Source organism: uncultured Aliiroseovarius sp. (assembly GCF_947492455.1).
Taxonomy (GTDB): domain Bacteria; phylum Pseudomonadota; class Alphaproteobacteria; order Rhodobacterales; family Rhodobacteraceae; genus Aliiroseovarius.
In genome coordinates this window covers 1-461,373 of the sequence record NZ_CANLNB010000003.1, presented here as the reverse complement: position 1 = coordinate 461,373, position 461,373 = coordinate 1, and the positions used below count along the sequence as shown (strand labels likewise).

The 461,373-nt window shown below is 59.9% G+C and carries 432 protein-coding genes, 4 tRNA genes, 1 other RNA gene, 2 pseudogenes and 1 riboswitch (1 of these 440 only partly in view); of the genes and pseudogenes, 198 read left to right on the top strand and 241 right to left on the bottom strand.

The genetic code is table 11. The annotated features are described in order from the left end of the window. Positions 1-1,323: the 5' portion of a xanthine dehydrogenase molybdopterin binding subunit gene (gene xdhB, locus Q0677_RS08930; RefSeq protein ID WP_298908635.1), read on the bottom strand. 1,002 nt of this gene lie to the left of the window's left edge; the window shows 1,323 of its 2,325 coding nt (coding positions 1-1,323); its start codon is at positions 1,321-1,323; the stop codon falls past the left edge of the window. Between the two features lie 12 nt (positions 1,324-1,335). Continuing rightward, positions 1,336-2,799 carry a xanthine dehydrogenase small subunit gene (xdhA, locus tag Q0677_RS08925; protein ID WP_298908632.1) on the bottom strand — a complete coding sequence of 488 codons (1,464 nt, stop codon included), beginning with the start codon at positions 2,797-2,799 and terminating at the stop codon, positions 1,336-1,338. Between the two features lie 168 nt (positions 2,800-2,967). Here xdhA and Q0677_RS08920 point away from each other — a divergent pair, with 168 nt between their 5' ends. After that, a complete protein-coding gene (locus Q0677_RS08920; RefSeq protein ID WP_298908629.1) occupies positions 2,968-3,888 on the top strand; it encodes a LysR family transcriptional regulator in 921 nt (306 codons plus the stop codon). 50 nt (positions 3,889-3,938) lie between these two features. Here the strand turns inward: Q0677_RS08920 and bhcD are convergent, their stop codons facing one another. The 4 genes from bhcD to bhcA all read right to left on the bottom strand — a co-directional run bounded on the left by bhcD (position 3,939) and on the right by bhcA (position 8,326). Next, positions 3,939-4,904 carry an iminosuccinate reductase BhcD gene (gene bhcD, locus Q0677_RS08915; protein ID WP_298908626.1) on the bottom strand — a complete coding sequence of 322 codons (966 nt, stop codon included), beginning with the start codon at positions 4,902-4,904 and terminating at the stop codon, positions 3,939-3,941. 90 nt (positions 4,905-4,994) lie between these two features. Continuing rightward, complete coding sequence (bhcC, locus tag Q0677_RS08910) at positions 4,995-6,158, bottom strand: 3-hydroxy-D-aspartate aldolase BhcC (protein WP_298908623.1); 1,164 nt, start codon at positions 6,156-6,158, stop codon at positions 4,995-4,997. Between the two features lie 12 nt (positions 6,159-6,170). Then, entirely contained in the window at positions 6,171-7,136 is a 966-nt protein-coding gene (gene bhcB, locus Q0677_RS08905; RefSeq protein ID WP_298908621.1) for a beta-hydroxyaspartate dehydratase BhcB, read from the bottom strand. Continuing rightward, entirely contained in the window at positions 7,133-8,326 is a 1,194-nt protein-coding gene (bhcA, locus tag Q0677_RS08900) for an L-aspartate--glyoxylate aminotransferase BhcA (RefSeq protein WP_298908619.1), read from the bottom strand. The genes bhcB and bhcA overlap by 4 nt, the downstream gene beginning before the upstream one ends. Positions 8,327-8,492: 166 nt before the next feature. Here bhcA and bhcR point away from each other — a divergent pair, with 166 nt between their 5' ends. Further along, complete coding sequence (gene bhcR, locus Q0677_RS08895; RefSeq protein ID WP_298908616.1) at positions 8,493-9,338, top strand: HTH-type transcriptional regulator BhcR; 846 nt, start codon at positions 8,493-8,495, stop codon at positions 9,336-9,338. A gap of 4 nt (positions 9,339-9,342) precedes the next feature. Here the strand turns inward: bhcR and Q0677_RS08890 are convergent, their stop codons facing one another. The 5 genes from Q0677_RS08890 to Q0677_RS08870 form a co-directional block, all read right to left on the bottom strand. Next, a complete protein-coding gene (locus Q0677_RS08890) occupies positions 9,343-10,176 on the bottom strand; it encodes a bifunctional allantoicase/(S)-ureidoglycine aminohydrolase (RefSeq protein WP_298908613.1) in 834 nt (277 codons plus the stop codon). Positions 10,177-10,487: 311 nt separating this feature from the next. Next, entirely contained in the window at positions 10,488-11,585 is a 1,098-nt protein-coding gene (gene ugpC / locus Q0677_RS08885; protein ID WP_298908610.1) for a sn-glycerol-3-phosphate ABC transporter ATP-binding protein UgpC, read from the bottom strand. A 97-nt stretch (positions 11,586-11,682) separates the two neighbouring features. Continuing rightward, the gene (locus Q0677_RS08880) at positions 11,683-12,579 is read right to left on the bottom strand and encodes a carbohydrate ABC transporter permease (RefSeq protein WP_133489603.1); all 897 of its coding nucleotides are present in this window, start codon (positions 12,577-12,579) and stop codon (positions 11,683-11,685) included. Next, a complete protein-coding gene (locus tag Q0677_RS08875; RefSeq protein WP_298908603.1) occupies positions 12,572-13,444 on the bottom strand; it encodes a carbohydrate ABC transporter permease in 873 nt (290 codons plus the stop codon). Before Q0677_RS08875 ends, Q0677_RS08880 begins: the two co-directional genes overlap by 8 nt. Before the next feature lie 62 nt (positions 13,445-13,506). Beyond that, on the bottom strand, positions 13,507-14,751 hold the full coding sequence (locus tag Q0677_RS08870; protein WP_298908600.1) for an ABC transporter substrate-binding protein: 1,245 nt from the start codon (positions 14,749-14,751) through the stop codon (positions 13,507-13,509). A gap of 221 nt (positions 14,752-14,972) precedes the next feature. On the opposite strand from Q0677_RS08870, the gene Q0677_RS08865 reads away from it, so the two are divergent. Both Q0677_RS08865 and Q0677_RS08860 read left to right on the top strand, forming a co-directional pair. Further along, a complete protein-coding gene (locus Q0677_RS08865; RefSeq protein ID WP_298908598.1) occupies positions 14,973-15,716 on the top strand; it encodes a response regulator transcription factor in 744 nt (247 codons plus the stop codon). Next, positions 15,713-17,161, top strand: a complete 1,449-nt coding sequence (locus Q0677_RS08860; RefSeq protein WP_298908595.1) for a HAMP domain-containing sensor histidine kinase — start codon at positions 15,713-15,715, stop codon at positions 17,159-17,161. The genes Q0677_RS08865 and Q0677_RS08860 overlap by 4 nt, the downstream gene beginning before the upstream one ends. A gap of 7 nt (positions 17,162-17,168) precedes the next feature. Here the strand turns inward: Q0677_RS08860 and Q0677_RS08855 are convergent, their stop codons facing one another. The 3 genes from Q0677_RS08855 to Q0677_RS08845 form a co-directional block, all read right to left on the bottom strand. Continuing rightward, a complete protein-coding gene (locus Q0677_RS08855; RefSeq protein ID WP_298908593.1) occupies positions 17,169-19,682 on the bottom strand; it encodes a sulfatase-like hydrolase/transferase in 2,514 nt (837 codons plus the stop codon). An 843-nt stretch (positions 19,683-20,525) separates the two neighbouring features. Further along, positions 20,526-20,601: transfer RNA gene (locus Q0677_RS08850), tRNA-Thr, on the bottom strand. A 46-nt stretch (positions 20,602-20,647) separates the two neighbouring features. After that, the gene (locus Q0677_RS08845) at positions 20,648-22,309 is read right to left on the bottom strand and encodes an iron ABC transporter permease (protein WP_298908591.1); all 1,662 of its coding nucleotides are present in this window, start codon (positions 22,307-22,309) and stop codon (positions 20,648-20,650) included. An 87-nt stretch (positions 22,310-22,396) separates the two neighbouring features. On the opposite strand from Q0677_RS08845, the gene Q0677_RS08840 reads away from it, so the two are divergent. Next, entirely contained in the window at positions 22,397-23,275 is an 879-nt protein-coding gene (locus Q0677_RS08840) for a hypothetical protein (protein ID WP_298908588.1), read from the top strand. A gap of 43 nt (positions 23,276-23,318) precedes the next feature. Here Q0677_RS08840 and Q0677_RS08835 read toward each other — a convergent pair whose 3' ends face one another. Further along, positions 23,319-23,576 (bottom strand): DUF2312 domain-containing protein, encoded by a 258-nt coding sequence (locus Q0677_RS08835; protein ID WP_247094318.1) that lies wholly within the window; start codon positions 23,574-23,576, stop codon positions 23,319-23,321. Between the two features lie 153 nt (positions 23,577-23,729). Between Q0677_RS08835 and Q0677_RS08830 the strand changes: the two genes are divergently transcribed. After that, a complete protein-coding gene (locus Q0677_RS08830; protein ID WP_133489636.1) occupies positions 23,730-23,945 on the top strand; it encodes a hypothetical protein in 216 nt (71 codons plus the stop codon). A gap of 50 nt (positions 23,946-23,995) precedes the next feature. On the opposite strand, the gene Q0677_RS08825 is transcribed toward Q0677_RS08830, so the two are convergent. The 7 genes from Q0677_RS08825 to Q0677_RS08795 all read right to left on the bottom strand — a co-directional run bounded on the left by Q0677_RS08825 (position 23,996) and on the right by Q0677_RS08795 (position 32,795). Further along, a complete protein-coding gene (locus tag Q0677_RS08825) occupies positions 23,996-26,080 on the bottom strand; it encodes a 3-hydroxyacyl-CoA dehydrogenase NAD-binding domain-containing protein (protein ID WP_298908581.1) in 2,085 nt (694 codons plus the stop codon). A gap of 130 nt (positions 26,081-26,210) precedes the next feature. After that, the gene (locus Q0677_RS08820; protein ID WP_133489634.1) at positions 26,211-26,423 is read right to left on the bottom strand and encodes a hypothetical protein; all 213 of its coding nucleotides are present in this window, start codon (positions 26,421-26,423) and stop codon (positions 26,211-26,213) included. Positions 26,424-26,503: 80 nt separating this feature from the next. After that, positions 26,504-26,830: a TraR/DksA family transcriptional regulator gene (locus Q0677_RS08815; RefSeq protein ID WP_133489633.1), complete on the bottom strand. Its 327-nt coding sequence runs from the start codon at positions 26,828-26,830 to the stop codon at positions 26,504-26,506. Between the two features lie 74 nt (positions 26,831-26,904). Beyond that, on the bottom strand, positions 26,905-27,882 hold the full coding sequence (locus Q0677_RS08810; RefSeq protein ID WP_298908572.1) for a FliM/FliN family flagellar motor switch protein: 978 nt from the start codon (positions 27,880-27,882) through the stop codon (positions 26,905-26,907). Positions 27,883-27,927: 45 nt separating this feature from the next. After that, complete coding sequence (locus tag Q0677_RS08805; protein ID WP_298908570.1) at positions 27,928-30,666, bottom strand: ATP-binding protein; 2,739 nt, start codon at positions 30,664-30,666, stop codon at positions 27,928-27,930. A gap of 299 nt (positions 30,667-30,965) precedes the next feature. Next, positions 30,966-31,334 (bottom strand): response regulator, encoded by a 369-nt coding sequence (locus tag Q0677_RS08800; RefSeq protein ID WP_282182864.1) that lies wholly within the window; start codon positions 31,332-31,334, stop codon positions 30,966-30,968. A gap of 120 nt (positions 31,335-31,454) precedes the next feature. Continuing rightward, positions 31,455-32,795, bottom strand: a complete 1,341-nt coding sequence (locus Q0677_RS08795; RefSeq protein WP_298908566.1) for a short-chain fatty acyl-CoA regulator family protein — start codon at positions 32,793-32,795, stop codon at positions 31,455-31,457. A 285-nt stretch (positions 32,796-33,080) separates the two neighbouring features. Here Q0677_RS08795 and Q0677_RS08790 point away from each other — a divergent pair, with 285 nt between their 5' ends. Further along, positions 33,081-33,365 carry a glucose-6-phosphate isomerase gene (locus Q0677_RS08790; protein WP_298908564.1) on the top strand — a complete coding sequence of 95 codons (285 nt, stop codon included), beginning with the start codon at positions 33,081-33,083 and terminating at the stop codon, positions 33,363-33,365. Positions 33,366-33,418: 53 nt separating this feature from the next. On the opposite strand, the gene Q0677_RS08785 is transcribed toward Q0677_RS08790, so the two are convergent. Further along, on the bottom strand, positions 33,419-34,924 hold the full coding sequence (locus Q0677_RS08785) for an AMP-binding protein (RefSeq protein ID WP_298908561.1): 1,506 nt from the start codon (positions 34,922-34,924) through the stop codon (positions 33,419-33,421). Between the two features lie 120 nt (positions 34,925-35,044). Here Q0677_RS08785 and Q0677_RS08780 point away from each other — a divergent pair, with 120 nt between their 5' ends. The 5 genes from Q0677_RS08780 (at position 35,045) to aat (ending at position 38,808) form a co-directional block, all read left to right on the top strand. Next, the gene (locus Q0677_RS08780; RefSeq protein ID WP_133489625.1) at positions 35,045-35,587 is read left to right on the top strand and encodes a helix-turn-helix transcriptional regulator; all 543 of its coding nucleotides are present in this window, start codon (positions 35,045-35,047) and stop codon (positions 35,585-35,587) included. A 119-nt stretch (positions 35,588-35,706) separates the two neighbouring features. Beyond that, a complete protein-coding gene (locus Q0677_RS08775; protein ID WP_298908556.1) occupies positions 35,707-36,153 on the top strand; it encodes a hypothetical protein in 447 nt (148 codons plus the stop codon). 128 nt (positions 36,154-36,281) lie between these two features. Next, positions 36,282-36,788: an acetyl-CoA carboxylase biotin carboxyl carrier protein gene (gene accB, locus Q0677_RS08770; RefSeq protein WP_133489623.1), complete on the top strand. Its 507-nt coding sequence runs from the start codon at positions 36,282-36,284 to the stop codon at positions 36,786-36,788. Positions 36,789-36,798: 10 nt separating this feature from the next. Next, on the top strand, positions 36,799-38,151 hold the full coding sequence (gene accC, locus Q0677_RS08765) for an acetyl-CoA carboxylase biotin carboxylase subunit (protein WP_298908549.1): 1,353 nt from the start codon (positions 36,799-36,801) through the stop codon (positions 38,149-38,151). A 42-nt stretch (positions 38,152-38,193) separates the two neighbouring features. Next, positions 38,194-38,808 carry a leucyl/phenylalanyl-tRNA--protein transferase gene (aat, locus tag Q0677_RS08760; protein WP_298908546.1) on the top strand — a complete coding sequence of 205 codons (615 nt, stop codon included), beginning with the start codon at positions 38,194-38,196 and terminating at the stop codon, positions 38,806-38,808. Here aat and Q0677_RS08755 read toward each other — a convergent pair. The 13 genes and pseudogenes from Q0677_RS08755 to Q0677_RS08695 form a co-directional block, all read right to left on the bottom strand. Beyond that, entirely contained in the window at positions 38,772-39,131 is a 360-nt protein-coding gene (locus Q0677_RS08755) for a DUF2155 domain-containing protein (protein ID WP_298908543.1), read from the bottom strand. The two genes, aat and Q0677_RS08755, sit on opposite strands and share 37 nt — an antisense overlap. Then, positions 39,128-39,586: an outer membrane lipid asymmetry maintenance protein MlaD gene (locus Q0677_RS08750; protein ID WP_298908540.1), complete on the bottom strand. Its 459-nt coding sequence runs from the start codon at positions 39,584-39,586 to the stop codon at positions 39,128-39,130. Before Q0677_RS08750 ends, Q0677_RS08755 begins: the two co-directional genes overlap by 4 nt. Positions 39,587-39,631: 45 nt before the next feature. After that, on the bottom strand, positions 39,632-40,003 hold the full coding sequence (locus Q0677_RS08745) for an NADH:ubiquinone oxidoreductase subunit NDUFA12 (RefSeq protein WP_282182856.1): 372 nt from the start codon (positions 40,001-40,003) through the stop codon (positions 39,632-39,634). Between the two features lie 184 nt (positions 40,004-40,187). Further along, positions 40,188-41,456: an ATP-dependent Clp protease ATP-binding subunit ClpX gene (clpX, locus tag Q0677_RS08740; RefSeq protein ID WP_298908535.1), complete on the bottom strand. Its 1,269-nt coding sequence runs from the start codon at positions 41,454-41,456 to the stop codon at positions 40,188-40,190. A 134-nt stretch (positions 41,457-41,590) separates the two neighbouring features. Continuing rightward, complete coding sequence (locus Q0677_RS08735) at positions 41,591-42,223, bottom strand: ATP-dependent Clp protease proteolytic subunit (protein WP_133489617.1); 633 nt, start codon at positions 42,221-42,223, stop codon at positions 41,591-41,593. Between the two features lie 237 nt (positions 42,224-42,460). After that, positions 42,461-43,306, bottom strand: a pseudogene (locus tag Q0677_RS08730) (ABC transporter permease); the annotation flags it as partial. 11 nt (positions 43,307-43,317) lie between these two features. Next, positions 43,318-44,592: an ABC transporter permease gene (locus Q0677_RS08725; protein WP_298908530.1), complete on the bottom strand. Its 1,275-nt coding sequence runs from the start codon at positions 44,590-44,592 to the stop codon at positions 43,318-43,320. Between the two features lie 113 nt (positions 44,593-44,705). Next, the gene (locus Q0677_RS08720; RefSeq protein ID WP_298908527.1) at positions 44,706-45,812 is read right to left on the bottom strand and encodes an extracellular solute-binding protein; all 1,107 of its coding nucleotides are present in this window, start codon (positions 45,810-45,812) and stop codon (positions 44,706-44,708) included. A 117-nt stretch (positions 45,813-45,929) separates the two neighbouring features. Then, positions 45,930-47,030, bottom strand: a complete 1,101-nt coding sequence (locus Q0677_RS08715) for an ABC transporter ATP-binding protein (RefSeq protein ID WP_298908522.1) — start codon at positions 47,028-47,030, stop codon at positions 45,930-45,932. Positions 47,031-47,387: 357 nt separating this feature from the next. Continuing rightward, a complete protein-coding gene (locus Q0677_RS08710) occupies positions 47,388-48,596 on the bottom strand; it encodes an aminopeptidase P family protein (protein WP_298908520.1) in 1,209 nt (402 codons plus the stop codon). Positions 48,597-48,764: 168 nt separating this feature from the next. Continuing rightward, positions 48,765-49,580, bottom strand: coding sequence for a metallophosphoesterase family protein (locus Q0677_RS08705; RefSeq protein ID WP_298908517.1), 816 nt, complete (start codon positions 49,578-49,580; stop codon positions 48,765-48,767). Positions 49,581-49,591: 11 nt separating this feature from the next. Next, positions 49,592-50,755 (bottom strand): DegT/DnrJ/EryC1/StrS family aminotransferase, encoded by a 1,164-nt coding sequence (locus tag Q0677_RS08700; RefSeq protein WP_298908515.1) that lies wholly within the window; start codon positions 50,753-50,755, stop codon positions 49,592-49,594. Between the two features lie 37 nt (positions 50,756-50,792). Next, positions 50,793-51,404, bottom strand: a complete 612-nt coding sequence (locus Q0677_RS08695; protein WP_298908513.1) for a sugar transferase — start codon at positions 51,402-51,404, stop codon at positions 50,793-50,795. A gap of 199 nt (positions 51,405-51,603) precedes the next feature. On the opposite strand from Q0677_RS08695, the gene Q0677_RS08690 reads away from it, so the two are divergent. From Q0677_RS08690 to Q0677_RS08630, 13 genes are all read left to right on the top strand, one after another. Then, on the top strand, positions 51,604-52,743 hold the full coding sequence (locus tag Q0677_RS08690; protein ID WP_298908510.1) for a glycosyltransferase: 1,140 nt from the start codon (positions 51,604-51,606) through the stop codon (positions 52,741-52,743). Between the two features lie 185 nt (positions 52,744-52,928). After that, the gene (locus tag Q0677_RS08685) at positions 52,929-54,791 is read left to right on the top strand and encodes an AAA family ATPase (RefSeq protein WP_298908507.1); all 1,863 of its coding nucleotides are present in this window, start codon (positions 52,929-52,931) and stop codon (positions 54,789-54,791) included. Then, positions 54,742-56,196, top strand: a complete 1,455-nt coding sequence (locus Q0677_RS08680; RefSeq protein ID WP_298908504.1) for a hypothetical protein — start codon at positions 54,742-54,744, stop codon at positions 56,194-56,196. Before Q0677_RS08685 ends, Q0677_RS08680 begins: the two co-directional genes overlap by 50 nt. Beyond that, the gene (locus Q0677_RS08675) at positions 56,193-57,548 is read left to right on the top strand and encodes an oligosaccharide flippase family protein (protein WP_298908501.1); all 1,356 of its coding nucleotides are present in this window, start codon (positions 56,193-56,195) and stop codon (positions 57,546-57,548) included. The genes Q0677_RS08680 and Q0677_RS08675 overlap by 4 nt, the downstream gene beginning before the upstream one ends. Positions 57,549-57,657: 109 nt before the next feature. After that, positions 57,658-58,887, top strand: a complete 1,230-nt coding sequence (locus Q0677_RS08670) for a polysaccharide biosynthesis/export family protein (protein WP_298908498.1) — start codon at positions 57,658-57,660, stop codon at positions 58,885-58,887. 699 nt (positions 58,888-59,586) lie between these two features. Beyond that, the gene (locus Q0677_RS08665; RefSeq protein ID WP_298908495.1) at positions 59,587-61,722 is read left to right on the top strand and encodes a nucleoside-diphosphate sugar epimerase/dehydratase; all 2,136 of its coding nucleotides are present in this window, start codon (positions 59,587-59,589) and stop codon (positions 61,720-61,722) included. A 5-nt stretch (positions 61,723-61,727) separates the two neighbouring features. Continuing rightward, complete coding sequence (locus tag Q0677_RS08660; RefSeq protein ID WP_298908493.1) at positions 61,728-62,957, top strand: glycosyltransferase family 4 protein; 1,230 nt, start codon at positions 61,728-61,730, stop codon at positions 62,955-62,957. A 103-nt stretch (positions 62,958-63,060) separates the two neighbouring features. Beyond that, a complete protein-coding gene (locus Q0677_RS08655; RefSeq protein WP_298908490.1) occupies positions 63,061-64,710 on the top strand; it encodes a hypothetical protein in 1,650 nt (549 codons plus the stop codon). 115 nt (positions 64,711-64,825) lie between these two features. Then, positions 64,826-65,632: a glucose-1-phosphate cytidylyltransferase gene (rfbF, locus tag Q0677_RS08650; protein WP_298908486.1), complete on the top strand. Its 807-nt coding sequence runs from the start codon at positions 64,826-64,828 to the stop codon at positions 65,630-65,632. 196 nt (positions 65,633-65,828) lie between these two features. After that, positions 65,829-66,797 (top strand): NAD(P)-dependent oxidoreductase, encoded by a 969-nt coding sequence (locus tag Q0677_RS08645; protein WP_298908484.1) that lies wholly within the window; start codon positions 65,829-65,831, stop codon positions 66,795-66,797. Then, positions 66,794-67,864 carry a glycosyltransferase family 4 protein gene (locus Q0677_RS08640; protein WP_298908480.1) on the top strand — a complete coding sequence of 357 codons (1,071 nt, stop codon included), beginning with the start codon at positions 66,794-66,796 and terminating at the stop codon, positions 67,862-67,864. The genes Q0677_RS08645 and Q0677_RS08640 overlap by 4 nt, the downstream gene beginning before the upstream one ends. 384 nt (positions 67,865-68,248) lie before the next feature. Further along, positions 68,249-71,167: an acetoacetate decarboxylase family protein gene (locus tag Q0677_RS08635; RefSeq protein WP_298908475.1), complete on the top strand. Its 2,919-nt coding sequence runs from the start codon at positions 68,249-68,251 to the stop codon at positions 71,165-71,167. An 11-nt stretch (positions 71,168-71,178) separates the two neighbouring features. Further along, a complete protein-coding gene (locus tag Q0677_RS08630; RefSeq protein WP_298908473.1) occupies positions 71,179-74,022 on the top strand; it encodes an AAA family ATPase in 2,844 nt (947 codons plus the stop codon). A 351-nt stretch (positions 74,023-74,373) separates the two neighbouring features. Here the strand turns inward: Q0677_RS08630 and Q0677_RS08625 are convergent, their stop codons facing one another. The 7 genes from Q0677_RS08625 to Q0677_RS08595 all read right to left on the bottom strand — a co-directional run bounded on the left by Q0677_RS08625 (position 74,374) and on the right by Q0677_RS08595 (position 81,048). Further along, a complete protein-coding gene (locus tag Q0677_RS08625) occupies positions 74,374-75,030 on the bottom strand; it encodes a Crp/Fnr family transcriptional regulator (RefSeq protein WP_298908470.1) in 657 nt (218 codons plus the stop codon). A gap of 167 nt (positions 75,031-75,197) precedes the next feature. Further along, the gene (gene nqrF, locus Q0677_RS08620; protein WP_298908467.1) at positions 75,198-76,421 is read right to left on the bottom strand and encodes an NADH:ubiquinone reductase (Na(+)-transporting) subunit F; all 1,224 of its coding nucleotides are present in this window, start codon (positions 76,419-76,421) and stop codon (positions 75,198-75,200) included. A gap of 13 nt (positions 76,422-76,434) precedes the next feature. After that, positions 76,435-77,043, bottom strand: coding sequence for an NADH:ubiquinone reductase (Na(+)-transporting) subunit E (gene nqrE / locus Q0677_RS08615; RefSeq protein ID WP_108856976.1), 609 nt, complete (start codon positions 77,041-77,043; stop codon positions 76,435-76,437). Then, positions 77,043-77,696 carry an NADH:ubiquinone reductase (Na(+)-transporting) subunit D gene (locus Q0677_RS08610; protein WP_133489397.1) on the bottom strand — a complete coding sequence of 218 codons (654 nt, stop codon included), beginning with the start codon at positions 77,694-77,696 and terminating at the stop codon, positions 77,043-77,045. The genes nqrE and Q0677_RS08610 overlap by 1 nt, the downstream gene beginning before the upstream one ends. Continuing rightward, positions 77,696-78,508, bottom strand: coding sequence for a Na(+)-translocating NADH-quinone reductase subunit C (locus Q0677_RS08605; protein ID WP_298908463.1), 813 nt, complete (start codon positions 78,506-78,508; stop codon positions 77,696-77,698). The genes Q0677_RS08610 and Q0677_RS08605 overlap by 1 nt, the downstream gene beginning before the upstream one ends. Next, positions 78,501-79,700 (bottom strand): NADH:ubiquinone reductase (Na(+)-transporting) subunit B, encoded by a 1,200-nt coding sequence (locus Q0677_RS08600; protein WP_298908461.1) that lies wholly within the window; start codon positions 79,698-79,700, stop codon positions 78,501-78,503. Before Q0677_RS08600 ends, Q0677_RS08605 begins: the two co-directional genes overlap by 8 nt. A 4-nt stretch (positions 79,701-79,704) precedes the next feature. Continuing rightward, on the bottom strand, positions 79,705-81,048 hold the full coding sequence (locus Q0677_RS08595) for a Na(+)-translocating NADH-quinone reductase subunit A (protein WP_298908459.1): 1,344 nt from the start codon (positions 81,046-81,048) through the stop codon (positions 79,705-79,707). Between the two features lie 181 nt (positions 81,049-81,229). On the opposite strand from Q0677_RS08595, the gene Q0677_RS08590 reads away from it, so the two are divergent. Together Q0677_RS08590 and nqrM are read left to right on the top strand one after the other, a co-directional pair. After that, the gene (locus tag Q0677_RS08590; RefSeq protein WP_298908457.1) at positions 81,230-82,252 is read left to right on the top strand and encodes an FAD:protein FMN transferase; all 1,023 of its coding nucleotides are present in this window, start codon (positions 81,230-81,232) and stop codon (positions 82,250-82,252) included. A gap of 15 nt (positions 82,253-82,267) precedes the next feature. Then, complete coding sequence (nqrM, locus tag Q0677_RS08585) at positions 82,268-82,507, top strand: (Na+)-NQR maturation NqrM (protein ID WP_298908454.1); 240 nt, start codon at positions 82,268-82,270, stop codon at positions 82,505-82,507. A 37-nt stretch (positions 82,508-82,544) separates the two neighbouring features. Here the strand turns inward: nqrM and Q0677_RS08580 are convergent, their stop codons facing one another. Further along, entirely contained in the window at positions 82,545-82,730 is a 186-nt protein-coding gene (locus Q0677_RS08580; RefSeq protein ID WP_133489391.1) for a hypothetical protein, read from the bottom strand. Positions 82,731-82,810: 80 nt separating this feature from the next. On the opposite strand from Q0677_RS08580, the gene Q0677_RS08575 reads away from it, so the two are divergent. Beyond that, entirely contained in the window at positions 82,811-83,332 is a 522-nt protein-coding gene (locus Q0677_RS08575) for a CBS domain-containing protein (protein ID WP_133489389.1), read from the top strand. A gap of 128 nt (positions 83,333-83,460) precedes the next feature. On the opposite strand, the gene Q0677_RS08570 is transcribed toward Q0677_RS08575, so the two are convergent. Then, positions 83,461-83,535, bottom strand: a tRNA-Thr gene (locus tag Q0677_RS08570). 90 nt (positions 83,536-83,625) lie between these two features. Between Q0677_RS08570 and Q0677_RS08565 the strand changes: the two genes are divergently transcribed. The 14 genes from Q0677_RS08565 to Q0677_RS08500 all read left to right on the top strand — a co-directional run bounded on the left by Q0677_RS08565 (position 83,626) and on the right by Q0677_RS08500 (position 95,722). Next, the gene (locus Q0677_RS08565) at positions 83,626-83,784 is read left to right on the top strand and encodes a hypothetical protein (RefSeq protein WP_298908445.1); all 159 of its coding nucleotides are present in this window, start codon (positions 83,626-83,628) and stop codon (positions 83,782-83,784) included. Positions 83,785-83,799: 15 nt separating this feature from the next. Next, complete coding sequence (murA, locus tag Q0677_RS08560) at positions 83,800-85,065, top strand: UDP-N-acetylglucosamine 1-carboxyvinyltransferase (protein WP_298908443.1); 1,266 nt, start codon at positions 83,800-83,802, stop codon at positions 85,063-85,065. A 5-nt stretch (positions 85,066-85,070) separates the two neighbouring features. Beyond that, positions 85,071-85,553 carry a DUF2948 family protein gene (locus Q0677_RS08555; protein WP_298908441.1) on the top strand — a complete coding sequence of 161 codons (483 nt, stop codon included), beginning with the start codon at positions 85,071-85,073 and terminating at the stop codon, positions 85,551-85,553. A 60-nt stretch (positions 85,554-85,613) separates the two neighbouring features. Beyond that, complete coding sequence (hisD, locus tag Q0677_RS08550) at positions 85,614-86,915, top strand: histidinol dehydrogenase (RefSeq protein ID WP_298908439.1); 1,302 nt, start codon at positions 85,614-85,616, stop codon at positions 86,913-86,915. 16 nt (positions 86,916-86,931) lie between these two features. Further along, positions 86,932-87,414: a UPF0262 family protein gene (locus Q0677_RS08545; protein ID WP_133489381.1), complete on the top strand. Its 483-nt coding sequence runs from the start codon at positions 86,932-86,934 to the stop codon at positions 87,412-87,414. A gap of 2 nt (positions 87,415-87,416) precedes the next feature. Beyond that, a complete protein-coding gene (locus Q0677_RS08540; protein WP_247093845.1) occupies positions 87,417-87,887 on the top strand; it encodes a low molecular weight phosphatase family protein in 471 nt (156 codons plus the stop codon). 122 nt (positions 87,888-88,009) lie between these two features. Further along, positions 88,010-88,228, top strand: a complete 219-nt coding sequence (gene infA, locus Q0677_RS08535; protein WP_008186030.1) for a translation initiation factor IF-1 — start codon at positions 88,010-88,012, stop codon at positions 88,226-88,228. A 12-nt stretch (positions 88,229-88,240) separates the two neighbouring features. Next, the gene (locus Q0677_RS08530; protein WP_247093843.1) at positions 88,241-88,828 is read left to right on the top strand and encodes a nucleoside triphosphate pyrophosphatase; all 588 of its coding nucleotides are present in this window, start codon (positions 88,241-88,243) and stop codon (positions 88,826-88,828) included. Continuing rightward, entirely contained in the window at positions 88,825-89,862 is a 1,038-nt protein-coding gene (locus Q0677_RS08525; protein WP_298908429.1) for a ribonuclease E/G, read from the top strand. The genes Q0677_RS08530 and Q0677_RS08525 overlap by 4 nt, the downstream gene beginning before the upstream one ends. Further along, a complete protein-coding gene (gene yacG / locus Q0677_RS08520) occupies positions 89,862-90,056 on the top strand; it encodes a DNA gyrase inhibitor YacG (RefSeq protein WP_298908427.1) in 195 nt (64 codons plus the stop codon). The genes Q0677_RS08525 and yacG overlap by 1 nt, the downstream gene beginning before the upstream one ends. A 90-nt stretch (positions 90,057-90,146) precedes the next feature. Next, positions 90,147-90,221 (top strand) — tRNA-Phe (locus tag Q0677_RS08515). A 164-nt stretch (positions 90,222-90,385) separates the two neighbouring features. Beyond that, positions 90,386-90,952, top strand: coding sequence for a hypothetical protein (locus Q0677_RS08510; protein ID WP_298908425.1), 567 nt, complete (start codon positions 90,386-90,388; stop codon positions 90,950-90,952). Then, on the top strand, positions 90,894-92,372 hold the full coding sequence (locus Q0677_RS08505; protein WP_298909116.1) for a DNA polymerase Y family protein: 1,479 nt from the start codon (positions 90,894-90,896) through the stop codon (positions 92,370-92,372). Before Q0677_RS08510 ends, Q0677_RS08505 begins: the two co-directional genes overlap by 59 nt. Next, positions 92,369-95,722, top strand: coding sequence for an error-prone DNA polymerase (locus tag Q0677_RS08500; RefSeq protein ID WP_298908423.1), 3,354 nt, complete (start codon positions 92,369-92,371; stop codon positions 95,720-95,722). Before Q0677_RS08505 ends, Q0677_RS08500 begins: the two co-directional genes overlap by 4 nt. Positions 95,723-95,841: 119 nt before the next feature. On the opposite strand, the gene Q0677_RS08495 is transcribed toward Q0677_RS08500, so the two are convergent. Next, positions 95,842-96,717 (bottom strand): hypothetical protein, encoded by an 876-nt coding sequence (locus tag Q0677_RS08495; protein ID WP_298908422.1) that lies wholly within the window; start codon positions 96,715-96,717, stop codon positions 95,842-95,844. A 53-nt stretch (positions 96,718-96,770) separates the two neighbouring features. After that, positions 96,771-97,778 carry a fatty acid desaturase gene (locus Q0677_RS08490; protein ID WP_298908420.1) on the bottom strand — a complete coding sequence of 336 codons (1,008 nt, stop codon included), beginning with the start codon at positions 97,776-97,778 and terminating at the stop codon, positions 96,771-96,773. A 181-nt stretch (positions 97,779-97,959) separates the two neighbouring features. Here Q0677_RS08490 and phnC point away from each other — a divergent pair, with 181 nt between their 5' ends. The 5 genes from phnC to Q0677_RS08465 all read left to right on the top strand — a co-directional run bounded on the left by phnC (position 97,960) and on the right by Q0677_RS08465 (position 102,623). After that, complete coding sequence (gene phnC / locus Q0677_RS08485) at positions 97,960-98,790, top strand: phosphonate ABC transporter ATP-binding protein (protein ID WP_298908419.1); 831 nt, start codon at positions 97,960-97,962, stop codon at positions 98,788-98,790. A 53-nt stretch (positions 98,791-98,843) separates the two neighbouring features. Continuing rightward, positions 98,844-99,746, top strand: a complete 903-nt coding sequence (gene phnD, locus Q0677_RS08480) for a phosphonate ABC transporter substrate-binding protein (RefSeq protein ID WP_298908418.1) — start codon at positions 98,844-98,846, stop codon at positions 99,744-99,746. A 68-nt stretch (positions 99,747-99,814) separates the two neighbouring features. Next, complete coding sequence (gene phnE, locus Q0677_RS08475) at positions 99,815-100,684, top strand: phosphonate ABC transporter, permease protein PhnE (protein ID WP_298908417.1); 870 nt, start codon at positions 99,815-99,817, stop codon at positions 100,682-100,684. Beyond that, positions 100,681-102,009 (top strand): phosphonate ABC transporter, permease protein PhnE, encoded by a 1,329-nt coding sequence (gene phnE, locus Q0677_RS08470; protein WP_298908415.1) that lies wholly within the window; start codon positions 100,681-100,683, stop codon positions 102,007-102,009. The genes phnE (Q0677_RS08475) and phnE (Q0677_RS08470) overlap by 4 nt, the downstream gene beginning before the upstream one ends. Beyond that, positions 102,009-102,623: a chloramphenicol acetyltransferase gene (locus Q0677_RS08465; protein ID WP_298908413.1), complete on the top strand. Its 615-nt coding sequence runs from the start codon at positions 102,009-102,011 to the stop codon at positions 102,621-102,623. Before phnE (Q0677_RS08470) ends, Q0677_RS08465 begins: the two co-directional genes overlap by 1 nt. Before the next feature lie 143 nt (positions 102,624-102,766). Here the strand turns inward: Q0677_RS08465 and Q0677_RS08460 are convergent, their stop codons facing one another. Continuing rightward, positions 102,767-103,852, bottom strand: a complete 1,086-nt coding sequence (locus tag Q0677_RS08460; RefSeq protein WP_298908410.1) for an alpha-D-ribose 1-methylphosphonate 5-triphosphate diphosphatase — start codon at positions 103,850-103,852, stop codon at positions 102,767-102,769. 82 nt (positions 103,853-103,934) lie between these two features. Then, a complete protein-coding gene (gene phnF, locus Q0677_RS08455) occupies positions 103,935-104,645 on the bottom strand; it encodes a phosphonate metabolism transcriptional regulator PhnF (RefSeq protein ID WP_298908407.1) in 711 nt (236 codons plus the stop codon). A gap of 123 nt (positions 104,646-104,768) precedes the next feature. Between phnF and phnG the strand changes: the two genes are divergently transcribed. From phnG to phnN, 7 genes are read left to right on the top strand one after another with little or no spacing between them, the layout of a single operon-like run. Next, complete coding sequence (gene phnG / locus Q0677_RS08450) at positions 104,769-105,239, top strand: phosphonate C-P lyase system protein PhnG (RefSeq protein WP_298908404.1); 471 nt, start codon at positions 104,769-104,771, stop codon at positions 105,237-105,239. Next, positions 105,239-105,832: a phosphonate C-P lyase system protein PhnH gene (gene phnH / locus Q0677_RS08445; RefSeq protein ID WP_298908402.1), complete on the top strand. Its 594-nt coding sequence runs from the start codon at positions 105,239-105,241 to the stop codon at positions 105,830-105,832. The genes phnG and phnH overlap by 1 nt, the downstream gene beginning before the upstream one ends. Continuing rightward, positions 105,832-106,932 (top strand): carbon-phosphorus lyase complex subunit PhnI, encoded by a 1,101-nt coding sequence (locus Q0677_RS08440; RefSeq protein WP_298908400.1) that lies wholly within the window; start codon positions 105,832-105,834, stop codon positions 106,930-106,932. The genes phnH and Q0677_RS08440 overlap by 1 nt, the downstream gene beginning before the upstream one ends. Then, complete coding sequence (locus Q0677_RS08435; protein WP_298908397.1) at positions 106,929-107,795, top strand: alpha-D-ribose 1-methylphosphonate 5-phosphate C-P-lyase PhnJ; 867 nt, start codon at positions 106,929-106,931, stop codon at positions 107,793-107,795. The genes Q0677_RS08440 and Q0677_RS08435 overlap by 4 nt, the downstream gene beginning before the upstream one ends. Then, positions 107,792-108,619 carry a phosphonate C-P lyase system protein PhnK gene (phnK, locus tag Q0677_RS08430; RefSeq protein ID WP_298908391.1) on the top strand — a complete coding sequence of 276 codons (828 nt, stop codon included), beginning with the start codon at positions 107,792-107,794 and terminating at the stop codon, positions 108,617-108,619. Before Q0677_RS08435 ends, phnK begins: the two co-directional genes overlap by 4 nt. 4 nt (positions 108,620-108,623) lie before the next feature. Next, on the top strand, positions 108,624-109,307 hold the full coding sequence (phnL, locus tag Q0677_RS08425; RefSeq protein WP_298908388.1) for a phosphonate C-P lyase system protein PhnL: 684 nt from the start codon (positions 108,624-108,626) through the stop codon (positions 109,305-109,307). Continuing rightward, the gene (gene phnN / locus Q0677_RS08420) at positions 109,307-109,885 is read left to right on the top strand and encodes a phosphonate metabolism protein/1,5-bisphosphokinase (PRPP-forming) PhnN (RefSeq protein WP_298908386.1); all 579 of its coding nucleotides are present in this window, start codon (positions 109,307-109,309) and stop codon (positions 109,883-109,885) included. The genes phnL and phnN overlap by 1 nt, the downstream gene beginning before the upstream one ends. On the opposite strand, the gene Q0677_RS08415 is transcribed toward phnN, so the two are convergent. Continuing rightward, complete coding sequence (locus Q0677_RS08415) at positions 109,840-110,574, bottom strand: DUF1045 domain-containing protein (RefSeq protein WP_366940960.1); 735 nt, start codon at positions 110,572-110,574, stop codon at positions 109,840-109,842. The genes phnN and Q0677_RS08415 overlap by 46 nt on opposite strands. 37 nt (positions 110,575-110,611) lie before the next feature. On the opposite strand from Q0677_RS08415, the gene Q0677_RS08410 reads away from it, so the two are divergent. The 9 genes from Q0677_RS08410 to ppsA all read left to right on the top strand — a co-directional run bounded on the left by Q0677_RS08410 (position 110,612) and on the right by ppsA (position 122,673). Then, on the top strand, positions 110,612-111,757 hold the full coding sequence (locus tag Q0677_RS08410) for an alpha-D-ribose 1-methylphosphonate 5-triphosphate diphosphatase (RefSeq protein WP_298908384.1): 1,146 nt from the start codon (positions 110,612-110,614) through the stop codon (positions 111,755-111,757). A gap of 111 nt (positions 111,758-111,868) precedes the next feature. Beyond that, positions 111,869-112,555 (top strand): D-lyxose/D-mannose family sugar isomerase, encoded by a 687-nt coding sequence (locus Q0677_RS08405; RefSeq protein ID WP_298908381.1) that lies wholly within the window; start codon positions 111,869-111,871, stop codon positions 112,553-112,555. Positions 112,556-112,666: 111 nt separating this feature from the next. Further along, on the top strand, positions 112,667-113,593 hold the full coding sequence (locus Q0677_RS08400; RefSeq protein ID WP_298908378.1) for a carbohydrate kinase: 927 nt from the start codon (positions 112,667-112,669) through the stop codon (positions 113,591-113,593). Between the two features lie 83 nt (positions 113,594-113,676). Beyond that, positions 113,677-114,708, top strand: coding sequence for a type I glyceraldehyde-3-phosphate dehydrogenase (gene gap, locus Q0677_RS08395; protein WP_298908376.1), 1,032 nt, complete (start codon positions 113,677-113,679; stop codon positions 114,706-114,708). A gap of 287 nt (positions 114,709-114,995) precedes the next feature. Next, entirely contained in the window at positions 114,996-116,885 is a 1,890-nt protein-coding gene (gene speA, locus Q0677_RS08390; RefSeq protein WP_298908373.1) for a biosynthetic arginine decarboxylase, read from the top strand. 15 nt (positions 116,886-116,900) lie between these two features. Then, the gene (locus Q0677_RS08385) at positions 116,901-118,112 is read left to right on the top strand and encodes a saccharopine dehydrogenase family protein (RefSeq protein WP_298908370.1); all 1,212 of its coding nucleotides are present in this window, start codon (positions 116,901-116,903) and stop codon (positions 118,110-118,112) included. Between the two features lie 64 nt (positions 118,113-118,176). After that, positions 118,177-119,346 (top strand): carboxynorspermidine decarboxylase, encoded by a 1,170-nt coding sequence (nspC, locus tag Q0677_RS08380; RefSeq protein WP_298908368.1) that lies wholly within the window; start codon positions 118,177-118,179, stop codon positions 119,344-119,346. Beyond that, on the top strand, positions 119,343-120,191 hold the full coding sequence (speB, locus tag Q0677_RS08375) for an agmatinase (RefSeq protein ID WP_298908365.1): 849 nt from the start codon (positions 119,343-119,345) through the stop codon (positions 120,189-120,191). The genes nspC and speB overlap by 4 nt, the downstream gene beginning before the upstream one ends. A gap of 85 nt (positions 120,192-120,276) precedes the next feature. Continuing rightward, positions 120,277-122,673, top strand: a complete 2,397-nt coding sequence (gene ppsA / locus Q0677_RS08370; protein ID WP_298908362.1) for a phosphoenolpyruvate synthase — start codon at positions 120,277-120,279, stop codon at positions 122,671-122,673. Here ppsA and Q0677_RS08365 read toward each other — a convergent pair. From Q0677_RS08365 to Q0677_RS08355, 3 genes are all read right to left on the bottom strand, one after another. Continuing rightward, positions 122,670-125,252, bottom strand: a complete 2,583-nt coding sequence (locus Q0677_RS08365; RefSeq protein ID WP_298908359.1) for a cation-transporting P-type ATPase — start codon at positions 125,250-125,252, stop codon at positions 122,670-122,672. The two genes, ppsA and Q0677_RS08365, sit on opposite strands and share 4 nt — an antisense overlap. A gap of 198 nt (positions 125,253-125,450) precedes the next feature. Continuing rightward, complete coding sequence (locus tag Q0677_RS08360; RefSeq protein WP_298908356.1) at positions 125,451-127,343, bottom strand: acyl-CoA synthetase; 1,893 nt, start codon at positions 127,341-127,343, stop codon at positions 125,451-125,453. Between the two features lie 150 nt (positions 127,344-127,493). Beyond that, positions 127,494-129,290, bottom strand: coding sequence for an ABC transporter transmembrane domain-containing protein (locus Q0677_RS08355; protein WP_298908353.1), 1,797 nt, complete (start codon positions 129,288-129,290; stop codon positions 127,494-127,496). 154 nt (positions 129,291-129,444) lie between these two features. Between Q0677_RS08355 and Q0677_RS08350 the strand changes: the two genes are divergently transcribed. Continuing rightward, entirely contained in the window at positions 129,445-129,837 is a 393-nt protein-coding gene (locus Q0677_RS08350; RefSeq protein ID WP_298908350.1) for a hypothetical protein, read from the top strand. 17 nt (positions 129,838-129,854) lie between these two features. On the opposite strand, the gene Q0677_RS08345 is transcribed toward Q0677_RS08350, so the two are convergent. The 5 genes from Q0677_RS08345 to Q0677_RS08325 form a co-directional block, all read right to left on the bottom strand. Further along, the gene (locus Q0677_RS08345; protein WP_298908347.1) at positions 129,855-130,250 is read right to left on the bottom strand and encodes a hypothetical protein; all 396 of its coding nucleotides are present in this window, start codon (positions 130,248-130,250) and stop codon (positions 129,855-129,857) included. A gap of 92 nt (positions 130,251-130,342) precedes the next feature. Further along, a complete protein-coding gene (locus Q0677_RS08340; protein WP_298908344.1) occupies positions 130,343-130,927 on the bottom strand; it encodes a rhodanese-like domain-containing protein in 585 nt (194 codons plus the stop codon). 20 nt (positions 130,928-130,947) lie between these two features. Beyond that, positions 130,948-131,268 (bottom strand): antibiotic biosynthesis monooxygenase family protein, encoded by a 321-nt coding sequence (locus Q0677_RS08335; protein WP_247093801.1) that lies wholly within the window; start codon positions 131,266-131,268, stop codon positions 130,948-130,950. A 70-nt stretch (positions 131,269-131,338) separates the two neighbouring features. Then, positions 131,339-131,734: a zf-TFIIB domain-containing protein gene (locus Q0677_RS08330; RefSeq protein WP_298908342.1), complete on the bottom strand. Its 396-nt coding sequence runs from the start codon at positions 131,732-131,734 to the stop codon at positions 131,339-131,341. A gap of 89 nt (positions 131,735-131,823) precedes the next feature. Next, entirely contained in the window at positions 131,824-132,231 is a 408-nt protein-coding gene (locus tag Q0677_RS08325) for a universal stress protein (protein WP_298908339.1), read from the bottom strand. Between the two features lie 125 nt (positions 132,232-132,356). Here Q0677_RS08325 and Q0677_RS08320 point away from each other — a divergent pair, with 125 nt between their 5' ends. The 8 genes from Q0677_RS08320 (at position 132,357) to rimM (ending at position 137,173) form a co-directional block, all read left to right on the top strand. Next, positions 132,357-132,860, top strand: a complete 504-nt coding sequence (locus Q0677_RS08320; protein WP_298908334.1) for a hypothetical protein — start codon at positions 132,357-132,359, stop codon at positions 132,858-132,860. Positions 132,861-133,027: 167 nt separating this feature from the next. Beyond that, positions 133,028-134,545: a signal recognition particle protein gene (ffh, locus tag Q0677_RS08315; RefSeq protein ID WP_298908331.1), complete on the top strand. Its 1,518-nt coding sequence runs from the start codon at positions 133,028-133,030 to the stop codon at positions 134,543-134,545. Positions 134,546-134,551: 6 nt separating this feature from the next. Further along, positions 134,552-135,115, top strand: coding sequence for a GNAT family N-acetyltransferase (locus tag Q0677_RS08310; protein ID WP_298908328.1), 564 nt, complete (start codon positions 134,552-134,554; stop codon positions 135,113-135,115). Beyond that, positions 135,112-135,408 carry a chorismate mutase gene (locus tag Q0677_RS08305; RefSeq protein WP_282182711.1) on the top strand — a complete coding sequence of 99 codons (297 nt, stop codon included), beginning with the start codon at positions 135,112-135,114 and terminating at the stop codon, positions 135,406-135,408. Before Q0677_RS08310 ends, Q0677_RS08305 begins: the two co-directional genes overlap by 4 nt. 45 nt (positions 135,409-135,453) lie before the next feature. Beyond that, complete coding sequence (gene rpsP / locus Q0677_RS08300; RefSeq protein ID WP_133487564.1) at positions 135,454-135,843, top strand: 30S ribosomal protein S16; 390 nt, start codon at positions 135,454-135,456, stop codon at positions 135,841-135,843. Between the two features lie 24 nt (positions 135,844-135,867). After that, positions 135,868-136,497, top strand: coding sequence for a 5,6-dimethylbenzimidazole synthase (gene bluB / locus Q0677_RS08295; protein WP_298908318.1), 630 nt, complete (start codon positions 135,868-135,870; stop codon positions 136,495-136,497). Between the two features lie 5 nt (positions 136,498-136,502). After that, positions 136,503-136,652, top strand: coding sequence for a hypothetical protein (locus tag Q0677_RS08290; protein ID WP_166636220.1), 150 nt, complete (start codon positions 136,503-136,505; stop codon positions 136,650-136,652). After that, positions 136,649-137,173 (top strand): ribosome maturation factor RimM, encoded by a 525-nt coding sequence (gene rimM, locus Q0677_RS08285; RefSeq protein ID WP_298908314.1) that lies wholly within the window; start codon positions 136,649-136,651, stop codon positions 137,171-137,173. Before Q0677_RS08290 ends, rimM begins: the two co-directional genes overlap by 4 nt. On the opposite strand, the gene Q0677_RS08280 is transcribed toward rimM, so the two are convergent. Continuing rightward, positions 137,170-138,156, bottom strand: a complete 987-nt coding sequence (locus Q0677_RS08280) for an aminoglycoside phosphotransferase family protein (RefSeq protein ID WP_298908311.1) — start codon at positions 138,154-138,156, stop codon at positions 137,170-137,172. The two genes, rimM and Q0677_RS08280, sit on opposite strands and share 4 nt — an antisense overlap. 51 nt (positions 138,157-138,207) lie before the next feature. On the opposite strand from Q0677_RS08280, the gene trmD reads away from it, so the two are divergent. After that, positions 138,208-139,056, top strand: a complete 849-nt coding sequence (trmD, locus tag Q0677_RS08275) for a tRNA (guanosine(37)-N1)-methyltransferase TrmD (RefSeq protein WP_298908309.1) — start codon at positions 138,208-138,210, stop codon at positions 139,054-139,056. 36 nt (positions 139,057-139,092) lie between these two features. Continuing rightward, positions 139,093-139,899, top strand: a complete 807-nt coding sequence (locus Q0677_RS08270; protein ID WP_298908307.1) for a mechanosensitive ion channel domain-containing protein — start codon at positions 139,093-139,095, stop codon at positions 139,897-139,899. A gap of 91 nt (positions 139,900-139,990) precedes the next feature. On the opposite strand, the gene Q0677_RS08265 is transcribed toward Q0677_RS08270, so the two are convergent. Beyond that, positions 139,991-140,575 (bottom strand): NAD(P)H-dependent oxidoreductase, encoded by a 585-nt coding sequence (locus Q0677_RS08265; protein WP_298908305.1) that lies wholly within the window; start codon positions 140,573-140,575, stop codon positions 139,991-139,993. Between the two features lie 102 nt (positions 140,576-140,677). On the opposite strand from Q0677_RS08265, the gene Q0677_RS08260 reads away from it, so the two are divergent. The 3 genes from Q0677_RS08260 (at position 140,678) to rpmE (ending at position 142,095) form a co-directional block, all read left to right on the top strand. After that, the gene (locus tag Q0677_RS08260) at positions 140,678-141,271 is read left to right on the top strand and encodes a TetR/AcrR family transcriptional regulator (RefSeq protein ID WP_298908302.1); all 594 of its coding nucleotides are present in this window, start codon (positions 140,678-140,680) and stop codon (positions 141,269-141,271) included. 216 nt (positions 141,272-141,487) lie between these two features. Next, positions 141,488-141,862: a 50S ribosomal protein L19 gene (gene rplS, locus Q0677_RS08255; protein ID WP_133487579.1), complete on the top strand. Its 375-nt coding sequence runs from the start codon at positions 141,488-141,490 to the stop codon at positions 141,860-141,862. A gap of 11 nt (positions 141,863-141,873) precedes the next feature. Then, on the top strand, positions 141,874-142,095 hold the full coding sequence (gene rpmE, locus Q0677_RS08250; protein ID WP_133487581.1) for a 50S ribosomal protein L31: 222 nt from the start codon (positions 141,874-141,876) through the stop codon (positions 142,093-142,095). A 108-nt stretch (positions 142,096-142,203) separates the two neighbouring features. Here rpmE and Q0677_RS08245 read toward each other — a convergent pair whose 3' ends face one another. Both Q0677_RS08245 and Q0677_RS08240 read right to left on the bottom strand, forming a co-directional pair. Next, a complete protein-coding gene (locus Q0677_RS08245; RefSeq protein ID WP_298908293.1) occupies positions 142,204-142,560 on the bottom strand; it encodes a Lin0512 family protein in 357 nt (118 codons plus the stop codon). After that, positions 142,560-142,904, bottom strand: a complete 345-nt coding sequence (locus tag Q0677_RS08240) for a Lin0512 family protein (protein ID WP_298908290.1) — start codon at positions 142,902-142,904, stop codon at positions 142,560-142,562. The genes Q0677_RS08245 and Q0677_RS08240 overlap by 1 nt, the downstream gene beginning before the upstream one ends. A 165-nt stretch (positions 142,905-143,069) precedes the next feature. Here Q0677_RS08240 and Q0677_RS08235 point away from each other — a divergent pair, with 165 nt between their 5' ends. From Q0677_RS08235 to Q0677_RS08185, 11 genes are all read left to right on the top strand, one after another. Next, the gene (locus Q0677_RS08235) at positions 143,070-143,882 is read left to right on the top strand and encodes a division plane positioning ATPase MipZ (protein WP_298908287.1); all 813 of its coding nucleotides are present in this window, start codon (positions 143,070-143,072) and stop codon (positions 143,880-143,882) included. A gap of 62 nt (positions 143,883-143,944) precedes the next feature. Next, positions 143,945-144,892, top strand: a complete 948-nt coding sequence (locus Q0677_RS08230) for an ABC transporter permease (protein WP_298908284.1) — start codon at positions 143,945-143,947, stop codon at positions 144,890-144,892. Then, on the top strand, positions 144,889-145,713 hold the full coding sequence (locus Q0677_RS08225; protein ID WP_298908281.1) for an ABC transporter permease: 825 nt from the start codon (positions 144,889-144,891) through the stop codon (positions 145,711-145,713). Before Q0677_RS08230 ends, Q0677_RS08225 begins: the two co-directional genes overlap by 4 nt. After that, positions 145,710-147,287 carry a dipeptide ABC transporter ATP-binding protein gene (locus Q0677_RS08220; protein WP_298908278.1) on the top strand — a complete coding sequence of 526 codons (1,578 nt, stop codon included), beginning with the start codon at positions 145,710-145,712 and terminating at the stop codon, positions 147,285-147,287. Before Q0677_RS08225 ends, Q0677_RS08220 begins: the two co-directional genes overlap by 4 nt. Next, positions 147,288-148,727: an aldehyde dehydrogenase family protein gene (locus tag Q0677_RS08215; protein WP_298908275.1), complete on the top strand. Its 1,440-nt coding sequence runs from the start codon at positions 147,288-147,290 to the stop codon at positions 148,725-148,727. An 11-nt stretch (positions 148,728-148,738) separates the two neighbouring features. Further along, on the top strand, positions 148,739-149,161 hold the full coding sequence (locus Q0677_RS08210) for a thioesterase family protein (protein WP_298908272.1): 423 nt from the start codon (positions 148,739-148,741) through the stop codon (positions 149,159-149,161). Beyond that, entirely contained in the window at positions 149,162-150,319 is a 1,158-nt protein-coding gene (locus Q0677_RS08205) for a crosslink repair DNA glycosylase YcaQ family protein (protein WP_298908269.1), read from the top strand. It begins immediately after the preceding gene. Positions 150,320-150,372: 53 nt separating this feature from the next. Beyond that, positions 150,373-151,113 carry an SDR family oxidoreductase gene (locus tag Q0677_RS08200; RefSeq protein WP_298908266.1) on the top strand — a complete coding sequence of 247 codons (741 nt, stop codon included), beginning with the start codon at positions 150,373-150,375 and terminating at the stop codon, positions 151,111-151,113. 72 nt (positions 151,114-151,185) lie between these two features. Further along, on the top strand, positions 151,186-152,172 hold the full coding sequence (locus Q0677_RS08195) for a P1 family peptidase (protein WP_298908263.1): 987 nt from the start codon (positions 151,186-151,188) through the stop codon (positions 152,170-152,172). 33 nt (positions 152,173-152,205) lie between these two features. Continuing rightward, positions 152,206-152,763, top strand: a complete 558-nt coding sequence (locus Q0677_RS08190; protein ID WP_298908262.1) for a hypothetical protein — start codon at positions 152,206-152,208, stop codon at positions 152,761-152,763. Positions 152,764-153,034: 271 nt separating this feature from the next. Next, a complete protein-coding gene (locus Q0677_RS08185) occupies positions 153,035-154,513 on the top strand; it encodes an NAD-dependent succinate-semialdehyde dehydrogenase (protein ID WP_298908260.1) in 1,479 nt (492 codons plus the stop codon). Here the strand turns inward: Q0677_RS08185 and Q0677_RS08180 are convergent. After that, a complete protein-coding gene (locus Q0677_RS08180) occupies positions 154,510-154,926 on the bottom strand; it encodes a globin domain-containing protein (protein ID WP_298908257.1) in 417 nt (138 codons plus the stop codon). The genes Q0677_RS08185 and Q0677_RS08180 overlap by 4 nt on opposite strands. Positions 154,927-155,090: 164 nt before the next feature. Between Q0677_RS08180 and Q0677_RS08175 the strand changes: the two genes are divergently transcribed. Continuing rightward, the gene (locus Q0677_RS08175) at positions 155,091-157,277 is read left to right on the top strand and encodes an esterase-like activity of phytase family protein (RefSeq protein WP_298908254.1); all 2,187 of its coding nucleotides are present in this window, start codon (positions 155,091-155,093) and stop codon (positions 157,275-157,277) included. Between the two features lie 117 nt (positions 157,278-157,394). Further along, positions 157,395-157,621, top strand: a riboswitch (FMN riboswitch). Positions 157,622-157,695: 74 nt separating this feature from the next. After that, a complete protein-coding gene (locus Q0677_RS08170) occupies positions 157,696-158,577 on the top strand; it encodes a DMT family transporter (protein ID WP_298908251.1) in 882 nt (293 codons plus the stop codon). A gap of 103 nt (positions 158,578-158,680) precedes the next feature. Here Q0677_RS08170 and Q0677_RS08165 read toward each other — a convergent pair whose 3' ends face one another. The 5 genes from Q0677_RS08165 to Q0677_RS08145 all read right to left on the bottom strand — a co-directional run bounded on the left by Q0677_RS08165 (position 158,681) and on the right by Q0677_RS08145 (position 164,098). Beyond that, positions 158,681-159,133 (bottom strand): Hsp20 family protein, encoded by a 453-nt coding sequence (locus tag Q0677_RS08165; RefSeq protein ID WP_163038902.1) that lies wholly within the window; start codon positions 159,131-159,133, stop codon positions 158,681-158,683. Between the two features lie 137 nt (positions 159,134-159,270). Then, positions 159,271-160,098: a trypsin-like serine protease gene (locus Q0677_RS08160; protein WP_298908248.1), complete on the bottom strand. Its 828-nt coding sequence runs from the start codon at positions 160,096-160,098 to the stop codon at positions 159,271-159,273. A gap of 76 nt (positions 160,099-160,174) precedes the next feature. After that, positions 160,175-161,467, bottom strand: coding sequence for a glycolate oxidase subunit GlcF (gene glcF, locus Q0677_RS08155; RefSeq protein ID WP_298908246.1), 1,293 nt, complete (start codon positions 161,465-161,467; stop codon positions 160,175-160,177). A 3-nt stretch (positions 161,468-161,470) separates the two neighbouring features. After that, a complete protein-coding gene (gene glcE / locus Q0677_RS08150; RefSeq protein WP_298908244.1) occupies positions 161,471-162,601 on the bottom strand; it encodes a glycolate oxidase subunit GlcE in 1,131 nt (376 codons plus the stop codon). Between the two features lie 63 nt (positions 162,602-162,664). Then, on the bottom strand, positions 162,665-164,098 hold the full coding sequence (locus Q0677_RS08145) for an FAD-linked oxidase C-terminal domain-containing protein (protein WP_298908241.1): 1,434 nt from the start codon (positions 164,096-164,098) through the stop codon (positions 162,665-162,667). A gap of 84 nt (positions 164,099-164,182) precedes the next feature. On the opposite strand from Q0677_RS08145, the gene Q0677_RS08140 reads away from it, so the two are divergent. Beyond that, complete coding sequence (locus Q0677_RS08140) at positions 164,183-164,881, top strand: DUF599 domain-containing protein (RefSeq protein WP_298908238.1); 699 nt, start codon at positions 164,183-164,185, stop codon at positions 164,879-164,881. Between the two features lie 5 nt (positions 164,882-164,886). Here the strand turns inward: Q0677_RS08140 and Q0677_RS08135 are convergent, their stop codons facing one another. From Q0677_RS08135 to Q0677_RS08120, 4 genes are read right to left on the bottom strand one after another with little or no spacing between them, the layout of a single operon-like run. After that, the gene (locus tag Q0677_RS08135) at positions 164,887-166,977 is read right to left on the bottom strand and encodes a hypothetical protein (protein WP_298908235.1); all 2,091 of its coding nucleotides are present in this window, start codon (positions 166,975-166,977) and stop codon (positions 164,887-164,889) included. Beyond that, positions 166,974-169,739, bottom strand: a complete 2,766-nt coding sequence (locus tag Q0677_RS08130; RefSeq protein WP_298908232.1) for a DUF4159 domain-containing protein — start codon at positions 169,737-169,739, stop codon at positions 166,974-166,976. Before Q0677_RS08130 ends, Q0677_RS08135 begins: the two co-directional genes overlap by 4 nt. Further along, the gene (locus Q0677_RS08125; protein ID WP_298908229.1) at positions 169,736-170,605 is read right to left on the bottom strand and encodes a DUF58 domain-containing protein; all 870 of its coding nucleotides are present in this window, start codon (positions 170,603-170,605) and stop codon (positions 169,736-169,738) included. Before Q0677_RS08125 ends, Q0677_RS08130 begins: the two co-directional genes overlap by 4 nt. Continuing rightward, entirely contained in the window at positions 170,602-171,606 is a 1,005-nt protein-coding gene (locus Q0677_RS08120; protein ID WP_298908226.1) for a MoxR family ATPase, read from the bottom strand. The genes Q0677_RS08125 and Q0677_RS08120 overlap by 4 nt, the downstream gene beginning before the upstream one ends. 58 nt (positions 171,607-171,664) lie before the next feature. On the opposite strand from Q0677_RS08120, the gene Q0677_RS08115 reads away from it, so the two are divergent. Beyond that, positions 171,665-172,267 (top strand): DUF1285 domain-containing protein, encoded by a 603-nt coding sequence (locus Q0677_RS08115; protein ID WP_298908223.1) that lies wholly within the window; start codon positions 171,665-171,667, stop codon positions 172,265-172,267. A 51-nt stretch (positions 172,268-172,318) separates the two neighbouring features. Then, positions 172,319-173,434 (top strand): class I SAM-dependent RNA methyltransferase, encoded by a 1,116-nt coding sequence (locus Q0677_RS08110; RefSeq protein WP_298908220.1) that lies wholly within the window; start codon positions 172,319-172,321, stop codon positions 173,432-173,434. Positions 173,435-173,478: 44 nt separating this feature from the next. On the opposite strand, the gene Q0677_RS08105 is transcribed toward Q0677_RS08110, so the two are convergent. Next, the gene (locus Q0677_RS08105; RefSeq protein WP_298908217.1) at positions 173,479-174,255 is read right to left on the bottom strand and encodes a transporter substrate-binding domain-containing protein; all 777 of its coding nucleotides are present in this window, start codon (positions 174,253-174,255) and stop codon (positions 173,479-173,481) included. 118 nt (positions 174,256-174,373) lie between these two features. Between Q0677_RS08105 and Q0677_RS08100 the strand changes: the two genes are divergently transcribed. Beyond that, a complete protein-coding gene (locus Q0677_RS08100) occupies positions 174,374-175,111 on the top strand; it encodes an amino acid ABC transporter ATP-binding protein (RefSeq protein WP_298908215.1) in 738 nt (245 codons plus the stop codon). A gap of 10 nt (positions 175,112-175,121) precedes the next feature. Next, positions 175,122-175,889: an amino acid ABC transporter permease gene (locus Q0677_RS08095; RefSeq protein ID WP_282182678.1), complete on the top strand. Its 768-nt coding sequence runs from the start codon at positions 175,122-175,124 to the stop codon at positions 175,887-175,889. 9 nt (positions 175,890-175,898) lie between these two features. Here the strand turns inward: Q0677_RS08095 and Q0677_RS08090 are convergent, their stop codons facing one another. The 7 genes from Q0677_RS08090 to acs all read right to left on the bottom strand — a co-directional run bounded on the left by Q0677_RS08090 (position 175,899) and on the right by acs (position 184,610). Further along, complete coding sequence (locus Q0677_RS08090) at positions 175,899-177,314, bottom strand: exonuclease domain-containing protein (protein ID WP_366940959.1); 1,416 nt, start codon at positions 177,312-177,314, stop codon at positions 175,899-175,901. A gap of 2 nt (positions 177,315-177,316) precedes the next feature. After that, positions 177,317-177,841 carry a hypothetical protein gene (locus Q0677_RS08085; RefSeq protein WP_298908209.1) on the bottom strand — a complete coding sequence of 175 codons (525 nt, stop codon included), beginning with the start codon at positions 177,839-177,841 and terminating at the stop codon, positions 177,317-177,319. Between the two features lie 50 nt (positions 177,842-177,891). Then, positions 177,892-179,727, bottom strand: coding sequence for a DUF294 nucleotidyltransferase-like domain-containing protein (locus Q0677_RS08080; RefSeq protein ID WP_298908206.1), 1,836 nt, complete (start codon positions 179,725-179,727; stop codon positions 177,892-177,894). A 102-nt stretch (positions 179,728-179,829) separates the two neighbouring features. Further along, the gene (locus Q0677_RS08075) at positions 179,830-181,617 is read right to left on the bottom strand and encodes a sodium:solute symporter family protein (RefSeq protein ID WP_298908203.1); all 1,788 of its coding nucleotides are present in this window, start codon (positions 181,615-181,617) and stop codon (positions 179,830-179,832) included. A gap of 15 nt (positions 181,618-181,632) precedes the next feature. After that, positions 181,633-181,893 (bottom strand): DUF4212 domain-containing protein, encoded by a 261-nt coding sequence (locus tag Q0677_RS08070; protein WP_298908201.1) that lies wholly within the window; start codon positions 181,891-181,893, stop codon positions 181,633-181,635. A 63-nt stretch (positions 181,894-181,956) separates the two neighbouring features. Then, positions 181,957-182,640: an adenylate kinase gene (locus tag Q0677_RS08065; RefSeq protein ID WP_298908198.1), complete on the bottom strand. Its 684-nt coding sequence runs from the start codon at positions 182,638-182,640 to the stop codon at positions 181,957-181,959. Beyond that, entirely contained in the window at positions 182,640-184,610 is a 1,971-nt protein-coding gene (acs, locus tag Q0677_RS08060) for an acetate--CoA ligase (RefSeq protein ID WP_298908195.1), read from the bottom strand. Before acs ends, Q0677_RS08065 begins: the two co-directional genes overlap by 1 nt. A 404-nt stretch (positions 184,611-185,014) precedes the next feature. On the opposite strand from acs, the gene Q0677_RS08055 reads away from it, so the two are divergent. After that, positions 185,015-185,695 (top strand): nitroreductase, encoded by a 681-nt coding sequence (locus Q0677_RS08055; RefSeq protein WP_298908192.1) that lies wholly within the window; start codon positions 185,015-185,017, stop codon positions 185,693-185,695. On the opposite strand, the gene Q0677_RS08050 is transcribed toward Q0677_RS08055, so the two are convergent. The 6 genes from Q0677_RS08050 to Q0677_RS08025 all read right to left on the bottom strand — a co-directional run bounded on the left by Q0677_RS08050 (position 185,692) and on the right by Q0677_RS08025 (position 193,160). After that, positions 185,692-186,795 carry a thiolase family protein gene (locus Q0677_RS08050; protein WP_298908189.1) on the bottom strand — a complete coding sequence of 368 codons (1,104 nt, stop codon included), beginning with the start codon at positions 186,793-186,795 and terminating at the stop codon, positions 185,692-185,694. The genes Q0677_RS08055 and Q0677_RS08050 overlap by 4 nt on opposite strands. Next, a complete protein-coding gene (locus tag Q0677_RS08045) occupies positions 186,792-187,988 on the bottom strand; it encodes an AMP-binding protein (protein WP_298908188.1) in 1,197 nt (398 codons plus the stop codon). Before Q0677_RS08045 ends, Q0677_RS08050 begins: the two co-directional genes overlap by 4 nt. 130 nt (positions 187,989-188,118) lie before the next feature. Next, on the bottom strand, positions 188,119-188,553 hold the full coding sequence (locus Q0677_RS08040; protein WP_298908186.1) for a universal stress protein: 435 nt from the start codon (positions 188,551-188,553) through the stop codon (positions 188,119-188,121). Next, a complete protein-coding gene (locus Q0677_RS08035; protein WP_298908182.1) occupies positions 188,550-191,165 on the bottom strand; it encodes a TRAP transporter permease in 2,616 nt (871 codons plus the stop codon). The genes Q0677_RS08040 and Q0677_RS08035 overlap by 4 nt, the downstream gene beginning before the upstream one ends. Positions 191,166-191,293: 128 nt before the next feature. Then, positions 191,294-192,262 (bottom strand): TAXI family TRAP transporter solute-binding subunit, encoded by a 969-nt coding sequence (locus tag Q0677_RS08030; protein ID WP_298908179.1) that lies wholly within the window; start codon positions 192,260-192,262, stop codon positions 191,294-191,296. A 28-nt stretch (positions 192,263-192,290) separates the two neighbouring features. Beyond that, the gene (locus Q0677_RS08025; protein WP_298908176.1) at positions 192,291-193,160 is read right to left on the bottom strand and encodes a MurR/RpiR family transcriptional regulator; all 870 of its coding nucleotides are present in this window, start codon (positions 193,158-193,160) and stop codon (positions 192,291-192,293) included. Between the two features lie 116 nt (positions 193,161-193,276). Between Q0677_RS08025 and Q0677_RS08020 the strand changes: the two genes are divergently transcribed. Next, positions 193,277-194,596, top strand: a complete 1,320-nt coding sequence (locus Q0677_RS08020) for an aspartate aminotransferase family protein (protein ID WP_298908174.1) — start codon at positions 193,277-193,279, stop codon at positions 194,594-194,596. Then, a complete protein-coding gene (locus Q0677_RS08015; protein ID WP_298908172.1) occupies positions 194,593-195,363 on the top strand; it encodes a 3-keto-5-aminohexanoate cleavage protein in 771 nt (256 codons plus the stop codon). The genes Q0677_RS08020 and Q0677_RS08015 overlap by 4 nt, the downstream gene beginning before the upstream one ends. Positions 195,364-195,366: 3 nt before the next feature. On the opposite strand, the gene Q0677_RS08010 is transcribed toward Q0677_RS08015, so the two are convergent. From Q0677_RS08010 to lpdA (Q0677_RS07975), 8 genes are all read right to left on the bottom strand, one after another. Continuing rightward, the gene (locus tag Q0677_RS08010) at positions 195,367-196,332 is read right to left on the bottom strand and encodes a helix-turn-helix domain-containing protein (protein ID WP_298908170.1); all 966 of its coding nucleotides are present in this window, start codon (positions 196,330-196,332) and stop codon (positions 195,367-195,369) included. A 73-nt stretch (positions 196,333-196,405) separates the two neighbouring features. Further along, complete coding sequence (gcvP, locus tag Q0677_RS08005) at positions 196,406-199,258, bottom strand: aminomethyl-transferring glycine dehydrogenase (protein ID WP_298908168.1); 2,853 nt, start codon at positions 199,256-199,258, stop codon at positions 196,406-196,408. A 59-nt stretch (positions 199,259-199,317) separates the two neighbouring features. Then, on the bottom strand, positions 199,318-199,683 hold the full coding sequence (gcvH, locus tag Q0677_RS08000) for a glycine cleavage system protein GcvH (protein WP_298908165.1): 366 nt from the start codon (positions 199,681-199,683) through the stop codon (positions 199,318-199,320). Between the two features lie 18 nt (positions 199,684-199,701). After that, positions 199,702-200,799 carry a glycine cleavage system aminomethyltransferase GcvT gene (gene gcvT, locus Q0677_RS07995; RefSeq protein WP_298908162.1) on the bottom strand — a complete coding sequence of 366 codons (1,098 nt, stop codon included), beginning with the start codon at positions 200,797-200,799 and terminating at the stop codon, positions 199,702-199,704. 31 nt (positions 200,800-200,830) lie between these two features. Further along, positions 200,831-201,244: a universal stress protein gene (locus Q0677_RS07990; RefSeq protein ID WP_298908161.1), complete on the bottom strand. Its 414-nt coding sequence runs from the start codon at positions 201,242-201,244 to the stop codon at positions 200,831-200,833. Positions 201,245-201,309: 65 nt separating this feature from the next. Beyond that, positions 201,310-202,683 (bottom strand): sodium:alanine symporter family protein, encoded by a 1,374-nt coding sequence (locus Q0677_RS07985; RefSeq protein ID WP_298908158.1) that lies wholly within the window; start codon positions 202,681-202,683, stop codon positions 201,310-201,312. 48 nt (positions 202,684-202,731) lie between these two features. Next, positions 202,732-203,676 (bottom strand): lipoyl synthase, encoded by a 945-nt coding sequence (lipA, locus tag Q0677_RS07980; protein WP_298908155.1) that lies wholly within the window; start codon positions 203,674-203,676, stop codon positions 202,732-202,734. A gap of 10 nt (positions 203,677-203,686) precedes the next feature. Next, on the bottom strand, positions 203,687-205,063 hold the full coding sequence (lpdA, locus tag Q0677_RS07975) for a dihydrolipoyl dehydrogenase (protein ID WP_298908152.1): 1,377 nt from the start codon (positions 205,061-205,063) through the stop codon (positions 203,687-203,689). Positions 205,064-205,252: 189 nt separating this feature from the next. Here lpdA (Q0677_RS07975) and Q0677_RS07970 point away from each other — a divergent pair, with 189 nt between their 5' ends. From Q0677_RS07970 to Q0677_RS07955, 4 genes are all read left to right on the top strand, one after another. After that, the gene (locus Q0677_RS07970; protein ID WP_298908149.1) at positions 205,253-205,867 is read left to right on the top strand and encodes an XRE family transcriptional regulator; all 615 of its coding nucleotides are present in this window, start codon (positions 205,253-205,255) and stop codon (positions 205,865-205,867) included. Positions 205,868-206,079: 212 nt separating this feature from the next. Then, on the top strand, positions 206,080-207,039 hold the full coding sequence (locus Q0677_RS07965) for a Hint domain-containing protein (protein WP_298908147.1): 960 nt from the start codon (positions 206,080-206,082) through the stop codon (positions 207,037-207,039). Between the two features lie 329 nt (positions 207,040-207,368). Further along, entirely contained in the window at positions 207,369-208,346 is a 978-nt protein-coding gene (locus Q0677_RS07960) for an efflux RND transporter periplasmic adaptor subunit (RefSeq protein ID WP_298908145.1), read from the top strand. Then, complete coding sequence (locus tag Q0677_RS07955) at positions 208,339-211,545, top strand: efflux RND transporter permease subunit (RefSeq protein WP_298908143.1); 3,207 nt, start codon at positions 208,339-208,341, stop codon at positions 211,543-211,545. The genes Q0677_RS07960 and Q0677_RS07955 overlap by 8 nt, the downstream gene beginning before the upstream one ends. A 69-nt stretch (positions 211,546-211,614) precedes the next feature. Here Q0677_RS07955 and Q0677_RS07950 read toward each other — a convergent pair whose 3' ends face one another. The 9 genes from Q0677_RS07950 to Q0677_RS07905 form a co-directional block, all read right to left on the bottom strand. Continuing rightward, on the bottom strand, positions 211,615-212,463 hold the full coding sequence (locus Q0677_RS07950) for a hypothetical protein (protein ID WP_298908141.1): 849 nt from the start codon (positions 212,461-212,463) through the stop codon (positions 211,615-211,617). Positions 212,464-212,881: 418 nt separating this feature from the next. Then, positions 212,882-214,408: a S8 family serine peptidase gene (locus Q0677_RS07945; protein ID WP_298908138.1), complete on the bottom strand. Its 1,527-nt coding sequence runs from the start codon at positions 214,406-214,408 to the stop codon at positions 212,882-212,884. Beyond that, complete coding sequence (locus Q0677_RS07940; RefSeq protein WP_298908136.1) at positions 214,405-214,998, bottom strand: hypothetical protein; 594 nt, start codon at positions 214,996-214,998, stop codon at positions 214,405-214,407. The genes Q0677_RS07945 and Q0677_RS07940 overlap by 4 nt, the downstream gene beginning before the upstream one ends. After that, positions 214,995-215,552, bottom strand: a complete 558-nt coding sequence (locus Q0677_RS07935) for a sigma-70 family RNA polymerase sigma factor (protein ID WP_298908134.1) — start codon at positions 215,550-215,552, stop codon at positions 214,995-214,997. The genes Q0677_RS07940 and Q0677_RS07935 overlap by 4 nt, the downstream gene beginning before the upstream one ends. Positions 215,553-215,561: 9 nt before the next feature. Further along, positions 215,562-217,340 carry a hypothetical protein gene (locus Q0677_RS07930; protein WP_298908132.1) on the bottom strand — a complete coding sequence of 593 codons (1,779 nt, stop codon included), beginning with the start codon at positions 217,338-217,340 and terminating at the stop codon, positions 215,562-215,564. Between the two features lie 271 nt (positions 217,341-217,611). Continuing rightward, the gene (gene dld / locus Q0677_RS07925) at positions 217,612-219,291 is read right to left on the bottom strand and encodes a D-lactate dehydrogenase (RefSeq protein ID WP_298908129.1); all 1,680 of its coding nucleotides are present in this window, start codon (positions 219,289-219,291) and stop codon (positions 217,612-217,614) included. Next, on the bottom strand, positions 219,288-220,475 hold the full coding sequence (locus Q0677_RS07920) for an alpha-hydroxy acid oxidase (RefSeq protein ID WP_298908126.1): 1,188 nt from the start codon (positions 220,473-220,475) through the stop codon (positions 219,288-219,290). Before Q0677_RS07920 ends, dld begins: the two co-directional genes overlap by 4 nt. Positions 220,476-220,486: 11 nt before the next feature. Continuing rightward, the gene (locus Q0677_RS07915; RefSeq protein WP_366940957.1) at positions 220,487-222,565 is read right to left on the bottom strand and encodes a TRAP transporter large permease subunit; all 2,079 of its coding nucleotides are present in this window, start codon (positions 222,563-222,565) and stop codon (positions 220,487-220,489) included. Between the two features lie 109 nt (positions 222,566-222,674). After that, positions 222,675-223,727, bottom strand: coding sequence for a TRAP transporter substrate-binding protein (locus Q0677_RS07905; RefSeq protein WP_298908123.1), 1,053 nt, complete (start codon positions 223,725-223,727; stop codon positions 222,675-222,677). Between the two features lie 333 nt (positions 223,728-224,060). Here Q0677_RS07905 and Q0677_RS07900 point away from each other — a divergent pair, with 333 nt between their 5' ends. Beyond that, positions 224,061-224,834, top strand: a complete 774-nt coding sequence (locus Q0677_RS07900) for a FadR/GntR family transcriptional regulator (protein WP_298908121.1) — start codon at positions 224,061-224,063, stop codon at positions 224,832-224,834. Between the two features lie 10 nt (positions 224,835-224,844). Here the strand turns inward: Q0677_RS07900 and Q0677_RS07895 are convergent, their stop codons facing one another. The 10 genes from Q0677_RS07895 to urtA form a co-directional block, all read right to left on the bottom strand. Next, complete coding sequence (locus Q0677_RS07895) at positions 224,845-225,654, bottom strand: glutathione S-transferase family protein (RefSeq protein ID WP_298908118.1); 810 nt, start codon at positions 225,652-225,654, stop codon at positions 224,845-224,847. Between the two features lie 5 nt (positions 225,655-225,659). Next, positions 225,660-225,815, bottom strand: coding sequence for a hypothetical protein (locus tag Q0677_RS07890; protein WP_298908116.1), 156 nt, complete (start codon positions 225,813-225,815; stop codon positions 225,660-225,662). 21 nt (positions 225,816-225,836) lie between these two features. Then, the gene (locus Q0677_RS07885) at positions 225,837-226,589 is read right to left on the bottom strand and encodes an ABC transporter permease (RefSeq protein WP_298908112.1); all 753 of its coding nucleotides are present in this window, start codon (positions 226,587-226,589) and stop codon (positions 225,837-225,839) included. After that, positions 226,589-227,386, bottom strand: a complete 798-nt coding sequence (locus tag Q0677_RS07880; protein WP_298908110.1) for an ABC transporter ATP-binding protein — start codon at positions 227,384-227,386, stop codon at positions 226,589-226,591. Before Q0677_RS07880 ends, Q0677_RS07885 begins: the two co-directional genes overlap by 1 nt. A 54-nt stretch (positions 227,387-227,440) precedes the next feature. Continuing rightward, positions 227,441-228,445 (bottom strand): ABC transporter substrate-binding protein, encoded by a 1,005-nt coding sequence (locus Q0677_RS07875; RefSeq protein WP_298908106.1) that lies wholly within the window; start codon positions 228,443-228,445, stop codon positions 227,441-227,443. A gap of 151 nt (positions 228,446-228,596) precedes the next feature. Next, positions 228,597-229,292 (bottom strand): urea ABC transporter ATP-binding subunit UrtE, encoded by a 696-nt coding sequence (urtE, locus tag Q0677_RS07870; RefSeq protein ID WP_298908103.1) that lies wholly within the window; start codon positions 229,290-229,292, stop codon positions 228,597-228,599. A gap of 3 nt (positions 229,293-229,295) precedes the next feature. Continuing rightward, on the bottom strand, positions 229,296-230,036 hold the full coding sequence (gene urtD / locus Q0677_RS07865; RefSeq protein WP_298908100.1) for an urea ABC transporter ATP-binding protein UrtD: 741 nt from the start codon (positions 230,034-230,036) through the stop codon (positions 229,296-229,298). Beyond that, positions 230,033-231,265, bottom strand: coding sequence for an urea ABC transporter permease subunit UrtC (gene urtC, locus Q0677_RS07860; RefSeq protein ID WP_298908097.1), 1,233 nt, complete (start codon positions 231,263-231,265; stop codon positions 230,033-230,035). Before urtC ends, urtD begins: the two co-directional genes overlap by 4 nt. 3 nt (positions 231,266-231,268) lie before the next feature. Then, on the bottom strand, positions 231,269-233,224 hold the full coding sequence (gene urtB, locus Q0677_RS07855; RefSeq protein ID WP_298909106.1) for an urea ABC transporter permease subunit UrtB: 1,956 nt from the start codon (positions 233,222-233,224) through the stop codon (positions 231,269-231,271). 53 nt (positions 233,225-233,277) lie between these two features. Further along, entirely contained in the window at positions 233,278-234,558 is a 1,281-nt protein-coding gene (gene urtA, locus Q0677_RS07850; protein ID WP_298908094.1) for an urea ABC transporter substrate-binding protein, read from the bottom strand. Between the two features lie 455 nt (positions 234,559-235,013). Here urtA and Q0677_RS07845 point away from each other — a divergent pair, with 455 nt between their 5' ends. The 15 genes from Q0677_RS07845 to Q0677_RS07775 all read left to right on the top strand — a co-directional run bounded on the left by Q0677_RS07845 (position 235,014) and on the right by Q0677_RS07775 (position 247,578). Then, entirely contained in the window at positions 235,014-235,787 is a 774-nt protein-coding gene (locus Q0677_RS07845; RefSeq protein ID WP_298908090.1) for an urease accessory protein UreD, read from the top strand. A 1-nt stretch (position 235,788) separates the two neighbouring features. Beyond that, on the top strand, positions 235,789-236,091 hold the full coding sequence (locus Q0677_RS07840) for an urease subunit gamma (RefSeq protein ID WP_282182628.1): 303 nt from the start codon (positions 235,789-235,791) through the stop codon (positions 236,089-236,091). A gap of 12 nt (positions 236,092-236,103) precedes the next feature. Continuing rightward, positions 236,104-236,244 (top strand): hypothetical protein, encoded by a 141-nt coding sequence (locus Q0677_RS07835; protein ID WP_298908086.1) that lies wholly within the window; start codon positions 236,104-236,106, stop codon positions 236,242-236,244. After that, positions 236,241-236,546 carry an urease subunit beta gene (locus Q0677_RS07830; RefSeq protein WP_298908085.1) on the top strand — a complete coding sequence of 102 codons (306 nt, stop codon included), beginning with the start codon at positions 236,241-236,243 and terminating at the stop codon, positions 236,544-236,546. Before Q0677_RS07835 ends, Q0677_RS07830 begins: the two co-directional genes overlap by 4 nt. Positions 236,547-236,572: 26 nt before the next feature. Further along, a complete protein-coding gene (locus tag Q0677_RS07825; protein WP_298908082.1) occupies positions 236,573-237,091 on the top strand; it encodes a hypothetical protein in 519 nt (172 codons plus the stop codon). Between the two features lie 6 nt (positions 237,092-237,097). Then, entirely contained in the window at positions 237,098-238,807 is a 1,710-nt protein-coding gene (ureC, locus tag Q0677_RS07820) for an urease subunit alpha (protein ID WP_298908079.1), read from the top strand. 10 nt (positions 238,808-238,817) lie between these two features. Further along, positions 238,818-239,255: an urease accessory protein UreE gene (locus Q0677_RS07815; protein WP_298908076.1), complete on the top strand. Its 438-nt coding sequence runs from the start codon at positions 238,818-238,820 to the stop codon at positions 239,253-239,255. Further along, a complete protein-coding gene (locus Q0677_RS07810; RefSeq protein WP_298908075.1) occupies positions 239,239-239,892 on the top strand; it encodes an urease accessory UreF family protein in 654 nt (217 codons plus the stop codon). Before Q0677_RS07815 ends, Q0677_RS07810 begins: the two co-directional genes overlap by 17 nt. Further along, positions 239,889-240,500, top strand: a complete 612-nt coding sequence (ureG, locus tag Q0677_RS07805) for an urease accessory protein UreG (protein WP_298908072.1) — start codon at positions 239,889-239,891, stop codon at positions 240,498-240,500. Before Q0677_RS07810 ends, ureG begins: the two co-directional genes overlap by 4 nt. A 102-nt stretch (positions 240,501-240,602) precedes the next feature. Then, positions 240,603-242,330, top strand: coding sequence for an ATP-binding protein (locus Q0677_RS07800; protein WP_298908069.1), 1,728 nt, complete (start codon positions 240,603-240,605; stop codon positions 242,328-242,330). Further along, entirely contained in the window at positions 242,330-243,670 is a 1,341-nt protein-coding gene (locus Q0677_RS07795) for a sigma-54 dependent transcriptional regulator (protein WP_298908066.1), read from the top strand. Before Q0677_RS07800 ends, Q0677_RS07795 begins: the two co-directional genes overlap by 1 nt. Positions 243,671-243,792: 122 nt before the next feature. Continuing rightward, positions 243,793-244,803 (top strand): TRAP transporter substrate-binding protein DctP, encoded by a 1,011-nt coding sequence (dctP, locus tag Q0677_RS07790; protein ID WP_298908063.1) that lies wholly within the window; start codon positions 243,793-243,795, stop codon positions 244,801-244,803. Between the two features lie 57 nt (positions 244,804-244,860). Beyond that, positions 244,861-245,493 carry a TRAP transporter small permease subunit gene (locus Q0677_RS07785; RefSeq protein ID WP_298908059.1) on the top strand — a complete coding sequence of 211 codons (633 nt, stop codon included), beginning with the start codon at positions 244,861-244,863 and terminating at the stop codon, positions 245,491-245,493. Positions 245,494-245,503: 10 nt separating this feature from the next. Beyond that, positions 245,504-246,904: a TRAP transporter large permease gene (locus tag Q0677_RS07780; protein WP_298908056.1), complete on the top strand. Its 1,401-nt coding sequence runs from the start codon at positions 245,504-245,506 to the stop codon at positions 246,902-246,904. 203 nt (positions 246,905-247,107) lie between these two features. After that, complete coding sequence (locus Q0677_RS07775; RefSeq protein WP_298908053.1) at positions 247,108-247,578, top strand: hypothetical protein; 471 nt, start codon at positions 247,108-247,110, stop codon at positions 247,576-247,578. Here Q0677_RS07775 and Q0677_RS07770 read toward each other — a convergent pair. Continuing rightward, on the bottom strand, positions 247,575-251,015 hold the full coding sequence (locus Q0677_RS07770) for a polysaccharide deacetylase family protein (RefSeq protein ID WP_298908051.1): 3,441 nt from the start codon (positions 251,013-251,015) through the stop codon (positions 247,575-247,577). The two genes, Q0677_RS07775 and Q0677_RS07770, sit on opposite strands and share 4 nt — an antisense overlap. A gap of 175 nt (positions 251,016-251,190) precedes the next feature. Here Q0677_RS07770 and Q0677_RS07765 point away from each other — a divergent pair, with 175 nt between their 5' ends. After that, positions 251,191-253,815, top strand: a complete 2,625-nt coding sequence (locus Q0677_RS07765; protein WP_298908047.1) for a DUF3131 domain-containing protein — start codon at positions 251,191-251,193, stop codon at positions 253,813-253,815. A gap of 18 nt (positions 253,816-253,833) precedes the next feature. Here Q0677_RS07765 and nadC read toward each other — a convergent pair whose 3' ends face one another. The 5 genes from nadC to Q0677_RS07740 form a co-directional block, all read right to left on the bottom strand. Continuing rightward, the gene (nadC, locus tag Q0677_RS07760) at positions 253,834-254,682 is read right to left on the bottom strand and encodes a carboxylating nicotinate-nucleotide diphosphorylase (protein WP_298908045.1); all 849 of its coding nucleotides are present in this window, start codon (positions 254,680-254,682) and stop codon (positions 253,834-253,836) included. Continuing rightward, positions 254,679-256,247 carry an L-aspartate oxidase gene (locus Q0677_RS07755; RefSeq protein ID WP_298908041.1) on the bottom strand — a complete coding sequence of 523 codons (1,569 nt, stop codon included), beginning with the start codon at positions 256,245-256,247 and terminating at the stop codon, positions 254,679-254,681. Before Q0677_RS07755 ends, nadC begins: the two co-directional genes overlap by 4 nt. A gap of 5 nt (positions 256,248-256,252) precedes the next feature. Then, positions 256,253-257,302, bottom strand: coding sequence for a quinolinate synthase NadA (gene nadA / locus Q0677_RS07750; protein ID WP_298908038.1), 1,050 nt, complete (start codon positions 257,300-257,302; stop codon positions 256,253-256,255). A 420-nt stretch (positions 257,303-257,722) separates the two neighbouring features. Then, positions 257,723-259,642 (bottom strand): ATP-binding protein, encoded by a 1,920-nt coding sequence (locus Q0677_RS07745; RefSeq protein WP_298908035.1) that lies wholly within the window; start codon positions 259,640-259,642, stop codon positions 257,723-257,725. Next, entirely contained in the window at positions 259,623-260,462 is an 840-nt protein-coding gene (locus Q0677_RS07740; RefSeq protein ID WP_298908030.1) for a phosphate/phosphite/phosphonate ABC transporter substrate-binding protein, read from the bottom strand. Before Q0677_RS07740 ends, Q0677_RS07745 begins: the two co-directional genes overlap by 20 nt. A gap of 274 nt (positions 260,463-260,736) precedes the next feature. Here Q0677_RS07740 and Q0677_RS07735 point away from each other — a divergent pair, with 274 nt between their 5' ends. After that, positions 260,737-261,723, top strand: a complete 987-nt coding sequence (locus Q0677_RS07735; protein ID WP_366940955.1) for a sulfotransferase — start codon at positions 260,737-260,739, stop codon at positions 261,721-261,723. Further along, on the top strand, positions 261,620-262,933 hold the full coding sequence (gene chrA / locus Q0677_RS07730) for a chromate efflux transporter (protein WP_366940953.1): 1,314 nt from the start codon (positions 261,620-261,622) through the stop codon (positions 262,931-262,933). Before Q0677_RS07735 ends, chrA begins: the two co-directional genes overlap by 104 nt. A gap of 50 nt (positions 262,934-262,983) precedes the next feature. Here the strand turns inward: chrA and nagA are convergent, their stop codons facing one another. Next, a complete protein-coding gene (gene nagA, locus Q0677_RS07725; protein ID WP_298908025.1) occupies positions 262,984-264,123 on the bottom strand; it encodes an N-acetylglucosamine-6-phosphate deacetylase in 1,140 nt (379 codons plus the stop codon). Between the two features lie 101 nt (positions 264,124-264,224). Continuing rightward, the gene (locus tag Q0677_RS07720; RefSeq protein ID WP_298908023.1) at positions 264,225-265,121 is read right to left on the bottom strand and encodes a BadF/BadG/BcrA/BcrD ATPase family protein; all 897 of its coding nucleotides are present in this window, start codon (positions 265,119-265,121) and stop codon (positions 264,225-264,227) included. 29 nt (positions 265,122-265,150) lie between these two features. On the opposite strand from Q0677_RS07720, the gene Q0677_RS07715 reads away from it, so the two are divergent. Then, positions 265,151-265,606, top strand: a complete 456-nt coding sequence (locus Q0677_RS07715) for a hypothetical protein (RefSeq protein ID WP_298908021.1) — start codon at positions 265,151-265,153, stop codon at positions 265,604-265,606. Positions 265,607-265,801: 195 nt separating this feature from the next. Here Q0677_RS07715 and Q0677_RS15080 read toward each other — a convergent pair. The 5 genes and pseudogenes from Q0677_RS15080 to acsA form a co-directional block, all read right to left on the bottom strand. Next, a pseudogene (locus Q0677_RS15080) lies at positions 265,802-266,053 on the bottom strand (two-component system response regulator); the annotation flags it as partial. 280 nt (positions 266,054-266,333) lie between these two features. After that, a complete protein-coding gene (locus Q0677_RS07705; RefSeq protein ID WP_298908015.1) occupies positions 266,334-266,582 on the bottom strand; it encodes an acyl carrier protein in 249 nt (82 codons plus the stop codon). After that, positions 266,579-267,733, bottom strand: a complete 1,155-nt coding sequence (locus Q0677_RS07700) for a dihydrolipoamide acetyltransferase family protein (protein WP_298908013.1) — start codon at positions 267,731-267,733, stop codon at positions 266,579-266,581. The genes Q0677_RS07705 and Q0677_RS07700 overlap by 4 nt, the downstream gene beginning before the upstream one ends. A 1-nt stretch (position 267,734) precedes the next feature. Beyond that, positions 267,735-269,729, bottom strand: a complete 1,995-nt coding sequence (pdhA, locus tag Q0677_RS07695) for a pyruvate dehydrogenase (acetyl-transferring) E1 component subunit alpha (protein ID WP_298908010.1) — start codon at positions 269,727-269,729, stop codon at positions 267,735-267,737. Beyond that, entirely contained in the window at positions 269,726-271,465 is a 1,740-nt protein-coding gene (gene acsA, locus Q0677_RS07690; protein ID WP_298908007.1) for an acetate--CoA ligase, read from the bottom strand. The genes pdhA and acsA overlap by 4 nt, the downstream gene beginning before the upstream one ends. A 283-nt stretch (positions 271,466-271,748) precedes the next feature. Here acsA and Q0677_RS07685 point away from each other — a divergent pair, with 283 nt between their 5' ends. The 6 genes from Q0677_RS07685 to argE all read left to right on the top strand — a co-directional run bounded on the left by Q0677_RS07685 (position 271,749) and on the right by argE (position 285,802). Further along, positions 271,749-275,420 (top strand): right-handed parallel beta-helix repeat-containing protein, encoded by a 3,672-nt coding sequence (locus Q0677_RS07685; protein WP_298908004.1) that lies wholly within the window; start codon positions 271,749-271,751, stop codon positions 275,418-275,420. Continuing rightward, complete coding sequence (locus Q0677_RS07680; RefSeq protein WP_298908001.1) at positions 275,417-280,153, top strand: hypothetical protein; 4,737 nt, start codon at positions 275,417-275,419, stop codon at positions 280,151-280,153. Before Q0677_RS07685 ends, Q0677_RS07680 begins: the two co-directional genes overlap by 4 nt. Positions 280,154-280,252: 99 nt before the next feature. Next, positions 280,253-281,617, top strand: coding sequence for a sugar phosphate nucleotidyltransferase (locus tag Q0677_RS07675; protein WP_298907998.1), 1,365 nt, complete (start codon positions 280,253-280,255; stop codon positions 281,615-281,617). A 443-nt stretch (positions 281,618-282,060) separates the two neighbouring features. Further along, complete coding sequence (locus tag Q0677_RS07670) at positions 282,061-283,434, top strand: aspartate aminotransferase family protein (protein WP_298907996.1); 1,374 nt, start codon at positions 282,061-282,063, stop codon at positions 283,432-283,434. 10 nt (positions 283,435-283,444) lie between these two features. Then, positions 283,445-284,629: a M24 family metallopeptidase gene (locus tag Q0677_RS07665; protein WP_298907993.1), complete on the top strand. Its 1,185-nt coding sequence runs from the start codon at positions 283,445-283,447 to the stop codon at positions 284,627-284,629. Positions 284,630-284,632: 3 nt separating this feature from the next. Next, positions 284,633-285,802, top strand: coding sequence for an acetylornithine deacetylase (argE, locus tag Q0677_RS07660; protein WP_298907990.1), 1,170 nt, complete (start codon positions 284,633-284,635; stop codon positions 285,800-285,802). A gap of 127 nt (positions 285,803-285,929) precedes the next feature. Here the strand turns inward: argE and Q0677_RS07655 are convergent, their stop codons facing one another. Beyond that, positions 285,930-286,487, bottom strand: coding sequence for a CIA30 family protein (locus Q0677_RS07655; protein ID WP_298907987.1), 558 nt, complete (start codon positions 286,485-286,487; stop codon positions 285,930-285,932). Between the two features lie 296 nt (positions 286,488-286,783). Between Q0677_RS07655 and Q0677_RS07650 the strand changes: the two genes are divergently transcribed. The 4 genes from Q0677_RS07650 (at position 286,784) to Q0677_RS07635 (ending at position 288,675) form a co-directional block, all read left to right on the top strand. Continuing rightward, complete coding sequence (locus Q0677_RS07650) at positions 286,784-287,191, top strand: thiol-disulfide oxidoreductase DCC family protein (protein ID WP_298907984.1); 408 nt, start codon at positions 286,784-286,786, stop codon at positions 287,189-287,191. Continuing rightward, complete coding sequence (locus tag Q0677_RS07645) at positions 287,188-287,640, top strand: TspO/MBR family protein (RefSeq protein WP_298907981.1); 453 nt, start codon at positions 287,188-287,190, stop codon at positions 287,638-287,640. Before Q0677_RS07650 ends, Q0677_RS07645 begins: the two co-directional genes overlap by 4 nt. A gap of 14 nt (positions 287,641-287,654) precedes the next feature. Further along, positions 287,655-288,317, top strand: coding sequence for an SDR family NAD(P)-dependent oxidoreductase (locus Q0677_RS07640; RefSeq protein ID WP_298907979.1), 663 nt, complete (start codon positions 287,655-287,657; stop codon positions 288,315-288,317). Positions 288,318-288,417: 100 nt separating this feature from the next. Then, positions 288,418-288,675, top strand: coding sequence for a cryptochrome/photolyase family protein (locus Q0677_RS07635; protein WP_298907976.1), 258 nt, complete (start codon positions 288,418-288,420; stop codon positions 288,673-288,675). 124 nt (positions 288,676-288,799) lie between these two features. On the opposite strand, the gene Q0677_RS07630 is transcribed toward Q0677_RS07635, so the two are convergent. The 4 genes from Q0677_RS07630 to Q0677_RS07615 form a co-directional block, all read right to left on the bottom strand. Then, entirely contained in the window at positions 288,800-289,804 is a 1,005-nt protein-coding gene (locus Q0677_RS07630; protein ID WP_298907974.1) for an AbrB family transcriptional regulator, read from the bottom strand. Between the two features lie 45 nt (positions 289,805-289,849). Then, complete coding sequence (locus tag Q0677_RS07625) at positions 289,850-291,364, bottom strand: tripartite tricarboxylate transporter permease (protein WP_298907972.1); 1,515 nt, start codon at positions 291,362-291,364, stop codon at positions 289,850-289,852. A gap of 11 nt (positions 291,365-291,375) precedes the next feature. Then, the gene (locus tag Q0677_RS07620; protein WP_282181762.1) at positions 291,376-291,858 is read right to left on the bottom strand and encodes a tripartite tricarboxylate transporter TctB family protein; all 483 of its coding nucleotides are present in this window, start codon (positions 291,856-291,858) and stop codon (positions 291,376-291,378) included. Positions 291,859-292,121: 263 nt separating this feature from the next. Next, positions 292,122-293,099: a tripartite tricarboxylate transporter substrate-binding protein gene (locus tag Q0677_RS07615; RefSeq protein ID WP_133488903.1), complete on the bottom strand. Its 978-nt coding sequence runs from the start codon at positions 293,097-293,099 to the stop codon at positions 292,122-292,124. A 118-nt stretch (positions 293,100-293,217) separates the two neighbouring features. Between Q0677_RS07615 and Q0677_RS07610 the strand changes: the two genes are divergently transcribed. Genes Q0677_RS07610 through Q0677_RS07600 form a run of 3 tightly spaced genes read left to right on the top strand, consistent with a single transcriptional unit; the run spans position 293,218 to position 296,242 of the window. Further along, the gene (locus tag Q0677_RS07610) at positions 293,218-293,883 is read left to right on the top strand and encodes a response regulator transcription factor (protein WP_298907964.1); all 666 of its coding nucleotides are present in this window, start codon (positions 293,218-293,220) and stop codon (positions 293,881-293,883) included. Next, positions 293,880-295,256, top strand: a complete 1,377-nt coding sequence (locus Q0677_RS07605) for a sensor histidine kinase (RefSeq protein ID WP_298907962.1) — start codon at positions 293,880-293,882, stop codon at positions 295,254-295,256. The genes Q0677_RS07610 and Q0677_RS07605 overlap by 4 nt, the downstream gene beginning before the upstream one ends. Next, positions 295,226-296,242 (top strand): ABC transporter substrate-binding protein, encoded by a 1,017-nt coding sequence (locus Q0677_RS07600; RefSeq protein ID WP_298907959.1) that lies wholly within the window; start codon positions 295,226-295,228, stop codon positions 296,240-296,242. Before Q0677_RS07605 ends, Q0677_RS07600 begins: the two co-directional genes overlap by 31 nt. 420 nt (positions 296,243-296,662) lie before the next feature. Here Q0677_RS07600 and Q0677_RS07595 read toward each other — a convergent pair whose 3' ends face one another. From Q0677_RS07595 to Q0677_RS07530, 14 genes are all read right to left on the bottom strand, one after another. Then, a complete protein-coding gene (locus Q0677_RS07595; RefSeq protein WP_298907956.1) occupies positions 296,663-297,073 on the bottom strand; it encodes a universal stress protein in 411 nt (136 codons plus the stop codon). A 47-nt stretch (positions 297,074-297,120) separates the two neighbouring features. Further along, complete coding sequence (locus Q0677_RS07590; protein ID WP_298907954.1) at positions 297,121-298,914, bottom strand: thiamine pyrophosphate-binding protein; 1,794 nt, start codon at positions 298,912-298,914, stop codon at positions 297,121-297,123. Next, entirely contained in the window at positions 298,914-300,323 is a 1,410-nt protein-coding gene (locus Q0677_RS07585) for an aldehyde dehydrogenase family protein (RefSeq protein WP_298907952.1), read from the bottom strand. Before Q0677_RS07585 ends, Q0677_RS07590 begins: the two co-directional genes overlap by 1 nt. Beyond that, complete coding sequence (locus Q0677_RS07580; protein ID WP_298907950.1) at positions 300,304-301,218, bottom strand: sugar phosphate isomerase/epimerase; 915 nt, start codon at positions 301,216-301,218, stop codon at positions 300,304-300,306. The genes Q0677_RS07585 and Q0677_RS07580 overlap by 20 nt, the downstream gene beginning before the upstream one ends. Positions 301,219-301,336: 118 nt before the next feature. Next, positions 301,337-302,527, bottom strand: a complete 1,191-nt coding sequence (locus Q0677_RS07575) for a Gfo/Idh/MocA family oxidoreductase (RefSeq protein WP_298907947.1) — start codon at positions 302,525-302,527, stop codon at positions 301,337-301,339. Between the two features lies 1 nt (position 302,528). Then, on the bottom strand, positions 302,529-303,194 hold the full coding sequence (locus Q0677_RS07570; RefSeq protein WP_298907944.1) for a hypothetical protein: 666 nt from the start codon (positions 303,192-303,194) through the stop codon (positions 302,529-302,531). Next, positions 303,184-304,380: a Gfo/Idh/MocA family oxidoreductase gene (locus Q0677_RS07565; RefSeq protein WP_298907942.1), complete on the bottom strand. Its 1,197-nt coding sequence runs from the start codon at positions 304,378-304,380 to the stop codon at positions 303,184-303,186. The genes Q0677_RS07570 and Q0677_RS07565 overlap by 11 nt, the downstream gene beginning before the upstream one ends. Further along, positions 304,370-305,194, bottom strand: a complete 825-nt coding sequence (locus Q0677_RS07560; protein ID WP_298907939.1) for a citryl-CoA lyase — start codon at positions 305,192-305,194, stop codon at positions 304,370-304,372. The genes Q0677_RS07565 and Q0677_RS07560 overlap by 11 nt, the downstream gene beginning before the upstream one ends. Continuing rightward, complete coding sequence (locus Q0677_RS07555; protein ID WP_298907936.1) at positions 305,191-306,051, bottom strand: shikimate dehydrogenase; 861 nt, start codon at positions 306,049-306,051, stop codon at positions 305,191-305,193. Before Q0677_RS07555 ends, Q0677_RS07560 begins: the two co-directional genes overlap by 4 nt. Next, positions 306,048-307,931: a sugar phosphate isomerase/epimerase and 4-hydroxyphenylpyruvate domain-containing protein gene (locus Q0677_RS07550; RefSeq protein WP_298907933.1), complete on the bottom strand. Its 1,884-nt coding sequence runs from the start codon at positions 307,929-307,931 to the stop codon at positions 306,048-306,050. Before Q0677_RS07550 ends, Q0677_RS07555 begins: the two co-directional genes overlap by 4 nt. Then, positions 307,931-309,226: a TRAP transporter large permease gene (locus tag Q0677_RS07545; RefSeq protein ID WP_298558870.1), complete on the bottom strand. Its 1,296-nt coding sequence runs from the start codon at positions 309,224-309,226 to the stop codon at positions 307,931-307,933. Before Q0677_RS07545 ends, Q0677_RS07550 begins: the two co-directional genes overlap by 1 nt. After that, positions 309,223-309,789 carry a TRAP transporter small permease subunit gene (locus Q0677_RS07540; RefSeq protein WP_298907929.1) on the bottom strand — a complete coding sequence of 189 codons (567 nt, stop codon included), beginning with the start codon at positions 309,787-309,789 and terminating at the stop codon, positions 309,223-309,225. The genes Q0677_RS07545 and Q0677_RS07540 overlap by 4 nt, the downstream gene beginning before the upstream one ends. Positions 309,790-309,816: 27 nt before the next feature. Next, positions 309,817-310,830, bottom strand: coding sequence for a TRAP transporter substrate-binding protein DctP (gene dctP / locus Q0677_RS07535; RefSeq protein WP_298907926.1), 1,014 nt, complete (start codon positions 310,828-310,830; stop codon positions 309,817-309,819). A 94-nt stretch (positions 310,831-310,924) separates the two neighbouring features. After that, entirely contained in the window at positions 310,925-312,010 is a 1,086-nt protein-coding gene (locus tag Q0677_RS07530) for a Gfo/Idh/MocA family oxidoreductase (RefSeq protein WP_298907923.1), read from the bottom strand. Between the two features lie 206 nt (positions 312,011-312,216). On the opposite strand from Q0677_RS07530, the gene Q0677_RS07525 reads away from it, so the two are divergent. Continuing rightward, positions 312,217-312,870, top strand: a complete 654-nt coding sequence (locus Q0677_RS07525) for a GntR family transcriptional regulator (protein WP_298909101.1) — start codon at positions 312,217-312,219, stop codon at positions 312,868-312,870. Between the two features lie 219 nt (positions 312,871-313,089). Here the strand turns inward: Q0677_RS07525 and Q0677_RS07520 are convergent. Both Q0677_RS07520 and Q0677_RS07515 read right to left on the bottom strand, forming a co-directional pair. Further along, a tRNA-Ala gene (locus Q0677_RS07520) sits at positions 313,090-313,165 on the bottom strand. Between the two features lie 98 nt (positions 313,166-313,263). After that, positions 313,264-313,584 (bottom strand): TIGR02300 family protein, encoded by a 321-nt coding sequence (locus tag Q0677_RS07515; protein WP_298907920.1) that lies wholly within the window; start codon positions 313,582-313,584, stop codon positions 313,264-313,266. A 126-nt stretch (positions 313,585-313,710) separates the two neighbouring features. Here Q0677_RS07515 and Q0677_RS07510 point away from each other — a divergent pair, with 126 nt between their 5' ends. Beyond that, complete coding sequence (locus Q0677_RS07510) at positions 313,711-314,442, top strand: SprT family zinc-dependent metalloprotease (RefSeq protein WP_298907917.1); 732 nt, start codon at positions 313,711-313,713, stop codon at positions 314,440-314,442. 32 nt (positions 314,443-314,474) lie between these two features. Continuing rightward, a complete protein-coding gene (locus tag Q0677_RS07505; RefSeq protein WP_298907914.1) occupies positions 314,475-315,125 on the top strand; it encodes a GntR family transcriptional regulator in 651 nt (216 codons plus the stop codon). Here the strand turns inward: Q0677_RS07505 and nhaA are convergent. From nhaA to sucC, 8 genes are all read right to left on the bottom strand, one after another. After that, complete coding sequence (nhaA, locus tag Q0677_RS07500) at positions 315,106-316,281, bottom strand: Na+/H+ antiporter NhaA (RefSeq protein WP_298907911.1); 1,176 nt, start codon at positions 316,279-316,281, stop codon at positions 315,106-315,108. The genes Q0677_RS07505 and nhaA overlap by 20 nt on opposite strands. Before the next feature lie 141 nt (positions 316,282-316,422). Further along, positions 316,423-317,808: a dihydrolipoyl dehydrogenase gene (gene lpdA, locus Q0677_RS07495; protein WP_298907910.1), complete on the bottom strand. Its 1,386-nt coding sequence runs from the start codon at positions 317,806-317,808 to the stop codon at positions 316,423-316,425. Between the two features lie 17 nt (positions 317,809-317,825). Then, positions 317,826-318,599 (bottom strand): hypothetical protein, encoded by a 774-nt coding sequence (locus Q0677_RS07490; RefSeq protein WP_298907908.1) that lies wholly within the window; start codon positions 318,597-318,599, stop codon positions 317,826-317,828. A 106-nt stretch (positions 318,600-318,705) separates the two neighbouring features. Next, positions 318,706-318,975 carry a hypothetical protein gene (locus tag Q0677_RS07485; RefSeq protein ID WP_298907906.1) on the bottom strand — a complete coding sequence of 90 codons (270 nt, stop codon included), beginning with the start codon at positions 318,973-318,975 and terminating at the stop codon, positions 318,706-318,708. A 126-nt stretch (positions 318,976-319,101) separates the two neighbouring features. Next, a complete protein-coding gene (gene odhB / locus Q0677_RS07480) occupies positions 319,102-320,574 on the bottom strand; it encodes a 2-oxoglutarate dehydrogenase complex dihydrolipoyllysine-residue succinyltransferase (RefSeq protein WP_298907904.1) in 1,473 nt (490 codons plus the stop codon). A 3-nt stretch (positions 320,575-320,577) separates the two neighbouring features. Further along, complete coding sequence (locus Q0677_RS07475) at positions 320,578-323,556, bottom strand: 2-oxoglutarate dehydrogenase E1 component (protein ID WP_298907901.1); 2,979 nt, start codon at positions 323,554-323,556, stop codon at positions 320,578-320,580. Between the two features lie 60 nt (positions 323,557-323,616). Continuing rightward, positions 323,617-324,498 carry a succinate--CoA ligase subunit alpha gene (sucD, locus tag Q0677_RS07470; protein ID WP_298907898.1) on the bottom strand — a complete coding sequence of 294 codons (882 nt, stop codon included), beginning with the start codon at positions 324,496-324,498 and terminating at the stop codon, positions 323,617-323,619. A 4-nt stretch (positions 324,499-324,502) separates the two neighbouring features. Continuing rightward, positions 324,503-325,696: an ADP-forming succinate--CoA ligase subunit beta gene (gene sucC / locus Q0677_RS07465; protein ID WP_133484798.1), complete on the bottom strand. Its 1,194-nt coding sequence runs from the start codon at positions 325,694-325,696 to the stop codon at positions 324,503-324,505. A 325-nt stretch (positions 325,697-326,021) separates the two neighbouring features. Between sucC and Q0677_RS07460 the strand changes: the two genes are divergently transcribed. Continuing rightward, entirely contained in the window at positions 326,022-327,011 is a 990-nt protein-coding gene (locus Q0677_RS07460; protein WP_298907892.1) for a glycosyltransferase family 2 protein, read from the top strand. 67 nt (positions 327,012-327,078) lie between these two features. Here the strand turns inward: Q0677_RS07460 and mdh are convergent, their stop codons facing one another. Beyond that, complete coding sequence (gene mdh, locus Q0677_RS07455) at positions 327,079-328,041, bottom strand: malate dehydrogenase (RefSeq protein ID WP_298907889.1); 963 nt, start codon at positions 328,039-328,041, stop codon at positions 327,079-327,081. Positions 328,042-328,199: 158 nt separating this feature from the next. Here mdh and Q0677_RS07450 point away from each other — a divergent pair, with 158 nt between their 5' ends. Then, on the top strand, positions 328,200-328,958 hold the full coding sequence (locus tag Q0677_RS07450; protein ID WP_298907885.1) for a sulfite exporter TauE/SafE family protein: 759 nt from the start codon (positions 328,200-328,202) through the stop codon (positions 328,956-328,958). On the opposite strand, the gene Q0677_RS07445 is transcribed toward Q0677_RS07450, so the two are convergent. Further along, positions 328,955-329,278 carry a hypothetical protein gene (locus Q0677_RS07445; protein ID WP_298907883.1) on the bottom strand — a complete coding sequence of 108 codons (324 nt, stop codon included), beginning with the start codon at positions 329,276-329,278 and terminating at the stop codon, positions 328,955-328,957. The genes Q0677_RS07450 and Q0677_RS07445 overlap by 4 nt on opposite strands. A 304-nt stretch (positions 329,279-329,582) precedes the next feature. Between Q0677_RS07445 and Q0677_RS07440 the strand changes: the two genes are divergently transcribed. The 8 genes from Q0677_RS07440 to Q0677_RS07405 all read left to right on the top strand — a co-directional run bounded on the left by Q0677_RS07440 (position 329,583) and on the right by Q0677_RS07405 (position 336,515). After that, positions 329,583-330,431 (top strand): CoA ester lyase, encoded by an 849-nt coding sequence (locus Q0677_RS07440; RefSeq protein ID WP_298907880.1) that lies wholly within the window; start codon positions 329,583-329,585, stop codon positions 330,429-330,431. Positions 330,432-330,454: 23 nt separating this feature from the next. After that, entirely contained in the window at positions 330,455-331,003 is a 549-nt protein-coding gene (locus tag Q0677_RS07435; protein WP_298907877.1) for an NnrU family protein, read from the top strand. A 70-nt stretch (positions 331,004-331,073) separates the two neighbouring features. Beyond that, positions 331,074-332,108 carry a MaoC family dehydratase gene (locus Q0677_RS07430; protein WP_298907874.1) on the top strand — a complete coding sequence of 345 codons (1,035 nt, stop codon included), beginning with the start codon at positions 331,074-331,076 and terminating at the stop codon, positions 332,106-332,108. Between the two features lie 290 nt (positions 332,109-332,398). Then, a complete protein-coding gene (sdhC, locus tag Q0677_RS07425; RefSeq protein WP_133484808.1) occupies positions 332,399-332,782 on the top strand; it encodes a succinate dehydrogenase, cytochrome b556 subunit in 384 nt (127 codons plus the stop codon). A gap of 10 nt (positions 332,783-332,792) precedes the next feature. Next, positions 332,793-333,164 (top strand): succinate dehydrogenase, hydrophobic membrane anchor protein, encoded by a 372-nt coding sequence (sdhD, locus tag Q0677_RS07420; protein ID WP_133484809.1) that lies wholly within the window; start codon positions 332,793-332,795, stop codon positions 333,162-333,164. 18 nt (positions 333,165-333,182) lie between these two features. Further along, positions 333,183-334,988 carry a succinate dehydrogenase flavoprotein subunit gene (sdhA, locus tag Q0677_RS07415; RefSeq protein ID WP_298907868.1) on the top strand — a complete coding sequence of 602 codons (1,806 nt, stop codon included), beginning with the start codon at positions 333,183-333,185 and terminating at the stop codon, positions 334,986-334,988. A gap of 1 nt (position 334,989) precedes the next feature. Next, positions 334,990-335,709 (top strand): sulfotransferase, encoded by a 720-nt coding sequence (locus Q0677_RS07410; RefSeq protein WP_298907866.1) that lies wholly within the window; start codon positions 334,990-334,992, stop codon positions 335,707-335,709. Positions 335,710-335,735: 26 nt separating this feature from the next. Beyond that, positions 335,736-336,515: a succinate dehydrogenase iron-sulfur subunit gene (locus tag Q0677_RS07405; protein ID WP_282182482.1), complete on the top strand. Its 780-nt coding sequence runs from the start codon at positions 335,736-335,738 to the stop codon at positions 336,513-336,515. Between the two features lie 79 nt (positions 336,516-336,594). Here Q0677_RS07405 and panC read toward each other — a convergent pair whose 3' ends face one another. Together panC and panB are read right to left on the bottom strand one after the other, a co-directional pair. Beyond that, a complete protein-coding gene (panC, locus tag Q0677_RS07400; RefSeq protein ID WP_298907860.1) occupies positions 336,595-337,431 on the bottom strand; it encodes a pantoate--beta-alanine ligase in 837 nt (278 codons plus the stop codon). After that, positions 337,428-338,255, bottom strand: coding sequence for a 3-methyl-2-oxobutanoate hydroxymethyltransferase (gene panB, locus Q0677_RS07395; RefSeq protein WP_298907859.1), 828 nt, complete (start codon positions 338,253-338,255; stop codon positions 337,428-337,430). Before panB ends, panC begins: the two co-directional genes overlap by 4 nt. Before the next feature lie 152 nt (positions 338,256-338,407). Between panB and Q0677_RS07390 the strand changes: the two genes are divergently transcribed. Continuing rightward, complete coding sequence (locus Q0677_RS07390; protein ID WP_298907855.1) at positions 338,408-339,877, top strand: ABC transporter substrate-binding protein; 1,470 nt, start codon at positions 338,408-338,410, stop codon at positions 339,875-339,877. Positions 339,878-339,923: 46 nt separating this feature from the next. Here Q0677_RS07390 and Q0677_RS07385 read toward each other — a convergent pair whose 3' ends face one another. From Q0677_RS07385 to Q0677_RS07370, 4 genes are all read right to left on the bottom strand, one after another. Next, positions 339,924-340,832: a DMT family transporter gene (locus Q0677_RS07385; protein ID WP_298907852.1), complete on the bottom strand. Its 909-nt coding sequence runs from the start codon at positions 340,830-340,832 to the stop codon at positions 339,924-339,926. Between the two features lie 90 nt (positions 340,833-340,922). Then, positions 340,923-341,663 carry a YebC/PmpR family DNA-binding transcriptional regulator gene (locus Q0677_RS07380; protein ID WP_298907850.1) on the bottom strand — a complete coding sequence of 247 codons (741 nt, stop codon included), beginning with the start codon at positions 341,661-341,663 and terminating at the stop codon, positions 340,923-340,925. 69 nt (positions 341,664-341,732) lie between these two features. Further along, positions 341,733-342,155, bottom strand: coding sequence for a rhodanese-like domain-containing protein (locus Q0677_RS07375; protein WP_298907848.1), 423 nt, complete (start codon positions 342,153-342,155; stop codon positions 341,733-341,735). Positions 342,156-342,228: 73 nt separating this feature from the next. Beyond that, positions 342,229-342,681, bottom strand: a complete 453-nt coding sequence (locus Q0677_RS07370; RefSeq protein WP_298907846.1) for an Lrp/AsnC family transcriptional regulator — start codon at positions 342,679-342,681, stop codon at positions 342,229-342,231. A gap of 73 nt (positions 342,682-342,754) precedes the next feature. On the opposite strand from Q0677_RS07370, the gene Q0677_RS07365 reads away from it, so the two are divergent. Both Q0677_RS07365 and Q0677_RS07360 read left to right on the top strand, forming a co-directional pair. Further along, the gene (locus Q0677_RS07365; protein ID WP_298907844.1) at positions 342,755-343,348 is read left to right on the top strand and encodes a LysE family translocator; all 594 of its coding nucleotides are present in this window, start codon (positions 342,755-342,757) and stop codon (positions 343,346-343,348) included. A 31-nt stretch (positions 343,349-343,379) separates the two neighbouring features. Next, the gene (locus Q0677_RS07360; protein ID WP_298907842.1) at positions 343,380-345,161 is read left to right on the top strand and encodes an SLC13 family permease; all 1,782 of its coding nucleotides are present in this window, start codon (positions 343,380-343,382) and stop codon (positions 345,159-345,161) included. Here Q0677_RS07360 and Q0677_RS07355 read toward each other — a convergent pair. From Q0677_RS07355 to mgtE, 5 genes are all read right to left on the bottom strand, one after another. Beyond that, a complete protein-coding gene (locus Q0677_RS07355; RefSeq protein ID WP_298907840.1) occupies positions 345,156-345,716 on the bottom strand; it encodes a hypothetical protein in 561 nt (186 codons plus the stop codon). The genes Q0677_RS07360 and Q0677_RS07355 overlap by 6 nt on opposite strands. Continuing rightward, complete coding sequence (locus Q0677_RS07350) at positions 345,717-347,495, bottom strand: SLC13 family permease (protein ID WP_298907838.1); 1,779 nt, start codon at positions 347,493-347,495, stop codon at positions 345,717-345,719. 94 nt (positions 347,496-347,589) lie between these two features. Next, positions 347,590-348,414: a TIGR00282 family metallophosphoesterase gene (locus Q0677_RS07345; protein ID WP_298907836.1), complete on the bottom strand. Its 825-nt coding sequence runs from the start codon at positions 348,412-348,414 to the stop codon at positions 347,590-347,592. A gap of 176 nt (positions 348,415-348,590) precedes the next feature. Then, positions 348,591-349,151: a 5-formyltetrahydrofolate cyclo-ligase gene (locus tag Q0677_RS07340; RefSeq protein WP_298907831.1), complete on the bottom strand. Its 561-nt coding sequence runs from the start codon at positions 349,149-349,151 to the stop codon at positions 348,591-348,593. 21 nt (positions 349,152-349,172) lie between these two features. Next, on the bottom strand, positions 349,173-350,558 hold the full coding sequence (gene mgtE, locus Q0677_RS07335; RefSeq protein WP_298907826.1) for a magnesium transporter: 1,386 nt from the start codon (positions 350,556-350,558) through the stop codon (positions 349,173-349,175). Positions 350,559-350,685: 127 nt separating this feature from the next. On the opposite strand from mgtE, the gene guaD reads away from it, so the two are divergent. Then, positions 350,686-351,969, top strand: coding sequence for a guanine deaminase (guaD, locus tag Q0677_RS07330; RefSeq protein ID WP_298907822.1), 1,284 nt, complete (start codon positions 350,686-350,688; stop codon positions 351,967-351,969). 3 nt (positions 351,970-351,972) lie between these two features. On the opposite strand, the gene hisN is transcribed toward guaD, so the two are convergent. Both hisN and Q0677_RS07320 read right to left on the bottom strand, forming a co-directional pair. After that, positions 351,973-352,776 (bottom strand): histidinol-phosphatase, encoded by an 804-nt coding sequence (gene hisN / locus Q0677_RS07325; protein WP_298907820.1) that lies wholly within the window; start codon positions 352,774-352,776, stop codon positions 351,973-351,975. Between the two features lie 59 nt (positions 352,777-352,835). Next, a complete protein-coding gene (locus Q0677_RS07320; RefSeq protein ID WP_298907817.1) occupies positions 352,836-353,204 on the bottom strand; it encodes a helix-turn-helix transcriptional regulator in 369 nt (122 codons plus the stop codon). 297 nt (positions 353,205-353,501) lie between these two features. Between Q0677_RS07320 and Q0677_RS07315 the strand changes: the two genes are divergently transcribed. After that, complete coding sequence (locus tag Q0677_RS07315; protein WP_298907815.1) at positions 353,502-354,473, top strand: NADPH:quinone oxidoreductase family protein; 972 nt, start codon at positions 353,502-353,504, stop codon at positions 354,471-354,473. 3 nt (positions 354,474-354,476) lie between these two features. Here Q0677_RS07315 and Q0677_RS07310 read toward each other — a convergent pair whose 3' ends face one another. Next, positions 354,477-355,328 (bottom strand): LysR family transcriptional regulator, encoded by an 852-nt coding sequence (locus Q0677_RS07310; protein WP_133484831.1) that lies wholly within the window; start codon positions 355,326-355,328, stop codon positions 354,477-354,479. A 123-nt stretch (positions 355,329-355,451) separates the two neighbouring features. Here Q0677_RS07310 and Q0677_RS07305 point away from each other — a divergent pair, with 123 nt between their 5' ends. From Q0677_RS07305 to Q0677_RS07295, 3 genes are all read left to right on the top strand, one after another. Further along, positions 355,452-355,664: a DUF1127 domain-containing protein gene (locus tag Q0677_RS07305; RefSeq protein ID WP_298907810.1), complete on the top strand. Its 213-nt coding sequence runs from the start codon at positions 355,452-355,454 to the stop codon at positions 355,662-355,664. Between the two features lie 109 nt (positions 355,665-355,773). Beyond that, a complete protein-coding gene (locus Q0677_RS07300) occupies positions 355,774-356,490 on the top strand; it encodes a Bax inhibitor-1/YccA family protein (RefSeq protein WP_298907808.1) in 717 nt (238 codons plus the stop codon). A gap of 72 nt (positions 356,491-356,562) precedes the next feature. Further along, complete coding sequence (locus Q0677_RS07295) at positions 356,563-357,267, top strand: SGNH/GDSL hydrolase family protein (protein WP_298907806.1); 705 nt, start codon at positions 356,563-356,565, stop codon at positions 357,265-357,267. A gap of 57 nt (positions 357,268-357,324) precedes the next feature. Here Q0677_RS07295 and rpmG read toward each other — a convergent pair whose 3' ends face one another. From rpmG to gatC, 6 genes are all read right to left on the bottom strand, one after another. Then, complete coding sequence (rpmG, locus tag Q0677_RS07290) at positions 357,325-357,492, bottom strand: 50S ribosomal protein L33 (protein ID WP_008034579.1); 168 nt, start codon at positions 357,490-357,492, stop codon at positions 357,325-357,327. A gap of 179 nt (positions 357,493-357,671) precedes the next feature. After that, an RNA gene (rnpB, locus tag Q0677_RS07285) (RNase P RNA component class A) lies at positions 357,672-358,062 on the bottom strand. 80 nt (positions 358,063-358,142) lie between these two features. After that, positions 358,143-358,826, bottom strand: a complete 684-nt coding sequence (locus Q0677_RS07280; protein ID WP_298907803.1) for an N-acetylmuramoyl-L-alanine amidase — start codon at positions 358,824-358,826, stop codon at positions 358,143-358,145. Beyond that, on the bottom strand, positions 358,826-359,521 hold the full coding sequence (locus Q0677_RS07275; RefSeq protein WP_298907801.1) for a hypothetical protein: 696 nt from the start codon (positions 359,519-359,521) through the stop codon (positions 358,826-358,828). Before Q0677_RS07275 ends, Q0677_RS07280 begins: the two co-directional genes overlap by 1 nt. A 41-nt stretch (positions 359,522-359,562) precedes the next feature. Then, positions 359,563-361,044: an Asp-tRNA(Asn)/Glu-tRNA(Gln) amidotransferase subunit GatA gene (gene gatA, locus Q0677_RS07270; RefSeq protein WP_298907799.1), complete on the bottom strand. Its 1,482-nt coding sequence runs from the start codon at positions 361,042-361,044 to the stop codon at positions 359,563-359,565. Between the two features lie 12 nt (positions 361,045-361,056). Further along, positions 361,057-361,344: an Asp-tRNA(Asn)/Glu-tRNA(Gln) amidotransferase subunit GatC gene (gatC, locus tag Q0677_RS07265; protein WP_133484837.1), complete on the bottom strand. Its 288-nt coding sequence runs from the start codon at positions 361,342-361,344 to the stop codon at positions 361,057-361,059. A 164-nt stretch (positions 361,345-361,508) separates the two neighbouring features. On the opposite strand from gatC, the gene Q0677_RS07260 reads away from it, so the two are divergent. Beyond that, a complete protein-coding gene (locus tag Q0677_RS07260; protein ID WP_298907793.1) occupies positions 361,509-362,207 on the top strand; it encodes a metal-dependent hydrolase in 699 nt (232 codons plus the stop codon). Positions 362,208-362,210: 3 nt separating this feature from the next. On the opposite strand, the gene Q0677_RS07255 is transcribed toward Q0677_RS07260, so the two are convergent. Further along, positions 362,211-362,663, bottom strand: coding sequence for a nucleoside deaminase (locus Q0677_RS07255; RefSeq protein WP_298907790.1), 453 nt, complete (start codon positions 362,661-362,663; stop codon positions 362,211-362,213). 71 nt (positions 362,664-362,734) lie between these two features. Between Q0677_RS07255 and Q0677_RS07250 the strand changes: the two genes are divergently transcribed. Continuing rightward, positions 362,735-363,616: a pseudouridine synthase gene (locus tag Q0677_RS07250; RefSeq protein WP_298907787.1), complete on the top strand. Its 882-nt coding sequence runs from the start codon at positions 362,735-362,737 to the stop codon at positions 363,614-363,616. 25 nt (positions 363,617-363,641) lie between these two features. On the opposite strand, the gene xseA is transcribed toward Q0677_RS07250, so the two are convergent. Beyond that, positions 363,642-365,225, bottom strand: coding sequence for an exodeoxyribonuclease VII large subunit (gene xseA / locus Q0677_RS07245; protein ID WP_298909099.1), 1,584 nt, complete (start codon positions 365,223-365,225; stop codon positions 363,642-363,644). A 75-nt stretch (positions 365,226-365,300) separates the two neighbouring features. On the opposite strand from xseA, the gene purD reads away from it, so the two are divergent. Next, positions 365,301-366,563 carry a phosphoribosylamine--glycine ligase gene (purD, locus tag Q0677_RS07240; RefSeq protein ID WP_298907784.1) on the top strand — a complete coding sequence of 421 codons (1,263 nt, stop codon included), beginning with the start codon at positions 365,301-365,303 and terminating at the stop codon, positions 366,561-366,563. A gap of 105 nt (positions 366,564-366,668) precedes the next feature. On the opposite strand, the gene Q0677_RS07235 is transcribed toward purD, so the two are convergent. The 6 genes from Q0677_RS07235 to Q0677_RS07210 form a co-directional block, all read right to left on the bottom strand. Then, a complete protein-coding gene (locus Q0677_RS07235) occupies positions 366,669-367,385 on the bottom strand; it encodes a VCBS repeat-containing protein (RefSeq protein WP_298907781.1) in 717 nt (238 codons plus the stop codon). After that, on the bottom strand, positions 367,385-367,708 hold the full coding sequence (locus tag Q0677_RS07230) for a 2Fe-2S iron-sulfur cluster-binding protein (protein ID WP_282182455.1): 324 nt from the start codon (positions 367,706-367,708) through the stop codon (positions 367,385-367,387). Before Q0677_RS07230 ends, Q0677_RS07235 begins: the two co-directional genes overlap by 1 nt. Positions 367,709-367,937: 229 nt before the next feature. Beyond that, complete coding sequence (locus Q0677_RS07225; RefSeq protein WP_298907775.1) at positions 367,938-368,285, bottom strand: hypothetical protein; 348 nt, start codon at positions 368,283-368,285, stop codon at positions 367,938-367,940. Positions 368,286-368,395: 110 nt separating this feature from the next. After that, positions 368,396-369,265 (bottom strand): 50S ribosomal protein L11 methyltransferase, encoded by an 870-nt coding sequence (locus Q0677_RS07220; protein WP_298907773.1) that lies wholly within the window; start codon positions 369,263-369,265, stop codon positions 368,396-368,398. A 52-nt stretch (positions 369,266-369,317) separates the two neighbouring features. Next, positions 369,318-369,863 (bottom strand): YcxB family protein, encoded by a 546-nt coding sequence (locus Q0677_RS07215; RefSeq protein ID WP_298907768.1) that lies wholly within the window; start codon positions 369,861-369,863, stop codon positions 369,318-369,320. Between the two features lie 134 nt (positions 369,864-369,997). Beyond that, on the bottom strand, positions 369,998-371,233 hold the full coding sequence (locus tag Q0677_RS07210; RefSeq protein ID WP_298907766.1) for an MFS transporter: 1,236 nt from the start codon (positions 371,231-371,233) through the stop codon (positions 369,998-370,000). Positions 371,234-371,366: 133 nt separating this feature from the next. Here Q0677_RS07210 and Q0677_RS07205 point away from each other — a divergent pair, with 133 nt between their 5' ends. Beyond that, the gene (locus tag Q0677_RS07205) at positions 371,367-372,434 is read left to right on the top strand and encodes a YeeE/YedE family protein (RefSeq protein ID WP_298907763.1); all 1,068 of its coding nucleotides are present in this window, start codon (positions 371,367-371,369) and stop codon (positions 372,432-372,434) included. Between the two features lie 11 nt (positions 372,435-372,445). On the opposite strand, the gene Q0677_RS07200 is transcribed toward Q0677_RS07205, so the two are convergent. After that, positions 372,446-373,114: a hypothetical protein gene (locus Q0677_RS07200; protein WP_298907760.1), complete on the bottom strand. Its 669-nt coding sequence runs from the start codon at positions 373,112-373,114 to the stop codon at positions 372,446-372,448. A 10-nt stretch (positions 373,115-373,124) separates the two neighbouring features. Continuing rightward, positions 373,125-375,320, bottom strand: coding sequence for a primosomal protein N' (locus Q0677_RS07195; protein WP_298907758.1), 2,196 nt, complete (start codon positions 375,318-375,320; stop codon positions 373,125-373,127). A gap of 101 nt (positions 375,321-375,421) precedes the next feature. Between Q0677_RS07195 and fsa the strand changes: the two genes are divergently transcribed. The 4 genes from fsa to Q0677_RS07175 all read left to right on the top strand — a co-directional run bounded on the left by fsa (position 375,422) and on the right by Q0677_RS07175 (position 378,595). Beyond that, complete coding sequence (gene fsa, locus Q0677_RS07190) at positions 375,422-376,075, top strand: fructose-6-phosphate aldolase (RefSeq protein ID WP_142852119.1); 654 nt, start codon at positions 375,422-375,424, stop codon at positions 376,073-376,075. Positions 376,076-376,209: 134 nt separating this feature from the next. Next, a complete protein-coding gene (locus Q0677_RS07185) occupies positions 376,210-376,917 on the top strand; it encodes a DUF484 family protein (protein ID WP_298907753.1) in 708 nt (235 codons plus the stop codon). Further along, positions 376,914-377,849, top strand: coding sequence for a tyrosine recombinase XerC (locus tag Q0677_RS07180; protein ID WP_298907750.1), 936 nt, complete (start codon positions 376,914-376,916; stop codon positions 377,847-377,849). The genes Q0677_RS07185 and Q0677_RS07180 overlap by 4 nt, the downstream gene beginning before the upstream one ends. Positions 377,850-377,902: 53 nt before the next feature. Further along, entirely contained in the window at positions 377,903-378,595 is a 693-nt protein-coding gene (locus tag Q0677_RS07175) for a CDP-alcohol phosphatidyltransferase family protein (RefSeq protein ID WP_298907747.1), read from the top strand. Positions 378,596-378,632: 37 nt separating this feature from the next. Here the strand turns inward: Q0677_RS07175 and Q0677_RS07170 are convergent, their stop codons facing one another. The 12 genes from Q0677_RS07170 to ileS all read right to left on the bottom strand — a co-directional run bounded on the left by Q0677_RS07170 (position 378,633) and on the right by ileS (position 390,286). Further along, the gene (locus Q0677_RS07170; protein ID WP_298907744.1) at positions 378,633-379,082 is read right to left on the bottom strand and encodes a molybdenum cofactor biosynthesis protein MoaE; all 450 of its coding nucleotides are present in this window, start codon (positions 379,080-379,082) and stop codon (positions 378,633-378,635) included. 1 nt (position 379,083) lies between these two features. Continuing rightward, positions 379,084-379,332, bottom strand: a complete 249-nt coding sequence (moaD, locus tag Q0677_RS07165; RefSeq protein WP_133484858.1) for a molybdopterin converting factor subunit 1 — start codon at positions 379,330-379,332, stop codon at positions 379,084-379,086. Continuing rightward, positions 379,329-380,003 carry a CDP-diacylglycerol--glycerol-3-phosphate 3-phosphatidyltransferase gene (gene pgsA, locus Q0677_RS07160; RefSeq protein ID WP_298907739.1) on the bottom strand — a complete coding sequence of 225 codons (675 nt, stop codon included), beginning with the start codon at positions 380,001-380,003 and terminating at the stop codon, positions 379,329-379,331. The genes moaD and pgsA overlap by 4 nt, the downstream gene beginning before the upstream one ends. A gap of 18 nt (positions 380,004-380,021) precedes the next feature. Next, entirely contained in the window at positions 380,022-381,905 is a 1,884-nt protein-coding gene (gene uvrC / locus Q0677_RS07155) for an excinuclease ABC subunit UvrC (RefSeq protein ID WP_298907736.1), read from the bottom strand. Between the two features lie 316 nt (positions 381,906-382,221). Then, positions 382,222-383,013, bottom strand: coding sequence for an SDR family oxidoreductase (locus Q0677_RS07150; RefSeq protein WP_298907733.1), 792 nt, complete (start codon positions 383,011-383,013; stop codon positions 382,222-382,224). Next, complete coding sequence (locus Q0677_RS07145) at positions 383,010-383,978, bottom strand: calcium/sodium antiporter (protein ID WP_298907730.1); 969 nt, start codon at positions 383,976-383,978, stop codon at positions 383,010-383,012. The genes Q0677_RS07150 and Q0677_RS07145 overlap by 4 nt, the downstream gene beginning before the upstream one ends. Positions 383,979-383,981: 3 nt before the next feature. After that, on the bottom strand, positions 383,982-384,146 hold the full coding sequence (locus Q0677_RS07140; RefSeq protein WP_166636176.1) for a hypothetical protein: 165 nt from the start codon (positions 384,144-384,146) through the stop codon (positions 383,982-383,984). Further along, complete coding sequence (locus Q0677_RS07135; protein WP_298907726.1) at positions 384,147-384,944, bottom strand: S49 family peptidase; 798 nt, start codon at positions 384,942-384,944, stop codon at positions 384,147-384,149. Positions 384,945-385,024: 80 nt separating this feature from the next. Then, on the bottom strand, positions 385,025-385,786 hold the full coding sequence (locus Q0677_RS07130) for an ABC transporter permease (RefSeq protein WP_298907723.1): 762 nt from the start codon (positions 385,784-385,786) through the stop codon (positions 385,025-385,027). Further along, positions 385,783-386,709 carry an ABC transporter ATP-binding protein gene (locus Q0677_RS07125; RefSeq protein ID WP_298907721.1) on the bottom strand — a complete coding sequence of 309 codons (927 nt, stop codon included), beginning with the start codon at positions 386,707-386,709 and terminating at the stop codon, positions 385,783-385,785. The genes Q0677_RS07130 and Q0677_RS07125 overlap by 4 nt, the downstream gene beginning before the upstream one ends. Before the next feature lie 61 nt (positions 386,710-386,770). Continuing rightward, positions 386,771-387,229 carry a methylated-DNA--[protein]-cysteine S-methyltransferase gene (locus Q0677_RS07120; RefSeq protein WP_298907719.1) on the bottom strand — a complete coding sequence of 153 codons (459 nt, stop codon included), beginning with the start codon at positions 387,227-387,229 and terminating at the stop codon, positions 386,771-386,773. Positions 387,230-387,382: 153 nt separating this feature from the next. Continuing rightward, entirely contained in the window at positions 387,383-390,286 is a 2,904-nt protein-coding gene (gene ileS, locus Q0677_RS07115) for an isoleucine--tRNA ligase (protein WP_298907716.1), read from the bottom strand. 269 nt (positions 390,287-390,555) lie between these two features. Here ileS and Q0677_RS07110 point away from each other — a divergent pair, with 269 nt between their 5' ends. Then, positions 390,556-390,984, top strand: a complete 429-nt coding sequence (locus Q0677_RS07110; RefSeq protein WP_298907713.1) for a group III truncated hemoglobin — start codon at positions 390,556-390,558, stop codon at positions 390,982-390,984. Between the two features lie 3 nt (positions 390,985-390,987). On the opposite strand, the gene Q0677_RS07105 is transcribed toward Q0677_RS07110, so the two are convergent. Together Q0677_RS07105 and Q0677_RS07100 are read right to left on the bottom strand one after the other, a co-directional pair. Next, entirely contained in the window at positions 390,988-392,001 is a 1,014-nt protein-coding gene (locus Q0677_RS07105; RefSeq protein ID WP_298907710.1) for a YcjF family protein, read from the bottom strand. 27 nt (positions 392,002-392,028) lie between these two features. Beyond that, a complete protein-coding gene (locus Q0677_RS07100; RefSeq protein WP_298907707.1) occupies positions 392,029-393,444 on the bottom strand; it encodes a YcjX family protein in 1,416 nt (471 codons plus the stop codon). 136 nt (positions 393,445-393,580) lie between these two features. On the opposite strand from Q0677_RS07100, the gene truA reads away from it, so the two are divergent. After that, positions 393,581-394,351, top strand: coding sequence for a tRNA pseudouridine(38-40) synthase TruA (truA, locus tag Q0677_RS07095; RefSeq protein ID WP_298907704.1), 771 nt, complete (start codon positions 393,581-393,583; stop codon positions 394,349-394,351). Here truA and Q0677_RS07090 read toward each other — a convergent pair. Further along, positions 394,324-395,739 carry a pyridoxal-dependent decarboxylase gene (locus Q0677_RS07090; protein ID WP_298907701.1) on the bottom strand — a complete coding sequence of 472 codons (1,416 nt, stop codon included), beginning with the start codon at positions 395,737-395,739 and terminating at the stop codon, positions 394,324-394,326. The two genes, truA and Q0677_RS07090, sit on opposite strands and share 28 nt — an antisense overlap. A gap of 133 nt (positions 395,740-395,872) precedes the next feature. On the opposite strand from Q0677_RS07090, the gene parE reads away from it, so the two are divergent. Both parE and Q0677_RS07080 read left to right on the top strand, forming a co-directional pair. Continuing rightward, positions 395,873-397,843, top strand: coding sequence for a DNA topoisomerase IV subunit B (gene parE / locus Q0677_RS07085; RefSeq protein WP_298907699.1), 1,971 nt, complete (start codon positions 395,873-395,875; stop codon positions 397,841-397,843). A gap of 323 nt (positions 397,844-398,166) precedes the next feature. Next, positions 398,167-398,679, top strand: a complete 513-nt coding sequence (locus tag Q0677_RS07080; RefSeq protein ID WP_366940952.1) for a hypothetical protein — start codon at positions 398,167-398,169, stop codon at positions 398,677-398,679. Positions 398,680-398,896: 217 nt separating this feature from the next. Here the strand turns inward: Q0677_RS07080 and Q0677_RS07075 are convergent, their stop codons facing one another. The 4 genes from Q0677_RS07075 to Q0677_RS07060 all read right to left on the bottom strand — a co-directional run bounded on the left by Q0677_RS07075 (position 398,897) and on the right by Q0677_RS07060 (position 402,138). Beyond that, positions 398,897-399,307 (bottom strand): cytochrome c, encoded by a 411-nt coding sequence (locus Q0677_RS07075; protein ID WP_298907695.1) that lies wholly within the window; start codon positions 399,305-399,307, stop codon positions 398,897-398,899. A gap of 75 nt (positions 399,308-399,382) precedes the next feature. After that, on the bottom strand, positions 399,383-400,024 hold the full coding sequence (locus Q0677_RS07070) for a DUF3047 domain-containing protein (protein ID WP_298907692.1): 642 nt from the start codon (positions 400,022-400,024) through the stop codon (positions 399,383-399,385). 157 nt (positions 400,025-400,181) lie between these two features. After that, entirely contained in the window at positions 400,182-400,859 is a 678-nt protein-coding gene (locus Q0677_RS07065) for an ABC transporter ATP-binding protein (protein WP_298907690.1), read from the bottom strand. Then, positions 400,852-402,138 carry a lipoprotein-releasing ABC transporter permease subunit gene (locus Q0677_RS07060; RefSeq protein WP_298907687.1) on the bottom strand — a complete coding sequence of 429 codons (1,287 nt, stop codon included), beginning with the start codon at positions 402,136-402,138 and terminating at the stop codon, positions 400,852-400,854. The genes Q0677_RS07065 and Q0677_RS07060 overlap by 8 nt, the downstream gene beginning before the upstream one ends. A 315-nt stretch (positions 402,139-402,453) precedes the next feature. Here Q0677_RS07060 and Q0677_RS07055 point away from each other — a divergent pair, with 315 nt between their 5' ends. From Q0677_RS07055 to Q0677_RS07040, 4 genes are all read left to right on the top strand, one after another. Further along, complete coding sequence (locus Q0677_RS07055) at positions 402,454-402,957, top strand: YbjN domain-containing protein (RefSeq protein WP_133484878.1); 504 nt, start codon at positions 402,454-402,456, stop codon at positions 402,955-402,957. A 115-nt stretch (positions 402,958-403,072) separates the two neighbouring features. Continuing rightward, positions 403,073-403,891, top strand: coding sequence for a pyrroline-5-carboxylate reductase (proC, locus tag Q0677_RS07050; protein WP_298909096.1), 819 nt, complete (start codon positions 403,073-403,075; stop codon positions 403,889-403,891). Next, positions 403,884-404,234 (top strand): tRNA-binding protein, encoded by a 351-nt coding sequence (locus tag Q0677_RS07045; RefSeq protein WP_298907682.1) that lies wholly within the window; start codon positions 403,884-403,886, stop codon positions 404,232-404,234. Before proC ends, Q0677_RS07045 begins: the two co-directional genes overlap by 8 nt. Next, complete coding sequence (locus Q0677_RS07040) at positions 404,228-405,181, top strand: D-glycerate dehydrogenase (protein ID WP_298907679.1); 954 nt, start codon at positions 404,228-404,230, stop codon at positions 405,179-405,181. Before Q0677_RS07045 ends, Q0677_RS07040 begins: the two co-directional genes overlap by 7 nt. A gap of 145 nt (positions 405,182-405,326) precedes the next feature. Here the strand turns inward: Q0677_RS07040 and Q0677_RS07035 are convergent, their stop codons facing one another. After that, entirely contained in the window at positions 405,327-405,905 is a 579-nt protein-coding gene (locus Q0677_RS07035; protein ID WP_133484880.1) for a thymidine kinase, read from the bottom strand. A gap of 372 nt (positions 405,906-406,277) precedes the next feature. Between Q0677_RS07035 and Q0677_RS07030 the strand changes: the two genes are divergently transcribed. Further along, on the top strand, positions 406,278-406,745 hold the full coding sequence (locus tag Q0677_RS07030; RefSeq protein WP_298907674.1) for a hypothetical protein: 468 nt from the start codon (positions 406,278-406,280) through the stop codon (positions 406,743-406,745). A 14-nt stretch (positions 406,746-406,759) separates the two neighbouring features. Here Q0677_RS07030 and Q0677_RS07025 read toward each other — a convergent pair whose 3' ends face one another. Beyond that, positions 406,760-407,113, bottom strand: a complete 354-nt coding sequence (locus tag Q0677_RS07025; protein WP_298907671.1) for a diacylglycerol kinase — start codon at positions 407,111-407,113, stop codon at positions 406,760-406,762. Further along, complete coding sequence (locus tag Q0677_RS07020; protein WP_298909093.1) at positions 407,107-407,478, bottom strand: YigZ family protein; 372 nt, start codon at positions 407,476-407,478, stop codon at positions 407,107-407,109. Before Q0677_RS07020 ends, Q0677_RS07025 begins: the two co-directional genes overlap by 7 nt. Before the next feature lie 92 nt (positions 407,479-407,570). Between Q0677_RS07020 and Q0677_RS07015 the strand changes: the two genes are divergently transcribed. Then, positions 407,571-407,822 (top strand): hypothetical protein, encoded by a 252-nt coding sequence (locus Q0677_RS07015; protein ID WP_133484883.1) that lies wholly within the window; start codon positions 407,571-407,573, stop codon positions 407,820-407,822. Here Q0677_RS07015 and glpK read toward each other — a convergent pair. Then, a complete protein-coding gene (gene glpK / locus Q0677_RS07010; protein ID WP_298907664.1) occupies positions 407,809-409,275 on the bottom strand; it encodes a glycerol kinase GlpK in 1,467 nt (488 codons plus the stop codon). The genes Q0677_RS07015 and glpK overlap by 14 nt on opposite strands. Before the next feature lie 95 nt (positions 409,276-409,370). Between glpK and Q0677_RS07005 the strand changes: the two genes are divergently transcribed. From Q0677_RS07005 to Q0677_RS06995, 3 genes are all read left to right on the top strand, one after another. Further along, positions 409,371-410,807, top strand: a complete 1,437-nt coding sequence (locus Q0677_RS07005; protein ID WP_298907661.1) for an FAD-binding oxidoreductase — start codon at positions 409,371-409,373, stop codon at positions 410,805-410,807. 125 nt (positions 410,808-410,932) lie between these two features. Further along, positions 410,933-411,343, top strand: coding sequence for an HTH domain-containing protein (locus tag Q0677_RS07000; RefSeq protein ID WP_298907658.1), 411 nt, complete (start codon positions 410,933-410,935; stop codon positions 411,341-411,343). A 13-nt stretch (positions 411,344-411,356) separates the two neighbouring features. Beyond that, positions 411,357-412,244 carry a DMT family transporter gene (locus Q0677_RS06995; RefSeq protein WP_298907654.1) on the top strand — a complete coding sequence of 296 codons (888 nt, stop codon included), beginning with the start codon at positions 411,357-411,359 and terminating at the stop codon, positions 412,242-412,244. A 38-nt stretch (positions 412,245-412,282) separates the two neighbouring features. Here the strand turns inward: Q0677_RS06995 and Q0677_RS06990 are convergent, their stop codons facing one another. From Q0677_RS06990 to Q0677_RS06980, 3 genes are all read right to left on the bottom strand, one after another. Further along, positions 412,283-413,653 carry a glutamate--cysteine ligase gene (locus Q0677_RS06990; protein WP_298907651.1) on the bottom strand — a complete coding sequence of 457 codons (1,371 nt, stop codon included), beginning with the start codon at positions 413,651-413,653 and terminating at the stop codon, positions 412,283-412,285. 63 nt (positions 413,654-413,716) lie between these two features. Next, on the bottom strand, positions 413,717-414,223 hold the full coding sequence (locus tag Q0677_RS06985; RefSeq protein WP_298907649.1) for a hypothetical protein: 507 nt from the start codon (positions 414,221-414,223) through the stop codon (positions 413,717-413,719). Next, positions 414,220-414,945, bottom strand: coding sequence for a 16S rRNA (uracil(1498)-N(3))-methyltransferase (locus Q0677_RS06980; RefSeq protein ID WP_298907646.1), 726 nt, complete (start codon positions 414,943-414,945; stop codon positions 414,220-414,222). Before Q0677_RS06980 ends, Q0677_RS06985 begins: the two co-directional genes overlap by 4 nt. Before the next feature lie 11 nt (positions 414,946-414,956). Here Q0677_RS06980 and ubiA point away from each other — a divergent pair, with 11 nt between their 5' ends. The 3 genes from ubiA to Q0677_RS06965 all read left to right on the top strand — a co-directional run bounded on the left by ubiA (position 414,957) and on the right by Q0677_RS06965 (position 418,417). Beyond that, the gene (gene ubiA, locus Q0677_RS06975; RefSeq protein ID WP_298907644.1) at positions 414,957-415,925 is read left to right on the top strand and encodes a 4-hydroxybenzoate octaprenyltransferase; all 969 of its coding nucleotides are present in this window, start codon (positions 414,957-414,959) and stop codon (positions 415,923-415,925) included. 64 nt (positions 415,926-415,989) lie between these two features. Beyond that, positions 415,990-418,068 carry an OmpA family protein gene (locus Q0677_RS06970; protein ID WP_298907642.1) on the top strand — a complete coding sequence of 693 codons (2,079 nt, stop codon included), beginning with the start codon at positions 415,990-415,992 and terminating at the stop codon, positions 418,066-418,068. A 22-nt stretch (positions 418,069-418,090) separates the two neighbouring features. Beyond that, on the top strand, positions 418,091-418,417 hold the full coding sequence (locus Q0677_RS06965; protein ID WP_133484891.1) for a hypothetical protein: 327 nt from the start codon (positions 418,091-418,093) through the stop codon (positions 418,415-418,417). A gap of 1 nt (position 418,418) precedes the next feature. Here the strand turns inward: Q0677_RS06965 and Q0677_RS06960 are convergent, their stop codons facing one another. Then, positions 418,419-420,461 (bottom strand): NADH:flavin oxidoreductase, encoded by a 2,043-nt coding sequence (locus Q0677_RS06960; RefSeq protein WP_298907640.1) that lies wholly within the window; start codon positions 420,459-420,461, stop codon positions 418,419-418,421. Between the two features lie 99 nt (positions 420,462-420,560). Next, complete coding sequence (locus Q0677_RS06955; RefSeq protein WP_298907638.1) at positions 420,561-422,138, bottom strand: trimethylamine methyltransferase family protein; 1,578 nt, start codon at positions 422,136-422,138, stop codon at positions 420,561-420,563. Positions 422,139-422,206: 68 nt separating this feature from the next. On the opposite strand from Q0677_RS06955, the gene Q0677_RS06950 reads away from it, so the two are divergent. The 3 genes from Q0677_RS06950 (at position 422,207) to Q0677_RS06940 (ending at position 426,707) form a co-directional block, all read left to right on the top strand. After that, positions 422,207-422,824, top strand: coding sequence for a TetR/AcrR family transcriptional regulator (locus tag Q0677_RS06950; protein WP_298907637.1), 618 nt, complete (start codon positions 422,207-422,209; stop codon positions 422,822-422,824). A 106-nt stretch (positions 422,825-422,930) separates the two neighbouring features. After that, positions 422,931-426,128, top strand: a complete 3,198-nt coding sequence (locus Q0677_RS06945) for a reductive dehalogenase (protein WP_298907634.1) — start codon at positions 422,931-422,933, stop codon at positions 426,126-426,128. Between the two features lie 93 nt (positions 426,129-426,221). Then, a complete protein-coding gene (locus tag Q0677_RS06940) occupies positions 426,222-426,707 on the top strand; it encodes a fasciclin domain-containing protein (protein ID WP_298907632.1) in 486 nt (161 codons plus the stop codon). 69 nt (positions 426,708-426,776) lie between these two features. On the opposite strand, the gene Q0677_RS06935 is transcribed toward Q0677_RS06940, so the two are convergent. From Q0677_RS06935 to Q0677_RS06925, 3 genes are read right to left on the bottom strand one after another with little or no spacing between them, the layout of a single operon-like run. Then, positions 426,777-428,159 carry a HAMP domain-containing sensor histidine kinase gene (locus Q0677_RS06935; RefSeq protein WP_298907629.1) on the bottom strand — a complete coding sequence of 461 codons (1,383 nt, stop codon included), beginning with the start codon at positions 428,157-428,159 and terminating at the stop codon, positions 426,777-426,779. Between the two features lie 22 nt (positions 428,160-428,181). Further along, positions 428,182-429,552 carry an FAD-dependent oxidoreductase gene (locus tag Q0677_RS06930; RefSeq protein ID WP_298907626.1) on the bottom strand — a complete coding sequence of 457 codons (1,371 nt, stop codon included), beginning with the start codon at positions 429,550-429,552 and terminating at the stop codon, positions 428,182-428,184. Between the two features lies 1 nt (position 429,553). Continuing rightward, positions 429,554-430,291, bottom strand: a complete 738-nt coding sequence (locus tag Q0677_RS06925; RefSeq protein WP_298907623.1) for a TVP38/TMEM64 family protein — start codon at positions 430,289-430,291, stop codon at positions 429,554-429,556. A 262-nt stretch (positions 430,292-430,553) separates the two neighbouring features. Between Q0677_RS06925 and rpmH the strand changes: the two genes are divergently transcribed. The 10 genes from rpmH (at position 430,554) to yihA (ending at position 438,187) form a co-directional block, all read left to right on the top strand. After that, the gene (rpmH, locus tag Q0677_RS06920) at positions 430,554-430,688 is read left to right on the top strand and encodes a 50S ribosomal protein L34 (protein WP_133484898.1); all 135 of its coding nucleotides are present in this window, start codon (positions 430,554-430,556) and stop codon (positions 430,686-430,688) included. Positions 430,689-430,705: 17 nt separating this feature from the next. Further along, positions 430,706-431,146: a ribonuclease P protein component gene (gene rnpA, locus Q0677_RS06915; RefSeq protein ID WP_298907620.1), complete on the top strand. Its 441-nt coding sequence runs from the start codon at positions 430,706-430,708 to the stop codon at positions 431,144-431,146. After that, positions 431,143-431,391 (top strand): membrane protein insertion efficiency factor YidD, encoded by a 249-nt coding sequence (gene yidD, locus Q0677_RS06910; RefSeq protein WP_298907618.1) that lies wholly within the window; start codon positions 431,143-431,145, stop codon positions 431,389-431,391. Before rnpA ends, yidD begins: the two co-directional genes overlap by 4 nt. Positions 431,392-431,648: 257 nt before the next feature. Further along, on the top strand, positions 431,649-431,969 hold the full coding sequence (locus tag Q0677_RS06905; RefSeq protein ID WP_298907617.1) for a hypothetical protein: 321 nt from the start codon (positions 431,649-431,651) through the stop codon (positions 431,967-431,969). 112 nt (positions 431,970-432,081) lie between these two features. Beyond that, positions 432,082-432,312: a hypothetical protein gene (locus Q0677_RS06900; protein ID WP_298907615.1), complete on the top strand. Its 231-nt coding sequence runs from the start codon at positions 432,082-432,084 to the stop codon at positions 432,310-432,312. A 65-nt stretch (positions 432,313-432,377) separates the two neighbouring features. Then, entirely contained in the window at positions 432,378-433,208 is an 831-nt protein-coding gene (ttcA, locus tag Q0677_RS06895) for a tRNA 2-thiocytidine(32) synthetase TtcA (RefSeq protein ID WP_298907613.1), read from the top strand. Positions 433,209-433,475: 267 nt separating this feature from the next. Further along, complete coding sequence (locus Q0677_RS06890) at positions 433,476-434,876, top strand: bifunctional diguanylate cyclase/phosphodiesterase (protein ID WP_298907610.1); 1,401 nt, start codon at positions 433,476-433,478, stop codon at positions 434,874-434,876. 106 nt (positions 434,877-434,982) lie between these two features. After that, positions 434,983-436,785, top strand: a complete 1,803-nt coding sequence (yidC, locus tag Q0677_RS06885) for a membrane protein insertase YidC (RefSeq protein WP_298907607.1) — start codon at positions 434,983-434,985, stop codon at positions 436,783-436,785. Continuing rightward, positions 436,782-437,537, top strand: coding sequence for an MOSC domain-containing protein (locus tag Q0677_RS06880; protein WP_298907604.1), 756 nt, complete (start codon positions 436,782-436,784; stop codon positions 437,535-437,537). The genes yidC and Q0677_RS06880 overlap by 4 nt, the downstream gene beginning before the upstream one ends. Beyond that, the gene (gene yihA / locus Q0677_RS06875) at positions 437,534-438,187 is read left to right on the top strand and encodes a ribosome biogenesis GTP-binding protein YihA/YsxC (RefSeq protein ID WP_133484907.1); all 654 of its coding nucleotides are present in this window, start codon (positions 437,534-437,536) and stop codon (positions 438,185-438,187) included. The genes Q0677_RS06880 and yihA overlap by 4 nt, the downstream gene beginning before the upstream one ends. A gap of 72 nt (positions 438,188-438,259) precedes the next feature. Here the strand turns inward: yihA and Q0677_RS06870 are convergent, their stop codons facing one another. Beyond that, positions 438,260-438,994 carry an SDR family oxidoreductase gene (locus Q0677_RS06870; protein ID WP_298907600.1) on the bottom strand — a complete coding sequence of 245 codons (735 nt, stop codon included), beginning with the start codon at positions 438,992-438,994 and terminating at the stop codon, positions 438,260-438,262. A 106-nt stretch (positions 438,995-439,100) separates the two neighbouring features. Here Q0677_RS06870 and argB point away from each other — a divergent pair, with 106 nt between their 5' ends. The 4 genes from argB to Q0677_RS06850 are packed head-to-tail and all read left to right on the top strand — an operon-like array spanning position 439,101 to position 441,922. Further along, positions 439,101-439,961 (top strand): acetylglutamate kinase, encoded by an 861-nt coding sequence (gene argB, locus Q0677_RS06865; protein WP_282182402.1) that lies wholly within the window; start codon positions 439,101-439,103, stop codon positions 439,959-439,961. Positions 439,962-440,013: 52 nt separating this feature from the next. Then, a complete protein-coding gene (locus Q0677_RS06860) occupies positions 440,014-440,808 on the top strand; it encodes a sterol desaturase family protein (protein ID WP_298907594.1) in 795 nt (264 codons plus the stop codon). After that, positions 440,745-441,422, top strand: coding sequence for a ferredoxin (locus Q0677_RS06855; RefSeq protein ID WP_298907592.1), 678 nt, complete (start codon positions 440,745-440,747; stop codon positions 441,420-441,422). The genes Q0677_RS06860 and Q0677_RS06855 overlap by 64 nt, the downstream gene beginning before the upstream one ends. Continuing rightward, positions 441,419-441,922, top strand: coding sequence for a histidine phosphatase family protein (locus tag Q0677_RS06850; protein ID WP_298907591.1), 504 nt, complete (start codon positions 441,419-441,421; stop codon positions 441,920-441,922). Before Q0677_RS06855 ends, Q0677_RS06850 begins: the two co-directional genes overlap by 4 nt. A gap of 15 nt (positions 441,923-441,937) precedes the next feature. Here Q0677_RS06850 and Q0677_RS06845 read toward each other — a convergent pair whose 3' ends face one another. From Q0677_RS06845 to Q0677_RS06740, 22 genes are all read right to left on the bottom strand, one after another. Further along, complete coding sequence (locus tag Q0677_RS06845; RefSeq protein ID WP_298907589.1) at positions 441,938-442,483, bottom strand: hypothetical protein; 546 nt, start codon at positions 442,481-442,483, stop codon at positions 441,938-441,940. A 21-nt stretch (positions 442,484-442,504) separates the two neighbouring features. Beyond that, a complete protein-coding gene (gene rpiB / locus Q0677_RS06840) occupies positions 442,505-442,951 on the bottom strand; it encodes a ribose 5-phosphate isomerase B (RefSeq protein ID WP_298907587.1) in 447 nt (148 codons plus the stop codon). Between the two features lie 230 nt (positions 442,952-443,181). After that, positions 443,182-443,967 (bottom strand): amino acid ABC transporter ATP-binding protein, encoded by a 786-nt coding sequence (locus Q0677_RS06835; protein WP_142852054.1) that lies wholly within the window; start codon positions 443,965-443,967, stop codon positions 443,182-443,184. 12 nt (positions 443,968-443,979) lie between these two features. After that, complete coding sequence (locus Q0677_RS06830; RefSeq protein WP_298907580.1) at positions 443,980-445,263, bottom strand: amino acid ABC transporter permease; 1,284 nt, start codon at positions 445,261-445,263, stop codon at positions 443,980-443,982. Position 445,264: 1 nt separating this feature from the next. Continuing rightward, a complete protein-coding gene (locus Q0677_RS06825) occupies positions 445,265-446,497 on the bottom strand; it encodes an ABC transporter permease subunit (protein WP_298907577.1) in 1,233 nt (410 codons plus the stop codon). Positions 446,498-446,617: 120 nt separating this feature from the next. Further along, a complete protein-coding gene (locus tag Q0677_RS06820; protein WP_298907574.1) occupies positions 446,618-447,646 on the bottom strand; it encodes an amino acid ABC transporter substrate-binding protein in 1,029 nt (342 codons plus the stop codon). Positions 447,647-447,852: 206 nt separating this feature from the next. Next, positions 447,853-448,569 carry an ATP12 family chaperone protein gene (locus Q0677_RS06815; protein WP_298907571.1) on the bottom strand — a complete coding sequence of 239 codons (717 nt, stop codon included), beginning with the start codon at positions 448,567-448,569 and terminating at the stop codon, positions 447,853-447,855. After that, a complete protein-coding gene (locus Q0677_RS06810) occupies positions 448,566-449,249 on the bottom strand; it encodes an HAD-IA family hydrolase (protein WP_298907569.1) in 684 nt (227 codons plus the stop codon). Before Q0677_RS06810 ends, Q0677_RS06815 begins: the two co-directional genes overlap by 4 nt. Beyond that, positions 449,250-450,290, bottom strand: coding sequence for an RluA family pseudouridine synthase (locus tag Q0677_RS06805; protein WP_133484919.1), 1,041 nt, complete (start codon positions 450,288-450,290; stop codon positions 449,250-449,252). Further along, positions 450,287-450,664 carry a fluoride efflux transporter CrcB gene (crcB, locus tag Q0677_RS06800; RefSeq protein ID WP_133484920.1) on the bottom strand — a complete coding sequence of 126 codons (378 nt, stop codon included), beginning with the start codon at positions 450,662-450,664 and terminating at the stop codon, positions 450,287-450,289. The genes Q0677_RS06805 and crcB overlap by 4 nt, the downstream gene beginning before the upstream one ends. Before the next feature lie 43 nt (positions 450,665-450,707). Beyond that, positions 450,708-451,313 (bottom strand): cytochrome b/b6 domain-containing protein, encoded by a 606-nt coding sequence (locus tag Q0677_RS06795; RefSeq protein ID WP_298907565.1) that lies wholly within the window; start codon positions 451,311-451,313, stop codon positions 450,708-450,710. Between the two features lie 15 nt (positions 451,314-451,328). Beyond that, complete coding sequence (locus tag Q0677_RS06790) at positions 451,329-451,775, bottom strand: cytochrome c (protein WP_298907563.1); 447 nt, start codon at positions 451,773-451,775, stop codon at positions 451,329-451,331. A 100-nt stretch (positions 451,776-451,875) separates the two neighbouring features. Further along, positions 451,876-453,189, bottom strand: a complete 1,314-nt coding sequence (locus Q0677_RS06785) for a replication-associated recombination protein A (protein WP_298907561.1) — start codon at positions 453,187-453,189, stop codon at positions 451,876-451,878. A gap of 52 nt (positions 453,190-453,241) precedes the next feature. Continuing rightward, the gene (locus Q0677_RS06780) at positions 453,242-453,853 is read right to left on the bottom strand and encodes an autoinducer binding domain-containing protein (protein WP_298907559.1); all 612 of its coding nucleotides are present in this window, start codon (positions 453,851-453,853) and stop codon (positions 453,242-453,244) included. A 208-nt stretch (positions 453,854-454,061) separates the two neighbouring features. Continuing rightward, positions 454,062-454,490: a 50S ribosomal protein L17 gene (gene rplQ / locus Q0677_RS06775; RefSeq protein ID WP_298907557.1), complete on the bottom strand. Its 429-nt coding sequence runs from the start codon at positions 454,488-454,490 to the stop codon at positions 454,062-454,064. A gap of 156 nt (positions 454,491-454,646) precedes the next feature. Beyond that, the gene (locus Q0677_RS06770) at positions 454,647-455,663 is read right to left on the bottom strand and encodes a DNA-directed RNA polymerase subunit alpha (RefSeq protein WP_133484924.1); all 1,017 of its coding nucleotides are present in this window, start codon (positions 455,661-455,663) and stop codon (positions 454,647-454,649) included. 110 nt (positions 455,664-455,773) lie between these two features. Continuing rightward, positions 455,774-456,163: a 30S ribosomal protein S11 gene (gene rpsK / locus Q0677_RS06765; protein WP_133484925.1), complete on the bottom strand. Its 390-nt coding sequence runs from the start codon at positions 456,161-456,163 to the stop codon at positions 455,774-455,776. A gap of 15 nt (positions 456,164-456,178) precedes the next feature. Then, complete coding sequence (gene rpsM / locus Q0677_RS06760; protein ID WP_108857343.1) at positions 456,179-456,547, bottom strand: 30S ribosomal protein S13; 369 nt, start codon at positions 456,545-456,547, stop codon at positions 456,179-456,181. Between the two features lie 289 nt (positions 456,548-456,836). Continuing rightward, complete coding sequence (locus Q0677_RS06755) at positions 456,837-457,415, bottom strand: adenylate kinase (RefSeq protein ID WP_298907548.1); 579 nt, start codon at positions 457,413-457,415, stop codon at positions 456,837-456,839. Further along, complete coding sequence (gene secY / locus Q0677_RS06750; RefSeq protein ID WP_133484927.1) at positions 457,412-458,767, bottom strand: preprotein translocase subunit SecY; 1,356 nt, start codon at positions 458,765-458,767, stop codon at positions 457,412-457,414. Before secY ends, Q0677_RS06755 begins: the two co-directional genes overlap by 4 nt. A 106-nt stretch (positions 458,768-458,873) precedes the next feature. Further along, positions 458,874-459,344, bottom strand: a complete 471-nt coding sequence (gene rplO / locus Q0677_RS06745) for a 50S ribosomal protein L15 (protein WP_133484928.1) — start codon at positions 459,342-459,344, stop codon at positions 458,874-458,876. A gap of 134 nt (positions 459,345-459,478) precedes the next feature. Then, positions 459,479-460,333 (bottom strand): DMT family transporter, encoded by an 855-nt coding sequence (locus Q0677_RS06740; RefSeq protein ID WP_298907543.1) that lies wholly within the window; start codon positions 460,331-460,333, stop codon positions 459,479-459,481. Between the two features lie 217 nt (positions 460,334-460,550). Here Q0677_RS06740 and Q0677_RS06735 point away from each other — a divergent pair, with 217 nt between their 5' ends. Further along, positions 460,551-461,291, top strand: coding sequence for a hypothetical protein (locus tag Q0677_RS06735; RefSeq protein WP_298907540.1), 741 nt, complete (start codon positions 460,551-460,553; stop codon positions 461,289-461,291). Positions 461,292-461,373 lie beyond the last annotated feature (82 nt).

Here is a 461,373-nt window from a genome sequence, read left to right as displayed (position 1 = left end):
GCCGCGACGGATCACGCCGCCCTTGGCATTGTGTTCAAGGATTGCATTGCGGCGCGCTTGATAGTCGGCGCTATCTTCCAGTTCGTCCACAATCCTGCCAATGACATTGTCTTCGACCGTCTGATGATAGGGCGTCACATTGCGCCCGTCCGTTTCATCGCCATAGAAGTTGGCCTTGCGGATCTCCAACGGGTCTTTGCCCAGCGCGAATGCGATCTCTTCGATCATCCGTTCAGCGGCCACCGCCCCCTGCGGCCCACCGAACCCACGAAACGCGGTGTTCGAGACCGTGTTGGTCTTTTGCGGGCGCGAGGTCAGGCGCACATTGGGATAATAATAGGCGTTGTCCGCGTGAAACAGCGCACGGTCCGTGACAGGACCCGACAGGTCTGAGGAATAACCACAGCGCGCGGCGAACTGACTTTCCACTACTTGAATACGGCCCGCATCGTCAAAGCCCAGATCATAATCGATCACGAAGTCATGGCGCTTGCCGGTGGCGGTCATGTCCTGATCGCGATCCGGGCGGATCTTGACCGGGCGGTTCAGCTTCTTGGCACCCAGCGCGGCGACCGCACAGAAAAGATTCATCTGGCTTTCCTTGCCGCCGAACCCGCCGCCCATGCGACGCACATTAACCACGACCGCATTGTTCGGAACGCCCAGAACATGAGCCACCATATGCTGGGCTTCGCTTGGGTGCTGGGTGGAACAATGGACGATCACGTCGTCATCTTCGCCGGGGATGGCAAAGGCGATATGTCCTTCCAGATACATGTGATCCTGCCCGCCGACGATCATCTGACCCGTGATACGGTGCGTGGCTTCAGCAAACCCAGCCCCCACATCACCGCGCTCGAGCTTCAGAGGATCAGTGACAAGCGGCATTCCTGCCTGTTCAGCAGCGACCGGGTCCAGCGCATGCGGCAGAACCTCATACTCCACATCTGCGAGCTCGGCGGCCCGACGTGCTGCATCACGTGTTTCGGCAATAACGGCAAACATGGGCTGGCCATGGAATTCCACCTTTTCGGTCGGAAACACCGGTTCGTCATGGCGGCCCGTGGGGCTGACATCATTCACACCCGGCACGTCTTCGGCAGTTAGCACCGTGACCACGCCCGGCGCTTGACGCACACGTGACAGGTCCATCGACAGGATCTTACCGTGGGTCACGGTCGAGACGCCCAGATAGGCATGCAGCGTGCCAATCGGCTCGGCGATGTCATCGGTATAGTCGGCGCGGCCCTGAACCTGCTTGACGGCACTGTCATGTTTCAGGTTCTGATGCGCGGCACCCTTTACGGTCTGAAGATCTTTCATCTTGTCGCCCCCTTACGCAATCGCCAAACGTGCGGGCACGTCATTGGCCGTGTCATGTTCTAGGTGGAAGCGGCGCAGCAGGTTTCCGGCTACAAGCAGTCGGTACTCTGCCGACGCGCGCCAGTCCGTGAGGGGTGTGAAGTCTTGCGCCAGCGCCTTGGCCGCCGCCTCGAAAACTTCTGCGCTCCATGGCTGGCCGACCAGCACAGCCTCGGCCGCGGCCGCACGTTTCGGCGTGGCCGCCATACCGCCAAATGCAATGCGGGCGTTCGTGATGATGCCATCCTCGACCGACACGCTTAGCCCTGCGGCAACGGAAGAGATATCCTCGTCCCGACGCTTCGAAATCTTATAGGCTGCATCAATCTGCGTCGCCGTGGCACGGGGGATGCGGATGCTGGCGACAAACTCACCCTCGTTGCGGTCCTGTTTGCCGTAGTCGATGAAGAAGTCCTCGAGCGGCAGAACGCGCGTGCCCTTGGTGCTTTGCAGCGTCACTTCGGCGCCCAGCGCGATCAGAACCGGCGGGGTGTCCCCGATGGGTGATCCATTGGCAATATTACCCCCGATGGTCCCCATATTGCGCACTTGCCAGCCCGCAATCCGGTCCCAGTATTCCCCCAGATGGGGGAAGGCCTGACGGATCGCAGATTGGCTTTCGCTGTAGGTCACGCCCGCGCCGAGGATCAGCGCGTCGTCGGAGATCTCGATGGATTTCAACTCGTCCAGATGGGTGATGAACACAACCGGAGAGATCGGCCGCATGAACTTCGTTACCCACAGCCCCACATCCGTCGACCCTGCAACGATGGTCGCTTTCGGGTTCTTGGCCAGAATGTCTGCGAAGTCGGCGACATCAAGCGGCAGGAGAGCACGGTCATCTTCCGGGCCAGCCTCGATGCGTGCGGTTTGGGCCAGCTCGGTCAGCTGTGCGGTCACCGTCGCGCGCTCGGTGTTCAGATGGTCATGTGCAGGAGTGCCATATTGGTTGACGGCCAGCGCCGCCTTCACGATGGGCTCATACCCCGTGCAGCGGCACAGGTTCCCTTGAATGGCAGTTTCGACCTCATGGGCTGTTGGCTGCGGGGTCTCCATCCACAGGGCGTAAAGCGACATGACGAAGCCCGGGGTACAGAAACCACATTGACTGCCGTGGAAGTCAACCATCGCTTGCTGCACCGGATGCAGCCGCCCCTTGGGGCCAGCGAGATGTTCGATCGTAACGATGTGACAGCCGTTCAGTGACGCCAGAAAACGGATGCAGGCATTCACTGTCTCATAGTGCAGCACGCCGTTTTGGAGCCGCCCGACCATGACCGTACAAGCCCCGCAATCACCTTCGGCACACCCTTCCTTGGTGCCGGTCAGACGTTCCTCAAGCCGCAGATAGTCCAGAAGCGTCAGCGTAGCATTCACGCTGGAGACGGTCTTTTCCTGTCCGTTCAGAAGAAAGCGAATGGTGCTTTGATACGTCATATGGCCTCCCAAAACCTGTCCCGCGCGGGCGGGTATGAAGGTGAGACTACGGCGAATGACTGCACGGAAAAATGATAGGTTTTGGGAAATACTTTCAACAGATCATTGAAAATTGCTATACTGGGCGCCAGCGGCACTATGGTGCCTTGAGAAAAGTTAGGAACCCCAATGGCCTATATGGAAAGCCTGCGTGTCTTCTGCCGCGTGGTCGAGCTGGGCAGCATCACCTCGGGCGGGCGCGACCTGCGTCTGACGCCAGCTGTGGCCAGCAAACGGATAAAAGAGCTTGAGAAGCATCTGGGGGTCCGGCTGTTCAATCGCACGACTCGGTCGCTGACCCCGACCGAGGTTGGCCAACAGTTCTATTCCGAGGCCCTGCGCATTCTGGAGACGGTGGACGAGGCCGAAAGCGTTGTGGCGCGCTTCTCGGACGCGCCGCGCGGCACGGTGCGGGTGACCGCGCCCATGGCGGCAGGGCGCCGGATCATTGCCCCGTTGGTGCCCGAGTTTGTGGATCGAAATCCGAATATCGACGTGCGGATGCGGATGTCGGATCGCAAGGTCGATATTCTTGCAGACGGTCTGGACGTGGCCTTCTTCGTCGGCACACCACATGACAGCAGCCTGAAGCTGCGCAAAATCGCCGACTGCATGCGGGTGCTCTGCGCGACCCCCGGATATTTAGACCAAGCGGGCACGCCGCAGCATCCCGATGACCTGCTACAGGGTCACAACTGCTTGTTGCTGCGCTATCCCCGCTCTCCCGAGTATTTCTGGACGCTTCACACCGAGGCTGGGTATCGCAAGTTTGAGGTCTCGGGGAAATATGACGCGGATGACAGTGATGTTCTGTTGAACTGGGCGCTGGATGGGCGTGGGATCGTCAACAAGCCGCTTTTTGAAGTGGCAGAGCATCTTCAATCCGGCCAATTGGTGGAAATCTTGCCCGATGCCCGCCCCATGCCGTCGATGTTCGGGTGCCTGTACCCGCATAAGAAGCTGCAGGATCCGAAGATCCGCCTGTTGGTCGACTTCGTGGCGCGCCGCGGATTGGAGATGCTGAAGGCAAACACCGCGCAAGTAACGTAAAACGCCCGCCACTGAGAACCGGGCGGGCGCTGATTGTGATGTGCGTCTGATCAGAAATCGACTTCGATGGCGATACCTTTTTCGATGGCAAGCTCCACGACCGATGCGGCCACCGCTAGGTCCTGCAACCCAACACCCGTACCATCAAACAGCGTGATCTGATCGTCCGAGCTCCGCCCCGGGTTCGTCCCGTTGATCACCGCGCCGATCTGCGCCACGTCGCTGTCCCGGATCAGGCCCTGCCCCACGGCATGCTGCGCTTCACCGATGGTGATGGACTGCGCGACCTCATCTGTGAACACGTCTGCTTTGACCAAAAGCTGCGGATCGACCTCTTGTTTACCCTTGGTGTCCGTGCCCATGCAGGCGACATGCGTGCCGGGGCTGACTTGGCCTGCGCCAAGGATGGCGTCGAACGAGGACGTGATCGAGATGATCACATCAGCCTCGGTCATGCCATCAAGCTCAACCGCCTCGAAGGGCAAGCCAGCCTCACTGGCAACCTTTTCGAGGTTCGGCAGCATCTCGGGATGCAGGTTCCAGCCAATCACCTTTTCAAACGAGCGCTGCTCAAGCGCGGCGCGCAGTTGGAACGTCGCCTGATGACCCGCGCCGATCATACCGATCACCTTCGCATCATCGCGTGCAAGGTGCTTGATCGACACCGAAGACGCAGCCGCGGTGCGGAGGGCGGTCAACAGGTTGCCCCCCACCATTGCCTTGGCCTTGCCGGTGTCCGGATCAAACAGAAACACGGTGGATTGGTGATTGATAAGCCCGCGCTTTTCCAGATTGTGGGGCCAATAGCCGCCCGCCTTTAGCCCCAATGTCAGCCCAACCTGATCAAACCCGCCTTTGAACCCATAAAGCGCATCTTCATGACCAATCGCCTCGCGGATCACCGGGAAGTTATAGGCGTCGCCCGACGCCATCGCTGCGAAAACTTGCTCCACCGCGCTAAAGGCGGCCTCCCGGGTCATCAGGCCCGCAATCTCGCGTTCTGGAACGATATACATGTCTGTGTCCTTTGAAAAAGCAGGTGGAGCGTGACGCTCCACCCAGTTCAGGAGGGTTAGGCCCGTCGCCGGACCAACCTCAGAGGTTCCTTAAAACGCCTTGCCGCGTGCCGAGACCGGCCAGAGGGTTTCGACCTTGCCGTTTCGTACGCCGACATACCAATCATGGACGTTGGCGGTCGGGTCACAGTGGCCCGGCACAAGACGCATCTTGTCGTTGACCTTCAGGGCACCGTTCGGGTCCGAGACCACGCCATGTTCGTCCGAGCATTTGATGTATTCGACATCATCGCGCCCAAAGACCACGGGCAGACCGCTATCAATCGACTGCGCCTTCAGGCCCGCGTCTACGATGGCTTTGTCGGCTTTGGTGTGGCTCATCACCGAGGTCAGGATGAAGAACGCATTCTCCCATTCGCCTTGGTCGATCCGCTTGCCGTCCTTGTCGAGGATACGGCCATAGTCCGCATCCATGAACGCGTAGGACCCGCACTGCAGCTCGTTATACACGCCCGAATTGGACTCGAAGTAATAGGATCCGGTGCCGCCGCCCGAGACCAATTCGCACTCGATACCTTCAGCCTTCAGGCCGTCCACCGCGGCTTTCACCATACCGATGGCGACGTCCAGCTTCTCTTTACGTGCCTCATAGGTATCAAGGTGCTGCATCGCGCCCTGATAGGCCTGAATGCCGGTGAATTTCAGGTTGTCGGCGGCGTTAATCGCCTTAGCAATCTCGATCACATCCGCGGTCGAATTCACACCGCAGCGTCCCGCGCCACAGTCGATCTCGATGAAGATTTCCAGCTGGGTACCGTGCTTCTGCGCGGCTGCCGACAGATCGGCCACATTATCCAGATCGTCGACACAGACGATGATCCGGCTGCCCAGCTTCGGCAGTTGCGCCAGACGGTCAATCTTAAGCGGATCGCGCACTTGGTTCGACACCAGCACGTCTTTGATGCCGCCACGCACGAACACCTCGGCTTCAGACACTTTCTGACAGCAGACGCCCACCGCGCCGCCCAGTTCTTCCTGCAACTTCGCCACATCCACCGATTTGTGCATCTTGCCATGCACCCTGTGGCGCATCCCATGCGCCTTGGCATAGTCGCCCATCTTCTTGATGTTGCGCTCCAACGCGTCCAGATCCAGCACAAGCGCGGGGGTCTGGATGTCAGCCTCGTCCATGCCCGGCAGGGCCGGAACGTCAAAGCCAACGATAAGGTTATCGAAATTGGTCACTGCGTTCATTGTCATTCTCCTTCACAGAGTCCACGGCAGGCGGTCGAGATCGACATTGCCGCCGGTGATAATCAGGCCCACGCGCTTGCCTTTGAACGCGTCGGGATTTTTCAAGATGGTGGCGAGCGGTACGGCGCTGGACGGCTCCATGACCACGCGCAGGTGCTTCCAGATCAGCTTCATCGCGTCGATAATTTCAGGATCCGAGGCGGTGTAGATCTCGCTCACATGGTTTGACACGAAGTGCCAGGTCAGATCTTTCAGCGGCACAAGCAGCCCATCCGCAATGGTTTTGGGTGCGTCATCCGCGATGATGTAGCCTGCCTTGAAGCTGCGATAGGCGTCATCCGCCTGCTCAGGCTCGGCTGCGATCACTTGCGTTTCTGGGGCCAAGGTCGACAGTGTCAGGCAGGTGCCCGAGATCATGCCGCCGCCCCCGATGGGTGCGACAACAGCGTCCAGACCGTCGGTCTGCTCGATGAACTCGCGCGCGCAAGTGCCCTGCCCCGCGATCACGCGGTGATCGTTATAGGGGTGCACGAAATCACCGCCAGTTTCGGCCTGCACACGCGCAAAGGTTTCTTCCCGCGACGAGGTCGACGGCTCACATTCCGTGATCTTGCCCCCATAGCGACGCACCGTGTCTTTCTTGGCCTGCGGTGCAGTGCGCGGCATGACCACGTTGCACGGAATTCCCCGCTTCATCGCGGCATAAGACAGGCACGAGGCATGGTTGCCCGACGAATGTGTGGCCACGCCCTTGGCCGCCTGTTCCTCGTCCAGCCCGAACACCGCGTTCGAGGCACCGCGGACCTTGAAGGCCCCCGGCTCTTGAAAGTTCTCGCACTTGAAGAACAGCTCGGCCCCGGTCAGTTCGTTCAGGTAATCCGAGGTCCGAACCGGCGTGCGGCGGATATGGGGCTGGATGCGCTCATGCGCCTCCAGCATGTCGTCATAGGTCGGGATATACATCGACGTATCCTTCATTCCGCAGCCTCTTGATGGCTCATGGCAGCGCTTCCACGATAGTATTCCTGCGCCGTGGCAACCCCGAGACCCAGCGTGATGTCCAGACCAAGATCGACCATGCACATCTCGGCGGTCGCGATGCCCGACAGGGCCATGACGTCGGTCATGCTGCCCAAGTGACCAATACGGAACACCTTGCCCGCGACCTCGCCCAACCCGACACCGAAGGCGACGCCGTATTTCTCGGCGGCCAAAGTTACGATGTCGGTCGCGTTGAAATGTGCAGGCGTGCGGATGGCGCTGACCGTGTCCGAGTACACGTCCGGAGATGCGGCGCACAGCTCCAGCCCCCACGCACCCACGGCGGCACGCACACCTTCAGCGATGCGGTTGTGACGGGCAAAGACGTTTTCCAGCCCTTCATCCAGAAGCATTTTGCAGGCTTCGTTCAGGCCGTTCATCAGCCCAACTGCGGGCGTGTAGGGATAGGCATTGTTGGCATAGCCCTTCGCCATGTCGTGTACGTCAAAGAAGGTGCGCGGCAGCGTACCTGTCTTGGTCGCGTCCATCGCCTTGGGGCTGAAGCCCACGATGGCCAGACCGGCGGGCAGCATGAACCCTTTCTGGGAACCGGTCACCGCAACATCAACGCCCCAGTCGTCAAATCGGAACTCCATCGACGCGATCGAGCTGACGCCATCAACGAACAGAAGCGCCGGGTGGCCTGCGGCGTCCAGCGCACGGCGCACCGCGGCAATGTCAGACTTCACACCCGTGGCGGTTTCGTTGTGGGTGGCCAGAACCGCTTTGATCTCGTGACCTTTGTCGGCGGTCAGGATTTCTTCATAGCGATCTGCCGGAATGCCTTCGCCCCACGGGGTCTCGACGATGGTCACATCCAGACCGTGGCGCTGGCACATGTCGATCCAGCGATGCGAGAACATACCGTTGCGCGCCGCAAGGATTTTGTCGCCTGCGGACAGCGTATTGGTCAGGGCCGTTTCCCAGCCACCCGTGCCGCTGGAGGGGAAGATGAAGACCTCGGCCGTTTGGCTTTTCAGGATCTTCTTCACGCCTGCGCGCGCCGGATGCAGGATCTGACCGAACAGCGGCGAGCGATGGTCGATCGTCGGCATGTCAGACGCCTTGCGCAGGCTTTCAGGGATGTTGGTCGGGCCCGGAATAAAAACGGGGTTTTGAAAACTCATGGGGTTCTCCTTCGTCATTGAAGCCACAATATCGGGCGTCCATTTCGAGGGATATTTTTTTGAAATCGTTTTTCATTTTCGAAAAGCAGAATATTCATGTTATTTTTCAATCTATTGACTTTTTCATATTGTGAATTTATTTTTCACTTAAAATGCGAGGGTTTTTATGGAATTCCAAAAAGACGGCACATCAACCACCCGCAAGGCCCGCGGACGCCCCCGCGACTGGCATGACAAAACCGCGCAGAACACGATCAAATCACTTGATCGGGCGATGGAGGTTTTCGAGCATCTGAGCGAAGCGCAGGGCAAACCCTTGTCGGTGATTGCCGAGGAAATGGGGCAGTCGCCGGCGACCGTCTATCGGGTTCTGGTAACGCTTGAGACGCGCGGACTTGTGGAGTTCGACACTGTCGAACAGGTCTGGTTCATCGGTGCCCGCGCCTTTGTCATCGGCGCGCGTTTCCTACGGCGCACCAGCCTTGTCGACCGGGCGCGCCCCATTCTACGCAAACTGATGGAAGCCACCGGCGAAACAGCGAACCTTGGCATCGAAAAAGAAGGATCCGTGCTATTCCTGAGCCAGGTCGAGACCCACGCCAATATCCGCGCCTTCTTTCCCCCTGGCACACTGTCGCCAATGCACTCGTCGGGAATTGGCAAGGCGGTATTGGCCTATATGGACGAGGACCGGTTGAACCGAGTGCTCGATGCCGCGACGTTTGAAGCCTTCACCGAGCACACGATCACGACAGCAGAAGAGCTTCGTGCGGACTTAGATCAGATCCGCACGCGTGGATACGCCATCGACAATGAAGAGAAAAACGCCGGGATGCGGTGCATCGCGGCGCCTGTGTTTGACATGAACGGCGAGGTCGTCGCTGGGATTTCGGTCTCCGGCCCCACCAGCCGCGTCGGTCAAAATGAAACCGAACGCCTAAGCCGCGCGGTCATAGACGCGTCACTCCGCCTGACCGAAGCCATCGGCGGGATCGCATTCCAGCCGAATTGACGTCTTAGCGCCCGCCACCAAGCCGCAGCGGCATGTGGCGGTTTACATCTTTGTACAGAAGATACCGGAAACGCCCCGGCCCGCCTGCGTAACATGCCTGCGGGCAGAAGGCGCGCAGCCACATGAAGTCGCCGGCCTCAACCTCGACCCAATCTTGATTCAGGCGATAGGCCGCCTTACCTTCCAGCACATACAGCCCGTGCTCCATCACATGGGTTTCCAGAAATGGGATCACCCCGCCCGGCTCGAACGTCACGATGGTCACGTGCATGTCATGGCGCAGGTCATTTGGGTCGACGAACCGCGTGGTGGCCCATGTACCATCCGTGTCCGGCATCGGTGTGGGCGCAATGTCCTTTTCGTTCAGGATCAACACATCAGGCGCGTCCAGCCCTTCAACACGCTGATAGGCTTTGCGGATCCAGTGAAAGCGCAGAACCTCGTCGCCTTTGTTGTGCAACGTCCAGCGTTCTGAGGGCGGCAGATACGCATAACCGCCCGGCGTCAGCTCGTGAACCTCACCAGCAACCTCCAACGTCGCGGTCCCCTCGACCACGAACAACACAGCTTGCGCCTCAGGATCGTCCTCGGGTCGTTCAGACCCACCACCCGGCTGAACCTCCATGATGTATTGCGAGAACGTCTCGGCAAAACCACTAAGCGGACGCGACAGTACCCACAGCCGCGTGTCAGTCCAGAAAGGCAAAAAGCTGGTCACAATATCCTGCATCACCCCCTTAGGGATCACGGCATACGCATCCGTAAAAACGGCTCGATCGGTCAGAAGCTGGGTCTGAGCGGGAAGTCCCCCGTGCGGTGCGTAATATTGTGTGCTCATGGATGCTCCTAATCAGAGTGCAAGATGCCAGAAATATGCGTGTGATTTCATCATCTCACCACCCTCAATCCGGCAACAACACTTTAGGGAAACATTTGAAAAAGGCGAGAGCGCTTCAAGAAATTCGGTTGAACCCTGCCGCTCTCTTCAGTGGGAACACATTACGCCCCAAGTTTATGACCGAGGCCTCGTCTTGGGGCAGTGCAGACGCAATCGCGATTGATTTTGCCCGATGCGGCAGCCAACTGCACAGAGCGGGCCAACCCCAAACGGGATTGACCCAATGGTATTGGTAAACGGCCTGCCGCAGATCAGTTCAGACGCTTTCCGCTTTCGGGTGCAAAGTAGGACACTTTGCTTAGATCGAACGCCAAGGGCAACGTCTCGCCCGAGCGCGCGTTGGTTTCGGCGTGCAGGCGCGCGGTGACCTGTTTGCCCCCCAGTTGGGACACGACATAGGTGTCGGCGCCAGCCGGTTCGACCATGTCGATCAGGCAATCGGCCTCTTGCACGTCCTCGCCCGCGCGGAAGCCCGCTTCGGCGATGTCTTCGGGGCGCAGGCCCAGAATGACGTCCTCGGGCAGGTCTTTGGCGTGGGTGTCGGTCAGGACCAACGGGGCAGCACCTGCGCGTTCGATCTCGATCTTCGTGCCGGAACCATTGGCCTTGGCGCGCGCTGGGATCAGGTTCATCGCCGGGCTACCCATGAAGTCCGCCACGAAAAGGTTCGCCGGTTTGTTGTAGATCTCAGCCGGGCTGCCGATCTGCTGCACGATCCCGCCTTTCAGGACCACGATCTTGGTCGCCAGGGTCATTGCCTCGATCTGGTCATGGGTCACGTAGACCATGGTGGCATTCAAGTTCTGGTGCAGCTTCTTGATCTCGGACCGCATCTCGACACGCAGCTTGGCGTCGAGGTTCGACAGAGGCTCGTCAAACAAGAAGAGCTTGGGGTCGCGGACCAGTGCCCGACCCATCGCGACACGCTGCCGCTGACCGCCGGAAAGCTGGCCGGGGCGGCGCTGCAGAAGCGGTTCGATCTGTAGCTGCTGCGCCACCTCGTTCAGCTTTTTCTCTTGCGTGGCCTGGTCCACCCCCCGCACTTTCATGCCGAAGGTGATGTTCTTGGCCACCGACATAGTCGGGTAAAGCGCGTAGGACTGGAACACCATCGCGATGTCACGGTCTTTTGGGCTGACCTCGGTCATGTCACGCCCACCGATGTCGATGGTACCAGCGGTGATCGGTTCAAGCCCCGCGATGCAGTTCAAGAGCGTGGACTTGCCGCAGCCCGAGGGACCAACGAGGACCAAGAAATCTCCCGGTTCGATCGCGACGTTGATGTCTTTCAGGATCTCGACGGACCCATAGTTCTTGTAGAGGTTTTTGATATCCAGAATAGGGGTCATATCAGTTATCCTTTCCCTGCCGCTCGCAGCGGCTCGCGGCGTTCGAGATTTGCAAAGTGCCACCGGCACTTTTCATTTTTGTTCCAAAAACCATCTCTCACCCCTTCACAGAGCCCGCGGTCAGTCCGCGGATGAAGTATTTGCCGGCGACGACATAGACGAGGAGTGTGGGAAGCGCGGCGATGATCGCAGCAGCCATATCCACGTTGTATTCCTTCACGCCGGTGGTCGAGTTTACGATGTTGTTCAGCGCCACAGTGACGGGTTGGGTGCCAGCCTGACTGAAGCTGACCCCGAACAGGAAGTCGTTCCATATCTGGGTGAACTGCCAGATGACGGTCACAACGATGATCGGCAGCGAAAGCGGCAGGAAGATCGACCAGAAGATCCGGAAGAAACCCGCGCCATCCACTTTTGCCGCCTTCACCAGTTCTTGCGGAATGGTGACATAGTAGTTGCGGAAAAAGAGCGTGGTGAAGCCAATACCATAGATCACGTGGACGAAGATCAGTCCGGGGATGGTGCCCGCAATGCCCATGATGCCCAGTGTCCGCGCCATCGGCAGCAGCACCACCTGAAAGGGGATGAAGCACCCAAACAGCATCAGCGAGAAGATCAGGTTTGCGCCTTTGAACTTCCACTGGGCGATGACATAGCCATTCAGCGCCCCAAGGATGGTCGAGATCAGGACCGCCGGGATCGCAAGGATCACCGAGTTCCAGAAGTAAGGACGCAGGCCTTCACACTGGATGCCGGTACAGGCGCCGGACCAAGCGGTCCGCCAGGCCTCGAACGTGACTTCCCGGGGGAAGGCCACAAGGCTGCCGGTGCGGATCTCTTCCAGACTTTTCAACGAGGTCGTGACCATCACGAAAAGCGGCATCAGATAGAACAGGGCAAACAAGCCAAGCAAGGTGAACAGAAGCCAGCGCAGGGCGATACGACCCCAATTGCGCGATGGGCTGTGAGCGGTGGTAAGCGCAATATCAGTCATGTTTCGTCCTCAGTTCAGAGTAGAGGTAGGGAACGATGATCGCGAAGACGACGGCCATCATGACCATGGCAGAGCTTGCCGCTTGCCCGATATCGCCGCGCGAGAACGCCATCGCGTACATGTAGGTTGCAGGCAGGTCGGTGGCATAGCCGGGACCGCCTCCGGTCAGTGCGATGACAAGGTCGAAGCTCTTGATCGCAAGGTGGGCCAGCACGATGAAGGCTGACAGGAAAATCGGGGCCATCGAGGGGATGATGATGGCGGAATAGATGCGCCAGTTGGGGATACCATCGACCTGTGCGGCTTTGATGATCTCTCCGTCCACGCTGCGCAGACCAGCCAAGAAAAGTGCCATAACAAAGCCAGACGCTTGCCAGACACCGGCGATCACGACGGCGTAGATGGCCATATCGGGATCAATGACCCAGTCGAAACTGAAGTTTTCAAACCCCCAGTCGCGGACCATCTTCTCGATGCCCAATCCGGGGTTCATGATCCACTTCCACGCGGTACCGGTGACGATCATCGACAGCGCCATGGGGTAAAGATAGATCGTGCGCAACACGCCTTCGGTGCGGATCTTCTGATCCAGCAGGATCGCGATCAGCAGGCCCAACACCATCGAGATGATGATGAACAACGTACCGAAGATGAAAAGGTTCATCATCGCGGTATCAAACCGGGGCGATGCAAACAGGCGCTCATATTGGATAAGCCCCTCGACCTCGTATTTTGGCAGCAGCCGCGAACGGGTCAACGATACCCAAGCAGTCCAAGCGATGAAGCCGTAAACGAAAACGAGGATGGCGATGAAAGAGGGTGCGAGCACCATCTTGGGGATATGACGTTCAAGCCATTCGGTCATTGTAACGTTCCCTGAATAATAGGAGGCCCCGCACCTGTGATCAGGCGCGAGGCCAGGGAGATTTACATGGAGTTGGCGACAGCGTCGGCCAGCATGTTCACAGCATCAGCCGAGGACATGTCCGAGTTGAAGTGCGCGGTCACCACATCGGTGATGGCACCCGACTGCGCGCCACGCAGCGCCATGCCGTGGGCATAGCTGGGCAGCAGCGAACCATTGTCCGAGCTTTCGTTCATGTCTTTGGCAGACAGGTGTGCACAGCTGTCAAAGTCGTCCAGAGCCACGTCAACGCGTGCCGGGATCGACCCTTTGTTCAGGTTGAACACTTTCTGGAAGTTCTGACCAACGATCAGCTTGGACAGAAGGTCCTGACCGGCTTTCTTGTCGTCGCCATCCACGTTGAACATGGCAAAGCTGTCCACGTTGTACAGGAAGCCGTCACCGGGAACCGAAGCGCACAGGAAGTCCTCACCCGGTGCTTTGCCAGCAGCAAGGAACTCGCCTTTGGCCCAGTCGCCCATGATCTGGAAGGCGGCTTCGCCATTCATGACCATAGCCGTGGCAAGGTTCCAGTCACGGCCCGAGAAGTTGTCGTCGACATAGCCACGCATTTTGCGCATCTGGTCAAAGACAGCGACCATGCCGTCAGATTTCAGAGTGTCCATGTCCAGGTCAACAAAGGCTTTCTTGAAGCCGTCAGCGCCAAGGATGCCCAGTGCGACTGCTTCAAACACGGTGGCGTCCTGCCACGCCTGACCGCCATGGGCCAGCGGAGTGATGCCAGCGGCTGCCAGTTTGTCAGCGGCGGCGTTGAACTCGTCCCACGTGGTGGGCATGGCGATGCCGTTGGCTTCCAGAACGTCAGCGTTGGCCCAGATCCAGTCAACACGGTGTACGTTGACGGGGGCTGCACACCATGTGCCTTCACACATCATGTGACCAGCGATCGAGGCAGGCAGTACGTCCGCCCAACCTTCAGCCTCTGCCACCGACGAGATGTCGGCCAGAACGCCTTCTTCATACCATTCCTGAATGGCTGGGCCTTTCAGCTGAACGGCGGTCGGTGCGTTGCCCGACAGAACACGTGCGCGCAGGGCGGTCATGGCTGCATCGCCACCGCCACCGGCAACCGGCATGTCGGTCCAGGTGCCGCCATTGTCTGCAAACTCTTGCTGCAGAACGGCGACGGATTTGGCTTCACCGCCCGATGTCCACCAGTGCAGAACCTCGGCCTGAGGCTCGGCAACTGCGGGCATGGCGCAGGTGAGTGCAATGGCCGAAACGGCCGCGAATACGGATGTCTTCATTAGATTTTTCCTCCCATTGGCCACCCGATTAGGTAGCGCTAACCCAAGCTTGCCGACTGAACCCCTCTTTGCGCAATGCTAGAAACAGGGCCAGATTGCAGCTGAAGTTAGTTTTTCGAGCCTTTTGTTACATGATGTTACGCAAGCCTTGATTTTGTTGCACGCTGTTACAAACACACAGATGGTGAGGACGGCATATTTGCCGAAGGGAGGCATATCGCATGGCGATTCCACGACTGCTTGTCGTCGATGATGACGCAGAAACGCGCAGCATGATGACCCAGTTTCTACAACAGAACGGGTTCATGGCGTTCCCCTGCGAGACCGAGGACACGATCCGTCACCACCTTAAAGGCGGCCGCGTGGACCTGATCCTGTTGGACGTGATGCTGGCGGATGAGAACGGCGTAGAGATCTGTGCACGCCTGCGTAAGGAACAGGACGTGCCCGTCATTCTGGTGTCCGCCCTGTCAGCTGATCACCACCGTATGAAAGGGTATGAGGTCGGCGCGGACGACTATATCGCCAAGCCCTTCAACCCCGAACTGCTGCTGGCCCGCGTGCGCGCCGTCTTGCACCGCGCCAATCGCAGCGCCTCGCTTGTTTATCGCCGCAGCGTGTCTGTCTTTCGCTTTGCCGGCTGGCACTATGATGCCAAACGGGACGAGGTGACCTCGCCGCAAGGCTATCAGGTTGCGCTGTCGCGCAAGGAAACCGCACTGCTAAAGGTCCTTCTGGCCAACCCGCACATCCCCCTGACCCGTGACGAAATCGCAAATGCCCTTGATGTCACCGGAGAGGCACAGGGAACCCCGCCCGAAGGCTCTGGCCGGGCCATCGACGTCCTTGTGGGACGTCTACGCGGCAAGATCGAGACCGACCCGAAATCCCCCGAACTTCTGCGCACCGAACGCGGCATCGGCTATGTCTTCACCGCCGATGTCACGACCGAGGACAGCGCATGAGCAAGGGGTTTCGTCTGCAAACCCTTGGGATCACGCTGGTCGTGGTCTCGTTCGCGATGGCCTTCATCTCGGCATGGATGTGGTTTGCGTCGAACCGCTCGTGGCAGGAACACCTGACCGGCAGCTATGTCACCGGCATCGCGCTTTATGAATCCCTGCGCACGGGTGCCGAGCCGCCTGAAGGCATCCACATCACTTCGCTGAACGCGATGGATGAAATTCTGGCCAGCCGTGGCGAGTTTTCGCGCCTGCCCGACATCCCCAAGCCCGCCTTCACCACCAATGTGTCAATCAAGGGTCCGGGCCGGGATCCGGTATCCGGCGAGACCCTGATCCTCGGTATCGTGTCCGAGAACCTGCAATATTCGGTGTCTGAACTTGTCTCGAACGAAGGCCAGCCTGCCGCCCAGAAGTTCGGCAATGTCACGCGCCTGCTCGCGACCTATTGCAGCGAACCAATCCTCTTTGCCCGCATGGGGACACAACCGTGGTTGCGCATCGACGGGCGCGCGGTCTGGGGCTGCGGCGCGGCACCTACGGATTTGCGCCTGCTAGCCGTTCTGATGTGTCTGGTGGCCTTAGCTATCCTTGCCACGGTGGTGCGCGACACCTCTGCCTATTTCGACCGCTTCGCGCGGGCGCTTCATAATCGGCGCCGTCTGGGCGGGCCGGAAAGCTATGCCGTGCAAGGGCCGGAAGAGCTGCGCGACATCGTTCTGGCGGTGAACAGCTATCTGGAGGATGAGCGCGCCCAACTGTCCAAGCGCGCGACCGTTCTATCCGGCGTTAGCCATGACCTTGGCACCCCTGCCACCCGCTTGCGCCTGCGTACCGCGCTGATCGAGGACGCCGATCTACGGGACAAGTTCGAGGCCGATATCGACAGCATGACCGAGATGATCGAAAGCGTGCTGACCTATACCCGCGCCGAGCTGAACGAAGAAAACCCGCGGCAAGTGTCCCTGACCTCTCTGATCGAAGCGCTCGTCGCGGATTACGAGGATCTGGGCCAGCCCGTCGCGATCCGCACGCTCGAGCGGCCCTCGGTCGAAGGGGGACGCTCGGTGTTTGCCGCCACACCCGGCCATGTGGCGCTGCCCGACATCCAACGCATCCTGATCACCGCCCGCCCCGTGTCCCTGAAACGCGCAATATCGAACCTGATCGAGAACGCGTTGAAATACGGTCGCCGCGCCACGGTCGAGCTGACGGCAAACGCCGATCACGCCACCATCGTGGTTGAGGATGAAGGGTCAGGTATGTCCGCCGACGATATCGAAGCCGTGGTGGCGCCGTTCAAGCGGGGGGAAAACACGCAAGCCGTGGATGGGTTCGGGCTGGGTCTGACAATCGTGGCAACGGTTGCTGAACAACATGGTGGGCGCCTCTACTTCGAAACGGGCGCGCATGGGTTGCGCGCCTGTCTTGAGATTTGCAGAAACTAAGGCCTTCTTAGTGCAACCGGTCGGTTTCAAAACGGGGAAGCAAAGGCAGTTCAGCGACGAAAGGCGCGTCCTGAGCTCCAGCAAGGTCGCGCAGGACCAAGGGACGGGGTTCGGCCACGTCTTGTCGCAAGAAATCGCGTAACTCCAACACCATGGCCGTGTTCGGCTCACCCAGATATTCGGTGACGTTGCCATTCCCTGCACGGATGGCGACATAGGGCTGTGCGCCTTGGATATCGCGCCACTTGCTAAACCCGGTGCCCGCGAAGATCCCTTCGAAATCAATGTCGGGATCGCTGCACAGGGCAGAGGAATGCACGACGACAGCAAACGCGCCGAAGTCCTTGGACGTGCGGTCCATGGCGGTTCCAAAACCGGTGTCGAGCAACACCTCGGGGTCCGGCAGCTCGCCCCCCCACGCACAGGTGTCTTCGTGGGCGATCTTCACCGGGGCCGCATCCGGGTTCAGACCCAAAAGCGTCATCCCACGATAGACATAGACGATTTCACCGCCCTGCGCCCGGTTGGATACATAACTTTCCCACGCATCTGCCCCGCCGGTAGAACGGATGACGAAGTCGCCGACAAGACCCGATGGCGACACCGCGCGCACCTCGTCCGCGTCAATCAACAATGTGTTGTTGTATAACTCACCAACAACGCTGTCGAAATAGGCTTGGTCCGGTCGCACCTGCGCGAACACGTTCTTCAGGCTGCCAAAGGGCAAGGTCACCCCATCGGCCAACGGAAATGACGTCAGGCCCGGGCTGCCAATGCTACCGACCAGCGCGCAGTATTCTGCGGGCATGCTCGTCTTGCGCCCTTCAAAAACACTGACCCGCGCGCAACGATCCACCCAGACAAACAGGTCGCCATACCACGTATCCAACAGCTTCCGTGGTAGTTTGTTGCCGTCGTCGAGATCATAGAGAATGTCCCGCACACGCAGATCGTCATTTAACTGGAAGATGGCGGGCAGCCGCACATAGCGTGTGCCCATATAGGCCTTTTCAGCCGCCTCATCGACCCGAATACCCGCATTCAGCTGGGGAAAGACTGCAAGGGATGACAGGAAGGTCCAATGGTCTTCCAGAAGCAGGTTCAGGTCGGCCGTCGTGGTCCGCAAGGACGGGGTCGGCCCCTGAAGGTCACGTCCATAGCCCATCGCGTCGACCTCGGCCCCCAGTAGCCCAAGGAAGGTCGGCGCAAGATCGAAGGTCGTGCCGGGTTTGTCGATCTTTCCGGGTTCGATCCCTGCCCCGAAGGCCATCACAAGGTTTGTGCGATCCGCGGCCTCAAGCGTATCCCAGACCGAGTTCGGTCGGGCCAGATGATCCGACATCACCAACAGGACTGTGTCTTCCATCGCGGGGCTTGCAAGGACGTGGCGGACAAACTCGCCCGCCATGTGGTCGGCACAATGCACCGCATTCAGGAAAGGGTTTTCGCCGTCCCTATAGGTGATGCCTTCACAGGTTTTAGAGACCGTGCCGCCCTGCGGGTGGTGGGTATCGACGGTCAGAAGAACCAGTCCGAAGGGCCTGTCGCGGGCGGCAAGCGTGTCGAACCGCTCTGCCCCAATCTTCAAAAGGGCATCATCATAGATCCCCCAAATGGACTTGTAATACGGGTCATCCAGCGCGCTATAGAGATCGTCTGCGCCCTCGACCGTGTCAAAACCGTGGGTTTCATAGAACGTCCCCCAGCCTGCGAACTCCAGCGACGAGCCGTGCATATACGTCATGTCATAGCCCGCGTCGCGCAGCAGATCCCCCATACAGGTCGCGGCAGGCAGGAACTCGTCCGAACCCGCGCCAGACCCGGCCAGCGGGATGCCGCATTGGCTGGCCACCATCGCGCCGATCGTCCAACTGGCCCAGGTGACCTGCGTCATGTCGGTGAAGCTAAGCGCCTGTTTCTCAAGTTCCAGCAAGTTCGGCGTCAGCCCGGGAAACAGGTCTTCGTCCATATAGGTGCGCTCGATCGACTCGAGATACAGCAGGACGACGTTCTTGTCGGTTCCTTTCGCGTCACGTTTGTCGATCGCAACATATTCCGGCGGCGGCGCAATCCGGTTCCCGCCGCCAAGCGCACCGATCCCGTATTTCCAAGCCAGATCGCTGACGTCCAGCACGGTCGGATTTACCGCAAACGCAGCCAGCAATGCCGCCATGCCGGCCAAAACCGGGGCTCGGCGCGGCGCATCATTTTTACGGGCGCGCATAAAGCGGAAGGCAAAATATGTCACGATCAGTGCGGCGACCACCAACAGCGCAACAACGACGATGACGGCGGTGAAGTCCTGCACCGTGGCGCCCTCCATCCCAGCGACAACATGGAAGAGGACGGATTCTTCAATGCCCGATCCGGTCAGGGCATTGACCCCATAGTATGTGACCAGAAAGAGCAGCAGAACCAGAATACTAGCGGAAAATCCGAGAGCCGCGCGGCGCGATGTAACCGCCTTGCGCAACAGCAAAAGGGCCAACAGGATCAATGTAATACTTATGGCCGTTGTCATACGCGTCCTTTCCCTTGATGAGATCCGCAAGCCTTGCGCCACTTCAGCAGCGCAACTTCGCTGCACCCGACGCATAATCTGCGCCAGTAAGTGATCGCCCAAACGGCGCGTCGTGTACGGCTCTAAGTTGCAAAGCCTATTGAGCACGACTGAATACGTCGAGTGGACGAAACGACCTACCCCTCGGTTGAAGCTAGGCATAGGGCGCGACCACTCACTATGATCTTGGTCAAATCAGGCTAAACGGCCCGCCCTTTGCCCAATTGATCCCCCCAGTGTATCGGCCTGCCCTAAAGGTTGGGAAACGAAGGATTAAAGATGGGATGTAAGCGTCACAAATCGGAAGGGATTGTCACGATGCTGCAGTATGCTTTTGCCCGTTGATTTAGAAGCCAGACATCAGAAACTAGGCATGTGTCTAGGAACCTAGTAGCGCCTCACCCTGTCCCTTGAGGCGCAGAAAGACCCCAAAGGCCTCTGAGAGTTTTGCGGACGCAAATTGTGGGAATTGTGGCTTCGCTGGGTGACCATTGGAAAACATTCTGAGCCGATGCTTACCCGGAAGGTCCGCTTACTGGGCGCCCATGTTTCATCAGCGTTCGTGCAGCTGACCAGAGGCGCGTCTCGCACGAGACGCAGCCACAGAGGCAGACCGCGCCCTTAGAGAATATGAGATCTTTCGGATGTTGTAGTGGTCTACCAAATCCTAAGGGACACGCCGTTCGACGCAATAGATTCCGTTCTTCGTAAGAGAAAAGGAGACCAAACCATCATACGCCACACCCTACACCCGCCTCTAGCCCCACATAAAACAGAGGGGTATCAACATGTTGGCGAAATGAGTGGTGCCCCCACACGGACTCGAACCGCGGACCTACTGATTACAAATCAGTTGCTCTACCAGCTGAGCTATAGGGGCACTCGGGGACGATCTACGTGCTTCTTTGGGAAGGTGCAAGCAAAATTCAGCGGCGGCTTGCGCGGGCCATCAGGGCGACGGCGCAAAGGCCGACGGCGATCACCATCAAGGCTGGCGGGGCTGCTTGTCCCAGTTGCTCAAGCGAGGCTTGCTCATAAACGCGCGTGGCCAGCGTGCCGTAGTTGAAGGGGCGCAAAAGCAGGGTGGCGGGTAGCTCTTTCACGCTGTCCACAAAGACCAGCAGAAGCGCGGTACCGACCGAGCCGCGTATCAATGGAAAATAGACCTCGGCCAGAGCACCGCGGGCCGAACGACCCAGCGAGCGGGCGGCCATTGGTATATTGGGCGAAACACGCTCGATCGCGGCGTCGGTGGCGCCTTGGGCAATCGCGAAGAACCGCACGCAATAGGCATAGATCACGGCAAAGGCGGTCCCGGTCATGACCAGACCCGGATCCCAGCCCGTGACGGCTAGAACCCCGTCCGCCATCGCGTTATCCGCAGCCGCCATAGGGATCAGGATGCCGATGCCCAGCACCGCCCCGGGGGCGGCATAACCGATGGTGGTCAACGGCATCAGTTTGCGGGCCAAGGCGCTGCCGGACAGTCGCACCCCGTAGACGAGGAACAGCGCTCCCAAGACGGTGACAAGGGCGGCAACGGACCCAACGGTCAGCGTGTGCACCAAAGCCGAGAGCAGTCCATTCGACAGCCAGTATTCCGGCTTGGCCAGCGCGTGCGAGAACAGCACGGCGACAGGCAACACGAAGCCGATCACGAAGGGAACAGCGCACAGGAACAGGGCTGCCAAACCGCCCAACCGCCCAAGCTGGCGCGGCTCTACGGGGCGGCTTTGACGAGACATGCGATAGAACCGGCTGCGCGAGCGACCCAGTTTTTCAAGCGCGGCCAGCAGGAAGACGAAGCCGAGGATGACCAAGGCGATTTGGGCCGCGCCCCCGGCATTATGGCTTTCCAGCCAGACCGTGAAAATTCCGGTGGTCAGGGTTTGCACGGCGAAGTAGTCGACGACACCAAAATCCGAGACCGTCTCCATCATCACGATGGCGACACCCGCTGCGATTGCAGGGCGTGCCAAGGGAAGGCCAACGCGCCAGAACCGGGCAAAGGGCCCTGCCCCCAAGGCACGGGCGACCTCGTAAGCATCAGCGGATTGCTCGCGAAACGCGGCGCGGGCCAGTAGGAAAACATATGGGTTCAGTGCGGCCGCCAGCACGACGATGGCGGCCCAGCGCGAGCGGATCTCGGGGAACCAGTAGTCGCGGGCACTCTCCCAACCAAACACGGCCCTCAGCCCAGTTTGAAGTGGCCCCGCATATTCCAGAAAGTCGACCAACGCATAGGCACCGACATAGGCGGGAATCGCCAAGGGCGTCAGCAAAAGCCACTCGAGCCAGCGCGCTCCGGGGAAGCGGTACATGGTGATCAACCATGCCGACCCGGTGCCAACGGCGGCTGACAGAAAACCCACGGAGAGCGAGATGATCACCGTGTTGGTCACATAGCGCGGCAAGGTCGTTGACATCAAATGTGGCCAGGCGTTTTCCTCGGGCGTCAGCGCCAGCCACAGGATCGACAGGATCGGCAGCAGGACCAGCGCGGCAATCGCAATTGCCCCGAGAGACCAAATATTTAGCCGATACCCAGCGCGTCTTGGCGCCTCTATCCGAGTCTTTTGCTCAACCATGTACCGGCTTTAACCTGAATTCTGTTTAACTGTCCAGAAATCCCCAGTATGTTTTACTGCGGCAGGGCAAGAGAACACAGGCGACACATGAAAATCGCAATCCATATCGGCGCACATTGCACAGATGACGACCTTTTGACGAAATCGCTTCTGAAGAACGCGGGTCAATTGTTCCAAGAAGGCGTCGCCGTCCCCGGTCCAACGCGCTATCGGAGGCTTCTGGGGCAGATTATGGTCAAGCTTAAGGGCAGCGTGGCCAGCACCGACACGCAAGACATGTTGATCGACGAACTGATTGATTCAAAAGAGGTGGAGCGGATCATCCTTGGCCATGAAAACTTACTTGGCGCGCATCACCGGGCAATTGAAGGCGGGCGTCTGTATCATTTGGCCGCTCGCAACACGTCTTGGCTGCGTAACCTGTTCCCTGACCATGACGTCAGCCTGTTCATCGGGATCAGCAACATGGCCAACTTCGTGCCCGACCTTGCCGCCCGTCTGGATGACGAGAAACGCGAGATGATGCTGGGTTCGGTAGATCCGCGCGATCTGTTCTGGGCAGACGTGATCGAAAATATTCGCGAGGCCAACCCCGATACGCCGATCACCGTCTGGTGCAACGAAGATACACCGCTGATCTGGCCCAATGTCATGCAGGTGATCTCGGGGATGGACAGTGAGGACAAGCTTGAACGCGGCAGCTTGGATATTCTGGAACGGATTACCAAGCCCGAAGGGATGAAGCGGCTGCGGACGTATTTGCACGAAAACCCCTTCCAGAACGAGGTGCACCGCCGAAGGATTCTTGCCGCGTTTTTGGACAAGTTTGCAAAGGACGGCGCGGTCGAGCACGAGATCGAGCTGCCGGGCTGGACGCAGGATCTGGTCGATGAGCTGACGAAAAACTACGAAAGCGACATCAAGGAAATCGCGAACATCCCCGGCGTCACCGTCCTGAGCCCATAAAAAAGGGGCCAAAAGGCCCCTTCCGATCCGATATGTAGCGCGCTTACATGCCCAGCGCTTCTTTATACATATCCAAAACCGCTTCTTCCTCGGCGATATCGTTGGCGTCGCGCTTGCGCAGCGCGATCACCTTGCGCATGACCTTGGTGTCATAGCCACGACCTTTGGCCTCGGCCATCACCTCTTTTTGCTGATCCGCAATGTCCTTCTTCTCCATGTCCAAACGCTCGATGCGTTCAATGAACTGGCGAAGCTCGTCTGCAGTGACGCGATAGCTGCTTTGGGTCTGATGATCGTCCATGGGGCCCTCTTACCTGTGATGATTGCCCGTGAAACGTGACAGGCGTTGTTGAGAACCGATTTAGCCCGACAGGGGACCACCTTCAAGACCTCTCAGGGCTTGCACAGCGGCATCCCGCGCGGTAGGCGCATGGGAACCAAAAAGGAGACCGCCATGGACTGGCTGATCATCGTAGGGGCAATCATGTCGGTTATCGGCCTTGCAGGGCTGGTGGCCAGCGCGTTGAAGGTCATGAAGGCCAAACGTGAAGGGCTGGAAGACGCCGAACTGCGCGCGCGCATTCAAAAGGCGATGGCGCTGAACATGGGCGCGCTGGGTCTGTCTGTGCTCGGCCTGATGTGCGTCATCCTGGGCGTGTCGCTGGGCTGACATACCGATGGGGCCGCGCTGGCCCCATCATTCGATTTAGGTAACCGGGGTCACAGATCCCCGAATTTCTTGCCGTTCTTGATCAGCTCGTCAAACAGTGGCGACGGCGCCCAAAAGCGCGGCTCTTCCGCCTGCCAGCCAGTCAGCGCGTTCTTCACAGCCAGCAGACCGGCCTGATCGGCCGCCATCATCGGGCCACCGCGATGGCGCGGGAAGCCGTAGCCATAAAGCAGCACCACATCCACATCGGACGGACGCAGCGCGACGCCTTCCGCCACAAGACGCGCGCCTTCGTTCGCCATGGCAAACAGGCAGCGCTCTTGGATTTCCTGCTGGGTGAAGCTGCGCGGGGTGATCCCTTGGATGCGGCGCTCTTCTTCAATGATCGCCAAGACGTCGGGGTTTTCGACCGGGCCGCCTTCTTGATCGTGGATGTAGTACCCCCGGCCCGTTTTCTGGCCGAACCAGCCTTGCTCGCAGATCTTGTCCCCAATCGAGACATAGCGATCTTCCGGCGCCCGCGTGGCGGCCAAACGCTTGCGCCGCGCCCACGAGATATCCAGCCCGGCCATGTCCAGCACCTGATATGGGCCGATCGGGAAGCCATAAGCGCGCATCGCCGCGTCAATCTGGGCCGGCGTCGCACCATCTTCCAGCATGAAATCTGCCGCCAAACGATAAGCCGCCAACACGCGGTTGCCGATAAAGCCGTCGGCCACCCCTGCCCGCACCGGCACTTTGCGTAGCTTACGGGCCAATTCAAATCCGGTCGCGACCACGTTGGGATCGGTCTTCTCGCCGACCACAATTTCCAGCAGCTTCATAATGTGCGCAGGCGAGAAGAAGTGATAGCCCACCACGTCCTGCGGACGCGAGATTGTCGCCGCCAGCGCGTCGATATCCAGATACGAGGTATTCGTCGCAAGAATCCCGCCCGGCTTCATAACCGCATCCAGTTGAGCGAACACGTTGCGTTTGACGTCCTCGTCTTCAAACACAGCCTCGATAATCAGATCGACTTGGGCCAGATCCTGCATGTTGGTGGTGCCGTTCAGGCGCGACAGACGCTCTTCTCCTGTGGCGGCATCAATGCGGCCCTTGGCGACCGATTTGTCATAGTTCGCAACGATACGCTGAACGCCGCGCTCCAAGCCCTCTTGATCGCGTTCGACCAGAACAACCGGAAACCCTGCATCCAGACAGGCAATCGCAATGCCCGCCCCCATGGTGCCAGCCCCGACCACACCGATGGAGGTGACCGGGCGCAACGTCGCGCCTTTCAACTCGGGCACTTTCGCAGCGCGACGTTCAGCGAAGAACGCATGGCGCATAGCGGTCGCCTCGGGGCCTGTTTCGCATTCATCAAAGGCCGCGCGCTCTTTGGCGATGCCGGCTTCGAACGGCAAGATCTGCGCGGCTTCGACACAGTTGATGATCTCGGCCACCGAGGGTTGCGGATCGTTTTTCATCTTCTCACGTCGGGCGGCGATGGCGTTCGCATATCCGACCGGATCTTGCAGACCCTCGGCGCGTGTACGCGTGGGCCGGGTCTTGCTGCCATCTGCGATCAGCTGCTCAGCCATAGTGACAGCGGCGCCCGCTACATCGTCATTCGCGATCTGGTCCACAAGGCCAAGGGTTAGCGCTTTTTGCGCCGGAATGGGCTTGCCCGTCAGCATCAGGTCCAAAGCGGCGTCGGCACCGACGATGCGCGGCACACGCTGCGTCCCGCCCCCGCCCGGAAGAACGCCCAGTTTCACCTCGGGAAGACCCATTTTTGCGCCCTTCAGCACGACGCGATAGTGGCACGCCAGCGCCAGCTCAAATCCGCCGCCAAGCGCGTTGCCATGTACGGCCGCAATCGTGGGTTTTGGGCTGTTTTCCAGCAAATCGCACACCTGCGACAGGATCGGCGTCTCGCGTGGTCGCCCGAACTCGCGCACATCCGCACCTGCCGGGAAGGTCCGCCCTGCGGCGGTCAGTACGATGGCCTTCACCGTATCGTCCGCGATCGCGGCCTGAATGGTCTCGGACAGGCCGGAACGTACCGCGTGGCTAAGGGCATTGACTGGCGGGTTTTCGATAGTGATGACCGCAACAGTGTTTTCGACGCGCAGGGTGACAGGCTCGGACATGGTTCCTCCGTAATCAGTTGCCCTTTAGGGGCAGAACAGGGGCAACCTTGTCAATGGCTGATGGCACCGTCACGCCATCTTTCCCGACCGTTTGGTCGGATTTGTCACAAAAAGTGACCGCGGCGCCCGCTTAAACGGGCATGTTGTCGAACAGGTCGTCGGAATCATCCTCTTCCAGTTCGCTCTCAAAACGGCGGATATCTTCGGGCACCGGCAGGCCCAGCTTGTCCAGCTCGGCGATCTTTTCGCGCAGCTGTTCTTGCAGAACGTGACGATCCTCGGGACGTTTTGCGATTTCGTCCAGGATCAAACTGATCGAGGCTTTAAGCTCTTCAAATGCCATTGCATCCTCTCCTTTATGCAATCAAATGGACGATCCCATCTGGGAAACGATCGCCGCCCCTCCACTGGCGGCGATCGTCCTTATGCGTGCTTTGCAGCGCAGTCGCGGCAGAAAGGCGTGTGCGGCAGCACGTTCAGCCGCTCGGCCGAGATTTCGTTGCCACATTCTACACAATAGCCAAACTCGCCCTCATCCATGCGGGCAAAAGCGGCCTGAATCATGGCGATTTCATTCTGGCCGGAATTCCCCAGGCCTTCCAAAACCTCATCTTCTTCGCGCTCAACTGCCAGTTCTTCCCAGTCCTTCGACTGGTGGCTGTCCAACTCGTCTTCAATCTCGTGAAGGCGCTTGTCCAATTCTTTCATCCGCGCGTTCAGAATATCACGGTACCTGTTCACATCTACCATAGCGTTCTCCTTTGCCCTGACTTTGAAGCGAGACAGGGCGCGTTGCATTGATACAGGTCAAGCAATTTCAGGCTTTAGGGGGTCGGCATATCTGCCTGTGCAGGGGGCGACGGCGCGGGTGCTGTGGTCGCACCCGCGAGCGACTGCTCAGGCATCATTGGCACCACGCGGGGATCGGTCGCGGGGCCAATTCGCAAAGCGCGCTGGCCGTGCATTCGCCCCAATCTGCAGGTGGTCACAACCTCATCGTCAGGATCCAGCAGCGCCACTTGACCAAGCGCCTGAAGCGGCACGGGGATCACCATTCCAACTTCCAGATTTGCCACGTCCGTGACGGGCAGATGGACCTGATGCAAGATTGCCCGAAGTTCAGCCCGACAGCTCATCGCTACGTCTGCGATTGTGTGCTCTGGCGCGTCCCCGTCGGTCGCAGGGCTTTGCTTGGTGCTGGCCGGGGCTTCGCACGGTAGGATCACGGTCAACACGCCCTGTTTTGCGCCACCCGCAAGATCCAGTTCGGCCCGAAACGTATGATAGTGAACGTTTGCCAGCGTCAAAGAAATCACTTCGGGATCCATAATCGGCAACGCATAGCGATAGCCCGAGACCTGAGGAACGATGTCCAGTTTCGCGCCATGCGCCTCGACCTCGAAACACTCCATCATGCGATCCACAAAATCGGCGCAGATGGCGGCATCTGTGCGCGTCGGCGCACGATCCGTGACCGCGGCTTTGGAAACGTTCCCGATGGTCTGCGCCTCGACCAGTCCAGCCATTAAATTAAGGTCCAGAACAGCCAGACCAAAACTGCTGTCCGGCCCTTCGACCAGACACAGAAGCGCGTTGTCTGGCAGATCACCCAACACCTCGTCCAGCACCGCCTTGCCTTGGTCGACTGACGACACCGCGATAAGAACACGCGCCACATCCTGCCCCGCGCGTCGCAGTGCATTGCCCAACGCCCCCGTCGCCGAGAGGCGCGGAATACCCGAAGACGGCTGCCCTGCCCCGGCTTTGCGTTGCAACACGCTGAATATGTCTGGATCGGCCATGTCAGTTCCACGCGATAGATCGCTTCGACACTGCCAAGACAAGGTTTATAAATGATTGATGTCTGACGGCCATGTGCGGCCAAATGGGGATTGCGTGCCAATTGGCAGGGTCACGCGGAACGCGGCGCCACTCTGCCCCGGCAGATAGGTGATGGACCCATCCAATTTGTCCATGATCTCGCGGCAAATGGCCAAGCCAAGGCCCGCACCGCCTGCGGCCGCCTGATCGGACAGGCGCGAGAACTTCTCGAAAATCATCGACTGGCTTTCCAAGGGCACACCACTGCCATTGTCGACGAAATCCACTTGCAGCCGCCCGCCGCGTTGGCGCACGCGGATCGCCAACCGCTTGTCCTTGGCATCGCAGTATTTCGCGGCGTTCGAAATCAGGTTGATGAACACCTGCGCCAGCCGGTCTGTATCCGTATACAGCGCCACCCCCTCGTCCGAACGATTGCGGTGGATATGCATCTTTTCCTGATCAATGACCGAGCTTGTGGCCGCAATCGCGCGGTCCAGCACATCGCGCATTACCTCACGCCGCGGATAGAGCTGCACCTGACCGTTCTCCAACACGCTGAGATCCAGAAGATCGTCCAAGAGCCGCGTCAGGCGCACGCTTTCGTCATGGATGATCGAGGCGTGTCGCGCGGCGGCCTCGGGATCATTCGCCCCTCCATCCCGCAGGATTTCCGAAAACGCTCGGATCGAGGTCATGGGCGTGCGCAATTCGTGGCTGATCTGGCTGAGGAACGCGTCCTTCTGGATCGACAGCTGGGTCAGCTTCTCGTTCACCTCGGACAACTGGCGCGCTGTGGTGGTCAGCTCCAACTGCTTGGCTTCCAGCTGCGAGGTCTGCTCCAGCATCTGCTGGGTTTCATCCGCCACGGCCAGCAGGTCATCCACCGACACGGTTGTGCCGCCCAAGATCTGCCCAATCATGGCGTGGGCGGTTGCGGTACCGACAAGACCCGATAGCTCGCGCTCCAATCGCCCAATGAAATCCGGGGTCGTGTCTGGCAGATAGCCCTGTTTCCCCTGCTGCTCCGCCTGCGCCTGAAACCACGCCTGCGCCTGATCCGAGCCCATGATTTCTTGCGCCATCACCAAAAGGTCTTCTGACGTGGCCGCGTTGAAACTGCGCCCCCGGGCCGGGCCGGATTGGTCCAGCACATTGACAAACTGGGCCGCTTGCAAACGCTCCAGCGGGCTGGGGAAGGACAGAAGCGAGACCGAGACGAACACCGAGCAGTTCAGGATCAAAGACCAAAACAGCGCGTGCACGACCGGGTCCAGCCCATCTACACCGAACAAGGCCTGCGGGCGCAGGGCCGCGATCCCCCACGGGCCGTCTGCCAACATCGAGGCGCTCATCACGCCCGCCTCGCCGAAGCTGGGCAAGAACAGCGTGTAGGCCCAAATGACAAAGCCCGTGATCAGGCCCGCCACGGCCCCGCTGCGCGACGCGCCGCGCCAGAACAACCCGCCGGCCATCGCGGGCAACACCTGCGCGACGCCTGCAAACGAGATCAGACCGATTGCCGCCAGCGCAGCCCCACCGCCAGAGATGCGGTAATAGAAATAGCCCAGCGCAAGGATGCCCACGATGGACAAGCGACGGGCTGAGAGCAGGATCTGACGGGCGTCTCGGTATTCTGACGCGTCCACGCCAAGCCGGGTCGACAGCCACAAAGGCATGATGATGTGGTTCGACACCATCGTCGCCAGCGCGATCGAGGCCACGATCACCATCGAGGTGGCCGAGCTGAAGCCGCCAAGGAAGGCCAGCATCGCCAGCCCGTCGCGCTCGAAGTACAGTGGCAGGGTCAGCACGAACAGGTCCGGGTTTTCGCCCTTCGGCAAGATCGCCAAGCCAACGACGGCGATGGGAATGACGAAAAGGCTCATCAGGAAAAGATACAGTGGGAACGCCCACGAGGCTGTGGCCAGCTGCCGTTCATCCACATTCTCGACCACCAGAACCTGGAACATGCGCGGAAGGGTCAGGAAGGCGGCTGCGGATAGGAAGGTCAGACCAACCCAGCGCCCGCCTTGCAGGGACCACGCGCCTTCTGGGGCGGCCTGAATGGCTTCATTCATCGCCGCCGAGATACCCTGCGCCCCGCCGCCAATGCCCCAGACCACGAAGATCCCGACCGCCATCAGCGCGACAAGCTTCACCACGGCCTCGACCGCGATGGCGGTGACCACGCCATGGTGCCGCTCGTTCACATCAAGGTTTCGCGTCCCAAAAAGGATTGTAAACAGGGCCAGCCCGCCGGCCACCCAGATGGCGGTCTGCTCAAGGTCTGGAATGACCCACCCCGCAGACCGGTCGCGGGCAAAGACGGCGAAGGACAGGGTCACGGATTGCAGTTGGAGCGCGATATAGGGCGTGGTGCCGATCACCGCGATCAGAGTCACCAACACGCCCAACAGGTTTGACTTGCCATAGCGGGACGACACCAAGTCGGCGATCGACGTCACACGCTGGCTGCGCCCTACCCGGACCAGTTTGCGCAGAAACCACCACCAACCGATCATCACCAAGGTCGGGCCAAGATAGATGGTCACGAACTCCAACCCCGAGCGCGCCGCGTATCCGACCGCGCCATAGAACGTCCACGCGGTACAATAAACCGACAGCGACAGCGTGTAGATCATCGGGGACGACAGGAACCGCACCTTGCTGCGCCGCGCGCGTTTGTCGGCCACAAACGCCACCAGAAACAGCATGATGACATACAGGAAGCAGACCCCGACAAGCGTGTTGAATGTCAGCATCAGCGCGTTCCTGCGGGATCTTCTGACGGTCGAACGGGTTTAGATTGGGGTCCGGTGGATTGTTGTTCTGAATCACGCCCGAGATGACGGGCCAACAACATCGCAAACAGGATCAGAAAGAACCAAGACGAAAAGACAAAGGCAAGGCGCACATTTCCGATCGCCCCCCCAACCATCAGGGGCAGTAGGAACAGGACCACACCCAGCAGGGGCAGCAGTCGCGCGGCATCCTCAACCCGGCGCCGGCGATAGCTTTGGCGCGCCAGAAAAAGGGGTTCACGCGGAGACCTCATACGCGGTCAGCCTCCGACCAGCTCGCGCAGGTTGGTCAGCATTTCTGAGTTCGAGAAGGGTTTGGTCATGAACCGATTCACACCCAGCCGCTCGGCAAGATCGCGGTCCGTTTTCTGCCCGCGTGCGGTCAGCATCAGAACCGGAAGCGCGCGGGTGTCATCGGCACTGCGCAGGTCCTGCAGAATGTCATAGCCCGACTTGCCGGGCAGCATCACGTCAAGGATCAGAACATCGGGTTTGGCGTCGCGCACCGCCTGAACCGCAGTGGTGCCACTGGCGTGGGTTGAAACGCTCCAGCCATCGCGACTTAGGATAAAGCTGATGGCCTCGGCGATGTTCGGTTCATCCTCGATGACCAGCACCTGTTTTGTCATAAGCCCCTCCCCCGGGATGCGGCGTGTCCGCACCGTCCCGCGACTATCGCCAAGATCATGGCCGCAATCAAGTAAAACACGCCCAAACGGCAGGGATGCGTCCTTGAAATAACGGCAAAATTACCCTGCCGACAGGATCGTCGCCTCGCGGCGGGCGGCACAATCGGTGCGTGGACACACCCGACAGGTGGAACCGACCTCGATCGGAGTGGCGTGGGACAGCGCATCTCCATCCAGCGCGTCGTCCAACTCGCGGATCAGCATATAAGCCTCATAGACGGGTGGGCGGTCAAAAGACGGCGCATCCTGCTGCACGCACACCGCCTGACAGACATGGCGACGCCGCGCGCCGCCGGGCTGACGGACCACGGCACGAATGGGGCGTTCTGGCTGCGCCAAAGCTTGGAACAACGGCCAGTACGGGCAGGCAGCGCCAAAACGCGGCAAGGCAAACCCCGGGACAGCTTTGCGGACCACCAAGGCACCCGCGCCATCGCAACTGATCAACCCGGCGACAGTTCCATCCGAGATCGGCGGCAAAAAGGCGATGCGTCGCATGACAGACGGCAAGGATTGCCGGAACTCGCGGGCCAGAGCCGCCGGATCCCACCTATGCGCCGTGCGCGCGGTCTGGAAGGCCTGCATGGGCATCGCTTCTGCATCCCGCACATATTGCAGCAAAAATTGCCGCGCCATGTCCTGCGCCTCGCGCGAGGTCAGCGCGGAACTGTCCGCAATCACCGCCGCAATGGCCTGATCGCGCGCACCAGCCTTCCACGCAGATGGGGCTTCAAGGTCTGGGAAGAAGTGCTCATTGGCGCCCAGAAATGTCGCCAGCTCTTCCGACGGCCCGATGGGGACAACCTCTTCGCTGCTGCCTGCATCCAGAAACTCGACCAGACCCTGCGCGGCACTGGACAGGCGCATCCCTTCGTCCCGCATGTTTCGCAGGAAGCGATCCTGCCATTCCTGATCAACCTCGCCACCGCCGGAAAGAATGGCGGCGGTCGAGCGGATGGCCGTCACCGCCGAGATTACTTCGTGCAGAGACGCAGCCAGTTCGGGGTCATGGGTCAGGCGATCCGACAGTGCCTCGACCATCTGTTCAAGTTCTTGGATCCGCTGGTTCTGCGCCATAACCAACGACGCCCAACCGGGAAATCGCCCTGCAAAATCCTCGGACCGGTCGAGCTCGGCCTGCGCTTGCGGCAGTCGTTTATCCGCCTCACTCAATGCGCCCAAAAGAGCTGCCTCGGCGCCTTCCGCCAGCACGGCTGGGTCGGTCTTCAACGCCTTTGCAAGCGCCTCGAGCAGACTATCGCCCACGCGACGACGGTTATGCTCGATCAGGTTCAGATAGGCCGCGGAAATCCCGACATCCTTGGCAAGCGCAGCCTGTTTCAGGCCCAGCACAAGCCTGCGTTCGCGAATTCGGCTTCCTGTCAGTCTGGAATGTGGCATAGGTCGTCACCTTGCAATGCGTTTATGGAGTTTGGCAGCGTTTTCAAATTACGCCACCTCCACCGAAGTGAGTTTACAAAAAGATCACGCCTTTGTAGCGCCTTAACACGCAATTTTCAAATGTGAACATGGGCGCACGACTACGTTAACAAACCCAAAGGAGACATCACCCAAATCAGGTGGCAATTTCCCGCCGGGTTCTAGCCGCACTGCGCCGAAATGTGCGCTTGGCCTTCAAATCCACTAGGAAGTGTATGAAAACAGCCTTTCATTCTGGAGGACAACATGAAGAAATCTGTATTGACCCTCGCCTGTGTGGCCTCGCTGGCGCTGACCGCCTGTATGAGCCGCCCCCTGACCGATCAGGAAAAAACTATCGTCGGCGGTGTTGCCGGGATCACCGCTGGCTTGATCACCGCAAACGCCATTGGCGCCAATAAAAATTGGACGGTACTGGCATCGCTGGGCGGCGCTGCCGCTGGCATCATGGTGGCCCGCAACTATCACACCAATATGTGCGCCTATTCGAATGGTGACGGTACCTATCGCCAAGAGCCCTGCCCGGTCTGATCAGGACAGCATGACACACAAGAAGGCGCGCCCGATACGGCGCGCCTTTATTTCTATTCACACAGCTTGCGCAGCTCGGTTTTCAGCACTTTGCCATAGTTGTTCTTGGGCAATTCAGGCAGCGCAGCATAGGCTTTGGGCCGTTTGAAGCGGGCAATATTTTCAAGACAATGCGCGTCCAGCGTGGCCTCGTCCAATACAGCCCCTTCGGCCAACACAACAAACGCCACAACGTCTTCGCCCCATTCCGCGCTGGGGCGCCCCACCACGCTGACCTCGCGCACATCCGGGTGGGTCAACAGCGCCTCTTCCACCTCACGCGGGTAGATATTTGTCCCGCCCGAGATGATCACGTCCTTCGACCGATCCCGCATGGTCAGATAGCCGTCCTCGTCCAGAAACCCCATGTCTCCGGTCATCAGCCAGCCGTCCACCAGCGTTTTCGCGGTGGCCTCAGGATTATTCCAATAGCCGGGCATGACGGGGGTGCCGCGCACCATGATCTCGCCCACCTCGCCGGGGGGCAAGGGCTGGCCAGCTTCGTCCCCGATCCGCAGTTCGACCACGCTTTGCGCCCGCCCGACCGAGGCCAGACGGTCACGCCACCGCGGATGCGAGCGGTCTGCGACCTCACCCCGTGACAGGGCCGTGATTGCCATCGGGCATTCGCCTTGCCCGTAAATTTGCACGAAGCGCGGGCCGAACCAGTCGACGGCGTCTTCAATATCCGCCAGATACATGGGTCCGCCGCCATAGACGATGGTTTTGATCCCCTCGCCGCGCCGCCCCGCCGCCTTCGCAATATCTGTAAACCGCCGCACCATCGTGGGCGCCATGAACATCTGAAGCGGGCCTTGTGCCTCCGCCGTGTCCAAAAGCTCAATCTCGTCAAATCCGCCCGAAGCAGGCGTGATGTGTCGCGCCCCGCGCGCCACGTGGATCGGTGAATAGATCCCGGCCCCGTGGCTCATCGGCGCCATATAGAAGACCCCATCATCGGGCGAAACGTCGTCGCAATCCAACAAATAGGACAAAGAGGTCGAGCGGATCATCTCGTGACTGATATAGACGCCTTTGGGCTGCCCGGTTGTACCGGACGTATAGAACAGCCACGCTAAGTCAGGTCCCGCGCGCTCGGCCACCGGCAGCGGCTCGTGCATGAACAGCTCGACAAATTCAGGGCGTTCGACGCGCACAAGGGGCACATCGGCCACGTCGGCAAGCCCATCAGCCAAGTCATCCGTCACCAAGACCAGCTTGGCGCCCGAGTTCTCGACGATAAAAGCGGCCTCTTTCGGGTGCAGCTTGGCGTTGATCGGCACCACTGCCGCACCCAGCCCCCACACGCCGTAGAATCCCAACAGGTATTGCGGACAGTTCTTCATGAACAGGGCAACGCGGTCGCCCGGACCGACGCCACGCGCGGCCAAACCTGCCGCCAGCCCCTGTGCAGCCCGGAAAAACCCATCATAGGTAAAGACCTGCTCGGCCCCGCGAAACACTGCTGGCCGGTCGCCATGCACTTGTGCTGTACGCTCTAGCCAATGCGCCAGATTCATGAGACCTCCCTTTCATCACGATCGACCAAACGACTATCGGACGATAAATTGTATCCTCGCAAGCCCCGTAGAACTACGCAACTGTTTGAATTGTCGTCAAAGCTTTGGCAGAGTGGGGCCATGACGCAGATGGATCTTGCCTTCATGTACGCGCCCACGGGGCTTGCGCTGACCGAAAACAGGATCGTGCGCCAATGCAACTTGCGCTTTGCCGAGATGTTCGGGGCCGAGGTCGACAGCTTCAAAGACATGCCACTGGAACGGCTGTACCCGTCACTGAAAGACTATGAAAAAGTGGCGCGAGTCGGGGGCGATATCCTGCGTGAAACCGGACGCTATGAAGACGAGCGCGTGATGCGACGGCTGGATGGCGACATGTTCTGGTGTCGCGTACGCGGCACCAGCTTGACGCCTGACGACCCGTTCCGCCAAGGCGTTTGGAGCTTTGCCGACCTATCGGCCGAACGCCCTGTGGTCGAACTGACGCCCCGCGAACGCGACGTGGCCATCCTGACCTGTCAGGGCAAGACGTCGAAAGAAATCGGCCTGTCGCTGGGACTGAGCTATCGCACGGTCGAAGCACATCGCGCGCGGCTGTTGCAAAAGTTCGGCGCCCGCAAACTGCCCGAGCTTGTGGCGAAGTTCTCGGGCATGCCGCTGTAAGACTTCGTTTAGACCGGGTTAACCTTCGTGAACATTTTCCACCAGATCTTAAGCCTCTGGCAACTTTTGGCTGGATAAACTGCCACATGGTGGGGGCTCCGCAAGTCACGGAGCTTGAAATGGAATTTACAGTACCGTCCCCCTTGGGGGCGCAGGCCACATTGATGGCGCAGAGGCCAATACGTCCGGCCCCTGACCCGAACCGCGTGGAAAAATCGCCCGCAGCCGGTGAAACCCGCGCGGATGCCCATAACACGCAGGAACATGGCAACACGCAGGCGCTGACCGACGACCGAGAACGCAATGCAATCGAGCCACCCCCGGACCCGAACCAGCCGGTCGGGCCGCCACCCACCTTTCAGATGAACGTGCTGGAAATGGAGCGCGAGTTGCACCAGCGTCTCGCGCAGATCGAACTGGCACGGTCTCTGTCTGAGGGCCAAGAATCCCAGCCTGAACAACTCACCGAGGTGGACGAGGCGACTGATGCGCCCGAGATCCTTCAGGACGACAGCTCCCCTCAAACTGACGACCCGATTTCGGCGGAGGTTACCAAGAATTCCTGACAGATATCGGGCGATTCTCCAATTTCGCCGCCCTTCTTGCTTTTCTCCCCTTACGTAGCGTCTTATAAGCGTTGCAATGACGTGAAGCCTGCATAGATAGACAGGCAGACAATCTAGGGCGAGGACCTATGGCCAAGAAAAATCACGAAACCGATGTGGCATTCATCGAAGCGCTGGCGAAACTGCTTCAGGAAAACGACCTGACCGAGCTGGAAGTCATGCGCGACTATGGCGAAAACGACAGCCTGAACGTGCGCGTCAGCCGCGCGAAAGAGGTTGTACAGCAGATCGCAGCCCCCGTTGCCGCTGCGGCCCCTGCACCCGTAGCCGCCGCTGCCGCCCCGGCAGCCGCACCCGCTGCAGACGCTCCGGCCGCGGCTTCGGACGATCCGGCAAGCCACCCCGGCGCCGTTCCCTCGCCGATGGTCGGCACCGCCTACCTTCAGGCCGAGCCCGGCAGCCCGTCCTTCGTCAACGTGGGCGACACCGTGTCCGAAGGCCAGACCCTGCTGATCGTGGAAGCCATGAAGACCATGAACCAGATCCCGGCCCCGCGCGCAGGTAAGGTGACCCGTATTCTGGTCGAAGATGGCTCGCCGGTCGAATTTGGCGCGCCGCTGATGATCATCGAATAAGGGGCGGATCATGGCCCAATTCGATAAAATCCTGATTGCCAACCGGGGCGAGATTGCGCTGCGCGTGATCAGAGCTGCCCGCGAGATGGGCATCAAAACCGTTGCCGTGCATTCGACCGCTGACGTGGACGCGATGCATGTGCGTATGGCAGATGAAAGCGTCTGTATCGGCCCCAACGCCGGCGCCGACAGCTATCTGTCGATCCCTGCGATCATCGCCGCTTGCGAAATCACCGGCGCACAAGCTGTGCACCCCGGTTACGGCTTCCTGTCGGAAAACGCGACCTTCGTGCAGGCGCTGGAAGATCACGAGATCACCTTCATCGGCCCCTCGGCCGAGCACATCCGCATGATGGGCGACAAGATCACCGCGAAAGACACCGCGATCAAGCTGGGCATTCCGGTTGTTCCGGGCTCGGACGGTGGTGTGCCCGACATCGAAACCGCGCGCAAAACCGCGGCCGAGATGGGCTATCCGGTCATCATCAAAGCCACCGCAGGTGGTGGCGGGCGCGGCATGAAAGTGGCCGAGACCGAAGCCGACATCGACACCGCGTTCTCGACCGCGCGCTCGGAAGCGAAAGCCGCCTTCGGCAATGACGAAGTCTATATGGAGAAATACCTCCAAAAGCCGCGTCACATCGAAGTGCAGGTCTTTGGCGACGGCCAAGGCGGCGGCGTGCATCTGGCGGAACGTGACTGCTCGCTGCAGCGTCGTCACCAGAAGGTGTTCGAGGAAGCCCCCGGCCCCTCGATCAGCCCGGAAGAGCGTGAAAAGATTGGTACAATCTGCGCCAACGCCGTGGCCGAGATGGGCTATTCCGGCGCGGGTACGATCGAATTCCTCTATGAAGATGGCGAGTTCTATTTCATCGAAATGAACACCCGTCTGCAGGTGGAACACCCGGTCACAGAATACATCTTCGACGTTGATCTGGTCCGCGAACAGATCCTTGTGGCGGAAGGCAACAAGCTGTCCTTTGCCCAGTCGGATCTAGTGGTGAACGGCCACGCGATCGAGGTACGTCTGAACGCCGAGCGTCTGCCGAACTTCACCCCCAGCCCGGGCAAGATCACTCAGTATCACGCCCCCGGCGGTCTGGGTGTACGGATGGATAGCGCACTCTATGACGGCTATTCGATCCCGCCCTATTATGACAGCCTGATCGGCAAGCTGATCGTGCATGGCCGCGACCGGCCTGAAGCTCTGGCGCGTCTAAGCCGCGCTTTGGGTGAGCTGATCATCGACGGGATCGAAACCACGGTTCCGCTGTTCGACATGCTGCTGGCCGAGGCCGACATCCATTCGGGTGACTATAATATCCACTGGCTGGAACGCTGGTTGGACGAAAACATGGGGTAAGGGCCATTGGCCCCCCCAACCCCTCCACCTCTCACCGCTGAGTTGCTTTTGAAAGCCTATGCCATGGGCGTCTTTCCCATGGCTGAAGGGCGCGATGATCCCGAAATCTTCTGGGTCGACCCAAAACTTCGCGGGATCTTTCCGTTGGACAGTTTTCACATCTCGCGCAGCCTTGCCCGCACGATCCGCCGCACGCCTTATCAGGTCACACTGAACCGGGATTTTGCTGGGACTGTTGCAGGATGTGCTGACCGGGACGAAACCTGGATCAACGATACGATTTTCGCGCTGTATGAGCAGTTGCACCGGATGGGCCACGCCCATTCGCTTGAGCTGTGGGAGGGCGGCGATCTGATCGGCGGCGTCTATGGGGTTACGCTGGGCAGGGCGTTCTTTGGGGAAAGCATGTTCTCGCGCCGTCGGGATGCCTCAAAGATTGCACTAGCCTATCTGGTGACCCACCTACGGGCCTGCGGCTTCACGCTGTTCGACACGCAATTCCTGACCCCGCATCTGGCCAGTTTGGGCGCGGTCGAGATCCCGCGCGCGGCCTATCATCAGCTGTTGAGAACTGCGCTGGAGGGTGAGGCCGACCTGGCACGTCGCCCCCTGCCCGACGCTTATTCGGTGACGCAGCGCAACACCCAGACGTCATAGCGCGGGTGATCCAAGGCATTCAGCGCGGGCGAGGAGGCGATCATCCAGCCTTCGAACGTGGTCTCTTCTGCATTGCCATCGCGCACGACAAGCCACGCAAAAGCGTCGCCCGAGGGGTTGTCGGTGGGATAGCGGCATTCGCCCAAAGTGACGCGCAGACGGCCAAGTTCGACCGTGTCACCCACATTCATCTTGAAGTCCACGGGCGTACCCGACACCTTGTCCAATCCACGCAGCAGGGCACCCGACGCCTTGGCGGTTTCGGCCCAAGCCGTGCTGGCCGCGAACAGAGCGGTGGACAGGATGACAGCTGCGCGGATCACTCGGCGCTATCCTCGCTACCGGCCACAAACTTCAAAAGCAGTTGCACAAGGCTAACCGAGCCTTGGGTGTCTTCAATCTCGGCGCCCGGCTCCAAATTGAAGGGCGATCCGCCGGGCAGAAGCTCGACGAAATTGCCGCCCAAAAGGCCCTCGGACGAGATGATGGCGGCGGTATCTTCCGGCAACGCCACATCCGACAAAACGGTGAAATCCGCGTCTGCACGGAACGTGTCAGGGTTCAACGTGATATCGGTCACGGTGCCAACCTTAACGCCACCCAGTCGCACATCCGTCCCGATCGAGATACCATCCGCCGAGCGGAAAGAAGCCGAATAGGAATCCGTCGTCCCCGACCCGGACAGGCCCACAATCTGGCCGGCATACAGGAAGAACCCAACGGCGACCGCCAGCACGATGCTGCCGGTCACGACTTCAGTTGTATGGCTATCACTCATGCGAAAATTCCCTCGTTCCGGGGGCTGATCGACAGATTGTGCGTATTACTCGGGCTGCCAAGCTTCATAGTCGCTACGCTCGGCCGGAGCGGCCTGACGCAAGGACCCAACAGGCGCATAGGCCATCGCCGTGCCGGTCAGGTTATCCTGATGCGGCTTTTCCCAGTCCTTATGGGCCAGCGGCTTGTCTTCCGGGCAGTTGTCGAACGTGTGGTGCAGCCAGCCATGCCATTCAGGGCTGACGCGGCTTGCCTCTGGCTCGCCGTTATAGATCACCCAGCGGCGGCTGTCGTCTTGGTTGCGATAGAAGACGTTGCCTTGATCATCCTGCCCGACTTTCACGCCTTTACGGCGGGTGAACAGCCAGGTTCCGATCGTCTCACTGTGGTACCATGTCAGAAGCGAAAGAAGCCGCATGTCGATCTCCGAAATTTCTTACACTTGATATGGCCCAAGCTGGTGCGAAGGTCCAGAGCTTTGCCTGCCAATCCACGTTCCATGCGCGATTTGAGGCCAGTTTCGCATGCAGGCGGGCCAGAAAAGGAAAAGCCACCGCGTGGGGCGATGGCTTTGTAATGATTTTGGGAATCAGTTTACGCGCTTAGCTGGCGGTCACTTCTTCCTTCGCGGTGTCCGCATAGATGATCAACGGCTTCGCGTCCGAGGTCACCGCCTCGTCATTCACGACCACTTCGTCCACGTTCTCAAGCCCCGGCAGGTCGAACATCGTGTCCAGCAGGATGTCTTCCATGATCGAGCGCAGCCCGCGTGCACCGGTCTTGCGTTCAATGGCGCGTTTCGCGATGGCTTTCAGCGCGTCTTCCGTGAAGGTCAGCTGCGCATCTTCCAGTTCGAACAGGCGCTGGTACTGCTTAACCAAAGCGTTTTTCGGTGCGGTCAGAATGGTGACCAGCGCATCCGCGTCCAGGTCTTCCAGCGTTGCAATCACCGGCAGACGGCCAACGAATTCCGGAATCAGACCGAATTTCAGCAGATCCTCGGGCTCAAGCTCTTTGAACAGCTCGCCCACGCCACGGTCGTCATTTTCGCGCACGTCAGCACCAAAGCCCATCGCCGAGCCCTTGCCGCGCTGTGCGATGATCTTGTCCAGACCCGCGAACGCGCCACCACAGATGAACAGAATGTTCGTGGTGTCCACTTGCAGGAATTCCTGCTGCGGGTGCTTGCGGCCACCTTGCGGCGGAACCGAGGCAACGGTGCCTTCCATGATCTTCAAGAGCGCTTGCTGCACACCCTCGCCCGACACGTCGCGGGTGATCGAGGGGTTGTCCGACTTGCGGGTAATCTTGTCGACCTCGTCGATATAAACGATGCCGCGCTGTGCGCGCTCGACGTTGTATTCCGACGCCTGCAGCAGCTTCAGAATGATGTTTTCCACGTCCTCGCCCACGTAACCGGCTTCGGTCAGCGTGGTGGCGTCGGCCATGGTAAAGGGCACGTCCAGAATGCGCGCGAGCGTTTGGGCCAGCAGCGTCTTACCGCAGCCCGTCGGGCCGATCAGCATGATGTTGGATTTCGCCAGCTCAATTTCGTCGCCATTGGCGGCGGCATGGTTCAGACGCTTATAGTGGTTGTGCACGGCCACAGACAGCACGCGCTTCGCATGCCCCTGCCCGATCACATAATCGTCCAGAACTTGGCAGATCTCGGAAGGTGTCGGCACACCTTCGGATGACTTCAGCCCCGACGACTTGGTTTCTTCACGGATGATGTCCATGCACAGCTCGACGCATTCATCACAGATAAACACCGTCGGCCCCGCAATCAGCTTGCGCACCTCGTGCTGGCTTTTGCCGCAGAACGAGCAGTAGAGCGTGTTCTTGCTGTCACCAGAGGAATTATTCGCCATAGTCCAGTCCCATTAGGCCGGATACCGACCCCGTTAAGCCCTTCCGGGCGGTCTTTGCCCCTTCCACCAGCTTAGGCCAGGGTCAGGGTATTCACAATCAGCTTTTTGAAAGGCCCGTGTAGGGCCTTTCAAGATCAGGCCTCGGCGTCGTCGCCTTTGGCACGGTTCTCGACGATCTCGTCGATCAGACCCCAGTCTTTGGCGGCCTCGGGGTCCATGAAGTTGTCACGCTCCAGCGCGTCAACCACGGCTTCCATCTTCTGACCCGTGTGCTTCACATAGATCCCGTTCAGGCGGTCCTTCAGCTTCTGGGTTTCCTGTGCGTGGATCATGATATCCGTCGCCTGCCCCTGATAGCCGCCCGAAGGCTGGTGCACCATGATGCGCGAATTGGGCAGTGAGAAGCGCATACCGCTTTCACCAGCCGCCAGCAGCAGCGAGCCCATCGACGCGGCTTGACCGATCACCAAGGTCGACACTTTGGGTTTGATGTACTGCATCGTGTCATAGATCGACAGGCCCGAGGTCACCACGCCACCGGGCGAGTTGATATACATCGAAATCTCTTTGTTCGGGTTCTCAGCCTCGAGGTGCAGAAGCTGCGCCACGATCAGGCTGGACATGCCGTCATGCACCGGGCCGGACAGGAAAATAATCCGTTCCTTCAACAGGCGCGAGAAAATGTCATAGGCCCGTTCCCCGCGCGAGGTCTGCTCGACCACCATCGGGACAAGGGTGTTCATATAGGTATCAATCGGATCGTGCATGTCGCCTGCTTTCTCTTCGCGCCAAAGCCCGTTCTGGGCACCTGATGCCAACCTAGTCCTGTGTTTGGGGGGCTGCAAGGGGCCGAAGCAATCCGGCTGCGCACTCCGTCACACATTTCGGACAGAGTTGCCGGAAAACGGTTAATAAATTCCTTTGCTAGGCGCCGTCACGACAACAATTTGCAAAAGAAAAGGCGCCAGAAAGGCGCCTGATCTTTTTCAGTTTTTCCGCTGCGATCAGCCCGGGGACATCCCGCGCAGGCGCTCCGAGCGGCGGCGCAGAAGTTCAACCGTGGTCAGCAGCGCGATCGAGATGGCGACCAGGATCGTAGCAACCGCCAGAATGGTCGGGCTGATCTGCTCGCGCAGGCCGGTGAACATCTGCCATGGCAGCGTCTGCTGCTTGGCCGAGCCCACGAAGATCACCACAACAACTTCGTCGAACGAGGTGATGAAGGCAAACAACGCACCCGAGATCACGCCCGGCAGGATCAGCGGCATCTGCACGCGGAAGAAGGTGGTTACCGGATCCGCGCCCATGTTGGCCGCTGCACGGGTCAGCGAGCGGTCGAAGCCCACCAGCGTTGCGGTCACGGTGATGATCACGAAGGGGATGCCCAGTGCCGCGTGCGCCAGAACAACGCCCCAGTAGGTGCCGGCCAGACCGATGCGGGAATAGAAGAAGTACATCCCAGCCGCCGAGATAATCAACGGAACGATCATTGGCGAGATCAGCGTGGCCATGATGGCGCGGCGTGCAGGCACGTGCGGCTGGCTTAGACCGATGGCGGCCAAAGTGCCCAGCGACACGGACAAAATCGTGGCGGCCGGTGCGATCTTGACCGAGTTCCACAGGGCGTCCTGCCAATCCGGGTTCGAGAAGAAGTCACGATAGTGCTTCAGCGAATACCCTGCCGGATCGAAGCTCAGCATCTCTTTCGTGAAGGTAAAGAAATCCTGCGAGTTGAAGCTAAGCGGGATCACCACGACGATGGGAGCGATCAGGAAGAAGAAGATCAGTCCACAGATCACGCGGAAGGTATAGTGCCAGACCCGCTGGCCGGTGGTTGCATATGGAGGAAGTGCCATGTCCGTTACCCCAGCTTCACGTTGTCAATGCCGACGATTTTGTCATACGCCCAGTACAGGACCAGAACGACCGCCAGAAGGATTGCGCCCAGTGCCGAGGCCAGACCCCAGTTCAACGAGCTTGAGATGTGGAAGGCAATCTGGTTCGAGATGAACGTGCCTTTCGTACCCCCGACCAGAGCCGGTGTAATGTAGTAACCGATCGCCAGGATGAACACGAGGATCGAACCTGCGCCGATGCCCGGGACGGTCTGCGGGAAGTACACCCTCCAGAACGCGGTCCAATCGGTTGCGCCAAGGCTTTTCGCAGCCCGCAGGTAGCTAGGCGGAATGGTCTGCATCACCGAATACATTGGCAGGATCATGAACGGCAGCAGGATGTGGGTCATCGCCACGATGGTACCGAACTGGTTGTTGATGATCACCAATCGCGCGCTGTCATCCACAAGGCCGACCCAGACAAGAATGTCATTGATCACGCCCTGTTGCTGCAGCAGGATTTTCCATGCCGAGGTCCGCACCAGAAGAGAGGTCCAGAAGGGCAACAGCACAAGGATCATCAAGATATTCGCCTGACGCATTGGCAGGTTCGCAAGGATCCACGCAACCGGATAGGCCAGCAGGATACAGCAGACGGTAATCGCCAGCGACATCCATAGCGTCCGGCCCAACAGGTTCATATAGATCCGCTCGGCCTCGGGACGCAGTTCTGCCCCGTCCGTCCCGACGCGCATATCCACAGCGTTCAGGAAGTATCCCGAAGTGACACGCGGCGAATACGTCTGGATGGTGCGCCAGTTATCGATGTCACCCCAGTCTTTGTTGATGTCGATCAGCTCGTCTTTCCACGAGGCGACGCCCTCGATGTCGAACTTCTTGGCCTTGCGACCGGTCTTGCGGAACAGCGAAGAAATCCCCGGGTTCTCATAGTTCAGGCGCGTACCGACCTTGGTGTGGGTCTTGGCGGCGGCGGCCTCTTTCAGGTCGGCTGCCATGGCCGCATAGACGGCCTCGCTTGGCAATTCTCCTGAATCCGCATCCCAATCCGCGATCGCAACAACGGTGCGCGGCAGCGTCTCGGCCACGATCCCGTTCTTGACCGAGCGATACAGCATATCGGCAACCGGCAGGATGAAACTGATCAGAATGAACAGCAACAATGGTGCAATCAGCAGCAGCGCTCGCATTTTCTGTCGGCGGAGCGCCCGCGCAAGACTGCGCTTCAGCGGCGTTCCATCTGCGGCCAGAACCGGGCCGCCGGTATCAGTTGTATCGCTCATATCTTCCCTGTCGGCTGTTGCCGTTTCTTGGTTTCAGTCAGCTAAATTGACAAACAAATCAGATAGATAAAATAGGGGATGAAGGAGGCCCGAAGGCCCCCTTCGTATTCAAATTACTTGGCCAGCCAAGCTTCGAATTTTGCGTTCAGATCGTCACGGTTATCTGCCCACCATTCGTAGTCATACACGTGAACGTTGCCCGAGTTTGCCGGGTCGGTCGGCATGTGCGGCGCCATGTCGATGCCCAGTTCGGCGTGCTTACCAACCAGCGGTGCCGACGATGCACGGGCCGGGCCGTACGAGATGTAGGCAGCCTGATCAGCCAGACGCTGGGTGTCGGTTGCGAACTTCAGGAAGTCCATGACGCGGGCTTTGCGGTCTGCCGGCAGGCCAGCGGGTACAACCCAACCGTCAAGGTCAAACGACTGCATGTCCCACAGCATTTCGATCGGCTGGTTCTGCTCGGCGATGGCCGAGAACAGACGACCGTTGAAGGTCGAACCGAAGACAACTTCGCCGTCAGCCAGCAGCTGCGGGGTTTCTGCACCAGCAGTCCACCAGACAACCTGGTCTTTGATGGTGTCCAGCTTGGCCAGAGCGCGCTCCATGCCGCCGTCTTCACCCAGAACGTCATAGATCTCGTCCTTGGCTACGCCGTCGCAGTACAGAGCCCATTCTACGTTGTCGATCGGACGCTTCTGCAGAGCACGTTTGCCCGGCCAGGTGTCCAAATCGAAGATGGCGCAAACGCTGTCAGGCTTGGTGTCGCCAACCAGGTCTTTGCGGTAGCCGAAGGTGGTCGAGTACACGATCTGCGGTACGAAGCAATCCGATACCAGCAGGTCGCCGAAGTCGTCCGACGCCGAGGTGCCATCGGGGGCAGCGGCCAGATCTTCGTCGTGGTTCAGCTCTTCTGCCAGACCTTCGTCACACAGACGCATCGAGTCCGACGCAACGGCGTCGACCAGGTCCCAGGTGACGTTGCCGGCTTCGTTCATGGCACGCAGTTTAGCCACAGCTTCTGCCGAGCTTTCGTCCCAGGTCACTTTAACCTCGGGGTGCATCTCCAGATACGGTTCGACATAGGCCTTCACCTGGCTGGCCTGATAGGCACCACCCCAGGACACCAGCGTCAGTTCGTTGGCCATATCCTCGGCGGTTGCCACGTTACCGGCAAGCGTCAGGGCCGAGGTGGCCATAAACATCTTCGCAAGTTTCATACTCTAATTCTCCCTAGTTATCCCGTTTGATTAGTCGGAACTGCATGACGGGCTGCATGGCAGTTCCCTGGCTAGATGCCCCGGGGCCGTGTTGCCACGCCCCCGCAGCAATTCTGTTTATGCGTCCAGCGCGCGGCAATCCTGCGGCAACCAGCCGATCTCGATCTGCTGGCCCGGCTTCAGGCGCTCGACGTCCGGTGCGTTACGGGTCTTGATAATGAACTCATCATTGCCAGCAACGCGCAGGCGGGTGCGGAAAATGTCGCCCATATAGATGAATTCAAGCACTTCGGCTTTCAGCGTATGGGCACCTTCCTGCAGGCGTTCTTTGTTGTACTCAACACGTTCGGGGCGGATCGACACCTTCGTGCGCTCGCCCACTTTCGAGACGTTGATCGGGGTGGCGTCCAGCTCTTCCCCGTCATCCAGACGGACCACACAGGTATCGCCCGAGATCTCGGTCACAACGCCTTCAAGGGTGTTGTTTTCGCCGATGAACTGCGCAACGAAGCTGTTTTCCGGCTTTTCATACAGAAGATCTGGCGGCGCCAGCTGCTGAATGCGGCCATCGTCAAACACGGCGACGTTATCCGACATGGTCAAGGCTTCGGTCTGGTCGTGGGTCACGTAGACCGTTGTAATACCCAGATTATGTGCCAGATCTGTGATTTCGAACTGCATCTTTTCACGCAGTTGCTTGTCCAGCGCGCCCAGCGGTTCATCCATCAGAACCAGTTCGGGCTCGAACACCAGTGCGCGAGCAAGCGCCACACGCTGCTGCTGACCACCGGACAATTGCGACGGACGACGGCCACCAAAGGCCCCCATTTCCACCATGTCCAGTGCACGCTTGATTTTCTCTTCACGCTCGGATTTGCCCATCTTCCGGACTTCCAGCGGGAAGGCCAAGTTCTCGGCAATCGTCATGTGCGGGAACAGCGCATAGTTCTGGAACACCATGCCAATACCGCGCTTATGCGGCGGGATGTTGTTGATCGGTTGACCACCCAGGCGAATATCACCGTGGGTTGCAGTCTCGAAACCGGCCAGCATCATCAAGCAGGTGGTTTTACCAGAGCCAGACGGCCCAAGCATGGTAAGAAACTCGCCCTTTGCGATCGACAGGTTCAGGTCTTTAACAACCAGTGTTTCCCCGTCGTAGCTTTTTTGGACACGATCGAAGACGACAAATCCGTCGTCGGTAACAGCTTCAGCCAAGTGACCCCCCTGGTCTATGTTCTTTTTTATCTTGCACCAGCCAACACGAAGAAATGAGCGATATCAACAGTCAATTCGACTGAATTCCCACTGTCTGACAATTATTTGTGCTTTTCTGCGCGTGCATTACACACCAAAGCTTAACTGTCAGTTCGCGCCAAACCTCTTTTTATAAACGCTTCACCCTGCCGTTTTCTGACCTTGGGGAAAGCCGTTGATTGGTGACCGGGCGACAGGGGCAAATCTACGCTTGCAACTGTTCTGCCGCCCGGGTTTCTCTCTTTACTCTGAGTAAATCACACCTTCAGGATGACACTCTCGCGACCCTTCGGGGCAATTTTACGCCAGAATCAGTTCCTATCGCGAAATGATGTTATGACCCGGGCCATAGGGGAAGCCGGTGATGTTCTCGGCACCGTCCTCTCCGACCACCAGAATATCATGTTCACGATAACCGCCAGCACCTGCTGTGCCTTCCGGCAGGAACAGCATCGGCTCCATCGACACAACCATGCCGGGTTCCAGCACGGTATCAATGTCCTCGCGCAGCTCCAGCCCAGCCTCGCGGCCATAGTAGTGCGACAACACGCCAAACGAGTGACCGTAGCCGAACGAGCGATACTGCAGCAGGCCTTCGGCCTCAAAAAACTTGTTGATCTCGGCCGTGATGCCCGAGCAGGTCGCGCCCGGCTTGATCAGGCTGATCCCCAGCTCGTGCGCGGCGACGTTGGCCTCCCAGATGCGCAGGCTTTCTGCATCCGGTTCACCTACGAACAGGGTCCGTTCCAACGCGGTGTAGTAGCCCGAGATCATCGGGAAGGTGTTCAGCGACAGGATATCGCCATCTTCCAACTTGCGCGTGGTGACCGGGTTATGGGCACCGTCGGTGTTGATGCCCGACTGGAACCAAACCCAGCTATCGCGGATTTCGCTGTCGGGATGTGCGCGCGAGATCTCCAACTCCATCGCGTCCCGACCGGCCATAGCGATATCAATCTCGCGGGCACCGACGCGTATCGCGTCGTGAATGGCGGCCCCGCCGACATCCGCAATGCGCGCGCCTTCGCGGATCAGCGCGATTTCCTCGGCCGACTTGATCATGCGGGCTTGCATCGTGTCACCGGCAATGTCGGTAAAGGTGCTGTCCGACAGGAACTCTTCGGCCAGACCACGCTGCGCCAAAGTCATGTGGTCGCCTTCGATCCCGATCGACTTGGCGTTGCCCACAAGGTTCTTCACCGCGCGCCAATAGTTGTTGCGCTCCCAATCGGTGTAAATGACGTTGTCGCCATAGCAGCGGCGCCACGGCTGACCTGCGTCGATGTTGGCCGACACCGTGGTCGAGCGATCCGCTGTCACTACCAACGCGTAGGGACGGCCGAAGGCGCAGTACAGAAAGCCCGAGTAATAGGCGATATTGTGCATCGAACTGAACACAACCGCTTCGACACCACGGGCGGCCATGATCTTGCGCAGACCGGCCAGGCGGCGTTCATATTCCGCGTCCGAGAAGGGCAGCGGGGCTTTTTCACCGTTTTCACAAACAAAATACTGAGGGCGTGACATATCACATCTCTCCATCTTCCGAGGCCGGGACGTGAATGGGATATGCCCGGCCAACCAAACTCCCCGGCGTCCAGGGCAGTTGATCTCCGGACCGGTGTGCATGTGGCACACAGGGCAGCGACGCCATCGCTGCGGATGGGGAAGTTGTGGCCGTGAAAGTGGATTCTGTCAACTGGCGTCTTGCATGTCCCGGTCAGGCCAGATCTGCTGACTGCCCCCCTGCCCCAAAACGCGAATGCCACCTGCAGACACCGAGACCGCAGGCAGCGCGCCTGTCTGAAAGGCTCCGGTATCGACCGAGATGCGTCCCTGACGGACCATCACATTGGGCACAATCGTGTGGCCATGCACCACCCAGACCCCATCGGCCCGCGGCCGCGTCCTGAAATCGGCGTGGCCCCAGATCAGCACGTCGTCCTCTTGATCCGGCAGAGGCCTCCCCGGGTCCGCCCCCGCATGCACCACCGCAACATTTCCGGTTTGCCACAGGTTGGGCAGAGATCGCAGAAAGCCCAATGCCTCGTCCCCCATCTCCATCTTCAACCGCTCACGCACCATCAGAACGCGGTCCCCACGCATGTCCAGCTTCGTGGCACGAATGCCAAAACTGTTCAACGTGGCAAGCCCGCCATTGGCGAACCAGACGGGCGCGTTCATTGGCGGGTTATCGAGAAAGTTCAGCAAAAGCTGCTCGTGATTGCCGCGCAAACAATAGACGTCGCGCGGGTCCGAGACCTGAAGCCCCATCAACCGTTTCAGCACCCCTGCGCTTTGCGGGCCGCGATCCATGTAGTCCCCGACGAAGACAAGGGGCAGATCGGCATGCTTCGGGTCATCTGCGATGCGGTCCAATGTGGCGTCGAGCGCTTCAAGCTGCCCGTGGATATCCCCAATCACCAAAAAAGGCTGATCCGGGGCTAGCGGCGCGTCAAACGCGGCACCGCCCCCGAACTTTTGAAACAGGTTGTTTAGAAACGTTCCCATTCCGCTCTTTCTTACCGTGTCGCGTTACCAATCACCGTTTGCAAACAGTCACCCAGCGCCTGCGTGCGCTCTGTGGCCCAAGTCGGATCCACCAAGAAACACAGGCTGGTGTCGCCCAAATCCCGCGCCACCGGAAGCGGCGCGTCTGGTCCCAAACCATAGCGCGTGAAAGTGCCTTCGCGATAGATCTCGGAACAACTGCCCGAGAAGATCGGGAACCCAGCCCCCGAGACCTCGGCGATGATACGGTCGCGGCTCCAGTCGTTTTTCAACGCATCTGGGCGCACAAAGGCATAGAACCGGTAATAGGCATGGGTCAGATCATCCGGAACGTTCGGCAGTCGGATCGCCTCCAACCCTGACAGCGCCTGCGCCAGTATGCCCGCGTTCGCCGTGCGATGTGTGCGCCAATCAGCCAACCGCTTCAACTGTACCCGCCCGATGGCGGCGGACGGCCCGGTCATGCGCAGGTTCGTACCCGGACCAGCCCCATGCAGCCACCGAAAGCCCGGAGGGTGCTCGGTGTTGAACACCACATCATAGTCTTTGCCGTGATCCTTGAAGCTCCACGCTTTGGACCAGAGATCACGGTCGGTGGTGGTCAGCATGCCGCCCTCGCCGCCTGTCGTCATGATCTTGTCTTGGCAGAACGAAAACGACCCAAAGGTTCCAAAGCCACCCACATGCTGATCCCCGATCATCGCGCCATGCGCCTGCGCGCAATCCTCGATCACCCACAGATCATGCGCCTTTGCCAGATCCATGATCGCGGGCATATCGCAGGGCCAGCCGCCCAGATGCACGGGGATGATCCCCTTGGTGCGGGGCGTGATCAGGGGGGCGATGGTCTCAGCCGTGATGTTCTGGCTGTCTGGGTCGACATCCGCGAAAACCGGCACACCGCCTTTCAGGGATACCGAGCTCGCCGAAGCGATGAAGCTGCGTGGCGTCACGATGACCTCGTCGCCCTCGGACACGCCCAACACATGCAGCGCCGCATCCAGCGTGACGGTACCGTTTGCCATCGCAATCGCGTGGGGGACGCCGAACCACTCGGCAAACTCTTCCTCAAAAGCCCACACATCTGGGCCGGTCCACGCGTTCACTTTGCCCGAGCGCAAAACCTCGGTCACGGCAGCGATCTGTTCTTCATCGAATACGGGCCAGTTGGACATTCGGCGCCCCCTCAATTGACATTTGGCGACGCACTCTTCATGCGTGCACCCGCTCGTCCTCCGGTGTCGCACTCCAGCGCTCTGCTGCTTCAATTCGGTCCTCTCGGCGATGCTCGCCCGACAGAACAACACCGACGGTTTCAATCATAATTTGAAGGTCCAGGGCCGTCGAACGATGTGCGACATACCAAAGGTCCAGTTTCAACTTTTCGTCATTATTGAGCAAAGTGGCCCCGCTGACCTGAGACCAACCGGTCAACCCCGGCCGGACGTGACCCCGAGTAATGCCGTCGGCTCCGAAATCATCAATGGTCTCCGGCCAGAGCGGGCGCGGCCCAACCAGCGCCATACGACCGGCCAATATGATGAACAGTTGGGGCAGTTCGTCAAAGCGTGAACGACGCAGAAAATGTCCGGCGGGTGTCAGGCGATCCTCATCGGGCAACCAGTCTCCGTTGTCATCACGTTCATCGGTGAGGGTTCGAAACTTGACCAGATCAAAGGGCACGCCTCCCTTACCTGCCCGCGTTTGGCGAAACATTACAGGACGACCCAATGTCGTTGCGACAATCAGAAAGGTTACCGCGCACAGGGGAACGGCAATCACCAACATGCACAAGCAGATCAGAATCTCGAGCAATCGATTCATAATGCATCCATCAAACAAGGGCCTGAAACAGGCAGAGAAAGTTGTCAGAACACCCCGAAGCGCCGAGGCCGCATCAATGTCGGAAGACTATTCCCGGCGCGCCTTCAAATCAGCTTTGAGCCAGAAAATCCCGCCCCAACATGCACATACATAATGGATGAAGCTTGCCAGACATTCAGATTCCATGCAAGCTTGCCCCATGAAAGTTATTCATGTCGTCACAACCACGGATGTCGGCGGCGCACAAATTATGTTGCAAAGATATTTATCTGCTTTGAAGGATGATGCGCAGTCGCATTCCGTGATATCGTTGGTTCCCCCGGGTTCGGTCGCGTCGCAGATCGAAGACTTGGGGATTGAGGTCGCAGATCTTGGGCTAAGTCCGGGACGGATCACTTTGGGTGCGCTGTGGCGTCTGCGGCGCATGCTGCGCGATGCCAGCCCAGATGTGGTGCATGGTTGGATGTACCACGGCTGTCTTGCGGCGTGGGCCGGGCTGAAATTGCTGCCCAAGCGCCAGCGGGCCGCACAAGTCTGGGCCGTGCACCATTCGCTGCAAGATATCCAGAACGAGAAACGCTCGACCCGAATTGCTGTCCGCGCGATGGCCGTATTGTCGCGCAAGATCGAGCTGATCACCTATTGCTCGGGCATCTCACAACAGCAACACGAGGCCATCGGGTTCTGTCCTGACCGGGTCGAGCTGATTGCAAATGCCGTCGACACCGAGGTGTTCAAGCCAGACCCGGACGCCCGCACCCGCCTGTCCGAAATCGCAGGCATTCCCGAAGGTCGTCTGGTCATCGGAAACGTCGCACGCAATCATCCGATGAAAGATCACGTTGCCATGGTCAAGGCCACGGCGCAGCTGGCGAAGATGGGCCATGACGTACATGCGGTACTGGTGGGCGAAGGGCATCGGGGCAGTTTGGCCGAGCAAACGGCACAGGATCTGGGCATCTCGGATCGGGTCAGCATCATCGAAACGCGCCCCGACATTCACCGCATCGTGCCCGGTTTTGACATCTTCCTGTTATCCTCGGCCTGGGGCGAGGCGTTCCCCCTAGCCGTGTCCGAAGCCATGGCCGCCGAGGTCCCCTGCGTGGTCACAGATGTGGGCGATTGCGCCATACTTGTGGGCGATACAGGGCGCGTTGTTCCGCCTGCTCAGCCTGAAAAACAAGCACTTGCGGTTGCAGAACTCATTGACGAAGGCCCTGTGGCTAGGGCAACCTTGGGGAAACTCGCGCGGGAACGCGTGACAAAGAATTTTTCGACAAGCATTTATGTCGACCGTCATTACGCGGCCTATAGGCGCGCACTCTCTGTGAAGATTTAAGCACAGAGAACCAATTTAAGAACGACATCCCTTCCCACGGGGGAAACTTGGGAAGGGGCTGTTGGGGTGGCCCGCCGGATGGCGGAAAAGAAGTTGATAGGGGTTATGTGGCGCGTTTCTTGTAAACGTCGTCATCGTGTTTTCGCCATTCGGAAACAAGTCGTGACCCGAATGGAGATTGATTCATGAAGATCGACGCACATATCGGTGGCGATGAAAGCGGTTCGAATGACTTTGATCGCATTGGGCTGGATGGCTTTTGGCTGATCCTGCGTCGGTACCTTCGCCTGATCATTCTGATTGTCCTTGCTATCGTCGCGGTCACCTACATCGTTGTCGAACGACTGGAAGAACGCTTTACCGCGCGCGCGACCTTGGTTTTGACCGGGCTTGATACCCGTGTGCGCCAGACGGACACCCAGCTGGAAAGCTTCGAACTGTCACGTGCCGTGATCGAAACCGAGATGGACGTCCTGAAATCACGCGCCTTTGCCAATCAACTTGCCGAGCATCTGGGCCTATATGACGACCCAAGCTTTGTGTCGCCGCCAACCGATGACCGGGCGATTGACCCGGCCCTGCGTCAAGAACAGGTGATCGATAAAATACAAGCGTCCTACAACGTAATACGCTCGGGCGAGAGCCGGGCAATCGACGTCATTGCCACCGCGAACTCGGCACGTCTTGCCGCCGACATCGCCAACGCGATCCCAGCGGTCTACATTGAAAACAACCTGGCCGAACAACGTGCCAGCGTTTCAGACTCCATCGTTTTCCTGCGCGAACGCGTCGAGACCTTGGGGGAAGAGATGACGGTGGCGGAGGTCGAGCTGGCCAATTTCATCCGCGAGAACAAGCTGGATGATGACCAGCTTCCGGACCGGCTGCGCTCGCAGATTCAGTATCTGACCACGTTCCTAAAATCCGCGGATGCGAACCAAGATGCCGAGCAACTTCAAGGCGAGTTGGTAAGGGTCGAAGCCGAGCTTCAGGAACGCACCCGCGCCGAGCTGGAACAGATGCGCCGCGAGCGTCTGCTGGACGTGCAGCGTCTGCGCTATCAAACGGCTATAGAGAAGCTGAACGAGCTTGAAACCCAGATCAATCTGGTCTCACAGGGGGCGCGGCAGGTCTCGGTCGCCCGGCCGCCTGTTGCGGCCTCGTGGCCGAACAAGAAAGCTGCGCTGGTGATTGCGGCGGTTGGCGGGCTGGTTCTGGCCTTTGTTGTCGCGCTTATTCTGGACCTGATGAACCGGCGGCTGTGGAACGAAGCGCAGACCATGCGCATTTCCGGCCTGCCGAATGCTGGTTTCCTGCCGCGCATTGGGCGCGATGCTGGTGCGATGCGCCACGAGGGCGTGGCCAAGTTCCTGATCGCCAAACCCCATACGATGTTTGCCCAAGCGGTGCGTGGCGCCACGGGTCTTTGGTTTGACGACAACAATGAAGGCTGGGTCGTCATGATCACCTCGGGCCTGCCCCATGAGGGCAAGTCCACGGTCACCGTCGCGCTGGGCGTGTCGGCCGCACTGGATGGACTGCGCACCTTGATCATCGACATGGACAGCCACCGCGAGGCGGCATCGAAACTGCTCGAGGCGAACACCAAACCTGCGAAAATCGCCGACGTCCTTGCGGGCGACGTCACCCCCAGCCCCGTCAGTTTGGGGGGCAAGACCGTCGAGGGCTTGGAGTTTCTTTCGGTGGACGCGCGCAGCGGATCCAACCTGAAAGCACAGCGCGCGCAACTGGCGACGCTTAGAGCCGAGTTGCGGGAAAAATATGATCTGGTGATTGTCGACACACCGCCCGTGCTGGTCGTGGACGATACGGTCCGCATTGGCGTTTTGGCGGACGAAATTTGGCAAGTGGTGCGCTGGGGGCGCACGCCGGAAAGCGTTCTGGTGGATTCTGTTGAACGATTAAAACGAGAAGGACTGCCAATCACGGCGACCCTGATCAACGACGTAGATACGCGCAGACATCAACGATTGGGATATGGTGGGTATGCTCAATACTACAACTATGGCGAGGGATATTATTCGTAATCCCCGCGGGAGACGTCGGTTAAGACTTGCTCCAGCCGCCTCGGTTGTTGCCGGCTTGGGGCTTTTTGCCTACTGCGGTCCAGCGCTGGCCGAGAGTGTTGCGTTTCCCGGTGCACTTGGTTTCGGGGCCAAGGCTGTGGCGTGGAAAGGGGGCGACATTATCGAGGTAACAACCTTGGCGGATAGCGGCGCTGGCAGTCTGCGCGCCTGTGCCCAAAACGGTGACCGTCCACGCATCTGTGTTTTCCGCGTGTCAGGGACGATCCAGCTAGATACCCCGATCCTCGTTGGCTCGAACATCTACATCGCGGGACAAACTGCGCCCGGCAAGGGTATCCAAATTCGCAACGGAAATTCGACCCGAACCCCCTTGATTGTAAAAAACGCACGCGACGTGGTGATCCGCTTTCTGAAGGTCCGCCCCGGCCCAAGCGTCACACCATCAGCCAATGTGGACGCTATTACGGTTGAAGACTCTAGGAACGTGTATCTTGGGAACCTCTCGATGAACTTCGCCACAGACGAGACCTTCAATATTCATGTCTCCGGTGGACGCGTCGTTGACGTGACGCTTGCCGACAGCATCCTTGCGCACGGTTTGGATCGCAGCACGCACCCGAAGGGCAAACATTCGAAAGGCGCGCTGATCTGCTCGTTCGACGGAAAGTCGAGCATTTGCGGCCGGATCACGATTGCGCGAAATCTATTTGCACATCACCGCGATCGGATGCCGGACATCAAGGGCACTGACGTGGGGCCGATCGAAGTTTTGAACAATGTTTTCTACAATCCCAAAAGCCAGTTCGGCGAGTTCTACGACCTACTGGGGGATGCAAGGATTGTTTATGGGGGCAATGTTGCGCTCAGCGGTCCAAGCACGATCGCAAAGACGCCCGAGGCCGTTCAGGCCTTTGAGTGGAAACGCAAATGGCGCCTGTCTATCATGGCATTCGACAACAAAACCGGCACGCCCACCGGGTGCACCCCACGGACTTTTGCCGTTCTGAACCCGACAGCCAAGGCCCGGCTCATTCCAACGACCAGTGGCCCTTTTTCGGCTCCGCTTTACCACGCAAAGGATGTGCTTGAAAAAGTCCTTGCGACAGCAGGCGATCGGATGCCCGGTGATGTCCATTTGGATTCACTGGATCAGCAGGTGATCAATGACACTCTGAACTGCCGTGGCCGCGTGATTAACAGCCCGGACGAGGTTGGCGGATGGCCCACGTATCCCCGCGCGCCGCGTATTGTGGACAGCGATCAGGACGGATTGCCCGATAGCTATGAAGCGGCCGCGCCCGGCCTGTCGCCAGATCAGCCAAACAACCCGTGGGCGCGCCCGCCGGGCAGTGCGCTTAGCCATGTAGAAACGTGGCTGGCGTTGCGTGCCGGAGACCTCGAATGATCCAACGTCTGCTTCATACCCTCCCACGCGACAAGATCGCCAAGCGCCTTGTTCGCAATCTGAAATGGATATTTTCCTCGCAGATTGCGATTGCGGTTTTGGGTATGCTTTCACTTGCCGTGTCCGCGCGCGCGCTGGGGGCTGCGGGATTGGGCGCTCTTGCCCTGATCGAGGCCTTTGCCCGGATCAACGCGCGGCTCGTCCATTTCGAACCGTGGCAGGCCGTCATTCAGTTTGGCAGTGCAGCCCTGACCAACGAAGAAACCCTCCGCTTCGAAAGACTGGTGGGACTATCCATCGTGCTTGATGTGATCGGAGGTCTGGCCGCCGCGGCCCTTATCCTGTTGCTGGCCCCAATTGTGGCTGCCCCCATTGGATTGGATGGCAGTGGCACACATCTGTTACCCCTTGGCGCACTTGCAATGGTCGTTTCGCTGCGCGCCACCGGCATTGCTCTGCTCAGGCTCCAAGACAGGTTTGACCTGCTCGCCAAGATCGACATCGCAACGGCGCTGTTCCGTTTAGCTTTGTTCGTGATCGCTTGGTTGCTCGGCGGCACGTTGCTTCACTTCGTGATCATCTTTGTGCTGTGCAGCTTTGCCGATGGAGTGGTCGCGTTCCTGTTTGGGCAGCGCGAGATGCGGCAGCGTGGGCAAAAACCGAAATTCGGAAATCTTCTTGTCACGCTGCGTCAGAACCCGGGCTTCTTGCGCTTCATGTGGAACGCGAACATCGCTGTAATTCTGCGTCAGACGACACAGCGCCTGGATGTGATTATCCTTGGTGCCCTTGTCGCGCCAACTTTCGTTGGTCATTACCACATTGCCCGTCGATGCGGAGACGCCGCAATCCGTCTCGGCCGCCCTATCAAACAGGCCATCTTTCCCGAATTCACCCGACTTGCCGCCGAAGGCAATTATCTCCGCATCAAAAAAACGGCGCTCTGGATCAGCATTGGCTTCTGCACAATCCTGCTGGCAGGTCTCGTCCCGGTGTTAATCTACATCGATCCCATTCTGGACACGGCCTTTGGCGAGGCCTTCATTTCTGCCGCCCCCGTCGTGTCAATTCAGGCCGTGGCGGTGGCACTTTTCTTGGCAGGCGTCATCCTGACCCCGGTTCTTCTTAGCCTTGGCCGCGATCGAGAGCTGATGTTGATCGGCGTGGCGACGGCAACACTCTTCTTCACCCTGATATTCCCGTTGGTCATGGCATTCGGCGTAAATGGCGCCGCGCTTAGCCATCTTTTCAGCAACGCCTTCTGGTTGGCAGCCTCCAGCTGGTTGGTCATCAAAACGCTGCGCGAAAAGACACGTCACACAAATGTGCCCACGTCCGAGGTGCTGTCATGACCAAGCACCAAACCCCTTCGAAGTCGCCTTTCCGTCGGTCCATCACACATCAATTTGAAGGTCTGAACCAACCCAAAATCTCGGTCCTTCCTAATAAAAGAGTACGCCCATGATCCGCATCGTTTCCTTAGTTTTGGCCCTGATCCTTTCCCTGCTTGCCCTCTCGGATCATGCCCGAGCCGCCGAGTATCAACTTCACGTGCAGGACGAACTGCGCCTGCGTGTGCTGCGCTGGGACGGAGATCGGAACGCCTTTACGGTGCTGGACGGTGTCTCGGGCGAGTATCGCATTTCGACCGAGGGCGTCCTGTCCATGCCCCTAATCGGCAGTATCAACGCGGCTGGACAAACCGCGCCCGCGCTGGCGCGGCAAATCGAACTCGAAATCGAGCGTAAATTGGCGATCACGCCTGCCCCGCGTGTGGGGATCGAAATCACTGGCCACCAGCCGATTTTCGTGTTGGGCGAAGTCGCGTCGCCCGGATCGTATGCCTATCGCCCCGGTTTGACAGCACAGCAGGCCTTGGCGCTGGCCAGCGGATTGGTCCGTCTGAGCCCCAGCAATGCAGGCGCATTTGCGCAGGACACCATGCGGTTGGGCGGTGAAGTGCGCAGGCTAGAGGTCGAGATCAAAGCCCTTCAGGAAGAACGAACCCGGTTGCTGGCAGACCTTGAGGATCTGGATCGCGCGTCCGACGGATTGGTCACGTCGATCCGCCCCCGCCCGCGCGGGATTGAAGGCGATATTCTGAACGCCACCCAAAAAGCACGGGCAGCACAGGCTGACCGGTTGCGCGACCTGCAAGACGTTCTGCGCGAACAGATCGACCGGATGACCGAGCAGATTACTCTGCGAACCGAACAGATCGAACGCACCACGGCCGAACTTGCCGATGTGACCTCGCTGAAAGAACGTGGGCTGACCGTGAACACGCGGGTGAACGCGCTGACCACCGCGCTGAACGATCTGGAAAGCAAAAAGCTTCAGCTTGAAATCGCGCGCCTGACTGCCCGCCAACAGCTAAACCGCGCCGAGCGCGACACGCTGGCCCTGACCGATGACGCCCGCGCGCGCACTCTGGAACAGTTGAACCGAGTCGACCGCGATATTGCCCGTCTGGATATCCGCCTTGCCACGTCCGAGGCCCTGCGCGCCCAAGCGGTCGCAAGCGGCTTGGCCGTCCCTGACCCCTTGGCAGAGGAACTGACCGAGTATCGCGTCACACGGATGGTCGACGGCACGCCCCTCACGCTGGTCATCGCCCCCACCGATCCGCTTTGGCCAGGTGACACAATAGAAGTCTCACGCGCCACTTCGTTGACCACCAACTCTCAGTAGTTTCACACACCTTGTTCAGGAAGAATGGATTTGAGCCTTCACGCTCATGACAAGTCAGCACGGGGTCAGCTAATCAACTGAAAATCCCCTCTGGTGAGTGCCAAGAACCGATTCTTTCGAGACAAACTTATGGTTGATTCACCTATTGGCACCTTTTCGTATTCTAGATTTTTCATGCCATCCGAGGGCGCCATTACGGCGCAAGCCGCTCCCACAACCCGCTTTGAATGAAACGTAAGGCACTGTTATCATTGTAAGTTTCAAAAAAGGAAACAGTACGTGTCTACAATTTGTTAGAAATAAGGCGAAACTTGCGCTAAGCTGAATCTCGCTGAAACAGGTTACGTTTTGATTTTTCATCGAAGCTTCCAGGGGTGGGTCTGTTTCTCAATAGCAAAAGAATTTTGTGTCTGTGCTCTCCGCCCCAGTTGTATATCCGCGCGCATTTTTAAGTGCGGTTTTGTGTTTGCCAGATTTTGGCACAGTAAATGGTTTTGGTGAGGGCACGTAGTAACGAGTGTGAAGAGATGTTGAACAATTTTATTTGTTAGACTCTACGGCTGACATTGTCCGGCCACCCGCGTCGGAAAATGTCAGCCGGTTCAACATCACTGAAGGTATGGATTTCTGTCGTGCGCCCCTGGAGCGTCACGAAATTTTAAAAATGTTTTTCTCTCAGAGCCGAAAAGGGTTCTAAAAATGCTTGATGGAATGGGGTTCGGGCCTTCTCGTGAAGGCAATGCGTCTGCTCGCACCGGAATACAAAAAGCACTGAAGTACTGGTTCGCTCAGAAAAAGATCGAGCTATGTGCCAACCGCAAACTCGTCGCCGGAGACATGATTGCCTCGGCGTCAGCTGTGTTTGCCGCGATCAGCCTGTCGCAAGGCGGATCGGTCAGTTCGGAATTGTTTGCGGTGATGGTGCCGATGATGCTTTTGGCAAGCATCGTGAATCTTGTCGTGTTTACCGTGATGGGGTTCTATACGCGCCATTCGCGCTCGACCTCGTTGAACGATGTGATGGTGATTTCACGCGGGGCAATTGTGGCCATCTGCGTTCAGATCCTGATCGCCACGCAAATTCCAGCGCTGGCACCGATCACTTTCTCGATCTTCATTATTCAGTTCCTCGCAACGATCCCGTTCACCGGTGCCTTGCGTATTGTGGCACGCCACCGCGAGCTGGTGCGCCGCACCAAGCAGGCCGATCGCATTGCAGAGCAACAGATACCTGTTGTTCTTGTTGGCACCGGCACGAATTGTGACCTGTTTCTGCGCTCACTTGACCGGACCAGCTCGACCTATGTTCCGGTTGGGATCATTGACGACGCAGCCGGTTCGACCGGTTTGCATTTCCACAGCGCGCGCATTCTGGGGTCGATCCGCGAACCCAAACGGGCCATCCAGGCGCTGGAAGACTGCGATCTGCAGGCGAAGCAAATCCTACTGACCGAGGACGTGTCCTATTTCGATAACAAAGGCATCTTCGAATTGCTGTCATGGGCGACCTCGAATGGCATCAAGATCTCGCGCCTTCCGGGCCTTGCCGATCCGGCGCTGGATCACGCGGGGGACACCGAAATCAAGCTCTGCGCGATCGATCCAGAAGACATCCTGAACCGTCCGCAGAAAGCCGTGGAGCGGTCGCTGCTGCGGCAGATGATCGAAGGGCGCCGGGTGCTGATTACTGGGGCAGGTGGATCGATCGGAAGCGAGTTGTCGCGCCAGATCGCATCCTTCGACCCGTCTCTTTTGGTGCTGTTAGACAATTGCGAGTTCAACGCCTACTCGATTGATATGGATCTTGGGAAAAACTATCCCGATGTGAACCGTCAAGTGCATGTGGGCTGCATCCGTGACGCCCAGCGCGTCCAGTCCGTATTCCAGCGCTATAAGCCCGAATTGGTCTTCAACGCCGCGGCCCTGAAGCACGTTCCGATGGTCGAGCTGAACCCCTGCGAAGGTGTGCTGACCAACGTCATTGGCACGCGCAACGTGGCAGATGCCGCACGCGATGTGGGCGCCATTGCGATGGTCCAGATCTCGACCGACAAAGCGGTGAACACCACTAATGTGATGGGCGCCACCAAACGTGTGGCCGAGTTCTATGCTCAGGCACAGGACCGCATCACTTATCAGAAGCAAAGCCAGAAATCGAACGCGCAGACGCGGTTCTTCTCGGTCCGCTTCGGCAATGTTCTGGGCTCGTCTGGCTCGCTGATCCCGCTGTTCCAAAAGCAGATCTCAGAGGGTGGTCCGCTGACTGTGACCGACCGCCGGATGGAACGGTTCTTCATGACCATCCGTGAGGCTGTGCAACTGACCGTGGTGGCGGCCGCCAAAGGGCTGGCCCGCAATTCGGGTCTGGGCGAGATCTTCGTTCTGGACATGGGTGAGCCGGTGAAAATTGTCGATCTGGCCGAGCGCATGATCCGTATGGCCGGGCTTGAGCCTTACCGCGATATCGACATCGACTTTGTCGGCATCCGCCCGGGCGAGAAGCTGTTTGAAGAGCTGTTCGACAAGGCCGAGGAGCGTCGCGACAGTGGCATCGAATCCGTCGAAAGCGCCCTGCCGGATGGCATCCCGATTTCGCATCTGCGCTCTGCAATCGTCGCGCTGGAAACCGCCGCGCGCGCAGGCGACGAAGCCGCCGTGCGTCGTCAGCTGATCGACCTGTGTCCGGGGTATGGCGACCATGCCGATGATACCCCGCGCGAGAACGTGCACTGCATCCGCAGCTACCGTCCGTCCTATCCCGCACCGGTTGCTGGTCCCCAGCGTCTGGCTCAAACTGGTATCGCCTCCCGCACAAGCCTGTGGGCGGGTGAGTGACGGCCATGTCGGGGGCATCTCAAACACATATGTCGACCGCGCATGACGCGCCGAAAAAGGCCGTGGTTCTGGGAAGCCTTGGCTGGTCCTTGGTGAATTTCCGCCTCGACCTGATCCGCCGGCTTGCCTCGAATGGTTACGAGGTGCTGGCCGCTGCCGCCGATATCGATGACGAGACCGCCCAAACCCTGCGCGAGAATGGCGTGCGGCCCTGCCCCATTCCGATGGACCGCACCGGGACCAATCCCCTACGCGACTTGGGCACGCTGTGGGCACTTGTGCGCTTCTTTCAAAAAGAGAAGCCCGAGCTGGTGATATCCTACACCATGAAGCCCAACATCTACGGCAGCCTTGCCGCGCAAATCGCAGGCGTCCCGCATCGATATGCGCTGTTCACGGGGCTTGGCTATAGCTTCATGGAAGAGAACCCGACAGGGCGGCGCAAGCGCGTCCGCGGCCTGTCGATTCTACTGCACCGGCTGGCCCTGCGCCGCATTCATGGCGCGTTTTGCTACAACTCGGCAGACCGGCGCGACATCCGCCGCTTTCACCTAATTCCGGACCGCGTGCCGCTGCACGACGTCCCCGGATCCGGCGTGGACACGCGGCGCTTTGCTGAAACTCCCGTCCCTGAAGGACGTGCGAAGTTTCTATTCATTGGACGGCTGTTGCGCAGCAAAGGGCTTTTGACCCTTAGCAAAGCCGCTGAAATTCTTCGTGCCCAAGGGCATGAGTGTGACATCGACATTTTGGGACCGGCAGACAGCAACCCTGACGCCATTGACCCCGATCTTTTTGCCGACTGGCAGAAACGCGGGTTGGTCAACTGGTTGGGCGAGACACGCGACGTACGTCCGTATCTGGCCAAGTGCAGCGTGTTTGTCTTGCCGACCGAGCTGCGTGAGGGCGTTCCGCGGTCGATCCTTGAGGCCATGTCCAGTGGACGCGCTGTGATCACCACAGACGCCCCCGGTTGTGGCGAAGCCACCCAAGACGGCGTGTCTGGTTTGGTATATCCTCAAGGGGACGCAAACGCCCTTGCGCAGACGATGAAACGATTCATCGACGATCCCACCCTTGCGACCGCCATGGGTCATGCCGCACGCGAACACGCCTGCCGGACCTATGATGTGCATCTTGTTAACTCCATCTTGATGCAACACATGGGCGTTGAGCCACTTGATCGTGATGCGAGACTTCCCAAGGGTCTCGACTATGCCGAGTTGGCGTCATGATCTGGGCGGTCGCTACTTCCTTTCTTGCAAGGCGCAGCCGATCCGGCAGCCTTGTCACCGGGTATCTTGTGGGAAGCGCTGGCAACGGTGGAGAGTGTCCCTCATGAGTGTCACCGAGCTGTTTAAGTTAGATATATCAGGCTCTGCAAATGTAGATTCTCTGGACGATCCTGTCGCCCGCCGCTTGGGACAGATTGCACTGGTTTTCGGATTGGCCATGCTTCTGGCGGCGGTCTATGGCCGACTGATGGGCTATGGATTGCGCCATGACGAGATGATGTTCGCCACCCCTGCCCCCCTGATGGATGACCTGACGCTCTACCAAGACATCTTCTATAACCACGTCCCCTATTCCGCGTGGTATTTCCGCGGCTTCGACCTGATCTTCGGGGCCGGAGGGCTTCTGTTCTCGGCCCGGATGGGCATCTTTGCCGCATGGCTGATGTTGGCGGGCGTGACCAGCTGGCTGACCCTGCGACTGTCCGGATCGACGCGGCTGTCGCTGTTTTCAGCCGTCGCTGTGTTGACCTGTCATCCGTTGATGAACGAACCCGGCATGGCGGCCTCGAACATTTTGTTGCCACTGCCTTTCGCCCTTGCCGGGCTTGGCTTCTTCCTGATCGAGCTGAACGCGCGTCGGCTGCGCACCGCGCGTCTGTTTGCCTCGGGCCTGTGCCTATCCATCGCGGCGGGCATAAAGGTCAGCGCGGTTGCGTTCATCCCGCCCGTCGCGATCGCTGCGTTCCTGTTGCCCGCAGCCCTTCCCTTCAAACTGCGTGTCCGCCATGTAGCCCTTCCGATCTTGATCGGGGGACTGGTCGGCGCCCTGCCCCTGTTCACCCTGCTCTTGTCCGATCCGCAACAATTCCTGGCTCATATCATCCAATTCCACACCGGCCCCCATGCCTCCAATTGGGAGGTCAACCGCCTGACCGAACCCGGCTTGGCGGTGGAACTGGGCGCAAAAGCACAACTTGCCTATGGGATCTGGCTGGAAGGCGTGCCGCTGATTATTGGCTTCGTCATTCTGTGCTTTGGCTGGATGGCGTTTACCGGACCGGCAGCGCAGCGCAATGCGGACCAACATACAATAGGCCCGGTTCTGGTCACGCTTGGCACGCTTATGACCACCGCCGCGATGAGCTTTCTGCCGACGCCCGGTTTCCCGCAAGACTACACCACGCCGATTGTGGTTCTGCCCATTATAGCCGCGTTGATATTTGCCCGCGTGCCATGGTCCAAGCATGACTATACCCGCCCGATTCTGGCGGCTGCATCGCTTCTCTGTGTGCTAACCGCCCTGCCGTGGCTGGCATCGGATCTGCGCACCACTTTGGGGGCCAGCACCTCGACACCGCAGCGTACGCTTGCCGGTGGACGCGCCCTTGCCACAACCATGACCGACCACGGCATCGTCAACGGCAAAGTCGCAACCTTCCTGCCGATCTATCCGCTTGAGGCTGGGCTGGACGTCTATCCCGAACTGGCCACGGGGCTATTTGCCTATCGCATCGCGGAACATACCGACCCGGATCTCGCCAAACACTATGTGATGGCCGGACCGGACCAGATCTCATCCGTATTTGACCGGGAACCGCCCGCCGCCTTCCTTTTGGGCTATGAACGCACACTGGAAGCACCGCTTTTGAATTACGCAAAGGCGCATGGCTATCGCGAGGTTTCCGTACACGGCCTGAGCAATCGCTACGGCGAGGGTCGCGTTTTTCTTCAACCCGGGGGACGTTTTGAATGATCCCCATCCATCAACCTTTTCAACCAATTACTTTTCAACACCACGTCCCTAGGGTGGCACTGATCGGGGCGAATTTCATTTGCGTTCAAACTTCTTTCAAAGGGGGGACCGAACTATGCAGACAATCTTGCTAGCCGGTGGCTTGGGCTCGAGTCTGGCTGAGGAAACCGTCACTATCCCAAAACCAATGGTCGAGGTCGGAGGCCGTCCGATCATCACCCGCGTCATGGATATCTACAGTCATTTTGGGCACAATGATTTCATCGTCGCGGCAGGATACAAGTCCCTATGTATCAAGCAATATTTTGCGAACTACCATCTGGTCGCCAACAACATCACCGTATCCCTGGACAGCGGTAAAATGGACTTCGTGCCTGCCTCGCCCGGCGGGTGGAATGTTTCCGTCGTGGACACAGGCCCCCGTACCATGAGCAGTGGGCGCATTCGGCGTCTGAAAGAATGGCTAAGACCCGGCCCCTTCATGGTCACCTACTCGGACGGGCTGGGAAACATCGACATCAACGCGCTGATCGAGTTTCACAAATCGCACGGTAAGCTGGCAACCATCACCGCCGTGCAGCCTCCTGCGCGGTTCGGTGGGATCGAACTGGATGGAGAGCGCGTAGAAGCCTTCACCGAAAAAGTTAGCCAAAGCGACACTTGGATTAATGGCGGATTCTTTATTTTTGAGCCTGAAGTCATGGATTACTTTGTCGATGACATGGAGCCACTCGAGCAATCCCCTTTGCGTCAAATGGCACAGGATTGCGAGCTTATGGCTTTCAAACATGAAGGCTTCTGGCATCCCATGGACACAATTCGGGATCGCAACATGCTGGATGATCTATGCGAAGAGGAAACTCCGCCATGGTTACGGTTTAACGAGGAACGTCCGTCAGACATCACCGCCCTTGCGATGTGAGGGAAATGATGTTCGACACTGTTCCTTCACACTATGGCGGCATGTTCGAAAGGGTCCGACTTCCCGTTCTTCAATCTTACTGTTCGTCTGCCGATCGGGCTAGCCATCAGCCAATGTGTTTGGGCGCTAATCTGCCCGCCACGGTGGCTCGCGAATGGCGCAGCCGCGACGAGACGCATCAGAAGGGTCTGAGCGCATGAGCCGTCGCGTCCTCATATCTGGCGGCACGGGCTTTATCGGCTCGCATTTGGTACGCGCCTTGGTCGAGGCCGGCGACGAGGTCGCCGTGCTCTCACGCCCGGGCTCATCCACTGCACGCTTGCAAGACATCGCCGCGCGGATCGGGATCTATTGGATCAACCCGCTGGATCTGGATGGCGTCACGCGGCAGATGGCGCAGATCGCACCGGACGTGATCTATCACCTCAGCGCGCAGACCCGGTTCCTGTCCTCGGACCCGCTTCGTGATTTGACAACCGCGCACGAAGCAAATGTCGCGCCGCTTTTGACCATGATCCGGGCTGCTGACGCGCTACAAATCCCGCCAAAGACCTTCATCCGCGCAGGCAGCATCGCGGAATATGGACGCGCCTCGGCACCGCAAGATGAGAACACACAAACACTGCCAACCAACGCTTATGCAGCATCCATGCTGGCGGGCACCCATTACCTGAACGCTGCGCGTCCGCACCTTCCGTTCCAAGCCACAACCGCGCGTTTGGCCCTGACCTATGGGCCGGATCAGGCCGGCGACTTCATTGTCCCGTCCCTGATCGAATCCTGTCTGGCGGGCGAGCCGTTCGACATCAAACGGCCCGAGGATCGCCGCGATCTGGTGCATGTGTCTGATATCGTCACGGCCCTGATCAGCCTTGGCCGGGTTGATGGCCCGCTTCCCGACCTCATGAACTTGGGATCCGCAACCGCCCACAGCATGCGCGAGGTGGCCGAACTGGTGCTGGAGTTGACCGGCGCGTCAGCGGACCTTGTCACCCTGCATCCACAACACCCCGAGACGGGTCATGAACTCTGCTTGACCTCGGACCGGGTACACGACCTGATCGGCTGGCGCCCCAGCCTAGATCTGCGCGTGGGACTGTCGCGGGTGATCGACGCAATGGAAGAGCTGGATCCACTGGCGCCATTTGGGCGGAAAAGCGCGTGAAGATCCTGGTTGTACAAGGTGGATTTGGCGCGGGCGGTGCCGAGAAAGTCGTCGCCATGATCGCCGCACATCGCGCCCAAATGGGGGATGAAGTGACGGTCATGGGATTCGATATGCCCGATGACGGGTCCTATTTCCCCTATCCCGAAACCGTTCGCTTGCTGCTGCCAGACGGGGCCAAGGGAAGCAATCCCTTGGCACGGTTCCGTATGATCCGGCGCACTATCAAAACCACCCGCCCCGACGTGGTTCTGTCCTTTCTAACCAAGATCAATGTCCTAAGCCTTATTGCGGCGATCGGCACTGCGACACCCGTCGTGATATCGGAACGCAACAACCCGCGCGCCCAGAATGCCCATCCCATCTGGCGACACGCGCAGAACCTGTTGGTGCGCCGCGCGGCCTGCGCCGTTATGCAGACCGAACGGGCGCAGGCTGACTTGCCCAAATCGGCACAGGTCCGCTCCAACGTAATCCCAAATCCCTGCGCCCCCAATCCAGACCATCCGGCGCGGCCCGACCCACATGGCAATCGTCTGGTTGCTGTTGGGCGGCTTGATACGCAGAAGGGCTTTGATGTTCTGTTGCGCGCGATGGTTGAGATCGTGGAAGCACAGCCCAAGGCAATGCTGACGATCCATGGCGAAGGGTCTCAGCGCGGCGCTTTGGAAGCCCTGCGCGCTGAATTGGGCTTAGAGGATCACGTCGCCCTTCCCGGCGCCAGTCCTACCCCCGGAGCTTGGCTGTCTCAGGCCGATCTTCTAATCATGCCATCGCGCTTCGAAGGCTTTCCCAATGTCTTAGCCGAGGCGACCGTCGCCGGACTTCCGGTCGTGTCCACGAATTGCGATTTCGGCCCGCGCGAGATGATCGTCGTCGGAGAAAACGGGCTGCTGGTCCCTGTGGACGACGTGCCCATTTTGGCTGATGCGGTGATACGCTTGATGCAAGACAGCACGCTGCGCGCGCATATGGCTGGACAAGCGGCGATCAACCGTGACCGCTTGGCGCCCAAGCAGATCTTGGCGCGTTGGGACCAAGTCATTGCGCAGGCCGTCCGCGATTAACCCAACCTGATTGGCCCCATTAGATTGTTAGTCCATGATTGGATTTTGGTCCTTCGGTCCGCTGCTTTGCGCGTGAAGGGCAAGTCAGCTCGATCCTATCAGCGGCCAGCCAATCCTCTTTCCCAAAACCCGCTGACAAACATCTCTGTATGCAGCCGCGCTCTGAGAACACGCTTCCACCGACATTTCACATGCGCCACGTGCGGCATGACGCATGTTTCAATTTTAAGTTGCTAAACCCTTAAAAATATTCGCTTTTCGCCTGCATTTGGACACGAAAATGTTGGTGGATGAGCCCTTATCAGCAAAGGTTAATACCAGTTAACCAAAATCAACAGTTTGAAATGATCGCTTTATGCAGCATCGAATTATTGGGGACGCAATATGGAGAAGCAAAAGATCGCCGTGATTGGTGGCGGTGTCGGGGCCATGACGGCCATTTACGCCATTACGCAAACGCCGGATTGGGACAAGAAATACGACATTACCGTCTATCAGCTTGGATGGCGCACGGGCGGAAAAGGCGCCAGCGGGCGCAACGCTGAGTTTGGGCAGCGGATCGAGGAACACGGGCTGCATGTCTGGGCCGGGTTTTATCAGAACGCTTTTCGCAACATGCGCCGCTGTTATGAACAGATGGTCGAGCTGGGACTGCGCAAGAAAAGTGACCCTCTTGGCACGATGGACAAGGCGTTCAAGCCGCTGTCGCATTTGTTCCTGGCCGAACACGTCCCCACCGACGACCCGAACGAAAACCCGTGGCGCCCTTGGGTAATTGATCTACCTGAATATGACGAGGTGCCGGGGAACGAGACCGAGGTCCCCTCGCCTTTCGAGATGATGATGCGGATTTTGCAGATCATGATCGAGTTCCTGCGCCGGGGCGAGCTGGAAGGCGGCGCGGATGGGCCCTTGGGGATCGAGGTTCCGGATGGCCTGTTGGACGGACATGAAAGCATCCTGTCGCATCTGAAGGCCCTGCCGGGGGCCGGCCTTCCTGTGGGGCCGCACAACGCGGACCTGTTGCTTGAGATCATCGAAGATGTGCAGGCCGAGGTGCACAGCCAGCAGACGCCTGAAAACATGGCCCGCGACAGTGTGCGCCGGGGCCTGAACCTTCTGGATATCGGGTTGGGCTATATGCACGGGGTGGTCAGCTCGGACACGTTCACCAATGGCTATGACGTGCTGGACCAGTGGGAGTTCTCGGACTGGCTGCGCATGAACGGGGTCAGCGATCAAGCTTTGAAATGGGTGTCGATCCGAGGCTGCTATGACTTCGTGTTTGGCTTCCCGATGGGCAACACCGAACGTCAGGGTGATGCTGGCGCGGGCACGGCCTTGCGGGCCATGACACGGCTGATCTTCACTTATTCCGGTGCGATCTTTCACAAGATGCAGGCCGGGATGGGTGATACGATCTTCGGCCCTTACTATCTGGTCTTGAAAGAGCTGGGCGTGAAGTTCGAGTTCTTCAACGCCGCTCGCAATCTGCATCTGGACGAAGACCGCACCCATATTGAGCGCATCAGCATGGTGCGGCAGGCCAAGGTGAAATCCGGCAGCTACGAACCGCTGGTCGACGTGGATGGTCTGCCCTGCTGGCCCTCGGAACCCTTGTGGGATCAGCTGGTGGACGGAGCGGCCCTGAAAGCCAGCGGCATCAACTTTGAAAGCGAGCGCACGCCGCCGAAGGGCGAGCCGTTTACGCTGAAACGGGGCGAGGATTTCGACCTTGTCATCCTTGGCGCCTCGATCGGGTCGCTGCCCTATATGTCACAAGAGCTGTCCATCGCCTCCGAGCGTTGGCGCAACATGCTGGACCGGGTCAAGACGGTCCCGACCCACGCAATGCAACTGTGGCTGAACAAAACGCCAAAACAGCTAGGGTGGGAAAAGCGCGTGAAAGCGCATAACTCGCAAAAATCCCTGCCCCCCTCCCCGATGCGGACGGTCATCACCGGCTTTGCCGAGCCGCTGGACACATGGGCAGACATGTCCCACCTGATCCCGCATGAGGAGTGGGGCGCGGACAATCCCAAATCCATCGCCTATTTTTGCTCACCCGCACCAGATGGCGAAGACATCCACGACTTCCGCGACAGCTTCGGGCGGTGGATGGACAAGGATCTGGTGAAGTTCTGGCCGGGGGCGGAAAAGGACGGCACGTTTGACCGCAGCCTTCTGCACGAAAGCGAAGACGCCGCGATTTATTCCCGCGTGAACATGTTCGGGTCTGAACGCTATGTGCTGTCAGTCACAAACAGCGTCTATCACCGGCTGGCGCCCTCGCAGAGCGGCTTTGCCAACCTCTATCTGGCGGGTGACTGGACGCGCTGCGGGTTGAACGCTGGCTGCGTGGAAGGCGCGACCATGTCCGGCATCGCCTGTGCCTCTGCCGTTACCGGCGTGAAACTGTTGAATGTCGGGGCCGAGGATATCGCCCGCGAAGAAACCGTGTCGGAAAAGGCGATGTTCCAGACGAACTCGGTCTCGGGCACGAAATGGCCGCTGACCCCGTTCTTTGCACGCGGCGAAATGACGGGCGTGTTCGTCTTCTACGAAGTCCCGCGCGCAGAAGTGCAGGCCATGCTGCCACCGGGGATCGAGCTGGGGCCAAGCCCCCTGACCCGTCCCGGATACCACCCGGTCGGCATGTCGTTCTGCAGCTATCACAACGTGCGCGGGTCGTTCATTCCGGATTTCATGGCGATGTCCCCCTATGGAGAGGCCACCTTCGCCATCCCTTATACCCGCACCGCCGAGGCACGGCAGGCGCCGCTTCTCTATCCACGCAGGCTTTATGTGAACAGCAAGTCGGCGATCATGGCAGGCAAGGTATTCTACGCGATGCCGAAGGTCTGGTCCGACATCAAGCTTGAGAACACGCGTTTTACGGCCACCGGCCCGCGCGGGATGAAAATGCAGGCCACGTTCCAACAACACATGGACCCGGACCCCCTACCCGGCCACCCGGCACAGGGGGCGATCTCGAATCTGCTGAACATGACCTTTGTCACCCGCAATGCGTCGGGCCGTCTGTTCTACAACGCGTTCGACCTGCAACTGGACCGCGCTTACGTTGCGCCAGTGTCGGCCCAGATCGAGGTTAAGGACCCGGATCCTAACGGTTTTCCAACAACTTCGTTTGACGCGGCACCGCTTCAGTTGCAAACTGGTGAACGCCTTCCCGGTGCATTCCGGGTATGGTGCTCATGGGCGATGACCAACCCGCTGGACAGCAAGCGGGTCCGTCACGCGGCCATGGCAAGGGAATGGGTGCGTCAAAGGTCGATGAGGTAAATATGAATGCCATGAATTGTATGTCATGCGGTGAAGCACTGCATGAGGGCGCGCGGTTTTGCAGCCATTGCGGGACCGAGGTCGTCGCCTTGGACGACAATCCCGAACTGCGCATCCTAACCATTCAGTTCATTGACCTTGTCGGTTCGACCGCCTTTGCGAACTCGACCGAGCTTGAGACCTATGACGACACCATCGCCGCCTTTCACCAACTGGTGAATGACACGGTGGAAACCTATCGCGGTCGTGTCCTACAGCGCTATGGCGACGGGGTGCTGTCTTGCTTCGGGCTGGACCATGATGGCGAGGATTCGGCGCTGTCGGCCATTGCGGCAGGTCTGTCGATTGCAAAATCCATGCCTGAGAAAGTGAACGGTCAACAGGTCCGGGTCGGGATCGACACCGGCCAGATCATGTGTCGCGTCGGCCAGCAGGGCGCGCTGTTTCCGCAGCTGACCGGGCTGCACGTCAACCGCGCCGCGCGCCTGCAAGAACAGGCGCCTGTGGGCGGCGTTGTGATCTCTGGCCAGACGAAGTCTTTCCTATCGCGGCTCGCGCGGCTTGATGAAGCATCGCATGACACGCGCCTTCTGAAAGGCATCGACCAACCGGTCGAGCTGATCGAGGTCACCGGCTTCCAGTTCCAAGAGGATCACACCGAGGGCTCTAACCTGTTGGAGCGCGACAAGGAACTTGCGCTTCTACAAAACGACGCCAGCCGCGCCCATGCGATCATCGGCCCGGCGGGTATCGGGAAAACCGTGCTGCTGGACGCCTTCAGCCGCACCCAGAAGAACGCTGGTGTGGTCCGGGTTGACGCCCGTGCCAACCTACAGCAATCCGCGCTGTTCCCTGTGGTCGAAACCCTTCGGCGCGAGCTGGATCTGCATGCACAATCTTCGCTTGAGGACCTGGCGGCGCAGTTTAAGTCAATCGGGGTCACGCTCGAAGATCAAGACATCATGGTGGTGGCCGGGCTGCTTGGCCTGCAGGCCGCTCAGCCCATTCTTCTGACGCCCGAGCAATTGCAATCGCGCAGGATCACATTGGCGTCCCGCGCGCTGGCTGGACTGGCGCAAACCCGAACGGCGGCCCTCACCTTTGACGACTTTCACTGGTTCGATGAAGACACCATTGCAGTCCTTCAGGCGCTTTTACAGGCAGACGGCACCGCGCCACGCATCGTGCTTACCAGTCGCCCGTCCGAGAAGATCGATACATTGCTGGAAAACGCCCCACTCACGGCGGTCCATCTAGCTCCGCTTTCGGAGGAGGCCGCACATGAAGCCCTATCCGCCTATCCCGAGTTTGACGATACCAAGCGCGCCCGGATCATCGAAGCGGCCGAGGGCAATCCCTTGTTCCTGTCGGCACTGGCTACCCACGCACGTCAGGTCGGGAACGAGGACGGATCGCAACAGCTGCCCCAAACGATCGAAGCCACCTTTCAGGCCATTATTAACAGCTTCGGCGCTCTGCGAGACGTGATCCAATGCGCGTCAATCTTGGGGCGCGATTTTCACCCTGCACGCGTGGCGCATCTGTTGCCTGATCGCCCGTCCCTTGCCGATGAGCTGCGGATTTTGACCATCCGCGGCATCTTCAATCCGTATGGGGAAGAGAACCTCTTTTTCGATCACATCCTGCTGCGCGATGCAGCCTACGAAATGATCCCGGGAAAACGTCGGCGTTCTCTGCATAAGTCCTTTGCGGACGCCATGCAGACCCATGACCCGGACTATTGCAGCGCCTATCCGCATCTGATCGCGGACCACCGCATGGCCGCACGCGACCATGAAAACCTTCCGGCGGCATGCATCGCCGCGGGCATTCATATGCTGATGGCTGTGAACTTTGACCAGTCGATGGCCTATCTGGATCATGCACGCGCGAACATGGAAGACCAGGCCGCACCCGAGCAGGTCTCGCGCCCCGAATACCTGCCCATCCTGTCGCTTCTGGCCAGCGCCACGGTGCAACGCATGGGCTTCTCGCACCCTGTGGTGCTGGAACGTTATCAGCTGCTGGAAGATGCCATCACCTATGCCGAGGGCACCGACCGCCAGCGCATGACCGCACTCTACGGTCTGTTTGCCCATCGCATCATCAATGGACGCGTGCGCGAGAGCGGCGAGTATGTCGAGATGATGGAGAAGCTTGCACGCGACGGCGATGACGAGCTGAAAGTCATGTGGTTGGTGAACGAGACTGCCCATGCACTCTATTCAGGGCAGTTTGACCTGGCCGCAGAGCGAAGCGCCCAGTTGAAATCCATCTATCGCGTCGAAGATCACGGCCGCCTGTTCCTAGAGCTGGGCGCAGATCCGCTGGCCTCGGTTCTGTCGGCGGACGCCCATGTGGCAAGCCGCGAAGGCGATCTGGACGGGGCACAAGCCGCCATGACGCAAGCACAAGAACACCTGAAAGCGATCGGTGCCATCGCACAGATCCCATGGATCCATGTTTTTGGCGGGCAAGCTCTGTTGGCGGGTGGGTATCTGGATCTGGCTGCCAAGGAAGTTCAGGCCGGGATCGAAATTGCTGATGAACAACAAGCGCAATTCTGGTCGTTGATCGGGCGCGTTTGGATGACGATTATCCAGATTTACCAGGGCAATACGACCGAAACCCCGGCCATGCTGGAAATGCTAACCGAGCAAGCCAGCATGATTGGGGCCAACCTGAACGCCCCCTTCTATAAGGCGGCGTTGGCGAAGGCACATGTGGCGAACGGAGATGTCGAAACAGCGCAAAAACTGTTGGAACAGGCCGAGCATTTGTCTGAGTCTGCTGGTGAGCACGAGTGGGACAGCTCCATCCGCGATATCCGGACAGAGCTTTCGCAATCGGCTTAAGGTGTGTCGGCGCCTCTGGACCTGAGAACCCAGAGCTGACGCAGCGCCTCACCACTCACGGCAGCCAGTAATGGCACAACCAAACCCCGTCCGTCATCTGACGGGGGAAGACACTTAGGCACCCCGGAGGTCGGGACCAATTCTCACTCCAAAACGCCGTTTCCAGCGCCACCCAAAGCGAGCTCTATCTATCTAAGCGTGCTAAAATAACTTTCCCCAAAAGCTTTCAGCGTCTTCTACCTTTGGATAGCACGCGGCACATGTCGCACCTGTGACGCGCGTCACAGATTGGCGAAAATCGAAAGATTTTTATTCATTTTCAACTTATTGGTGCGATTTTGAAAGTAAGGCCTAGTGATCGTCGCCCTGAGCAATCTCTCTCAAGCGATCCTGATCTTCGATCACAACGAAACCCTTCTCAAACCGGGCAACATCGTCCTTTGCCCAAGCCTTAAGCTGCCGGTTTACATTCTCGCGCGTCAGGCCGGCATAGGCACCAAGCCAACTTTGACTGGCCTTCACGGCAAGATGACCGTCTTCACCATGTACAGCGTTCGGAAGCAGCCTTAGCAGACAGGCCGCAAGACGCGCCTGCCCGCTTTGCATGGTCTGCACCTCGAACATTTCCGAGGCATTGCGGGCTTTCTGGCAAAGCGCTTCAATGACCAAGATGGCGCTATCTGGATCCTCGCGGAACAGTTGCAACACGTCTTGGCGCTGCACCTCGACCGCTTCCATGGTTTCCAAGGCGACCACATCGGCACTGCGGGGGCCGCCATCCAGACAGGCGATATCGCCCAGCACATCGCCGGCTGTCGCCACGCCCAAAATGGATTTCTGCCCAACCGCTGTTGTAACGCTGATTTCGACCGTTCCCGATGAGACGATCAAAAGCGTCAAGCCCGGATCGCCAAAGCGAAACACCACTTCCTTCTTCTTGTAGATGCGGGTGTGTCCGCGTTGACGCAACCTTTCCAGTGCACCAGCGCCAATTGAGCTTAAAACCATGAAATCCCCGATTTAAGGTCTTGTCAGATTAGGGATCATCGCAACAAGGTCAACCAAATGCCAACAGAACCGCTCAACTTTTAAGTGACGGTTCCGTAAACGTAAAATGCCCCGAGCCAGTATTGCCCGGGGCATTTTGATGTGTCTGTTCGGGAACCCCGGGCAGCTTATCCGCCGAAGTCATCCAACATGATGTCTTCGCGATCTACGCCCAGTTCCAGCAGCATGTTGATCACGGACTGGTTCATGATGGGCGGACCACACATGTAGTATTCGCAGTCTTCAGGGTTCGGGTGATCCTTCAGATACTCGTCGTGCAGGACGTTGTGGATGAAGCCGGTGTAACCGCCCCAATCGTCCTCGGGCAGCGCATCCGACAGGGCCACGTGCCAGGTGAAGTTCGGGAATTCTTCGGCAAGGCTGTCGAAGTCCTCGACAAAGAACATCTCTTTCTTCGAGCGCGCACCGTACCAGAACGTGATCTTGCGATCCTTGTTCTTCAGGCGCTTCAGCTGGTCGAAGATGTGCGAACGCATGGGCGCCATACCTGCACCACCGCCGATGAACACCATTTCCTTCTCGGTCTCACGGGCGAAGAATTCACCGAACGGACCCGAGATGGTGACCTTGTCGCCCGGCTTCAGGTTGAAGATGTAAGAAGACATCTGGCCCGGAGGAATGCCCTGCGATCCCGGCGGCGGCGAGGCCACACGGACGTTCAGCATGATCAGGCCTTTTTCATCCGGATAGTTCGCCATCGAATACGCACGTTCGATCGGCTCGGACACGGTGCTTTCGTACTGCCACAGGTTAAACTTGTCCCAGTCCTCGTGATACTCTTCGCCAATGTCGAACTCTTTATAGTTCAGCTTGTGAGCAGGCGCTTCGATCTGGATGTAACCACCCGCGCGGAAGTTCACGTCTTCGCCTTCCGGCAGTTCAAGAACAAGGTTCTTGATGAAGGTCGCGACGTTGTCGTTGGAACGCACGGTGCATTCCCACTTTTTGACGCCGAACACCTCTTCCGGGACTTCGATTTCCATGTCCTGCTTTACGGCCACCTGACAGGACAGGCGGTCGCCACAGGCGGCCTCGCGTTTGGTGATGTGGCTTTCCTCGGTCGGCAGGATCGATCCGCCACCCGAGTGGATTTTCACACGGCACTGTGCGCAGGTCCCGCCACCACCACAGGCCGAGGGCACGAACAGCTGTTGTTCGGCCAGCGTTTGCAGAAGCTTACCACCAGCCGGAACTGCGATTGTCTTCTCGCCATTTATGGTGATGTTCACGTCACCTGTGGACACCAGTTTCGAACGGGCGGCCAGAATGATCGAGACCAGCGCCAGAACGATCAGGGTGAAAAGGATGATGCCAAGGCTAAAGGTTGCCATATCTTTTTGCCCCTTACAGTTTCACGCCAGAGAAGGACATGAAGGCCATCGCCATCAGTCCCGCGGTGATGAAGGTGATCCCCAGCCCTTGCAGGCCATCCGGGATATCCGAGTACTTCAACTTCTCACGCACGCCCGCCATCGCAGTGATGGCCAGCGCCCAACCGAAGCCCGACGAGATGCCGTAGGTCACCGATTCTGCGAAGTCATAGCTACGCTCCACCATGAACAGCGAGCCACCAAGAATGGCGCAGTTCACCGTGATCAGCGGCAGGAACACACCCAGCGCGTTGTAAAGCGGCGGGAAGTATTTATCCAAGACCATCTCGAGGATCTGAACCAGGGCGGCGATCACGCCGATATAGGAAATCAGACCAAGGAAGGTCAGGTCGACATCCGCAAAGCCTGCCCAGCTAAGCGCGCCGGGGGCCAGCAGATAGGTCAGGATCAGGTTGTTGGCCGGAACCGTGATCGACTGCACTACCATAACCGAGATGCCCAGACCGATGGCGGTCGAGATCTTCTTGGACACAGCGATGAAGGTACACATGCCAAGGAAGAAGGACAGGGCCAGGTTTTCAACGAAGATCGCCTTCACGGCGAGGGAAAGTAGCGCTTCCATCAGTGGGCCTCGACCGTTTGAATTTTGTATTCACGCTCTTCGACCTGACCGGGTTTCCATGTGCGGAAGGCCCAAATGATCAGACCGATGATGAAGAACGCCGACGGGGGCAGAAGCAGCATGCCGTTGGGGACATACCAGCCACCATTGTTCACGGTCTCCAGAATGGTCACACCAAACAGGCTGCCCGAGCCGAAAAGCTCGCGGATCACGCCGACCAGCATCAGAATCAGGCCATAGCCCAACCCGTTGCCGACGCCATCGATAAAGCTGTCGATGGGGCCGTTCTTCATGGCAAACGCCTCGGCGCGGCCCATCACGATACAGTTGGTGATGATCAGACCGACGAAGACCGACAGGGTTTTCGAGATCTCGTAAGCGAAGGCTTTCAGCACCTGATCCACCAGAATAACCAGCGACGCGATGATCACCATCTGGACGATAATGCGGATCGATCCGGGGATCTGGCTGCGGATCATCGAAATGAACAGCGACGCGAAGGCCGTCACCAAGGTCACCGCGATGGCCATGACGAAGGCCACCTGAAGCGACGAGGTCACCGCCAGCGCCGAACAAATCCCCAGCACCTGCAAGGTGATCGGGTTGTTGTCGACCAATGGGTCGATCAGCATCTCTCTGCGTTTATGGGCCATTAGATATCCCCCGCTTTCAGATTTGCCAGGAAGGGAGCATAGCCGCTTTCACCCATCCAGAAGTTCAGAAGGTTGTGCACACCCACCGTGGTCAGGGTCGCCCCTGCCAGCGCGTCGATGTGATAATCTGCACCCGCTGCCGGAACCGACTTGGTCACGCTGATCTGCAGATCACCGTTTTCATCGGCCAGTTTCTTGCCGTTCCAAAGCGACTTCCAACGTGGGTTGTCGACCTCGGCGCCCAGACCCGGGGTCTCGGCATGCTCATAGAATTGCAGGGCGAAGATGTCGTTGCCGTTCTCTTCCAGCGCAATGAAGCCATAGAGTGTCGACCACAGGCCATAGCCGTGGATCGGCAGGATCACTTTGTCGATCGCGCCCGCGTCGTCGCGCAGCAGATAAACGGTGACGAACTTGCCCTGACGCACGATGCCCGCCGGATCTTCGTCCAGCGCGACCGAGGTTGCGGGATCTTCTGCAGCGGCGCGGTCGTCAAAGCTGGCCACGTCAAACGCGTCGGTGAAGGCGCCGGTTTCCAGTTCAAGAACGCGGGCCTCAAAAGCTTGGAAGCTCTCGACCACATCTTTGCTGGGATCATAGATGCCTGCGACTTGCAGAATGTTGATCTGCTTGTCTTTCAGCGCGTTGACCTCTTGCAGCGGGCGCAGCGCCACGGCGGCGGCCGACACGATCATCGAGGCGACAAGGCAGAGCGTGACAGCCACGAAGACTGTTTTGCCAACCGAGTCAGCCGGTGCATCAAGGAAACGGCGGATGGCGCCTTTGTTGGTGTTCAGATCGTTATCAGACATGGCGTTTTGCCCTGCGTTTGATGTTGGCCTGAACGACGAAATAGTCGATCAGCGGAGCGAAGACGTTGCCGAACAGGATCGCCAGCATCATGCCTTCCGGGAAAGCCGGGTTGATGACGCGGATCATCACGACCATGAAGCCGATCAGCGCGCCATAGATATAGCGGCCCATGTTGGTGTGCGCGCCGGAAACGGGCTCGGTCACCATAAAGACCAGACCGAAAGCGTAACCACCCAGCACAAGGTGCCAGTACCACGGCATGGCGAACATCGGGTTGGTGTCGGAACCGATGGCGTTCAGAAGCAGCGAGAAACCAATCATCCCGGCCAAACAGCCCACGACCATGCGGTAGTTTGCGATCTTTGTGACCAGAAGGAAGATCAGGCCAAGGATAGCGGCCAGGGTCGACGTCTCGCCCATCGAGCCGGGGATGAAGCCATAGAAGCTGTCCCACCAGGTGATGCCACGTGCAGCCAGAGCTTGAACGCCGTCCGAAGCAGATACGGCTAGAGCGGTTGCGCCAGTGAAGCCGTCCACCGGCACCCAGACGCTGTCGCCCGACAGCTGGGCCGGATAGGCGAAGTACAGGAACGCACGGCCCGTCAGAGCCGGGTTCAGGAAGTTTTTGCCGGTACCACCGAAGACCTCTTTGCCGATCACAACACCGAAGATGATGCCCAGCGCGACCTGCCAGAGTGGCGTAGTTGCGGGCACGATCAGTGCGTAAAGCATTGAGGAAACAAGGAAACCTTCGTTCACCTCGTGCTTGCGCACGGTGGCGAAGATGACCTCGAAAATACCACCTGCAACCAGCGTCACGATGTAGATCGGCAGGAAGTACAGCAGCCCGTGTGCCATATTGGCAAAGACGCTGGCGGGGTTAAACCCAATGCCCAGAGCCGAAATGATCGCCGCGCGCCAGCCCGAGGGGCCGAACTCGGCAATTGCCATATTGGTCTGATAGCCCGTGTTATACAGCGCCATCAGGATACAGGGGATCGTCGCGATGACCACATAGGTCATGATCCGCTTCATATCCACGTAAGAGCGCGCATGAGGTGCTGCGGTCGTTACGGTTTTCGGCGTATAAAGGAAGCTTTCCACCATCTCGTAGATGGGGAAGTACTTTTCCCATTTACCGCCTTTTTCAAAGTTCGGTTCGATCCGATCGAAAAAATTACGCAAGCCCAAAGGTCTACCCCTCTTTCTCGATCTTCGTCAGGCTGTCGCGCAGCGCCATCCCGTATTCGTATTTCGCAGGACAGGCAAAGCCGACAAGGCCCAGATCCTCTTCGTCCAGTTCAAGCGCACCCAGCGCCTGTGCCTGATCCGTGTCCATCACCAGAAGCGCGCGCAGAAGCTGGGTGGGCAGGAAGTCCTGCGGCATCAGCTCTTCAAACGTGCCGGTAGGCACCATCGCGCGGCGACCGCCGTTCAGGTTCGAGGTCAGCGGGAACTCGCGCTTGGCAAAGGCCGAACCCAGAACCGGCTGAACCGCGTATTTGGCGAACATCGGGCGGATCCAACCCATCGGGATCTGCTTCTTGTCCTCTTCAATCAGGGTGATCTGGCGGGCATAGCGGCCAAGATAGCCGTTTGCGCCCTCGCCTGCCCGACCGCTAAGGACCGAACCCGAGATCATGCGCACCGGCAGATCGGAGGGAATGTCGCCAGCCGACAGATCAGCCATCGAGGCGCCCGCAATGGTGCGGATCAGGCGCGGGTTGGCGCAGGCAGGACCCGCCAGCGAGATGATGCAGGACGCATCATAAGTGCCAGTGGTCAGCAAACGGCCAATGACGATCACGTCCTGATAGCCGATGGTCCAAACCGTCTTGTCCGCGCGGGGCGGCTCAAGGAAATGCATATGCGTGCCGGCCAGACCGGCAGGGTGCGGGCCTTCGAAGGCCGCAACGTCCACACCGGCGATGTCTTGACCCGGCAGGGTCACGCCATCGGCCTGACACAGATAGGTCTTGCCGTCGCATAGCGAAGCCACAGCTTCCAAACCCTTGGCAAATGCCTCGGCATCTTCTGCGATGATCACGGCAGGATCAGCGGCCAGCGGCTCGGTATCCATAGCGTTTACATAGATCGCAGCCGGGCGGGTGCCCGGATCGGGGACTTTCGAATAAGGACGTGTGCGGAACGCGGTCCACAGACCGGCGGCGCACAGGCGCTGGGTCAGACCTTCAGGCGTTGCCACATCACCGACCGACGAGAAGTCAACGGCAGGCGCTGCGCCGTCCTTCACGTCAATCTCGATGCTGATCAGCTTACGACGTGCGCCGCGGTTGATGGCTTTGACTGTACCCGCCACCGGCGACACGACTTGCACGTCCGGCATGTCCTTGCTGAGAAGAATCGGGGTGCCTGCCCCAACCACATCACCTTCAGCGACCAGAATACGTGGTTTCCAGCCGATGTAATCATCACCAAGAATGGCAACCGATTGCGGTAACGGCCCTTGTTCGACGCCCGCCTTGGGCGCACCAGAGATCGGAATATTCAATCCTTTGCGTAGCCTAAACCGCTGCACAGTGTTCACCTCTTCAGATTGACTTGCAGCTATATGCAATATGTACGGCGCGGTCGAAAGGGTCTTTTTACAAAGTTTAGGTCATTTTCTTGTTGAAAAGACCATTATTGTCTAAGACAAGCCTCACTGAACATTCAAATACGACCAGTTCGCGACTGAAAGAGGTTCTCCTGTGCCCGACATGATCAAATTCTCACGCCGTTCCATCCTGTTCATGCCGCTGGCCTTGGCCGCGTGCAAAGGGTCTGCCGCTCGTGTCTTTAACCTGTCGGGCCTGACCATGGGCACCACATATAATGTGGTCGCGATCGATTCTTCGAAAAGCGTGAACGAAGCTGACGTAAAGGCCGCCATCAACGGCGCGCTGGCGGAAGTGAACCAGCAGATGTCGAACTGGGACGCCAATTCCGAGATCTCGCGCTTCAACGCCGCAACCAACACCGCACCGGTTCAGGTCTCGCCCGAACTGGCACATGTGATGAAGGCTGCCGACACCGTATATACCGCCAGCGAAGGCCGCTTCGACACCACGATGGGCCCGCTGATCGAACTGTGGGGCTTTGGTGCTCCGGGCAAGCGCCCGATGCCGCAGCAGGCCGAGATCGACAACGCGCTGGCCGCTGTGGGTCACCACAATACCATCAGCGTTGGCGCCGACGCACTGCAGAAGAAACAAGCCGACGCACAGGTGTATCTGGCAGCAATCGGCAAGGGCTATGGTGCCGACCGTGTGGGTCAGGCGCTGGAAAGCTTCGGCATCACCGATTACCTGGTTGAGATCGGCGGCGACCTGTACGCCTCGGGCCGCAACCCCGATGGTCTGCCCTGGCAGATCGGGATCGAGACGCCCGCGTCGCTGAACAACGGCATCTTTGATGTGGTTGGCATCTCGGGTCTGGGTCTGGCCTCGTCCGGGGACTATCGCAACTATTTCGAGAAAGACGGTCAGCGCTATTCGCACGTGATTGATCCGGCCACCGGCCAGCCGATCACGCACCGCACGGCCTCGTCCACTGTTTTGGCAGAAAACTCAATGATGGCAGACGCTTGGGCAACCGCGATGCTGATCCTGGGCCGCGAGCGTGGTCTGGAAATCGCCGCAGCGCACGACGTTGCTGTCCTGTTTGTCGAGCGCGACACTGAGGCGTCGAGCCTGCAGTTCAAATCGTCCGCAAGCGACGCCTTCACGCGCCTGACCGCGTAACAATCGGAGAGCTTCATGGCCACCTTCCTTCTGACCTTCGGCGCGCTTCTTGTCATCATGCTGGGCATGGCCCTTGGCGTAATCATGGCAGGCAAGACGATCAAAGGCAGTTGCGGTGGCCTGAACGCCATCAGCGATGCGGATCAATGCGTTGTGTGCAGCAAAGAAATTGATCCCAACAGCCCCCTTCGCGATCGCCTGACACAGTGCCCGCGCAAAAAGAAGATGTTGGAGCAGATGCAGGCTGAAAGCTAAGCCGCACGCTGGAATATCGACTTAGGGGCCCCTACCCCTAGCCTGCCCCAGCCAAGGGGACAAATCCCAAAACAAGCAGCCCAGCGGCTGTCAGAACGCCGTAGATCCACAGCAAATAGCGTGGACCTTCGGTCTTCCAAACCCGTCGATATTGATAGCCACAAAAGCAGGCCAACACGAAGATCACCGTCGCGACCGGGGATGAAAGTGCAAGCTGCGACATTTTTTATCTCCTGAAATCGATTGGCTGGGTTATGCTTCCTCTATGTGCATACCGCAACTGCTCAGGGAGGACAGCAAAACATGCCCACATCGTATCAGGCCCCCATGCGTCAGGATCAAAAAGGATCGAAAAGCCAAAGCCAGGATCCATCCAGCAATCTCAAGGCGAAAACCGCCGTGGTTGGGGACATCCTGAGCAACAAGGGCGGCGATGTGATCGCCATTCGTCCGCAAGAGACCTTGGGCCGTGCCGTCGAAATCCTGCGCGACAAACGAATCGGCGCCTTGGTCGTGACCGACAGCACCGGCGCGCTGTGTGGCATCCTGTCGGAACGCGATATTGTGCGGAAACTGGCCGACACGCCGGGCCAGACCCTGCCCCAACTGGTCGAAGACGTGATGACCAAAGAGGTGCAGACCTGTGGCACAGACGACCCCTTGGTCTCGGTCCTGAAACGCATGAGCGACGGGAAGTTCCGCCACATGCCTGTGATGGACGACACCGGACCGATTGGCATGGTCACCATCGGCGACGTCATCACCCATCGTTTGAACGAAGTTGAGCACGAGGCCCTGCAACTGAAGCAGCTGATCGTGGGCTAACGGGCGCGACACAGGTCGAATCACAGTCACGCGCGGCAATGGTCCGCGCGTTTCTATTTGGGCGCACAGAACACCAGAAATGCGTGCGCATCGCTGTGTCTGAACCATCCATTTCGGGAAGTGTACGATGGTGCTGTGAGGGAGGATTGAACTCCCGACCTCACCCTTACCAAGGGTGCGCTCTACCACTGAGCTACCACAGCGTCCTATCGTGAGCGGCTGACTAAACGTATTCGCTGACGGGTGCAAGGGTATTCTGGACCCTTTTTTCATTCCGCGTTACAGAAGAGCCCATGGAGCGGAAAAACACACCTCAAAAGCCCACAAAAAAAGGGGCGGATCGCGAAGCGCGGCTGAAGGCGGCGTTGAAAGCGAATATGGGTCGGCGCAAGGCGCAGGCCAAGGCACGGGCTGCATCCGACGATGATGCGGCAAAAAATGAACAAGATTAAAGGTAAGGCAGGTACATGGATTCGATTGTAGTGACCGGCGGCAGCGAGCTGCGTGGAGAAATTCCGATTGCGGGAGCGAAAAACGCCTGTCTGACCCTGATGCCCGCGACGATTCTGTCGGACGAGCCTCTGACCCTGACCAACGCCCCGCGTCTGTCGGACATCAAGACGATGACCCAACTGCTTGAAAGCCTTGGCGCCGAGGCTGCCTCGATGCAAGACGGGCAGGTTCTGACCATGTCCAGCCATAACCTCGACAACCACGTCGCAGATTATGACATCGTGCGGAAGATGCGCGCGTCGAATCTGGTGCTGGGACCAATGCTGGCCCGTCTGGGCCATGCAGTTGTGTCCCTGCCCGGCGGCTGCGCCATTGGCGCCCGTCCGATGGACCTGCACATTCATGGGCTTGAGAAACTAGGCGCCGAGATCGAGCTGAAAGACGGCTATCTGCACGCCAAGGCGCCGCGCGGCCTGAAAGGTGCCGAGATCGAGCTGGCCTTTGCTTCCGTTGGCGCGACCGAGAACATCCTGATGGCCTCGACCCTGGCCAAAGGCACCACCGTCATTCGCAACGCCGCTCGTGAACCGGAAATCGTCGATCTGGCTGACTGCCTGCGCAAGATGGGCGCCCAGATCGACGGCGACGGCACCTCGGAAATCGTCATTCAGGGCGTGGATCGCCTGCACGGCGCGACTCACCCCGTTGTCACCGACCGTATTGAACTTGGCACCTACATGCTGGCCCCGGCCATTGCGGGTGGCGAGGTGGAATGCCTGGGCGGGAAGATCTCGTTGGTCAAAAGCTTCTGCGAGAAGCTGGACGCGGCGGGCATCCACGTGGAAGAGACCGAACGCGGCCTGAAGGTTGCGCGCCGCAATGGCCGCGTCTCTGCCGTGGACGTCACGACCGAACCCTTCCCCGGCTTCCCCACCGACCTTCAGGCGCAGATGATGGCAATGCTGTGTACGGCCGAGGGCACCTCGACCCTGCATGAAACCATCTTCGAGAATCGCTTCATGCACGCCCCCGAATTGATGCGCATGGGCGCGAATATCGAAGTGCATGGCGGCACGGCCACCGTACATGGTGTTGAGAAGCTGAAAGGGGCGCCTGTGATGGCGACCGATCTGCGTGCGTCTGTGTCGCTGATTCTGGCCGGTCTGGCTGCTGAAGGCGAAACCGTCGTCAGCCGCGTGTATCACCTTGATCGCGGATACGAGAAAGTTGTGCGCAAACTGTCCTCGATCGGGGCCAAGGTCGAACGCGTGAAGGAGTGACCGACATGCAAGATGCACGGTTCGAAGATGGTGGCGAGAACGCCCTGAAGCTGGTGGCGCTGGATGCCGAAGATCTTGCGGTGGTTTCGGCCCTGACGCAGGACGCGGTATTTCCCGCGTCCGAAATCTCGTGGAACCCCGCGCAACGCCGCTTTGCGCTGCTGATCAACCGTTTCCGCTGGGAAGACAAAAAAGCCGCCGAGGCACGTGGCCGCCCCGTCGAACGCGTGCAATCGGTGCTGTCCGTGACGGATGTTCTAAAAGTGCAAAGCCAAGGCGTTCAGAAGGGCGACAAGGACATGATCCTGTCACTTTTGTCCCTGTCCTTCGCGCCCGGCGACGACGGGATGGGCCGGATCGAGTTGGTACTGGCGGGCGACGGTGCGATTGCATTGGATGTCGAAGCGCTGGACGTGACCCTTCAAGACGTCACCCGGCCTTACATTGCGCCGTCGAAACACACGCCGACGCACGATCTAACTGAGTGATCCCCCTGCCCGCTTGAAGCAATGCCGCGCCGCAGCTAAAACGGCGCAAAGGAGAGCGCCATGCCCCAGTTTCTGAACAGCACATCCGCCGATTTCGAGGCCCGTTTCACCGCGCTTCTGTCGATGAAGCGCGAGGACAGCCCAGATGTGGATGCTGCCGTAGCGGATATCATTGCCGATGTGCGCGAACGTGGGGATCAGGCGGTGATCGACCTGACCTCGAAATTCGACCGGCTGGAGCTGACACCCGCCACGCTGCGCTTCTCGGAAGCCGAGATCGAGGCGGAATGCGCCAAGGTCTCGGACGAAGATCGTGCAGCCCTTGAATTGGCTGCCGAGCGCATCCGCGCCTATCACACCCGCCAGATGCCCGAGGATCAGCGCTGGACCGACGACAGCGGGGCCGATTTGGGTTGGCGTTGGAGTGCCGTCTCTGCCGCGGGTCTATACGTCCCCGGCGGGCTGGCGAGCTATCCTTCCTCGGTCCTAATGAACGCCATCCCGGCGAAGGTTGCAGGCGTTGATCGTCTGGCGATCACCGTGCCCACGCCCGACGGGATCTCGAACCCGTTGGTGTTGCTGGCCGCGAAGATCGCCGGTGTCGACGAGATCTACCGCATTGGCGGTGCGCAGGCTGTAGCCGCACTCGCCTATGGCACCGACACCATCGCGCCCGTGGACAAGATCACCGGACCGGGCAATGCCTTTGTGGCCGCCGCCAAGCGCCGCGTGTTCGGCAAGGTGGGCATCGACATGATCGCGGGGCCTTCGGAAATTCTGGTCATTGCGGATGCGGACAATGATCCCGATTGGCTGGCCTTGGACCTGATGAGCCAGGCCGAACACGACGAAAGCGCCCAATCGATTCTGATCACCACCGACGAAGCGTTCGGTCAGAAAGTGGCCGATGCGGTCACCGCACGTCTGGAAACGCTGGAACGGCGTCAGATCGCAGGTGCCAGCTGGCGCGACTTTGGCGCGGTGATCACAGTACGCGATCTGGACGAGGCCGCCGCGCTGTCGAACCGCATCGCGCCCGAGCACCTCGAACTCTGCGTAGCCGACCCTGAAGCCCTGTCGGACAAATGCGTCCACGCAGGCGCCATTTTCATTGGCAAATTCACGCCTGAAGCCATCGGCGACTATGTCGGCGGCCCCAACCACGTGCTGCCCACAGCGCGCTCGGCCCGCTTCAGCTCGGGCCTGTCGGTGATGGATTTTCTGAAACGCACCACTTTGGCGCGTATGACACCCGGCGCGCTGGCCGCCATTGGCCCCGCCGCAGAAACCCTCGCCATTTCCGAAAGTCTTGAAGCCCACGGCCTATCCGTGCGCGCAAGGCTTGACGCCCTTAACGATTGACCCTCAGATAGTGCCAATGACCACGAACCGCATCACCCATATCGAAATAGATGATACCGGCCTTGCCGCCCCGACGCCCGAAATCGAGCAGGAGCGCAAAGTCGCGATTTTCGATCTGTTGGAAGACAACAGCTTTGATCTGGCCCCGCGCGGCGATCAGCCCGCCCCGGATGGTCCCTATCATCTGGCCTTAGCAATCCGCGAGAAACGCCTGGTGGTCGACGCCAAGACCGAAGCGGGTGATCCGGCGGGTGAATTCCACCTGTCGCTTGGCCCATTCCGTCAGGTTGTGAAGGACTACTTCGCGATCTGCGAAAGCTATTTCGACGCCGTGAAAAAGCTGCCTCCCAGCCAGATCGAAGCCATCGACATGGCGCGGCGCGGCATTCACAATGAAGGTGCGCGCGTGTTGCAGGAACGTCTTGAGGGCAAGGCAGACATCGACATCGACACCGCCCGCCGCCTGTTCACCCTGATCTGCGTGTTGCACTGGGGGTAAGCTTGAGCGGTGAACGTCCTCAGTCCGTGCTGTTTTGCTGTGACCACAATTCTGTGCGGTCACCGATGGCCGAAGGGATGATGAAGGCGTTTTACGGCCATGACATCTATGTGCAATCTGCTGGCGTACACAGCGAGCTCGATATCGACGGGTTTTCTGTCGCGGTGTGCGAAGAGTTGGGGATCCAGCTGTCCGGCCACCGGGTACGCAGCTTTGACCAGATGGAAGAATGGGGCGACGACCTGTCCAGCTTTGACCTGATCATCGCATTGTCCCCTGCAAGCCAACGCCGTGCGTTGGAATTGACGCGCGTGTTCCATCTGGACGTGGAATACTGGCCCATCCTTGACCCTACTGGTCTGGGCACACGACGTGACGAAAAGCTGATGAATTACCGGCAAGCGCGGGATCAGATTCGCGACCGGATAATCGAACGGTTTGGCACTCCGACAAAGGATGACTCTTCGGCGTGACGCCGACGACGCATGACGTAGGCAGCAAATCTGGCTTCCCTGCCGAATTCCCTTGAAAACCGGGACGTTTCCCCCCATTTAGTAGGCGCCCACGATGGGTGGGTGAAAATACAGGAGTGAACATGGCCAAGGAAGAACTGCTCGAATTTCCCGGTGTCGTTAAGGAACTCCTGCCGAACGCGACATTTCTGGTCGAGCTAGAGAACGGCCATACGATCATCGCTCACACGGCAGGTAAGATGCGCAAGAACCGCATCCGCGTTCTGGCTGGCGACAAGGTGCAGGTCGAAATGACCCCCTATGATCTGACCAAAGGTCGGATCAACTATCGCTTCAAGTAAGCGCCGTCGCGCATGACGCGTCTTAAACTGATTCTGGGCTCTGGCAGCCCAAGACGGGCCGAGTTGCTGGGGCAGCTCGGCCTTGTTGCTGACGACATCCGCCCGCCGGATGTGGATGAGACGCCCAAAAAGGGCGAGCTTCCATTGAACTATTGCCGCCGGATTGCGGCCTCGAAAGCTGCCGCGATGTCTGTCGCTGCGGACGAGGTCGTGCTGTGTGCCGACACCACCGTCGCGCTGGGCCGCCGCATCATGGGCAAGCCCGAAGATGCAGCCCAGGCCGCCGAGTTCCTTCTGGCCCTGTCTGGGCGCCGTCACCGGGTCATCACCTCGGTCGTGGTGCGCAATGCCACCGGCACCTGGGCGCGTGATGTGGTGACCGATGTCAAAATGAAGCGTCTGTCGAATGAAGAGCTGAATGGCTATCTGGCCACCGGCGACTGGCAGGGCAAAGCGGGCGGTTACGCCATCCAAGGCCCCGCAGGCGCGTTCATCCCATGGATTCAGGGCAGCTATACCGCCGTAGTCGGGCTGCCCGTTGCGGAGACCGCCGGGCTACTTCAGGCCGCAGGCTTCCCCCTATACGGAGCAGAGACATGAAGGGCAGCGTGATTGCGCTTGATACCTATGAAGGCCGCATGGCCGCAGCTCAGATCACTGACGGGGCGCTAACCGATCTGCTGATCGAACCGCCCGAGGGCGTGGTGCTGCCCGGTGCAATTTTCCGCGCCATCTGTGATCGCCCCCTGAAGGGCCAAGGCGGTATGATGTTGCGTCTTCCCGACGGACAGACGGGCTTCCTGCGTCAAGGCAAGGGTCTGAAACCAGGCGAACGCATTCTGGTGCAGGTCACGGGCTTTGGCGAAGACGGCAAGGCTGTTCCGGTCACGCAAAAAGTTCTCTTTAAAAGCCGCTATGCCATCGTCACCCCCGGCGCGCCTGGCATAAATGTCAGCCGCGCGATTCGCGATGACGAGGCCCGTGTGCGTCTGCTGGAAATCGCGCATGAAGTCATGGGCGACGCCGAAGAAGGCCTGATCATTCGTTCGGTCGCCGAAAAGGGCGCGGACGATGATGTGGCGGCAGACATTGCAGCCATGCTCGACCTCAGCCGCGCGGTGCTGGCTGATTCCGAAGGCGATGCGGAGCTTCTGGTCGATGGCCCCGACCCGCACGAGCTTGCGTGGCGTGAATGGCCCGAACCGGACCAGTTGGACGCCGCTGAGGGCGCATTTGACCGCCATAACGTGCACGAGATGATCGACGCCGCCCGAGGGGCGTTCGTGCGGTTATCCGGTGGCGCCTCGATGTTCGTTGAGCCCACCCGCGCGCTCGTGACCGTGGACGTCAACACGGGCGGAGACACCAGCCCGGCGGCGGGTCTGAAGGCCAACATTGCCGCAGCCCGTGCGCTGCCCGCCGCGCTGAGATGCCGGGGCTTGGGCGGCCAGATCGTCGTCGATTTCGCCCCCTGCCCCAAAAAAGACCGCCGCCAGCTGGAACAGGTTCTGCGCGCGGCTTTGAAAGCCGAGGGCATCGAAACCGCCATGGTCGGATGGACGCAACTGGGCCTGTTCGAGCTGCAGCGCAAACGCGAACGCCTACCCCTGTCGCGCTGTCTGGAGAAACGCTAATGGCTTGTCCCATCTGCGAAAAAGACACGGATCCCAAGTATCGCCCCTTTTGCTCGAAGCGCTGCGCTGATGTTGATCTGGGTCGCTGGCTGAACGGCTCTTACGCCGTCCCCGCCGACAGTCCCGAGGATCTGGACGAGGCCGCAGAAGCCATGTCTCAGGCCCTTTCGCGCGAAACTTTGAAGCCGCACTGAAAAACCTTCGAAAAACCAACTTTTCCCTCTGGACACCGCCGACCCCCACGACTAAAACGCGCCCACCCGAACGATAAAACGTTCACCCGTGCCCGGGTAGCTCAGGGGTAGAGCAGTGGATTGAAAATCCTCGTGTCGGTGGTTCGATTCCGCCCCCGGGCACCATTTAATGCATTAAAATCATCGCCCTACATCAATGCAAGCCTTTGACGCGGCATCTAAGAATTGGTACGGGTCTCATTTCTGGACTGACGAGGTCTTATCTTTCGCCGCAACTGTACCAATGTCCGGTATTGTCTGGCCCAAGTGCTTACCAATACATTCTACCCATGCAACATGCAGAGATTCCATTCTTCCCTCCTGCCAGAACCCGCACACATGAGGTATGCGGGCCCGGAGCGTATATGTTTGCTTTTATGCTCGCGACGCGTTTAAGCGGGGGAGCGATGTGGATTCGCGAAAACTGGGAAACCAGTCAGATCAACCCTGCTGGCTTTGCCGATTTCACAAACCCTTCGCGGTTGATCCGCTGCATCACCCAAAACCAAACGGAAACACTTGCAGTGGCCGAGGAGGCCTTGCGTTCGGGGGCGGTGTCGCTGGTTATAATGCAGCTTAGCCAACCTGTTGGTTTGACCGAGGGGCGGCGGTTGCAGCTTGCCGCGCGGGATGGGGACGCCACCGGATTGGCGATTATTCCCGAAGGAATGGGCAGCAATGCCGTGGAAACGCGCTGGCGCTGCACGCCAGTCTTCGACCCCCAGACAGGCGCCGAGGACTCGACTCTACAACGGTGGGAGCTTATTAAGAACAAATCAGGAACATTGGATGTCTGGCATGTTCGATGGGATAAAGCGTCGCGTCGTTTCTTTGTGGTTCCCCCGCCTCGCAAGTGAGCGGGTTTTACGCCAACGCCCGATCGACGGGCCATTTGCCCTGACGTTCAAACAGAATAATGCCAATCGGATTTATTGCCTGAACCAAGCGGCAGCACAGCAGGGGCTGCATCCGGGGATGCCCTATGCGGATGCACGTGCCTTTTGCCCAAACCTACAAAGCCGGACAGCCGAACCGGAACAAGATTTCCGCTTCCTGCGCGCCCTATGCCGTTGGGCCACGCGCTATTGCCCATGGGTCGGGACAGAGGGTGCGGATGGGTTGGTGATGGATGTCGCCGGGTCCACACATCTGTTTGGCGGCGAACCCCCTATGCTGGCTGATATGCGCATGCATTTGATGCGCGCAGGGCTATCTGTGCAGATTGGCTGTGCCGATACGCGCGGGGCGGCCTGGGCCTTGGCGCATTATGACGAGGGGATTGCCCCAAGCGGGGATATGCTGGCCGCCTTGAAATATCTGCCGGTGGCAGGTTTGCGGATCGACGAGGATATGTCGATTGCATTGCAACGTCTGGGGCTGCGCAGCATTGGTGATCTGGCCAATGCCGCGCGTGCGCCGCTGACCCGCCGCTTTGGGCCTGGCCTGCTGTTGCGATTAGATCAGGCCTTGGGCGCACAGCCCGAACAGATCTCACCCGATGCCGACCCTCCCCACTATGCGGTGCGCATAACCTTGCCCGAACCGATTGGCTTGCTCGCCGATGTGATGGCTGGGACAGAGCGATTGCTGTCAAAACTCTGCGCGAAACTGAAGGCACAAGAAATGGGTGCGCGCAAACTTTGCCTCACCCTGCGCCGCGTTGATCAGGACCAGCAACTCGTTGAACTGCGTTTGGCGCGACCATTGCGCGACCCCAAACGTATTTTGTCCCTGTTCGAGCGCGGATTGAGCGAGATTGATGCGGGGTTTGGCATCGACCAACTGCGCTTGGAAGCCACGCAAGTTGACGCTGTTCCGATACAACAAATCAGCCATGTGTCAGACGGAAGAGAAGACAGGCTGGACGATCTGATCAGTCGACTTGGCACGCGGATCGGATTGGAAAACATCCATCGTTTCCTGCCGGCTGACAGCCATATTCCAGAGCGCAGTTTTATCATCGCACCCGCCGCCTATTCTGAACCGGCAGCGGGATGGAGCAGCCTGAACCCGCGCCCCCTGATCCTCTTTCCGCCCGAACCCATTTCCGCCAGCGGGTCTCGCCCGCCAGCGCGGTTCCGTTGGCGACGGATGCCCCTGACCACGGGGCGCGCCACTGGACCAGAGCGTATCGCGCCAGAATGGTGGCTTGGGGATGAGAACTGGCGTTCAGGTCTGCGCGATTACTGGCGGGTAGAGACGCGCGAAGGGCGCAGGCTATGGCTATTTTATACGCCGCAAAATCCGGGTTGGTTCGTGCAGGGAGAATTCGCATGACCCCACCGCCGCCCCATCTGCGCAGCCTGCAAGCGCAGGGAAGTTCCTATGCCGAACTTTGCGTCACCACGAATTTCACCTTCCTGACCGGGGCCTCGCATCCCGAGGAACTGGTGGTGCGGGCTGCTGAATTGGGGCTGTCGGCCATTGCCATCACGGATCGCAATTCATTGGCGGGGGTGGTGCGCGCGTGGTCGGCGCTCAGGGAACTTCGGCGTGAAACGCAGGATGTGGTCCAGATCCGATCACAACAGAGGGTGGATAGCTCGTCCCGGCAGCCCAGAGGGCAGAGTGATCCGCTGGCGAAGCCCGATACGGCACCGTTACCCAAGCTGATTGTCGGCTGCCGGTTGGTGTTGCAGGACAGTTCAGTGGACTGGATCGCCCTGCCGCGCGACAGGGCGGCGTATAAGCGGCTCACGCGGCTTCTGACGCTTGGCAAGCGACGGGCCGAGAAAGGGGAATGCATCCTTTACAGAAAGGATATGATCCCCGCCTGCAAAGGCATGATCCTGATTGCCCTGCCGCAGGGCGGATTAAAGGATGCGGTTTCCGAGCTTCGCAGCCTAGGGCGACATTTTCCGGGTCACGTCTTTTTGGGGGCGGCACCGCGTTATGATGGCAGTGATCAGGCCTATCTGAACACCTGCGCACAGGCCGCGCAAAGGGCGTCTGCCCCGATGGTGGCGGTGGGGGATGTTCTGATGCACCGCGCGTCCCGCCGTCAGCTGGCAGATGTGCTGACCTGTCTGCGCGAACATATCACCATTGATGAAATCGGCACCCGCGCGCTTGCGAATGGTGAGCGCCGCCTAAAAGCAGGGGCCGATATGGCGCGGGTCTTTCACACCCATCCGGCAGCCCTGCGTCGGACAATAGAGATCGCGGATAAATGCAGCTTTGATCTGGGTGAGCTCTCATACGAATACCCGCATGAAGAAACCGAAGGGGAAACCCCGTTCGAGCGGCTAGAGCGGTTGGCGCAGGACGGCTTGCGCCGCCGCTATCCCGACGGCCCTCCGGACCGGGCTCTGGAGTTGATGGCCAAGGAATTGGCTGTGGTGAAAGAGCTGGATTTCCCCGCCTATTTCCTGACCGTGCATGACATTGTGCAATTCGCCAAATCACAGGGCATTCTGTGCCAGGGGCGTGGGTCGGCAGCAAACTCGATCCTCTGTTATCTTCTGGGCATCACCGATGTCAGCCCCGATATGATCGCGATGGTGTTTGAACGTTTCATCTCGAAATACCGGGGCGAGCCGCCGGATATCGACGTGGATTTCGAACATGAACGGCGCGAAGAGGTGATCCAGTGGATCTATGAAAAATACGGCCGCCACCGCGCCGGGCTGTGTGCCACCGTGATCCATTTTCGCACCCGTGCGGCCATCCGCGAGGTGGGCAAGGTGATGGGCCTGTCGCAGGACGTCACAGCCGGGTTGTCGGGGCAGATCTGGGGGATGAGCAATGGTGGCGTTGATCTGGACCGCATCCGCGAGCTGGGACTGGACCCCAACGACCGCCGCCTGATGCAGACCATCCATCTGATCCGCGAAATCATCGGCTTCCCCCGCCACCTATCCCAGCATGTGGGCGGGTTCGTCATAACGGGCGGGCGGCTGGATGAGCTCGCCCCGATCGAAAACGCCGCGATGGAGGACCGCACCGTCATCTGTTGGGACAAGGATGACATCGACGCCTTGGGCATCCTGAAAGTGGATATTCTGGGACTGGGAATGCTCAGCTGCCTGCGCAAAAGCTTTGCTCTGCTGGACGAATTCGAAGGGATGGACCTGAGCATCGCCACCGTCCCGCAAGAAGATCCCACCACCTATGACATGCTGTGTGCCGCCGATGCGGTCGGGGTATTTCAGGTCGAAAGCCGCGCCCAGATGAACTTCCTGCCCCGGATGAAGCCGCAAACCTTCTATGATCTGGTGATCGAGGTCGCCATCGTCCGCCCCGGCCCCATTCAGGGCGGCATGGTGCAGCCTTTTATCAAGCGCCGCCAAGGGCTTGAGCAACCCGAACCTTTCGGCCCCGAACTGGAAGAGGTGACACGCCGCACCCTAGGCGTCCCCCTGTTTCAAGAACAGGCGATGCAGATCGCCGTGGTCGGCGCGGGCTTCACGGCGGAAGAGGCCGACCACCTGCGCCGTTCGCTGGCCTCGTTCCGGCGGATGGGCACCATTGGGCAATACCGCGACAAGTTCGTCACCGGCATGCTGAAGAACGGCTATAGTGCCGAGGTCGCCGACCGCTGCTTTGGCCAGATCGAGGGCTTTGCCGATTACGGTTTCCCCGAAAGCCACGCGGCGGCCTTTGCGATGCTGGCTTACGTCTCGGCCTGGATGAAATGCCACCACCCGGCGGTCTTTGCCTGCGCGCTTTTGAACTCGCAGCCAATGGGGTTCTATGCGCCTGCCCAGATTGTGCGGGATGTGCGCGAACATGGAGTGGAAACCCGTCCAATCTGTGTAAATCACTCCGAATGGGATAACACGCTGGAACGTCGTGCCGATGGTGCGCTGGCGCTGCGTCTGGGGTTTCGTCAGATCAAAGGGTTCAAGAAAGAGGATGCGGGTTGGATCGCCGCGGCGCGTGGCAATGGCTACCCGGATCCGCAAGCCTTGTGGCTGCGCGCGGGTCTGCGTCCAGATGTGATGATGCGTCTGGCCGAGGCAGATGCGTTTTCCGATATGGGTCTGAACCGGCGTGATGCGCTTTGGCAGGTCAAGGCGATCCAAAGCCCCAAGCCTTTGCCCCTGTTTAATGATCCGATTGATGGGGAACGCATTGATGAACCAGATATCCAGTTACCGAACATGCAACTGGGCGAAGAGGTGGTTGAGGACTATGTTTCAACTCGGCTAAGCCTGCGCGCCCACCCGATGGAGCTGCTGCGCCCCACACTTCCGGGTCTTGTGACCCATGCATCCCTGCAAGACATACCCTTGGGTCAGCACAGTGTCTGCGGTCTGGTCATCACAAGGCAACGCCCCGGCACGGCCTCGGGTGTGATTTTCCTGACGCTGGAAGATGAAACGGGTGTCAGCAATGTGGTGGTCTGGCCCAAAGTGTACGAGCGGTTCCGGCGCTCGGTCATGGGCGGGCGGCTCTTGCGCGTCACGGGCTATCTGCAACGTGAAGGCATCGTGGTGCATCTGATCGCGCAGAAGGTTGAGGATCTGTCCTACAGACTGTCCGAATTAGGGCACCCCCAACCCGAAGCCCTAACCACCGAAGGCCCCCGCGCGGATGACACCCCCAAAACCGCCCGCCATCCCGCCCGGGCCATGCATCCACGCGATCAGGCAAAGCGGTTGTTCCCAAGCCGAGATTTTCATTAAAGCCGATAGGCAGATTCAACAGGCCATCATATCGGTGGTTCTATTTCGCCCCCAGACGCCGTTCGTCCACGATTGCGACCGTAGGCTAAAGGCGTCTTCGAAACATGGCCTATCTGGGGTCAAAATTCGTCTTTGCGTCCGAAAATAACGTAGAGACGGCGTACCAGAATGCGACGCATCGCAACCTTGGCACCATTTTGGGTGAGGGGGACAAATCCACCTCTGCGCGGCGGCAGGTTTGGGTCGGCTATTAACCCCAATTGCATGTTGAACCGGCTTGGACGCAGTGTGTTGGCAGGGCAGTTGTCTTTAAGAGCGCAGGCCAGCGGACGATTTGTCGGCAGGCCGCTTGCGGCGAAGATTGGGTCGCCGACATGCAGCGATCCATCGCACCGTGCTTCGATAAAACCGGTATCGTCATCTGCCCAGCGCAGGCGCAGGTTGAACCGATGCCAGTCGCCGAACTGTTCGGGCGTAATGCAAGTACGGCCCATGAAGGTCACGCCATGTCGGGCGTCGAGCTTCAGGTCAAAGAGAGGTTGTCCGCCCTCAGCGCCTTCCCAGCGGGCCAGCACCAATTGGCTACCTTCTCCGCGCGCCCTACCCTGATAGCGCAGTGATGGGTCAATCCGGAATTCGAAGCTATAGAGGAACCGCTGGCCCCGTTGCCATTCCACCTGCTGCTCCCAGACCTTGCCGGTCTGGATGGTCGACCGCGTTGTCCTTGTCGCGCAGTCACTGGATCCGGTGTGGTCGGAATGCCCGGTGCATTGCCCTTGCTGGATCGAAAAGACGATCTCCCCACCCCTGCTTTCCGGAGCCGAGACCGAGCGCGGGGTGATGCTGAAATGCGAGGGGACCCAATCGGGTAGGCTTGCAGAAACGCTCGTCACATCCGCTGCAACGGGCGAGGCCACGCCGGATTCCGTAAACCCGTGCGGCGCACTCGTCTGGCAAGCGGCAAGTAGAAAAGCGAGGAACACGGCGTATCGCATGACAGGCCCTTTGTCGTCAGTTGGCTACTCAGCTGCTGGCGCGAACCGAGGGGTCACGAGACACCGCTCACCGAGACCTGCCGCGCGGCGCCGGGAAAGGGGATCATCCGGCCCAGATCTTCGTCATAGAGCTTCCAACGCAGGCATTTCACCCCTTCGATAAAGCTGATCTTCTCGGACTGGATCAACCCGCGGGCCTCCAGATCCTCGTGGGCTTTGCGAATCTTGTAGCCTGGGATCTTGGCGTTCAGGTGGTGCAGATCGTGATAGGCGATGTCCATTGTCACCACATCGAACAGCCGTCCCCAGTCCAGCACCGAAGAGCCCTCGAGCGCGGCTTGTTCGAAATTGAGTTCGGGTTTCCGGCCCCAATGCACATGTTCGAAATTGTGCAGCACATAGGGGATCAGCCCGCCAAATGTGCAGGCAATATAGATCGACCCAATCCATACCCAAATGCCGGGCCAACCCGCATACGCCCAGACCGAATATCCCAAGCCAGCCAGCAGAAGATTGTGCAAAACCAGATCCCAGACCCCGGTTTTGAACCCATAGAGCGGCATCCGGCGCAGGATGGCATAAAGGATGAACGGTCCGATCGCGACAAGGATGAACGGGCTGCGGTAAATCCGGTAATAGAGCCGCCTTCCCAAACTGGCCTTTTTCCATTCCGCCAATGTCATCACCTCGATTTCAAACGCGTCGCGGCGGTTTAGATCGGCAACATAGCGGTGATGCAGATTATGCTTATAGCGGGTGGCCTGATACGGCGTCATTGCAATCGGGGACAGCAAGGTTCCAACAACGTCATTCAAGCGCCGGCTGGTGAAAAAGGCCCGATGCAAGCAATCGTGCTGGATCATGTAGATCCTAAGCCCCATCGCGGCGGCAAGAACCATGAGGGGCACCATCAACCACCATGTTCCGATCGTCGATAGGGCAAGAACCAAGGCCACGACATAAAGCCCAAGGCTAATCCCCAACTCCCACCATGCGCGTGTGTCGTCGGCTGTCGCATAGCCGCGCGCGACTGAATGAAGCGTGATTGATCCCTCTGACATTTCCCCTCCCAGTATTTTGTTGTTTCTGGGTTTCTCCTTCACGTTAGCAATCTGAAGGGTTTTCAATCAAGGGCGACGATCACCGACCTTCGCGGCGATGCGGCGTTACAGAAGTTTTGTATTGCCGACACAAAGCTGTTGGGAAACGCCCATATCCCCCCCTCGAAACGAAGGGGGCGACATGCTGCAGATTACAAACCTGACCAAAGCTTTTGGCGACAAGCGCGCGGTGGACAACGTGACCATTTCGGTCGAGCGCCCCTGCATGATCGGCATCATCGGGGCCTCGGGCGCCGGCAAATCGACGCTTCTGCGGATGGTCAATCGGTTGACTGATCCCACCGAGGGCCAGATCCTGTTTCAGAACAAGAACGTCACCCGTCTGAGCGGTGCAGCAAAGCGGGAATGGCAGTCGCAATGCGCGATGATCTTCCAGCAGTTCAATCTGGTGCCGCGTATGGATGTGGCCTCGAACGTGCTGCATGGCACGCTGAACCGCCATTCGACATTGTCGACCCTGTTCAACCTATTCCCGAAGGCCGACATTCACCGCGCCATCGAGATCCTCGAGCGTTTGGGCATTGCCGAACACGCCGCCAAACGGGCCGAGGCCCTGTCCGGCGGGCAACAGCAACGCGTGGCGATTGCCCGTGCGCTGATGCAGGATCCGTCGATCATTCTGGCCGACGAGCCCATCGCCTCGCTTGACCCGATGAACGCACAGATCGTGATGCAGACCCTGCGCCGCATCCATGACGAAGATGGCCGTCTGGTCATCGCCAACCTGCACACGCTGGATACTGCGCGCCGCTATTGCGACCGCGTGATCGGCATGCGCGCAGGCCGGGTTGTCTTTGACGGCACCCCCGAACAACTGACGGCCGGTGTGGCCCGCGACATCTATGGCGCGGACGACACGTTCAGCGAAGCGGCCACATCCACCGAACTGGGCGTTCTGGACGCAGCCTCACAGGCGGCATCCGAAGAACGCACTCCGTTTTACCTGCCCTGATCAACTTGAACCGAACAATCGATGGGACAGGGCGCCCATCAGGAGAAATCCAAATGAAAAAGCTTCTTGCTCTTGCACTGACCACGACCGCTCTGGCCGCTCCGGCCATGGCTGCGGACATCACCGAGTTCCGCATCGGCATTCTGGGCGGCGAAAACGCTCAGGACCGTCTGAACAACAACGAATGTCTGCGTGAATACACCGAAGAAACCCTGGGTGTTGAAGCCAAGCTGTTCGCCCCGGTCGACTATAACGGTGTGATCCAGGGCCTGCTGGGCGGCACCATCGACATGGCGTGGCTGGGTGCGTCGGGCTATGCCAAAACCTTCCTGTCGGACCCGGAAGCGGTCGAGCCGGTTCTGGTGAAAGTGAACACCGATGGCGGCTATGGCTACTTCTCGATCGGCTTTGCCCGCAAGGACAGCGGCATCACCAAGCTGGAAGACCTGAAGGACAAGACCTTCGGCTTCGGCGACCCCAACTCGACCTCGGGCTACCTGATCCCGTCGATCGAAATCCCGCAGCAGATCAACGCCTCGATGGAATCGGGTGACTATTTCGGTGAAGTGAAATTCACCGGCGGTCACGAGCAAACCATCGTTGCTGTAAACAATGGTGACGTTCAGGGCGGCGTGACCTGGGCTGACGGTCTGGGTGAATGGGAAGACGGCTATCAGTCGGGTGCTCTGCGCCGCGCTGTGGATGCCGGTCTGGTCGACATGAACGATCTGGTCGAGATCTGGCGTTCGGCCCCGATCCCGGAAGGCCCGGTTGTGCTGCGTAAAGCCCTGCCTGCCGACGTGAAAGAAAAGATGACCGCGCTGATGGCTGGTCTGGCCGAGAAAGACCGCGAGTGCTTCTACGGCGTGGCCGCTGGCGAAGCCCGTGCTTTCGAGCCGATCACCCATGACGCTTACGAAGTGATCATCGAAGCCCGCAAGCTGAAATCGAAATAAGCGATTTTCAACAAGCTGCTGGCGGGTCCCGCGATGTCGGGGCCCGTCTTTTCAAACGAGGTGGGGACATGAGCAATATCGAGCAGAACAACCAGACCTACATGGACATGGTCCGACGCAAACGCCTCTATGGTGGCATCATGCTGGCGGTGTTCGTGGCTTTGATGCTGGCGGGCTTCCGCACGGCGGATGCACGCAACGCTGGCAGCTTTATTGACGGTTGGCATCGCTTCTTCGACTTCCCCGCCGAGGTTCTGGGCGAAGCGGCGGGCAAACTGGCCGAGTTCCCCGCCCATTTCGCGCAATACGCCCCCTCGCTTCTGGAAACCATCAATATCGCGGCGGCCTCGACCCTGCTGGGCGCGTTGGGGGCGGTGATCCTGTCGCTGCTCGCCACCCGCGGCATGGCCCGCTGGCCCCGCCTGATCCCCGTTTTCCGCCGCGCTCTGGACATCATGCGCGCCATGCCCGAGATCGTGATCGCCTTGGTGCTGATCTTCATCCTTGGCGGTGGACCGGTGCCCGCAATGATCGCGATTGCGTTCCACACTGTGGGTGCCTTGGGCAAGCTCTTCTCGGAAGTGAACGAAAACGCGTCGCTGAAACCGGTCGAGGGGCTATCTTCAGTCGGGGCAAGCTGGGCGCAACGCATGGTGCTGGGCGTGATCCCGCAGGTCGCGCCGAATTACCTCAGCTATGCGCTGCTGCGCTTTGAGATCAACATCCGCGCCTCGGCCATCCTTGGTTTCGTCGGCGCAGGCGGCATTGGCTACGAACTGAAAAACGCCATGACTTGGGGCAAAGGCCAATATGACGAGGCCGCAGCGATCTTCCTGATGCTGTTTGTCACCATCGTGGTGGTGGACCAATTGTCCTCTGCCCTGCGCGACCGCCTGACCCACGGCAAGAAATCCAACATGATCGGAGCACAGGCATGAGCACCGCAACCCTCACCCCCGCCGCGACAACCGCGCGCCTGATCCGTGATACCGACGCGCTCTTTGCCCGCAAACGGGTGGTTGCCCTTGCGGTCCCCGCGCTGATCCTTGCCTATTTCGCGTATATCTTCATCGCTTTCGACATCGCAGGGCTGCGTGACCGCGCCAGTCTGGACAATGCGATGACGCTGGTCAACGACAGCTACTCCTACAAAACCCACGTGGCCCGCGACAATCGCTCGGGCGAGGTCTCCATCTCGATCGAAGGCGAACGCAAGGGGGCCTACCCCGACGGGATGTCGCCTGACTGGGTCACCCTTGGCGACGACACGGTCATCACCCTGCCGAAGGGGCACGAAGTTCTGTTTCTGGCGGATGGGTCAGTGCGCTATGACATTCCGGGCTACGGCCTTGTCACCGCCACTCCGGGCCGCTCTGGCGTGAACGCAGTTCTTCCCGACGGTGACGTGCCGAACTGGATCAACGCATCCAAGAACCGCCTTGCGATCAAGACCGAAGCCGGACGCCTGACCATCACCCGCAACCGCACCGAAGTGTTCCGCTATACCATGGGGTGGGAGCTTTTCTTCTTCACCCTCGACAGCCCCTATCACGGACTTGGTCCAGTAGCGCTGGCCCAGCGCGCAGCCAACGGCGAAGCGGGTGCCATTTGGTCCGACTTCTGGAACAACCGCATGTGGCAACACCATCAGGTGGCCTGGGCGATTTTCGAAACCATCCTGATGGCCTTCCTTGGTACTTTCGGTGCCGCCATCGTGGCCCTGCCACTGGCCCTTCTTGCCGCCCGCAACTTCGCCCCCTTCGTCTGGGTCCGCATGGTGACACGCCGTGTCTTCGACTTCTTCCGCGGCGTGGACGCGCTGATCTGGACCATCGTTCTGGCCCGCGCCTTCGGCCCCGGCCCCTTGACCGGCGCACTGGCGATCCTGATCACGGATACTGGAAGCTTCGGCAAAATGTTCTCTGAAACGCTCGAAAACGTGGACGGAAAGCAAATCGAGGGCATCCGCTCGACCGGTGCCAAACCGCTGCAAACCTACCGCTTCGGCGTCCTGCCGCAGATCACCCCGATCTTCCTGTCGCAAGTGCTCTACTATCTGGAATCCAACACCCGCTCCGCCACCATCATCGGCGCGATCACTGGGGGCGGCATTGGCCTTCTTCTGACGCAGGCCATGATCACCCAGAAAGACTGGGAAGAGGTCGCCTATTACATCACCCTGATCATCTTGATGGTGATGTTGATGGACTGGTTCTCGGGCTGGCTGCGCAAACGCTTGATCGGCGGACAGGACGCACACTGATGCCCAAACTCTCCCCCGATGACCCCGTCCTGCATCCCGATTGCGAAATCCATAACAGCACCTTCGGGCGCTACGTGGAAATCGGTCGGGGCACGCGGCTGGTGAATGCGCAGCTCGGCGACTATTCCTATTGCGACCGCCACGCGGATATCGCCAATGCGCAGATCGGCAAGTTCGCCAATATCGCCGCAATGACCCGGATCGGAGCAACGGACCACCCGCTGGAGACGGCATCCTGCCACCACTTCCTCTATCGGTCCGAATACTATTGGGACGATGTGACAGCAGACGAGGACTTCTTCGCCCGCCGCGCCGCCCGCGTCGCCCATATCGGCCACGACACATGGATCGGCCACGGCGCGATGGTGAAACCCGAGGTGACGCTGGGCCACGGGGCCGTCGTGGCCTCGGGCGCCATCGTGACCAAGGATGTCGCGCCCTACACGATTGTCGCGGGCGTCCCGGCCGCACCCATCCGCGCACGCCAACCAAAACAGGTTGCCGAACGCCTTATAGAACTCGCCTGGTGGGATTGGGACCACGCCCGCCTGCGCGCCTCACTCGAAGACTTCCGCAGCCTCAGCGCCGAAGCTTTCCTCGAAAAATACGCATAAGTTTTCGCCCTTCCTTTTGCCCAAAATACCTCGGGGTGAGCGCGCTTGCCGCGCGAGGGGCAGCGCCCCTCTCAGGCTCGTCGCAGATGAGCCACCGCCGCCGCGCGTCCCAAGGCAACGCCGAGGGCAAAATCAACGGCAGTCTACTCCGCCGCCATCGGCACCGCGCTGCCCATCCGGGTAAACCGATGCGCCGCCTCACCCGCCAGATAGGTAATCCGCCCGCCCGAGATCATCGCCCAAGCCTCGGGCAGCGTTCGGATGCTGTCATCCACCAGCCGGAAGGCCGCTTGGGTCAGGGCGGGATAGTAGTAATCACTCACCAGCGCATCACACAGCCCGCGTCGGATCAGCTGCTCGGCGGCGATATTGCCCGACTGAGAGCCACCACGCACCACGTTGGGCGCGCCCATGATCACCGGATCCCCCACCGCATGCGCCGCATGGGCGGCCGAGGTCGAGGTCGGAAATTCGCAGATCCGCGCGCCTATCATCGAATACCGCTCGCGTGTGTCCCCGTCGGGATCATCATGGCTCCCGTAGCTCACGCCAAGCTGATCGAACCGCTCGGCCAATCGGCACAGATGGCGCGGGACTTCGCTGGACCGTGCGCGCGCGGCCTCGACCGCGTTCATCAGCTCATGCGGCTGCAAGCCAAGTTTGTGCGCCCAAACATCCAGCGCGCCGGAGCGTGTTCCCGATAGTTTCAGCGCTTCATCCAGATGGTCGTTAAACACCACATAGTCGATCTTGTGCCGCTTCACGGCCTCGTGCAGCCGGTCGGCCGTGTCGACCGTATGCGTCTCGCACCGCAACTGTACGCGCAGATCGGTATGAGTGCGCGACTGATAACAGCTCATCGCCTCTAAAAAGCGTTCTGCCGCCTCAGGGCCACGATGCCCGCCTTCCCAACTCCAACCATGGGCGAGCCACGCGGTGGTCACGCCCGCCGCTGCCGCATCCGCGTCGGTCGCACGAAGAGCCGTTTCCACTGGGAAATGCACGCCGATACGCGGCGCCATGTGGCGTTCAAACGCATCGCCATGCAGGTCGATGACGCCGGGCAAAATCCAATAGCCGGACAGGTTCACCTCGGGCAGCGCGCCTTTCGAGATCCGCCCGTCCTGTATGACGACCGACCTTTGCTGCATCTCTCGGTCCCGCAAGATGGTTGCATGGGTCATCCGAAAGGACGGCAGGGGCTGGGTTTGGGATGATACGCTCGACATTCCAGGCCTCATTCATTGATTGGGCCGTTGCTAATCGCGCGCTGTATCGTGGATGTGACGCGAACGTATCACTTCCGTAACGTTAGGCTGTGTGCCCACCGTCAAGCGTCAGCGTGACGCGATCCCCTGCAAACCAAGTCAGGCCAAGCTCGACCGGGATGCCGTCGCCATCCACATTGATGCCCTCTGAAAACAGCGCCGGAGCCCCTTCGCGCAGGCCAAGATGACGCGCTTCTGTGGCGAGGCAGGATCGGGCCGACAGCCGGGTTTCCGCGCGGGTATAATCCGCAACCCCGTGATGGGCGAGTGCCGCGGTGACAGAATTCGTATCGCTCAGCGCCTTCTGCATCTCGGGAAAGCGATCTGCCGGGAAGACGCTGCGAAAGACCGCAATCGGGTGGCCGTCCGACAGGGACAGCCCGTCATACACATGCACCGCCGCGCCCTCGTCCAGTTTCAAAGACTGAGCCTCTTGCGCGTTGGCGCGGCGGGTCTCGAATGCCAGCATTTTCTTGCCGGGGATCTTGCCCGCCGCCTTAAGGTTCTGGTGAAACCGCACCCGCGCACCAATGGGATAATCCGTCGGCGCATGCCGCACAAACACCCCCGCCCCCCGGCGCGAGATCACCAAATCCTGCGCGGCCAGCTCGGCCAGTGCCCGGCGCACCGTGTGGCGGTTCACACCAAACCGCGCGGCCAGTGCGGCCTCGGTCGCCAGCTTGTCGCCCGGCCCATAATGCCCCTGCCGGATCTCGTCCTTCAGGGTCGTCTCGATGGTTTTCCAGATGCTCATGCCCGTGGGACCCTCTGCCAGCTGTCACGAAAGTTTCACAACACTTTCCTTGCCAGAAATGCGCGAATCCGTGATTATTTGTCTAGAAGTATAGATATATAGACAACTTGACAAGGTGTCTGCATGACAATGGACATGAGAAACGAACTGCCACCCGCTCAGGCCGCGCGCAAAGCGTGGCTCAGCCTGATGGCAAAGGCGCCAGACAGCGCGATGCTTGCGCTGTGGGACGCACAAAACTGCACCCCGAGCTTCACGTGGCTGCGCCGCCCCGAAACTGGAACCGTGATGGTGCGCGGGCGCGCGGGCGGCACAGGTGCGCCCTTTAATCTGGGCGAGATGACGGTGACCCGCTGCACAGTTCAACTGGACAACGGCACCGTGGGTCACGGCTATGTGCAAGGCCGCAGCCACGACAAGGCCCGCGCCGCGGCACTGGCGGACGCGATGATGCAAGGCGATGCGGCTGAAGCGCTGCAAACGTCCTTCCTGACCCCGCTGTCCGAACAGCTTGCCGCCACTAAGGCCAAACGCGCCCGAAAGGCGGCCGCCACCAAGGTCGATTTCTTTACCATGGTCAGGGGGGAAGACTGATGCTTGCGACCGCCACCAGCACCTCCGCCATGCAGGGCGGGTTTAAAGATGTGCCCACCGAAGCCGCGCGCCAGTTCCGCGCCATCATGAACGCGATTGCCCGTCCGGGTCGGATTGAAACCCTAGACGGCGCCACGCCCCCTGCCCCCATGTCGGTGGCCGCAGGTGTCATGGTGCTGACGCTGTGTGACCCGGACACGGGCCTGCACCTTGCCGGGGACCACGACACGCCGAACATCCGCGCGTGGGTGCAGTTTCACACCGGCGCGCCCATCGTACCCGCCGAAGACGCCGATTTCGCGATTGGCCGCTGGGACGCTCTTGCACCGCTGACCACCTATGCGATTGGCACGCCGGAATACCCCGACCGCTCGGCCACGCTGATTGTCGAGATGGACGCATTGTCGTCGACCGGGGCAATCCTAACCGGTCCCGGGATTAAGGACACCGCACGCCTGTCTCTGCCCGAAACGGACGCATTCTTGCGCAACGCGCTGCTCTTCCCGCTGGGATTGGATTTCTTCTTCTGCGCGGACACCCGGCTGGCCAGCCTGCCGCGCACAACCAAAGTGACTAAAGGGGGGGCAAGCTAATGTATGTCGCCGTAAAAGGGGGCGAGCGCGCCATTGACAATGCGCATGCCTGGCTGGGCGAGGAACGTCGCGGAGACCACGATGTCTCGGAACTCTCCGTCGCCCAAATCCGCAAGCAACTGTCGCTGGCCGTGAACCGCGTAATGGCCGAAGGCTCGCTTTATGATCCTGATCTGGCCGCGCTGGCGATCAAGCAGGCACGCGGGGACATGATCGAAGCGATCTTCCTGATCCGCGCCTATCGCACCACCCTGCCGCGCTTTGCCGGGTCTGAACCCATCGCGACCGAGAAGATGGCCTGCGACCGCCGTATCTCGGCCACGTTCAAGGACGTACCAGGTGGGCAAATCCTTGGGCCGACCTTCGACTACACCCACCGCCTTCTGGATTTCAAACTGGCAGCCGAAGGCGGCTTGACCGACGCCCCAGAAGGCGACGCGCAGCCGGGCGACGTCCCGCATGTGCTGAGCTTCTTGGATGGCGAGGGGCTGATCCAGCAGGAAAAACAGGGGGCCGAAACCCCGCCCGACCTGACCCGTGAACCGATGGAACTGCCTGCAAATCGCCCCTTGCGCCTGCAATCCTTGGCGCGCGGGGACGAGGGCTTCTTGCTCAGCCTCGCCTACTCGACCCAGCGCGGCTATGCCCGCAATCACGCCTTTGTGGGCGAGCTTCGCATTGGTGACGTACCAGTTGAGGTCGACATCCCCGAACTGGGCTTCGCGATCGAGATCGGCGACATCACCGTCACCGAATGCGAAACCGTGAACCAGTTCACCGGCTCGAAAACCGAGCCCGCCCATTTCACGCGCGGCTATGGCCTTGTCTTCGGTATGTCGGAACGCAAGGCAATCTCGATGGCGCTGGTGGACCGCGCATTGCGCTGGGAAGAGCTGGGCGAAGACAATCTGGGCGCCGCCGCGCAGGACGAGGAATTCGTGCTGTCGCATTGCGACAACATCCAAGCGACCGGGTTCTTGGAACATATCAAACTGCCCCACTACGTCGACTTTCAGTCGGAACTGGAACTGGTGCGCAAACTGCGCCGCGACACGATGGCCGGGGCAGGCAACACCCACGCACAGGAGGCGGCGGAATGAACGACTATAACTTCGCCTATCTTGACGAACAGACCAAGCGGATGATCCGGCGGGCAATCCTGAAAGGCCTCGCGATCCCCGGCTATCAGGTGCCGTTTGCCAGCCGCGAAATGCCGATGCCGTTTGGCTGGGGCACGGGCGGCGTGCAGGTATCCGCCGCGACCCTGACGCCCGAGGACGTGTTCAAGGTGATCGACCAAGGCGCCGATGACACCACCAACGCCGTGTCGATCCGCAAGTTCTTTCAGGCCACGGCAGGCGTCGACACCACGGAAGAAACGGATAAGGCCACCGTCATTCAGACCCGCCACCGGATCCCCGAGGCCGCGCTGAACGAAGACCAGATCCTCGTCTATCAGGTGCCAATCCCCGAACCCCTGCGCTTTCTGGAACCGCGCGAGACGGAAACCCGCAAGATGCACAGCCTTGAGGAATACGGCCTCATGCATGTGAAGCTATACGAGGACATCGCGCGCCACGGGGCGATTGCCACCGCCTATGCCTATCCAGTCAAGGTCGAAGGGCGCTATGTGATGGACCCGTCGCCGATCCCGAAATTCGACAACCCGAAAATGACCATGCCCGCGATCCAGCTGTTCGGCGCGGGACGGGAACAGCGTATCTATGCCCTGCCCCCCTATACCGAGGTCGTCAGTCTGGATTTCGAAGACTACCCGTTTGAAGCATCAAAAGCCGACCACAGCTGCGAGCTGTGCGGCGCCGATGACAGCTATCTGGACGAGGTGATCGTCGACGATCAGGGCGGGCGCATCTTTGTCTGCTCGGACACGGCCTATTGCGCATCCCGTCAGACCGCACTGCAAGACGCAGCCGCAGCCCAACACGAGGAGATCTCAGCATGACGCTGCAAAAGTCTTCCGAAGAATTTTTCACGGAGTTTTCTGAAAACTCCGCCCCGCGCCCGCTATTTCGTGTGGCGAATATCGAGAAACGCTATGGCCAGCGCATTGGCTGTACCGGCGTGAATTTCGACCTCTACCCCGGAGAAGTGATGGGGATCGTGGGCGAAAGCGGCTCGGGCAAGTCGACACTGCTGAACTGCCTTGCCGGGCATCTGGAACCGGATCAGGGCGAGGTGTTGTTTGACACGCGCGATGCCGGTCTGGTCGACACCGTGACGATGGCCGAACCCGAGCGGCGGATGCTGTCGCGCACCGACTGGGCTTTTGTCCACCAACACGCCCGCGACGGGCTGCGCATGTCGGTTTCGGCCGGTGGCAATGTTGGCGAACGCCTGATGGCCGTCGGCGCACGCCATTACGGCCAGATCCGGGACGAGGCGATTGACTGGCTTGGCCGGGTTGAGATCAATGAGACCCGCATTGACGACCGCCCGTCGGCGTTTTCAGGCGGGATGCAGCAGCGTCTGCAGATCGCCCGCAATCTGGTCACCGGGCCGCGTCTGGTGTTCATGGATGAACCGACCGGGGGCCTAGACGTCTCGGTGCAGGCGCGTCTTCTGGACCTACTGCGCGGACTTGTGCGGCAGATGGGCCTGTCGGCGATCATCGTCACCCACGACCTCGCTGTGGTGCGTCTGCTTGCCGACCGGCTAATGGTGATGAAAGATGGTCACGTGGTGGAAACCGGCCTGACCGATCAGGTGCTGGACGACCCGCAACACGCCTATACGCAACTTCTTGTCTCTTCTGTTTTGCAGGTGTAGCACCATGATTTCCATTCAAAATGTCGAGAAAAACTTCACCCTGCACAACCAAGGCACGGCGGTGATCACGGTGATGAGCGACGCCAATGTCGAGGTCACTCCGGGCGAATGCGTGGCCCTTTCCGGCGCGTCTGGCGCGGGGAAATCCACCTTGATGCGGATGATCTATGGCAACTATCTGACGCAGTCCGGCTCGATCCGGGTGGACGGGGTCGAGGTCGTCGGTGCCAATCCCCGCGACGTGCTGGACCTGCGCCGTACCACGCTGGGCTATGTCAGCCAGTTCTTGCGCGTGGTGCCCCGTGTGCCCACGCTGGACGTGGTGGCCGAGCCTTTGCTGGCGCTGGGTGAAGACGAAGGTGCCGCGCGTAACAAGGCCGCCACCCTTCTGGCGCGCCTGAACATCCCCGAACGGCTTTGGTCGCTCAGCCCGACCACCTTTTCAGGTGGTGAACAGCAGCGGGTGAACATTGCGCGTGGCTTTGTGCATCCCTACCGGGCGCTGCTCTTGGATGAACCCACCGCCAGCCTTGATGCCCAGAACCGCGAGACGGTGATGTGCCTGATTGAAGAGGCCAAGGCACGCGGCGCGGCAATTGTGGGGATTTTCCACGACGAATCCGCCCGTGATCGGGTCTGTGACCGGGTTCCGGACGTGACAAGTTTCCTGCCGAAAGGGGATGCGTGATGGCCGTCGCACCCGGACGTCTGATCGCCGTCGTCGGTCCCTCGGGCGTTGGCAAAGACAGCGTGATGGAGGCGCTGGCCAAGGCGGCAGATTTCCACCTTGTGCGGCGCGTGATCACCCGGCCCAGTGCAGCGGGTGGCGAGCAGTTTGACGGCTGCGACGAGGCCACGTTTGACGCGGATCTGACCCGTGGCCGGTTCGCCCTGCACTGGCCCGCCCATGACCTGCGCTATGGCATTCCGAAAACGGAACTGGCCTTTCTGGATCAGGGCCGAAATGCGCTGGTTAACTTGTCCCGCAAGGTGTTGACGGACGCCCATACGGCCTTCCCCGGGTTCATCGTGGTGAACCTGAGCGCAAGCCCCGAGGTTCTAGCGCACCGTCTGGCCGCACGCGGGCGCGAAAGCGCAGACAGCATCGCCAAACGGCTTGCGAGGCAGGTGGACCTGCCCGGCGGGCTGACCGTAATCAATGTGGTGAATGACGGCCCGCTGGACGACACCGTCGGAACGATCCTTGCGCGCCTCGCCGATCAGGACGTCGCAGATGCACCCAGCGCGATGCGAGAGATCTCGTGAAACCGGCCCTCTGCATCTTCCCCCACAAGGGTCAGATCGCCCACCACGAACGGACGCGGCAGGATTGGCGCCACCAAAGGCGCCAACACGTCGCAGACCTGCGCGGCGCGGCTGGGGTCCAGTTTGCCCGACAGGGTCAGGTGGAACTTGAATTCGTCAAAGACGTAAGGATAGCCCCATTTCACGAGCGTTTCGTCCTGCGCGGGCGTCAGGCCCGCAGCGCGGCGGCGGGCCAACTCGGCGTCATTGGCCGGCGCGCGGAATGGGTCGAGCTTGGCCACCATATGACCCGCCAAAGCGGCCAGCGGTGCCTGATCCCCGTCGATCACCAGCGCCAGAAACCGGCCGATCTGGGCCAACTTCAACCCGTCCAACGTGACCGGGGCGACCTGACGCGCGGCGTCTTGAAACGCCTGCAAAAGCCCTTCTGCGTCGCAACCATCGGCCAGACGAAAGGGCGGCTTGATGGTGCCGTGAAACCCGTATTTGCGCGGGGTCTGGGTAATATCGGCAATCTCGTGCTGCGACAGATCCGGCAGGGTTTGGTGGGGCACTTCGCGACCTGTAACCAAGTCCCATCCCAACCAGCTGGCCCCGAAATCCGCCAGCGCGCCCTGTGGCGCCGTGTAATAGATCGCATAGCGATTGAACTGCATTTCACCCTCTTCCGGTCCGATTGTGCTATTCAAAATCGGCCCTTCTCTGACAGTAAAGCGTGACACTCAGATGACACAGACCTTCACCCTCGCCAACGCCAAACTTGTTCTGGAAAACGAGGTTATTACCGGGGCCTTGACCGTGACCAACGGCAAAATCACCGCCATAGACCAAGGCACCCACGTGCCGCAGGGCGCCGAGGACTGCTTTGGCGACTATATCGCGCCGGGGTTGGTCGAGTTGCACACCGACAATCTGGAGCGCCACATCCGCCCACGTCCCCGGGTGGATTGGCCGCATGACGCCGCGATCGTCGCCCACGACGCCGAGCTTGCCTCGGTCGGGATCACCACTGTGTTCGATGCGTTGCGGGTGGGCTCGATCCATTCCGACGGGCGCAAGAACTACGGCAAATATGCCCGTGCGCTTGCCGATGAAATCCTGACCCTGCGTGCCAAGGGCGGACTGAAGATCTCGCACCATCTGCATCTGCGCGCCGAGATTTGTTCGGAAACCCTGCCCGAAGAGCTGGCCGAGTTTTCACCCAAGGACCGGGTGGGCATTGTCAGCATGATGGACCATACGCCCGGGCAGCGGCAGTTCACCGATGTGGCCAAATTCAAGGCCTACATTCAGGGTAAATACGCCATGCAGGATGCCGAGTTTGAGGATTACATCGCCTTCCTGACCGGGCTGCAGGATAAGCTGGGCGTGACGCATGAACGGGCGACGGTGGACCACGCTGCACGTCTAGGGGCGACCCTTGCCAGCCACGATGACACAACTCCAGAACAGGTTGCGACATCGGCGGGCTATGGCATTCATCTGGCCGAGTTCCCCACAACGATCGAAGCCGCGCGCGCCAATCACGGCGCAGGCATCGCCAACATCATGGGCGCCCCCAACGTGGTGCGTGGCGGATCGCATTCCGGAAACGTGGCGGCGTCTGATCTGGCCAAACTGGACCTCTTGGACATCCTGTCGTCGGATTACGTGCCCTCGTCGCTGATGTTGGCGGCCCTTCAACTGGGCGACATGTGGGGAGATCTCGCGCGCGGTCTGGGAACCGTCACCCATGCACCCGCCCGCGCTGTCGGACTGGAAGATCGGGGCGTGATTGCGATCGGCAAGCGCGCGGACCTGATCCGGTTTGCCCGCTTTGAACACGCGCCCGTCCTGCACGGCGTGTGGTCCGAGGGGCATCGGATCGGGTAAGGGATGCCGTGAAATAGGCATTTGACTCGTTTGGCGAAGTGATCCCTATTCAGGGTTCGTCAGTAACCGCCCCAGCGCCGTCGCGCGGTGGCCCCTCACACGGTCCCACGAATGAAACGCTCTCGAATTAACCAGATCATGGCGGAAGCGGATGAGATGATCCGCCAGCATGGCTTCGTCTTGCCGCCCTTTGCCTATTGGACACCTGAAGAATTCAAGGCCAAGCGCGATGTGGCCCGGAACGTGATCACCGCGCGCTGTGGCTGGGACATTACCGATTACGGCGATGGGCGCTTTGACGAAATGGGCTTGTTCCTGTTCACCCTGCGCAACGGGCGGCTTGCGGATCTGCAGCGTGGTGGTGGCATGTGTTATGCCGAGAAACTGCTGATCTCGCGCCAAGACCAGCTCAGCCCGATGCACACCCATGTGATCAAGGCCGAGGACATCATCAACCGAGGTGGTGCAACGCTGGTGATCGAGCTTTATGGCTCCGACGACGATGGAAATTTCGCCGAGGATCGCGGCGGTACGGTCTATTGCGACGGGATCCAGCGCGACTTTGCCCCCGGTGAAAAACTGAAGCTCGCCCCCGGTGAAAGCGTCACCCTGATGCCCGGCGACTGGCACGCCTTCTGGGGCGAAGGTGGCGATGTGCTGATCGGCGAGGTCTCGACCGTCAATGACGACGAAACCGACAACATCTTCCGCGCACCCATTGGCCGCTTCGCCGAGATCGAGGAGGACGAAGCCCCCACACATTTGCTGGTCAGCGACTATAAATCCTGGCTTGGTTAATATGCACAGGGCGGGCTGTCGCAGCCCTTTGACATTCAGCTCCGTTAGCGCTATCAGCTCACGTGAACTCGGCCAACGCGCCTATGCGGCACACCCAAACAGGAGAGAGACGTGATCCTTTGCTGCGGAGAAGCTCTGATTGACATGATCCCGACCCCCACGACGGCGGGACCGGACGGGTTTGTGCCGCATTCCGGCGGGGCGGTGTTCAATACCGCCATCGCGCTGGGGCGTCTGGGGGTGCAGACCGGGATGCTGACCGGGCTGTCGACCGACATGTTTGGGCGTCAGCTGAGCGAGTCTCTGAAGGCCAGCCATGTGGACACCACGCATGTGATCCCCTCGGACCGCCCCACGACACTGGCCTTCGTGCGGCTTGTCGATGGGCACGCAACCTATTGCTTCTTTGACGAAAACTCGGCTGGGCGCATGCTGACCCCGGCGGACATCCCGGCGCTGTCCCCGGAAGTCTCGGCGCTGTTTTTCGGCGGGATCAGCCTTGCCTGCGAGCCCGCTGCCGACGCCTATGCGGCACTGCTGGCGGAGGAAGCCGCACAGCGCGTGGTGATGATCGATCCCAACATCCGCCCGCGCTTCATTCAGGATATCGACCGCTATCGCACCCGGCTGGACCGCATGGTCGCGCAGGCTGACATCGTCAAAGTCTCGGACGAGGACCTGAACTGGCTGCTGCCCGCCCCCCTGTCCCTGAACGAGAAGGTGGCGATGCTTCTGGAGAAGGGGCTGTCGGTTGTGATCCTGACGCGCGGCGGCGCGGGGGCAAGCGGTTTCCTAGCCGACGGGACCGAGGTTCAAGTGCCTGCCCAACGGGTGGACATCAAAGACACCGTGGGTGCCGGGGATACGTTCAACGCGGGCTTCCTGGCGAAGCTGTCAGAGCTGGGGTGCCTGACCAAGGACCAACTGCATAACCTGTCGTCAGATACTTTGCAGCAAGCGATGGAACACGGGGCGAAAGCCGCCGCCGTCACCGTGTCACGCGCCGGTGCGAACCCGCCATGGGCAGAAGAGCTTTGACAAATGGATCTGTTAGCGCTAAATACGCGCCAAACATGTTAGCGCTATCAAATCACTGAGCACACCGCGAAGAGGATAAGACCATGACACTTAAGATCGCGATCAACGGTTTCGGACGTATTGGCCGCGGCGTTCTGCGCGCCCTGATCGAACAGGATGCCCAGGATATCGAGGTTGTCGCCATCAACGACCTCGCCCCGCCCAAGAACATCGCGCATCTGCTGAAATACGACAGTGTGCATGGTCGCCTGCGCGAGACCGTTGCCATCGAAGATGATACGCTTGTGGTCGGCACGCGCCGCATCCGCCTGACCGCACTGCGCAACCCCGAGGAGCTTCCCTGGGGCGATGTCGACGTTGCTTATGAATGCACCGGGCTGTTCACCGCCCGCGATCAGGCCGCGCGGTTGCTTGAAAACGGCTCGAAGCGCGTGTTGATCTCGGCCCCCGGCAAGGATGCCGACCGGACCGTGGTTTATGGCGTGAACGACGCCGACCTGACGGCCGACGACGTGATCGTGTCGAACGCATCTTGCACCACCAACTGTCTGGCCCCCGTGGCAATGGTTTTGCACAACGCGTTTGGCATCAAGACCGGCTATATGACCACGATTCACGCATTCACCGGCGATCAGCCCAGCCACGACACCAACCACAAAGACCTCTATCGCGGTCGTGCGGCGTCTATGTCGATGGTGCCGACCTCGACCGGGGCAGCGCGCGCGATTTCGCTGGTCCTGCCCGAGCTGAAAGGCAAGCTGGAAGGCTCTGCCGTACGCGTGCCCACCCCGAATGTATCGCTGGTCGACCTGAGCTTCATGCCCGAGCGCCCGGCCACCCGGGACGAGATTAACGCCGCCATCGCAGAAGCCGCCGCAGGTCCGCTGAAGGGCGTTCTGTCCTATGAAAAAGACCCGATGGTGTCGATCGACTTCAACCACGACCCGCATTCGTCTTGCTTCGCCTCGGCCCAGACCGCCGTCACCGAAGACGGGCTGGTGCGCGTGGTTAGCTGGTATGACAACGAATGGGGTTTCTCGAACCGGATGATCGATACGGGTCGCCGGATCGGAGAGCTGCTGAAGGCCCAAGAAAACCTGAAGCTGGCAAGCTAAGACAACGGCCTTACGGGGCACATCCGACGCTTCGTAGGTCACACCCTCTTCCTAGCAACTGAAGACCCGCCCATCAGGTGCGGGTCTTTTTTTATTGACTCAGATTTCAACGAAATATATCGGCGGTTTTGCATCCGGGTTGTTCCGGATTGGAGAATGTGCTGATGAAATGGCTTCATTTCAATAATGCTGGACAGATCGAACCCGCGTAGTCCTGCGCGGCAATGACGCCGCACGCAAACACTCCCCCCCCTTCTACAATTCACCTCTAGAATAGGTTTGTTCGAATGCCCAAAGGACAGCCCCTTTCTGACTCCATTTACGGCATCGACCGTTGGAGCAAAGGCCTTCTCTCGGTTCTGCCGAATGGCGACGTTGCGCTGTGTGATCCGGCCCATCCGGACACAGCGCCGCTCAGCCTACCGCATATCCTAAGAGATTTGCGCCAGCGTGGCATCGCCAGCCCGCTGGTTCTGCGTGTGAAAAGCTTTCTTGAATCGGAAATCCAGCACCTGAATGACAGCTTTGCAGCGGCGATTGCCAAGACGGGCTATCGCGCACCTTATCGCGGGGTGTTTCCGATCAAAGTGAACCAGCAAGCGCAGGTGGTGGACCGCATTGTCGAGTTCGGCCGTCAGTTCGACTATGGGCTCGAAGCTGGCTCCAAGCCTGAATTGGTCATCGCGCTGGCCCATCGCCTGTCGAAAGAGGCGCTGATTGTCTGTAATGGCGTCAAAGATGCCGAGTTCATCCGGCTGGCCATCCTGTCACGCCGCATGGGCTTTAACACCGTGATCGTGCTGGAAAGCCCCAAAGAGGCCGAGATCGTGATCGAGGTCGCCAAGGACCTAGGGATCGATCCGCTTCTGGGTGTGCGGGTCAAGCTGACCAACCAGATCGGTGGCAAATGGCAAAGCAGCTCGGGCGATCGGTCGGCCTTCGGTATGAACACCGACCAGCTTCTGCGCGTGGTTGACCGCCTGCGCGGCGAAAACCTGCTGCATTGCCTGAAGCTGCAACACTCGCATCTGGGGTCTCAGGTGCCGGACGTAAACGACGTGCGCCGCGCCGCGACCGAGGCCTGCCGCTATTTCGCCGAGCTGACCCGCGAGGGCGCACCGCTGACCCATCTGGATCTGGGCGGCGGTCTGGGTGTTGACTACACGGGTGAGAAACGCGCTGCGGAAAACTCGATCAACTACACGATGGCCGAATACTGCGCCAATGTGGTCGAGACCGTGGGATATGCGATGGACGAAGAGAGCCTCGAGCACCCCATTCTGGTCACCGAAAGCGGCCGCGCGGTGTCGGCGACCTCGTCCATGCTGATCTTCGACGTACTGGAAAGCACGCTCTACGACGCGCCCGACGCGCCTGCGGTCAAGCCGGACGACCATCACCTTGTGGCCGACCTTGCCGCGATCTCGGGGTACCTGGTGCCCGATCGCGTGCAGGAATGCTGGAACGACGCCCGGTTCTATCGCGATGAACTGCGCGCCCTCTTCCGCCGTAGCCATGTGGACCTGCGCCAGATGGCGCGGGCCGAACGGATCTATCTGAACCTGATGGCGCGGATCAAAGACATCGCACGCGGGACCGAACAATCGGGTGATCTGGACAAAGAGCTGCAGAAGATCGCGGACGTCTATCACTGCAACTTCTCGGTCTTCCAGTCGCTGCCGGATGTCTGGGCCATTGACCAGCTGCACCCGATCATTCCGCTGCAAATGCTGGATCAAGAACCGGACCGCCGCGCGGTTCTGTCGGACATTACCTGTGATAGCGACGGCAAAATGGACAAGTTCATCCTGGCGGGCGACATCGCGCCGTCCTTACCTGTCCACTCGCTGCCCGAAGACCAGCCCTATTATCTGGGCGTGTTCTTCGTCGGTGCCTATCAGGAAACGTTGGGCGACCTACATAACCTTTTTGGGGACACCAACGTCGTGACCATCGACCTGCGCGAAGATGGCGGCTTTGACTTGCTTCACGAGCAGGAAGGCGACACCATTGCCGAGGTTCTGTCCTACGTTGAATACGACCCGGCAGACTGTATCGCCGCCTTCCGCAAAATGGTGGACGAGGCGATTTCCGCCGGATCGATCCAAGCCAATGAACGCAAGACCCTCATCGATGCCTATCGCGGCTCGATGAACGGTTACACTTACTTTGAATAACCACAGGAGATCATCATGGGAAAGACACTCGTCGTAGGTGCCGGTGGCGTCAGCCATGCCGCTGTGCACAAAATGGCAATGAACGCGGATATCTTCACAGAGATCACGCTGGCAAGCCGGACCAAATCGAAATGTGATGCGATTGCCGCAAGCGTGAAAGAGCGCGTGGGCGTGGACATTAAGACCGCTGAACTGGACGCTTACAAAGTCGAAGACACCGTTAAGCTGATCAAGGAAACCGGTGCCGAGATCCTTGTAAACCTGGCCCTGCCCTATCAGGATCTGGTTCTGATGGACGCCTGTCTTGAGGCGGGTTGCCACTATCTGGACACCGCGAACTATGAACCCGAGGACGTTGCCAAGTTCGAATATCACTGGCAATGGGCCTATCAGGACCGCTTCAAAGAAGCTGGCCTGACCGCCATTCTGGGCTCGGGCTTCGATCCGGGTGTGACCTCGGTCTTTGCGACCTGGCTGAAGAAGCACAAGCTGGACACCATCCGCCAGATCGACATTCTGGACGCTAATGGCGGCTCGAACGATCAGGAATTTGCCACCAACTTCAACCCGGAGATTAACCTGCGCGAAGTGCTGGCCGAGGTGCGTCACTGGGAAAACGGTGATTGGCAGACCAGCCCGGCCATGACCACCAAGGTCGAGTTCGATTTCCCCGCCATTGGAAACAAAAACATGTACCTGATGTATCACGAGGAGCTGGAGAGCCTGTCGACCCACTTCCCCGAGATCGAGCGCGCCCGTTTCTGGATGACCTTCGGCGACGCCTATATCATGCACGCCAAAGTGCTGGAAAATGTCGGCATGACCCGCATCGATCCGGTGATGCATGACGGTCAGGAAATCATCCCGATCCAATTCCTGAAAACTCTGCTGCCCGATCCCGGCGATCTGGGCGCCGAGACCAAGGGCAAGGCCTGCATTGGCGACATTGCGACCGGTCAGGCCAAGGACGGCTCGGGCGAGAAGACCTTCTACATCTACAATATCTGCGACCACGAAGAGTGTTATGCCGAGGTCGGCTCGCAGGCTGTGTCCTACACCACCGGCGTCCCCGCCATGATCGGCGCGGCGCAGGTTCTGAAAGGCAACTGGACCCAGCCCGGCGTCTGGAACATGGAGCAGCTGGACCCTGACAACTTCATGGACATGCTGAACGAACACGGGTTGCCGTGGCAGGTCCACGAACTGGACGGCCCGGTCGAGTTCTAAGAACTAAGGGGAGCGCCCGTCCTCAAGCAGGCGCTCCCCTAACCCTTCATCTGGAATGGCGACAATGACCGAACTGATGCAAACCCAAGCCGGAGATGCAGGCGCATTCCGCGATTTCGACCTGTCCCGCGTCCCCACGCCTTGCTTCGTGGTGGATGAAAAAGCGGTCGAGGCCAATCTGAAGATCCTGTCCGACGTTGCCGACCGCTCGGGCGCGCATGTGTTGTCGGCGCTAAAAGCGTTCTCGATGTTCGCGCTGGCCCCGCTGGTCCGGTCACATCTGGGCGGCACCTGCGCCAGCGGCATCTTTGAGGCACGACTAGGTCGCGAGGAATATGGCGGCGAGGTTGCCACCTTCTGCGCGGGCTACAAGGCGCAGGATATGGACGAGATCCTCAGCCTCTCGGACCACATCATCTTCAACAGCCCCGCCCAGAAAGACCGCTTTCTGGCGCAGGCTCAGGCGGCGGGCGTGCAGGTCGGTCTGCGCATCAACCCCGAGCATTCTGAGGGCGAGATCCCCAAATACGACCCCTGCGCGCCTTGCTCGCGTCTGGGCACCCCGGTATCTTTGCTGACGGATGACATCATGCAGGACGTTGACGGGCTGCACATGCACACACTGTGTGAACAGGGCTTCGAGCCGCTGGCCCGTACATGGGCCGCCGTTGAACCCAAGATTGCGCCCTACCTGCCCCGCCTCAAATGGATCAATTTCGGCGGCGGCCACCACATCACCCGCGCAGATTATGACCGCGAGGCATTGATCGCCTTCATTCAGAACATCCGCGCCACATACGGCATCGACGTCTACCTTGAACCCGGCGAGGCCGTGGCGCTGGACGCGGGCATCTTGGTGGGCGAGGTTCTGGACCTGCCGGTGAATGGCATGAACCTTGCGATCACCGATATTTCGGCCACCTGCCACATGCCCGACGTGATCGAAGCCCCCTATCGCCCCGCCCTTCTGGACGAGGCCGATGCGGGCCACACCTATCGCCTTGGCGGGCCATCCTGCCTCGCGGGCGACGTGATTGGCGACTACACATGGGCGCAGCCCCTGCAGATTGGCCAGCGCTTTGCCTTCCTCGATCAGGCGCATTACTCGATGGTGAAAACCAACACCTTCAACGGCGTCCCCCTGCCCACAATCGCCCTGTGGAACAGCGAAACCGACGCGCTGCAGATCATCAAACAGTTCGGCTATGACGACTTCAAGGAGCGCCTCTCATGAGCATTTTTCTGGACAGCGAACTGACCGAGGCCGAGCGTACTGACACCGCGCGTTTCCACGTCATTCCGGTGCCGCTGGAGCGCACCGTGTCCTATGGATCGGGCACCAAGGACGGACCCGCCGCGATCATCGACGCCTCGAACGAGCTTGAGCGTCTGTGCAAAGGCATTGAGCCCTGCGCCGACGGCATTTTCACCCAGTCGGCTGTGGATTGCGACGGCCCCCTGCCCGAGGTGATGGAACGCATCGCCGCCCGCACCGAGGCCGTTGTCAAAGCCGGCCATGTTCCGGTCACGCTGGGCGGGGAACACTCGCTTAGCTATGGCGCCGTCACCGGTGTCATGCGTGCCCTTGGCCAGCCGGTCGGGATCGTCCAGATCGACGCCCATGCCGACCTGCGCATCGCCTATCAGGGGGAAAAGCACTCGCACGCGTCGGTCATGCATATGCTGGCCGAAGACGGCGTTCGACTGGCCCAATACGGCGTACGCGCCCTATGCCCACAAGAGGCTGAAAGCCGCCAGCAGAACAACGTGGTCTTCATCGACGCGGAAGAGCTGGTGACGCAGAACATCTTCTCGGTCGATCTGCCCGAGGACTTTCCCGAACTGGTCTATGTCAGCTTCGACGTGGACGGGTTGGACCCCAGCCAGATGCCCGCGACCGGCACCCCCGTTCCGGGTGGGCTGTCCTATTATCAGGCGCTGCATATCGTGGAAAGCGCCCTGATAGGACGGCGTTGTGTCGGGCTTGATGTGGTCGAGCTTGCGCCAAACGGTGACGAGGCATGGGACTTTACTGCAGCCCAAATCACCTATCGCCTGATGTCGAACTGCCTCGCATAGGTCGGTCGCAACCCGCATTGACCGGGATCAACGCATATATGCGCCGATAGGCTAACATATAGGCGATGAACTTTGGGAGGGTTACATGACAGATGCCTTGAAGACGACGTCGCCGACGCTGATTTGGCTGGACGAACTTGCGCGCACGGACATTGCCAAAGTCGGCGGAAAGAACGCCTCGCTGGGCGAGATGTTGCAGTCACTTACCGAGCGCGGCATCCGCGTGCCGCCCGGATTTGCCACCACGTCAGACGCCTATCGCAGCTTCATTGCGGCCAACGGTCTGGACCGCGTATTGCGCGAGGTCCTGCCCAAGCTTGAAGCCAACCGGATCTCGCTGGCCACAGCGGGCAAAACGATCCGCGACGCGATCACCGAAGGGGTCTGGCCCGAAGACGCCGAACGGGACATCCGCGCAGCCTATCGCGAGCTGGGCGTGCGTGTCGGGCAATCTGATCCCGCCGTCGCCGTACGCTCCTCGGCCACCGCTGAAGACCTGCCCGACGCAAGCTTTGCCGGGCAACAAGAAACCTTCCTGAACGTCCGGGGAGAGGCCGCGCTGCTGGATGCCTGCAAGGCCTGTCTGGCGTCGCTCTTCACCGACCGGGCCATCACCTATCGCCAGCTGAAGGGTTTCGATCACCTCGAAGTCGCCTTGTCCGTCGGCGTGCAGCACATGGTCCGCTCGGACCTGTCTGGCTCGGGCGTCATGTTCTCGATCGACACGGAAAGCGGGTTTGACAAGGTCGTGCTGATCAACGCGGCGTGGGGTCTGGGCGAGAACGTCGTTCAGGGCCATGTCGACCCGGACGAATACCAAGTCTACAAGTCGTTTCTGGACAATGACGACCTGACCCCGATCGTCCACAAGGCGCTTGGCGCCAAAGAGATCAAGATGATCTATGGCCGCGAGCAAGGCGCGCCGGTGCGGAATGTTCCGACCTCGAAGGCGGAACGCACGGGCTTTGTGCTGTCGGATGCTGAAATCCTTGAACTGGCCCGCGCTGCCGTGAAAATTGAAGCGCATTACGGCACCGCGATGGACATCGAATGGGCCAAGGATGGGGAAACCGGGCTGCTTTACGTGGTGCAGGCGCGCCCTGAAACGGTCCAATCCAATCTCGCTGCCAGCGCCTTTCAGACCTATACGCTGCACGATACCGGCGAGGAGCTTTTGACCGGCCTGAGCGTGGGAAGTTCAGTCGCGACGGGCGAGATCTGCTTGATCCATGACGTGACGGATCTGGACCAGTTTGTCGACGGCGCGATCCTAGTCACCTCGAACACCGACCCGGACTGGGTGCCGATCATGAAACGCGCCGCCGCCATCGTGACCGATCACGGGGGCCGCACGTCCCACGCCGCCATCGTCAGTCGCGAACTGGGCGTGCCCGCGATTGTCGGCACGTCGAATGCCACCGAGATCTTGCATACAGGCCAGCACATCACCGTATCCTGCGCCGAAGGGGAAACCGGTGTGATCTATGCTGGGGAAGCCAACGTCACCGTCGAAGAACGAGAGCTAGACCAGATCCCCTCGACCCAGACCAAGGTCATGCTGAACCTCGCCAACCCTGCCGCCGCCCTCCGCTGGTGGCGCCTGCCCGTGGATGGCGTCGGCCTTGCCCGCATGGAATTTGTGATCAACAACGAAGTTCGGGTGCACCCCTTGGCGCTTACCCGTTATGACGCGCTGACCGACGCGGATGTGCGCGCTGAAATCGACCGCCTGACCCGCGGCTATGACGACCGGGCGGATTATTTCGTCGAGAAGCTGGCTATGGGCCTCTCGCGGATTGCGGCGACGTGGTATCCCAACCCCACCATCATCCGCATGAGCGACTTCAAGACCAACGAATATGCCGACCTCTTGGGCGGCCGCCAGTTCGAGCCCAACGAGGAAAACCCGATGATCGGGTTCCGGGGCGCGTCGCGCTATTATGACGCCGCCTATCAGGACGGGTTCGCACTGGAATGCAAAGCGATCCGGCACCTGCGCGAGCGGATGGGGTTCGACAATGTCATCGTCATGATCCCCTTCTGCCGCAACGTGGAGGAAGCCGACCGGGTGCTGGCAACGATGGCCGAACACGGACTGGAACGTGGCAAGAACGGGCTGCAGGTCTATGTGATGTGCGAAGTTCCGTCGAACGTGATCGAGGCCGAGGCGTTCGCCGAGCGCTTCGACGGCTTCTCGATCGGGTCGAACGATCTGACCCAGTTGACGCTTGGGGTGGACCGGGATTCCGAAGCCTTGGCGCATCTGTTCAACGAACGTGATCCGGCGGTTTTGTGGATGATCAACACCGTCATCGCCAAAGCGCACGCGGCCGGACGAAAGGTCGGGCTGTGCGGTCAGGCGCCCAGCAACGATCCCGAGTTCGCGAAGCTGCTTGTGCAGGCGGGGATCGACACGATCTCGGTCACACCAGACAGTTTCTTTGCCGTGAAAAGCAACGTGGCGAGCGCCGAGGCGGACTAGTCCCGCTTCATCCGAACGGTTTTGATCAGCTCAGGCACCACGATCAGCGGCAGCGCCAGCAAAATGATCGCCTGCCAATGCGCCCACTCCAAGGGCGCAACCCGCAGCAACTGCTGTAGCGGCGCCCAATAGATCGCGACCACTTGCAAAGACACCATCGCCACCAGCGCGATGATCAGCTTGGGGTTCGAGAACCAGCCGAGCCGCCAGCAGGGTTGCGAGAAAGACCGGAAGGCAAAGACGCTCATCTTCTCGAAAATGACCATTCCGCTGAAGGCCGCCGTCCGTGCCACGACAGTGCCGTCGGGCATGAAGGTATAGAACAGATACAGGCTGGCCGCCCCGGTATAGGTGCCAAAGGCCAAGATCATGCCCAGCGCTTTGCGGTCCAGTATGCCTGCCTCGGGGCGGCGCGGCGGGTCGCGCATCTGGTCCGAGGTGCCCGGCTCCAACCCCAAGGCCAAGGCGGTCACACCATCGGTTACAAGGTTCATCCACAGGATTTGCGTTGGCAGATAGATCAACGGCCCGCCCAGCGCCAAGTTTGTCAGGATGGCCACAACCTCGCCCGCGTTAGAGGCCAGCAGATAGCGCACGAACCGCTGGATGTTCGCAAATTGCCGCCGCCCCTCGCTGACTGCGCCTTTCAGTGTGGCGAAGTTGTCGTCCAGAAGCACAAGGTCCGCTGCGCTTTTCGCGACATCCGTGCCCCGGATCCCCATCGCGACCCCAATATCGGCTTGTTTCAGAGCGGGTGCATCGTTCACCCCGTCGCCCGTCATCGCCACGATATGGCCCTGCGCCTGTAATGCCTCGACAAGCCGCATCTTGTGTTCGGGCGAGGTGCGGGCAAACAGCGTGGGTTCGGAAAGGATCTCGCGCAATGTCGCGTCGTCGATGTCCTCCAACTCGTGCCCAGTCATCACCTTTTGGACCGGTAGGCCGAGGGCATCTGCAATCGCACGCGCGGTCAGCGGGCCGTCTCCGGTGATCATAATGATCCGCATGCCCGCCCGCAGACAGGTTTGAATAGCGTCCCGAACTACCGGGCGTGGCGGGTCGATCATGCCGACAAGCCCGATGAACTCCAGCCCCGTGTCCCCGACCCGCTTGTCAGCCACCTGACGATGCGCCAGCGCAATGACCCGCAGCCCCTTGGCCGCCATGTCTTCGTATTTCTGTTCGATCTGCGCACGGGCGGTTTGATCCAACGGCGCGCTGCCATTGGGTCCGCGCCACGTCTCGCAGACGTCCAACATCTGCTCAGGCGCACCTTTGGCCAACAGCATCAACCCGCCTTCGCTTTCGCGCACCATGCTCATGCGTTTGCGTTCAGATGAGAACGGGATCTCCGCCAAGGGCGCAGTGGCCGGCATCGGGGTCCACGCCTTATAGGCAAATGTCACCAGTGCCCCTTCGGTCGGATCCCCGACCATGCGCCAGCTGTCCCCTTCCCGGTGCAGGCTGGCATGGCTGCATCCAATCATCACGTCCAGCGCCGCATCCAAATCGGCATTCGCGCCGTATCGCACGGGGGTCTCGTCGTGCAGAATCCGTCCGGCGGGATCATATCCGGTGCCGACGGCGGTATAGTCCTGCTCGGCGACCCATAACAGCGCCCCGGTCATCATGTTTTCGGTCAGGGTGCCGGTCTTGTCCGTACAGATGACCGAGGCTGCGCCGACCGTTTCAATCGCTTGCAGGCGGCGCACCAAAGCGTTGCGCCGCGCCATCGCGCCTGCGCCCAAGGCCAAACTGATGGTTACAACGGCAGGCAGACCTTCGGGAATAATAGCCACCGCCATCGACATCCCCGTCATCGCCATTTCTAACATATCGCGGCCAAGCAAGATCCCCGTCGCCGCAATGGCCCCGCCTAGCCCAAGCGCAACAACGCCCAACTGACGCCCCAACCGCCCAAGCTGGCGAGAAAGGTTGGTGCCTTTATCCTCGACCGACACGGTCAGGGTAGCGATCTTACCGAACGCCGTCTGAGGCCCCGTGGCGCTGATGATCCCTTCCGCGCGTCCCGCGACCACATAAGTGCCCATCATCACGGTGCTCTGGTCCCCTACTGCGTCCGAGGACTTGGCCACCGACACGGATTCCCCTGTCAGCACACTTTCATCCACACGCAACGCGACGGCCGAGATCACCTGCGCATCCGCAGGTACCTGATCGCCAGCCTCAAGCAAAATGAGGTCGCCGGGTACGAGGTCTCGGCTAGGGATTTCAACGGGAATACCGTCGCGCACCACACGGGCCTTTGGCGACAGCATCTGACGCAAGGCCGCAAGCGAGGTTTCGGCGCGCCATTCCTGCACGAACCCCAAGGCGCCGTTCAAAACGACCACCAGCCCGATGGCGATGGCGTCGACACGCTCGCCAAGAACCAATGCGACCAAACCTGCGACGATCAATAGAAGTACCAAAAGCCCGGTGAACTGGCGCACGAGGATCGCCCAGACGGGTGTCGCCTTGGCTTCCCCGACCACGTTGGGACCATACTGGCGCAGAAGCTCTTGCGCCTCGGCGCCCGTCAGGCCGGTTGTTTGGGCCTTCACCGTGCGTGCTTCCATGCATTCTCCCGTGCCAGCTCGTTTCACCCTAACAGGTTTGCCCACGGTGCGGGCGGACACAATGCGCCAGATCAATGCATGGGGTTGGCCTGCCTTCGAAAGGCATGAAATCCAAGCCAAGTGATCGGAGGGATACAGGTTAGGCCAATGAAAAAGGGCGACCGACTGGCCGCCCCTTTCCATTCTGATCCAATCCGATCAATCCATCCATTCGAAAGGACGTGTGAACTCTCCCAAGCAATGCTTGACGGCTTCATGGTCGACATCTCCGGTCGCCTTCAAGCGCGCCACCAGACCGCGTTTCTTGTCGTCCAGCACCTCGGCAACAAAAGCCGCGTGGCCTGCGTCGGCCAGCGCTTTGTCATAGATACGCGCGATGGCGGATTTACGCAGGTCGGGCTTGAAGACCTTGCCGACGGCAGTCTTTGGTAGCTCGTCCAAGATCTCGATATGTTTCGGCAGGGCGGCTTTCTCGTGGATGTGTTCTTTGGCAAAGGCCATCAGTTCTTCCGAGGTGACCTGAGCACCGCCAACCAGCTCGACATAGGCGCAGGGCAGTTCGCCCGCGTAGCTGTCGGGCTGACCGATGGCGCCGACCATGGCGACGGCCTCGTGACCCGCCAGAACCTCTTCGATCTCGGCCGGGTCGATGTTGTGACCGCCACGGATGATCAGGTCTTTGGCGCGGCCGGTGATCCACAGATAGCCGTCTTCATCAAGACGTCCCAGATCGCCAGTTCGCAGATGCGTGTCCATGGCGAACAGGCCGTTGTTCTTGGCCTCTTCGGTATAGGTCGCACCCGTGACAACACCCGGATTGGTCAGGCAGATCTCGCCCACCTCGTCCACGCCATGTTCTTTCAGCACGGTTCCCGCGTCGTCGCAGGACAGGATTTTGACGTCCGTATAGGGGAACGGCACGCCGACCGACCCGACCTTTTTCGCACCGGTGGGCGGGTTGCAGGATACAAGGCAGGTCGCCTCGGTCAGGCCATAGCCTTCGACGATGTTCACGCCGGTAGCCTCGACAAAGCGGTTATACAGCTCGATCGGCAGCGGGGCCGAGCCCGAGAACGCCGTTTTCAAGGTCGAGACATCCGCATCCACCGGGCGCTGCATCAACGCTGCAAAGGCCGTTGGAACCGAAATCATGAAGGTGACCTTGTAGCGCTCGATCAACTTCCAGAAATTGTCAAACACGCCATCACCGCGATACCCAGCGGGCGTCGGATGCACGAAATGCGCGCCCGACATCAGGCAGGCCATCCAAATCACGTGAACCGCGAAGACGTGGAACAGCGGCAGCGGGCAGATGATGACGTCTTTTTCGTCGAACAGCAGGTTCGCGCCCAGCCAGCCATTATAGACCATGCCGGAATACTTGTGCTGCGCCACTTTCGGCGTACCGGTGGTGCCGCCGGTGTGGAAGTAAGCCGCGACGCGGTCATCGGTCTTGTCTTCGAAATCCAGCGTGGTGTTCTGGCGCTTCATCTCGGCCACGAAGTCCAAAACCTTGGCGTTGTGCTTCACCGGGTTCTTCGGGCGCACCAGCGGGACGATCCAGCTTTTCGGTGGCTTGAGGTATTTGTTCAGGTCGATTTCAAGCACCGTCTTGACGTTCGGGGCCATTGCCACGGCCTCATTCGCCAGCTGGGCGACTTCGGATTTCGGGAAGGCCTTCAGGGTCACCAGTACCTTGGCGCCGGTTTCCTTCAGGATCCCGGCCACTTGCTCGGCGTCCAACAGCGGGTTGATCGGGTTCACGATCCCAGCGATGCCGCCGCCCATCAAGGTATAGATCGTCTCGTTCGAGTTGGGCAGCAGATAGGCCACCACATCGTTCTCGCCGATGCCCAGCGAGCGGAACAGGTTTGCCGCCTGAACCGAACGGTCCAGCATCTGCTGCCACGTCACGGTTTCCTTGGGGTCCGTTGGGCCGGACGTGATCTGGAACGAGGCCGCAGGACGGTCCGGGAAAGCACGCGCTGTGCGCTCGAGCATCTGGTAAAGCGTCTGGGGTTTGTCCCGCGCCTCCCACGTCATTTCCGCTTCAACAGCGTCCCGATCGAACATCGATCCAAATTCATACATCCTACATCCTCCCTTAGCCCATTTTTCGGGCCTGTTTGGGAGCTGAGAATGGTCTGAAACGCCTGTACCCGCAAGTCTGACGTGACGTGGAATTGACGTTTACGGAAGGTAAGCGACGTAGCGTATAGCCGAGATTGCCGTAAGGGGCGCTTAAATCTGCCCTTCGGTGAACTGAAGGCGCGCCAAACGGGCATACAGGCCGTCCTGCGCAACAAGCTCATCATGGGTGCCTTGGGCGACGATCCGGCCTTCGTCGAAGACCACGATCCGGTCGGCTTTTTTCACAGTTGCCAGACGGTGCGCCACGATCAAGGTGGTGCGGCCTTGGGCCAGCTCGTCCACCGCGCCCTGCACCAGACGCTCGCTTTCCGCGTCAAGGGCCGAGGTCGCCTCGTCCAACAGCAGGATCGGTGCGTCGCGCAGGATGGCGCGGGCGATGGCGATGCGTTGCTTCTGGCCACCCGACAGCATCACGCCGCGTTCACCCACATAGGTGTCATAGCCTTCGGGCAGACGCGACAGGAAGTCGTGGGCGGCGGCGGCCTTGGCGGCGGCTTCGACCTCGGCATCCGTGGCGTCGGGACGGCCAAAGCGGATGTTGTCACGGGCAGAGGCGGCAAAGATCACCGCATCCTGCGGGACAAGCGCCACATATTTGCGGAAGTCATCGCGGCGCATGTCGCGCAGGTCGACGCCATCCAGCTTCACCGCTCCACTTTCGGGGTCATAGAACCGTTGGATCAGCTGAATGATGGTGGTTTTGCCCGCGCCCGAGGGGCCGACAAGTGCAACCGTTTCGCCCGCAGTGACGTCCAGCGTGATCCCCTCAAGCGCCGCCTGATTGGGGCGGGCGGGATAGTGGAAGGTCACATCGTCGAAACTCAGAGCCCCAGTTGGGCGCTCAGTGATCGCGATGGGCTGTGCAGGGTCTTTCACCTGATCTTCGGCGTTCAACAGCTCGACCAGACGCTCGGTGGCGCCTGCGGCACGCTGAAGTTCGCTCCAGATTTCCGATAGCGCACCGACAGCGCCGGCAACCATCACGGCATAGATCACGAACTGCACCAGCGCCCCGATGGACACCTCGCCCGCCGTCACGTCGCGCATTCCGATCCACAACACGCCGACAACGCCCGAGAAGATAAGCGAGATCACGATCACCGTCATAAGCGCGCGGGTGAGAATGCGGCGTTTGGCGGAAATAAAGCTTTCCTCGGTCAGGCGCGAAAACTCGGTCCGGCTAAGGTCTTCATGGGTGAAGGCCTGCACGGTTTGCACGGACAACAGAGCCTCGGACGCATTGCCCGAGCTTTTGGCGATCCATTCTTGGTTCTCACGTCCCAAAACGCGCAGGCGGCGGCCCAGCACGATGATCGGCACGATGACGACCGGCACGATCAGCAAGACCAAACCGGTCAGCTTGGCCGAGGTGAACAGCATCAGAATAATGCCACCGATGAAAATAAATACGTTGCGCAGGGCGACGGACACCGACGAGCCGATCACCGACAGGATCAGTGTGGTGTCGGTAGTGATCCGCGACAGCACCTCGCCGGTCATGATTTTCTCATAGAATGCCGGGCTCATCCCCACGACGCGGGCAAACACTGCCTTGCGGATGTCTGATACGACCCGCTCGCCCAAACGCGTGACAAGGTAATACCGAAGCCCCGTGCCCAGCGCGAGAAGCGACGCAACCCCGAGGGCCGCAAGGAAATACTTGTCCAGAAGCTGGGGCGTGGCTTCTCCAAACCCGTCCACAACACGGCGCACCGCAATCGGCAGGATCAGCGAAATGCCTGCCGTAAACACAAGGGCTACGAAGGCGGCCAGCATCCACATGCGATGAGGACGCATGAAAGGCCACAGACCCGACAGCGCGCCGATACGTTTGGATTTCTCGCGTTCGTCCATCTCGACGCTGGACGCACCTGCCTGTCTTGCCATGTGATCTGCTCCTTTCGTGCACGGATACCGAAACCACCCAACACACACAAGCGGCATTGAATATTTGCAGCACGCGACGTCGCGCAGACGTGCTTTCACCGGCAGCGCGTTCCCGCTATACTGGTCAAGAATATCGAGTATCGGAGCGCGTATCATGTTCACAGCATCCAAACTGCGCCTAACGGCCTTCGGGATGGTCTTGACACTGCTAACGGCCTGCGCCACGCCGCAAAAACAGTGCATTGCACAGGAAACGGCCGAGTACCGTGCACTATCTGCTCAAGTCAAAGAGTTGGAAGAGACGTTAGAGCGGGGATACGCTCTGCACCGCCAAACTGTTCCCTATACGGATGCACGCATCTGTCGCGTCGAAGGAAAAGAGCCCTTTCTCTGCCCCAGAACGCGATTTCACACGATCGAAACGCCCGTGTCTGTGGATATAGACGACACACGCAAGAAATTGGCACGGCTTAAAGCCCAGCAATCCAAACTTGCCCCCGCTGCGGCAGCCGCACGCGCTGCATGCATTCGCGCCTATCCCGAGTAAATGCAGACCAGCGCCTGTTAGGGGACAGAGATATTGATCGCGGTGGGTTTGCCGCCCTGCCCCAAAACGCGCACCAAGATTATCCCGCCGCTTTTCAGCCGGTTGGCTGCCTTAGAGCTTACATCCCCACGTGCAACCAAGTTTTGCAGGCTCTTCCGGCTTTGGCTGCTGCCAAAAAACGGGTCCCACTGATCGCCGGGCTGGCTAACGCCAAAGCGGTGGAAATTCGTACGGTCCTGACTCAGAACCCGCCAAGGCTCCGACAAGGTCGCGCCTTTGTCATTCGTCATATCGGGTTTGCCGATGAAGGCCGTGAACGCGCCGATCTGCTCTTGCGCCACAGCGGCGTGCGACGCCAAGGCTAGGCCCAGCGCCACAGCGGCAGTTTTCACCAGTTGGATGCGATACCGCATGTCCCATTCCTTACCCACGCGCCAATCAGTGGCGTGTCTTAAGAATGGGGACCAAGCGTCCGAAGGTCAATGGAGGCAAGCCTGACTGTTGATCAGCTTCCGTCCGTCACCGTCAGGCCCAGCATCCGCCACGCGTGCATGCCCCCGCGGTAATAGTGGATCTTGTCGGCAGGAAAGCCCGCTTCGATCATGCGTCGCGCAGCGGTCGGGGACTGGCCACACCAGTTGCCATTGCAAAACAACGCCACAGGCTTGGCTTCCTCACAAACAAATCCGTCGAAATCCAGCTCGCAGCCCAGCTCGTCCAGACGATCCGTCGCTTCGTTATAAGGGATCGAGATCGCACCCGGAATGGTTCCGGTTTCGTGATCCGCCGCCACACGGCTGTCGACCACGATGGCCTCGGGGTCTTGTAGCATCTCCAGAAGCTCCAGCTCGCCAATCGGCGTTACGCCCGGGGCGGGCACCATGGGCTGCACGCAGAAATTCGGGCAATTGCGCGAGGTGCGCGCCCATTCGCCCGACAGCTCGTGCGCGGGATCATCAATGCGCGAGATTTCGACCTCGCCATTTTCGGTCTGAACCGTCACCCACGGCATATCCGGGGTGATGTTCACGTCAGCAAAAACAGGGGCGGCGAAAAGGCCAAAGGCCGCCGCAATCAGGAAAGTTTTCATGTCGGCTCCTGCGGTCGGGATCAGTTATAGGTCTCGAACACGTCATACATGACGGGCTCGAAGCTTTTGCAGAGGGTCGCGATCTTTCGGTTCCGCTCGCGCATTTCCTCGGTGCGCAGCATCGCCTGAAAATCTTCGCGCCGATTCCATTGGCTATAGTTGGCAATCCGCGTCTGGGCGTCATTCACATGAAGACCCGCGCCGACGAACCCCGGCTGCTTCGAGATGAAGCTTTCATAGGCATCCGTCAACGCATCCAGAAGATCCTGACAGGTGCCGGGTGTCATCTCGAACGTGGTGATAACGGTTTGATAGTCGGGGGCTTTGCTGATTTTGGGCATGGCTTCCTCCTTGATAAAAGAAGCCTAGCCCGATTTGGATTACATATGAATATGTGATCTTGCCACAGCGTTAGTCAAAGATGTCGAAAAGCTCGGACAGGACCGACTTTTTGCGCTTTTTCTTATAGCGCTTGGCGTGGCGATAATCGTCGTCGTCGCGGTCGTAGTAATCGTCATCATGCTTACGCTTGCGCGAGCCTCCGGGCTTCAGCCCTGCGCCACGCTCCATCTCTTCACGGGACCGCATGCGGACGGGTTCGTCGCGATAGACCGGCTCGGGCTGCGGGGGAAGCGATGCGACATAGGGATCCGGATCGTCCAACTCCACAGCGGGTGTCGCCTTTTCGATGATCTTGTCCAGTTCGCCCCGATCCAGCCAGACCCCACGGCATTTGGGGCAATAGTCGATCTCAACCCCTTGGCGCTCGGTCATCAAAAGCTCGGTTCCGTCTACCGGACATTTCATCATGGATCCTCCTGTTCTGAGGAACATTTAGGAGAGAAAAAGCGGGCCGCAAGGGGCCCGCCAGTTTGTCACGCAGGGAGGGAGAGAAGTTAGCGCGACACGTGAACCGCACAGGGCGCATGGCGTACAACACGCGCGGCTGTCGATCCCAGGAAGAAATCAGTTAGGCCCGGACGGTGCGAGGCAACAACGATGCAGTCGACCTTGTTGTCCTTGGCATAGTCTACAATCGCATGGCCCGCATGGCCCGAAATCACAGCGATCTCGACATTCGGCGCGTCCTTCAGCTCGTCCTTCAAACGGGCTTCCAGTTCGTGCACATTGTCGTCCAGCTGTCCTTCCGGCAGGTATTGGGCGACATAGGCGGGCACTTCCTCCATCACGTGGAGTGCGGTGATTTTTGCACCTTCTTCCGAGATCGCGTTGGCGATCTCAAGCGCCTCAGTGGTGTTGCGATCGTGATCAAGTGCGATGGGCACCAAAACATTCTTGTACATGGGTCAGCTCCTTCATGGGCTTCAAGTCTTCTTGCTCAAAACGTAACGCGCGAACGATTTGGCGAACATGACACAGGTCAAATACCCCTCTTTTCCTGTCGGGCTTTCCTTACTACGCTGAGATCATGAAAACGCTGACCAACACGCCTGAATTGCTGGTTCTAGACCACAAGCCGTGGCTTCTATCTTTAAGTATGATTGCGGGACTGCTGATATTTCTGGCCATCGGAGGAAACGCTCTGATGGATGGAGAATGGGTCTTCGGGCTGATGTTTGGCGGGATCGGCACGCTGACTTGGGGCTTGTGCTTTGCGGTCTTTGCCAAGCGCGTACAATTGATCTTTGACACGCGTGTCGGGCAGATTGTGAAGCGAAAACGCTCGATCCTTGGCTATGCCCAAGATGTCTATCCGCTGGGCGCACTGCGTGGCGCTACGCTCGAGGAATCCCGCAGCGATGGCTCGACCATGTATCGCCCTGTATTGCTGATGGAGGGGCAGGAAAACTTGCCGGTCGTATCCTACTACACCAATGGCTCCGGCCCCCGACGCACCGCGGATGCCATTAATGAGTGGTACAAGGCGCATCAAAGCCCAATGCAGCTTGACTCTGACCCCCGAACGCCGTAACTCACCCCCAAATCTCGGAAGTGTGAAACTTCCGGTCCCATGGCCCAATGCCGGGATCGCCCCCTGTCAGCGTGTTACGCCCACAGGGGCCATCGTGGTTTGGGCGTTTGGAAAAGCGCGAACCCACCCCTATCTTGGGGGAAACGAAACGGCAAAGGAGCCGAGATATGTTTGAGAGCCTGTCAGATCGCCTGTCTGGTGTCTTTGACCGTCTGACGAAGCAGGGTGCGCTGTCTGAAGATGATGTAAAAACTGCCCTGCGCGAAGTGCGTGTGGCGCTGCTTGAGGCGGACGTCTCGCTGCCCGTTGCCCGCGACTTTGTGAAAAAGGTGCAGGAACAGGCCACCGGTCAGGCCGTGACCAAATCGGTCACCCCCGGCCAGCAGGTCGTCAAGATCGTGCACGATGCGCTGGTTGATGTTCTGACCGGCGAAGGCGAGCCCGGCGCGCTGAAGGTCGACAGCCCCCCTGCCCCGATCCTGATGGTCGGTCTGCAAGGTGGTGGTAAGACGACCACAACCGCGAAGCTGGCCAAACGCCTGACGGAAAAAGAAGGCAAGCGGGTACTGATGGCGTCGCTCGACGTGTACCGCCCCGCCGCGATGGATCAGCTGGCCGTTCTGGGCACGCAAATCGGCGTGGACACCCTGCCCATCGTTCCGGGCCAAAAACCCGTCGACATCGCCAAGCGCGCCAAGCAGCAGGCGACGATGGGCGGCTATGACGTCTATATGCTCGACACCGCGGGTCGTCTGCACATCGACGAAGTTCTGATGGGTGAGGTCGAGGAAGTCTCGGCCGTGGTGAACCCGCGTGAAACCCTTCTGGTGGTTGACGGTCTGACCGGTCAGGTCGCCGTCGAAGTGGCGCAAGAGTTCGACGACAAGGTCGGCATCTCGGGCGTTGTCCTGACCCGTATGGATGGTGACGGACGTGGTGGTGCGGCGCTGTCGATGCGCGCGGTCACCGGCAAGCCGATCAAATTCGTTGGCCTTGGCGAAAAGATGGACGCGCTGGAAACCTTCGAGCCCGACCGGATCGCAGGCCGCATCCTTGGCATGGGTGACATCGTTGCTCTTGTTGAAAAAGCCCAAGAAACCATCGAAGCCCAGCAAGCCGAGCGCATGATGAAGCGCTTCCAGAAGGGTCAGTTCAACATGAACGACCTGAAAATGCAGCTGGAGCAGATGATCAAGATGGGCGGCATGCAGGGCATCATGGGGATGATGCCGGGCATGAAGAAAATGGCCAAACAGGCCGAAGACGCCGGCATGGACGACAAGGTTCTGAAACAGCAGATCGCCCTGATCCAGTCGATGACCAAGCGCGAACGTGCGAACCCTCAGATCCTGCAAGCCAGCCGTAAAAAACGCATTGCTGCCGGTGCGGGCATGGAAGTCAGCGACCTGAACAAACTTCTGAAAATGCAGCGCCAAATGGCGGACATGATGAAGAAGATGGGCAAGATGGGCAAAGGCAAGATGCTGAAGCAAGCCATGGGTGGCATGTTCGGCAAAGGCGGCGGAATGCCCGATATGCCTGCCGGTATGGATCCCTCGCAGATGGACCCGAAAGCGCTGGAACAAGCGGCAAAAGCCATGGGCGGCAAACTGCCCGGCGGTCTGCCCGGTCTGGGTGGCGGTGGCCTGCCCCCCGGCCTGTCCGGCTTCGGGAAGAAGAAGTAAGCACCCGTGAAACTGCCCTTCGATCATATCACCACCCCGCGCCTTGTGCTGCGCCCGCCAGAAGCGGGTGACTGGGATGCATTCCGCGATTTCCTCGTGGACAATCCGCGCGCACGTTTCGTGGGTGGTGGACCGAAGAGCGACACCAACCGTCGTCTGGCTTGGCGCGCCTTTGGCCATGCTGTTGGACACTGGGTCCTGCGCGACTACGGCCCCTTCATCGCCACCGACAAGACCGATAGCCAGCCCATCGGCTGGATCGGCCCGTGGAACCCCGAAGGCTGGCCGGAACCGGAGATCGCATGGTCGATCTGGTCCGATAAGCACGAAGGCAAAGGCTTTGCGCACGAGGCCGCCGTGGCCGCGATCGACTGGGCCTATACGAACACCACCATCGACAGCTTCGTCAGCTACGTGGATCACGACAATGCCCCCTCGGCCGCCTTGGCCAAACGCTTGGGCTGCGTGATCGACGCGGACGCTCCGCGTTTTGAAGACGAAGACGACACCTATGACGTCTGGCGCCACCCGGCCCCCGACGCTGATGGCAATCCGGAGGCCTACGCATGACCGACGCATCCACCCGCGCAGCAGACCTGCTGAAAGAACATCGCGAGTCGATCGACCGGCTGGACGCGATCCTTGTCTACACGCTGGGCGAGCGCTTCAAGCACACGCAGGCCGTGGGCAAGCTGAAGGCTGAACACGACCTGCCCCCGTCGGACCCGAACCGGGAAGCAAAACAAATTGAACGTCTGGAAGATCTGGCCACCCGCGCCAATCTGGACCCCGAATTCGCCAAGAAATTCCTGAACTTCATCATTGATGAGGTCATCAGGCACCACAAGAAACACCAAGAATGAATGGGCTGTAAGCCCCTCAAATAGCTAGTAAAAAGGAAAACTCTCATGGCTATGAAAATTCGTCTCGCCCGTGGCGGCTCGAAAAAACGTCCCTTCTATCGCGTTGTAGCTGCAGACTCGCGCATGCCGCGCGATGGCCGCTTCATCGAGAAGCTGGGCACCTACAACCCGCTGCTGCCGAAAGATTCGGAAGAGCGCGTAAAGCTGGACATGGAACGCGTTCAGTACTGGCTGGACCAAGGCGCTCAGCCGTCGGACCGCGTATCGCGCTTCCTGGAAGCCGCTGGCGTTCTGGAGAAGAAAGAGCGTGCAAACCTGAAAAAAGGTGAGCCGGGCCAGAAAGCCAAGGACCGCGCAGAAGAGAAAGCCGAAAAAGCTGCTGCCGCTGCTGAAGCTGCTGCTGCTCCGGCTGAAGAAGCTGCTGCCGAGGAATAAATCCTTCGGAACGGATCTGACGACATGCACGCCTTTTCAGACGAGTTTCAGTCGGATCTAGAAGATCTGATGCGTTGGCGGCGCGACGTGCGCCGCTTCCGCACGGATCCTGTGGACGAGGCATTGCTGACGCAGTGCCTCGACGCGTTTCTGATGGCCCCTTCTGTGGGGTTGTCCGAACCGTGGCGGGTGGTGCGTGTCCAAAGTGACCACGCGCGCGCCGCCGCACTTGAAAATTTCAAAGCCGCCAATGCCGATGCGTTGTCTGGATATTCCGGCGACAAGGCACAGCTTTATTCCGGGCTGAAACTGTCTGGCATGGAAAACGCACCCGTTCAGTTGGCGATTTTCTGTGACGAGGCGACCGACAAGGGCGCAGGTCTCGGCGCGAGAACCATGCCCGAGATGCGGCGCTATTCTGTGGTCTCGGCCATCATGCTGTTCTGGCTTGCCGTTCGGTCTCGCGGGTTGGGGCTGGGCTGGGTGTCCATTCTGGACCCGGAACAGCTGTGTCGCGATCTGGACGTGCCTGAAAGCTGGAGCCTTGTGGGCTATTTCTGCCTCGGCTGGCCCGAGCAGAACGCCGATAGCCCCGAACTGGAAAAAGCAGGATGGGAAAGCCGTCGCGGCTCGCTTCCTGTCGAGGTAAGGTGACACCAATGGGTTTGCTTTTTCATCCGGTGAAGCTGATCATACTGGTCAGCGCAGGCTTTACCGCAGGCGTGGTCTATGAACGCGGTGTGCTGGGCGATAAATGCGAGGCCCGCGGGGGCAAAATGGAACAAGCTGTCTGCATAGGTGCAAAATGAGTGAAGACCGGATTTGTGTAGGAAGCATTGGCGGCGCTTATGGCGTTCAGGGCGAGGTGCGCATCAAAAGCTTCTGCGCGGAACCCACGGCGATTGCCGATTACGGCCCGCTGTCGTCCGAGGACGGCAAGCATGCCTTTTCCCTGACCCTGCTGCGCCCGATCAAGAACGGGTTTTCCGTGCGGATCGACAGTGTCTCGACCAAGGAACAGGCCGACGCGCTGAAGGGCGTGAAGCTTTATGTCAGCCGCGACGCCCTGCCCGCTTTGCCTGATGACGAGTTCTATCACACCGATTTGGTGGGCCTGACGGTGCTGGACACTGGCGGGACCGAGCTGGGCAAGGTCCATGCGGTACACAATCACGGCGCGTCCGATGTGCTGGAAATCAAGCTGCCCGGAAGCTCGACCACCGCGCTGTTGCCCTTCACGCTGGATGCGGTGCCGACTGTGGATCTGGCGTCGGGCCGGATCATCGCTGATCCGCCTGAGGGCGTCTTTCCGGACGACAAAGACGCTTAAGGCGCAAAAAGCTTTTCGGCGTATTTCAGAAGGTTCTGAAAGCGTTGCTGCTGCCCGGGACGGCGATCCGTACGCCGTTTCGGAATGTCACGCCAATCCCCCAGCACGCGAATGGGCAGGATGTAGCTAAGCGCGGGCAGCGCCTGCGCGTACAGATCGGCCCCATATCCGCGCCAAAATGCCTTCAGCGCAGACGCGTTCGGATCAGGGTCAAACCCGCCGTGATAGCGCACCAGAAACTTCGCCAGATCATGCGCAGGGGTCACGGTACGCACGCCCTCGAAATCCAAACCAACGGCACCATTGTCGGTAATCAGCAGGTTGCGCAGATGCATGTCGCCATGCGCCACCGCAAGTGGTGTCATTTCTCCTGTGACGGCCTCGGCCAGCGCGGGGATCTGATCGGCATAGGTCAAGAAGAGGTCGCGGCGGGGGACATCGTGACTGCGATCCTCAACCCCGGCCCGCATAGTCGCAACCCAGCGCAGCATGAACTTGGGATTGATTGGACGGGGCTCTTGCAGGGTCGACCGGTGGAACCGGCCAATCCACTGCCCGCAGGTTTCAAGTATCTCGTCAGACTTGGCCAAACCCAGCTCGGCCAGCCCCAACATGTCCTGCGCCGTTCTGACGCCGATATGGCGCATAATCAAACTGCGGGTATCTGGATCGATCGACAGGATCTCGGGCACCGCGTCCGGGCCCAGATTGTCTAGGGCATTCTGATGTCCAGCAAGGCCGTCTTTGAAGTCCTCCAGCGCGTCCCCAGCAGCAAACGCCTTCAGCACCACATCTATGGCATCCGCATCATCCACCCGCCCGCGATTGGTCAAACGCACCACGAACCGCCGCCCTTTGGCCGACGACCGGTCCGCCAACACCACCGGCATCAAGCTGGACAGATGCGGGCGCAGCCAGTCGTGCTGGGCCGCAATTTCAAGCGCAAGATGCTCAACAGCTTGACGATCTTCACGTTCGCTCAAAAGAGCACCTCGGCGGTTTGCATTTCCCTTTGACTGTCGTAGACAGCCGCTATGTCTAAGGTCAATGAAAATAGCGCATCCTCCACGCCTCCGAACCCTAAGGGTCGTTCCCATGGTCGTCTGGCGATTTCCGCCAGCTTCAAACCGCGCGAGCTGATGACGGACACACCGCGCGTTGCGGGCACGTGGACCGCCAAGGTGATCACGCTGTTCCCCGGCGCCTTTCCCGGCGTGCTGGGCGAAAGCCTGACCGGAAAAGCCCTGAAAGACGGGGGCTGGGCGTTGGAGCCCATTGACCTGCGCGTCTTTGGTGAAGGCAAGCATCGCAACGTGGATGACACGCCTGCTGGCGGCGGCGCAGGGATGGTCCTGCGCGCTGACATTCTGGGCCGCGCCATCGACATGGCGCAGCGCGGTGTGCCCGCAGATCGCGCCGAATGGCCGATTGTCTATATGTCACCGCGTGGCAAACCGATGGATCAGGCAACCGCCCGCCGCTTTGCAGATTGCAAGGGAATGACCATCCTGTGCGGTCGCTTTGAAGGCGTCGATGAACGCGTGCTGGAAGAATACGATATCGAAGAAATCAGCCTTGGTGATTTCGTCCTGACAGGTGGCGAGATTGCCGCCCAAGCCATGCTGGACGCCACCGTCCGCCTGCTGCCCGGCGTGTTGGGCAACGAAGCCTCGACCGAGGAAGAGAGCTTTTCCGCCGGGATGCTTGAGCACCCCCAATACACCCGCCCTGCCGAATGGCGCGGCCGCACGATCCCCGAGGTTCTGACGTCCGGCCATCACGGCAAGGTCGCCGAATGGCGGAGGGAAATGAGCGAGAAAATTACCCGTGAACGCCGCCCCGATCTGTGGGAAGCGTTGACCCGCGATCAGGACGACAGCTGATCGCCCCCCTTCTGACTTTCTAAAGGTTACACCACAATGGAAACCCTTCTTGAACAGGTCCAAAGCTATGGACCGTTGGTGCTAAACGTTGCCAAAGCATTTGCCACGCTGGTCATCGGCTGGATCGTTGCCAATGCCCTTGGATCGTTGGCCCGGCGCAAGGTTAACAACACGCCCGAAATCGACCCGACCCTTGGCAACTTCATTGCCTCGATGGTGAAATGGGTCATTTTGCTGATGGTGCTGGCCGCGGTGCTCAGCATCTTTGGCATTCAGGCGACCAGCCTTGTCGCAATGCTCAGCGCGGCCACCTTGGCCATTGGTCTGGCGCTTCAGGGCACGCTCAGCGACATCGCCGCCGGCTTTATGCTGACGCTGTTTCGTCCTTACAAACTTGGGCAGTTCGTCGATATTGGCGGCACAGCAGGCACGGTGAAAGACCTGAACCTCTTCGTGACCGAGCTGGTGACGCCTGACAATGTGCAGGTAATTGTGCCCAACGGGCAGGCTTGGGGCTCGATCATCCGCAACTTTTCGCATCACGACACTCGCCGCGTCGATATGGTTTTTGGCATCGACTATGCCGACGACATCGACAAGGCGATGCAGATCATCACGGATCTTGCAGTTGCCGATACACGCGTTCATGCCGACCCCGCCCCGTGGGTCCGCGTCACCAACCTTGGCGACAGCAGCGTTGATCTGACCACGCGCGTCTGGTGCGACAACGCCGAATACTGGAACGTGAAGTTCGAGCTGACCAAAGCTGTGAAAGAGGCGTTCGACGCTGGTGGCATTTCGATCCCCTACCCGCATTCGGTGGAAATCAAGAAAGAGGCGTAAGCCCGCCATCGCGGCCAGACCGCCCGGCGCTGAATTGGAAGAGGCCGCTCTGCGCAAGGGCGGCCTCTTTTCTTATCTACGTCGCGTGCGGTCACACCCCACGCTGCCCCAATGCGGCGACCTTCTGAGACCAGCGATCGACTTGCTTGTCACTTGGGTGGCTCGCCTGCGCGAAATGGGTTACGCGGGCGGGGCGCAGGCCGACAAACTCCAGGATCTGCTTTTTGAGCTGCCAGAACAGCGGGCGATGCAGGAAGAAGCGGAAGTACCACCACGGGCTGTCCGAGGTCAGGATGACGCGGGCAGAGCGACCGTTCAAAAGTGGCTTCGGCAGGCCAGCACCACGCGGATCAAAGGCAACGCCCGGCAAAAATGCGCGGTCTATCAGCCCCTTCAGCTTGGCCGGCAATCCGCCCCACCACATCGGACTAACGATCACGACGTGACTGGACCAGTTCAGATCGTCCAGAAATTGCTCCAACGCCGGTTCGAGCGGTTTGTGATGCTTGTATCCGCCAAATCCATAATCCGCGTCGAACGTCATGTCGTGAATATGCAGCACTCTTACGTCGTGCCCCGCTGCTGTTGCTGCCTCAGCATATTGCGTTGCCAAACGCTTGTTCAACGATGTCTCGGCCGGATGGCCGTTCAACACCAATATCCGTTTCTGTGTCATATCAATCTCCATAATTGACCACGGTCATTTTTCTCGCACACAAAACTGACCACGGTCAATTATTAATTTTGACCACGGTCAAAATATGTGGGATAAAGCGCCATGACGACGATCCAACCCCGCACATTGAAAACCCGCGCCCGCCTGATCGAAGCCGCAACGGACATCGTTGCCGAAAGCAGCTTCACCGAATTGCGGGTGGAAGAGGTCGTGCGCCGCGCTGGCGTCGCCAAGGGCACGTTCTTTGCCCATTTCAAGGACAAGGACGCGCTTCTGGACCGGATGATCGGGCAAATCATCGACCAGCACCTTGATCAGATCAGCGGGCAAGACACGCCCAAAACGATTGACGAGATTCTGGACACCCTGACCCCGTTGATGCGGTTCATGGGCAGCGAGCGCACGGTGTTTGACGTCATCCTGCGCTATTCTGGTGCTGCATCCGTGGAGGAGATCGGCCCCATCGCAGCGACATTCGAGCGCTTCATTCACGTGCTGGCAGACTGGTTCGTCGACGGTCCCTTCCGTCAGGATGCAGACCCCGCCACGCTGGCGGAAGGGGTTCAAGCCTTCGTGTTTCAGGCGCTCGCGTTGAACTTCTGCGCCCTGAACAATCACCGCCCCGTTCGCGACCGTCTGCGCCCATATCTGGAACTGTGGTTAAACCCCGCCAAAACGCTTGATCCACAGGGCTAAAGCCCCTATACACCGCCCGTCCGGCACTCTTCCGAGTCGCACGGGCCTTTTCCTTTTGGGCTGTTGCCTTTCTTCGGCAACCATACAGCGCGGCGGAAAAGACAAAGAAACGACGGACTACCCTCCCGCGGGCGCATGACGGACCCGGTGAAGACGCGGAGCTCTTGGACGGCACCAACTTTGCGGACCAACCGCAAGCAGATAGGAGATGATCAGATGGACCTGATCGCACAGCTCGAGGCGGAACAAGTTGCCGCCCTGGGGAAAGACATCCCCGACTTCAAAGCCGGCGACACCATTCGCGTAGGCTTCAAGGTGACCGAGGGTTCGCGCACCCGTGTGCAGAACTACGAAGGCGTTTGCATCAGCCGTAAAAACGGCGCTGGCATTGCCGGTTCGTTCACCGTTCGCAAGATTTCCTTCGGTGAAGGCGTGGAGCGTGTATTCCCGCTGCACTCGACCAACATCGACTCGATCACCGTAGTTCGCCGTGGCCGCGTACGTCGCGCCAAACTGTACTACCTGCGTTCGCGTCGCGGTAAGTCGGCACGTATCGCTGAAGACACCACATACAAAGCCAAGAAAGCTTAAGGAGCGTCGATATGAAAAAGGATCTGCATCCCGACTACCACCTGATCGACGTCAAAATGACCGACGGCACCATCGTTCAGATGAAATCGACCTGGGGCAACGAAGGCGACACTCTGGCGCTGGACATCGACCCCACCGTACACCCGGCATGGACCGGCGGCGGCGCACGCCTGCTGGACACCGGCGGTCGCGTGTCGAAGTTCAAATCGAAATACGAAGGCTTTGGTTTCTAAACAAAGCTTCTTTCGAGACAGAAACGCCGCTTCATTCGAAGCGGCGTTTTTTGTTTGGGGCGCGAACTCTTGGTAAGAGTTCGGATCGGAATTTTGCAAAATTCCGGCCTAGCCCAGCCGCCACTTCCCCGCCTGATCCGGGAGCCACGCCTCGATCGCGGCGGTGGCCACCACATGCACCTGACCGGCGCTGTCTGTGTTCATGCCGCCTTTCACCGCGCGCACCTCGGCGCGGCCTCGGGGGAGTTCGGCGCGGACAACCTCCAAATCCACCTGCTCCGGGTCGGCCACGCCGATGGTCACGGATACGCGCATATCCTGATGGTCCAGACCCAGTGTCGAGAACAGAGTAATCGACGAATGATGCAGTGCGTCCTGCACCGCGCGACACGCCGCCTTGGTATAGTCCTGACCGTAAAGGTCATTGCCCATCCCCATTTCAAGGATCATGCGTTTCTCGCCCATCACGCGGCCTCCATCATGAAGGATACGGCAATGACGACATTGGCGATCAGCGTCTTCCCCACATGCGGCTTGTCAATGTCCAAGCCGCCGTGCTTCACGACGAACGAGATGTTGCCATAGGGAAACTCCTTGGCCAGCTGGCTGGTATCGACCTGATCGGGCTGTTGCACGGCGATTTCGACATCCACGATCATGTCGGCTTTCTCGAACCCGAACAGCTCGGCCATGTTGACCGAGTTATGCCAAAGCGCGTCCCGGATCGCGCGGGCGGCGGCCTCGGTATAGTCTTCGCGGCGCAGCGACGTGCCCATACCGAATTCAACAAGTACGCGTTTCTTTTCCATCGTGCCTCCTGAGGTTTTGTCCATGCTTACCGCAGCCGTGCTGTGATCATAGGGCCAGCTTCGCGAAAGAGTTGTACAATTTGGATTTGCGCCTCTTCCCCCTGCGAATGATGCGACATATAGTGGCCGAAAGAAAAAAACACTCAAGATACCGGGGATAGTGGCGTGGCACATATTATTGTTGTCGGGAACGAAAAGGGCGGTGCGGGCAAGTCGACCGTGTCGATGCATGTGGCGACCTCGCTGTCACGCTTGGGGCACCGGGTGGGCGTGCTGGATCTGGACTTGCGCCAGCAAACCTTTGGCCGGTTCATCGAAAACCGCAAGGTCACGATGGAGCGTGAAGGCACCAATCTGCCGACGCCCGAATACCACGATTTGCCCGACATTGACCCGTCCGAGCTGAAAGACGGCGAGAACCCGTATGACCGCCGCTTGGCGATGGCCATTGCCTCGCTCGAACACAGCCAAGACTTTATCCTGATCGACTGCCCCGGCTCGCACACCCGCCTAAGCCAAGTGGCGCATTCGCTGGCTGATACGCTGGTGACGCCGCTGAATGACAGTTTCGTGGATTTCGACCTGCTGGCGCATATCGATCCGACCTCGGGCAAGGTCACCGGCCCGTCAGTGTATTCCGAGATGGTCTGGAACGCTCGCCAGCTTCGCGCGAAAGCGGGGCTGAAGCCAATGGATTGGGTCGTCGTGCGCAACCGTCTGGGCGCACAGATGATGCACAACAAGAAGAAGATGGGCGACGCGATTGACGAACTGTCACGCCGCATCGGCTTCCGCGTGGCCCCCGGCTTTAATGAACGCGTTATCTTCCGCGAGCTGTTTACCCGTGGCCTGACCCTGCTGGACCTGCGCGACATTGGCGTTATGGGGCAGATGAACATCTCGAACGTGGCCGCCCGTCAGGAACTGCGCGAGCTGATGAAGGCCCTGAACCTGCCGGGTGTCGAGGTCAAAATCTGACGCAGCGCCCCCGCAGGCCGAATTCTCTTTTCGCAGGCATTTTCAGGGGCTAGGCTCGCCTCATGTTGCGTTATCTGATCACCCGCGCCCTGTCGCTTGGGGCCAGCCTGATCGTGGCCTCGCTGGTGATCTTCGCGATGATCGAGGTCATTCCCGGCGACCCGGCCTCGTTCATGCTGGGGCTGAATGCGTCGCCTGACACAGTCGCGGCCCTGCGTGATGATCTGGGCCTGAATGGATCCGTGACCACGCGCTATGTCAACTGGATCGGCGGGCTTTTAGTCGGGGATTTCGGCACGTCATATACCTATCGTGTACCCGTGTCCGAGCTGGTTCTGGAACGCCTTCAGGTATCCCTGCCGCTGGCCCTGTTTGCCCTGATCCTGTCCACGCTGATCGCCATTCCCGTCGGCCTGATCGCCGCCGCACGTCGCGGACAGATGACGGATTACACCATCATGGGCGCGACCCAGATGGGCATCGCGGTGCCGAATTTCTGGTTCGCCATGCTGCTGGTTCTGGTCTTCGCAGTGCAGCTACGCTGGTTCTCGGCGGGCGGCTTTCCGGGGTGGGACACTGGCATCAGCCCTGCGGTGAAAGCGCTCACCCTGCCCGCCATCGCGCTTGCCCTGCCGCAGGCATCGATCCTTGCGCGCGTCATGCGCTCGTCGCTCTTGGACGTGCTGCACCAAGACTACATGCGCACCGCCCGCGCCAAGGGGCTAAGCGTCGCGCAGGCCACCCGACGCCACGCGCTGCGCAATGCCATGATCCCGGTTCTGACCATCATCGGGCTGCAGTTCAGCTTCCTTCTGGCAGGCGCGATCATCATTGAAAACGTGTTCTTCCTGCCCGGCCTCGGGCGACTGATTTTCCAAGCGATCACCCAGCGCGACCTCGTTGTCGTTGAAAGCGTGGTCATGCTGTTGGTCTTCGCGGTCATCCTTGTGACTTTCCTTGTGGACGTGGCCTATGCGGTCGTGGACCCCCGGCTCAGGAGGCGCGCATGACCCGCCTACCCGCCCAGCTTTGGATCGGCGCTGTGCTTAGCGTTGTGCTCTTGGCCGCTGCGTTGATCTCGTTTCTGTGGACGCCTTATGACGTCACCGCGTTGAACATCGCGGACAAGCTGAAGGCGCCGTCGGCTGAGTATCTGCTTGGCACCGATCACTTCGGCCGAGACCTTCTGTCCATGCTGATGGAGGGCGGACGGATCTCCATCGCCGTCGCCGTCTTGGCCGTCGGCATCGGCTTGGGGCTAGGCGTGCCACTGGGCCTGATGGCCGCCGCCAATCGAGGCGGCTGGCTGGATGAAATCATCATGCGCGGCAATGACCTGATTTTCGCCTTCCCCTCTCTGGTCATCGCGATCTTGATCACCGCCACCTTCGGCCCGTCCGCCACCAACGCGATCATCGCCATCGGTATCTTCAACATCCCGGTCTTCGCCCGTGTCGCCCGCGGTGGCGCGCTGACCATCTGGACGCGCGAGTTCATCATGGCCGCCCGTGTGGCCGGAAAAGGCAAGGCCCGCATCAGTGTCGAGCACATCCTGCCCAACATCGCCAACCTGTTGATCGTGCAGGGAACCATCCAGTTTTCGTTGGGCATTCTGGCCGAGGCGGGGCTCAGCTATGTGGGCCTTGGCGCGCAGCCCCCCACCCCCAGTTGGGGTCGGATGTTGGCCGACGCGCAGACCATGATCTATTCGACCCCGCGCCTTGCCATCGCTCCCGGGCTAGCGATTGTCGTCATGGTGCTGGGGCTGAACCTGATGGGTGACGGGCTGCGTGATCTGCTGGATCCCCGGATCAGAAGGGCGCGCGAATGATTAAGATCCAGAACCTCTCGCTGTCGATCCACGAAACGCCCATCCTGCGCGATGTCGACCTGTCCATTGCGCCCGGTCAGGTGGTCGGGCTGGTGGGCGAAAGCGGGTCGGGCAAGTCGATGACTGCACTAGCATTAATGGGCCTTCTGCCCCGCGGGGCCGAGGTCTCGGGGCGGGTCATGTTGGACGAAACGGACCTGTCGACGCTAGACGAACCCGCGCTCTGCGACATTCGCGGTCGGCGGATTTCGATGATCTTTCAGGAGCCGATGACCGCACTGAACCCCGTAAAAACCATCGGCGATCAGGTGGCCGAGACGCTGCTGATCCACACGGACACCTCGAAGGCAGATGCCTTGCGCATCGCTGCCGAGAAACTGTCCCGCGTGGGCCTGCCGCAAGATCGCTTCCCGCTGGACCGCTATCCGCACGAGCTGTCCGGCGGCCAGCGTCAGCGCGTCTGCATCGCCATGGCCATCGCCCTGCACCCGGACCTTCTGATCGCGGACGAACCCACCACCGCGCTGGACGTCACGACGCAGGCGCAGATCCTCGATCTTCTGAAGGAACTCGTCGCCGAGGAAGGTATGGGCCTGCTGCTGATCACCCATGATCTGGCCGTGGTCGCCGGGATGGCCGATCACGTCGCGGTTATGCGCAAGGGCGAAATCGTCGAGCAGGGCGCGACCGAAACACTCTTTCGTACCATGTCGCACCCATACACGCGGCAGCTATTAGAAGCCTCCAGCCACGCCCCCGACGGCGCCGCGCGGCCCAGCGCCGCGCCGCTTCTTCAGGTTAAAAACGCCGTACGTGACTACCCCCTGCCCCGCACTCGCCTGTTTGGCCCTGCCCCGCAATTCCGCGCGGTGGATGGCGTCAGTTTCACGCTGAACACGGGGGAAAGCCTTGGGTTGGTGGGCGAAAGCGGCTGCGGGAAGTCCACGCTCAGCCGCGCCATTCTGGGGCTTGAGGCGTTGCAAGGTGGGGAAATTCTGTTGAACGGGACGCCCATCACACCCGATATGGACCCCGCTCGCCGTGCCGGGCTTCAAGTCGTGTTCCAAGATCCCTATGGCAGTTTCAATCCACGCTGGACGGTTGAAAAACTGGTCGCCGAGCCGTTCCATCTGCTGGGAAAGCGGCCCGAGAATTGGCGCGATCGTGCGCGGCACGCGCTGGCCGAGGTCGGCTTGCCGGGCGAGGCCATGACCCGTTATCCGCACGAGTTCTCTGGCGGCCAACGCCAGCGCATCGCCATTGCCCGCGCCCTGATCCTGCGCCCGGAACTGATCCTGCTGGACGAAGCTGTGTCGGCGCTGGATGTCTCGATCCGCGCGGATATTCTGGACCTTCTGGCCGACCTGCAAGCCAAGCACGGGCTGGCCTATCTGTTCATCAGCCACGACCTTGGCGTCGTGCGCAATGTCACCGACCGCGTGTTGGTCATGCGCGCGGGGCAGATCGTGGAAGAGGGCGAAACCGAGGCGGTCTTCACCCACCCACAACATGACTACACACGAAACCTGATAAACGCGGCGCCGGTCATTCCGCCCGCGTGGAGGACGGCTTGAATGGACGCGCTTTGGTTTAATCCCACAGAAATCCTGATTGGCGGAAGCTGGCAGAAGACAAAAGACACCTTACCGGTGGAGGATCCCTCGACCGGATTAGAAATTGCGCGCATCGGGCGTGGTACGGCGCAGGACGTGGACGCGGCGGTCTCGGCCGCCCGCGACGCGCTCGACAGCGACTGGGGGCGCATGACCGCGGCCGAGCGCGGACGCATCCTGACCCGGATCGGGCAGTTGGTTCAGACCCGCATCGACGACCTGACCGCTCTGGAAGCCCGCGATGTTGGCAAGCCCCTGACGCAAGCCCGCAACGATGCCATCGCACTGGCGCGTTACATGGAATTCTACGGAGGCGCGGCGGATAAGGTGATGGGCGAAACCATCCCCTATCTGGATGGTTACACCGTCTATACCCTGCGCGAACCGCATGGCGTCACGGGCCATATCGTGCCGTGGAACTATCCCATGCAGATCATCGGGCGCTCGGTCGGGGCGGCTTTGGCAATGGGCAATGCCTGCGTCTTGAAACCCGCAGAAGAGGCCTGTCTGACCGCGCTTGCCTTCGCGCGACTGGCCGAAGAAGCAGGCCTGCCCAAGGGCGCGCTGAACGTGGTGACCGGGCTGGGCGATGAAGCAGGTGCAGCCCTTTCCGCGCATCCCGACGTGGACCACATCAGCTTCACCGGCTCGGTCCCCGTGGGCGGTCTGGTGCAAGCCGCAGCGGCCCAAAACGTCGTACCGGTGACGCTGGAGCTTGGGGGCAAGTCGCCCCAACTGGTCTTTGACGACGCCGATCTGGACGCCGCCCTGCCCTTCCTTGTGGGCGCCTGCATTCAGAACGCGGGTCAGACGTGTTCGGCCAGTTCGCGCATCTTGGTGCAGCGCGGGGTCTATGATGAGGTCGTGGCGCGGATGGGGGCGGCCTATGACGCGCTGTGCGTGGGGCCGGCCGAGGCGGACCTGAACGTCGGCCCGCTGATCTCAGCCCGTCAAAAAGAGATCGTGACCGGTTTTCTAGCTCAAGGCTCTGATTTGAAAGTCGCTGGGCGCGGCCAGATCACCGACACTCCCAAGGGCGGTCACTACGTGGCCCCGACCCTCTTTGCCGACGTTCCGCCCAACCACCCACTGGCCCGTGACGAGGTCTTCGGCCCGGTGCAGGTCATAATTCCCTTCGACACCGAAAACGAAGCCACCCAGATCGCCAATTCCACCGACTTTGGTTTGGTCGCCAGCATCTGGACCGCCAATGGTGCCCGCCAGATGCGGCTGGCCAAACGTCTGCGCGCCGGTCAGGTTTTTATCAACAATTACGGTGCGGGAGGCGGCGTCGAATTGCCCTTCGGCGGGGTTGGCAAATCGGGCCACGGGCGCGAAAAAGGGTTTGAGGCGCTTTACGGGTTTTCGCAGCTGAAAACCGTCGCCGCAAAACACGACTGACAGGAGGCCCAATGGCCATCATCGAAACCTTCCGCCGGGTGATCGACCCAATTGACTGCGACATGCTGGGGCACATGAACATCAGCCGCTATTTCGGCTGCGTCTCGGATGCCGGTTTGGGCCTGATGACTGCCTTCGGGCTGGGACATGACCAGCTGACCGGCGGGCGCCGTCAGGCCTTTGCCATGGTCCACTCCGACGCCACCTATCACCGCGAGGTTCTTGCGGGCGAATGGGTCTATATGCGCTCGGGCATTGCCGAGGTTGGTCGCCGCTCGGCCACCTTCCAACACTGGATGTATCGCGGCACGGATGATGAACTGTTGTTCGACGTGACGGCGAAATGCGTCTTGATGGACCTTGAGGCCCGCAAGGCCACAGTGATCGATGAGGATCTGAAAGCCCAGATGCAAGCCTTCTTGGTCGAGAGTTAAATGGGGGCCGCGCTGAAGATCTCGAACCGGCAAGCGCGGCATCTTTGGCTGTCGACGAACCTGCTTTCGGCCACGCCGACCGGTGTGTTCGACCTGCAGGACATGATCTGGCGGCTGGGCTTCGTGCAGATCGACACGATCCGCAACGTTACCCGCGCGCATAATCACATCCTGTGGAGCCGCAACCAGAACATCCGCGAAGGCGCGATCTGGAAGCAGCTCTCGGGCCGCGCATTGTTCGAGCATTTCACCCATGATGCCAGCCTGATCGACATGCGCGTGCTGCCCTATTGGCGGCGTCAGTTTGACCGGCTGGGCGAATATATGGGTCGGTCGGAATGGTACCAATCTGGGCTTGGAAAAGCGCAGATCGCCGAGATCCGCAACCGCATCGCGCGCGAGGGGGCTCTATCCACCCACGCCTTCGACACAAAGGTTGAAAAGCGCGAGATGTGGGCGCGGCCTCCGCACAAGAAGGCGCTGGACCAGATGTGGTATGCGGGCGAGCTTGCCACATGCCACCGAAAGAACTTCGTGAAGTTCTATGATCTGGGCGAGCGGGTCTTTCCGTCCCATGATCCCGCCCCGGATCACAAGGCTGTCGATTGGCTGTGCCGCGGCGCATTGGATCGGCTGTCCTTTGGCACGACTGGCGAAATCGGCCGCTTCTGGGACGCCATGTCCGCGCGCGAGGCAAAGGTGTGGTGCGACACGGCCGCGCTGGTCCCGGTCGAGGTCGAAACTGCAGACGGCGGCAGCTACGCTGCCCTCGCGCCCGCCGATATAGAGGCGCGGTTGGACACACTCTCTGCCCCCACCTCGCGCCTGCGGATCCTCAACCCGTTCGATCCCGCCATCCGCGACCGCGCGCGGTTGGAGAAGCTCTTTGGCTTTGACTATCGCAACGAGATGTTCGTCCCGAAAGCCAAGCGCCGGTGGGGTTATTACGTCTATCCGTTGCTGGAAGGTGACCGCTTTGTTGGGCGGATCGAGCTAAAGGCGGATCGCAAGTCCGGTGAATTGACCGTCATCGGGTTCTGGCCGGAACCCGGCACCCGCTGGGGCAGCGCGCGTCACGCGAAACTGGATGCCGAACTCGCGCGATTCGCACGCTTCGCGGGGCTGTCTGCGACCAAGTGGCAGGTCATGCGCGCCTGACTTGCGCGCGGGCTGAATTGGGCGCAATCTGATCCTGCAATCAGGAGATGAATATGCGGCTTCACAATAAAACAGCCATCGTTACCGGCGGCGCATCGGGCTTTGGGGCCGGGATCGTTCGCAAATTCGCAGCTGAAGGCGCGCGGGTGATGGTGGCCGATCTGAATGACGAACTGGCCCGCGAGGTCGCTGCCGAAGTCGGCGGTGTGGCGCACCATGTGGATGTCTCGTCCGGCGACAGTGTCGCGCAAATGGCGCGGGCGGCGCACGAGCTGTGGGGTCATGTGGACATCGTGGTAAACAACGCAGGCATCACCCATCTGCCCAAACCGATGGAAGAGGTCGACGAGGGCGAATTTGACCGCGTCTTGGCCGTGAATGCCAAATCCGTTTATCTGACCGCCCGTTATTTCGTGCCGGGGATGAAGGCCGCGGGCACCGGGGCGGTGTTGAACGTCGCCTCGACCGCGGGGCTTAGCCCGCGCCCGAACCTGAACTGGTACAATGCCTCGAAAGGTTGGATGATCACCGCGACCAAGGCCATGGCGGTCGAGCTGGCACCGCATGGGGTGCGGGTGAACGCGATCTGCCCCGTGGCGGGCGAAACCCCACTTTTGTCCAGCTTCATGGGCGAAGACACACCAGAGATGCGCGCGAAGTTCATCTCGACCATTCCGATCGGCCGGTTCTCGACGCCCGAGGATATGGGCAACGCCGCCTGTTTCCTGTGCTCGGACGAGGCCAGCATGGTGACGGGCGTGGCGATGGAAGTAGATGGCGGGCGCTGTATCTGAGCTTGGCAGCTGGGGGTTTCACACCCCCAGACCCCCGTGGGATATTTGTAACAAGAAAAAGCAGAGGACGTGATGAAACCGGGACCAAAGAACCTGATCACCGATGTGGACGGACTGCGTGTAGGCAATGCCGATGATGCAGTGATCAAGACTGGCGCCACCGTCTTGGTGGGCGACGCCCCCTTCACCGCAGGCGTCCATGTCATGGGCGGCGCACCCGGCACGCGCGAGACGGATTTGCTGGCCCCGGATAAGCTGGTGCAGCAGGTGGACGCCTTGGTGCTCTCCGGCGGGTCGGCCTTTGGGCTAGACGCCGCGTCCGGTGTCGCAGATGCCCTGCGCGAGGACGGGCGCGGGTTTCAGGTGGGGGACCAGCATGTGCCCATCGTCTCGGGCGCCATCCTGTTTGACCTTTTGAACGGCGGCGACAAGGGCTGGGCGCAGAACCCCTATAAGGGGCTTGGGCGTGCGGCCTATGCGGCGGCGGCGGATGACTTCCTGATCGGCAGCCACGGTGCCGGGTTCGGCGCAACCACGGCTGGCCTGAAGGGCGGGCTTGGGTCCGCGTCCTTGGTGCTGGACAATGGCGTGACCGTCGGGGCCTTGGTGGCCGTCAATGCTTTAGGATCGGTCACGATGGGTGACGGGCCCGCGTTCTGGGCCGCCCCGTGGGAGTTTGGCGACGAGTTCGGCGCGCGTGGCATCGGCCAGCATGATCCCAGCATTGAGCCCCGCCCCGAGGCGCAGCTGGGCGAGAACACCACTATCGCCATCATCGCCACCGATGCAGATCTGGATCAGGCGCAGGCCACACGTCTGGCGACGGCGGCCCATGACGGCATGGCGCGCGCGATCCACCCCAGCCACACACCGTTTGACGGCGATCTGATCTTTGCGGCTGCGACCGGCAAGGTGGCCCTCGCAGATCCCGGATTTGATGCGCTGCGCCTTGGACACGCCGCCGCCACCTGCTTGGCCCGCGCCGTGGCCCGTGGTGTCTATGCCGCCCACGCTCATCCAAATGACACATTGCCCACTTGGGCCGACAAGTTTTCATGACGGGCTTTGGCCCATTTCAATAAGGAGGGACGCATGTCCTATTTTCGCACACTGGCGCTTGCCGCCACACTTTTGACGCCGGGAATTGCTCTGGCGGACGAGGTCTCGGACACTCTTAAATCCGCGTTGGAAGCCTATGAAGAAGGCGACCTGTCCTACGCGTTGGAAGAGTTGGAATTTGCCAAGCAGCTGATGCTGGAAATGAAAACCGCCGATCTGGCGACCTTCCTGCCCGAAGCACCCGAAGGGTGGACCCGCGAGGTCTCGGACGATGTCGCCACGGGTATGGCGATGTTTGGCGGCGGGTCGGGGGCGGAAGCCACCTATGCCCGCGAGAATGAAAGCTTTAGGATCATGATCATGGCTGACAACCCCATGGTGGGGGCGCTGTCCGGCATGATGGCCAATGCCAGCCTGATGGGCATGAAGCTTGAGCGCGTCGGGCGTCAGAAATACCTCAACCAAGACGGAGAGCTATCGGGGATCGTGGATGGGCGCATCCTGATCCAGGCCACAGGCGCGGATGTTGACACGATGAAATCCGTGCTGGCCGAGATCGACCATCGCGGGCTGGAAGATTTCGGGCGATAAGTCGGCCACCCAAGAGACCTGATCTGCTGATTTCTTGCGGCAAATACTTTGGTTTTCGAAGAATCTTGCGCGGGCTGATTGCCGCCCGCGCAACCCTTCAGAAAATGATCAAAAAAATGTATCCAATCGGGATGAATTCCAAGCTTGGATGCGCTATGTCCGATTCCAAGAGGACCGACGTCCTTGCGTTGAAATAAGTTAACATGTTAACATATGGACAGCTGCGACTGGATCAGGCATTCAGTCGGAACACGACTTGGGAGAAATGATCATGGCCGCAAACGCCTCCGCGCTGAAAAAGCTTCTGAAAGACCCGTCGCTGGTCGAAACCCGCGCCTATGTGAACGGCGCATGGGTGGATGCCAAGAATGGTGCAACCTTCGACGTGACCAACCCCGCCCGCGGCGAGGTGATTGCCCAAGTCGCAGACCTGTCGCGTGAAGAGGTGGCCGAGGCCATCGAGGCCGCTGACAAGGCCGGCAGCGAATGGGCCAAGCGCACCGCGAAAGAACGCGCCAACATCATGCGCAAGTGGTTTGAGCTGATGATGGAAAACCAGGGCGATCTGGCCACCATCCTGACCGCAGAAATGGGCAAACCCCTGGCCGAGGCCATGGGCGAGATTGCCTATGGCGCGAGCTTCATCGAGTGGTTCGGCGAAGAAGCCAAACGCATCTATGGCGAAACCATCCCCGGCCACCAGCCCGACAAACGCCTGATGGTGATCCGTCAGCCGATCGGCGTTGTCGCCTCGATCACGCCGTGGAACTTCCCGAATGCCATGATCACCCGCAAATGTGGCCCTGCGATTGCGGCGGGTTGTGGCTTCGTCGGTCGCCCGGCCGAGCTGACCCCGTTGTCGGCCACCGCACTGGCTGTGTTGGCCGAACGCGCAGGCGTGCCCGCTGGCGTCTTCAATATCGTGCCCAGCTCGAACGCCTCTGAGATCGGCAAAGAGTTCTGTGAAAACGCACTGGTGCGCAAGCTGACCTTTACAGGCTCGACCAATGTGGGCCGCATCCTACTGCGTCAGGCCGCTGATCAGGTTCTGAAATGCTCGATGGAGCTGGGCGGCAACGCGCCCTTCATCGTGTTCGACGACGCCGATCTGGACGCCGCCGTGGAAGGCGCGATCGCTTGTAAGTTCCGTAACAACGGCCAGACCTGCGTCTGCGCCAACCGGATCTACGTGCAAGAGGGTGTCTATGACGAGTTCGCAAAGCGTTTTGCCAAAGCCGTATCCGCCCTGCCCGTCGGCGATGGTCTGAACGAAGGCATCGCCCTTGGCCCGTTGATCTCGCCCGCCGCGGTCCAGAAAGTGCGCGAGCACGTGGCTGATGCGACCTCAAAAGGTGGGGAAGTGATCCTTGGCGGTAAAGAGCATGATCTGGGCGGCCTGTTCTTTGAACCCACCATCATCAAAAACGCCACCCGCGATATGGATGTCGCCACGGACGAGACCTTCGGCCCGATGGCACCGCTGTTCAAGTTCAAGGACGAAGACGACGTAATCGCACAGGCAAATGACACGATCTTTGGTCTGGCATCCTACTTCTACGCCAACAACCTGAGCCGCGTGTACAAAGTGGCCGAGGCGCTGGAATACGGCATCGTCGGCGTGAACACCGGCATCATCTCGACCGAGACCGCCCCGTTTGGCGGCGTGAAACAGTCGGGCCTTGGCCGCGAAGGCTCGCGCCACGGGATCGAGGATTTCCTCGAGATGAAATACATCTGTATGTCGGTCTAACCGGCAGTCGCGGCGGGACGTGTGACCATCACCGAAGACAGCTTGGTGATGGCGCGGGTCCAGGCCGCTTCTTCCTCGGGGCTTAGCTTCCCCTCCATCACCTCGTGCAACGCGGCCACAAGCGATTGGGCCGCGTTTTCCATGTGTTCCTCGCTTAAATGAAACCGCGCATGGCTTTGGGCCAGTTTCTGTGCCAGTTGCGCGAACGTGTCATAATCCGACAGGCTGCGCACGGTCGAGGCCAGCATGGATGCAAACATCTCTTTCTGCTTGCGGAACTCACCGCTGAACAACTGTTCGACCTCAGGCATCCGCGCAAACAAATGCGCATAGAACTGATCCGTCAACTCCGCCTTCCGGGCAAAGATGCGGGCAAAACTGGATTGAACGAGGGCGATATCAGTGCTGTCCATAATGAGTGACCTTTAAATACGCGGAACCCCAGTATCATGCCCACCGATTAAGGTTTGGTTTCCCCCGCCGCCCGCTTCTTACAAAACTGATTCAAATCTGTCGCGCAGCCGTCAAATTCCCCCGCCATCCCTGCTCCACCTTTATATGAACCAAGGATTTTGGCATGACCGCACGCTTGATGTGTCTGACCTCCGCCCTCGCCCTGACCGCCGGTGCGGCAATGGCCGAGATGAACTTCAACCGCATCGCATCCTTCCCCGTCGTGAAGAACATGGCCGAGGGTGAGGACACCACCCGCGAAACCAGCCCCGAGATCATCGACGTCACCGCCGACGGCATGACGCTGGTCTATACCGACAGCCCGCTGGGCGTTCTGGGCCGCATCGACATCACCGACGCCGCCAACCCCAAGCCGCTTGGCAACATCGCGCTTCCGGGCGAGCCGACCTCGGTCGCCGTGATCGGCGGGACCGCATTTGTGGGCGTGAACACCTCGGAAAGCTACACCGCGCCGTCGGGTATGCTGAACGTCATCGACGTGCTGACGGGTGAAGAGCAGGCATCCTGCGATCTGGGCGGTCAGCCGGATAGCGTCGCCAAGGCACAAGACGGCAGCTTCATCGCCGTTGCAGTTGAAAACGAGCGTGACGAAGACCTGAACAACGGCGTGATCCCACAAGGTCCGGCTGGCGATCTGGTCATCGCACGCCTAAAGGACGGCATGCTGGACTGCGGCGGCATCACCCGCGTCGACCTGACCGGTCTGGCAGACGTTGCCCCCTCTGATCCCGAGCCCGAACATATCGACATCAACGCCGAGGGCGAGATCGTCGTCACGATGCAGGAAAACAACCACATCGCGGTTGTGTCGAAGGACGGCAAACTGCTGAGCCACTTCTCGGCCGGGGCCGTGGATTTGGACGACATCGACGCCACGGACGAGCGCGGCGCGCTGATCTTCACCGAAAGCCAACAGGGCCGCAAACGCGAGCCGGACGCGGTGAAATGGCTGGACAATGACCACTTCGCCACCGCCAACGAAGGCGACTATGAAGGTGGCTCGCGCGGCTGGACGATCTTCCATCAGGACGGAACCGTCGTCTACGAAAGCGGTGTCTCGTTCGAGCATGCCATCGTACAGATCGGCCACTATCCGGACAAGCGGTCGGACAGCAAAGGCGTCGAGCCTGAAAGCGTGACCGCTGCCACCTATGGCGACATGGAGCTGGCTTTTGTTGGGTCCGAGCGCGGCTCGATCGTGGGTGTCTATGACGTCGCGGATCTGGCCAACCCGGTGCTGAAACAGCTGCTGCCCTCGGGCGTTGGGCCGGAAGGCTATGTGACCATCCCCGGGCGCAACCTGCTGGTATCCGCCAACGAAAAAGACCTGATCGAAGATGGCGGCGCGCGTGCGCATGTCATGATCTATGAACTGCAGGACGCTCCTGCCAGCTATCCCATGCTGACCTCGGAAGGCGCGGATCAGCTGATCGGCTGGGGTGCAATCTCGGGCATGGTTGCCGATGAAGATGGTATCGTCTGGGCCGTGTCGGACAGCTTCTATGGCTTCCAGCCTTCGATCTTCAAGATCGATACGAACGCCACCCCCGCTCGCATCACCGACGTGATCCGCATCACCCGCAACGGCGCCCCCGCGCAAAAGCTGGATCTCGAAGGCATCACGCTGGACGGCAAGGGTGGCTTCTACGTCGCCTCGGAAGGCCGCGCCGAACGCCTAATCCCGCACGCGATCTATCACGTGAAGGCCGACGGCTCGATCAAGAACCTGAAGGGCGAGATCGGCATCCCGCCGGAACTGGCCGCGGTCGAGAAACGCTTTGGATTTGAGGGCATCACCAAGGTGGGCGACACCCTGTGGATGGCTGTGCAGCGCGAATGGAACGACGACCCGAAGAACCACGTGAAACTGGTTGCCTATAACCTTGAGACCAAGGAATGGGGCGCCGTGCATTACCCGAAAGCTGAACCCGCCACCGGTTGGGTTGGCCTGTCGGAAATCGTGGCGCACGGAGACTATTTCTATGTGATCGAGCGTGACAACCAGCACGACCACCGTGCCGTGACCAAAAAGATCTATCGCATCCCGGCCGCCGACATGGTGCCCGCACCGCTGGGCGGAGACCTGCCGGTTGTTTCGAAAGAAGAAGTGCGCGACCTGCTGCCCGACCTGACCGCGACCGGAGGCTACGTTCTGGACAAGGTCGAAGGTCTGGCGATCGCCGCCGACGGTACCGCGTGGGTGTCGACCGACAATGACGGTGTGGACGACCACTCGGGCGAGACCATGTTCTTCAACATCGGCAAAATTGATGACGCCGTGGTGAACTGATTAGGTCTATAAAAAGCGAGGACAGGGGGCCATTCGGCCCCCTTTTTCTGTTTCGCACTCCGCTTGACGGATGCAGCGCCCCATCCTACGTTCCCATCGCTGCCCCAGCCGGGGTGGTGACATTCTCAGGGCGGGGTGGAATTCCCCACCGGCGGTAAGTTTTTTTGCGGATTCATATTCATGTGTCTCGCAAATCAAACACACTTAGTTTGAATTGCGAGGCCGTTGAGCCGCACAAAAAACAAAGCCCGCGAGCGCCTCGTGTTTCTGGCGAAACACTTGGGTCAGCAGATCTGGTGCAACTCCAGAGCCGACGGTTACAGTCCGGATGGAAGAGAATGGGTTGGGGTGCGCGGGGTTCCCGTGTGCCCTGTCCTTCTGCCTTGGGTCATTGCGTAAGGAAGAAAGGACATCTCGCATGACTCAGTCAACTTTTCTAACTCAACCTGCCCGCGCGGCGGGGTTAATGGTATTGGCGGGCGCGACGTTTGCGCTGGTCAATACGGGGTTGCAGTCGGCAACCATGGGCAAGGGCGCGTCGGCCCCTGCCGTCACTTTCTGGCAATATCTGATTGCGCTTGGCTTCTACCTGCCATGGGTGTTTCGCCACCGTGCGGCGGTGATGAAAACCGGGCAGGTATGGTTGCATGTGCTGCGGGTCGCTTTGGCGGCGGGCGGTGTTCAACTGTGGACGCTGGGGCTGGCGCATGTGCCGATCTGGCAGGCGATTGCGCTGATCCTGTTGTCGCCCTTCTTTGTGACCGTCGGCGCGGGGCTGGTCCTGCGCGAGGACGTCTCGGTCCATCGTTGGGGCGCGGTGGTGCTCGGCATTATCGGCGGGGCGATTATCCTAGAACCATGGTCGGATCGGTTCGAGCTGGCCGCCCTTCTGCCCGTAGGGGCGGCGGCGCTGTGGGCGTCAAGTTCCGTCGTGACGAAGTTCCTGACCCATCGTGACAGCACGGAAACGATCACCATCTATCTGCTGCTGCTTCTCAGCCCGATCAACGCGGGTCTGGCGCTGAGCACCGGGTTTACGCTGCCCGCGAATGCGATCTGGCTGGTGGTGGGCGCGGGACTTCTGACGGCCTTTGCGCAACACGTGCTCGCCCGCGCCTATGCGATAGCGGATGCTGCATTTTTGCAGCCGTTTGATCACCTGAAACTGGTGTTCAACGTGGTGCTGGGCTTTGTGGTGTTCGGTTTCCTGCCCACCGGCTCCATGTGGATCGGTACGGCGATCATTCTGGCGGCCAGCTTTTGGCTGTTGGAACAAGAACGGCGCGGGGCAACTGCTTAACCAAAACTCTTGCAAGAGTTTTGCCCGGAATTTTCGAAAATTCCGGTGACATACAGAAAGGGCGCGGAATCTCCGCGCCCTTCGTTACGTCTGAGGTGTCGGATTAGGCCTCGATGGCCTTGGCTTCGACATCATTCTTGCCGGCAATTTCGATCCGGCGCGGCTTCAGTGCTTCCGGCACTTCGCGGATCAGGTCGATATGCAGCATGCCATTCTCATGGGTTGCGCCCGAGACACGGACGTGATCGGCCAGATGGAACCGGCGTTCAAACGCACGGGTGGCGATGCCACGGTGCAGATAGGTGCGCTCATCCTCGGCAGCTTTCTTGGCCGAGACAAACAACGCCTTATCGCGAAGCTCAACCGACAGTTCATCTTCGGTGAACCCAGCCACAGCGATCGAGATACGCCAAGCGTCTTCGTTGGTTTTCTCGATGTTATACGGGGGATAGCTGTCGCGGCTGACATCATTGGTCAGAACCCGGTCCATCAGGTCGGCGATTTGGTCAAAGCCAACGGTGGCACGGTAAAGGGGCGACATATCAAAATTACGCATTTTTGGTGTCCTTTCGCAAAGCGACATATGTGGGGCCTTCCCAATTGGGACAGGCAATTCACGGACCCGCCCGGCGGCATCCGTAGAATAGAGATATGTCGGGAAAAGACGGGTTCAAGACCCTAAAATGCACGAGGTCACGGACGCACGAACTTGGCCCCTCCGGGCCCTGCCGCGCCGGTGCCCACCCGTCGAACCGTCGGCGCCTTCACTGTCTCGATCCGCTCGATCACGCCATTATCCGTGGCCAGCATCTCGTACATTTCGGCCAACGGCGCTTCCAGATCGGTGCCCAGGGACACTGGGATGTCCCGCACCATCGCCTTGGCCGAAATCACAGACACAATCCGCGGCTCTCCGCCTTCGATGACAAACACCGGAGCACCGGACGAGCCATAATCCACGATGCAGCTTAGCACCAACGTTCCGCCCTGTCGTGCCAGCACCTTACAGGTTTCCTGCAGCGACGGGCTTTCCATGCGGTCATGGGCATAGGACACAACGCCAACCTCTGCCCCCTTGCGCGGGCGCGAGAAGGTTTTGAACGGTGTCACGGACATATTGCGGATCGGTTTGTCCAGCTCAAGCAGGGCCAGATCGGTTGCCACGCGGGTCGGGCCTTTCTCGGGCAAGAACTCGAAATCCGGATGCACGACAGCGCGTCGCACCCCGCGATAGGCCGAGGCACGCCCGCCGCGCCAGCCCGCCAAAAATTCGACTTCCGACAGCTTAAAGCGCTCTCCGCTGTCGCGATCAAAGAGACAATGCGCAGCCGTCAGCACAAGATTTTCGTCGATCAAAGATCCAGTGCAGAAGCTGCTTCCACCGATGTTCAGGCGTCCGACCGCTTCCCAGCCTTTGCTGTCATCCCCTGTCATCAAGGTGCGCAAAGGCGAGGGGTCGGATGCCCCCAAAGGTCCGGCCAGCAACAATGCGGCCGACAAGAATGCCACAAGATACTTCATGTTCAACTGCCTAATGCGGGCAGTTTCTCTGCCCATTGGGCTATATCTAAGGCGAAAACAGACGGTTACGAAAGGATTAATGCGCCGCTGGTTGTATTTTGCGCGGTTTTGGGCCGCCAGTTGCCCAGTCCAAAAGCTCGACCGTGTGAACCACGGGGATGCCCGTGCCTGATCCGATCTGCATCATGCAGCCAATATTGCCCGCTGCGATGATTTCGGGTGACTTGGCCTCCAGATTGGCCACCTTGCGCTTTTTTAGTTCTTTCGAAATCTCGGGCTGCATCAGGTTATACGTTCCGGCAGACCCACAGCACAGATGCGGATCGGCGGGCTCGACCACTTCAAACCCGGCCTTTTTCAACAGCGTTTTCGGGTGGGTTTTCACCTGTTGGCCGTGCTGAAGGCTACAAGCCGAGTGATAAGCCACCCGCAGATCCATCTGCGCCTCGGGCAGGTCCAGCGTCATCAACAGCTCGCTGATATCCATTGCCATGCCCGACACCGCCGCTGCGTCCTCGGCCAGCGCGTCGTTGCGGAACATGAAGCCGTAGTCCTTGACCGTGGTGCCGCAGCCCGATGTGTTGATCACGATCGCGTCCAACCCCTCGCCGCGCTTTTCACGCATCCACGCGGCAATATTCGCCGCCGCCTGCGCGTGGCTTTGATCTTCTTTGCCCATGTGATGGGTCAGTGCGCCGCAACAGCCCATGCCCTTCGCCACGACGACCTCGCAGCCCAGACGGGTCAGCAGGCGGATGGTGGCGTCGTTGATATCCGTGTCCAGCGCCTTTTGTGCACAGCCGGTCAGCAGCGCCACACGTTTCTTGCGCTCACCCTTGGCCGGGAACACCTGTGGCGCGTCATTGGCGGACTTGCGTGGCAGCTTGGGCGGCGCCATTTCCAACATCGCCTCAAGCCGCGGATCGGGCATGAACTTCCGCAAAGGCCGCGCCAGTCGCGCGCCCTGCATGGCCAGCCGGAACCGCCCCGGATAGGGAATCACCTGCGCCAGCGTCCAGCGCAGCAGCCGGTCAAACAGCGGGCGTTTATAGGTCTTTTCGATATGCGCCCGCGCGTGGTCGATCAGGTGCATATAATGCACGCCCGACGGGCAAGTCGACATGCAGGCCAGACAGGACAGGCATTTGTCCACATGCTCGACCGTTTTCTTATCGGCAGGCCGCCCGGCTTCCAGCATATCCTTGATCAGATAGATCCGGCCACGCGGGCTGTCCAACTCGTCCCCCAGCACCTGATAGCTGGGACAGGTCGCGGTGCAAAACCCGCAATGGACGCACGAGCGCAAGATCTCGTTCGCGCGTTCGATGGCAGGGTCTTTCAGCTGCTCGGGCGTGAAATGGGTCTGCATGGCTTAAGCTCCCATCAGGCCGGGATTAAGGATCCCGTGCGGGTCGAATTTCTGGCGAAGGCCGCGGGTCAAAGCGGCAATCGGGGCGGGTTCGGGCTGGAAGACGGGAACAGTGGCCCGCACTTCCGCAGGGGCACGCACCAAGGTGGCGTGGCCACCCATCTTTGCCAGCTCAGCCCGCACGCGCGCGGCGCCCCCATCGGTCTGATCCGCGATGTGCAGCCAAACAAGCCCGCCGCCCCAGTCGTAGATCGCTTGAGGCGCGAGGTCTTCTAGGGCGGCAACCAACCGCGGGCCATCCGAAGGTTTGACCGAGATGCGCCAAACGGCACCGTCACGATCCGCGAAGGCACTGACATCCCGGATCTGTGTCCAAATATCAGCGGACGCAGCCCCCGAAACGGGCTGGAACCCGGCCAGAGCGCCATTCGCAAGCTCTGCCGCACGATACGCAACAGAAGCCTCAAGCCCCTCAATCCGCACAAAGGTCTTCCCACCGGCAAACGCAGCGCCCGTCACATCGAAGGGCGAGCCCAGCGCAGCGGACAGGCTTTCGACCGCCTGCACAGCGGTCTGACCCTCGCCCACCAGAGTGGTTTCGGTTTCAGGAATGGCCATCACCTTCATGCTGATTTCGGTCATCACGCCCAGTGTGCCCCAACTGCCCGCCATCAGCTTGACCAGATCATAGCCCGTCACGTTCTTCATGACGCGCCCACCGTTTTTCAACACACGGCCCATCCCGTCGACAAACCGCACGCCAAGGCAGAAATCCCGCGCAGCCCCGACCTGAATGCGGCGTGGACCGGACGCGTTGGTTGCCACCACGCCGCCAATGGTCGAGACGCCTTCAGTACCCAGCAACCCGCGCAGATCGGATGGCTCAAAGGCCAGCCGCTGCCCTTCCTTGGCCAGAAGCGCGTCGATCTCCTCCAACGGCGTGCCTGCCTTCGCCACAAGGGTCAGCGCGCCCGGCTCATAAAGCGTCACGCCCGACAGCCCAGCCGTGGAGATCCGCGTCCCCTCAACCGGCGCGCCAATATCACGCGTCCCGCCGCCCACAATCTTAATCGGCCCCTCTGAGGATTGGATTAGATCGGACAGGTCTTGTTCACTCGTTGGAGTTCTTCGCATTTTCTTGTCTCAAATATCTCGGGGTAGGCGCGGATCGCAGATCAAGCCGTAGGGGCAGAGCCCCTATCCGGCGCGTCGGGTTTCAGTGACGTTCAGGGGGAAGACCTTGGCCGGATTCAGAAGCCAAGCAGGGTCGAACACGTCCTTGACCTGCAGCTGAATTTCCAGATCGTCATCGCCATATTGCGACACCATCAGGTCACGCTTTTCGACGCCCACACCGTGCTCGCCGGTCAAGCAGCCACCGACCTCGACACAGAGGCGCAGAATGTCGGCGCCAAAGGCCTCGCATTTCTCAAGATCGCCGGGCTTGTTGGCATCAAACAGGATCAGAGGATGCATGTTCCCGTCGCCCGCATGAAATACGTTGCCCACGTCCAGCCCGTACTCCTTGCTCATCTCGCCAATACGGCGCAGCACCAAAGGCAGCTCGGACACCGGGATCGTGCCATCCAGACACATGTAATCGTTGATCTGCCCCATCGCACCAAAGGCGGACTTACGACCCAGCCAGATCTTCGCGCTTTCTTCGGCCGAGGTACTTTCGCGCACTTCCACCGGGTTATGACGCTTGGCGATCTCGATGATGCGCGACAGCTGGTCGTCGATCTCGGCCGCGGACCCCTCGACCTCGATGATCAAAAGCGCTTCGCAATCGGGATAGCCCGCGCCGGCGAACGCCTCGGTCGCGCGGATGCAGGGGCGGTCCATGAACTCGATCGCGACAGGTAGGATGCCGGATTTGATGATGTCGGAGACGCAATGGCCCGCGACTTCGTTGCTATCAAACCCGACCAGCACCGGACGCGCCCCTTCTGGCTTGGCGAGGATGCGCAAGGTGGCTTCGGTCACAACGCCAAGCTGACCTTCCGAGCCGCAGATCAGCCCCAGCAGGTCCAATCCGCCTGCATCCAGATGTGCGCCGCCGATCTCGACCACCTCACCATCGGCCATGACCATGGTCACGCCCATCAGGTTGTTGGTGGTCACGCCGTATTTCAGACAATGTGCGCCACCAGAGTTCATCGCGATGTTGCCCGCAATCGCACAGGCCAGTTGCGAGGACGGATCGGGCGCGTAGAAGAATCCGTCTTCTTCAACAGCACCCGTGACAGACAGGTTAGTGCGCCCCGACTGCACGCGGATGAAGCGGTTGTCATAGTCGGTTTCCAGCACATCATTCAAACGCGCCACGCCAAGGATCACGCTGTCTGCCGTGGGCAATGCGCCGCCCGCAAGCGATGTCCCTGCCCCGCGCGGCACAACGGGCACGCCTTCCTCATGGCAGATACGCATCACCGCTGACACCTCGTCGGTTGAGGTCGGCAACACCGCGCAGAGCGGTGGGCATTTATAGGCCGTCAGCGCATCGCATTCATAGGCACGGGTCTGGATCGGGTCATGCACCACGGCCCCTTGCGGCAATACAGATTGCAGCCGCGCAACGATGTGATCTTTGCGCGACAAAACGCGGGAACTTGGCTCCGGCATCTGCATGAGAATCCCTCCAAACTAAATTGGTAAAAAAATATAACCAATTTTTCACTTTAGCAACAACAAGGAACGGCTTATGCGTGAAACATGACTTTTGCTGAGCGTTTCGCCCTATTTTCGCTGCTTGATCTGGCCGCCGTGGCATTGATCTTACTGGCTTGGCTTGCGATCGGACTGCGTATTGAGAGCGCCACGAACGAAAAACAATCCACATCCAAGATCGTGGCCCAGTATCGGCGCGACTGGATGGTCCAGTTCATCACGCGCCAACCCCGTATCTTTGACAGCGCGATCCTGTCCAGCTTGCGCCAAGGGGCAAGTTTCTTCGCCTCGGCCACAATGATCGCCACGGGTGGTGGGCTGGCCCTGCTTGGCAATACTGAACGGTTGCGCGGTGTTGCGCACGACTTGACCCAAACCAGCGCACCGGAACTGGTCTGGGAGGTGAAGATCCTGTTGGTCATTCTGTTTCTCGCCAATGCGTTTTTGAAATTCGTCTGGTCGCACCGGCTGTTTGGGTATTGCGCGGTGGTCATGGCGTCAGTGCCCAACGATGAAACCGACCCGACCGCCCTGCCCCGCGCCCGCAAAGCAGGAGAGATCAACATCACCGCGGCACGCAGTTTCAACCGGGGACTGCGCTCGGTCTATTTCTCGATGGCCGCGTTGGCCTGGCTAATCGGACCAGTTAGCCTGATCTTCGCAACGCTCTTTACGTTTGCGGTGTTGTGGCGACGCGAGTTTGCCTCTCACTCGCGCTCGGTGCTGATGCAACCTGACACCTGATCCGTTTAGGGATCGCGCCGCGCTGCGCCACCACGGCCTTCCCAAAGCCAAGCAAATACCAAAGCAAAACCCGCCAAAACCAACATGGCCCACGGCGGTGCCAAGGGGCGCAGGCGGATTGCGGTGGTGACATAAGCGTCGCGCGGGGTGTAGCCCAGCCATCCGCGACCCGACGCGGGTTGACCAACTCGTACCGCACGCAAACTGGGTAAACCGTCTTCGATGCGCATCACAGCTCCGCGGCTTGTGGCCAGCACCGGTTGAAGCAAATCGCGGCGCGCTAGGGGATTGCTGAACTCGACCGATGTTGCCGCCCCGCGCACTACGACAGTCGACAACTCTCCCTGTTCGATATGGAACAGCCCCGTCGCATCGGTGGCAAACGGCGTTTCAAACACGCCGGGTGCGGCTTGGGACAAGGCGGTGGTGGCACCTTCCCCGCTCGGAGCAGTGACGGTCACCTCGGGCAATTCGAGTAACATCGTATTGCGCCGGATCACAAGCCCGTCCTCGGTCGCAATGGCCGACAGGGCCTCTTCCTCCAACTCGGGTTCGCGCATCAGCCAATGGGCCAAGCGGCGCAGAAGCTCCAACTGAGGTCCTCCGCCCTCATGCCCCCGCGCCCACAGCCACGCGTGGTCCGACGCCAGCAGAGCAACGCGCCCGTCGTCACTGTGATCCACCATCAAAAGCGGTGCATCATCTGGCGCGGACAGGATCACGTGGCCGCGCTGCGGTAAAACCTCAATATGGCGCATCCACGGCCCCCAGCCGCCTTCTGGCGCATGACGTGACAAATCGCGCGTCACCGGATGGCGTTGGCCGTCATCAGTGACAACAGGCTTAAAGGGTTGTTCGAACAACCGTCCCGTCGGCGTCGCGGGCATGATATCTGCAAGCGCCGTGCGCCCGATGCTATCTGCACTGGCCATAGACGGGCCCGCTGCGATCAGCACCGCCCCGCCCCGCTGCACATAATTGCGCACACTCGCCAAATACCCACCGGGCAGAATGCCCCGCAATTGGTAGCGGTCGAAGATGATCAGATCGAACTCGTCGATCTTTTCGACAAACAGTTCCTGCGTGGGAAAGGCAATCAGGCTGAGCTCACTGACCGGCACGCCATCCTGTTTCTCAGGCGGACGCAGAATGGTGAAATGCACCAGATCCACCGCGCTGTCAGATTTCAACAGATTGCGCCACGTCCGCGTCCCCGGATGCGGAGTGCCCGAGATCAGAAGCACTTGAAGCCGGTCGCGCACGCCGTTCAGCTCGATCACCACCTCGTTGTTGCGCCCGGTCAGTTCGCCGTCCTCTACGGGAAGCGTCACGTGGATCAGATTGCGGCCGGCATGTTCCAGCGTCAGCGGCATCACAATCTCTGCACCATCGCCTACAGGAACATCGGCAAGGGGTACGCCATCATGGGACACGGACAGGACCGCAGGGGGCAGTCCATCAGGAAGATTGCCAAGGGTCTCGACCTTCAGGCGCAGTTCAATCTGTTCGCCCAGAATGGCAAAGGCCGGCGCATCCGTGACGCTGACCCGCCGGTCCCAATCCTGCGCCCTGCCCGAGATCATCGCATGCACAGGCACAGGCAAACCGGGCGCGTTCTGCAGATCATGCACGACGCCATCCGTGATCAGCACCACCCCTGCAAGGCGGTTGGCTGGAAGCTCGGCCATCGCCTTTTTTAGGGCGGTCATCAACCGCGTCCCCTCGGCCTCCCCTTCACCTTCGGGTGCAAACTCGGACAGCTGCCGCCACACCGCGTCGAGCGATGGGCGGGCGGCGATTTGCGCCAGTATATCGTCGCGCGCCAGTTGGTTCTGTGCGGGGCGATCTGACAAAAATTGCGAAGGGCTGTCATCCTCCAGCACCAGCAGGATATCCGTCAGCAGATCGCGTTCCTCTTGCTGAAGCGATGGACCAGAGAGCGCCGCCAGAAGGACTAAAGCCGTCGCAGCCCGCAACGACCACCCTGCCAGCCCGCGCCACAGGGCAACCGCAAGCGATACGGCAGCCAGCGCCGCCAGAACAGCAATCACCAACCACGGCAGGCCGGGCGCGAATTGCAGCGACAGCGCACTCATTCGCCCAACCTTTGCAAAAGCGCAGGCACGTGGACCTGATCGGATTTGTAGTTTCCGGTCAGCACATGCATCACCAGATTGATCCCGAACCGCAGCGCCATTTCCCGTTGCCGCTCGCCCGCCTGCCCGCGTCCCACGGGGAACATCGGGCGTCCATCGTCGCGAATGGCCCAGGCACCGGCCCAGTCATTGCCGCCAACGATCACCGGCGTCACCCCATCATTCAGATTGCGAAACGGCATCCCCTCGGCGCGCTCGGCGTTGGGGGGCGGGGCTTCGGCCCAGACGGGGCCGCGATTTCGACCGGGGAATTCTTGCAGCAGGTAAAAGCTGCGGGTCAGCACGTGGTCATGCGGCACCTGATCCAGAAGCGGCAGGTTCAACGGCAAGGCCACCGCGCGCAGGCGGCGGCTGGCGGCGGAATCTCCACCCGTGCCGGCATCGCGCGTGTCAAACAGGATCAACCCGCCCGCCGCCAGATAGCGTTTCAGCCGCAGGATCGCATCGGGGCTAGGTATGGGCGTCGTGTCGGTTAAGGGCCAATAGAGCAGCGGATAGACGGACAGGTCGTCGACCTCAACATCCACGCCCACAGGCCGCGCGGGTTCGACCGAGGTGCGCAGAAACAGTTGATCCGACAGACCAAGCAAACCGGCCCGCGCCACCTGATCCACAGCAGGGTCCCCGCTTTTCACATGGGCAAGCGTGACAATGCTGGCGGCGTCCAAGACGCTGGGTGGCGTCTCGGTCTGCGCATCCGCAAGCTGCGACGTAGCAAGCAGCGCGATCCCGGCAACCACCCCGGTCGCGAACCGCCGCGCGCCCGGAAGCAATCGTCCCGCCAGCCAGAGCGTCAGCAAAACATCAAGCGCGCCCAAGACCAACGCCAATGCCAACAACCACGGGCCGAACTCCTGCTGGGTTTCTTCAACCTGCCAGCTTGGTGCCAAACGCGCGGGCCAGTCGACGCGCTCCAGCACGCTGTCCGCGCGCAGCACATTTACCGCCTGTACCCGGTCCCCATCCGCATAAAGCCCCGGCGGAAGATCAGGCCCGGCGGGATCCACCAGTTGCGGCCCGGGCACTCCCGCAGCTGCATCTTGAGGCAACAGCTGGCCGAACCCGTCCAATACGTGGGTGGCGACCCATGTGGTCCCCTCCAACGCAACGCCCTCGCGCGCGCTGCCTTGGGACGAGACCGCCAAGCGCTCCAACATCTGCACAAACAGTCCCGAGAACGGCAGCGAAGACCATTCGGCGTTGGCCGAGACATGGAACAACACCACCTGCCCCGCGCCCAGCGCACGGCGGGTCACGATTGGGGTGCCGTCAGACAGGGTGGCAATCGTGCGTTCGGCCAAATCTGGGCCGGGCTGGGCCAAGATCTGCGCCTCGACCTGCACATCATCCGGGACGGGCAACCCGAAGAACGGCGAGTCTTCTGTGAACGGCGCCATGGTGCGCGGGTCGCCCCAGCTCATCGCGCCGCCGACCACACGCCCGCCTGCGCGCAAGCGTACGGGCAGCAGCGTGTCCTCGACCCCCTGCCCCAGATCGGCAGAGGCCAGCTGTGGCCCCGCGAACCGCAGCAACAGCCCGCCATCCGTGACCCAATTGGTCAAAGCCTCACGATCTGTGTCCGAAAAGCTGGCCACATCCGGCAGGATGATCACATCTGGCCCCGCCTTGATCAGTTCAGATAACGCGGGCAGCTCGATGGTCTCGGCGGTCGTTACCAAAGCCTCGCGCAGGTAGTGCAGCGGCGACAGAAGCTCCAACCCTTCACGCTCGCCCACCGTGTTCAGCAGCCCAACCTTCCGACGGCGCAGACTGTCATCGGCAAGAGTAACGGCCCCGGCAGCCCGATGATCCGCGATCTGAATGCGGTCGATCCGGTTGCGGAGTTCACTGGGAACGGTCAAGCGAAGCTCCGCCCGATTGGTTCCGCTGTCGAAGGCGACAGGGGTCGAGAGCAACACACGCTCGATCCCCTCCGGGTCCGGACCCAGCGCCTCGACGGTCAGGTCAGTTGCAGGGGCGGGGCCAGTGCTCAGCACCGACAGTACCAGATCACCGCCGTCCAGTGTGGCAGGCAGAATGCCAATGCGGGCCGATGGGGGCTCCAACACCTCCACAGCGCCCATTTGTTCGAAATGTGAAATCAGATCCGCACGGCCCGCACGCGCGACCCCGTCCGAAATCCACAGCACATCCGCAGATCCCTGCGCGCGGACCCAGTCCTCCGAAACCGCATAAGGTGCATCCCATGCCACCGGAGACTGCCCCGAAAGCGCAGATTGCCACGCGTCTGCCGTCTGCCACACGGTGTCCTGATCCACATCCACGCGCCCCACAGAACTTGCCAAAACAAGGGAAACTGGGCGCGCGGCCGCCTGTGCTTGCTCAAGCCTCGCTTCGATCACCTGCATCCGCTGAGACCAGTCCGACGCGGCGGGCCAGTAGTCATCGACAAATATCAAAAGCCGCCCAGTCCTGCCCGGCGCGTTATCCGGGTTCAACACCGGGCCAGCAAACCCGATGATCATCGCAGCCACCACCAAAAGTCGCAAAAGTAGAAGCCACCACGGCGTGCGATCTGCCTGTGCTGTCTTGTCTTCCAGCCCCAAAAGCAGGGTAACCGCCGGAAACACCTGTTTGCGAGGCGCAGGCGGCACGGCGCGCAACAGCCACCAGATCACCGGCAGCGCGAGAAGCCCCAGCAGAAGCAGAGGCGTGGTGAATCCTATGCCGAACACGCTCACCGTGGCCCTCCGATCGCGTTCCACAACCACAAAAGCGCCGCGCTGGCCGGATCTTGCGTGTGATAGCTGTGGAACCGCCAGCCCGCACGTTTTGCGATCTCGGACAGCTCGGCTTTGCGTCGCGCCAATCGGTCCAGATAACGGTCGCGCAAATCGCCCGCTTCACGCGTGTCATGACGCAGCGCACCGCCCACGTCCTGAAACAGCACGCGGCCATGAAATGGGAACGCCTCTTCCATCGGGTCGAGCACTTGGAACAGAACGCCCCGCTGCCCCCGGCCCCGCGCGGCATGTAGGAAATCGCGGGTGGCATCCAGCGGCCCTAAGAAGTCCGAAAACACCACCTGCCGCGCGCGGGGCACTGCGAACACGTCCCTCAGGGGTGCATCTGCCCGCAATAACTGGTCTGCCATGCGTGACAGCGTCAGTTGCCCACGCCCCGGCTTAAGCGCACTGCCCAGAAGGCCAACACGCTCGCCGCCGCTGAGCAGTAAAGACGCCAAGGCCAGCGCGATGACCTGAGCTTGTTTGCGTTTTTCAGGCAGTTTCGGATCCGAGGAGAACGCCAGCGAGGCAGACGGGTCCACCCAGATCTGCACCGAATGCGCCGCCTGCCACTCTTTTTCCTGTACATAATGCCGGTCCGACCGCGCCGAGCGGCGCCAGTCAATGCGGTGCGACGGATCCCCCGGCTGCGCACGGCGATATTGCCAGAACGCCTCGCCATGCCCGGACTGCCTGCGCCCATGTTCGCCAAGTTCGACGGACTGCGCCAAGTGCTGCGCCGCCACCAAAAGGGGCGGAAGGCGCGCCGCCAAGGCTTCGGCACGCGACCGAAGCTGGATGGGGGCGCTGTCAGAGCTCACGCCGCGGCCTCGGTTTGCAGGACAGAGGCCACCGTTTGGCCGATGACATCAGACAGGACCAGCCCTTCGGCCCGCGCGGCATAGCCCAAGGCCATCCGGTGGCTTAGCACCGGCGCTGCCAGCGCGTGAATGTCGTCGATCCCCGGGGCCAAGCGCCCATCCAAGAGCGCACGCGCCCGCGCCAGAAGCATCAAGGCCTGCGTGGCACGCGGCCCCGGGCCCCAGCTGACATTGTCGCGCACGATCTGCGGCGCGCTGGGATCATCGGGGCGGCAGGCGCGGACCAGATCCAGAATGGCCTCGACCACGCTTTCACCGACCGGCATCCGGCGCAACAGCGTCTGCGCGGCGATCAGTTCGGCCCGACTGAAGACGGGCGAGACCTGCGCATCTTCGGTCCCCGTCGTGGCCAGCAGGATATCCCGTTCCGCGTCGCGATCCGGGTAGTCCACGTCAATCTGCACCAGAAAGCGGTCCAACTGCGCCTCGGGCAACGGATAGGTGCCCTCTTGCTCCAACGGGTTTTGCGTGGCGAGCACGTGGAACACTTCACCAAGATCATGGGTATGCCCCGCGACCGAGACCTCGTGTTCCTGCATCGCCTGTAGCAGTGCCGATTGCGTGCGGGGGCTGGCGCGGTTGATCTCGTCCGCAAGCAGAAGTTCGCAAAACACCGGGCCTTTGATAAAGCGGAAGGACCGCGCGCCGGTGTCGCTTTCTTCTAGAACTTCGGCCCCGAGGATATCTGACGGCATCAAATCCGGCGTGAACTGAATGCGCCCGTCATGCAATCCCATGACCGTCCCCAGCGTCTCGACCAATCGGGTTTTACCCAGTCCCGGCAAACCAATCAGCAACGCATGCCCGCCCGCCAAAATGGCTGCAAGCGTCAGATCTACCACCTGATCTTGCCCCATAATCTTGCGGCCAACCATCTGTCGCGCTTGGGTAAGTTTTGCGCCAAGGGCTTCAACGTCACTCAGAAGATCTTCGTTCTGCATGGCAATTCCTTTGCGTGAATACTAAGTACATTAAAGGCCAGATTCAGATGGGGACCAAATGACAAATTCGCCAAGCTCTGGAAAATCGCCGGAAACGCGGGCCTTTGACGCCGACGCCGTGTCGAAAGCTATTGGATCAGAGGCCGGGAAATCCTTGCCCCCGGTGCACCTGTGGAACCCGGACTATAGTGGTGAGATCGACATTCGCATCACCCGCGATGGCACATGGTTTCACGAAGGGGGCGAGATCCGGCGCGAGGGTCTGGTGCGTTTGTTTTCGTCGATCCTGAAGCGCGAGGGCGACAGCTATTTCCTAGTCACCCCGGTCGAAAAATGGGGCATCACGGTCGAGGACGCGCCCTTTGTCGCCACGGATATGGTCGTAACTGGCGAAGGGCGGGAGCAGCGTCTGACGTTCACCACCCATGTGGGCGACAGTGTGACCGCAGGCCCGGATCACCCCCTGCGATTGGGTTGTACGTTCGAAACCCCCTGCCCTTATGTCGAAGTCCGCGCTGGGCTTGAGGCGCTAATAGACCGCAAGACCTTCTATCGCCTGATTGACCAAGGCGTGGCCGAAGAGCACGAGGGCAAAAGCTGGTTTGGCGTCTGGTCGGACGGGCAGTTCTTTCCGTTGATCCCGGCGGACGATCTTTGCTAACAGCCCGCGCATTTCGCTCGCCGCGCTGAGGTGCATGGGGTAGAAGGCCCCATGACTACAGATGATCTCGAAATATTCCTTGTCGCCCCGCCCGGTCTGGAACCGTTTCTGGCGGACGAGGCCCGCGCTGCAGGGTTCGCCACCCCGAAAGTCAGCCCCGGCGGTGTCACCACCCGTGGCACCTGGTCCGAGGTCTGGCGCGCCAACCTGACCCTGCGTGGCGCGACACGCGTGTTGGTTCGTCTGGGCGAATTTCGCGCCTTCCACATGGCCCAATTGGACAAACGCGCGCGCAAGTTTCCGTGGGCGGACGTGCTGCGCCCGGATATCCCCGTACGGGTCGAGGCCGTCTGCAAACGCTCGAAAATCTATCACCACAAAGGGGCCGCCCAACGGGTCGAACGCGCCATTTCCGAGACGCTTGGCGCCCCGATCAGCAAGGACGCGGCGTTGGTGATCAAGGTGCGGATCGACGACAACCTTGTGACCATCAGCTTGGACAGCTCGGGCGAAAGCCTGCACAAACGTGGCCATAAAACCGCGACGGGCAAAGCCCCGATGCGCGAGACTTTGGCGGCCCTGTTCCTGCGGGCCGCTGGCTTTGACGGGGAAGAGGCCGTTTTGGACCCAATGTGCGGTTCTGGTACTTTTTTGATTGAAGCCGCCGAGATGACGGCGGGGCTTCTCCCCGGTCGTGATCGCAGTTTTGCCTTTGAAAAGCTTGCGAGTTTTGATGCAAAGGCTTTTGCGGCCCTGAAGAAGGCGCAAGCACCGACAACGTCCGCGAATGTTCGATTTTTCGGATCCGACCGGAATGCCGGTGCCATCGCCAACAGCCAGAAAAACGCCGAAAGCGCGGGTGTGGCGGCGATGTGCCAATTCACCGAAGCCTCGATCAGCGACATCTGCCGCCCCGACACCGATCCCGGCCTAATCATCGTAAACCCGCCCTACGGCGCGCGGATTGGCAACAAGAAACTGCTCTTCGCGCTCTATGGCACAATGGGCAAGGTGTTTCAGGAGCGGTTCAAGGGCTGGCGCGTGGCGATCATCACCTCGGACGGCGGGTTGGCTAAAGCCACGGGGCTGCCGTTCCTGCCGCCCGGTCCTCCGATTGATCACGGTGGGACCAAGGTGAAGCTGTATCAAACGGCTCCACTGAAATGAAAAAGGCCGGGTCGCCCCGGCCTTTTCCAGTTCTCTAGATCTGCTTACTGCAGACCCCACTTCGCAGCAGTCGCTTCAAAGAAGCCCTTCTCCTGCTTCAGCTTAATCCAGCTGTTTACATAGTTGATCCAGACCTGATCGCCCTGCGGCAGCAGCATCGCAATTGGGGTCGGCGCACGGGGTGCTTCCACAGGAATGGCCGTCACTTGCGGGAATTTCTGGGTCAGCGTCGCGCCTTCGATGTTCGACGTGATGAACACATCTGCACGGCCCGACAGGACCTCTTGATAGCCACGCGCAGGGGCCTCGACCACTTTGATGTCAGCGTCCGCAAACCACTCTTTCACCATCCCCTCAAACGAGGTGCCAAGCGTGGTTGCCACCTTCACCTCGGGCTTGTTAATCGACGCCCAGCCGTCAAATCCCGCCAGTTTGTCAGAGGTGGTGAAGGGCAAAATCTGGACCGAGATATACGGATCCGAATAGCCCGCCACCTTCATCCGCGACGGCGAGATCGAGGCAGAGCCCGTCATGTGATAGTTCCCGGCAACAATGCCATTCACCAGCGTTTTCCAGTCGGTCGGCACGAACTCCAGCTTGACCTCAAGGTCTTTCGCCAGTTCGGTCATGACGTCGATGTCATAGCCCTTGTAGCTTTCCGTCGCCGGATCACGCACCGACATGGGATTCCAGTCGCCCGTCGTCCCCACCTTCAGAACGCCGCCTGACAGGATCTCGTTCAACGCGGATTGCGCACTGGCGGCCCCCGTTAGTGTCGCCAAGGCCAAGAGGCCCGCTCCGAGAGTTCTCAAAAAGTTCATCACACGTTGTCCTTTTGGTGGTTATAAATATTCGTTTTCATCCATATAGATTACGTGATCGTATAGGGAATGGATCACCGGTCACGATCAGTTGAACAAAAAACGGCGCGTGGAACAAGTGCAGAACAAAAATCAACCCAACACCGCCGTTCAGTTGACAGGCGTTTCCAAGTGGTATGACGACTTTCAGGTGCTGCGGGATATCTCGCTGACGGTGGAGGTTGGCGAAAAGCTGGTCATTTGCGGTCCCTCGGGGTCGGGGAAGTCAACTGTCGTGCGGCTGCTGGCCGGGCTAGAGACCCATCAGCAAGGCGATATTCACCTGCAAGGCGGCGCGATGAACACACAGCGCCCCGGCGATATTGGCATGGTTTTTCAAAGCTTTAACCTGTTTCCGCATCTGTCTGTTCTGGACAATCTGACCCTTGGCCCGGTGAAAGCGCTTGGCCTGTCGCGGGCTGAGGCCGAGGAGCGCGCGCGCGCCTATTTGGACCGTGTCCGTATCCCCGAACAGGCCGAAAAACGCCCCGCGCAATTGTCTGGCGGCCAGCAGCAACGCGTGGCGATTGCACGCGCTTTGTGCATGGAACCCAAGCTGATGCTGTTTGACGAGCCGACCTCGGCGCTGGATCCCGAGATGATTGCCGAAGTGCTGGAGGTGATGGAGGACTTGGCCGCCGATGGGATGACCATGATCTGCGTGACCCATGAAATGGGATTTGCCCGCCGCGTCGCCGACCGCATTGCCTTCATGGATGCAGGCGAGATCGTTGAAATCGGCGCGCCCGAGCAGGTGTTCAAGGCGCCGAAATCTGAACGTTTCGCACTTTTCCTTGATAAAATCTTGAAACACTGAGGGGGCCGATATGACTTTTCGAACAATCGCCCTGCTGTCCTCACTGTTGCTGCTGACTGCCTGTTCCGCAGCGCCCGGCACCTGGGGCTGGTACGTCATCGACCCCACAACGGACAATGGCTGGACCAATATCCGCTTCCTGATCCGGGGCTTCACCTCGACCATCCAGATCTCGGTTCTGGCGGCGGTGGCCTCGATCATCATCGGGCTTCTGGTGGCGCTTCCGGCCTTCGCACAGAACCGTTGGCTGCGCCTGCCGAACCGCATCTATGTCGAGTTCATCCGCGCGATCCCGCTTCTGCCGATGCTGTTCTGGGTCTTCTATGGTCTGCCCGTCGTGATGCGCGGGATGGGGATCAGCATTTCGATTGATCCATTCTGGGGCGCGGTGATCACACTGGCGCTGTCGGACAGCGCTTTCACGGCAGAGATCTTCCGTGCGGGCATTCAATCGGTTCCGCGTGGTCAGGCCGAGGCCGCCCAGACCATCGGGCTAAGCCGCGCCAAGGCGATGCGTTATGTCATCCTGCCACAAGCGGTCCGGCGCATTCTGCCGCCGCTGGCGAACCAATTTATCTACATCGTGAAAATGTCGGCCTTTGCGTCCGTCATCGGGATGCAGGAACTAACCCGGCGCGCGAACGAGCTGGTGGTGACCGAATACCGCCCGCTCGAGATCTACACGCTGCTGATCCTGGAATACCTTGTGCTGGTCCTGATCATCTCGGCGGGCGTGCGCTGGCTGGAACGGCGCATGGGGGCGGACGAAAGCCGCTAACCCCCTGCGCTAGTTCAAGTCTTCCAACAGCCGCTTATGCTTTTTCGCCGCGGAGATCGCGCCGCCCAGCGTCTCGATCCCTTTGGAGTGCAGCATGGCGAGCATCTTGCACAGAACCTCGGCCGTGGCTTGCGCGTCGCCCAAGGCGGTGTGGCGCAGCTCGGGCGGGATGACCACGCCCAGACGGTCGCAGAGCGCGTCTAGCGTGTGCACTTCGGTCGTGCCATACAGGACAGCCGACAGCAGCACCGTGTCCAGAATGGGATGGGTCCATTCAACCCCACAATCCTCGGCGTGACGGCGCAGGAAGGCCATGTCGAAAGGCGCGTTGTGGGCCACAAGAACAGCCCCGCGCGCGAAGTCATGGAAGCTTTTCCCCGCCTCGCGAATGGTCGGCTTCCCAGCCACCATCATGTCAGACACATGGTGCACCTTGGTCGAGGCCGGCGGGATCGGCATTTCGGGATCGACAAGCTGGTCGACCACCTCGCCGGGAACGATCTTTTCGTTGACCACGCGCACGGCGCCGATTTGTACGATCTCGTCCTTGTGCGGCAACAGCCCGGTGGTTTCCGTGTCGAACACCACGTAGGTCAGATCGCGCAGCTGCATTTCCATCAGATCGTCTGTGGCCTGCCCCTCCATCAAATCGAAGTCGAACACCACAGGGCGCCCTTCGTCCGGCGCCAATACGGCATGGGCGTCATCGATCATCAGCAAATAGCCTTCGCCCGGCGCAAGGGGCTTCAGACGGGCGTCGAACTCTAGTCCATTTGCAGCGGACAGGTCGGAAAAGCTTTGCTCCAACCCCGTCGAAATCATCTTGTGATAGGCCGCCATGAAAGGCGTTTTCTGGAAGTAGTCAAAAATCGAGGCATTCAGACGCGCCGGACTGACCTGAGACAGCACGGCAGCCGCCTGTTTGTCATAGAGCACGATCTGGTGTGCCGGGTTGATCAGCACCATGGCGACGGGGATTTCGGACAGAAGCGCCGTCAGGCGGGCTTTGTCGTCAGACAGGCGCCGGGTTTCGGCCGCGACAAGGCTGGCCTGATCCATCGTCGACTTCATCAGCTGCTCGGACACAGCCTCGGCCGCGGGGGCCAGATCGCCCAGAAAACGCGCGCTATGCATGTCCACTTCGCCAGCACCCGCGTGGGCCTTGGAGCGCAAGCCCGATGCCAGACGCTCGATGGGCCGGGCAACGTTTTCATCAAAGAGGAACCACACCCCGGCGACCAGCGCCAAAATACCAAAACTGGACAGAACCCCAGCAAAGACGAAACCAGACGCTACATCGTCAGGTGTTGCGCGCCCTGCGCCGACCACCAATGCACCGATCACCAACAGCACCGCTGCGACGGCCAAGAAGGCGAAGAACAGGAAGATCCGAAAGCGCAACGACAGCTTCGTCAGGATTTGCATGACTATACCTCCAGTTTACAGATTGCCGTGACCAGCGGATCCCCCTCGCCCGGGGCGAACCAATCGACGCCAGTGATCTCTCCGTCAGCGTCAAAGGACACGCCATCGATCAAGGGGGCACGTCGTCCCGCATCGCAATCAGCCAGCATGACCATCTTTTCCGGCGCGGACCAACGGCCAAAGAAATAGACGTCCACCATGCGCATCTCTGGGCGTGCGTCGTGGGTCCGCAGGGATGGTTCATCCAGAGCGATAAACCGTTCGGTGAAGGGTTTTACATAGGTCCACGGGCGATAAATCGCTTTGTTTTCGACCGTTTGAATGACTTCCATGCCCTCGGGCAGTGTCTCTTGCGTGCGGTCATACCACGCGTATTCGTTGGCGATCGTGGTGATGATCATCGCAAGACCGGCGCCGACGGGCATAGCCCATTTCGGCAGCCGACCGCCGCTGATCTTGTTCAAAAGCAGCACCACACCTGCGCCTGCAAAACCTGACACCAGTGTGGCGACCATCTCAAAGAACATTCGGTTTCCTCCCTACCCGTTTGGCCCGTTTCGGCCTGTTCTGACCTGTTTTAGCCCAGCATCCCGCGCCCATGCCCGATCGAGCTTTGCATGGATTTCACCACAACAAAGGCATCGCGCAGGTGGCTGCGTTCAAACTCGGACAGGTCCGAGGGCGACAGATAATTGTCCGGCTTGCCACCGGCTTTGACTTCGGCAACCTGATGTTCCAGCCGCGTGTCGGCAATCAGGTCATAGGCGTCCAGCAGATCCTGCCCGCCCGATTGGCTGAGGCCACCGGCGTGAATGGCAGCTTCCAGACGCGCGCGTGTGTTGGCCTCGGTCAGTTCGCCCTGCAGGGCATAGACGCGGCCCAGATCAACGATCGGCACAACGCCGTTATGCTTCATATCCAGCTGGTTCTTATGCTCGCCCGAACGGATCGTGGCGAAGCCGCGCAGAAGGCCCAGCGGCGGTGTGTGCTTCAACGAGTTCGACACCATATGCGCCACGAAGATCGAGTTATTCGCTGCCATTTTCAGCGTGTCTTTCTGAAGCCCTTCAAACAGGCTTTCATCCCCCGAGATCGCCCGCAGATCGAACATGACCGAGGCCAGCATCTGCGCTTCCGGGCTTGGCTTGGCGATCCAGCCGTCGAAATAGTCTTTCCAAACCTTCAGCGGCTGACACCAGCGCGGGTTGGTCGCCATCATATCGCCGGGGCAATAGAAATAGCCGCAAACATCCAGCCCGTCACAGACGAACTTGGCCAGCTCGGTAAAGTATCCGTCGCGATCTGCGTCCGTCACATCGTCGTGCAAAATCATGCAGTTATCTTGATCGGAAACGCCGGTCTGTTCCTGGCGGCCCTGCGATCCACAGGCGGCCCACAGATAGGGCACCGGCGCCGGACCCAGCTTGGCCTCGCCCAAAGCCAGCAGGCGGCGGGTGCAGGTGTCGGCGATGTCTGTGATCAGGCGGGTGACCACCTGATGCGGGCGCCCCCCAGCGACCAGTTGGACCAGAAGCTGCGGGATGCGTTCTGTCACCTCGCGCATTTCCTCCGGCGTGTTGGCCTGTGCGATCTCGCGCACCAGCTCGGCCGAGCTTACGGCTTGGAAGCGGGTCAGGTCTGTCTGGCTGACGATGCCAACCAGCTTGCCACCTTCGACGATTGGCACATGGCCGATGCGGCGCTCCATCATGATGTGCAGCACGTCCGAACCAATGGCGGACGGGGCAAGCGTGATGGGGTTGGGTGTCATGATCTGCGACACGGGTGTGTCTACGGGCAGGGCTGCGGCCAGCACTTTGCCAGACATGTCGCGGGTGGTCAGGATCCCGGTCAGGGCATCGCCTTCGGTGATACACAGCGACGACACGCGACGGTCGCGCATCAGGATCGCGGCGTCTTGCACCGAGGTCGCAGGGGTGCAGGTCACCGGGTTGGCAGCCATCAGCGTATCCACCTGCGTGGTCGCGAGGTCCTGCTGGTCCTGCTTGTTGTTCCGATCCGCGCGCGAGCGATCGAAGAACCGTTTAACCTTGTCTTCTGCGGCGATCAGCGCGTGGAATTGGTCCACGGGCAGGATCAGCAGCGTGGTGTCCGTGACGGCTTGCGCCGAGGTCACAGCCTTGCCTTCCCGCAAGAGCCCGCGTTCGCCAAAAGAGTTGCGCAGCCCAAGATGCGACACGACCGAGCCGTTCTCGTCACTGACCTCGACCTCGCCCTCGTGGATGATGAACACGCCGGGCAGGTCATCTCCGAAATCATAGACGCTTTCGCCTGCGGGTACGGCGCGCGCTTGAAGCGTCGGCACCAGTCTTTCGACCACATCAGCGTTTAGGGCGTCATAGGGGTGAACGGATTTCAGAAATCGGAAAATCTGATCTTGGCTCAGGGGCATATTCGCTGCCTTCTTCAAAAGTTAATCCCGCCCGATAGAACACCGGACGGGACAAATTTAAAAGGGGGCGGGTCGACGCAGAGGGCCACCCGCCCGAGCCATTTATTTGTTCTGAGCTGCACCGGCGCCGCGCGGTACGCGAACCGATTCAACCAGAGCTTTGATCTCAGCCGGCAGAGGCTTGGTCATGCCCGACACGGTGTAAGCAACAGCGAAGTTGATCGCCGCACCAATTGCGCCGAACGAGGTCGACTTAACGGTGCCCAGAAGCGGATCAGCGTCCGAGAAGCTGTTGGTGCCCGGGATGAAGAACCAGCCTTTGTGCAGGAAGATGTAGATCAGGGTAACGGTGATACCCGCGATCATGCCAGCAACGGCGCCAGTGTTGTTCACTTTGGTCGAGAAGATACCCATCATCAGAGCCGGGAAGATCGACGCGGCGGCCAGACCGAAGGCAAGTGCCACGGTTTGTGCTGCGAAGCCCGGAGGGTTGAGACCCAGATAGGTAGCTACAACAATTGCTACTGCCATCGCCACACGTGCCGACATCAGTTCGCCTTTTTCCGAGATCTGCGGGTTGATCGCACCTTTGATAAGGTCGTGCGATACAGCCGACGAGATCGCCAGAAGCAGACCAGCAGCCGTCGAAAGCGCAGCAGCCAGACCACCAGCAGCAACCAGACCGATTACCCAACCCGGCAGGTTGGCGATTTCGGGGTTGGCCAGAACCAGGATGTCGCGGTTGAACTTGGTCAGCTCGTTACCGGTCCAGCCTTTTTCAGCGGCCATTTCTTGCATAGCTGCGGACTTGTCGTTGTAGTACTGGATCTTGCCGTCGCCGTTCTTGTCTTCCCAGTTCAGAAGACCAGTTTTCTGCCACGTCTTCATCCAGTCGTAACGATCTTCGTTCTCGATCTGCTGAACAGTCACAGCTTCACCATTGACGCCACCATTCGGCCACATCATTTCCGAGATGTTCAGGCGAGCCATTGCACCAACAGCCGGAGCAGTCAGGTACAGCAGAGCGATGAACACCAGGGTCCAACCGGCCGACCAACGGGCGTCCGATACTTTAGGCACGGTGAAGAAGCGCATGATTACGTGCGGCAGACCAGCAGTACCGATCATCAGCGACAGGGTGAACAGAACCATGTTGAACGTGTCGGCGTGGTGAGCAGTGTACTCGTTGAAGCCAAGTTCGGTCACGATTGCGTCCAGTTTCGCCAGCAGAGGCTCGCCCGAAGCTGCGTGCTCGCCGAACAGGCCCAGGGCCGGGATCGGGTTGCCAGTCAGCTGCAGCGAGATGAAGATTGCCGGAATGGTGTAAGCAGTGATCAGTACGCAGTACTGAGCAACCTGCGTGTAGGTAACACCCTTCATGCCGCCGAAAACGGCGTAGGCGAATACAACAGCAGCACCGATGAACAGACCGGTTGTGTTGTCCACTTCCAGGAAGCGACCAAACGCAACACCAACGCCGGTCATCTGACCGATAACGTAGGTGGTCGAGGCCACAATCAAGCAGACAACAGCCACGATACGGGCAGTCTGCGAGTAGAAGCGGTCACCGATGAATTCCGACACGGTGAACTTGCCGAACTTACGCAGGTAAGGCGCAAGCAGCAGTGCCAGCAGCACGTAGCCGCCGGTCCAGCCCATCAGGAACGACGAGTTGTCGTAACCGGTAAAGGCGATAAGGCCAGCCATCGAAATGAACGATGCAGCCGACATCCAGTCAGCAGCCGTCGCCATACCGTTGGTGACCGGGTGAACACCACGCCCAGCGGCGTAGAATTCCGAAGTCGAGCCCGCACGGGCCCAGATTGCGATGCCGATGTAAAGTGCGAAGCTCGCACCCACAAACAGCAGGTTGATCGTAAACTGATCCATCTGTTTCTGGCCCCTTTATTCTTCGTCTACGCCGTGGTCACGGTCGAGTTTGTTCATGCGCATTGCGTAGTTGAAGATCAAAATCAAGAAGACGATGATCGAACCTTGCTGTGCGAACCAGAAACCAAGATCGGTTCCGCCGACGGCGATGCCGGAAAGCATCGGGCGCAGCAGAATGCCGAATCCAAATGAAACGATCGCCCAAATTACTAGGCTGATCTTGATGATGCGCAAATTGGCGGACCAATATGCGTCGTTTTGTGAGTTATCGGCCATGAAGCCTCCTCCCTCTGAAGTTCCTCCAACGGGGTCACACACGCGCCCCCGCCCTTCCCTTTCTTATGCGACCGCTTCCTGAACGATCTCATTAAGGTCACCTGCAATGGTATCGATAGCCTTCATGGCATCGACCTTCTGCAAGCTGCCCTTGCCCCCGTAGTAGGCAATGAGCGGTGCCGTTTGTGCGTGGTAGGCCACAAGGCGGCTTCCCACGGTTTCGGCGTTATCGTCGGCCCGGCGTTTCATGTCCGTGCCGCCGCATTTGTCGCAGACGCCGTCTTTCGCGGGCTGCTTAAACTCGTCGTGATACCCTTCACCGCAACCGCCACAGGTGTAACGGCCCGAAATGCGGGTCACCATTGCAGCGTCATCGACTTCAAGGCTGATGGCTGCGTTGATTTTTTGTCCGCTTTCCGCAAGCAGGGCGTCCAGCGCCTCGGCCTGAACGGTGGTGCGGGGGAAACCGTCAAGGATCACACCCTTGGCGCAGTCGGCATCTGCCAGACGGTCACGCAGGATGTTGATCACGATCTCATCCGAGACCAGTTCACCGGCTTCCATAACGGCTTTTGCAGCAAGGCCCGCTTCGGTCCCTGCTGCGACTGCTGCGCGCAAAAGATCTCCTGTCGAAAGCTGAACAAGTCCAAACTTGTCTTCCAGCATTCGGGCCTGAGTGCCCTTCCCGGCGCCCGGAGGGCCGAGAAGGATCAGAACAGGGGCGGCGGTCGTTGTCGCTGCGTCCATTATGCACCCGCCTTGTTCATGCGGTTGTCGATCAGGTCGTCCACAACCGACGGATCGGCCAGGGTTGAGGTGTCACCCAGCGAACCGAAATCGTCCTCGGCGATCTTGCGCAGGATACGGCGCATGATCTTGCCCGAACGGGTCTTCGGCAGGCCCGGGGCCCACTGGATGTGGTCGGGGCTGGCGATCGGGCCGATTTCCTGACGGACCCAGTTGCGCAGTTCGACCTTCAGATCGTCGGTATACTCTTCGCCGTCCATCAGGGTGACGTAGCAGTAGATGCCCTGCCCCTTGATGTCGTGCGGGAAGCCAACAACAGCGGCTTCGGAAACCTTGGCATGTGCCACCAGAGCGCTTTCCACTTCGGCGGTGCCCATGCGGTGACCCGAAACGTTGATCACGTCGTCCACACGGCCGGTGATCCAGTAGTAGCCATCCGCGTCACGGCGGCAGCCGTCACCGGTGAAGTAGTAGCCTTTGTAATCAGCAAAGTAGGTGGCCACGAAGCGGTCATGGTCGCCATAGACGGTGCGCATCTGGCCGGGCCAGCTGTCTTTCATGCACAGTACGCCTTCGGCTTCGGTCTCGTTGATCTCTTCGCCGGTGGTCGGCTCGAGGATCACAGGCTGGACGCCGAAGAAAGGCGTGGTGGCCGAGCCGGGCTTGGTTGCGGTCGCGCCGGGCAGCGGGGTCAGCAGGTGACCACCGGTTTCCGTCTGCCACCAGGTGTCAACGATCGGGCAATTTCCTTTGCCGACAACGTCGTTGTACCAGTTCCAGGCTTCAGGGTTGATCGGCTCGCCCACGGTGCCCAGCACCTTCAGGTCGCTCAGATCGTACTTGGTCACGAACTCTTCGCCACGTGCCATCAGGGCACGGATTGCGGTCGGAGCGGTGTAGAACTGGTTCACCTTGTGCTTCTCACACACGGCCCAGAAACGGCCAGCATCCGGATAGGTCGGAACACCTTCGAACATCAGTGTGGTCGCGCCGTTGGCCAGCGGGCCATAGACGATGTAGCTGTGGCCGGTGACCCAGCCCACGTCAGCGGTACACCAGTAGATGTCGCCTTCATGATAGTCGAAAACGTATTCGTGGGTCATTGCAGCCCACAGCAGGTACCCACCGGTACAGTGCTGAACGCCTTTCGGCTGGCCGGTCGAACCCGAGGTGTAAAGGATGAACAGCGGATCTTCTGCGTTCATGGTTTCGGGCGGGCAGTCAGCCGAAGCGTCTGCCATCAGCGCCGAATACGAATGGTCGCGGCCGTCTACCATCGGCACATCGCCACCGGTACGCTCAACCACCAGAACCGGGGTCGACCCCAGATCGCCGTGCGCCAAAGCGGCATCCACGTTGGTTTTCAGCGGCGTGTTGCGGCCACCACGGGGGGCTTCGTCAGCGGTGATCACCAGCGAGGCACCACAGCCTTCAACACGGGCAGCCAGTGCTTCCGGCGAGAAGCCGGCGAAGACGATCGAGTGGATCGCGCCGATGCGGGCACAGGCCAGCATCGCGTACGATGCTTCAGGGATCATCGGAAGATACAGAATGACGCGGTCGCCTTTGCCGACGCCCATGCCCTTCATCACGTTGGCCAGCTTCGAGACGTTCTCGTGCAGCTCGTTATACGTGATCTTTTTATCAAGGTTGGGATCGTCTGATTCCCAGATGATCGCGACCTGGTCACCACGGGTCTCGAGGTGGCGGTCGATACAGTTGGCCGAGACGTTCAGTTCGCCATCTTCAAACCATTTGATCGACACGTCGGGGTGCGCAAAAGTGGTGTTTTTGATTTTGGTCGGCGTCTTGGTCCAGGTCAGACGCGTCATTTGCTCGGCCCAGAATGCATCAGGGTCATTTACGGATGCGGCATACATCTCTTGGTATTTAGCTGCATCGATATGTGCATTCGAGACAAACTCCGCAGACGGAGCATAGGTCTTATCAGCCGTAGCTTGCGACGACATTCAGGATCCTCCCAGATTTTCCTCCAAACGCGACCAGTTCGCGTGGGCCGGGACGTCCCCAAAACGGTTTATTCCCAAACTTGCCTTGAAAACTGTCGGATTAATCACATCTAAACAACAGATTTTGTGTAAATTAGTTTAACTAGGTCGAGAATTTCTGTTATTTTTCTTAACCTAGAAAGTTTTTAGCATTGTTTTCACTTGTTAATTCCGTAAATCACATCCCCGAAAAATGTAAAATCTTGACAGACACAGGGATACATGCAGCCCCCTGCATGGATGCCTCTTACGGGTGTTTTATGGTGACTTTCGGATCCAATATGGAAATGCTCGGCAAAAAACGGCCTAAAGGCGATTCACCCTGTGCTTGACAGGCCACAGTGGCGCAAGGCACATCCCAGCTCATGCAACGCTCGTTCCAAGACCTCCTGTCGCAGCGCCATTCTGTGCGCGCTTTTACCAAGGATCCTGTGGCCAAATCTGATCTGGAAAAGATCTGTCAGGCCGCGCGGAAAGCCCCCAGCGGGGCCAATCTGCAACCCGGAAAATTTCACGTTCTGACAGGTGATGCTTTGGATGGGCTGGTCAGCGCCCTGCACGACGCGCTGGAGCGCAACGAACCGCCAGTCAGCGAGTATTCCTATTTCCCGATCCCGATGCCTGCCGACCTAAAGGCCCGCCAACGCGCGGCTGGATACGCGCTGTATCAAGCGCTGGGGATTGCGAAACGGGACGTGGCCGGGCGGCGCGCACAGTTTGCGCGCAACTATGCCTTCTTTGATGCGCCTGTGGGCGTGATCGCCACCATAGACCGGCGCATGGGCAAAGGCTGCTTCATGGATCTGGGCATGTCGCTGATGACTTTCCTGCTGGCGGCCGAGGATCTGGGTTATGGCGCCACGGGAATTGGCGCGCTGGCGAACTACGGGAACATCGTCCACGACCACCTGAACCTGCCCGAGGACGAACTGGTCGTCTGTGGCATTGCCGTCGGTAAAAAGGACGAAGCCGCGCCAGTGAACCAGTTCCGCACCGAACGCGACGCGTTAGAGGTGTTCACAAGTTTCCACGGGTTCGACGACTAAGGCGCAGACAACACCAACGCGCTGCCCAGACCGCCCGCGGCGGCAATCGCGGCCACGCCGGCCCCGCCCCGCCGCAAGAGTTCATAATACAGCCCCACTGCCAAGATCGCACCGGATGCTCCAATGGGATGCCCGCGTGCAAGCGCGCCACCGTTCGGATTGACGATCTCGCGTGGCACACCCGCGCCCTCCTGACAAGCGATGGCTTGGACGGCGAAGGCCTCCATGATCTCGGCGATGGATAGGTCGTTTGGGATCCGCCCCGTACGCGCCAATACTGCTTTGATCGCGTCCACCGGGGCGATGCCGGGCAAATCGGGTGTGCCGCCAAGGCTAGCCCCCGCCTCAATTCGGACTTTCGGGGCCGAAAGCCTGCGCGCCACGCGATCTGAGACCACCAGCACGAACGCCGCGCCGTCGGCTGCGACCGCCATATTGGCAGCGGTGACACTGCCTGCGATCACCGGTGCGCGCGCACAAAGACGCGGGGTGAGCTTTCGGGTAAACGCGTCAGCCTCCTGCCCCGCCACGGGCACAATCTGATCCGATTGCACGCCCTCCAACGCCGCCTGATGGCTGGCCACGGCCCAGTCATCCTGTGTCTGCCGGGTGATCCCCAGCTTCTGCGCCAAAGCCTCGGCGGCTTCGGCCATATCCGGATCGCGATCCGGCCACGGGGTGAATTGGGCTTGCTCATACGGTTCCGGGTCACGCCCATCCGCGAAGGTGCGGGACCGCAGGGGACGGCGCGAATAGCTCTCTGCCCCGCCCGCGATCACAACCTCCTGCTGGCCGGACAAGATCATCGCCTGCGCAAGCATCACCGCGTCCAGCCCGCCGCAACATTGGCGGTCGATGGTCAAGCCGCCTACCGTTTCGGGCAAGCCCGACGCCAAGGCCGCGACACGCGCGGGATTGCCGCCCGCGCCCAACGCGTTGGCCAAAATCACCTCGCCGACTTCGTCGGGCGCCACCCCAGCCTGCGCCAACAGATCGCGGATCACAGGTGCTGCGAGGTCGTGAATGTCTAACGCCGCAAATGCCCCACCGCGCGGAACGACGGCTGTGCGGCGGGCGGCGATGATCCAAGCGGCGCTCATACCTGCCCCCGTGCGAGCTGCTCAAGCGCTTTCAGATCAGGCTTTCCGGCTGGCAGCATCGGCAGAGCGTCAACGAACAGCACCTGCCGCGGCATCGACGGCGCGCCCAACGTGTCGCGGCAACGGTCTTTGATGCTACGCACCGTGTCGTCGCACTCCGCGCCCTCAACGACGGCAACCAGCACCTGCCCACGCGCGTCATCCGGCACCGGGACAACCGCAGCGCGCGCGGCGCTGAGCTTTGCGATCTCTGCCTCGACCGCCTCAGGAAAGACATTGTGGTCGGCCACCGTCACCATCCGCGAGGTGCGGCCCAGAAGGTACAGAAACCCGTCCGCGTCCAGCCGCGCCATCTCGCCCACCGTCAGGAAACCGTCCTCCCAGCGGGTCTCAGGGCTTTCACCTTCCACATAGCGGTCGAACAGATAGGGGCTTTTCACCCAGAGTTCACCCGGCCCCTGCCCAACCGGCCGGCCGTTGGCATCGCGCAACGCGATCTCGACGCCCGGATAGGCCCGCCCGACCGAGGCGATCGGGGCGCCCACCGGCGCGATCGACATGAAGCTGGTCTCGGAGGCGCCAAAGAACTCGTGCAGCTCTGCATTTGGGAACAGTTCCACCAGCGCCTCTGCCGTGTCCGCATCCAGCTTTCCCCCACCCGAAAACACCAGCCGCATCTCGGGCAGCGGTTCAGGATGTGCTTTCAACAGCAACCGCAACTGCGCGGGTGTGGCATAGAGCACCTGCACCCCGTCCCGCGCAAGCCCTTGCAACTGGGCACGAGGCAACAAACCGGTCAGAACCGACAGGTCTGCACCCAGATGAAAAGCCTCCATGATGGCAAACAGCACCAGCGAATGCCCCGGATCGCCCAGCACCGCATAGGGCGTGTCCTCGCCAGCGCCGAATTCACGCTGGGCAATTTCGAAACTTGCGATCCAGCTGTCCGGGCGACGCTGGATGGTTTTCGGTGCGCCGCTGGAGCCCGAGCTTTGGCATTGCAACACCTGCTGGCCGTCCTCGGACTGCCAGATCTCGATTGGATCACCCGTCACCTGTCGGGCGCGGACACTGGCCCCAACGCGCAACCCATCTTGCAAAAGCTGCACCGCACGCGCCGCGCGCCGCGCCTGTTTGGGCGCGTGGTCGTCCGAAACATGGACGGTGCTGTGCATGTCTTGCCGAAACCGCATGGCGATTTGCTGACCTTTATCTTGCGTAAACCTGCGCCCTTTGTAGAAGCACGCCCCAAGAAGGGAAAGCCCAACAGAAAACGGGCGCAGCCCGCGCCGCGCCCGTTTCAATAGCCTTTATTGCGCAAGCTTACCCACGCACCACATAGACCGAGCAGGTCGAGTGGCGCACCACTCGCGCTGCGTTCGGCCCCAGAAGGTAATCCTTCAGGTCCGGGCGATGCGCGCCAAGGACGATCAGATCGGCGTTGCCAAGCTCGGCGGCGCGCAAGACCTCTTCATAGACCGAGCCGACGGCCACAATGTGACGCAACTTGGCGTCAGCCTCTGCACCCAAAGTCTTCGCCGTCATCTTTTTCAAAAGGTCGCTCGCGTCGGTTTGCGCTGACTTGACATGGTGGTCCTGAAAATAGGCACCCACCACCGACATGCCGAAATCCGGCACGACGGTGATCACATCAAGCTGCGCACCCCGCATTTCGGCCAGTTCGGCCGCAGTCTTCAGAACGGAATTCTCCGCATCAGCACGGTTGATGTCGACTGCACATAGAATGGTCTGGGTCATGCCGTTTCTCCTTCCATGATCTCTTCTTCCTTGGCGCGACGCGACTGCAGGAAGGCCACTAGACCAAGCAGCAGCAGTGCCGGGATGAAGATCAGCTCTTTCGGCAACTGGTTCGAGGGAGCCTGCACCGCCGAGATCTGCACAGGATCATCCCCGTAGAAATCGAAGGTCGACAGCTTGTCGGACAGCGGCGTGCCAAACATCGGTTCGTCAATCCGCATCACGTCGCCTTCCGGCATCAGCATGATCCCTGCTGCGTCCAGACGGGCCGCGCCGCCCTCGGCTTCGGGCACGTCCAGCACCACAGTCAGGTCCTTGACCTCGAGCGTGTCAAAGTCCGGCCCCGAGATCACCACGCGCAGCGTGTCACCCGCGTTGGCATCACCAATCGCTTGCTCGATCTGCGCCGGTGCAATCTCCGAGAACGGCGGCTGGATCTGGTTCATGAAGAAGCCCGGACGGAACAGCGCGAAGGCCACCACCAGAAGGGCAACCGTTTCCCAGATGCGGGATTTCGTCAGGAAGAAGCCCATCGTACCCGCCGTGAAGACAAGGATCCCGATGGTCGCCACAACGAAGACGATAACCCCTTGTGTGATCGTCACATCAATCAACAGAAGATCTGTGTTGAAGATGAAGACGAACGGCAGGGCCACCGTGCGGAGTGAATAGAAGAACGCGGTGAACCCAGTGCGGATAGCGTCACCACCCGACACAGCTGCAGCCGCGAAACTTGCCAACCCCACGGGGGGCGTCACATCCGCCATGATCCCGAAATAGAAGACAAAGAGGTGAACAGCGATCAGCGGCACAACAAGGCCGGACTGCGCGCCCAGTTCCACAACTACGCCCACCATCAGCGAGGACACAACGATATAGTTCGCCGTGGTCGGCAGGCCCATGCCAAGGATCAGCGACAGTATTGCCACGAAGACCAGCATCAGGATCAGGTTGCCGCCCGACAGGAACTCGACAAAGTCCGCCATCACCTGACCGATCCCGGTCAGCGATACGGTACCCACGATGATGCCCGCAGTAGCGGTGGCCAGACCGATGCCAATCATGTTGCGCGCACCGTCGATCATACCTTCGACCAAGTCCATCACACCGTCACGCAGACGCGAGATCGGGTTGTCTTCGCCCCGGAACAGCGCCTTAAGCGCCTTTTGGGTCAGCAGGATGCCGAACAGCAGGAAGGTCGCCCAGAAAGCCGACAGGCCGGGCGATTTACGCTCGATCATCAGGAAGTAGACCAGCACGATGATCGGCAGCAGGTAATAGAGACCCGATTTATAGATCTTTGCCACGTCCGGCAGCTCGACCACTTCAGCGTTGGGGTCATCGGGTTCCAGATCCGGCACCTGTGCGGCCAGATAGATCAGCGCCACATAGATCACGAACAGAAGGATCGACAGGATCCAGCCCGAGCCCTCCGGGAACAGAGACACGATCCACCCCACCGGGTATTGCGTGGCGTAGCACAGAGCCGCAAAGCCCGCGAAAAAGACGAACATCCCGCCGATGGTTTTGCCCATCGACACGACCTTGTTGCCGATGGTCGGCATTTTGTTTTTCACCGCTTCCAGATGCACGATGTAGACCAGCGCGATGTAGGAAATGATCGCAGGCAGGAAGGCGTGGGTGATGACCTCGACATACGAGATACCCACATATTCCACCATCAGGAAGGCCGCGGCACCCATGACGGGCGGCATGATCTGACCGTTCACGGACGAGGCAACCTCGACCGAGCCCGCCTTTTCCGCCGAGAAGCCAACGCGTTTCATCAACGGGATGGTGAAGGTGCCAGTGGTCACAACGTTCGCAATCGACGAGCCCGAGATCAGGCCGGTAGCTGCCGAGCCGACAACCGCCGCTTTCGCAGGGCCGCCACGCAGGTGGCCAAGGGCGCCAAACGCCATCTTGATGAAGTAGTTGCCCGCGCCCGCACGGTCCAGAAGCGCGCCGAACAGCACGAACAGGAAGACGAACTTGGTGGACACGCCCAGCGCGATGCCAAACACCCCTTCCGAGGTGATCCACATATGGCTCATCGCTTTACGCAGTGACGCACCGGCCCAACGGATCTGGTCGGGGACCACTTCGGACGATCCGAAGAAGACGTAGAAAAGGAAGACAATCGCCAAGGCCACCATGACGGGCCCAAGGGTGCGATAGGCGGCGATGAACAGGAAGGTCAGACCCGCTACGGCAAAATACGCGTCCGATTGATCGGCCAGACCACCATTCGCCACGATCTTGTCGTAGAAGAAATAGCCGTAGAGCGCCAAGAACGCGCCGCCGACTCCAAGCACCCAGTCATACCACGGGATGTAGTTGCGCGGGCTGGACTTGAACAAAGGATAGGCCATCGCGGCCAGGAAAACAGCAAACGCCAAATGGAACTGGCGAGAGTTGTTAATCAGATCGCCAGGCAGAACATAAGGCGCAACTGGCGACGCCAGAAGCACCTGAAAAATCGACCAAATCAGCGCAACGGCGGCAATCATCAGCCCGACCGCGCCCTGTGGGTTTCGCGCACCGGTGTCGCTGGCGGCGACGAGCTCTTGAAGCTCTTCTTCGCTAAGCGCGCGTTCCTCTTTCGTGGACATTTTGTTTCTCCCTCGGCCAGCTTGCGACCGCACTTGTTTACTTTTGAAAACATGCCCGATCTTCTGCCGGGTCAAACGATCGGGGGACGCAGGGCCGCCCCCCGATCAAAAGGCTTACGGGTGACCGCTTACTCGATAATTCCAGCCTCTTTATAATACTTCGCAGCACCCGGGTGCAGCGGAGCCGACAGACCGGCGGTTGCCATTTCCTTGGGGTCAAGGTTGGCGAACGCCGGGTGCAGACCTTTGAAGTCTTCGATGTTGTTCATGACCGACGACACAACGGCATAGACAGCGTCTTCCGACACGGCGTCCGAGCTGACGAAGGTTGCGCCCACACCGAAGGTGGCCGTGTCAGCATCGTTGCCACGGTACATGCCGCCCGGAATGGTGGCGGTCCGGTAGAACGAGTTATCGGCGACCAGCTTGTCTACAGCCTCGCCCGAGACTTCGACCAGTACCGAGTCACAAGCCGTGGTGGCTTCCTGGATCGAACCCGAGGGGTGACCAACGGTGTAGACCATTGCGTCGATCTGGTTGTCGCACAGAGCTGCCGACTGTTCCGAAGCCTTCAGCTCGGTTGCCAGAGCGAAGTCATCGGTGGTCCAGCCCAAGGCTTCCAGCAGAACTTCCATGGTGCCGCGCTGACCGGAACCGGGGTTGCCGATGTTGACGCGCTTACCTTTCAGGTCGGCGAAGGTCTTGATGCCGCTGTCGGCACGGGCCACGACGGTGAAGGGCTCGGGGTGGACCGAGAATACCGCGCGCAGGCCTTCAAAAGCACCAGCATCTTCGAACTTCGAGGTGCCGTTATAGGCGTGGTACTGCCAGTCCGACTGGGCCACACCAAATTCCAGCTCGCCTTCGCGAATGGTGTTGATGTTGTAGACCGAACCACCGGTCGACTCGACCGAGCAGCGTACGCCGTGGTCTTTGCGGCCTTTGTTGACCAGACGGCAGATCGCGCCACCGGTCGGGTAGTACACGCCGGTCACGCCGCCGGTACCGATGGTGATGAATTCCTCGGCAAAGGCAGCAGGCGCCATCACTGCGGTGGCAGCAACCCCTGCAAATGCAATCTTGAACCCTTTAAACATCAGATTTCTCCCTTGTTTTGATGTTTGTTTATTCGCTCCACACTTCCGCCAGTTGGCGGTTGTGAAGCTCGACTTCAGCAATCCGTTCCTGAGCCGCGACGCCTGCGCGCCCGACCACCATTCCGACGATGGTTTCCAGAAGGAACATCGTCGACACGTAGGACGAAAAGAAATGAGGGCTATCGGTCGACACAGAGAACCCTGCCGACGCAAATTCCAACGCTGGACACGTATGCGTATCGGTGATCACCACGACATAAACCCCTAACTCACGTGCAAGCCTGGCTGCCTTGATCACTGAGACAGCAAATGGCGGCTTGGTAACTATAAGTAGTGCATCACGTTCATCGAGCCCTGACAAGGCTCCCCCTAGGGAAGCCCCCATCCGATTGGCGAGAATCCAGTTATCTGCGCAGAAATTCGCCATATAAGACAGGTATTCCACGACCCCGGTGGACCCCAACGCCCCCAAAAGAAGCACCTTCCGGGACGCCGCCAAACGGTCGGCCACGTCACGAATCGCCGCCGGATCCAACCCAGCCATCGTCTGCCTCAGGTTGTTCTCGCATGCGGCGAAATGGGCCTGAACGAAGTCAGATTTCCCGTCGCCATGCGCTTTTTGAAGCTGCCCAGCCCGATCCGCGAAATTGTTCACTTTGCGGTCGATCTTGTCGCGCATCTCGTCCCGCAGCTCGTCAAAGCTGGCATAGTCCAAGGCCCTGGCCAGACGCGAGAATGTGGCGGGCGACACGCCGGTCTGCGCGGACACGGTGCGCAGTGGACGCGACACGGCATCCAGCGGGTTGGCCACAAGGTAATCGGCAGCTGCGCGCAAGGCACCGCTTAAATCACCATAGGCCACTGCCAGCCTCTTTTCGAAGCTCTCACTTGCGCTCACGTCCAGTGTCTCCCTGTTTGGACAAGGCTCAGTGTTCCTTTTGTTTCACCTATTGTCAATTCTCGATTCATTTGTTTCAATGGCAACAGGTTCAACGGGACATGCAAGGGATCCCCATGTCACATATTTTCCCGCGTCACTGCAAATCAGCCCCACCTGTCGCAACCCGCGGAGACGGCATCTACCTCATTGATTCCGAAGGGAAAAGATACCTTGATGGGTCCGGTGGTGCGGCGGTGTCCTGCCTTGGGCATTCGGACCCTGACGTGGCCAAAGCCATGCATGATCAGATCGACAGACTCAGCTTCGCGCACACCGGATTCCTGACGTCAGAGCCGGCAGAATCACTCGCCGACCGCCTGATCGCGCATGCGCCCGAGGGAATCGAGCGCGTCTATTTGGTCTCTGGCGGTTCGGAAGCCGTCGAGGCAGCGCTGAAGCTTTCGCGTCAGTACATGATCGAAACCGGGCAGCCCCAACGCACCCGTTTCATCGCCCGCAAGCAAAGCTATCACGGCAACACGCTGGGTGCGTTGGGGACCGGTGGCAACATGTGGCGGCGCGAGCCGTTTGACCCGCTGATGATGTCAGCCAGCCATATCGATCCCTGCTATGAATACCGCCTGCGTCAAGAGGGCGAGACCGAAGAGGAATACGGCCTACGCGCCGCGAATGCGCTGGAAGAGGAAATCCTGCGTGTCGGGCCCAAGACGGTGATCGGCTTCCTTGCGGAACCCGTGGTCGGGGCCACCGCAGGCGCCGTGCCCGCCGTCAAAGGCTATTTCAAACGCATCCGCGAGATTTGCGATCAGTACGGCATTCTGCTGATCTTGGACGAGGTCATGTGCGGCATGGGCCGCACCGGCACCCTGTTTGCCTGCGAGCAAGACAAGATTTCGCCCGACATCATCACCATCGCAAAGGGGCTTGGCGCGGGCTATCAGCCGATTGGTGCGATGCTGTGCACGGGCGCGATCTATGACGCGATTGCACAGGGCAGCGGGTTCTTTCAGCATGGGCACACCTATATCGGGCACCCGGTAGCCTCTGCCGCCGCAGATGCGGTTGTGCGCAAACTGACCGAAGGTGGCATGGTTGCACGCGCAGCCAAGATGGGTACGCGTCTGAATGATGCGCTGCACGCCGAGTTCGGCCAGCACCCGCATATCGGTGACATCCGCGGTCGCGGCATGTTTCGTGGGCTGGAGATCGTGGCGAACCGCGACAGCAAAGCGCCGTTCGATCCGTCCCGCGGCATCGCCGGCCGCCTGAAAAAGCAGGCCTTCGCGAACGGCCTAATCTGCTATCCGATGAGCGGTACGATTGACGGTCAGCACGGCGATCACGTGCTTCTGGCCCCACCCTTCATCATCTCGGACGATCAGATCGACGAGCTGGTCGGCAAGCTGTCCAAATCGTTGGAGCAGGTTCTGTGACACCGCTTCCCAAGATCATGCTCGCCCCGAACGGGGCGCGCTTGACCAAAGCCGACCACCCTGCCCTGCCGATGACCGCAGCCGAGATCTTGGCAACCACGCAAGCCTGTCAGGCGCTGGGCGTGGATGGGCTGCATCTTCATCTGCGGGATCAGGACGGGAAGCACCTTCTGGACGCTGCCGCCTATGCAGATGCGCTGACCCTTTTTCGCGCTGAAATGCCCGGCTTCCCGGTGCAAATCACGACCGAGGCTGTCGGGATGTATGACCCCGCCCATCAACGGCATATCGCATTGAATTCAGGGGCTGATATGGTCTCGGCTTCGATCCGCGAACTGTGCCGGGACGATCACGATGTGACGCGCGCGTTCTACAACGACTGCCATAAGCGCGGCTTTGCCGTGCAGCACATCCTCTATGACGTGGAGGACGCCGAACTTCTGACCCACGTGCTGGAAGAGAAGCTTCTGACCGCACCTGAGCTGCAACTGATCTTCGTATTGGGGCGCTATGCGGTAGGGCAGAAATCCGATCCGAAAGAGCTGGATCCGTTTCTCGATTGGCTGAAGCAAACCGGCCTGTCACCCGACTGGGCCGTCTGCGCCTTCGGTCCGGGCGAAACCCCCGCCCTTGTCCGCGCGGTGCAGGCGGGTGGAAAGTGCCGGATCGGGTTCGAGAACTCACGCCAACACGCGGACGGATCCGTTGCGACAGACAACGCTGAACGAGTGGCCGAGCTGGTGAAGGCCTGTTCCGAAGCGGTCTAAGCCTTAGAACATCTTCGCGCGGGCATCCGTGGGCGACATGCCAAACTGCTTCTTGAACGACCGCACAAGGCTGGAGCGTGTACCGAAGCCGGTTGCCGCCGCAATCTCGTGCATGGAATAGCTGGTCTGCTGCACCAGCTGGCTGGCCCGTTCCAGGCGCAGGCTACGATAGATGGTCAGCGGGCTAACCCCCAACTGGGTGGCAAAACGACGCTGCAATTGGCGTGACGACACGTTCATGATCCGCGCGATCTGGACGATCGACAGGGTGTTCTCCAGATGCTCCAGCATCACGGCCACGCAGTCTCCGATGATCCGGTCACCGCCGGAATAGCGTTTGATAATATGCTCTTGCTTGCCGTGGAATGGCTCGCCCGAGACTTCAAGCCCGACATAATCGCCGAAGGTGGCGGCCGAGAACCCACCCATTTCCGCTTCTAGAAGTTTCAGGAACAGGCGCAGGGCGGCAAAGATGCTGGTGGCGCTGCAGATGCGGCCATCAATGGCAAAAGGCGCGCCGGTGTCGATGCAGAACAGCCCCTCTTCCTCGGCGACGAAACGCAGGTTCGAATGCACGGCCAAGGCGGTGCGGCTAGCAAAGACAGACTTGCACAGAACGAACACGCCGCCACCCACCAGCACGCATTGACGGCTGAGGCGCAGAAGCTGATGCGCGCGGTTCAGTTGTTTGTTGTCCAACTGCCAGCGGGCGTGAAAGTCGGCCCAAAACACGACCGTGCGATTGCGCCAATAGGCCTGATCCTGCGATGGGCAGCTGTCCAGCGTATAGACAGACACGTCGCGTGGCGTTTCCGCATTGGTGAACTGATCAAGCGAGATGAAGAAGTCGCGAAAGACGCTGGCCAGCGCCACATGGCTGCGATCGGGCACGATGATGGTGATCCCCTGAATGGGGCCAATGGCCGACAGATCGTTCATGGGGGCCATAAGAGTGTTCTGAATATTCATAGATGCATCCCGTTTTCTGGTACGACATTATGAGACCCCGCCCGGCCACCTTGGGACCGGGCGGGGGAAGTGCTTATGCCTCGTCTTCGTAGGCATCCATCGGGGGACAGGTACAGATCAGGTTGCGGTCGCCATACGCGTTATCCACGCGGTTCACGACCGGCCAGTACTTGTCCACGCCCAAGTTGCCCGGAGGGAAGCAGGCCTGCTCGCGGGTGTAGGGACGATCCCATTCGCCCACCAGGTCACGCACCGTGTGGGGGGCGTGTTTCAGCGGGTTGTTTTCGGGGTCGATCTTGCCGTCGATGATGTCCTGCGCCTCGGCGCGGATGGACAGCATGGCGTCGCAGAAGCGATCCAGCTCGGCCTTGGGTTCGGATTCTGTCGGCTCGACCATCAGCGTGCCAGCAACCGGCCACGACATGGTCGGCGCGTGGAAACCGCTGTCGACCAGACGCTTGGCCACGTCATCCACGGTCACGTTGCCCTCGTCCGCCAGCGGGCGGGTGTCGAGGATACATTCGTGCGCCACACGACCGGTCTTGGACGTGTACAGAATGTTGTACCCGTCTTTCAGACGTGCCGCGATGTAGTTGGCGTTCAGGATCGCAACCTTGGTGGCTTGGGTCAGACCCGCGCCGCCCATCAGCAGGACGTAAGCCCAGCTCACCGGCAGGATCGATGGCGAACCAAACGGCGCTGCCGACACCGGACCAACGGCCGTGCCGTATTCCGGGTGACCCGGCAGGTGCTCTTCCAAGTGAGCTTTCACACCGATCGGACCCATGCCGGGGCCGCCCCCGCCATGCGGGATGCAGAAGGTTTTGTGCAGGTTCAGGTGGCTGACGTCGCCGCCCACGTCGCCCGGGCGGGCCAGACCGACCATGGCGTTCATGTTCGCGCCATCAATATAGACCTGACCGCCGTGATCATGGGTGATCTGGCAGACTTCCTGCACGGTTTCTTCGAACACACCGTGGGTCGAGGGATAGGTGATCATACAAGCCGCTAAGTCATCGGAGTGCTGGATCGCCTTATTGCGGAAATCCTCCAGATCGATGTTGCCATCGTCATCCGATTTCACCACCACGACCTTATAGCCCACCATCTGCGCGGACGCCGGGTTGGTGCCGTGTGCCGAGGTCGGAATCAGACAGATGTTGCGATGCGCTTCACCGCGCGACGCGTGATAGTTGCGGATGGTCAGAAGACCCGCATATTCACCCTGCGCACCCGAGTTCGGCTGCTGCGAGATCGCATCATAGCCGGTGATCTGGCACAGCTTGTCGTTCAGGTCGGCGATCATCTCGTGATAGCCTTGGGCCTGATCTTCAGGGCAGAACGGATGCAGGTTGCCGAATTCCGGCCACGTGACCGGGATCATTTCGATCGTGGCGTTCAGCTTCATGGTGCACGACCCCAGCGGGATCATCGCACGGTCCAACGCCAGATCGCGGTCGGCCAGACGACGCATATAACGCGTGATCTCGGCTTCAGCGCGGTTCAGGTGGAAGATCGGGTGGGTCAGGTATTCGCTGTCACGCAGAGCATAGTCCGGCAGGCGGTATGCCACGTTCGAGCTGTCATCCTTACGATCGATGCCAAAGGCACCCCAGACGGCCTCGATCGTTTCGGGGCGGGTCTGTTCGTCAAGGCTGATACCGACTTTGGTTTCGCCCACTTTGCGCAGGTTCACACCGCGTGCAACGGCAGCTTCCATGACGGTCTGCTGCAACTGACCGACTTCGACGGTGATGGTGTCGAAGAAGACTTCTGGCTCGACCTTGAACCCGGCCTCTTCCAGACCCGCAGCCATGCGCGAGGTCTTGCGGTGCACCGACTGGGCAATCGCCTTGATGCCATCGGGGCCGTGATACACAGCATACATCGAGGCGATAACGGCCAGCAAGGCCTGCGCGGTACAGACGTTCGAGTTCGCCTTCTCGCGACGGATGTGCTGTTCACGGGTTTGCAGCGCCAGACGATAGGCTTTGTTGCCACGCGCGTCGATCGACACACCGATGATGCGGCCGGGCATGGCGCGCTTCAGCTTGTCGGTCGTCGCCATGTAAGCGGCGTGCGGCCCACCATAGCCCATCGGAACACCGAAACGCTGGGTCGAACCCACGGCGATGTCGGCACCCATTTCACCCGGCGACTTCAGCAGCGCCAGCGCCAGAATGTCGGCAGCCACCACGGCAATCGCTTTGTGCTCGTGAAGGGCTTCGATTTCTTTGGTGAAGTCACGCACGTGACCTTCGGTGCCCGGGTACTGGAAGATCGCACCAAACACGGCGCCGGCGTCCAGCGCATCGGGGTCAGCAACCTGAACGTCGATGCCCAAAGGCTCGGCGCGGGTTTTGATCACGGCGATGGTCTGCGGGTGACAGTTCTTGTCCACGAAGAACGCCGCGTTGTTGGCTTTCGAACGCGAGCCGCGATGCGCCATGGTCATGGCTTCGGCAGCGGCGGTGGCTTCGTCCAGCAGCGACGCGTTGGCGACTTCCAGACCGGTCATGTCCGAGACCATGGTCTGATAGTTCAGAAGGGCTTCCAGACGGCCTTGCGAAATCTCGGGCTGGTAGGGCGTGTAGGCCGTGTACCATGCCGGGTTTTCCAGAATGTTGCGCAGGATGGGCGCAGGCGTCGTGGTGCCATAATACCCCTGCCCGATCAGCGAGGTCAGAACCTTGTTCTTCGAGGCCACCTGCTTCATGTGGAAAAGCGCGTCGCGCTCGGACATGGCAGGACCCCAGTCCAGCGCCTCTTCCTGACGGATTGCGGGCGGAACCGTTGCGTCGATCAGTTCATCAAGCGTCTTGAAGCCGATCACTTTCAACATATCGCGCATCTCGGTCGGAGACGGGCCGATATGGCGGCGGTTGGCGAAGTCATAGGCTTCGTAGTCGGTCAGTTTGAAGGCCATGCTGTGATCCTCGTACAGGGGGGATATGACCCGCCGGTTGCCCGGCGGGCGGTCTGTTCTTAGCCGATCAGGGCTTTGTAGCCGTCCAGATCCATCAGATCTTCCAGCTGCGCGGCGTCTGCCAGCTTGACCTTATAGATCCAGGCGTCGCCCTCGGGGTTTTCGTTCAAGGCACCGGGGGTGTCTTCCAGTGCACCATTGGCCTCAACCACTTCACCGTCAACCGGTGCGTAGATTTCGGACGCGGCTTTCACGCTTTCGATCACGCCGATCTCGTCGCCTTTTTCGAATTCGTCGCCCGCTTCGCGCTGCTCAACGAAAACGATTTCGCCCAGCTGGTCAGCGGCGTGTTGGGTGATGCCGATGGTGGCGATGTCGCCCTCTACGGTGATCCATTCGTGCTCTTCAGAATAATAGGTTGTCATATCAGGATATCCCCTGTCTTAGCGTTTGTAGTTCTGCTGCACGAAGGGCAGCGATACGATTTCGGCAGGCTGGGCCTTGCCGCGAATGATAAGGTTCACTTTCTCGCCAACCTCGCCGTGACCCTTGGCCACATAGCCCATAGCAACGGGGCCACCGACGGTCGGACCAAAACTGCCCGAGGTGATCTCGCCAATCGTGTTGCCTTCGGCGCACTGGATTTCCACGTGCTGACGAGCGGGGGCGCGGCCTTCGGGCTTGATGCCCACCAGCTTTTTCGCGGCACCTTCGGCCAGCTCACGCTGGATGCGCTCGGCACCCGGGAAGCCGCCTTCTTCTTTACGGCGCTTCTGGATGGCCCAGCTCAGGCTTGCCTCGATCGGCGAGGTCGACTGGTCGATGTCGTTGCCATAGAGGCAAAGGCCAGCTTCCAGACGCAGGCTGTCACGGGCACCCAGACCAGCGGGTTCGCAATCGTCATGCGCCAAGAAGGCACGGGCGACGGCTTCGGCATCTGCTTCTGGGATCGAGATTTCGTATCCGTCCTCGCCGGTATAGCCCAGACGCGAGATGCGGCACTCGACACCGTTGATGTCCGCAACGGTGGTTTCCATGAAGGTCAAGTCACGTGCGGCGGGGCAAAGCTCGCCCACCACGTCCTCGGCCTTGGGGCCTTGAACGGCAACCAGCGCACGATCGAAGATCTCGGTCACTTCGACGCCGTCCAGATTGGCGGCCATGTGTGGGATGTCCTGATGACGCATCGAGGCGTTCACCACGACAAAGAAATGATCACCGGCGTTCGAGACGATCAGGTCATCCATGATGCCGCCGTCTTCGTTGGTGAAGAAGCCATAGCGCGCCTTGCCTTCTTTCAGCGTGGCATAGGCCTGCGGGCAGATGGCTTCCAGCTTCTCGCCGATGTTGTCGCCTTTCAGGATCACCTGACCCATGTGGCTGACGTCAAAAAGCGCGGCTTTCTCGCGGCAGTGCTTGTGCTCGCCCATGATCCCCATCGGGTATTGAACGGGCATTTCCCAGCCAGCGAAATCAACCATCTTGCCGCCAAGTTCGACATGCAGGTCATAAAGCGGTGTGCGTTTGGGGGTGTCGGTCATGGCCGCGCCTCCTGTCAGTTTTGTTTCTGGTTCAGTCGCGAACGACGGTCACGGTGCAATGCGCATTGCGCACGACGCGAGCGAGGTTCGGGCCGATCTCGAAATTCGGGAAGTCACCCTTCGCGGAAGACATGATGATGTGATCAAAGCCTTCTTTGTGAGCGAGCTTCAGAATCTCACGGTAGACGCTACCCTCTTCAATGTGAACAGGAACGTCGGCTGCGCCACCTTCGGCCAGGATCGCCTTTACGGCGTCCGACACGTGCTCTTTGGCGCCAGCGCCATAGTTGGCAGGCAGGTTGGGCAGCAGGATGATTTCAGGAATGACCGAAACGGCGTGCAGCTCGGCCCCATAGAATTTCGCCTGTTCCAGTGCGAACGGCAGGGCTTTCTTCCACGACCGGTCATCTGTGTGATCAATGGGCAGCAGGATCTTGCTTGTCATTGTCTCTCTCCTATCGAAAGGAACTAAGGGTCCGGGGGCGATCCACGCCGCCCCCGGGATCAGACTTATTCGGCGGGCGTTGCGCCACCTTCTTCCGACGCGCCATTGGTCGCGAAGAACTCTTTGGTCAGCTTGAAGATAACCGGGCTGAGCAGTGCCAGAGCAATCAGGTTCGGGATCGCCATCATAGCGTTCAGCGTATCCGCCAGCAGCCAGATGAAGCCCAGATCAGCGGTTGCGCCGAAATAGATCATCACGATCCATGCGATGCGGTAGACTGGCAGAACCTTGTGACCGGCCAGGAAGCCCACGCATTTCTCGCCGTAGAACGACCAGCCAAGGATGGTGGTGAAGGCAAAGATCGACAGAGCGATGGCGATCAGGTAGCCGCCGATACCCGGCAGCGAGTTTTCGAATGCCAGCGAGGTCAGAGCCGCGCCGCTTTCGCCCGAAGTCCAAGCGCCCGACGAGATGATGGCCAGACCGGTGATCGAGCACACGATGATGGTGTCGATGAACGTCCCCAGCATAGCAACCAGACCCTGGTTTACCGGGCCTTTGGTCGAGGCAGCAGCGTGTGCGATCGGGGCCGAACCCAGACCAGCTTCGTTCGAGAAGACACCACGTGCCACACCAAAGCGGATCGCAGCCCAGACAGCCGCACCAGCGAAGCCACCTTCAGCAGCCGACGGGGTGAAGGCGTGGGTGAAGACCAGCGACAGGGCGTGACCGATGTTGCCGATGTTGATCAGCAGAACCAGCAGACCCGCGATGATATAGGCAACCGCCATGAACGGAACCAGCTTACCAGCAACCGCGCCGATGCGGGTGATACCACCCAGAATAACGGCTGCGGTCAGGATCATCAGGACAACGCCAGTGACCGAGGTGTTCAGGCCGAAGTTGGCCTCCAGCACCTGAGCAACACCGTTTGCCTGTACACCGTTGCCGATGCCGAAGGCTGCAATGGCGCCGAACAGAGCAAAAGCAACGCCCAGCCAGGCCCATTTCGCGCCCAGGCCGTTCTTGATGTAGTACATCGGGCCGCCAACATAGTTGCCCAGCTCGTCTTGCTCGCGATATTTCACCGCCAGAACGGCTTCGCCGTATTTGGTGGCCATGCCTACCAGGGCGGTCATCCACATCCAGAACAATGCGCCCGGACCGCCCAGGAAGACAGCAGTGGCCACACCGGCGATGTTACCCGTACCGATGGTCGCCGACAGCGAGGTCATCAGCGCGTTGAACGGGCTGATCTGGCCTTCGCCTTGGCTGTAACGGCCGTTGAACAGAAGGCTAAAGCCTTTGCCCAGTTTCAGGATCGGCATGAATTTCAGGCCGACCTGCAGGAAAAAGCCTACGCCCAGAATAAGGACCAGCATCAGCGGCCCCCAAACGACGCCATTGATGGCTCCTACGATGTTGTTTAACGCTTCCATGGTTTCCTCCCAGTGAATTTCGGCCCGGAATGGGCCTGCGCGTTTCGGTTATGCCCCTGCCGCAAGCGCGCCATCGCGGGCTTGTTTCAAGGCGGCAAAGTCTTCGTCAGCATGGAACGACGACCGCGTCAGCGGCGTGGCCGAGACCCCAAGGAACCCCTTGGCGCGGGCCGCTTGTTCCAGGCTTTCGAACTCTTCCGGCGTCCAGAACCGGTCGATCTTGTGATGTTTGGCGGTGGGCTGCAGGTACTGGCCCACGGTTAGGAAATCGACATTGGCGGCGCGCAGGTCGTCCATCACCTGCTTCACCTCGGCCATCGTCTCGCCCAGACCGACCATCAGGCCGGACTTGGTGAAAATGCCGGGGTTGGCGCGCTTGGCGTCATCCAGCAGGCGCAGCGACTGGTAGTAGCGCGCGCCCGGGCGCACGGTCGGATAGAGCCGCGGCACGGTTTCCAGATTGTGGTTGAACACGTCGGGGGCGGCGTCAAACACCTCGTCCGCCGCGTCGCCTTTGCCCAGAAAATCCGGGGTCAGAACTTCGACCGTTGTGCCGGGGTTCTGGTGGCGCACGGCGCGGATGGTCTGGGCGATATGCCCTGCCCCGCCATCAGCCAGATCATCCCGGTCGACCGAGGTGATCACCACATGACGCAGCCCCAGTTTCTTCACCGCAGCCGCCACACGGCCCGGTTCGAACGCGTCCAGCGCATCCGGGCGGCCGGTCGACACGTTGCAGAAGCTACACCCACGGGTGCAGATCTCGCCCATGATCATCATGGTGGCATGACGCTTGGACCAGCATTCGCCCACGTTGGGGCATGCGGCTTCCTCGCAGACCGTGACCAGATCATGATCCCGCATCAGGCGACGGGTCTCGTAATACTCGGCGCTTTCGATCTTCTTTTTGCGAATCCAGCTGGGTTTGCGCGGGATCGCACTGTCGGGCTTGTGGGCCTTTTCCGGGTGACGCAGGCGGGGGATCTGGTTCATTGCCGCCCCCTTACGCGTGAATGGCGCGGCCCAGCGCGTCCAGACAGGCTTCTTTCACGGCCTCAGCCATGGACGGGTGCGCATGACAGCTTGCCGCCACGTCCGTGAGTGTCGCCCCCTTCGCCATGGCCAAGACCAGTTCCGCGATCAGATCGCCACCGTGAGCACCACAAATATGCGCCCCCAGCAGCACGCCGTCGGGCGAGGCCAGAACCTTGACCGCGCCGTCCGTTTCCCCGGTCGAGCGCGCGCGCGAGTTCGCCATGAAGGTAAACTTGCCGCTGATATAGTCGGTGCCCGCGTCTTTCAGCGCCTCTTCCGTGGCTCCGACCGAGGCGACCTCGGGGTCGGTGTAGACCACGCCCGGAACTTTGTCGTAGTCGACGTGGCCTTTCAGACCGGCCAAGCCTTCCACACAGGCCACACCGTCTTCTTCCGCCTTATGGGCCAGCATCGGGCCGGGCACGCAGTCGCCAATGGCATAGATGCCGGGAACCGAGCTTTGGAAGCTGCCGTCCACCGGAATGAAGCCACGTTCGTTGACCTCGACGCCCAGTGCGTCCAGCCCCAGACCACGGGTGACGGGGCGACGACCAATTGCGACCAGAACCTTGTCGGCCTCGATCGTGTCGACGGTGTCTTTGCCAACGCGTTCCACGGTCAGGGACAGTCCGCCCTCGCCTGCTTCAACCGCCTTCACAGCGCGGCCCAGTTGGAATTTCAGCCCGCGCTTGGACAGAGCCCGCTGCGCCAGCTTGGCGATCTCGCCATCAATGCCGGGCAGGATGCGATCGAGGTATTCGACAACGGTCACCTTGGCACCCAAACGCGCCCAGACCTGACCAAGTTCCAGACCAATGACACCCGCGCCGATCACGACCAGATGCTCGGGCACCGTGTCCAGCGCCAGCGCGCCGGTCGAGCTGAGAACATCCACCTCGTCAATCTCGACGCCCGGCATCGGTGTCGGTTCCGAGCCGGTGGCAATCAGAATGTTCTTTGTTTCATGAATGGTGTCGTCCACCTTGACCTGACCAGCGGCGGGAATGGTCGCCCAGCCCTCGATCAGCTCAACGCCGTTCTTCTTGAACAGGAAGGCGATGCCTTTGGTCAGGTCGCCAACGACCTTATCTTTGCGCGCCATCATGGCACCCAGATCCAGCGAAGCGCCTTCAACCGCGATCCCGTGGGCGGCCAGATGCGATAGCTCGGCATATTTACCGGACGAGGTCAGAAGCGCCTTCGACGGAATGCAGCCCACATTCAGGCACGTCCCGCCCAGCGATCCACGGCCCTCAACACAGGCAACCTTCAGGCCCAACTGAGCCGCACGAATGGCAGCGACATAGCCACCTGGGCCGGCTCCGATCACGATCAGGTCAAACATATGTTCCTCCGCTTCCCGTTCACATTCATGAATGCGCATTTTGTGGAATAGTTTCCTATCCGGGATTTCTTGTTTCTCATAGGAAACTTCGGGGGAAAGTGCAACATTTGTGTGCAGTGGGATACTTTGACAGCTCTGAGAGCAGTAACTAAGCTGCGGAGGAACAACGGGAAAATTCAGGAGGCCCGCATGGAAATCGACCCGAATGGCGCTGCACAAACAGGCAGCGAGCCTGCGGACGCACCCGATGGCGAAGCGATGGGCCTTATGATTCGAGAGGCCCGGAAGGCGAAAGGGCTGACGCTGGAAGACACGGCGCGGGCGGCGGGGATCGGCCGTTCAACCCTGTCAAAGATCGAGAACAACCAGACCCGGCCAAGCTTCGACATCATCCGGCGCATCATGCAGACGCTGGAACTTGAAACCCCACAGTTGTTCCTGCAATCCGCGAAGACGGACATCTCGGGCCGCCGCGACTATACCCGCGCGGGTCAGGGCGAGATCAAAAAGACGCCGACCTATACGCACGAATTGCTGTGCAACGAACTGACCTCGAAAAGCATGGTGCCCTATATCTCGACCGTAACCGCGCGCGAAGTCTCGGAGTATGACGATTGGGTGCGCCACAACGGTGAAGAGTTCATGTTTGTCCTGTCCGGCGAACTGACGCTGGTGACAGAACATTATCGGCCGTTACACTTGGGTCCCGGAGATTCCGTCTATTACGACGCGCGGATGGGGCACGGGCTGATTTCGACCAGCGAAGAAGATGCGAAAGTGCTGTGGGTGTCGCTGGGATTATGATCCACTCCTCAGGTCGATGCAGGCTACCATTTTTTGCGCTCTCGCATCGGTTGTGAATCATGCATTTTCACCTATGCGCCCCAAAGGCGCCATATTTAATTCTTACCTAGTGACAAGTTTCGTGATTCATTTGCGAAATCTTATTACTCTTGGTTCAACATTGCTGCAGCCCTACAGCAAATTCTTGTAGATGAAGTTACACAGGCAGACTCATGGCGACGATTAAACTTACGCTCCAAGATGTGAATGGAGATCCGTTCACCTCTGGCAACAATATCAACATTGTAACAAGCCAAACGCCGAATGCGGTTTTTAACGAGCCGTCGGGGACGACAACGCTAGAGATCGTGTCTGCAGGTGACACCGTAACGATTGGTGGATTTACCTATACATATGACTATCTTGGATCCGGTGACATCGACAGCGATCCGACGCTGCCTGCCGCATTTATTCGCATCACCGGATCTTCCGACCCCAATGCTACGATTCCGATTGGTACGACCTACGCGATTGACCTGACGGGGCAACCGGGGGATCCTGGCTATCCGGACCTGCCAAATGGCAACACCAAGCTAGGCGTCGCCGACCTGAACACCACGGACCCGACCCCGTTCCCCTGTTTTGTGGCCGGTACGCTGATCGAAACCTTGGACGGCCCCCGCGCCGTTGAAGACATCGAAGTTGGTGACATGGTCTGGACCATGGACAATGGGTTCCAGCCAGTGCGCTGGATCGGAACCGCCGAGGTCGCAGCCGAAGGGGACATGGCGCCCATCGAATTTGCGCCCGGCGCAATCGGCAACACCGCAGCTTTGCGCGTCTCGCCGCAGCACCGTGTTCTGGTTAGCGGCTGGAAAGCCGAACTTTACTGCGGCAGCGATCAGGTTCTTGTCGCTGCAGCCCACCTTGTAACGGGCGACGCGGTTCGCCGCCTGTCTGGTGGTCAGGTGACCTATGTACACCTGCTGTTTGATCAGCACGAGATCGTCGAAACTGACGGCGCCCTGACCGAAAGCCTCTATATCGGGCCTGAAAGTGTCAAAGCGCTGCCGCAGGAATCCGTTGAAGAGCTTCTGACCCTCTTCCCCGAGCTGATGAGCCGCGCAGGCCAGTATCCGGTCGCCCGCCACGTTGCAAAGCGCCACGAGGCAACGCTTCTCGCGTCCGCCTGACCCTTAGTGATTTGAAGCCCGCACCTCAGTTGCGGGCTTCATACATTGTGGAACCACTGTTCCCTGGGCGATGTCGCCAGCCTTTCCAAAACCAGGACGAAAACGCAAAACTATACTTGTGTGCCTTTTCGCGTCTATCACGGTGGCCTGCCCGTTTCCCGCCATCGTCCCTTGCATTCACCAAACATATTCATTATTTTGAATATGTGATCTTGATCAAGTTCATGTCAGGACTATCCGTCTAGTGTCACAACACGCTCTGACACCAGTCGTGTTGAACCTGCCAGCAACGGACATGGTTTGGGCCACCTACCGCACAGGAGATTGCGATGCGTAAATTTGTCTTGTCCCTTCTGGTCGCCTTGTTCCCGCTTGCGACCCAAGCCGAAGAACCCTTCGTCGCGAACGCTGTCGACGTCACTGAATGGAAAGCCGTGTTCGGCCGGATCGAGGCGCGTGACCGTGTACACGCGCGGTCGCGGCTTGGCGGCACGATCATCTCCATCGACGTCTCCGAGGGATCCACGGTCGAGAAAGGCCAGCAGATCGCCAGCATCACGGATGAAAAGCTGACCCTTCAGCTGAACGCGGTGGATGCGACGCTGACCTCGCTGGAGTCTCAGTTAGAGACCGCCTCGGCCGATCTGCAGCGCGGCGAAGACCTGCTGGAACGTGGGGTCGCCACCGCACAGCAGTTGGATCAGCTGCGCACGCGCGTGGATGTGATTAAGGGACAAATCGGCACTGCGCAGGCCGAGCGGAGCGTGCTGAAACAGCGCGAAGCGGAGGGCGCTGTGCTGGCGCCCATTGGCGGCGCGGTGCTTCAGGTTCCCCTGACTGAAGGCTCTGTCGTCATGCCCGGTGAAAGCATCGCCGAGATCGGCGGCGGCGGCTTCTTCCTACGCCTTGCGGTGCCGGAACGCCATGCTGGTTACCTTGAAGAAGGCGCGGAAATCCGCATTGGCGGTGAAGAGGGCGAGTCGACCGGCGTTCTGGCCAAGCTCTATCCCCAGATTGAAAACGGCCGCGTGATCGTCGATGTCGAGTTCGCGGGCATGGAGACCGATTTTGTGGACGCACGCGTTTTGGTACGCCTTCCGGTTGGCAAGTCGACGGCATTGCTGGTGCCCACGGGCACAGTTTCGACCCGCATGGGGCTGGATTTCGTCACAGTGCAATCCGCAGACGGCGCGAAGTCGCAGCGCGCGGTCGTCACGGGTGGCGCGCACCAGATGGACGGCGTCGAGATGGTCGAAATCCTGTCGGGTCTGACCGCAGGCGAACAGGTGGTGACCAGCCATGAGTAATCAGCCAAACACCCCCTCGCTGGGCATCGCGGGCGGATTGACCAAGGCGTTCATCCGCTCGGCCCTGACCCCATTGATGATCTTGGCGTCGCTTGCCGTCGGCCTTGTGGCACTGGTCAGCCTACCGCGGGAGGAAGAACCGCAGATCTCGGTCCCGATGGTGGATATCCACATCCAAGCGCCGGGCCTGAAAGCAGAAGACGCCGCCAAGCTGGTGACCGAGCCGATGGAAAGCATCGTGCAGGGCATCAACGGGGTCGAGCATGTCTATTCGCAGACCAGCGATGACTATGCGCTTGTGATGGCGCGGTTCTTGGTTGGCACATCGGCGGATACCGCGATCTTGCGCGTGCATGACAAGGTGCGCGCGAACATGGATCGCATCCCGGTTGGGATCAACGAGCCCCTGATCGTCGGACGCGGGATCGACGATGTGGCCATTGTCTCGCTGACGCTGAGCCCCAAACCCAACGCTGAACACACCACCGCCAACGACCTGACACGGATTGCCCGCAAACTGCAGGTCGAGGTCGCCAAGATCCAGGATGTAGGCCTGACCTATCTGGTCGGCGAAAGCCCCGAGGCGATCCGCATCGCCCCGGACCCCGAACGTCTGGCGCTGTATGGGGTGACCCTGCAGCAGCTGGTGGGCAAGGTCCAAGGCGCAAACCGTGCGTTCAGCACCGGGTATGTCCGCGACGGCGGGCAGCAAGTGATGCTGACAGCCGGCCAGACATTGCAGGCGTCCTCGGACGTTGCAAACCTGCTTCTGACCACGCGCGACAACCGCCCGGTTTACGTGCGTGACGTCGCCAATGTCAGCTTCGTGCCGGATACCTCGGACAAGATCGTTGCCAATGTCACACGCGGTGAAGATGGTGAAATCATCCGCACCCCTGCCGTTACTCTGGCGGTTGCCAAACGTGCAGGCGCCAATGCCGTCGTCGTGGCCGAGGAAATCCTGCACCGCGTTCACCTGCTGGAACATGACCTAGTCCCCGATACGGTGCAGATCGACGTCACCCGCGACTATGGCGAAACGGCAGACGAGAAAGCCAACGAGCTTCTGTTCCACTTGGGGCTGGCGACAGTGTCCATCGTGGCGCTGGTGCTGTTCACCATCGGCTGGCGCGAGTCCATCGTGGTCGCCGTGGTGATCCCTGTCACCATCCTGCTGACACTCTTCGCCGCGTGGGTGATGGGCTACACGCTGAACCGCGTATCGCTGTTCGCGCTGATCTTCTCGATCGGGATCCTTGTAGATGACGCGATTGTGGTGATCGAGAACATCGCCCGCCATTGGGGCATGCAGGACAAAGCGGACCGCGTGACCAAAGCCATCCGCGCAGTCGCCGAGGTGGGCAACCCGACCATCGTCGCAACGCTGACCGTGGTCGCCGCCCTTTTGCCGATGCTGTTCGTATCGGGCCTGATGGGTCCGTATATGAGCCCGATCCCGGCCAACGCCTCGGCTGCAATGATCTTTTCGTTCTTCGTGGCGGTGATCATCACGCCATGGCTGATGATCAAGATCGCAGGCAAAGCCCCTGCGCATGATCACGATGACGAAGGACATCATGGTGGCGCGTTGGGGCGGATCTATGCCTCGGTTGCGCGGCCTTTGCTGAAGACCAAAGCCATCAGCCTGACCTTCCTGCTGGGCGCGGCTGTGATCTCGTTCGGGTCACTGGCGCTGATCTACACCAAGGACGTGACGGTCAAGCTTCTGCCCTTCGACAACAAGTCGGAACTGTCGGTGGTGGTCGATCTGCCCGAAGGCTCGTCGATCGAGGCAACGGACGCCGTGGTGCAAGCCGTGGCGCGCGAAGCCCTGCAGATGCACGAGGTTGTGTCGGCACAAACCCATGCCGGGGCGTCCGCGCCCTTCAACTTCAACGGTCTGGTCCGGCATTATTACCTGCGCACGCAGCCACATCTGGGCGATGTGCAAATCCTGCTGGACCACAAGGAACACCGCGAACGCACAAGCCACGAGATTGCGTTGGAACTGCGTGAACGGATGAACCAACTTGATCTGCCCGCAGGCACCAACATCAAGACGGTCGAGCCGCCCCCCGGCCCGCCGGTCATGGCGACCCTGCTGGCCGAGGTCTATGGCCCCGATGCCGACACCCGTCGCGAAGCCGCCAGCAAGATCCGTGCGGCCTTTGACAGCGTGCCCTTCGTCGTCGATGTCGATGACAGCTTCGGGGAACAACCGCGCCGTCTACGCATCACGATCTCGCAGGACCAGTTGGAGTTCTTCGGGGTACAGGAGCAGGACGTCTTCTCGACGCTCGCGCTTTTGAACCATGGGCAGACCGTTGGGTACTCGCATCGCGGTGAGGGCCGCTATCCGATCCCCATCATCGTGGAACGCGACAAGGCGGACCGGGTGCTGGACGAACGCTTCCTGTCGACGCCGATCCCAGCGAACGCCCTGCCCGGCGCTCGTGGCGTGGTGGAGCTTGGCGACGTGATCGAGATCACCGAGGAACGCGCTTCCTTCCCGATCTTCCGTCACAACGGGCGCACCGCCGAAATGGTCACCGCCGAGGTTGCCGGAGACTTCGAGGCCCCGGTCTATGGCATGATCGCCGTAGCCGAGCAGTTGGAGGCGATGGAATGGGAAGAAGGCACCAAGCCCGAAATCCGCATGAACGGTCAGCCTGAAGACGAAAGCATCGTCACCCTGCTGTGGGACGGCGAATGGGAAGTCACATGGGTCACCTTCCGCGACATGGGGGCCGCCTTTGCCGTGGCGCTTCTGGGGATCTACATTCTTGTGGTTATGCAGTTTGGCTCGTTCAAACTGCCGCTGGTGATCCTGACGCCGATCCCGCTGACCTTCGTTGGGATCATGGGCGGGCACTGGCTGTTCAACGCGCCGTTCTCGGCCCCGTCGATGATTGGCTTCATCGCGCTTGCGGGCATCATCGTGCGGAACTCGATCCTGCTGGTGGACTTTATCCGGCATGCCGATCCCGCGAAGGATAAGGTCGAAACGCTGATCGAGGCCGGCGCCATCCGCTTTAAGCCGATCCTCTTGACCGCAGTTGCGGCGATGATTGGCGCGGCGGTGATCTTGGCCGACCCGATCTTCCAAGGGCTTGCCTTGTCGCTGCTCTTTGGTTTGCTCAGCTCAACCCTACTGACGGTTCTGGTGATTCCCGCGATTTATCGCGTGTTCCGAACCTAAGCGGTCTAGGCGAAACCTACAAACATGACGCGGCCCCAAATTTTGGGGCCGCTTCTGTGTTCGCGCATCTCATCCATGCGCGCGCGCCCTCCAGCCTGCAATCGCTGTCCCGAGCATTGCCCCTAGCGCGGCAATGAAGAGCCAAATGCGCGCATCACCCCAATCGATAACTGGGTCGCCAGCCGCAGACGTATCTGCGGAAAGCCGGATGACGGCCAACACCTCCAACACGCAGAAGACGATCAAGGCCGCATTGGCGTGTGCAACCCGTTGATTGTCCCCTTCCAAGGCCATATGCGCGGACAGTGCGCCGATACCGATCAGCCACGCGCCCACTGCACGCGCCGTCAGAGCGCTAAGCGCCCACGGCCACAGAAACTTGATGTCGGCAGGGGCGAGAAATAACCCGCCCCCAAGCAACAGCAAGATACCTGCCTGCCCCCACAGCACGGTCCGCATCCACCCAGCCATCGGGTTCGCACGCGGACCATCCTTGGACGTTTTGCGCAGCTGTAGTACCCACAATGCCCCCATCACAATCGGCACCAACCCGTAGACCGCCAGCCAGACCCAAGTGACAAACTGGGTGAACGGGGCGAACTCTGCGCCGAAGTGAAACTTGTCGATGTGTAGCAGCGTGGCGATCAGGGTCATGGTCGTGAAGATCCAGACCGCGGGCACCGCGATGCGTGCGCTCTCCCATGTTGTGTCCTGCGAGGCGCGAAACTCGACCAAGCCAGCGGCCAAATACGCGCCGCCCAAAAAGGCCGCGGTCACCGGCGGGTTCACGGTCCACGAAAACAAAAACGCGGTTTTGTCGGGCAACAGGAACAACGGCGCGCCGATGACCGTGACCAGCACCGCCGCCACCAGAAGCATCCAGCGCATGGCATCGGTGGTTTGCGTTCGGTCCGACATAGTCCCCCCTTTGGCACGTCCCCTGAAGATATCACCCTTAGATCAGTGTGCCGCAATTATGGGGATTTGTCCCGTTCAACCAAGAAAGTATAGTTCAGGGGCCGCTTGCCCAGCTATCAGGGCTGGGGCTTTTGGGATGTCGGAAGAAAGGCAGCGCGCCCTTGCGGCGCCCTTGGGCAACAGGTTCACGGTTGGTATCACCGATACCAACCGCTCCCTCTGACCATGCAGAAATCGTCACTCAACCACTTCACACTTTGCAGGCCAAACCCAAAATACTCTTGCGCTGGAGGGAACCGCATAACCACGCACCATTTAACCAAACCACCAGCACCGCACTAAGCAACAGCAGCGACGTTAACAGCGTCGCTAAATGTTTGTCGGGTGAGTTGGGAAAAGGTTCATAAATAATTTACAACTATTTGCAGCTGTCGGCCTGGATCAGCCCCCAGCCGAACCGGCTGTCCCTTCCGGGACGCCCAAGGTCGCGGGACCGCTGGCGCAAAGTATTCAGAAGCTGCTGCTTGCGCAGCCCCGATCGCGCGACCTCTTGCGCGATGATCGCAGTGGCAAAAGCCGCGGCATATGACGTGCCCGAGGCAAAGGTCGTGCCCCGTCCACGTGGCAAAAGCAGATCTACACCCGGCGCGGAGAAGTCCACCTCGGGTCCGCCATTGGCATGTTTGTACAGCCGCGCGCGCGCATCTACTGCGGTGATTGCGATGACATTCGGATCGGATGCGGGATAGGCCACGGCGGCACGCCCCCCATTCCCGGTGGCCGCCACCATAATCAGCCCTTTGCGGGCAACCGTTTTGACGATGTCTTCCAGGCTATCGTTCTTCGGCCCAGCCAAGGACATGTTCACGATGTCGACATTGTTCTCGACCATCCAGTTCAGCCCCTGCGCGATACTTTCCAGCCGCGCGACCGACCGCCCGCCATTGCGCGCGAACGCCACGACCGAGAAGATTTCGGCCCCCGGGCTGATCCCTTGCGGAAGCTTATCCGTCCCCCAGCCGCTGATCAGAGCCACGATGCCCGTCGCATGATCGACCGATCCAGTGCGATCGCGCGGAAACAGGACCGAGGTCGATTTGACCGACACGCCCCGCAAAGCCGGGTTCGAGGTGTCCACCGGGCCATCGATCACCCCCACGCGGACGGGGCGGTTCAGCTTGCATCCCGTGTCGGGCGCAAGGCCCAGAAGCCGATTGGCATAGGTTGTGCGCCCCTTCGCGGCCCCATAGACCGAATGCTTGTCGACAATCACCGAAATCCGCTGACGGGCAAGGCGGGACCGCAGCTCCGCAAGCGACATACGCCCGTTTAAGTCCACCGCAGACATCCGCGCGCCCAAAGCCCCCAAAGAGGTGTTGCGCAGAATAGACACGCCTTCACGCGACATCATGGTCTGGGCGCGGGCAACTTCTTCGCTGGAGCCGATCAACAGGTATTCCGGTCCCCCACTTGGGGCGGCGACCTCGTTCCGCGTGGCACGAACAAGCGGCTGGCCATTGGGCGTTCTGAGGGACAGCCCCTGCCCCAAGCCAGACCTGCCTCCGGGACCGGTGCCTGTACCGCCGCCTCCGGGGCCAAGGCCTCCTCCACCATTCGGATCATCGCAAATCCGCGCCGACGCAACGACTTTGGTCGACCCGTTCGGCTCGACATGGACGACGTGGAACTGAACGGAATACGGCAACCCGCTGAGTGGTAGCCTGACACGCAGCCGACTGGTGGTGTGCGAGATCAACGTGGCCGGCAGCAATGTGCCGCTCACCCGCGTGCGTAGATTGGGCGTCGCATTCCTGAGAAACCCGGGGGTGGGCACATCCAGAATGTCACCGGGCAGCACGCAATTGCCTTGCTGCGCCTGTGCGCTTGGCACGACGCCAAAAAGCGTGATGGCAATCAGAGCAACGGCAAGAGCAAGGCGCTTCACGGAAGATCCACACTTTCGAAAACGTCAGTCTCCAAGCGCAACGTACCGGCCAACTGCGTAAGATCAGCGCCGGGATCAAGCGGGGACAACCGGTACAGGCCAATCGCGGACGGACCGTCGACGATCACCAACTCGTGCCTCTGCAACAACGACGCCATCGACGCCTGCGTGACATCCGCTCGGAACATCACAACGATATTCGCCGTGTCATTATTGGACGACGCCAGTTCGTAAACATCTTCCGATACGCGGAAGTTGCCAATTACGGCAATCAGGGCAAACGCGGCCGCCAGCCCACCTGAGAACGACAGCATATAGCGCCGCGTTCTGGATCGCCCTTCAACAACTTTCTGCGGGCTATCTTCGATGTCACGCCGAAGCCGCGCCAAACCCAGTTCGCCCGGACTTTCGCCGTCGGGCTGCTGTTGCATCGTTGTACGAACAAGGGACAGCATCTCGGCTTCTTGCCGCAGCGACGGGTCTTGTGCCATTGCGGCCTCGACCATGTCCTGCTCGTCCTCTGACAGTGTTCCGTTGACCCAAAAGGGCAACAAATCAAGGATATGCTGACGATCTACTTCCGAACTCATGATGCTACCTTTGTATTCATTCTGCCCTGAAGGCAGTGCAACAACAACTTCTTAGCATGAAAAATACGGGTTTTGACGGTCCCTTCCGGGACTGATGTCACCTCGGCGATCTCGCGATAGCTCATGTCTTCGTAGAACGCGAACTCGATGGCGTCACGATGATCGGGCTTCAACTGCGCCAAACAGGCCCGCAAATGATCCGCCTCTTCGGCAGCCGTAATCTGGGCCATCGCACTTGGCGCCTCGTCCAGCTGCTCGGGCAGATCATCGGCAATCGTCAGGCGCGCATTCTTGCGAAACACATCAATTACCTTTCGGTACGCAATCGAGAACATCCACGTTTTGACAGCAGACCGCCCTTCAAATGCGGCCGCCCCTTTCCATACATCTAAAAACACTTCTTGAAGTATGTCGGCCGAGAGGAACGGATCGTTCAATTTAATGTTGATAAATCTGTAGAGCGGTTTCTCCATCTGGCGATAAAGCGCGTCGAGGGCGATTTTGTCGCCCGTTCCGATCCGGTGGATCAAAGCTTTCAGATCTGCATCATTCATATCCGCGCCCTACCGATACACGATGTGGTTGATGTCGCTGCGCAGGGCCAGCCCAAACAGCCAGCCATCTCCGTCGATCATCCTACGTGACCAAGCACCTTCCATGTATTCCGCGCTGAAGACAAGCGAATGATCTTCGACAAAGGTCCACTCGATTTCCTGCCGCAGATAGCGGGCATTCTCGCTAGAGCTGTCACTATACTCAACAATCCCGGCCTCAAGTGCATAGTCCCACAGGTCGGGAACAAGCGCGTAGTTCAAGCTGGCGGCTGCCCGCGCCTCCCAAAAATCCCCGAGGGTCGAGGCATGATGGCGCATCTTCAGCTCGACCGTAGCGTCCAGTCGATCAGTGGGCGCGACCGAGGCCAGAAGCTCCAACCCATGGGCAATTTCATCCCCATCGGGTGCCGAAAGATACTCCAGATCTTCGTAGCTATAGAGCACTGCATAGCTGCCGTGTTCGGTGAATTTGTTCATCCCGACGCTGAACGAGGCCAGTTGGTGATCCTGTTCAGGCAAGGCACCCAGCGGGGTTTCAAGCCGTTCCTGCACGAACAGTTCGGACGAGAAATAGAACCTTGCGCCGTTCAGGAAGCCACCGGTGAAAACATCAGGGGCGTAGGTCGTTTCGAACGACAGTCGGGTCAGGCGGTCCACCGCTTGATCCGGGCTGCCCCCTTCGTTGGTCCGCGCCTGTTCGGCACCAAGGGCCCAGCTCCATTCATGGCCCGCGTATTCCAGCTCCACCCGTTTGGCGCGCTCGCCGACAATCAGGTCCGGATTGAGCGGTGAATGGAAATCCTGATCGATCTGCGAATAGCCCAGACCAAGTGACAGCGCGTCCGGGCGTTCAGGCGGTGTCAGGCGAATATCCAGTTCAGCCTCCAGCGCTTGCCCGGAACGCCAAGTGCCGCCGTCAAACCACTCGGTCTCGTCTGCCGACAGCAGGACATCCACGCGGTCGCCGACCACCGGCGCGGACAGCGATACGCCCTTGCCCCGGACATTGCCAACAGACCCGTTGGGCAGATCCCCTGCCCGCCCGTCAAAGGCGGTGAATCCAAGGCGCAGGCCAGAATTCAGAAACGGCGCGATCTGGGTTGTCGCCCCGATGACGCGATCATTCCGGTCGGCAACGCCGATCAGATTGTCTGGACTGGTGGACAGGCCGGGTTGCAACACGAAGGCGGCGACCTCGTCCCGGTTGGTGGCATCCGCGAACCGCAAAGACACCCCGCGGCGCGATGCCTGATCAATCAGGTTTCCGTTGATGTTGTAGTAGTGCGAGCCCAGCCGTAGCGAGAGGTCCCCGCCCAGCACCGTGTGTCGAGTTTCCAAATAGTGATCGTTGATCGCGTAGTACTCGCCGGTCTCTGGGTCCGGTAATGCCGCGCGCGAGAAGCTTAGACCGCCACGCAGCAGACCATCTTGGATATCGAAATCCAGCCGCCCGCCGAACCCGGTATAAACTTTATGCGCATCGCGGTTTCCGACCACACCGCTTTCCAATTGGACGGCAACATAGGCTTCGGTCGTGCCCGCCGCGACAAGCGTGAACTCCCACCGGCCAATCAGAACGTCGCCCCGCGCGGTATCTTCATACAGCACAATCTCGTGTGTGTTGCCGGTCAGGTCTGTGGGCACTTTCAAGCGAAGTGTCGTGCCAGACAGGTCCAGAGCGGTCCAGACTCGCACACCGTCGATCTCGACTTTCGCACGCGCTAGGGGAAGCAGCTGATCAATTTCGATGGACAGGATTTCACCGGGTTTCGCATTCCCCAGCGACACCCGATCGCTTGCTGGTGCCTTTACTGGCAGGAACAAAATCAGTACCGCGGCGATCCACGCCCCCAGTTTGCTTGATTTTTGCCCGCGATAGCTTTGCACCAATAGTCCCTAGTTTGCGTCGGGGCTTACTAACGGGGCGCCGTTAAATCTCAAGAAAAAACTGACTCAAACACCTAGAGATAGACGAATATGTCTCAGAAACCTCGCTTACAACTACCTGCGGATGAGCAGCCACCCTCAGACTACCGCATAGGCCTTTGCGGAGGCGAACTCACGCATAGTGTTTTTTCTTCGACATCTTTCCGATGCCGGGATTGAAGGAGTTGGTGGGGTCGCAGCAGGCATAATGAGCGGCCAGATCAGGCTTGGCAGGATAGAGATGCCCGACATTGTGTTCGGCCGGATATTCGGCGCCGCGCTGATCCAAAAGCTCCAACATCTGCGCCTTAATCTGCTTGGGATCAGCTCCCTTCTTGACCACATAATCCTGATGCAGAACGTGACAGAAGAAGTGGCCGTAATAGAGCTTGTGCACAAGCTGATCATCGACTTCAGTCGGCAGCACTTCGTACCAGTCGCGATCATTGCGGCGCAGCGCGATATCCAGCGCCAAGATATCCTCGACCTCGTTCGAATGGATCGCCATGTACCGCACTGCGGCACCTGCGGCGGCGAACCGATGCAATCCGGCAATCTTGGCTTCACGGTCGGTACATTCAAAGAAGCCCCCTTCGCGATCGGCAAAGAGTTTGGACAGATAGGCTGATGCCTCGGCGATCCCGTCGTCTCGCATCTTCAGGATCAGGTGGTGACGATAGCGATTGCGGAAGTCCTTCAACCGTTTCGGCAGGATGCTGGGGGTCAGGCGGGCAAACAGCTGCATGGCGCGGTCGGTGAAATTGGCCAGCCCGGGGACAGACCGCAGCCGCGCATCAATCGCACCTTTCAAGGCAAAGAAGGACGGCAGGCGATCCGTACCCAACCAGTCGATCATCATGACGGTGTCCTTGCCATAGCGCTCAGTCAGGTCGAACACCTCGCGCTCCATATATTCGCCCGAGACCGGCAGCGTCTCGAACTCTGACAGAATATGACGGCGCAGCTCTGTCAGGTCTGCGGTATCATTGGTGCCAATATAGAAGGTCTTTTGCGTGGCGGGCTTGGCATAGGTATCCAGCCGCACAGCAAAAACGCCCAGCTTGCCCGCACATCCCGAGGCCTCGTGCAAACGCCGTTTGTCGGCATTGAAACGCGCGGGCGTTTCCGCATCCACCTTGCGCACCTGACTGGCATAGTCAGTGGCCGACGCCTTGCGGTTGGTGTCCGGGACGCTCGGCCCCAGATCGCCTGCCTCAAGCCGTGTCAGAATTTCCTCGGGCGTGTCGCCCAGATCGATCCCCAAATGGTTGACCAAGGACAGCTGACCGTTTTCATCGACCTGTGCGTACAGCGACAGCTCGGTATAAGACGGGCCACGTTCCACCAGCGAACCGCCCGAGTTGTTGCAGACCCCGCCGATGATCGACGCGCCGATGCAGGACGACCCGATCACGGAATGCGGTTCGCGCCCCAGCGGGTCGAGCAGTTTTTCCAAAGCAAACAAAGTGGAGCCCGGAAAGCCAATGACCTGACGCCCCTCGTCCAGCGGCACGATCTTGTCCATGCGGCGGGTGTTGATCAGAACCACGTCACGGTCATAGGCGCCAGACGGGGTGGAGCCTTCGGTCAGCCCCGTATTGGCCGCCTGCATAATGACGATCTTGTCCGCCGCGACGCAGGCCTCAAGCACCTGCCATTGCTCAAGCAACGTCCCCGGACGAATGACGCACAGCGCTTCCCCTTTCCCCGATCTGAACCCGCGCCGAAAGCGTTCAGTCGCCCGCTGTCCAGTCAGGACATGACGACGACCGACGATGTCGCGGAACCGAGAGAGAAGCGCGTCGTTGGTCATGCAGCAGCTCCTGTGCTTATCTTCGCCGCCCCGCTTTCCCCAAGAAAACGCAGGTTGTCGTGGCTCAGTTGGTCGACGCGCGTGACGCCCATCAGTTTCATGTCGCGCTCGATCTCGGCCTGCATCAGGCCCAGCGCGCGCTCGACAGCCGGTTGACCGCCTGCTGCCAGAGCATAAAGGTATCCGCGACCGATGCCCACCGCCTTGGCGCCCAATGAAAGCGCCTTCAGCACATGGGTCCCGCGTTGAATGCCGCTGTCCATCATGACGTCCAGCTTGTCGCCAACCGCCTGAACGATCTCGTCCAGCTGGTCGAACGGCGTGCGCGACCCATCCAGCTGCCGGCCACCGTGGTTCGACAGAATGATGCCGGTGCAGCCGATCTCAGCCGCGCGTTTGGCGTCTTCAACGGTCATGATGCCCTTCAGGCAGAATTGGCCATCCCAATCGCGCACCATCTGCGCCACGTCATCCCATGTCATCGACGGGTCGAGCATGTCGGTGAAATAGCCACCGATCGAGCTGGCCCCGCCGCCCATATCGACATGCTCATCCAATTGCGGCAGGCGGAATTTCTCGTGCGTGACATAGTTGATGCCCCACATCGGCTTGATCGCAAACTGGATCATGCCGCCCAAGGTCAGCCGGAACGGGATCGAAAAACCGGTGCGCAGATCGCGTTCGCGATTGCCGCCGGTGATGCTGTCCACGGTCAGCATCATCACTTCGACGCCGGCCTCTTTGGCGCGCTGCATCATGGCCGCGTTCAGCCCGCGATCCTTGTGGAAATAGAACTGGTAGACCTGCGGGTTCTTGTGCTTCTGCCGAAGCTCTTCCAACGACACGGTGCCTAAGGACGACACCCCAAACATAGTCCCGTATTTCTCGGCTGCTGCAGCAACGGCGCGTTCGCCTTGGTGATGGAACAGACGCTGCAGCGCGGTGGGCGAGCAATAGACTGGCATGTCCAGCTTTTGCCCCATCACGGTGACGGACATGTCCACATCCTTCACCCCGCGCAGCACCGAAGGCAGCAGATCGCACGTGTCGAACGCGCTGGAGTTCTTGCGCAGCGTCACCTCGTCATCGGCACCACCGTCAATGTAGTTGAAGATCGGCCCCGGCAGACGGCGCTGCGCCAGTTTTCGGAAATCGTGGAAGTTGTGACAGTCTTTAAGACGCATGTTCCAAACTCCTAGTACGCGACCGAGGGCAGCCAAGTGGCAAGTGCGGGCCAGTAGAAGACAAGGGCAAGACCGATCAGCTGCAGGATCACGAAGGGAATGATGCCCTTGTAGATATCCGTCAGTTTGATCTCGGGCGGGCAAACCCCCTTCAGATAGAAGAGCGCAAATCCAACCGGTGGCGTTAAGAAACTGGTCTGCAACGTCACCGCCACAAGGATCACGAACCACACCAGCGCCGGTTCATCGATGGCGCCAAAGCCGGGAACATCCAGACCCAGCGCATTCACAATCGGGCGCATCAGAGGCAGCACGATCAGCGTGATTTCGATCCAGTCCAGCACGAAGCCCAGCAGGAACACGATGAACAGGATGAAAATCACAGTTCCCGTGGCGCCAAGGCCAGCGCTGTGGATCATGTCCTCGATCAACGCGTCGCCGCCCAATTCCCGCAGCACATAGCTGAACACAGTCGCGCCCAAGAAGATCGCGAAGATATAGGCGGTGGTGTTGAAGGTGGCTTTCAGCACGTTGACCAGCTTGCGGAAGGTCAGCTTGCGATAGCCCAGCGCCAGCAGGGTCGCGCCAAGGGCACCCACGCCCGACGCCTCGGTCGGCGTGGTGAGGCCCGCGAAGATCGAGCCCAGTACCGCAAGGATCAGACCCAGTGTCGGCAGGATGGCAATCAGCACATCCTTGACGGCAGCCCAGTCAGGGCGGGTTGCGCCCTCGGGCACTGGGGCCACATCGCGTTTGATCAGTGCAATGACGAAGATATAGGTCAGATAGAGGCACCCGATGATGACGCCCGGGAACACCGCGGCCATGAACAGGTCGCCGACTGACAGGGCCATCTGGTCTGCCATAATCACCAGCATGATCGAGGGCGGGATCAGGATGCCAAGTGTACCGGATGCCGACACCACACCAGCCGCCAGCGAGGGGTTGTATTTCTGCTCCATCATCGACGGAAGCGACAGCACGCCCAGCAGAACCACCGACGCGCCGATGATGCCGGTCGACGCTGCTAGGATAATGCCGATCATGGTCACGGTGATGGCCAGCCCGCCGCGCACCGTCCCAAACAGACGCTGCATCGAGGTCATCAGGCGTTCCGCCACGCCGCTTTCATCCAACATCAGGCCCATGAAGATGAACATGGGCAGTGCCACCAGAACCGCGTTCGACATGGTCGCATAGACACGGTTCACCACGGCCCCAAGGGTCAAATAGTCAAGCCCGGTAAAGGTGCTTTCCAGCCCAGTCCACAACATCAGGTCATTGTCGAACAGGTAAGCCAGCCCGCAATACGCGACACCAACGCCTGCAAGGGTCCACGCCACAGGGAAGCCCGTGAACAGAAGCGCGATGAAGGTCAGGAACATCGCGATGACCAGCTTTTCTTCGGTGGTTTCGACCACGAATGTCAGCGCGGTTGCGACGACCGCAAAGGCCACCAGCGCCCACAGGATCAGGCGTAGGTCCTTGCCCTTCCTTTCGTCCTCGTAATTCACCACGATGGCATGCGCGTCGTGGATCAACCGGGCCACAGCAGCCAGCGCCAGCAGCACGAAGCTGGCCGGGATCACAGCTTTGAACGCCCAGCGCGCAGGCAGTCCTGTCGGGCTGTCCGAGCGTTCGTTCACCCGCCAGCTTTCATAGAAATAATCCCAGCCCTGATCGATCATAAGATAGATGAAAGGCGCCAGCAGGGCGAGGATCCCGATCACCTCGATCACCCGCTGCGCACGGCGGCTTAGCTGCATGTGCAGGATATCAACGCGTACGTGGCTGTCGGTCACCAAGGCATAAGAAATGCCGACCATCGTCACCAAGCCATAGAAATGCCACTGGATTTCATCGAGCTTGGGGAAGTTCACATTGAACATATAGCGCAGGCTCACCTGTGTCACGATAGCAGCCACCAAAAGCAGGTTGGCCCACATGACGATGTTGCCGACGCCTTTTACGGTCTTGTCGATGGCAACGGCAGCGACCTGCGTGTCGCGGTCCTCGTGTTCGAGAATGTGTTCATACACGTCAACGGGATCGGAATTGTCCACGTCATTTTGATGCGGGGTCTGGGCCATGTTCTCCTCCACAGGCGATGGCGGCGAAATTGCGCGAGGTCAGGGATAAAAAGGGAAAAACAAATAAGTGCGGGGCGGCGGGTCGCGCCGCCCCACGTTCTTTGGAAAGTTACTTGCGGGGGAGGAACGCGTTCTCTTTCCAGATCGCATAGCCTTCGCGGAACTCGGTCATGTCACCCAGAACCTTGGCGAAGAATTCGTCATTGGCGGCTTCTTCGTCGGCCACGGCGTCCCAGTTTTCGCGGAAGACGTTAAGCATCTCGTCCGACCAGGTCTTGATGGTCACGCCGTTGTTTTCGACGTTGTCCAGAAGGGCCGCGTGCTGAATGGCTTCACCTTCTGCAAAGCTGTCGGTCATCGAGGCCTTACAGGCGTTTTCGATGATCGCCTTGTGCTGGTCGCTGGCTTCGTTCCAGACGTCCTTGTTCACCAGCAGTTCAAACACAGTGGCCTGTTGGTGCCAGCCGGGGAAGTAGTTGAACTTGACCAGTTTGTGGAAGCCAAGGCGTGCGTCGATCGCTGGCATCGAAAACTCGGTCGCGTCGATCGCGCCTTTTTCCAGTGCGGGGAAGATCTCGCCACCCGGCAGCAGGCTGGTCGCAACGCCTAGGCGCTGCATGACTTTGCCGCCCAGACCGAAGAAACGCATTTTCAGACCTTCCAGATCTTCAGCGCTGTTGATTTCCTTTGCGAACCAGCCCGAGGTTTCCGGCGCGATGATCGCACAGGGCAGAACCTTCACGTTGAAGCCCGCCTGATCATACATCTCTTGGTACAGGTTCATCCCGTTTCCATAGTACAGCCATGCCATGTATTCGCCGGCTTCCGGGCCAAAGGGCACAGCCGAGAACAGCGGCGCGGCCGGGATCTTACCGGCCCAATAGCCAGCCGTGGTGTAGCCCGAGTTGATCTTGCCCGAGCTTACCGCGTCCAAGATCTCGAACGGCGGCACCAGCTTGCCGGGCTCGTAGACTTTCATCTTCAGCGTACCACCGGACATCAGGTCCAGCTGCTCGGCAACGCGCGGGATCGGCGATCCCAGACCCGGCAATGCGGTCGAGAACGCAATCGGGGTTTTCAGCAGCAGTTTGTCAGCAGCCTGAGCTGCGGTGGTGGTCATAAGGGTCGCGGCAATCGCCAGCGAAGTCAGGGTCTTTTTCATGGTTCTCCTCCGAGGTTGGACCGTAAGGACCGGCGCCGCCTCCACGGCAAATCCGGTGTCGATATGAATTGGTAAATAAATATTACCACCGCGACCGGTCAACAACTTTATTTACCATTGGCAATTCTGACCGTTAGGTTCTTACGTGCGAAACCGCACAGATTTCGGGCCATAGCCTATGAAGGAAGTCCGAATATCTTGGGCATTCCTGTTATTTTTCAAAAGCTAACAAAGAACACTGTGCAGATTTGATCCGGGTTGATTTTTGACGAGCATTGGTTACTTTGATTTACCACCACTCCGAGAACGACGCGGAACCGAGGGACGTTCAAAATGACGAAGAAAGCTCTTTTTGATCCGGTTGGACACGAATCATTGGCCGATGCTGTCGTCGCACAGATCGAGGATTTGATTGCTTCGGGGGTTCTTAAACAGGGTCGCCAGCTGCCGTCCGAGCGCGAATTGGCCGAGACACTTCGCGTCTCGCGCCCAAAGCTGCGTGAAGCGCTTCATATTCTGGAAGAGCGCGGCTTGGTCATGATCAAGCACGGCGAGGGCAGCTTTGTTGCACCTTTGACTGGTCAAGCGATGCTGCCCGCCCTGCTGGACCTGTATGGCCGTCACGAACCGGCGTTTTTCGACTACCTCGAATACCGGCGCGAACAGGAAGGCTTTGCCGCCCGCCTTGCCGCCCGCCGCGCGACACGCGCAGACAAAGAACGAATTTCCGAAATCCTGACCGAGATCGAACGCGCGTGGAAAGCAAACGACGCGGATGCATCCCGAGAAGCAGATTTCTCCCTGCATTCAGCCATTGTGGATGCCAGCCAGAACGCAACCTTGATCCATATGATGGCGTCGATTTTCGACCTGACCCAGCAAAGTGTGTTCTATAACCGCGACTTCCTGAAGACGTTGGATGGCACGGGCAAGAAACTGCTCGAACAACACTTAGAACTGGGACAGGCCGTCATCGACGGCGACGAAACCCGTGCTGAAAAAGCGGCGCTGGATCACATCGACTTCGTGGAACAGTCCTTCCGGCAAGGTCTGGAACAGCAACGTCGCGAGGCCATGGCCGAAAAGCGTCGGTTGATGGCGCAATAGCCGCTGCGGCTCAGCCCTCACCCGCAGCAACCAACCCAAGCTCTTCATCAGATGCCGTTGGCGCGTATTTGTCGCGCGGGGGCATTGGGCGCGTCTGCCAACTTGGTTCAAACACGAAACTCGAGACCTTACGCCCATCAACCAGCGCCCCATTCCCGGCCCCTAAAGCGTAATCGTAGTAGAGCTTCACGATCTCTTCCTCGGACACCTGATCGGTCGCCTCATGCGCCATGCAAGCCGCCCGCCATTTGGCGACGCGGTCATAGTCGGGACCAGTCGGCAATTTGAAATCCTCATAGTAGTCAAGGAACCAGAACCGCTTGAACATTGGGGTGAACACGGCCTCTGCCAGACCGAAGTCGTCGAACAGGAAGGTGCCGTCCGGGTTGTAGGCAAGCAGGAAGTCATTGAGGTCCCTGTAAAGCCCAAGCAGCTTGTCGTTCAGCGCCGCGCGCTGAGCCTTGTCCTGATTCATCACATAGATATAGCCCGCCATCGTGAACGGACCCTCTTTGGCGATCAGCATGGATTCCACCGCGTGTTCATAGGGATCGCGCCGTCGCAGCGGCTCGCCGTCGAGCACTTCATCCAGATAGCGCAGGATCACCAGACTTTCCTTGAGGATCTTGCCCCCAGAGGTTTCAAGGACCGGCAACGCTGTCGTGCCCCGCGTTTTTTCCAGAAGCTCCGGATCGCGCGGCTTGGTGATGTCGACGACGCGGAACTCGACAGCATCCTGCTGGCCGCGCAGGGCCAACAAGATCTCTAACCGTTGAGAGAAAGGACAGACAGGGATGTGGTAGACAACGGGTTTGGTCATAGCTCTCAATCTGAATGGGGACCGGTGAAGGTCATGTTATGGCGGTCGCAGGATTCCACAATGGCAGGCATATCGTCAGGAAATGCAAACTGACCCGCGGCCATGTCGGCAAAGAACCCTTCGGTGACCGCAGCATAGATCAGCACCAAGCGCCGACTCAATCAGTGATCTCCAGGCGCCAGCTATCGATCGGCCCAGCCCGCAAAGATCCGTTCAAGGAAAACCACGACATAGAACAGCACGATCCCCAGAAAGGCCAACATCACTAGAACGGCAAACATCAGCGGGTAGTCCGAGTTCGTTTTGCCGCTATCGAAAAGCGCGCCCAAGCCACGGCCATGGGGGCTTACGATCTCCATCAGGTTGGTGCCAATGAAGGCCAAGGTGACTGCAACTTTCAACGCACCGAAGAATTCGGGAAGAGTTTTCGGCAGCGCGATCTTCCAGAAGATCGTGGCTTGACTGGCCCCGAGCGACCGCAGGATGTCGCGATATTCGGGCTCTAGCGTCGACAGCCCGATCGAGACGGAAACGGCGATGGGAAAGAAGCTGATCATGAAGGCGATCAGGATGGTGTTGAAGTCATGCTGGCCCACGAACATCAAGGCGACGATGGGAACGACGGTTGCCTTTGGGATCGCGTTGAAGCCGACCAACAACGGATAAAGCGCATCGCGCATCAGGCGCGAAAAGCCCATCAGCATGCCCAGCCCGGTGCCCACGACAATGGCCAGAAGCAGCCCGACGACGGTGCGCCACAGGGTCTGCCAGCTCATGACAAGGAACAGATCCCAGTGCTTGGTAAAGGCCGGCCCCAAGTCTGACGGCGAAGCCATCTTGTAGTTGGGCCAGCCATTGGCCCGGACCAGCCCCTCCCACAACAGAAGAAACACGATCAGGGCGGAGGCGGGGACAAATGCACTGCGCAAGGACATCACGCGACCTCCTGATCTGACGGGGCGCGACCTTGTGCGATCTCGATCTGGTGGCGCAAGATGGCCAGCATCTCGGCGGCTTCGGGTGTATAGAGATGTTCAAGGTCACGCGGCCCAGTATCGGGGACATCAAGCACATATTGTGTGCGTGCGGGGCGCCCCGACAGCACAATGACCTGATTGGCAAGGAAAATCGCCTCGCGCAGGTCGTGGGTGATCAACACGCCGGTGAAAGACTCTTGTTCCTTGACCTTGTGCATGGTCTGCCACAGATCCTCGCGGGTGAAAGCGTCCAGCGCACCAAAGGGTTCATCCAAGATCAGTACCTCGGGCTTGTGTACAAGCGCCCGGCACAGCGAGGCGCGCTGTCGCATCCCGCCCGACAGTTCCGAAGGGCGCTTGTCCTCGAACCCCTCCAACCCGACCAGAGACAACAGATAGCGCGCGCGCTCGACCCGTTCGGTTTTCGACAGCGAGTTGGACACGATTTCCAAGGGCAGCATGACGTTTTGCAGGATCGAGCGCCACTCCAGCAGGACCGGGTTCTGAAATGCCATACCGACAGTGGACCGGGGGCCAGCCACGATTTCGCCATGCAGCATCACGCGGCCCTCGTCCGGTTTCATCAGGCCAGACACCAACCGGGTCAGCGTGGACTTGCCGCAGCCGGACGGGCCGACCACGGCAACAAACCCGCCTTCGTCCAGCGACATTTCCAACCCGTCGAGCACCGGCAACGGCCCCGTCGGGGTCTGATAGGCGTGGCGCACGCCTTCGATCTTGATCATCGGATACATGGATATGCTTTCAACGGTGGACCGCGCGAGGTGTCCCCGCGCGGCCCGCTCCAGTCATTGCAGCGGAAAACCACCCTCGGGCAGGTATGCATCGGTAAAATACAACGCCGCGTCGGGGGCAGACTGGAATTCATAGGTCGTGGCGATCTGGTCCAACGAGCTTGAAAACCGCGCGCCGTCCACTCCGCCCATGCCATTGGCCATCGTATAATCGGTCACAACGTTGGCATCGATTGCCAGCTGCAGTCGGCGTTGTTCCAGCGCGGGATCAGCGGCCGGGTTGCGTTCCATCAGGCTGGTGATCGCCCCGGCGGGATCCGAGATGGCATCCGTCCACCCTTTGGCAATCGCACCCAGAAACCCTTTGATTTCCTCGGGATGCGCAGCCGCATATTCGGTATTCACGATGACCGCATTGCCATAAAGGTCCACGCCGTAATCTGCCATCAGAATGGTCGAGATGTCGTCTTCGGGCACATCGAGACGCACAAGGTTCAGGTAGGACGAGAAGCTGAAGCCGGTGATCGCCGCCACGTTGCCTTCGGCCAGCATGGGTTCACGGGTCGGAAAGCCCACGGGCTCGACCGTGATCGCGTCCATGTCCAGACCGTTTTCAGCCGCAAAGATCGGGAATTGCGCCCAAGCGCCATCGGGGGGCGGCGCGCCCAGCACTTTGCCCGCAAGATCAGCGGGCGCCTCAACCCCCAGAGACTTCCGACCAATCACTGCAAAAGGCGGCTTGTCATAGACCATCATCACAGCGGTCACCGGCGCGCCGGGGTTCTGGTCAAGAAACTTGATCAGGCTGTTGATGTCGGCAAACCCAACCGGAAACGCACCCGTGGCCACCTTTGGGATCGCATCCAGCGACCCGGACCCGGCAGAGATTTCAACCGACAGGTCAGCCTCGGCAAAATAGCCTTTGTCGATGGCGACGAAATAGGGGGCAGCCGGGCCTTCAAACTTCCAATCCAACGCAAAGGGAAGGGGCGTCTCGGCATGGGCAGCAGCGCTAAGGACAAGGCTCGCGCCGATGGCAGCAACAGTTCTCACAAACACATTGATCTCCTGTGATTTCACAAAGGGTTTTGCCCATTGTTGGTTATCCAAGATCAGGGTCCAGACGCGCCCGATTATTTTTGTACCGATTGGTAAAAAAACATTGCAAACGACGCATTTATAGCGGTTTTGCCTGTTGATTGAGCAGAGGTTAAACGGACACCTGCGGCAACAGTTCCTCGCGCGTTGTGTCGGATTTACGGCCCGAGAACACGACCTCTCCGCGCCGCAGGACGACGATGTTGTCCGCAAGGTCATAGGCGAAGTCGAAATACTGTTCGACCAGCACGATCGCCATGTCCCCTTTGCCGCGCAACAGGCGAATAACCTCGCCGATTTGCTGGATGATGTTGGGCTGGATGCCTTCGGTGGGTTCGTCGAGCAACAGAAGCTTGGGCCGGGTAATAATCGCGCGGGCGATGGCCAGTTGTTGTTGCTGCCCACCAGACAGATCACCGCCGCGCCGGTCCAGAAAATCCTTGAGGATCGGGAATAGGTCGAACACCTCGTCCGGGATGCGATGGTCTGCAGCAGGCAGGCAGGAAAACCCGGTTTCAAGGTTCTCGCGCACGGTCAAAAGCGGAAAGATCTCGCGCCCTTGTGGGACCACGGCGACGCCTTTCTTGGCAAGCGCATGGGCAGACATCGGTGGCAGGTCTTCCCCGTCCAAAACCATGCGCCCGCCGGACCGGTTATGCATCCCGCAGATTGCGCGGATAAGGCTGGTCTTGCCCACGCCGTTCGTCCCCATGACACAGGTGACGGCCCCGGCCTGCGCGTCCAAGGATACGCCGTGCAGAATTTGCGAATGGCCATAATGCAGAGTGAAATCTTCGATATTCAGCATGGTTTAGCGCCCCAGATATACGTCGATGACCTGTTGGTTTGCGGTCACGTGATCCAAGCTGCCCTCGGCCAGTACCGACCCTTCGTGCAGCACGGTGACGCGGCAATCCAGACGGCGCACGAACTCCATGTCATGTTCCACCACGACCACGGCGCGGGTCTTGGCAGCTTCCACCAGAATTTCTGTCGTGTGCTCGCGTTCCGCGGGCGTCATACCTGCGGCGGGTTCATCGACCAAAAGCAACCGAGGCTCCTGCGCCAGCAGCATCCCGATTTCCAGCCATTGCTTTTGCCCGTGGCTTAGCTCGCCCGACTTTCGATCAAGCGCGTCGGACAGGCCGATTTCCTCGGCCAAGGCATCTACGCGAGAAAGGTCCTGCGCAGAGGCGCGATAGAACATCACGGTGAACGGATTGCGATTGGCCTTCAGCGCCATCAGCAGGTTTTCTTTGACCGTCTGATCCTCGAACACCGTTGGTTTCTGGAACTTGCGCCCAACCCCTTCGCGGGCGATCCGCGCTTCGGACATCCCCAGCAGCGAGATATTGCGCTCGCCCCACGTTACGCGTCCTTCGTCCGGGCGCGTTTTGCCGGTGACGATGTCCATAAAAGTGGTCTTGCCCGCGCCATTCGGCCCGATGATGGCGCGCATTTCCGCGTCACCGATGGCAAAGCTAAGATTGTTGATCGCTTTGAATCCGTCGAAGCTGACCGATACACCCGAGACCTCCAATAGACGGCTCATTGGCTGGCCTCCTGTTCTCGTAGAGCACCAGCATCGGGGCCCAGATCGGCCTCGTGGCGGTCGGGGCTTTTGCGATCCGTCCACAGATCGACCAGTCCTCCGATCCCTTTCGGGGCAAACAGCGTCACAAGGACAAAGCTGAAGCCCAGTACGATCAACCACCAATCAACCCATTTCAGCGTGTAGAACCCAAGGTTCAAATCAGGTGCCTGCCCGCCTGTGAACCACGAGGAGACAAGGCTGACAAACACCGCACCGATAGCCGCGCCGTACAGACGCCCGCGCCCACCAATGGCGACCCAAACGGCCAGATAGATCGAGGCGATGGGCGCGATTTCGGCGGGATTGATGATACCCGCTTGCGGATAGTACAGCGCGCCGGCCACACCTGCGATCATTGCGGTCGCCGTGAAAACGAACAGCTTATAGCCCTCGACCGAGTAGCCCAGAAAGCGCACCCGTGCCTCGTTGTCGCGGATGCCACGCATGACCGATCCGAACTTGCCCGAAACAAGCCACGCCGCGAACACATAGCCCAGCGCCAGTGCCGCAGCCGAGGCCCAGAAGAACCAGATCGAGATCTGGGCCTGCGGTACATGATCCAGCCCCGGAAGATTCTGAAGCCCGGACAAGCCGTTGTTGCCCCGCAGCCCGCTGTCGTTTTGGAACAGATACAGCGCCAGCGCCAAGGTCATCGCTTGGGTCAGGATCGACAGGTAGACGCCGGTCACCCGCGACCGGAAGGCCAGCCAGCCGAACACCAGCGCCAACAGCCCCGGCACCGCGACCACCAGAATAAGCTGGATTGTGAAACTGTCGGCAAAGGCCCAGACCAAGGGAAACTCGCTGGAGCCAACCACGCCAAAGATTTGGTTGCCGATGGCTTCGACGATCTCGCCCTCGGTCGGGGGGATCGGCGCATCAGCCATCGAGCTAACGACGATCCCATGCGTGCGGGCATACATCAGCCACATGCCGATCATATAGCCCCCCAGCCCGAAGAAGGCGAAGTGCCCCAAGGACAGGATGCCAGTATAGCCCCAGACCAAATCCATCGCCACGGCGACAAGCGCAAGGCACAGCGTCTTGCCCAGCGTTTTCACGAAACTGGTCGAGATGACCCCGATGCCCGAGCCCTCGGCCAAGACGGTCACGCCCAACGCGAATGCGGCAAGCACGATCAGGAAGATGACGTTCGACGGGGTGCGTGTCAGAAAGGTATTCGGCATGACTTAATCCCCCGCCGCGCGGCCCTTAAGGGCGATGATGCCCCGTGGGCGGAACTGGATGAAGATGATGATAAAGACGATCATGTAAGTCTGGGCGGCCAGCGTGTTTGAGGGGTTCAACCACTCGACCCCTTTCTGGAAGAAGCCGATCATCGTGGCCCCGGCCAGCGTGCCCCAGATGTTGCCAACCCCGCCGACAACAACCGTCATGAAGCTTTGCACGATGTAATCACTGCCAAGCTCGGACGTGACCTTGGCAAAGAGGCCAATCGCAACGCCGGCAATGCCCGCGATGCCCGAACCAAGGCCGAAGGTCAGCATGTTCACGCGCTCTGGGTTGATCCCCATCGACGCCGCCATGGAACGGTTCTGCGTCACCGCGCGGGTTTCAAGACCCAAGCGCGTGCGGCGCATGATGAACAGGAAGACGCCAAGGAAGATCAGGGCCAGTACGAAGATCGCGATGCGGATATAGCTGATCGACACCACGTCATTCAGCACCCATGCCCCATCCAGCCACCCCGGCGCCGTTAGCGGGCGGGCTTGCGTGCCAAAGATGTTCTTGGCCAGCTGTTGCAGCGCAATCGAGATGCCGAACGTGGCCAGAAGCGTTTCCAGCGGGCGGTTGTACAGCCAGCGAATGACCAGACGCTCCATCGCGACACCGGCGGCAAAGGTCACGGCAAAGGCCAAGGGCACGGCCATCAGAATCGACACAGTGTGGTTCGGAACCATTTGCTGCACCACGTAGCCCGTGTAGGCGCCCATCATGATGAACTCGCCATGGGCCATGTTGATGACCCCCATCACGCCAAAGGTGATCGCCAGTCCAATCGCGGCAAGGAAATAGATCGAGACAAGTGACAGCGCATCCAGCGTCAGGTCGACGGCTTGACCCGCAGCGACCCGTGTGGTGATACGATCCAGAGCATCCTGAGCCGCAGTTGTGATGGCGGCAGAGGGTTCGTCATAGACCTCGGCAAAACTGTGTGTGCCAAGGCTTGCTGCGACGTCAGCGTCTGTGACCAATGGCGGCACAAGACCCGCATCGGTCAAGGCCGCATAGGCGCGGGCGCGAGCGGCATCGGTATTCAACTGCGCAATCGGCACGCCCCCGGCATCGGCACCATCACTGTGCTCCAACAACGCGGTGCGGATGTCATCGCGCGTGATCTGCGCTGGCGCCATGCCCTGTGCGACCAGCACTTCGTATGCGGCGTCCGACGACAAACTATCCTGATCCGGCTCTAGCACCCGCGCGACATTCACTGTGTTGGGGACGTCCCCGGCAAAGGCGGTCAGCGTTGTGGTCACCAGAGGGTTGAGAGTCGCACGCACGTCAAGGCCAAGATCATCCGACATCTCGTTGATGGCGGCAATGCGGGTCGTTTCGTCTTGGTCATAGGCGATGGTCAGAAGCCGTTCGATCCGTATTTTGCGAGTCTTCAGGACCAGGTCAGTCTCGCCCTCGATCGAAGCTCGTAGCGGTTCCAGAAGCTTCCCGTCTGGAGCGCGCTCAATAGCCGACAAGGCCTCGGCGCGCAGAACTGGGTCCGGGTCCATCAATTGGAACTGCACCAACGCGGTTGCGATCATCGCGCGGATGCCGCTATTGGGTTTAATCTGCTTTAGGTCTGATTTCGGAACGTCCCCGACCTTGGCTCCGGTGTCGAAATCAAACAGGCGATAGGTCTTTGAATCCAGCTTTTCGCCGCGAAAGAACAGCCCGTCAGCCTTGCGCATCCACATCGCCTTGGCCTGCCACGCCTGCATCACATCTTGTGCTTGGGGAAGGCCACTGGCGGCAACGCCTTGGATCGCGGGTTCGATGGTCTTGCGCGAGCTTTTCACAATCAGATCGCTGTGTTTTTGCAGGATGTCCTGCATAGGCGTGCTCTGCGCCCAGGCCGTCAAAGTGGTCAGCAGGACCAGTAGCCCAGCTAAGAGGGGACGTTTCATAATGCTCATGCCTCAAGGCCCCGGAGGAGAGAACCCCTCCGGGACAGTTGCGATCAATAGTTCGAGTTCATCTGAACGCAGCTTGCGGTCTCGGTGTTGTACATCCCGCAGCCAAGATCTTTCCAATCGGACTTGAGCACTGCCGATTCAGGCAGGAAGTCGGTCCAGGCATCGCCCGGCACTTCTTCGGTCTGGCTGATGATGTCGAACTGACCATCTTCCAGAATTTCGCCAATCAGAACCGGTTTCGCCAAGTGGTGGTTGGGCAGCATGACAGCCGTGCCACCGGTCAGGTTCGGGAACTCTTGCCCGTACATGGCGGTGCGGACGGCATCGACATCGGTGGTGCCTGCGGCCTCGGCAGCATTCACCCACATGTTGAAGCCGATATAGTGCGCTTCCATCGGGTCGTTGGTCACACGCTCTTCACCCATGCGGGCCTTCCATGCGGCGACCCATTCGGTGTTGGCGTCACTTTCAGCAGACTGGAAATAGTTCCACGCAGCCAGATGGCCGACCAGGTTCGAAGTATCCAGACCCGACAGCTCTTCCTCGCCGACCGAGAACGCGACGACCGGAATGTCATCTGCCGAGATGCCAGCGGCGGCCAGTTCTTTATAGAAACCGATATTGGCGTCACCGTTGATGGTGCTGATTACGCCGACTTTCTTGCCGTCCGCGCCCAATGCAACCACATCGGCCACGATCTTGGACCAGTCCGAATGGCCAAACGGGGTGTAATTGACGAAGATATCGTCGGCGGCAATGCCCTTGTCCTGCAGATAGCTTTCCAGAATATTGTTGGTGGTCCTGGGGTAGACATAGTCTGTGCCAAGCAGAGCAAATTTCTCGACCCCCAGTTCCTCCAGGAAATAGTCGGTTGCAGGGATCGCCTGCTGGTTCGGAGCTGCGCCGGTGTAGAATACGTTCTTCGAGCTTTCCTCGCCCTCGTACTGAACCGGATAGAACAGCAGGCCGTTCAGCTCTTCGATCACGGGCAGCACGGATTTGCGCGACACCGAGGTCCAGTTGCCGAAGATCACGTCGACATCATGCACGGTCAGAAGCTCGCGCGCTTTTTCAGCGAACAGAGGCCAGTCCGAGGCAGGGTCAACGACGACGGGCTCGATCTCGCACCCCAGCACGCCACCTTTGGCGTTCTGCTGCTCGATCAGCATCAGCATCGTGTCTTTCAGCGTGGTTTCCGAAATTGCCATCGTGCCTGACAACGAATGCAAAACACCTACTTTCACAGGGCAATCGGCGGCTTGCGCCGCAACGGTCATTGCGGCAACCGCGGCGGTGGTCGTCAGTGTGGTTTTCAAAATAGTCATGTATTTCTCCCGGCGGAGGGGGTCGGGGGTGCTTGCGTCATCGCGCATCTTTCCGTACCCAGTCCCCGCAACTTCTGTTGCACCCGTGTGGCGACCTTTCCGAGCTGCAATTCGTCTGGTCGTCACACACCCGTTTCCCAAGATCGCTCTCGGCGGACATGAATAGCGATTCTGCGCTGCGGCGAAAAACGCAATCCCTCGGCCATGTTTTTTGCCCACGCTGCATGCAACTGCCCATATTTTCGGCGGAACGCGGCGGGGAACCCTAAAAACCGGGCAATTGTGGTTTCGCGGTGCGGCGTCAGCGGATTTTTGTGGAACCCCGCGCGTCGCCCTTTGAAAAAAGTGGGGAAGCGTCAAACCCGGCGCCAGTCCTATGAGGCCCCGCCATAACCCTGTCTGCTCGCATATCTGCCCCCTCGGCCACGCCGGTTCAGCCGCGCGCGATTGGCCGTGTGTCTCTGTCGGTCAAACCGGGACCGCGCGGGTCCGTTCTGGACAGCCTGCGCCAGTCAGGGTCTTTGCGCTGCCTGTTCCCGCGCCCCAAATCCGATGGGTTAGAGGCCGTCGTTGTGAACACGGCGGGCGGGATTACTGGGGGCGACAGCTTCCAGATCTCGGCCGGGGTGGCTCAGGGATGCAGCCTGACGCTGACCACCCAAGCGTCGGAACGCGCCTATCGCGCCCAGCCGTCCGAATATGGGCAAATGCGCACGGATTTGAAGGTCGCGCCCGGTGCCTGTCTGAATTGGGTGCCACAAGAAACCATCCTGTTTGACCGCAGCGCTCTGGATCGCAGGTTGACGGTCAATCTGGCCCGCGGCGCGAAGGCACTGGTGGTCGAGCCGGTAGTATTTGGTCGTCAGGCGATGGGCGAAGAACTGTCGAACCTACGCCTGCGCGATCGCATCGAGATCCGGCGCGAGGGCCAGCCCTTATTTCTGGATGCCACCCGTTTTGACGGAAACATGGCCGCGCATCTGGATCGCCCACATATCGCGAATGGCGCACGCGCGATGGCGCTTCTAGCCTATGTCGCGCCTGATGCGCAGGGTCAGATTGATCCTTTGCGCGCGCTCCTGCCCGAAACCGCCGGTGCCACCGGGATCGGAGACGACCTTCTGGTCCTGCGCATCCTTGCGCCCGACAGTCACGCGCTGCGGCAAAGCCTGATCCCGATCCTGAACCGCCTGACACAACACCAACTGCCCAGATGCTGGATGATCTAAGATGAACCTGACCCCCCGAGAAAAAGACAAGCTTCTGGTGGCGCTGGCCGCCGAGGTCGCCCGCAAACGGTTGGCGCGTGGCGTCAAGCTCAACCATCCCGAGGCAATCGCCCTGATCACCGACGCCGTGGTCGAAGGGGCCCGCGATGGCCGCTCGGTCGCGGACATGATGGAAGCAGGCGCCCATGTGGTCACTCGCGACCAGTGCATGGAAGGCATTCCCGAAATGATCCACGACGTGCAGGTCGAAGCGACCTTTCCCGACGGCACCAAGCTGGTGACCGTCCACAACCCCATTCGCTGAAAGGAACGCATGATGAAATATGGTCTTCCCCTTAGCCTGATCGCCACACCGGCCCTCGCCCACGGTGATGACTTTCTTCATTTCCATGCCACGGACCTGCTGGGTCTGGTGCTTTCGGTCCTGTTGATCGCAGTCGTCTGGAAACTGTCATGATCCCCGGCGAGCTTTTCCCCGGTGAAGGTGCATTGACCCTGAATGCCAATCGATCTGCGATCACCCTGATGGTGGCCAACACGGGCGACCGCCCAGTGCAAGTCGGCTCGCATTATCACTTTGCCGAAGCAAACCCCGCGCTGGACTTTGATCGACAGGCAGCGCGCGGCCATCGTTTGGACATCGCCGCTGGCACCGCAGTGCGTTTCGAACCGGGCCAACGGCGCGAAGTCCAACTTGTTCCAATGGCCGGAGACCGCCGCGTCTTCGGCTTCAACCAACAGATCATGGGAGATCTGTAACCCCCATTCAATCAACGGAGACCACAATGAATATCGCAGCAATTTCAGTAGGTGCCACGTTCGAGGCCCTCTATCTCGCGCAATCGGTTTTGGCCCGCCAAGAGAAGGCGCTGAAATCCGTGTACTACACGATGCTGAATGCCAACCCGATGATCCATCTGTTGGCACCCGAAGCAATTGTGACGCCCCCGGTCGTCAAACCAGTGCCACTAAAGGCAAAGGCACCTGCGCCCGCGAACAAAGCTGCGACCCCCAAACCAAAAGCGCCCGTGGTCAAAGCGGTCGCCCCCGAACCCGTTGCCAAGGCGCCCGAGACCAAACCCGTCGCGCGCAAGACCACACCGGCAGCTCCTAAAACGAAACCATCGACTTCCAAAGCGAAAGCGGCTGCGCCCAAGGCCAAATCCAGCGCAGCCCCCGCCAAACGGAAACCGACCGCGAAAGCTGCCGCAAGCGACAGCAAGCCAAGCCGATCCCGCCGCTCGCGCGCGCCGTCCAAACCCGAGGTGCCTGAATTCGCCTCGAAAGCCAAATCCAAGGACTAACCCACCATGCCCGCCACCATTTCCCGCCAAGACTATGCCGCGATGTTCGGTCCCACCACGGGTGACCGGCTTCGACTGGCTGACACCGAACTTGTGATCGAGGTCGAACGCGACCTGACCAGCTATGGCGAAGAGGTGAAATTTGGTGGCGGCAAGGTGATCCGCGACGGGATGGGGCAGTCTCAGGTCGCCCGTGCCGCGGGTGCCGTGGATACCGTCATCACCAACGCGCTGATTGTGGACCATTCGGGTATCTACAAGGCGGATGTGGGATTGAAGGACGGGCGTATCCACAAGATTGGCAAGGCGGGCAACCCGGACACGCAGCCCGGCGTCGACATCATCATCGGCCCGGGTACCGAGGCCATTGCAGGTGAAGGCCGCATCCTGACCGCCGGTGGGTTCGACAGCCATATCCACTATATCTGCCCGCAACAGATCGAAGACGCGCTGCATTCTGGCCTGACCACGATGCTGGGCGGCGGGACCGGCCCGGCCCACGGCACGCTGGCCACCACCTGCACGCCCGGCCCGTGGCATATCGGGCGGATGCTACAGGCCGCTGATGCGTTCCCCATGAACTTGGCCTTCGCTGGCAAGGGCAACGCGTCCCTGCCCGCCGCGCTTGAGGAACAAGTGTTGGGTGGCGCCTGCGCGTTGAAGCTGCACGAAGACTGGGGCACCACGCCCGCCGCCATCGATTGCTGCCTTTCTGTGGCCGATGCGATGGATGTGCAGGTGATGATCCACACTGACACGCTGAACGAAAGCGGGTTTGTCGAACACACGGTGAAGGCAATGAAGGGCCGCACGATCCATGCGTTCCACACCGAAGGTGCGGGCGGTGGCCATGCGCCAGACATCATCAAGATTTGCGGCGAAGACCATGTGCTGCCCAGCTCGACCAACCCTACTCGCCCGTTCACCGTGAACACGTTGGAAGAGCATCTGGACATGCTGATGGTCTGCCACCATCTGGACAAATCCATCCCCGAGGACGTCGCCTTTGCCGAAAGCCGCATCCGGCGCGAGACGATCGCCGCCGAGGACATCCTGCATGACATGGGCGCGTTCTCGATCATTGCGTCGGACAGTCAAGCGATGGGCCGGGTCGGCGAGGTCCTGATCCGTACCTGGCAAACCGCCGACAAGATGAAGAAACAACGCGGGCGGCTGGCCGAGGAAACCGGCGACAACGATAACTTCCGGGTCCGCCGCTATATCGCGAAATACACGATCAACCCGGCAATTGCGCACGGGATCAGCCACGAAATCGGGTCGATCACCGAAGGCAAGCGTGCCGATCTGGTGTTGTGGGATCCTGCATTCTTTGGCGTGAAACCTGAAATGGTTCTAATGGCAGGCACCATTGTGATGGCGCAGATGGGCGACCCGAATGCCTCGATCCCGACGCCGCAACCAGTGTATTCGCGCCCGATGTTCGGCGCCTGTGGCCGTTCAGTCGAGCACTCCGCCGTGACCTTCGTCAGCGAGGCGGCGCAAAGCGCAGACATCCGGTCCAAACTGGGTTTGGCCAAGCAGACCGTCGCCGTCACCAACACGCGCGACATTGGGAAAAAAGACCTGCTTTTGAACGACGCCACGCCAGTGATGGAAGTGAACCCCGAAACCTACGAAGTCCGCGCGGACGGTGAATTGCTGACCTGCCAACCCGCCGATGTGCTGCCCATGGCCCAGCGCTATTTCATGTTCTGAGGAGCGAATGATGCATCTTCCCACCACCCGCAAAGTGACCCAAAGCCATCATGGAGATGACCACGTAACGCTGGACTATGACGCTCGGTTCCTGCGCCGCAAAGTGCTGACCAGCAATGGCGGCATCCAGTTCCTAGTCGATCTGGACCAGACGGCATCCTTGAACGGGGGCGATGCGTTCCAGCTTGAAGACGGAAGGCTGATCGAGGTCGTCCCGGCCAGCGAGGCCCTGATGGAAGTCAAGGGCGATTTGACCCGGCTGGCGTGGCATATCGGCAATCGCCACACCCCTTGCCAGATCGAAGACGGCCGCCTGCTGATCCAACATGATCACGTCCTACGTGACATGCTGGAGCAACTCGGCGCGACGCTGCGCGATGTCGTCGAGCCCTTCACGCCCGAAGGCGGCGCATATGGTCACGGACGGACCCATGGCCACGCCCACTGACGCACAGATCCTGACCCTGACCCAATGGCTGTCACCCGCTTATCCCGTGGGGGCGTTTGCCTATTCGCACGGGTTGGAAGCCGCTGCCGATCAGGGCTGGGTTACGGACGCGTCCAGCCTTGAGTCGTGGTTGGAGGACGTAATCTGGCACGGTGCTGGACGGTCCGACGCCCTTCTTTTGGCAGCCGCGTGGCAGGCAGAAAGCACCCAAGACATCGCTCAGATCGATGCAACCGCCCGCGCCTTCGCGGCCTCTAAGGAACGTCTTTTGGAAACGACCCAGCAGGGCGCAAGCTTTGCCTTGGTCACAAGTGACATCTGGGGCGGCGAGTTGTCTGGACTGACTTACCCCGTGGCGCTTGGCGTGGCCGCGTCTTGCCACGGGCTGCCTTTGACCCTGACCCAAACGATGTATCTTCAGGCCTTCCTGTCCAATCTGGTCGCCGCCGGTCAGCGGCTGTTGCCCGTTGGCCAAACCGCGGGTCAAGCCATGCTGCGCCGCCTGTCCAGCACCCTGCCTGACCTCGCCCAAGAAACCGCGCATGGCGACTTGGATCAGCTTGGCGCGACCGCCTTCCTGTCCGACATCGCGTCGATGAAACACGAAACCCAATACTCAAGGATCTTTCGCTCATGACCAGCCCGAACGGCCCCCTTCGCATCGGTATCGGCGGCCCGGTGGGTGCCGGGAAAACGACCTTGACCGCCGCTCTGTCCGAACTGTTGCGCGATACGCACTCGATCGGCGTCATCACAAATGACATCTACACGCAGGAAGATGCCGAGGCCTTGGTGCGATTGCAGGTCCTGCCCTCGGACCGGATTATCGGGGTCGAGACCGGCGGCTGCCCGCACACGGCCATTCGCGAAGATGCCTCAATCAACCTTGCCGCCGTGGCCGAGATGGTCGACCGACATCCGGATGTGGAAATCGTGTTGATTGAAAGCGGCGGTGACAACCTGTCCGCCACCTTCAGCCCCGAGCTTGCAGACCTCACTATCTATGTGATCGACGTCGCCGCGGGCGAAGAAATTCCGCGCAAAGGCGGACCTGCCGTCACCCGCTCGGACATTCTGGTGATCAACAAGACCGACCTTGCCCCCTATGTCGGCGCGAGCCTCGAGGTGATGGAGCGCGATTCTGCCCGGATGCGCCCGAACCTGCCCACACAGTTCACCAACTTGAAAAACCGTGAAGGGGTCAATGAGGTCTGGACCCACATTCGATCCATTGGCGGCGTTTAGCATGCGCCAGAAGGATTGGCAGGGCCGGACAAGGCCTGCCCCTGAATGCGGCTCGGTAAGGAATAACTTGCTTTCCCATGCGTTTCCGGCCAATCGATGGGCATGCGCTTGCGATCGCTAATCCTTCCAATCATCGCGACCGCCGTCGTTGCGACCATCCTGTTCAGGATGTCCTACGGCTATTTCCAGTCCGAGGAACTGACCAAAGCGCAGGGGCGTCTGTCGCTCTATCAAAGCTCGGTCTCGGGCGAGTTGGAGCGGTTTTCCCACCTGACATATGTGCTGGCGCGTGATCCGTTTGTGATCGAAACCGCGAAGGGCGGGTCAACTGATCGCTTAAACCCTCGGATCAAGGATTTCGCGGCCCGTGCGGGGCTGGATGCGATTTACCTGATTGACCCCGACGGGCTGACGATTGCCGCCTCAAACTATCAGGAGCCCAGCAGCTTCATCGGGCAGAACTATGCGTTCCGACCGTATTTCCAAGACGCTCTGTCCGGCGCGCAGGGTCGGTTTTACGCCATCGGGGCAACCACGGGTCTGCCGGGGTACTTCATCGCGGATGCGGTTCATGACGTGTCAGGTCAGATGCTTGGCGTGCTGGCGATCAAGATCAATCTGACGGGGCTGGAAGAAAACTGGATTGGCTCGGGCGAACGCGTGTTTTTGGCCAACAAGGACGGGGTGGTCTTGCTGGCGTCAGACCCGTCATGGCGCTATCGGGTGTTGTCACCGCTGTCGCCCGATAGGCGTCAGGAAATCGTAGATGCGCGGCAGTTTTCCGGGCAAGACTTGGCGCTGCTGGACTGGTCCGTGCTTGCTGATCAACGTGCCCGGATTGGCGGTTCAGAACATCTGCATCTGGTGGCAGATGATCTTCCGCACGGGTGGCAGCTGCATTTCTTTGCAAGCGACGTTCAAGCAAGCACGCGGGCGTGGTTGGTCACCGCCATTGCGATGATCTTGGCTGCGGTTGCCTTCATCCTCTTTCAGATCCAGCGTGCGCGGCGGGTGGATGCGGAATTGCGCCGCTCCGAACGGGAAGAGGCCGAGCTGCGACAGGCAAACGAACGTTTGGCCACCGAAATCACCGTACGGATGACAGCCGAACGTCGCCTGAAGCGGACCCAGAACGAGCTGGAGAGCGCCAGCCGGCTGGCCGCTCTTGGACGGTTGGCCGCGTCTGTGACGCATGAGTTGGGGCAGCCTATTGCAGCCATGCGCAACCACCTTGTGGCGGCTGAAATTGGCGGCGGAGGGGGCGGCAAGCTGACCACGGATATCGGCGGCTTGGTGGACCGTATGGAGGGGATCACGCGGCAGTTGAAGTTCTTTGCCAGCTCGGACGCGGAAGCCTTCAAACAACTGGATCTGCGCGATGCGATCAAGATGTCACTCGATCTTGTTGCACCAAACATTCAGCAGATCGGCGCCGAGGTCGCGTTGGATTTGACGACAGATCCCGTGCTTATTCGCGGCATTCGGTTGCGGGTGGAGCAGGTCATGACCAACCTTCTGCGCAACGCTTTGGATGCCAGCGAAGACCGCGCCGCCCCCAAGCTTGCGGTGCGGGCTGGGGTCTCTGGCACTGACGCGTGGGTCGAGATCGAGGATAACGGGCACGGCATCGGCTCGGCCACTTTGGAAGACCTGAAAGAACCCTTCGTTACCACCCGCGAAAGCGGGCGCGGGATGGGGTTGGGTCTGGCGATCTCGGCCAGCATCGTGAAAGACCACGAGGGCCAGATGACCGCGCGAAATGTCGATCCAGAGGGGGCGGTTTTTCGTGTAACCTTCCCCCATGCGCCCCTAGACGAGGATCAAATCTGATGGCCGATACGCGCCCCTTTAGCGTCTTGATTGTCGATGATGACAAAGCCATGCGCCAATCCCTTGTGGACCTTCTGGCCGCGGCGGGATGGCAGGCCGAGGCGATCTCGCGCGCAACGCAGGTATCTGCAAAACTGGCAGATGGGCCGTGGGACGTGATCTTGTCAGATGTGCAGATGCCCGGCATGAGCGGGCTGGACCTGCTGAATTCTTTGGATCCGGAAACCGCCCCTCCACTGGTGCTGATCTCAGCACACGGGGACATTCCGATGGCGGTTCAGGCGATGCAGGATGGGGCCTATAGCTTTGTCGAAAAGCCCTATGAGCCGCGCCGCCTGTTGCGCATCCTGTCCCATGCGGCCGAACAAAACCGGATGCGCCGCGACAACGCGCGGCTGAAGGATCGCCTGATGCGGTTGTCGGGGTTGGATCGTGTCCTTCTGGGCCAAACAGACGAGGTTGCAACGCTGCGCGAAGACGTGATGGATTTGGCCGACATTGGCGCCAGTGTTCTGATCACCGGGGAAACCGGGACGGGTAAAGAACTGGTCGCCCAAGCTCTCCACGATCTGGGGGGCAACGGGCAGACCCCCTTTCTGGCGCTGAACTGCGCCGCGCTGTCCCCGGACACGTTCGAGGCCGAAATGTTCGGCGTTGCCGGCGAGCGCGAGGGGCGGCTGACGGCGGCCTCTGGCGGGACGCTATTTCTGGACGAGGTCTGCGCCTGTCCCCCTGCCGTACAAGCCAAGTTGTTGCGCGTGCTGGAAGACAAGCAGGTGCTGCCCGTGGGGGCGACGCAGGCCGTGACGACCGAGTTCCGCGTGATCTCGGCCACCAGTGAGGATGTGGCGGCGGCGGTGAAAGAGGGGCGCCTTCGGCAGGACTTTCTGTTCCGCATCAACACGGTCGTCCTGAGTGTGCCGTCCCTGCGGCAACGGCGCGATGACATTGCCTTGCTGGCACGTCATTTTCTGGATGGTTACGCCAAGATTTACGAACTTGCCGTCCCGCCCCTGACCCAAGACGACGTGGCGGCCCTGCTGGCCCATAACTGGCCCGGCAATGTGCGCGAGCTACGCAATGTGTGCGAACGCCGGGTGCTGGCGGCGCGGCGCGGGGGCGGTTCGATGACCCAAGCCATCGAAGCCGATCAGCATTTGGATGACATTCCCGGCACCCTGCGCGAAGCCGTGGCCGCATTTGAACGCGAGTTGATCGGCAAGGCCATTCAGGCCCATGAAGGTCGTATGGATGCGGCTGCCGAAGCGCTTGGGATCGGACGCCGCACGCTGAACGAAAAGATCGTGAAACTGGGTCTCGATAAAGACGCATTGCTGTAGCCAATTTGCCCTGCGGATTTCCGCAGGGCTGGCCAGACAGCGCAGGCAATTTCCCTCATAGTCAGACCAGATCGCGGCGCGGATACTATGCCCACAATTTCGCGATTTCTGGGAGGAATACCATGCGATCGACTTTCAAAGGCGCTGCCCTTGCAGCGCTGTCTCTGACTATTGCCAGCGAAGCCTTCGCCACCGATTGGAACGTATCTCTGTGGGGCAAGCGCCGCGCATTCACCGAGCATGTTGAGAAACTGGCCGAGCTGGTTAGCGAAAAAACCAACGGCGAGTTCACCTTGAACCTCAGCTATGGCGGTCTGTCGAAGAACCGCGAAAATCTGGACGGGATCTCGATCGAGGCGTTCGAGATGGCGCAGTTCTGCGCGGGCTATCACCGCGACAAGAACCCCTCGATCACCGTGCTGGAACTGCCGTTCCTGGGCGTAAGCTCGCTTGAGCAAGAGATTGAACTGTCGATGGCGGTTTACAACCACCCGGCCACGCAAGCTGACATGGCGCGCTGGAACGCGACGCTTCTGATGCCGTCGCCCCTGCCCCAGTACAACATTGTTGGCGCTGGCGATGCGCCTGCGACTTTGGCAGACTTCAAAGGCCTGACTGTGCGCGCAACCGGTGGCATCGGCCAAGCGATGGAGACCATCGGCGCGGTCCCGACCTCGATGTCGGCCTCGGAAGTGCGTCAGGCGATGGACAGCGGCGTGGTCAAGGCGGTCAGCTTCGCCCCGCACGCCCATATGTCCTTTGGCACCATCGAAAACGCGACGTGGTGGACCACCAACCTGAACCCCGGCACGGTGAACTGCCCGGTCGTCGTGAACTCGGACGCGCTGGCCAATCTGTCGGATGACCACCGCGAGGCGCTGTTGGGGTCGGTGGACGAGGCTCTGGCCCACTATGTCGACAACTACAACAACAAGACCATGGTCGCTTGGGGCCCTGCCTTGGAAGAGAAGGGCATCCAGCAGGTCACCTTCCCGGACGCGGAAATCGCCGCCTTCCGTGACGCCGCTGCCGCTCCGGCCGCCGAGGCGTGGATTGCCGACAACACCGCCCGTGGCCTGCCCGCACAAGAGCTGTATGATCTTGTGACCGGCATGATTGCCAACGGCAGCTAACCCAATCGCCCTGCGCCCCCACGGCGCAGGGCTTTCCTTTTCTAACGGAGTGGTGTCATGGCCGGGTCTTCCCTTGTTTTGACCGACGACAGCGTCCTTAGCCGCATTGATCAGAGGCTCTATCGCGTCGAGGGCGCGTTGGCGTTGATCAGCGGGCTTGCGGTGTTTTCCCTGATGATCTTGGCGGTCGTGTCCGTCAGCGGGCGCAACGTCGCCAACCAGCCCTTGCCGGGCTATATCGACTGGATCGAACAGGTCATGCCGCTGATTGCCTTCATGGGCATCTCGTTCACGCAGCGCGATGGCGGGCACATTCGGATGGACATGCTGGTCGGCGCACTTCGTGGCCGCAGCCTCTATCTGGTCGAACTGATCACAACGCTGATCATTCTTGGCCTGATGTTGCTTCTAGTCTGGGGCAGCTGGGCGCATTTCGAGCGCAGCTTCGATTTCGCAGCACCCTTGTGGAGCCGCGACAGCTCGGTCGATATTTCGCTGCCGCTGTGGCCCGCTAAACTTCTCGCCCCCGTCGCATTCTCGGTCCTATGCCTGCGCCTTGTGCTGCAGGTCTGGGCCTATGCACATGCGCTGATTACCGGGGCAACGTCCCCGATCGCTGTGCCACTCATTGCCGACGCCGCCCAACAGGCCGCGATGGAAGCCGAGCACGTCTCGGGCAACGACGCTTAAGGATACTGGTATGGAACCGATTGAAATTGGCCTTGTCGTCTCGGGTGGCCTTCTTGTTCTTGTTATTCTGGGGATGCGCGTGGCCTTTGCTGCCGCGACCGCCGGGATGATCGGGTTGATCTGGATCTTCTGGGCCAAGTTTGGCTACGATCCGGCCCGCTTTGGAAAAGCTATGACGATTGCCGTCAAAACTGCAGGGCAAGTGCCGCATTCCAAGATCTCAAGCCAAGCTCTGAGCCTGATCCCGACGTTCATCCTGATCGGCTACTTAGCCTATTACGCCGGGCTGACCAAAGCCCTTTTCGAGGCCGCGAAACGCTGGCTAGCTTGGGTTCCCGGCGGGCTGGCCGTGTCGACCGTCTTTGCGACCGCAGGGTTTGCGGCTGTATCGGGCGCGTCTGTGGCGACCTCGGCGGTCTTCGCCCGTATCGCCATCCCGGAAATGCTGAAAATTGGCTACAACAAACAGTTTGCAGCGGGCGTTGTGGCCGCTGGCGGCACGCTTGCGTCGCTGATCCCACCTTCGGCCATTTTGGTGATCTATGCGATCATCGTGGAACAAGATGTGGGTAAGCTCCTGCTGGCGGGCTTTATCCCCGGTGCCTTCTCGGCCGTCATCTATGGCGCGCTGATCATCGGCATGGCAATGGTGATCAAAGACTTCGGACCGCCCGTCAAAGGCTTCACTTGGAAAGAGCGCTTCGTATCGCTTCCCCCCGCCCTGCCGATCCTTGTCGTTGTTCTGACCATCATCCTGTTCGTCTATAACCCGTTCGGCGGCGAAGCATGGGGCACCCCGACCGAAGGCGGCGCGATCGGAGCCTTCGTGGTCTTCCTGATGGCGCTTTATCGCGGGATGCGTTGGGCGCAGCTGAAAGACGCGCTTTTGGAAACCGCGAAGCTCAGCGTGATGATCTTCACGATCATCTGGGGCGTGCTGATCTATGTCCGCTTCCTTGGGTTTGCCGAACTTCCGGCCGCGTTCTCGGACTGGATCACTTCGCTGACTATGTCACCCATGCTGATCCTTGTCTGCATTCTACTGGCCTATGCAGTCTTGGGTATGTTCATGGACGCCATCGGAATGTTGTTGCTGACCCTGCCTGTAGTCTATCCGGCGGTTATGGCGCTGAATGGAGGCGAGTTTGTATCCGCCGCGGACAGCACCTTCGGGATGTCCGGCCCGATGTGCGCGATTTGGTTCGGGATCTTGGTGGTGAAAATGGCTGAGTTCTGTTTGATCACGCCCCCCATCGGATTGAACTGCTTCGTCGTGGCAGGCGTGCGCGATGATCTAAGCGTGCAAGACGTGTTCAAAGGCGTAACACCTTTCTTCATCGCGGATGCGATTACCATCGCGCTTCTAGTCGCATTTCCTGCCATCGTACTGTGGCTTCCCGGGCAGGTCTAAGGTTCAACGGAATGGCGGGCTTTGTTGACAGGGTTGAGCGAAATTTCGCACGCCCTGTCGACACATATGGATTTTGATATGTGAACATAGTATTGCCTGATTCCACACCTAAAAGTGGTGACAATGCGATCCAATCCGTTGAATCACCCCAAATCGAGCATAAGTCCCAGCCACCAAACCGATGCCACCATAAGGAGATCAGTATGAACTTGTCGAAATTACTGCGCCCTCTTCTCATCTTGGTGCTCTCGCTCATCGCACCGATTGCGATGGCGGATGTGACCTGCAAGGGCGACTGGCAGCGCGCCGCGTTGACCAACTATGAAAGCTACCCGGATCCGGGCAGTGTCGAATGCGTCAAGTACAATGGTTGCAAATGGGCCGGTCAGTTTTACGGTGTGCGCGGCAAGAAGTCCGAGAAATGGGTCGCCAGCAAAAACATCGCTGCTGTTCACCAAAAGGACTGGCGGCGGTTTGGCGGGAAGCACCTGCGCCTGCGTCAGGGCAACCGCGAGATCATTGTTGAAGTGCTCGATCTATGTGCCGATTCCGATTGCGCTGGATGCTGCACGAAGAATCTTGGTGGTGATGGTTTCCTGATCGATATCGAGAAGTTCACGATGGGGCGCTTCGGATCGGGTTCGGGCACCGTTGACTTTCAGGTGTGCAGTTAAGCCTGCCCGCTGGGATCATCGGTAACCTTATCAACATCAACAACGCGCGCCTGTGCCCGTGAAAGCTCGAGCGCGCTGTTTAGATCAATCGACGACGTGCGCGTGATCTTGCGCCATCCCGTAAAGCGCCCGGTGACCGCACGTGCGATCGAGCGCAGCGCCACCATCCAATAGATTTGCCGATAGAAGAAGCGTTGGGTCAGCACCCAAGGCAGCAGGCGCTTGTCCTCTTTGGGCTCAAGCCCGAATGCGATGGTCGCCAGAACCAGATCTGACAGCAAGTAGGCCACATAGCCGATTGCGACCAGGATCGACGAGCTTTGCAGCGCCGCTCGCGAGCTGTCCGAGAAGAGATCGACCAGCGCGACCAGATTGAAGATCATGACAAGGTCGGCGATGGGCGCAAACAGGGAAAATACCGCCCCGAACAGGAACAGATCGGGGATCGACACCAACCCAACCGCACGGCGTTCAAAGAACGCGCCTTTGTGTTTCCACGCGATCTGCAGCATTCCGAAATGCCAGCGCAACCTTTGACGCATCCACTGCCGGATGGTTTCCGGTGCCTCGGTATAGGCGTGCGCTGCGGGTTCGAAGACAACCTTGAAGTCACTGCGAATGACCGAGACCGTCAGGTCCGCGTCCTCGACCAATGTTTGGGTCATATAGCCCCCAGCCGCGATCACGGCCTCGGTGCGCCATGCCCCGATCGATCCCGGGACAACCATGATCCCGTTCAAGATCTCGTACGCGCGGCGATCGAGGTTTTGTGCCGTAATGTATTCGATGGCCTGAAGGCGGGTCAGAAGGTTTTGCCGGTTCCCGACTTTGACATTCCCTGCAACCGCCCCAACACCCGGATCGTTGAAATGCTTGACCAGCTCTCCGACCGCTTCGGGTGCGATGATCGTGTCGGCGTCAATGGCGACGAAGACAGGTGTGTCGATGTGCCGGATGCCCGTGTTCAGCGCCTCGGCCTTGCCTTGGTTGTCCTGGCGGATCAGGCGCACGCGTGGGTCAGCGCTGAATTGGTCACGGACAACTTGGGCGGTATCGTCCGTCGAGCCATCATCAATCACGATCACCTGCGCAATCGGATAGTCAGACTGCAACACCGACGTCACCGACTTGACGATCACGGTTTCCTCGCAAAAGGCTGGGATCAGGACCGAGACCGGCAAAACCGGATCGCCGCCCTTATGCACGCGCCGCTCTTTGATCAGCGCCAGCACCAAGACGGTCAGGGACCGGAACACACCGGCGGTGATCAGCACAAAGAACGCGGTGGTCACGGCGGTTTTCAGACTGCGGATCAACAAGAATGACAGGCCGCTCATCTGATCGTTTTCGTCCACCAACCTTGCCGGCTGAAGGCGGCTGTCATGGCCTGCGACGTCGGCAATCGACACGATGGAAATCCCTGCGTCTTTCAGAGACTGAATGATCATGGGCAGCGCCTCTACGGTCTGCTCGCGATCCCCGCCCGCATCATGCAACAAAACCACGTTGCCGTGATCGGCCGTGGCGCGCGCGGTGACAGTCTCGGCGATCTGTTCGGCGCCCGGGCGGGTCCAATCGGTCGAGTCGATCTCGATCCCGACGACGACATAGTTCTCGTCTGACAACAGGCTCAGCACCCGCGCTTCGTTGGGCGTCTCGGGGTTTTCATCAAACCCATAGGGCGCGCGAAACAGGTTCGTGCCTGTGCCGGACACGCTTTCGATCAGCTCTTGCGAGGCATGCAGTTCCAGCCTGAGGCGAATGTCCGAAATCTCGGCGATATTGGGGTGGAAAAACGTGTGCACGCCCAGTTCATGCCCCTCGTCGACAATGCGGCGCACGATTTCAGGCTGTTGCTGAACCCGTGTGCCGACCACGAAGAAGACCGCGGGTACATCGTATTCCTTGAGCACATCCAAGATCGCAGGTGTGTACCTCGCGCTGGGGCCGTCGTCGAAGGTCAGGATGACCGACCGCTCAGGCATGTCGCCGCTTTGCGTCACTGTAAACGCGCGCGGGAAATCCAGATAGGTTGCCTCGGTGATCAGGCCGCTCTCGTGATCCAGCTGCAGGATCCGACGTCCCGGCGTTGCGGGATTGTGCCCCGTCAAGAACGGACCTTTGCCGACATAGCGCACATAGGGTGCAGCATCGATCCGTTGCAGCAAGCCCAAAGCGACCCTAGGGTCCGGCACGCCCGGCGCAAGGACCTTCCAAACACCGGGATCCCCGCCCGAGACGGGCCAAAGCGCGATCCCGTCCAGATCGTTAATGGGCAACCGCGACAACTGGTTCTGCGCGCTCAACGCATCCAAGAGCCAGATGTGATGTCGCTGTCCTTCATCATCCAGAAAACGCAGTTCGGTGTTCAGGGCGTCTTGGTCCATGCGCAGGGTTACGTTATGTCGCTCTGCCGTTTCCATAACATCAAAATAGTTCAGATATTCGGGCGCGGAGCGGGCGCTGATCCAGTCCATGCCAAACCCGCCAAGGGCGATGACCACCTTCTCGGCTGGCAGGTCTTCCATAAGCTGCGAGACCTGAGTTTCGAACCATTCCTGAGGCGCAAGCGGCTGCGGCCCGCTGAAGGGCCCCGGTTCATTGAAGGCCAGAACGATCAGCTTGTCCGCCAGATCAGCCGCATTCGGCTCAGCCCAAAGCGCATGCTCCACACCCGCGATAACACAGCTGTCTTTGCCAGCCTCATTCAAGCCAGCCCGCAAGGCAGTCGCAAAACCAGCCCAATCCTGCACCGCGACATTGGTCGCGCCGGACAGGTCCACACACAGCCCATTGGCACTTTCGGACACCGCCAACGAGGTCAGCGCGGCAACCAGATCGGTTTGCATGGCGACCGACGAGAAGACGTTCGGCTGGGACGCTCCTTGGGCAAGTTCGATCTGGGCAACAGGGAAAAAACTGACGCGGGTTTTGTTCAGGTTCCAAAGCTCCTGAAGCTTATCGCGCTGCGGTGTTGCATCATTCGTGACTGTACCGGTTGCGCCATCGATCATGACCCAGTCGCTCATCAAGACGTCAATCGCGTCGATATGCGTTTTGGCCTCGACATATCCGGCCATCGACCACGATGGGACGAACGCATGCACTTTGACGTCTTGAACAAGGTAAAGCGCGTCTTGTGGAACCGCGCCTTCTAACGCCTCGGTCCAAAGCTGCGACGTTGCAGCGTCTTCGCCTTCTGACAGATCTGGGGATCCAGCTGCATCTGACACCTCTGTCCCGGGGGACACAGGCCTTCCAGCCTGAGGCGGCAGCGCGGACCCATAGAGGTGGACCATGAACGACACGAACCAGACCACCACGAACACCAGAAAGACGACGGACAATATGCTGAACAGGACAAGCCGATGGGACGTCGGATCGAAGAACACTGGCTTCGCCTTGCGCTTGTCCTTGTTGTCTTTTTCGCTCTTCAAATCAGTTACCTGTATCGCGTCCCATACTGCGGTGGTGTTTCTTTCACTCTGGCACAGCAAGCGGGGTGAAGGAATGCGTATATGGTCGCAGGCCCGCAGGGTGTGACGTCTTGGTTGTTGGCGGCCACGCCCAAAGCTGCAATGGTGGGTCGAGCGGTACTATTAAGGAGGGGCAATGGATCGCAGGACATTCCTTTCGCGCAGCTTGGCCGGAGGGGCGGCAGCACTTTCGTCGCCGTGGCACATGGCCCACGCGGCCGCCACGCACCCAAGCCTACTGATTGTCAGAAACGTGACCCCCCGCCGTTCGGCATCCGCGCTTTTTTCCTTTCTTGATCCCATCACCTCGCAGAACATTCCCGTATGCGTGGCGGTGAAGTTTGACCAAGAAGAATGGGACGGCGCCAGCCAGAACGTGAAACTGATGGAGGCGCTGTACAAGCTGACCGTCGACTATCCCGGTTTGATCGATCTGGCGATCGAGCTGCCCGGGCTTGCAAGCGAACTGCCCTATCTGCGCATGCGCGCCGCCAGCGACGCACGCAACCGCTTTACGCAGGCGATGGCCAATGTCGGTGGGACCTACACCCCGCAAACGGTGATTGCAGACATGCCCGACGGAGAGGTGCCGACACTTGAAGGGCTACGTTCTGCGGGCTTTTTGACCTCGTTCCTGATCCCGAACGATGGCGGCCCCACCGAGGTCTGGCGCAACGCAGATGGCACACAGCAAGTGAATGGCGGATGGCGCTTTCCCCCCGCGCCCTCAGGTGACGAGGTTGACGCGACAGTTGCACAAGCCTCGGCGCAAGAAGGTCATTTGGTGTTTGTGGCGTCCTTTCCCGGCGATGACGCGCAAGGGGACGATGCCTTTTTCGATCAGGGCGCGATCCTTGGGGATGCTTTTCGGCGCAACCTAAGCGCCAGCCGCAACTATTTCATTCTTCCCTCGGAACTTAGGTTCCGTTCGGGGGCTGCCTTCGCCCGTCACGTGGTTCTTTGCGTCGACTCGGACGGGGCAAACGATACCCTTAGAACCCAGCTCGCCACAGCCAATGTGCCCTTCACCACGCTTTTGCCGCCCAATGCAGCACCCAAACCCGTGACAGATCAGGCAGAGACTGCGCCCCACCGAAGTTTCGTTGCCTCAACCCCGGACGCGGACGCTTGGCAAGCTGTAAGGCGGGCCACATTCGACGCTGGTACGCTTGGTTCCGTACACAGCATCGCGCTTGAGCAAGACGGGAACACACTGACGAACGCCCCTGCCCTCGCAGGGTTCGAGGTTGTCCTTGATATGGCCGACACCAGCACGGGGGGCATTGGGTTTGACGACCAAGGATCACTTCAGCTTGGGGTATCCTTGGTGCTGGACACGCCACTTGCGCCCGCGAAATTTCAAGACGCTTTGCGGCAATCCGCCCCCCACGGTGACGATGTTATCATCCTGATCAAGGAAAGCGCTTTCGCGCGACCCGAGGACGCACAGGCGTTGGTCAACACCCTTGTGACACTGGGAAGCTCGGACCAGTTTCGCCTTTTGGACCTTGCAGGGCAGTTCAATGCCGTCTCGATAAAAAGCGAACCGGCGCGGCTTCTGCGCGCCGCAAGTCGCTGGCCTGCGCGGGCAGACTCGTCCGCCGTGGACACGCAAGCGCGCGACCAGCTGATGAAGGACGCCCAGACGGCTTGGACTTACTTCGACAGTTTCACAGATCCCGACACTGGTTTGGTGCCCGCGACGGCGTGGATCGAGAATGATCAGGTCCAGACCTATCGCTTCAGCACCATGTGGGACACGGGAACCCTTTTGCTGGCGATCGTGAGCGCACATAGCATCGGCATCTTGGACGATGGCGCATTTGAGGCCCGATTGGCAAAGGCGCTCGCCGGGCTTTCGACTGGAACGTTTGACGGGCTTAAATTGCCGAAGGGACTGACCTCGACGGATGGAAAGGCCAAGGGGGACGACGATTATAATGCCAGCGACACCTCACGCCTGCTGACCGCGCTGCATCTGGTCCAATCCTATGCCAAGCAGGATCTGGGGATCGCGCAGATCGTTCGGGGCTGGAACTTGGACCAGACCATCAAGGATGGCATCCCATTGACGGTGCGTGGCAGCAGACTTGTCTCGGCCTACCGGTCCAACTACGCCGCATACATCGCACGCGGCTTTGGTCTTTGGGATTTTCCGGTGAAATCGCCCTACGCGGACCCCAGACCCGGATCCCGCTTCGATCAGGGGGTTCAGATCCTGCATGACATCGCGCGGTTCGGCCCCATCGGTACCGAGCCACATCTTCTGGAAGCGGTCGAGCTTGGCGCCTCGCCCTTGGCCCGCACGGCGGCAGACGCTTTGTTCGCCGCACAGATCGAGGAATATCGCGCGACCGGAAAGCTGACCTGCGTCTCAGAAGGCCCCGTGAACCGAGAGCCATGGTTCGTTTATCAAGGCTATCAGATCACCGAAGACGGAGGCAATTGGACCGCCGAAACCCTCGATCCCTCGCCGCGCTTCAAGACCAAGGGATTTGTCCGCGCGGTCGATATGCTGAACAGCAAGGGCGCGTTTCTTTGGAACGCCCACCGAACTAACGACTATACGAACCGCTTGGTCGATGAGGTGCGCGAGAAAGCCAAGACAGAAAAACTTGGGTTCAGCCCCGGCGTCTTCGCGATCACCGGCACATCGGATCAGGCTTACAGCGACATCAACACCAATGGTGTCATCCTGCAAGCGATTGCCTATCGCCTGAACGGCGGCATCCCCTGCGTGGACTGGAAGCAGAAGGGGTAAACCGGGCGCGGGCGATGCTTAGAAGTCGAGCCCCAGATCAACCGTTTTCGCCGAATGTGTCAGCGCACCCGACGAAACATAGTCGACACCCGTCGCCGCGATCGAGGCGATGCGTTCGCGTGTAACGTTCCCGCTTGCTTCGGTCGCCATGCGGCCATCGACCAGCGCGACGGCTTTGCGCAAGGTGTCATTGTCCATGTTGTCCAGCAACACGGTGTGTGCGCCGCCCACCTCAAGCACCTCTTCCAGCTGATCAAGGCGATCAACTTCGATCTCGACCGCCATCATGTGGCTGGCCTTGGCCTTCACCTCTTCCAACACGGCACGAACACCACCTGCGGCGGCGATATGGTTGTCCTTGATCAAAATGGCGTCGCTTAGGCTATAGCGATGGTTCGATCCCCCGCCGTGCAGGACGGCAAGCTTTTCAACGATCCGCAACCCCGGTGTCGTCTTGCGCGTACAGGTCACGCGGGTCTTGGTCCCTTCGGTCTCGGCCACGAAGCCTGCTGTTTTCGTCGCAATGCCCGTCAACCGGCCCGCAAAGTTCAAGGCGACCCGTTCAGCCGACAAAATCGACCGCGCGCACCCTTCGATGGTCATCAGAGTCTCTCCTGCCGAACAGGATGCGCCGTCCGGCTTGTGTGTGGTGACCACCAAATCGGGATCGACCAAACGAAAGGCGATCTGCGCGACCTGCATCCCTGATACGACAGCATCCTCGCGCGCATTGATCCGCGCGGTGTAGGTGATGTCATCAGGAACAACTGTGCGTGTCGTGATGTCACCATAGCTACCAAGGTCTTCCAGCAAAGCGTTGCGGATCATCGGCTCTAGGATGAGGTCAGGAACGGTTGCAAAGCTCATTCGGGTTCTCCGCAGATTTTGGAACGTAGGGACAGGGCGTCGGACAGGGTCAACAGGGTCGATTGCGCCAACTCGGGTTTTGTGTCCGGGAAGTCCGAACGCTCGTGCGCGCCCCGGCTTTCCTCGCGCAGTAACGCCGCTGCGGCAATCAAAGTGGCCGTGGCACACATGTTCAGGAACGAGGGACTGTCGCCGTGGTTTTGCTCTAGCCGGGCGATGGTGCGCAGCGCAGTTTTCAGGCCTGCTGCCTTCCGGACCACACCAACATGGTTGGTCATGGTTTGGCGCAGGTCTTGAACCGCTTCGGGATCGGGCGCGGTGCCGCCGGTCGCAAACTCAAGCGCGACTTCCGGCGCGTTTTCAACAGGCGCGAATTCAGACGAAATCCCTTCAGCACAGATACGGGCATAGACCAGCGCCTCGAGCAGACCGTTCGAGGCCAGCCGGTTCGCCCCGTGCAGCCCGGTCGACGAGGCTTCACCACAGACCCAAAGGCCGTCAAGACTGGCCTTGCCATGTGTGTCGGTGGCAATCCCGCCCATGTGGTAATGTGCGGCTGCGGCGACCGGAATAGGGTCGACAGAGGGGTCAATCCCGTTGCGCAAGCAGGCTTCGGTCACTGAGGGAAACAGCGCGTTGATCTCTGCGCCAATCGCGTCGGTGGTATCAAGCATCGGCCGGTTCCCGGCTTGGCTCTGTTCGAAGATGGCGCGGGCAACCACATCACGCGGGGCCAGCTCCGCGTCTTTGTGGACATCCAGCATGAAGCGCGTTCCATGCTTGTTGACCAGAACAGCCCCTTCGCCACGCAATGCCTCGGTCGCCAGGGGGGCCGGATCTTCGCCGACATCAATGGCCGTCGGGTGGAACTGGACGAATTCAGGGTCTGCAATCGTTGCCCCCGCACGGGCGGCCATACCGATCACCTGCCCTCGGATACGATGGGGGTTGGTGGTCAAGGCGTAAAGCCCCCCGGACCCGCCTCCCGCCACAAGAATTGCCGCGCCACGCAGCATAATCGGCGCCGAGCGCGCATCATGCGCGGCCTGAATGGCAACGCCCGTCACCCGGTTGCCTTCGGTTTCGAAATCAACCGCCATAACGCCTTCAAGCGCCTGAACTGACGGCGTTTCACGGACAGCTTCGATGAGCGCGGCCATGATCTCGGCCCCGGCCTGATCGCCCTTCACACGCACCACACGCGCATAGCTGTGCGCCGCCTCGCGCGACAGGACATATCCACCGTCCGCGGTCCGATCAAAGGGCGTGCCTAGTTCGGTCAGATCAAGAATGTAGTCCCGTGCTTCCTGCGTCACCAGCTTGGCGACCATGGGATTAACCGTGCCCGCACCCGCTTTGATCGTGTCCTCAGCGTGATCATCCGGGCTGTCTTTCGCATCCATTGCCGCCGCCACGCCACCCTGCGCCCAAGCCGAACTTGCGCCCTCGCCCAATGTCTCGGGCGAGATCAGCACGACCGGACGCGGGGCAAGTTTCAAGGCTGCATAAAGAGCCCCAAGACCCGCGCCGATAATAATGACGCGATCTGTGGTGACGGTTTTCATTGCGGCTAGAGGCCCAGCTTCCGCGACAGGTCGATCATCTTCTGAACAGATTGGCGCGCGCCGTCCGCGACCGAAGGGTCAACTTCAACCTGATTTTCCATCGTGTGCAGCACATACAGGATCTTTTCTAGGGAGATCTTCTTCATATACGGGCACATGTTGCAGGGGCCGACAAAATCGACCCCCGGCAAGGCGTCCGAAATGTTCGACGCCATCGAGCATTCGGTGATCAGCATCGCCTTTTCAGGCTTTTCATCGGTCACATATTTGATGATCCCGGCGGTCGAGCCGCTGAAATCAGCCTCGGCGACCACATCGGGCGGGCATTCCGGGTGCGCGATCAGACGCGTGCCGGGGTTCCATTCACGGAATTCTTGCAGATCTTTGGCTGTGTATTGCTCGTGCACGATGCACGACCCAGGCCAGTACACGATATTCTTTTTGCTTTTGTTCGCAACGTTCTGCGCCAGATACTGATCGGGCGTCATGATGACGGTATCACTGTCCATTGCGTCCACGATCTGCAGTGCATTCGACGAGGTACAGCAAATATCCGAAGCCGCTTTTACATCGGCGGTAGTGTTCACATAGGTGACCACGGGCGCGCCCGGGTACTTGGCCCGCATTTCCTCAATGCCGTCGGCGGTGGTGCTTTCAGCCAAAGAGCACCCGGCTTCCATATCCGGCATCAGAACCGTCTTTTCTGGACTCAGAATTTTCGACGTCTCGGCCATGAAATGAACGCCTGCCTGAACGATAACCTCGGCATCCACCTCTTGCGCTTTCATTGCGATTTGCAGGCTGTCGCCCACAAAGTCAGAAACGCCGTGATAGATCTCGGGGGTCATGTAGTTATGCCCCAAAATAACGGCGTTGCGCTTCTTCTTCAGCTCGTTGATGACTTTAACATAGGGGGCAAAACTGACCCAATCCGGCGGGGTCACCACGCGATCCATCTTGCGATAGATATCTTCCATGGACTCTGCCAGCGCGACCGAAGGGGCGAGGTCATAGTTATCAGAAAGTACGGATCGGATATTTCCCAGGTCCAACAAGTGCTACCCTCCACAAGGCGTCTTTGTGTCCGGAGACCTAACGCCTCGTCACCTTATCCACAACCCGTTTGCCTTTTGTCAGCGCTAGCAACACGCAATCGCGCATAAATCGACTGGCCAAACCTATTCAAAAGTCGAAAACCACGCCCGTTTCACAGCACTTCCATGCCATCACCGTCGCGTCACCGATCACCGTTAGTTTGAGAAATTGCACCACCCCATGTGAAGTTCATTTTAACGCACGAGACGGCTGGTTATCGTGCTTACACCCCGCGGGGTGTCGCGACGAGATTACTTGATACGGGAATGCCGACGCAGTACGGCTGAAAGACTTGCCTTTCCATCCATTTCCAATTGCTGTCGTGATATCGGTTAAAGTCATGTCGCCCCCCGCCAAAAAAAGAACCTGACGGTAAGCGGTTACACGTGGCAAGCCTGCGCAAGGTGTTTGGACAGAGTCGCTGCCAAATCGGTCTTTGACAACGGCTTGGCAAGAAAGCCGTTCATCCCAGCATCCAGACATTTCTCGATATCTTCAGCAAAGGCGCTCGCGCTCAGACCGATGATCGGAGTTTGAACCATTTGCAGTGGCCCTTTCCGGATGCGACGCGTTGTTTCCAACCCGTCAATTCCGGGCATATTGACGTCCATCAACACCAGATCGAATTGTTTTATTTGCATCAGATCAATCGCGATTTCACCGCTTTCCGCCGTCGTCACTTGGTGATTGAGGGATCGCAAGATGACTTTGGCGATTTTAAGATTTGTTTTGCTATCATCGACCACCAGAACACTGGAGGGCTTTGCTGATATCTGGTGTTGGGAAGAACCAACTTCCCGGGCACGCTCGACGTCCGCTTGAGTTTCGCATTCAATGTCAACAGTGTCGAACGGCAACGAGAAATAGAAGCGGCTGCCTTCACCCTCGCGGCTATCGACCGACAACTCGCCCCCCATTTCTGCAACCAACATATTGCAGATAGACAGCCCCAAACCCGTCCCCTGAAACTCGCGGTTACTACGATTATCCACTTGGACAAATCGTTCGAAGACTTGAGTTTGATCCTGTTCCGAGATTCCAATTCCGGTATCGGAGACCTCAAAGCAAATGGAGCAGTTTAATGGACTGGTCTTTGCCGCTGTTGTCACACTGAGCGTCACACCACCTTCAGCAGTGAACTTAATCGCATTTCCCACAAGGTTGATGAGTATCTGGCGAAGCCTATTTGCATCGCCCATAACCGCTTTCGGGCAAGCCGCATCTACAGAAAGATCAAGTGAAATTCCCTTATTTTGCGCCGCAACATGAAAAATTCCAACGACATTCTGCGCCAGACTTCCGACAGAAATCTCGTCATTGTGCAGGACGAACTTCCCCTCATCCATCTTTGTGATGTCCAAGATATCATCAATGATAGCTTTAAGAGCTTTCCCCGATTCCTGTATTGTTTCTATAAGTTGCGCCTGCTCTTTCGGAAGTTTTTGCTCAAGCAAAAGCTCTGCGATCGGAATGACCCCGTTCAAAGGGGTGCGGATTTCGTGGCTCATGGTCGCCAGAAAACGTGATTTGGCCTCGGCTGCTGCCTGCGCTTCGTCACGCGATGCGATCAGGCTTTGTTCGTTTTCTTTGATGGTCGCCCGCATCGTCGAGAAGCTGTTGGTCAGATCGCCAATTTCATCGTTTGAGCTGGGGGGAATCTTCGCTTGATAATTGCCGCGGGCCAGTTGCTGCGCTGCTGAGGCCAGCAAGGCTGCGCGTTTCACAATCCAACGCTCCAAAAGAACGCCAACAACAAGAAGCGCCCCAAGGAAGAAGACGGCGATCAGGACTGTGAGGTATCGAACTTGCCGGCGGATCTGCCCGAGATCGTCGGAAATATCGACCCGAACAGAAAGCACCGCGAGTTCTTTTCCTTCAAACGCGATGGTCCGCGATGTCTGGATTATGTCGGGCTTAACCACCGGGTCGGCCTCGGACAGGGGATATAGCCTTGTGCCGTCAGGGGTCGTGAGGACAACGGTTTCCCAATTCCCATAGCGCCTTTGCATGCTGCTGAGGGTCTCGAATACGGCACCAATCTGGTTTTGGAGCAAAAACGGGATAAGCGCATCTGACAGAATTTCGACGTTCTGATCCAGATTCCGAACCTGCGAGGCCGTCATCTCTCGAGTTAAACGCGGCTCCCAGATATAGGATAGGCCCAGCACACAGATACACATCATGCTGGCCAGAAGGGCGACAAACCGGCTGCGCAGTTTGAAGCGAACGCCAGCCAAAGCCGAGGAGATCGCGGCTTTGGCAGACGTTAAAAGTGGTGGATCACTTAACAAAGAACGCATCCAAGCCCATTCCTTGCAATTCGGTGTAGTCGTCCAGACTTGATTCCATCACCTCGCGGATCGGAACACGTTCAAGCAGCTCGCGACCATATCCAGTTTTCCAGAGATCAAGAAACGCTTGTGTGACCTGTCTTTGAACGTCTTCAGGAACACGCGGATGCGCGGCGATTGGGTGCGGGGGAACACGGGTGGTCTTGTAAAGGACACGGAGTTGTTCTGAGATTTCGATCGGTTGCGACCGGAAGGTGCCCATCACCCCCCCTGCGGCCGCAGCTTGGTTCAGGATAACGTTCAGGTATGCCGAACCATGCGTTGATACATACATCGGCGAGAAGTCGACATTGTGTTGGTTGGTCAAGTCAGACCGGATCAGCAGTGACGCACCAAGCGCATTGGGGGCTGGGAAGGCGATGGTTTGACCCTCAAGGTCTTCGACCGATTGATAGTCGCTATCGTCGCGCACTACCAAAATGCCAAACAGCTCGCGCCCGCCATCCCGGATCAGCGGCTGATACCCCTGTGTCCGGGCCGCAACCAGCGCGTGGTAGGGATTCATATACGCAAAATCAAACTCGCCATTCATGAAGCTGGTTTCAAATTCCGGAATGCGTGGCGATCCCACAATCTCGAAATCATAGCCGGTGCGCTTTTCTATCTCGTTGATGATCGGCTCCCAAATCCGGGCGAGCTTGCGCGCTTCGAATTGTGGAACGATGCCGAATGAATAGGTCTGCGCAAGAAGTGGCGAAGCGGTATATCCCAGCGTAGCAATCGCACACAAAATACCACCTAAGATTGAGTGAAGTGTATTTCTGATCATGTGAGCCCCTTTGGACGTCGTCGGTTTTCGATCCACATCGCTGCCGATGTATTTGCGAGTTCGCTGTCGAGCTTGGGGCGGATTAATTAATATTTTCACTACATAGATGGCTTTTTTCGGCGTCGCGTCATGCGGTGAACAAGGTGCTCAAGGTTAATAAGACTTTCATTTCCGTTAACGAAACGTAAATAATTTTCTCCTTTTAGTGGTGTATCGAAGTTGCCGCCGTACCTTTGAAACTTCAGAGCAGGTGGCCAAAAACGGAGCACCTCTGATGCCTTACTTCATGATTGGGACGCAAAGGTCGGGTTCAAACCTTCTGCGTATCATGCTGAATCAATCCCCCGAAATCGTTGCCCCTCACCCGCCACATATTCTGGAAAGGCTCGGGCCCTTGCTTGCGGACTATGGCGATTTGCAGAACCCACAGGCGTTTTCGCGCTTGGTGGATGATGTGTGCTTGCTTGTTGAAACCAATCCAGTCAGCTGGAAACTTGGCACGATTGATCGTGCGGCGCTGGAAGACGCGTGCACGGAAAACTCGCTTGTCGCGGTGTCTTTCGAGATCCACAACCTACTGGCGCGCCACAATATGGCGACCGACTGGGTCTGCAAATCCCTTGCGAATGTGCACTTCGCGGATGAGATCAATCGCTTCGGGGGTGAGACCGCCAAGTTCATTCACCTGCATCGCGATGGCCGCGATTCAGCGCTCTCGTTTCGCAAGGCGATCGTGGGCGAAAAGTCGTTCTATCACATTGCAAAGCAATGGCGGGACGAGCAAGAAAAGGCGTTGGAGCTTGGCCGGAAGCTTCCGTCGGATCGTTTCATTTCGGTCGCCTATGCCGACCTGATCGCGCGCCCAGAAGCAGAGCTGCGCCGGTTGTGCGACTTCATGAACATCCAGTTCTATCCCGACATGTTGGAGTTCCACAAATCCCGCGAAGCGGCGAGCACCTCGGTCGCCGGGCAGATGTGGTCCAATGTGCAGAAACCCGTCATGACGCAGAACACCAACAAGTTCATGCGCGAGATGAGCGCCGCTGACATCGCGGTGTTCGAAGCGGTCGCGGGCGACACGCTGCACAAGATGGGCTATCCGTTGATGAGCGGTTTTGACGACGAGAACCAGCGCCTGAAAGCGCAGGCCTTGGAGAATGCAAAGCCGGCAGATCTGCAAAAACGGAAGGCGCAGGCGTCGGTCATGCAAGACATCAAAGAACGTCTCGCCAGCAGCAATATCAATCGCCATGTCGCATAAATCTGCCAGCACCTACGCCGAAGAGGTCTCTCTCGCCCAATTGTTTCTAATTTTCTTCAAAATTGGGTGCATTTCGTGGGGGGGCTATATGGCGCTGATCTCGGTTGTTCGGTCCGAGGTCGTGGGGAAGCACCGTCTGCTTGATGATGACGAAATCATGGACGGTGTTGCCTTGGCCATGCTGCTTCCCGGGCCAGTCGCGGTGAATGTCGTTGCCTATGTCGGCGACAAGATCCGCGGCCCACTGGGGGGCGCGGTCTGTGCGGCCGCCGTGATCCTGCCGTCCTTCTTTTTGATGGTGGGCTTTGCGGCGCTTTATTTGTCGTGGGGCACCATGGTGGTCGCGGATAAAGCGCTGGCGGGTGTCCTGCCCGCGATTGCTGCGATCATCCTGAACGCAGGCTGGAAGATGCGCGCAAAAGCCCTTCAGGGGCCAATCGACATGGCGATGGCCGCGATTGCTGCGGTGCTGCTATTGACCGTCGGTGGCATCTGGATTGTCGTCTGCATTTTCGCGGTGGCTGCTGTCATAGGTATCCTGCGACATCAGTCGGCCGAGGCAGAAACCCCCACACCTACAGCGCGCCAGCATTCAACGTTTGGCATCGGATCACGCGTTGTCGTCCTGCTTTTGACGGTCTGTATCGGGCTGTTTCTGTTCCTACCGCAGATGAACGTCACTTCAGTCCTTCTACAATTGTTCTCGGTCTTCTCGGGCATGAGCCTGCTGCTGTTTGGCGGCGGGTACATCTTCATCCCGATGATCCAAGAGGCCGTGGTGAATGCCCACGGCTGGCTGTCGCTGGAAGATTTCGGGGCAAGCATCGCCTTGGGTCAGGTCACACCCGGCCCGATCCTGATCAGCGCGACGTTTATCGGGTATAAGGTCGCTGGGCTTGCGGGGGCGGTGGTTGCGACGGTCGCGATCTTCGCGCCTCCTGCAGCTTTGATCATTCTGGCCGCACGCCAGTTGGAACGCTTCAGTCATCTTGCGCGTTTCAAAGCGGCCCAAGCCGGGATCCGCTCCGCCGTCTTTGGCATGATCATTGCCGCTGCGCTGTCGCTTCTGATGGGGATCGCCAACGAGGCGGCGAACCTGCTGGCCCCCGCTGCGATCTTCGCCCTGTCCTGCGTGGTGCTGATGTACCTGAAAAAGAGCGAGATCTGGACAGTCGTCATCGCGGCCGTATTGGGGATGCTCGTCTTCTAAACAGGCTTACAGCTGTGCCGATCTGGTCCATGCGGGCCAGATCGGGCAGCTTATGCCAAGACAGACACCGTGCGCAGATCGCGCGAAATGCGGATAAGATCTGATACTCGGCAGTTTGGCGTCGTCGGCGCGATCAGGTGGGTATTCAGCATTTGCGCGGGCACGGTCGTTGCCGCGCCCAATGCGGCCTCCAACGGTAGCCCAACCTGTTCGACCATCACCCGGATGGCAGTGGTCAAATCCAGATCCGCCCCGGCCAGTGTGCCGTCCGCAAGCGTCAGCTGACCATGTCGGCGGTGGATGGTGCGGTCTTTCAGTGTGAACTCTGTCTTGTCCGATCCCGCGACGGCCATCGCGTCGCTGACCAGAAAAATCCGGCCCGGCCCGGCCTTGGCAGCCCACGCTGTTCGAATAGCCTCTGGATGGACATGCACCGCGTCAGCGATCACGCCAGAGGAAACCTCACCGCACGCAAGAGCCGCACCAACAAGCCCCGGTTCACGATTTCCAAGTTGGCTCATCGCGTTGAACAGGTGGGTGACACAACGCGCGCCTGCGGCCATGTAGCGCCGGCACGTATCGTAATCCGCATCCGTGTGGCCCAACGAGACAAGGATCCCAGCCTGTGCCATCGCGGTGACCTGAGCCTCGGTGACATTCTCGGGCGCAATGGTGACTTTCAGGCAAGGCAGGGCATCGGCTGCAGCCAGCAGCTCGTCCAGATCGTCATCCTGCATGGGGCGGATCAGGGCCGCGTCATGGGCCCCTTTGCGGGCAACCGACAGATGCGGGCCTTCAAGGTGCAGCCCTGCGATACCCGGCACGCCTGCGCGAATGGCGTCAATCGTTGCGGCAATCGTGGCACGCGTGATCTCAGGCGTGTCGGTGATCAGGGTCGGCAACAGGCGCGTGACGCCAAGTGCGCGATGGGCACGTGCGATCCGCAAAAGGGTGTCAACCGACGGATCGTCCCCCACCATAATCCCGTCCCCGCCATTGACCTGCAGATCCACATAGCCGGCGCTTAAGATATCCCCGCCAAGGTCAATTACCGCGCCTAAATCAGGTACATCCGCGTCGGGACCAAACACCACGCGCCGCCCATCTTCGAAACTGATCGCGTGACCGTCGATCAGCCGCGAACCGTCGAAAATCTGTCCGCCACGATATGTGACCAAGCCCTGTATCATCCTGTTTTCGTCACTTTCTTTCGATGGCGCGGCGCGTCCGGAGCAGTCGTACGTTACGCTGGCCCGAGCGATCCACCATCCAGTCATGTGGGTCAAGAACATCAGAGATGTTCATGTGCAATCTCCTTGCTGAAGGATTGGGCCAAGGACAATGCGCCGCTCAGGGGTTCACCCGCTGGGGCGGTGATGCAGCACTGCATCTCTTCGGGTAGATAGGATGCGTAATGGGGGGCGATCCCTCCGGTCAGGCAGATCGCCATGCCGGGTTTCCACCCAAGGATCGGCAACAGCTCTGCAATGCCATTTACCGCCTCATTCATGACCTGAGTGGCAAGGGTGTCGTCCTCGGCGGCATGGGCCGTGACTGCCGGCGCCAACGCCCCGAATTCTTCTGGGCGCGCGGTCGAGGCAAACTGCACGATGCCCGCGGCGCCAGCAAATTTGCCCAGAAAATACCGCGACAATGCACTGTTTTCTCGGATGCCATCGACCGTGTCCAACGTGACGGACAATCCGCGCCGCCCAACCCATTGCGCCGATGCAGGATCGCCAAGAACCGGGCCCCATCCGCCAGCAAACCTCAGCTCACCATCGATCTGCGCGGCCAGAAATGAACCCGTGCCGCAATGCGCAACGATACCATCTTGGTCGCCCAGCGCGCCCACAAGCGCAGATGGGCGGTCATCTTCCACACGTATGCGAGAAAATGGAAGAGCTTGCGCGACGCGCTGGGCAATAACAGGGCCGGTAACTCCAGCCAGCCCGACATACGCCGGCAGGCCACATAGCTCGTCCATCGCAATCCCAGAGCGCGCACTCAAGAGATCCAAACCGCGGGATATCTCGGCAATGGCAGCATCAAAATCCGTGGTGACATTGGCGGACCCAAGCTCGACCACTGTGTCAACGCCGCCTTTGCGCAAAGCGAGACGACAGCGTGTCCCGCCGCCGTCAACTGCAACCACGGGTTTGGGTGTGTATGTGTGCGAATGTCTCATGTAACACCTTTGCAATACCTATTTGGATATTGAAAGATCAAGAACAGCCCAAGACCCTCAGCTTCGTGCAGAACGGCGCGACAACAAAATGGCAGGTAATTGGTGTTGAAAAGGTATCACCTTTGCAGCCCAGAGAGGAAAGCGCACTTCGCAACTTGTCACAGAACACTTGCACGAGAAGGCAAAGGGGCATGATTGCCGCCAACGCGATGGAGCTGAGCGGTACGCCCTTGTCCCAGGTCGCGATGATCGGATTTTCAGAAACGCAGCACCCCCACTGCGGACGCCCTGGCATGGCAACACATCCAACACCAGACAGCGCGTCCAATAGTAGCGGGCCGCAAGCCTATTGGGTCCACTATTCCGCTTCGGTTCGCATCAGGATTTGTTTCCAGAGACCAGCGGATGGCAGCCCGCAGGCTAAGCAAATCATCTTGACATCCAATGGTGTGCTGAACGGTGAATTTCGGATTTGGGATAGATGACCGAAGACGGGCCCGGAAGGAATTGATGTCTGTGCGGATCAAAAGACCTTTGGCGCAGTTGACGGTTTTCCGGTTTTCCAAGGCTTGCTTCGCGGCTTCCAGGATAGGGCGGATGCGATCGCCGTACAGTCCACCGACAACATAGGCACTCAGCCCGGCGCGCACGGCAGCGGCCGAAAGCTCTGGATCGCTTTGATTTATGAACATGGCAACGGGCCGCTGGTGTGCGCCAGAGACCTCGCTGAGGGTTTCAAGCGCATCCCGGCGCGGGTTAGCCAAGTCCATAAGAACGACGTCCGGGTCGTGCTTCGACAAAGCCGCCGCAAGATGATTGTCATCCGCGATGATCGACACATCAGCCCACCCACCGTGGCACAAGGCCTGTGTGACTTCCTCGGCACGTTCCTTGTGCTGCTCTACAACGACAATTTTCAAAGGGCGCGACATGGCGGCGATATATCAGCAGGTCGTGCTGATCGGGATGCAAAGTCGAGTGGCATCAGGGCGAAAACCGCAATCGCCGAAAAAATTAACCAGAAGACACCATCGACGCTAAAATTATCGACGCTAAAATAACGAGACTTGTTGGCTAGAACCTGCGCCCCTCGACGAGACACAAATTGGCAGTGCGGCATGCTCGAACACTTCAGCTGGTCAAATCACGCTGCGGGTCAATCCAATGCGAAAGAGGCCAATAGTTGCCTGTCTGGCAACGCAGCATTGCGCCTTATCCGCGGAACTTGCCAGCGAGGTATTGAACCGCCTTGGCCGGGGTGTCGATCTGCGGATAGTCCGCCTCGGGGATCGATATGCCCAGCCGTGCGTCCAAGGCAGTGACCAGACTCAGGATGTCCATCGAGTCGAGCTCGAGGTCATCCTGCAGGTGATCGTCGTCCAACACATCGCTGGGGTCGATATCCGGTGCGACCTTGTGGATTTCGTTCAGAAAAAGGTCTCGGATCTCTTGCTCGGTCATAGCTCCTCCGGTTTTGACAGAATGTCTTCTAAGGTCATCAGGAATTTGGACCCTTGCCGCCCATCACAGACGCGGTGGTCGGCAGAGAGCGTGAAACGTGTCACCTCGCGTGGGACAACCGTGTCCCCTGCAACCCAAGGTCGGATCTGGGGGGCGCCGACGGCCAGAAGGGCGACTTGCGGGGGGAAGATCACGCCGGTCATTGCCTCGGCCCCTTTTTCGCCAAGGCTGGAGACGGTCAGGGTTCCACGGGTCATTTCCGATCCCCGCAAACGGCCTGCGCGGGCCCGGGTGACCATGTCGCGCATGTCGGCCATGACCTCGTCCAGTGTCATAGTGTCGGTCTGATGCAGCGCCGGGGCCACCAGGCCGCCGCCCCGCAAGGCGATGGCCACGCCGATATTGACTTCGTCCGATGGGAGGAACGCGTCTTCGGTGAAGTGCCCGTTCAAGGCATTGACCGAGCGTAGGGCTAGCGCAGTGGCTTTGACGATCGCGGCGCCCAGTAAAACGCGTTCGGAGGGCGGGCGGTCGGCGTTACGCGCGCTCAGCCATTCCGACAGGTGCTGCGTGTCGATATTGTGCGAAACCGAGAAATGCGGGATTTCGCGCTTGGAGCGGACCATCGCAGCGGCCACAGCCTTGCGCATCTCGGACAAGCCGCCAATCGTCGACGGGGCTTTGGGCGTCGCTGGTGCCTGTGCCTCGACATCCGCTAAAACAATTGCCCCATCCGGCCCGCTGCCGGTTAGGGTCGACAAGTCGATCCCCCGTTCCTGCGCTGTGCGGCGCGCGGCGGGGCTTGCGCGGGTCCCGGTTTTGGGGATGGGGGCTGCCGGTGGAGTTGTTGTTTTGGGCTCTGCCATAGCAGCAGGTTCTGCAGGCGGTTCAGGGGTAGGGGCGCTTGCTACTGGTGCATCCGTGCCGAACCGGGCCAGTTCCTCTCCCACCGGTACGGTTTGTCCTATGCTGGCAATCAGCTCGGACACCACGCCGGTCTCAAAACTTTCGATTTCGATCGCGCCTTTCTGCGTTTCGACAACGGCGACGACATCGCCCCGGTGTACCTCGTCCCCCGGCTTAATCAGCCATTCGACCAGTGTCCCGGCTTCCATATCTGCACCCAGCGAGGGCATTCGAAAAATAGCCATCTTACCCGCGCCCCATTGTTGCTTTCACCGCCGCGACAATCGACGGCACCTGCGGGATCGAGGCGTCTTCAAGATGCTTCGGATAGGGGATCGGCACTTCCGCGGCGCAGACCCTGCCGACCGGCGCATCCATCGTCCAAAACACCTGTTCCGTGATCCGCGCCGAGATTTCTGCCGCCAGCGATCCGCTGCGCCAGCCCTCGTCCACGATGACCGCGCGGCGGGTGCGGGACACGGAGGCCATAATGGTGGCGTCATCCAGGGGACGTAGAGACCTGAGATCGATCACCTCGGCGTCGATCCCGTCCTCTGCCAACGCCTCGGCCGCGTCGAGCGTTTTGTAGAGCGAGCCGCCATAGGTGATTAGCGTGACGTCCTTGCCCGGTCTGCGGATTGCCGCCTTCGAAATTTCGACAGGCCCTGCGTTCTCATCGATCTTGCCTGCCCGGTTGTAGAGCATCACGTTCTCGAAAATCAGCACGGGGTCGGGGTCCTGCAAGGCAGTCCAGAGCATCCCGCGCGCGTCTTCCAGAGTGGCCGGGGCGAGGACCTTCAGGCCCGGGATATGAGCATACCATCCCTCAAGGCTGTGCGAATGCTGGGCGGCCAATTGCTTGCCCGCGCCGGTTGCCATCCGAATGACCACCGGCACGCCGAACTGGCCGCCAGACATATGGCGCAGGGTCGCGGCGGTGTTCAGGATCTGATCGAGCGCCAGCAGGCTGAAATTGACGGTCATAAGCTCGACAATCGGGCGCATCCCCGCGCAGGCCGCCCCAATGCCTGCCCCGGTGAAGCCAGATTCAGAAAGCGGCGTGTCCCGTATGCGATCCGGGCCGAAGGTCTCCATCAAGCCCTTCGACACCGCGTAGCAGCCGCCATAAGCGCCCACGTCCTCGCCCATCAGGAAGACCCGCTCGTCGCGCGTCATCGCGTCCGAGATCGCGGCGCGCACGGCCTCGCGATAGGTGGTGTCGACCAGTGTGCCCGAAGGCGCCGTGACCTCGGGCGGAGGGGCCGATGGGGCCATGACGTCCTTGGTCAGCGTCTCGACGGGTTCCCATGTGCCGGCGTCGGCAAATGCGACGGCGTCGTCGATCTCCGCCGCGACCTCTGCTTCAATCGCGGCAATCTCGTCCTCGTGGATCAACCCGTTGACCAGAAGCCAGGTTTGGAACCGGACGATGGGTCCTTTTGCGCGCCACGTTTCGACCTCGTCCTTGTCGCGGTACAGCTGCGCGTCGAACATCGAATGCGGGCGGAAGCGATAGGTGCGGCATTCCAGAAATACCGGCTGTCCGGTGGTGCGAATGTGGTCCAGCGCTTGCATCGCTGCGGCTTCGACCGCGACGATATCCATGCCATCGACCACGCGCGCCTCGACGCCATAAGCGGCGGCCTTGGCGCTGATATCGGTCTCGGATTCCGAGCGCTCCAGCGCGGTGCCCATCGCGTAGCCGTTGTTTTCGCAGACGAACAGAACCGGAAGCTGCCATAGGGCGGCAAGGTTCATGGATTCGTGGAATTCGCCTTCGGCCACCGCGCCTTCGCCGAAGAAACAGGCCGTGACCGCGCGGTCGCCCCGCATGTGGTCGGCCAGCGCCAAGCCCGCCGCCAAGGGAAGCCCGCCGCCCACGATGGCGTTCCCACCATAGAAGTTCGTTGCCGCATCAAAGAGGTGCATGGACCCGCCACGCCCGCCCGAGCAGCCCTCGACCTTGCCATACATCTCGGCCAGTACCGACGACATCGAGACGCCCCGCATCAGTGCATGGCCGTGTTCGCGGTAGGTGGCCACGACGCGGTCCTCGGCGGTCAGGCAGGGAATGATCCCCGCGGCGATGGCCTCTTCCCCGTCATAGAGATGCAGGAAGCCGCGGATCTTCTCTTGCGTATACAGCTCTGCGCATTTGTCTTCGAACCGGCGGATGCGGATCATGTCCTGCAACAGCCGACGCACATGGGCGTGGTCCAGTTTGGGTTTCTTGGCGGTCATTTCTCATCCACCTCCAATGTCGAGATATCGCCCTCGGGCAGGCCAAGTTCACGCGCTTTCAACAGCCGACGCATGATCTTGCCGGACCGGGTTTTGGGCAGAGATTCACGGAAAACAATTTCGCGCGGGGCGACGGCGGCCCCAAGACGCTTGCGGGCAAGTCCGCGGATGTCACGTTCAAGGTCTTCGCTTGGGGTCTGGCCGGGGTTCAGGGTCACATAGGCTTTGACGACTTCCCCGGCGGTTTCATCCGGAATGCCGATCGCGGCGGCTTCGGCCACGCTGTCATGTTCGATCAACGCGCTTTCGACCTCGAACGGGCCGATCAGGTGGCCTGAGGACTTGATCAGGTCATCAGCACGCCCAACGAACCAGAAATACCCATCCGCATCCCGCATGGCGAGGTCGCCGGACAGGTACCAGCCGTCTTGGAAGCATTTGTCGTAGCGCGCTTGTTCGTGAAGATAGGTTCGCATCATCGACGGCCAGCCAGGCCGCAACGCAAGCTCGCCGATCTCGCCATCAGGCAGTTCGCGCAGGCCACCATTGTCTTTCTCGACGATGCCCGCGTGGATGCCGGGCATGGGTTTGCCCATCGACCCCGGCTTGATGTCTTGGGCCCGCGTGTTGGCGATCATGATGCCGCCGGTTTCCGTCTGCCACCAATTGTCGTGGAAGGGCAGGCCGAACACCTCGTGCGACCAGATCACGGCTTCTGGGTTCAAGGGTTCGCCCACGCTGGCCAAAAACTGAAGCGCGCTGAAATCGAAACCTTCTGTGGCCTCTTTGCCCGCGCGCATCATCATTCGGATGGCGGTCGGGGCCGAGTACCAGATGGCCACACGTTCCTGCTCAAGGATCCCGTACCAGCGCTCGAGGTTGAATTCGGCCTCGTCAATGATCATCGTCACGCGGTTCACCAGCGGGGAAATGATCCCATAAGTGGTGCCGGTCACCCAGCCCGGATCGGCGGTGCACCAATAGGTCACGCCGGGTTGAAGCTCTAACGCATAGCGCCCGGACATCGCGTGATACAGAACCGCCTCGTGCACATGGACCGCGCCTTTCGGTTTTCCGGTTGTGCCAGACGTGAAGTGGATCAGGGCAGGGTCTTCGGGCTGCGTCCGTACGGCTTGGAAGTCAGGCGAAGCATCGTCGAGCGCCGGGCCAAGCGCCACGCATCCTTCGGGCGCGTCATCGCCGACAATCAAGACAAGCTGAAGCGACGGGATCTCGTCCCGCCACGCGGCGATCTTGCGTTTATAAAGCGACTTCGTCGTGACCAGCACATTCGCGTCCCCGATCTCCATCCGCGTGCGAATGGGTTCGGGACCGAAAGCGGCAAAGAGGGGCGTGAAGACCATTCCGGCCTTCAGCGTGCCAAGGGCGGCGGCATAGAGCTCGGGCCGTCGGCCCATCGCGACGAAGACGCGCGCGCCTTTGGTCAGCCCATGGGCCTGTAGCAGATTGGCAAAGCGCGACGACATCTGGGCAAGTTCGCGATAGCTGATCGCCTTGCGCTCGTCTGTCTTTGACAGCCAGACCAACGCAGTCTGATCGCCGTGCCCCTGATCAACGTGACGGTCGACGGCTTCGAACCCGATGTTGATGGCATCACCCGGTAACCCTGTCAGAAGCTCGCGGCCAAGGTCATGCGCCGAGCGCGTGTCGCCCAGTTCAGCCGGGCGCCAGCATGCCACCGCGCAATCCTCGGGTGTTTTCCCGATAGTGCACATAGTGGTGTCCTCCCACCTCAAGCTTGGTAGCTGAGGGCAGTGTGGAGCAATGATCCAAATCAAAACGCGGTATTTCAGGCTCGTCGGTGCGATCGCTGAAGGAGAGGCGTGTTGCCTTGTGCATTTTCTGCTGCGCGTTTTGCGAAGGTCAACGGCCCGCCAGTTTGATCGGTTCGGCACCTGAACGTTACACATCCAGAGCTTACCTAACGTCAAAATGTTCTTCATCATCCGCATTCGCGTGCTACAGTTTTCATACTTGCTTTGCGACATGGGGGTTGCTGTGAACAAAAACTGGACCGTTGCCTTTTGCCTTTGCACGTTTCTAAGTTTCGCTGCTTCTCCGGGGCAGGCACAGCAAGATCTGCATCAGATCACCCGAAACGGATCAGTTGATCTTCCCGCGGAAACCACCGGCAGGGCTGACTTTGAAACCGAGATCGTCTTGTCCGGCCAAAGCGGCACCAAGTCGATCCTGCGTGCGCCGAACGACGAGGCCGTGATCGTTGCCCACCCGGGATCAGTCGTGCGCCTCACTGACGTCATCATCGAACAAGCAGGCGCATCCCGGTTTGGCATTTATGTCAACGGAGGTCGCGTCGAACTTGAGCGCTGCGAGATCAATGGACCATTCAGCACCGCCATTTACCTTGCCTCGGGCAGTGTGTCCCTGAAGGATTGCGCGATTTCCGGCGCCCAGTACGGGCTGAGCGCACAGGAAGGCACGCAGGCCTCGGCCGAGGGCACACGGTGGTCGGATCTGGTCGAGCTGGGCATCATCGCGAAGGGTCAAAGCGTCTCGGTCAAGGATGCGCAGTTTTCGAATGCCGGTGCGAACCCGATCTACATCGCAGGTCCGGTTCAAGTCGACTTGCAAGACATCCTGATCGAAGCCAACGCAGACTCCCCGCGGCTTGCACTGCTTGATGGTGCCAGCGGCACGATCAGCAATGTCGCCCTAATGGGTGCCAATGGCGACGGCGTGATCGTGCAAAACGGGGGGAGCATCAGCATTTCGGGCCTCGGGGTGTCTCCCGAAATTGCAACCGGGCTTTACGTGCAAGGCGCTCAGTCATTCGAGCTGTCCAATTTTGCCATCACGGCAAGCGACCTGCCGCTGCAAATCTCGGGCGTGCGCGATGTTGTTCGGGTTACCGACGGACAGGTGACCGCCCCGCCCCAAAACACCGGTGTGGTTGTATTTGAAAACGGCGCGACCTCGATCAGTGACGTGACCATTAAAGGGGGCGAGATCGGTATCCTCGCCCAAGGACCGCTGGGCAGTCTGGGGATCACCGGAAACCGTATCTCGGGACAGTCGGTGTATAATATCCTGCTGCAAAACATGGTTGGCGCCGAAACCATCCCGAAAGTCGATGGTAACCGGCTGGTGGCCACCGGGGAAACCGTGGCCGTGGCGGGAATTGAAGCCGGGTATCTGGATCTAACCGGCAACACCATCGTCGCCGAGGGCGCAACCGCGATCTATATGCAGGACACCGGGATCGCGCTGAACGAAAAGAACGTCATCGTTGCGCAGTCTCAGCCGGATGAGATGATCAATCTGTTCTATCCAGACGCCTCATCAGACGATTTCGTCATTCTGTCGGACGGCAAGGTCGAGCCCCTGGACGGCTGGTTTGGTATCGAGGACAACAACCTGATCCTCAGCCATCTGGACGCACTGCGTCGCAGTGACAACGACGACACCCGCCGTGGCCTGGCCGAGCTGATGCGCAAAGGCGCGCACTCTGACGCGCTGGATGCGATTGCGCTGGAACTGGAAACCGCGCGTGATCTAACTGCCGGAAGCGACAGCATGATCACCCTTACGCTCGCGCCGCCAGCGGACGGTTGGGTCTGGTCTGACGATGCGATTGCGCTTGTTCTGACCAAAGTGGGCGGGGCGCCTGACGTGCTGTACCCCAAGGACTTCCCGGTGACGGTCCCCTCTGGGCAATACAAGCTAAGCGCGGACGGCACGTTCCAAGACATTCTGAACCTTGAAGAGGACCACCAGATCCAGCTGGACAACATCCCCGGCCCTCACATGATCTGGACCACGGAAGAAGGTCAGAAGACGCGCGGTCCGGGGCTGCAGCTAAGGGCCGACAATGCCCTGCGCAAACTGGCCGAGGGCGTTCGCCCGTTGGAAATTGGCGAGTATTTCGGCTATCAGACCATCCGCATGGCACGGTCGCAGGTTGATCCCCAACTGGTCGCCGAAGCGCTTGAAGCTGCGGTCGCGCGCCTGCCCGATGTCATGCTGCGCTACAGCAGCTCGCATGCCGACGAAAACTGGGATCTGCACAACGCGCTTTGGCACACCCAGCGCATGTATTTTGACATCTTGGCTGAATTTGGCGGACCGGATCACATCGACTGGATCCTGTCCCAACCCACGCATAACAGAACCACCGACAACGGCATTCAAGCCGCGATCAAGATTGAGCAGCGCTTGGGCCTGCTAGAGGGCAGCAAGGTTCTGACGCATCTGAAGCAGGCTTTGGCGAGCGATCCGTCCAACCTCGGCCTGCGCAACGCGCTGACCATGTTGGGGCGTACGGGCAACGCCCACAGTCTTGAATTCATTCGCGAAGTACATCTGCAAGATCTTGAAAGCGCAGGCGAACTGACGCTCGCCGCCTATGGGATGGACAGTTTCTATGCCCTGCCGCCCGAGCTGGCTTTGCCGCTCTATCGCGGGTTCCTTTCGCGTCTGAAACGCAACGCGCTGGCCTGGGCCGACGGGGTGGAGTTCGAATGGTTTGATCTGACCGCCACGAATATCTGGCGCGATGCGCGTCTGGCGATCCTCTATCTGTCGCTTCACGGCACCGAAGACGACAAGGCGCTGTTTGACCTGCCCATCCCGATGGCGACCAACTTCCTTGACATGACGTCGATCATGGCCAGCCCAAGCGAGGTGATGGACGTCTATTTCGGCAAGCACGCTCCGGTCAATGAATGGCGCGTGAAACGGTGGACTCAAAGCTATGGCAGCATCGTCTGCCCTGCCCTAAGCCTTTCAGATGGTGATCGCCGCAACCGCATTCTGCAAACGACCGAGTTTGCCCTGCGGGATGCATTGATGCGCGACTTGGGGTGGGAGTACTGGCAGCAAAACTCCCGGTCGCTCGAGACCTCTCTTAGGATGGCGTCCGAGATGTCGCGCGCCCATTGCGGCATGACGGGCACTGTCGTCGATCTGGCAATGGGCGAAAACGCAGCGGGCGAATATGCCCGTAAGCTTGAGCATGCGGACCTGAGTGTGGACTGGTGGGTGCGCCCCAGCTGGGCCTCGGTACAGATCGCCAAGATCGGCGCGGGAGAGTCCAACTCGGTCACCACCGGCCTCAGCCCCTACCCGCCTGAACTGGTGCTGGAGCAAATGGCCGCCGCCGGACCAGGACACCCGGATATGGGCCCGGCCTTCCGCTATTGGATCCCGCTTCTGACCGACGCGTTCCAGTCGCCACAAGGGTTCTATCCCTTCGGCACAGAACGCCGCCTGTTCCGCATCCGAAACGAAGGCGGCAACGGAACGCTGAGCATGGCGGGGATCGTGGACTTCCGACTGCTTCCAGAGGATGGAAAGCTGACCGTCGCGATCTCGAACGCAATCCTGACGCCTGACTACGGGGGGCTTGCGGCCATGATCTCGGCCCCGGATCGCGAACCGTTCGAACGCAACAACCACCGCAATATGCTGGGCTATGTCCAGTTGGAACGGCACGGCGTGCTGACCGAAGGAAACTACGTGGCCACGATCGAGGGCGGCGTTCACGTGTTCGAACTGCCCTTTGATGGAAACTTGAACGAGACCTACCTGCGCGTCGGCATGCAGTTTCAGGACGTTCAATGGCCCCTCGATATAGCCCTGTTTGACAGTCAGCTCTCATACCCGGCCAACCTCGCGCAGACTGCGCACGCTGTTTGGGGAGATGTCCAATGACCCAGAATTTCTTCAAAACCAGCCTCGTCAAAATCGCATTGCTTGGCTCGATCGCAGCGACACTTCCCTCGGCAGGTCAGGCGCTTTCCATCCGAAGCGGGCTGTGTGTGCGCGAAGGCGATAACTTCCTCGGCCCGCCGATCACGATGACCTATCAGCTGCCGATGAAACCCGAAGGGGAAGGTAGCGAAGAGCCCCTACCGAACAACGGTGATTTATTCCCCAACCCGCCCGCTGCGGGGGGAAGTGGAAGCAGCGGCGATGGCGGCACCGGAGGCGGTGCAGCCTGTAGTGGCGGCGGCCTGGTCGGCGCCATGAACTGCGTCACCACGCAGATCGAAAACGCCGGAAGCGGTGGTGGCACCGGCGGCGGCTCGGCCACCGGTGATGGCACCACAGCTGGCGACGGAAGCGATGAAAATCTAGAACTCGTTGATCAAACCCCCGAAGCCTTCGTAACCCCGGCACCGCTCGACAACGCGGTCACGGTCACGACCGAACTGACGCCGGTCTTCACGCCCGGCAATCCACCCAAGGTCATATTCCGTCCCTCGGGCGAGACACAAATTTCGAAATCCCGCGAGATGACCGAGGAAGAAACCGCCCATGTAACACGCTCGTTGGCCGTTCAGGGCACATCGGTCGTCGGCTGGTCACAGTTTCTGGACCGCAACCAGATGGAACGCCTACGCCTTGGGGATCCTTTACAAGTTGCACCGCCCCTAACGGCTCCGGGCGCGACCAGCTCGGGTGAAACCGGCGGGATCAGGCTTCCGTCGGAATGTACGTCGCTGTTCCGCAACATGTCGGAACTGCAAGAGCTTCTGGAACGCCGGACCGGGATCAAAGACCGCATCTCGATGCTTGAGAAGCGCCTGAAAGAGGAACGCGACAAGGGCGGCTTTATCGGCATGTTCTGGGACAGCGCCGAGGCCGATCGCATCGAACGCATCCTAGAAAACGAAAAAGCCCGTTTGGCCGCCGTCGATCGTCAGGTGGCGGAAAAGAACGACTTCATCAAAGACCGCAAGAAGCGCATCGACGAAGATGTTGCGGCCGCCGAGATTGCAGCGATCAAAGCCGATCCCGAACGTCTTGCCGCCGAAGAAGCACGGCGCAGGCAGGCCCTGATTGATGCGGCCCGCGAGTCCAACCGGTTCAAATGGCTGATCGCAGAGGGCGAAAAGCAATATGCCGAAAGCCTTGCCGGAATGGACGCGCTGATCGCCAAGGCCGAGGCTGATGGCAACACCGAATATGCCGACAGCCTGCGGGCCGACAAAGAACGGCTGGAAGCCACCCGCGACAGTTGGCGCGAGGCCTATGACGGGATGTACAGCAGCCGTTTGCGCGATCAGCAGCGCCTGATTGAAGAGAACCGCGAAGATGGCATTGGTCCGACCACCGATGTGACCTCGATGCTGTTGGCGGAAGGGGAAAACCCGATTGAGGTTCTGGAAAGCGGCGCGCGCGAAGCGGCTGCGGAAAGCATGGAACGCCGTGTGTCGACCGACACAACAACCTTGGGTGGCACGGCGACCGAACAACATACGTTCGAAGACTTCTTGCGTGATCTAGGCGACTCCAATGCCGAGATCTGGGAAAACCCCGAGATCTTCGCCGAACGCTATGGCGCCTATTTGGAAGGCGTGGGCGAAGGCACCTATGACGCCGTGAAAGACCTTGCCGTGCTGGCCGTCGAGGCGGGCGATACCGCGGGCGAGGCGTTTGAATCTGGCCTCAGCGATATGACGGGCTACGAGTTCAACGCCTTTGGCCGCGAAAACCTTGATGCGCTGGTCAGCGCGGGGGATGCGATTTCGAACGCTGACGCGCTGGCAATTGGCGATGCGGCGTCAAACCTGGCGGGTCACTTGGATCGCAAACTGGAACGTATGGCCGGACAGGGTGAAGAAGGCATTCGCGAAGCCCTGAAGGGCACCGGTTATGCCACGGCCACGGTTCTGGCGGCGGAAGAGGCCGTACTTGCGACGGCCGTGAAAGGCGCCCGTGTAATGAACGCCGCAACCGATGTGGTTGGTGCCGCCCTAGATGCGAACCGTGCGGCGGATGCGGTGACTGATACCACCCGCGCAGCCAACGCGGCTGCGGATGCAAATCGGGCGGCTGATACGGCGACGGATGCGGCACGGGTCGCGGATGGGGCGAGTGATGTGTCCCGCGCGTCCGATGCGGCGGGTGGCTCTACCAGTGCAGCGGCAGCGGCGGACGTCAATCGCACCACGGATGCCGGGGCAGACGCCGCGCGCACGGCAGAAAACGCCACGCCCGAGGCTGCGCCCGCCAGCGATCCGGCCCCGCTCGATACGCCAGACAGACCTGCGCTGGACGGCTCGAATGATGTGGCAAATCTTGATCGGGGCGCGACCCCAGAGGCGGAAGCACCGCGCCAGCCCGAGGCAGCGCCAGCGGCAGAGCCTGAACGCGGTGGGATGATTGATGCGCTCGAAGGCGGCGGGTCTCGCACGCCCGATGTGGCGGATGACACGCCGACGCTGATCACCGACGGACCAGAGGCGCCCGTAACATCGCAGCCGGCGCGCACGGCGGACAACACTCCACCCGCCAACGCGGCAGACAATGCCCCGGCGTCACAACCCGCGACGTCGCAACCGGCGACGGCAGAGCCCGCGACGACCCCTCCTACCCGCACGACCGAGTCCGCTCCGGCCACGCAACCGGCAACCGCGAACCAACCGGCCCGCAGCTCGCAACCTGCGTCACAACCCGCGACGCAACCTTCGGCACAGCCTGCGACGCAGCCGTCGACCAACCGCCCAGCGACGACACCCGCGCCCAACACGCCAGCGCAACCCGCACGGACCGCTGGAAACGGGTCGCCCACAAGCAACGTCCCCGAAGCCCCGCCCAAGACGGCCAACACCGGATCGCCCCCGCAGCCCGCGCGCGATGCCTCGCCCAATCCGGCGATGGCGGATGACACGCCAACGCTTGTGACCGACGGGAATGCCCCCAACGCGCCGCTCGATCCGAACGACACGCCGACGATCATCTTGAGTGAAGACGAGATTTTGAACGCGGGGCGCGCGGCGGATAACGCTGCCGGAAACGCCGCCAGTTTCGCCGAGAACCCCACCATACGGACAGACAGCCCGCTGACAGGTGCAGACAATGCCGCAGCGCGTGCAACACCGGAAGCGCCCCGCGCGCTGGCCCAGACGCCGGAAGCAGGTCACGCGCAACTGCGCGACGCGATCAACGCCTCGAGCGATCTAACCCCGCAGCAAAAGGGTGTGTTCGAGGCGATGACCCGTGGCAACCGCACCCCCGAACGCGCGGCAGCCGAAGCGATCATCAATGGCGGCATGAAAGCTGATGACGTGCTGAAGCATGGGGTCACCGACCCGGATACGCTGCGCAAGGCCATGGCAGATGTGCTGGACGAGTTCACCGACCACACGCCGGACGAGATCAATAAACTGATCGACGCGTCCTCGGCCCGGACAGCGGACAGCCTGCGTAGCGCCGGTGCGCATGAGACCGCGGCGAAGATTGCCGGGGATAAGGTTGGGAAGTTCGGCCCGGATTATGCCGCCTCCAGCATGGCCTATGCCCAGAACATCCACCCCTCGAAACTGACCGAGACCGGACGCTTCACCGAAGATGGCCTACGCAAAGGGCTGGACGATTATCTGGCCAAGGAACGCGGGATCACCGATGCCGCCGAGCGTCAGCGCCTGATTGACGACTGGATGGCCCCGCCGACCCAGCGCCGACCGGTTGAAATCAACGGCCCAGATGGACAACCGCTTGGTCCCAATGCCGCCAACCTTGCCGGGGCAGAGATCAACGTGAAGACCGCCGACGGGGATTATCGCTCGTATCAAGTGGGCGACCACCTTGGGAATGGCTCGACGAGTGCTGCCTATCGCAACCGGGACAACCCGAACGCCGTGGTGCGGATCAATCACGCGCCGCATGGCAACTCTGGCGTGACGCTCGAAGATATCCAGAAAGCTCAGGTTCTGGACGATATGGGGCGCAAGGGACTGAAGGAAGCGATGGGCGAAAGTGCGTATCTGGAAGATATGAAGCACTATTACTCGGATGTTCTGCCTGACGGTCGCCGGATTGAAGTGGTCGAGTTTGCCCCCGGCGATGTTGCTGCCGATCTGTTGGACCAACGCGCGCGGAAAGCCTTGCCAGATGACAAACGTCAGGCGTTGGATGAGTTGGACAAGATCGTTGACGAAGGCGGGACCTTGACCCGTGAACAGGATGTCGCGCGTCAAAAACTGCAGCAGGACATGAAAGCCCTACGCCAGTTCGAACCGGATGAAGCCGAAGCGTTGGCCGGAGCGATCGACGATCTGAACGAGGCAGGCTATGTCGTGCTCGATGGGCATGTGCACAATTTCAGCCTCGTCCGCGATGCTGATGGAGGTGTCACGGTGGCCTTCCTGGATCCGGGCGGCATCGTCCCCGTCGAAGGTGGTGCAGCCGCCGCGCGCGCCGCGCAACGGCAGGTCCTTGAAACCCCAGCGAAAACATTCGAGGGGATGACGCCCAGCATGGCCGAACGGTTCTACCCGATGTTGCGCAATGAAATCGCCAGCCAGCTAGACGGGGTCATCGACTATAACGCGTTCAGCACCTCGCCCGTGCCGATCAACAAGGATACGATCAACTTCCGTGCGTCACTTGGATTTGAGCATCCTGAAGTTCTAGAGGCTTTGAATGCATTCCGGTAGTGGGATGATGGTCGGCGAGCGACGCCACGACGAGGACAGCATCTGACGCCCTATGCGGAGGGCGTCGGGTGCATTCTGAACGCAGTTTGCTCATCGTGTGTGGTTACCAAGTTCAATGACGAGGGGAATGAACGGCAATCCTCGGGTGTCCGCCGGATCACTGGAACGCGTCAGCAAAGGTGGCGGCGCGGCTTGATGCGCGTTGGGGATGCCAGTCGGCTTTATGGTCTTTTGCGCAGCGACAGGCTGGAAGGAATTATCCCAGACACCGCTCCGGAAGGGTGGGACCATTATACGGCGGCAAAGATTGCATTCCGTGGGCCGGTCCTAAAAATCGAAGTTGACGCGATGCGCCGACATCAGACCGCCACCGAGGACTACCGCCGGATGATCCACAAACAAGAGCGCGGCTGGCTTGGTCGAATGACCTTTGCCCGTCATGTCCTTAAACTTTGCCGCAAGGACCCTGAAATGAAAGCCGCGAGGGTCGCCGGTCAACTGGCCATGGCTTCTTACTTTACCAAACATACTGGCCATGGCTTCTTACTTTACCAAACATGTGGCGATGAACCTTCCCGCTGGGCGATTGCTCTTTCCGGTGCGCGCGATGTTGATCCTGCTGGCTTTCGGAATTGGAGGCGTCGCATGGATACTTCCCTGAGCGATTTCAACGATAGACACGCTGGTCCTTGCGGCATCATCCGTGCCGGTGGAAAGAGCGTCAAATTCTCGGGGGCACAGGGGAACCACAAGGCCCTTGCTTTGGTGGATGAGACAGCTTTGTTGCTGCATGCAGCTGCCAGTCTGGTGTGTGGTGGCGCCGAAAAAATCGTGGTCCCGACGGGCAGCAATCACAACAAACTGCGCGAAGGGCTGCAGCTGACGGGTGCGGGTGATCGGGTTTTTGGCATTCTGTCTGTGACGCCGAAAGAAAAACCAGCCAAGCAGGTGCCTTTCGAATTGCGCTTCACTGGTGACAGCGCAGGAACCGCTGGACGACTTGCGCATGTCTCGGAACAAGAAATCGGTGACCTCGCGCTTTTGTCCTATACGGACGTGCTTTCTGATTCAGACTTTGCCGGGCTGCAATCTGCCGTCCGCGATGGGGCGGACGTTACTGTTATGGCAGTTCATCCACCGCTGCCCTTTGGTGTGATGCAAGTTGACGATCAAGACAGTGTGACCGAGTTCCGGGAAAAGGCACTTGGTACAGACCTTTGGATCAATGGCGGCGTCATGGCGATCAATGCAACGATATTGAAAGAGATTTCGTCGCCGGCTGAAATGCTTAAAGAGCAGATCATGGAAGAATTGACCGCACAGAGGCGCGTACGCGTTTTCAAACACATGGGACACTGGTACGCGGTCAACACGCAGAAGGATTTTCGGCAACTTCAACAATCGCTTGCTTCCGAAAATGGCGACTGGGAAAAGTGGTCCAGGGTGGTGATCGAGCCAGCTTAAGACCCATATATCGAGGACCTAGAGGTAGCTTATCTGTTGTAAATTATTGGGGCTTCCGGTCGTAAGCAGTGTTTTTGGAGTGTCGGAGAAACACTCTCGCGCACGCAAGCGGCCAAGTCAGGCGAAAAATTTGTCACTGGCGCCAGATACAACCCCAGCACCGAGCAGGCATTACGGGCAGCCCTAAGCAAATCTTCACAATCAATGGGGCACACACCTTGATTTAAGATCCGCCAAGGCAATCGTCCCAAGGCTAAAATTATTCATTGCTGAAGCGAGTGCCTTCATGCATCAATTGAATGACCCAGACAATAAAGGCATTGCGCGCTGCTGTCGGGGTGAGCGGAGCCCGTCTGCTCAGGTTGAACCTTTCCGGTTTGATGCGTGCAACAGGCTCCTTTCATGACACCGGCGGCGCGCCGCCTGAACCTGAAGGGCACTCCATGCTTCACAACGATCAACTTGAACACTGGGATCGTGAAAACTTCTTTCATCCCTCGACACATCTGGCCGAGTTCGCACGGGGGAACGTCCCCCATCGCGTTATCACGGGCGGCACCGGCTGTCACATCGAAGACCGCGACGGAAACCGCCTGCTGGATGCATTTGCGGGGCTTTATTGCGTGAATGTGGGCTATGGTCGGCCCGAGATCGCTGAAGCCATCGCCGATCAGGCCCGCGAGCTGGCTTATTACCACTCCTATGTCGGGCACGGGACCGAGGCGTCGATCACCCTGTCCAAAATGATCCTTGATCGGGCGCCGGACCATATGTCGAAAGTGTATTTCGGTCTGTCCGGATCGGACGCGAATGAAACCAACATCAAGCTGATCTGGTACTACAACAATATCCTTGGCCGCCCAGAGAAGAAAAAGATCATCTCGCGCTGGCGGGGGTATCACGGTTCCGGGCTGATGACAGGATCGCTGACTGGGCTCGAGCTGTTTCACAACAAGTTCGACTTGCCGTTGGCGCAGGTGATCCACACCGAAGCGCCCTATTATTTCCGCCGTCCGGATGTTGCCCAAACCGAGGCCCAGTTCGTGGCCCATTGCGTGGCCGAGCTGGAAGCGCTGATTGCGCGCGAAGGCGCCGACACCATCGCCGCCTTCATCGGCGAGCCCGTTCTGGGCACGGGTGGGATCGTGCCGCCCCCCGCGGGTTATTGGGACGCGATCCAGGCGGTGCTGGAAAAACACGACATCCTTCTGGTCGCGGATGAGGTCGTCACCGGGTTTGGCCGGTTGGGGACCATGTTCGGGTCGGACCACTATGGCCTGCGCCCCGACCTGATCACCATCGCCAAGGGGCTAACGTCCGCCTATGCGCCGCTGTCGGGCACCATTGTGTCAGACAAAATGTGGAAGGTGCTGGAGCAAGGCACGGATGAGAACGGACCCATCGGTCATGGCTGGACCTACTCTGCTCATCCCATCGGTGCAGCAGCCGGGGTTGCGAACCTGAAACTGATCGACAATCTGGATTTGGTCACGAATGCGGGTTCCGTTGGTGCCTATCTGAATAAAGCCATGCAGGACACATTGGGGCAACACGCCAATGTGGGCGAAGTGCGCGGCGAAGGGATGCTCTGCGCGGTCGAGTTCGTTGCAGACAAGGACAGCCGCAGCTTCTTTGATGCCAGCGACAAGATCGGCCCGCAAATCGCGGCCAAACTGCTGGAACAAGACAACATCATCGCCCGCGCCATGCCGCAGGGGGACATACTGGGCTTCGCCCCGCCCTTCTGCCTGACAAAGGGCGAAGCAGACCAGATTGTGGCCGCCACCGCGCGCGCCGTTCACGCGGTTCTGGGGTAAGGAGACATCAATGACACATAGCAACGCACCTTTCAGCCAAGCAGAATACGACCGCCGGATTGCCCTGACCCGAAGCGCGATGGCGCAGGCCGGGCTGGACGCGATCTTTGTCACCGACCCGTCCAACCAAGCCTGGCTGACCGGCTATGACGGCTGGTCCTTCTATGTCCATCAGGGTGTGATCCTGACGATGCAGGGAGAGCCGATCTGGTGGGGCCGCTACATGGACATGATGGGCGGGCGCCGTACCTGCTGGATGGATCACGAAAACATCCTTGGCTATGGCGATCACTTCGTCCAATCGACCGTGGTGCATCCGATGCAAGACCTCGCCGCGCATCTGAAAGCACGGGGTCTTAGCACCGCACGGATCGGCGTCGAGATGGAGAACTATTACTACTCGGCCAAGGCCCACGCGGTTCTGACCGACGAGATGTCTGAGGCCACGCTGGTGGACGCGACGGCCTTGGTCAACTGGCAGCGGCTGGTCAAATCCGAGGACGAGATTGCCTTCATCCGCAAAGCCGCACGCATCTCCGACAAGGTGGTCCAGACCGCGATTGATCGCGCAGCACCGGGCGTGCGCAAGAACGATCTGGTGGCTGACATCATGCATGCGGGAATTACCGGGGTCGGCGACGACTGGGGCGACTATCCCGCGATCGTGCCTCTGACGCCGTCTGGTCTGGACGCAACAGCCGCTCACCTGACATGGAACGGCGCCCCGATGCGCGAGGGCGAAGCGACCTTCTTTGAACTGTCGGGCTGCTACCGCCGCTATCACGCGCCGCTCTGCCGGACCGTGTTCCTTGGCACCCCCTCGGACGAGATGCTGCGCGCGGAGGGTGCGCAGCTTGAAGGCATCGAGGCCGGATTGAACGCCGCGCGCGCGGGCAATCGTACCTGCGACATCGCCAATGCCTTCATGGATGTCCTTGCCAAACACGGGATCAAGCGCTCGGGCCGCATGGGCTATCCCATCGGCCTGAGCTACCCGCCCGATTGGGGCGAGCGCACCGCCTCGATCCGAAGCGAGGATGAAACCGTTCTTCAGCCCGGCATGGTCTTCCACTTCATGCCCGCGCTCTGGATGGACAGCTGGGGGCTTGAGACGACCGAGACCATCCTGATCCGCGACGACGTTGCAGCCGAGCCGATGTGCAGCGTCGACCGCAAACTCTTTGTGAAAGGCTAACTCATGCTGATTGATGCCAAGCGCATCCTAAAAGACCTGATCGCCTTTCCGACGGTCTCGGCGGACAGCAATCTTCAGATGATCGGCTATATGGCGGATCATCTGGAAGCCTGCGGTGCGCGGGTCGAGGTCTTTCACGATCCCACGGGGCAGAAAGCCAATCTTTTTGCCACGCTGGGACCGGATACCGATGGTGGGCTGGTCTTGTCAGGCCACAGCGACGTGGTGCCTGTCACCGATCAAGACTGGACCTCGGACCCGTTCGAGATGGTCGAGCGTGATGGACGGCTTTACGGACGTGGGACCTGTGACATGAAAGGTTTCATCGCCGCGACACTGGCGATGGCCCCTCACTTCGCAAAAACCCCGCGCACGGCGCCCATCCACTTTGCCTTCACCTATGACGAAGAAACCGGCTGTATCGGCGCGGGGCATCTGGCGCAATCGCTTAGCGAACGCGGGATACGCCCCTCGATGGCGTTCATCGGCGAGCCGACCATGATGCGCATCATTGAAGGGCACAAAGGCTGCTTCGAGTACACGACGCGTTTTCAAGGGCTCGAAGGACACGGCTCGGCCCCCGATCTGGGCGTGAACGCCGTGGAATATGCGGTGCGCTATGTGGCGCGGCTTTTGGAATTGCGCGAACAGCTAAAAGGCATGGCCCCAAAAGACAGCCCCTTTGATCCACCGTGGACCACGATGAACGTCGGCGCGCTTCATGGCGGCAGCGTGCACAATGTGATCGCCCCGAAAGCGCAGGTGGATTGGGAAATGCGGCCAGTGCAGAATTCGGACGCACAGTTCGTGAAGCATGCTATCAGCACCTACTGCAACCACACACTTCTGCCCGCCATGCAGGCCGTTCATCCAAATGCCTCGATCGAGACCGAGATCGTCGGCGAGGTCGCAGGCCTGATCCCGGTCGAAAAAAACGAGGCCAAGCGCATTCTGTCTGAATTGACCGGGGCCAATTCGGCAGATGTCGTCCCCTTCGGGACCGAGGCCGGGATCTTTCAACAGCTTGGCATGGATGTGGTCGTCTGCGGGCCGGGAAACATCGAACAGGCGCACAAGGCGGACGAGTTTCTTGATATCGACCAGCTGTCGAATTGCCTGACTATGCTGAGAGAGATCGATTTGGCCTTTGCCAATGAAGTGTTGGACGAATAGCCAAAGGAACCAGATTTTTCCCTCCATCTGACTTTAGCGCCGACCGGCCCGATTTCTAGCCGCCAACAGGAGCGAGAGCGATCAATGTCGCGCGCAAGGACGTGGAAAAACCGCAGGTGGCTCGGGATCAATAGAACCCAATTTCCAGAACATCCACATTGGCTTGGTGGTCTCGGCCAAAGGCCACCACACCGACCGATTTTACAGAACCTGCGCGCGGTTCTGTTCTGAGCATCCGGCCTGACGCCTTGAAGGCGGAAAAGGGAATGCGCACTTCTGTCCACTCTGACGTGACTTCGAAGCTTCCTTGATAATACTGCCACGGCAATACTGTTCCGCCGGTCCGCAGATGGATGAAATAGGTTTGATCGTTCCCGCGTGCGATAAGCCTTACGCCCTGTGTATCATTTGAAAGCTTTGTACGAAGTTCCGTTCGGAACTGAATGAAGCCACCGCGGTTTTCGGTGCTGACATTCCCGGTCATTCGCGCATATCCAGCCCCGTTTTCCTTCTCAAAGCGCACCTGGCCTGTTGATACACCGCCCATCACTGTGTCGGCAAAGAACTCCCAACGGTTTTGGGGGTCATTATCGAAAGTTTCCAGCATCACGTGTTCTCCGAAAGCGGATGTCGCGAAACAACCGAAGGAAAGGCAAAAGCACAGAGCCGCTGCAAGGGTCTTCATTGGCCTGGTCCCGATTTAATTGCGGTACAATAGAACTGTGTTGGGATGGTCAATGTTTCAAGGATCGTTCTGCGACGGGGTTCGTCCGCTTCTAGACCGCTTAGGAAAAGGCTTTCCGCAAACGCGCCATTCTTTGAGCCTCAAGTGGTCCAAAGGCGCCTTTGAACCGTATTACGAGAAATGGGAGACGTGAGAGTGGACCGAGCAACACTGTTGTCCGCGCTGGCTTTTGCTGCCTCTAGTAAGAAACAACTGCTATCACCCGCGCCCCTCGCGCCTATCGGAGGTCTTCTGACTTGAAATCTACGCGCAAGGTTACGTGCTCGAAGCTGACTCTTTACTACGACGGTTCATGTCCTTTGTGTGCGTCGGAAATCGGGTACTATAAACGGGCCGATCGTGATCAGGCCTTGGAATTTATCGACATTTCGTCAGAGCGATTTTCCGGGGATGACAGGATCAATCGAACAGACGCAATGGCACGCTTCCATGTCCGATTGGCAGACGGTCGGCAAGTTTCCGGCGCGCGGGCGTTCGTTGAGGTGTGGCACCATGTTCCAAGCTGGCGCTGGCTGGCAAGGTTGGCAAGGCTTCCGGGCGCCGTGCCTATCCTGGAAGTGCTTTACCGTCTATTCCTAAAAGCTCGTCCCGGAATCGTGTGGGGCTTCAGAAAATTACAGAAAATAACCGGCAGGGCCTCATGAAAAACATTTCTTCGCTTCTTCTTTTCTTGATTTTGGTCATGGGAGGTGGGATCGCTATTGGCACGCTCACCGCGCCGGGCGAATGGTATCAAAACCTGCAAAAGCCCTTCTTCAATCCACCGAACTGGGTTTTTGGCCCGGTGTGGACAGTGTTGTATCTGGCAATTGCCTATGTTGGTTGGCGCGTATGGCAGCATGAACATCACGCGGCTTTGCGACGCCTCTGGATCATTCAGATCGCCTTGAACTTCTCTTGGTCGCCGATATTTTTTGCCGCTCAACAGCCCGCGCTGGCGCTTGGCATCATCCTCTTTCTATTCCTCACCATCGCAATCTTCATGCGGGCCGCGTGGCGTCTGGATCGCCCCTCCGCTTTGCTTTTCACGCCATACATCGCTTGGGTGGGCTTCGCGTCTGCCCTGAATGCAGCGATCGTTCTTCTCAACTAAACAGGAGATCTGCTTTGAAAGGACATGCGCTCGTCATTGGCGCCTCAGGTGGCATCGGTCAGGCCTTGGCGGCTGAACTGAAGACAAGGGGAACGCAGGTGACATGCCTTTCTCGCGCGCGCGATGGCCTGGACATCACCAACGAAGATGCTGTGTCTACGGCCCTTGGACGTCTCGAACCCCAGTTCAACAGGATCATCGTGGCAACCGGCATCTTGTCGGGCGCAAAAGGACCAGAAAAATCACTGCTGCCCTTGTCCAAAGACGAGATGGCAAATTTATTCGCTGTGAACACGATTGGCCCCGCGTTGGTCTTGAAGTATGCCAAACGCCTTCTGCCGAAAAACCAAAGAGCTGTGTTTGCAGCTCTCTCGGCGCGTGTGGGATCTATCGGGGACAATGGCCTTGGCGGCTGGTATTCCTACCGCGCCTCAAAAGCGGCCCTAAACCAAGTGATCAAAACGGCATCAATCGAATTAAAGCGGACGCACAAACATCTTGTTTGCGCGGCCTTACACCCCGGCACCGTGGCAACAGAGTTCACACGGAACTATCCGCAACATAAGACAGTTTCACCGCAAGAAGCGGCAGGCAACCTGCTGGACGTCATCGATCGCCTCACGCCTGACGACAGCGGACAGTTTTTCGACTGGGCCGGAAAAAGGGTTCCATGGTGACCGCGCCTTCTGAACCGAGGACCACCAGCGCGCGACCACGTATCGTTCTGATCTTGGGGGATCAGCTTTCACCCGACATGCAGGTCTGGCCTCATGAACTATGCGGGGTAATCAGCCCGAGGGCGACCGGTGGACCTACGACGCAGAAAACCGCTCCCTCAAACGCGACCTGTTCATGCCTCAGCCGTTTCAGATCAGTCCGGACGCCATTCCAAACGAGGTTCTTGATTTGGTCGAGGCCAAGTTGGCCGACAATTTCGGCACTCTTCGTCCGTTCTGGCACTCAGTCACATGGGACGGCGCGCATGATGCCCTCAGCCCTTTCATCGAACATTCACTGCCTCAATTCGGGGCCTAACAGGATGCGATGTTGGGCGGAGATTTGGCCCTAGGCCAAGCTTTGGTCTATTGACACAATCAGCGGGTTTAAAACGATGCGCGGCACGCCCGGAATCGACTTCCATCGCTGACGCCAACGCACATCAGCGCCTCGTGAAGAGGCGTCCTACCACCGGGGCACAAAGAACGACGACTACGATCCTCAGGATGTGGTGCGTGACCACATAGGCCAGATCCGACCCCGCGATGATCGCAATCACCACCATCTCGGCCTGACCGCCGGGCAGGAAGGCCAGAAGCGCATCAAGGGACGGGGCAAGCTCCAAGCGGGTGATCAGGATGAAGAACCCGAACGAGATCACGCCAAGCAGGACGGAATAGAGGACGCCGGCAAAGACATTCACGCGGATTTCCCGGCTAGTGATCCCGACATATTTTACGCCCACCGCGATGCCGATGAAGAATTGAGCGGCCTGAATGATCTCGGCCGGGGGGCGGGTCTCGATTACGCCCGCCAAGGACAAGGCGGTGGTCACGATCATCGGCCCCAGAATGGACGCACCAAACAGGCCGATCCGTTCGAAAAACTTCCAGCCAAACAATCCGGCCGCGACCATGATCGCGATCTGCGCGGGCGAGATGACCGACATCGGCTGCCCCGGCGCAACACTCAGGTCCAGCCCCCAAACATATTGCATCAGGACAGGCGCACAGCTGACCAGCACGACGACGCGGGTTGCGTGGATCAAGGACAGTGCACGCGGGTCGCCGCCTGCTTCCTCGCCAAAGACAAGCATGTCCTGCAGCCCGCCGGGCATGGCGCTGTACCATGAAGTAACTGGATCCAGACCGAAAACATGACGCAGCAGCGGGTATCCCACCACGGCAATGGTCGCGATGAACAGCGGCACGAAGGCCAAGGAACTGGCGATCTCGGGCATCCGGCCCAACAGCTCGGGCGTGATCGAGCTTCCGACCGCGACGCCAAGGAACGTCCGCATGAACAGGCCAAACTGTCCCGCGCCCTTCAGTTGCATCCCCGCAAGGGCAGCAATCAGGCAGGCAGACATCGGTCCAAGCAGGAACGGCAAAGGCAGCCCGAGGATGAAGAACCCCAGACTGCCTGCACCTGCGATAAGAAAGGTCATAGCACGCGACATGCTGTTAGCCTTTCACCATAATTGACATAGATATCAATCCCCTTCTGCCACGCCTTCCTGACGGGCCTTCGCACGACGCGCGCGATAGCTTGGGATGACCACCAGCAGAACCGCAATCACCAACAGACCAAGGGTCATTGGACGGTCAACGATGAACCCGATCCCATCATAAAGCTGCATCGAGCGCGAGAAGTTGTCCTCCAACATCCCACCCAGAATGAAGCCGATCAGCAGCGGCGCCAGCGGGTAATCCGCGAACTTCAGGACCGTCGCACAGATGCCCATGCCGACAAGGATCAACAGCTCGGTCGCGTTGTTCTGCCCGATATAGCTGCCCATCAATGTAAAGAAGAGGATGAACGGAATCAGGTAGTTGCGCGGGATGGCCAGAACCTTGGCGATATAGGGGATCAGCGGCAGGTTCAGGATCAGCAGCACAAGGTTGCCGATATACATCGAGATGATGACCGCCCAGAAGATCTGCGGCTCGTCGATCATCAGGCGCGGACCCGGTGTGACGTTCAGCGCGATCAGTGCGCCCAGCAGGATCGCCGTCGTGCCCGAACCGGGAATGCCAAGCGTCAGAAGCGGCACGAACGAGCCGGTGCAGGCCGCGTTGTTGGCGGTTTCCGGTGCGGCCAGACCCTTGATGGCGCCCTTGCCGAACTCCTCCTGCTCTTCCTTGGTCGCGATGTTGCGTTCCACCGCATAGCCAAGGAACGAGGCGATGGTCGCCCCCGCGCCCGGCAACACGCCGATAAAGAAGCCCTGAATCGACTGGCGACCAATGACCGGCGCAATCTTGCGTCCCTCTTCTTTGGTGATGCGCAGGTTCTCGATCTTGCCGCTAGCACCTTGGGCCGACCGTTTCGGGTTCAGGACCAGAAACAGCGCCTCGGGCAAAGCGAACATCGCCATCGCCAGCGTAATGAAACTGAAACCCGACTGCAGATCCATCAGCCCCATGGTGAAACGCGGCATGTTGAACAAGGCACCCTCGCCCACTGTGGCCATGACAAGCCCCAGCAAGGTCATCAGGATCGCCTTACCCACGTTGCCGGTCCCCGCGAAGGCCGCGATGGCCGACAGGCCTACGACCATCAGGGCGAAGTACTCGGCCGAGTGGAACAGCAGGGCGACAGTCGACAGCATGGGGGCAAAGATCATCAGAAGCAGCGCCCCGATACTGCCCCCCGCGAACGAGGCGATGGCCGCGATGGTCAGCGCCTTACCGGCCTGCCCTTTCCGGGCCATGGGGTAGCCGTCGAAACTTGAGGCTACGGTCCCAGCCACGCCCGGTGCGTTCAGCAGGATGGACGAGGTCGAGCCGCCGAAAATGGCGCCGTAGTACACACCGGCCAACAGGATGATGGCAGCCGACGGATCCCCGATGGTGATGGCAACCGGGATCATAATGGCGATGATCGACATCGGGCCCAAACCGGGCAACATGCCAATGAACGTGCCGATCAGACAGCCCGCAATCACCATCAGAAGGTTTTGGATTGAGAATGCGGCGCTAAGGCCGATCAGAAGTCCTTCGATCATGTCTCAGCTCCTTAAATAAAGAACGGCCAGGGGCGCAGGAAGATGCCCAGCACCTCGTCCACCAGATACCAAACGATGAAGCTGGCAATGGCCGCGATAGGCAGAAGGATATGGAACTTGCGTTCGCCCAGCGCGAATGCTCCGCAGCTTAGAAAGGCGAAGGTCGCGAACAGGAAGCCTGCGGGACGTAGAAGCAGTGCATAGGCCACCATCAACCCCAGCAGCGTCAGTGCTTGGCCCAGATGATAGTCCCCGAGGCGGCGATAATCGATGTCCGGCTCTTGGTCGCTTTCCGGCGCTTTTTCGAACCCCAGCAGAATGAACAACGACGTGGCGATCGTTAGCACGGCCAGAACCTTGGGGAAGGTGCTTGGCCAGATCGGGTTGCGCTGCATGAACGGCGGCAGCGACGCGTCCATGGTGAAAAATGCGGCATATCCGTAGGCCAGCGCGGCGCATAGAATGATGAATGATACCCAGCGATCCAAAGCCATCAGGTTCCTCCTTGTTCCGGTAGTTAGGAAGGGGCGTTGCCCCTCTTGAGCCTGCGGCTCAATTCACCCCAAGGTATTTTGGGCAAGAGGAAAGAGGTTGTTAACCAATCTCCTGCTAGGCTCCATCTACGGTACAGGCTGAGGAGCCGATGACCGTGCAAGGGGAAGGTGTCTCCTTCCGCGGGGAGGGCGTGTGCTCTCCCCTTCCTCTTGCCCGAAATACCTCGGGGAGCGCGAGGGGCTGGCCCCTCGCACCCGATGTTTTAAAGGAAGCCGAGCTTCTTCATGAGATCGCCGATGACCTGCTCCTGTCCTTCAAGGAAGGTTTTGAAGTCATCGCCCGAATTGTGGATGTTGACCCAGCCATTGCGTGCGCGCACGGCTTCCCATTCGGGGGTGTCATACATCTTGGCGATGGCCTCTTGGTACATGGCCAGCTTGTCGGCTGGCAGGCCGGGGGCTGCGAAGAACCCGCGCCAGTTGACGAAGGTGGTATCGATCCCTTGTTCCTTCATAGTCGGGGCGTCATAGGCGGCGACACGCTCGTCCGCGGTCACGCCAAGGATCTTGACCTCGCCGGCTTCGGCCAGGGCCACGGCTTCCGAGAACCCGGTCGACAGGGCTGCGATTTCGCCCGACAGCAGGGCTGCCATGGCTTTACCGCCTGCGTCGTACGGGATGTACTTCACGGCCAGCGCATCTTTGCCTGCGGCCTCCATCACCATCGCTGCGACCAGATGGTCCATGCCGCCCGGAACCGAACCGCCACCGATGGCGGTGCCCGATGCATCCGCGTCGAACGCGGCCAGCAGGTCGCCCATCGAGTTCAGCGGGCTATCCTTGCCCACAACGATGGCCGCGTAGTCACCGATGGTGCCCGAGACCAAAGTCAGGTCGCGGAAGTTATGCGGGAACACGCCGGTCAGCGAACGGATCACGATCGGGGTCGAGTTGACCATCAGCGTGCCGTGCTGGCTGTCAGCGTTTTCGATCAGATAACCGATGGCCTTACCACCGCCGCCACCCGACATGTTTTCGTAGGATGCGGTGCCAACCAGACCTGCGCCAGTCAGCGCTTCGCCGGTGCCACGTGCGGTGCCGTCCCAGCCGCCGCCTGCGCCACCGGGGATCAGGAAGTGAATGCTGTCAACGACCTTGTGGTCATCAGCAAAAACCGGAGCAGCAAGGCTGAGCGATGCAGCAGCAGCGATAAAGGCGCGACGGCCCAATGTGAATTTCATGTTTATGTCCTCCCATTTGACATTGGCGGCGCTTGCCGCTCATGTCGGAAGAAGGTGACAATCTAAGCTGACACAAAGCTGACACGACTAAAAAACGAGCAAAAAGAGAAAATCTTTCATGCGATTCTTGCTGATCGAAGACAACGAACAACTGGCCGAGGCTGTCGTGGACAGGCTGATGCTGGATGGCCATGTCGTCGACCACGCGCCCGATATTCAGACGGGGCATGACTTCACCGCTACAACATCTTACGACTTGATTTTGCTTGATATTATGCTTCCGGACGGCGACGGTCGTACCTTTCTTGCACAGCATCGCAAGCAGGAAGAAAGCACGCCGGTCATCGTCCTGACCGCGCGGTCTGAAGTCGCGGATCGTGTCGGCCTTTTGGATCTTGGCGCGGATGATTACATGGTGAAGCCCATCGATTTTTCCGAGCTTGAAGCACGCTGTCGCGCGGTGATGCGCCGTCGCGGAGGCGCTGCTCAGAACCTTTTAACCCTCGGCAATCTCCGCTTCGATTCGCTGTCGGGGACCCTGAAACTGCCCAATCAGGACATCCAATTACGCACCCGCGAGCTGCGTCTTTTCGAGGTTCTGGCCAACGCGCCCGGGCAGGTGTTTTCAAAATCCACGCTAGTGGACCGGCTGTTTTCCTATGACGAAGACGTCACCGAAAACGCGATCGAGGTCTATATCGGGCGGCTGCGTCGCCACCTTGATGCCTCAACCGTGAAGATCACGACCATTCGCGGGCTCGGCTATAAGCTCGAGGTCGCATGAGCACGCCGGTCGCACATGGCTCGATCCGCCGCAGGTTGTTGTTATCGCTTCTGGCAAGTGCAGCCGTCTTGGCGATTGTTGTGTACTTCGTGGTGCAATCCGTAGCGCGGCAGGTAGCGCAGGAAAGCCAAGACAACGTATTGACCGCCTCTGCCCTGTCGATTCTGGACAGCGCGCGTCTAAGCGGCGGTGAGATCAGCATCGACCTGCCCTATTCCGCGCTTTCGATGCTGGACAGTATCTCCGACGAGCGCGTGTTTTATGCCATCCGTCTTGAGGACGAGTTCCTGAGCGGTTACGCCGACCTGCCGGAGCCCACAGGTGATCCGAATGGCACCTCTAGCTTTCTTTCAACCACGTTTCTGGGCGAGGACGTCCGTGTCGTGCTGGTGAAGCGGCGGATGTCGACGGATACTGGTCGAAGCTTCCTGAAGGTCTCGGTCGCGCAGACACTATCCGGGCAGAAACAGGCGCTTGCGCGGATCTCGCGGACGTCAATGGGGATCGGGGCGGGGTTCTTCCTGGTCTCGGTGTTGCTGGCGGCGCTCATCTCGCGTAGTACGATCCGCCCGCTGGATCGGCTGACGGGATCCGTGTCGCGCAGGGGGCCGAAAGACCTGCGCCCGGTCGCTGCCCCCGTCCCGTCCGAGATGGTACCGCTGGTTGCGTCTCTCAATTCGTTCATGCGCCGTTTGCAGCAATCCCTGATGAGGTCCGAGGACTTTATCGCCGAAGCCGCGCACCGGGTGCGCACGCCGCTGGCGGTTGTCCGCACCAAGGCCGAGGTCGCTCAGCGCAAATCCGACGATCCCGAAACCCGCAAAGCACTGAGGGAGATGATCCGCGCCATCGACGACAGCTCGCGCACGGCGGGGCAGCTTTTGGATCATGCGATGGTGACGTTTCGGCTGGACCATCTGGCGCGGGAAGATGTCAGTCTGCATCGTCTTGTGCAGGACACGGTCGAGCGCATGCGCCCGACGTCGGAACTGAAGGACGTCACACTTGAAGCGACCGAGGTCGAAACGGCAGTCATCAAGGGCGACCCCATACTTGTGCAAAACGCGCTGCACAATCTGTTGGATAATGCGGTGAAATATTCGCCGTCTGGCGCTGAAATCCACGTCGCGCTGACCATCGCCGACGACGGCGCAAAGATCAGCGTGCAAGACACCGGGCCCGGCTTCCAAACCGATGAGTTGGACGCGCTTCCAAAACGCTTTGCGCGCGGTGCGAACACACAAGACATTGTTGGCTCTGGCCTTGGGCTTACCATCGCAAAAGAAGTGGTCGAGGCCCACGGCGGCACCCTACACATCACGAACAACCCAGGAGGCGGCGCATGCGTCAGTTTGCTCTTTCCCTCGTCCTGATCTTCGCGGCCGGTTGGGCCAGCGCCTTCGAGGCGGAAGAGGTCGCTCGGTTCGGCCCGGCAGATAGCGACCGGGAACTGCGGATCATCTCGACCGCCGATATCGCGTTCTTTGAGCCGATGATCACGTCCTTTCTGGCCACGGCCCTCAGCACATCCATCGAGTACACGGTGGTCAGTTCGTCTGAACTGCAAAAGGCGATTGTCGATGAAGGCGAGGCGTTTGACGTGGCCGTGTCCAGCGCGATGGACCTGCAGACCAAGCTGGCAAATGACGGCTGGGCCCAACGCTTCACGCCCGCGGCCACCAGCGCCCTACCAGACTGGGCCGTGTGGAATGACATGCTGTTTGCTTTCACGCAGGAACCGGCGGCCATCGTCGTGTCCAAGTCCGGCCTTGGCGACTTGCCCGTGCCCGACAGCAGAAATGACCTGATCAACCTTCTACGCCAGCACCCTGATCTATTCCGGGGCCGTGTTGGCACCTATGACGTGCGCCAGTCCGGCCTTGGCTATCTGTTCGCCACACAAGACACCCGCGCCTCGGAAATCTATTGGCGCCTGACCGAGGTCATGGGCGCGCTGGATGCTCAGCTTTATTGTTGTTCGTCCGACATGATCGACGCAGTGAAATCCGGCGAGCTGCTGATCGCCTATAATGTCCTTGGTAGCTATGCGATCAACCGCGAAGACCGGGATGAGTTCGCCATCATCCTGCCGTCGGATTTCACCACAGTGATGCTGCGGACCGCTCTGATCCCCAGCAATGCCCCGTCATCTGACCTTGCGGCTCTGTTTTTGGACCACCTCATGACAAGATCGCATGGGCAAGACGCGCAGCTTCTGACCAACCCTGCGCTTGTCCTCAGCCAGAATGAAGCCGCCTTGAACCGTATCCGGATCGGGCCCGGGCTTCTTGTGTTCTTGGACCAACTCAAGAAACGCGCGTTTCTGTCGGAATGGGAAAGCGCCATATTGCAGAAGTGAAACAGCTTCGCATATGCGCCCAACATGTGGTCACCCAACCCGAGGGACACAGAGGTGACACAGAACGCATGCAAATTGGTGACACAACGCGTGAACGGGTGACGACTACCGCCAAACCGGTTCCAAAACTTCCAAATCTGGAAAAGAGATTTGGTGGAGCCTTGCGGGGTCGAACCGCTACCCTCCTGCACGCCATGGGCGAGATTGGTTTGTCAGCTCATTTGAGGAGAATCGAGCGAAACTCACGGAAACAAACCTATCTACAGCCTCCGAGAAGGCGTGGTAGTCAGTGCGGAAGGTGCACTTTGATACCGTCTGAGGGAAACTCGTTAAGTTTGGTTAGCGTGACCAGAGAGTGACACAAAACAATACTCAAACACGCATTGCGTAAAGCAAGTGACCTCTCACAAAATTCAGAAGTCACCTAATCACAAGCACCGAGCATGGCGCTCGTCTTGCCAGTCGCGATGCGGTTGATCCCAGTGCATAACCCTCGCTTCCGGGGCGGCTTGCGCCGGTGACGATCAGGTCCGCGCCGATCTCTTCGGCGTAACTCGCGATCACCACGCCGGGCTTGCCCGCTAGGGTTACACGCTCAACATCGTCCTGGCCGGTCAACGTGTCTGCAAAGGCTTTCCTAATCTCTTGAACCATCTTCTTCCGGTCGGGCTTCACCATCGCGTATTCGGCGACGTAAGAGGGAATATCTTCGAGCACCGAAACCGCAATGATGCGGCCTTCTGCCCCCCTCAATTGCCGCGCAGCTTCGAGTTTTCGGGCAAGCGTTTCGGTGTGGTCCAGAGCGACCGGAACGAGGATGGTTTTGAACATGGTGATCCCCAATAAATGGCCGGGGCGCGTGGCCCCGGCGGTTGGTCTTAGGTTGCGACGTGAGACACGTCTTTGTCCGGCGAGTAGATATCGAGGATGTTCCAATGCCCCGTCGTGGGTGTCGGGTTGTTGATCATCGGAACGTCCAGAACCGTGGGCTTGCCGCTGGCAATGGCTGCCTCAAGCGCAGGAAGCAGCTCGTCCGCAGACGTAATCCGCACCCCGACGGCCCCATAGGCCTGCGCGATCTCGGCATAGCCCGGCCCATTGGTGGGCGCGGCGGCGGTGCCGGGGAAAGTCGTGCCATAGGTCAGCCCATAATGGGCTTTTTGCAGCCCAGCGATGGTGCCGAAGGCATTGTTGTTCATCACAAGCCAGATGATGCCCAGATCCAGTTCGACCGCAGTCGCCAGCATCGACGGGTTCTGGCCAAAGCCGCCATCGCCCACAAGGCTGATCACCACCCGATCCGGCGCGGCCAGCTTGGCGCCAATCGTCGCCGGGGGGCCAAAGCCCATCGTGGCATAGCCACCGGGGGTCAGGATCGAGCCGGGTGTCAGGATATCGAACTGCTGCCCCACCCCGTTCTTGTTCCAACCCACATCCGTGGTGATGATCGCATCGTCCGGCAGTGCCTTGCGGGCATCCGCCAGAATACGCTCCGGCATCATCGGGAACGCGGACGAGGTCTGCATCTCGGTGTTCGAGGCTTTGAACGTGGTGCGGAAGTCGGCAATCTCGGCCTTCTTTTCCACACGCGGGAAGCCATCGGGGTACATTTCCTTCGCGACACGAGTCAGCACGCGCAACGCGGCTTTGGCGTCGGCGACCACACCGATCTCGGTCGGATAGTTGCGTCCGATTTCCTGCGGCTCGATGTCGATATGGATGACCTTCGTTGTGTCATCCTTCCCGCCGATGTTGAACGTGTAGCCCGGATACCAGCTGGAGCAATCGGCCTCTTTAAACCGCGTCCCTACGGCAAAGACGTAGTCCGCATTCAGGCAGGATTGGTTCACCAACTCGGTGCCCCAAAAGCCCGTCATACCCATCACCAGCGGGTGATCATCGCGCAGCGCGCCCTTGCCCATCAGGGAATGCGCGACTGGCAGGCCCATATGCTCGACGAACTCACGCAGTTCTTCGCTGGCCTGCGCCAGAAGGATACCACCGCCCACATAGGCCACAGGGCTGTCTGCCTGCGCCAGCTTCTCGACAATCTCGCGCGCGGTTTCGTCGTCGATCGACGGCTTCTTCAGTGCGCGGGTGTTGTCGAGGATCCGGTCAAACGTGTCCGAAGGGATCACTTCCGAAAAGATATCCATCGGCACATTGACCAGAACCGGACCGGGCTGACCGCTTTCGGCCAAGTGGAACGCCTTTTCCAGGATCTCGGCCATCAGGTCCGCCCGGTCCACGCGCCAGGCGCGTTTCACGAAGGGGCGATAGATTTCCCACTGGGCTGCGTCCGCGTGCAGGTTCACCTCTTGGTGCGGGTGCTTGCCATAATAGTGGGTCGGAATGTCGCCTGCGATCACCACCATCGGTATACAGTCGAGCGCCGCATTTGCGACCCCGGTGGCGCAGTTTGTCAAACCGGGAGAGAGGTGCGACAACACCACCGAGGCCTTACCCGTCACACGCGCATAAGCGTCTGCCGCGTGACTGGCGATCTGTTCATGGCGCACGGTGATGAAATCAATCGGGCTTTCGGCAAGAGCTGCCAGAACCGCGATGTTGGTGTGACCACACAGGCCAAACACATGCTCGACCTCGCGCCGTTCCAGAAAGTCGACGATATGTTCGGCAACCGTTTTGCCCGTTACGTTCGCTCCGTCCATCACGCGACCTCCTGTCCGTAGAACTCGCCGAACAGCTCTTCCTCCGAGGGGCGGTCTTCGGCGATGGGCCGCGAGACCCATGTGTAGTTCATCATGTGTTTCATGGTGACGTTTTCATTGGTGATGTTGCCGCCCCAGATGCCGCAGCCCAGCGAACTGGTCATCGGCATACCGTTGGTCCACGCACCTGCATTGGCCTTGGATTGCGGCTGACGCACCATCATGCGGCTGACTGGGGCAAGACGCGCCAGACGGTCGATGTTTTCGTCATTGTGCGAGTAGATACCGCAGGAATGGCCTTTGCCGCCGGTGGCGTAGATTTGGCTGACCGTGTCCAGCGCATCATCGAAGGTCTCGAAGTGATACAGCGCCATTAGCGTGGTCAGTTTCTCTTTCGAGAACTTGTGCTCTGGCCCGATCTGGCCTTGGTTTTCAACCATCAGGAACTTGCGATCTTCGGGGATAGAGAACCCGGCGACCTCGGCGGTTTGCTGCGGACGACAGGCGATGGTCGGGAAGGTGCGGTTGCCCTTCTCGTCCCACATAGCAGCTTCCAGCATCGCCTTTTCTTCGGCACTACACAGATAGCCACCCTCGGCCTCCAGCGCCTTGACCATGTCGTCATAGATCGACTTCTGAATGATGATGTTGCCATCCGCCGAACAGCCAGACCCGAAATCCGAGGTTTTCGAGATGCGCGTGTTCATCGCGGCGATGTCCAGATCAGCGGTCTCGTCGATGACGATCGAGCTGTTGCCCGCGCCAACACCATAGGCTGGACGGCCCGAGCTATAGGCCGCTTTCACCATCGGTTTGCCGCCGGTGGCCAGCGTCAGATCACAGATCTCCATCAGGTGCTGGGTCAACGGGATCGACGGCTTGCGGATCGCTTGGAACAGATCTTCGGGGGCGCCGACAGCGCGACAGGCCGCGCGCATCACTTCGGTCATTTCCCACGTGGTCTGGGCTGTGCGTGGGTGGGGCGAAAAGATCACCGCATTCCGCGCGTTCGCTGAGGACACACCGGTCACAGGCGGCGTCATTGCCGGGTTGGTCATCGGGATGAGCGAGGCAATCACGCCCGCAGGTTTGGCGTATTTCACCAACCCTTTTTCCTCGTCCACCTCAACGATACCGGTCGACGGCGTGCGCAGTACATCACGCAGCACCATCTGGATCTTGAAGCGTTTGGCGGGGCGACCTGCGCGATCTCCGATGCCGCTTTCATCCACGCCCTGCTCGGCCAGACGGGTGAAGGTTTTCTCGTTGCCTGCATACCACGCAATTGCCTGTGACAGACGGTCCAGTTGCTCCTGCGACCAGTCTTCGATTTCTGCCATGGCGGCACGCGCACGCGCCAGCATGTCGGCCGCCAGCTGGCGGTCCGCGTCAGTGAGCTCTTTGCTCATGATGATCCTCATTGTGTTGGAGAGTAGCTGCATCCGGCATCCGGCGCTGAGAGCGCGCCTCGCCGAAGGTTCGTTTCGCGTGTTGCAAGCAACGCCGCGCATGTTCTTCGTATCCCAGTTCCGCCACGCGGCTTTGGTTGGGCAGTTCAATCGAGTAATCCACCGGCGGCATCCGCTCGATAATGCCGGCGAAATCAATCCAGCCTTCGCCCGGATAGAGCCGTGCATCGCGGGCCAACTGGATCATCCCCTCGCGTGTGTCCGCGATGCCCGGCAGGCAGTCCGAGATGTGCAGGAAGTGAAACAGTTCGGACGGGACGTGCAGAAGCTCGCCCAGATCGACGCGGCTGAGGTGCAGATAGAGCGTATCCACCAAAATGCCTCCGTTCGGGCGGTCCGCCGCGCGCACGATGTCCAGCGTCTCGTCCAATGTCCGCAGGCGCGAGAAGGACGGGAATTCCAGATCAACAGAGATGCCATAGGGCGCGGCCAGGTCGCAGGTCTCGCCATAGACGTCGACAAGGAAGTTGCGGTCGTCTCGGGTCGGCGTCCAGGCCGACATAATCATCCGCTTGGCCCCCAATTCGCCGCCCAGTTCCAAGGCGCGCTCGAAACTGCGGGGGTCCACATCTTCGGTGATACGGGCCAGTTCTACGTCCAGCACTTTCAACCCGGTCGAGGCCAGCGCTGTTTTCGTGGCCTGCACCTGCGCCTTATCCACGGGGGCTTCCGTGAACTCCCCCGGTACTTTCATCGGGATGAAGCGCGGGCTGACAGCGTCATAGCCCGCGCGCGCAGCGATATAGACCAGCTCGGGCGGCGAGGCCCCGATCAGGGTCAGATGCGCCAATGAATACAGCGGTGTCTCATCGGCCTGTTGGGCGGTGTCGGGCATGAAATGGGCTCCGGACGAAATCAGCGAGTCGCAGGTTTATCCTACGTGATTTAAAATATCTGATATTTTTTAAAATATCAATTACTGATTTCGAACCCGGATCCCTGCCCGGTTTGGGTCAGATCGCGACCCAAGCTCCGCCTTGCTCATTCGACCGCACCGAGGCCGCAATGAACTGTACCCCGGCGGCACCTTCAGCCACCTTGGGGAAGTTCACCCAACCATCGGGGATCGCCACGCCATCGCGGCGCGCGGCCACCGCCATGGCAAACTCGGTGTAGAGGTTGGCCCAAGCCTCGATGATCCCTTCGGGGAACCCGCGCGCGGTGCGGACCAGACGTTCGGTGGACGCACTGACCCCGTGGCCGTGGCCCCGGCTGATCACCCGATCCGCTTCACCAAAGCGATAGAATTTCAACTGCTCGGAGTTCTCCAGATCCCATTCCACTCCGCCCTCGGACCCGTAGATCCGAAGCCGCAATCCGCCGCGATTGCCCGGGGCAAGGCGGGTCGCCATCAGCGTGCCGGGCACATCCCCCTGAAAGCGCGTAAACATGAAAGCCGTGTCTTCCAGCGGTTTCGGCGCGCCGCAGACATGGAACTCAGCACGCAAATTGGTCATCTCCAACCCGCTGACAAAGCTCGCCAGATGCGCGGCATGGGTGCCGATGTCACCCACACAGCTTGTTGGCCCCGAGATTTTCGGATCGAGCCGCCATTTCACATGCGGCGCGTCGGCCACATCGTCGGGGGTCATCCAGTCCTGCAGGAACTCCACATGGATCTGGTTGATGTTGCCAATGCGCCCCTCGGCCACGATTTCGCGGGCCTGACGGATCATCGGGAAACAAGACATGGCATAGCCGACGCCGAACACCTGCCCGGATTGCGCGGTCAGGTCGATCAGCGCCGTGGCCTCGTCCACCTCGTTGGTCAGGGGCTTGTCGCAGATGACATCAATACCCGCATCCAGAAACGCTTTGGCGGCGGGGAAATGCATATGGTTCGGCGTGGTGATCATTACCGCGTCGACTCCATCGGGGCGGGCGGCTTCGGCCTTTGCCATGTCTTCGAACGACGCATAGCTGCGGTCCGGGTCCATGAACCACTCAGCCCCGCGCGCCTTTGCGCGCTCGGGGTCAGACGACAGCGCACCGGCCACCACTTCCCAACGGTCGGTCATCCGTGCCGCGGTGGCCTGCGTGGCCGAAATGCGCCCACCACCGACAACGCCAAGGCGCAAGCGACGCGAGAGGGCCGGAAAAGGCCCATTGAAATCCAACTTTTCAGGCAGAAGTTTCTCGGTCATTTTATCCTCCCAATTTCGGGATCTCTGCCCCCTCGGGCAGGATTTCCAGCGCCATAAAGATGCTGGGCGTGGTCGTTTCGTATTGGTGCCAAGGATAGTTGCCTTGGTCGTCATACATCGGGCGATGGGTCATGCCTGGGGCCATCGGCTCTTCTAGGTAAAGCGTGGCCGGGTCGCGTTCGTGACATTGCTGCATTTTGCCGAACCCGACGATCTGGGTGTGCACCTCGCGAAAGCCCGGGACCGGACAGAACGGGTGATCCTTGTGCAACCCGACATTCAGCGGCACCGAAGCCGAGTGGTACATGGTCAGGCCGATATTGCCGACGAAGACCTTGGGTGACATGTAGTGCTCGACGCCGCGCAGCCGCTCTTCGCCGCGAACCTCATAAGCCGAGGGCCAGACCTTGCGCACCTCCGCGCAAAGGGCGGCATCATCGGTATGCGCGTCGAAGCGGTCCACCACCACAGCGCGATCCACATCATGCAAGGTGACATGGGCGAAGATCGCCGATTGCAGCGGGGCGAGAGTCTGATCCTCGATCCGAATGGGGCGGTCGGCGACGTTCAGCACAATCGCGCGGCCTGTGACCTCAAACAGGGCCTCGTCCGTGACGTGGCGCATGCCGAAAAACGGCTCGGCGATGGTGACGGTTTCAATGGGCATTTGCGGTCTCTTTTGTCTGGATGGCTTCACTGGCGGGGAAGGTTACCGGCAGCGGTTCCGGTACCGGGCACGTGCTGGCGATACTCTGATAGAGCCCTTCGTGCGGGGCACGGGCGATGGCGTCCATCACCTCGAACACATGGAAGGACAACTCGCCGCTGGCCCGGACGGGCCGGTCGTCGCGCACGGCCAAGGCTAGGTCGAGCAGGCCCAGTCCCCGACTGTTTTCGTTAAAGCCGTGACGGTTCTCGACCACTTGCCAATCGTCGCGTCCAGTGGGGCGAGGTTGGTGTGACCAGCGCGAGGTTTCGCGCGTGCGCAGCCAGACCGGGCCGTGGAAATCATTCACCCCATGAACCGGATCGGGATCGGGGATCGAGATCACGCCATCCTCGCCATAAATCTCGAACCGCGGGGCTTCGCTGTCCCAAATGTCGAAGCTCATGGTCATGGACCCAACAGCCCCTGTTTCAAACTCGATCAAGCTGAGCGAATGGGTGTCGACCTGCACATTGATCCACTCACCATTGCGAGGACCGTTTTCGATCTGGCGCTGGGTGAAGGCACGGTTTGCCATGCCTGCCACGCGGGCGATGGGGCCAAGGCAGAACACCATTGCGGTCAGGTAATATGGACCGAGGTCCAAAAGCGGCCCGCCCCCTGCCTGATAGTAAAAGTCCGGGTTCGGGTGGTGTCGCTCCGTGCCATGCGTGCCTACATGGGCAAACACGCCGGTCGGACGGCCAATTGCGCCCTTATCGATCAAGCGGCGCACGGTTTGCCAGCGCCCGCCGAGGAAGGTATCGGGCGCATTACCCAGCTTCAGCCCGCGCGCCTCGGCCAACGCCAACAGCTCGCGCCCATCGTCCATCTCTGTAACGAAAGGCTTTTCCGAATACACATGCTTACCTGCCAAAAGCGCCCGCCGCGTGATATCGGCATGGGCGGCCGGAATGGTCAGGTTGAGGATACAGTCGATCTGGGGATCGGCGATCACTTCGTCCACCGAGCAGGCACGCGCGATCCCATGCTGCGCCGCCTTTGCCCGACTTTCCTCCAGATCAAGACTGGCGCAGGCCACGACCTCGACCTCGGAGAATTTTTCAATTGTAGTCAGATAGATGTCACTTATACGGCCACATCCAACAAGGCCGACCCGGAAGGTTTTCGGTGCGTCACCGGTCATCTTCTTTCGCTTCATAAAGTGGTAGATAGCTGGGCGGCATCGGACCTTTGTTCCGACCACCCTGGTTCATTTGCTCCCAGGCATGGGACAGCACGCCGACGGATCGGGACAAGCAGAACAACCCGCGCGACAGTGGTGCAGGGAAGCCAAGTTCGCAGAAAATTACCGCGGTCGCGCCGTCGATGTTCATCGCGATCGGGTGCCCGCCGCGCTGACGACCAAGCACGGCCTGAACCTCTTCGCCGATATCGGCAAACCGCCCGGATACGGTGCCCTTGGCGGCTGCGTCGCGCACCAATTGCATCAGCCGAGGCGCACGTGGATCGACGGGCTTGTGGAACCTGTGGCCGAAGCCCGAAACAATCTTGCCGTACTGCGCGCGCCAATCGTCCAGCCCACTGGTCACGGCCTCGTTCAGCCCAACGCCATCGCGCAACTTGTCCGAGATGCCATAGTAAAGCTCGGCACATTGTTCTCCCGCCCCGCCATGCACATCACCCAGCATATTCACAGCCGTTGCCATGGCGTTGTTCAGCCCGACGCCACAGGTCGCCGCCATGCGCGCAGCAGCGATCGAGGGGGCTTGCGGGCCGTGATCCACCCCGGCCACCAAAGCGGCCTCGAACAGGGCAGCTTCATCGGCGCTTGGCATATCGCCACGCACCATCAACCAGATCATCTGCGGAAACGAGACATTGCCAATCAAGTCCTGAATGGGATGGCCCCGGAACGCGATCTTGCCCGGCTCCATGTCGATGATCGACGTGCGCCACCAATGGCGGATGGCGTCTGCGTCTGAACGGTCGCTGGTCATGCCATTTCCTTCCGTTCCTGAGACACAAGGTGTCTGAAGTGTTCGGTCATCCGTTTCGGAGAAGCCGTCTTACCGGTCATCAGGTGAAAGGCTGCAGCGGCCTGAAAGATCGCCATGCCGGATCCATCCATCGTCCGCAGGCGACGTGACGCTGCGCGTTTCAGCAGCTCGGTCTGACGTGGGAAATAGATGATGTCGGCAACCCAGCAGGCCGGTGCCAGCTGGTTGGGATCAAACGCCATGCCCGGATGGCCATCCATCCCGACAGGGGTTGCATTGACCACGCCGCTTAAGCCACTGGGGTCAGCGCTTTCAAAGCTGCGCGCGACTTGAATTTGCGCCCGCGGACGTGCCGCTTTCAGTCGCGCGGCAAGGGCTTCGGCGCGGTCGATGGACTTGTCTGTCACACGAAGCGTACCGCAGCCCTGATCAATCAAGGCAAGCGCAACAGCTCCGCCCGCGCCCCCTGCCCCAACCAGCAGCACCTTCGCGATCGAGGCCATGGGCAATCCGTTGCGCAGCGCCGAGCGGAACCCGACGTAATCCGTGTTGTGGCCAACCCAGCGCCCATTTTTGAACAGGACTGTGTTCACAGCCCCCAGCGCCTGCGCGGTCTCGGACAGCTCGTGCATCAAGCTGGCAGCGTCCGCTTTGAAAGGATGGGTCACGTTTACGCCGACCATGCCGTCTGCCTCGGCCCGATGTAGGATGTCCTTCAAGCTCATCCCGTCAAACGGAGGCACCGTGGTGTCAAACCGTTGATAGTCATAGGCAAAGCCCTGAGCCTTGGCCTCGGCCATATGCATGTCCGGGGTCAATGAGCCCCCGATATTCTGTCCAATCAGCGCGGCTTTCATGTGCGCGGTATCCCTGCTGGTCGTTGGTGTTTCATTTGCGCAGCCAGACGGGCGGACGCGTTGCGGGCGCCGTAACCGGCGTAGCTACGGGTGCGCTGGACGATCTCGAAGAAGAAGCCTTGGAAGATCGGCTGGCTGTAGATCTGGTAATAGGTGGTGCCGCCCTGCTGGTCGTAGAGGATGTTCCCGTCGCGCAAACGTGCGATCAGATCGTCCTCCAGCCCGAACTGCGCCTGCAGATCGTCGTAGTAATTGGGCGAGATTTCCAATCGTGGGAAATCATGCGCGACGAGCTGCGCAGAGGTCTCAAAAATGTCGTCGCTCAGGAAGGCAATATGCTGCACCCCTGCCCCGAATTTGTCCGCCAGAAACGACGCTGCAAAGGTGCGATGGCCCTCGGCGCCGTTCAGGTTCAGACGCACTTCGCCTTCAGGGCTTTCGATGGCTTGGCTATGCACCACACCCGCCGGGTCCGCCACGTCGACGATCGGAGACTTCGCCATCTCGAAAGTCGATGTGTAGTAAAGCAGCCAACTTTGCATTTCCTCGTAGCGCATGGTCTGGGCCACATGGTCGATGCGGCGCAGACCGGCCGGTTGGGTGGCTTCGGTCTTGGCGACGGGTTCGAACTCGATATCCCAGACCCGATGCAGGTCAGATTTCTCGTCAATGAAATGGACAACATTGCCGCCGACACCGCGAATGGCCGGGATGTCCAGCTCGCCCGTCCCAACGGGTTGCGAGAACTGCGGCGTGCCTAACGCGGTGGCGCGCGCGACGGTCTGGCCCGCGTCCTTCACGCGCAGCCCCATGTCACAGACCGACGGGCCATGACCGATGAAAGCAGAATGGGCGAAGCCCTCTTTTTCCGTGTTCACGACGATGTTGATCGCGCCCTGCCGCCACAGCTCGACCGATTTCGAGACGTGTTTGCGCTCCATCCGAAAACACATGGCCGACAGCATGTCGGTCAGCTCTTTGCCGCTGGTGGCATCCGCTGCGAACTCGATAAACTCGAAGCCCGATGTGTAGACACGCGGCGGAAGGTCGGGGATGTCGAAGCGCAGATCAGGATCGCTGCGCGATACCTCGTCCAGCAGGTTCACCAGCGCCCGATAGCCATCTTGCGCCAAGGTGCGCCCGCCGGGACGCGGGCTGTGTTCGTTCACGCGGGCAACCGACCACGCGCCTTTGTATCCCGCACGTGAAAGCACCTTCACGAAGCCCGCAAGGTTCAGAGATCCCAGACCGGGCAGCATACCAAAGTGCCGCTTGAGGCTGCGAATAGCCCCCTGCGTACGTGGCGCATCGGACAGCTGAACGTGGAACACACGGTCGCCCGGCAGGTCACGCAGCTGTGCAGGTTTGGCACCATCCGCGAGCGAGAAATAGCTGTTCAGCGCAAGGCCCAGATTGGGGCTGTCGATCTGCTGGATCAGATCCAGTGCTTGGGCATCCGTCTGGATCGACCCCGCCCAAGGCAGCGCCAGATAGGCCAAACGCATCCCACGCGCTTTCGCCCGGGCGGCGGCATCTGCAAGGTCTGTGGTGGCTTGTTCAATCGGCATCTCGCGACTGGAAGCGCCAATCAGCAGCATGTCGGTGCCCAGTGCATGCATCAGATCGAACTTCCGCTCGAGCCGGTCAAAGGCGCGAATGCGCTCTTCTCCGCCCCAGCCTTCAAGGTCATTGAAGGGTTTCAGAAGGTTAATGGAAAGCCCAAGCCCCTGCGCCATCTGCGCGACATCCGCAGCGGATCCGTGAAACCCGGTGAAATCCGGCTCGTGCAGTTCCACAGCTTGAAAGCCCGCATCCGCGATGACCGAAAGTTTTTCTTCAAGATCACCGGGAATGGACGTGGTCGAAATTGCAAGTGACATTAGCCTTGGTATCCAAAGAGCCTCGGTAGCCACAGGATCATGTCGGGCAGCAGCATCATCGCAATCAGCGCCAGAACCAGCACAATCAGGAAGGCCCAGATTTCAGAAATGATTTCACGCAGCGGGATGTCAGTGACCGCGTTGATCACAAAGAGCAGGATCCCATAGGGCGGCGTAATCAATCCGATCATCGAGTTCACCACGACCAGCACTCCGAAGTGGACAAGGTCGATGCCCAAGGCTTCGCAGGTTGGGATGAACAGCGGGACGATCACCAAGATGATGGTGGTCGCATCCAAGACACAACCCAGCGCCAGGATCAGGACGTTTACCAAGATCAAGAACATGATCGGGCTGATGTCCGAGCCTTCCAGCATGGACGAGATCGCCTGAGGGATTTGTTCCTGGATCACAATGAAGTTCAGGATGAACGCGCCGCCGATGACGATCCCGACCGAGGCCGACGACCGGGCACTATCCACGAACACCTGATAAAGTTTGCCCAGTGAAATGGCGCGGTAGAACATGAAGGCCAGCATCAGCGCATAGAATGCAGCAACAGCGGCGGCTTCCGTTGGCGTGGTGACGCCTCCGTAAATGCCGTAGAGCAGAATGGCGGGCATCAGCAGCGCCGGGAAGGCATTCGCCGTTTTCCGCGGCAGTTCGCGCAGCGGAATAGGCTCTTCCAGCGCGAAGTCACGCTTGCGTGCCAGGTAGCCGTTAATCCCCATCAGCACCGCGCCCATGATCAGGCCCGGCAGGATGCCAGCCAAGAACAGCGACCCGATGGAGGCCTTGGACACAAGTGCATAGAGCACCATGGGGATCGACGGTGGAATAATCGGGCCAATCGTGGCCGTGGCGGCGGTGATTGCGGCCGCATAACCACGCGGATACCGGTCACCTTTGGTCATCATCTCGATGATGATTTTGCCGATACCAGCAGCATCCGCGACGGCAGATCCAGACATGCCCGAGAAGATAAGGGACGCCACGACGTTCACATGCCCTAGGCCACCCTTAAAGCGTCCAACAGCCGCGACACAGAAGTTCAGAAGGCGGTCGGTGATCGACCCGGCATTCATGATATTGGCGGCGACGATAAACAGCGGCACGGCCAACAGAATGGTGCTGCGATAGAAGCCCTGCAGGATTTTCTCGCCCGCCAAAGCCACGTCCAGCCCTGCGACACCCAGATAGACAACAGATGCCAGCAAGATCGAATACCCGATCGGTGTGCCAATCCCTGCCAAGAAGAAGAGGGTGACAAGAAGGGAAATCAGCTCAAAGCTCATTTGTTTGCATCCTCTTGGGAATTCTCTGCGGCTTCAGCCTCGTGAAGCGCCTCGACGGCCAGTTCCAGCTCGGTTTTGGGCGGTCCGTTGCGGAGTGTGTCGACGAACTGCCACGCGTAGCGGGCGGCGATCGCAACGATGAAGACGCCGTAGATCGAGAAGACATCGCGAAGGGGGATCTTGTTGCCCGTAAATGGGTTACGCACGGTCGAGGTCTTCCGGATTTTCATCCAGTCGATGTAGTCCAATGTCGGAAGAAGCGTGTAGAGCATCCCGACCACCAGTGCGACAGCCGAGATAAGCGCAAAGACCCGACGCACCGGTCTGCTGACCGACAGATAGATGATGTCGAATTTTACCTGATCTTGTTCGCGCACCACGAAGGCGCAGCTGAAGAAGATCACCCAGACCCACAGGATACCGATCAGCTCCAACGTCCAGCCAGCGGGCGTGAACAGGTATCTCAGCGCGATCTGTAGAAGAAAGGTTAGGAAGATTGCCGCCAGCAAGCCGCCGGCAATCGCTTCTGCAAGACGGGAGAACCACTTGAAGGCTTTCTCCATTGTCGTTCTCCCTCTTGTCAGTTTGGCTTACTTGGCGCCCAGTGCGTTGATTTTCTCAAGCACGCCTTCAGGCCAGCTGGCAGCGAACTCGGACCCAACATACTGTGCCTGCACGTGAGTGCGGAAGGCTTCCAGATCAGGTTCGTAAACCGACATGCCCTGCTCTTCCAGGAAGGCCACCAGGCTGCCTTCCAGCTCCAGCTGCTTCTGGCGACCGCTTTCGGCAGCAGCATCAGCGGCTTTCTGTACGGTGGCCTGCTGGTCAGCAGTCATACCATCCCATACCGCTTTCGAGATCGCGATATAGTTTAGGTCAACAAGGTGCGAGGTCAGAACGATCTGCTTGGTTACCTCGTAGAACTTCTTGTCCACAACGGTCGGCAGCGGGTTGTCTTGGCCATCTACAGCACCGGTTGACAGACCAGTATAGACTTCCGAGAACGCCATCGGCGTGGGCGCGGCGCCCAGTGCGGCACCCAGGAACTGCCACGCATCCGTGCCCGGCATACGCAGGTTAACACCTGCAAGGTCTGCCGGGGTCATGACGGTCAGCTCGTCTTTCGACTGGCGCAGGTTCACCTGACGACGGCCCAAATACATAACGGACAGCAGTTTGATGCCCAGCTCGTCTTCAACTTTCGCTTTGAACGGATCCATCAGCGGGTCGTTGAACACTGCAACCTGGTGGGCAGCGTCCTGATGGACATAGCCGGTCGCGAAGATCGAGAACTCGGGGAAGAACTGTGCAAGTTCCTGTGCCGAGGCGATCGACATCTCAAGGTTCCCGCGCGAGATCGCGTCAAGCTCGGTGCCTTGGGCGAAAATGGTACCGTTATAGCTGGGCTGATAGTCCGCAAAATCTGCAACCATCGGGCCAAAGACCTCGGCCATGGCGACCGAACGCTGGTCCGTTTCCGAACCCGAAGTGGCCAAACGCAGTTGGACTTTGTCGTCTGCGAAGCTCGCACCCGACGTGCCAGCAACAACGCCTGCCGCTACGATGGCAGAAATCGCCGCGCGGCGTGTAAGTTTGGTGATCATGATTTTCCTCCCTGAATATCGCATTGATCAGCTCGATCGTAAGTTTGCCTGATTTTGGATATTTTGCAATATTTTTTGCAAAATATCTGATATTTTATCCTGCAGCAGAGTATTCCCGTTCGATTTCAATATCTTGACCGGGGTGAATTTCGACGATTTCGCCGGTTTTGCAGGCCGCTTGGATGGCTTCCAGCACTTTCAGGGTGCGCAAACCCTCGCGTCCTGACACCAGCGGCTCGGCCCGTCCGGCGATGACATCCGCGAAATGATGCATCTGGTTGACCAGTGGATCCGACGCCTCGCGGATCAGTGTCGTCGCCGCAATCGGCGTCCACCAATCGCGCTTCCCATCCTGATGTTTCCAGAGACGCAAATCGGGGACAGACAGCGATCCATGCGCGCCACCAATCATATAGCAGCTCTCGGGCGTCGGCGGGTAAATCGGGTACTCGTTCGAGGTCAACTCCCAGCTCCAGGGTGACACGATGCTGTCGGACACCGTGATGGTGCCAATCGCGCCATTCTCGAACCGAAGAACTGCGGCGGCGACGTCTTCATTCTCGAACCCACGCATCGACGGCGCAGACTGCGCTTGGACGCTTTGAACCTCGCCGCACAGGTGGCGAATCAGATCCACATCATGCGCCAGGTTGACCGAGATCGGTCCCGCCCCCGCCTTTTTGCGCCAAGGCGCTTCATCGAAATAATGGTCGGGCTTGTAGAACCAGCAATTGACATGCACCGCGCGCACCTCGCCGATCCCTCCATCCGAGACAACTTCGTGCGCCTTGCGGATCAGCGGGTTGTGACGGCGGTGGTGGCCGACAAGAATGGGCACATCCTTATCTTCTGCCTGCTCAACAAGCGTCCGCGCTTCACGGGCCGAGGTCGCTAAGGGCTTTTCGATCAATACCGGGCAACCGTGGCGCACCGCTTCAAGCCCCTGCGCCACATGAAGCGGCGTGGGCGTTGCCAGAACAAGCCCGTCTGGCGTTTGCGCGGCAAACAGCTCTTCCAGCGTGTCAAAGCACGGAACGCCCCTGTCCTGCGCGAAGGCGCGCCCTTCCGCGCTAGGATCCACCACCCCGGACAGGGTCACGTGTTTCAGTTGATTGATGGCATCCGCGTGACGTCGGCCAACCAAACCCACCCCAGCGATTGCAATTTGAACAGTCTCCACCGGGACAGTCCCCCCTAGAGGCGCAGGCGCGCCTGAATTTCATTAACCGGACAGAGTCGCCGGCGTCGTCACATCACCCTAGGGGGCGCCGGCGCGATTTGCAATAATATCTGATATTTTTTGTTTTAACGGATTTATTGAGTTATTGTGACCATATCCTCAAAATGGTATTAAAAATGGAAAAGCAAAAAAAACCGGATAAAAAAATGAACAAACAATTCGCCACTGTCGGATCGAGCACCTACCAGCGCATCAAGCACGACATCATTTTCGGCGAGTTGAATCCAGGCGCGAAGCTGAAGCTTGAGGCGCTAAAGCAGCGCTATTCGGCCAGTTCATCAACGCTGCGCGAAACGCTTAACCGTCTCGCTAGCGAAGGATTCGTTGAAGCGCCGGAACAACGCGGCTTCTTTGTGACGCCCGTGTCCCGCGAAGACCTGATCGAAATCACCGAGCTGCGCGTGCTGTTGGAATGTCATGCGCTTGAACAGTCGATCCAGAACGGAGACACCGACTGGGAAGGCAATCTGGTTGCAGCCCATCACAAGCTGCACCTGATGGAACAACGCATGCTAGCCGGCGATCATTCCGAGAAAGAAATGTGGAAACGATATGACTGGGAATTCCACCTGGCCATGATCGAAGCCTGCAATTCCAAAAACCTGCTCTCGCTCCACTCGACACTTTACGACAAGTACCTGCGCTATCAGATGCTGGTCCTAACCTATCGCGGCGAGGAAGCCGCGGCTGAACACAAGGCCATGTTTGACGCAGCGCTTGCAAGGGATGCGCGCAAAGCCAAACAGTTGCTAGAAGAGCATATTCGCAACGGCTTGGAGCATACACTGGCAGCCATGTAGGTGGCGATTGCATCAATCCCTTTGTGCTGGCTTCAATTGCCGACGAAACGGTTTCCGCTCGTGCAAAAGCCATATCAACGGCACTTCGAGCAGCTGCGCACCAATCCGAGTGACACAGAGGTGACACAGGACTGCTTGCAAACTGGTGACACAATGCGCGAACGGTAGGCGATTACCGCGTAACCGGTTCAAATCACTATCATATCTGGGAAAGAGATTTGGTGGAGCCTAGCGGGGTCGAACCGCTGACCTCTTGCATGCCATGCAAGCGCTCTACCAACTGAGCTAAGGCCCCAACCTTGACAGCTATGCCGCTGCCTGTGCGCGGTATTTATGCAAAGGCGCGGAGGGGTTCAACCCAAAAAATGCGCCTTTGCAAAAAATCTTTGACGCTTATTCGTCGTCGTTCGCGGGCATGTCCGCGATTTCGTCCAGCGACACTTCTTCGTCATCGTCGTCGTCCAGAACATCATCGCCCAGATCAACATCGGATGCGTCGTCATCTTCCAGAACTGCATCTGCGTCGTCGACCAGATCGTCCTTCATGACTGCTTTGTCTTCTTTGTCGGCAACCATCGTGCGCGACCCTTTACCGGTGTCCAGGTTCACGACCTCACCCGTATAGGGGCTGACCACCGGATCGGCGTTCAGGTCGTAAAAGCGTTTTCCGGTCGTCGGGCATACACGTTTGACGCCCCATTCAGCTTTGGGCATAGGAAACCCTTTCCGTTCGTACTGACTCGTCTGAGATTTCAGGCAACTGCCACAATGCAGCATAGGTGTCAAAGCCTTTTGCAGGGAAGGGTTGACGTTGGACGGATTCAAGCCGCATTGAAGGGCATGTTGTTTCGAAATTCACGCAATCGGCTGACCGAGAACACCACCCTGACATTGGGGGCGGCGGATCCGGTTGTGATCGAATTACGGGCGTCGAAACGGGCGCGCAGGCTGTCGTTGCGGGTGTCCCGGCTGGATGGGCGCGTGACGCTGACCGCCCCGCATGGGGCGAACAAGGACGAGGCCATCCAATTTGCGAAAGAGCGTCTGGACTGGATCCGGGGGCATCTGGCCCAGACGGCCCCCAGCGAGGTTCCGGGTATCGGCTCGACCCTGCCCTTTCGCGGACAGAGCGTGACGCTGGCGCGCGGTCAGGCGCGGGTGGTCAAAGTTGCGGGCGATCGCATGCTGCTGCCCCCGCAATCCCCCGACCGCGACGCGATCCGGGCCGAGGCCTTCTTGAAAGAAGCCGCCCGCGCGGCGCTGGTGGCTGCCAGCGACACCTATGCGGCAAAGGTTGGGCGTGACTATGGGCGCATCACCTTGCGCGACACCCGCTCGCGCTGGGGGTCGTGCAGCTCGCGTGGCAATCTCAGCTATTCTTGGCGCCTGATCATGGCCCCGCCCGAGGTGCTGGACTATGTCGCCGCCCATGAGGTCGCACATCTGGTCCACATGGACCATTCTCGCGCCTTCTGGGCGCAGGTCGAGGCGATCTTTCCCGGCTACCAAGCGCCACGAAAATGGCTGAAGGATCACGGGGCAGATTTACACCGCTATCGCTTTCGCGATTGACGCCTCAGGGATTTGTGATCACAATTACCCGCATGCAAAGCCAAATTCGCCCAACCTCGGACAATACCAGCGCGCACGAGCGGGTTTACCGCCACCTGCGCACCCGCATCATGCATGGCGAGCTGGACCCGGGCGAGAGCCTGACCATCCGGGGGATCGGCGCGGAATACGACGTCTCGATGACCCCCGCACGCGAGGCGGTACGCAGGCTGGCAGCAGAAGGCGCGCTGACCCTGTCCAGTTCAGGCCGGGTGACGGCACCGGACCTGACGGCTGAACGGATTGAAGAGCTGACGGCCCTGCGCGCCCTGCTAGAGCCCGAGCTGGCCGCCCGCGCCCTGCCCCGCGCCCATATGACCCTGATCGACCGCCTGCGCGCCATCAACGCCCGCGTGTCGGAATGCGTCGCCAACCAGGACGCTAGCGGCTATCTGCGTACCAATCTGGAGTTCCACCGCACCATCTATCTGCGCGCGCAGGCCCCGGCGATCCTGGCGATGGCTGAAACCGTCTGGCTGCAGCTTGGCCCCACCATGCGCGCGCTCTATGCAAGCGGCCAGCGCACGGACCTGCAGCGCCACCACCGCATGATCCTGTCCGCCCTCGCCGCCGGGGACGAACCAGCGCTTCGGCTGGCGGTCCGCACCGACGTGACGCAAGGCCTTAAGATGCTTGTTGGGTAGCGCGCGCTGACGTTGCAGTGAGCAACACCAACGAGCCGTAAAGCGCGGACATCAATGATCCAGTCAGAACGCCCAGACGCACCATGTTCTGCTTCTCAACCGTGTCAAAGGCCAGACCGCCGATAAACAACGACATGGTGAAGCCGATCCCGGCAAGGCAAGCCAGCCCATAGATCATCGGCCACGTCACCCCATCCGCGCGTTTCGACAGGCCCGTGCGCTCGGCCACAAAAACCATGCCCACAATGCCAATCTGGTTGCCAAAGAACAGCCCCAGAGCCACCGCCAACGTCAACGGCGCCATCAGTGTCTCCAACGATAGCCCAGCCAGCGGCACGCCGGCATTTCCGAACGCAAACAGCGGCAGGATCGCGAAACTGACGATTGGGTGCAGATCATGTTCTAGCCCTTTTGCAAGGGACGTACCCTTCGCGTTTGGCACCAGCGGGATCGCAAAGCCCAGCGCCACACCCGCAAGCGTGGCATGCACGCCGGATTTCAGAACCGCCAGCCACAAGATGAAGCCGACCAGCAGATACGCCGTCAGGTTGGACACGCCGCGCAGGTTCATCACGGCCAGCGCGCTGAGGCAAAGCGCAGCAATTGACAGCGCATAGAGCGACAGGTTGGACGTGTAGAACAGCGCGATGATCACGATCGCCGCAAGGTCATCGACCACCGCCAAGGTTAACAGGAAGGTCTTCAGATGACTGGGCACGCGATCTCCGAACAGGCTGAGCACCCCCAGCGCAAATGCGATGTCCGTCGCCGCCGGAATGGCCCAGCCCTGCGCCTCAAGGCTATCAATCCCGACCACGCCCAGAAAAATCAGCGCGGGCATCGTGATGCCGCCGATGGCACCATACACGGGCAGAGAAGCCTGTCGCCAACTGGACAGGCTGCCCTCTTTGATCTCGCGTTTGATTTCCAGCGCGACCAGCAGGAAAAACACCGCCATAAGCCCGTCATTGATCCACAAGATCAAAGGCTTCGAAACCGCAAGCTCTCCGATCGCCCAGGTGGCTTTCGTTGTCAGCATCGCATCGTAGTAGGGCTGCAACGCCGGCGTATTCTCAAACACAAGTCCCGCCACTGCAGCCAAAGCAAGCGCAATGCCAGCCGCCAGAGTTGGATCAAGACCTACAACTTTTTTCATGTGATTTCCCCGCGAAGTATCGTTTGCCTACATGTGATACGCAGACACCGCGCTTCAAGATCACTTTTCTGATTATTTTCCTCGGAAAACAAAAAAAGCGCCCCATACAGGGCGCTTTCTTAAGTCGTCTAAGGCGCTTAGTTACGCGTGGATCGCACCGTCGCCGCAGGCCAAAGCTGCTTCACGCACTGCTTCCGAGAAGGTCGGGTGGGCGTGGCAGGTGCGGGCCAGATCTTCGGCCGAGCCGCCGTATTCCATCAGCACGCAGGCTTCGTGGATCAGCTCGCCAGCGGCGGGGCCCATGATGTGGACGCCCAGCACGCGGTCGGTTGCCTTGTCGGCCAGAATCTTCACGAAGCCATCGCCCATGAACACAGCCTTCGCACGGCCGTTGCCCATGAAGCTAAACTTGCCGACTTTGTAGTCAACGCCAGCTTCTTTCAGCTCCTGTTCGGTCTTACCAACCGATGCGACCTCGGGCGAGGTGTAGATCACGCCGGGGATCACGTCATAGTTCACGTGGCCCGCCTGACCGGCGATGCTTTCAGCAGCGGCCATACCTTCGTCTTCCGCCTTGTGGGCCAGCATCGGACCTTCGGTCACGTCGCCGATCGCCCAGATGCCGGGAACCGAGGTTTTCCAGTGGTCGGTGGCGATCTGACCGCGTTCGGTCATCTTCACGCCAGCGGCTTCCAGACCCAGACCGTCTACGAACGGACGACGACCCGTGGCAACAAGCACCACATCGGCATCGATCGAATGTTCGCTGTCATCCTTGCGCAGCTTGTAGTTCACAGTCGCCTTGGTCTTCTTGGCGTCCACGTTCTGAACGGCAGCGCCCATGATGAAGTTCAGGCCCTGCTTTTTCAGCGTGCGCTGGAAGGTCTTCTGGATGTCTTTGTCCATGCCAGGGGTGATGTCGTCGAGGAATTCAACAACAGTCACTTCCGACCCCAGACGTGCATAGACCGAGCCCATTTCCAGACCGATCACGCCCGCGCCGATGACAACCATCTTCTTCGGGATTTTCGGCAGCTCAAGCGCGCCGGTCGAGGTCACGACGACTTTCTCGTCCACTTCAACACCCGGCAGGCTCGACGGCTCGGACCCCGAGGCGATCACGATGTGCTTGGCGTTGTGCACATCGTCGCCCACCTTGACCTGACCAGCCGCTGGGATCGACCCCCAACCTTTCAGCCAGTCCACTTTGTTCTTCTTGAACAGGAACTCGATGCCCTTGGTGTTCTGACCGATGACGTCGTCCTTATAGGCCAGCATCTCTTTCCAATCGACCGAGGGGCTTTTGCCCTTCAGGCCCATCTTGGCGAAGTTATGCTCGGCTTCGTGCAGGCTGTGCGACGCGTGCAGCAGCGCCTTCGAGGGGATACAGCCCACGTTCAGGCAAGTGCCACCCAAGGTCTCGCGACCCTCGACACATGCGGTTTTCAGGCCCAGCTGGGCACAACGGATGGCGCATACATAGCCGCCCGGGCCACCACCGATTACGATTACGTCATATTGGGACATGGAATCCTCCTTGGGAGTTATGGCTCAAGAATAGTGGAAAGCAGGCAGTCATTCATGCGCAAATAACCTGCGATGTTGTGACTACCTATGGGGTGTGAATACAACGCAACCTGGGGCAAGTGACCCAGCCGCTTGGCTTGCGAGGCATCTGTTTCGTTTTTCGCGCCAAAATGAATATCGCTGGGCACCGGCGGTAGTTCCGCCAAAGAATGGGCCAAATCATTGTCCGGCGCGCGCAGTTTAAAGTTTCTAGACCGGGGAAGAATCTGGCTGAACTTTACAAAGACATCACGCGTGATGTGTGTTTGTGGACAGTATGCCACGACTTTATCTGCCTTCATTGCGGCCCCTGCAAGCAAGGCAGCATAACCTCCGGCGCTGCAACCAATCGCGATCCAGGGCCGCGGGAGATCTTTGAAGGCATTGGCGAGAGCCCTGAACGCTTCAATCCGAGTGCTGCCCAACCCCTCAAGCCCGTGCTGATACCAGCATTGCGCATAGTCCTTAACGTAGACCTTGCAATAAGGAATACCTGCCAACAAGCCGCCGAACTCGATATCAGTACGGTCGCCGTGAGCTTGCAGCCCTGCAAAGGAAAAAATAGTGCCCTTTGCACTTGGGGCCTTCTCAAACACAACGGGAACATATTGATCGCCGTTCTTACCACGGGGCAAGATGGGACCATGAAATCGGACGATCTCGGCATGCAGATCGGCGACGATCTGATGACTGCGACGCAAGCGGCGGTTCAGTGTAGCCATTTCAAGTTTTGGCTGCGCATGGTCTGACATGAGCTGAGTAACTCCGAGATAAGCATCTATGCGGCGGCAAGGTTTCCCAGCTTCGCAATACGAGAGCGCCAAGGATACAGGCCGAATGCCGTTACGGTTCGCTCCTTTAAACCGGGGTCAGCAGCTTCACATTCACATTGATGACGCCGTCACGCTCCATATGCATGGCCAGTTCCTCGGAGTCGAAGAAGGCGCGTGCCCGGTCGAGGTCCAGAACCTGGAACAGGGCCACTGCGTGGTTGTCCTGATCCGGGTCTTTCCAGACGTGCAATGTTTTGAGGCCAACAGCTTTGCGGTTGAAACGGTCCTGTTTGAAGACGGTGTACCACGCGTCGAAATCCGCCACGTCAGCTTGCCAGAGTACATGGGTTGCCATGGTCAGAAACTCCCTCTGTGTGTGTGGCGACGTTAGCACGCGATAGCATGCCGGTCTTTGACCTAAGTCGTGCGCCGGAAACAGGATGCTGGCGCGCCCGACCAGTGCCGAGCGCGCCAAGGTTCATTACAGATCCATCAGCAGGCGGCGCGGATCTTCCAGAGCTTCTTTCACGCGCACCAGGAAGGTCACGGCGCCTTTGCCGTCAACGATGCGGTGGTCATAGCTCAGCGCCAGATACATCATCGGGCGGATGACAACCTGACCGTTGATCGCCATCGGGCGGTCTTGGATCTTGTGCATGCCAAGGATACCCGACTGCGGCGGGTTCAGGATCGGCGACGACATCAGCGAGCCATAGACACCACCGTTCGAGATGGTGAAGGTGCCGCCCTGCATTTCTTCCATGCTGAGCTTGCCGTCACGGGCGCGGCGGCCTTTTTCGGCGATGGCTTTCTCGATCTCGGCGAAGGACATGCTGTCGGCATCGTTGATGACCGGAACCACAAGACCAGTGGGTGTACCAGCGGCGATGCCCATGTTCACATAGTTCTTGTAAACGATGTCGGTGCCGTCGATCTCGGCGTTCACTTCCGGCACTTCTTTCAGCGCGTGGCAGCAAGCCTTGGTGAAGAACGACATGAAGCCCAGACGGACGCCGTGCTTCTTCTCGAACAGGTCTTTGTACTCTTTGCGCAGAGCCATCGTTTCCGTCATGTCCACCTCGTTATAGGTGGTCAGCATGGCGGCAGTGTTCTGGCTGTCTTTCAGGCGGCGCGCGATGGTCTGACGCAAGCGCGTCATTTTCACACGCTCTTCGCGCGATGCATCGCCAGCGGCACGCGGAGCAGCCGGGGCCGGTGCAGCGGTTTTCGGCGCGGCCAAGGCGGCAGCAACGTCGTGCTTCATCACGCGACCGTCACGACCGGTGCCCTGCACGTCGGCGGGGTTCAGGCCAGCTTCTGCCATGGCTTTCTTGGCCGAGGGCGCGTCTTCCACGTCCTTGCCAGCCGCCGCAGGTGCAGCAGCCGCGGCAGGCGCAGCAGTCGGAGCGGCGGCTACCGCACCGCCGGAAGACAAGACGGCCAGTTTGGCCGACGCGTCAACGGTGGTGCCTTCAGGGGCCAGGATCTCAGCCAGAACGCCAGCGGCGGGGGCCGGGACCTCAACCGACACCTTGTCGGTTTCCAGCTCGCACAGCATTTCGTCCTGCGCAACAGCGTCGCCAACCTGCTTGAACCAGGTCGATACGGTGGCTTCCGACACGCTTTCGCCCAGCGCCGGAACCATGACGTCAACAGCTTGGCCAGCGTCACCCGCAGGGGCAGCCTCAGCAGCGGCAGGTGCCGGAGCGGCCCCTTCGCCTTCACCGATCATGGCCAGCAGCGCATCAACACCAACGGTCTCACCTTCGGCGGCGACGATCTCGCCCAGCGTACCAGCGGCAGGCGACGGTACTTCGACGGTCACTTTATCGGTTTCCAGCTCGCAGAGCATCTCGTCTACGGCAACGGCGTCGCCGGGTTTCTTGAACCATGTTGCGACCGTGGCTTCGGTCACGCTTTCGCCCAGCGTGGGGACACGTACTTCAATGCTCATGGCTTATTTCCCTTCAATAGTCAGCGCGGCATCCACCAACGCTTCTTGTTGTGCTTTGTGGGTCGATGCCAGACCCGTTGCGGGCGAGGCTGCCGCCGGACGACCGGCATAGACCGGACGCGTGTGTTTCGCGCCGATGCGGGTCAGCACCCATTCGATATTCGGTTCGACAAAGGACCAGGCGCCCTGGTTCTTCGGTTCTTCCTGACACCAGACGATCTCTGCTTGCTTGAAGCGTTCCAGTTCCTTGACGCAGGACATGGCCGGGAACGGATAGAACTGCTCAAGGCGCAGGATATAGACGTCGTTGATGCCGCGCTTATCGCGCTCTTCCAGCAGGTCGTAGTAAACCTTGCCCGAACACATGACGACGCGCTTGATCTTGTCGTCCTTGACCAGCTTGGCGTCCGAACGGCCCGTGCCGTTGTCACGATCGCCATCATCCCACAATACGCGGTGGAAGCTGGAACCTTCGGTGAAGTCCTTGGCGTCCGACACGCACAGCTTGTGGCGCAGAAGCGATTTCGGCGTCATCATGATCAAAGGCTTACGATAGCCGCGATGCAGCTGACGGCGCAGAATGTGGAAATAGTTGGCCGGGGTCGAGCAGTTCGCCACGATCCAGTTGTCACCACCACACATCTGCAGGAAACGCTCCAGGCGGGCCGAGCTGTGTTCCGGACCCTGCCCTTCGAAACCGTGCGGCAGAAGGACGGTCAGACCGGACATACGCAGCCATTTGCTTTCACCCGACGAGATGAACTGATCGAACATGATCTGCGCACCGTTGGCAAAGTCGCCAAACTGGGCTTCCCACATCACCAGCGCGTTGGGTTCAGCCAGCGAATAGCCATATTCAAAGCCCAGCACCGCGTATTCCGACAGCATCGAGTCGATAACCTCGTAATGGGCCTGACCCTCGCGGATATTGTTCAGCGGATAGTAACGCTCTTCGTTTTCCTGGTTGATCAGACCCGAGTGGCGCTGCGAGAACGTGCCGCGCGTACAGTCCTGACCGGCCAGACGGACCGGGAAGCCTTCGGTCAGCAGCGAGCCAAAGGCCAGTGCTTCTGCGGTTGCCCAGTCAAAGCCAGTGCCGCTTTCAAACATCTTGGCTTTGGTGTCCAGAAGACGACCAACCGTCTTGTGCATCGGGAAGCCGTCCGGTGCGGTCGACAGCGCTTTGCCAACTTCTTGGAAGGTCTCGGTCGAGATATCGGTCTTGCCACGCTGATACTCGTCGCTGTTGCGATCAAGGTGCGACCAGCGCCCGTCCAGCCAGTCGGCCTTGTTCGGCTTATAGTCTTTCCCAGCTTCGAACTCTTCGTTCATGTGGGCCTGGAAGGCCGCTTTCATGTCCTCGATTTCGCCTTCCGGGATCAGGCCATCCTTGACCAGACGCTCGGTATACAGCTGCAGCGTGGTCTTATGTTTCTTGATGTTCTTGTACATCATCGGGTTGGTGAACATCGGCTCGTCGCCTTCGTTGTGACCAAACCGGCGATAGCAGAAGATGTCCAGAACCACGTCTTTGTGGAACTTCTGACGGAACTCGGTCGCGACGCGAGCAGCGTGCACCACAGCTTCCGGGTCGTCGCCGTTTACGTGGAAGATCGGGGCTTCCACCATCAGGGCGATGTCCGTCGGATAAGGTGACGAGCGCGAGAAGTGCGGCGCGGTGGTGAAGCCGATCTGGTTGTTCACCACGATATGCATCGTGCCGCCGGTCTTGTGACCGACCAGACCCGACAGGCCAAAGCCTTCGGCCACGACGCCCTGACCCGCAAAGGCCGCATCACCGTGCAGCAGGATCGGCAGAACCTGATCGCGATCCACGTCGTTCATCTGTTCCTGCTTGGCGCGAACCTTACCCAGAACAACCGGGTTCACGGCTTCAAGGTGTGACGGGTTCGCGGTCAGCGACAGGTGGACCTTGTTGTCGTCGAACTCGCGGTCCGACGAGGCGCCAAGGTGGTATTTCACGTCGCCCGAGCCGTCGACTTCCTCCGGCTTGAAGCTGCCGCCCTGGAATTCGTTGAAGATCGCGCGGTACGGCTTCTGCATCACGTTGGCCAGAACCGACAGGCGGCCACGGTGGGGCATGCCGATGACGATTTCTTTCAGGCCCAGCTGACCGCCGCGCTTGATGATCTGTTCCATCGCCGGGATCAGCGCTTCACCACCATCAAGGCCGAAACGCTTGGTGCCCATGTATTTCACGTGCAGGAATTTCTCGAAGCCCTCGGCCTCAACCAGCTTGTTCAGGATCGCCTTACGGCCTTCCTGCGTAAAGCGGATTTCCTTGTCGAACCCTTCGATGCGTTCTTTCAGCCAGCCAGCTTCTTCCGGGTTCGAGATGTGCATGTATTGCAGCGCAAAGGTGCCGCAATAGGTGCGCTTCACGATGTCGAGGATCTGACGGATCGACGCGACCTCAAGCCCCAGAACATTGTCGATGAAGATCGGGCGATCCATGTCGGCATCGGTGAAGCCGTAGGACGCAGGGTCCAGTTCAGGATGGGGAACGCGCTGCTGCATGCCCAGCGGGTCCAGATCCGCAACAAGGTGACCACGGATACGATACGCGCGGATCAGCATCAGCGCGCGGATCGAATCCAGCACCGCGCGTTTCACCTGACCGTCCGACAGCGATACGCCCTTTTCAGCGGCTTTCGCTTCGATCTTCTTGGCAGCCGCCTTACCTTCTTCGGCAGGGGCTTCGGGCCATTGACCGTCCAGCGCATGCACCCGATCCCCATCCGGCATCGGAGGCCAGTCACCGCGCGCCCAGCTGGGGCCTGCGGCCTCGGCGGTTACGTCGCGGGCGTCATCCCCAAGCTCTGCGAAAAACGCATGCCATGCGGCGTCAACTGCGTTGGGATCCTTCACATACTGGGCGTAAAGCTGCTCTAGATACTCGGCATTGTGGCCTTGCATGAAGCTGGACGCGTGGAAGATGTCGTTGGGGCTCTGGTCGTTCATTGGGTCACCTGAGAATTTGAAAACGCGCGCCCCAAGGGATTGGGGCGCGCGATGAGAGTATTAGCCGATTGCCTTCAGAACGGCCTCGCCCAGCGTGGCGGGGCTGTCTGCAACAACGATGCCAGCCGAGCGCATGGCTTCGATCTTGTCTTCGGCACCGCCTTTACCACCGGCAACAATCGCGCCAGCGTGGCCCATGCGGCGGCCCGGAGGTGCCGTACGGCCAGCGATGAAGCCAGCGACCGGCTTCCAGCGGCCCTTCTTCTTCTGTTCGGCCAGGAATTCAGCAGCTTCTTCTTCTGCCGAACCACCGATTTCACCGATCATGATGATCGACTGGGTCTCGTCGTCGTCCAGGAACATGTCCAGTACGTCGATGTGCTCGGTACCTTTGATGGGGTCACCACCGATACCAACCGCAGTCGACTGGCCCAGACCGATGTCCGAAGTCTGTTTCACAGCTTCATAGGTCAGCGTACCCGAGCGCGACACAACGCCAACCGAACCACGCTTGTGGATGTGGCCAGGCATAATGCCGATCTTACAGGCGTCCGGCGTGATGACACCGGGGCAGTTCGGGCCGATCAGGCGCGAGGCCGAGCCTTCCAGAGCGCGCTGTACCTTCATCATGTCCAGCACCGGAATGCCTTCGGTGATGCAGACGATCAGTTCCATCTCTGCGTCGATCGCTTCCAGGATCGAATCCGCAGCGAAGGGCGGCGGCACATAAATTACAGAAGCGTTGGCTTCGGTGACGTGCTTGGCTTCGTGAACCGAGTTGAAGATCGGCAGGTCCAGATGCGTCTGGCCACCTTTGCCCGGCGTTACACCGCCGACCATTTTGGTGCCATATGCAATGGCCTGTTCCGAGTGAAAGGTACCCTGCGAGCCGGTCAGACCCTGACAGATGACCTTGGTGTTTTCGTCAATAAGAACTGCCATTGTCTTAGCCTTTCACCGCTTTCACGATTTTCTCTGCACCGTCCGACAGGTTGTCGGCTGCGATCACATCAACGTCCGAGTTGTTGATGATGTCTTTACCGGCTTCCACGTTGGTACCTTCCAGACGCACGACCAGCGGAACCTGCAGGCCCACTTCTTTCACGGCTGCAACCACGCCCTCGGCGATGACGTCACAGCGCATGATGCCGCCGAAGATGTTCACAAGGATGCCCTTTACGTTCGGGTCCGAGGTGATGATCTTGAAGGCTTCGGTCACTTTCTCTTTGGTGGCGCCGCCACCAACGTCCAGGAAGTTGGCCGGTTCAGCGCCGTACAGCTTGATGATGTCCATGGTGGCCATAGCCAGACCAGCACCGTTCACCATGCAGCCGATTTCACCGTCCAGAGCGATGTAGTTCAGGTCGTATTTCGACGCTTCCAGCTCTTTCGGGTCTTCTTCGGTGACGTCGCGCAGCTCGGCGATGTCTTGGTGGCGGTAAACAGCGTTGCCGTCGAAGCCAACCTTGGCGTCCAGAACTTTCAGGTCGCCGCCATCGGTGATGATCAGCGGGTTGATTTCCAGCATCTCCATATCTTTCTCAACGAAAGCTTGGTAGAGCTTGCCCATCAGTGCCACACACTGCTTGACCTGAGCGCCTTCCAGGCCCAGCGAGAATGCAATGCGGCGGCCGTGGTAGGCTTGATAGCCGGTGGCCGGATCAACCGAGAAGCTCAGGATCTTTTCGGGGGTGGCGGCTGCCACTTCCTCGATGTCCATGCCGCCTTCGGTCGAGCATACGAACGAAATACGCGAGGTCTGGCGGTCAACCAGCAGCGCCAGGTACAGCTCACGCTCGATGCCGGAGCCGGCTTCGATGTAGATGCGGTTAACCTGCTTGCCGGCCGGGCCGGTCTGGTGGGTCACAAGGGTGCGGCCCAGCATCTTCTTGGCTTCTTCAGCGGCTTCTTCCACCGACTTGGTCAGGCGGACACCGCCCTTTTCGCCAGCGTCAGCTTCCTTGAAGGAACCTTTGCCGCGGCCACCTGCGTGGATTTGCGCTTTGACCACCCAAAGCGGTCCGTCGAGTTCACCTGCGGCGGTTTTGGCATCTTCTGCTTTCAGTACAACGCGGCCGTCCGAAACGGGTGCGCCGTAGGATTTCAGAAGGGCCTTCGCCTGGTATTCATGAATGTTCATGAAATCATCCTATCCAGTTGGTCCATTGGGTCTTGGACAAAATGCACAGGTGAAGCAGAAGGCCGAAACGTTTTTTGCAAATTTGGGCGATTTTTTGGTGAAGACGCCGTTTTTGTGATCACACCTCAAAATGTGTGATCACAAATCATTAAGTTTCAGCAAATCAGTCCGATTGCGAATCTTATTTCATCGCGAGCGACACCTGACCCGGCACACGCGTTTTTCGATTTTCGGATAGCACCGCAAGAGGGCGCTGATCGCTTTACAATTGCTGGCATCTCTGCCTCAGTGGCAGATGAAAAGCCCATTGCCCGAGTGATCCTGAATGCCCGAACACAGCTGGTCCGTCGTCTCAACCGTGCGCGAGCCGCTACAGCTTGTTCTCGCTTTTGCGTGCCATCACTTAAGCCTTGGCGCACAGACAGTACACCTTTTCTTCGACGACCCCGACGACCCGGCCGCCCCCGTCTTGGCGGCGATCCCCGGGGTTGAAGTCACCTTGTGCGACGCCGCTCATTGGACCGCCTCCGAGCTTGGAAAACGCCCCGCATGGCAGACGAGGCGCCAAACGCTGAACGCCAATCTGGTGGCGCGAAAACAGCAGACCGACTGGTTGCTGCATGTCGATGCGGACGAGTTTTTGTGGGCGCCCGATGGCATCGAGGCCGACCTGGCACAGACCGACACCTGGCTGCATATTCCCAATCTGGAACGCGTCTGGACCGCACCCGAAGATGGAATCTTCGACGGGATATTCCGCGCGCCGGGCCTGCCACGCGAGGTGCGTGAGCAGGTGTATGGCTTTCGCAACTCTTATCTACAAAACGGCCTGTCGGGCCATACGTCGGGCAAGACGATGGCGCGGTTATCAGCGCAAAAATTCATCGGGATCCATGCCATCAAAGAACAGTTCCACGGCGAGGTGTCGCCCGGCAAAACCACCGCAAACGCGCGGATTTTGCACTTTGACGGCATAACGGCCCGCCATTGGTTACTCAAATCTCTGCGCTATGCTGTGCAGGGCAAGGCGCTGCTGCACTCGCTTCACAAACGACGCCGGATCGGGATCGAGCGGGTGATGAATGCGGACGATCCCCTTGCGACGGGGCTTGCCCTTCACGCCGAGATCTTTCGCCTGTCTGACGAGCAGCAAAAGCTTCTTCGGGCGCAGGACGCACTGCTGACCCGCCCGCTTCACCTTGAACAAACGGTGGCGACCTACGCACCGGATTTGCCAATCGACTTCTCATCCACGCAGTTTGACGCCCCCTTGGCGCCCGCGCTGGACGAAATCCTCAAGAAAATCCGCAAGTAGGCGCAAAAAAAAATTGCGCCGCTCGGTGTGAGCGGCGCAACGTCTTAATCATCAGTCAGAACTGGGCTTATGCCAGCGAGCTGTCAATGCCCTTACAGGCTTCGACCAGACCCTTCACCGCGTCGACCGATTTGTCGAACATGGCTTGCTCTTCTTTGTTCAGCTCGATGTCGATGACTTTCTCGATGCCGTTGCCGCCGATGATTGTCGGAACGCCCACATAGAAACCGTCCAGGCCGTATGCGCCGTCAACATAAGCGGCACACGGCAGCAGACGTTTCTGGTCGTTCAAGTAAGCCTGAGCCATTTCGATCGCCGAAGCAGCCGGGGCATAGTAAGCCGAACCGGTTTTCAGCAGGCCAACGATCTCGGCGCCACCGTCACGGGTGCGCTGAACGATGGCGTCCAGTTTCTCTTGGCTGGTCCAGCCCATTTTCACCAGATCCGGCAGCGGGATGCCGCCAACGGTCGAGTAACGGGTCAGCGGAACCATGGTGTCGCCGTGGCCGCCCAGAACGAAGGCGGTGACGTCGCGCATGGACACGTCGAATTCGACCGACAGGAAGTGACGGAAGCGTGCCGAGTCCAGAACGCCAGCCATGCCAACCACTTTGTTGTGCGGCAGGCCCGAGAACTCGCGCAGCGCCCAAACCATGGCGTCCAGCGGGTTGGTGATGCAGATCACGAATGCGTTCGGGGCGTGCTCTTTGATGCCTTCGCCGACCGACTTCATGACTTTCAGGTTGATGCCCAGCAGGTCATCGCGGCTCATGCCCGGCTTGCGCGGAACACCGGCGGTGACGATGCAGACGTCTGCGCCAGCAATATCTTCGTAGGATGTGGTGCCCGACAGTGCTGCATCGAACCCTTCAACGGGGCCGCTTTCTGCGATGTCGAGTGCTTTACCCTGAGGGATGCCGTCCGCAATATCAAAGAGGACAACGTCGCCCATTTCTTTCAGTGCAGCAAGGTGAGCAAGGGTGCCACCGATCATGCCGCTACCGATAAGCGCAATCTTGGGTCTGGCCATGAGTGTGATCTCCGATCAGTTGTTTTCGGGCGCATGCCTAGTCCGAAAGTGCCTTTCGCGCAAGGGCGCTGCGCTGCGGCGTCAGGGATGACTTGCAACCGAATGCGACACGCGATAGCGCTAAAGCGCCCATTTTCCAGACTTTTGAAGGATGTCACATGCCCGAGGTTCTGGACCTCACTTTCTTTACCTTTGCCATCCCGGCAGTGATTTTTGCAGGGATTTCCAAGGGTGGCTTCGGGTCAGGGGCCGCATTTGCGGCGACCCCTTTGCTTGCGCTGATTCTGGACCCGGGCGCCGCGATTGGCCTGATGCTGCCGCTTCTGATGCTGATGGATGTAACCGCCCTGAAACCCTATTGGCGCAAATGGGATACGCCCTCGGCCTGGGCCTTGGTACTGGGGGCGGTGCCGGGCGTGGCGCTGGGGGCGGCGCTTTACACGGTTGCCAACCCAGACGTGTTTCGGCTGTTGATCGGTTCGATCGCGGTTGGGTTCGTGGCCTTCCAGCTGGCGCGTGCGAACGGGTTGATCCCGCCTGCTCCGCGCCCGATGTCAGGCAAATTGGGCGCCTTTTGGGGGGCCATCGCCGGCTTCACCAGCTTCATAAGCCACGCCGGCGGCCCGCCTGCCGCAGTCTATCTTCTGTCCCGCAAGCTGGACAAAACCACCTTCCAATCCACGACCGTCATCGTCTTCTGGGCCATCAATCTGCTGAAGTTCATCCCCTATTTCGCCTTGGGGATCTTCACATGGCAAACGGCAAAGGCTGATCTTCTGCTGATCCCCTTTGCCGTGCTGGGCGTCTGGATCGGGGTGCATCTGCACCACAAAATGTCTGAACGACTGTTCTTCGGCTTCACCTATCTGTTCCTGATCCTGACCGGAACGAAACTGATCTGGGAAGGTCTGACCTAAACCGGATCACCCAGCCGTGCCGGAGTCAGCTCTTCATCCAGCTTCTCGTATCCCTGCCCAGCCGCGACCAGACAGGTCATGCCATTGGGCATCGTCACAGTGATCGTCCATGTGCCGGTTTCATCCGAGGCGAAGACCTCGACCACTTGCCGGTCGCCAGCAAGTCCGATGGATTGCCGCGTTTCGCCATAACTTTCGGCCAGACGTTGCATCACTTGGGCGCGCTCGGCGCATTTGGCGGCGCCCTGCGCCTGCAATTGTCCGGCTGACAGAAGGATTGCGCCGACACCAAGTCCAAGGGCCAGAATGTCCTGTTTCATGGATCTGTCCTTTCAGTTGGGCCGCTCTGCCGGGCCAACCGGCGCACCGGCGGCATCAGGGCCGTGTTCACTCTGGTGCCGATCTGCATCCCATTGCATCAGTGGCCAACCGTGGGCCCTCCCGTCATTCGGCATCTCAGGTAAAAGCCTGCGCCCATGGGCCAAAGAACTGGTTAACGCGCCGCGCCTAGACCTGCGCAACCATGAACCCTACGTAAAATTTCTGCATTGCGGCAAAGTTTGCCTTGCGAATTGGTGCGCAAATGTGGTCCCTTGCGCAACAATATTGCGGAGACACAGAATCATGACCACACGCCCCTATCGTTCCGTCCTCTACATCCCCGGCTCGAAAGAGCGTGCGCTAGAGAAAGCCCGCGGCCTTGCCGCTGACGCGATCATTTTCGACCTTGAAGATGCCGTTGCCCCCGACGCCAAAGTCGAGGCCCGCGCCATTCTGAAAGCCGAGTTGGATAAAGGCGGTTATGGCAACCGCGCCAAGATCGTCCGTATCAACGGGTTCGACACCGAATGGGGCAAAGATGATGTAGCTGCCTTTGTGGGCGCAGACATCGACGCGATCCTGATGCCGAAAGTTGGCTCGGCCGCGCAGCTGGACGAACTGGCCGCACTGATCCCCGACGTCGACCTCTGGGCGATGATGGAGACCCCGATCGGCATGCTGAACGCCGCCGAGATCGCCGCCCACCCCCGCCTGAAGGGCTTTGTCTTGGGCACGAACGATCTGGCGAAAGAGCTGAACACCCGTTTCCGCGCCGACCGTCTGCCGATGATGGGCGGGCTGCATATGTGTCTGATCGCCGCCAAGGCCCACGGCGTTGTGATCGTCGACGGCGTGTACAACGCATTCAAAGATGAAGACGGGCTGAAAGCCGAATGTGATCAGGGCCGTGACATGGGCATGGATGGCAAGACGCTGATCCACCCGGCACAGTTGGACATTGCCAACGCCGCTTTCGCGCCGTCCGAGGCTGAAATCGATCTGGCCAAACGCCAGATTGCTGCGTTCGAAGAAGCCGAAGCCTCCGGCCAAGGCGTTGCGGTTGTGGATGGTAAAATCGTCGAAAACCTGCATGTTGAGACAGCAAAATCCATTCTCGCCAAAGCCGACGCCATCGCCGTGATGGAGGGCTAAGGCCCCTCTAAAGGAACCTCGCCATGACGTTGCTGATCGCCGGACTTGCCCTGTGGTATGTCGGACATTTCTGGAAACGCGCCCTGCCCGCTGCCCACGAAAACATGGGGCCGCGGGCTAAGGGAGTATCCGCGCTTGTGATCCTGATCAGCGTGGTCTTCATGGTGATCGGGTATCGCGCGACGGAAAGCTTCGACGTGCACACCTACCCGCCCGCGTTGCGGCACGTGAACAACCTGATGGTCCTGTTCGCCCTCTACTTCATGAGCCCCGGCCCATCGAAGGGCGCCCTCTTTTACAAGATGCGCCACCCGATGCTGACCGGCTTCATCCTGTGGTCCGTGGCGCATATCATGGTGAACCCCGATCTGGCGTCGATGATCCTGTTCGGGGTTCTGACGGTCTGGGCAGTGCTGGAAATCATCGTGATCAACCGCGCGGAACCCGACTGGCAACCGAACCCGAAAGGCACCGTCGCCAAGGATGCCATGTTCTTCGTCGCCTCGATCATCCTGCTGGCGATCATCGGATATATTCACGGGCTGATCGGCCCGACCCCATTCGGCACGTAGCCCGGCTTACGCGCTTAAAACAAATTCGGCGGGCAGCCCCTGCGCCCGCCTCGACACTTGGAGAGCTTTGATGGCCAAAACCAATCCCGGACGCTTCTTTGAAGATTACAAGCTGGGCGACGTGATCGACCACGCCGTGCCGCGCACTGTGGCCGAGGGCGAACGCGCCCTCTATCACGCGCTCTACCCTGCCCGTCATGCGCTGTATTCCTCGGATGAATTTGCAGGTGCCTGCGGGCTGGAAGGTTCGCCCATCGACGACCTGATCGCGTTCCACGTGGTGTTTGGCAAAACCGTGCCGGATATCTCGCTGAACGCTGTTGCGAACCTTGGCTATGCCGAAGGCCGCTGGCTGAAGCCCGTCTATCCCGGCGACACGCTGCGCTCGCAATCCGAGGTGATCGGGCTGAAGCAAAACTCGAACGGGAAGTCGGGTGTCGTTTGGGTCCGCACGCGTGGGTTCAACCAGATGGGCGAACCGGTGATGGAATATGTCCGCTGGGTGATGGTGCGCAAAGGCGACCTGGACGCCCCCGCGCCCGAGACCGTGATCCCCGAGCTGAAAGGCGTGCTGGAAGCATCCGACCTGTCGATCCCCGAAGGTCTGTCGTTCGAGGACTACGATTTCACGCTGGCGGGCGAGCCGCATCGCTGGGGCGACTACGAGGTCGGCGAAAAGATCGATCACGTGGACGGCGTGACGGTCGAAGAAGCCGAGCACATGATGGCGACCCGCCTGTGGCAGAACACCGCGAAGGTGCATTTCGACGCCACCTTCCGCCCGGACGGTCAGCGCCTGATCTACGGTGGCCACGTGATCTCGATGGCGCGTGCTCTGTCGTTCAACGGCTTGGCTAACGCGCAGATGATCGTCGGTCTGAACGGTGGCGCACACGCAAATCCCTGCTTCTCGGGCGATACGATCCGTGCATGGTCCGAGGTGCTGGACAAGGCTGACACCGACGCCCCGGGCGTGGGTGCTGTGCGCCTGCGTCTGGTCGCCGTCAAACACGGCGCGCCCGAATTTGCCCTGAAAGGCGACGACGGCAAATACCTGCCCGAGGTCATGCTGGATCTCGACTATTGGGCGCTTATGCCGAAGTAAGATGTCTGGCGGCGGGACGTCTTTGAGACGCCCCGCTACTTCCCAAACACATGCCCTAGGGACAAATATCAGCAGGAATCTTGCGCGCGCCGCTCCTTTTCCGACTATAAACGTCGGGATACAATGGCATACAAATCTGTGATCACATATCCAAAAACTGTGATCACAAGCCCCCAAAAACACCCCCGTTAGCGCAAAATTCCCGACTTTCGGGTCGCTTCTTGCGTGACTCAGTGCCGCAAAAGGCGCTATTCCTGTCGCAAAGTCGAAACAGACAGAAGGAGGCCGCCATGGCCGACGTGAACAGAGGCAACCGTCCTCTTTCTCCGCATCTGCAAGTATACCGCCCGCAGCTGACCTCCATCACCTCGATCTTCGCCCGGATCACCGGGGTCGCCCTGCTGGGTGCTGCGATCTTGGTCGCATGGTGGTTCTTCGCCGCGTCGCTGGGTGCAGGATATTATGATGTTGTGAACGGTCTGATGACCTCGTTCGTCGGGGACGTGATCATGTTCTTGGCACTCTGGGCGCTGTGCTACCACGCACTGTCCGGCCTGCGTCACCTGATCTGGGACATTGGCATCGGCCTTGAGGTCGAAACCGCCGAGAAAATGGGCATTGGCGTCATCGTCGGGTCCGTCGTTCTGGCGATTATCGTCGCCCTGATCGTGTAAGGAGCCCGCTATGCAATATATGACTGACCGCAAACGCGCCGTGGGCAAAGGTTCTTCGGGTTCGGGTACGGAACATTTCTGGGGACAGGCCATCTCGGCTGTTGGTCTTCTGATCCTGATGCCGCTGTTCGCACTGACCTTCGGCTGCGCCCTTGGCCTGCCCTATGAAGAAGCAATCGCTTATTATCAGCGCCCCTTCCCCGCAATTGTCGCCGCAATGACGCTTGTTGTGTCGATGGTTCACTTCCGTCACGGCATTCAGGTTGTGATCGAGGATTATTCGCGCGGCGTGACCAAGAAAGTCTTGGTCGTTGCTTGCACCGCAGTGGCCTACACCGTTCTGGCAATTGGCCTTTATGGCCTCGGCCGCATCGCCTTTTAAGACCGGAGAGCACCCAAAATGGCAGCTTACGAATACGAAACACACGAATATGACGTGGTCGTGGTCGGCGCCGGTGGCGCTGGTCTGCGGGCCACGCTTGGCATGGCCGAACAGGGCTTGCGCACCGCTTGTGTGACCAAAGTTTTCCCGACCCGCTCGCACACCGTTGCGGCACAGGGCGGCATCGCCGCGTCCCTGTCCAACATGGGCCCGGACAACTGGCAGTGGCACATGTACGACACCGTGAAGGGCTCGGACTGGCTGGGCGACACGGACGCGATGGAATATCTGGCCCGCGAGGCGCCCAAAGCGGTGTACGAGCTGGAGCATTACGGCGTTCCCTTCTCGCGCACCGAAGAAGGCAAGATCTATCAGCGCCCGTTCGGCGGCCACACCACCGAATTTGGTGAAGGCCCCGCGGTACAGCGTACCTGCGCCGCCGCTGACCGGACCGGTCACGCAATCCTGCACACGCTTTACGGCCAATCGGTCAAGAACAACGCTGAATTCTACATCGAGTACTTCGCCGTAGACCTGATCATGTCGGAAGACGGTCAGTGTCAGGGTGTTGTCTGCTGGAAGTTGGATGACGGCACGTTCCACGTCTTCAACGCAAAGATGGTTGTGCTGGCGACGGGCGGCTATGGCCGCGCGTATTTCTCGGCCACCTCGGCCCACACCTGCACCGGTGACGGTGGCGGCATGGTGGCCCGTGCGGGTCTGGCCCTGCAGGACATGGAATTCGTTCAGTTCCACCCGACCGGCATCTACGGCTCGGGCTGCCTGATCACCGAAGGTGCACGTGGCGAGGGTGGCTATCTGGTCAACTCGGAAGGCGAGCGTTTCATGGAGCGGTATGCGCCCCAGTATAAAGACCTTGCCCCGCGCGACTATGTCTCGCGCTCGATGACGATGGAGATCCGCGAAGGCCGCGGTGTGGGTGCCGAAGGCGACCACATCTTCCTGCATCTGGATCACCTGCCCGCCGACGCGCTGGCCGAACGCCTGCCGGGCATCTCGGAAAGCGCCAAGATCTTTGCCGGTGTTGACGTGACCAAAGAGCCGATCCCGGTTCTGCCGACGGTGCACTACAACATGGGCGGCATCCCGACCAACTATTGGGGTGAAGTTCTGAACCCGACCAAAGATGACCCAACCGGCGTTGTTCCCGGCCTGATGGCCGTGGGTGAGGCCGGTTGTGCGTCGGTCCACGGGGCGAACCGCCTTGGCTCGAACTCGCTGATTGACCTTGTGGTCTTCGGCCGCGCCGCCGCGATCCGCGCTGGCAAGGTTGTCGACGCCGAGGCGCCGAACCCGGTTCTGAACCAAGCTTCGGTAGACGCGGCATTTGATCGCTTCGACGGTCTGCGCCATGCAAGCGGCGCGATCCCGACCGCCGATCTGCGTCTGGAAATGCAGAAGACGATGCAAGCTGACGCTGCCGTGTTCCGTACCGCCAAGACCATGAAAGAAGGCGTCGAGAAGATGACCGCCGTGGCCGCCAAGATGGACGACCTGGCTGTGACCGATCGCTCGCTGATCTGGAACTCGGACCTGATGGAAACGCTGGAACTGGCGAACCTGATGCCGAACGCCTTGGCGACAATCCACGGCGCAGAAGCCCGCGAAGAAAGCCGCGGCGCCCACGCGCACGAGGACTTCCCGGAACGCGACGACAAAAAGTGGCGCGTCCACACTGTCAGCCGCGTGGATGGCAACAAGGTTGACCTGTCCTATCGTCCGGTCGTCGTTGATCCGCTGACCACCGAGGCCGAAGGCGGCATCGAACTGAAGAAAATCGCGCCCAAAGCGCGTACGTTCTGATATGAAGGGCGTGCAGCGCATCGAGGCGATGGCCGGGGAGGACGATCCGAAAATCTTCGTGATCGGCCTCAACCGCTGCGCTACAACTTCGCTGCACACGCTTTTTGAGAAGAGCTTTATCCCGTCGCTCCATTGGCGCGACGCGAATGGGCAAAACCTCATGAAAGCCTTCATGGTCAACATTGCGCTGGGTCTAAAGCCCTTTCACGGCTTCGACGGTTTCGTGGCGTTTTCCGATTTGTCTTTTATAGGCTCTGACCTCGTGCTTGAGGGTGCGCGGTTTTTCCGGGATCTGCATCGACACTATCCCGATGCCTATTTCATCCTGAACACGCGGCCTGTCGATACTTGGATCGCCTCACGCAGTCATCACGCCAACGGAACATTCCTGAGCAAAAGCATGCAGGCCTCGGGTCATTCACACGACGAAGTCCAGGGGCTGTGGCGCGAGATGGCTCTAGCCCACGAAGCCGAGGTGAAAGACTATTTCAAGGACAACCCACGGTTCTTGCACTTCGACATTGTCAACGACGATGCTCAGAAGATCGCGGATCTTGTTCAAGAAGACTACGCCATCGACGTGACCAAATGGAAACTGTCAAACCAAGGCCCCGGCCCGCGCCCTGCCGCCGCAACCAAAACTCTGACACCCGCACGCCCAGCCGAGGTCGGGCGGGTACCCAAACCTAATTCTGCCCCCCAGGGCCCGCAACATCACTGAACTAGTCACCCCCAGGAGGACGCCAGATGGTACAATTCAAGCTCCCCAAGAACTCGACCGTTCGCGTCGGCAAGACATGGCCCAAGCCCGAGGGTGCGACCAATGTCCGCAAGTTCCAGATCTATCGCTGGAACCCGGATGACGGTGAAAACCCCCGTGTGGACACCTATTTCCTGGACATGGACAAGTGTGGTCCGATGGTTCTGGACGCGCTGATCAAGATCAAGAACGAGATTGATCCGACCCTGACCTTCCGCCGCTCGTGCCGTGAAGGCATCTGCGGATCCTGTGCGATGAACATCGACGGGATCAACACGCTGGCCTGTATTTACGGGATGGACGAGATCAAGGGCGACGTGAAGATCTATCCGCTGCCGCATATGCCGGTGGTGAAAGACCTGATCCCGGACCTGACGCATTTCTATGCGCAGCACGCCTCGATCATGCCGTGGCTGGAAACCAAGACCAATCGCCCCGCGAAAGAGTGGAAGCAGTCCATCGAGGACCGCAAGAAGCTTGACGGTCTGTATGAGTGCGTCATGTGCGCCAGCTGCTCGACCTCGTGCCCGAGCTACTGGTGGAACGGTGATCGCTATCTTGGGCCGGCCGCACTGCTGCACGCCTATCGTTGGATCATCGACTCGCGCGATGAAGCCACAGGCGAGCGTCTGGATCAGCTGGAAGACCCCTTCAAGCTGTACCGCTGCCACACGATCATGAACTGCTCGAAGACCTGCCCGAAAGGCCTGAACCCGGCCAAGGCAATCGCGTCGATCAAGAAGATGATGGTCGAGCGCCAGCTATAAGCGACGCAGACAAATTACAAAAGGGCGGCCCGCGGGTCGCCCTTTTTGCTTTCCGTAACCTGATTGAGATCGACGCGTCTTAGACGGCGATATTATCGATTAGCCGCACATCCCCAAGCATCGCCGCCGCCATCAAACGGGCGGGACGAGAGAGGTCTTTGACCGGCTTCAGCGTCTCAGCATCACGTAGCTCTAGATACTCGACAGTTTCATAACCCGCCCGTTCAATCTGAGCCTTGGCGCTGTCCAAAACGACGCGCGGCTCGGCGCCCCGGCGAATGGCCTCGGCGGCGCGATCCATCTCGGCTTTCAAAGCTGGCGCAATTGCGCGTTCTTCGGCGGTCAGGCGCACATTGCGCGAGGACATGGCCAACCCGTCCTCTTCGCGCACCGTGGGGCAGCCGATCACTTCGGTTTCGATGTCCAGATCCTCGGACAGGCGACGTACCAACAGCATCTGCTGATAGTCCTTCTGACCGAAGCAAGCCACATCTGCGCGAGATTGCAGGAACAATTTGGACACTACCGTTGCCACACCATCGAAATGGCCGGGGCGATGCGCGCCCTCAAGATCCTCGGTCAGACCAGACACGCGCACATTGGTGGCAAAGCCATCGGGATAGATCTGATCGGGCGTCGGCACATACAGCGCATCAATCCCGTAGGGCGCCAGCTTTGCAGCGTCGTCCTCTTCCGTGCGCGGATATTTGTCCAGATCTTCCGGGTTGTTGAACTGCTTGGGATTCACGAAAATGGTGACAATCACGCGGTCTGCGTGTTTCTTCGCCTCATCCACCAAGGACAGGTGGCCAGCATGCAGCGCGCCCATGGTCGGCACCACGGCCACACGCTCGCCCTTGAAAATCCAGCTGCGGCGTAGGGTACGCAGATCGTCCTTGGAACGAATGATCTTCATTTCTTTTTGACCTCATCTGCAAAGACGTGCTCGGGCGCCGGGAAACTGCGGTCTCGCACCTCTTGAGCATATTTGGCAATGGCTTTTTCACCGTCCACGCCCAAAGTCGCATAGCGTTTGGCGAATTTCGGCTTGAAGGCTGTGAACAGGCCCAGCATGTCATCGACCACCAGAACCTGCCCGTCACATTGCGCCGAGGCACCGATACCGATGGTCGGGATCGACACGGCTTCGGTGATTTCGTTGGCCAGGCTCTCTGGCACTTTTTCCAACACGACCGAGAACGCGCCCGCCGCTTCCACAGCCTTGGCGTCGGCCATGACACGGTCGCGATCTTCACCCCGGCCCTGCACGGCATAGCCGCCCAGCGTGTTGATCGCCTGCGGGGTCAGACCCACATGCGCCATAACAGGGATCGAGCGGCTGGTCAGGAAGCGGATGGTTTCTTCCATCGATACGCCGCCTTCCAGTTTCACGGCTGCCGCACGGGTTTCACGCATCAGGCGGGCCGCGTTGCGGAAGGCCTGCTGCGGGCTTTCCTCGTAGGAGCCGAACGGCATGTCGACGACCATCATCGCCTGCTGAAGACCACGCTTCACGGCCGCCCCGTGAAGGCACATCATCTCCATCGTGACGCCCAGCGTGTCGGGCAACCCGTGCACCACCATGCCCACGCTGTCCCCCACCAGAACAACGTCGCAATGCGCGTCCATCATCTGGGCGGTTGGGGTCGCATAGGCGGTCAGCACGACCAGAGGCGTGTCCCCCTTGCGGGCACGGATATCCGACGGGGTCGGTGTCTTAATCTTAGCCGAGGCGCTCATGGTTTCTCCTCCCTGATCGTCTTCAGTGGCGGGGACTATAATGCTGCATCGCAGAATTTCAAAGGGGAATGACGGAACGTCTTTCCCTTGCCTTGACCCAAAATCCCGCGTTTCATGGGGTATATCCCGCAGAACGGGTGAGGAGGATCAAGATGACCAACCTGAAACTTACCGCAGGCGCTTGGGCGCTGATGGCAACGACCGCTTTGGCGGGCACTGATGCGATCACATTGGGCATGGTGCTTGAGCCGCCAAATCTGGACCCTACCGCAGGCGCCGCTGCCGCGATTGACGAGGTCGTCTATGCCAACATCTACGAGGGTCTGACCCGTTTCGGCCCGGATGGCGCGGTGCTGCCCGGACTGGCCAGCGCGTGGGATGTCAGCGAAGACGGCATGACCTATACCTTCACGCTGCGCGAAGGCGTGACCTTCCATGACGGCACCACCATGGATGCCGATGATGTCGTCTTCTCGCTGGATCGCGCGCGGGCCGAAGATTCGACCAACGCGCAGAAAGCGCTGTTCAAGGACATCGAAAGCGTGACGGCCGTCAGCCCGACCTCGGTCGCGGTGAAGCTGTCCGCCCCGAACGGCAACTTCGCCTTCAACATGGCGTGGGGAGACGCTGTGATCGTCGCACCGGAAAGCATCGGTGATGCGGCGACCGCGCCTGTGGGCACCGGACCTTTCACCTTTGTCGAGTGGGCCAAGGGCGACCACGTGACCATCGCACGCAATGACGCTTATTGGGGCGACGCGCCTGCGCTGGCCAAAGCAACGTTCAAGTTCATCTCGGACCCGAACGCGGCCTTTGCGGCCATGATGGCTGGTGACGTGGACGCCTTCCCGAACTTCCCGGCCCCCGAGACGCTGTCGCAGTTCGAGGCCGATCCGCGCTTCACCGTGATCGTCGGCTCGACCGAGGGCGAGACAATCCTGTCGACCAACAACAAGTCCGGCCCGCTGGCGGATGTCCGTGTGCGCAAGGCCATCGCCCATGCGATCAACCGTCAGGATATCATCGACGGCGCGATGCATGGCTATGGCACGCCCATCGGCACCCACTTCGCGCCGCACAATCCGGACTATGTGGATCTGACCGGCCAATCCGCGTTTGACCCCGAGATGTCGAAATCGCTGCTGGCAGAGGCTGGTGCCGAGGGCCTGACCTTGCGCCTGATGCTACCGCCCCCCGCCTATGCCCGCCGTGGGGGCGAGATCATTGCCGCCCAGCTGCGCAATGTCGGCATCAACACCGAGATCAGCAATCTGGAATGGGCCCAGTGGATCGAACAGGTGTTTAAAGGCAAGGATTATGACCTGACCATCGTCAGCCATACCGAGCCTGCTGACATCAACATCTACGCGCGCCCGGAATACTATTTCCAGTATGACAACGCGGATTTCCAAGCGCTGATCGAGAAGCTCTCGGTCACCTCAGACCCAGCCATGCGCGCCGATCTGAACAAGGAAGCCCAGCAAATCATCGCGGATGACTATGTGAATGGGTATCTGTTCCAGCTGGCCAAAACCGGTGTGGCAAATGCCAAGATCAATGGTCTGTGGGAAAACGCGCCCACGCAGGCCAATGACCTGACGGGCGTTAGCTGGTCGGACTGACCAGACCTAAACGCACAGCGAAAGGGCGTCCCAAACGGGCGCCCTTTTACGTTTTCGGCTCATTCGGATTAGGCGTCACGCGGCGCTTCAAAACGGTCTCACGCCAGGTGATGTACGTGACCGCTGCCATGATCACGCCGGCGCCGACAACCACCCAGAAATCGACCGGTTCGGCAAAGAAGATTGCGCCAGTCGCGGCAGCCCAGATGATTTGCAGGAAGGTAACGGGCTGGGTGACCGATACCGGGGCTTCGGCAAAGGCACGGGACATGGAATAGTGACCGGCGGTCGCGAAAAACGCGACCACGGCCAGCCATGCCATCTGCACCAAGCTGGGCGGAACCCAGACCATGATCGCGGCGGGCACCAAACCAATGGTTGCCGTGATCGACATCATTGCCACCACCACACCCGCTGAGGCGTCTTGTGCCAATCTTTTGGCGATCAAATAAGAAATCCCCAAAAAGATCGCTGTGAACACCATCGAGATATGCCCAGCACCCAGTTCGCGTAGCCCCGGACGCAGGATGATCAGCACCCCAAGAAAAGCCGCAACAACTGCCAACATCCGACGGGTCGAGAAGCTTTCGCCCAGAAACACTGCGGCCCCCAGCATCACATAGATCGGGGTGAGGTAGTTCATCGCCACAACCTCGGCCACGGTGATTTGGGTCATGGCGTAAAACCAGCACAGCACGGCCCCTGTGTGCACCACGCCGCGCGCAACAAACAGCTGCCAAACCCGTGCCGAGAACCGCGCCTTAGCAAGTTGACCAAGCGCAGGCAGGACAAAGATCAATCCGAAAACATAGCGCAGAAACGCAGCCTGTGAGGACGGCAGCTCTTGCCCCACATATTTCACCAGCGCGTTCATCATCACGAAAAACAGGCCTGCCGACAGCATCCATGCGATCCCGTACGCGGGGCGGTTGTGTGATGTCTGTGGGCTGCTCATCCCGCGACATGACACCGAATTGGATCCAAAAACAAGAGACCCCGACGCAGAGAAACCGCGCCGGGGTCTGAATTCTTTCTGAAGTAAAGCTTACAGCTGCGCCATCACCTCGTCCGAGGCTTCGAAATTGGTGGTGACGCGCTGCACGTCGTCATCATCCTCAAGCGCATCCACCAGCTTCATCAGCTTTTGCATGTTCTCAAGGTCCAGCTCAGTCGTGATGTTCGGCTGCCAGATCAGCTTGGTCGATTCCGACTCGCCCAGTGCGGCTTCCAATGCGGTCGACACTTCGTTCAGATCGGTGTCGGCGCAGACGATACGGTGGCCGTTCTCGTCGCTTTCGCAATCCTCGGCACCGGCTTCGATGGCGGCCTCCATCACGGTGTCCGCGTCGCCTGCATCGGCGCCGTAGATCACTTCGCCCTTGCGGTCGAACATGAAGCCCACCGACCCGGTTTCGCCCAGGTTCCCGCCGTTCTTGGTAAAGGTCGAGCGCACGGTCGAGGCAGTGCGGTTCTTGTTGTCGGTCATGGTCTCGACGATGACGGCGACACCGTTGGGGCCATAGCCCTCATAGCGGATCTCGTCATAGTTTTCGGCGTCCCCACCTTGCGACTTCTTGATGGCGCGTTCGATCACGTCCTTCGGGACCGAGTTCGACTTGGCCTCTTTCACAGCCAGACGCAGACGCGGGTTTTTCTCGGGATCCGGGTCGCCCATCTTGGCGGCCACAGTGATCTCTTTGGCGAGTTTCGAAAACAGCTTCGAGCGCAGCTTGTCCTGGCGACCTTTACGGTGCTGGATGTTTGCCCATTTTGAGTGGCCAGCCATGGCGACCTCCGACTAAATTCTTCGTTCGAGGTTCAATAGCCTATGGGGCGGACAAGGGGCAAGGGGGGCCTAGGGCTTGTAGGCCGCGTTTTCCTGCCAGCCCCGGTGTCCGGTCTGCAATACAGACACGTTTTCGCGCCCCGCCACACGTAAGGCGAACATCGCCTGAGATGAAATGGTGCCGGTGTTGCAATAGACGATCACCTTGCGGTCGGTTGGAATCTCCTCGATCCGGTCCAACACCTCGCGCCACTCGATGTTGATCGCGCTGGGGATGTGGGCCTCGGCAAATTGCTCTGCGTCGCGGACATCGATGAATAGGACCGCGTTGAACACGTCCTCGTCGATCTGTTCGGGCAGGATGATCCCGGCCTCGTATTCCGTGAACATCATGTATTCCTGCATGCCCTCGATGGCGGCGTCATTGGCACGTGCGGGCAAAGTCGACAGGGCAAGCACGGCAGTCAAGGTAAGGGCAAAGAGGCGGGTCATGGTCGCTCCAACAGGCATTCGCGTTTTGGAATGTATACCCCATCGCCCCGAACAGCGCTAGCCGTACACCAGACTACGCCCGTTCATCCTTGGGCGAGCCCATCACCACATGGGTCACCAGCTGATGCACCTGTGGCAGTGTGCCCAGCTTGTCAGTGTGGAAGCGCTTGTAGGCGATCAGGTCTTCGGCCTCGACCCGCAGCAAGTATTCGACGGTGCCCGTGATGTTGTGACACTCGCGCACCTCGTCATAGAGCGCGACGGCCCGTTCGAACCCTTCCTGCGCTTCCTTGGTGTGGTCGTTCAGCCCAACCGTAACATAGGCCACAAAGCCCACGCCCATCGCGACCGGATCAAGCACCGCCCGATAGCCAGTGATCACACCACTACGCTCAAGCTCCTGCACACGCCGCAAACAGGCCGAGGGCGACAGGCCCACGCGATCGGCAAGTTCCGTATTCGGCAGGCGGCCGTCTTTCGACAACTCACGCAATATTCGTTGGTTAATCTGATCAATTTTAGCCATTAATTGCGGTTTTATCGGAAAATCACACAACTTTGCAATCTCTCAGCGCTACTTGTGCACAATAATCACCTACATGACTTACGACCTCCTCTTTGCGCTTGTCGCCTTTGCTTTCGTCTCGTCCATCACGCCGGGGCCGAACAACCTGATGCTGATGGCCTCGGGCGCGAACTTCGGCTTCGCGCGCACGATCCCGCATATGCTGGGCGTGGCGCTGGGGTTCACGCTGATGGTGGTGCTGGTGGGCGCGGGGCTAATGCAGCTTTTTGACCTCTACCCGGTCAGCTACACGGTGCTGAAAGCCGGCAGCGTGGTCTACCTGCTGTGGCTCGCATGGAAAATCGCCCGCGCATCCGAGCCCGGCACGGGCAAAGCGGGCGGCACGCCGATGACCTTCTTACAAGCCTCGGCCTTCCAATGGGTGAACCCGAAGGCATGGGCAATGGCCCTGACCGCGATCAGCGCCTATGCCCCAACGCGCGACATGGGGGCCGTATTGCTGGTGGCTGTGATCTTTGGCGCGGTGAACTTGCCGTCTGTGTCCACCTGGACCGTTCTGGGTCAGAAAATCCGCGTGATCCTGACCAACCCCGCCCGCCTGCGCGCCTTCAACATCACCATGGCCCTGCTGCTTGTCGCGACACTTTTCCCCGTAATCTACGGGTGACGTGCACGCGCCCACGCGCTACTTCTTGGGCATGACGACAGATCAGATCATTCTCTTTTCGCTATTTGGCGCCGTGTTCGGCCTGCTGCTTTGGGGCCGCTTTCGCTATGATATCGTAGCGTTTTCCGCCCTCATGCTGGGGGTCGTTCTTGGCGTCGTCCCCACGAAAGAGGCATTCTCGGGCTTCGGCCACCCCGCCACATTGGTCGTGGCGCTGGTGCTTGTCGTGTCCGCCGGACTGGTGCGGTCCGGCGCGGTGTTCCTGATCACCCGCACGCTGGTCGACGCCTCGCGATCCTTGGGCGCGCATATCGCTTTGATGGGCGCGATTGGGGGCGTTCTGTCAGCCTTTATGAACAACGTGGCCGCGCTGGCGCTTCTGATGCCCGTCGACATCCAGACCGCCCGAAAAGCCGCCCGCCCCGTCGGCCTCAGCCTGATGCCCCTGTCCTTCGCCACCATCCTTGGCGGCATGGTCACGCTGATCGGCACGCCCCCCAACATCATCATCGCCTCGATTCGCGAGGACGCCTTGGGCGAGCCGTTCAAAATGTTCGACTTCGCCCCCGTAGGTGGCGTGACGGCCATCGCGGGTCTGATCTTCGTCGCGCTGATTGGCTGGCGCCTGATCCCTCAACCGGACGCGGCTGAAAACGGGTCCAACCCGATGGACGAATTCAGCCAATACGTGGCCGAACTGACGGTACCCGAAGGCTCCAAACACATCGGCAAGCGCTTGAAAGAGCTATTGGAAGACGCCGAGAAGAACGATGTCGCGATCCTAGGGCTTGTGCGCGACGGCACCCGCCGCTACGGCACCCAGCGCGGCACGCAGCTTAAAGCACATGACGCACTGGTTCTGGAAGCCACCCCCGAGGCGCTGGATGAATTCCGCGCAGCCCTTGGGCTGGCCTTTGCCGAGGATCACCGCGAAGAAAAGCTGAAAGCCGAGGGCGAGGGCCTGTCGAAGATCGAGGTCGTCGTGCCCGAGAACGCCCGGATCGCCGGCCGAACCGCGCAATCGATTGGCTTGAACTGGCGCCAAAGCTCGGTCCTGATGGGAATTTCGCGCGCAGGCAAGAAGATCACCAAGCAGATGCGCAAGACCGAGATCCACGCCGGCGACATCCTGTTGCTTCTGGTGCCACAGGGGCGGGAAGCGATTGTGACCGAATGGCTGGGCTGCCTGCCGCTGGCGGAGCGCGGATTGACAGTCACGCGGGACGAAAAGGTTTGGCTGGCGATTGGCATGTTTGCCGCCGCCGTGGCCGCCGCCAGCTTTGGTCTGATCTATCTGCCAGTCGCGCTTGGGCTGGTCGTCGTAGGCTATGTCCTGTCCAAGATCATCCCCCTGTCCGAGCTCTATACACATATCGAATGGCCCGTGGTGGTGCTCCTCGGGTCGATGATCCCCTTGGGGGCGGCGTTGGAAAGCTCGGGCGGGACCGAGCTGATCGCGGGCGCGCTGGTCGGGATCACAGAAGGCCTGCCCGCGTGGGCGGTTCTGACCGTCTTGATGGTTGTGACCATGACGCTGTCAGACGTGCTAAACAACACCGCCACCACCATTGTCGCCGCCCCTGTGGGCATCCAGATGGCTCATGCGTTGGACAAGAATCCCGACCCGTTCCTGATGGCCGTGGCGATTGCTGCCTCCTGCGCGTTCCTGACCCCCATCGGGCACAAGAACAACACGCTGATCCTTGGACCCGGCGGCTATAAGTTCGGAGATTACTGGCGCATGGGCCTGCCGCTAGAAATCCTTGTCGTGGCGGTGTCGATCCCCGCGATTTTGGTGTTTTGGCCGCTATAGCAGCTTGGGCGCAGGCACCTCGTCCATCCACTTGTGGATCGCCGCGACCAGATCATCGCGCCAACTGTCGCGGGATAGGCCAGGAATATGCGGCTGCTGCCCGTCCCGCATCACATCCCGGATCGCGTGTTTGAACAGGTAGAACTGGTGCAGATCCGGCGTCTGGTGGTCAAACCACAGGCGCGAGACCTTCTTTAGCGCGTCGAAGTCATCGCCTTCGGCAGCAAGAACATCCCCCAGATGCACCCGCGCCAGCCACCGCGTGGCTTCGTCAGGATCGTCGGGAGAGGTCAGACGCAAATTCCGCGCGGCATCCCGGATCAGGTCCGAGATCTCGCCCCAATGGGCCGGGCTGGGCAGGTCTGCGAGCGTGTAAAGCGCGCCGCTTTCGATGGCGCGTGCGGCGACCTGTTGATGCGAGTCACCCGCTTCAATCTCTGCCGCCCATGACAAAACCTGATCGGCCCAATCTTGCGCCGGCCCATCAACATCGAAATTCAACGCCCAACGCCCTAGCAACAGCAGGGTCGCGCGTTCTGGAAAGGCAGCCGCCACTTACAGCGGCCAGATGAAAGGGATCAGCGCCGAGGCCAGAATGCCCACCGACAGGTTCAGCGGGATCCCCACCTTCAGGAAATCCGAGAACTTGTAGCCCCCCGGACCATAGACCAGCGTGTTGGTCTGATAGCCAATCGGTGTCGCAAAACTGGCCGAAGCTGCCACCATCACCGCCACCACCAGCGGGCGCGGATCTAAACCCAGCGCAGTCGCTAGCCCGATGGCGATCGGGGTCACCACCACGGCCACGGCGTTGTTCGACACAAGCTCGGTCAGAACCGAGGTCAGCAGGTAAATCGCCCAGACGATCAGGAAAGGCGGCAGCTTACCCAGAAGCGGCGCGATGCCTTCCGCAATCAGCGCCACTGCGCCCGAATTCTCAAGCGCCGCGCCGATCCCTAGCATCGAGAAGATCAGCACCAACAGGCGGCCATCCACGGCCCCGAACGCCTCGTCCGCGTCAATGCAGCGGGTCAGAAGAACGACGGCCACCGCCAAGACGGCCAAGAGGAAAATCGGCGCAACGCCGAAGCCCGCCAAAGCCACAAGCCCGATCAGCGCGGCCACGGCGACGGGCGCATGGCCCCGACGATACTCGCGATCAGACGGGGCAGAGACGTCGACAAGATCCATATCTTGCGCCAGACGCTGAATGTCTTCAGGCGCACCTTCCAACAGCAGCGTATCCCCCACACGCACCACCAGATCGTCCAGCTGACGTCCGATATTCTGGTTCTTGCGGTGCACCGCCAGCGGATAGACACCATAGCGGCGACGCAGGCGCATCTTGCCCAGCTGCTTTCCCACCATTTTACAGTCGGGCGAAATCAGCACTTCAACCGTGGTCGTTTCCACCGCCGAAACCTGATCCACACGCTTCAGGCTTTTGTCGCGCTGAAGACTCAACAGCTCGGTCATCGCCGTCCGCAGCACCACGCGGTCACCGACCTGAAGCGTTACTCCGTCAAGATTGCGCCGCAACGAGGTATCGCCGCGCACAACGTCCACCAGCCGCACACCTTGGCGCTTGAACAGTTGCACCCCGTTCACCTCGCGTCCGATCAGGTTGGACTCCGGCGGAATCACAGCCTCGGAAAAGAATTTCTTGCGGGATCTGTCCGTCAACAGCGTGGCCATGCTGTCACGATCCGGCAGGATCCTTGGCGCGATGAAGCGCAGGTAAATCATGCCCCAGGCCACAAGAACAATGCCCAAGGGGGTGACTTCGAAAATCGTAAACGGCTCCAGCCCGCCATCGCGCGCCACACCATCGACCAGCAAGTTGGTCGAGGTGCCGATCAGCGTCAGCGTGCCGCCCAGAATGGCGCCATAGCTCAGCGGGATGAGCAGTTTCGAGGCTGATTGCCCAATCTTCTTGGCCAACTGGATAAAGACCGGGATCATCACGACCACCACCGGCGTGTTCGACACCACCGCGGACGAGATCACGACAAAGCCCATCAGCGCGGCCAAAGCCATCGCAGGGCTGTGTTCGGCCTTCTTTTCGGCAATCTGGGTAAACCATTGCAACGCGCCGGTGCGCACCAGAGCGCCCATCACGATGAACATCGCCGCGATGGTCCATGGGGCGGGGTTCGACAGCACCTCGAGCGCGCTGTTGTAATCCAGAATGCCCATAAAAAGCATGAACGAGACACCGCCGATGGCGACGACTTCAGTCGGGAAGCTTTCGCGCAGGAACAGAATGAACATTCCGCCCACTGTCATCAGGGCAATCACCGCCTGCGTGGTGGCGCTGAACTCGAATAAACCCATGCATTGTCCCCGTTTAAACGCTTGGACCAGTTTTGCCCTGCACATGGGTCATGGGCAAGCACGGTTTTGCGGTCGGGTAGAATTAGGCCGCGCGTCAGACAGCGTCCAAGGGCGAGGATTGCGTCAGCCGCCCCCCGTTTCGCACCATCTGAACCTTCGTGGCCTTGCCGGTACGGTCATCGGTCTCGACATACAGGCCCGACAGCGTGGCTTCGCCCTCGGCCGGAGTAAAACGCCCCTTGGCCATGCCCGTCACGAAGCGGCGCATGGGCTCTTCCTTCTGCATGCCGATCACGCTGTTATAGTCGCCACACATCCCCGCATCCGCCATGAACGCCGTACCTTTGGTCAGGATTTGTGCGTCACCGGTCGGGACGTGGGTATGCGTCCCCACAACAACACTGGCGCGCCCGTCACACCAATGGCCGATGGCCATCTTCTCGGACGTGGCTTCGCAATGGATGTCGACCAAAGACGCCTGCACGGCACCGCCAAGCGTGTGCCGCTTAAGAACCAGATCAACGGCCGAAAACGGATCGTCATAGGCGCGTTTCATGAAGACCTGACCCAGCACCTGCGTGACCAAGATCTTGCGCCCACGCGCATCCGCAAAAATCCGCGCGCCCACACCGGGGCATTCCTTGGCATAGTTCAACGGGCGGATGATGCGCTTTTCCTGTTCGCAAAAGGTCAGCATATCTCGCTGGTCAAACGCGTGATCGCCAAGGGTGATCACATCCACGCCCGCATCCAGCAGCAATTTTGCGTGGCCCGCATTCAGCCCATGCCCACTGGTGGCGTTTTCGCCATTCGCCACAACGAAGTCGAGCTTCCAGTCATTCCGCAGCGTCTTCAGCCGCTCAGTTACCGCGCGCCGTCCAGCACGCCCCATGATGTCGCCAAGAAAGAGTATTTTCATGAGACTAGCCCTAGGCGGCTTTCGCCCCAAGGGCAAGAGGACCCGCACCAATCCACGCACGGCTTTCCCGCAGCACTCACCAAACCCGCATTTTCTTGTCACCAATATCCTGGGGGAGTGTGAAAGCCCTGGCTTTCGCACGGGGGCAAAGCCCCTACAGGCTCACGAAGTGAGCCCTAAAACCAGGTGACGCCCTCGTCCGTCACAATCGCATCAAGCGGCTGATCCGTGGGTTCCAGCGGCAACCCCTCGGCCTCTTGCGCGCTATAGGCATAGCCGATGGCCAGCGTCGGGCGCTCGGCCCGCAGCCCTTCCAGCGTGCGATCATAGAAACCGCCGCCATAGCCCAGACGTCCACCGTTGCGGTCGAAGGCCACCAGCGGAACCACCACCACCTCGGGCGTGATGAACTCAAGTTCAGCCGGGACTTGAGCCCCAAAGGGGCCGTCCACCATGTCGCTGTCCGGACGCCAGTTCGCAAACTTCAGAGGCTGCCCAGCGCCCGTGATATACGGCACGCCAATGGTCGACCATGCGGCCATCGCCGCCATTGCGGGCAGCGGATTGATCTCGGTCCGGATCGGCATATAGCCCGCCATCGCCTTGCCCTTGTGGTCACTCAAAACCGAAATCAGATGCGCCACGCCCAGCGCCGAGCGTGCTTCGGAATGCGCTTCCTTGCGACGAGCAAAGGCAGCTTTACGGGCAGCCGCTTTCACGGCGGTCAGGTCGGTCATGTCGAAATCCAGTCAGGGTCGTCAGATCAGCATTACAGCGGCAAGACCAAGGAAGGCGAAGAAGCCCACGACATCCGTTACCGTAGTCACGAACGCGCCCGAGGCCAGTGCCGGGTCAATGTCCATTCGGTCCAGCACCACCGGAATGATAACGCCTGCCAGCCCTGCGATCACAAGGTTCACGACCATCGCCACACCGATCACGACACCCAGAAGCGGCGTGCCAAACCAGATGACGCCTACGATCCCCATGACCACCGCAAAGATGACCCCGTTGACCAGCCCCACAGCCGCCTCACGCCAGATCACGCGCCACAAGTTGGCGGATGTCAGGTCTTTGGTGGCAATCGCACGCACGGCAACGGTCAGCGATTGCGTACCTGCGTTGCCGCCCATCGAGGCGACGATGGGCATCAGCACCGCCAGCGCCACGAACTGAGCAATCACAGCATCGAACTGCGCGATGACCAGCGACGCCAGGATCGACGTCACAAGGTTCACGGCAAGCCACGGGAAGCGGCGCTTGGTGGTTTCCACGATCTTGTCAGACAGCGAGCTTTCCTCGCCCACACCGGCCAGACGCAGGATGTCTTCTTCGTGTTCTTCATCAAGAATGACCATCGCGTCGTCGATGGTAATTACACCAACCAGACGGTCATCCGCGTCCACGACAGGGGCCGAAATCAGGTGGTACTGGTTGAAGGCATAGGCAACCTCGCCCTCGTCCTGCATCACTGGAATGGTGCGGAAGCTGTCTTCAGTCAGCGAGGTCATAAGCACCTCGCGCGCACTGCCCATCAGACGGCCCAAGGTGACATAGCCGGTCGGGCGCATCCGCGGATCAACCAGAATGACGTGATAGAACTGCTCGGGCAGATCATCCTGAGACCGCAGGAAATCAATCGTCTGCCCCACGTTCCAATGATCCGGCGCCACGACCAGCTCGCGCTGCATCAAGCGACCAGCGGACTCCTCGGGATACGACAGCGACTGCTCGACCACGACCCGGTCATCGTCGTCCAGCGCGTCCAGAACGGCCTCGGTCTGCGGATCGTCGAGGTCTTCGATCAGGTCGACAACATCGTCAGTTTCCAGATCACGCACGGCTTCGGCCAGAACGGCGGGCTCCATCGCTCCGACCACGTCTTCGCGCAGGCCTTCGTCCAGTTCGGACAGGACCTCGCCGTCGAACTCGGTCCCGTACAGGCGCACGAACGTGTCGCGATCATCGTCAGGTAGCTGTTCTACAAGGTCGGCGATGTCAGCGGCGTGCAGTGGTTCCAGAAGGGCCTGAAGCGCAAGCGCATCCTCGGCTTCCAGCGCATCGCGCACGGGGCCAAAGGTTTCGCGGTCTAGCTCGTAGTCACCTTCTTCGGGCGTGTCGTCGATATATTGATCATCCAGCATCGCGCGCCCTCCGTCCGCTGTTTGGCCCGACCATAGGGCAGACAGGCGGGCAAGTGAACCGGCAGAAAGACATTGAACAGGTGAATTTCGCAGCCTACCGTGAACGACGGCGATCAAGGAGGTCCTCATGGAACTGCTTCTGGGACAGGTTCTGCAATTCAACACCAACCCGTTCGAGGGGCGTCCCGAGGACGCGGCCACCCATATCCGGCGTGGCGCGGTTCTGATGCAAGACGGTGTGATTGCCGAGGTGGGCGAGGCAGACGCCCTGCGCGCCCAGCATCCCGAGGCGGGCGTGACCGACATGGGCGATGCGCTACTGTCGCCCGGCTTCGTCGACACCCATGTGCACTACCCGCAGACTGCCATCATTGCGTCGTGGGGCAAACGGCTGATCGACTGGCTGAACAGCTATACCTTTCCCGAGGAAAGCCGGTTTGGCGACGCGGGCCACGCCACCCAAATCGCCGAGACCTATTTCGACCTTGTGACCGCAGCGGGCACTACCACGACCGTCAGCTATTGCACCATTCACCCGGAAAGCGTGGACGCCTATTTCACGGCGGCGCAGACGCGTGGATTGCGGGCGTTAGGAGGCAAGACCTGTATGGATCGCAACGCACCCGACACGCTGCGCGACACGGCGCAATCCGCTTATGACGACAGCAAAGCCTTGCTGAACCGCTGGCACGGGCAGGACCGGCTGTCCTACGTGATTACGCCGCGCTTCGCCCCGACCTCGACCCCCGAGCAGCTGCAAGCCTTGGGGGCACTCTGGTCCGAGCATCCCGAGCTTCTGATGCAGACCCATATCAGTGAACAGCACGAGGAAATCGCATGGGTCGCGGACCTCTTCCCCGATGCCCGCGACTATCTGGATGTGTACGAGAAGTTCGGCTTGGTGGGCAAAGGTGCCCTATTGGGCCACGCGATCCACCTGACGGAACGCGAGCGGGACCGGATCACCGAGCTTGAGGCGAGTTTGATCCACTGCCCGACGTCCAACATGTTCATCGGGTCGGGGCTCTTTGACATGCAGGGCTTGATGGCGCAGGGCCACCGGATCGGGCTGGCATCGGACACGGGCGGCGGGTCCAGTTTCTCGATGCTACGGACGATGGCGGCGGCCTATGAGGTTGGGCAACTCTCTGGCACCGCGCTGCACCCAGCACAGTTGTGGTGGCTGGCGACCGCAGGCTCCGCCGCGTCGATCCATCTGGACGACAAAATCGGGCGTCTGGCCCCGGGGTACGAGGCCGACATCATTGCAGTTGATCTGGCATCAACGCCCGCCATCGCCCAGCGCGCCGCGCGGGCCGAGACCATCTGGGAAGCGATCTTCCCCACCATCATGATGGGGGATGATCGGGCGATTTCGGCGGGTTGGGCCGGGGGCCGGAAGATCAAATAGGGCTCAGACCTTCGACAGAATTTCCAGAGCTTGTGCGTGGAGGTCTGCGTTCGCGGCGGCCACAACACGGCCACCCTGATGGACCGGTTTGCCTTGCCAGTCGGTCACGATCCCGCCCGCGGCCTCGATCACCGCGATTGGGGCTTGGACGTCGTAGGATTGCAGACCCGCCTCAATCACCATGTCGACCTGCCCCGCAGCAACCAGACCATAGGCGTAGCAATCCATGCCATACCGTGTCAGCTTGGCTTGGCGCGCCACGGCATGAAATGCCTCGGCTTCTTCGGTGGTGCCGACTTCCGGGAAGGTCGTGAACAGGATCGCATCTGATAGGTCACCGGTCGTGCGTGTTTTCAGATCGCGCTTCCCCATTGGGCCTTCAACCCAGGCCTCGCCGAAGCCACCCAGAAAGCGCTCTTTAATGTAAGGCTGATCAATAACACCCAAAGCCGGGCCGGACTCGGGACCTACTGCGATCAGCACACCCCATGTGGGCGTGCCGGACAGAAAACCGCGTGTGCCGTCGATCGGGTCCAACACCCATGTCAGGCCGCTGGTTCCGTCTTTCGCGCCAAACTCTTCGCCAAAAATTCCGTCCTCGGGGCGCAGCTCTGCCAAAAGGGCGCGCATGGCTTTCTCGGCCGCGCGATCCCCTTCGGTCACGGGATCAAACCCTTCGGACAGCTTGTTGTCCGCAGTCAGGTCCGTGGATCGAAAGTAAGGAAGCACAGCCTCGCGCGCCGCGTCCGCCAATGCGTTCGCGACACGAATAAGGTCAGTTTGAGTGTTTGCGTCCAACGTCTGCATCGCCGATCCCTCTTGCTTTCATAAGCGCGGTAGCAGCGATGCCCAAGTTAGGTCAAGCGTCAGGCGACGTCCGACAGGACACGCGCCAATTCGAACAAGCGTCGACGTTGGTTTTCCGGAATGGCGTAATAGCTGCGCACCAGTTCCAACGCTTCCTTATCCGCAAGGATATCACTTGGCGCTGCGCTTCCATTCATATCTTGCGCGTGGCTTTCCAAACCTTCGAAGAAAAAGCTGACAGGGACGTTCAACGCTGCTGCCATATCCCAAAGCCGAGACGCAGATACGCGGTTCATGCCGGTCTCGTATTTCTGAATTTGCTGGAACTTAATCCCGACTTTCTCGGCCAGTTGATGTTGGGTCATACCCACCATCCAACGCCGATGGCGTACTCGTTTGCCTACATGGATATCCACAGGATGCTTCATCCAACAACTCCTCGTTAACAAGCTGCAATGCAGCCCTACCTACTTCCTACGCATCAGTCGCCGCACGGGCGAATGACTAAAGACACTATCGAGCACATGAGATCTGACGGGACGGCGAGGACAAGAAGCACCTCACTACCCCTGCGGGTGAAATCCCGCGAAACCTACGCGCATAGGATGTCTAACACATTCAACAAAGCATTGCAATTTAACCCGTAAATCGGCTTTGGCAGAAGTTGGGGCGCGACCCTCTCGATTTTTCCAGATCACCGCGCTACATCACACGTAGGAGGCCCCATGAAAACATTCCGCGTGACCGAACTTGGCAAACGCCCAGCATTGACCGACCAACAGCCCTTGCCCATCGAACAGGGTCAAGCCCGCGTGGACATCCGCGCCTGTGGCTTGAATTTTGCCGACCTTCTGATGACCAAAGGCAGCTATCAGGACACGCCAACGGTCCCGTTTTCGCTTGGAATGGAGCCTGCGGGCATTGTGACCGAGCTTGGGCCCGACACGGATGGCCCCGCCGTTGGCACACGGGTTGTGGTGTTCTCCGGCAAAGACGGGCTGGCCGACGAGGGCGTATTTCCCGCTGATCGCTGCCTTCCCCTGCCCGACAACATGAGCTTTGAAGACGCCGCTGCCTTCCAGATCGCCTATGGCACCAGCCACGTCGCGCTGGACTACAAAGCCCAGCTTCAACCCGGCGAGACCCTGCTGGTACTTGGTGCTGCTGGCGGCGTGGGCCTTACGGCTGTCGAGATTGGCAAGGTGATGGGCGCACGCGTCATCGCCTGTGCGCGCGGGGCAGATAAGCTTGAGATCTGCAAAACTGCGGGCGCAGACCATGTGATTGACAGCACTTCTGAGGACATCCGCGAGGTCGTGAAAGCGCTTGGTGGGGCAGATGTGGTCTATGATGCCGTGGGCGGCGAACAGGGCGAGGCCGCCTTTCGCGCCACCAACCCGGACGGGCGGTTCCTGTATATCGGCTTTGCCTCGGGCGACATGCCGAACCTGAAGCCGAACCACATGCTGGTGAAGAACATCACGGCCATTGGCCTTTATTGGGGTGGCTATCTGAAGTTCAAACCCGAGGTGCTGACCGACAGCCTGCGCCAGCTTCTGGACTGGTATGCGGACGGCAAGATCCAACCGCATGTCAGCCACACCCTGCCGCTGGACCAAGCCGAGGACGCGCTGGAGCTTCTGCGCAGCCGCAAGTCCACCGGCAAGGTCGTGGTCACGATGGGGCCGAACGACTAGGCCTTACAGCTCGCCAAACGCGCGTCGGATCATGTCCAGAAGGTCATCCATCGCCTGATTGCTGCTTTTGGCGGCGTACATATTCACTTGCGTCACGGCGAGGTCCGGCAGCGCGCCGCCGTGATCCACCACGTCCAGATCGCTGCGCACCGTGCCTTCGATCACCGCATGGACGGCGAGGTCTGCTGATAACGACGCCTCGATGGTGCGGGTCGAATCGCTTTCGACGGCCATTTCCCACGCGATGCCAGCCTCATCCAACGCTTGCTGCACCTCTTTGCGGAAGATGCAGTTATGCTCGAACGCCAAGCGCAGGGGGCGTTGCCGCCACGCCTGCCCGCCCGGCGCACCGACCCAGACCAGAGGCAGTGCGGTCAAGGTCTCGCCTCCCGCGTCCATTTCTTCTTCCGTGGTCAGGATGGCGTCGCACTCGCCGCGCGCGAACATCGCTTTCAACCGGCTGGTATAGGACGAGATCAACTGAACCCGCATCCGCGGATACGCCGCATGGAACTGGCGCAGCACCTTGGGAATCGCCGGATAGACCACGTCAGCAGGCACGCCCAACACCACCTCGCCCTCGAACGCCTGATCGGTCAGGCGCGAATAGACCTCGTCATTCAAACGCAGAATGCGGCGCGCATAGCCCAATAACTGCTCGCCATCTGCAGTTAACGATACGCCTCGCCCCGAACGATCCAGCAAAGGGCGCCCTAGGCTTTCTTCCAAACGCTTGAGCTGCATCGAAACAGCCGATTGCGTCAGATGCAGAAGCCCCGCAGCACGGGTCACCCCACCTGCATCAGCAACGGTTGCAAAACTGCGCAATGCAGTCAGGTCGAGATTACGCGGCATATCACCTCCCGTGATGATTCACTACAAAATCATTCATTTTACTTATTTCGCGACCTCAAGCATAACAATCAAGAAATTTGATGCAACACACATCATTCATCGCAAACACGAAGGAGAGACGAGATGACCGCTGTAACCTGCACCAATGCCCCCGCCGCGAAACGCAGCTTCTCGCTGCTGGCCTGGGTTGCGACCGTAATCCAAACCCGCCGCGAGCGTGTGGCCCTGTCGCAACTGGACGCCCATCGCCTGAACGATCTGGGCCTGACCGCTGATGAAGCACAGCGCGAAGCCAGCCGCCCGATCTGGGACGTGCCCTCGCACTGGCAACAGTGACCAGTTCACGCTGTTAAGCTCTTGAAAAATGCGCCGCCCTTGCCAATATACCGGTCAAGGGCGGTTTTCTTTTGGGAACCCGCATCAATAAGTTTGCTTGGAGGTCTCAATGGCTGAGTTTGACACGATTCGCGCTGGTGCCGGCACGCGCGCCGCGATCGACGAAGGGCTGCGCGCCCACATGAACAAAGTATACGGCACCATGTCGGTGGGTCTGCTTCTGACCTTCGCCGCCGCTTGGGCCGTCGGTAACAACGCCGCGATGATGGAAACGCTGTTCACCGGCTTCACCCGTTATATCGTGATGTTTGCCCCGCTGATCATGGTCTTTGCCTTTGGCGCCGCCATCAACCGTCTGTCCGCCGCTGGCGCACAGCTGTTCTTCTATACCTTCTCGGCTGTGATGGGTGTGTCGCTGGCCTATATCTTCGTGATCTTCACCGGCGTATCCATCGCGCAGACTTTCCTGATTACCGCCATCGCCTTCGCGGGTCTCAGCCTTTATGGCTACACGACCAAACGCGACCTTGGACCGATGGGTGCCTTCCTGATCATGGGTCTGATCGGCATTATCGTCGCATCGATCGTGAACATCTTCATCGGCTCGTCGATGATCCACTTCGCCATCTCGGTGATCGGTGTTCTGATCTTTGCTGGCCTGACCGCCTATGACACCCAGAAAATCAAGACCGACTACATCGCACATGCCCACGCAATGGACAGCGAATGGCTGGCGAAATCCGCGATCATGGGCGCACTAAGCCTGTATCTGGACTTCATCAACCTGTTCATGTTCCTGCTGCAGTTCCTGGGCAACCGCGAGTGATCATGACACGTTGACGTGTGATCAGGGCCGGTCGTCGTGACCGGCCCTTTTTTGTTGCGCTAGAGTAAACCTATGAATCGGTTGTTCGAAAACATCGCCAAGCTCATCCTCAGCCCGTTACTTACGGCGCAGGCGCTGAAGGTGCGCAAGACCGCCAGACTGCTGCCCGAGCCCCCCGGCCATCGGTTCGGCGCACAAGGCACCGGCCCCAATCTCTCGCTGATGATCGTGGGCGACAGCTCTGCCTCGGGCGTAGGTGCGCCGCACCAGACCAAAGCCCTGTCTGGGCAGCTCGTCACCGCGCTTGGTGCGTCCTATCACGTCAACTGGCGGCTTCTGGCCCGAACTGGATCGACCACCCGCACCACCCTGCCCCTGCTAAAATCTCAGGTGCCCGAGCAGACGGACATTGTGCTGGTGGTGCTGGGGGTGAACGACGTGACCAGCCAGATGCCGCTCTATCGCCTGCTGGCCTGTCGGGCCGAGCTCTATACGCTCTTATTCGAGAAATGGGGGGCAAAGCGCGTCATCGCCACCGGCATCCCACCGATCGACCGCTTCCCGCTGCTGCCCAATCCCCTGCGCTGGTTTCTGGGCCTTCAAGCCCGCCGCTTCGACCGCGCACTGGCCGAACAGGCCGCGACTATGGGCGTGGACTATATGCCCTTCGACGTGCCCCTGACGCCCGAGATGATGGCCGAGGACGGCTTCCACCCCGGCCCCAACGCCTATTACCTGTTGGGGCGCAAAGTGGCGTCACAGATCCTCCACCGCTAAACACAAACGAAAAAAGCCGCCCCAAAGGGACGGCTCTTTACCCAAAGAATGGCGATCTTACTTGATCTTGCCTTCTTTGTATTCAACGTGCTTGCGCACAACCGGGTCGTACTTTTTGACAACCATTTTCTCGGTCATGGTGCGTGCGTTTTTCTTGGTCACATAGAAGTGGCCGGTATCCGCGGTCGAGTTCAGGCGGATTTTGATCGTGGTCGGCTTCGCCATATCGTCAGCTCCTCATCGGGCGGGCGCATGCCGCCCGGGGTAAATCTCTGGAACCCGCCTTTTAGCGCCATTCCGACCCGAGTCAACCGCAAAGCCAAGGATTCCGCCGCCCCACCGCTTTTTCTTGTCATAAATATCCCCGCCGGAGGCCTAAAATCTTCAAGACCTTGGGGAATCATACGCGCGGATGGCCTGTAAGCCGGATTCTGTCCCGGTGTTGCCACCATGGATGACCATTCTTCTAGACCTGCTGTTGCCAACAGGTTCAAGCTGCCAACCCGGATCTGCTCGGGGCAAGACACCCCTGGGGTTACCCCCGCGCGATCCCTATTAGGCATTGCTCCCGGTGGGGCTTGCCGTGCCGCCGCTGTTGCCAGAAGCGCGGTGGGCTCTTACCCCACCGTTTCACCATAACCCGCGCATGCGCAGGCTGTCTGTTCTCTGTGGCGCTTTCCCTCGGGTTTCCCCGGCCGGGCGTTACCCGGCACCGTTGCCTTGTGGAGTCCGGACTTTCCTCGCGTCACGAAGGGGCACGCCCCAACAGTCACCCGCGGTCATCCAGCCATCCGCGCAAACTGGACTTAGATAGGCTGGGCGGTGGCGTCAAGGCGCGAGGGCGAAAGGGGCGCTGCCCCTCGCCTCTTCGAGGCTCACCCCGAGGTATTTTCGACAAGAAAATGATTAGGGGCAGGTAGAGCCGCAAGGTCTTCCTTTGCCAGAGGACCTTCACCCCATGGGCGGTGACGCAGGCGCACGGCGGACAACAAGGTGGTGTCATCGATGTCGGTTGAATAGCCCAGCTTGACTGCACAGGCGCGGAAGGTTTCGATTTCAAGGCCTTCAATCGGATCAGACGTGCCCGAGCGCACCGCGACCCCCTGCCGTGCCAATCGCGCCCAATCGAAGCGAGGACCGGGGTCAGTTTTGCGTCCGGGGGCCATATCGCTATGGCCGATCACCCCTTCGGGCTTGATGTTCCAACGCTGCATAATCTCAGGCAGCAGGGCTTCGAGTGTTGCCATCTGTGGCTCGGAAAAGGGTGATGCCCCGTCATTGTCCATCTCGACACCTATCGAGCGGGAGTTAATGTCATCCATCCCACCCCAAGTTCCCGCACCCGCATGCCACGCGCGCATGTCTTCGTTGACCAACTGAAACAGCCGTCCGTCGCGGTGGATCAGATAGTGGGCCGAGACCTCGTATTCGGGGCTACACAGACGCTCTAGCGCTTCCTCGGGATCCGGCATGGCTGTGTAGTGCAGGACGATCAGCGACGGCACCAACCCATCCCGGCGCGGGCCGAAATTTGGGGAGGGGTGCGATATCGGCTGCATTACTCGGTCGAGATATTCAGCGTTTCACCGGGCAGAGGAACCGGTTGCGTGGGGGCTGGCGTGGCCGGTGCGGTTGGTTCGGTAGTGATGCCAATCGATTCAAGTTCAGCCGAGCTTACACCCTCGGTCGTCGCGGTAGGCACTTCCACACCGCGTGCGGCGCGGAACGGGGCTGGATCCCAGGCACAGGCAAAACCGTCGCCATCCGGGTCAATGCCATATTGGTCCCGTTTTGGGCCGCCACTTTCCAAAAACGCAATCTGGGCGAAATCAGCCGAGGTGTAGCGCGAGCAGTTGCGACGCGCGCGGGCCTCACCCGACAGGGACGACCGCTGATACAAAGGCTGCCCGACCGAGTTGGTGGTGGACAGGGCATACTGCACAATCGACGTCGTATTGCCCGAGGGGCGATCAGGCACGGCCTCGGGCTGCACCTGCTGGTAATTCGCGCGATAGCCTTCCAGACGCGCCGCATCGCTTTCGATGCTTTCGCGTGAGGAGACTGCGGCAAAGTCCTGTTCGTCAGAAATGGTCGCAGCCTCGGACGCGGCAGTCGGGGCTGCATCGACCGAACTGTCTTCGCCCAGCGCCGACAAGGGCTGGCCAGACAGGCTTTCAGGAGCCCGGCTTTCAGGCAGTGGCGCAACACATCCGGCCATCAGGCCAAGAAAGGCTAGTCCGAGGGTGATGCGCATCGCGGGCTCCTTACAGTACTGTCACACCAATTGGGCGCGTTTTACCACCATTTCGAAGGCTTAGCTACAAAACCTGCGCGGGCTTCAACCTCGTGGGCGATATTCAGCAGATCGCCTTCTTCCCACGGGCGGCCAATCAGCTGCAGACCCAGTGGCAGGCCCTGCGCGTCCAGACCGGCAGGGATCGAAATGCCCGGAAGACCGGCAAGGTTCACGGTCACGGTGAAGACGTCGTTCAGGTACATCTTCACGGGATCGGCGTCCTTCATTTCGCCCAGTCCAAAAGCGGCCGACGGGGTGGCCGGGGTCAGGATAGCGTCGACACCGCCAGCAAAGACATCATCGAAGTCTTTCTTGATCAGCGCGCGCACGCGACGAGCGCGGTTATAGTAGGCGTCGTAGAAACCAGCCGACAGCACATAGGTGCCAACCATCACGCGGCGCTGAACTTCGGCCCCGAAGCCTTCGGCGCGGGTTTTGGCGTACATCTCGTCAATGCCGTCGCCTGCTTCCAACTTGGCGCGGTGGCCGTATTTCACGCCATCATAGCGCGCAAGGTTCGACGAGGCTTCCGCAGGTGCAATCACGTAATATGCAGGCAGCGCGTATTTGGTGTGCGGCAGCGAGATATCCACGATCTCGGCCCCTGCGTCGCGCAACATGTCGGCGCCATCGGCCCAGAGCTTCTCGATCTCGGCCGGAATACCTTCCATGTGGTATTCTTTCGGGATCCCGATCTTCTTGCCTTTAATGTCGCCGGTCAGCATGGCTTCGAAATTCGGCACAGGAATGTCGGCGGAGGTAGAATCCTTCATGTCATGGCCGCACATGGCTTCCAGCATGATCGCTGCGTCACGTACCGATTTGGTCATCGGGCCGGCCTGATCCAGCGACGATGCGAACGCCACAATACCCCAGCGCGAGCAGCGCCCGTAGGTGGGCTTGATGCCGGTGATGCCGGTGAAGGCAGCGGGTTGGCGGATCGAGCCGCCGGTGTCGGTGCCGGTTGCGGCCAGACACAGGTCAGCCGCCACAGCCGAGGCCGAGCCACCCGACGAGCCACCCGGCGTCAGGTCGCGGTCGTCCACTTTCCACGGGTTCACAGCGTTGCCGTAGACCGAAGTCTCGTTCGACGAGCCCATGGCGAACTCGTCCATGTTCAGCTTGCCCAGCATCACGGTGCCTGCATCCAGCAGATTCTGGCTGACGGTCGATTCGTATTCTGGTTTGAAACCGTCGAGGATTTTCGATGCTGCCTGCGAGGGCACACCCTTGGTGCAGAACAGATCTTTGATGCCCAGCGGGATGCCGCACATGTCAGGCGCATCGCCCGCCTGAATGCGTGCGTCAGCAGCTTTCGCCTGCTCGCGGGCCAGATCGGGCGTGTTGTGCACAAAAGCGCCCAGCGCACCAGCGCCTTCGATTTCGGTCAGGCAAGCCTCGGTGATCTCGGTCGAGGTTACGTCGCCCTTGCGCAGCGCGTCACGGGCATCGGCAATCGTCAGTTTGTTCAGCTCGGTCATATCCCTGCCCCCTTATTCGACAACTTTCGGAACGGCGAAGAAGCCTTCGCGCGCATCCGGTGCGTTGGACAGGATTTTTTCCGGCATGCCACCATCCGTCACCACATCTTCACGGCGTTTCAGACGCATTGGCGTGACCGAGGTCATCGGCTCGACACCGTCCACATCCACTTCGTTCAGCTGTTCGATGAACCCAAGGATCGCATTGAAGTTCTCGGCCAGCTCCGGCAGGCGGTCGTCTTCGACCTTGATGCGGGCCAGATGCGCAACCTTGCGCGCGGTTTCGATATCAATCGACATGAAGGTGTCTCCGGATGTGTGTGCGCGTTGGCGCGTTGCCTCGTCATTTATCGCGCGCGAGAGCGACCCGCAAGGCATCTGCGCATCCTGCGACGCTGTCCCACGGGTGACTTGGGCGAATTCACTGCTACTCTGGTCCTGAATGACCAAATAGGAGGCTTCCCATGCAAATCACCTGGCTTGGCCATGCCGGCTTTCGAATCGCGATCGAAGAGGCCGTGCTACTGATCGACCCGTGGCTGGACGGAAACCCGATGTTTCCCGAGGACCGGCGCGCAGACGCCTTGGACGGGGCGACCCATATCCTGATCACCCACGGGCACGGAGATCACGCATCCTCGACCCTTGCGATCGCGAAAGAGTTGGGCATTCCGATTGCCGCCATTCACGAGCTTGCCTCGTTCTGGGGCGGAGAAGATGGTGTGGAAACGCTGGGCTTCGGCAAAGGCGGCACGGTCGATCTGAATGGGGCGAAAATCACCATGGTGAACGCCTCGCATTCCGCCAGCTTCGACTATCTGGGCGGGGATCGTCCGCTTTGCGCCGGGGCCGAGGTCGGCTTCATGATCGCGGGCGAGGGGCACGTGATCTATCTGTCCGGCGACACAGACATCATGGCGGATATGGAGTGGATGGGCGATCTGCACAAACCTGACATCGGCATTCTGTGCGCCGGTGGGCATTATACGATGGACATGGCGCGGGCCGCCTACGCGGCGAAGCGGTATTTTGACTTCAAGACCGTGATCCCCTGTCACTACAAGACTTTCCCGATCTTGGCCCAATCCGCGCAGGAACTGATCGATGCCTTGCCAGAGGTGAACGTGATCGAGCCCGAGGTGCTGTCACCGATCTCGGTCTAAGGCTTACCGGCGTGCGGCAAAAAACGCTTTCAGGATCGCCTCAGCCTCGTCCGCACCAATGCCATCATAGACCTCAGGCACATGGTGACATTGCGGATGTGTAAAGATGCGCGGGCCATGGGCCACGCCGCCCGATTTGGGATCCGCTGCGCCATAGTAAACACGTCGGATCCGCGCCGCCGATAGGGCCGTTGCGCACATCGGGCAGGGTTCTAGCGTCACATAGAGGTCATAGCCCGGCAACCGTTCGGACCCGGCTTGGGCGCAGCCCTCGCGGATCACAAGGACCTCGGCATGCGCTGTGGGGTCATTCAGCTCGCGGGTGCGATTTCCGGCCTGCGCCACCACCCTACCGTCCGGTGCAACCAACACGGCACCAACAGGCACCTCACCGCGATCTGCGGCGGCGCGGGCCTCGGCCATGGCGGCGTCCATATGGCTTTTGAAACGGGTCATGCCCCTTCATGCCTGCCCTGCAAGCGATTGCCAAGGCTTCCCCTTTCGCGCGGCGCAGGCTATGCGGGGGTATGACGGATAAACCCACCCCCGCTGGCGACCGGATCGCCAAAGTGCTGTCGCGCGCAGGCATTGCCAGCCGCCGCGAGGCCGAACGCATGATCGAAGCCGGGCGCGTCAGCGTCAACGGCACCGTGATCGACAGCCCTGCCCTGAACGTGACACCCAAGGACAAGATCCTTGTGGATGACAAACCCGTGGCCGAGCCCGAGCCGCCGCGCATCTGGCTGTATCACAAGCCCACCGGGCTGGTGACCACGGCCAAGGACGAAAAGGGCCGCGAGACGGTGTTCGACAAGCTGCCCGAGGATATGCCACGCGTGATGAGCGTGGGGCGCTTGGATTTGAACTCGGAAGGGTTGCTGCTGCTGACCAATGACGGCGGCGTGAAGCGTAAGCTTGAGCTTCCCTCGACCGGGTGGACCCGCAAGTATCGCGTGCGCGTGAAGGGCAAGCCGACGGATGACATGCTGTCACCAGTGCGCAAGGGAATCACCGTCGATGGTGAGCGGTTCCAGCCCATGTCGATCTCGCTGGATCGACAGCAGGGCGCGAATGCGTGGCTGACCATCAGCCTGCGCGAAGGCAAAAACCGCGAGATTCGCCGTGCGATGGAGGCAATTGGTCTATCCGTGAACCGCCTGCTGCGCGTCAGCTATGGCCCGTTCCAATTGGGCGAGTTGAAAGCGGGCGAGGTCGAAGAAATCCGCCAGCGCGTGGTGCGTGAACAGTTGGGCATGGACGCCCCTGCGAAAACACCCGCGCGCAAACGCGAGGGTCCGGCCAAGAGCAATCGCGGCGCGATGTCCAAGCCGCCTGCGAAGCGTGGAGGGAAACCGGGCAAAAGGGGCGCTGCCCCTCGCGGCCGAGGCCGCTCACCCCGGGATACTTGAGACAAGAAAAAGCGCCTGAGTTTTCTTAGAACAGTGACCCTTGTTCGGGGTCTGATTTCTTGGGCTTTGCTTTGCGGGCAGTTTTGGGTGTCGGCGCCGTTGTGACGGGCCCCGACGCGGATCCATCCAACGTCAAACGCCCGTCTGCGAACTCGATTTCCAATGCCTTGGCCTTGCTTGCAGCATCCTGTGTCGTCACAACATCGCCGTCGCCACGCACCACCGCATAGCCGCGCTTCAGTGTCTCGGTATAGCCCAAGGTCTGGCGCATCCGCTCCAACGCGGCCAGCCGATCCCTCTGACGCGAGACTGCAGATAGATAGGCATTGTCCAGCCGGGTTGAAGTGTCTTGCAGGGCTTGCGCACGCTGCTGATTAGCTAGCGTGATCCGCCCGGTATCCAGACGCGCCGCCAAGCGGTCAAACTCCCGACGGCGATCTACCGTACCACGGGATAGTCCCGGACCAAGACGTCCGACAACGCTATTTAGCTTGTCACGTAGTGGAACCAGCCGCGCGGTCAGGGCGCGCGGGCGCAGGCCCGCCGAGGCTTCGCTCAGTTTCACGCGCCGCGCTTGCGTCATTTGGGTCAGGGCAACGGGCAGTTTCAGGGATGCCGTATCCAGCCGCTGGCGGGGTCCATCCAACAGCGCATCGGCGCGCGGGAGCGCGCGCGACAGGTCGCGCAGACGTTGGGTGCGTTGGGTGACGCCTTGCTCTAGCGCGCGGGTCAGGCGGGTACCTTGTTCTTCGGTCCACGCCAGCAGCTCCAAGCGCACCGGCACGGCGTGCTCGGCGGCGGCGGTCGGGGTCGGCGCGCGCAGGTCCGAGACAAAATCGATCAGTGTCGTGTCTGTCTCGTGCCCGACTGCCGAAATCAGCGGTATCTCGGATGCGGCCGCAGCCCGTGCAACCACCTCTTCGTTAAAGCCCCACAGATCCTCGATCGAACCGCCACCCCGGGCGACGATCAGCAGATCAGGGCGCGGCAGTGCGCCGCCCGGCGTCAGACGATTGAAGCCCTCGATGGCCGCAGCCACTTGCGGGGCACAGGCGTCCCCCTGCACGGCGACGGGCCAAATCAGCACTTTGCGCGGGAAACGGTCACGCAGACGGTGCAGAATATCGCGGATCACCGCGCCGGAGGGCGAGGTCACAACCCCGATCACCTCGGGCAGGAAGGGGATCCTTTTCTTCCGCTCGGGCGCGAAAAGCCCCTCGGCCGCCAGCTGTTTCTTGCGCTTTTCCAACATCGCCATCAGCGCGCCTTCGCCCGCGACCACGACGTCATCCACGTTGATCTGGTATTTCGACTGGCTGCCAAAGGTGGTGATCTTGCCCGAGACGATGACCTCCATCCCCTCTTCCGGCATGATCGACAGACGGCTGACCTGCCCTTTCCAACTGACCGCCGCGATCACCGACCGGTCATCTTTCACGTCGAAATACAGGTGACCCGAGCGTGCCAGCATCACGCGCCCGACCTCTCCGCGCACGCGCACGCGGCCAAAAGCGCCCTCGATGGTTTTCTTAACCGCGCCGGAAATTTCCGAAACGGTGAATTCAGGGGTGTTTTGGCCGGGGGTTGGGTCGTCAATCAGGTCGGACATGGTGCCTCGGTTCTTGTGCATTGCGTGTTGCGACCTTAGAACGCCCGTAACGGAAGGCCAAGCGGGAGAGCATCCATGAACATCCTTATTCTGGGCAGCGGCGGGCGTGAACATGCGCTGGCATGGGCAGTGATGCAGAACCCGAAATGCGACCGGCTGATTGTTGCGCCGGGCAACGCCGGTATGGCACAGATCGCGGAATGCGCGAAGCTGGACATCGAGGATGGCGGCGCGGTGGCGACGTTCGCCCAAGACAACACCATCGACTTCGTAATTGTCGGCCCTGAAGCGCCGCTGGCAGCTGGCGTGGCGGATCGGTTGCGCGAGGCGGGCATCAAGGTGTTTGGCCCCTCGGCCGAGGCTGCGAAGCTGGAAGCCTCGAAAAGCTTCACCAAGGAAATTTGCGACGCGGCGAATGCGCCGACCGCCGCCTACGGCCACTTCACCGATGCCGAGGCCGCCAAGGCCTATATCCGCGAGCAAGGCGCGCCCATCGTTGTGAAAGCAGACGGTCTGGCCGCCGGTAAGGGCGTGATCGTTGCGATGGACGTTGAGACCGCGTTGGACGCGATTGACGACATGTTCGGCGGCGCCTTTGGGGGCGCCGGGGCCGAGGTCGTGATTGAAGAATTCATGGAAGGCGAGGAAGCCTCCTATTTCATCCTCTGCGACGGCAAGACCGCCCTGTCCATCGGCACCGCACAGGACCACAAGCGTGTAGGCGACGGCGACACCGGCCTAAACACCGGCGGCATGGGCGCCTATTCCCCCGCCCCGGTTCTGACGGATGAAATCGCCGCCCGCGCGATGCGCGAGATTGTGCAGCCCACCGTGGACGAGATGGCCAAGCGTGGCACGCCCTATCAGGGGGTTCTCTATGCGGGCTTCATGATCAAGGACGGTCAGGCACGGTTGGTGGAATACAATGTGCGTTTTGGCGATCCGGAATGTCAGGTGCTGATGATGCGTCTTGGCGCGCAGGCGCTGGACCTGATGCTGGCCTGTGCCGAGGAACGTCTGCACGAAGCGCAGGTGAACTGGGCGGACGATCACGCGATCACTGTGGTGATGGCGGCGAATGGCTATCCCGGATCGTATCAGAAGGGCTCGGTGATCAACGGCTTGGATGCGCTGCCGGAAGATTCGAAGAACATGGTGTTTCACGCAGGCACGACCGAAGTGGACGGCAAGATCACGGCTTCGGGTGGGCGCGTTCTGAATGTCACCGCACGTGGCGACAGCCTGCAAGAGGCACGGGACCGCGCCTATGCGATGATCGAGGGCATTGACTGGCCCGAGGGCTTCAACCGTTCGGATATCGGCTGGCGCGCGCTCTAGTCTTCGGCTTTTGGTGGCTCGCTACGCGAGCCTGAGGGGCTTTGCCCCCACGCGTCCCCTATTGGGGACACGTTCCCCCAAGGTATTTTTGACAAGAAAATGAGGTCAGTCGCAGCTTAGCGCTGCGGCGAGGCTGCTTGGATCGGTGTATTTACCGATTGGGGCGATCTGAAATTCGCCGTCCACCAAGCGCGCTTCCATGACTCGGGACCAATTGGCGCTGGCGGTGACAACCACTGGCGGTTGGTCGGGACAGATACGCACGCCGCCTTCGATGTCGGGGCTGCCATATTTGTGGTTGGTCAGTCCGCCGACCGAGGCGATTTCTTTGAAAGTCAGTGACGATTGTGACGCATCCACTGTCACCAGCCGCAAGCGGCGGGCAAGGTGCGGGCGGTCGACATAGGCGATCTCGTCCAGCCCGTCGCCGTTGAAATCGGCAATCCCGGCCACGGCCAGCCAACGGTGGCGGGTGCCGATGGGGGCGTTGTTGCCCAGAGCAGTCAGCGTGCCGTCCTGCAGCCCAAAGATGCGGATCATCGCTCCGGTTGTGTCACCACTGAAGACGGTGACGACCTCGGGCGTGCCATCCCCGTCGAAATCATGCAGGCGGGGGGCAGTGTCTTCGAAGACACCCCCGGTCACGCGCGCCAGAAGGCGGGTGCCGTCGCGCAAGGTGACCTCGAGCGCGCCGTATTCTCCGCCCGGCACGGCGCCGTGCCCATAGCGATCCGTTGGTTCGGCGTAGCGCGCTGCGGAAATGTCGGCCGCCGCGGGGGCGGCCAGACACAGGGATAGAAATGCGGCTGTGAGGCCGCGCATCAGATCTGTTTTTCGGGCATGTGTACGACCAGACCGTCCAGATCATCGGTCACTTTGATCTGGCAGGTCAGGCGCGAGCGGGCTGCATCAGGTTCAAACGCGAAGTCCAGCATGTCTTCTTCCATCGCGTCCTTCGCGGGGATCTTTTCGATCCAGGCGTTGTCCACATAGACATGGCACGTCGAGCAGGCACAGGCGCCACCACAATCGGCTTCGATGCCGGGGATGTTGTTGTCGCGCGCGCCTTCCATCACGGTCAGGCCGGGGGCAACGTCCACGACATGCTCGGTTCCGTTGTGCTCGATATAGGTGATCTTCGCCATGTGGCCTCTCCGTTCTCTGGCGTGTCGCGTGCGGTCTGAGGGGCGCACGGGCTACGGTCATTTCGTTCGACAGACCAGATAGCAACGATATCGCGCTATTTCGAGCCTAAAAGCGGCGAAAAATGTCGCATGGACTTCACAAACGCGAAATGAGGCGCGCGGCACGAAAACCCACCCAGTGCGAACCGGATGGGTTTTCTGTCAAAATAGACGGAACAACAGGTGTTGTTCAGAAAAGGCTCGCGATGAGTTCGGCCACGGCAAGCGTGAACGGATCAATCTGCATCAGCCATGCGCCAGCTTGTTCGACGGCACCGCCTTCGGCGAGGCTTTCAAGCCGCTCTGAATAGCTGGATATCCCGACCTGACTGACAATAATCCCTTTGAACAGGATAAATCCAATCAGGACGAACATAATCGCACGCAATGGAAAACTACGACGTTTGAAGCTTGCTTCCTCTGGAACCAAAAGCCCGTCGCGTTCCACCAAGTGGACATAGCCCCGAGCCAATTTGTTATGACGGCGATCAATTTGCCGTACGCGTTTTTCAAAATCTCTTACTTGTGCATCGGCCATGGTCAACTTTCCCCTAGTCGAAAGCCAAAATTGAAGTTAGGCAACGATGTCAGAATAAAGCAATTTTGTGGCAAATACTAGGAAACCCTTTGTTTCCCGCCACAATTTCATCATTTTCTCTGCAATATCAACGTGGTCCAATCCCCGATTTCATCGCGTTTGACCAAATCGAACCCGTTTTGCTGATAACTTTCAAGCACATCCTCGGCCTGAGGGTTCAGAATGCCCGACAGAATCGCATAGCCATTTTCGCCAATATTCCGCCCCATTTCCGGAGCCAATCCGATCAGCGGTCCCTTCAGGATGTTGGCAAATACTAGGTCGAACGGCGCCTTGGCTGCAATTTCCGTCGCACCGAACCCGGCGGCTTCGACGCACGCCACGCGATCCTCAAGCGCATTGGCGGCGACATTGGCGCGGGCCACGTCCACGGCGACCTCGTCGATGTCGCTGGCAATCACGGGATTTGGCCAAATCTTGGCAGCGGCCATGGCCAGAACAGCCGTACCACAGCCGATATCCGCCACATTTTCGCCCACAAAGCCGTCTTGCGCCAGATGGTCCAGCGCCCGCAGGCAGCCCAGCGTGGTGCCGTGATGCCCGGTGCCAAAAGCCATCGCCGCGTCAATCAGCAGCCCGATCTTGTCCTCTGGCAAAGACGCGGCATCGTGGCTGCCATAGACGAAGAAACGACCTGCCTCGACCGGGGCAAGCTCGCGCTTCACATGGGCGACCCAGTCGACCTCGGGCAATTCCGATACGCTGAAATCCTTGGCGCCATGCATCGAGGCCAGCAGCGCAAGCCCTGCCGCATCGGGTTCTTCGACGAAATAACCGCCCACTTCCCAGATGCCGCTGTCATCTTCGACCTCGAACACGCCGACACCCGTGGGTTCGGGCACAAGGTTTTCCATCGCAGCCCCAAGGGCTTCGGCATCATCTTGTCCGTCTACGGTGGTCAAAGCGGTCCAGGTGGGCATGGTGTGTCCTTTCCAACAAGCCCCTGTGCCCTAGCGCCCTGCTTTGGGCGGGTCAAGCATCTGGCAGGGGCGCGTCGGTGTCTGTGGCGCTGCGCCATGCTGCGATCTGGGCCGCGACCTCTTTCACGTGGGCATCACTGTTGAAGGCGGATTTTTCGATCGGGCAATAGTCATAGGCGTCGATCAGCAACAGCAATCCCTGATCGGTGACAAGCACGCCTTCCATATGGCTCCACGAAATCAGCACCTCATAGCCCGGATGCGTGATCCGCATCCCCAGCGGAGACAGCACGATCCGCGCCACCCCTTCGCGCATCCGCGACCGACTGAGTGTTTTGATATAGGAGTTCCGGCTATGCCGGATAACCAGCAGCCCCGCCCCCATCAGCAGCATGAAGGACAGAAAGGTCCACATGCTGGCATCACTGGCAAACGCAACAATAGCCGAGACACCAACGAAGGCGGCGATCAGGATGGTTGTTCGGACCTGCCGCCCCCATCCCTCTGCGCGCCGCCGCCGTTTAGCGGAAAGAGCACGCAGGGCATAGTCGATGTCGATCGCGTCAAAGCGCGAATAGAACTCTAGATTGGTGCTCAAATCGGATCTCTTGAATAAACACAGAATACAGAACAATCGTCCACCTTAACGCGAACGCGTGTAGTCTGTCAGATTGCAGATGATCCGGCGAGTAAGGAAACTCCGACCTTTTTTTTGCGCGCGCAGCTTCCCGCTTATCCGTGGGCGCGTGCCCGCATATGGGTCAGGATCGTTTCATTGCCTTTTTCCGGATGGCGCGGGATCAGCAGGGCCAAGCCCAGCGACACGCATGCCATGGCCGCCGCCAGCCCGAACACAGCCCCCGGCGACACCACCCAGAGATACCCAAGCAGCGCCGGCAAGAAGACCGCCGCGATGTGGTTGATGGTGAAGGCGACCGCTGCGGTGGGGGCAATATCCTGCGGATCGGAAATCTTCTGGAAATAGGTTTTCAGCGCAAAGGCCAGCGCGAAGAACAGGTGGTCCAGCACATAAAGCGCGGCCGCCAGAACCACACCCCAGCCGAAATAGTAGATCCCGCCATAGGCTAGGAACACGCCGATCAGGCCCACATACTCAAACGCCAGCGCGCGGCGTTCGCCCCAAATGGACACGGCCTTGCCCATCAAGGGGGCGAAGAAGATGTTGGCGATATAGTTGATCAGGAACAGCGCCGTGACCTCGTGCACCTCGAAGCCGAAACGCTCGACCATCATGAAGGCGGCGAAGACCACGAAAATCTGACGGCGTGCGCCCGCCATGAACTGCAGCGCGTAGTACAGCCAATACCGGCGGCGCAGCACGAATTGCTTCAGCTGCGGCTCGGGGCTTTCGAACTGTGGATAGGCGAAATAGGCGAAGATCGCGATGGCCAGCGTGGTGCCGCCCGCGATCATGTAGACAAGGTTGTAGCTCAGGTCGAAGGTCTTCCACGTCAGCACCAAAAGGCCATAGCTGACCAGCGCAGCCGCCGACCCAATGGACATGATCCAGCCCAGCATCTGCGGCGCTTTCTTCTTGTCGATCCATTGCAGCTGAAGCGATTGGTTCACTGTCTCGAAATAGTGAAACCCGATCGAGCTGAGCATGGTGACGGTCAGGATCCCACCAAAGCTGGGAAACCACGCGGTGATCGCCGTGGCTGCGCCCAGCAGGCCCAGCGACACGACACCCAGAACCTGTTCGCGAAACAGCATCAACAGGGCTATGACGCCAATGGCCAAGAAGCCCGGAATTTCGCGCACCGTGTGCAGCCAGCCGATCTCGACCCCGGTGAAGTCCGCGGCCTCGATCACGAAGTTATTTAGCAGCGCCGACCAGGTGAAGAACGCAATCGGCATCCCGGCTGCCATCAGCATCAGCAGGAAGATGGGGCGACGCCAGAACGGCAGCGCGCGGGCGTCATCAAGGGTCAGGATCTGGTGTCTCATCCGCCTGCCTTACGCCTGAATTCCCAGTTTGGCGAGCGCTAAACGCATTCACGCATGCATATGCGTTTCTGACTCAGATCAAGGTGGCGCGCGGTCACGACGTTAAAACTGCGCCAACTTGAAGGAGGCCCCCATGGACATCGTCCCCCTGATCGACCGCATCGGAGAGAACCCGACCGCCGCCCTGTTCGGCCTGATCACTGGCATCGTCTTCGGCGTGTCGGCCCAGCGCTCGCGCTTTTGCCTGCGCGCCGCCGCGGTCGAGTTTGCACGGCGGATGATGGACGCCTCGGTCGCGGTGTGGCTTCTGACCTTCTCGACCGCTTTGGTCTGGGTTCAGGGTGCAAATCTTCTGGGTCTAATGCGGACCGAGGACGCACGGATGATGGCCGTCACCGGCAGTTGGTCAGGCGCGATCATCGGCGGGCTGTTGTTCGGGGTCGGCATGGTGTTGGCACGCGGCTGCTCTGGGCGACTTCTGGTTTTGGCAGCGACGGGCAACCTGCGCTCGGTCGTCTCGGGCCTGATCTTCGCCGTGGTCGCACAGATGAGCTTGCACGGCTGGCTCGCCCCCACCCGCGACACCCTCGCCCGCCTATGGATGACCGAGGGCGGCGTGAACGTGAATCTTCTGAACCTAGCAGGCCTGCCCGATTGGTCCGGCCTTGCGCTGGGGCTGATGACCGCCGTTCTGGCCATCGTGATCGCCCGCAAAGCAGGCCTCGGCCCGCGCCGCCTGATCTTCGGCTCGGGCGTTGGGTTTGCTGTCGCCCTTGGCTGGGTGCTGACCTATCAACTGTCCCTTGCCGCGTTCGAGCCTGTGTCCGTCACCTCGGCCACCTTCTCGGGCCCGTCCGCCAACACGCTGATGTTCTTCCTCGTCTCGGACCCGGTGCTGGAATTCGACGTGGGCCTTGTGCCGGGCGTCGTCATCGGGGCCTTCGTCGCCAGCTGGTTAACAGGCGAGTTCAAGTTCCAAGGGTTCGAGGGCGAAGCCAACATGCGCCGCTCGATGACTGGTGCGGTCCTGATGGGCTTCGGCGCGATGCTGGCCGGTGGCTGCGCGATCGGCGCTGGCGTCACCGGAGGCTCCATCTTCGTCGGCACCGCATGGCTTGCCCTTCTGTGCATGTGGATCGGCGCGATGATCACAGATGCGCTGGTGGATCAACGCGGGGCTGTTGGGGTGGCGGCGGAGTGAAGACCCCAACGCTAATTAGGGTTAAGCATCAATGAAGTAAGTTTTTGTCTTACGCGTCTGGCACTTGCTATTGTTAGCAATGAAAGCAGAACTTGCAGTAGAACAACGACAACTACGAAACCAATTAAGAGTTTGAGATAAAAACCGGGTTCAGATTGTTTCAGCTCCACAAAAACGCGGATCACGCCAACACTCATTCCAACTAATGGCGTCCCTAGGTAAACCATCTCCGCAAGTGGCTTCGCAAAGTTCATAATTGATTCTCGTTTTTTCGCATCTTCGATAGCAAACAAAACAGGAAACACGCGACTGTATGCTGAAGAAATCGTTCGGTGTGCTAAGTCTTTCAGTGAGACCGAATTTGAGATCAGTATTTTGTCTGCGCAAATATCGGAGAGAAAGCGATGAAAACAGAGGAACGTTTCTTGAAGATTAGCATGCACAACACACAAACGCCAATTAACAGCCGCTAAGGCTAGTGTTAAGGCAACAAAAAAGTTTGGGCCAGAAAAGCTATTTTGAAGTCCAAGTCCGCCAGAAACCTCTGAACTAGCACATAGCGCAACGATCGTTAGGGTCGCTGCAGCGAGCCAGCTACGATTCGACTCCGTGACCGCCAAGTTTAGCGCTTGCGACAGCACCATCAATTCATCTGGTATTTTTGAATTCATTTTGCTCAAACTCACTAGTCTAATAAAAACTCTGCGGATCGATATCCACCGACACCCGCATTTCCCCTTTGATTTGGAACTGCGCCAACCAGCGTTTTAGGGCAGCTTGAATGGGGGCGGTTTTCTCGGCTTTGACCAGCAGGCGCACGCGATGTCGGCCTCGGACGCGGGCGATGGGGGCTGGGGCGGGGCCGAACAGTTGCGCGCCGATTTGGGTCAGAGGCTCGGACCGGCGGGCCATTTCCGCGCCCAGATCGAACACGGCTTGGATATCGGGCGAGGACAGGACGATGCCCGCCAGACGCCCATACGGGGGCACGCCCGCGGCTTGGCGTTCGCTGGCCTCGGCTTTCCAGAACTGCTCTTCCTTGCCTGCCAAGATGGCGCGGATCACGGGATGCTCGGGCTGGAAGGTTTGCAGAAGCGCGACGCCCGGTGTCTCTGCCCGCCCTGCCCGTCCCGCGACCTGTCGGATCAATTGGAAGGTGCGTTCGGCGGCGCGCAGGTCAGACCCTTGCAGGCCCAGATCCGCGTCGATCACGCCCACCAGCGTCAGCTTCGGGAAATTGTGACCCTTGGCGACCAATTGCGTGCCGATGATGATGTCGGCACCACCTTCGGCGATCAGTTCGATCTGTTCTTTCAGCGCACGCGCCGACCCGAACAGGTCGGACGACAGCACGGCGATGCGGGCGTCGGGAAAAGCGGCGGTGACCTCCTCGGCCAGACGTTCAACGCCGGGGCCAACGGGGGCCAGCTTGCCCTCGACCTCGCATTCCGGGCAGGCGTCCGGCATCGGCTTCGTCTCGCCGCATTGATGGCAGACAAGACGTTTTTGGAAGCGGTGTTCGACCATCCGCGCGTCGCAATGATCGCAGCCGATCTGGTGCCCGCAAGCGCGGCAGATGGTGACGGGCGCATAGCCGCGGCGGTTGATGAACAGAAGCGATTGTTCGCCACGCGCAATGCGCAACCGCACAGCGGCTTTCAGCGTGGGCGAGATCCAGCTTTGCGCGGGAAGGTCTTCCTGCCGCATGTCAATCGCACGCATCTCGGGCATCACGGCGGGGCCGTAGCGGCTGGTAAGTTCGATCCGTTTGTACTTCCCAGCTTCGCAGTTTGCCCACGTTTCCAGTGACGGCGTCGCGGACGCCAGCACCACCTGCGCGTCACAAATGGACGCCCGCATCACCGCCATGTCACGTGCCGAATACAGCACCCCGTCTTCTTGCTTGTACGAACTGTCATGTTCTTCGTCGACGATCACCAACCCAAGATCGCGGAACGGCAGATAGAGCGCAGAGCGGGCGCCGACAACCAGTTGCGCCTCGCCCTGCCCGACCATGCGCCAGCAGCGGCGGCGTTCAGTCATGGTGACGCCGGAATGCCATTCGGCGGGGCGGGCGCCAAAGCGTTCCTCGACCCGCTTCAGGAACTCGGCGGTCAGGGCGATCTCGGGCAAGAGCACCAGCGCCTGACGGCCCTTGCGCAGGCAGGCGGCGACGGCTTCCAGATAGACCTCAGTCTTGCCCGCGCCGGTGACACCGCGCAGAAGCGTGGTGCCATAGCGGCCAGAGCGTACACCGTCGGTGAGTTGCTTGGCGGCGACAGCCTGATCCTCGGTCAGTTCCTTACCGGGCAGCGCTGGATCAAGCCGCGGATAGGGCATGTCACGCGGCGTGTCTTCCTCCCGGATCGCACCCAGCTTCACAAGGCCCTTCACCACGGATCCACTGACTCCTGCCAGATCGGCTAGTTCCTTCTGCGTGAACCCAACACCCGGCTGGTCCATCAGCACATCCATCACTTTGGCGCGCGCATCAGTCAGGCGGTTGGGGCGGTGCCCCGACGCCTTCAACACCTTCCGCATCGAGGGCGGATCGGACAGCCCCGGCGCACGGGTCGCCAGACGCAGCATCTGCGCCATCGGCGTCAGGGTATAGTCGCCCACGCGGGTCAGGAACTCGGCCATTTCGGATCGCATCGGCGCCACGTCGAGCACCCGGATTACCGCCCGCAGTTTCGAGGCGTCAAAGCCCCCCTCGCCCGGACCCCAAACGACGCCCAGCACTTTGCGCGGCCCAAGCGGCACCTCAACATAGTCGCCTTGCACGCAGCCCCCTTCGGGCGCGCGATATGTCAGGATTCGGTCCAGCGGCTGGGCGGTCAGAACGCCGACCCTTGCGCCTGCCGGAAACTGCTCGATATCACTCATAAGGCCAGATTCCCCGTCATCAGGCACACCATAGGGGCTTTCTGCCCGCGCGCCCATGGGGTAAGAGAGCGCAAACGCAAACTTCCGCAGGATACGCGCACATGAAATTCTTTGCAGATACCGCCGACATCGACGCCATCAAGGAACTGAACGACCTTGGCATGGTGGACGGTGTGACCACCAACCCTTCGATCATCAAAAAGTCGGGCCGCGACATCATCGACGTCACGAAAGAGATCTGTGACATCGTAGACGGCCCCGTCTCCGCAGAAGTCACTGCAATCGACGCCGATACCATGATCGCCGAAGGCCGCAAGTTGGCCAAGATCGCCGACAACATCGCGGTGAAAGTTCCACTGACTTGGGATGGGTTGAAAGCCTGTAAGACCCTGTCGGACGAAGGCACTATGGTAAACGTAACGCTCTGCTTCTCGGCCAACCAAGCGTTGCTGGCAGCCAAAGCCGGCGCGACCTTCATCTCGCCCTTCATCGGTCGTCTGGACGACATCAACCTGGACGGCATGGAGCTGATCGAAGACATCCGCACCATCTATGACAACTACATGTTCGACACGCAGATCCTGGCCGCCTCGATCCGCAACGTGAACCACATGAAAGACGCCGCACTGGTTGGCGCGGACGTCGCCACGGCACCGCCCTCGGTCATTCAAGCCATGGCGAAGCACGTTCTGACCGACAATGGTCTGGATGCGTTCTTGGCCGACATCAAAGCTGCTGACATCAAGATTCTGTAAGCCGATCTTGCATAAAAGCATGTGACGAGGGGGCCACGGCCCCCTTTTCTATTTCAGGCCCGTGCCCGTTTTTTGGACATCCCCCGCCTGCTTGGTGTAGCATCTCGAAAACGACAAAAAACATCGAGGCAGCCATGAGCAGTATCCCGGCACTGGATGACGATCTGCGCGCACACCTGATCGCGCAGCCCGAGACTATTTTGAACGACCAAGATATCATGAACGCCTTGGTCAATGCGCATGAACGTCAGATGGGGACGAATATCGTCGATCTGCGTGGCGCCGCTATGGACAGATTAAGCACCCGGCTGGACAAGCTGGAGGACACGCACCGATCCGTTGTGGCTGCGGCGTATGAGAATGTCTCGGGCGTGGCGCTGATCCATCGTGCCGTTCTGCGCATGCTGGACCCGACCGATTTTGCCGCCTTCATGAAGGATCTGGACGGCGAGGTCACCGAGACCCTGAAAATCGACTGCATTCGTCTTGTGCTGGAAACCGAGCAGGACACCAAAGAGGCGGCGCTTGATCGCCTCGGATCCGTGATCTCGACACTTCCTGCCGGGTTTATCGACGAGTATCTGGGACAAGCCGCTGGCCCGGATCGGCGCACTGTTTTCCTGCGCCAGATGCACGAAAAAGACCCCGACATCTATGGCGACTGCAGCTTCTGGATCCGGTCCGAGGCCTGCATCGTTCTGGACCTTGGCGAAGGGCGGCTGCCCGGCATGCTGGTTTTAGGGGCCGAGGACCTGTCCCAGTTCCGCCCCGGGCAAGGCACGGACCTGCTGGAATTCTTCGGGGGCGTCTTTGAGCGCGCGATGCGCCGCTGGCTGTCATGAGCCGCGAGGGATCTCTTAGCATTCCCCCCGGAACGCGGGACGCACTCGCGTTATTTCTGGACCACAAACGCGCGCTGGATGCGGCGTCCGAGAACACGATCAAAGCCTATCAGGCCGACATTGGCGGATTTCTGGGCTTCATGGCCACCCATCTGGGTGGCGAGGCCGGACGCGGTGCGCTGGCCCGTGTGACGATCAGCGATATGCGGGCGTGGATGGCATCCGAGCGCGCGCGCGGCATTGGCACGCGCAGTTTGGCGCGGGCGCTGTCGGCGGTGAAAAGCTTTTACAGTTGGCTCAGCGAACAAGATGGATTTGACGCCACCGCCGTCCTGTCCACCCGCAGCCCGAAATTCGCCAAGAAACTCCCACGTCCGCTGTCGCCCGATGCGGCACAGGCCGTACGGGACATGGCCCCGCTGCAATCGCGCCACGACTGGGTCGGCGCGCGGGATCTGGCGGTGGTGACGCTGCTGTATGGCTGCGGCTTACGTATCTCGGAAGCGCTTGGCCTGACCTGCGCCGATGCCCCGCTGGGCGAGGTGCTGCGCATTCGCGGTAAAGGCAACAAGGAACGGTTGGTGCCCGTCCTGCCCGCCGCCCGCGACGCGGTCGAGGCGTATCGCACCCTCTGCCCCCATCCCGAAGCCCCGGACCTTCCACTGTTTCGCGGCGTGCGTGGCGGGGCGCTGGGGGCGCGACAGGTACAGAAAATGATGCAGCAGGTACGCCTGCAACTGGGCCTGCCCGCCACGGCCACACCTCACGCTTTGCGCCACAGCTTTGCCACGCATCTTCTGGCCTCGGGCGGGGATCTGCGCGCCATTCAAGAGCTTTTGGGCCATGCCAGCCTGTCCACAACGCAGGGCTATACAGCGCTGGACGCATCAAAGCTGGTCGAAGTCTATAACGCCGCCCACCCTCGCGCCTGACGCGCCACAGGTTTTCGCTTTCCACCAATGCGATTTTCCGGCACAAAGCGCGGATGAACATTCAGACCAAAGCCCTGCTCGTCCATCTGCTGACCGCAACCGGAGCCGTCTTTGCCATGCTGGCAATGCTCGCCGCCGTAGACGAGAAATGGGGGCTGATGTTCCTGTGGCTGGTGGTCGCTTTCATCGTAGACGGCATCGACGGCCCGCTGGCCCGCCGCTATCAGGTCAAGGTCAACGCGCCGCAATATGACGGCGTGTTGATGGACCTGATCATCGACTATCTGACCTATGTGTTCATCCCGGCTTATGCGCTGTTCAAATCGGGCCTGATGCCCGGCTGGACCGGCTGGTTTGCGATCATCGTGATCACTTTCACCAGCGTCGTCTACTTCGCAGATACGCGGATGAAGACCAAAGATAACAGCTTTTCCGGCTTCCCCGGCTGCTGGAACATGGTCATTCTGGTGCTTTTCGCGACCGAGCCGAATTTCTGGGTCATGACCGCGCTGGTCACCGCCATCGCGGTTGCCATGTTCTTGCCCCTGAAGTTCATTCACCCGGTCCGCACCGAGCGCTGGCGCCCGGTCAGCCTACCGATGGCCTTAGCGTGGACGGGATTTGCAGGCTGGGCCGCCTGGGTCGATTTCCACCCGGAAAGCTGGGCGCATTGGGGGTTGGTTGTGACGTCGATCTATCTGCTGGGCGCCGGGATCGCGCAGCAGATCATTCCTGAAAAAGCCTAAGCGCCACGGCAATACTCTGACAGGCGCGAAACAGGTTTCACTCTTCCCAACGTTTTAGAGCGTCCTCGTCATTCACCTTGGCATCCACCCAATCGGTACTGCCATCCTTGGTGATTTCTTTCTTCCAGAAGGGCGCGCGGGACTTCAGATAGTCCATCAGAAACTCTGCCGCCTCAAACGCCGCCACGCGGTGGGCCGAGGCCGTCGCCACCATCATGATCTGATCCCCGGGCCGAAGCGGCCCGTGGCGGTGGATCACCAGACAATCTGCCAGTGACCAGCGACGCGTGGCTTCCTCCACGATGGCTCCAATCGCCTTCTCGGTCATGCCGGGATAGTGCTCGATCTCCATCCGGTCGAGCGTACCTGCTTCGTCGCGCACGATACCGGTAAAGCTGACCACCGCGCCCAGATCGCTGCGCCCTTGGGCAAAGCCGGACAGCTCGGCACCTTGATCGAAAGCTTCAGTTTGAACGCGGACCTTCATCTTAGCCGCCCGTCATCGGAGGGAAGAACGCCACCTCGCGCACGCCCTCAAGCGAGGCATCGAAGTCCGAGAGTTCCTGATCCAAGGCAACACGCAACGCCGAGAGGTCTTCAAACGCCGCCGCATAGCGCGGTTCGCGGGCGCGCAATTCGTCGACCAGTTCAGCCACCGTCGCGGCCGAGGTCTCGACCCGCTCGCGCGGCTCGCCGATCCGTTCGCGGACCCAAGCGAAATACATCACGTCGATCATGCGTCATCCTCTTTCAAATGGGGCAGCGCTTTGCGGAAGTAATCCCAGCCAGTGATGACCGTTAGCAGACCTGCAATCCACAACAGAACAAGCCCAACACGTCCTGACCAGATCATCCCGTTGTAGTAGCCACGTAGGCCGTTCACGTCCTCGACCTCGCCCAGCATGATCTGATCGAACATGGCTTGGTCCATACCAAACGAGCCCATCACAAGATGGTGTTCGAAGATCCCACGCGAGAACAGAATCGCGATGGCGACCATCTGTGCGGTGGTTTTCCATTTGGCCAGCTTGGTGACTTTCAGCGTGCCAGCGGTGTCGCCCAGGAACTCGCGCAGGCCCGAGACGAAGACCTCGCGGAACAGGATCACCGTGGCGGGTAGCACCAGCCACGGGGTCCAATAGACGTCAGAATAGCCCACGATCACCATCAGCGCGATCACCACCATCGCCTTGTCGGCAATCGGATCCAGCATCGCGCCCATCTTGCTTTCCTGCTTCCATTTGCGCGCCAAATAGCCATCCAGCCAGTCGGTCGCCGCCGCTGACAGGAACAGGATCAACGCCAGCCAATCCGCCAGAGGGCGGGCAAAATACAGGAACATGATTGCCACGGCCGGGGCTGCAATCAGCCGCGACAATGTCAGGATATTAGGCAAGGTCCATTTCATAAGCTTTTCAATACCGTGTCAGACCTTGTCATGGAAGAAGCCATAGATGGTTTCTGCAAGAGTTTCTGAAATCCCGTCCACCGCTTTCAAATCGTCCAGCCCCGCGCGGCTAACCGCCTTGGCCGATCCGAAGTGCTGCAAGAGCGCACGTTTGCGACTGGCGCCGACGCCCGGCACCTCGTCCAGCGGGGTTGCACCCATCGCTTTGGCGCGTTTCGCGCGGTGTGTGCCGATGGCAAAGCGGTGCGCCTCGTCCCGCAGCCGCTGAACAAAATAGAGCACCGGGTCATTGCGTTTTAGCGCAAAGGGACGCGCACCACGGCGGTGGAATTCTTCCTTGCCGTGATCGCGATCCACGCCCTTGGCCACGCCGATCATCGGGATGTCGGTTACGCCCAACTCCTCCATGATCTCATATACCGCGCTGACCTGCCCGGCCCCGCCGTCAATCAGCAAGAGCCCCGGCCACCCTTCGCCCTCGCGGTCGGGGTCTTCTTTCAACAGACGTTTGAAGCGGCGGGTCAGGACCTCTTTCATCATCCCGAAGTCATCGCCCGGCGTCAGATCATCGCCATTGATGTTGAACTTGCGGTACTGGCTTTTCATGTAGCCTTCTGGCCCCGCGACAATCATCGCGCCGACCGCATGGGCCCCTTGGATATGCGAGTTGTCGTAGACCTCGATCCGGTGGGGCGGGCCGTCCAGATCGAACGCCTCGGCCATGCCATCCAACAGTTTCGCCTGAGTCGCTGTCTCGGCCATCTTACGGCCAAGGCTTTCGCGAGCATTGCGTTGGGCGCCCGCGACCAGCTCGGATTTCTCGCCGCGCAGAGGCACCGACAGCTCGACCTTGCGCCCCAACTTTTCGGTCAGGGCTTCGGCCATCAGGTCCTGTTCGTCCAGCGGGTCCGACAGCAGGATCAAACGCGGAGGGTCCTTCTGGTCGTAGAACTGCCCGACGAAGGCCTGCAGCACCTCGCCCGGCCCCGCCCCAGCCCCGGTGCGCGGATAGAAATCACTGTTGCCCCAGTTTTGGTGGGCGCGGATGAAGAAGACCTGCACACAGGCCTGCCCACCTTCCATATGCAGCGCGATCACGTCGGCCTCGGCCACGCCGCGTGGGTTGATCCCTTGCGACTGCTGCACCTGCGTCAGGGCGGCAATCCGATCGCGCAAGGCTGCCGCGCGTTCAAACTCCATCGCGTCCGACGCCTTTTGCATCTCTTTCGCCAAACCGGCCTGAATATTGGTACTGCGCCCGGCCAGGAACGCATCTGCATCCTTAATCAGATCCTGATAGGCCTCTTGTGATATGCGACCAACGCACGGCCCGGCACAGCGTTTGATCTGGTACTGCAAGCAAGGCCGCGTCCGGCCGGAGAAATCACTGTCCGAGCAGTTGCGAAGCAGGAAGACGCGTTGCAGATGTTGCAACGTTCGATTGACCGCCGCAGACGAGGCAAACGGCCCATAAAACCGCCCTTTCCCCTTCCGTGATCCGCGGTGCTTTTTGATGCGAGGGAATTCGTGATCCGTCACACAAATATACGGAAAGCTTTTGTCGTCCCGCAGCAAAACGTTGAAATGCGGCTTCAACTGCTTGATCAGGTTCTGCTCTAGCAACAGCGCCTCGGTTTCCGTCCGTGTGGTCAGGAACATCATCGAGGCCGTCTGACTGATCATCCGCGCAATCCGCGCGCTATGCCCGGTCGGCGTGGCATAATTCGACACGCGTTTTTTCAGACTGCGCGCTTTGCCCACATACAGAACCCGCCCCTTGGCATCGAGCATGCGATACACGCCGGGCGAGTTATCAAGCGTTTTCAGGTAAGACTGGATCACCTCGTGACCGGTTGGAACCGGCGCCTCAACCTCAGATGTGTCCTGCTTATCGCGCGTCATGGGGCATCTTTCTTGATTCTTTTTCCCGCTGCAATCTTATCGTCATCGGTTCAAGAGAAAACATTCCCACAGTTTCTGTGGATAAGTCTGAGGACATGTTGTCGTCTTGCGGGATTTTCCGTTGTTTATAACCGCTTTCGTTGGTGTGCCTAATTTTTAGGCACCTCTGTAAGTCATTGTTTTTCAAGGAAAGAAATATGAACCTTCTGTAAACACGTGAAATCATTGCGAAAACCACAAGTTTGAACATGGGACTACTTCACAGGTGCACAACTTCCGCTAGGGCAGGTTAGTGTGCCTCGCCGAAAGGTCAGGATTAGCTGGGTTTTCCAATGACATCAGGGGTCTGCCATCCAAGGTGCTGACCGCCATCCACAGCGATCATTTGGCCGGTCACCGCGGGGGCCATCAGTAGATAAGTCAGAGCCGCCGTGATGTCTTCCGGGTTCGGACCACGCTTCAGGATCGATCCAGCCCGTTGCGCGTCAAAGTGGTCTTGCGATTGGCGCGCGCCGATCATCGTGGATCCCGGCGCAATCCCGTTGACCCGCACCTGTGGGGCCAACGCCTGTGCCGCAGTTTGCGTCAGCGTCCATAGCCCGTGTTTGGCAAGCGAATAGGTCATGAACTCGGGCGTCAGCTTCTGCACGCGCTGGTCCAGCATGTTGACGACAAGCGCTTGAGCCAGTTGCTCGCCATTGTCGTCCATCGTGGCTTGCGGCGCTTGTGCAGCGAATTCCTGAGTCAGGAACAAAGGCGCGCGCAGGTTCGACGCCATGTGGCGCTCCCAATTGTCCGACGAGACGGTGCCGATGCGGTCATACTCAAATATGGAAGCGTTGTTCACCAGCACCGACAGCGGGCCACCTAAGGCGTGCGCCGCGCGCGGCACCAGCGCCTGCACCTCGTCCAGATTCAAGAAGTCCGCCTGCATGGAGACGGCGCGTTGGCCCAGTGCTTCGACCGCCTCGACGGTCTGCGCGGCACCTTCAGCCGAGCTGCTGTAGTGCACAGCCACATCAAAGCCATGACGCGCAAGTTCGACCGCCATCGCGCGCCCAAGCCGCGCCCCTGCCCCGGTCACCAATGCGCGCTTCACCTGCATCATGCTTGCCCCAAAACGATCAGAACATAGGCGATATAAAGCGCCGACAACAGGATGCCCCAGACGCGGCCCATATGCCATTTCCAGAAGACGAACGGCGCCAGCAAAAGCGACGCGCCCAGCATGACCCATAGGTCAAACTTCAGGATGCCCGGTTCAACCGGGATCGGGCCGACCAGCGACGCGATACCGATAATGGCCAGAAGGTTGAACATGTTCGAGCCGATCACGTTGCCCAAGGCCACATCCGCCTGCCGACGCAGCGCGGCCATCACGGTGGTGGCCAGCTCGGGCAGCGAGGTGCCCAGCGCGACCAGCGTCAGGCCGATCACGGTTTCCGAGACGCCATAATGGCGGGCGATGTTGGTCGAGGAATCCACCAGAAGGTCCGCGCCCAAGGGCAAACCGATCAGGCCCAATAGCAGGAACATGATGACTTTCCACCAAGGCATGTCGGGGTCGGCACCCTCGACATCTTCGTCGTCATCGCATTCCGCTTCCAGCCCGGCCTTAACCGCACAGCGATGGCGCATCGCCTCTTTGAAGGCGGACCCAAGGATCAGGGCCAATGCGGCCAGCAAGGCGATGCCCTGCGGCCATGCAAACTCGCCCCCGAGGGCCAAGACGATGAACAGCAGCGTCGCGCCCATCATCTGCAGATAGCTTTTGCGGCTGTCACATGTCTTGGTGGACAGCCCCGCCATCAGCGCCGGCACACCCAGAACCAACAGGATGTTGGCGGTGTTCGATCCGACCACGTTCCCCATCGCCAGACCCGGGACACCTTCGGCGATCGACTGGACCGAAATCAACAACTCGGGTGCGGACGTACCGAACGCCACAATGGTCAGAGACACGATCATCGCAGGCACACCAAGGCGCAGCGACATGTTCACAGCCCCGCGCACAAGGCTGTCGCCCGCAAGCAAAAGGATCACTAGGCCAAGCGAGGCAAAAATCAGATCCAAAGCTCAGCCCTTTCCCTTGCAGTCACAGGGGGATTTCCCCAGCTTATAGCGCCCGCAACGGGGGCATTTCATCGCTTCGATACGCTGTTGGCCGGGATAGCGCAACTTGCCAAACATCGCCAGCACAGCCATCGCAACCAGAAAAAGGGCAACAATCTTGATGACCATTTACAGACCAAAACGGGCGTATTCCGCGCGCTCCTCGATGGTCAGCATTGTGTCCGAGATCATGCGCATCCCAAACCGCCCCAGCAGCCCACGACGTGGGCCATAGACGCGGAAGCGGACCTTATCGCCGTATTTCTCTTTCATGGTGGGCACCAGATGGCCAATCCCGTCGGCCAAGCCTTTCTCGATGGCAGCTCGGCCCAGCCAGATGTCCCCGGTGAACAGATCCTCGCCCTCGGGCAGCTTGCCCGCACGTCGCGTTTCCACCTGTGCCTTGAACGCGGTGTGGATGTCTTCCTGCAGCGCTTTCAGCCGCTTCACATCCTCGGGTTTTTCGGGCTGGAACGGGTCCATCATCGACTTCGATTTTCCGGCCGTATGCACGCGACGCTCGACCCCGATCTTCTCGATCAATCCGGTCAGGCCGAACCCGGCCGAGATCACGCCGATCGACCCAAGGATCGAGCTTTCGTCAGCATAAATCTCGTCCGCAGCCGTCGCCAGCCAATAGCCGCCCGAGGCTGCAACGTCCTCGACGAATGCATAAACGGGGATCTCTTTTTCAGCGGCCAAACGGCGAATGCGCGCAGCGATCAGGCTGGATTGCACCGGGCTTCCGCCGGGCGAGTTGATCACAAGGGCCACCGCAGACGGCTTCCCTTTGCGAAAGGCGCGCTCAATCGCCGGGGCCATCGCCGCATCGTTCAACTGCCCACGGGTGCCCGTGGCAATCATGCCCGTCAGGCGCACAACAGCCACCGTGGGGGACTTTTTCACAAAAGGAAGACGTTCGATCATGGCTGACATTTAGATGGCCCACCCCCGTCTAACAAGGGTGAGGCGATCACGCTTTTTCCCATATGTGGCATACCCGCACGTCAAGAGCGCAGCTTATATCCGGTGCGGAAGATCCACCCTATGGTGAACAAGCACGCCGCCATGAAGATGACAATCGCCGCGACCGACCAACCCAAAGCCACATCCGCCTGTCCGAAAAACGCCCAGCGGAAGCCCGAGATCAGATAGACCACTGGGTTGAACAGCGTGATCGTCTGCCACACGGGTGGCAGCATCGAGATCGAATAGAACGAGCCGCCAAGGAACACCAGCGGCGTGATCACCAGCATGGGCACCAGTTGCAGTTGCTCGAAATTGCCCGCCCAGATCCCGATGATGAAACCCAGCAGCGCGAAGCTAATACAAGTGAGGACAAGGAAGAGCAGCATCCAGACCGGGTGCGCGATGGTCAGGTCGACGAAGAAATGCGCCGTGATCAGGATGATTATCCCAATCATGAACGCCTTCGTTGCCGCCGCACCGACATAGCCGATGACAATTTCGTAGAACGAAATCGGGGCCGAAAGCAGTTCATAGACTGTGCCAATAAACTTGGGGAAATAGATCCCGAAGGATGCGTTCGACGTGCTCTGCGTCAGTACCGTCAACATGATCAGACCGGGCACGATGAACGCGCCATAGCTGACGCCTTCGACCTGATCAATGCGCGATCCGATGGCCGCGCCGAAGACGATAAAGTAAAGCGACGTCGACAGCACGGGCGAGATGACCGACTGCACCAGCGTGCGGAAAGTACGTGCCATTTCGAAACGATAGATGGCCGCGATGGCGTTCCAGTTCATGCCGCGTCCTCCTTCACCAGATCAACGAAGATATCTTCCAAAGAGCTTTGGCGCGTCGACAAGTCCGCCAGATGCAGCCCCGCCTCGCGCAGATCCGCCAACAGCCCGGTGATCCCGGTGTGGCCCGCCTGCGCATCATAGGCATAGATCAAGCCGCCCTCGTCCGAGACGGTCAGCGGATAGCTCGAAAGCGCCTCTGGCACCGCGTCAATCGGCGCATCCAGCTCGATCAACAGCTCTTTCTGTCCAAGCCGCTTGATCAGCGCGTCTTTCTCTTCGACCAGCAGAATTTCCCCCTTGGAGATCACCCCAATCCGGTCCGCCATCGCCTCGGCTTCTTCGATATAGTGGGTGGTCAGGATCACGGTCACACCGGTCTCTTTAAGACGGGCCACAATCTCCCACATATCTTTCCGCAGTTCGACGTCCACACCGGCAGTAGGTTCATCCAGAAACAGGATCTTCGGGTCATGACACAGCGCCTTGGCAATCAGCACGCGCCGCTTCATTCCACCGGACAGGGTCATGATCCGGTTGTCTTTCTTGTCATGCAGGCTAAGCAGCTTCAGGATCTCTTCGATCCGCCCATCGTCACGCGGCTTTCCAAACAGACCGCGCGAAAACCGGACCGAGTTCATCACGGTCTCAAACGGTTCCAGATTAATTTCCTGAGGAACCAGTCCGATCAGGTTGCGGGCTGCGCGATAGTCACGCGCATGGTCATAGCCGCCCACGGTGATCCTGCCCGCGGACGCCGTCGAAATCCCGCAAATAATTGAAATCAAAGTCGTCTTACCCGCGCCATTCGGCCCAAGCAGCGCCAGAATCTCGCCCTCTTCAATCTCAAGATTCACGCCTTTCAGCGCTTGGTGACCACCCTCATAGGTCTTGGTCACGCCTTTGACGTTCAATACTGTCGCCATTGCTGTCCCCTTGTCTGGCCCCCGCGCCCATCGTCTGGGCGTCCCTTTTGGGCCGAACTTCTCAGATAAGCAATCCAGCGGCTCCTTCAAGACGCAACAGCTGAACTTTCGTCTCGACCCCGCCCGCGCCCGAGAAGCCAACCAGCTTGTTCCCCGCCCCCATCACGCGATGGCACGGGATGATGATCGGAATGGGGTTCGCGCCGCAGGCATTCCCCACCGCCTGCGCCGAGTTGCCCGTCAGCTTGGCAATCTCACCATAGGTCATCGTCTCGCCAAACGGGATCGCGGACATCGCATCACAGACGGTGCGTTGAAAGTCGCTGCCTTCGACATGGGTGGGCAAATCGAACGCGGTCAGCTTACCGTCAAAGTAGGCGCGCAACTGCGCTTGCGCCTCCGCCAACAGCGGCGTCAACTCTCCGACCGGAACAACATTCCAGCGCAGTCGCGTGATCCTCCCGCCCTCGTCCACAACACCCAAACGCCCGACCGGGCTATCCACCACCGCAATATTCATGGCTGCACTCTGCCCGCACCCAACACGCCCCGCAATCCGCTTCATGACAAAAAAAGGGGCACCGCAGCGCCCCTCTTCCTCTTGCTTCAAATACCTCGGGGTGAGGCCGCAGGCCGAGGGGCCGCGCCCCTCAGGCTCACACCGTGAGCCCCCTTAGCTCAGCGCGTCGTCGCAGCGGCCGCAAACACCTGCGTGATCGTGGCTGCCCACATCCGGCAGGATTTTCCAGCAGCGCTGGCACTTCTCACCCGAGGCTTTTTCGAACACCACGCCCACACCTTCGACTTCCGGCACGCGGAAGGCTTCGGCGGGCAGCGGGTCGTTCGTCAGCACGATCTGCGAGGTGATCGACACATCCGCGAAGTTCACCGACTTGAGCGACCCCAGCACGTCTTCATCCCGCACATGCACGACAGGCGCAGCTTCCAAAGACGCCCCGATCACCTTGTCGCGACGCTGGATTTCCAACGCGGCGGTGACCACACGGCGTACTTGACGGATGCCCGCCCATTTCGCCGCCAGCGGCTCGTCCAGCCAATCGGCGGGCGTGTCGGGGAAGTCGACCAAATGGACCGAGCTGTCGTCGCCCGGGAAACGCTCCAGCCACACGTCTTCCATCGTGAAGACCAGAACCGGCGCCAGCCAGGTGGTCAGGCGGTGGAACAGGATGTCCAGAACGGTGCGCGCAGCACGGCGGTTCAGGCTGTCTTTCCCGTCGCAATACAGCGCGTCCTTACGGATGTCGAAATAGAAGCTCGACAGGTCCACGGTCGCAAAGTTGAACACGGCCGAGAACACGCCCTGGAAATCGAACTTGCGATAGCCATCACGCACGACGTGATCCAGTTCGGCCAGACGGTGCAGCACCCAGCGCTCCAGCTCGGGCATGTCAGCGACGTCCACGCGTTCGCTTTCCTCAAACCCATGCAGGTTACCCAGCATGAAACGCATCGTGTTGCGCAAACGGCGATAGCTATCAGCCACGCCTTTCAGGATCTCCGGCCCGATCCGCTGATCGACCGTGTAATCCGTCTGGGCCACCCACAGGCGCAGGATGTCGGCGCCATACTGTTTCACGACCTGCTCCGGCACGATGGTGTTGCCCAGCGACTTGGACATTTTCATGCCCTTTTCGTCCAGCGTGAAGCCGTGGGTCACAACGTTCTTATAGGGCGCACGGCCCTTGGTGCCGCAGGCTTGCAGAAGCGACGAGTGGAACCACCCGCGGTGCTGGTCGGTGCCTTCCATATAGACATCCGCGATGCCGTCCGGCGTGCCGTCTTCACGGTCGCGCAGCACGAACGAGTGGGTGGACCCGGAGTCAAACCACACGTCGAGCACGTCGAAGACCTGCTCCCACTCATCGGCGTTGTGCTCGTTGCCAAGGAAGCGCTCTTTCGCACCGTCGGCGTACCAAGCATCGGCACCCTCAGCCTCGAATGCCTCAGCGATACGGGCGTTGACGGCGGGGTCGCGCAGCAGGAAGCCTTCGTCGGTCGGCAGAAGACCTTTCTTAGTAAAGCAGGTCAGCGGCACGCCCCAAGCACGTTGACGTGACAGAACCCAATCCGGGCGTGCCTCGATCATCGAATACAGGCGGTTGCGACCGGTCTGCGGCCACCACTGCACCAGTTGGTCGATCGAGTTCAGCGCACGTTCACGGATGGTCTTGCCCATCTCGTCCTGCCCGTCGCCTACTTCGCGGTCCACGGAAGCAAACCATTGCGGCGTGTTGCGGAACACGATCGGCGCTTTCGACCGCCACGAGTGCGGATAGCTGTGCGTCACGCGGCCACGTGCGATGATGCCACCGGCCTCGACCAGTTTGGCGATCACGGCGTTGTTGGCTTTGCCTTCCTTGCCCTTGCGGTCAAAGACCTGAAGGCCCGCGAAAAACGGCACATGCGGCAGGAATTCCGATTCCTCGCCCACATTGTGGGTCATTCGGTCGATCCAGTTGCGGGCAACAAAGGCTTCATAGTCGTCCGCACCGTGGCTGGGTGCGGTGTGCACGAAACCCGTACCCGCGTCATCGGTCACGTGATCGCCGTCGATCATCGGAACGTCGTAGTCCCAGAAGCCGTCAGCGCCATCCAGACCGTTGAACGGGTGCTTACAGATCAATCCGGCCAGCTCATCTGCTGCTACGTCGCGCACGCGGGTGAACTCGGTCACGCGGGACTTGCCCAGCGCGTCTTCAGCCAGCGCATCGGCGAAGATGTAGAGCTGACCCGCAGCGGTCCAGCTTTCTTCCTCGGTCGCGTCAACGCGGTAGAGACCATAGGCAATCTTGTCGTTATACGCGACGGCCTTGTTCGACGGGATCGTCCATGGGGTGGTGGTCCAGATCACGACACGTGCCTCGGCCAGATCCCCTTCCGCATTCGCGAAACTGAACGGCACCCAGATCGTATGCGACTTGTGGTCGTGGTACTCGATCTCGGCCTCGGCCAGCGCGGTCTTTTCAACCGGCGACCACATCACGGGCTTCGAGCCCTGATACAGCGTGCCGTTCATCAGGAACTTCATAAACTCCTCGGCGATCACGCGTTCGGCGTGGAAGTCCATCGTCAGATAGGGATTGTCCCATTTGCCGGTGATGCCCAGACGTTTGAACTCGTCGCGCTGGATGTCGATCCAGCCCTCGGCGAACTTGCGGCATTCCTGACGGAAATCGACAACGTCCACGTCGTCCTTGTTCTTGCCCTTCTTGCGGTACTGTTCCTCGATCTTCCATTCGATGGGCAGACCGTGGCAGTCCCAGCCGGGAACATAGCGTGCATCGTGGCCCATCATCTGGTGCGAGCGCACGATCATGTCCTTGATGGTCTTGTTCAGCGCGTGGCCGATATGCAGGTGGCCGTTCGCATAGGGGGGGCCATCGTGCAGGATGAAGGGCTCGCGGTCGCCAGCTGTCTCGCGCAGGCGATCATAAACGCCGATCTTTTCCCACCGGGCCAGCCATTCGGGCTCGCGCTTGGGCAGGCCAGCGCGCATCGGGAAATCGGTTACGGGAAGGGTCAGCGTGTCTTTATATTCGGGTGTGTCGGCACACATGTGTCCGGTCCTTTTCAGGATAAGTCGTCAATGTCGAAGAAAGGGCGGCGCGTAGGTCCATGCGCCTTGTCCCGGCGGCTCGTCTGGATCAGAGCGCCGGGCATATAATTCGAATAATGATCGCTTTGGCGTGCATCATGGGCGCGTTATAGGCCCGTGGGGGCGTGGCGTAAAGTCATGATGGGCGGGCGGGCTGCGCTGAATTGTCCATCCGTGGGGGCTTGGCGGCGCTGGCGATACCGACTATTTCACTCGGGAAAGAGGTTCCCATGTCCCACACCCCCAATCCGCTGCAACTTTTCGATATCACGCCCGACCAGATCGACACGGTTCTGGCGCGGTTTTACGCGCGGATCCGTGTCCATCCGCAACTTGGGCCGATCTTCAACGGGCATGTCGGGACAACGGACGCAGAATGGGGCACCCATATCGCTCTGATCGCCCGCTTCTGGCGCGGCGCAATCCTGCGCGAGCCGGGCTATGAGGGCAATCCGATGCGTGCGCATATGCAGGCGGGCAATGTGCGGCCCGAGCATTTCGACCCGTGGATCGCCCTGTTTGAAGAGATCGCAACAGACGCCCTGCCCGCCGGCACCGCCCGCGCGTGGATTGCGCTGGTGCATCGGATCGGACGCGGGTTGCGCATGGGGGTCGAAGACATTCAACGCCCCGCAAGTGCCGTGCCCAGCTTGGGCTAAAGCCTATTTTCCGAACAACCCCGCCAGTGCGCGCTTTACGATCCCGGTGACGCCCGGGCGCTTGCCCTCGCCAAAGGGCAGCGGGCGGCAGACTTCCAGTGCAGCGACACCGACGCGGGCGGTGAGCGCTCCGTTCACCACGCCTTCGCCAAAGCGGCGCGAAAGCTTGGACAGCATCCCGCCCCCTGCCAGCGATCCCAACATGTCATCGCCCACGGCCACCGCGCCGGTGGCGACCAGATGGGTCATCACCGCACGGGTCAAACGCCAGCTACCCAAGGCACCCGAGCGCCCGCCATAGATCTCGGCCACGCGGCGGATCATGCGGAAGTTGGCGGTCAAGGCGGTCGCCACATCGGCCAGCGCAAGGGGGACGATGGCGGTGACGGTGGCGACCTGACGCGCGGCAGCCTCGACCTCTTTCAACGCGGCTTGGTCCAAGGGGGCCATCAGCTCGACCTCGGCCAAGGTGAACAGGGTGTCGGTGTCGAACACCTCGCCCTCGCGCTCGCGATAGCGTTCCAGCGCCCAACGCATGTCATCGCGTCCGTGATAGAGCCGCTTCAGGCGCGCCATAACGTCCCGCGCCTCGGCCAGATCGTTATGGGCGAGGGCTTGATCGGCAGCATGATGCAGCGCATCCACCCGACGCATCCGCGCAAAGGCGATCCATTCGCGCAGGGCAATGATCAGCAGCACGAACAGGAAGGCTCCGGTCAGGCCCAGCGCCGCATAGCCCAGATAGGTATTGCGCGTGATCAGCCCGGTGACGAAGTCGTACGCCGCGACGGACAACACGAAGCCAAGGATCGACAGAAGCAGCGACCAGAACCAACGCGCCAATCGCGATGGCCTGTGGGCGGCGATGGAAATCACCCCCTGCATGGCGGCGCCAGAGATCTCGGGACCGGTCACGTCTGGGACGGGCGGCGCCTCGGCCGGAGAGGTCGCGGGGCTGTCGTCGAGTTCGATCAAGACGGGGCCTTGCTTGTGGTCACGTGTCACGCGCGCCTCCATTCAATTCGGGTGGATGGAAGGTATCTGTCACAGCTTGTCCCCCAACAGGAATTCAGCGGCCTTGTCCAACCGGATATGCGGCGGGCCTTCGCCGGGTTTCAGCGAAATCGCCGCCGGGGCAAAGCGCATGATCTGGTAATCCGCATCCAGCCATTTTTCGTCGCCATTGCGCGCGGGCTTCAACAGCTGCGCGGGATCTTCGGGCAGATCACCGGGATAGAAGGCGGCCGTTTTGCCACTGTCCAGAAGCTGACCGCGCACACAATCGAGGCTTTGGCCATCATGGTCCAGCCGCTCTTCGGTCGTGGTGCGCAGGGCGGCCAAAGACATCGCGGCGGTTTTCGCCCCGGCAAAGTCGGCGCGGTCGCGGGCGTCGCGCAGAAGCGCCTCGGTGATGGCGGTGAGCCGCGGATGCTGGCTGTGATGCAGGTGATCAGCCTTGGTCGCGGCAAACAGGATGCGTTCGATCCGACGCCCCAGAAAGAGAGTGGACAGGAACCCGTTCGTGCCGGGGCGGAAGGCGGTCAGGATCTCGGCCATCGCGCGGCGCAGATCTTCCAGCGCGGCGGGACCGGAATGAATTGCACCCAGCACGTCCACCAGCACCACTTGCCGGTCGATGCGCGAAAAGTGGTCGCGGAAGAAGGGTTTCACCACGCGGGATTTATAGGCCTCGAACCGGCGCTCCATCTCGCGCCACAGGCTGCGGCGGGGGATCGTGTCGGGCTTGGGCAGGGGCGCGAAGGTCAGGGCTGGGCTGCCTTCAAGGTCGCCGGGCAGAAGAAAGCGACCGGGGGTGCAGTCGCTATACCCATCGTCGCGCGCGGTTTTCAGATAGTCGGCGAAGGACGCGGCCAAATCCTTGGCCTGCACCTCGTCCAGTTTCTCGGTCGGGTCCACGGCGCGCGCTTTTGTCAGGAAATCCTGCGCTTGATTGCGGGTCTCGATGCGGTCGAGCACCTGCGCGGCCCAGTCGGAATAGCTGAGATCCATCAGCCCCAAATCGAGAAGCCACTCGCCGGGATAGTCCACGATATCCAGATGCACCGTCCGCGCCGAGCGCAACCCGCCCAGCAAGCCCGAGGGCTGGACGCGGAAGGACAGGCGCAGTTCGGAAATGGCGCGGGTGCTGTCGGGCCAGTGCGGTGCGGGGCCGGTCATGGCGGAGAGGTGTGTTTCATAGTCGAAACGCGGCACGGTGTCGTCGGGCTGCGGCTGTAGAAACGCGCTTTGAATACGCCCTTCCGAGGCCGCGACCAAACCTGGCATCCGCGCCCGGTCCATCAGGTTGGCCACGAGGGACGTAATAAACACAGTCTTGCCCGCCCGCGACAGGCCCGTCACGCCCAGCCGGATCACCGGTTCGAATAGTGCCTCGCTTGTGGCGTCACCGATCGCTTCGATCTGACGGGTGACACTGTCTGCAATATCGCCAAGCCCCACGGCTGTCTCCTTCACTGCTCGACCTAAAGATATGTATGGCAGGCACATTTCGCCAGAGGGGAGGTTTTTGGGTATTGTCCCCGCGGTGAGGGGCGAGGGAACTTGTCTGCGCGCGCGCGGCAAGCTATGCGGGGGCATGCCCAGATATGCATTGAAAGTCGACTATCACGGAGCTGGCTTTGCCGGATGGCAGCGTCAGAAAGAACACCCGTCCGTTCAGGGCGCAATCGAGGCTGCTTTGGCGAAGCTTGAGCCGGGTGAGCATACCACCGCCGCCGCGGGGCGCACCGATGCGGGGGTGCATGGGCTGGCGCAGGTGGCGCATTGCGATCTGGTGAAGGATTGGGATCCGTTTCGCCTGTCTGAAGCGTTGAATTTTCACCTGAAAGAGCAGCGCGTGGCGATTGTCGATTGCGCCGCGGTGGAAGATGACTTCCACGCGCGGTTTTCGGCGGTCGAGCGGCGCTATCTGTTTCGTCTGATCGCCCGCCGTGCGCCGTTGACCCATGATCGGGGCTTGGCGTGGCATGTGAAACATCCGTTGGATGTGGACGCGATGCAGGCGGGCGCTGATCGGCTGATCGGGCGGCATGACTTTACGACGTTCCGATCATCCATTTGTCAGGCAGACAGCCCGGTGCGGACACTTGATGAGCTGTGGGTTGAAGAGCATCGCCGCGAGAACGAGGTCGAGTATCGCTTCCATGTCCGCGCGCGGTCTTTCCTGCATAATCAGGTCCGCAGTTTTGTGGGCACGTTGGAGCGGGTTGGCGCGGGGTCATGGACGCCCGACGATGTGACCCATGCGCTTGAGGCGCGCGACCGTTCGGCTTGCGGCCCGGTTTGCCCGCCCGAGGGGCTGTATCTGGCGGGCGTCGGTTACCCCAACGATCCTTTCAACAGCTGAGCCGTTTTGGCGACATCGGCGATGGCCTCGGCGATGTGATGATCGCGGGTGCGGTGGTTGGTGATCGCTGCGCGCAGACAGGTGACGCCATCTACATCGGTGGTCGAGAACACCGTGGCGTTGTGCAGTTGCAGATGCGTGGCGATCTTTGCGTTCAGAGTGGATTGCCGGGCGGCGGGCAGGTCCGGGGCGGCGGTAAAGACGCAGATGTTGGACACCACGGGCGCGGACAGGGACATACCGTGGGACTGCACCTGATCCGCCATGAACGCCGCCTGTGCGCAGTTGCGGGTGATCGCGGTGGCAAACGCCTCTTCCCCGAACATTTCCAGCGCGCACCAGACCTTGAGCGCGCGATTGCCGCGCGACAAGTCGATGCCGTAGTCGCAGAACCACGGGTCTCCGCCCGCAAGGCCCTCGGCGGCACCTTTCAGATAGGCCGGACGCGCGGCAAAGGCCGCGCGGTGTGAGGTTTCATCGGCGATCAGGGCAAGGCCGCAATCGTATCCGACATACATCCATTTATGGAAATCCAAAGCGATGCTGTCTGCGCGCTCAATCCCGTCAGTTAGTCCGCGCCACGTGGCATCTGCCAACCGTGTCCACGCCCCGAAGGCTCCATCGACATGCAGCCAGATCCCCTCGGCTTCTGCCAGATCGGCCAGCCTATTTAGATTGTCATAGGCGCCCAGATCGACCGACCCAGCGGTGCCGACAATCGCGAGCGGAGATAGCCCCTGCGCCCGGTCCGTGGCTATCACCTGCTGTAAGGCGTCCAGATCCATCGTGCCGTTCTGCGTGGGCACCAGTCGCAGTTGGTCATGCCCCAGCCCCAGCAACTCGACCGCTTTGCGGGTCGCGTTGTGAACCCCGTCGGCAGCATAGACCGTCAAGCCCACGTTGCTCCCTTCGGCCCGCACGTTCGGGCACGCCCGGACCCGCGCCACCTGTAGTGAAATCACCGTCGCCTGAGACGTGCCCGCCACCAAAACGCCGCTCGCGCCCGCGCCAAAGCCCATTTTGCGACGGGTCCAGTCGATGACCGCGCGCTCCATTTCGTTGATGCCGTGGTTCCGCCCGCCGCCATTGGTGTTCATGGCTGCCGCCGCAATTCCCGCCACAAAATCCGAAGGCAGCCCACTGCCCTGCACCCAGCCCCAGAACTTCGGATGCATGTTGCCGCCGTGATAGGGCAGAACCTGATCCATCACGCGCGTGACAACATCGCCGCCAGTCCCAATCGCATAGCGATCCACCAGATCGGCGGGCGGGGCTTGCCACGGATGATCTTCGGCGTCGCGCATCTGATCCACGCAGCGATCAAGCAAACGGTGCAGATCACTTCGCAAACCTTCCCAATCAGCGGGATCCAAGGGGGGTGTCGTCATGGCGCGGTCCTTCCTTCGTCGCGCACACCCTATCCAAATCCATCCGAATGGAAAGGTGCTCTTCCCCCTTCCCGACGGCTCTGACATAATGCCCGAACAAAACAAACGAGCAGCGTTCAAGGCGACCGAATACATGAGCAACGACCTTCTGGCCGGCCACACCCCATCACAGGGCCCCGACGATTATGACGCCTCCTCGATCGAGGTGCTGGAAGGGCTGGAGCCGGTGCGTCAGCGTCCCGGCATGTATATCGGTGGCACCGATGAACGCGCGCTGCACCATATGGTGGCCGAGATTCTCGATAACTCGATGGACGAGGCCGTCGCCGGCCACGCCAACCGGATCGAGGTCACGCTGAACGCGGATTACTCGGTCTCGATCACCGATAACGGGCGCGGCATTCCGATCGACCCGCACCCCAAGTTTCCCGACAAATCCGCGCTTGAGGTCATCCTGTGTACGCTCCACGCGGGCGGCAAGTTCTCGGGCAAGGCCTATCAGACCTCGGGCGGTCTGCACGGGGTTGGTTCGTCGGTGGTGAACGCGCTGTCGGATTCGATGGTGGTGAAGGTCGCCAAGAACAAGGAAATGTACGAACAGCGCTTCTCGCGCGGCGTCCCATTGGGTCCGGTCGAGAAAATCGGCGCCGCCCCCAACCGGCGCGGGACCGAGGTCACCTTTCACGCGGACGAGGAAATCTTTGGCAAGCACCGCTTCAAGCCCAAGCGGCTGTTCACATTAGTGCGGTCGAAGGCCTACCTGTTCTCGGGCGTGGAAATTCGCTGGAAATCCCACATTGAGGACGGCGAAACACCGACCGAGGCCACCTTCCACTTCCCCGGCGGCTTGGCCGACTACCTGAAAGAAACGCTGGGCAGTGCATCCGTCTATGCCGAACAACCCTTCGCGGGCAAGGTCGAGTTCCGCGACCGCTTCAACGAACCCGGCTATGTCGAATGGGCGATCAACTGGACCCCCTCGCGCGATGGCTACATCCAGTCCTATTGTAACACCGTGCCCACGCCCGAGGGCGGCACCCATGTTACTGGCTTCTGGGCCGCGATCCTTAAAGGCATCAAAGCCTATGGCGAGCTTGTGGGCAACAAGAAGGCCGCGAACATCACCCGCGACGACCTGCTGACCGGCGGCTGCGCGCTGGTGTCCTGCTTCATCGCGGACCCGGCTTTTGTGGGCCAAACCAAGGACCGCCTGTCGACCGAGGCTGCCAACAAGATGGTCGAGCAATCGGTGCGCGATCACTTTGACAACTGGCTGGCGGCGGATACGAAATCCGCGGGCGCGATCCTCGATTTCCTTGTGCTGCGGGCCGAGGAACGTCTGCGCCGTCGTCAGGAAAAGGAAACCCAGCGCAAAAGCGCCACCAAGAAACTGCGTCTGCCCGGCAAGCTGGTGGATTGTTCCGCCACCAACCGCGAAGGCACCGAGCTGTTCATCGTCGAGGGTGACTCGGCTGGTGGATCCGCCAAGATGGCCCGCAACCGCAAGACGCAAGCCCTGCTGCCCCTGCGCGGGAAAATCCTGAACGTGTTGGGCGCGGCCAGTTCAAAGATCGGTACGAATGCCGAGATCAATGACCTGACCCAAGCCCTTGGCGTCGGGCTGGGCACCAAATTCAACGTCGACGATCTGCGCTATGACAAGATCATCATCATGACCGACGCGGATGTGGACGGGGCGCACATTGCCTCGCTTCTGATGACGTTCTTCTTCACCCAAATGCGCCCGATGATCGACGCGGGCCACCTGTACCTCGCCTGCCCGCCGCTGTTCCGCCTGACCCAAGGCGCCCGCCGCGTCTATTGCGTGGACGAGGCCGAACGCGACGCGCATCTGGAAAAAGGTCTGGGCGGCAAGGGCAAAATCGATGTCAGCCGCTTTAAAGGTCTGGGCGAGATGGACGCAAAAGACCTGAAAGAAACCACGATGGACCCGGCATCCCGGACGCTCATCCGCGTGACGATCGACGAGGACGAACCCGGCGAAACCGCATCCCTTGTCGAGCAGCTGATGGGCAAAAAACCCGAACTTCGTTTCCAATATATTCAGGAGAACGCGAAGTTCGTGGAGGAGTTGGATGTTTGATGGAATTAACGTTTGAGAAAACTCACTCAAAGGAAAATTCTGAAAAGATTCAGTTTCTTGACACCTCCCTATGGTTACTCAACCGACTATCCGTTGAACTAATTCTCAGTGGGAACAAACAGGTCTTCAGCACGCAACAGAGACGAGTTTCCTCCGGTCTCTTAATCTCTGCTTGCTCAACGGGCACTGTGATTTCTGACCTCGCCGCTGAACTATCTGTACGCACCAAAGATAGCCTTTAACTCGCGCGAACTGTTTATGAAGCTTGCTTGGGGGCTGCTTACATACTCTCAGGAGATAGCGACTATGCAAAGCGTGCGGAAATGTACTCCATCTACAAAGCTTTCCGAGCACAAAAGGCCTTCTTCAAAACAGATCGCACAAGCCAGCTTGTTCAAGTCCATACAAATTTAGAAAAGTCGGAACATATCAAAGGTTGTGTGGATTTTTTTGAGAAAGGAGAGGGAGCACGAAAGAAGCAGTGCTACTTGCACGACCGTGCTCAACGCATCGACATTGTTGGACTAGCCAGTCCTAGAGCAAAGATTCTATTCCAAGGCGTTGAGGCAAGTATCTTTGAGCTCGCGTCAGAATTTGCACATGCATCGTTTTTCGCCTTCGAGCGCGATACTAACAATGCGAGTAGCACAATAGGGCTAGGCTTTGAAAACATCGCAGCACTTGCTATCCAAGCCGTAATCCTAAGCCTAGACGCCGTTTCGCAAACTGTTTCAGCACTTGATCCGGATTTGGAAAGTTCAGACCATATCCACGAAGCTGCATTACTCTACTACCAAGCCCCGGAGTTTTCTGAGCAGATTGAACTTCTGAGGTAGAGGTCGACTATTTACCCAGCCCGTGCACCGCACGGGCCACGCCCGACCATCCCCCCCCCGGGAGGGCGTATTGCAACGGACCGGCAAACGAAACGCTGCGGATGCGGAGAGGGCTTAACAAACTGAGATGCCAACGACGCCCACCCAGGGTCGGGCGTGGCCCTCTGTTTCACGTGACCTGCGGAGGGTTACGTTTTGGGGCTAAGCCGCGCGCAGATCAGTCCTGCACAGACTCCAGATACTCCGCCAGCCGTACCAGCGCAGCAGGCGTCGGGGTCATAACGCCTTTTTCGTCCACCCAGACCTCCATTTCGCTGTCCAGAAGCGCGCCGAACTCGGGCATGGGGCCGCGTTGGGTGCCTTTGGCATAGCCGTCGATGGTCGACATGACATAGCGGGTCGGGAAGGTGCCGCCGTGTTTGGCGGTCAATTTGGTCAGGCCCGGCGCGCTGGGATAGACGCCGCCCTTGGCATCATTGCCGTGGCAGGCGGCGCAGTTCTCGGCATAGATCTCGGCCCCGGTCAGGTCGGACACGTCCTGAACCTTGGGTTTGGCCTGAGTGCGGAAGATATCCTGTGGCTGACAGGCGGCCAGAAGGATCAGAAGAAGGGGTGCTGCGCGGCGCATTGGGGAACCCTGTTGTCTTTCAAAGACTTGCTATGGGGTGATTCTATCACGCCTGCGTTTACGTGCAACCCTAGGTCATTGCAAACGCAGATTACTGACCTGCCCCTGCATGACCACATCCGTATCGTCGCTGTCTGCCGACAGGGCCAACGCGACCAGCGCTTCAGGGTTCGTGCCGAACGCGCGGCGATAATCTGCGGCCAGATCGACGGCTTCCACATGTGATCCAGTGCCCGACGGGCGCAGCACGATGGTCTTGCCGCGCGGTCCCAGATAGGGCGAGCCCAGCACCGCCCCGCGATTGTGGTCGCCGCCCCAGACATAGACCAGCACGCGGCCCTCCGGGTGGTTCAGAAGCTTGCGCAGGCTGCGGGTGCCTTGCAGACGTTCGGCCTCGGATTTCGGCAGGAACGCGAAGTAGAGTGCAAGGTTGCGATCATCCCCGCCCTTCTGGCGCAGGTCCGTCGCCGGGACCGAGCTGTCCACATCCCAGACCCAACTGGCCATGCGCGCCTCCCAGTCTTCGGGCGCCAAGCGGTCATAGGTGATCGACACCGACCCGTCCGCCCTCACCCCAATCGCACCCGCGGACGGGGCAAAGGTGACTTTCGAGAAGAACGCGAACCAATGCGTGCGCCATGAATTGAAGTTCACGGGGCCCGCGAGGGCCACCGAGGCCGACAGGGTCAAAGCAAGGATCGCAGTCAGGATACGCATCGGAAGCTCCGGCAGAGAATACCCCTGCCAGATTGCCGATCCCGGGCGAGTAGGCAATTGGGTCTCACGCAAATGTCAGTGGGCGCGAGGCGCCGCCCTGCCGCTTTTTCTTGTCACAAATATCCTCGCCGAAGGCATAAAATCTGCGACATTGCCGTCACAAGATCTCGCCGCCCTCAAGACGCAAGGTCCGATCCATGCGCGCAGCAAGGTCGAGGTTATGCGTCGCAATCAGCGCCGACAGGCCGGTGTCACGCACCAACTCCATCAAGGCCGCAAACACCGTGTCCGAGGTGTCGGGGTCCAAGTTCCCCGTGGGTTCATCCGCCAGCAAAAGCGCTGGTCGGTTCGCCAGCGCGCGGCAGAAGGCGACACGCTGTTGCTCGCCCCCTGACAGCTCGGCGGGTCGGTGCGTGGCGCGGGTATCGACGCCCACACGGGCCATCAGCTCCATCGCGTGATCGCGCGCGGCACGGTCACTGACGCCGTTCGCCAATTGCGGCAACACGATGTTTTCCAGCGCGGTGAATTCCGGCAGCAGGTGGTGGAACTGATAGACAAAGCCCACTTCGTTGCGACGCGTCGCGGTGCGGCGGCGGTCGGACTGCGCGCCCATTTGCTGCCCGTTGATCGAGACCTCACCCGCATCCGCCGCGTCCAACAGCCCCGCGATGTGCAAGAGCGTCGACTTGCCGGAGCCGGAGGGCGCAACCAGTGCCACAACCTCGCCCTTGGCAATCGACAAGTTCGCACCGCGCAGCACACGAATTTCGCCCGGCGTGCCCTCGTTATAGGTCTTGGTGATGCCCGAGAGGGTCAGAACCGTGTCACTCATAGCGCAGGGCCTCCACCGGGTTCATCCGTGCGGCCTTGCGCGCCGGGAATAGGGTCACAACGAAAGACAGGGTCAGCGACAGGCCCACGGCCGAGGCCACATCCCAGAACTCCAACTTCGCAGGCAGGTGATAGATGCCGCGGATCGACGGATCCCAGACGCCTCCGCCCGAGAAATAATTCACCAGCGCAAAGACGCTGTCGATATTGAGCGCGAAGAGGCATCCAAGGGTCACGCCGGCAATCGTGCCGACGATCCCGGTCAGCGATCCGCAGAGGAAGAACACCCGCAAAATAGACCCTTCGGTCAAACCCATCGTGCGCAGGATGCCAATGTCGCGCCCTTTGTTCTTCACCAGCATGATCAAGCCGGAGGTGATGTTCATCGAGGCAATCAGCACCAGCACAGACAGGATGATGAACATAACGTTGTCTTCCATATCCAAGGCCCGCAGGAACGCACCCGAGCGGTCACGCCATGTCCAGACGCCGCTGGGGTCCTCGACGGCGTTCATGATGGGCATCAACAACCTGTCGATCCCTTCCGGATCCTCAACCATCACCTCGATCTCATCCGCCAGCCCTTCGCGGTTGAAGAAGCTCTGCGCTTCGGCGATGGGCAGGTAGACGCGGGTGCGGTCGATGTCCCAACGGCCAGCAGTGAAAATATAGGTGACCTCATAGGCATTCACCCGCGGGCTAGTACCAAACGCCGTCTTCACCCCGTTGGGCGAGATGATCTTGATCTTGTCCCCAATCCCGACATTCAGTTCCGCCGCCACGCCCGAGCCAATGGCCACGCCGCGTTCGAAATCAGACAGCGCGCCGGCCGAGCTTTCGGGCTTGGCAATGCGCGGGATGGTCAGGATGTCTTCATAGGCGATCCCAAAGACCTCGACCCCCGCATTATATTGCCCCCGGTTCGCCATGACCTGCCCCTTGACCAAGGGCGCTGCGCGGACGACTCCCGGCACGGTCATGATCCGGTCTGCCCAGTCTTCGTAATTCGAGATCGTGCGATCCAAGCCACCATTCGCGGTGACACGGCTGTGGGCGAAAACCTCGACATGGGCATTTGCGCCCAGAATAGTGTCGACAAATTCGTCCCGGAACCCGGTCCGCACCGCCAGCGTGATGATCAGGGCCGCCACCGCCAAGGTGATGCCGATCAGGCTGATCCAGGTCATGGTGCTGACGCCACCTTCGGCACGGCGCGCGCGCAGATACCGCCACGCGATCTGCCATTCGAAACGGGAAAACGGGGCTGTTCGCTTGGGCAACTGGGGCTCCTGACGGATTAATATTTGCGCCAAACTGGGGGTTCTGGGCGGCAAGGTCAAGCACCTGCACCGAGTGCGGCCTGAAACCGCCGCCCCACCCACAATCCGTTAACCTGTGGAGAAACATAAGTTTTCTGTGGACAACTCGCTTAACGCGCAAAGTTTCACTTTACAGAGAGAAATCTGAGTGACACCATATCTAGTAAGGCAAGGCGCAAAGAACGCCGAACCTTGTACAGGCATCAAGCATTTGTGGCCATTAACGGTCGCTGCCACGACCCCGTCACAAATGTTGAAACCAATGGGGGGCATATCATGGCCGCAACCGAGCAGTACATCGAAAGCGAAGATCTTCACCCAATCGACATTGTCGAAACCATCGCGGAACACCACGCGTGGGAGTTCGACCGCGTCGCCGAGGATCAGATTGCCATGGCGGTTGAGGGCCAGTGGCGCACCTACTCGATCACATTGGCCTGGTCGCCATATGATGAAACCCTGCGCCTGATCTGCACCTTTGAAATGGAGCCGCCCGAGGACAGCCTGCCGCGCGTCTATGATGCCCTCAACCGCATCAACGACCAGTGCTGGACCGGCGCCTTCACCTATTGGGAAGAGCAACGACTGATGGTCTGGCGTTACGGTCTGCCCCTAACGGGCGGACAGTTCGCTGGCCCCGAGCAGATCGACCGCTTGATCGCCTCGGCCGTGTCAGCATCGGAACGTTTCTACCCCGCGTTCCAGCTGGTCGCATGGACCGACCGCAGCGTCGAAGACGCGCTTCAGGTCGCCATCGCCGAGGCCTACGGCCGCGCCTAACCCCACCATTTACCACCACTCACTATCTCAGCCGCGCCTTCGGGCGCGGTTTCAGCTTGCGCCGCCCGTACTGCGCTCTAATCTCGCACGGCAAATAAACACGGGATGAGGCGTCATCATGATGGATCAGGTAAAATCGCGCGGGCTGGTACTGTTGGGCTGCGGCAAGATGGGATCGGCCATGCTGGAAGGTTGGCTGTCGGATGGGTTGCCGACCAGCTCGGTCTGGGTGAATGACCCCTACCCCTCGGACTGGCTGCAATCGCTGGATGGGCTGAACCTGAACACGACGCTGCCCGACAACCCCGCCATCGTGCTGATCGCGGTAAAGCCACAGATGATGGCCGAGGCGCTACCGTCCTTGAAAGCGCTGGGCAACGGCACAACCTTGTTCCTGTCAGTCGCTGCAGGGACGCCGATCTCGACATATGAGGACATGCTCGGCAACCAAACTCCCATCATCCGCGCCATGCCCAACACCCCCGCCGCCATCGGGCGCGGGATTACGGCGATTTGCGGCAATGATCATGCCAGCGCTGGAGACATGGATCTGGCCCAAGCGCTTTTGTCTGCTGTTGGACAGGTCGTCCGGCTGGACGGGGAGCACCAGATGGATGCCGTCACCGCCGTCTCGGGCTCGGGCCCTGCCTATGTGTTTCACCTGATCGAGACGCTGGCGGCGGCTGGCGTCCAACAGGGCCTGTCGGAAGAGCTATCGATGCAACTGGCCAAGGCCACCGTGGGTGGCGCGGGTGCATTGGCGGAAGAGGCTGACGACGACCCGGCCCAACTGCGCGTGAACGTCACCAGTCCCGGCGGCACCACCGCCGCCGCGCTGTCCGTCCTGATGAATGAAGACACCGGCTTCCCCGACCTTCTGAGCCGCGCGGTAAAAGCCGCCGCCGACCGTTCCAAGGAGCTTGCCAATGGCTGACCTGACCCCAGAGATCACCTTCGACGACTTCATGAAAGTCGACATCCGCAAAGGCACCGTGCTGCGTGCAGAACCCTTCCCGGAAGCTCGCAAACCTGCCATCAAGATTTGGGTGGATTTCGGACCAGAGATTGGCGAGAAGAAAAGCTCGGCCCAGATCACGCAGCATTACGCGCCTGAAGATCTGGTGGGCAAATCAGTGCTGGGCGTGGTGAATTTCCCGCCGCGACAAATTGGTCCAATGCGGTCCGAAGTGCTCATCCTTGGCCTCTACGACGCAGACGGGAATGTCGGCCTGATCACGCCAGACAAAGACACCCCGGACGGAGCGCGCTTGTGCTAAGCCTTTTCATTTCGCGCCCTCTGCCCGACGCCGTCCTGGCCCGCGCCTACGCGGCCTTCGACACGACTGTGCGCGACATCACCACCCCCATGACGCGGGACGAGATGATCGCGAGCCTGCGCGACTACGACATCGTCCTGCCGACGCTGGGTGACCTCTACTCGGCTGACATCTTCGAGAGTGCGGACCCGATCCGCGCCCGTCTGCTGGCGAATTTCGGTGTTGGCTACAACCATATCGACGTGATTGCGGCCAAGGCGCACGGGCTTCAGGTGACAAATACCCCCGGCGCGGTCACCGATGCCACTGCGGATACAGCCATGACCCTGATCCTGATGACCGCCCGCCGGGCCGGAGAAGGTGAACGCCTGCTGCGCAAGGGCGCATGGGAAGGCTGGCACCCAACACAGCTTCTGGGCATGCATGTGTCGGGCAAAACGGTCGGCATCATCGGCATGGGCCGCATTGGCGAGGCCATCGCCAAACGCTGCCATTTCGGCTTTGGCATGCAGGTGGTGTTCTACAATCGCTCGCCCAAGACACCTGACTTGGCTGCACAGCAACTGCCCAGTATTGACGCCGTCGCCCGCGCTGCGGACATCCTCGTCATCGCGGTTCCGGGCGGGGCCGAAACGCTCCACCTGATCGACAAAGACACGTTCGACGCCATGCCGCCCCATGCGCTTCTGATCAACATCGCGCGCGGAGAAGTCGTACGTGAAGCCGCCCTGATCGACGCTTTGGAACAAGGCCAAATCGCAGGCGCCGGTCTGGACGTCTACGAGTTTGAACCCAAAGTGCCCAAAGCGCTCACCGACCGCGAGGATGTGACGCTGCTCCCGCATCTGGGCACTGCCACGCTCGAGGTGCGGACGGATATGGGCATGCTGGCGATGGATAATATCGAGGCATTCGCCAACGGAAGACCACTGCCAACCCCGGTCTGACCTTCCTCTTGCCCTTGGCTCTGCCCGTTTTCAGCGAAAAAGATTTACGGGGCGCTTCCTCTTGCCGAAAATACCTCCGCCGGAGGCACCGCCTGTCGCACCGCGACAGGCCACCAAGCGCGCCGCAGGCGCTCAATTGTTAAACCTAACCGCCCGTCGCCTCGCGCCAGTGGCGACGGCAGAGCGACACATAGGTCTCGTTCCCGCCAATCTGCACCTGATCGCCGTCGGTCAACACACGCCCCTGATCATCCTGCCGCACGACCATCGTGGCCTTCTTTCCGCAGTGACAAATCGTGCGCACCTCACGCATTTCGTCGGCCAGCGCCAACAGCGCGGCGGATCCCGGGAACAGGTTCCCTTGGAAATCCACCCGCAGGCCGTAACACATCACCGGAACGCCCAGATCATCCACCGCACGCGCCAACTGCCAGACCTGCTCGCGGCTGAGGAACTGCGCCTCGTCGATGAACACACAGGCGCACGGACCCTCTGCCTGCCGCCGCGCGATCTTGTCATACAGATCCTCGCCCACCCCAAAGGTGTCCGCGTCCGCACCGATCCCAATCCGGCTGCCAATCCGCGCCTCACCCGCGCGATTGTCGAATTGCGCGGTGATCAGATACGTCTGCATCCCGCGTTCGTGATAGTTATAGCTGGCCTGCAGTAGCAGGGTCGATTTCCCTGCGTTCATGGTCGAATAGTGAAAATAGAGCTTTGCCATACCCCTGAATTACGCGGCCTGTGCAGACGGTTCAACCCGTGACGAAGCCAACCGAAAAGGAGAAAGCGGACGCGCACACAATCCCGCTGGCGGACACAGTCCACGATGGAAACAGCCCACACACCGGGAAACCACTCACATCCCGCTTTCTCATGCAGGCGCTTTGCCTGCATCCCGGCGGCATGCTGACCACCGGCTTTTCTTACCCACGCACTTGGCGGCGGGCCACTCGTCACGAAACTCTCTTACTCGCAAACAGCAAAAGGCAACTCACTACAGTTCTTAAATAAGCCATTCCCTTACCCGAAAAATAATGGGAAAAGGGTTAAGGAATTCCCCACATGTATTCGGGGACGACAAGGGAATATGAGTATGGCTGGTGTTGGAAGCTATCTGAAAAAACACACCGAGGCGCTGGTGAAAGACGTCGGGCTGGAAGCTGCCTGCTCGCTCACGGGTAAATCCAAGGCCACTCTGGGACGTTACTATTCCGACAGCGACGAACATTCCGACCGTTTTATGCCCATCGACGCCGTTGCTGCGCTGGAAGAGGCTGCGCGCTATCCCCATGTCACCAGCGCCCTGGGCGAGCTTCAGGGGATCACTATCTCGTACGATTCCGAGCGCAAGAACTCCCCCGAAGGCGGGATCAATAGCGACGTGATTGCCCTGTCACAGCGTTTTGCGATGCTGATGGCAGAATACCAGCAGTCCATCGAGGACGGCATCATCACGATCAACGAAGCCAAGCGCCTTCTGCGTGAAACGCTGGCGCTTCAGCATGTACTGATCGACATGAAGCTGCATCTGGAAGAAGAGGCCGGGAACGGCCAAGCCTAATTACGTCTGCCTGATCATCCGAACAGGATTACTACCCACGCAACGCCACAGGCAATCGCCGTCAGGGCGACAAAAGCGCTGGCCGTATCCTTGGCTTCGCGGGCAAGGTCGTGTTGTTCGCGGGTGACCAGATCCACGGTGCGTTCGATCGCGGTGTTGATCAGCTCGGAGGCGACGACCAGCACGCTCAGCGCCAGAAGCAGCGCGGTTTCCCCGCGGGTCAGATCCATCCAAAGCGCCGCGGCACAGGAAATCACACAGGCGATAGCCCACTGCCACAACGACGCCTCGGTTCGCCACGCTGCGCGCCACCCGGCCCAAGACCAAATGCATCTTTGCCAGAATCGACGCAGGAAAACCTTCAGCATGCGTCCCCCTTCAGCGTTGCGTTTTCTAGATAATGTTGCACCGCGTCCTGCACCCGGCGAAAGCGATCTCCGCCCAGCTTGGTGCCGCCGAACCAGCGGGTCACCACGATGATATGGCCCGTGACCTCTTCGCGCTCCAGCATCCGCAGAATGACCATGCCCGCGCCCGCTTCGCCATCATCGCCTTTCACACCGCCCTCGTCGGGCAGGATCGCCGCCCAAGTGTTGTGCGTGGCCTTGGCATAGCGTTTGTCGCGGGTCAGGGTTTTCAGAAACGCCTTCACATCCGCGCGGCTGCCAACCGGCCCGCCCGAGACCGCGTATTTCGATCCTCGGTCGGTCAGAAACCCGCTGAATTGCTGCATATCAGTCTTGCCCATAGGGAATGTATAGCCGCCGCACGGGCGCTTCGCCAGATCACTCTGGCCTTTGCCGCCCAAGCGGATAAACTTGGATTATGTTTACCATCGAACACGAATTTGACTCGACCGTCGTCACTCTTGTGGATGAGGGCGAGGATACCGAAGCCCCACACTTGAACGAAGATGTGGTTATCAATGCCTTTGCTGGATGTGTGACGCTAGAACAATGGGATCCGCGCACCGATCAGGTGCACAAGATCACCTTGTCCCCGGCGCAATTGCGCGACCTGACTGCCGCACTAAACCTGCCCGAAGGGATCTATCGGTCCGAGATCAAGCGCGGCTAAGCGTCCGTGCCACCGCATCTTTCCAGCCCGCATAGCGACGGGTGCGGGTGTCGTTGTCCATCTGCGGCGCAAAGCTGCGCTCAAGCGCCCAAGTCTCGGCAAATCCGGCTTGATCGGGATAGATCCCGGCCTTCATGCCCGCAAGCCACGCTGCGCCCAGCGCGGTGGTCTCCAGAACCGTTGGGCGATCCACGGCGGCTTGGTTGATGTCAGCCAGAAACTGCATCGCCCAATCGGATGCCGCCATCCCGCCATCCACACGCAGCACGGTGTCCCCGGCATCGCCCATATCGGCCTGCATTGCCTCCAACAGATCTCGGGTTTGAAAGCCCACCGCCTCGAGCGCCGCGCGGGCGAATTCCTTGGGGCCAGACCCACGGGTCAGACCGAACACCGCGCCGCGACATTCCGCATCCCAGTAAGGCGCACCCATGCCGGTGAAGGCGGGGACAAGGATGACCTCTTGCGCGGGATCGGCAGCATTGGCCAGCGCCGTCGTCTCGGCCGCATCGTCGATGATCCCCATGCCATCACGAAGCCACTGCACCGCGGCACCCGCGATAAAGATCGAGCCCTCGAGCGCATATATCGGTTTGCCGTCCAACTGATAGGCGATCGTGGTCAGCAAGCGGTTCTTTGACGCGACCGGCGCATCGCCCGTGTTCAGCAGCGCAAAACACCCGGTGCCATAGGTAGACTTCAGCATCCCCGGCTGGAAACAGGCCTGCCCAATGGTGGCCGCCTGCTGGTCGCCTGCCACGCCCAAAATGGGGACCGGCGCGCCCAGCAGGTCCGTCACACCAAATTGGGACGCGCAATCACGTACCTCGGGTAGCATGGTCATCGGAATGTTTAACAGCGCACAGATATCCGCATCCCACGCTCCGCGCTTGATGTCATAGAGCATCGTACGCGCGGCATTGGTGGCGTCGGTCACATGTGACGCGCCGTCGGTCAGCCGCCAGATCAGAAAGGTATCCACAGTGCCAAAGGCCAGCTCTCCGGCTTCCGCCTTCGCCCGCGCGCCGTCCACATTATCCAAGATCCATGCCAGCTTCGTGGCCGAGAAATACGGGTCCAGCAAAAGCCCCGTCCGGTCCGTCACCATCGCCTCGTGCCCGGCGGCTTTCAGATCGGCGCAGGTTTCAGCGGTCCGGCGATCCTGCCAGACGATCGCGTTATAGATCGGCGCCCCGGTCACACGGTCCCAGACAAGCGTCGTTTCACGTTGGTTGGTGATGCCAATGGCCGTGATCTGTTGCCCTTCGGCAGCTTCCAGACAAGTGGCGCACACGGTTTCCCAGATCTCTTCCGGGTCATGTTCGACCCAGCCCGAGGCCGGAAAATGCTGGGTGAACTCCTTCTGCGCCACGTTGCTGGGCCGCATATCCCCATCAAACAAGATCGCCCGAGACGAAGTGGTGCCCTGATCAATGGCAAGGATATGGGTCATGGGGCTCTCCTTCTTGGCATCGCGCGCGGAACTTTCTAGAAGTTATCGCTAGCACCCTGCCAAATCCAAGTCACGCACATCCCGAAGGACCCGAAATGGATATTCTGAACGCCCTGCGCAGCATCACAGGCCCTGATCATGTTCTCATTGGTCCTGACACGGCGGGATTTGCGACGGATTGGATCGGGAAGTACCAGAACACGCCTCTTGCGGTGGTGCGGCCCGGATCGGTCGACGAGGTCTCGCAGGTGATGAAACTGGCCAATGAGACATGCACGCCGGTCGTGCCGGTGTCAGGTCACACTGGGCTTTCCGGAGGCGCGCACGCGCCCGAAGGCAGCATGATGCTGTCGCTGGCGCGGCTGAACAGGGTCCGCGAGGTCAAACCCGACGCCCGCCTTGCCATCGTGGACGGCGGCGTGGTGTTAGAGACCCTACACAACGTGGTCGCTGAACACGGGCTGCGCTTTCCCATGACGTTTGGCGCGCAAGGATCGTGCCAGATTGCTGGAATGCTGGCCACGAATGCGGGTGGGTCCAATGTGCTGAAATTCGGCAACACCCGCGCGCTGTGCATCGGGATCGAGGCCGTCCTGCCCGATGGTCGCGTGCTGGATCTGATGAGCGAACTGCACAAGGACAATTCCGGTTATGACCTGCGCGATCTGTTGATTGGCTCGGAAGGCACGCTGGCCGTGATCACCGGTGCCGTCCTGAAACTGGTCCCTGCCCCTGCCGCGCGCGCGACCGCCATGATCGCCGTTGACCAGCTTGGCACCGCGCTATCCGTTCTGAACCGCTTGCAAGAGGTCACAGGCGGCGCGGTCGAGGCGTTCGAATACATGCCGGGCAGCTATCTGGATGCGCTGGCTGAAAAGCGCCCCGACCTGCGCGCACCGTTCGATGACTGCCACCAGATCAACATCCTGACCGAGATCGTTTCAAACGCACCGCGTGATGTGGAACTGGCCGCAGATGGCAGCCAGCCCCTGACCACCTATCTGGAAGAGGTTCTGGCGGGCTTCATGGAGGACGGCGCTGTTCTGGACGCCGTAATCGCACAAAACGATACCCAACGCGTCGAAATGTGGACCCGCCGCGAGGCCGCCGCCGAGGTGGTGCTGGGGCGCCAACCTCTTGTAAACAACGACATCGCATTACCGCTGGATCAGGTGGAACCTTTCTTGGCCCACATGACTTCGGAACTCGCCCAGCTAGATGCCAATGCCGACACGCTTGAAGTCGCGCATCTGGGCGACGGCAACATCCACTACGCGGTGTTCCCCAGCGACCCCACGCTCTGCGACCCTATCATGGAACGGGTCGAGGACGTGGTGCGCGAACTGGGCGGCAGCTTTTCTGCTGAACACGGGATCGGCCTGTCCAAACTGCCCTCAATGCAGCGCCGCAAGGATCCGGTGGCGCTGGAGGTGATGCGCCAGATCAAACAGGCGTTGGACCCGAAGGTGATCATGAATCCGGGAAAAATGTTGCCGGGGTCGTGCTCGACAAATGACAAACGACAGTTTTGAGCCCAAAATGACTGATGCTGCGCATTCACCAATGTCGGCTTTCTTGGAGTTGGGGTGAAAACGCTTGTAAAGTTCATCCCATGTGATGTAGTTACATGATGTACTAACATCATACTGGATAAGCCATGGATCAGTGCATCTTCACCGCCGTGAGAAAGGCAAACCGTGTCCTGTTTCGACACTACCAAGATGCCTTGTCTGAAACTGGCGTCAGTATTGTACAACTCTCCATTCTGAGGGCTCTTGAACGCCACGGCCCACTATCTTTATCGCGGCTGGCCGATGACCTCGCGATGGAGCGAACATCGCTCTACCGGACAATAGAGCCGCTGATTGAAAGCGGGGGTGTGCAGGTAGAAAGCGCCCCGACGGGGAAATCGAAGATCGCAAAACTAACCGCCGAAGGGCAGGGCACAATCGAGCGCGTCATGCCGTTTTGGGCGAAGGCGCAAGAGCGAGTTATAAACGAAGTCGCGCTGGCCGAACGCCCCGATTTCCAACGCGCATTGAATGCAATCGCGAAGCTGTCAGCTTGAAATGGGACACTCCATGATCAATCGCGCCGTGCTGGCCTGGCTTTTGTTGGGGTTGATCTGGGGCACAAATTTTGTGTTCATTAAGTGGTCAACCGATGCCGTCACCCCGATGCAGGTTGTACTGGTGCGGGTCATTGCCGGTTTTTTGACGGTAGCGGCTTACGCATTGATCACGAGGCAGCTAAGGCTCTCTGATCTAAAGCATAGCCTGCATTTTGTCGCTATGGCCTGCCTCGCTGCCGCACTCTATTTCTACGGTTTTGCCCAAGGCACGGCACTGTTGCAATCTGGCTTGGCAGGTGCAGTTAGTGCGTCAATTCCGCTTTTCTCGCTTCTGGCTGCGGTTCTATTCCTGCCTGAAGAGAAGCTCACCACCAATCGGGTTTTGGGTTTGCTTGTCGGATTGATTGGCGTGACCCTGATTGCGAAGCCATTTTCAGGAGGACTCGGCGACAGCTACCTATTTGGCGTGTTGTGGATGGTGTTCGGCTCATTCAGCCTAGGCGTTTCTTTTGTCTATGCCCGCAAGTTTGTCACACCTCTGGACCTACCGCCAGCCGCACTCACAACGTACCAGCTTGGCTTTGCAACCGTGATCTTGCTGGTTGTGACGGACAAATCCGGACTCGGAACGCTCTACGATGATCCGACCTCCTTCGCTGTTCTGGTATTCGGCCTTGGCTTCTTGGGAACAGGACTGGCTTACGTTCTTTATTATTATGTCATTAGCAAGCTTGGTGCGGTGCGTGCATCCGCGCTCACGTATGTCCCGCCAGTCGTCGCTCTTTTTCTGGGTGCGCTATTCTTAGGTGAAGTTATCGTCGTTTGGGATTACGTCGCCACCGCACTAATCTTCGCAGGTGTCATACTCGTCAACAAACGGCCAAAGTCACAAAGTTGACATTGGCTAAATGACAGCTTCGTCCCACAAAGCAGCTCTCAGTAACTATATTCCGCATAAATCCGGCTGAGATCCCCATCCCATTCGCCGTGATACTTGCCCAGAAGTTCACAGGCGGGCGAGCGGCCTTCTTCGACGCTTTCTTGCAGCGCGTTCAGGAAGTGTGTCTCGTCCGGCACCATGCCGCCGCTGCCCACACGGGCGCGGGCCTTCAGGCCGCCTTCGGCGATCTTCACCACATGGCGGGCAAGGTCGAGCATGCGAATACCGTTCACCTCGGCCTGCAGGCCTTCGACGGATGCCGCAACACGCAGGGCTTCGCGGGTCTCTTCGTCCCAGCCCTTCGCCAGATCCCACGCCGCATCAAGGCTGGTTTGGTCATACATCAGGCCAACCCACAGGGCGGGCAGCGCGCAGAGGCGACGCCACGGGCCACCATCGGCGCCGCGCATCTCCATATATTGCTTAATCCGTGCCTCGGGGAAGATCGTGGTCAGGTGGTCGGCCCAATCGCTCAGCGTCGGCGTTTCACCGGGCAGCGCGGGCAGTTTGCCCTGCATGAAGTCGCGGAAGCTTTGGCCCAGCGCGTCGATATACTGCCCGTCGCGATAGACGAAATACATCGGCACATCGAGCGCATAGTCCACGTAGCGCTCAAACCCCATGCCGTCTTCAAACACAAACGGTAGCATCCCGGTGCGCGCGCCATCCAGATCACGCCAGATGCGCGAGCGCCAGGATTTGTGGCCATTGGGCTTGCCTTCGAAGAAGGGTGAGTTCGCAAACAGTGCGGTCGCCACCGGCTGCAGCGCCAGCGCCACGCGGAATTTCTGCACCATGTCGGCCTCGTCCGCGAAGTCGAGGTTCACCTGCACGGTACAGGTCCGGTACATCATCTGTTTTCCGTGCGTGCCGACCTTGTCCATATAGTCGGTCATCAGCTTATACCGCCCCTTGGGCATCACCGGCATTTGCTCGTGCGTCCATTCGGGCGCAGCGCCAAGACCGATGAAGCGCGCGCCGATCTCGTCCGCGATTTCATGCACTTCGCGCAGGTGTTCGTTCACCTCGTCACAGGTCTGGTGGATGTTGTCCAACGGCGCGCCGGACAGCTCGAACTGCCCACCGGGTTCCAACGAGATGTTCGCGCCCTCGCGCTTCAACCCGATCAGGTTGCCTGCCTCGCGCACCTCGGTCCAGTTATAGCGGTCGCGCAGACCTTCCAGCATTTTTAGGATCGAGCGCGGACCGTCATAGGGCAGCGGCTTCAGCGTGTCCTTGCAATAGCCGAACTTCTCGTGCTCGGTGCCGATCTTCCATGTCTCGCGCGGTTTGCAGCCGTCTTCCAGGAACTGGGCCAGTTGATCGTGATGGGTGATCGGGCCACCACCGGACTGAGGAATGGACATGTTCGGCTCCTGTTGAATACGCCCTTTAGGGGGCTCCAGTCGTGGGGCAAGCGGCGGCCAGTGTCAATGCAGCTTTGCGACGCCGCGCGTCCAGATCACGACAGTGTCATTTGGGGACGTGTTCACCGCCCGGATCGCGGCGTCGATATTGGCGCCGGACAGCGCGGTCAGCGCATCAAAGATCGCTTCGGCCCCTTCGGCGCGGGCGGGGATGGTCAGGACCGCGCCCAATTGCTGGAACCGCCAAACGGGAAGCCCCGCCAAGTCGCGCCCAATCTCGATCCGCACCACATCGTCAAGCGAGGCAAAGCCGCCCCCAACAGGTGCCAGATAGGTCACTTGGCGTTCGTCAATCTGCACCACGCCGACGCCCCCATGTGCCGAGCGAATACGCGCACGCCGCAGGCCGGACCACAGGATCACCGCACCAAACGCGGCCAAGGCCAGACCCATCCATGTGATCAGCCCAAGGGAATCCCATGCCCACAAGAGACCGAGAAGGACGATGGCGACGCCAAAAAGCGCCTCGCGATAGCGCAGAAGTTGCGCCTGAAGTTCGGGACGGATCATCCCCAATCCCCAAGCACTTGCTGCCACATGGTCATGGCGGCGACGGCGGCGGTGTCGGCGCGCAGGATGCGGGGGCCGAGGCTGACGGGGTGGGCGTTTTCCATTGTGTGGAGGCGGGCGCGTTCGCGGTCGGAGAAGCCGCCTTCGGGACCGATGAAGATGGCCCAGCGGTGGCCGCTGGCGGCGGTGAGCGTCTCGGCCGCGCCCACCAGCGCCTCGTCACAGAACATGATCTGGCGGTCGTCGGGCCACGCGTCCAAAAGCTTGTCCATACGCATTAGATCCACGACCTCGGGCACATAGGTGCCACCGCATTGCTCGGCCGCCTCGACAGCGTGGGCCTGCAGACGATCGCGGCGGATGCGTTCGGAATTGGTGAACTCGGTCGACATGGGCTGGATCAGGGCGGCGCCCATCTCGGCGGCTTTCTCGACAATGAAATCGGTGCGCGCCTTCTTGATCGGCGCAAAGCACAGCCACAGATCGGGGGGCATGTGCAGCGGGCGGGATTGCTCAAGACACTCCAGCACACCCTTGCGTTTGCCGGCCTCGATCACGCGGGCGGGGTATTCGCCGTCGCGCCCGTTGAACAGCGCCACTAGATCGCCTTCGCCCAGCCGCATTACCCCAAAAAGGTAATGTGCCTGATCGCGATCCAGCGAAACGGTTTGCCCCTGACCCAAGGGGTGATCTACATAGAGCCTGACTTTTGCCTGTTTCATGAGGGAAATCTATGACCCCGAACGCCGATTTGCCAGACCAGAATGGACAGGTTTCTGATGCCTATACGGGCAATTGGGTGGATCACCGCGCGCCAGCTTGGTCGCGACCCTATCTGCGCCTCAGCCGCGCGGATCGTCCGATTGGCACATGGCTCTTGCTAATCCCCTGCTGGTGGAGCCTGCTTCTGGCCACCGCAAGCACGGGTCGCATTGGCTGGTACGACGCGTGGATCATGCTGGGCTGCGCGATCGGGGCCTTCCTGATGCGTGGGGCGGGGTGTACGTGGAATGACATCACCGACCGCGATTTCGACGGCAAGGTCGAGCGCACGAAAAGCCGCCCGATCCCCTCGGGTCAGGTTACGGTGAAACAGGCGTTGGTGTGGATGGGCGTTCAGGCGCTGATTTCCTTCGCCATTCTTCTGACCTTCAACTGGACCACAATTCTGCTGGGTGTCGCGGCCCTGCTGCCCGTGGCAATCTATCCTTTTGCCAAGCGCTTCACATGGTGGCCGCAGGTCTTCCTTGGCATCGCGTTCAACTGGGGCGCATTTGTGGGGTGGGTTGCGCATACCGGATCGCTCAGCTTCGCGCCTGTCGCGCTTTATGCCGCTGGGATCGCGTGGACCCTGTTTTATGACACGATCTATGCCTATCAGGACACCGAGGATGACGCGCTGATCGGCGTGAAATCCACCGCACGCCTATTTGGCGAGAACAGCCGCGCATGGCTGCGGTTGTTCCTGATTGCCACCGTCGCGCTGACCGCCCTTGCGATCATTCTGGCACTGGCCCCTAACGCGAATGTCCTGTCGCTGGTCATCGCGCTGGGTGGCGCGTGGTTCATGGGGTGGCATCTGGCATGGCAACTGCGCTCGCTGGACACGGACAGCCCGGAAAACTGCCTAAAACTGTTCCGATCCAACCGTGATACGGGGCTTATTCTTGTGCTGTTTCTTGCCGCAAGCCAAATCGTATGATTGCACCCTGCCCCCTGACCCCATAATAAACTAAAAACCAAAGAAATCACGGACCTGAATACGTATGCGCCCCTCGCAATTTCTTATGGCCTCGGCCTCGCTTGTTGTTGGCGCTTTTCTGGCCCTGTTTGCGGCTATTCTTTCGGTCAATGCCATCGAAAGCTTTTCAGAAGATGCTGTGCAGGATGCGCTGACCCTGCGCGGGCATGAATGGGCGCAGGTTCAGTCCGATGGTTTGCAGGTCGTGCTATCAGGCAATGCACCCAGCGAAGCCATGCGCTTTCGCGCGCTGTCCATCGCCGGGGGTGAGGTCGACGCGACCCGTGTGATTGACAACATGACCATCCCTGAGGCCGAGATCGTCGCACCGCCGCGCTTCTCGATCGAGGTTTTACGCAACAACTCGGGCATCTCGATGATCGGCCTGATCCCCACGAAATCGGACCGCAAGGGGCTGGTGAAAGAAGTGGGGCGGATCGCCGACAAGGCCGAGGTCACGGACCTTTTAGAGGTCGCCGACTATCCCATCCCCGCCAACTGGGACACGACGCTGGACTTCGCGCTCTATGCGCTGAAACAGCTGCCGCGCTCGAAAATCTCGATGGATGCCGACAAGGTGTCGATCACCGCGGTGGCCGACAGCGCAGAAGAGCAGCAAGAATGGGCCCGCCTTCTGAAGCGCAAGGCCCCGCGCTCGATCCTTTTGTCCATCGACATCTCGGCTCCGCGCCCGGTCATCACCCCCTTCACGCTGCGCTTCCTGATTGACGACGAGGGCGCACGGTTTGACGCCTGTTCCGCTCATAACGCCATCGGACGCGCCAAGATCATCTCGGCCGCGACCGAAGCGGGGCTTGAAGGTGTGGCCAACTGCATCATCGGGCTGGGCGTACCGTCCCCGGATTGGGCCGATGCGGCCGAAATGGGGATTAACGCGGTCGCGGCCCTTGGCGGCGGTTCGGTTACCTTCTCGGATGCCGACGTTACTCTGGTCGCGCTGGACACCACGCCGCAAGCCACCTTCGACCGCGTGGTGGGCGAGCTGGAAAGCAACTTGCCGGACCTCTATTCGCTGCACTCGGTCCTGCCGGAACCCGTCAAGATCGACGGCACCGGCGAAGGCGAGGCAACACCCGAATTCGTCGCAACCCTTAGCCCCGAAGGTCAGGTGCAACTGCGCGGCCGCTTGTCGGACGAAGCCTTGCGCAGCGCGGCAGAAAGCTTTGCCCGCGCCAAGTTCGGCTCAAACGCGGTCTACCCGGCCACCCGCCTTGATCCCGATCTGCCCAGCAACTGGCCCACGCGCGTTCTGGCTGGCCTTGAGGCCCTGTCGCTGGTCCACAGCGGTGTGATCGTCGTGCAGCCCGACATCGTGGACATTCGCGGGCGCACCGGAGACCCAGAAGTCGCTGCAGAAATCTCGCGCCTGTTGGGCGAGAAACTTGGCGCGTCGGAGAACTTTCAGGTCAATGTCGCCTACGAAGAAAGCCTGAACCCGACCCTGCTGCTGCCCAGCCCGGAAGAATGTGCCGCAGACATCAACGCGGTTCTGGCCGAAAAGAAAATCACCTTCGCGCCCAGCTCGGCCAATATCGAAGCCTCAGCTGCCGAGACCGTCGACAAGATTGCCGAGATCATGCGCGACTGCTCGGACGTGCGGATGGAGATCGCAGGCTACACCGATAGCCAAGGCCGCGAGGAAATGAACCTTGCCTTGTCGCAAAACCGTGCGCAGGCCGTCCTGTCGGCGCTTCTGTCGCGCCGGATCCTGACCTCGAACCTGTCGGCTGTCGGTTATGGCGAGGAAAACCCGATCGCTGACAACGGAACCGAGGAAGGCCGCGAAGCCAACCGCCGGATCGAGTTCCGCTTGTTGGAAGGTGTGTCGGACGACGACGCAAAGACTGCTGACGACGCGGAAGCTCTGGAAACCGAAGCCGCGCCCGAAACCACCGATGCGCCTGCAGCAGACGCTCCGGTCGAAGGGGGCGAAGCCCCTGACACCGAAGCCGCGGACGGCGACGTTTCGGACGCGACCACCACAGACTCACCTGAAGACACCGCCGCGCCGTCCTATAGTGGCCCCGAAGTCTTCGCCCCCGACGCAGACGACCCCCGCCCGGCCCCGCGCCCGGAACGCTGATTGACACGGAAGGACAGCCCCGATGAACAGAACCGAGTTTATCATCGTCACCGCCATTATTCTTTTCGTGGCCTTCGTACTGGGATGGTTTGCCCATTGGCTGATCCACCGCTTCGTGCAAGTGCCTGGCAGCGAGATGAGCGAGCTGGATAAGATGGCGCAGGCGCTTCACGACGCGGAAGAAACCCGCGACGAAGCGATCACATATCTGCAATCGCGCGAGGCCGAGATGGCCAACCAACTCTATCAGACCGAGGCCGAGCTACGCGCCGCGATGGACGGCCTGCGCGATGCCCGCCACGAAGCGGAAGAGCTGCGCGCGTATATCGAACGCACGCAGCAGGCTTAACTTACAGGTCTTTCACCAGCCGAAGCGCGTCATAGATGGCGGCATGCGTATTGCGTGCTGACACCGCGTCGCCAATGCGGAACAGTTGGAATTGCCCGTCAGGATTGGTGTTGATGGTCTGCGGACGTCCCTCGATCAGCGCGTTGTGGTCCATTTCGCCTCGGTTGGATGAGAGCTCTTTCAGGTCGAAATACAGATCATCCATCGGCATCGTGCCATAGTTCACAACCACCTGATCGTATGTGGCTTCGCGGGTGTAATCGGAATAATCCGTCCCCAGCGTGACCGTCAGGCGATTACCGTCGCGCGCGATACCCTTCAGGCGCTCGGTCACCGTAAAGCGCACCCCTTTGGGCTGAAGCGAGCGCATATAGGGCACAAGGTTCATCGCCATGATGTCCGGGGCGAAGACACGATCGGGGGTCATCACCTCGACATTCGCGCCAGCTTCGGCAGCGATCTCGGCCGCTTGCAACGCCGGATGGTCGCCGCTTTCGTCATAGATCAGCACATCGCCCGCACATTTCACGTCGCCTGCGATCACGTCCCACGCGCTGACGGCCAGATCCTGCTCGCCCTTGGTCTCGAACAGTTCAAGGTTCGGCAAGCCACCGGTAGCGACGATCACCACATCGGGGTTCAGGTCGGTGACGTCCGAGGCCTCGGCCCATGTGTTGAAATGGAACGTCACATCGCGGGCCGCGCATTGCGCCATGCGCCAGTCAATGATGCCGATCATCTCGCGCCGGCGTGGGGTTTGTGCCGTCAGGCGCACCTGACCACCGGGATCGGGTTGCGCCTCGAAGACGGTCACGTCATGGCCGCGTTCGGCGGCCACTCGCGCGGCCTCAAGCCCCGCAGGCCCAGCACCTACGACCACCACCTTGCGCGGGGTCTCCGCTGGGGCGATCTCGTGCGGCATGGTCAACTCACGCCCGGTGGCGGCGTTATGGACGCAGAGCGCATCCCCCGCCTGATAAATCCGGTCGAGACAGTAGGTCGCACCAACACAGGGGCGAATATCTTCTTCCCGCCCTTCGATGATTTTCTTCACGATATGCGGATCGGCCATGTGCGCGCGCGTCATGCCGACCATATCCAGCTGCCCCGATGACACCGCGTGGCGCGCGGTGGCAACATCTGGAATACGGGCTGCATGGAATGTGGGCATCCCAACCTCTTTGCGGACCCGCCCCGCGAAATCCAAATGCGGAGATGCCGGCGCACCCTGAATAGGGATCATATCCGTCATCGCAGGATCCGTATGGATGCGCCCCCGGTTGATGTTCAAGTAATCCACATGCCCGCAGTCACGCAGCATCCGGGCAATTTCCAATCCCATTTCAGGATCAATCCCGCCCGTTTCGACCTCATCTGGCGCAAACCGCACCCCAACGATGAACTCACGCCCCACACGGTCGCGCACGGCTTCAATGATATCCATTGTTAGCTTCATCCGCCCAGCAAGGTCGCCGCCATAGGGGCCGTCCAGCCGGTTGGTCAGAGGCGAAATGAACTGGTCCAGCAAATGCCCGTGGGTCATCACCTCGACTCCATCCATGCCACCTTCTTTCATCCGCTCGGCCGCGTCCGCGAAGTCCGAGATGATCCGCGCGATATCCCAATCCTCGGCCATTTTTGGGAAGGCGCGGTGGGCGGGTTCGCGATGCGGGGTCGAGCACACCGGCGGCAACCAATCACCTTTGTTCCAGCCCGTGCGCCGCCCCAGATGGGTCAATTGGATCATGCAGGCTGCACCATGTTCGTGCACCGCATCGGTCAGGTTCCTGATCCACGGCACCACCTCGTCCTTATAGGCAAGGATGTTGTTAAAAACTGGCGGGCTGTCTTTCGACACAGCCGCAGATCCCGCCGTCATGGTCATCGCCACACCCGCCTTGGCGCGCTCGGCATGATAGGCGGCATAGCGCGCTTTCGGCATTCCATCCTCGGGATAGGCTGGCTCGTGACTGGTGGTCATGATCCGGTTTCTCAGGGTCAGATGCCCCAGTTGATACGGCTGCAAAAGTGGATCGTTTGACATCATCCATCCTTCTCGGCTTTGGGCAGTCTCGCCCGCATTTTCTTGTTTCAAATATCCTGGGGGAGCGTCGCAGACGCGGGGGCAAAGCCCCCTACCCCCTCAATACCAAGCGTCTTCCATCGAGGCTTTCTTGCGCGCGATAAAGTCCTGCAAAGCCTCGTCTGTGGCTTCATCCATCGCAGGCGCCTCATAAGCCGCCAACTGCGCTTTCCAACGCTGGTTCGCACGGGTCGCCATGTCAATCTCGCCCTGTTCGTCCCATGTCTCCCACGGCTGGTTGTCGTCCAGCGCGCTGTCGTAATAGGCGGTCTTGTAGTGGCGCATCGTGTGCGCGGTCGAAAACAGGTGCTCGCCCGGCCCTTGTTCGGCCAAGGCATCAAAGCCCAGCGTATCCTCGTTCACCACAACCCCATCGTAGTAAGAATGCAGCGCGCCACAGAGGTCCAGATCCAGCATGAATTTCTCGTAGGACATGGACAAAAGCCCATCGAGGAACCCGGCCGAGTGCAGCAGGAAGTTCGCCCCGCACTGCACCGCCGACATCATCGACATCATCGATTGCTGCATTGCCTGCGCATCCGGCAGTTTCGAGGTCGAAAAGTTGCCCGCACAGCGCAGGGGCAGGTTCAGGCGGCGTGCCAGCTGGCCATAGACCAGACTGCCCACCGCAGGTTCTGCCGTGCCGAATGTGGGCGAGCCCGAGCGCAGCGACATTGAGCTGAGGAAGCTCGCCAGCACCACCGGCGCGCCGGGGCGCTCAAGCTGTGCAATCGCGCAGGAGACCATGCTTTCCGCCAGACATTGCGCCACAGATCCCGCCATGGTCAGTGGCGACACCGCACCGCCCAGCAGGAACGGCAGGTGGATTGATCCCTGCCCGGCCTTGGCATATTCGCGGATGCCCTGCGACGTGACGCCATCAATCACCAAGGGGCTGGTGGTGTTGAAATTGCCCATGATGACGCAGTTCTGGTCGACAAATTCCGCGCCGAACAACACGCGGCACATCTCGACACTGTCGGCAGCGCGTTCGGGCGCGGTGATCGAGCCCAAGAACGGGCGATCCGAGTACCGCATATGGGCATAGACCATGTCCAGATGGCGCTTGTTTACCGGCACATCGGTGGGTTCGCACACGGTGCCGCCGGAATGGTGCAACCACGGGCTCGCCTGTCCCAGCTTCACGAAGTTCTGGAAGTCCTCCAGCGTGCCATAGCGGCGACCCTTGTCCAGATCCATCACGAAGGGGCTACCATAGGACGGCGCGAAGACCACGTTGTCGCCGCCGATCTGTACATTATTGGCCGGGTTGCGCGCGTGCTGGGTGAAGACGCCCGGCGCCGTCTTCAGGATCTCGCGGATCATGCCCGGCGCGAACTTGATGTTCCAGCGGGTATCGTCAAGCTGCGTGACCTCGCCACCTGCCTTACGGAACATCTCGACCGTTTCAGGATCGTCGCGGAACTCGATGCCGATCTCGGCCATGATGCGGTCGGCGGTCGCCTCGATCTGGCTTAGCGCCTCTTCCCCCAGAATGTCATAGGTGGGGATGCCGCGCTTGATATAGGGCCGCTCCAGATGCGGGTTCTGCCCCGGCGCACCATCACGTGCCTGCCGCTTACCACGGCTGCGCCGCCGTCCTGTGCTTAGCTCGCCCATCACATCCTCCTTCGTCATGAGTCGCATAGTTGACATAAGTGGCAACTGATTTGACACATGTGTCAAGTCGCCTATGATCCGCGATTATGGCTAAAAACGACATCCCCCGCCCCCGCGCTTCCGAAACCATGTGGCTTGATGCTGCGCTTGAGCTTTTGGTCACGTCCGGTGTGGACGGCGTGAAGATCATGCCGCTGGCGAACCAGCTTGGCCTGACGCGGACCGGGTTCTATCACCACTTCCGTGACCGCGAGGCGCTGCTGGACGCGATGATCAAACGGTGGGAGGACAAAAACACCGGCAATCTAGTCGCCCAATGTGCGCTCTACGCCGAGACGATCTGCGAGGCGATGTTCAATCTTCAGGATTGCTGGTTCCAGAAAGACCTGTTCGACGCGCAGCTTGACCGCGCGATCCGAAACTGGGCCGATCATGATGTCGCCCTCAAGCAACGGGTGGATGACGCCGACGCCCAGCGCAAAACCGCCATCAAATCCATGTTCGAACGCTATGGCTATGCCCCGGATGATGCCGAGGTGCGGACAATGGCGATCCTTTATACACAGGTCGGCTATATCGCGATGGAGATCAAAGAAGACCCCACGGGCCGGATCGACCGCGTCCCGCGCTATGTCGAGCTGTTCACCGGCCAAACCCCGACTGACAGCGAGATCCGGCGTTTTCGCGCCCGGAACGGATATTGAATCCAATTTTCCCCTAGCGTCTGTTTTCCATCCATGCTTTTGGTAGTCTAACACCTGAAAGACCTGACCGGGCCAACCGAGCCGCCCGGCAGAATGGACGACCGACATGCGCTTGCTTTCGACCCGCAATCGGCCCGTGGATCTGGGCCCTTACCCGCTTGAACGCCTACGCCGGTGCGATACCGCGCCGGGGATGGATCAGCTTGCCCCCGATCCGCACCTGTCCTTTGACCGGCCCGAGCGGCCCGAAAGCATCGTCAACGCGATGACCCCCTATCAGGCAGCGCTGGACGCAATCCGGGATGGCGAGGTGAACCCGGCCCGCTCGTCCATCCCCGATGATCTGGACGAGCGGGCGCGACATTTGAAGGCCTTTGGCTATTTCGCAGATGCCTCGATGGTTGGCATCACGCGGCTGGACGCGGACGCGCTGCGCGACACGCCCGCCGAGAACCCCGGCATTCAGGACCTCGTCACCGCGTTAGAGACGCGCGAGGTGCGGACGCTGGCCGCTGGCATCGACACGTTGATGGCTGAGCTGAAGGAAAGCCTGTCTGCTGGCATCCGCCCGGTGTCAGGCCACACCCACGCGATTGTCTTCCTATACGAACACCACCGTGCGCCCCGCGTGGGCGAGCCGGGTGCCGATTGGATCATGGACGCACAGGATCACCGCGCCTGTCTTCTGTCCTCGGAAACCGCCATCGTCATCGCGAACTATCTGCGGCTTCTGGGCTTCGACGCGAAGGCCCATACCGGGGCAGCCAGCGATGTCTGGATGTCACGGCTTGCCGTGCAGGCCGGGCTGGCCTGGGCAACGCCCGAGGGTCCGCGCGCACCGTGGCTGGGTGACCAGTACGGCCTCGCCGTTGTCACCACGGATCTTGAGATCAGGCCCGACCGCCCCCTTGCCCCCGAAGCGGAGCAGACAAGCCTGACAGGGCTGCGCTGGACGCTGGGCATGGACAGCGCGAAATCCGGCCTGAACCGCGATCCCTATGCGCGGCGTGACTATGCGCAAGGCCCGCTGCCCTTCGAGCGGTTAAGGCGTGTCGACCAGCCCACATCCTATATCGACGAAGAAAACGTCGCCCGCGTGCCGAAACGGTCCGACATGTTCGCCCGCGCGCAATTCGGCGATATGGGCAAGCATCTGCACGAAAGCTCCTCTGGTGGGATGTACGTGCGCAAGGCCGCGCCAAGTTATGCCCAACGCCGCGCGCTTGGGGTGTTCACGCCACTGCAGGATGGCCCCGTGGCCGACGGCGCGCGCCCGACGGATGCGGAACAGAACGCTGCCGCGCTGCGTGCCGCAAGCTATTTCCTTGGGATCGACGCGGCGGGCACCAGCCGCTGCCCCGACTGGGTCTGGTACAGCCACGACGCGACGGGGGCCGAGATCGTGCCGACCCATCACAACGCGATTTCCATGATCGTGGATCAGGGCTTTGAAACGATGGAGGGCGCGTCCGGCGACGACTGGATCGCGGTCAGCCAATCCATGCGCGCCTATCTGCGGTTTTCCCTGATCGGCGGCGTTATCGCGCAGCAGATCCGCAACCTCGGCTACTCGGCCAAGGCCCATACGGTAATGGACGGCACGGTGCTGCAACCCCCGCTTCTGCTTCTGGCCGGGCTGGGCGAGATCAGCCGGATTGGCGAGGTTATTCTGCACCCGCTGCTTGGCCCGCGTCTGAAATCCGGCGCGGTGACGACGGATATGCCACTGGCCCATGACAAGCCGATTGATTTCGGCCTGCAGCGTTTTTGCGAAAGCTGCAACAAATGCGCGCGGGAGTGTCCCTCGGGCGCAATCACCGCTGGGCCGAAGAAGATGTTCAACGGCTATGAGATTTGGAAATCCGACAGCCAGAAATGCACCACCTACCGCGTGACCCAACCGGGCGGCGCGATGTGTGGGCGCTGCATGAAAACCTGCCCGTGGAACCTTGAGGGGCTGTTTTCCCAGACGCCCTTCCGCTGGGCGGCCTCGACCCTGCCGGGGGCGGCGCCTGTCTTGGCGAAGCTTGATGATGCCGTCGGCAATGGCGGGCTGAACGAGGTCAAGAAATGGTGGTGGGATTTGGAGCTAGGCGAGGATGGCGGATACCACGCCCCCAAGCAGCCCACGAACCGCCGCGACCTTCAGCGCGAGATTGATCTGAAGCCCGAGGATCAAACCCTCGCCACCTATCCCGCGCCTTTGGCCCCACCACCCTATCCCTATCCGTTCCCGATGGACCGCGAGGCGGGGATTGCGGCCTATGACGCACTGATCTCGGCCAAGGAATATCGAGACAGGAAAGCGCGCGGGGACCTGTCGATGGTGCATCGCTATGTGGTGCCGGACGACAGCCCGGTGCTGCAGCTGACCCTGTCGAAGGTCGAGCAGATGACGCCCGGCGTCACGAAATACGAACTGTCCACGCTGGACGGGTCAAAGCTGCCCGCGTGGACCGCCGGGGCGCATCTGGACGTGCTCGTCTCGCCCGATTTCCTGCGGCAGTATTCGCTGTCTGGTGACCCCGCCGACCGCAGCACCTATCAGATCGGCGTGTTGCGGGAAGAGGATGGGCGCGGCGGGTCGGCGCTCTTGCACCGGATCTTTACCGAGGGGCGGAAAGTCTTCGTCTCGAAGCCCATCAACCATTTTGAACTGGTCGAGGATGCGCCCAAGACCTTCCTGATGGGCGGCGGCATTGGCATCACCCCGATGATCGCCTTTGCGCACCGCCTGCACGCGCTTGGCGCCGATTTCGCACTGCACTACTCGGCCAGCAGCCGGAAGGATGCGGGGTATCTAGACGATCTGGCGGCGATGCCGTGGGCGGATAAGGTGCATCTGCATTTCTCGGACGAAGGCTCGCGCGCGGATTTCGATGCGGTGTTCACCGATGCCCCCGACGGTGCACATATCTATGCCTGTGGTGCGGATCGCTACATGGATGCGGTGATGCAGGCGGCGGAGCGCCAAGGCATCCCCGAGGACGCGCGGCATCTGGAATATTTCAGCGTGCCCGAGCAGCCGGATTATGAAAACCACCCCTTCACCCTGCGCCTGAAGGATGGCCGCAGGATCGCGGTCTCGGAAGATCAGACTGCGGCGGATGCGTTGAACGCGGCGGGGTTCCATGTGGACGTCAAATGCTCGGACGGGATTTGTGGCGTGTGCAAATGCGGTGTGCTGTCGGGCGAGGTCGAGCATCGTGACTTCGTCCTCTCGAACGCCCAGCGCGAGGGTGCGATGATCCTGTGCCAAAGCCGCGCGAAAGACCCAGACGGAGAGATTGCGCTGGATTTGTAACCTCACGCACCGCTCACAGAAACGTCATCTGAACCGGTGATCCGGGGCGGAAAGCCCCCCGTACTCCTTGTATCTGACAACAAGGAGATCAACATGCTTCGTCGTACTTTCATCGCCATCACCGCAGCCGCTGCCTTTGCCGCCCCGGCTTTCGCAGACGACCATTCTAAAGACATCGTCGACACCGCCGTCGGCGCAGGCAGTTTCACCACCCTCGTCGCCGCTGTGCAGGCCGCCGGTCTGGTCGACACCCTGAAGGGCGATGGTCCCTTTACCGTCTTCGCCCCCACCGATGACGCGTTTGCCGCCCTGCCGGAAGGCACCGTCGAAACGCTCTTGATGCCCGAAAACAAGGACAAGCTGGTATCAATTCTGACCTATCACGTGGTCCCCGGCAAAGTGATGTCCGGCGATCTGTCGGACGGCATGATGGCCGCCACTGTGCAAGGCGCTGAAGTGAAGATCGGCACCATGTCGGGCGTGACGGTTCAGGGTGCCAACGTGACGGCTGCCGACATCGAAGCCTCGAACGGGGTGATCCATGTGATCGACAGCGTAATCCTGCCGCCAGAAAGCTAAAGCTTTCTTCCCCCCCACTCACGGCAGGAAAGGGGTCGCCCAGCGCGGCCCCTTTTTTTTGCCTTTGGACTACTCTGCGATATCGCGCGGCAGTGTGATCAGGAAGGCAGTGCCGGTGTCGTCGGTGCGTTCCAGCTCAAGCGTGCCGCCATGACCGCGCACCAGTTCGGCCGAGATCGCCATGCCCAAGCCAGACCCGCCTTTGCGGTTGGTGCCGGCAAAGGGTTGAAACAGGTGATCTTGCGAGGATTTCGGCAGCCCCGGCCCGGTATCCACCACGCGGATTTGCCAGTCGGTTTCCGTCTCGGAAGCCTGCAACGCGATCTCGCCCGGTTTACCCGAGGCTACGATGGCCTGACGCGCATTGCGGACAAGGTTCGAGAGCACGCGATACAGCTGCTCGGGATCGGCACGCAGGGTCAAACCGGCGGGAATGTCTTCTGCAAAGGACAGATCGTGATCGCCCGCTGATAGGCGTTCGCTTTCGATGATATCAGCGGTCAGTTCGGCTAGATTGAAACGGTTCATGGTCGGCGCGGGCTCTTCCGCCTTACCGAAGGCCAGCGTGTTTTCGCACAGGCTGACCGCGCGGGTGATCGAGTTCACCAGCTTCGGCACGACCCGCTTCACCATCGGATCTTCACTGCTTTCCATCCGGTCGGCGAACAATTGCGCGGTGGTCAACACGTTGCGCAGGTCATGGCTGATCCGCGCGACCGCACCGCCCAGTTGCGCCAGACGCTCTTTTTGTTTCAAGGCGCCGGTCAGGTCGGTTTGCAGACTGCGCAGGGTGACCTCTGCTTCACGCAGCTCGGTCACGCTGGTAGCGGGCGAGATAATCCGCCGCGCGTCTTCGGGATCGGCAGCATAGGCTTTCATATTGCCCACGACGCCCTTGATCGGGCGCACGATCACGCGCTGCACCGCTAGGAACAACAAAAGCGCAGTGATGACCGAGATAACGGCGGACAGCAGAAGGATGTTCACCCCATAATCGATCATCGCGGCGCGCAGCTTGGCGGTCCACATGGTGACCTCGATCACCAGACCGCCCTCGCGCACCGGGTCACCGATGACGCGGATCACCTCGGGTTCGGGATTGAACAGACGCATCATCGCGTCACGGATCAGGGTCATCGCTGACGCGTCGCGCAGATCATAGTCGTGAGTGACCGCACCGGGTGGGGTCGAGGACAACATCAGCTCGCGCATTTCGTCACGGCGCAGAACGACGTTATAGACCTCGGCATTCTCCAGAAGTTCCGCTTCCAGCTCTGGCGCGATCATGTCGTCGGCAAGCAGCGCAAGCGACGCGATCTGCGCGCGTTCCAGACGGTCTTGCAGATAATCCGCCCGAAAGCGCGCGACCGAGGGCACGAAGATCAAAATCTCGGCCAGCATGACGAACAGGGTCGTCAGGATCAGGAAACGGCCGGAAAGAGTATTGAACACCTGCGCGCCCTCTTCGGTTCGGTTACGGGATGAATTTCTGTACGAAGCCTACCACCCGTTTGACCGTAGGATTATCAAAAAGTCGAGGCGAGAAATAGGCCCCCGCCGCCCGCTTGCTGATTTCCGCCATGGTGGGATAGGGCGCGACCATCGCCGCGATCTGCCCCATTTTCAAACGGTTGGCGAGGGCCAGCGCCCACAGCGTAATCATCTCGCCCGCGCCGGGACCGACAATGGACACGCCAACGGGTCGACCTTTCACGATCATCACCTTGATCAGCCCCTTGGTCTGCTGGGTCGCAATGGCGCGGTCATTTCCGGCAAAGTCGAACCGGGCCACCTCCAGCTTGTCGCCGTGGGTCTTGCGGGCTTCGGCTTCGGTTAGGCCAATCTGGGCCAGTTCAGGTGCGGTATAGGTTGCCCAAGGGATATGATCGGTGCGCTGTTTCGAGGGCAATCCGAATAGCATCGAGCGGATGATGACACCCGCATGGTAGCCTGCCACATGGGTGAATTGCAGCCCGCCCGCTACGTCTCCGATCGCATAGACCTTCTTGTTGGTGGTGCGCAGGCTGGCATCGACCTTGATGCCCGCGCGGGTGGGTTCGATGCCGGCGGCCTCTAGGTTCAGTTTATCAGTGTTCGGCTTGCGCCCGACGGCCATCAGCAAATGGGTGCCTTTGAAGACGCGGCCATCCTTGACCTCGACTTCAATCGCGCCAGCTTCGCCACGGATTTCGGCCGCGAGCGCTTCTTCTTCGATGGCAATGCCTTCCTCGCGGAGTGCCTCTAATACATGCGCGGCCATTTCGGGATCATCCCGGCCTAGCGCTTTCATGCCTTCGATCACCGTGACCTCACACCCCAGCCGACGATGCGCCTGCGCCATTTCCAGCCCGATGGGGCCGCCGCCGATGATCAGCAGGTGGTCGGGTTTGTCTTTCAGTTCGAAAATCGTCTCGTTCGTCTCGTAAGGCACGTTCTCGATGCCCGGAATGGGGGGCACCAGCGGCGACGAGCCGGTCGAAATCACGAAGCGCCGCGCCTCGATGACATAATCGCCTGCCTGCACTTCCTTGGGCGAGATGAACTGACCGTATTCGGTGATCACCCGCACGCCCAACCCTTCAAACCGCTCGACCGAATCGTGGGGTTCAATGGTCGCGATGGTCTGGCGTACATGGTCATGCGCCTCAATCCAGCCCATCGCGGTCTTGCCCGCATGCAGCAGCGCTTTCGAAGGCACGCACCCATAGTTCAGGCAGTCTCCGCCCATCTTATGGCCTTCCAAAAGCACCACGGACGCCCCCATCTGCACGGCTCCTGCCGCCACTGACAGCCCGCCCGAGCCTGCGCCGATGATGCAGACATCCGTCTTGATACGTTCAGCCATGTCAGGCGTCCTTCTTGAAAAGTTTCAGCACCATTGGAAGGGCGGCCAGCGCGGCCAGTCCCAGCATGGGCAACAGGATGTGGGGTTCAAAGATGATGCCCAGATCCGGGGTTTCGCCGCGGGCAAAGACCTCGCCCAGACCTGCACCGACCGAGGTGTAGACCAGCCCGCCGGGAATGATTCCAAGGAAGGTCGAGATGACAAAGCGGTGCAGCGGTACGCCGACCAGCGCGGGAATCAGGTTCGCCACGAAGAAGGGCACAGCCGGTACCAAGCGGATCAGAAACAGGACGGACCACTGGTTTTCGTCGATCCCGTCCTTGATGTTCTTCACCGCGCCTTCGCTGCCTTCCATCTTGGCGGCCAGCTTCTCGCCCAGCCCCCAGCGGGCGGCCAGAAAGATCACCGTGGCGCCGATTGTGGCGCCTGTGACGTTGAACAGCACGCCGGGGAAGGTCGCGAACAGAAAGCCCCCAGTCAGGGTCGCGATGGTCGCGCCGGGCAGCGAGAAGCCGACGATCACCACATAGGCCGCGATGAAAACACCAACGGTCAGCAGATAATTGGCATCCCGAAACGCCAACAGCGCCTCGCGATTCTGCGCCAAGGTCTCGAAGCTGAGGTAATCGCGCAGGGTAAAGGCACCGATCACGGCCACAGCGAGGATCGCAATCAAGGGCAAACGGCGTAGCAGCGCGTTCTGTTCAGGCTTCGACATGTTCGTGTCGGGGTCGGTCATCATCATCGGTCTTTCCGGTCAATGCAGCAGGGTCGCAGCTGTGCCGCGGTGGTTGTGTGCAACATGAGCGCAATCGCCCGCCTTGCCCACCCACCTCACGCTTGCTTGAACAGGGGTGAAGAAATCGCATAGAGATGTAACAAAAGGGGCGAAAATATTTCATCAGGCATTTGACTTGCCCCCAATTGCCCCCTATAGACCGGGCTTCGAATGACACACGCTCCGAATCCACCGGGATTGGGGGCCTAAACGGAGACGGGCGATGAAACGCACTTACCAACCTTCGAACCTGGTTCGCAAACGCCGCCACGGCTTTCGCTCGCGCATGGCTACCAAAGCCGGTCGCAAGATCCTGAACGCCCGCCGCGTACGTGGCCGGAAGTCGCTGAGCGCATAAGCGCTGGGGCCGCAGGCATGTCTGCGCCCAAAGCTGACAAAACGAAAACCGCCGAGGCCGATGGGTCTGCGGCGGTTTCCGTTTGCGTGGATGATCCCAAACTGATCACCCTGACCGAGCGGCGCGACTTTCTGGCCGCCGCCCGCGCGCGCCGCGCACCCGCGCCTGCGTTTTTGTTACAGGCCCGCAAACGGCGTGAGGGCGAGAAAGCCCCACCCCACCAAACCCGCATCGGGTTTACCTGCTCGAAGAAAGTCGGCAATGCCGTGGTCCGCAACCGCGCCAAACGCCGCCTGCGCGCCATCGCGCGCGAGGTTCTGCCCGGTTTGGGCAAGCCCGGCTGGGACTATGTGCTCATCGGTCGCGCTGAAAAAACCGTGTCGCGTGACTATATGGATCTGAAAGCGGACCTTGCCCGCGCCATCGACCAGATCCACGCCCCGCGAAAGAAATCATGAGCCCCGCTGCCTTCCTCCTGTCCCTGCCGATCCGGGCCTATCGCCTGATCTTCAGCCCGTGGGTTGGGTTCAACTGCCGCTATCAACCCACCTGCAGCGCCTATGCGCTGGAAGCCCTGCAAAAGCACGGCGCCTTTAAAGGCGGCTGGATCGCGGCCAAGCGGATTGCCCGCTGCAACCCGTGGGGATCCTGCGGCTATGACCCGGTGCCGGGCACCAAACACGATTGTAGCACCCACGATTGATACAATCGTGCCTTCGCGGCCACAGCCTGCTGCAACCTGCACTTGAAACTTGAGTTATGACCCGTTTGCGCTAAACAGGCGCCATCCGCAACGCTCAAGCAGAAGGAGGCGTTACATGACGAATACCAGCGCTCTCCGCCAAACCTGTGTTGCGGCCTATTGGGGCACCCACGCCTCGTGACCAACGCGTCACGCGCCTGACCGCCCCCGCCGCCCGGATACCGGGCCTTCCGATAGCTGACACATGACACCAGACCATGGCCGCACTGCGTCCGTCGTTTCGTGACCGTTCAGCTCTCATTGCAACCAAACCCAACTTCAAGAAGGGCCGGCGCCATGCCGGTAACCAACCCATGATGGACTCGAATTTTCACTCTGAACCTGTTCGGCTGAACGATTTGCTGGACGACTTGATTGCCGATCACGGTGCGATGCGCGTACTGCGTACGCTGGCGATGCGGCTTGTTGCGCGAAATCTGCGGCGACCGCGGGCGGACCACCTGTCCGACCACCTGCGCCGGGATATGGGACTTCCGCCCGGCCACCCTCCGCCAAAGTTCCGCGAACCGCGACTGTAATCCGCGCTTTCACTCGGTCCGCCCCTGCATTTCGGGGCGGGCCAAAAAGTGCTTGACCTAAAGTTGACTTGAGGTCCGACAACACAGTCACCCCCGAATTAGGAGATCGATAATGACCTATACATTGACCCTGCCGCCCCGCCGCGCCCGCAACCGTCGCATCGAGGCAAAACTTTTGAACCTGATCGAAGCGTACGGCCGCTGGCATGTGATCCGCGCCAGCCTGTTTGCCAAGCGCCATCGGCCAGAACGTCTGGACGATCTGCCGCCGTCCCTTGCGCGGGATCTGGACCTGCCGCCGCGGGATCTCTCCCTCCCGTCGCAGCGCCAGCATTGGCTGTAAGCTTTGGGGGCAGAGGCGCAGACCGACCCCTTGCCCACAAGGGTGTTTTCGCCTATGCCGCGCCCATGAAAGATCAGCTCGACGACATTCACCCGCTGTTTCACGGCGCGCCCTCGACCACCGAGTTCAAGAAGCTTCGCAAGCGCATCATGCGCAATGTGCGCGAAGCCTTGGACCAGTACGGCATGGTCGAACGTGGTGCCAAGTGGCTTGTCTGCCTGTCGGGCGGCAAGGACAGCTATACCATGCTGGCTGCGCTTTATGAGCTACAATGGCGTGGCGTGCTGCCGGTCGAGATCCTCGCCTGCAACCTGGATCAGGGCCAGCCGGGCTTCCCCGCCACCGTCCTGCCGAAATTCCTTGAAGACATGCAGGTTCCGCACCGGATCGAGTACGAAGACACCTACTCGATTGTGATGGATAAAATCCCGCAGGGCCGCACCTTCTGTTCACTGTGTTCGCGCCTGCGTCGCGGAAATCTCTATCGTATTGCGCGTGAGGAAGGCTGCTCGGCCGTGGTGCTGGGGCATCACCGCGACGACATCTTGGAAACCTTCTTCATGAACCTCTTTCACGGCGGGCGACTGGCCACGATGCCTCCCAAGCTGGTGAACGAGGAAGGCGACCTGTTCGTCTATCGCCCGCTGGCCCATGTCGCCGAGGAAGACTGCGAGAAGTTCGCGACTCAGATGAACTATCCGATTATCCCCTGTGACCTCTGCGGATCGCAGGATGGATTGCAGCGACAACAGGTGAAAAAAATCATCGACCAGTGGGAATCGAACTTCCCGGGGCGCCGCCAGATCATGTTCAAAGCGCTCATGAACACGCGCCCCAGTCACCTTCTGGACCCGCAACTCTTTGATTTTGCAGGGCTGACGCGAGAACAATCATAAGTTGATGAAAATACCTCATCAATTCCTGGCAGTTTTTTCGGGCGCGTTAACGCCTGATTGACCACACGTTCCTACTTTGTCCCAGACGCCCCGGGAATCCGGACCGCGTTTGGAGTGTTAGTCTAGGAATGCATCATGGCTGTCAGTTTTGGCCCATCCCCTGTTAAAAACGCTGTTCGGCATTTTCTGACCAGCCCCCAGTTTACCGCGATTCTACCTGCGGCGTTGCTATTGGCCTATTGGGCGGGGGGAGAGCATGCTCTTTTGGTGTCAGCGATCCTTTTCCCCGGACTCTTTGCGCTTGGCGGCACGCTGACCCGCACGTCACTCAAAGATAGATGGTCATCTGATCCGGTCACGGGCCTACCGCTGCGCGGGCGGCTTACACATATGCTGGATGCGGGTTTTCACGACCCTGATATGAAAGAGAAATGCTGCCTGGTGATCGAGGTTGACGCCTTTCCTCAACTGGCCGACCACTATGGATTGGATGCGCAGGACAAGATCGAAGCTCAGATCGGCGAAACGCTGCGATCGATGCTACGCGCTACGGACCTGATCTGCTCGTTGGGCCGAGGGCGGTTTGGCATTGCGATCGACCGAACAACCCGCGCTGACCTTGAAGTTGTCTTGCAGATCGCCGCGCGGCTGCAATCGGCCATCGCGACCCCGATTGATCTGGATGAAACACGTCTGCACCTAACCGCCAGTGTCGGCTTTTCGCTACCCCGGCGTGCGCCCGAGGCAACTGGAGACTCACTTTTGCAAGCCGCCGAAAGCGCCCTTCAGACGGCACAGGTTGCCGGGCCGGGCTCGATCCGGGCGTTCGCCAATGGCATGGCGCCAAGGGCAGCACCATCCGAGCATTCCGAGGCCGAGCTGTCCGAAGCGTTGGAAACCGGACAAATGATTCCCTGGTTCCAGCCTCAGGTCTGCCTGCGCACCGGGCGCTTGACCGGGATGGAGGCGCTGGTCCGCTGGAACCATCCTGAACTGGGTCTGATTGCTCCGGCCGCTTTCTTGCCCGCCCTGACGCAAGCAGGACTTTTGGAGCGTCTGAGCGAGGTGATGCTGTTCGAATGCCTGACCAGCATCTGTAAATGGGATCAATTGGGGCTTGAGGTGCCCTCCGTATCGCTGAACATGACGGCAGAAGAGCTGTCCAACCCCAAACTGTTCGAGAAGATCCGCTGGGATCTGGATCGATTTGACGTCTCGCCCGAACGGTTGACGCTGGAAATTCTGGAAAGCGTGATCGCGCAAGGGGACGATGACGTCATCGCGCGCAACATCAATGCTCTGGCACGCATGGGCTGCAACATTGATCTGGATGATTTTGGCACCGGACACGCTTCGATTGCCCATATCCGCCGTTTCAACCTGAACCGTATCAAAATTGATCGCTCGTTCGTCACCCATGTCGACACGGACAAGAACCAGCAAAATATGATCTCAGCCATTTTGACGATGGCAAGACAACTTGAAATTGGCGTGCTGGCAGAAGGCGTCGAAACCCACGGCGAACACACAAAACTGGGCGAATTGGGATGCACGGATGTTCAAGGCTATGCGGTGGCAAAACCCATGCCGATGGATGCGACCAGTCTGTGGATCAAGAACCACAGATCCACCTCGGATCGCGTTCACCACATCCCAAAGCACGCCTAGCGCGTTCGCAGACCCGCATTTCTTGGCACATCGGGATAAACTGCTTGACCTTTTGGCCCTTGCCCTGTTGAACCACTCTGACCGAAAACTATGAGTGGTAGGTACGATGGACGACCAGAATAAGAACCTGATCTTCGCAACGGTTCTCAGCTTTATTGTCATCACAGGCTGGTTGATCATGTTTCCACCAGCCGAGCCCCCTCTGCCTGCCGACACGGCCGCGCAAACGTCGCAAGACACGACCACTGCCGCAGCACCCGCAGCGTCGACCCCGGCTGCCGCCGCTCCTGCCGATATTGCTGCGCAACAGGCCGAGGCTGGTCGCGTCGACATCGACACGCCCGAGCTGTCTGGTTCGATCTCGCTTCTGGGTGGCCGCATCGACGACCTGAAGCTGAAGGAGTACCATGTCGAGCTGTCGAAAGAGAGCGACATCGTCACCCTTCTGCGCCCTGCAGGCGAGCAAGACGCCTATTACACGCTTTATGGCTGGACCCCTGGCGGCACCACCGCACTGGAAGATGTTCCCGGCCCGACGACCGTTTGGTCGGTTGAGGCTGGCAGCACCCTGACCCCGTCGACCCCCGTCACGCTGCGCTGGGATAGCCCAAACGGTCTGATCTTCCGCCGCACCCTGTCGGTCGACGAGAACTTCATGTTCTCGATCGAACAAGCCATTGAAAACACCAGCGACGCTACACAACGCATGGCCCCCTATGGTGTAATCGCCCGCCACGGCGAGCCGCAGGATCAGAAAGGCTTCTTCATCCTGCACGAAGGTCTGATCCGCGAAGTGGATGGCGAGCTGGAAGAGAGCGATTATTCGGACATCGCCGACCTGAGCTATGACGAACGCGAAGCATCCCTGGCCGACGTTCAGCAGGTCGAAGAAAACGGTTGGCTTGGCTTTACCGACCACTACTGGATGACGACGCTGATCCCGGAACCCGGGCAGCCGTTTACCTCGGTCGTGCGCTATGCCGACAAAGCTGACATCTATCAGGCCCAGTTCCGCCTGCGCGCACAAGACGTCGCCCCCGGCGCAACCGCCAGCGCAACGACGCATTTCTTTGCGGGCGCCAAGGAATGGGAAACCATCCGTGCCTACGAAAAGAACATGGGCATCGACAAGTTCATCGACTCGATCGATTGGGGCTGGTTCTTCTTCCTGACCAAACCGATCTTTGCGGTCCTGCACTGGTTGAATGCACTGATCGGCAACATGGGCTGGGCGATCATCGGTCTGACCATCATCATCAAGGCAATCCTGTTCCCGCTGGCCTATAAATCCTACGTCTCGATGGCGAAGATGAAAGAGCTTCAGCCCGAGATGGAGAAGATCAAGGAGCGCGCTGGCGATGACCGCCAGAAGGTCCAGCAAGAGATGATGGAACTGTACAAGAAGGAAAAGGTTAACCCGGCCTCGGGCTGCTTGCCGATCCTTCTCCAGATCCCGATCTTCTTCTCGCTCTACAAGGTGATTTTCGTCACGCTGGAACTGCGTCACGCACCGTGGATCGGCTGGATCAAAGACCTTTCGGCTCCGGACCCCAGCTCGATCCTGAACCTGTTCGGCCTGCTGCCCTACGCAACGCCAAGCCCGGACAGCCTGCTGGCCATCATCTCGCTGGGCGTTCTGCCGATCATCCTGGGTATCTCGATGTGGCTGCAGCAAAAGCTGAACCCGGCCCCCACCGATCCGACACAGGCAATGATCTTTGCCTGGATGCCATGGGTCTTCATGTTCATGCTGGGTACGTTTGCGTCGGGTCTGGTGATCTACTGGATCGCGAACAACACCATCACGTTCATCCAGCAATACACGATCATGCGCAGCCACGGGCACAAGCCTGACGTACTGGGCAACGTGTTGAAAAGCTTCAAGAAACGCCCGAAAGACGCGAAATGACCGGGGTTGTCGCTGGCATCTGGCGGCACCCGATCAAGTCGCATGGACGCGAGGAGCTGTTGCGCGTTCCCGTGACCGAAGGGCGCTGTCTGCCCTTCGATCGCAAATGGGCTGTCGCGCATGAAGCGGCCAAGCTGGAAGATGGAAAAAGCTGGGTGCCCTGCACGAATTTTTCGCGCGGATCCAAGGCGCCCAAGCTGATGGCCATCTCGGCGGTAACCGACGAGGTGACCAACACGGTTACGCTAACCCATCCGTCGCAACCCGGCATCACGATCAATCCGGATCGCACAGAGGACCACCAGCGTTTCCTGAATTGGATCAAGCCATTGTCACCTACTAATCGCGCCCTGCCCGAACGTCTGGTGACGGTCGGGCGCGGGATGACCGACACGGAGTTTGAGAGCATCTCCTTTATCAACCTCGCCTCGCACCGCGCGGTGGAAGAAAAACTGGGCCGCGAAATCTCGCCACAGCGGTGGCGCGGGAATGTCCTTCTGGACGGCTTTGCCCCGTGGGAGGAACGCACTTGGATTGGCAAGCGCCTGCGCATTGGTGAAGCCGAATTTGAGGTCCGCGAGCACATCACCCGCTGCATGGCGACGACCGCCAGCACGCGCACGGGCGAACGCGACGCGGATACGCTGGGCGTGCTAAACAAGAACTGGGGACACCAAGATTGCGGCGTCTATGCCGTGGTGACCAAGCCCGGCGTGATCGTACGCGAAGAACCGGTAGAGGTAATCGGATGACCATGCTTCCCTTTCCCATGGCCGAAGAGCCGGATCAGGCGTCGAAGGAAAAAGGGCGCCTGCTGTTTGCCGGCGCGACCGACTTTCTAAAAGGCGTCGTCGCGATGGACGGGCTGCCTGCGCCGGATCGGATCGAGGTGTGCTTCGCCGGACGATCGAACGTCGGAAAATCAAGCCTGATCAACGCGTTGACCGGCCGCGTCAAGCTGGCCCGCGCGTCGAACACGCCCGGTCGCACGCAGGAAATCAACTTCTTCACCACCACCGGAGGCCCCTATCTGGTCGACCTTCCGGGGTACGGTTATGCGAATGCACCGGTGAAGATCGTCGAGAAATGGCAGCGGCTGTTGAAGAACTACCTGTCTGGGCGCCAGAACCTGCGCCGGGCCTTTGTTCTGATCGACTCGCGTCATGGCGTGAAGAAGGTCGATGAAGAGATCATGACCCTTCTGGACAAATCCGCCGTGACCTTTCAGGTGGTGATGACCAAGGCCGACAAGGTGAAAGAAAAGGACCGCGAGAAGGTGCTGGCACAGGTGCGCAAAGCGCTGTCCAAACACCCGGCGGCCTATCCGGAGCTGGTGCTGACCTCGTCCGAAAAAGGCGACGGGATCGAGACGTTACGGGCCATCATTGCCGGGTTGGATTAACCCAGCGCGCGGGCATTGCCGTTTTCTTTTAAGAAAACGGGACGGAGTTTTGCAAAACTCCGCTTTTAGGTGTCACACGTGCTGCGCGCCGTTCACCTCGATCTCGGCCCCCGAGATATATGAGCTTTCCTCGGAACACAGGAAATAGATCGCCGAGGCGACTTCCTCGGGCTGGCCAAGGCGTTGCAGGGGCAGTTTCTCGACAATCTTTTCGGTGCCGGGGGACAGGATCGCGGTCTCGACCTCGCCTGGGGCGATGGCATTGACGCGGACACCCATCGGGCCAAAATCATGCGCCATTTCGCGGGTCAGCGCGGCGAGCGCTGCTTTCGAGGTTGCATAGGCCGCCCCGGCGAACGGGTGCACGCGCGATCCCGCGATTGAGGTCACATTGACCACGGCACCCTTGGCGGCGGCCAGCTCCTCGCGCAGTCCACGGGCCAACACAACCGAGGCAAAGAAGTTCACATGAAACACCTTGCCCCAATCCATCAGATCGGTGTTCAGCGTGTTCAAGCGCCCCCCATCCGGGCCTTTAGGTGAGATGCCAGCATTGTTCACCAGCGCATCCAACCGCCCGTTTAGCCGTTCCTGAATGACGCCCACCGCGTTGATCGTGTCGGCGGGATCCGACAGGTCCAACTGCACATGGTTTTCAGCCCCCCCACCCCACGGACATTCGTCGGGGAACAGTTGGCGGGAACAGGTGATCACGCGCCAGCCTTCGCGGTTGAACTTGCGCACGGTGGCGTGTCCGATCCCGCGGCTTGCGCCGGTCAGAAGCAGGGTTTTGCGGTCATCACTCATGGGGCACCTCTTGTCTTGGGCACCCTAGCAGGCGAAACGGCGGCTGCAATGCCCCTTGGCAGGACGCGGTCAAGCGCGTAACAGGGTTGGAACGAAGGACCAGAAGATGAAGACCCAGAATATGAACCGCGATTGGATCGCCACCGCCCGCACCCTGTCCCAAGCCCTGCCCTATCTTCAGCGCTATACCGGCGCCACAGTAGTCATCAAGTTTGGCGGCAACGCCATGGGTGATGACGAAGAGATGGCCAGCTTTGCTCGCGACATCGTTTTGATGCGTCAGGTGGGTGTGAAGCCTGTGGTCGTTCATGGCGGTGGGCCAATGATCAACGCGATGCTGGACAAGCTGCAGATCGAAAGCCACTTCGTGAACGGCAAGCGCGTCACCGACAAGGCGACCGTTGAGGTGGTTGAAATGGTGCTGTCGGGCCGTGTGAACAAGCGGATCGTGCAAGCGATCAACGCCGAGGGCGGCAAGGCCGTGGGCCTGTCCGGCAAGGATGCTGGGCTGGTGACCTGTGACCAGACGAACCCGGATCTGGGCTTTGTCGGGACGCCGTCGGACGTGGATGTTTCTGTGTTGCGTGACCTAGCTGCTGCCGAAGCCATTCCAGTTATCGCCCCGCTTGGCGCGGGTCGCAATGGCGAGACCTTTAACATCAACGGCGACACGATGGCGGGCGCGATTGCTGCGGCGTTGAAGGCAGATCGCCTGCTTCTGCTGACCGACGTGGAAGGCGTGAAAGGTGCGGACGGAGAAGTTCTGACCGAGCTGACCCCGACTCAGATTCGCGAGATGACAGAATCGGGCGTGATTGCAGGTGGGATGATCCCGAAAACCGAAACCGCGCTGGACGCGATCGAGGGCGGCGTGCGTGCTGTGGTCATTCTGGACGGGCGTGCGCCGAATGCCTGCCTGCTTGAGCTTTATACCGACCACGGTGCCGGGTCGCTGATCCGCGCATAACGCTCGCCTCTTCGTGAGTTGAAGTTCCGGCGGATCAATTTATATTCCCCTTATGGAATATGAAATCCTGATCCGCCTGAGCAGCTTTCTGGTGCTCTTTACCGTCTTTGCATTGGCCGAAACGCTTGCGCCTCGCCGCCGGCGTGTGCAGCCACGCTCTGGCCGCTGGTTCACTAACCTGACACTCGTTGCCATCGACAGCCTGACACTCCGCCTGATGAGCCTGCTGCTCCCGCTTCTGGCTGTAGGGGCCGCAATCGACGCGGCGCGTGCCGGCTGGGGGCTGTTCAATGTCATCACCCTGCCTGTTGGCCTCGAGGTGCTGGCCGCTTTCCTGATTCTCGACTTCGCAATCTGGGCGCAGCATGTGGCATTCCACAAAGTGCCTATCCTGTGGCGGTTGCACCGCGTGCACCACGCAGACCGGGACTTTGATGTCTCGACAGCACTTCGCTTCCACCCCATTGAAATCGCTGCGTCCATGCTGATCAAAATCGGGTTGGTCTATCTGATCGGCGCACCCGCGATTGCCGTGATCCTGTTCGAGGTCGTGCTGAACGGGTCCGCCATGTTCAACCACGCCAATTGGCGGCTTCCATTGCCGCTTGATCGTGTCTTGAGACTTGTTCTTGTTACACCCGACATGCATCGTGTGCATCATTCGGTGCACCGCCATGAGACGGACAGCAACTATGGATTCTGTCTGTCGATCTGGGATCGGTGGTTTGGCACCTATACCGCCCAACCGCAGGACGGGCATGACGACATGGTGATAGGACTGGAATGGCAGGACGACAAACCGATGAAGCTGGGCTGGAGCCTGATGCTGCCGTTTCGACGGAAATAGACCACACGGCCGAGGCGCGCGCGGTTCATCTGGATGTCTTCGGCATGTTGCACGAAGGGGACGAGACCATCCTGCTTCTTGGCCCACACGAGCCGGGTTTTTGGGCCGCTTACACCAATACAAGCGAAGCCTGTGACGGCGCAGCGGATCCGATTGATCGCTGGTCGAAACGCGTAATCGGTGCGCTCGCCCAGCGCTGGGGCGGTGTGGCGGAGTTTCCGTCAGATGGGCCGCCCTATCCTCCGTTTCTGGCATGGGCGCGGACCTCGAACCGGGCGTGGGATAGCCCGGTGGGGATGTTGGTGCATGACACGGCGGGGCTGTGGGTCAGCTATCGTGGCGCGATCCGCCTGCCCTATGTGTTGGACCTGCCAGACACGGGTGCAAACCCCTGCCTGACCTGCGATGCCCCATGTCTGACGGCCTGCCCGGTAGATGCGCTTGGCTCGGGCGGTTATGACGTGCCCGCGTGCAAAACCCATCTTAGCTCCGAGGATCGCGCGAACTGCATGACGCAAGGTTGCGCGGTGCGGCGCACTTGTCCTGTCAGCCAGACCTATGGCAGGTTGCCCGAGCAATCAGCATTTCACATGAAAGCGTTTAATCCCACATGACCCTGACCCTGATCCTGACCCGTCACGCAAAATCCAGCTGGAGCGACGCGGACCTTGATGACCATTCCCGCCCGCTGAACAAACGGGGGCGTGCCTCGGCCAAGGCGATCGGGCGCTGGCTGGCTGATCGTGGGCACACGCCGGGCGAAGTTCTGTGTTCGGACGCCGCCCGCACGCGCGAGACTTGGGCGTTGATCGCGGACAGGTTGGTGGGCGTGCCGCAGGCCGATTATCAGTCCGAGCTTTATTTGGCAGATCCCGAGACCATGCTGGCCAAACTGCGCGGCGCATCGGAAGACACGGTGATGCTGGTCGCCCACAACCCCGGCTCGGCCTATATGGCGCGGCGGTTGGCAGCCGAACCGCACCCGCATGAGAAAATCCACCACTATCCCACCGCAGCCACGTCCGTGATCGAATTTGATGCAGACAACTGGGCCGATGTGACGTGGGGCACGGGCCGCGTGGTTGATTTCGTGGTTCCGCGCGAGCTGATCTGATCCGCCCCGCTTGGCTCAGTCCCCGTTCAAGGTCCGCTCGAACGGGACGCCCGCCTCATGGATCTTGTCCATCAAGTCCCGGATGGAATAGCCGGCATAATCGCGCAGTTGAATCGACGGGTGATCGTGGAAATGGACCCAATACGTCTCTTCGTTGGGACCATCTGAACGGTAAAAGGTGATGTGCTCTAGCTCTTTGATGGCCGAGAGCGGCACATGGAAGCCCTGTTCCGGGCCATGGGCATGATCGGGCACCTGCCAGAGCAGATCCTCGTGCGTCAGGCGAAACCGCCATTCCCCGGTCGTGCCCGCGGCGCGGCGCGCAAAGAAGATCAGCTTCGCCAGATGGTACAGCGCGGTGAGGATCAGGAAGAGGCCGAAGCCCCCCCACAAGCCCCACGTCTCAAGCGCTTCGAAGGACAGGGCCCAGACCGCATCATCGGGCACAAGCCACAGCCCTAATGCAAGAAAAAGGGCTGCGATCACCGGCACGACAATGATCCGTTCCAGATTGCGTCTGGAGACAGACTTGCGGATGTCGAAAATCGGTTTTGCGGTCATGGGCGCCCTGCCCTTATTTGATTAGCCTTCGATGGCTTCCATCATGTCCACGCGGGTGGCGTGACGTCCACCCTCGAACTCGGCGTCAAGGAAGGCATCGACGATGTGCAGGGCCAGATCCTGACCCACAACGCGCGCGCCGATGGACAGCATGTTGGCGTTGTTGTGCTCGCGGATCATCCGGGCCGAAAACGCTTCCGAGCAGACGCCGCAACGGATACCGTCCACGCGGTTGGCGGACATCATGATGCCCTGACCGGTGCCACACAGAATGATGCCCAGCGCGCAATCGCCCGACGCCACTTTGCGGGCCGCGGCTTCGCCATGCTTGGGATAGTGGGTGCTTTCCGGGGTCATCGGGCCGATATCGACGGCTTCATAGCCCTTGGCGGCGATGTGGTCAGCGATGGTCTTGCGCAGCTCGATGGCGGCGTGGTCGCTGGAAAGGACGATGCGTTTGTTTGACATGACGGACCTCTGATTCCGGTGCTGGTTTGCGCTGGTTCTGCGTGGTTTTGGGCTTTGCTTCAACTGAAAACTTGGAGGGAGAGTAGCATCGTCATCGCCCGGTCGATAGACCAGGCAGCGCCCGACCCTCCCCACGGGAGGGCGCTTCGCACCCACCCAGGGTCAGGCCCCGCCCTATAGGCAAAAAGCCCCACCAGAAGGCGGGGCTTTTGAACTTCGTGTCAGAAAGATCAGAGGATCTGGCTGAGGAACAGCTTGGTGCGTTCAGATTGCGGGTTGTTGAAGAACTCTTCCGGTTCGTTCTGTTCCACAATCTGGCCGGCATCCATGAAGATCACGCGGTTGGCGACCTCTTTAGCGAAGCCCATCTCGTGGGTTACGCACAGCATGGTCATACCTTCTTCGGCCAGTTCCACCATGGTCTCCAGCACTTCCTTGATCATCTCAGGGTCAAGCGCCGAGGTGGGTTCGTCAAACAGCATGATGCGCGGCATCATGCACAGCGAGCGGGCAATCGCCACACGCTGCTGCTGACCACCCGACAACATGCCCGGATACTTATGGGCCTGTTCCGGGATCTTCACTTTCTCAAGGAAATGCATCGCGCGCTCTTCGGCCTCTTTCTTGGGCTCTTTGCGCACCCAGATGGGTGCCAGCGTGCAGTTTTCCAGAATGGTCAGGTGCGGGAAGAGGTTGAAGTGCTGGAACACCATACCCACTTCCGAGCGCACCTTGTCGACGTTTTTCAGGTCCGAGGTCAGCTCGGTCCCGTCTACGATGATCTGACCTTCCTGGTGCTCTTCCAGACGGTTGATGCAACGGATCAAGGTGGATTTACCCGAGCCCGACGGCCCCGCGATAACGATCCGTTCGCCCTGATAGACGGTCAGATCAATGTCGCGCAGCACGTGGAACGAGCCATACCACTTGTTCATGTTGCGGATTTCAATTGCCACCTCGTCCGAGACGGCCATCTTGCTGCGATCAGCGTGATGATCGAGAGTAATCGAAGACATTTAGTCTCTCCTTTAACGGTGGTCCGTGCGAAGCCGACGCTCCAGCCACTGCGAATATTGTGAAATGCCATAACAGACGACGAAGAACAGGAGCGCGGCAAAGCCCAGAAGCTCCCAATACACGCCGTTCCATTCCTGCGATGCCAGGATCGGGCCGCGGATCATACCGACCAGATCGAACATCGAAATCACCGAAACCAGCGTGGTGTCTTTGAACAGACCCACAGCGACGTTCACGATGCCTGGAATCGAGATCTTCAGTGCCTGAGGCAGGATGATGAAGCGCATGGCCTGTGGGTAGTCCAACCCAAGGCTGTCTGCGGCTTCGTACTGTCCCTTTGGCAGCGCGGCCAAACCGCCCCGGATCACCTCGGCGATATAAGCCGACGAGAACAGGGTGATCATGATGACCACGCGCAGGAACAGGTCCACGGTGGCATCTGGCGGGAAGAAGTAGGCCAACATCACGGATGCCACGAACAGCAGCGTGATCAGCGGAACCCCACGAATAAATTCGATGAAGATCACGCAGACACCTTTGATCAACGGCATCGAGGACTGACGGCCCAGCGCCAATGCGATCCCCAGCGGGATCGACAGCGACACACAGGTCACGCCCAGCATCAGGTTCAGCATGAACCCACCCAGATCACGCGATGCAACCGGGGTCAGCAACGGATTTTCGCTGGCCATCATGTCGACCAGATATCCACCGATGAACCACAGGACGAAGGCCGTAGCCACGCCGCCCAGCGCACCCAGTGCAAAGTTCGAGGCGCTGAAGCGTTCAAACACCAGATAGGCGCCCAGAATACCGACAAACGCCGTCACGGGCACGCCAATCGGACCACCCCAGACCAGCCAGTAGGCAATAAACGGGTAGATCGCGGTGAACAGCAAAAGCTTGCGTGGCAGGTCAAAGAACAGCACCGGAGCTGCCGCGAAGGCCAGCAGGACCAATGCAAGGTTAGGGCGCCAGTACAGCTCGGTCGGGTATTTGAACCCATAGATCAGCTGGTTCCAGCGCTCGGTCAGGACCGAGAAGCAGCCACCGACATCGCCTTGCAGGACCTCGCGGCATTCCGACAGGCTGGATGTGGTCCAGACACCGCCAAAGAGCCACGGCAGGACGCCTGCCAGCACCAGATAGATCACATAGAAAGCAGCTACTGTCAGAAGCGCATTTGGCCATGTCGAGAACAGGTTGGTGCGCAGCCATTTTACGATGCCGACCTCGTTCGCGGGCGGGGCCCGCTCGGGCAGCATTTCAGAGCGTACAAAGGAAAGATCAGCCATATTAACGCTCCTTCAGCTTTACGGATTTGTTGTAGAAGTTCATCCCAACCGAGATGAGCAACGAAATCGTCAGGTAGAAAGCCATCAGAAGCAGCACACACTCGATCGCGCGACCAGTCTGGTTCAGCGTGATGCCGCCCAGTGTGGCCGTCACATCGGCATAGCCAACCGCAATCGCCAAGGACGAGTTCTTGGTGATGTTCAGATAGTGCGAAATCAGCGGCGGAATGATCACCCGCAGCGCCTGAGGCAGAACCACAAGGTTCATCGTACGACGCGGACGCAGGCCAAGGGCCCCTGCCGCCTCAGTCTGGCCTTTGCTGATCGCCTGAATACCTGCGCGGACGTTCTCTGCGATGAATGCGCCGGTATAGATCGACAGGGCGAACCATAGGGCAATCAGGGCACCGCCGATTTTAATGCCGCCTTTGAAGTTAAAGCCCTTCAGCTCTGGGATCTCCCAGGCCAGGCCCATCACCAGCAGCAGCAGACCGACGGGCACAACCCACAGGCCCAGCGTGAAATACCAAGTGGTCGGGCGTACACCGGACTGTTCCTGCACGCCGGTCGCCCAATGCGCCACCCGGCGGGTGGCAAACAGGCTGCCAGCCAATACGGCCAGCACCAGCACCCAGTTCAGGAACGGGTTGGCAAAGAACGGCGCCGTGAAATACGGGCCGGGCGTATACACGCCGCGGTTCGTGAAGGCGAACATATCCAGCAGCATCGTCGCTTCGGGCGTGTCCCCCCGGAAAGCGCGCGGTGCGGGCATCACGGCCGTCATGATCGTAAAGATGATGATGATCCAGATCAGCACCGGGATGTTGCGGAAGATCTCGACATAGACGGACATCAGCTTGGAAACCAACCAGTTGTTGGACAAGCGCAAGACGCCGGCGATGACGCCGAAGATGGTAGCCGTCACACAGGCGAGAAACGACACAAGCAAGGTGTTCAGGATCCCGACGATAGCGGCGCGTGCGTGGGACGACTGGCTGTCGTATTCCACAAGGCGCTGACTGATGTCATAGCCCGCCGGATCGCCCAGGAAGCCGAAAGAAATGTTCAGACCGGCAGTCCGCAAGTTCTGGAGAAGGTTATTGCCGAGGTACCAGATCGCCAGCGCAAGCACGATGGCAGCGATGGCCTGATAGGTCAGCGAACGATATCTCGTATCGTTGAACAGCATGGATAGCCGGAATTGCCCCCGGTGGGGGTCGGTCATAGATGTCATGTGATACATCCCCGTTGCCCTTGGCGTTTATTCTTGAGGGGCGGCTTGGGCCGCGGTGCCAAGGTGCGTTCAGATGGAAAAAAAAGGGCGTGGAGTGTCCACGCCCTTTTCATAAGTGTCTTAGCGGAAGGGCGGAGCGTACAGCAGGCCGCCTTCGGTCCACTGTGCGTTCAGGCCACGTGCCAGAGCGATCGGAGTGTCTTCACCGATGTTCTTGGCAAACAGTTCGCCATAGTTGCCGCCCGCCATGATGGCGCGCTTGGCCCACTCGGCGTCCAGACCCAGCATCTCGCCCAGGGTGCCTTCGGTGCCCAGCAGACGGTTGATTTCCGGGTTTGCACCAGCCGATGCGCCCAGTTCACCGATGTTGGCCGAGGTCACACCCAGCTCTTCAGCTGCGATCAGTGCGTTCAGAGTCCAGCGTACGATATCACCCCACTCGTTGTCGCCGTGACGGACCAGCGGGCCCAGCGGCTCTTTCGAGATGATTTCGGGCAGCAGAACGTGTGCCGACGGATCTTCGAAGGTCGCGCGCGTTGCGGCCAGACCCGAAGCATCGGTGGTGTACACGTCACAGGCACCTGCCAGATACTGCTGCTGAGCTTCCGCGTTGGTTTCGATCGGAACCGGCTCGTAGCTCATGTCGTTGGCACGGAAGAAGTCGGCCAAGTTCAGTTCGGTGGTGGTGCCGGTCTGGATACAAACGGTCGCGCCGTCCAGTTCCTTCGCCGAGGTTGCACCAAGCTCTTTGGGAACCATGAAGCCTTGGCCGTCATAGTAGTTCACACCAACGAATTCGAACTTCAGGTCGACATCGCGCGAGAAGGTCCAAGTGGTGTTACGGGCCAGCATATCGATCTCACCCGAAGCCAGCGCGGTGAAGCGGGTCTTGCCGGTGGTCGGTACGAATTCAACAGCATTTGCATCGCCCAGTACGGCGGCAGCGACAGCGCGGCATACGCCTACGTCAAAGCCATTCCACTGACCGTTCGCATCCGGAGCTGCAAAGCCAACCAGACCAGTGGTCACGCCACAGTTCAGCTTGCCGCGCTCTTTGATCTGATCAACCGTCGAAGCGTCCTGAGCAACAGCAGCGCTTGCAGCGATGCCGGCAACAGTCAGTGCGCCAAGAAAAGCGGATTTCTTCATATTTACCTCTTCCTGATTGTGCCCATTTTAGGGCCTTTTTAGCGAACGTTAGCGCCCGCAGTGAGTGATGCAGAAGGTTGTTTCCCCTTCAACTGCGTCAGATTTTGAAAGGATTGATCATATTTCGTCAAGGGCAACATCGCGAATAGCGATGCTTAACCTAGGGGAAAGTAAGAAAATTAGGCGCGCCTAACGCTTTGGTTGCATTAAGTTTCGCCGCCGATTGCTGAGAAAAACCATGCTGCAAGGGCAAAATCCTTGGCTTTCTTTTCAACCATTTCCTGAGCTTCTTCGTCCTTGCCCCACAATTCTTCCTGCCAAAGCTCGTCAAGGCGCGACAATTGCCATGCTGCATCTGCATCCAAACGCCTTTGTGTTATGGCGAAAGCCAAGATCAGCGAGCCGCTCATCGACACGAGATCGTGAAAGGCGGTCAATTGGAACGGTGAAAATTCGTGAACCAAATCCGTCAGTTTCTGAACAGAATGCGCATCCTGCGCCTCATGCATCACGCCCGCGACCGGTTTCAGCCGCACATCGAGAGAATCGACCGCCCAGTCAAGAATCGGATCCCAATTCTCGGCCTGCCGTTCGACCAGTTCCTGCGGCGAGGTGGCGCGGTAACACAGAAGATCGCTGTCGCCATAGGCAGCCAACATGTCGGCGATAGCAGCGTGCTGTACGGACACCTTGTCGATCGCCGAGTTACACATGCGGGTTACAGGCATGGTGTTGGGATCGACGGCGTCCTCTTGCGCGTCCCATTCGGCGGCCATTGCCTCGGCCAATGCGCGCGACGGCACAACCAGCGGGGACTTCGCGGGCGTCTTCACCGCGCGCCCATCCAGCAGCACCTGAAAGCCGCCGTCAGCCTCGCCGATCGAGGTTTCTTTCCAGAACCGTTTTGCTGCCCAACCGCTCATGCTGTCCCCCAAAGTTTGTCCAGCGCAGCGGGCAGATCCGCAAACGCATCAATCAGAATGTCCGCGCCAGCCGCGATCAACCGCTCACGCGGATGATAACCCCAGGTCACGCCAATGGTGCGAAAGCCTGCCGCCTTGCCCATTTCCATATCAAAGCTCGTATCGCCAATCATCACCGCCTGCGCGGCCTCGGCCCCGGTCTCGGACAGGGCGCGCTTTAGCATCGAGGGGTGTGGCTTCGATGGGTGATCATCCGCTGTCTGGTGCGTTACGAAAAACTTGCGCAGATCATGCGCGTCATAGGCGTGATCCAATCCGCGCCGCGCCTTGCCCGTAGCGACCCCCAACAACACCTCGTCACGCGGGTGCAGCGCCTCAAGCGCTTCGCGAGCACCGGGATACATCGGCGCCGCGGCCTCGCCGCCTTTTTCGGCGCGCAGCTTGATGAACATGTCCTTGTATTGCTGCGCCGCTGCGTCGACGTCGCGCGCGGACATGTCAGGCACCAAACGTGCAATGGCGTCATGCAGGGACAGCCCAACGATCGACAGCACCTCATCGCGGGTCGGCAGCGCCACACCCATTTCACCAAAGGCACGGTTCATCGCCTCGACGATAAAATCTTGGCTGTCGATCAGCGTCCCGTCGACATCAAACACGGCAAGCTTCAGGGTGGTCATTCAGAGCGCCTCGAACGGATCATCAGCGGCCAGATCAGGCGTCCAGCCGAAGGTCTCAAACGTATCCGCCATGTGGGGCGGCAGGTCGGCGGTGACGGTGATCGGCTTCTTCGTCACCGGATGTTCGAAGGTCATCGAGCGCGCGTGCAGGTGCAGTTTGCGGGAAATTTCGCCGCCAATCATTGCGCCCCAACCGTCGCCCATATTGTCCTGAGACGAGCCGCCATATTTGCCGTCGCCGATGATCGGGTGGCCGATCTCGGCCATATGCGCGCGTAGCTGGTGGGTGCGGCCGGTGATCGGCTCCATCGCCACCCAAGAGGCACGGCCCGCCACACGGTAAAGCGTAGCATAGAGCGTATGCGCGCGCTTGGCGTCTGGATATTCATGCATCGCGCGGGGATGCACACAGATCATCTTTTCACCCGCACCACGCCCGCCACCGGGGGCTTTGAACAGCCCGTAACGGATCTCGCCCAGATACGGCGTCGGCACGCCGGCCACCACGGCCCAGTAAATCTTGCGGGTTTCCTTGTGACGGATCGCGGCGGTCAGGGCCGAGGCCACGGCCTGCGTGCGTGCCAGCAGCAATACACCAGACGTATCCTTGTCCAGTCGGTGCACAAGGCGGGGTTTTTCCTCGCGGTCATATTTCAGCGCCTCGGCCAGACCGTCCACATGTTTCAGCTGCTTCGAGCCACCCTGCGTCGGCAGGCCCGCCGGTTTGTTCAGGGCAATCACGTGGTCATCTTGGTAGATAACGCAGGACTGGATCATCTTGGCATCAGCAGCCGATACGCGCGACTTGGGCTTGGGCGCGGGGCGGCCCCCTTCCGGCACGGGCAATGGCGGCACGCGCACTTCGTCCCCCGGCCCCACGCGGGTCGAGGTCTTGGCCTTGGCTCCGTTCACCCGGAATTCGCCCTTACGGCAGCCCTTTTCGATCCGGCCCTGCCCCACATGCGGGAAGGTGCGTTTGACCCAGCGATCCAGCCGCTGCTCGGCCTCGTCCGGGCCAAGGGTAATTCGTTGAACGCTCATGCCAGCACCATTCGGGTCAGCCACAGACCCGCCACCAATGCGGCAATCGAAATCAGGACGGACCCAAGGATATAGCCGATCGCTGCGGCGCTCTGGCCGCGCTCGAACAGGGTCACTGCATCCAAGGAAAAGGCCGAGAAGGTCGTGAACCCGCCCAGCACTCCGGTCATCAGGAAAGGCGCTGCCGCTTGCCCGCCTTTCTTGGCCAGAATGACAACCAATGCGCCCATCAGAAACGAGCCCACCACGTTTACCACCATAGTCCCGGCCGGAAAGCCGTGGCCCAGCAGGCGGGTGACCGTAGTGCCGGTCAGATAGCGGGCCGAGGCGCCAAGCGCGCCGCCCAAGGCAACTTGCAAAAGGGGTGTCATCATGGCGTCTGACTGAGGCCAAGCGCCTTTGTTGTCAAGCGCTCTGTCACGCGTCTGGATGGTCCTTGCGTACCTCTTTCCACCCGGTGACCATCGGTTTGACAAGGTTTTCGCGCTTCCAGAAGCGGTAAAACAGGATCGCGCCCAGATGCAGCACGACCAGCGCCAGAAGCAGAAGGGATAGGCGATAGTGCAACCCCGCAGCCGCGCGTGCGGTGTCATAGCTGACCCAGTCCACCAGCGGGCCGGTGTTGATGAAGTCATCCGCGTCGATGAACAACCCTGTCCCCACCTGCAGGATCAAAACGCCCAGCAGGGCAAAGACCGACAGGGCACCCACCGGGTTGTGGCCAGGCCAATAGCTGGGGCGGCGTTTGGGCAGGGTCGCGACGTAGGCCAGCGTTTTCTTCGGACCGAAGAGGAAATGGCTGAACCGCGCGGGGCGCGAACCAACAAAGCCCCAGAGGATGCGGAAGGCCAGAAGGCCAATGACCGCATAGCCCGCATAGAAATGCAGGGTCATGATGTTGGGCCCGAACCGGCCCAGCATCCAACCAGTCACGACACAGATGACCAGCGCCCAGTGGAACAGGCGCAGGGCCGGATCCCACAGCTTAACGCGCTCGACGTTTTCGGGGCGCTGATCATCCATATCCAAATCCTTCGCTTACTTGGCGCGGTAGTCGTCGTGGCAAGCTTTGCATGTGCCGCCCAGCGGGCCAAGGGCTGCAACCATTTGGTCCTTACCTGCGCCAGCAACCGCTTGCATCCCCTTTACCGCCTCAACAAAGGCGGCGCCTTTTTCCTGCACTCCGGGGAAGTCTTCCCAAATCGCGGGCAACGCACGGGTCTTGTCCGAATCCGCGCTCGAGGTGCCGGGCATATACAGGTGGCCCACGTTGTACATGGTCAGCGTGCCCATGTTGTCTGCTGCGGTTTGCGCAGCTGCGGCGTCATACTCGATCTGGCCCTTGGCCATGCCAGCCAGAACGCCCATGTTGGCCCCAAGAAGTTTGTAAAAGCCCTGACGTGCTTCGATCGTGTCCAGAACCGGATCAGCGGCGAAAGCGGCGGCGGGAATGGCAAGGGCGGCGGCAAAAATGGCGAGACGCATAAAATTTCTCCTTTGAATGCGCAGTCGTGGAGGGGTGATCGTAAAACGGATCACCGCCAGTTTTCTGTCGCTGAATTTCTATCGACAAGAGAATTAATTGTCACAGCCGTTTTCTGCGCAGTTTTGCAAAGTAGTCTGTGCGTTTTTTCAGCTCTCGCTCGAAGCCGCGTTCGACCGGCACGTAGTAGACGCCGCGTTTCATGTCGTCGGGGAAGTAATTCTGGCCCGAGAATCCATCCGGCGCGTCGTGGTCATAGGCATAGCCTTCGCCATAGCCTTGTTCTTCCATCAAACGCGTCGGAGCGTTCAGGATGTGCTTGGGGGGCGGTGCTGATCCGGTTTTCTTCGCCGCAGTCATTGCCGCCTTGAAGGCCACGTAGTTGGCATTGGATTTCGGCGCGAGCGCCAGATAGATCACCGCCTGCGACAGGGCAAGCTCGCCTTCTGGGCTGCCAAGACGTTCATAGGTCTCCCACGCATCTAGGCACACCCGCTGCGCTTGCGGGTCGCCCAACCCGATGTCTTCAACGGCCATGCGCGTCAGACGGCGGGCCAGAAAACGGGGATCCTCGCCGCCGTTCAGCATCCGGGCGAACCAGTAAAGCGCGGCATCTGGGTCCGAGCCCCGGATGGATTTGTGCAGGGCGGAGATCAGGTTGTAATGCTCGTCGCCGGACTTGTCATAGACGGCGGCGCGCTTCATCAGGCGCGAGGACAGCCCGTCGACGTCCAACTTGCCCTCGACCTTCCATGCCGTGACCTGTTCCACCAAATTCAGCAGCGCACGCCCGTCACCATCTGCCATCTCAAGCAGGGCTTCGCGGGCTTCTCCGGTCAGAGGCAGAGCCTTGCCCAGCTCTTGCTCAGCGCGCTGTACCAAACGCTCCAGATCGGCCAGTGACAAGCGCGTCAGCACCAACACTTGTGAGCGCGACAGCACAGCGGCGTTCAGCTCGAACGAGGGGTTCTCGGTCGTGGCGCCGACAAGCAAAATCGTGCCGTCTTCCATGTAGGGCAGGAACCCGTCTTGCTGGGCTTTGTTGAAGCGGTGGATCTCGTCCACGAACAGCAGCGTCCCCTGCCCGTTCGCGCGGCGATGCTTGGCCGCTTCGAAGACTTTGCGCAGCTCGGGCACGCCGGAAAAGATCGCACTAATCTGGACGAAATGCAGATCTGTTTCACGCGCCAGAAGGCGCGCAATGGTGGTTTTGCCCACGCCGGGAGGTCCCCACAAGATCAGCGACCCCAGACTGCCCGCCGCCAGCATCGTGCCCAACGGGGCCTCGGGGCCAAGCACCTGTTCCTGCCCGATCACCTCGGACAGGGATTGCGGGCGCAGCCGATCTGCCAAAGGGCGTGGTGCGTCGTGACCGCGATCAGGGCGGTCGGTGGAACTGTCGAACAGGTCTGCCATGGGCTGAAACTATGCGTCCGGGGGGATGGGGAAAAGAAGAAAACGACCGATTTTAGATAAGGCGGTTTTCTTGTGCACGTTGGAGTGCCTCTGATGTGGTCCGCGCCGAAAGGCGATCACGAGCACTGCGCAAACGCGCCTTTAGCGCACTTTCAGAGATTCCCAATTGGGCCGCAGCTTCCGCGTAGCGAAATCCTTTCGCAACCATTTGCAGAGCCGCACCCTGCGCAGCGGTCAAGCTTTCGGGGGGCTTTGTGTGGAAATGGATCAGCGAAATCACGTCAAGAACCTGCTGAATTTCACCGTCCGTATACTCTCGGTCAGAACGCGAAACTCCTCCGATTGTACGAGACGAGATCGGTCCAACCGAGATCGCAACACCATACTTCGCTCCGTAGGTCGCGGCCTGGGCAAAAACATTGTGTGGATCGGGGTGTTCTAGGCTGCTCCAGCGAATAGAGCCTTCATTGTTGACCCCCCAAAAAACTATAGGGTCGACAATCGCATAACCCATTTCGATGTATTTTGCGGACCATTCAGGATCGTAGGTTTGCCGTAAGATATACGGTGTACCATTCCGAATATGCAGTCCTAACCCATAACCAGACGGCGCGAGTCTATCTAAACGTAACAAATTATCGCTTAGGTCGGTCTTCCGCTGCATATTTGGCTTGGCTACCCTGAGTATTTCTTAGGAGAATAACGCGTTGAATAGAAACTATCTATTTAGACATATTCGCAAATAGTCAAACAACCGGAGCTTGCAATTTGACGTGGGGGCAACCAATGCGTCTTTAAGCGCTCTTCCATGAACGGCAAAAACAAAAAAGCCCCGCTCAAGGCGGGGCTTTTTCAAGTCGGTTTAGACCGGCTTATTCTTCGGCGTCTGCAACAGCTTCTTCAGCTTCCAGACGGGCGCGGTCAGCTGCGCCTTTGGCATCGGCATCGCGGTCTACGAATTCGATGATCGCCATCGGCGCCATGTCACCATAGCGGAAGCCAGCTTTCAGAACGCGGACGTAGCCACCCTGGCGTTCAGCATAGCGCGGGCCCAGAACGTCGAACAGTTTAGCAACCAGAGCTTCCTGCTTCAGACGTGCCGACGCCTGACGACGCGCGTGCAGGTCACCACGTTTGGCCAGCGTGATCATCTTTTCGATGATCGGGCGCAGTTCTTTGGCCTTGGGCAGGGTGGTTTTGATCTGTTCGTGCTCGATCAGCGAGCCAGCCATGTTGGCGAACATGGCTTTACGGTGTTCATGGGTGCGGTTCAGGCGGCGGTAACCACGAGCGTGACGCATTTTCTTAATCCTTCATTTGGTGCTCTTGATTGAGCGATACTTTGTCTGTGAACCGATGCGTGTCGGTCCCTCTCCTTGGGGCAGGATTGCCCAGATGTTCCCCTCATCAGGAGGGCATTTGGGGGCCAGATACCCGGCCCCCGAAACAGAGTCAAATCAGAACTGGTCTTCGAACTTCTTCGCCAGCTCTTCGATGTTCTCAGGCGGCCATTCCTCGACATCCATGCCAAGGTGCAGACCCATGCCCGAAAGCACTTCTTTGATCTCGTTCAGCGACTTGCGGCCGAAGTTCGGAGTGCGCAGCATCTCGGCTTCGGTTTTCTGGATCAGATCGCCAATGTAAACGATGTTGTCGTTCTTCAGGCAGTTTGCCGAACGAACCGACAGTTCCAGCTCGTCCACTTTCTTCAGCAGAAGCGGGTTGAACTCGAGACCATCGTCTTCGTCCTGACGGCCAGCAGCTTCCGGCTCGTCGAAGTTTACGAAGATCGACAGCTGGTCCTGCAGGATGCGGGCCGCGAAAGCCACTGCATCTTCCGGGGTCACCGAGCCATCGGTTTCCAGCTTCAGGGTCAGCTTGTCATAGTCCAGAACCTGACCTTCACGGGTCGGCTGCACGTCATACGACACTTTCTTGACCGGCGAATAGATCGCGTCCACCGGGATCAGGCCAATCGGCGCATCTTCCGGCTTGTTCTTGTCAGCTGCAACATAGCCTTTGCCAGTGTTGACGGTCAGCTCCATGAACAGGTCCGCGCCGTCATCCAGGTGACAGATCACGTGATCTTTGTTCAGGATCTCGATACCAGCCGATTCCGAGATCGCACCAGCGGTCACAACCATCGGGCCTTTGGCCGAAATCGACAGGCGCTTGGGGCCTTCGACTTCCATGTTGATCGCAACACCTTTGAGGTTCAGAACGATGTCAGTGACGTCTTCACGTACACCCGCAACCGAGCTGAACTCGTGCAGGACGTTGTCGATCTGAACCGACGTGATAGCGGCACCTTGCAGCGAGCTCATCAGCACGCGGCGCAGGGCGTTGCCCAGGGTCAGACCAAAGCCACGCTCCAGCGGTTCAGCAACAACGGTTGCCTGACGTGCGGGGTCATTGCCCGGCTTTACGTCCAGCTGTGTCGGCTTGATCAATTCTGCCCAGTTCTTGTGGATCATGCGTCCCTCCATTCTTGTCCTGTCCCCATGTCCAAAGGGCAGGACGCCCGAGGTTAAAATGACGGAAACCGGGCCACGCATTCACACGCGGCCCGGCGGTAAAATAGTGCTTATACGCGGCGGCGCTTCGGCGGGCGGCAGCCGTTGTGTGCGATCGGGGTTACATCACGGATCGAGGTGATGTTGAAACCGATAGCAGCCAGCGCACGCAGAGCCGATTCACGACCCGAACCGGGGCCCTGAACTTCAACTTCCAGCGTCTTAACACCGTGTTCCTGAGCTTTCTTGCCAGCGTCTTCCGCAGCCATCTGAGCAGCATACGGGGTCGACTTGCGCGAGCCTTTGAAACCCATGGTGCCAGCCGACGACCACGAGATGGCGTTGCCTTGCACGTCCGAGATCAGGATCTTGGTGTTGTTGAACGACGAGTTAACGTGAGCAACACCGGATGCGATGTTCTTACGCTCTTTACGCTTCATGCGGGTCTTATCACGAGCCATTGGTCAAACCCTCCCTTATTTCTTCTTACCAGCAATGGCCTTTGCAGGGCCTTTGCGAGTACGTGCGTTGGTCGAGGTACGCTGACCACGAACGGGGAGGTTACGACGGTGGCGCAGACCACGGTAGCAGCCCAGATCCATCAGACGTTTGATGTTCATCTGAACTTCACGGCGCAGGTCACCTTCAACGGTGTAGGTTGCGTCGATGTGCTCACGAATGGCCAGAACTTCAGCGTCCGACAGTTCGTTCACGCGACGGGTTACGTCGATGTTCACAGCTTCGCAGATAGCAGCAGCCGAAGTATGGCCGATACCGGTAATGTAGGTCAGGGCGATCGGGACCCGTTTATGGGTCGGGATGTTTACGCCAGCAATACGTGCCACGTAGTCTTTCCTTTTCGTTGCGGTTCCGTAGCTCCGGAACCTTTTTTCACAACGTAAGCCCGCCGGATCATTCCTAGCGGGCCGCGCTGAATTCTCTGGTCTGGTGCGACATGGGGAGCGACCCCGCAGACACACCGATTCCCGTAAGGGATGGGGTGAGTTACTCGGGATTGAGCGTCTCGTCAACCCATCATGGCACCAAGCCTTTTGCACACCCCGGCCCGGCCAAAAAAAACCAAAGCGCCGCGATCAGTCCGCGGCGCTTGGCAATTCATCTTTGGCGTCTGGATCAGACGCCTAGTACCTCGGCGATTTCGCCCTGCACTTCGTCAATGGTGCCCAGACCGTTGACCGATTTCAGGTCACCTTTGGCCCAGTAATAGCCAATCAGCGGCGAGGTCTTTTTGTAGTATTCCATCAGACGGATCTTCAGGCTTTCCTCGTTGTCGTCTGCACGCACAGGCTGACCTGCTTTGCGGGCTTCTTCGGCGCGGCCAACGATACGGCCAACCAGCACCTCGTCATCCACGCGCATTTCGACAACAGCATCCAGCGTCTGATTGTGCTTCTCAAGTAGCGCACCCAAGGCGTCGGCTTGAGGAAGCGTGCGGGGGAAGCCGTCAAAGATGAAGCCGCCTCCGGTATCGCCTTCCAGCTTTTCCTCGATCAGGCCGATGACGATCTCGTCAGTAACCAGTTCGCCCGCGTCCATGATAGCGGCAACTTTCTTGCCCATCTCGGTGCCCGAGGCTTTGGCTTCCCGCAGCATGTCACCGGTCGACAGCTGGATCATGCCACGTTCTTCCACCAGCTTGGCGGCTTGAGTTCCTTTGCCGGCGCCCGGCGGTCCAAGAAGAATAATGTTCATCGACGTGCAGGCCCCTTCTTGCCACGTTTCTTGCCGCGCAGCTGCGACTTTTCAATCAGGCCCTCATACTGGTGGGCCAGAAGATGCGACTGCACTTGCTGGATGGTGTCCATGGTCACGGACACAACAATCAGAACCGAGGTGCCGCCGAAATAGAACGGAATGGCCAGCTGGCTGCGCAGGATTTCCGGCATCAAGCAGACCGCGGCCAGATAGATCGAGCCAAGCGTCAGCAGGCGGGTCACAACATAGTCCAGATACTCGGCGGTTTTCTTGCCAGGACGAATGCCGGGTACGAAGCCGTTCTGGTTCTTCAGGTTGTCGGCAACTTCATCCGTCTTGAACGCAACTTCCTTGGTGTAGAAGAAGGTGAAGAACATGATCATCGCTGTGAAGAACAGCAAGTACAGAGGCTGACCGGGGCCGAAATAGGCCAGGATGGTCGACATGATCGGACCGGATTGACCCGACGAGAAGGTCGAGATCGTTGTCGGCAGCAAAAGAAGCGCCGAGGCGAAGATCGCCGGGATAACGCCTGCCGGGTTTACCTTGATCGGCAGGTGGGACGAGCCACCGTCATACATCTTCATGCCAACCTGACGGCGCGGGTACTGGATGTGCACCTTGCGCAGCGCGCGTTCCATGAACACGACGAAGGCAATCACGGCGACCATCATCACAATCACACCGATGATCACGGCGGGGCTGATGGCACCCGAACGGCCCGAGGCCAGGAACTGTGCCAGAGCGGCGGGGATTTCTGCCACGATACCAACGAAGATGATCAGCGAGATACCGTTGCCGATGCCGCGTGCGGTGATCTGCTCACCCAGCCACATCAGGAACATGGTGCCGCCAACCAGCGTAATCACACAGGCTGCGATGAAGAACGAACCGGGGTTTGTGACCAGATCACCAGCTTGCAGCGAGTTCGCCAGAGCAAACGCCTGACCCGTGGCCAGCAGAACGGTGCCATAGCGGGTGTATTGGTTGATCTTCTTGCGGCCTTGCTCGCCCTCTTTCTTCAGCTGCTTCAGCGGCTCCCACATGGAAGACAGAAGCTGCACGATGATCGAGGCCGAGATGTACGGCATGATTCCAAGGGCAAAGACACCCATGCGGCTCAGAGCGCCACCGGTGAACATACCCAGCACGCCAGCAATGCCGGATTGTGCTTGGTCCATGAACTCGCGCAGGGCGTTCGCGTCAATCCCCGGAACGGGAATATACGTGCCAATGCGATAGATGATCAGAAGCCCGATCGTGAAGAAGATGCGCTGTCGAAGCTCGGTCGCCTTGCCGAAGGCGCTCCAGCTCATGTTCGACGCCATTTGTTCTGCTGCAGATGCCATAAGGCCCCCTTGGATCAAGTAAAACGCCGCCGGACCGTTCCCGGCTCCGGCGGCGCTTGAAAACGTGATTAGACATGTAAGGGGCTGGCGCGCCCCTCACAAGGTCTTATTCAGCCGCAGCCGGAGCAGCCACGGTCAATTTACCGCCAGCTTTCTCAACAGCTTCAACAGCCGACTTCGACGCACCGGTCACGGTGATGTTGGCTTTGGCGGTCAGTTCGCCTTTGGCCAGAACGCGAACACCGTCCAGCTTGCGACGAACCAGACCCGAAGCAACCAGGGTGTCCTCGGTGATGTCACCAGCGTCCAGTTTCTTCTCGTCGATGAACTTCTGGATCAGGCCCAGGTTGATCACAGCGAACTTCTTGCGGTTCGGCTTGTTGAAGCCACGCTTGGGAAGACGCTGGTAGAGGGGCATTTGGCCGCCTTCGTAGCCGTTGATGGCTACACCCGAACGCGACTTCTGACCTTTGATACCACGGCCACCGGTTTTACCAGTGCCCGAACCGGGACCACGACCAACACGTTTGCGGGGTTTGGTTGCGCCAGGATTGTCGCGCAGTTCATGCAATTTCATATCGCTTCTCCTTTGCCGGAACTGACCCCAGAAGCGACACGGGGTCAAACACGGCTTTTCTTGGTTTTGATTCTGTGACCGAAGGCCACCGGGGGCGTATAGACGAGCCTTTGGCGCGGTGCAAGCCTTTGACGCTATTTGCGCGCGATCAGCCCGACCGCGATGCCGCCCAACACAAGGATAGATGCCGTAACCTCGCGTACACCGACCGTTTCGCCCAGCAGCATCACCCCTGCCCCCATCGCAATCACCGGGACCGAGAGTTGGACAAGCGCGCCAGTGCTGGCCCCCAATTGTGGCAGCACGCGATACCAAAGAGCGTAGCCGAGGCCCGATGTGATCGCGCCCGAGGTGATGGCCAGCAGGATGCCGGGTATCGACAGCGCTTCGCCCCAGATAAAGGGGAGCGTGACGATCAGGACAATCGGAGTGGCGTAGATAAAATTCCACCCGGTCGCCTGAAGTGGCTCAACCGCGCGACGGCCAATCAAGGAATAAATCCCCCAGCCAATCGCTGCAGCCGTCATCAGGATCACGGGGAGCGCAGGGAGCTGAACGGTCTCAGACGGCCAAACCAGATAGGCCAGCCCGAGCATCGATACCGCCATGCCGCCCCATCTGAGCACCGGGATCCGATCCCCCGCCCGCACCGCACCCGCAAACATTGTGACTTGCACGATCGCGAAAAGTACAAGAGCTCCCAGCCCAGCATCCAACGCCACATAGGCAAAAGAAAAGCCTAGTAGATAGGTGGCGAGCGCCCCGGCTGAGACCCAATCGGGCGCCGCGCGCTTAGGGGCAACCTTCTGCCCCAACACCATCAACACCCACAACATGACCGCACCCGAGATCACGCGGATCGCGGCAAAGCCCGCCGGACCAATGACACCGTCCGCCAACCCCGCGCGATTGAGCAGAGAGTTTGCCGCGAAGGCGGTCATGGTGAGGAGGGTGAGAAGGAAGAGGCGCATGTTGGCTTCACGGTACATGTGATGTGATCCGCAAGATAGACTGATGGACCACAAAGTGTCCTATGACAAAACTTCAAGCTGCCGCGAGGATAGTGTCGCGAACAGAGCAAACAGATTGCGTCCTTCCTTGGCCGCGGCCGTAGTGCGTTCGCATAGGTAGAAGTGGAATTGTCATATGCGGATTGGTCGTCTTCTGCTTCCTACGTTTGGGGCGCTAGTAGCGTCTGGGCTCTTTATGTTTTCTCCTGCCGAATTGGCATCCGGCACCTCGATCGAGGCAAGGCGCGCGGCGGGCATAAACAATTTCACGGTTGATGAGCTGCTTAACACGCCTCCATCCGATCCCTGCCAGTTTTTCGGTGGCGAGAACGCGATGGTGGAATGGTTCATCGAGATGGATCTTGAAAACAAGCTGATCCCGATGCGCGTTCCAAAGATCTATCTGGAAGACAAGCCGGATCACGAGGAAGGTGAACACCATACGGCCCAACTGTTTGCCTTCATGATCGACAATTTCTTGCCGGTGACGCGCCCGCAGACAGCGGCAATCCATCGCGCTCAACCCGACAATGCGCATGCCCGGCAATATGTGACCTTCCTTGTTGGGGATTACATTGAGCTTCGGGAGATTGTCTCACTTATGATCTCGATGATGGGTGGGCGTTTTGACGAGAGGCGTCCGATGGAAGAGTTCCCGGTCACACCGGGTACATACGGATTGACCAAAGTGGTGCCTCCTCAGGGCTATCTGGACCAGAATGTTTACTTTGAATTGGACAATACAGATGAGCCAGCAACAGCGATCGCCTGCTCAACTCAGAATGAGCACATTCGCGATCCCAGCTGTGACATGCATTTTAGGGCATCAGAAGTCGACGTAAATGTAAACTTTCAACTACCTTATCTGCCCCGCTGGGCTGCCATTAAGCAGGATGTGGAACGTTTTCTGACCTGCGCCACCAATTTTGACGACTAGCCTCGCCCCCGAACGCAAGACGCCGGCAGCTTTTGGCTACCGGCGTTTTGTTTTGTTTCATCGTCTGAGAGAATATTTTATT

Excerpts from the sequence above, each read along its gene's own strand:
- dctP (WP_298907926.1), bottom strand. The coding sequence starts at position 310,830 with ATGATCACCAAACTTACACGCCGCGCGGCGATTTCTGCCATCGTAGCG.
- Q0677_RS08105 (WP_298908217.1), bottom strand. The coding sequence starts at position 174,255 with ATGAACTTTTTGAGAACTCTCGGAGCGGGCCTCTTGGCCTTGGCGACA.
- guaD (WP_298907822.1), top strand. The coding sequence starts at position 350,686 with ATGGAACTGCTTCTGGGACAGGTTCTGCAATTCAACACCAACCCGTTC.
- glpK (WP_298907664.1), bottom strand. The coding sequence starts at position 409,275 with ATGACCCATATCCTTGCCATTGATCAGGGCACCACTTCGTCTCGGGCG.
- Q0677_RS07360 (WP_298907842.1), top strand. The coding sequence starts at position 343,380 with ATGACGACAGATCAGATCATTCTCTTTTCGCTATTTGGCGCCGTGTTC.
- Q0677_RS08590 (WP_298908457.1), top strand. The coding sequence starts at position 81,230 with ATGATCAAATTCTCACGCCGTTCCATCCTGTTCATGCCGCTGGCCTTG.
- Q0677_RS07665 (WP_298907993.1), top strand. The coding sequence starts at position 283,445 with ATGACACATAGCAACGCACCTTTCAGCCAAGCAGAATACGACCGCCGG.
- Q0677_RS07575 (WP_298907947.1), bottom strand. The coding sequence starts at position 302,527 with ATGACCGAGAAACTTCTGCCTGAAAAGTTGGATTTCAATGGGCCTTTT.
- Q0677_RS08170 (WP_298908251.1), top strand. The coding sequence starts at position 157,696 with ATGACTCAGTCAACTTTTCTAACTCAACCTGCCCGCGCGGCGGGGTTA.
- ttcA (WP_298907613.1), top strand. The coding sequence starts at position 432,378 with ATGAAAGATCAGCTCGACGACATTCACCCGCTGTTTCACGGCGCGCCC.
- Q0677_RS06735 (WP_298907540.1), top strand. The coding sequence starts at position 460,551 with ATGTTTTCTCCTGCCGAATTGGCATCCGGCACCTCGATCGAGGCAAGG.
- Q0677_RS07175 (WP_298907747.1), top strand. The coding sequence starts at position 377,903 with ATGAACATTCAGACCAAAGCCCTGCTCGTCCATCTGCTGACCGCAACC.
- Q0677_RS07230 (WP_282182455.1), bottom strand. The coding sequence starts at position 367,708 with ATGGCGAAGATCACCTATATCGAGCACAACGGAACCGAGCATGTCGTG.
- Q0677_RS07985 (WP_298908158.1), bottom strand. The coding sequence starts at position 202,683 with ATGGAAGCGTTAAACAACATCGTAGGAGCCATCAATGGCGTCGTTTGG.
- Q0677_RS07255 (WP_298907790.1), bottom strand. The coding sequence starts at position 362,663 with ATGACCCGTTTCAAAAGCCATATGGACGCCGCCATGGCCGAGGCCCGC.
- Q0677_RS08305 (WP_282182711.1), top strand. The coding sequence starts at position 135,112 with ATGACCGACGCATCCACCCGCGCAGCAGACCTGCTGAAAGAACATCGC.
- Q0677_RS07785 (WP_298908059.1), top strand. The coding sequence starts at position 244,861 with ATGGCCGGGTCTTCCCTTGTTTTGACCGACGACAGCGTCCTTAGCCGC.
- Q0677_RS07300 (WP_298907808.1), top strand. The coding sequence starts at position 355,774 with ATGGCTGAGTTTGACACGATTCGCGCTGGTGCCGGCACGCGCGCCGCG.
- Q0677_RS08875 (WP_298908603.1), bottom strand. The coding sequence starts at position 13,444 with ATGACCGAATGGCTTGAACGTCATATCCCCAAGATGGTGCTCGCACCC.
- Q0677_RS08805 (WP_298908570.1), bottom strand. The coding sequence starts at position 30,666 with ATGCTGACATTCAACACGCTTGTCGGGGTCTGCTTCCTGTATGTCATC.
- clpX (WP_298908535.1), bottom strand. The coding sequence starts at position 41,456 with ATGGCGAATAATTCCTCTGGTGACAGCAAGAACACGCTCTACTGCTCG.
- Q0677_RS08440 (WP_298908400.1), top strand. The coding sequence starts at position 105,832 with ATGTATGTCGCCGTAAAAGGGGGCGAGCGCGCCATTGACAATGCGCAT.
- Q0677_RS08795 (WP_298908566.1), bottom strand. The coding sequence starts at position 32,795 with ATGCCACATTCCAGACTGACAGGAAGCCGAATTCGCGAACGCAGGCTT.
- phnC (WP_298908419.1), top strand. The coding sequence starts at position 97,960 with ATGCTGCAGATTACAAACCTGACCAAAGCTTTTGGCGACAAGCGCGCG.
- crcB (WP_133484920.1), bottom strand. The coding sequence starts at position 450,664 with ATGATGACACCCCTTTTGCAAGTTGCCTTGGGCGGCGCGCTTGGCGCC.
- Q0677_RS07620 (WP_282181762.1), bottom strand. The coding sequence starts at position 291,858 with ATGGCTTTGGATCGCTGGGTATCATTCATCATTCTATGCGCCGCGCTG.
- Q0677_RS06780 (WP_298907559.1), bottom strand. The coding sequence starts at position 453,853 with ATGCAGCGGAAGACCGACCTAAGCGATAATTTGTTACGTTTAGATAGA.
- Q0677_RS08050 (WP_298908189.1), bottom strand. The coding sequence starts at position 186,795 with ATGAGCGCCGCTTGGATCATCGCCGCCCGCCGCACAGCCGTCGTTCCG.
- Q0677_RS07310 (WP_133484831.1), bottom strand. The coding sequence starts at position 355,328 with ATGCCGCGTAATCTCGACCTGACTGCATTGCGCAGTTTTGCAACCGTT.
- urtD (WP_298908100.1), bottom strand. The coding sequence starts at position 230,036 with ATGAGCCGTCTATTGGAGGTCTCGGGTGTATCGGTCAGCTTCGACGGA.
- Q0677_RS08330 (WP_298908342.1), bottom strand. The coding sequence starts at position 131,734 with ATGAAATGTCCGGTAGACGGAACCGAGCTTTTGATGACCGAGCGCCAA.
- Q0677_RS07825 (WP_298908082.1), top strand. The coding sequence starts at position 236,573 with ATGAATATCGCAGCAATTTCAGTAGGTGCCACGTTCGAGGCCCTCTAT.
- Q0677_RS07450 (WP_298907885.1), top strand. The coding sequence starts at position 328,200 with ATGCCCGAGGTTCTGGACCTCACTTTCTTTACCTTTGCCATCCCGGCA.
- Q0677_RS07405 (WP_282182482.1), top strand. The coding sequence starts at position 335,736 with ATGGTACAATTCAAGCTCCCCAAGAACTCGACCGTTCGCGTCGGCAAG.
- acsA (WP_298908007.1), bottom strand. The coding sequence starts at position 271,465 with ATGTGCACTATCGGGAAAACACCCGAGGATTGCGCGGTGGCATGCTGG.
- rpmG (WP_008034579.1), bottom strand. The coding sequence starts at position 357,492 with ATGGCGAAGCCGACCACGATCAAAATCCGCCTGAACTCGACCGCGGAT.
- Q0677_RS07775 (WP_298908053.1), top strand. The coding sequence starts at position 247,108 with ATGAACTTGTCGAAATTACTGCGCCCTCTTCTCATCTTGGTGCTCTCG.
- Q0677_RS07375 (WP_298907848.1), bottom strand. The coding sequence starts at position 342,155 with ATGACCCGCCTCTTTGCCCTTACCTTGACTGCCGTGCTTGCCCTGTCG.
- Q0677_RS06955 (WP_298907638.1), bottom strand. The coding sequence starts at position 422,138 with ATGACGAAGGAGGATGTGATGGGCGAGCTAAGCACAGGACGGCGGCGC.
- Q0677_RS07130 (WP_298907723.1), bottom strand. The coding sequence starts at position 385,786 with ATGAACTGGAACGCCATCGCGGCCATCTATCGTTTCGAAATGGCACGT.
- Q0677_RS07590 (WP_298907954.1), bottom strand. The coding sequence starts at position 298,914 with ATGGACGGAGCGAACGTAACGGGCAAAACGGTTGCCGAACATATCGTC.
- Q0677_RS08790 (WP_298908564.1), top strand. The coding sequence starts at position 33,081 with ATGAAGAAATCTGTATTGACCCTCGCCTGTGTGGCCTCGCTGGCGCTG.
- dld (WP_298908129.1), bottom strand. The coding sequence starts at position 219,291 with ATGACCAACGACGCGCTTCTCTCTCGGTTCCGCGACATCGTCGGTCGT.
- Q0677_RS08575 (WP_133489389.1), top strand. The coding sequence starts at position 82,811 with ATGCCCACATCGTATCAGGCCCCCATGCGTCAGGATCAAAAAGGATCG.
- Q0677_RS08490 (WP_298908420.1), bottom strand. The coding sequence starts at position 97,778 with ATGTCAGAGGGATCAATCACGCTTCATTCAGTCGCGCGCGGCTATGCG.
- Q0677_RS06785 (WP_298907561.1), bottom strand. The coding sequence starts at position 453,189 with ATGGCAGACCTGTTCGACAGTTCCACCGACCGCCCTGATCGCGGTCAC.
- Q0677_RS08855 (WP_298908593.1), bottom strand. The coding sequence starts at position 19,682 with ATGACAACGGCCATAAGTATTACATTGATCCTGTTGGCCCTTTTGCTG.
- Q0677_RS07140 (WP_166636176.1), bottom strand. The coding sequence starts at position 384,146 with ATGGTCATCAAGATTGTTGCCCTTTTTCTGGTTGCGATGGCTGTGCTG.
- Q0677_RS07185 (WP_298907753.1), top strand. The coding sequence starts at position 376,210 with ATGAGCAGTATCCCGGCACTGGATGACGATCTGCGCGCACACCTGATC.
- Q0677_RS07795 (WP_298908066.1), top strand. The coding sequence starts at position 242,330 with ATGGCCGATACGCGCCCCTTTAGCGTCTTGATTGTCGATGATGACAAA.
- Q0677_RS06830 (WP_298907580.1), bottom strand. The coding sequence starts at position 445,263 with ATGGCTGATCTTTCCTTTGTACGCTCTGAAATGCTGCCCGAGCGGGCC.
- rpmE (WP_133487581.1), top strand. The coding sequence starts at position 141,874 with ATGAAAAAGGATCTGCATCCCGACTACCACCTGATCGACGTCAAAATG.
- Q0677_RS07950 (WP_298908141.1), bottom strand. The coding sequence starts at position 212,463 with ATGTCGGACCGAACGCAAACCACCGATGCCATGCGCTGGATGCTTCTG.
- Q0677_RS08610 (WP_133489397.1), bottom strand. The coding sequence starts at position 77,696 with ATGGCCCATAAACGCAGAGAGATGCTGATCGACCCATTGGTCGACAAC.
- speA (WP_298908373.1), top strand. The coding sequence starts at position 114,996 with ATGCCCAAAGGACAGCCCCTTTCTGACTCCATTTACGGCATCGACCGT.
- Q0677_RS06855 (WP_298907592.1), top strand. The coding sequence starts at position 440,745 with ATGGCAGGACGACAAACCGATGAAGCTGGGCTGGAGCCTGATGCTGCC.
- Q0677_RS07305 (WP_298907810.1), top strand. The coding sequence starts at position 355,452 with ATGACCGCTGTAACCTGCACCAATGCCCCCGCCGCGAAACGCAGCTTC.
- Q0677_RS08055 (WP_298908192.1), top strand. The coding sequence starts at position 185,015 with ATGCAACGCTCGTTCCAAGACCTCCTGTCGCAGCGCCATTCTGTGCGC.
- Q0677_RS07780 (WP_298908056.1), top strand. The coding sequence starts at position 245,504 with ATGGAACCGATTGAAATTGGCCTTGTCGTCTCGGGTGGCCTTCTTGTT.
- Q0677_RS08525 (WP_298908429.1), top strand. The coding sequence starts at position 88,825 with ATGAAGGGCAGCGTGATTGCGCTTGATACCTATGAAGGCCGCATGGCC.
- Q0677_RS07600 (WP_298907959.1), top strand. The coding sequence starts at position 295,226 with ATGCGTCAGTTTGCTCTTTCCCTCGTCCTGATCTTCGCGGCCGGTTGG.
- ureC (WP_298908079.1), top strand. The coding sequence starts at position 237,098 with ATGCCCGCCACCATTTCCCGCCAAGACTATGCCGCGATGTTCGGTCCC.
- yidC (WP_298907607.1), top strand. The coding sequence starts at position 434,983 with ATGGACGACCAGAATAAGAACCTGATCTTCGCAACGGTTCTCAGCTTT.
- yidD (WP_298907618.1), top strand. The coding sequence starts at position 431,143 with ATGAGCCCCGCTGCCTTCCTCCTGTCCCTGCCGATCCGGGCCTATCGC.
- Q0677_RS07350 (WP_298907838.1), bottom strand. The coding sequence starts at position 347,495 with ATGGGTTTATTCGAGTTCAGCGCCACCACGCAGGCGGTGATTGCCCTG.
- Q0677_RS08750 (WP_298908540.1), bottom strand. The coding sequence starts at position 39,586 with ATGAGTGATAGCCATACAACTGAAGTCGTGACCGGCAGCATCGTGCTG.
- ugpC (WP_298908610.1), bottom strand. The coding sequence starts at position 11,585 with ATGACCCCTATTCTGGATATCAAAAACCTCTACAAGAACTATGGGTCC.
- Q0677_RS08325 (WP_298908339.1), bottom strand. The coding sequence starts at position 132,231 with ATGTACAAGAATGTTTTGGTGCCCATCGCACTTGATCACGATCGCAAC.
- rpiB (WP_298907587.1), bottom strand. The coding sequence starts at position 442,951 with ATGTCAAACAAACGCATCGTCCTTTCCAGCGACCACGCCGCCATCGAG.
- Q0677_RS06930 (WP_298907626.1), bottom strand. The coding sequence starts at position 429,552 with ATGGCTGAACGTATCAAGACGGATGTCTGCATCATCGGCGCAGGCTCG.
- Q0677_RS08820 (WP_133489634.1), bottom strand. The coding sequence starts at position 26,423 with ATGGCATTTGAAGAGCTTAAAGCCTCGATCAGTTTGATCCTGGACGAA.
- phnH (WP_298908402.1), top strand. The coding sequence starts at position 105,239 with ATGCTTGCGACCGCCACCAGCACCTCCGCCATGCAGGGCGGGTTTAAA.
- Q0677_RS07905 (WP_298908123.1), bottom strand. The coding sequence starts at position 223,727 with ATGAAAAAGACCCTGACTTCGCTGGCGATTGCCGCGACCCTTATGACC.
- Q0677_RS06795 (WP_298907565.1), bottom strand. The coding sequence starts at position 451,313 with ATGGATGATCAGCGCCCCGAAAACGTCGAGCGCGTTAAGCTGTGGGAT.
- Q0677_RS07370 (WP_298907846.1), bottom strand. The coding sequence starts at position 342,681 with ATGGCTAAAATTGATCAGATTAACCAACGAATATTGCGTGAGTTGTCG.
- Q0677_RS08200 (WP_298908266.1), top strand. The coding sequence starts at position 150,373 with ATGCGGCTTCACAATAAAACAGCCATCGTTACCGGCGGCGCATCGGGC.
- phnL (WP_298908388.1), top strand. The coding sequence starts at position 108,624 with ATGATTTCCATTCAAAATGTCGAGAAAAACTTCACCCTGCACAACCAA.
- Q0677_RS07460 (WP_298907892.1), top strand. The coding sequence starts at position 326,022 with ATGCCCGAACACAGCTGGTCCGTCGTCTCAACCGTGCGCGAGCCGCTA.
- gcvT (WP_298908162.1), bottom strand. The coding sequence starts at position 200,799 with ATGACCGACACCCCCAAACGCACACCGCTTTATGACCTGCATGTCGAA.
- Q0677_RS06950 (WP_298907637.1), top strand. The coding sequence starts at position 422,207 with ATGGCTAAAAACGACATCCCCCGCCCCCGCGCTTCCGAAACCATGTGG.
- Q0677_RS07485 (WP_298907906.1), bottom strand. The coding sequence starts at position 318,975 with ATGGCAACCCATGTACTCTGGCAAGCTGACGTGGCGGATTTCGACGCG.
- Q0677_RS08700 (WP_298908515.1), bottom strand. The coding sequence starts at position 50,755 with ATGTCCAACTGGCCCGTATTCGATGAAGAACAGATCGCTGCCGTGACC.
- Q0677_RS07540 (WP_298907929.1), bottom strand. The coding sequence starts at position 309,789 with ATGGAGAAAGCCTTCAAGTGGTTCTCCCGTCTTGCAGAAGCGATTGCC.
- Q0677_RS07565 (WP_298907942.1), bottom strand. The coding sequence starts at position 304,380 with ATGACCGGTGACGCACCGAAAACCTTCCGGGTCGGCCTTGTTGGATGT.
- Q0677_RS08555 (WP_298908441.1), top strand. The coding sequence starts at position 85,071 with ATGCAAGATGCACGGTTCGAAGATGGTGGCGAGAACGCCCTGAAGCTG.
- phnG (WP_298908404.1), top strand. The coding sequence starts at position 104,769 with ATGACAATGGACATGAGAAACGAACTGCCACCCGCTCAGGCCGCGCGC.
- Q0677_RS08780 (WP_133489625.1), top strand. The coding sequence starts at position 35,045 with ATGACGCAGATGGATCTTGCCTTCATGTACGCGCCCACGGGGCTTGCG.
- Q0677_RS08045 (WP_298908188.1), bottom strand. The coding sequence starts at position 187,988 with ATGCGGTTTCGGCAAGACATGCACAGCACCGTCCATGTTTCGGACGAC.
- sucD (WP_298907898.1), bottom strand. The coding sequence starts at position 324,498 with ATGGCAGTTCTTATTGACGAAAACACCAAGGTCATCTGTCAGGGTCTG.
- Q0677_RS07700 (WP_298908013.1), bottom strand. The coding sequence starts at position 267,733 with ATGGCTATTTTTCGAATGCCCTCGCTGGGTGCAGATATGGAAGCCGGG.
- urtB (WP_298909106.1), bottom strand. The coding sequence starts at position 233,224 with ATGAAACGTCCCCTCTTAGCTGGGCTACTGGTCCTGCTGACCACTTTG.
- Q0677_RS07835 (WP_298908086.1), top strand. The coding sequence starts at position 236,104 with ATGAAATATGGTCTTCCCCTTAGCCTGATCGCCACACCGGCCCTCGCC.
- Q0677_RS08245 (WP_298908293.1), bottom strand. The coding sequence starts at position 142,560 with ATGGGCGAGAAACGCATGATCCTTGAAATGGGGATGGGCAATGACCTT.
- Q0677_RS07970 (WP_298908149.1), top strand. The coding sequence starts at position 205,253 with ATGGAAATCGACCCGAATGGCGCTGCACAAACAGGCAGCGAGCCTGCG.
- Q0677_RS08720 (WP_298908527.1), bottom strand. The coding sequence starts at position 45,812 with ATGAAACTTGCGAAGATGTTTATGGCCACCTCGGCCCTGACGCTTGCC.
- Q0677_RS07915 (WP_366940957.1), bottom strand. The coding sequence starts at position 222,565 with ATGGCCCAGACCCCGCATCAAAATGACGTGGACAATTCCGATCCCGTT.
- Q0677_RS07020 (WP_298909093.1), bottom strand. The coding sequence starts at position 407,478 with ATGCAGCAATTCAGCGGGTTTCTGACCGACCGAGGATCGAAATACGCG.
- Q0677_RS07205 (WP_298907763.1), top strand. The coding sequence starts at position 371,367 with ATGGACATCGTCCCCCTGATCGACCGCATCGGAGAGAACCCGACCGCC.
- Q0677_RS08145 (WP_298908241.1), bottom strand. The coding sequence starts at position 164,098 with ATGCAGATGCCGGAGCCAAGTTCCCGCGTTTTGTCGCGCAAAGATCAC.
- Q0677_RS06945 (WP_298907634.1), top strand. The coding sequence starts at position 422,931 with ATGCGCTTGCTTTCGACCCGCAATCGGCCCGTGGATCTGGGCCCTTAC.
- ubiA (WP_298907644.1), top strand. The coding sequence starts at position 414,957 with ATGACCCCGAACGCCGATTTGCCAGACCAGAATGGACAGGTTTCTGAT.
- Q0677_RS08120 (WP_298908226.1), bottom strand. The coding sequence starts at position 171,606 with ATGCAGAACGAAGATCTTCTGAGTGACGTTGAAGCCCTTGGCGCAAAA.
- nhaA (WP_298907911.1), bottom strand. The coding sequence starts at position 316,281 with ATGAAAAAAGTTGTAGGTCTTGATCCAACTCTGGCGGCTGGCATTGCG.
- purD (WP_298907784.1), top strand. The coding sequence starts at position 365,301 with ATGAACATCCTTATTCTGGGCAGCGGCGGGCGTGAACATGCGCTGGCA.
- Q0677_RS07610 (WP_298907964.1), top strand. The coding sequence starts at position 293,218 with ATGCGATTCTTGCTGATCGAAGACAACGAACAACTGGCCGAGGCTGTC.
- Q0677_RS08335 (WP_247093801.1), bottom strand. The coding sequence starts at position 131,268 with ATGCCCAAAATCAGCAAAGCCCCCGACTATCAAACCGTTATCACCACG.
- Q0677_RS08655 (WP_298908490.1), top strand. The coding sequence starts at position 63,061 with ATGAGTGTCACCGAGCTGTTTAAGTTAGATATATCAGGCTCTGCAAAT.
- ileS (WP_298907716.1), bottom strand. The coding sequence starts at position 390,286 with ATGTGTGCCGACACACCCGAATATAAAGACACGCTGACCCTTCCCGTA.
- argE (WP_298907990.1), top strand. The coding sequence starts at position 284,633 with ATGCTGATTGATGCCAAGCGCATCCTAAAAGACCTGATCGCCTTTCCG.
- Q0677_RS06790 (WP_298907563.1), bottom strand. The coding sequence starts at position 451,775 with ATGCGTCTCGCCATTTTTGCCGCCGCCCTTGCCATTCCCGCCGCCGCT.
- Q0677_RS08635 (WP_298908475.1), top strand. The coding sequence starts at position 68,249 with ATGGAGAAGCAAAAGATCGCCGTGATTGGTGGCGGTGTCGGGGCCATG.
- Q0677_RS08545 (WP_133489381.1), top strand. The coding sequence starts at position 86,932 with ATGACCACGAACCGCATCACCCATATCGAAATAGATGATACCGGCCTT.
- Q0677_RS07120 (WP_298907719.1), bottom strand. The coding sequence starts at position 387,229 with ATGAATATTGCGGTGGTGGATAGCCCGGTCGGGCGTTTGGGTGTTGTG.
- Q0677_RS08495 (WP_298908422.1), bottom strand. The coding sequence starts at position 96,717 with ATGCGATACGCCGTGTTCCTCGCTTTTCTACTTGCCGCTTGCCAGACG.
- mgtE (WP_298907826.1), bottom strand. The coding sequence starts at position 350,558 with ATGCTGGATGATCAATATATCGACGACACGCCCGAAGAAGGTGACTAC.
- Q0677_RS07055 (WP_133484878.1), top strand. The coding sequence starts at position 402,454 with ATGGCCGCAACCGAGCAGTACATCGAAAGCGAAGATCTTCACCCAATC.
- Q0677_RS07125 (WP_298907721.1), bottom strand. The coding sequence starts at position 386,709 with ATGGCGACAGTATTGAACGTCAAAGGCGTGACCAAGACCTATGAGGGT.
- Q0677_RS08215 (WP_298908275.1), top strand. The coding sequence starts at position 147,288 with ATGGACGCGCTTTGGTTTAATCCCACAGAAATCCTGATTGGCGGAAGC.
- glcF (WP_298908246.1), bottom strand. The coding sequence starts at position 161,467 with ATGCAGACCCATTTCACGCCCGAGCAGCTGAAAGACCCTGCCATCGAA.
- rnpA (WP_298907620.1), top strand. The coding sequence starts at position 430,706 with ATGTCTGCGCCCAAAGCTGACAAAACGAAAACCGCCGAGGCCGATGGG.
- urtE (WP_298908103.1), bottom strand. The coding sequence starts at position 229,292 with ATGCTGAATATCGAAGATTTCACTCTGCATTATGGCCATTCGCAAATT.
- Q0677_RS07955 (WP_298908143.1), top strand. The coding sequence starts at position 208,339 with ATGAGTAATCAGCCAAACACCCCCTCGCTGGGCATCGCGGGCGGATTG.
- Q0677_RS07630 (WP_298907974.1), bottom strand. The coding sequence starts at position 289,804 with ATGACCTTTCTTATCGCAGGTGCAGGCAGTCTGGGGTTCTTCATCCTC.
- nspC (WP_298908368.1), top strand. The coding sequence starts at position 118,177 with ATGACCGAACTGATGCAAACCCAAGCCGGAGATGCAGGCGCATTCCGC.
- Q0677_RS07035 (WP_133484880.1), bottom strand. The coding sequence starts at position 405,905 with ATGGCAAAGCTCTATTTTCACTATTCGACCATGAACGCAGGGAAATCG.
- Q0677_RS08180 (WP_298908257.1), bottom strand. The coding sequence starts at position 154,926 with ATGGACAGCACTGATATCGCCCTCGTTCAATCCAGTTTTGCCCGCATC.
- infA (WP_008186030.1), top strand. The coding sequence starts at position 88,010 with ATGGCCAAGGAAGAACTGCTCGAATTTCCCGGTGTCGTTAAGGAACTC.
- Q0677_RS07740 (WP_298908030.1), bottom strand. The coding sequence starts at position 260,462 with ATGATCAGAAATACACTTCACTCAATCTTAGGTGGTATTTTGTGTGCG.
- xseA (WP_298909099.1), bottom strand. The coding sequence starts at position 365,225 with ATGTCCGACCTGATTGACGACCCAACCCCCGGCCAAAACACCCCTGAA.
- Q0677_RS08800 (WP_282182864.1), bottom strand. The coding sequence starts at position 31,334 with ATGACAAAACAGGTGCTGGTCATCGAGGATGAACCGAACATCGCCGAG.
- Q0677_RS07655 (WP_298907987.1), bottom strand. The coding sequence starts at position 286,487 with ATGAAGACCCTTGCAGCGGCTCTGTGCTTTTGCCTTTCCTTCGGTTGT.
- Q0677_RS07595 (WP_298907956.1), bottom strand. The coding sequence starts at position 297,073 with ATGTTCAAAACCATCCTCGTTCCGGTCGCTCTGGACCACACCGAAACG.
- Q0677_RS06900 (WP_298907615.1), top strand. The coding sequence starts at position 432,082 with ATGACCTATACATTGACCCTGCCGCCCCGCCGCGCCCGCAACCGTCGC.
- Q0677_RS07720 (WP_298908023.1), bottom strand. The coding sequence starts at position 265,121 with ATGAGACATTCGCACACATACACACCCAAACCCGTGGTTGCAGTTGAC.
- gatC (WP_133484837.1), bottom strand. The coding sequence starts at position 361,344 with ATGTCGATTGATATCGAAACCGCGCGCAAGGTTGCGCATCTGGCCCGC.
- Q0677_RS08665 (WP_298908495.1), top strand. The coding sequence starts at position 59,587 with ATGCTTGATGGAATGGGGTTCGGGCCTTCTCGTGAAGGCAATGCGTCT.
- Q0677_RS06990 (WP_298907651.1), bottom strand. The coding sequence starts at position 413,653 with ATGTCCATTCCTCAGTCCGGTGGTGGCCCGATCACCCATCACGATCAA.
- Q0677_RS08645 (WP_298908484.1), top strand. The coding sequence starts at position 65,829 with ATGAGCCGTCGCGTCCTCATATCTGGCGGCACGGGCTTTATCGGCTCG.
- Q0677_RS07345 (WP_298907836.1), bottom strand. The coding sequence starts at position 348,414 with ATGAAAATACTCTTTCTTGGCGACATCATGGGGCGTGCTGGACGGCGC.
- Q0677_RS08240 (WP_298908290.1), bottom strand. The coding sequence starts at position 142,904 with ATGGAAAAGAAACGCGTACTTGTTGAATTCGGTATGGGCACGTCGCTG.
- Q0677_RS08840 (WP_298908588.1), top strand. The coding sequence starts at position 22,397 with ATGAAAATCGCAATCCATATCGGCGCACATTGCACAGATGACGACCTT.
- Q0677_RS07180 (WP_298907750.1), top strand. The coding sequence starts at position 376,914 with ATGAGCCGCGAGGGATCTCTTAGCATTCCCCCCGGAACGCGGGACGCA.
- Q0677_RS07635 (WP_298907976.1), top strand. The coding sequence starts at position 288,418 with ATGCGGGGTAATCAGCCCGAGGGCGACCGGTGGACCTACGACGCAGAA.
- Q0677_RS07080 (WP_366940952.1), top strand. The coding sequence starts at position 398,167 with ATGTACTCCATCTACAAAGCTTTCCGAGCACAAAAGGCCTTCTTCAAA.
- Q0677_RS07090 (WP_298907701.1), bottom strand. The coding sequence starts at position 395,739 with ATGACGACACCCCCCTTGGATCCCGCTGATTGGGAAGGTTTGCGAAGT.
- Q0677_RS06970 (WP_298907642.1), top strand. The coding sequence starts at position 415,990 with ATGCGCCCCTCGCAATTTCTTATGGCCTCGGCCTCGCTTGTTGTTGGC.
- Q0677_RS08835 (WP_247094318.1), bottom strand. The coding sequence starts at position 23,576 with ATGGACGATCATCAGACCCAAAGCAGCTATCGCGTCACTGCAGACGAG.
- Q0677_RS08265 (WP_298908305.1), bottom strand. The coding sequence starts at position 140,575 with ATGACACAGAAACGGATATTGGTGTTGAACGGCCATCCGGCCGAGACA.
- Q0677_RS07005 (WP_298907661.1), top strand. The coding sequence starts at position 409,371 with ATGGATATTCTGAACGCCCTGCGCAGCATCACAGGCCCTGATCATGTT.
- Q0677_RS08230 (WP_298908284.1), top strand. The coding sequence starts at position 143,945 with ATGTTGCGTTATCTGATCACCCGCGCCCTGTCGCTTGGGGCCAGCCTG.
- truA (WP_298907704.1), top strand. The coding sequence starts at position 393,581 with ATGCCCAGATATGCATTGAAAGTCGACTATCACGGAGCTGGCTTTGCC.
- Q0677_RS08340 (WP_298908344.1), bottom strand. The coding sequence starts at position 130,927 with ATGAAAACTTTCCTGATTGCGGCGGCCTTTGGCCTTTTCGCCGCCCCT.
- trmD (WP_298908309.1), top strand. The coding sequence starts at position 138,208 with ATGTCTAAGGTCAATGAAAATAGCGCATCCTCCACGCCTCCGAACCCT.
- Q0677_RS07550 (WP_298907933.1), bottom strand. The coding sequence starts at position 307,931 with ATGTCACTTGCAATTTCGACCACGTCCATTCCCGGTGATCTTGAAGAA.
- lpdA (WP_298907910.1), bottom strand. The coding sequence starts at position 317,808 with ATGTCCCAATATGACGTAATCGTAATCGGTGGTGGCCCGGGCGGCTAT.
- Q0677_RS08220 (WP_298908278.1), top strand. The coding sequence starts at position 145,710 with ATGATTAAGATCCAGAACCTCTCGCTGTCGATCCACGAAACGCCCATC.
- Q0677_RS07765 (WP_298908047.1), top strand. The coding sequence starts at position 251,191 with ATGGATCGCAGGACATTCCTTTCGCGCAGCTTGGCCGGAGGGGCGGCA.
- Q0677_RS08205 (WP_298908269.1), top strand. The coding sequence starts at position 149,162 with ATGGGGGCCGCGCTGAAGATCTCGAACCGGCAAGCGCGGCATCTTTGG.
- phnF (WP_298908407.1), bottom strand. The coding sequence starts at position 104,645 with ATGAGCATCTGGAAAACCATCGAGACGACCCTGAAGGACGAGATCCGG.
- Q0677_RS07705 (WP_298908015.1), bottom strand. The coding sequence starts at position 266,582 with ATGACCGAGCAAGAGATCCGAGACCTTTTTCTGAACGAAATCCACAAG.
- pgsA (WP_298907739.1), bottom strand. The coding sequence starts at position 380,003 with ATGAAATGGACCTTGCCTAATATCCTGACATTGTCGCGGCTGATTGCA.
- Q0677_RS07045 (WP_298907682.1), top strand. The coding sequence starts at position 403,884 with ATGGCTGACCTGACCCCAGAGATCACCTTCGACGACTTCATGAAAGTC.
- Q0677_RS08580 (WP_133489391.1), bottom strand. The coding sequence starts at position 82,730 with ATGTCGCAGCTTGCACTTTCATCCCCGGTCGCGACGGTGATCTTCGTG.
- Q0677_RS07490 (WP_298907908.1), bottom strand. The coding sequence starts at position 318,599 with ATGTCAGACCATGCGCAGCCAAAACTTGAAATGGCTACACTGAACCGC.
- Q0677_RS06995 (WP_298907654.1), top strand. The coding sequence starts at position 411,357 with ATGATCAATCGCGCCGTGCTGGCCTGGCTTTTGTTGGGGTTGATCTGG.
- Q0677_RS08565 (WP_298908445.1), top strand. The coding sequence starts at position 83,626 with ATGGAGCGGAAAAACACACCTCAAAAGCCCACAAAAAAAGGGGCGGAT.
- Q0677_RS08785 (WP_298908561.1), bottom strand. The coding sequence starts at position 34,924 with ATGAATCTGGCGCATTGGCTAGAGCGTACAGCACAAGTGCATGGCGAC.
- Q0677_RS08725 (WP_298908530.1), bottom strand. The coding sequence starts at position 44,592 with ATGAGCGATACAACTGATACCGGCGGCCCGGTTCTGGCCGCAGATGGA.
- Q0677_RS06940 (WP_298907632.1), top strand. The coding sequence starts at position 426,222 with ATGCTTCGTCGTACTTTCATCGCCATCACCGCAGCCGCTGCCTTTGCC.
- Q0677_RS06820 (WP_298907574.1), bottom strand. The coding sequence starts at position 447,646 with ATGAAGAAATCCGCTTTTCTTGGCGCACTGACTGTTGCCGGCATCGCT.
- Q0677_RS07220 (WP_298907773.1), bottom strand. The coding sequence starts at position 369,265 with ATGCCCACCTGGACCGCTTTGACCACCGTAGACGGACAAGATGATGCC.
- Q0677_RS07105 (WP_298907710.1), bottom strand. The coding sequence starts at position 392,001 with ATGGAGGCGCGCGTGACACGTGACCACAAGCAAGGCCCCGTCTTGATC.
- Q0677_RS08085 (WP_298908209.1), bottom strand. The coding sequence starts at position 177,841 with ATGTTCTTTGAGATGGTCGCCACACTGGTGTCAGGTTTTGCAGGCGCA.
- rfbF (WP_298908486.1), top strand. The coding sequence starts at position 64,826 with ATGCAGACAATCTTGCTAGCCGGTGGCTTGGGCTCGAGTCTGGCTGAG.
- Q0677_RS08135 (WP_298908235.1), bottom strand. The coding sequence starts at position 166,977 with ATGAGTGCGCTGTCGCTGCAATTCGCGCCCGGCCTGCCGTGGTTGGTG.
- Q0677_RS08345 (WP_298908347.1), bottom strand. The coding sequence starts at position 130,250 with ATGCGGTATCGCATCCAACTGGTGAAAACTGCCGCTGTGGCGCTGGGC.
- Q0677_RS08080 (WP_298908206.1), bottom strand. The coding sequence starts at position 179,727 with ATGCCCCTGAGCCAAGATCAGATTTTCCGATTTCTGAAATCCGTTCAC.
- Q0677_RS08140 (WP_298908238.1), top strand. The coding sequence starts at position 164,183 with ATGACTTTTGCTGAGCGTTTCGCCCTATTTTCGCTGCTTGATCTGGCC.
- Q0677_RS08010 (WP_298908170.1), bottom strand. The coding sequence starts at position 196,332 with ATGAATATTCAGAACACTCTTATGGCCCCCATGAACGATCTGTCGGCC.
- Q0677_RS08530 (WP_247093843.1), top strand. The coding sequence starts at position 88,241 with ATGACGCGTCTTAAACTGATTCTGGGCTCTGGCAGCCCAAGACGGGCC.
- hisN (WP_298907820.1), bottom strand. The coding sequence starts at position 352,776 with ATGCAGACGTTGGACGCAAACACTCAAACTGACCTTATTCGTGTCGCG.
- Q0677_RS07150 (WP_298907733.1), bottom strand. The coding sequence starts at position 383,013 with ATGATGCAGGTGAAGCGCGCATTGGTGACCGGGGCAGGGGCGCGGCTT.
- Q0677_RS07075 (WP_298907695.1), bottom strand. The coding sequence starts at position 399,307 with ATGCGCCGCGCAGCACCCCTTCTTCTGATCCTTCTGGCCGCCTGTCAG.
- Q0677_RS07670 (WP_298907996.1), top strand. The coding sequence starts at position 282,061 with ATGCTTCACAACGATCAACTTGAACACTGGGATCGTGAAAACTTCTTT.
- Q0677_RS07800 (WP_298908069.1), top strand. The coding sequence starts at position 240,603 with ATGCGCTTGCGATCGCTAATCCTTCCAATCATCGCGACCGCCGTCGTT.
- Q0677_RS07545 (WP_298558870.1), bottom strand. The coding sequence starts at position 309,226 with ATGAGCTTTGAGCTGATTTCCCTTCTTGTCACCCTCTTCTTCTTGGCA.
- lpdA (WP_298908152.1), bottom strand. The coding sequence starts at position 205,063 with ATGTTTGACCTGATCGTGATCGGAGCCGGCCCAGGTGGCTATGTCGCT.
- Q0677_RS06960 (WP_298907640.1), bottom strand. The coding sequence starts at position 420,461 with ATGTCAAACGATCCACTTTTGCAGCCGTATCAACTGGGGCATCTGACC.
- gcvH (WP_298908165.1), bottom strand. The coding sequence starts at position 199,683 with ATGACAACCTATTATTCTGAAGAGCACGAATGGATCACCGTAGAGGGC.
- parE (WP_298907699.1), top strand. The coding sequence starts at position 395,873 with ATGAGCAACGACCTTCTGGCCGGCCACACCCCATCACAGGGCCCCGAC.
- Q0677_RS07385 (WP_298907852.1), bottom strand. The coding sequence starts at position 340,832 with ATGAGCAGCCCACAGACATCACACAACCGCCCCGCGTACGGGATCGCA.
- Q0677_RS08680 (WP_298908504.1), top strand. The coding sequence starts at position 54,742 with ATGGTGGGTATGCTCAATACTACAACTATGGCGAGGGATATTATTCGT.
- bhcC (WP_298908623.1), bottom strand. The coding sequence starts at position 6,158 with ATGAACGCAGTGACCAATTTCGATAACCTTATCGTTGGCTTTGACGTT.
- Q0677_RS08675 (WP_298908501.1), top strand. The coding sequence starts at position 56,193 with ATGATCCAACGTCTGCTTCATACCCTCCCACGCGACAAGATCGCCAAG.
- Q0677_RS06985 (WP_298907649.1), bottom strand. The coding sequence starts at position 414,223 with ATGATCCGTCCCGAACTTCAGGCGCAACTTCTGCGCTATCGCGAGGCG.
- Q0677_RS08075 (WP_298908203.1), bottom strand. The coding sequence starts at position 181,617 with ATGGATCAGTTTACGATCAACCTGCTGTTTGTGGGTGCGAGCTTCGCA.
- odhB (WP_298907904.1), bottom strand. The coding sequence starts at position 320,574 with ATGAGCATTGAAGTACGTGTCCCCACGCTGGGCGAAAGCGTGACCGAA.
- hisD (WP_298908439.1), top strand. The coding sequence starts at position 85,614 with ATGCCCCAGTTTCTGAACAGCACATCCGCCGATTTCGAGGCCCGTTTC.
- rimM (WP_298908314.1), top strand. The coding sequence starts at position 136,649 with ATGAGTGAAGACCGGATTTGTGTAGGAAGCATTGGCGGCGCTTATGGC.
- panC (WP_298907860.1), bottom strand. The coding sequence starts at position 337,431 with ATGAAGATCATTCGTTCCAAGGACGATCTGCGTACCCTACGCCGCAGC.
- murA (WP_298908443.1), top strand. The coding sequence starts at position 83,800 with ATGGATTCGATTGTAGTGACCGGCGGCAGCGAGCTGCGTGGAGAAATT.
- Q0677_RS07755 (WP_298908041.1), bottom strand. The coding sequence starts at position 256,247 with ATGAAAACCGTCACCACAGATCGCGTCATTATTATCGGCGCGGGTCTT.
- Q0677_RS07815 (WP_298908076.1), top strand. The coding sequence starts at position 238,818 with ATGCATCTTCCCACCACCCGCAAAGTGACCCAAAGCCATCATGGAGAT.
- phnE (WP_298908417.1), top strand. The coding sequence starts at position 99,815 with ATGAGCAATATCGAGCAGAACAACCAGACCTACATGGACATGGTCCGA.
- Q0677_RS06905 (WP_298907617.1), top strand. The coding sequence starts at position 431,649 with ATGGCCGCACTGCGTCCGTCGTTTCGTGACCGTTCAGCTCTCATTGCA.
- Q0677_RS07645 (WP_298907981.1), top strand. The coding sequence starts at position 287,188 with ATGAAAAACATTTCTTCGCTTCTTCTTTTCTTGATTTTGGTCATGGGA.
- ffh (WP_298908331.1), top strand. The coding sequence starts at position 133,028 with ATGTTTGAGAGCCTGTCAGATCGCCTGTCTGGTGTCTTTGACCGTCTG.
- Q0677_RS08810 (WP_298908572.1), bottom strand. The coding sequence starts at position 27,882 with ATGGCCGATCCAGACATATTCAGCGTGTTGCAACGCAAAGCCGGGGCA.
- Q0677_RS06815 (WP_298907571.1), bottom strand. The coding sequence starts at position 448,569 with ATGAGCGGTTGGGCAGCAAAACGGTTCTGGAAAGAAACCTCGATCGGC.
- moaD (WP_133484858.1), bottom strand. The coding sequence starts at position 379,332 with ATGATCGACGTGATGTATTTCGCTTGGGTCCGCGAACGGATCGGCGAG.
- rplO (WP_133484928.1), bottom strand. The coding sequence starts at position 459,344 with ATGAAATTGCATGAACTGCGCGACAATCCTGGCGCAACCAAACCCCGC.
- Q0677_RS08090 (WP_366940959.1), bottom strand. The coding sequence starts at position 177,314 with ATGCAAATCCTGACGAAGCTGTCGTTGCGCTTTCGGATCTTCCTGTTC.
- Q0677_RS07320 (WP_298907817.1), bottom strand. The coding sequence starts at position 353,204 with ATGAAGCATCCTGTGGATATCCATGTAGGCAAACGAGTACGCCATCGG.
- Q0677_RS07195 (WP_298907758.1), bottom strand. The coding sequence starts at position 375,320 with ATGAGTGATATCGAGCAGTTTCCGGCAGGCGCAAGGGTCGGCGTTCTG.
- accC (WP_298908549.1), top strand. The coding sequence starts at position 36,799 with ATGGCCCAATTCGATAAAATCCTGATTGCCAACCGGGGCGAGATTGCG.
- bhcA (WP_298908619.1), bottom strand. The coding sequence starts at position 8,326 with ATGAGTTTTCAAAACCCCGTTTTTATTCCGGGCCCGACCAACATCCCT.
- Q0677_RS06835 (WP_142852054.1), bottom strand. The coding sequence starts at position 443,967 with ATGTCTTCGATTACTCTCGATCATCACGCTGATCGCAGCAAGATGGCC.
- uvrC (WP_298907736.1), bottom strand. The coding sequence starts at position 381,905 with ATGACGCGCGATAAGCAGGACACATCTGAGGTTGAGGCGCCGGTTCCA.
- Q0677_RS07235 (WP_298907781.1), bottom strand. The coding sequence starts at position 367,385 with ATGCGCGGCCTCACAGCCGCATTTCTATCCCTGTGTCTGGCCGCCCCC.
- Q0677_RS08040 (WP_298908186.1), bottom strand. The coding sequence starts at position 188,553 with ATGACCCAGACCATTCTATGTGCAGTCGACATCAACCGTGCTGATGCG.
- Q0677_RS08630 (WP_298908473.1), top strand. The coding sequence starts at position 71,179 with ATGAATTGTATGTCATGCGGTGAAGCACTGCATGAGGGCGCGCGGTTT.
- Q0677_RS08605 (WP_298908463.1), bottom strand. The coding sequence starts at position 78,508 with ATGTCTGATAACGATCTGAACACCAACAAAGGCGCCATCCGCCGTTTC.
- yihA (WP_133484907.1), top strand. The coding sequence starts at position 437,534 with ATGACCATGCTTCCCTTTCCCATGGCCGAAGAGCCGGATCAGGCGTCG.
- Q0677_RS08685 (WP_298908507.1), top strand. The coding sequence starts at position 52,929 with ATGAAGATCGACGCACATATCGGTGGCGATGAAAGCGGTTCGAATGAC.
- Q0677_RS06740 (WP_298907543.1), bottom strand. The coding sequence starts at position 460,333 with ATGTACCGTGAAGCCAACATGCGCCTCTTCCTTCTCACCCTCCTCACC.
- Q0677_RS07960 (WP_298908145.1), top strand. The coding sequence starts at position 207,369 with ATGCGTAAATTTGTCTTGTCCCTTCTGGTCGCCTTGTTCCCGCTTGCG.
- gap (WP_298908376.1), top strand. The coding sequence starts at position 113,677 with ATGACACTTAAGATCGCGATCAACGGTTTCGGACGTATTGGCCGCGGC.
- Q0677_RS07380 (WP_298907850.1), bottom strand. The coding sequence starts at position 341,663 with ATGGCTGGCCACTCAAAATGGGCAAACATCCAGCACCGTAAAGGTCGC.
- Q0677_RS08705 (WP_298908517.1), bottom strand. The coding sequence starts at position 49,580 with ATGGGAACGTTTCTAAACAACCTGTTTCAAAAGTTCGGGGGCGGTGCC.
- Q0677_RS08625 (WP_298908470.1), bottom strand. The coding sequence starts at position 75,030 with ATGGTTTTAAGCTCAATTGGCGCTGGTGCACTGGAAAGGTTGCGTCAA.
- nqrM (WP_298908454.1), top strand. The coding sequence starts at position 82,268 with ATGGCCACCTTCCTTCTGACCTTCGGCGCGCTTCTTGTCATCATGCTG.
- Q0677_RS08775 (WP_298908556.1), top strand. The coding sequence starts at position 35,707 with ATGGAATTTACAGTACCGTCCCCCTTGGGGGCGCAGGCCACATTGATG.
- Q0677_RS07440 (WP_298907880.1), top strand. The coding sequence starts at position 329,583 with ATGACCACACGCCCCTATCGTTCCGTCCTCTACATCCCCGGCTCGAAA.
- Q0677_RS06770 (WP_133484924.1), bottom strand. The coding sequence starts at position 455,663 with ATGATCCACAAGAACTGGGCAGAATTGATCAAGCCGACACAGCTGGAC.
- Q0677_RS08410 (WP_298908384.1), top strand. The coding sequence starts at position 110,612 with ATGACACAGACCTTCACCCTCGCCAACGCCAAACTTGTTCTGGAAAAC.
- Q0677_RS07810 (WP_298908075.1), top strand. The coding sequence starts at position 239,239 with ATGGCCACGCCCACTGACGCACAGATCCTGACCCTGACCCAATGGCTG.
- Q0677_RS08865 (WP_298908598.1), top strand. The coding sequence starts at position 14,973 with ATGGCGATTCCACGACTGCTTGTCGTCGATGATGACGCAGAAACGCGC.
- Q0677_RS08815 (WP_133489633.1), bottom strand. The coding sequence starts at position 26,830 with ATGGTAGATGTGAACAGGTACCGTGATATTCTGAACGCGCGGATGAAA.
- Q0677_RS07505 (WP_298907914.1), top strand. The coding sequence starts at position 314,475 with ATGCAAAGCCAAATTCGCCCAACCTCGGACAATACCAGCGCGCACGAG.
- speB (WP_298908365.1), top strand. The coding sequence starts at position 119,343 with ATGAGCATTTTTCTGGACAGCGAACTGACCGAGGCCGAGCGTACTGAC.
- Q0677_RS07680 (WP_298908001.1), top strand. The coding sequence starts at position 275,417 with ATGACCCAGAATTTCTTCAAAACCAGCCTCGTCAAAATCGCATTGCTT.
- Q0677_RS07935 (WP_298908134.1), bottom strand. The coding sequence starts at position 215,552 with ATGAATGATGCAGATCTGAAAGCTTTGATCCACCGGATCGGAACGGGC.
- phnN (WP_298908386.1), top strand. The coding sequence starts at position 109,307 with ATGGCCGTCGCACCCGGACGTCTGATCGCCGTCGTCGGTCCCTCGGGC.
- Q0677_RS08190 (WP_298908262.1), top strand. The coding sequence starts at position 152,206 with ATGTCCTATTTTCGCACACTGGCGCTTGCCGCCACACTTTTGACGCCG.
- Q0677_RS07260 (WP_298907793.1), top strand. The coding sequence starts at position 361,509 with ATGCAAATCACCTGGCTTGGCCATGCCGGCTTTCGAATCGCGATCGAA.
- Q0677_RS07605 (WP_298907962.1), top strand. The coding sequence starts at position 293,880 with ATGAGCACGCCGGTCGCACATGGCTCGATCCGCCGCAGGTTGTTGTTA.
- sdhD (WP_133484809.1), top strand. The coding sequence starts at position 332,793 with ATGCAATATATGACTGACCGCAAACGCGCCGTGGGCAAAGGTTCTTCG.
- Q0677_RS07585 (WP_298907952.1), bottom strand. The coding sequence starts at position 300,323 with ATGAGCAAAGAGCTCACTGACGCGGACCGCCAGCTGGCGGCCGACATG.
- Q0677_RS08735 (WP_133489617.1), bottom strand. The coding sequence starts at position 42,223 with ATGCACGATCCGATTGATACCTATATGAACACCCTTGTCCCGATGGTG.
- ppsA (WP_298908362.1), top strand. The coding sequence starts at position 120,277 with ATGACAGATGCCTTGAAGACGACGTCGCCGACGCTGATTTGGCTGGAC.
- urtC (WP_298908097.1), bottom strand. The coding sequence starts at position 231,265 with ATGCCGAATACCTTTCTGACACGCACCCCGTCGAACGTCATCTTCCTG.
- sdhC (WP_133484808.1), top strand. The coding sequence starts at position 332,399 with ATGGCCGACGTGAACAGAGGCAACCGTCCTCTTTCTCCGCATCTGCAA.
- ureG (WP_298908072.1), top strand. The coding sequence starts at position 239,889 with ATGACCAGCCCGAACGGCCCCCTTCGCATCGGTATCGGCGGCCCGGTG.
- Q0677_RS06870 (WP_298907600.1), bottom strand. The coding sequence starts at position 438,994 with ATGAGTGATGACCGCAAAACCCTGCTTCTGACCGGCGCAAGCCGCGGG.
- Q0677_RS08510 (WP_298908425.1), top strand. The coding sequence starts at position 90,386 with ATGCAACATGCAGAGATTCCATTCTTCCCTCCTGCCAGAACCCGCACA.
- Q0677_RS08185 (WP_298908260.1), top strand. The coding sequence starts at position 153,035 with ATGGCCGCAAACGCCTCCGCGCTGAAAAAGCTTCTGAAAGACCCGTCG.
- Q0677_RS07315 (WP_298907815.1), top strand. The coding sequence starts at position 353,502 with ATGAAAACATTCCGCGTGACCGAACTTGGCAAACGCCCAGCATTGACC.
- Q0677_RS07030 (WP_298907674.1), top strand. The coding sequence starts at position 406,278 with ATGGCTGGTGTTGGAAGCTATCTGAAAAAACACACCGAGGCGCTGGTG.
- Q0677_RS07625 (WP_298907972.1), bottom strand. The coding sequence starts at position 291,364 with ATGATCGAAGGACTTCTGATCGGCCTTAGCGCCGCATTCTCAATCCAA.
- Q0677_RS08225 (WP_298908281.1), top strand. The coding sequence starts at position 144,889 with ATGACCCGCCTACCCGCCCAGCTTTGGATCGGCGCTGTGCTTAGCGTT.
- Q0677_RS08465 (WP_298908413.1), top strand. The coding sequence starts at position 102,009 with ATGCCCAAACTCTCCCCCGATGACCCCGTCCTGCATCCCGATTGCGAA.
- Q0677_RS07280 (WP_298907803.1), bottom strand. The coding sequence starts at position 358,826 with ATGCAGCCGATATCGCACCCCTCCCCAAATTTCGGCCCGCGCCGGGAT.
- Q0677_RS08095 (WP_282182678.1), top strand. The coding sequence starts at position 175,122 with ATGACTTTTCGAACAATCGCCCTGCTGTCCTCACTGTTGCTGCTGACT.
- Q0677_RS08745 (WP_282182856.1), bottom strand. The coding sequence starts at position 40,003 with ATGCGGCTTCTTTCGCTTCTGACATGGTACCACAGTGAGACGATCGGA.
- Q0677_RS08210 (WP_298908272.1), top strand. The coding sequence starts at position 148,739 with ATGGCCATCATCGAAACCTTCCGCCGGGTGATCGACCCAATTGACTGC.
- Q0677_RS07840 (WP_282182628.1), top strand. The coding sequence starts at position 235,789 with ATGAACCTGACCCCCCGAGAAAAAGACAAGCTTCTGGTGGCGCTGGCC.
- Q0677_RS08500 (WP_298908423.1), top strand. The coding sequence starts at position 92,369 with ATGACCCCACCGCCGCCCCATCTGCGCAGCCTGCAAGCGCAGGGAAGT.
- Q0677_RS06755 (WP_298907548.1), bottom strand. The coding sequence starts at position 457,415 with ATGAACATTATTCTTCTTGGACCGCCGGGCGCCGGCAAAGGAACTCAA.
- Q0677_RS07110 (WP_298907713.1), top strand. The coding sequence starts at position 390,556 with ATGTCCCACACCCCCAATCCGCTGCAACTTTTCGATATCACGCCCGAC.
- Q0677_RS06810 (WP_298907569.1), bottom strand. The coding sequence starts at position 449,249 with ATGACCACCCTGAAGCTTGCCGTGTTTGATGTCGACGGGACGCTGATC.
- bhcB (WP_298908621.1), bottom strand. The coding sequence starts at position 7,136 with ATGAAGGATACGTCGATGTATATCCCGACCTATGACGACATGCTGGAG.
- Q0677_RS08350 (WP_298908350.1), top strand. The coding sequence starts at position 129,445 with ATGTTCACAGCATCCAAACTGCGCCTAACGGCCTTCGGGATGGTCTTG.
- Q0677_RS07065 (WP_298907690.1), bottom strand. The coding sequence starts at position 400,859 with ATGAGTGACACGGTTCTGACCCTCTCGGGCATCACCAAGACCTATAAC.
- pdhA (WP_298908010.1), bottom strand. The coding sequence starts at position 269,729 with ATGACCGCCAAGAAACCCAAACTGGACCACGCCCATGTGCGTCGGCTG.
- Q0677_RS08435 (WP_298908397.1), top strand. The coding sequence starts at position 106,929 with ATGAACGACTATAACTTCGCCTATCTTGACGAACAGACCAAGCGGATG.
- Q0677_RS08845 (WP_298908591.1), bottom strand. The coding sequence starts at position 22,309 with ATGGTTGAGCAAAAGACTCGGATAGAGGCGCCAAGACGCGCTGGGTAT.
- Q0677_RS07615 (WP_133488903.1), bottom strand. The coding sequence starts at position 293,099 with ATGAAATTCACATTGGGCCGTCGCGCCTTTATCGCTGCTGCTGCATCG.
- Q0677_RS08920 (WP_298908629.1), top strand. The coding sequence starts at position 2,968 with ATGGCCTATATGGAAAGCCTGCGTGTCTTCTGCCGCGTGGTCGAGCTG.
- xdhA (WP_298908632.1), bottom strand. The coding sequence starts at position 2,799 with ATGACGTATCAAAGCACCATTCGCTTTCTTCTGAACGGACAGGAAAAG.
- Q0677_RS07070 (WP_298907692.1), bottom strand. The coding sequence starts at position 400,024 with ATGCGTATCCTGACTGCGATCCTTGCTTTGACCCTGTCGGCCTCGGTG.
- Q0677_RS08690 (WP_298908510.1), top strand. The coding sequence starts at position 51,604 with ATGAAAGTTATTCATGTCGTCACAACCACGGATGTCGGCGGCGCACAA.
- bluB (WP_298908318.1), top strand. The coding sequence starts at position 135,868 with ATGCACGCCTTTTCAGACGAGTTTCAGTCGGATCTAGAAGATCTGATG.
- chrA (WP_366940953.1), top strand. The coding sequence starts at position 261,620 with ATGCAAAGCCGGCAGATCTGCAAAAACGGAAGGCGCAGGCGTCGGTCA.
- Q0677_RS07880 (WP_298908110.1), bottom strand. The coding sequence starts at position 227,386 with ATGTATCCGATGATCAAGATCGAAGGCGTGCGCCACGCCTATCAGACC.
- Q0677_RS08355 (WP_298908353.1), bottom strand. The coding sequence starts at position 129,290 with ATGGCAAGACAGGCAGGTGCGTCCAGCGTCGAGATGGACGAACGCGAG.
- Q0677_RS07515 (WP_298907920.1), bottom strand. The coding sequence starts at position 313,584 with ATGCCCAAAGCTGAATGGGGCGTCAAACGTGTATGCCCGACGACCGGA.
- Q0677_RS08260 (WP_298908302.1), top strand. The coding sequence starts at position 140,678 with ATGACGACGATCCAACCCCGCACATTGAAAACCCGCGCCCGCCTGATC.
- Q0677_RS08860 (WP_298908595.1), top strand. The coding sequence starts at position 15,713 with ATGAGCAAGGGGTTTCGTCTGCAAACCCTTGGGATCACGCTGGTCGTG.
- Q0677_RS06825 (WP_298907577.1), bottom strand. The coding sequence starts at position 446,497 with ATGACATCTATGACCGACCCCCACCGGGGGCAATTCCGGCTATCCATG.
- Q0677_RS08195 (WP_298908263.1), top strand. The coding sequence starts at position 151,186 with ATGAAACCGGGACCAAAGAACCTGATCACCGATGTGGACGGACTGCGT.
- Q0677_RS06980 (WP_298907646.1), bottom strand. The coding sequence starts at position 414,945 with ATGAAACAGGCAAAAGTCAGGCTCTATGTAGATCACCCCTTGGGTCAG.
- Q0677_RS07510 (WP_298907917.1), top strand. The coding sequence starts at position 313,711 with ATGTTGTTTCGAAATTCACGCAATCGGCTGACCGAGAACACCACCCTG.
- Q0677_RS06925 (WP_298907623.1), bottom strand. The coding sequence starts at position 430,291 with ATGACCGACCCCGACACGAACATGTCGAAGCCTGAACAGAACGCGCTG.
- Q0677_RS08290 (WP_166636220.1), top strand. The coding sequence starts at position 136,503 with ATGGGTTTGCTTTTTCATCCGGTGAAGCTGATCATACTGGTCAGCGCA.
- Q0677_RS07900 (WP_298908121.1), top strand. The coding sequence starts at position 224,061 with ATGACGAAGAAAGCTCTTTTTGATCCGGTTGGACACGAATCATTGGCC.
- Q0677_RS07475 (WP_298907901.1), bottom strand. The coding sequence starts at position 323,556 with ATGAACGACCAGAGCCCCAACGACATCTTCCACGCGTCCAGCTTCATG.
- gcvP (WP_298908168.1), bottom strand. The coding sequence starts at position 199,258 with ATGGCCTTCAAACTGACCGACTACGAAGCCTATGACTTCGCCAACCGC.
- Q0677_RS08030 (WP_298908179.1), bottom strand. The coding sequence starts at position 192,262 with ATGTTTAAAGGGTTCAAGATTGCATTTGCAGGGGTTGCTGCCACCGCA.
- dctP (WP_298908063.1), top strand. The coding sequence starts at position 243,793 with ATGCGATCGACTTTCAAAGGCGCTGCCCTTGCAGCGCTGTCTCTGACT.
- Q0677_RS08365 (WP_298908359.1), bottom strand. The coding sequence starts at position 125,252 with ATGGAAGCACGCACGGTGAAGGCCCAAACAACCGGCCTGACGGGCGCC.
- Q0677_RS07225 (WP_298907775.1), bottom strand. The coding sequence starts at position 368,285 with ATGGCCGATGCACAAGTAAGAGATTTTGAAAAACGCGTACGGCAAATT.
- Q0677_RS07210 (WP_298907766.1), bottom strand. The coding sequence starts at position 371,233 with ATGAGACACCAGATCCTGACCCTTGATGACGCCCGCGCGCTGCCGTTC.
- panB (WP_298907859.1), bottom strand. The coding sequence starts at position 338,255 with ATGAGCGCCTCGGCTAAGATTAAGACACCGACCCCGTCGGATATCCGT.
- phnK (WP_298908391.1), top strand. The coding sequence starts at position 107,792 with ATGACGCTGCAAAAGTCTTCCGAAGAATTTTTCACGGAGTTTTCTGAA.
- nadC (WP_298908045.1), bottom strand. The coding sequence starts at position 254,682 with ATGAGCTTTGCAACCGTTCCTGACCTCATCCTAGAGCCGATGATCCGC.
- nqrE (WP_108856976.1), bottom strand. The coding sequence starts at position 77,043 with ATGGAAGCGCTACTTTCCCTCGCCGTGAAGGCGATCTTCGTTGAAAAC.
- Q0677_RS08270 (WP_298908307.1), top strand. The coding sequence starts at position 139,093 with ATGGAAACCCTTCTTGAACAGGTCCAAAGCTATGGACCGTTGGTGCTA.
- Q0677_RS07830 (WP_298908085.1), top strand. The coding sequence starts at position 236,241 with ATGATCCCCGGCGAGCTTTTCCCCGGTGAAGGTGCATTGACCCTGAAT.
- Q0677_RS08360 (WP_298908356.1), bottom strand. The coding sequence starts at position 127,343 with ATGTATGAATTTGGATCGATGTTCGATCGGGACGCTGTTGAAGCGGAA.
- Q0677_RS07525 (WP_298909101.1), top strand. The coding sequence starts at position 312,217 with ATGAACAAACAATTCGCCACTGTCGGATCGAGCACCTACCAGCGCATC.
- Q0677_RS07560 (WP_298907939.1), bottom strand. The coding sequence starts at position 305,194 with ATGACCAGCGACCGTTCAGACGCAGACGCCATCCGCCATTGGTGGCGC.
- Q0677_RS07745 (WP_298908035.1), bottom strand. The coding sequence starts at position 259,642 with ATGCGTTCTTTGTTAAGTGATCCACCACTTTTAACGTCTGCCAAAGCC.
- rplS (WP_133487579.1), top strand. The coding sequence starts at position 141,488 with ATGGACCTGATCGCACAGCTCGAGGCGGAACAAGTTGCCGCCCTGGGG.
- Q0677_RS06880 (WP_298907604.1), top strand. The coding sequence starts at position 436,782 with ATGACCGGGGTTGTCGCTGGCATCTGGCGGCACCCGATCAAGTCGCAT.
- Q0677_RS07250 (WP_298907787.1), top strand. The coding sequence starts at position 362,735 with ATGACGGATAAACCCACCCCCGCTGGCGACCGGATCGCCAAAGTGCTG.
- Q0677_RS07570 (WP_298907944.1), bottom strand. The coding sequence starts at position 303,194 with ATGCCCATTGAAACCGTCACCATCGCCGAGCCGTTTTTCGGCATGCGC.
- Q0677_RS07170 (WP_298907744.1), bottom strand. The coding sequence starts at position 379,082 with ATGAAGGTCCGCGTTCAAACTGAAGCTTTCGATCAAGGTGCCGAGCTG.
- Q0677_RS08670 (WP_298908498.1), top strand. The coding sequence starts at position 57,658 with ATGATCCGCATCGTTTCCTTAGTTTTGGCCCTGATCCTTTCCCTGCTT.
- sucC (WP_133484798.1), bottom strand. The coding sequence starts at position 325,696 with ATGAACATTCATGAATACCAGGCGAAGGCCCTTCTGAAATCCTACGGC.
- lipA (WP_298908155.1), bottom strand. The coding sequence starts at position 203,676 with ATGAACCAGATCCCCCGCCTGCGTCACCCGGAAAAGGCCCACAAGCCC.
- Q0677_RS08160 (WP_298908248.1), bottom strand. The coding sequence starts at position 160,098 with ATGAAGTATCTTGTGGCATTCTTGTCGGCCGCATTGTTGCTGGCCGGA.
- rpsK (WP_133484925.1), bottom strand. The coding sequence starts at position 456,163 with ATGGCTCGTGATAAGACCCGCATGAAGCGTAAAGAGCGTAAGAACATC.
- Q0677_RS06965 (WP_133484891.1), top strand. The coding sequence starts at position 418,091 with ATGAACAGAACCGAGTTTATCATCGTCACCGCCATTATTCTTTTCGTG.
- Q0677_RS07435 (WP_298907877.1), top strand. The coding sequence starts at position 330,455 with ATGACGTTGCTGATCGCCGGACTTGCCCTGTGGTATGTCGGACATTTC.
- bhcD (WP_298908626.1), bottom strand. The coding sequence starts at position 4,904 with ATGTATATCGTTCCAGAACGCGAGATTGCGGGCCTGATGACCCGGGAG.
- sdhA (WP_298907868.1), top strand. The coding sequence starts at position 333,183 with ATGGCAGCTTACGAATACGAAACACACGAATATGACGTGGTCGTGGTC.
- mdh (WP_298907889.1), bottom strand. The coding sequence starts at position 328,041 with ATGGCCAGACCCAAGATTGCGCTTATCGGTAGCGGCATGATCGGTGGC.
- Q0677_RS07365 (WP_298907844.1), top strand. The coding sequence starts at position 342,755 with ATGACTTACGACCTCCTCTTTGCGCTTGTCGCCTTTGCTTTCGTCTCG.
- Q0677_RS07430 (WP_298907874.1), top strand. The coding sequence starts at position 331,074 with ATGGCCAAAACCAATCCCGGACGCTTCTTTGAAGATTACAAGCTGGGC.
- fsa (WP_142852119.1), top strand. The coding sequence starts at position 375,422 with ATGAAATTCTTTGCAGATACCGCCGACATCGACGCCATCAAGGAACTG.
- Q0677_RS07895 (WP_298908118.1), bottom strand. The coding sequence starts at position 225,654 with ATGACCAAACCCGTTGTCTACCACATCCCTGTCTGTCCTTTCTCTCAA.
- Q0677_RS07940 (WP_298908136.1), bottom strand. The coding sequence starts at position 214,998 with ATGAGTTCGGAAGTAGATCGTCAGCATATCCTTGATTTGTTGCCCTTT.
- Q0677_RS08165 (WP_163038902.1), bottom strand. The coding sequence starts at position 159,133 with ATGCGTAATTTTGATATGTCGCCCCTTTACCGTGCCACCGTTGGCTTT.
- Q0677_RS08065 (WP_298908198.1), bottom strand. The coding sequence starts at position 182,640 with ATGGACGCAGCGACAACGACCGCCGCCCCTGTTCTGATCCTTCTCGGC.
- Q0677_RS07445 (WP_298907883.1), bottom strand. The coding sequence starts at position 329,278 with ATGAAACAGGACATTCTGGCCCTTGGACTTGGTGTCGGCGCAATCCTT.
- Q0677_RS06850 (WP_298907591.1), top strand. The coding sequence starts at position 441,419 with ATGACCCTGACCCTGATCCTGACCCGTCACGCAAAATCCAGCTGGAGC.
- Q0677_RS08175 (WP_298908254.1), top strand. The coding sequence starts at position 155,091 with ATGACCGCACGCTTGATGTGTCTGACCTCCGCCCTCGCCCTGACCGCC.
- rpmH (WP_133484898.1), top strand. The coding sequence starts at position 430,554 with ATGAAACGCACTTACCAACCTTCGAACCTGGTTCGCAAACGCCGCCAC.
- Q0677_RS07000 (WP_298907658.1), top strand. The coding sequence starts at position 410,933 with ATGGATCAGTGCATCTTCACCGCCGTGAGAAAGGCAAACCGTGTCCTG.
- Q0677_RS08405 (WP_298908381.1), top strand. The coding sequence starts at position 111,869 with ATGAAACGCTCTCGAATTAACCAGATCATGGCGGAAGCGGATGAGATG.
- Q0677_RS08035 (WP_298908182.1), bottom strand. The coding sequence starts at position 191,165 with ATGTCCACGAAAGAGGAACGCGCGCTTAGCGAAGAAGAGCTTCAAGAG.
- secY (WP_133484927.1), bottom strand. The coding sequence starts at position 458,767 with ATGGCATCTGCAGCAGAACAAATGGCGTCGAACATGAGCTGGAGCGCC.
- Q0677_RS07135 (WP_298907726.1), bottom strand. The coding sequence starts at position 384,944 with ATGATCGAACGTCTTCCTTTTGTGAAAAAGTCCCCCACGGTGGCTGTT.
- Q0677_RS06845 (WP_298907589.1), bottom strand. The coding sequence starts at position 442,483 with ATGACCGCAAAACCGATTTTCGACATCCGCAAGTCTGTCTCCAGACGC.
- nqrF (WP_298908467.1), bottom strand. The coding sequence starts at position 76,421 with ATGGCAACCTTTAGCCTTGGCATCATCCTTTTCACCCTGATCGTTCTG.
- phnD (WP_298908418.1), top strand. The coding sequence starts at position 98,844 with ATGAAAAAGCTTCTTGCTCTTGCACTGACCACGACCGCTCTGGCCGCT.
- Q0677_RS08505 (WP_298909116.1), top strand. The coding sequence starts at position 90,894 with ATGTTCGATGGGATAAAGCGTCGCGTCGTTTCTTTGTGGTTCCCCCGC.
- Q0677_RS08695 (WP_298908513.1), bottom strand. The coding sequence starts at position 51,404 with ATGAATCGATTGCTCGAGATTCTGATCTGCTTGTGCATGTTGGTGATT.
- glcE (WP_298908244.1), bottom strand. The coding sequence starts at position 162,601 with ATGCGAAGAACTCCAACGAGTGAACAAGACCTGTCCGATCTAATCCAA.
- Q0677_RS07580 (WP_298907950.1), bottom strand. The coding sequence starts at position 301,218 with ATGCCCGACACCGCCCAACAGGCCGATGAGACACCGCTGTATTCATTG.
- Q0677_RS07965 (WP_298908147.1), top strand. The coding sequence starts at position 206,080 with ATGGCGACGATTAAACTTACGCTCCAAGATGTGAATGGAGATCCGTTC.
- Q0677_RS08890 (WP_298908613.1), bottom strand. The coding sequence starts at position 10,176 with ATGAGCACACAATATTACGCACCGCACGGGGGACTTCCCGCTCAGACC.
- Q0677_RS08830 (WP_133489636.1), top strand. The coding sequence starts at position 23,730 with ATGGACTGGCTGATCATCGTAGGGGCAATCATGTCGGTTATCGGCCTT.
- Q0677_RS07410 (WP_298907866.1), top strand. The coding sequence starts at position 334,990 with ATGAAGGGCGTGCAGCGCATCGAGGCGATGGCCGGGGAGGACGATCCG.
- gatA (WP_298907799.1), bottom strand. The coding sequence starts at position 361,044 with ATGACCGAGCTGAACAAACTGACGATTGCCGATGCCCGTGACGCGCTG.
- Q0677_RS08710 (WP_298908520.1), bottom strand. The coding sequence starts at position 48,596 with ATGTCACGCCCTCAGTATTTTGTTTGTGAAAACGGTGAAAAAGCCCCG.
- phnE (WP_298908415.1), top strand. The coding sequence starts at position 100,681 with ATGAGCACCGCAACCCTCACCCCCGCCGCGACAACCGCGCGCCTGATC.
- Q0677_RS06805 (WP_133484919.1), bottom strand. The coding sequence starts at position 450,290 with ATGAGCGTTCAACGAATTACCCTTGGCCCGGACGAGGCCGAGCAGCGG.
- Q0677_RS07735 (WP_366940955.1), top strand. The coding sequence starts at position 260,737 with ATGCCTTACTTCATGATTGGGACGCAAAGGTCGGGTTCAAACCTTCTG.
- Q0677_RS07390 (WP_298907855.1), top strand. The coding sequence starts at position 338,408 with ATGACCAACCTGAAACTTACCGCAGGCGCTTGGGCGCTGATGGCAACG.
- rpsP (WP_133487564.1), top strand. The coding sequence starts at position 135,454 with ATGGCTATGAAAATTCGTCTCGCCCGTGGCGGCTCGAAAAAACGTCCC.
- bhcR (WP_298908616.1), top strand. The coding sequence starts at position 8,493 with ATGGAATTCCAAAAAGACGGCACATCAACCACCCGCAAGGCCCGCGGA.
- Q0677_RS07555 (WP_298907936.1), bottom strand. The coding sequence starts at position 306,051 with ATGAAAGCCGCGCTGATTGGACAGAATATCGGGGGCTCATTGACCCCG.
- Q0677_RS08110 (WP_298908220.1), top strand. The coding sequence starts at position 172,319 with ATGACTACAGATGATCTCGAAATATTCCTTGTCGCCCCGCCCGGTCTG.
- Q0677_RS07275 (WP_298907801.1), bottom strand. The coding sequence starts at position 359,521 with ATGCGCATCACCCTCGGACTAGCCTTTCTTGGCCTGATGGCCGGATGT.
- yacG (WP_298908427.1), top strand. The coding sequence starts at position 89,862 with ATGGCTTGTCCCATCTGCGAAAAAGACACGGATCCCAAGTATCGCCCC.
- Q0677_RS08660 (WP_298908493.1), top strand. The coding sequence starts at position 61,728 with ATGTCGGGGGCATCTCAAACACATATGTCGACCGCGCATGACGCGCCG.
- Q0677_RS08825 (WP_298908581.1), bottom strand. The coding sequence starts at position 26,080 with ATGTCCGAGCCTGTCACCCTGCGCGTCGAAAACACTGTTGCGGTCATC.
- accB (WP_133489623.1), top strand. The coding sequence starts at position 36,282 with ATGGCCAAGAAAAATCACGAAACCGATGTGGCATTCATCGAAGCGCTG.
- Q0677_RS07015 (WP_133484883.1), top strand. The coding sequence starts at position 407,571 with ATGTTTACCATCGAACACGAATTTGACTCGACCGTCGTCACTCTTGTG.
- Q0677_RS08115 (WP_298908223.1), top strand. The coding sequence starts at position 171,665 with ATGACAAATTCGCCAAGCTCTGGAAAATCGCCGGAAACGCGGGCCTTT.
- Q0677_RS07920 (WP_298908126.1), bottom strand. The coding sequence starts at position 220,475 with ATGCGTCTTAAAGACTGTCACAACTTCCACGATTTCCGAAAACTGGCG.
- Q0677_RS06860 (WP_298907594.1), top strand. The coding sequence starts at position 440,014 with ATGGAATATGAAATCCTGATCCGCCTGAGCAGCTTTCTGGTGCTCTTT.
- Q0677_RS08870 (WP_298908600.1), bottom strand. The coding sequence starts at position 14,751 with ATGAAGACATCCGTATTCGCGGCCGTTTCGGCCATTGCACTCACCTGC.
- nagA (WP_298908025.1), bottom strand. The coding sequence starts at position 264,123 with ATGATACAGGGCTTGGTCACATATCGTGGCGGACAGATTTTCGACGGT.
- Q0677_RS07340 (WP_298907831.1), bottom strand. The coding sequence starts at position 349,151 with ATGACCGACCTGACCGCCGTGAAAGCGGCTGCCCGTAAAGCTGCCTTT.
- rplQ (WP_298907557.1), bottom strand. The coding sequence starts at position 454,490 with ATGCGTCACGCTCGTGGTTACCGCCGCCTGAACCGCACCCATGAACAC.
- Q0677_RS08020 (WP_298908174.1), top strand. The coding sequence starts at position 193,277 with ATGTCACATATTTTCCCGCGTCACTGCAAATCAGCCCCACCTGTCGCA.
- Q0677_RS08880 (WP_133489603.1), bottom strand. The coding sequence starts at position 12,579 with ATGACTGATATTGCGCTTACCACCGCTCACAGCCCATCGCGCAATTGG.
- Q0677_RS08460 (WP_298908410.1), bottom strand. The coding sequence starts at position 103,852 with ATGTCGAGCGTATCATCCCAAACCCAGCCCCTGCCGTCCTTTCGGATG.
- Q0677_RS08385 (WP_298908370.1), top strand. The coding sequence starts at position 116,901 with ATGGGAAAGACACTCGTCGTAGGTGCCGGTGGCGTCAGCCATGCCGCT.
- Q0677_RS07990 (WP_298908161.1), bottom strand. The coding sequence starts at position 201,244 with ATGACAAGCAAGATCCTGCTGCCCATTGATCACACAGATGACCGGTCG.
- Q0677_RS08320 (WP_298908334.1), top strand. The coding sequence starts at position 132,357 with ATGAAAACGCTGACCAACACGCCTGAATTGCTGGTTCTAGACCACAAG.
- Q0677_RS07025 (WP_298907671.1), bottom strand. The coding sequence starts at position 407,113 with ATGCTGAAGGTTTTCCTGCGTCGATTCTGGCAAAGATGCATTTGGTCT.
- acs (WP_298908195.1), bottom strand. The coding sequence starts at position 184,610 with ATGTCGTCGCAAGCTACGGCTGATAAGACCTATGCTCCGTCTGCGGAG.
- Q0677_RS07885 (WP_298908112.1), bottom strand. The coding sequence starts at position 226,589 with ATGTCCTTGCGCAGTGCATTTGTCCCCGCCTCCGCCCTGATCGTGTTT.
- Q0677_RS08070 (WP_298908201.1), bottom strand. The coding sequence starts at position 181,893 with ATGGCCGATAACTCACAAAACGACGCATATTGGTCCGCCAATTTGCGC.
- Q0677_RS07295 (WP_298907806.1), top strand. The coding sequence starts at position 356,563 with ATGAATCGGTTGTTCGAAAACATCGCCAAGCTCATCCTCAGCCCGTTA.
- urtA (WP_298908094.1), bottom strand. The coding sequence starts at position 234,558 with ATGACTATTTTGAAAACCACACTGACGACCACCGCCGCGGTTGCCGCA.
- argB (WP_282182402.1), top strand. The coding sequence starts at position 439,101 with ATGAAGACCCAGAATATGAACCGCGATTGGATCGCCACCGCCCGCACC.